At 45.3% G+C, this 361,020-nt stretch carries 337 protein-coding genes, 6 tRNA genes, 6 pseudogenes, 1 CRISPR repeat array and 1 riboswitch; of the genes and pseudogenes, 127 read left to right on the top strand and 222 right to left on the bottom strand.

The annotated features are described in order from the left end of the window. Positions 1–190 precede the first annotated feature (190 nt). The 11 genes from FTT64_RS01750 to FTT64_RS01700 form a co-directional block, all read right to left on the bottom strand. Positions 191–958 carry an OmpA family protein gene (locus tag FTT64_RS01750; RefSeq protein ID WP_168384105.1) on the bottom strand — a complete coding sequence of 256 codons (768 nt, stop codon included), beginning with the start codon at positions 956–958 and terminating at the stop codon, positions 191–193. 1 nt (position 959) lies between these two features. After that, positions 960–1,919, bottom strand: a complete 960-nt coding sequence (gene tagF, locus FTT64_RS01745; RefSeq protein ID WP_075167762.1) for a type VI secretion system-associated protein TagF — start codon at positions 1,917–1,919, stop codon at positions 960–962. Between the two features lie 31 nt (positions 1,920–1,950). Next, positions 1,951–5,766, bottom strand: coding sequence for a type VI secretion system membrane subunit TssM (gene tssM / locus FTT64_RS01740; protein ID WP_180181985.1), 3,816 nt, complete (start codon positions 5,764–5,766; stop codon positions 1,951–1,953). A 40-nt stretch (positions 5,767–5,806) separates the two neighbouring features. Then, on the bottom strand, positions 5,807–7,225 hold the full coding sequence (locus FTT64_RS01735; protein ID WP_180103385.1) for a hypothetical protein: 1,419 nt from the start codon (positions 7,223–7,225) through the stop codon (positions 5,807–5,809). Then, entirely contained in the window at positions 7,222–8,217 is a 996-nt protein-coding gene (gene tssG / locus FTT64_RS01730) for a type VI secretion system baseplate subunit TssG (RefSeq protein ID WP_180061537.1), read from the bottom strand. Before tssG ends, FTT64_RS01735 begins: the two co-directional genes overlap by 4 nt. Further along, positions 8,181–9,986, bottom strand: a complete 1,806-nt coding sequence (tssF, locus tag FTT64_RS01725; protein ID WP_180061538.1) for a type VI secretion system baseplate subunit TssF — start codon at positions 9,984–9,986, stop codon at positions 8,181–8,183. The genes tssG and tssF overlap by 37 nt, the downstream gene beginning before the upstream one ends. An 11-nt stretch (positions 9,987–9,997) precedes the next feature. After that, the gene (tssE, locus tag FTT64_RS01720; protein ID WP_045795669.1) at positions 9,998–10,474 is read right to left on the bottom strand and encodes a type VI secretion system baseplate subunit TssE; all 477 of its coding nucleotides are present in this window, start codon (positions 10,472–10,474) and stop codon (positions 9,998–10,000) included. Between the two features lie 67 nt (positions 10,475–10,541). Then, complete coding sequence (locus FTT64_RS01715) at positions 10,542–11,045, bottom strand: type VI secretion system tube protein Hcp (protein ID WP_005177807.1); 504 nt, start codon at positions 11,043–11,045, stop codon at positions 10,542–10,544. 44 nt (positions 11,046–11,089) lie between these two features. Further along, positions 11,090–12,571, bottom strand: a complete 1,482-nt coding sequence (tssC, locus tag FTT64_RS01710; RefSeq protein WP_005177804.1) for a type VI secretion system contractile sheath large subunit — start codon at positions 12,569–12,571, stop codon at positions 11,090–11,092. Next, positions 12,564–13,067 (bottom strand): type VI secretion system contractile sheath small subunit, encoded by a 504-nt coding sequence (gene tssB, locus FTT64_RS01705; RefSeq protein ID WP_045795670.1) that lies wholly within the window; start codon positions 13,065–13,067, stop codon positions 12,564–12,566. The genes tssC and tssB overlap by 8 nt, the downstream gene beginning before the upstream one ends. A 20-nt stretch (positions 13,068–13,087) precedes the next feature. Further along, the gene (locus tag FTT64_RS01700) at positions 13,088–13,726 is read right to left on the bottom strand and encodes a hypothetical protein (RefSeq protein ID WP_104483770.1); all 639 of its coding nucleotides are present in this window, start codon (positions 13,724–13,726) and stop codon (positions 13,088–13,090) included. A gap of 390 nt (positions 13,727–14,116) precedes the next feature. Between FTT64_RS01700 and tssH the strand changes: the two genes are divergently transcribed. Genes tssH through FTT64_RS01670 form a run of 6 tightly spaced genes read left to right on the top strand, consistent with a single transcriptional unit; the run spans position 14,117 to position 21,737 of the window. Continuing rightward, positions 14,117–16,795: a type VI secretion system ATPase TssH gene (gene tssH / locus FTT64_RS01695; protein ID WP_180061539.1), complete on the top strand. Its 2,679-nt coding sequence runs from the start codon at positions 14,117–14,119 to the stop codon at positions 16,793–16,795. A gap of 19 nt (positions 16,796–16,814) precedes the next feature. Continuing rightward, complete coding sequence (tssA, locus tag FTT64_RS01690) at positions 16,815–17,930, top strand: type VI secretion system protein TssA (protein ID WP_180087982.1); 1,116 nt, start codon at positions 16,815–16,817, stop codon at positions 17,928–17,930. 5 nt (positions 17,931–17,935) lie between these two features. Continuing rightward, positions 17,936–19,300 carry a type VI secretion system baseplate subunit TssK gene (gene tssK, locus FTT64_RS01685; protein WP_005177795.1) on the top strand — a complete coding sequence of 455 codons (1,365 nt, stop codon included), beginning with the start codon at positions 17,936–17,938 and terminating at the stop codon, positions 19,298–19,300. A gap of 12 nt (positions 19,301–19,312) precedes the next feature. Continuing rightward, complete coding sequence (icmH, locus tag FTT64_RS01680; protein ID WP_104471483.1) at positions 19,313–20,119, top strand: type IVB secretion system protein IcmH/DotU; 807 nt, start codon at positions 19,313–19,315, stop codon at positions 20,117–20,119. Between the two features lie 14 nt (positions 20,120–20,133). Then, entirely contained in the window at positions 20,134–20,778 is a 645-nt protein-coding gene (locus FTT64_RS01675) for a hypothetical protein (RefSeq protein WP_127799551.1), read from the top strand. Beyond that, on the top strand, positions 20,775–21,737 hold the full coding sequence (locus FTT64_RS01670; protein WP_127799549.1) for a M15 family metallopeptidase: 963 nt from the start codon (positions 20,775–20,777) through the stop codon (positions 21,735–21,737). The genes FTT64_RS01675 and FTT64_RS01670 overlap by 4 nt, the downstream gene beginning before the upstream one ends. A 13-nt stretch (positions 21,738–21,750) precedes the next feature. Here FTT64_RS01670 and FTT64_RS01665 read toward each other — a convergent pair whose 3' ends face one another. The 6 genes from FTT64_RS01665 to FTT64_RS01640 all read right to left on the bottom strand — a co-directional run bounded on the left by FTT64_RS01665 (position 21,751) and on the right by FTT64_RS01640 (position 25,872). Continuing rightward, positions 21,751–22,515 carry an alpha/beta fold hydrolase gene (locus tag FTT64_RS01665; RefSeq protein ID WP_180087981.1) on the bottom strand — a complete coding sequence of 255 codons (765 nt, stop codon included), beginning with the start codon at positions 22,513–22,515 and terminating at the stop codon, positions 21,751–21,753. Between the two features lie 141 nt (positions 22,516–22,656). Then, the gene (locus tag FTT64_RS01660; protein WP_180181984.1) at positions 22,657–23,532 is read right to left on the bottom strand and encodes an MBL fold metallo-hydrolase; all 876 of its coding nucleotides are present in this window, start codon (positions 23,530–23,532) and stop codon (positions 22,657–22,659) included. Then, positions 23,529–23,951 carry a DUF6691 family protein gene (locus FTT64_RS01655; protein ID WP_005177782.1) on the bottom strand — a complete coding sequence of 141 codons (423 nt, stop codon included), beginning with the start codon at positions 23,949–23,951 and terminating at the stop codon, positions 23,529–23,531. Before FTT64_RS01655 ends, FTT64_RS01660 begins: the two co-directional genes overlap by 4 nt. A 1-nt stretch (position 23,952) precedes the next feature. Continuing rightward, a complete protein-coding gene (locus FTT64_RS01650) occupies positions 23,953–24,369 on the bottom strand; it encodes a YeeE/YedE family protein (protein ID WP_016658158.1) in 417 nt (138 codons plus the stop codon). Between the two features lie 495 nt (positions 24,370–24,864). Beyond that, positions 24,865–25,611: a hypothetical protein gene (locus FTT64_RS01645; protein WP_016658159.1), complete on the bottom strand. Its 747-nt coding sequence runs from the start codon at positions 25,609–25,611 to the stop codon at positions 24,865–24,867. Between the two features lie 3 nt (positions 25,612–25,614). Continuing rightward, the gene (locus tag FTT64_RS01640) at positions 25,615–25,872 is read right to left on the bottom strand and encodes a hypothetical protein (RefSeq protein ID WP_005177774.1); all 258 of its coding nucleotides are present in this window, start codon (positions 25,870–25,872) and stop codon (positions 25,615–25,617) included. A gap of 1,063 nt (positions 25,873–26,935) precedes the next feature. Between FTT64_RS01640 and aroQ the strand changes: the two genes are divergently transcribed. From aroQ to accC, 3 genes are read left to right on the top strand one after another with little or no spacing between them, the layout of a single operon-like run. Then, a complete protein-coding gene (aroQ, locus tag FTT64_RS01635) occupies positions 26,936–27,391 on the top strand; it encodes a type II 3-dehydroquinate dehydratase (RefSeq protein WP_005177772.1) in 456 nt (151 codons plus the stop codon). Positions 27,392–27,407: 16 nt separating this feature from the next. After that, positions 27,408–27,830: an acetyl-CoA carboxylase biotin carboxyl carrier protein gene (accB, locus tag FTT64_RS01630; RefSeq protein ID WP_005177770.1), complete on the top strand. Its 423-nt coding sequence runs from the start codon at positions 27,408–27,410 to the stop codon at positions 27,828–27,830. 17 nt (positions 27,831–27,847) lie between these two features. After that, positions 27,848–29,212 (top strand): acetyl-CoA carboxylase biotin carboxylase subunit, encoded by a 1,365-nt coding sequence (gene accC, locus FTT64_RS01625; RefSeq protein WP_005177767.1) that lies wholly within the window; start codon positions 27,848–27,850, stop codon positions 29,210–29,212. A gap of 66 nt (positions 29,213–29,278) precedes the next feature. Here accC and FTT64_RS01620 read toward each other — a convergent pair whose 3' ends face one another. Continuing rightward, positions 29,279–29,770 carry a hypothetical protein gene (locus FTT64_RS01620; protein WP_218946399.1) on the bottom strand — a complete coding sequence of 164 codons (492 nt, stop codon included), beginning with the start codon at positions 29,768–29,770 and terminating at the stop codon, positions 29,279–29,281. A gap of 198 nt (positions 29,771–29,968) precedes the next feature. On the opposite strand from FTT64_RS01620, the gene FTT64_RS01615 reads away from it, so the two are divergent. Further along, positions 29,969–31,456 carry an amidase gene (locus FTT64_RS01615; protein ID WP_180181983.1) on the top strand — a complete coding sequence of 496 codons (1,488 nt, stop codon included), beginning with the start codon at positions 29,969–29,971 and terminating at the stop codon, positions 31,454–31,456. A 48-nt stretch (positions 31,457–31,504) separates the two neighbouring features. Here the strand turns inward: FTT64_RS01615 and FTT64_RS01610 are convergent, their stop codons facing one another. From FTT64_RS01610 to FTT64_RS01585, 6 genes and pseudogenes are all read right to left on the bottom strand, one after another. Further along, positions 31,505–32,665 carry an MFS transporter gene (locus tag FTT64_RS01610; RefSeq protein WP_180181982.1) on the bottom strand — a complete coding sequence of 387 codons (1,161 nt, stop codon included), beginning with the start codon at positions 32,663–32,665 and terminating at the stop codon, positions 31,505–31,507. A gap of 277 nt (positions 32,666–32,942) precedes the next feature. Further along, a pseudogene (locus FTT64_RS01605) lies at positions 32,943–34,266 on the bottom strand (phage tail protein); the annotation flags it as partial. A gap of 61 nt (positions 34,267–34,327) precedes the next feature. Further along, complete coding sequence (locus FTT64_RS01600) at positions 34,328–35,098, bottom strand: hypothetical protein (protein ID WP_104498829.1); 771 nt, start codon at positions 35,096–35,098, stop codon at positions 34,328–34,330. Positions 35,099–35,140: 42 nt separating this feature from the next. Continuing rightward, entirely contained in the window at positions 35,141–35,857 is a 717-nt protein-coding gene (locus FTT64_RS01595; RefSeq protein ID WP_077670459.1) for a hypothetical protein, read from the bottom strand. Between the two features lie 74 nt (positions 35,858–35,931). Continuing rightward, positions 35,932–36,168, bottom strand: a complete 237-nt coding sequence (locus FTT64_RS01590; protein WP_168397648.1) for a hypothetical protein — start codon at positions 36,166–36,168, stop codon at positions 35,932–35,934. Positions 36,169–36,194: 26 nt separating this feature from the next. Further along, the gene (locus FTT64_RS01585; protein WP_168397629.1) at positions 36,195–36,515 is read right to left on the bottom strand and encodes a hypothetical protein; all 321 of its coding nucleotides are present in this window, start codon (positions 36,513–36,515) and stop codon (positions 36,195–36,197) included. 418 nt (positions 36,516–36,933) lie between these two features. Here FTT64_RS01585 and FTT64_RS01580 point away from each other — a divergent pair, with 418 nt between their 5' ends. Together FTT64_RS01580 and FTT64_RS01575 are read left to right on the top strand one after the other, a co-directional pair. Beyond that, positions 36,934–37,173, top strand: a complete 240-nt coding sequence (locus FTT64_RS01580; RefSeq protein ID WP_005177756.1) for a DUF2171 domain-containing protein — start codon at positions 36,934–36,936, stop codon at positions 37,171–37,173. Between the two features lie 38 nt (positions 37,174–37,211). Next, positions 37,212–37,559: a four-helix bundle copper-binding protein gene (locus FTT64_RS01575; protein WP_016658164.1), complete on the top strand. Its 348-nt coding sequence runs from the start codon at positions 37,212–37,214 to the stop codon at positions 37,557–37,559. A gap of 375 nt (positions 37,560–37,934) precedes the next feature. On the opposite strand, the gene FTT64_RS01570 is transcribed toward FTT64_RS01575, so the two are convergent. The 4 genes from FTT64_RS01570 to FTT64_RS01555 all read right to left on the bottom strand — a co-directional run bounded on the left by FTT64_RS01570 (position 37,935) and on the right by FTT64_RS01555 (position 39,575). Next, positions 37,935–38,171, bottom strand: a complete 237-nt coding sequence (locus FTT64_RS01570) for a hypothetical protein (RefSeq protein ID WP_005177751.1) — start codon at positions 38,169–38,171, stop codon at positions 37,935–37,937. Between the two features lie 401 nt (positions 38,172–38,572). Then, positions 38,573–38,905: a hypothetical protein gene (locus FTT64_RS01565; RefSeq protein WP_127799543.1), complete on the bottom strand. Its 333-nt coding sequence runs from the start codon at positions 38,903–38,905 to the stop codon at positions 38,573–38,575. A gap of 116 nt (positions 38,906–39,021) precedes the next feature. Next, complete coding sequence (locus FTT64_RS01560) at positions 39,022–39,165, bottom strand: hypothetical protein (protein ID WP_005177747.1); 144 nt, start codon at positions 39,163–39,165, stop codon at positions 39,022–39,024. Between the two features lie 176 nt (positions 39,166–39,341). After that, positions 39,342–39,575 (bottom strand): hypothetical protein, encoded by a 234-nt coding sequence (locus tag FTT64_RS01555; protein WP_127799541.1) that lies wholly within the window; start codon positions 39,573–39,575, stop codon positions 39,342–39,344. A gap of 209 nt (positions 39,576–39,784) precedes the next feature. On the opposite strand from FTT64_RS01555, the gene FTT64_RS01550 reads away from it, so the two are divergent. Further along, entirely contained in the window at positions 39,785–40,267 is a 483-nt protein-coding gene (locus FTT64_RS01550; protein ID WP_127799539.1) for a CinA family protein, read from the top strand. 74 nt (positions 40,268–40,341) lie between these two features. Further along, positions 40,342–40,962, top strand: a complete 621-nt coding sequence (locus tag FTT64_RS01545; RefSeq protein ID WP_180181981.1) for an aminotransferase — start codon at positions 40,342–40,344, stop codon at positions 40,960–40,962. A 77-nt stretch (positions 40,963–41,039) separates the two neighbouring features. Here the strand turns inward: FTT64_RS01545 and prpC are convergent, their stop codons facing one another. Then, positions 41,040–42,179: a 2-methylcitrate synthase gene (gene prpC, locus FTT64_RS01540; protein ID WP_180181980.1), complete on the bottom strand. Its 1,140-nt coding sequence runs from the start codon at positions 42,177–42,179 to the stop codon at positions 41,040–41,042. A 4-nt stretch (positions 42,180–42,183) separates the two neighbouring features. Then, positions 42,184–43,068: a methylisocitrate lyase gene (prpB, locus tag FTT64_RS01535; RefSeq protein ID WP_005177735.1), complete on the bottom strand. Its 885-nt coding sequence runs from the start codon at positions 43,066–43,068 to the stop codon at positions 42,184–42,186. Positions 43,069–43,294: 226 nt separating this feature from the next. Here prpB and FTT64_RS01530 point away from each other — a divergent pair, with 226 nt between their 5' ends. Together FTT64_RS01530 and argF are read left to right on the top strand one after the other, a co-directional pair. Continuing rightward, positions 43,295–43,945 carry a TetR/AcrR family transcriptional regulator gene (locus FTT64_RS01530; protein WP_075167741.1) on the top strand — a complete coding sequence of 217 codons (651 nt, stop codon included), beginning with the start codon at positions 43,295–43,297 and terminating at the stop codon, positions 43,943–43,945. Positions 43,946–44,059: 114 nt separating this feature from the next. Further along, on the top strand, positions 44,060–44,974 hold the full coding sequence (gene argF / locus FTT64_RS01525) for an ornithine carbamoyltransferase (protein WP_005177730.1): 915 nt from the start codon (positions 44,060–44,062) through the stop codon (positions 44,972–44,974). A gap of 78 nt (positions 44,975–45,052) precedes the next feature. Here argF and FTT64_RS01520 read toward each other — a convergent pair. After that, positions 45,053–46,306: pseudogene (locus FTT64_RS01520) on the bottom strand (MFS transporter). A 358-nt stretch (positions 46,307–46,664) separates the two neighbouring features. On the opposite strand from FTT64_RS01520, the gene FTT64_RS01515 reads away from it, so the two are divergent. Further along, on the top strand, positions 46,665–47,138 hold the full coding sequence (locus tag FTT64_RS01515) for a hypothetical protein (protein WP_180087977.1): 474 nt from the start codon (positions 46,665–46,667) through the stop codon (positions 47,136–47,138). 83 nt (positions 47,139–47,221) lie between these two features. Here FTT64_RS01515 and FTT64_RS01510 read toward each other — a convergent pair whose 3' ends face one another. The 7 genes from FTT64_RS01510 to rpiA all read right to left on the bottom strand — a co-directional run bounded on the left by FTT64_RS01510 (position 47,222) and on the right by rpiA (position 53,935). Next, the gene (locus tag FTT64_RS01510; protein WP_005177718.1) at positions 47,222–47,575 is read right to left on the bottom strand and encodes a YnfA family protein; all 354 of its coding nucleotides are present in this window, start codon (positions 47,573–47,575) and stop codon (positions 47,222–47,224) included. Positions 47,576–47,686: 111 nt separating this feature from the next. Further along, positions 47,687–49,963, bottom strand: coding sequence for an ATP-dependent Clp protease ATP-binding subunit ClpA (gene clpA / locus FTT64_RS01505; RefSeq protein WP_180087976.1), 2,277 nt, complete (start codon positions 49,961–49,963; stop codon positions 47,687–47,689). Positions 49,964–49,972: 9 nt separating this feature from the next. Further along, on the bottom strand, positions 49,973–50,389 hold the full coding sequence (clpS, locus tag FTT64_RS01500; protein ID WP_035363010.1) for an ATP-dependent Clp protease adapter ClpS: 417 nt from the start codon (positions 50,387–50,389) through the stop codon (positions 49,973–49,975). 18 nt (positions 50,390–50,407) lie between these two features. After that, positions 50,408–51,154, bottom strand: coding sequence for a DUF6776 family protein (locus FTT64_RS01495; RefSeq protein WP_180181979.1), 747 nt, complete (start codon positions 51,152–51,154; stop codon positions 50,408–50,410). Between the two features lie 79 nt (positions 51,155–51,233). Then, the gene (argC, locus tag FTT64_RS01490) at positions 51,234–52,289 is read right to left on the bottom strand and encodes an N-acetyl-gamma-glutamyl-phosphate reductase (protein ID WP_171260938.1); all 1,056 of its coding nucleotides are present in this window, start codon (positions 52,287–52,289) and stop codon (positions 51,234–51,236) included. 183 nt (positions 52,290–52,472) lie between these two features. Then, positions 52,473–53,153 carry a M48 family metallopeptidase gene (locus tag FTT64_RS01485; protein WP_180087974.1) on the bottom strand — a complete coding sequence of 227 codons (681 nt, stop codon included), beginning with the start codon at positions 53,151–53,153 and terminating at the stop codon, positions 52,473–52,475. Positions 53,154–53,263: 110 nt separating this feature from the next. After that, positions 53,264–53,935, bottom strand: a complete 672-nt coding sequence (gene rpiA, locus FTT64_RS01480) for a ribose-5-phosphate isomerase RpiA (protein ID WP_005177689.1) — start codon at positions 53,933–53,935, stop codon at positions 53,264–53,266. 107 nt (positions 53,936–54,042) lie between these two features. On the opposite strand from rpiA, the gene ilvA reads away from it, so the two are divergent. The 3 genes from ilvA (at position 54,043) to FTT64_RS01465 (ending at position 57,752) form a co-directional block, all read left to right on the top strand. Next, positions 54,043–55,581, top strand: a complete 1,539-nt coding sequence (ilvA, locus tag FTT64_RS01475; protein WP_005177685.1) for a threonine ammonia-lyase, biosynthetic — start codon at positions 54,043–54,045, stop codon at positions 55,579–55,581. Positions 55,582–55,725: 144 nt separating this feature from the next. Then, on the top strand, positions 55,726–56,376 hold the full coding sequence (locus tag FTT64_RS01470; protein WP_005177682.1) for a TrkA family potassium uptake protein: 651 nt from the start codon (positions 55,726–55,728) through the stop codon (positions 56,374–56,376). Between the two features lie 11 nt (positions 56,377–56,387). Further along, the gene (locus FTT64_RS01465) at positions 56,388–57,752 is read left to right on the top strand and encodes a TrkH family potassium uptake protein (protein WP_160243229.1); all 1,365 of its coding nucleotides are present in this window, start codon (positions 56,388–56,390) and stop codon (positions 57,750–57,752) included. A gap of 71 nt (positions 57,753–57,823) precedes the next feature. Here the strand turns inward: FTT64_RS01465 and FTT64_RS01460 are convergent, their stop codons facing one another. From FTT64_RS01460 to FTT64_RS01450, 3 genes are all read right to left on the bottom strand, one after another. Continuing rightward, a complete protein-coding gene (locus FTT64_RS01460) occupies positions 57,824–58,969 on the bottom strand; it encodes a phospholipase A (protein WP_005177679.1) in 1,146 nt (381 codons plus the stop codon). A gap of 22 nt (positions 58,970–58,991) precedes the next feature. Continuing rightward, positions 58,992–61,931, bottom strand: coding sequence for an insulinase family protein (locus tag FTT64_RS01455; protein ID WP_075167736.1), 2,940 nt, complete (start codon positions 61,929–61,931; stop codon positions 58,992–58,994). Between the two features lie 145 nt (positions 61,932–62,076). Then, positions 62,077–62,526, bottom strand: a complete 450-nt coding sequence (locus FTT64_RS01450; protein ID WP_005177673.1) for a GNAT family N-acetyltransferase — start codon at positions 62,524–62,526, stop codon at positions 62,077–62,079. 136 nt (positions 62,527–62,662) lie between these two features. On the opposite strand from FTT64_RS01450, the gene FTT64_RS01445 reads away from it, so the two are divergent. The 8 genes from FTT64_RS01445 to FTT64_RS01410 all read left to right on the top strand — a co-directional run bounded on the left by FTT64_RS01445 (position 62,663) and on the right by FTT64_RS01410 (position 68,691). Next, positions 62,663–63,667 (top strand): adenosine kinase, encoded by a 1,005-nt coding sequence (locus FTT64_RS01445; protein WP_016658181.1) that lies wholly within the window; start codon positions 62,663–62,665, stop codon positions 63,665–63,667. Between the two features lie 14 nt (positions 63,668–63,681). Then, positions 63,682–63,990, top strand: a complete 309-nt coding sequence (locus tag FTT64_RS01440; RefSeq protein ID WP_171065079.1) for a Rieske (2Fe-2S) protein — start codon at positions 63,682–63,684, stop codon at positions 63,988–63,990. Between the two features lie 27 nt (positions 63,991–64,017). Next, the gene (locus FTT64_RS01435) at positions 64,018–64,635 is read left to right on the top strand and encodes an OB-fold-containig protein (RefSeq protein WP_016658183.1); all 618 of its coding nucleotides are present in this window, start codon (positions 64,018–64,020) and stop codon (positions 64,633–64,635) included. Positions 64,636–65,337: 702 nt separating this feature from the next. Next, positions 65,338–65,529 carry a cytochrome oxidase putative small subunit CydP gene (gene cydP, locus FTT64_RS01430; protein WP_005177663.1) on the top strand — a complete coding sequence of 64 codons (192 nt, stop codon included), beginning with the start codon at positions 65,338–65,340 and terminating at the stop codon, positions 65,527–65,529. Continuing rightward, positions 65,529–67,115, top strand: coding sequence for a cytochrome ubiquinol oxidase subunit I (locus FTT64_RS01425; RefSeq protein WP_005177660.1), 1,587 nt, complete (start codon positions 65,529–65,531; stop codon positions 67,113–67,115). The genes cydP and FTT64_RS01425 overlap by 1 nt, the downstream gene beginning before the upstream one ends. Further along, positions 67,112–68,257, top strand: a complete 1,146-nt coding sequence (cydB, locus tag FTT64_RS01420; RefSeq protein ID WP_180181978.1) for a cytochrome d ubiquinol oxidase subunit II — start codon at positions 67,112–67,114, stop codon at positions 68,255–68,257. Before FTT64_RS01425 ends, cydB begins: the two co-directional genes overlap by 4 nt. A gap of 26 nt (positions 68,258–68,283) precedes the next feature. Beyond that, positions 68,284–68,385 carry a cytochrome bd-I oxidase subunit CydX gene (cydX, locus tag FTT64_RS01415; RefSeq protein ID WP_002120988.1) on the top strand — a complete coding sequence of 34 codons (102 nt, stop codon included), beginning with the start codon at positions 68,284–68,286 and terminating at the stop codon, positions 68,383–68,385. Positions 68,386–68,388: 3 nt separating this feature from the next. Continuing rightward, positions 68,389–68,691: a cyd operon YbgE family protein gene (locus FTT64_RS01410; RefSeq protein WP_005177656.1), complete on the top strand. Its 303-nt coding sequence runs from the start codon at positions 68,389–68,391 to the stop codon at positions 68,689–68,691. A gap of 363 nt (positions 68,692–69,054) precedes the next feature. Here FTT64_RS01410 and aroC read toward each other — a convergent pair whose 3' ends face one another. The 3 genes from aroC to FTT64_RS01395 all read right to left on the bottom strand — a co-directional run bounded on the left by aroC (position 69,055) and on the right by FTT64_RS01395 (position 71,717). Continuing rightward, positions 69,055–70,146, bottom strand: coding sequence for a chorismate synthase (aroC, locus tag FTT64_RS01405; RefSeq protein ID WP_016658184.1), 1,092 nt, complete (start codon positions 70,144–70,146; stop codon positions 69,055–69,057). 14 nt (positions 70,147–70,160) lie between these two features. Then, complete coding sequence (prmB, locus tag FTT64_RS01400) at positions 70,161–71,171, bottom strand: 50S ribosomal protein L3 N(5)-glutamine methyltransferase (RefSeq protein WP_045795711.1); 1,011 nt, start codon at positions 71,169–71,171, stop codon at positions 70,161–70,163. 168 nt (positions 71,172–71,339) lie between these two features. Then, positions 71,340–71,717: a lysozyme inhibitor LprI family protein gene (locus FTT64_RS01395; RefSeq protein ID WP_227554581.1), complete on the bottom strand. Its 378-nt coding sequence runs from the start codon at positions 71,715–71,717 to the stop codon at positions 71,340–71,342. A 197-nt stretch (positions 71,718–71,914) separates the two neighbouring features. Here FTT64_RS01395 and FTT64_RS01390 point away from each other — a divergent pair, with 197 nt between their 5' ends. From FTT64_RS01390 to FTT64_RS01370, 5 genes are all read left to right on the top strand, one after another. Beyond that, a complete protein-coding gene (locus FTT64_RS01390; RefSeq protein ID WP_005177647.1) occupies positions 71,915–72,220 on the top strand; it encodes a hypothetical protein in 306 nt (101 codons plus the stop codon). Between the two features lie 165 nt (positions 72,221–72,385). After that, on the top strand, positions 72,386–73,759 hold the full coding sequence (locus FTT64_RS01385) for an AarF/ABC1/UbiB kinase family protein (protein ID WP_005177645.1): 1,374 nt from the start codon (positions 72,386–72,388) through the stop codon (positions 73,757–73,759). A 224-nt stretch (positions 73,760–73,983) separates the two neighbouring features. Continuing rightward, positions 73,984–75,279 carry an acyl-CoA dehydrogenase family protein gene (locus FTT64_RS01380; protein WP_180181977.1) on the top strand — a complete coding sequence of 432 codons (1,296 nt, stop codon included), beginning with the start codon at positions 73,984–73,986 and terminating at the stop codon, positions 75,277–75,279. Positions 75,280–75,305: 26 nt separating this feature from the next. After that, positions 75,306–76,505, top strand: coding sequence for an acyl-CoA dehydrogenase family protein (locus FTT64_RS01375; protein WP_180087968.1), 1,200 nt, complete (start codon positions 75,306–75,308; stop codon positions 76,503–76,505). Positions 76,506–76,620: 115 nt separating this feature from the next. Then, on the top strand, positions 76,621–77,109 hold the full coding sequence (locus tag FTT64_RS01370) for a GNAT family N-acetyltransferase (RefSeq protein ID WP_180087967.1): 489 nt from the start codon (positions 76,621–76,623) through the stop codon (positions 77,107–77,109). Positions 77,110–77,200: 91 nt separating this feature from the next. Here the strand turns inward: FTT64_RS01370 and FTT64_RS01365 are convergent, their stop codons facing one another. Next, positions 77,201–78,406, bottom strand: a complete 1,206-nt coding sequence (locus FTT64_RS01365) for an alkane 1-monooxygenase (RefSeq protein WP_160243245.1) — start codon at positions 78,404–78,406, stop codon at positions 77,201–77,203. A gap of 192 nt (positions 78,407–78,598) precedes the next feature. On the opposite strand from FTT64_RS01365, the gene FTT64_RS01360 reads away from it, so the two are divergent. Next, the gene (locus FTT64_RS01360; RefSeq protein ID WP_016658191.1) at positions 78,599–79,537 is read left to right on the top strand and encodes an AraC family transcriptional regulator; all 939 of its coding nucleotides are present in this window, start codon (positions 78,599–78,601) and stop codon (positions 79,535–79,537) included. On the opposite strand, the gene lpxB is transcribed toward FTT64_RS01360, so the two are convergent. Continuing rightward, positions 79,527–80,696 carry a lipid-A-disaccharide synthase gene (gene lpxB, locus FTT64_RS01355; protein ID WP_045795717.1) on the bottom strand — a complete coding sequence of 390 codons (1,170 nt, stop codon included), beginning with the start codon at positions 80,694–80,696 and terminating at the stop codon, positions 79,527–79,529. The two genes, FTT64_RS01360 and lpxB, sit on opposite strands and share 11 nt — an antisense overlap. 633 nt (positions 80,697–81,329) lie before the next feature. On the opposite strand from lpxB, the gene FTT64_RS01350 reads away from it, so the two are divergent. The 3 genes from FTT64_RS01350 (at position 81,330) to FTT64_RS01340 (ending at position 84,028) form a co-directional block, all read left to right on the top strand. Continuing rightward, entirely contained in the window at positions 81,330–82,220 is an 891-nt protein-coding gene (locus FTT64_RS01350; protein ID WP_180087966.1) for a sulfite exporter TauE/SafE family protein, read from the top strand. A gap of 127 nt (positions 82,221–82,347) precedes the next feature. Then, positions 82,348–83,439: a 3-deoxy-7-phosphoheptulonate synthase gene (locus FTT64_RS01345; protein ID WP_005177632.1), complete on the top strand. Its 1,092-nt coding sequence runs from the start codon at positions 82,348–82,350 to the stop codon at positions 83,437–83,439. A gap of 64 nt (positions 83,440–83,503) precedes the next feature. Beyond that, the gene (locus tag FTT64_RS01340; protein ID WP_016658194.1) at positions 83,504–84,028 is read left to right on the top strand and encodes a protein tyrosine phosphatase family protein; all 525 of its coding nucleotides are present in this window, start codon (positions 83,504–83,506) and stop codon (positions 84,026–84,028) included. Here the strand turns inward: FTT64_RS01340 and ispF are convergent. Next, positions 84,016–84,504, bottom strand: a complete 489-nt coding sequence (gene ispF / locus FTT64_RS01335; protein ID WP_005177629.1) for a 2-C-methyl-D-erythritol 2,4-cyclodiphosphate synthase — start codon at positions 84,502–84,504, stop codon at positions 84,016–84,018. The genes FTT64_RS01340 and ispF overlap by 13 nt on opposite strands. 97 nt (positions 84,505–84,601) lie before the next feature. Here ispF and FTT64_RS01330 point away from each other — a divergent pair, with 97 nt between their 5' ends. Then, positions 84,602–85,252 carry a hypothetical protein gene (locus FTT64_RS01330; RefSeq protein WP_005177627.1) on the top strand — a complete coding sequence of 217 codons (651 nt, stop codon included), beginning with the start codon at positions 84,602–84,604 and terminating at the stop codon, positions 85,250–85,252. A gap of 14 nt (positions 85,253–85,266) precedes the next feature. Here the strand turns inward: FTT64_RS01330 and FTT64_RS01325 are convergent, their stop codons facing one another. The 14 genes from FTT64_RS01325 to rimO all read right to left on the bottom strand — a co-directional run bounded on the left by FTT64_RS01325 (position 85,267) and on the right by rimO (position 100,324). Continuing rightward, on the bottom strand, positions 85,267–86,175 hold the full coding sequence (locus tag FTT64_RS01325; RefSeq protein ID WP_104488970.1) for an AEC family transporter: 909 nt from the start codon (positions 86,173–86,175) through the stop codon (positions 85,267–85,269). A 245-nt stretch (positions 86,176–86,420) separates the two neighbouring features. Continuing rightward, positions 86,421–87,671, bottom strand: a complete 1,251-nt coding sequence (locus tag FTT64_RS01320) for a D-amino acid dehydrogenase (RefSeq protein ID WP_180181976.1) — start codon at positions 87,669–87,671, stop codon at positions 86,421–86,423. A gap of 132 nt (positions 87,672–87,803) precedes the next feature. Continuing rightward, positions 87,804–87,890, bottom strand: a riboswitch (glycine riboswitch). 141 nt (positions 87,891–88,031) lie between these two features. After that, a complete protein-coding gene (gene lpxA, locus FTT64_RS01315; RefSeq protein ID WP_016658197.1) occupies positions 88,032–88,820 on the bottom strand; it encodes an acyl-ACP--UDP-N-acetylglucosamine O-acyltransferase in 789 nt (262 codons plus the stop codon). Next, a complete protein-coding gene (fabZ, locus tag FTT64_RS01310) occupies positions 88,817–89,302 on the bottom strand; it encodes a 3-hydroxyacyl-ACP dehydratase FabZ (RefSeq protein ID WP_087662207.1) in 486 nt (161 codons plus the stop codon). Before fabZ ends, lpxA begins: the two co-directional genes overlap by 4 nt. A 5-nt stretch (positions 89,303–89,307) precedes the next feature. Continuing rightward, positions 89,308–90,378, bottom strand: a complete 1,071-nt coding sequence (lpxD, locus tag FTT64_RS01305) for a UDP-3-O-(3-hydroxymyristoyl)glucosamine N-acyltransferase (protein WP_075174889.1) — start codon at positions 90,376–90,378, stop codon at positions 89,308–89,310. A 3-nt stretch (positions 90,379–90,381) separates the two neighbouring features. Next, a complete protein-coding gene (locus tag FTT64_RS01300; protein WP_180087964.1) occupies positions 90,382–90,879 on the bottom strand; it encodes an OmpH family outer membrane protein in 498 nt (165 codons plus the stop codon). Between the two features lie 42 nt (positions 90,880–90,921). After that, positions 90,922–93,384, bottom strand: a complete 2,463-nt coding sequence (bamA, locus tag FTT64_RS01295) for an outer membrane protein assembly factor BamA (protein ID WP_171431937.1) — start codon at positions 93,382–93,384, stop codon at positions 90,922–90,924. Positions 93,385–93,426: 42 nt separating this feature from the next. Next, a complete protein-coding gene (rseP, locus tag FTT64_RS01290; RefSeq protein WP_180087963.1) occupies positions 93,427–94,782 on the bottom strand; it encodes an RIP metalloprotease RseP in 1,356 nt (451 codons plus the stop codon). A 3-nt stretch (positions 94,783–94,785) separates the two neighbouring features. Then, entirely contained in the window at positions 94,786–95,982 is a 1,197-nt protein-coding gene (gene ispC / locus FTT64_RS01285; RefSeq protein WP_005177604.1) for a 1-deoxy-D-xylulose-5-phosphate reductoisomerase, read from the bottom strand. Next, the gene (locus FTT64_RS01280) at positions 95,983–96,807 is read right to left on the bottom strand and encodes a phosphatidate cytidylyltransferase (protein ID WP_016658203.1); all 825 of its coding nucleotides are present in this window, start codon (positions 96,805–96,807) and stop codon (positions 95,983–95,985) included. 3 nt (positions 96,808–96,810) lie between these two features. Further along, entirely contained in the window at positions 96,811–97,563 is a 753-nt protein-coding gene (gene uppS / locus FTT64_RS01275) for a polyprenyl diphosphate synthase (protein WP_075168195.1), read from the bottom strand. Between the two features lie 6 nt (positions 97,564–97,569). Beyond that, positions 97,570–98,124, bottom strand: a complete 555-nt coding sequence (gene frr / locus FTT64_RS01270) for a ribosome recycling factor (protein ID WP_005177597.1) — start codon at positions 98,122–98,124, stop codon at positions 97,570–97,572. Between the two features lie 79 nt (positions 98,125–98,203). Beyond that, positions 98,204–98,932: a UMP kinase gene (gene pyrH / locus FTT64_RS01265; RefSeq protein ID WP_005177594.1), complete on the bottom strand. Its 729-nt coding sequence runs from the start codon at positions 98,930–98,932 to the stop codon at positions 98,204–98,206. Between the two features lie 48 nt (positions 98,933–98,980). Next, positions 98,981–100,324 carry a 30S ribosomal protein S12 methylthiotransferase RimO gene (rimO, locus tag FTT64_RS01260; RefSeq protein WP_180087962.1) on the bottom strand — a complete coding sequence of 448 codons (1,344 nt, stop codon included), beginning with the start codon at positions 100,322–100,324 and terminating at the stop codon, positions 98,981–98,983. Positions 100,325–100,674: 350 nt separating this feature from the next. Between rimO and glnL the strand changes: the two genes are divergently transcribed. After that, a complete protein-coding gene (glnL, locus tag FTT64_RS01255) occupies positions 100,675–101,784 on the top strand; it encodes a nitrogen regulation protein NR(II) (RefSeq protein WP_180181975.1) in 1,110 nt (369 codons plus the stop codon). Next, positions 101,771–103,246: a nitrogen regulation protein NR(I) gene (gene glnG, locus FTT64_RS01250; RefSeq protein WP_180087961.1), complete on the top strand. Its 1,476-nt coding sequence runs from the start codon at positions 101,771–101,773 to the stop codon at positions 103,244–103,246. Before glnL ends, glnG begins: the two co-directional genes overlap by 14 nt. Before the next feature lie 55 nt (positions 103,247–103,301). Here glnG and FTT64_RS01245 read toward each other — a convergent pair whose 3' ends face one another. Then, positions 103,302–103,637: a hypothetical protein gene (locus FTT64_RS01245; protein WP_005177579.1), complete on the bottom strand. Its 336-nt coding sequence runs from the start codon at positions 103,635–103,637 to the stop codon at positions 103,302–103,304. Positions 103,638–103,813: 176 nt separating this feature from the next. On the opposite strand from FTT64_RS01245, the gene FTT64_RS01240 reads away from it, so the two are divergent. After that, positions 103,814–104,713: a LysR substrate-binding domain-containing protein gene (locus FTT64_RS01240; protein ID WP_180087960.1), complete on the top strand. Its 900-nt coding sequence runs from the start codon at positions 103,814–103,816 to the stop codon at positions 104,711–104,713. Between the two features lie 173 nt (positions 104,714–104,886). Here FTT64_RS01240 and map read toward each other — a convergent pair whose 3' ends face one another. After that, complete coding sequence (gene map / locus FTT64_RS01235; RefSeq protein ID WP_180087959.1) at positions 104,887–105,681, bottom strand: type I methionyl aminopeptidase; 795 nt, start codon at positions 105,679–105,681, stop codon at positions 104,887–104,889. Between the two features lie 343 nt (positions 105,682–106,024). On the opposite strand from map, the gene brnQ reads away from it, so the two are divergent. Next, a complete protein-coding gene (gene brnQ, locus FTT64_RS01230; protein ID WP_160243258.1) occupies positions 106,025–107,317 on the top strand; it encodes a branched-chain amino acid transport system II carrier protein in 1,293 nt (430 codons plus the stop codon). 489 nt (positions 107,318–107,806) lie between these two features. Continuing rightward, entirely contained in the window at positions 107,807–108,052 is a 246-nt protein-coding gene (locus FTT64_RS01225) for a hypothetical protein (protein WP_016658209.1), read from the top strand. 85 nt (positions 108,053–108,137) lie between these two features. On the opposite strand, the gene FTT64_RS01220 is transcribed toward FTT64_RS01225, so the two are convergent. Next, positions 108,138–108,599, bottom strand: a complete 462-nt coding sequence (locus tag FTT64_RS01220) for a hypothetical protein (RefSeq protein ID WP_180134085.1) — start codon at positions 108,597–108,599, stop codon at positions 108,138–108,140. A gap of 117 nt (positions 108,600–108,716) precedes the next feature. On the opposite strand from FTT64_RS01220, the gene FTT64_RS01215 reads away from it, so the two are divergent. Then, positions 108,717–109,574, top strand: a complete 858-nt coding sequence (locus FTT64_RS01215) for an alpha/beta fold hydrolase (protein ID WP_180181974.1) — start codon at positions 108,717–108,719, stop codon at positions 109,572–109,574. Between the two features lie 99 nt (positions 109,575–109,673). Here the strand turns inward: FTT64_RS01215 and FTT64_RS01210 are convergent, their stop codons facing one another. Next, a complete protein-coding gene (locus FTT64_RS01210; RefSeq protein WP_005177562.1) occupies positions 109,674–111,194 on the bottom strand; it encodes a transporter associated domain-containing protein in 1,521 nt (506 codons plus the stop codon). A 987-nt stretch (positions 111,195–112,181) separates the two neighbouring features. Here FTT64_RS01210 and FTT64_RS01205 point away from each other — a divergent pair. Beyond that, positions 112,182–112,646, top strand: coding sequence for a MarR family winged helix-turn-helix transcriptional regulator (locus FTT64_RS01205; RefSeq protein ID WP_005177561.1), 465 nt, complete (start codon positions 112,182–112,184; stop codon positions 112,644–112,646). A 23-nt stretch (positions 112,647–112,669) separates the two neighbouring features. On the opposite strand, the gene FTT64_RS01200 is transcribed toward FTT64_RS01205, so the two are convergent. The 5 genes from FTT64_RS01200 to FTT64_RS01180 all read right to left on the bottom strand — a co-directional run bounded on the left by FTT64_RS01200 (position 112,670) and on the right by FTT64_RS01180 (position 119,775). Further along, entirely contained in the window at positions 112,670–113,338 is a 669-nt protein-coding gene (locus tag FTT64_RS01200) for an SOS response-associated peptidase (protein WP_180103399.1), read from the bottom strand. Positions 113,339–113,406: 68 nt separating this feature from the next. Then, positions 113,407–114,849, bottom strand: a complete 1,443-nt coding sequence (locus FTT64_RS01195) for an aldehyde dehydrogenase family protein (protein ID WP_180181973.1) — start codon at positions 114,847–114,849, stop codon at positions 113,407–113,409. A gap of 135 nt (positions 114,850–114,984) precedes the next feature. Next, positions 114,985–117,150 (bottom strand): malate synthase G, encoded by a 2,166-nt coding sequence (locus FTT64_RS01190; protein ID WP_005177554.1) that lies wholly within the window; start codon positions 117,148–117,150, stop codon positions 114,985–114,987. 379 nt (positions 117,151–117,529) lie between these two features. Further along, positions 117,530–118,684, bottom strand: a complete 1,155-nt coding sequence (gene zapE / locus FTT64_RS01185) for a cell division protein ZapE (protein ID WP_005177549.1) — start codon at positions 118,682–118,684, stop codon at positions 117,530–117,532. Between the two features lie 83 nt (positions 118,685–118,767). Further along, positions 118,768–119,775 (bottom strand): AraC family transcriptional regulator, encoded by a 1,008-nt coding sequence (locus FTT64_RS01180; RefSeq protein WP_168389801.1) that lies wholly within the window; start codon positions 119,773–119,775, stop codon positions 118,768–118,770. Between the two features lie 157 nt (positions 119,776–119,932). On the opposite strand from FTT64_RS01180, the gene FTT64_RS01175 reads away from it, so the two are divergent. Continuing rightward, the gene (locus FTT64_RS01175) at positions 119,933–121,462 is read left to right on the top strand and encodes an NAD(P)/FAD-dependent oxidoreductase (protein WP_160241354.1); all 1,530 of its coding nucleotides are present in this window, start codon (positions 119,933–119,935) and stop codon (positions 121,460–121,462) included. A 41-nt stretch (positions 121,463–121,503) separates the two neighbouring features. Continuing rightward, on the top strand, positions 121,504–122,412 hold the full coding sequence (locus tag FTT64_RS01170; RefSeq protein ID WP_127799410.1) for a lysine exporter LysO family protein: 909 nt from the start codon (positions 121,504–121,506) through the stop codon (positions 122,410–122,412). 64 nt (positions 122,413–122,476) lie between these two features. Here the strand turns inward: FTT64_RS01170 and pyrF are convergent, their stop codons facing one another. The 28 genes from pyrF to FTT64_RS01030 form a co-directional block, all read right to left on the bottom strand. After that, positions 122,477–123,157, bottom strand: a complete 681-nt coding sequence (pyrF, locus tag FTT64_RS01165; protein ID WP_127799408.1) for an orotidine-5'-phosphate decarboxylase — start codon at positions 123,155–123,157, stop codon at positions 122,477–122,479. A gap of 245 nt (positions 123,158–123,402) precedes the next feature. After that, positions 123,403–123,768 carry a lipopolysaccharide assembly protein LapA domain-containing protein gene (locus FTT64_RS01160; RefSeq protein ID WP_005177535.1) on the bottom strand — a complete coding sequence of 122 codons (366 nt, stop codon included), beginning with the start codon at positions 123,766–123,768 and terminating at the stop codon, positions 123,403–123,405. 25 nt (positions 123,769–123,793) lie between these two features. Beyond that, on the bottom strand, positions 123,794–124,099 hold the full coding sequence (locus tag FTT64_RS01155; RefSeq protein ID WP_005177533.1) for an integration host factor subunit beta: 306 nt from the start codon (positions 124,097–124,099) through the stop codon (positions 123,794–123,796). Positions 124,100–124,259: 160 nt separating this feature from the next. Then, on the bottom strand, positions 124,260–125,936 hold the full coding sequence (gene rpsA / locus FTT64_RS01150; RefSeq protein ID WP_005177527.1) for a 30S ribosomal protein S1: 1,677 nt from the start codon (positions 125,934–125,936) through the stop codon (positions 124,260–124,262). A 106-nt stretch (positions 125,937–126,042) separates the two neighbouring features. Continuing rightward, complete coding sequence (gene cmk / locus FTT64_RS01145; protein WP_016658215.1) at positions 126,043–126,726, bottom strand: (d)CMP kinase; 684 nt, start codon at positions 126,724–126,726, stop codon at positions 126,043–126,045. 27 nt (positions 126,727–126,753) lie between these two features. Further along, entirely contained in the window at positions 126,754–127,185 is a 432-nt protein-coding gene (locus tag FTT64_RS01140) for an SRPBCC family protein (RefSeq protein ID WP_168384129.1), read from the bottom strand. A gap of 57 nt (positions 127,186–127,242) precedes the next feature. Continuing rightward, a complete protein-coding gene (tadA, locus tag FTT64_RS01135; RefSeq protein ID WP_104488986.1) occupies positions 127,243–127,764 on the bottom strand; it encodes a tRNA adenosine(34) deaminase TadA in 522 nt (173 codons plus the stop codon). 3 nt (positions 127,765–127,767) lie between these two features. Further along, positions 127,768–128,892: an enoyl-CoA hydratase/isomerase family protein gene (locus FTT64_RS01130; RefSeq protein ID WP_005177517.1), complete on the bottom strand. Its 1,125-nt coding sequence runs from the start codon at positions 128,890–128,892 to the stop codon at positions 127,768–127,770. Next, positions 128,889–129,602, bottom strand: a complete 714-nt coding sequence (gene ung, locus FTT64_RS01125) for a uracil-DNA glycosylase (RefSeq protein WP_005177514.1) — start codon at positions 129,600–129,602, stop codon at positions 128,889–128,891. The genes FTT64_RS01130 and ung overlap by 4 nt, the downstream gene beginning before the upstream one ends. 41 nt (positions 129,603–129,643) lie before the next feature. Then, complete coding sequence (locus FTT64_RS01120; protein WP_005177512.1) at positions 129,644–130,240, bottom strand: 6-carboxytetrahydropterin synthase; 597 nt, start codon at positions 130,238–130,240, stop codon at positions 129,644–129,646. 147 nt (positions 130,241–130,387) lie between these two features. Next, complete coding sequence (gspK, locus tag FTT64_RS01115; protein WP_180181972.1) at positions 130,388–131,335, bottom strand: type II secretion system minor pseudopilin GspK; 948 nt, start codon at positions 131,333–131,335, stop codon at positions 130,388–130,390. Between the two features lie 45 nt (positions 131,336–131,380). Beyond that, positions 131,381–132,016, bottom strand: a complete 636-nt coding sequence (gene gspJ, locus FTT64_RS01110; protein ID WP_152342358.1) for a type II secretion system minor pseudopilin GspJ — start codon at positions 132,014–132,016, stop codon at positions 131,381–131,383. Further along, positions 132,013–132,384, bottom strand: coding sequence for a type II secretion system minor pseudopilin GspI (gene gspI, locus FTT64_RS01105; protein ID WP_228288776.1), 372 nt, complete (start codon positions 132,382–132,384; stop codon positions 132,013–132,015). Before gspI ends, gspJ begins: the two co-directional genes overlap by 4 nt. Positions 132,385–132,499: 115 nt before the next feature. Further along, positions 132,500–133,072 (bottom strand): prepilin-type N-terminal cleavage/methylation domain-containing protein, encoded by a 573-nt coding sequence (locus FTT64_RS01100; RefSeq protein WP_180181971.1) that lies wholly within the window; start codon positions 133,070–133,072, stop codon positions 132,500–132,502. Between the two features lie 5 nt (positions 133,073–133,077). Next, positions 133,078–133,692, bottom strand: a complete 615-nt coding sequence (locus FTT64_RS01095) for a TetR/AcrR family transcriptional regulator (protein ID WP_016658223.1) — start codon at positions 133,690–133,692, stop codon at positions 133,078–133,080. Between the two features lie 60 nt (positions 133,693–133,752). After that, entirely contained in the window at positions 133,753–134,526 is a 774-nt protein-coding gene (locus FTT64_RS01090) for a TatD family hydrolase (protein WP_168381360.1), read from the bottom strand. Between the two features lie 29 nt (positions 134,527–134,555). Continuing rightward, positions 134,556–134,897 (bottom strand): PilZ domain-containing protein, encoded by a 342-nt coding sequence (locus FTT64_RS01085; protein ID WP_005177501.1) that lies wholly within the window; start codon positions 134,895–134,897, stop codon positions 134,556–134,558. Between the two features lie 11 nt (positions 134,898–134,908). Beyond that, a complete protein-coding gene (locus FTT64_RS01080; RefSeq protein WP_005177500.1) occupies positions 134,909–135,892 on the bottom strand; it encodes a DNA polymerase III, delta' subunit in 984 nt (327 codons plus the stop codon). 8 nt (positions 135,893–135,900) lie between these two features. Beyond that, positions 135,901–136,665 (bottom strand): 3-deoxy-manno-octulosonate cytidylyltransferase, encoded by a 765-nt coding sequence (kdsB, locus tag FTT64_RS01075; RefSeq protein ID WP_163142007.1) that lies wholly within the window; start codon positions 136,663–136,665, stop codon positions 135,901–135,903. Beyond that, a complete protein-coding gene (gene lpxK, locus FTT64_RS01070; protein ID WP_016658225.1) occupies positions 136,662–137,678 on the bottom strand; it encodes a tetraacyldisaccharide 4'-kinase in 1,017 nt (338 codons plus the stop codon). The genes kdsB and lpxK overlap by 4 nt, the downstream gene beginning before the upstream one ends. A 6-nt stretch (positions 137,679–137,684) precedes the next feature. Then, entirely contained in the window at positions 137,685–139,409 is a 1,725-nt protein-coding gene (gene msbA / locus FTT64_RS01065) for a lipid A export permease/ATP-binding protein MsbA (protein WP_104488988.1), read from the bottom strand. After that, positions 139,409–139,831: a biopolymer transporter ExbD gene (locus tag FTT64_RS01060; protein WP_005177483.1), complete on the bottom strand. Its 423-nt coding sequence runs from the start codon at positions 139,829–139,831 to the stop codon at positions 139,409–139,411. Before FTT64_RS01060 ends, msbA begins: the two co-directional genes overlap by 1 nt. Positions 139,832–139,839: 8 nt before the next feature. Then, positions 139,840–140,472 (bottom strand): MotA/TolQ/ExbB proton channel family protein, encoded by a 633-nt coding sequence (locus FTT64_RS01055; protein WP_005177480.1) that lies wholly within the window; start codon positions 140,470–140,472, stop codon positions 139,840–139,842. Between the two features lie 31 nt (positions 140,473–140,503). Then, entirely contained in the window at positions 140,504–141,391 is an 888-nt protein-coding gene (locus tag FTT64_RS01050) for a ParB/RepB/Spo0J family partition protein (RefSeq protein ID WP_180046262.1), read from the bottom strand. After that, positions 141,388–142,170, bottom strand: a complete 783-nt coding sequence (locus FTT64_RS01045) for a ParA family protein (protein ID WP_005177476.1) — start codon at positions 142,168–142,170, stop codon at positions 141,388–141,390. Before FTT64_RS01045 ends, FTT64_RS01050 begins: the two co-directional genes overlap by 4 nt. A gap of 24 nt (positions 142,171–142,194) precedes the next feature. After that, positions 142,195–142,827 carry a 16S rRNA (guanine(527)-N(7))-methyltransferase RsmG gene (gene rsmG, locus FTT64_RS01040; protein ID WP_016658229.1) on the bottom strand — a complete coding sequence of 211 codons (633 nt, stop codon included), beginning with the start codon at positions 142,825–142,827 and terminating at the stop codon, positions 142,195–142,197. Between the two features lie 86 nt (positions 142,828–142,913). Beyond that, positions 142,914–143,603, bottom strand: a complete 690-nt coding sequence (murU, locus tag FTT64_RS01035) for an N-acetylmuramate alpha-1-phosphate uridylyltransferase MurU (RefSeq protein ID WP_168381355.1) — start codon at positions 143,601–143,603, stop codon at positions 142,914–142,916. Continuing rightward, positions 143,603–144,616, bottom strand: a complete 1,014-nt coding sequence (locus tag FTT64_RS01030) for an aminoglycoside phosphotransferase family protein (RefSeq protein ID WP_005177470.1) — start codon at positions 144,614–144,616, stop codon at positions 143,603–143,605. Before FTT64_RS01030 ends, murU begins: the two co-directional genes overlap by 1 nt. A gap of 120 nt (positions 144,617–144,736) precedes the next feature. Between FTT64_RS01030 and FTT64_RS01025 the strand changes: the two genes are divergently transcribed. Both FTT64_RS01025 and FTT64_RS01020 read left to right on the top strand, forming a co-directional pair. Next, positions 144,737–147,217 (top strand): LPS-assembly protein LptD, encoded by a 2,481-nt coding sequence (locus FTT64_RS01025; protein ID WP_104473652.1) that lies wholly within the window; start codon positions 144,737–144,739, stop codon positions 147,215–147,217. After that, positions 147,217–148,515 (top strand): peptidylprolyl isomerase, encoded by a 1,299-nt coding sequence (locus FTT64_RS01020; RefSeq protein WP_016658233.1) that lies wholly within the window; start codon positions 147,217–147,219, stop codon positions 148,513–148,515. The genes FTT64_RS01025 and FTT64_RS01020 overlap by 1 nt, the downstream gene beginning before the upstream one ends. A gap of 133 nt (positions 148,516–148,648) precedes the next feature. Here the strand turns inward: FTT64_RS01020 and hfq are convergent, their stop codons facing one another. From hfq to tsaE, 4 genes are all read right to left on the bottom strand, one after another. Then, positions 148,649–149,164 carry an RNA chaperone Hfq gene (gene hfq, locus FTT64_RS01015; RefSeq protein ID WP_180181970.1) on the bottom strand — a complete coding sequence of 172 codons (516 nt, stop codon included), beginning with the start codon at positions 149,162–149,164 and terminating at the stop codon, positions 148,649–148,651. Between the two features lie 92 nt (positions 149,165–149,256). Then, on the bottom strand, positions 149,257–150,201 hold the full coding sequence (gene miaA, locus FTT64_RS01010) for a tRNA (adenosine(37)-N6)-dimethylallyltransferase MiaA (protein ID WP_104484295.1): 945 nt from the start codon (positions 150,199–150,201) through the stop codon (positions 149,257–149,259). 6 nt (positions 150,202–150,207) lie between these two features. After that, positions 150,208–152,190: a DNA mismatch repair endonuclease MutL gene (mutL, locus tag FTT64_RS01005; RefSeq protein ID WP_180181969.1), complete on the bottom strand. Its 1,983-nt coding sequence runs from the start codon at positions 152,188–152,190 to the stop codon at positions 150,208–150,210. Further along, entirely contained in the window at positions 152,180–152,659 is a 480-nt protein-coding gene (gene tsaE / locus FTT64_RS01000; protein WP_005177453.1) for a tRNA (adenosine(37)-N6)-threonylcarbamoyltransferase complex ATPase subunit type 1 TsaE, read from the bottom strand. Before tsaE ends, mutL begins: the two co-directional genes overlap by 11 nt. A gap of 128 nt (positions 152,660–152,787) precedes the next feature. Here tsaE and FTT64_RS00995 point away from each other — a divergent pair, with 128 nt between their 5' ends. The 3 genes from FTT64_RS00995 (at position 152,788) to FTT64_RS00985 (ending at position 154,674) form a co-directional block, all read left to right on the top strand. Continuing rightward, positions 152,788–153,690: an RluA family pseudouridine synthase gene (locus FTT64_RS00995; protein ID WP_180181968.1), complete on the top strand. Its 903-nt coding sequence runs from the start codon at positions 152,788–152,790 to the stop codon at positions 153,688–153,690. A 112-nt stretch (positions 153,691–153,802) separates the two neighbouring features. Then, a complete protein-coding gene (locus FTT64_RS00990; protein WP_127799418.1) occupies positions 153,803–154,138 on the top strand; it encodes a type II toxin-antitoxin system RelB/DinJ family antitoxin in 336 nt (111 codons plus the stop codon). Between the two features lie 92 nt (positions 154,139–154,230). After that, positions 154,231–154,674 carry a GNAT family N-acetyltransferase gene (locus tag FTT64_RS00985; RefSeq protein WP_104472246.1) on the top strand — a complete coding sequence of 148 codons (444 nt, stop codon included), beginning with the start codon at positions 154,231–154,233 and terminating at the stop codon, positions 154,672–154,674. A gap of 21 nt (positions 154,675–154,695) precedes the next feature. Here the strand turns inward: FTT64_RS00985 and FTT64_RS00980 are convergent, their stop codons facing one another. Further along, positions 154,696–155,406, bottom strand: a complete 711-nt coding sequence (locus tag FTT64_RS00980) for a pseudouridine synthase (protein WP_180181967.1) — start codon at positions 155,404–155,406, stop codon at positions 154,696–154,698. A 151-nt stretch (positions 155,407–155,557) separates the two neighbouring features. Here FTT64_RS00980 and FTT64_RS00975 point away from each other — a divergent pair, with 151 nt between their 5' ends. Beyond that, positions 155,558–156,010: a DUF441 domain-containing protein gene (locus FTT64_RS00975; RefSeq protein WP_034597660.1), complete on the top strand. Its 453-nt coding sequence runs from the start codon at positions 155,558–155,560 to the stop codon at positions 156,008–156,010. A gap of 43 nt (positions 156,011–156,053) precedes the next feature. Here FTT64_RS00975 and FTT64_RS00970 read toward each other — a convergent pair whose 3' ends face one another. From FTT64_RS00970 to FTT64_RS00955, 4 genes are all read right to left on the bottom strand, one after another. After that, positions 156,054–157,235 carry a CynX/NimT family MFS transporter gene (locus FTT64_RS00970; protein WP_227554582.1) on the bottom strand — a complete coding sequence of 394 codons (1,182 nt, stop codon included), beginning with the start codon at positions 157,233–157,235 and terminating at the stop codon, positions 156,054–156,056. A 173-nt stretch (positions 157,236–157,408) separates the two neighbouring features. Then, positions 157,409–158,329, bottom strand: a complete 921-nt coding sequence (locus FTT64_RS00965) for a LysR family transcriptional regulator (RefSeq protein WP_127799387.1) — start codon at positions 158,327–158,329, stop codon at positions 157,409–157,411. 253 nt (positions 158,330–158,582) lie between these two features. Continuing rightward, on the bottom strand, positions 158,583–160,298 hold the full coding sequence (locus FTT64_RS00960) for an AAA family ATPase (RefSeq protein WP_152342351.1): 1,716 nt from the start codon (positions 160,296–160,298) through the stop codon (positions 158,583–158,585). Between the two features lie 87 nt (positions 160,299–160,385). Beyond that, positions 160,386–162,404 carry a hypothetical protein gene (locus tag FTT64_RS00955; RefSeq protein WP_180181965.1) on the bottom strand — a complete coding sequence of 673 codons (2,019 nt, stop codon included), beginning with the start codon at positions 162,402–162,404 and terminating at the stop codon, positions 160,386–160,388. Positions 162,405–162,858: 454 nt separating this feature from the next. Between FTT64_RS00955 and FTT64_RS00950 the strand changes: the two genes are divergently transcribed. Then, entirely contained in the window at positions 162,859–164,031 is a 1,173-nt protein-coding gene (locus FTT64_RS00950; RefSeq protein WP_104491824.1) for an iron-containing alcohol dehydrogenase, read from the top strand. A 247-nt stretch (positions 164,032–164,278) separates the two neighbouring features. Next, positions 164,279–165,274 carry an alpha/beta hydrolase gene (locus tag FTT64_RS00945; protein WP_180181964.1) on the top strand — a complete coding sequence of 332 codons (996 nt, stop codon included), beginning with the start codon at positions 164,279–164,281 and terminating at the stop codon, positions 165,272–165,274. Between the two features lie 57 nt (positions 165,275–165,331). Here the strand turns inward: FTT64_RS00945 and FTT64_RS00940 are convergent, their stop codons facing one another. Continuing rightward, positions 165,332–166,513, bottom strand: coding sequence for a transcriptional regulator (locus tag FTT64_RS00940; protein ID WP_180181963.1), 1,182 nt, complete (start codon positions 166,511–166,513; stop codon positions 165,332–165,334). Positions 166,514–166,756: 243 nt separating this feature from the next. Between FTT64_RS00940 and FTT64_RS00935 the strand changes: the two genes are divergently transcribed. Next, positions 166,757–168,268, top strand: coding sequence for an aldehyde dehydrogenase family protein (locus FTT64_RS00935; protein ID WP_163142052.1), 1,512 nt, complete (start codon positions 166,757–166,759; stop codon positions 168,266–168,268). Between the two features lie 238 nt (positions 168,269–168,506). Further along, on the top strand, positions 168,507–169,217 hold the full coding sequence (locus FTT64_RS00930) for a glutamine amidotransferase (RefSeq protein ID WP_168381348.1): 711 nt from the start codon (positions 168,507–168,509) through the stop codon (positions 169,215–169,217). A gap of 85 nt (positions 169,218–169,302) precedes the next feature. On the opposite strand, the gene FTT64_RS00925 is transcribed toward FTT64_RS00930, so the two are convergent. From FTT64_RS00925 to tkt, 3 genes are all read right to left on the bottom strand, one after another. Next, positions 169,303–169,887, bottom strand: a complete 585-nt coding sequence (locus FTT64_RS00925; protein WP_005177424.1) for a YceI family protein — start codon at positions 169,885–169,887, stop codon at positions 169,303–169,305. A 112-nt stretch (positions 169,888–169,999) separates the two neighbouring features. Further along, complete coding sequence (locus FTT64_RS00920; protein ID WP_005177423.1) at positions 170,000–170,449, bottom strand: N-acetyltransferase; 450 nt, start codon at positions 170,447–170,449, stop codon at positions 170,000–170,002. Between the two features lie 87 nt (positions 170,450–170,536). Then, on the bottom strand, positions 170,537–172,525 hold the full coding sequence (gene tkt, locus FTT64_RS00915; RefSeq protein ID WP_005177422.1) for a transketolase: 1,989 nt from the start codon (positions 172,523–172,525) through the stop codon (positions 170,537–170,539). Between the two features lie 642 nt (positions 172,526–173,167). On the opposite strand from tkt, the gene metK reads away from it, so the two are divergent. Both metK and FTT64_RS00905 read left to right on the top strand, forming a co-directional pair. Then, complete coding sequence (gene metK / locus FTT64_RS00910; RefSeq protein ID WP_005177421.1) at positions 173,168–174,334, top strand: methionine adenosyltransferase; 1,167 nt, start codon at positions 173,168–173,170, stop codon at positions 174,332–174,334. A 139-nt stretch (positions 174,335–174,473) separates the two neighbouring features. After that, complete coding sequence (locus FTT64_RS00905) at positions 174,474–174,791, top strand: monooxygenase (protein WP_180181991.1); 318 nt, start codon at positions 174,474–174,476, stop codon at positions 174,789–174,791. Between the two features lie 40 nt (positions 174,792–174,831). Here the strand turns inward: FTT64_RS00905 and FTT64_RS00900 are convergent, their stop codons facing one another. Then, the gene (locus FTT64_RS00900) at positions 174,832–175,068 is read right to left on the bottom strand and encodes a hypothetical protein (RefSeq protein WP_370459256.1); all 237 of its coding nucleotides are present in this window, start codon (positions 175,066–175,068) and stop codon (positions 174,832–174,834) included. A 319-nt stretch (positions 175,069–175,387) separates the two neighbouring features. Between FTT64_RS00900 and FTT64_RS00895 the strand changes: the two genes are divergently transcribed. Further along, on the top strand, positions 175,388–175,618 hold the full coding sequence (locus FTT64_RS00895) for a hypothetical protein (RefSeq protein WP_075166756.1): 231 nt from the start codon (positions 175,388–175,390) through the stop codon (positions 175,616–175,618). Here FTT64_RS00895 and FTT64_RS00890 read toward each other — a convergent pair. The 3 genes from FTT64_RS00890 to FTT64_RS00880 all read right to left on the bottom strand — a co-directional run bounded on the left by FTT64_RS00890 (position 175,565) and on the right by FTT64_RS00880 (position 177,436). After that, positions 175,565–176,200, bottom strand: coding sequence for a LysE family transporter (locus FTT64_RS00890; RefSeq protein ID WP_163142061.1), 636 nt, complete (start codon positions 176,198–176,200; stop codon positions 175,565–175,567). The genes FTT64_RS00895 and FTT64_RS00890 overlap by 54 nt on opposite strands. 116 nt (positions 176,201–176,316) lie before the next feature. Further along, positions 176,317–176,892: an FxsA family protein gene (locus tag FTT64_RS00885; protein WP_016658253.1), complete on the bottom strand. Its 576-nt coding sequence runs from the start codon at positions 176,890–176,892 to the stop codon at positions 176,317–176,319. A 157-nt stretch (positions 176,893–177,049) separates the two neighbouring features. Continuing rightward, complete coding sequence (locus FTT64_RS00880) at positions 177,050–177,436, bottom strand: YkvA family protein (RefSeq protein ID WP_180181962.1); 387 nt, start codon at positions 177,434–177,436, stop codon at positions 177,050–177,052. Between the two features lie 240 nt (positions 177,437–177,676). Between FTT64_RS00880 and ruvC the strand changes: the two genes are divergently transcribed. Then, complete coding sequence (gene ruvC, locus FTT64_RS00875; RefSeq protein ID WP_045795787.1) at positions 177,677–178,222, top strand: crossover junction endodeoxyribonuclease RuvC; 546 nt, start codon at positions 177,677–177,679, stop codon at positions 178,220–178,222. Between the two features lie 53 nt (positions 178,223–178,275). On the opposite strand, the gene FTT64_RS00870 is transcribed toward ruvC, so the two are convergent. After that, the gene (locus tag FTT64_RS00870; protein ID WP_005177399.1) at positions 178,276–178,551 is read right to left on the bottom strand and encodes an acylphosphatase; all 276 of its coding nucleotides are present in this window, start codon (positions 178,549–178,551) and stop codon (positions 178,276–178,278) included. A 3-nt stretch (positions 178,552–178,554) separates the two neighbouring features. Beyond that, positions 178,555–180,012, bottom strand: a complete 1,458-nt coding sequence (locus FTT64_RS00865; RefSeq protein ID WP_005177396.1) for a bifunctional ADP-dependent NAD(P)H-hydrate dehydratase/NAD(P)H-hydrate epimerase — start codon at positions 180,010–180,012, stop codon at positions 178,555–178,557. Positions 180,013–180,053: 41 nt separating this feature from the next. On the opposite strand from FTT64_RS00865, the gene queG reads away from it, so the two are divergent. From queG to bioB, 3 genes are all read left to right on the top strand, one after another. Next, complete coding sequence (gene queG / locus FTT64_RS00860; RefSeq protein WP_180181990.1) at positions 180,054–181,130, top strand: tRNA epoxyqueuosine(34) reductase QueG; 1,077 nt, start codon at positions 180,054–180,056, stop codon at positions 181,128–181,130. Positions 181,131–181,250: 120 nt separating this feature from the next. Beyond that, positions 181,251–181,466, top strand: a complete 216-nt coding sequence (locus FTT64_RS00855) for a hypothetical protein (RefSeq protein ID WP_005177388.1) — start codon at positions 181,251–181,253, stop codon at positions 181,464–181,466. 143 nt (positions 181,467–181,609) lie between these two features. Next, positions 181,610–182,611, top strand: a complete 1,002-nt coding sequence (gene bioB / locus FTT64_RS00850) for a biotin synthase BioB (RefSeq protein ID WP_016658258.1) — start codon at positions 181,610–181,612, stop codon at positions 182,609–182,611. Between the two features lie 42 nt (positions 182,612–182,653). Here the strand turns inward: bioB and FTT64_RS00845 are convergent, their stop codons facing one another. After that, positions 182,654–182,863 carry a hypothetical protein gene (locus tag FTT64_RS00845; RefSeq protein WP_075166751.1) on the bottom strand — a complete coding sequence of 70 codons (210 nt, stop codon included), beginning with the start codon at positions 182,861–182,863 and terminating at the stop codon, positions 182,654–182,656. A 661-nt stretch (positions 182,864–183,524) separates the two neighbouring features. Here FTT64_RS00845 and FTT64_RS00840 point away from each other — a divergent pair. After that, the gene (locus tag FTT64_RS00840; protein WP_180181961.1) at positions 183,525–185,159 is read left to right on the top strand and encodes a long-chain-fatty-acid--CoA ligase; all 1,635 of its coding nucleotides are present in this window, start codon (positions 183,525–183,527) and stop codon (positions 185,157–185,159) included. 107 nt (positions 185,160–185,266) lie between these two features. Here FTT64_RS00840 and FTT64_RS00835 read toward each other — a convergent pair whose 3' ends face one another. From FTT64_RS00835 to paaA, 12 genes are all read right to left on the bottom strand, one after another. Beyond that, the gene (locus FTT64_RS00835) at positions 185,267–185,866 is read right to left on the bottom strand and encodes a gamma carbonic anhydrase family protein (protein WP_180181960.1); all 600 of its coding nucleotides are present in this window, start codon (positions 185,864–185,866) and stop codon (positions 185,267–185,269) included. Between the two features lie 70 nt (positions 185,867–185,936). Continuing rightward, a complete protein-coding gene (paaX, locus tag FTT64_RS00830; RefSeq protein WP_005177380.1) occupies positions 185,937–186,884 on the bottom strand; it encodes a phenylacetic acid degradation operon negative regulatory protein PaaX in 948 nt (315 codons plus the stop codon). A gap of 60 nt (positions 186,885–186,944) precedes the next feature. Continuing rightward, the gene (gene paaK, locus FTT64_RS00825) at positions 186,945–188,237 is read right to left on the bottom strand and encodes a phenylacetate--CoA ligase PaaK (protein ID WP_005177377.1); all 1,293 of its coding nucleotides are present in this window, start codon (positions 188,235–188,237) and stop codon (positions 186,945–186,947) included. 43 nt (positions 188,238–188,280) lie between these two features. Further along, positions 188,281–189,507 (bottom strand): 3-oxoadipyl-CoA thiolase, encoded by a 1,227-nt coding sequence (gene pcaF, locus FTT64_RS00820; RefSeq protein WP_180181959.1) that lies wholly within the window; start codon positions 189,505–189,507, stop codon positions 188,281–188,283. A gap of 14 nt (positions 189,508–189,521) precedes the next feature. Then, positions 189,522–191,075: a 3-hydroxyacyl-CoA dehydrogenase gene (locus tag FTT64_RS00815; RefSeq protein ID WP_180181958.1), complete on the bottom strand. Its 1,554-nt coding sequence runs from the start codon at positions 191,073–191,075 to the stop codon at positions 189,522–189,524. A gap of 2 nt (positions 191,076–191,077) precedes the next feature. Next, positions 191,078–191,869 (bottom strand): 2-(1,2-epoxy-1,2-dihydrophenyl)acetyl-CoA isomerase PaaG, encoded by a 792-nt coding sequence (paaG, locus tag FTT64_RS00810; protein WP_180181957.1) that lies wholly within the window; start codon positions 191,867–191,869, stop codon positions 191,078–191,080. Then, positions 191,869–192,639, bottom strand: a complete 771-nt coding sequence (locus tag FTT64_RS00805) for an enoyl-CoA hydratase-related protein (protein ID WP_168397596.1) — start codon at positions 192,637–192,639, stop codon at positions 191,869–191,871. The genes paaG and FTT64_RS00805 overlap by 1 nt, the downstream gene beginning before the upstream one ends. 24 nt (positions 192,640–192,663) lie before the next feature. Further along, positions 192,664–193,722, bottom strand: a complete 1,059-nt coding sequence (paaE, locus tag FTT64_RS00800) for a 1,2-phenylacetyl-CoA epoxidase subunit PaaE (RefSeq protein WP_160243304.1) — start codon at positions 193,720–193,722, stop codon at positions 192,664–192,666. 39 nt (positions 193,723–193,761) lie between these two features. After that, a complete protein-coding gene (paaD, locus tag FTT64_RS00795) occupies positions 193,762–194,262 on the bottom strand; it encodes a 1,2-phenylacetyl-CoA epoxidase subunit PaaD (RefSeq protein WP_016658268.1) in 501 nt (166 codons plus the stop codon). 28 nt (positions 194,263–194,290) lie between these two features. Then, entirely contained in the window at positions 194,291–195,046 is a 756-nt protein-coding gene (gene paaC / locus FTT64_RS00790) for a 1,2-phenylacetyl-CoA epoxidase subunit PaaC (RefSeq protein ID WP_005177355.1), read from the bottom strand. Between the two features lie 11 nt (positions 195,047–195,057). Next, positions 195,058–195,348 (bottom strand): 1,2-phenylacetyl-CoA epoxidase subunit PaaB, encoded by a 291-nt coding sequence (gene paaB, locus FTT64_RS00785; protein WP_005177351.1) that lies wholly within the window; start codon positions 195,346–195,348, stop codon positions 195,058–195,060. Positions 195,349–195,384: 36 nt separating this feature from the next. After that, positions 195,385–196,329 (bottom strand): 1,2-phenylacetyl-CoA epoxidase subunit PaaA, encoded by a 945-nt coding sequence (paaA, locus tag FTT64_RS00780; protein WP_180181956.1) that lies wholly within the window; start codon positions 196,327–196,329, stop codon positions 195,385–195,387. 261 nt (positions 196,330–196,590) lie between these two features. Between paaA and paaZ the strand changes: the two genes are divergently transcribed. The 3 genes from paaZ (at position 196,591) to FTT64_RS00765 (ending at position 201,095) form a co-directional block, all read left to right on the top strand. Then, the gene (gene paaZ, locus FTT64_RS00775; RefSeq protein ID WP_180181955.1) at positions 196,591–198,708 is read left to right on the top strand and encodes a phenylacetic acid degradation bifunctional protein PaaZ; all 2,118 of its coding nucleotides are present in this window, start codon (positions 196,591–196,593) and stop codon (positions 198,706–198,708) included. A 200-nt stretch (positions 198,709–198,908) separates the two neighbouring features. Then, positions 198,909–200,333, top strand: coding sequence for an MFS transporter (locus FTT64_RS00770; protein WP_168399612.1), 1,425 nt, complete (start codon positions 198,909–198,911; stop codon positions 200,331–200,333). A 267-nt stretch (positions 200,334–200,600) separates the two neighbouring features. After that, positions 200,601–201,095 carry a Dps family protein gene (locus FTT64_RS00765; RefSeq protein WP_005177343.1) on the top strand — a complete coding sequence of 165 codons (495 nt, stop codon included), beginning with the start codon at positions 200,601–200,603 and terminating at the stop codon, positions 201,093–201,095. A 51-nt stretch (positions 201,096–201,146) separates the two neighbouring features. Next, a CRISPR array of direct repeats spans positions 201,147–204,718; the repeat unit is 28 nt; unit sequence TTTCTAAGCTGCCTATGTGGCAGTGAAC. A gap of 131 nt (positions 204,719–204,849) precedes the next feature. Here FTT64_RS00765 and cas6f read toward each other — a convergent pair. The 12 genes from cas6f to FTT64_RS00705 form a co-directional block, all read right to left on the bottom strand. Beyond that, positions 204,850–205,464 (bottom strand): type I-F CRISPR-associated endoribonuclease Cas6/Csy4, encoded by a 615-nt coding sequence (cas6f, locus tag FTT64_RS00760; protein ID WP_180181954.1) that lies wholly within the window; start codon positions 205,462–205,464, stop codon positions 204,850–204,852. 2 nt (positions 205,465–205,466) lie between these two features. Further along, entirely contained in the window at positions 205,467–206,480 is a 1,014-nt protein-coding gene (gene csy3 / locus FTT64_RS00755; RefSeq protein WP_180181953.1) for a type I-F CRISPR-associated protein Csy3, read from the bottom strand. A gap of 26 nt (positions 206,481–206,506) precedes the next feature. Beyond that, positions 206,507–207,391: a type I-F CRISPR-associated protein Csy2 gene (gene csy2 / locus FTT64_RS00750; protein WP_180181952.1), complete on the bottom strand. Its 885-nt coding sequence runs from the start codon at positions 207,389–207,391 to the stop codon at positions 206,507–206,509. Then, positions 207,391–208,641, bottom strand: coding sequence for a type I-F CRISPR-associated protein Csy1 (gene csy1, locus FTT64_RS00745; protein ID WP_104492288.1), 1,251 nt, complete (start codon positions 208,639–208,641; stop codon positions 207,391–207,393). Before csy1 ends, csy2 begins: the two co-directional genes overlap by 1 nt. A gap of 11 nt (positions 208,642–208,652) precedes the next feature. Continuing rightward, entirely contained in the window at positions 208,653–212,030 is a 3,378-nt protein-coding gene (gene cas3f / locus FTT64_RS00740; protein WP_180181951.1) for a type I-F CRISPR-associated helicase Cas3f, read from the bottom strand. Next, positions 212,027–212,989, bottom strand: a complete 963-nt coding sequence (cas1f, locus tag FTT64_RS00735) for a type I-F CRISPR-associated endonuclease Cas1f (RefSeq protein WP_075174485.1) — start codon at positions 212,987–212,989, stop codon at positions 212,027–212,029. Before cas1f ends, cas3f begins: the two co-directional genes overlap by 4 nt. Before the next feature lie 142 nt (positions 212,990–213,131). Further along, positions 213,132–214,328 carry a Wadjet anti-phage system protein JetD domain-containing protein gene (locus FTT64_RS00730; RefSeq protein WP_168416384.1) on the bottom strand — a complete coding sequence of 399 codons (1,197 nt, stop codon included), beginning with the start codon at positions 214,326–214,328 and terminating at the stop codon, positions 213,132–213,134. After that, the gene (locus tag FTT64_RS00725) at positions 214,321–217,698 is read right to left on the bottom strand and encodes an ATP-binding protein (RefSeq protein ID WP_180181989.1); all 3,378 of its coding nucleotides are present in this window, start codon (positions 217,696–217,698) and stop codon (positions 214,321–214,323) included. The genes FTT64_RS00730 and FTT64_RS00725 overlap by 8 nt, the downstream gene beginning before the upstream one ends. Next, entirely contained in the window at positions 217,698–218,513 is an 816-nt protein-coding gene (locus FTT64_RS00720) for a DUF4194 domain-containing protein (protein ID WP_104988723.1), read from the bottom strand. Before FTT64_RS00720 ends, FTT64_RS00725 begins: the two co-directional genes overlap by 1 nt. Positions 218,514–218,526: 13 nt before the next feature. Beyond that, positions 218,527–219,987: a DUF3375 domain-containing protein gene (locus FTT64_RS00715; RefSeq protein ID WP_180181950.1), complete on the bottom strand. Its 1,461-nt coding sequence runs from the start codon at positions 219,985–219,987 to the stop codon at positions 218,527–218,529. Positions 219,988–220,309: 322 nt separating this feature from the next. After that, the gene (locus FTT64_RS00710; RefSeq protein WP_104484309.1) at positions 220,310–221,299 is read right to left on the bottom strand and encodes an AraC family transcriptional regulator; all 990 of its coding nucleotides are present in this window, start codon (positions 221,297–221,299) and stop codon (positions 220,310–220,312) included. After that, entirely contained in the window at positions 221,296–222,219 is a 924-nt protein-coding gene (locus FTT64_RS00705; RefSeq protein ID WP_104988725.1) for a GGDEF domain-containing protein, read from the bottom strand. The genes FTT64_RS00710 and FTT64_RS00705 overlap by 4 nt, the downstream gene beginning before the upstream one ends. A 405-nt stretch (positions 222,220–222,624) precedes the next feature. Between FTT64_RS00705 and FTT64_RS00700 the strand changes: the two genes are divergently transcribed. From FTT64_RS00700 to ribA, 11 genes are all read left to right on the top strand, one after another. Then, on the top strand, positions 222,625–224,997 hold the full coding sequence (locus FTT64_RS00700) for a TonB-dependent receptor (protein ID WP_257231835.1): 2,373 nt from the start codon (positions 222,625–222,627) through the stop codon (positions 224,995–224,997). Positions 224,998–225,055: 58 nt separating this feature from the next. Further along, positions 225,056–227,023, top strand: a complete 1,968-nt coding sequence (locus tag FTT64_RS00695) for a phytase (RefSeq protein WP_180103422.1) — start codon at positions 225,056–225,058, stop codon at positions 227,021–227,023. A 71-nt stretch (positions 227,024–227,094) separates the two neighbouring features. After that, positions 227,095–227,781, top strand: a complete 687-nt coding sequence (tolQ, locus tag FTT64_RS00690; protein ID WP_180103423.1) for a protein TolQ — start codon at positions 227,095–227,097, stop codon at positions 227,779–227,781. Between the two features lie 6 nt (positions 227,782–227,787). Then, positions 227,788–228,234 carry a protein TolR gene (tolR, locus tag FTT64_RS00685; RefSeq protein ID WP_005177325.1) on the top strand — a complete coding sequence of 149 codons (447 nt, stop codon included), beginning with the start codon at positions 227,788–227,790 and terminating at the stop codon, positions 228,232–228,234. Next, positions 228,231–229,025, top strand: a complete 795-nt coding sequence (locus tag FTT64_RS00680; protein WP_180103424.1) for an energy transducer TonB — start codon at positions 228,231–228,233, stop codon at positions 229,023–229,025. The genes tolR and FTT64_RS00680 overlap by 4 nt, the downstream gene beginning before the upstream one ends. A gap of 571 nt (positions 229,026–229,596) precedes the next feature. Further along, positions 229,597–231,750 carry a TonB-dependent siderophore receptor gene (locus FTT64_RS00675; protein WP_180181948.1) on the top strand — a complete coding sequence of 718 codons (2,154 nt, stop codon included), beginning with the start codon at positions 229,597–229,599 and terminating at the stop codon, positions 231,748–231,750. Positions 231,751–231,814: 64 nt separating this feature from the next. After that, positions 231,815–232,426 (top strand): DUF4198 domain-containing protein, encoded by a 612-nt coding sequence (locus tag FTT64_RS00670; RefSeq protein ID WP_163145893.1) that lies wholly within the window; start codon positions 231,815–231,817, stop codon positions 232,424–232,426. Between the two features lie 41 nt (positions 232,427–232,467). Continuing rightward, positions 232,468–232,752, top strand: coding sequence for a hypothetical protein (locus FTT64_RS00665; protein ID WP_168381324.1), 285 nt, complete (start codon positions 232,468–232,470; stop codon positions 232,750–232,752). Positions 232,753–232,755: 3 nt separating this feature from the next. After that, positions 232,756–234,315, top strand: coding sequence for a PepSY domain-containing protein (locus FTT64_RS00660; RefSeq protein ID WP_180181947.1), 1,560 nt, complete (start codon positions 232,756–232,758; stop codon positions 234,313–234,315). Then, positions 234,312–234,593: a hypothetical protein gene (locus tag FTT64_RS00655; RefSeq protein ID WP_180181946.1), complete on the top strand. Its 282-nt coding sequence runs from the start codon at positions 234,312–234,314 to the stop codon at positions 234,591–234,593. The genes FTT64_RS00660 and FTT64_RS00655 overlap by 4 nt, the downstream gene beginning before the upstream one ends. A 1,077-nt stretch (positions 234,594–235,670) precedes the next feature. Further along, positions 235,671–236,273: a GTP cyclohydrolase II gene (ribA, locus tag FTT64_RS00645; RefSeq protein ID WP_180181945.1), complete on the top strand. Its 603-nt coding sequence runs from the start codon at positions 235,671–235,673 to the stop codon at positions 236,271–236,273. A gap of 124 nt (positions 236,274–236,397) precedes the next feature. On the opposite strand, the gene trpA is transcribed toward ribA, so the two are convergent. Then, the gene (gene trpA / locus FTT64_RS00640) at positions 236,398–237,186 is read right to left on the bottom strand and encodes a tryptophan synthase subunit alpha (RefSeq protein ID WP_180181944.1); all 789 of its coding nucleotides are present in this window, start codon (positions 237,184–237,186) and stop codon (positions 236,398–236,400) included. After that, entirely contained in the window at positions 237,183–238,394 is a 1,212-nt protein-coding gene (trpB, locus tag FTT64_RS00635; RefSeq protein ID WP_180181943.1) for a tryptophan synthase subunit beta, read from the bottom strand. The genes trpA and trpB overlap by 4 nt, the downstream gene beginning before the upstream one ends. A gap of 102 nt (positions 238,395–238,496) precedes the next feature. Between trpB and FTT64_RS00630 the strand changes: the two genes are divergently transcribed. From FTT64_RS00630 to FTT64_RS00615, 4 genes are all read left to right on the top strand, one after another. Further along, complete coding sequence (locus tag FTT64_RS00630) at positions 238,497–239,378, top strand: LysR family transcriptional regulator (protein ID WP_180027284.1); 882 nt, start codon at positions 238,497–238,499, stop codon at positions 239,376–239,378. A gap of 118 nt (positions 239,379–239,496) precedes the next feature. Beyond that, positions 239,497–240,069: a nuclear transport factor 2 family protein gene (locus tag FTT64_RS00625; RefSeq protein WP_180022749.1), complete on the top strand. Its 573-nt coding sequence runs from the start codon at positions 239,497–239,499 to the stop codon at positions 240,067–240,069. Next, positions 240,045–240,545, top strand: a complete 501-nt coding sequence (locus FTT64_RS00620; protein WP_005177287.1) for a chalcone isomerase family protein — start codon at positions 240,045–240,047, stop codon at positions 240,543–240,545. Before FTT64_RS00625 ends, FTT64_RS00620 begins: the two co-directional genes overlap by 25 nt. Positions 240,546–240,556: 11 nt before the next feature. Beyond that, on the top strand, positions 240,557–241,249 hold the full coding sequence (locus tag FTT64_RS00615; RefSeq protein ID WP_004976968.1) for a response regulator transcription factor: 693 nt from the start codon (positions 240,557–240,559) through the stop codon (positions 241,247–241,249). On the opposite strand, the gene FTT64_RS00610 is transcribed toward FTT64_RS00615, so the two are convergent. The 9 genes from FTT64_RS00610 to nudC all read right to left on the bottom strand — a co-directional run bounded on the left by FTT64_RS00610 (position 241,246) and on the right by nudC (position 250,421). Next, the gene (locus FTT64_RS00610; protein ID WP_373685076.1) at positions 241,246–242,568 is read right to left on the bottom strand and encodes a sensor histidine kinase; all 1,323 of its coding nucleotides are present in this window, start codon (positions 242,566–242,568) and stop codon (positions 241,246–241,248) included. The genes FTT64_RS00615 and FTT64_RS00610 overlap by 4 nt on opposite strands. A 39-nt stretch (positions 242,569–242,607) precedes the next feature. Next, positions 242,608–243,657 carry a cyclopropane-fatty-acyl-phospholipid synthase family protein gene (locus FTT64_RS00605; RefSeq protein WP_180181942.1) on the bottom strand — a complete coding sequence of 350 codons (1,050 nt, stop codon included), beginning with the start codon at positions 243,655–243,657 and terminating at the stop codon, positions 242,608–242,610. Positions 243,658–243,665: 8 nt separating this feature from the next. Further along, positions 243,666–244,445 (bottom strand): DUF1295 domain-containing protein, encoded by a 780-nt coding sequence (locus FTT64_RS00600; protein ID WP_180181941.1) that lies wholly within the window; start codon positions 244,443–244,445, stop codon positions 243,666–243,668. Between the two features lie 25 nt (positions 244,446–244,470). Further along, positions 244,471–245,667, bottom strand: a complete 1,197-nt coding sequence (locus FTT64_RS00595; RefSeq protein WP_180181940.1) for a cyclopropane-fatty-acyl-phospholipid synthase family protein — start codon at positions 245,665–245,667, stop codon at positions 244,471–244,473. After that, positions 245,664–246,458: a DUF1365 domain-containing protein gene (locus FTT64_RS00590; RefSeq protein WP_180181988.1), complete on the bottom strand. Its 795-nt coding sequence runs from the start codon at positions 246,456–246,458 to the stop codon at positions 245,664–245,666. Before FTT64_RS00590 ends, FTT64_RS00595 begins: the two co-directional genes overlap by 4 nt. A 9-nt stretch (positions 246,459–246,467) precedes the next feature. Next, on the bottom strand, positions 246,468–247,751 hold the full coding sequence (locus FTT64_RS00585) for an NAD(P)/FAD-dependent oxidoreductase (RefSeq protein ID WP_180088388.1): 1,284 nt from the start codon (positions 247,749–247,751) through the stop codon (positions 246,468–246,470). Beyond that, positions 247,748–248,734: an acyl-CoA desaturase gene (locus FTT64_RS00580; protein ID WP_180103433.1), complete on the bottom strand. Its 987-nt coding sequence runs from the start codon at positions 248,732–248,734 to the stop codon at positions 247,748–247,750. Before FTT64_RS00580 ends, FTT64_RS00585 begins: the two co-directional genes overlap by 4 nt. Before the next feature lie 137 nt (positions 248,735–248,871). After that, positions 248,872–249,420, bottom strand: coding sequence for a lipocalin family protein (locus tag FTT64_RS00575; protein WP_136143614.1), 549 nt, complete (start codon positions 249,418–249,420; stop codon positions 248,872–248,874). 227 nt (positions 249,421–249,647) lie between these two features. Beyond that, positions 249,648–250,421, bottom strand: coding sequence for an NAD(+) diphosphatase (nudC, locus tag FTT64_RS00570; protein WP_171324809.1), 774 nt, complete (start codon positions 250,419–250,421; stop codon positions 249,648–249,650). A gap of 380 nt (positions 250,422–250,801) precedes the next feature. On the opposite strand from nudC, the gene FTT64_RS00565 reads away from it, so the two are divergent. After that, positions 250,802–252,325, top strand: a complete 1,524-nt coding sequence (locus FTT64_RS00565) for a cryptochrome/photolyase family protein (protein WP_180181939.1) — start codon at positions 250,802–250,804, stop codon at positions 252,323–252,325. 3 nt (positions 252,326–252,328) lie between these two features. Then, positions 252,329–252,481, top strand: a complete 153-nt coding sequence (locus tag FTT64_RS00560; protein ID WP_136143616.1) for a DUF2256 domain-containing protein — start codon at positions 252,329–252,331, stop codon at positions 252,479–252,481. Here FTT64_RS00560 and FTT64_RS00555 read toward each other — a convergent pair. After that, positions 252,478–252,732 carry a TIGR03643 family protein gene (locus FTT64_RS00555; RefSeq protein WP_004976999.1) on the bottom strand — a complete coding sequence of 85 codons (255 nt, stop codon included), beginning with the start codon at positions 252,730–252,732 and terminating at the stop codon, positions 252,478–252,480. The genes FTT64_RS00560 and FTT64_RS00555 overlap by 4 nt on opposite strands. A 299-nt stretch (positions 252,733–253,031) precedes the next feature. Here FTT64_RS00555 and FTT64_RS00550 point away from each other — a divergent pair. The 3 genes and pseudogenes from FTT64_RS00550 to FTT64_RS00540 all read left to right on the top strand — a co-directional run. Then, positions 253,032–253,127, top strand: a pseudogene (locus FTT64_RS00550) (IS1 family transposase); the annotation flags it as partial. A 226-nt stretch (positions 253,128–253,353) separates the two neighbouring features. Then, positions 253,354–253,449, top strand: a pseudogene (locus FTT64_RS14530) (catechol 1,2-dioxygenase); the annotation flags it as partial. Positions 253,450–253,725: 276 nt separating this feature from the next. Then, positions 253,726–254,850 carry a Fic family protein gene (locus FTT64_RS00540; protein WP_180181938.1) on the top strand — a complete coding sequence of 375 codons (1,125 nt, stop codon included), beginning with the start codon at positions 253,726–253,728 and terminating at the stop codon, positions 254,848–254,850. Between the two features lie 90 nt (positions 254,851–254,940). Here FTT64_RS00540 and FTT64_RS00535 read toward each other — a convergent pair. Beyond that, a tRNA-Ile gene (locus FTT64_RS00535) sits at positions 254,941–255,017 on the bottom strand. 753 nt (positions 255,018–255,770) lie between these two features. Here FTT64_RS00535 and FTT64_RS00530 point away from each other — a divergent pair. Together FTT64_RS00530 and FTT64_RS00525 are read left to right on the top strand one after the other, a co-directional pair. Then, positions 255,771–256,337 (top strand): 1-acyl-sn-glycerol-3-phosphate acyltransferase, encoded by a 567-nt coding sequence (locus FTT64_RS00530; protein ID WP_005177219.1) that lies wholly within the window; start codon positions 255,771–255,773, stop codon positions 256,335–256,337. Between the two features lie 109 nt (positions 256,338–256,446). After that, the gene (locus FTT64_RS00525) at positions 256,447–257,196 is read left to right on the top strand and encodes a YebC/PmpR family DNA-binding transcriptional regulator (RefSeq protein ID WP_180181937.1); all 750 of its coding nucleotides are present in this window, start codon (positions 256,447–256,449) and stop codon (positions 257,194–257,196) included. Between the two features lie 52 nt (positions 257,197–257,248). Here FTT64_RS00525 and FTT64_RS00520 read toward each other — a convergent pair whose 3' ends face one another. Continuing rightward, complete coding sequence (locus tag FTT64_RS00520) at positions 257,249–257,719, bottom strand: Lrp/AsnC family transcriptional regulator (protein WP_075175482.1); 471 nt, start codon at positions 257,717–257,719, stop codon at positions 257,249–257,251. 375 nt (positions 257,720–258,094) lie between these two features. Here FTT64_RS00520 and FTT64_RS00515 point away from each other — a divergent pair, with 375 nt between their 5' ends. Then, complete coding sequence (locus FTT64_RS00515; RefSeq protein ID WP_180181936.1) at positions 258,095–259,570, top strand: hypothetical protein; 1,476 nt, start codon at positions 258,095–258,097, stop codon at positions 259,568–259,570. A 59-nt stretch (positions 259,571–259,629) separates the two neighbouring features. Here the strand turns inward: FTT64_RS00515 and FTT64_RS00510 are convergent, their stop codons facing one another. Beyond that, positions 259,630–260,394, bottom strand: a complete 765-nt coding sequence (locus tag FTT64_RS00510; protein ID WP_005177208.1) for a glutathione S-transferase family protein — start codon at positions 260,392–260,394, stop codon at positions 259,630–259,632. A gap of 36 nt (positions 260,395–260,430) precedes the next feature. Here FTT64_RS00510 and FTT64_RS00505 point away from each other — a divergent pair, with 36 nt between their 5' ends. Together FTT64_RS00505 and ychF are read left to right on the top strand one after the other, a co-directional pair. Further along, positions 260,431–260,694, top strand: coding sequence for a hypothetical protein (locus tag FTT64_RS00505; protein WP_127799176.1), 264 nt, complete (start codon positions 260,431–260,433; stop codon positions 260,692–260,694). A 22-nt stretch (positions 260,695–260,716) separates the two neighbouring features. Further along, positions 260,717–261,808, top strand: coding sequence for a redox-regulated ATPase YchF (ychF, locus tag FTT64_RS00500; protein ID WP_005177206.1), 1,092 nt, complete (start codon positions 260,717–260,719; stop codon positions 261,806–261,808). Between the two features lie 354 nt (positions 261,809–262,162). Here ychF and FTT64_RS00495 read toward each other — a convergent pair whose 3' ends face one another. Further along, positions 262,163–262,657 carry a hypothetical protein gene (locus FTT64_RS00495; protein ID WP_005177204.1) on the bottom strand — a complete coding sequence of 165 codons (495 nt, stop codon included), beginning with the start codon at positions 262,655–262,657 and terminating at the stop codon, positions 262,163–262,165. A 102-nt stretch (positions 262,658–262,759) separates the two neighbouring features. On the opposite strand from FTT64_RS00495, the gene FTT64_RS00490 reads away from it, so the two are divergent. From FTT64_RS00490 to dapC, 5 genes are all read left to right on the top strand, one after another. Then, positions 262,760–263,518, top strand: a complete 759-nt coding sequence (locus FTT64_RS00490; protein WP_045795021.1) for an AzlC family ABC transporter permease — start codon at positions 262,760–262,762, stop codon at positions 263,516–263,518. Then, positions 263,508–263,855: an L-valine transporter subunit YgaH gene (gene ygaH / locus FTT64_RS00485; RefSeq protein WP_104472645.1), complete on the top strand. Its 348-nt coding sequence runs from the start codon at positions 263,508–263,510 to the stop codon at positions 263,853–263,855. Before FTT64_RS00490 ends, ygaH begins: the two co-directional genes overlap by 11 nt. 190 nt (positions 263,856–264,045) lie before the next feature. Then, a complete protein-coding gene (purT, locus tag FTT64_RS00480; RefSeq protein WP_373685920.1) occupies positions 264,046–265,251 on the top strand; it encodes a formate-dependent phosphoribosylglycinamide formyltransferase in 1,206 nt (401 codons plus the stop codon). Between the two features lie 23 nt (positions 265,252–265,274). Next, on the top strand, positions 265,275–267,938 hold the full coding sequence (gene glnD, locus FTT64_RS00475; RefSeq protein ID WP_005177196.1) for a [protein-PII] uridylyltransferase: 2,664 nt from the start codon (positions 265,275–265,277) through the stop codon (positions 267,936–267,938). Between the two features lie 24 nt (positions 267,939–267,962). Next, positions 267,963–269,132, top strand: a complete 1,170-nt coding sequence (gene dapC, locus FTT64_RS00470; protein ID WP_005177188.1) for a succinyldiaminopimelate transaminase — start codon at positions 267,963–267,965, stop codon at positions 269,130–269,132. A gap of 148 nt (positions 269,133–269,280) precedes the next feature. On the opposite strand, the gene FTT64_RS00465 is transcribed toward dapC, so the two are convergent. Both FTT64_RS00465 and msrB read right to left on the bottom strand, forming a co-directional pair. Next, on the bottom strand, positions 269,281–269,763 hold the full coding sequence (locus tag FTT64_RS00465) for a glutathione peroxidase (protein ID WP_005177178.1): 483 nt from the start codon (positions 269,761–269,763) through the stop codon (positions 269,281–269,283). Next, positions 269,760–270,179 carry a peptide-methionine (R)-S-oxide reductase MsrB gene (gene msrB / locus FTT64_RS00460; RefSeq protein ID WP_005177175.1) on the bottom strand — a complete coding sequence of 140 codons (420 nt, stop codon included), beginning with the start codon at positions 270,177–270,179 and terminating at the stop codon, positions 269,760–269,762. The genes FTT64_RS00465 and msrB overlap by 4 nt, the downstream gene beginning before the upstream one ends. A gap of 155 nt (positions 270,180–270,334) precedes the next feature. Here msrB and FTT64_RS00455 point away from each other — a divergent pair, with 155 nt between their 5' ends. Next, positions 270,335–271,567: a pyridoxal phosphate-dependent aminotransferase gene (locus FTT64_RS00455; RefSeq protein ID WP_180087857.1), complete on the top strand. Its 1,233-nt coding sequence runs from the start codon at positions 270,335–270,337 to the stop codon at positions 271,565–271,567. Between the two features lie 60 nt (positions 271,568–271,627). Here the strand turns inward: FTT64_RS00455 and FTT64_RS00450 are convergent, their stop codons facing one another. Then, positions 271,628–273,604, bottom strand: coding sequence for an acyltransferase family protein (locus FTT64_RS00450; protein ID WP_163145922.1), 1,977 nt, complete (start codon positions 273,602–273,604; stop codon positions 271,628–271,630). Positions 273,605–273,733: 129 nt separating this feature from the next. On the opposite strand from FTT64_RS00450, the gene gloB reads away from it, so the two are divergent. Continuing rightward, the gene (gene gloB, locus FTT64_RS00445) at positions 273,734–274,468 is read left to right on the top strand and encodes a hydroxyacylglutathione hydrolase (RefSeq protein WP_005177169.1); all 735 of its coding nucleotides are present in this window, start codon (positions 273,734–273,736) and stop codon (positions 274,466–274,468) included. A 15-nt stretch (positions 274,469–274,483) separates the two neighbouring features. On the opposite strand, the gene FTT64_RS00440 is transcribed toward gloB, so the two are convergent. Further along, on the bottom strand, positions 274,484–274,756 hold the full coding sequence (locus FTT64_RS00440; protein WP_005177167.1) for a hypothetical protein: 273 nt from the start codon (positions 274,754–274,756) through the stop codon (positions 274,484–274,486). A 452-nt stretch (positions 274,757–275,208) separates the two neighbouring features. Here FTT64_RS00440 and FTT64_RS00435 point away from each other — a divergent pair, with 452 nt between their 5' ends. After that, complete coding sequence (locus FTT64_RS00435; protein WP_005177162.1) at positions 275,209–275,412, top strand: hypothetical protein; 204 nt, start codon at positions 275,209–275,211, stop codon at positions 275,410–275,412. A gap of 158 nt (positions 275,413–275,570) precedes the next feature. Here the strand turns inward: FTT64_RS00435 and FTT64_RS00430 are convergent. The 6 genes from FTT64_RS00430 to FTT64_RS00405 all read right to left on the bottom strand — a co-directional run bounded on the left by FTT64_RS00430 (position 275,571) and on the right by FTT64_RS00405 (position 278,481). Beyond that, positions 275,571–275,655 (bottom strand) — tRNA-Leu (locus tag FTT64_RS00430). Between the two features lie 86 nt (positions 275,656–275,741). Continuing rightward, positions 275,742–275,826 (bottom strand) — tRNA-Leu (locus FTT64_RS00425). A gap of 39 nt (positions 275,827–275,865) precedes the next feature. Next, positions 275,866–275,939, bottom strand: a tRNA-Trp gene (locus tag FTT64_RS00420). A 33-nt stretch (positions 275,940–275,972) separates the two neighbouring features. Next, positions 275,973–276,057: transfer RNA gene (locus FTT64_RS00415), tRNA-Leu, on the bottom strand. Between the two features lie 107 nt (positions 276,058–276,164). Then, positions 276,165–277,001, bottom strand: a complete 837-nt coding sequence (locus FTT64_RS00410; RefSeq protein ID WP_180181934.1) for a protein kinase — start codon at positions 276,999–277,001, stop codon at positions 276,165–276,167. Further along, on the bottom strand, positions 276,967–278,481 hold the full coding sequence (locus FTT64_RS00405) for a DUF3336 domain-containing protein (protein WP_168383937.1): 1,515 nt from the start codon (positions 278,479–278,481) through the stop codon (positions 276,967–276,969). Before FTT64_RS00405 ends, FTT64_RS00410 begins: the two co-directional genes overlap by 35 nt. 180 nt (positions 278,482–278,661) lie before the next feature. Between FTT64_RS00405 and FTT64_RS00400 the strand changes: the two genes are divergently transcribed. Continuing rightward, on the top strand, positions 278,662–279,534 hold the full coding sequence (locus FTT64_RS00400; RefSeq protein ID WP_005177155.1) for an ATP-binding protein: 873 nt from the start codon (positions 278,662–278,664) through the stop codon (positions 279,532–279,534). Positions 279,535–279,647: 113 nt separating this feature from the next. Here the strand turns inward: FTT64_RS00400 and FTT64_RS00395 are convergent, their stop codons facing one another. Together FTT64_RS00395 and tsaD are read right to left on the bottom strand one after the other, a co-directional pair. Further along, a complete protein-coding gene (locus tag FTT64_RS00395; protein WP_180103451.1) occupies positions 279,648–280,358 on the bottom strand; it encodes a hypothetical protein in 711 nt (236 codons plus the stop codon). A gap of 67 nt (positions 280,359–280,425) precedes the next feature. Beyond that, a complete protein-coding gene (gene tsaD, locus FTT64_RS00390) occupies positions 280,426–281,442 on the bottom strand; it encodes a tRNA (adenosine(37)-N6)-threonylcarbamoyltransferase complex transferase subunit TsaD (protein ID WP_005177148.1) in 1,017 nt (338 codons plus the stop codon). A 147-nt stretch (positions 281,443–281,589) separates the two neighbouring features. Between tsaD and rpsU the strand changes: the two genes are divergently transcribed. After that, positions 281,590–281,805, top strand: coding sequence for a 30S ribosomal protein S21 (rpsU, locus tag FTT64_RS00385; RefSeq protein WP_001136722.1), 216 nt, complete (start codon positions 281,590–281,592; stop codon positions 281,803–281,805). A 33-nt stretch (positions 281,806–281,838) separates the two neighbouring features. Next, positions 281,839–282,285: a GatB/YqeY domain-containing protein gene (locus FTT64_RS00380; protein WP_005177146.1), complete on the top strand. Its 447-nt coding sequence runs from the start codon at positions 281,839–281,841 to the stop codon at positions 282,283–282,285. 119 nt (positions 282,286–282,404) lie between these two features. Here the strand turns inward: FTT64_RS00380 and FTT64_RS00375 are convergent, their stop codons facing one another. The 14 genes from FTT64_RS00375 to FTT64_RS00310 all read right to left on the bottom strand — a co-directional run bounded on the left by FTT64_RS00375 (position 282,405) and on the right by FTT64_RS00310 (position 295,625). Further along, on the bottom strand, positions 282,405–282,761 hold the full coding sequence (locus FTT64_RS00375; RefSeq protein WP_180103457.1) for a hypothetical protein: 357 nt from the start codon (positions 282,759–282,761) through the stop codon (positions 282,405–282,407). A gap of 48 nt (positions 282,762–282,809) precedes the next feature. Further along, positions 282,810–283,205, bottom strand: a complete 396-nt coding sequence (locus tag FTT64_RS00370) for a GFA family protein (protein ID WP_168414603.1) — start codon at positions 283,203–283,205, stop codon at positions 282,810–282,812. A 38-nt stretch (positions 283,206–283,243) separates the two neighbouring features. Continuing rightward, positions 283,244–284,683, bottom strand: coding sequence for a M48 family metalloprotease (locus FTT64_RS00365; protein ID WP_005177138.1), 1,440 nt, complete (start codon positions 284,681–284,683; stop codon positions 283,244–283,246). 82 nt (positions 284,684–284,765) lie between these two features. Then, positions 284,766–285,734: a D-glycerate dehydrogenase gene (locus FTT64_RS00360; RefSeq protein ID WP_168396466.1), complete on the bottom strand. Its 969-nt coding sequence runs from the start codon at positions 285,732–285,734 to the stop codon at positions 284,766–284,768. After that, positions 285,731–286,402 carry a hypothetical protein gene (locus FTT64_RS00355; protein ID WP_168382991.1) on the bottom strand — a complete coding sequence of 224 codons (672 nt, stop codon included), beginning with the start codon at positions 286,400–286,402 and terminating at the stop codon, positions 285,731–285,733. The genes FTT64_RS00360 and FTT64_RS00355 overlap by 4 nt, the downstream gene beginning before the upstream one ends. Before the next feature lie 136 nt (positions 286,403–286,538). Next, complete coding sequence (locus FTT64_RS00350; RefSeq protein WP_163145927.1) at positions 286,539–288,428, bottom strand: M48 family metallopeptidase; 1,890 nt, start codon at positions 288,426–288,428, stop codon at positions 286,539–286,541. A 90-nt stretch (positions 288,429–288,518) separates the two neighbouring features. Beyond that, positions 288,519–290,057 carry an amidophosphoribosyltransferase gene (purF, locus tag FTT64_RS00345; protein WP_005177128.1) on the bottom strand — a complete coding sequence of 513 codons (1,539 nt, stop codon included), beginning with the start codon at positions 290,055–290,057 and terminating at the stop codon, positions 288,519–288,521. Positions 290,058–290,081: 24 nt separating this feature from the next. Next, a complete protein-coding gene (locus tag FTT64_RS00340; RefSeq protein ID WP_016658356.1) occupies positions 290,082–290,657 on the bottom strand; it encodes a CvpA family protein in 576 nt (191 codons plus the stop codon). A 4-nt stretch (positions 290,658–290,661) separates the two neighbouring features. Beyond that, positions 290,662–291,663, bottom strand: coding sequence for a quinone-dependent dihydroorotate dehydrogenase (locus tag FTT64_RS00335; RefSeq protein WP_180181933.1), 1,002 nt, complete (start codon positions 291,661–291,663; stop codon positions 290,662–290,664). A 90-nt stretch (positions 291,664–291,753) separates the two neighbouring features. After that, on the bottom strand, positions 291,754–292,233 hold the full coding sequence (gene gspM, locus FTT64_RS00330) for a type II secretion system protein GspM (protein WP_168389884.1): 480 nt from the start codon (positions 292,231–292,233) through the stop codon (positions 291,754–291,756). After that, the gene (gene gspL / locus FTT64_RS00325) at positions 292,233–293,372 is read right to left on the bottom strand and encodes a type II secretion system protein GspL (protein WP_075175183.1); all 1,140 of its coding nucleotides are present in this window, start codon (positions 293,370–293,372) and stop codon (positions 292,233–292,235) included. The genes gspM and gspL overlap by 1 nt, the downstream gene beginning before the upstream one ends. A 33-nt stretch (positions 293,373–293,405) precedes the next feature. Further along, entirely contained in the window at positions 293,406–293,861 is a 456-nt protein-coding gene (locus FTT64_RS00320; RefSeq protein ID WP_180181932.1) for a histidine phosphatase family protein, read from the bottom strand. Positions 293,862–293,945: 84 nt separating this feature from the next. Beyond that, complete coding sequence (locus FTT64_RS00315; protein WP_016658361.1) at positions 293,946–295,019, bottom strand: NAD(P)H-dependent glycerol-3-phosphate dehydrogenase; 1,074 nt, start codon at positions 295,017–295,019, stop codon at positions 293,946–293,948. Positions 295,020–295,049: 30 nt separating this feature from the next. Beyond that, positions 295,050–295,625: a nitroreductase gene (locus FTT64_RS00310; RefSeq protein ID WP_168407148.1), complete on the bottom strand. Its 576-nt coding sequence runs from the start codon at positions 295,623–295,625 to the stop codon at positions 295,050–295,052. 224 nt (positions 295,626–295,849) lie between these two features. On the opposite strand from FTT64_RS00310, the gene FTT64_RS00305 reads away from it, so the two are divergent. After that, the gene (locus tag FTT64_RS00305) at positions 295,850–296,230 is read left to right on the top strand and encodes a hypothetical protein (RefSeq protein ID WP_005177108.1); all 381 of its coding nucleotides are present in this window, start codon (positions 295,850–295,852) and stop codon (positions 296,228–296,230) included. A gap of 110 nt (positions 296,231–296,340) precedes the next feature. Here the strand turns inward: FTT64_RS00305 and rhlB are convergent, their stop codons facing one another. Both rhlB and FTT64_RS00295 read right to left on the bottom strand, forming a co-directional pair. Then, on the bottom strand, positions 296,341–297,492 hold the full coding sequence (gene rhlB / locus FTT64_RS00300) for an ATP-dependent RNA helicase RhlB (RefSeq protein WP_005177106.1): 1,152 nt from the start codon (positions 297,490–297,492) through the stop codon (positions 296,341–296,343). Between the two features lie 95 nt (positions 297,493–297,587). Beyond that, positions 297,588–297,800 carry a cold-shock protein gene (locus FTT64_RS00295; protein ID WP_005177104.1) on the bottom strand — a complete coding sequence of 71 codons (213 nt, stop codon included), beginning with the start codon at positions 297,798–297,800 and terminating at the stop codon, positions 297,588–297,590. 385 nt (positions 297,801–298,185) lie between these two features. Here FTT64_RS00295 and FTT64_RS00290 point away from each other — a divergent pair, with 385 nt between their 5' ends. From FTT64_RS00290 to FTT64_RS00260, 7 genes and pseudogenes are all read left to right on the top strand, one after another. Next, complete coding sequence (locus FTT64_RS00290) at positions 298,186–298,422, top strand: sulfurtransferase TusA family protein (protein WP_005177103.1); 237 nt, start codon at positions 298,186–298,188, stop codon at positions 298,420–298,422. 136 nt (positions 298,423–298,558) lie between these two features. Further along, the gene (gene rpoH, locus FTT64_RS00285; protein ID WP_005177101.1) at positions 298,559–299,428 is read left to right on the top strand and encodes an RNA polymerase sigma factor RpoH; all 870 of its coding nucleotides are present in this window, start codon (positions 298,559–298,561) and stop codon (positions 299,426–299,428) included. A gap of 232 nt (positions 299,429–299,660) precedes the next feature. Then, positions 299,661–300,563, top strand: a pseudogene (locus tag FTT64_RS00280) (IS4-like element ISAbe18 family transposase); the annotation flags it as partial. 217 nt (positions 300,564–300,780) lie between these two features. Further along, a pseudogene (locus FTT64_RS14565) lies at positions 300,781–301,032 on the top strand (IS4 family transposase); the annotation flags it as partial. Between the two features lie 116 nt (positions 301,033–301,148). After that, positions 301,149–301,514: a DUF423 domain-containing protein gene (locus FTT64_RS00270; protein WP_005177099.1), complete on the top strand. Its 366-nt coding sequence runs from the start codon at positions 301,149–301,151 to the stop codon at positions 301,512–301,514. Between the two features lie 32 nt (positions 301,515–301,546). Then, positions 301,547–301,744, top strand: coding sequence for a sulfur carrier protein ThiS (gene thiS, locus FTT64_RS00265; protein WP_005177095.1), 198 nt, complete (start codon positions 301,547–301,549; stop codon positions 301,742–301,744). A gap of 12 nt (positions 301,745–301,756) precedes the next feature. Further along, positions 301,757–302,542: a thiazole synthase gene (locus FTT64_RS00260; protein ID WP_005177093.1), complete on the top strand. Its 786-nt coding sequence runs from the start codon at positions 301,757–301,759 to the stop codon at positions 302,540–302,542. 119 nt (positions 302,543–302,661) lie between these two features. Here the strand turns inward: FTT64_RS00260 and FTT64_RS00255 are convergent, their stop codons facing one another. After that, on the bottom strand, positions 302,662–303,273 hold the full coding sequence (locus tag FTT64_RS00255) for a glutathione binding-like protein (protein ID WP_005177091.1): 612 nt from the start codon (positions 303,271–303,273) through the stop codon (positions 302,662–302,664). A 218-nt stretch (positions 303,274–303,491) separates the two neighbouring features. Here FTT64_RS00255 and FTT64_RS00250 point away from each other — a divergent pair, with 218 nt between their 5' ends. After that, the gene (locus FTT64_RS00250; protein ID WP_005177090.1) at positions 303,492–304,937 is read left to right on the top strand and encodes a SulP family inorganic anion transporter; all 1,446 of its coding nucleotides are present in this window, start codon (positions 303,492–303,494) and stop codon (positions 304,935–304,937) included. 68 nt (positions 304,938–305,005) lie between these two features. Here the strand turns inward: FTT64_RS00250 and FTT64_RS00245 are convergent, their stop codons facing one another. Further along, positions 305,006–307,414 (bottom strand): ExeM/NucH family extracellular endonuclease, encoded by a 2,409-nt coding sequence (locus tag FTT64_RS00245; RefSeq protein ID WP_180181987.1) that lies wholly within the window; start codon positions 307,412–307,414, stop codon positions 305,006–305,008. Between the two features lie 220 nt (positions 307,415–307,634). Between FTT64_RS00245 and trmB the strand changes: the two genes are divergently transcribed. Beyond that, positions 307,635–308,351, top strand: a complete 717-nt coding sequence (gene trmB, locus FTT64_RS00240; protein ID WP_005177088.1) for a tRNA (guanosine(46)-N7)-methyltransferase TrmB — start codon at positions 307,635–307,637, stop codon at positions 308,349–308,351. Positions 308,352–308,501: 150 nt separating this feature from the next. On the opposite strand, the gene FTT64_RS00235 is transcribed toward trmB, so the two are convergent. From FTT64_RS00235 to FTT64_RS00215, 5 genes are all read right to left on the bottom strand, one after another. Continuing rightward, positions 308,502–309,278, bottom strand: coding sequence for a Rossmann-like and DUF2520 domain-containing protein (locus tag FTT64_RS00235; RefSeq protein ID WP_180181986.1), 777 nt, complete (start codon positions 309,276–309,278; stop codon positions 308,502–308,504). A gap of 84 nt (positions 309,279–309,362) precedes the next feature. Beyond that, entirely contained in the window at positions 309,363–310,160 is a 798-nt protein-coding gene (locus tag FTT64_RS00230) for a thioesterase family protein (RefSeq protein ID WP_005177084.1), read from the bottom strand. Between the two features lie 63 nt (positions 310,161–310,223). Next, positions 310,224–310,895, bottom strand: a complete 672-nt coding sequence (locus FTT64_RS00225; RefSeq protein ID WP_104488772.1) for a class I SAM-dependent methyltransferase — start codon at positions 310,893–310,895, stop codon at positions 310,224–310,226. Positions 310,896–311,073: 178 nt separating this feature from the next. Further along, the gene (locus FTT64_RS00220) at positions 311,074–312,762 is read right to left on the bottom strand and encodes an AMP-binding protein (protein ID WP_180181930.1); all 1,689 of its coding nucleotides are present in this window, start codon (positions 312,760–312,762) and stop codon (positions 311,074–311,076) included. A 102-nt stretch (positions 312,763–312,864) separates the two neighbouring features. Further along, positions 312,865–313,494 carry a TetR/AcrR family transcriptional regulator gene (locus FTT64_RS00215; RefSeq protein WP_005177074.1) on the bottom strand — a complete coding sequence of 210 codons (630 nt, stop codon included), beginning with the start codon at positions 313,492–313,494 and terminating at the stop codon, positions 312,865–312,867. A gap of 147 nt (positions 313,495–313,641) precedes the next feature. On the opposite strand from FTT64_RS00215, the gene FTT64_RS00210 reads away from it, so the two are divergent. The 7 genes from FTT64_RS00210 (at position 313,642) to FTT64_RS00180 (ending at position 321,613) form a co-directional block, all read left to right on the top strand. Then, positions 313,642–314,814 carry an isovaleryl-CoA dehydrogenase gene (locus FTT64_RS00210; RefSeq protein WP_005177068.1) on the top strand — a complete coding sequence of 391 codons (1,173 nt, stop codon included), beginning with the start codon at positions 313,642–313,644 and terminating at the stop codon, positions 314,812–314,814. 34 nt (positions 314,815–314,848) lie between these two features. Continuing rightward, positions 314,849–316,450, top strand: a complete 1,602-nt coding sequence (locus tag FTT64_RS00205; protein ID WP_005177066.1) for a carboxyl transferase domain-containing protein — start codon at positions 314,849–314,851, stop codon at positions 316,448–316,450. 12 nt (positions 316,451–316,462) lie between these two features. Further along, positions 316,463–317,257, top strand: coding sequence for an enoyl-CoA hydratase/isomerase family protein (locus FTT64_RS00200; protein ID WP_152342323.1), 795 nt, complete (start codon positions 316,463–316,465; stop codon positions 317,255–317,257). Between the two features lie 19 nt (positions 317,258–317,276). Beyond that, on the top strand, positions 317,277–319,271 hold the full coding sequence (locus tag FTT64_RS00195; protein WP_180181929.1) for an acetyl/propionyl/methylcrotonyl-CoA carboxylase subunit alpha: 1,995 nt from the start codon (positions 317,277–317,279) through the stop codon (positions 319,269–319,271). Beyond that, positions 319,268–320,170, top strand: a complete 903-nt coding sequence (locus FTT64_RS00190) for a hydroxymethylglutaryl-CoA lyase (RefSeq protein ID WP_168406020.1) — start codon at positions 319,268–319,270, stop codon at positions 320,168–320,170. Before FTT64_RS00195 ends, FTT64_RS00190 begins: the two co-directional genes overlap by 4 nt. A 96-nt stretch (positions 320,171–320,266) precedes the next feature. Beyond that, positions 320,267–320,971, top strand: a complete 705-nt coding sequence (locus tag FTT64_RS00185; protein WP_005177058.1) for a CoA transferase subunit A — start codon at positions 320,267–320,269, stop codon at positions 320,969–320,971. Positions 320,972–320,974: 3 nt separating this feature from the next. Further along, the gene (locus FTT64_RS00180; RefSeq protein ID WP_005177056.1) at positions 320,975–321,613 is read left to right on the top strand and encodes a CoA transferase subunit B; all 639 of its coding nucleotides are present in this window, start codon (positions 320,975–320,977) and stop codon (positions 321,611–321,613) included. A 122-nt stretch (positions 321,614–321,735) separates the two neighbouring features. On the opposite strand, the gene FTT64_RS00175 is transcribed toward FTT64_RS00180, so the two are convergent. From FTT64_RS00175 to FTT64_RS00160, 4 genes are all read right to left on the bottom strand, one after another. After that, on the bottom strand, positions 321,736–323,190 hold the full coding sequence (locus FTT64_RS00175; RefSeq protein ID WP_180181928.1) for an OmpA family protein: 1,455 nt from the start codon (positions 323,188–323,190) through the stop codon (positions 321,736–321,738). A gap of 149 nt (positions 323,191–323,339) precedes the next feature. Then, the gene (locus FTT64_RS00170) at positions 323,340–324,575 is read right to left on the bottom strand and encodes a dihydroorotase (protein WP_005177048.1); all 1,236 of its coding nucleotides are present in this window, start codon (positions 324,573–324,575) and stop codon (positions 323,340–323,342) included. A gap of 10 nt (positions 324,576–324,585) precedes the next feature. Then, entirely contained in the window at positions 324,586–325,602 is a 1,017-nt protein-coding gene (locus tag FTT64_RS00165) for an aspartate carbamoyltransferase catalytic subunit (protein WP_152342319.1), read from the bottom strand. Between the two features lie 237 nt (positions 325,603–325,839). After that, positions 325,840–326,181 carry a hypothetical protein gene (locus FTT64_RS00160; RefSeq protein WP_016658379.1) on the bottom strand — a complete coding sequence of 114 codons (342 nt, stop codon included), beginning with the start codon at positions 326,179–326,181 and terminating at the stop codon, positions 325,840–325,842. Between the two features lie 216 nt (positions 326,182–326,397). On the opposite strand from FTT64_RS00160, the gene rlmKL reads away from it, so the two are divergent. Beyond that, positions 326,398–328,602 (top strand): bifunctional 23S rRNA (guanine(2069)-N(7))-methyltransferase RlmK/23S rRNA (guanine(2445)-N(2))-methyltransferase RlmL, encoded by a 2,205-nt coding sequence (gene rlmKL / locus FTT64_RS00155; RefSeq protein WP_075174773.1) that lies wholly within the window; start codon positions 326,398–326,400, stop codon positions 328,600–328,602. 266 nt (positions 328,603–328,868) lie between these two features. Here the strand turns inward: rlmKL and clpB are convergent, their stop codons facing one another. Further along, entirely contained in the window at positions 328,869–331,448 is a 2,580-nt protein-coding gene (gene clpB, locus FTT64_RS00150) for an ATP-dependent chaperone ClpB (protein ID WP_005177034.1), read from the bottom strand. 324 nt (positions 331,449–331,772) lie between these two features. Beyond that, positions 331,773–332,195, bottom strand: coding sequence for an OsmC family protein (locus tag FTT64_RS00145; RefSeq protein ID WP_005177032.1), 423 nt, complete (start codon positions 332,193–332,195; stop codon positions 331,773–331,775). 147 nt (positions 332,196–332,342) lie between these two features. Here FTT64_RS00145 and crp point away from each other — a divergent pair, with 147 nt between their 5' ends. Beyond that, entirely contained in the window at positions 332,343–333,047 is a 705-nt protein-coding gene (gene crp / locus FTT64_RS00140) for a cAMP-activated global transcriptional regulator CRP (protein WP_005177031.1), read from the top strand. Between the two features lie 170 nt (positions 333,048–333,217). Continuing rightward, on the top strand, positions 333,218–334,267 hold the full coding sequence (locus FTT64_RS00135; RefSeq protein ID WP_180181927.1) for an NADP(H)-dependent aldo-keto reductase: 1,050 nt from the start codon (positions 333,218–333,220) through the stop codon (positions 334,265–334,267). Positions 334,268–334,355: 88 nt separating this feature from the next. On the opposite strand, the gene FTT64_RS00130 is transcribed toward FTT64_RS00135, so the two are convergent. From FTT64_RS00130 to FTT64_RS00100, 7 genes are all read right to left on the bottom strand, one after another. After that, entirely contained in the window at positions 334,356–335,138 is a 783-nt protein-coding gene (locus tag FTT64_RS00130; RefSeq protein WP_005177027.1) for a M48 family metallopeptidase, read from the bottom strand. A 162-nt stretch (positions 335,139–335,300) separates the two neighbouring features. Next, complete coding sequence (locus FTT64_RS00125) at positions 335,301–335,609, bottom strand: hypothetical protein (protein WP_180181926.1); 309 nt, start codon at positions 335,607–335,609, stop codon at positions 335,301–335,303. An 88-nt stretch (positions 335,610–335,697) separates the two neighbouring features. Then, complete coding sequence (locus tag FTT64_RS00120; protein ID WP_075166666.1) at positions 335,698–336,483, bottom strand: M48 family metallopeptidase; 786 nt, start codon at positions 336,481–336,483, stop codon at positions 335,698–335,700. A gap of 136 nt (positions 336,484–336,619) precedes the next feature. After that, complete coding sequence (locus FTT64_RS00115) at positions 336,620–337,939, bottom strand: adenylosuccinate synthase (protein ID WP_005177019.1); 1,320 nt, start codon at positions 337,937–337,939, stop codon at positions 336,620–336,622. Between the two features lie 71 nt (positions 337,940–338,010). After that, complete coding sequence (locus FTT64_RS00110) at positions 338,011–339,177, bottom strand: ATP phosphoribosyltransferase regulatory subunit (RefSeq protein ID WP_104498237.1); 1,167 nt, start codon at positions 339,175–339,177, stop codon at positions 338,011–338,013. A 297-nt stretch (positions 339,178–339,474) separates the two neighbouring features. Further along, entirely contained in the window at positions 339,475–339,789 is a 315-nt protein-coding gene (locus FTT64_RS00105; protein WP_005177014.1) for a hypothetical protein, read from the bottom strand. A 163-nt stretch (positions 339,790–339,952) separates the two neighbouring features. Next, on the bottom strand, positions 339,953–340,987 hold the full coding sequence (locus FTT64_RS00100; RefSeq protein WP_180181925.1) for a type I glyceraldehyde-3-phosphate dehydrogenase: 1,035 nt from the start codon (positions 340,985–340,987) through the stop codon (positions 339,953–339,955). Positions 340,988–341,392: 405 nt separating this feature from the next. Between FTT64_RS00100 and alaS the strand changes: the two genes are divergently transcribed. From alaS to csrA, 3 genes are all read left to right on the top strand, one after another. Continuing rightward, positions 341,393–344,086 (top strand): alanine--tRNA ligase, encoded by a 2,694-nt coding sequence (gene alaS, locus FTT64_RS00095; protein WP_180103760.1) that lies wholly within the window; start codon positions 341,393–341,395, stop codon positions 344,084–344,086. A gap of 60 nt (positions 344,087–344,146) precedes the next feature. Then, positions 344,147–345,427: an aspartate kinase gene (locus FTT64_RS00090; protein ID WP_104471872.1), complete on the top strand. Its 1,281-nt coding sequence runs from the start codon at positions 344,147–344,149 to the stop codon at positions 345,425–345,427. Positions 345,428–345,671: 244 nt separating this feature from the next. After that, positions 345,672–345,926 carry a carbon storage regulator CsrA gene (gene csrA / locus FTT64_RS00085; protein ID WP_016658388.1) on the top strand — a complete coding sequence of 85 codons (255 nt, stop codon included), beginning with the start codon at positions 345,672–345,674 and terminating at the stop codon, positions 345,924–345,926. Between the two features lie 65 nt (positions 345,927–345,991). On the opposite strand, the gene rnhB is transcribed toward csrA, so the two are convergent. The 16 genes from rnhB to FTT64_RS00005 all read right to left on the bottom strand — a co-directional run. Then, positions 345,992–346,570 carry a ribonuclease HII gene (rnhB, locus tag FTT64_RS00080; protein ID WP_127799279.1) on the bottom strand — a complete coding sequence of 193 codons (579 nt, stop codon included), beginning with the start codon at positions 346,568–346,570 and terminating at the stop codon, positions 345,992–345,994. A gap of 61 nt (positions 346,571–346,631) precedes the next feature. After that, entirely contained in the window at positions 346,632–347,009 is a 378-nt protein-coding gene (locus tag FTT64_RS00075) for a hypothetical protein (RefSeq protein ID WP_005177001.1), read from the bottom strand. A gap of 102 nt (positions 347,010–347,111) precedes the next feature. Then, positions 347,112–348,323 carry a glycosyl transferase gene (locus tag FTT64_RS00070; protein ID WP_180062631.1) on the bottom strand — a complete coding sequence of 404 codons (1,212 nt, stop codon included), beginning with the start codon at positions 348,321–348,323 and terminating at the stop codon, positions 347,112–347,114. A 13-nt stretch (positions 348,324–348,336) separates the two neighbouring features. Next, positions 348,337–349,095 carry a mannosyl-3-phosphoglycerate phosphatase gene (locus tag FTT64_RS00065; protein ID WP_180103761.1) on the bottom strand — a complete coding sequence of 253 codons (759 nt, stop codon included), beginning with the start codon at positions 349,093–349,095 and terminating at the stop codon, positions 348,337–348,339. A 145-nt stretch (positions 349,096–349,240) separates the two neighbouring features. Then, positions 349,241–350,239, bottom strand: coding sequence for an adenosine deaminase (locus FTT64_RS00060; RefSeq protein WP_180181924.1), 999 nt, complete (start codon positions 350,237–350,239; stop codon positions 349,241–349,243). Between the two features lie 67 nt (positions 350,240–350,306). Continuing rightward, positions 350,307–351,629: an NCS2 family permease gene (locus FTT64_RS00055; RefSeq protein WP_005176982.1), complete on the bottom strand. Its 1,323-nt coding sequence runs from the start codon at positions 351,627–351,629 to the stop codon at positions 350,307–350,309. A gap of 344 nt (positions 351,630–351,973) precedes the next feature. Continuing rightward, positions 351,974–352,210, bottom strand: a complete 237-nt coding sequence (locus FTT64_RS00050) for a hypothetical protein (RefSeq protein WP_168382973.1) — start codon at positions 352,208–352,210, stop codon at positions 351,974–351,976. Between the two features lie 209 nt (positions 352,211–352,419). Beyond that, a complete protein-coding gene (locus FTT64_RS00045; protein ID WP_180103764.1) occupies positions 352,420–352,848 on the bottom strand; it encodes an I78 family peptidase inhibitor in 429 nt (142 codons plus the stop codon). Positions 352,849–353,056: 208 nt separating this feature from the next. Beyond that, a tRNA-Val gene (locus tag FTT64_RS00040) sits at positions 353,057–353,133 on the bottom strand. A gap of 31 nt (positions 353,134–353,164) precedes the next feature. Continuing rightward, complete coding sequence (locus FTT64_RS00035) at positions 353,165–355,174, bottom strand: DUF3488 and transglutaminase-like domain-containing protein (RefSeq protein WP_180103773.1); 2,010 nt, start codon at positions 355,172–355,174, stop codon at positions 353,165–353,167. Positions 355,175–355,176: 2 nt separating this feature from the next. Next, complete coding sequence (locus tag FTT64_RS00030) at positions 355,177–356,088, bottom strand: DUF58 domain-containing protein (protein WP_005176842.1); 912 nt, start codon at positions 356,086–356,088, stop codon at positions 355,177–355,179. Between the two features lie 2 nt (positions 356,089–356,090). Further along, the gene (locus FTT64_RS00025; RefSeq protein WP_373685093.1) at positions 356,091–357,053 is read right to left on the bottom strand and encodes an AAA family ATPase; all 963 of its coding nucleotides are present in this window, start codon (positions 357,051–357,053) and stop codon (positions 356,091–356,093) included. A gap of 85 nt (positions 357,054–357,138) precedes the next feature. Then, positions 357,139–357,438, bottom strand: a complete 300-nt coding sequence (locus tag FTT64_RS00020; RefSeq protein WP_005176838.1) for a YbdD/YjiX family protein — start codon at positions 357,436–357,438, stop codon at positions 357,139–357,141. An 11-nt stretch (positions 357,439–357,449) separates the two neighbouring features. Further along, positions 357,450–359,549: a carbon starvation CstA family protein gene (locus tag FTT64_RS00015; protein WP_168381850.1), complete on the bottom strand. Its 2,100-nt coding sequence runs from the start codon at positions 359,547–359,549 to the stop codon at positions 357,450–357,452. Between the two features lie 172 nt (positions 359,550–359,721). Continuing rightward, a complete protein-coding gene (gene efp, locus FTT64_RS00010; RefSeq protein ID WP_005176835.1) occupies positions 359,722–360,291 on the bottom strand; it encodes an elongation factor P in 570 nt (189 codons plus the stop codon). 346 nt (positions 360,292–360,637) lie between these two features. Continuing rightward, the coding region (locus FTT64_RS00005; RefSeq protein ID WP_180181923.1) for a transposase at positions 360,638–361,020 on the bottom strand (383 nt) is incomplete at its 5' end.

The following is a 361,020-nucleotide window of genomic DNA, read 5'->3' as shown; positions in this document are numbered from 1 at the left end:
AAAGATGCCAAGCAGACGTGCACAGAAAACAGCAATTCAAGAACGAAATCTAAATCCTGTGCTTGACTTGGAAATGTCCATATAGGACATTTCTATTTGGTTATTAGGTAGGACATTTCTACTTTGGAATAACAATAGCATATTAAATAAAAGCCATCCTGTAGATGGCTCTTATTCCTTTAATGACCACTTAAATCACTTCAAACTCAATACGACGGTTCTTTTTACGACCCTCAGCTGTTGAGTTGTCTGCCACAGGTTTGTTGGCGCCTAAACCTTCCACACTCAAACTATCTGCAGGAATATTTTTGCCAATCAAATAATCTTTTACCGCCTGTGCACGCTCTTTACTTAAGATCAGGTTTTTATTGGCATCACCAGAGCTATCAGTATGGCCAATAATTTTCACCTGCTTGCCACCAACCTTATTTAAGGCAATCGCCATCTCATCAAGAATTTTTGTCCCAGATGCGGCTAAAACCGCACTGCCAGATTCAAATTCAATAATCCGGTTTTTCAAGGCATCATCAATAATTTTCTGTTCGGCCTGATTTACAGATAACTGTGCATTAAAACGATATGGCGCCTGTACCAAGCCCTGAAAAGCATTTGTGGTTGGCTGGATATCATTTTGATTGGACATTTTTCCATTTAAATCAATTTGCGTACCGCGTACCGACAATTGACCCTGCTTCACTTTTTTTAGGTCTGGCGTGATCATTCGTGTGACCGATTCGCTCCAGCCATTGGGTGCAGCAACCGATTTAACCTGAATTTTATCAATTACTTGGTCCACACCATACACACTGTGCATTTTAGTCAGGATGGCCTGTTTGCTGGCTTCATTCGGGACCACGCCTTCAACTACAATCGGCTGTGCACATACCCAGCTACTAACACTGAACAAGAGTACAGACAGCCATTGTTTTTTATATGTATTTAATTGATTTTTAATCATTTTATCCATCTATAAAAGTCTGTCTAAAGAGTTTGATTCCCTGGCTTAAGCTAAGCTGGCGTTCACATAAAGCCTGTTCCAACGCCGCCAAACCTGCATTTTGCTCCAGATACGGATCAATCCAGCTGGCATTGACCAATGAGACCCAATGTGAACTGTCCAGGTTTTGGGTGAAAATTTCGCTTAAAGCCTGAATATCTGCGCCATGAAAGCCAAAAATCAGCAAGGGTTTGTCATAATGCAGTAAACCGACCAGCAATTCTGTGTTCTGATTGGCGACAAAACGGCTAATCAGACTGACCCAAAATGCTGCAATTTCATAGCAATAGGCATGATTATTAATCGGCAAAATCAGCACTTTATTTAATTTACTGGTGCCTTGATGGATCACCGGTTGCAGCAATAATCCCAGTCCAATCATGCTTTGTGCCAGCTCATAGGTGCTGATTTTCATCAACTGGGCAAAAGAATGTGTCGTATGATGTTCATAAAATGCTGCACTTTCATGCACATCAAACACCTGAATCTGGTTATTCAGTTTGGCCAGCTTGTCCAGCAAAATCTCAGGATCACGAATCGACTTGAGCACCCGGTTTTTCTGAAACAGATCAATCAGGGTCTGTTTATAGCGATACGGTGCGTACAGCAAATGCTCCAGGGGGACATCTACATCTAACAGATGGCTCAGTACCATCGGAAACTGTCGTCCCGAACTGTCTTCGCTGGCAATTAAGTTGGCCACCAGAAATTTATATTCCTGCGGATTGGCAATGAAAAAATCCAGTGATGGCAACTGCGTATAGCGGCTTTGAAACTCTGGAGATTGCATCGCTTTTTCCAGCGCCTCAGTAATCCACTGATCCAGTACCTGAATCAGTGAAGATTGGCCTTTGGTTTTCAAAAAATCGCCTCGGGCCGGACATTTACCATAATAAAATGGCAGGGTTTTCAGCTCATTCATCCCTGCTCTCCCACTCGCCTGTTCTGGCTGATCATGGCTGTACTCCTTCAATTCCTTTTAAAGGCGATGTGCTATTGGTGCGTGCAGTGGCAGGTGTCGGTGCTGTTTGCGCAGCCACGACACGTACCGATTTATTGGTAACCACCTGATCAACCAGCTGTAAACCCGCATAGCCACGGCTTGAGCCAATAGTACCCGAGTTGCCGCTAATCAGTCGGAAGTTCAGTTTCACCGCAATATTCGGGTCCTGCTTGCTTTTCCAGACCATTTCAAAGCTGCCGCCTTGCTGGGTACGCTGAGCCGTGTCAATCAGACGGTTAATGCCGTACTCACCCGGTTCATCAAAGACGGTATGGGTTTTACCTTCTAAATCCACCGCTGTAATACGCGCACCCGGAATCGCACCCGGATTTGGCCAGACGAAATTCACCCATTGCTGAATGCCATTTTCATAAACCATACGCTGCCCATCAATATCAATGGTATAGGCCAGTAATTGCGGATTCTGTAATGGATAGAACTGGAAGTTGGACTGATTCACCGGTGCTTGCGCCGCGGTTTGAGACAATTCACCTGTCGCCATGCCATTGCTAGGCGCGACATAGCTCTGGAAATTCATCACAAATTGCGGGTTCAGGCTGATACCTAAATCTTTCCAGGTTTTTGAGGTTAAGGTATAGCCACGACGGATCACCAGCGGATCTAAATGCTCTTTCACAAAACGGGCGATACTGCCATTTTCACCAAAAATCTGGCTAATTTCATTGCTGGTCGCTTGTAAGGTCGCAGAGGAATTAAATGGATATTTTTTGCTTAAATTGGCGTTAAATGGCTGATAAGCCTGCATGGTCCAGAGTTTATTGATCTCATCCTGCGCCGGAATTAACAGGCTTTCAAATGAATGCGTTAATGGACTGATCAACAGTTTTTGTAATAGCTGCTGGTCACGTTCATTTAAGCCCACCGTCATCTTCTCATCGACCAGTTTCTGGGTACTGTTAAACACCGAACTTTGATCATTGATGGTCTGTTTCACCAAGGTCATGGCCGATGGACCAATATCGCCCGCACTTTTCAGGTCATTGAACTTGCTGCGCACCTGAGCAATCGCTTGCATATACTCATCCAGTAAAGACTTGTTCTGCTGGTCATCACGCTTACGTACCAGCTGATAGAACATCTGGAATTCTTTGGAAATTGGTCCTTGTGCTCTGGCTACGGCCTGTTCCGCCATTTTCGCTTCATCGCGGTTCAACACTTTACGTTTAAACCAGGCAATAAAACCTTTTTGCGGTGCGGCTAGTTCTGCCTGAACCACCGGATTATCCCACGAGGTTTCCTGTGCAATCCGGGTAATCATCTGACGGATTGGTGAATTTTCCGGTTCACCCAGTTTTTCAATATTCTGCGCAGACTGTTTAAATTCCTTGCCTTTGGCATAGTGCACACCAGCCAGGAATTTACGCCATTCTGCAATATATTCCTGCTTGTACAGATCGGTCAGCTGTTTACGGATCTGATCCGGGCTGCCGCTAAAGGTCAGGTCATCGGACTGGGTACTGTTTAACACCCAGTCTTTAGAATCTGTTGGCCGGTTGGAGACTTCATCAATGGCGGTTTCGACATATTCTGCCCAGGCTTTCTGGGTAAATACACCCGGTAAGGCATAACTGCCCAGCACCACCGCCTGATTATTCTCACCGACCATCTGTTTGACGGTTAAGGCCGGGAAACGTACCGCTGCACGCATTTTAATTTCGTTATAGACCCGATCACGTGCCGGCATACCACGTACCACAGACAATAACACCTGACGTGACTGATCAACCACCAAGGTATCCGCTTCCAGATTCGGGAATTTGGCATCATTGGCCAGGGTCATGGCATAAGATAAAATCTGCTCGGCATCTTTCAGCATTTGGCCGCGCGCCAAATTCCCCCGGTTGGCATCTAACCACGGACGCCAGAAACGCGTGACCTGATCACTTAAATGACCAGCTTCACGATATTCCGGATTGCTCATCATCAAGTAGGCTTTCAGTGCATTGTACGCATCTTGCGGATTACTGTCCGATGGCTCCAGATATTTCTGCTGATTGGCCACCTGCTTGATTTCCACATTGGCATGATTGGCCTTCAGGGTTTCTTCATTGGCTTTTACCCGTTGCAGATACTGTGCCATGTTTTGCTGTGCCGGCTGCAGCACAATCTGCTGCACGCCTTGCAAATATTCAGTCTTCAGCTTTTCACGCAGCTCATTGCCCTGGTATAAACCAAAGCCAAATTTTAATGGACGATCTTCAGCAAAACTGTCCAGCTGTGACATACGGTTTTGCAGAATCAGCAAGGCTTCAAGCTGTCCGGCCAGTTCGGTGCCAGAGCGCTGCTCAATCTGCACCACTTTATTCAGGTCTTGCTGCACCTCGGCAATTAACTGCTGGTTATTGCGATACGACCAGACCCACAGTCCCAGAATAATCGACACACCAAACAATGCGGCAATAAAGCCAACATAACGCTGGCGTTTACGCAGTGGATTAATATGCTGTTTGACCAGATTCTTGTCTTTCAGAATCACATCGGAAAACAGCCCTTTCAGGAAGTAACCATGGTTTTGTGAAACCGAACGGGTCGGCACACCATGTTCACTGTTGGGAATCTTGGTCAGTAAAAAGTCCTGTGCAATCTGCTCGGTCATCGGGCTTTCAATGGTGCCTTCCTGTAAGGCACTGGTGAAATAGAAGCCACGGAATACCGGTTTAAACTGGTACGGATTATCTTCAAACAAGGTACCAATAAAGGTTTTCAGCGCTGGCTTTAAGCTCTTGAACTCCAGCGGGAAAGTCATGACACTTGGAGAAATATTCTGTGAATGGCGGCGGCTTAAATGGGTAGTACTTACGCCTTTTAAACCGTCATATAAAATGCCGTAATGCTTTTCAAACAGCTCGACCGCATTTTGAGAAGATTCCGCATCATAGGGCAAGGTTGCACCCCAGACCTGATCAAACTCATTCACTTCATAACATTCAAAGAATTCGGTAAAGCCGGCAATCAGGTCCATTTTAGAAAACACCAGATACACCGGAGGATAAATTTCCAGACGCTCGGTTAAATCCTGAATCCGGGCACGTAAATTCTTGGCCAGTTTAATTGATTTTTCCGGACTCTGGCTGACCAGCTCGGCAATGCTGACAATTACAATCAGGCCATTAATTGGCGCTTGAGAACGGTTTTTCTTCAGCAAACCTAAAAAACCGAGCCATTCAGAATGATCTTCGGAATAGACCGAATAACGCCCGGCTGTATCCAGCAATACCCCTTCGGTGGAAAAGAACCAGTCACAGTTACGGGTACCGCTTAAACCGGCAGACACCATTTTCTGATGACTTTCTTCAAAGGGAAATTTCAGACCGGAGTTATAAATCGCCGAACTTTTTCCGGCGGCCGGGTTACCAATCACCATATACCACGGCAATTCATATAAGGCCGCATTGCCCTTTTTATCGCCCAGTTTAGACTTGCGGATCAGCTGAATCGATTCTTTCATTTGTTGTTGAATCAGCTGTAATTCTTCTTTGTCTTTCTGCTTGCCGTATTCAGCTTCGGTGTCTTTACTGATGGCTTCGGCCAGCTCTTCGCCCTGCTTTTCATGACGATAACGCTGGATCAAGGCATAAATCCCGTATCCGACCACACCCAGAATATACACTGCCATCAGCGCCCAGAATAGATTGCGCGGAATGGTGTTATAAGATGCTATGAGTGCCACAAAAATAGACAGTGCAATAATCGCTTTCGGATTAGTCACATACTGCCAGACATAGCCTAAAATGGTATAAAACATACTGTTCTCGTTGTTCTAAAATTCGCGCGATACTGCAACATCAGCCCTGTGGGGTTTCATGGGAAACCGGCATAAAAAGTACGTGGGTGGCCGGATGTTCGGTACTGTAAATCATGGAAATAATTCCCTCTGGAAGATGCATGCCCAACATGAAAGAAAACACTTTCGATAAGTGTTGGGTATGACCAATACTTTGTTTTGTATATAAAAAATGATGAGTTTCGATTTGAGACTCAGCAAAACTCTGTTCAATCTGCTTCACGACTTTAATCTGGGTCGGATCATCTGGCATCAGCACAAAAGGCTGTTCCTGATCGAATTGCGCCAGTTCTGTCATCTGATGCTGCTGCAGGTAATGGGCAATATTTTTTTCATTCAACACCAGCTGCAGCATTTTGAATGGTTCTAACTGGTTAATCTGCACCGCGGTGGAGGCCACAATACAGCTAGAGACAAATTCAGCCGGTAAATAATGGTCGGTCAGCCAGGTTTTTTCATCAATCACGTCCTGATCAATTTCAGAATCGACCAGCACAATTAGTGATACGTCTTCGGTTTGTGCTGCGGTCTGTTCCAGCAGTTCAAACCAGTCCTGATAGGCATTTTTACTGCCCCAGTAATGATGCTCGATATGAATCTGCTCCGGAATCACCTGAAAATCCTGGATAAACTCCATGATCATCTGCTGGCTGTCCATTTCATTCCACAAATGCAGCAAATCTTCTGCCAGCACCACATGAATATTAATCCGGTTTAAACGCATAACAGGTTGCACCGGCTCAGGTTCAAGGCTGTCATCTTCCTGATGGTTGGGATCACTCCAGCCCGGATGCATACGGTACTGATAGGCCAGCTCGCTGTCATAGAACAGTGCCGACTGTTTTAAATGTTCGGCAATTTGCATCAGTACATCGCTGTGCTGAACCAGCTGCTGCTGGACCAGCCGGCGCATACGTAAACTGCGCTGGCTGTCAACGCTATATTCATCTGCATCGTCGTCCAGCTCAATTTCATCATCCAGGTCTTTAATCCGATAGGACAGAATTGGCAAGCCGTAGGCATTTAACAGCTGATGATCCAGCTCCGGACTAGTGAAATTTTTTAATTCTTCGACAATCTGTTCATTTTCACCAAAAGCATGCTGGCTATAACCACTGTACAGGTTCAGCGCCACCGTTCTGAGCGGCTCCGCTTTTTCTTCAGGAGTCTGCTGCTGGGCAAGTGCTGCCTGCTCCTGCTGCTGTTTTTGTTCTTCCTGTCGTTTTTTATAATGCTGGACTGCGCTATAAATGATGAAAGGTGACGTCAGCAGCAGCGTAATCGCCAAAGGTAAAAATACAAAAAATGCCAGCATATCTGCCGTATCGGGATCATGCTGAATATCGCGCCAGTAAAAGATAATGGCGGTGCTGACCAGAATAAAAATACTGACAAAAGTGCCAATGATCCACTTGATCATCTTTGATCCCCCAACAGCGGATAACAGCTATCACGATTATCTGCCCGTGCCTGTGGCATTAAAAAAGCCCCTTGCCCTAGCCCCGCATGATGACTGGAGTTCAGACACAAAGGCTGAATGTCTTCTTTGCTCAGCACCAAACGCAAGTCAACCATTAGAGTCGGACTGCACCAGGTCTGTAAGAGTTTTTTCAGTTTAGTGCTGGCTCGCTGTCCCGGTAAAAATTCCTGATATTGCTGCCGGTTTAAAGGTCCGACTTCAATTTCAATCTTGCCATCAATCTGGCGGATGGTTTCCCCACAAAAGGTATTTACTCCAAGCAAGGCCGGATTGCTGCCGCCTAAACAGGTTTTATGCGCATCATCCAGTTTGAATTTTTCTTCAATAAATTCATGTACAGTAAAATCGGTTTTGAAAATACAGTTCAGCACGGTTTTTAAGGCATGTGCGGTGTTGTTCTGGCCCTGCATCAGGCCTGAAAATTCTGCAAAATAATGATCCATCTCATCCTGTTCATGTTGTGAACGGATGTAACCATTGAGCGCATGCAGAATATCCAGATAATGATTGTCGTGTTCGACCTCATAACGTACCGGCAAGTTATAAGCCAAGCTGGCTTCAATATGTTGGCCGGTCAGTTTGTTATTAAACAAACTGAGGAACTGCACGGTTTCTTCACGCTGGATACGTGGACTCTGGCGGATGCGCTGGGTATAGGTATACGGTAAGGCCCCCTGAATGCCGGTGAGTCCCACCATTAAATTGGTCAGCTGAATCTGATCATCTTCAACCGCCAACGTTTCAATTTCTGCCGCCGGAAAATTCAGATTGAGCGAGGTCTGAAACTGAAAGCCCTTTTTCCAGTCGGTCTGTACGGCCTGTTCAGGTGCATGACGCAGCAGCCGCGTGGCCTGAATAAACTCATACGCCGTCGGCTGTTCAACCAGATCTGCAATTACAGAAGTTTCTTGCCACCAACGTTCTGCACGCATTGGTATAACTCCTGTAAGCTGTTGGCATCGCGCACCACCACATCCACAAAGCTGTTCATCTGAACTTTTAAGTTAAAGATATGACTGAGCAAGGTACTGAAAATATAAAGGCTATGGCCACGAAATACCTGTGGATCAATATCCAGATGCACTTTCAGACCACGGACAAATAAAGGAAAGGGTTTAGCTTCGACCATTTTCTGGGTTAACGAAAACTCGACCGCTTTAATTGAGTCAATAATTAAATGATTTTCTTTAGATTTTGGTAGGTTATAAAGTTCAAGCAGCTCTTTGATATGACTGATCGCATCACCTTTCATCAAAGACAAGGTGTTTAAGGATAAATGCGAGATCACCCGCCATTGTTCCATTTTATTCTGCTCAAAATAATACGGCTTATTCGGACGCTTCAGTACCAGAGCGCGCCGTGCCAGACTGCTGTCATTCAGATTTAAAATATTATTGGCTTGGCTTAAAGCCTCATGTGGCAAGTCACGGTTTGAGCAAAGCAGTTTGGCGCTGATAAAATCCGACTTGGTGTGCTGCGGTTGTAATTGCTTTGACAATACACTGTAGCCCGTTTCCACAAAACGGTTATGCAGCTGCTTGGCATTTAGGGCGTAATAAAACTGAATATCTTCATGCCGATAATGACTCATGGCAAAAAATGGATAAACCGGAAAAACCACCTGATCCTGATTGGTTTTTTCCCGGATCATGTTCATTTCCTGAATGCTATACATCTGATAAAACTCAGGATGATGCGCATCGGTCACCAGTGGATATTCCAGCTGCTTGTGATCAATTTTTTGCGGTTCGGCCTGCTTCTCAAACAGGTTCACCACCGGTGTGGCAAATAATTTAAAGTTAGCCACGTTCAGTTCGGAATAATTGCGAATCACCATCTGATCATTCAGGTTCAGTTTCAGATGAATCAGCAATTCAAACTGGCTCTGATCTTCGAAATAATGCAGAAAATCCAGATTCAGACTCAGGAAATTAAACTTTTCCGGAAAGCAGAAATATTCCAGCAATAACCGGTAGGCATGATGGGTATGCTCATCTAGCGGCAGTACACTCTCCTGCTCATGCATGCCCATCAGCTGAAACGGATTAGCAATCTGAATTTGGCGCTGGCCAATTTTTAATGAAAATCCGGTACTGGGACTGAAAATACCATCGAGTACCTGAAGCGGAAAATTGGAAATCGCATCAAGATAAATTGGCAACTGCTGTTGTTGCAGCAATGTGTGTGCCTGATTAAAAATTTCAAAACCCAGACTTAAGGTTGCATTCTGGTTCAAGTGCATATGCGCACTCGGATTGCTCTTGAATTCCAGCTTGTTGAGCTGAATTGGCAATAAATTCACAGTGTGTGTGCTGGAAAACTCGCACTGAACGCCTTTGAAACTTCTGGATTTTAACGCCGTGCCTTTGGGAATTATATGTGCTTCGGTCAGCTGTTTAATTTTATTGAGATCTTCAAAGCTGACCACAGAACAGGCCGGAAATGGCTTTAGGTACTGTGGAAACATGACCTCAAACAAGGCGCGGGTAAAAATGTCGTAGCTGTCTGCCAGTTTTTTATCAATACGCGCGGCTATTAGTGAAAATGCCTGAATTAAACGCTCGATATGCGGGTCATCAATCTGTTCCTGATTTAAAGACAGACGCTGCGCGATTTTAGGATATTTCTGGGAAAATTCACGAGATTGCTGGCCGAATTCTTGCAGCTGTTTTTCGTAATAAGGTAACAAGTCTTCAATCACAGGAATCCCACTTATGCACGTGCCGAAATAACATATTGTTGTGTTGTTGGTTTTAATAAAGCATCAAAAATCACAGGTTCATATAAGGGATGAATATTGATATAGGCCTGAATACTCAAGCACAAAGCCCCCATATCCTGTTCATCTAATAACATTTCAACTTTAATCTGTCTTAAACGCGGTTCATGTGCCGCGATGGATTGTGCAATAGACTGGCAGATTTTATCGCGGTCACTTGGATTAGCGGTCGATAAGCCGACAAAATCAATAATCCCAAACTGCATAATGGACTTTTTAACCAGTGGAAAATCATCAATCTGTTCATGCAAAGATGCCATGCGGCTATTGAGCAGGTCTTCCAGATCTGCAGCAACAGATTCGCGAAGTTCCTGTAATGACAACCCCTTTAAATGATAATCTTCTGTAGTTAAAAGCCGGTCAAATAATGTAGTTCTAAAACCGTACGGATAAAGCTGGTCTAAATTCATGTATTACTAATTAAGTATAAAATCAGGTAGAGGCTGGCATAGCGCCAGCCTCCCGTGGTCATACAAATTAAGCAGCGTAAGATGCTGTGTTATTTGAAAGTGACCATTTTTTAGTAACTGCACCTTTTTGGGTACCGTTAATATCTTGCTGGTTATAAGTCCACTCGACTGCGGCATATTTCAAACCGAATGATTCAGTTGGAACACCTTCTTCATTCACAGTTGGCGTTACGCTTGAAACCAGTACATGTTTCAGTTTGATTTGCAGGTACTTGATACGCTTGTCACCGTTAGCACGATAGAAATCGATCTGTACTTCATCGAAGGTATAACCCGCAGAACATGCTTCCCAAAGTTTTGGACTGGTTGCATCCAAATCTTTAACAAAAACCATGTCTGAGTGTTCCACACGCTCAGCAGTATGACCACCTACACTTGAAGAAGTTGCTGATTTAGGCTGACGGATATTGTGCGCCCAAGAATTTACTTCTAGCCAATCTTTGTGCTCTGCGTCACGCGATTCGCCATCAACTTTATACTTCCCTCGAAACTGTACGTAGATATCTTTCATTTTATAAATTTTCCTGTTTTAGTTAAAAGTTATTATAAGTTGCCTCAATTTGAGGACTGAGGTAACTCAGTAACAAGTCGCAAAGAAACCGACAACTCGTCCAACTGGAAATGCGGTCTTAAGAAAACCACAGACTTGTAGTGTCCCGGCTGAGCAGGATTTTCTACAACCTTTACCGATGCTTCACGAAGCGGATATTGTGCTTTCGCTTCCTGAGAGGCACCGTCGTCAAGCAAGACGTATTGCGATAACCAGTCATTTAAAAAGGCTTCAACATTGCCAGCAGAGGCAAAGCTGCCGACCTTGTCGCGCATCATGGCTTTTAAATAATGGGCAATACGCGAAACCGCCATAATATATTGAATCTGGCTAGATAAGGCCGAGTTGGCATTGGCGCTATCGCTGTCGTATTTCTTCGGTTTTTGTGCAGATTGCGCACCAAAGAACGCCGCGTAGTCAGTATTTTTACAATGTACCAGTGGAATGAAGCCTAAATCGCTTAATTCTTTTTCACGACGGTCAGTAATGGCAATTTCAGTTGGACACTTGAAGACCACTTCGCCATCGCTGGTTTTAAAGGTATGGACCGGCAGGCCTTCGACCAGACCGCCACCTTCAACGCCACGAATTGCCGCACACCAGCCATGCATATCAAAGGCATTGGTTAAACGGGTACCAAAGGCATACGCCGCATTCATCCATAAATATTCATCATGGTTTTGGCCCGACACTTCTTCAATAAAGTTAAAGCCTTCAGTGGCTGCACCATCTTTCGGATGGAACGGTAGACGACCCAATACACGCGGCATGGTCAATGCGACATAACGTGAATCTTCGCTGTCACGAAATGAACGCCACTGTACATATTCTGCAGTTTCGAAAATCTTGGATACATCACGTGGACGGTCAATATCGGTAAACGATTCCAGCCCCAGAATGCTCGGACTTGCCGCAGAAATAAATGGTGCATGCGATGCCGCAGCCACGTGCGAAATCTGCTCCAGCAGATACATATCTGAAGGCGTACGGTCAAACTCGAAGTCACCAATTAAAGTCGCATACGGTGCACCACCAAATGAACCATACTCTTCTTCATAGATTTTCTTGAACAAGGTACTCTGATCAAAATCAGTCGCGCCCTGGAAATCTTTGACCAGTTCTTTTTTGGTCGTATTCAGCATGCGGATTTTAATCAGCGGATTCGACGGTGTTTCCTGACAGAAATAATATAAACCGCGCCAGGTCGATTCAATTTTCTGGAACTGCTCATGATGCATGATTTTGCTGAGCTGGGCAGAAATCAGCGCATCAATTTCAGCAATACGCTTGTCAATCGACAAGGTCATGTTTTCAGAAACAGTGATTGTGCCGGCCATGACTTCTTTGGCCAGTTCGCCAATCAGGCTTTTGGCACGGTCATGTTCTTCTTCATTGCGGGCAATCCGGCTTTGCTCGACAATCGAGTCCAGCAAAGTCAGTTCTTCTGCAGTCTGGGTTTGTGCCTGAACGGCCTGAGCATTAGTCATGATCTGCCTCCGCGCTTAATTTACGAATCTGGTCAGTATTTTTTAATACTTCATCCAGCAGATCTTCCAGACGTTCGCTATTGGAAATCTTGTTACGCAAATCGGTTAAACGCTCACGTGCTTCGACCAGTTTACGCAGCGGATCAACCTGTTGCACCACGCTTTCCGGACGGAAATCTTCCATGGAAGTGAAGGTCAGATCCACCGACATGCGACCGCCCTCTTCGGTTAAGGTGTTTTCCACATCAAATGCTGCGCGTGGCGCCAAAGATTCCATCACTTCATCAATGTTATCCAGGTCAACATTAATGAATTTTTTATCTTTTAATTTGGTCTTTTCCAGTTCAGAAGCAGCAGAGAAATCCCCCAATACCCCCACCACAAAAGGCAATTCTTTCACTTCTTTGCCATCACCCACTTCAACATCATAAGTCAGTTGAACACGTGGAGGACGAATGCGCTGAAGTTTCTTTTGTACACTTTCACGTTTAGCCATAATACAGTGATCCTGTTTTATTATTTTCGTAGCGATTCAAATGGATTATTTGAAGCCGCTGGTTTTGCTGCCGGAGCAGTTGTTCTTGTTGCAGTTGCTGCCTTGGTCGATGCGGTACGTGTGGTTTTAGCACGACTTGCATTACTGCTTGCTTTACGTGCTGCAGCACGTTGGGCTGCAGCTTTTTTGGCAAGCGATGCATTGGTAATGGCCTTGGCAGAACTGGTATCCGGAGCAGGCACTGAAGCGCGGATAGTATCCGATAATTCCTTGGCCGCTGGATAGGTCACTTCGTCAGATAAAAAGCGCATTTGCTCGGTACGCATATAGTTTAAGGCATTTTTGGCAATCGAAACGCCTGCTAAAAAGTGCGCATCAGTCAGGTCTGGATGGCGTACGCCCTGGTTTTCCAGCTGTTCTACCAGCTGCAGGGTCTTCATATTTTTACCAAGTTCCTGAAAACGTTTTGCGGCTTGAACTTGCAGTTCTTGTTTCACCTCTTGATTTTTTTTATTTTCTTTGGCACACACTTGCTGATAAATCCCCAACAATGCCTGATCAGTTTCTCCCTTAACCAGCGGATAATCCTTGATACAGCCTCGTTTTAGCTCAATCTGCTCATCTGCATAAGCAATTGGGGTGGCACAAAGTGTCGCCATTAGGGGAAAAAGAAGAATACTTTTTTTCAAAACGAGCCTCTAATTTCTAAATTCATTTATAGTGAATGGGTGTATTTGAAAACTGAACACGAACAATTTTTATCAAAAAAAAACATAGCGCAAATTTAACAAAAAATAAACTTCTGGCGTCAAGACAAATTCTGCCAACTATCGACAATAATTGTCATATTTTTGTTTCAGGTAAAATTATTTTTGTCTTATTTGTTTTCATTTTTGAAAAAATTTTAGGTAGAATACTACAACCCTAATATTTATATCAATACAAGTTATTGATATGTAAGTAAAATTTATTTTATTTACTGAAAACGATGTTCAGCCCATGGTCGCTACTTTAACCCATTTGGACTGGAATTATAACTAGAGCGTGTTATGAATAATTTAAAAATTTTGATTAATAAACTATCAAGTCATGCCAGAACAGCCTTAGAAAAGTCTGCCAATGCCTGTATTAATCAGCAGAACTACGAAATTGAAATAGAACACTTTTTCCTAGAATTATTAACCCAAGACCATAAAAATGACCTGAGTCTCCTTCTCGATAAATATAAAATTTTAAAAGATGATCTCATTCATGATTTAAAAGAAAGTGTCAGTCACCTGCCAAAGGGTAATTCTCGTACACCTATCTTTGCAAAATCTATCATTCGTCTGTTAGAGCAAGCCTGGTTATTAGCCTCGGCCGAGCAAAATCCGCAAATTCGTAGCGGTCACTTACTGGTTGCTTTGCTAACCGCACCTGATCTTTATCAGATTGCAGTGCGTGCTTCGAGCCTGTTTGACCTGTTCCCAATTGACACCATGAAGCACAAATTCTTAGATGTATGTGTCAAAAGTGTCGAAAATGAAAACGCTACTGTCCCGGAAACGGCTGAAACTGAAAGCGTCACAGCTATCGAGCCTGCACCAAATAGCAAAAAAACACCTGCGCTGGATCAATACACCATTAACCTGACTGAAAAAGCCAGAACGGGCGCAATTGATCCGGTGATTGGCCGTGAATTTGAAATCCGTCTGATGCTGGACATTTTAATGCGTCGCCGTCAGAACAATCCGATTTTAACGGGTGAACCGGGTGTCGGAAAAACTGCGGTGGTAGAAGGTTTGGCACTTAAAATTGCCAATAACCAGGTACCCGATGCGCTGAAGAACGTGCATCTGCATGTGCTGGATATGGGCCTGTTACAGGCTGGTGCCAGTGTTAAAGGTGAATTTGAAAACCGCTTAAAACAGGTGATTCAGGAAGTTCAGGCTTCGACTCATCCGATTATCCTGTTTATTGATGAAGCGCATACCTTAATTGGTGCTGGTGGTCAGGCCGGTCAAAATGATGCCGCCAACCTACTGAAACCAGCACTGGCTCGTGGTGAGTTACGTACTATCGCGGCCACCACTTGGGCCGAATATAAACAGTATTTTGAAAAAGATGCCGCGCTCAGCCGCCGTTTCCAGGTGGTCAAAGTTGAAGAGCCAACTGAAGAAGTCGCAATTGATATGCTGCGCGCCATGATTCCGGTGATGGCCAATCACTTTAAGCTGAATATTGATGATGAAGCAATTGTCACGGCTGTGCATGCCTCACATCGTTATATCAGTGGTCGCCAGCTCCCGGATAAAGCGATTAGTGTATTAGATACCGCCGCTGCACGTGTGGCGCTGACTCAAAATGCCCAGCCGGTGAAACTCGATCAGTTACAGGCGCAGCTGCACAATTTAACACTTGAACGCGAAATTGTTGAAAAAGAACATGCACACTTCCCGATTCATCATGAACGTTTAGACGGTTTAAATCAGAAAATTACTGCTCTTGAGCAGGAAATTGCCGATACACAACAGCAATGGCAACAAGAACTGGAACTGGTTCAGCAGATTCAGACGCTAGAACAGCAGACCGAAGCCGATGAAAACAGCCAGACCCAGATGCAGCAGTTACGCAGCCAGTTGCAGCAACTGCAAGGTCAACATCCGCTGGTATTTGAACGCGTCAATGCCCAGATTATTAATGAAATTATCTCGGACTGGACCGGTATTCCTGTCGGAAAAATGATTAATGATGAAATCAAGCAGGTTCTGACCTTAGAAGATAAACTTTCTGAGCGTGTTATGGGGCAAGACTATGCCCTGCATCAACTGGTGCAAGGTATTAAAACCTCAAAAGCCAAGTTGGAAGATCCAAACAAACCGCAAGGCGTGTTCCTGCTGGTCGGCCCAAGTGGGGTTGGTAAAACTGAAACTGCCCTGGCCTTGGCCAATGAGTTATACGGTGGTGAATCGCATCTGATTACCATCAACATGTCGGAATATCAGGAAGCGCATACGGTTTCATCTTTAAAAGGTGCGCCGCCGGGTTATGTGGGTTATGGTCAAGGCGGTGTGCTGACGGAAGCCGTACGTCGTAATCCGTATAGCGTGGTCCTGCTCGATGAAATTGAAAAAGCGCATAGTGATGTGCAGGAACTGTTCTATCAGGTGTTTGATAAAGGCATGCTCGAAGATGGTGAAGGTCGCCTGATTGACTTTAAAAATACCACCATCCTGCTGACCTCTAACGCCGGTTCCGGCGCCATCATGCAAAGTTGCCTGCCGCTGCCGGTAGATGAATGGCCAAGCGCAGAACAGCTGATTGAAAAGCTGAAACCAAGTTTGTACAAGCAGTTCAAACCGGCCTTTTTAGGACGTATGCGGATTGTGCCGTATTACCCATTGCATGATGATTTACTGGTGCAAATTATCCAGCACAAACTCGGTAAAATTACCGCGCGTCTGGAACAGCAGTACCAGACCAAAGTCAGCTATTCCGACGATTTAATTGAATTACTGCTGAGTCGCTGTACCGAAGTCGATAGTGGTGCACGTAATGTCGACAATATTCTGAATTCTTCGGTGCTTCCGGCCTTGGCGACAGAAATCCTGATGGCACTGGCCGAGCAAAAAATTCCGCAACTGATTCATATTGATGTCAAAGACGATGAAATCATCTATCAGCTCGATCCGGAACAAAAAACGGCCAAAAAACGAAGCAGTAAAAAAGCAAAGATGACTGAAGCGTGATCAAGGATTCAGAACAGCAATGAACCTCAACCTCGATGTATTGTTACACCCCATTTCGGCTGAACAGCCTTGCGGAGAAGATTATTCTTTTTCCAATGAGTTTCATGCCATTAAAAAGGCCAAAACTCAGGATGATCCGCTTCTCGATCAGGGCGATTGGGTCTCCGAACCCAAACAGGCCGACTGGGGTTTTGTACATAGCAAATCGACTGAATTACTGGAAAGTAAAACCAAGGATATCCGTTTATATGGCTGGCTGCTGGAAGCATGGAGCAATTTGTATGGCTTTGAGGGCATTGCTCAGGCTATTCAACTCAGCCATCGAAGCTTGAATGAATACTGGTTGCAGCTGCATCCGGAAATTGAAGATGATGATCTGGACCAGCGTATTGGTTTATTGCAAGGTTTGATTAACCAGATTCCGGTGCTGATTAAAACCGTGCCGATTGTGACTGCACCTCACTTGAGCCTGCGTGATTATGACAATTTTCTGTATCAGGACAATTTGCGTCGCAAGCAAAGTGAAGATTCATCTGATCAAGCAGCCACGCCACAGCTGGAGCAGTTTGATCAGGCGCTGTTGAATACCTCGAAGTCGCTGCAATACCAGAATTACCAGCACTTTCTGGACATTTTGCAGCAGTGGTCAAGTTTAAAAGAAGTACTGGATCAATTGATGGGCCTGGATGCACCAAGTTTTGCCGCCATTGACTCACAGCTCGATTCGATTCATTCCACGCTTAAAAAATTATATAAAACAGATGCCTTTGCCGCGCAGACTCTGGTTGAAGCATCTGAACAGAATAACATTGTGACTGCTGATGCCATTAATACTACAGCAGCCCCTGCCATAGCGATGCCCATCATGAATTCACCGACCGGTTTTCAACCGCAACCTCAAAACCATCTGGCCAACCGTGAACAGGCCATGCAGGTTTTACAGGAAATTGCCGATTACTTTCAGGCCAATGAACCCCATAGCCCGGTCAGCTACATGCTGCAAAAAACCATTAAATGGAGTCAGATGCCGCTGCATGAATGGCTGACTCAGGTAATTAAAAATGACAACCCGCTTGAAAATATTCAGGAATTACTGGGTGTGCAAAGCTCTAATGAAACAAATAGTGATTGGTAAGTGCCATGTTTAAAGCAGATAAAATTCTTTGGGGCGAAGGCTTATTTTTACGCCCGCAACATTTTCAGTTGCAAGACAGCTATCATGAACAGCGCCTGAACCATACTGTTCGTTCCACCATTCCATTTGCTTATGGCGTGCAATCTATAAAGTTTGATGAAGCACAGCTAAATACCCATGTGCTGGCTTTAGAAAGTATTGAAATGCTGTGGCAAGATGGAGAAATCTATCAGGCGCCAGCACGTGATTTACTACCTGAACCAGTACAGCTGGATGACCTGAATCTGCGTGGTGAAATGCTGGTTTATCTAGCGCTACCGATTGTACAGCCAAATAAAAATAATGTGGTGTTTGAATCTGGCGCTCAACCGGGCCGTTACCATTCACATCTCACTCAAACCCATGATTTATTCACCGACGCTACCCCGGCAGATATTACCCTGCTGAAACGCCGTGCCGAATTTAAACTGCTGGATGCCCAGTTTGAACCAAATCATGAAATGGATGGCTTTATCTATTTGCCGGTGGCCAAAATCAAACGCCACAGTTCCGGCCATTTCGAGTTTGAGCGCAAATTTATTCCACCAATTTTACATATTGAATCGAGCGACAGCCTGCTGCAAGGCCTGCGCCGTACCTTGAATGTGATTAAAGCCAAAATCAAAACCATTCAAACCAATAACCGGGAAAATGAACAGAAACTGATTGAGTTCCGTTCTGGCGATATTGTTTCGTTCTGGCTGGTGAATGCCTTAAATACTGCACATGCGACTTTAAGTCATGTTCTGCAATATCCCCAGATTCATCCGGAACGTCTATTTTTTGAATTATTACGTTTAACCGGTTCTTTGCTGACCTTCTCGACGGCCTATGAAGTCGATCAGTTGCCGCGTTATAAGCATCATCAGCTACAGGACAGTTTTGAACAGCTGGATGTCATCCTCAGAGAATTGCTGGATACCATTATTTCCAGCCGTTATATCAGCATCGCCCTGAAAGAAATCCGTCCGTCTTATTGGGTCGGCAGTCTGGAATCCGACAAAATTACCCGCGATACCCGTCTGTATATTGCCGTGTCCAGCTCGATGATGCAGGCGCATGAACTGATCCAGATTGTGCCGCTGCGTTTTAAAGTCGGTAATACGGTTGATGTTGAACAGCGTGTGATGGCCGCCTTACCGGCTATTCCAATTCATCACCTGATGCAGGTGCCGACTGCCATTCCAGTACGTTCCGGAGTGAGTTATTTTGAAATTGAGCCGAATAATGACCTGTATCAACGTATGCTCGACTCGGAATCGATCTGTATTTATGTACCGGCTGGCTTCCAGGATCTTTCTATTGAACTTATTGCTGTCATGAACGGTTAAGGACATTTTTTCATGAATACTCCACATCATGCACCTTCCTTATTTGATGATGGTCAGATTGGTACCGGTCTGACCCCGCCACAGGTCAACCCGAAAATCAGCAATAGTTCTAATCTGGTCGATTTACTTCATGACGGTTTCTATATTGTGTTCCTGATCAAGAACCAGTATGTGCCAGGCAATGTTGAAGCATTCCGCGAAAAAATCATGGATATGCTGAACCGTTTTGAAACCCAGGCGAAAAAACTGCAGTTTTCAGCCGATGATATTCACGATGCTAAATATGCGTATTGTGCCTTGCTGGATGAAACCATTGTGACCCAGCAGGACCCGCAATTTTTTGATTTGCAGAATCACTGGCTGATTAATCCCCTACAACTCAATCTGTTCGGTTCGCAGCTGGCCGGCTATCGCTTTTTTGAAATGCTGGAACAGCTCAGAAGTCGTGGCAAAGAACGTCTGGCGGCTTTAGAGGTTTATCATTACTGCATGCTGCTGGGCTTTCAGGGCAAATATCGTATTGAGTCGATGGAAGCACTAAACCATATTGTGGCGCGTGTTGGCGATGAAATTGATTATCTGAAAGGCAAGAAAACCGCGTTTTCGCCTTTTGCCGCCTTACCGGATCAGATCAAACATATTATTCACCGTGAATTACCTTTTTTCTGGATTTTGCTGTTCTTAGCCCTTTTTGCCTTATTGTCCTTTGCCGGCCTGCGTTACATGCTGTCCAACCAGAATAATAGCGCAATGAGCCAATATCAAAACGTGATTACTGCACCAACGGAACAGGCGCATATCACCATTCATTTACCATAAAATTTAGATAAAACATGGCAAACGAAAAACAAACTTCATTACGGATTTTACAAAGTAACAAGCCAAAATCGCCGTCGCCACTTTTATATAGTCTGGGCGGTTTTGTGGCGGGGGTCATGGTCACCGGTTTAGCCGGTTATGCCTATTTTTATGCAGGCCAGCCATCGACAACACTAGCAGAGTCCACTCAGGCAATGGCCGCGCCAGCGGTTACTCCATCGGAACTGCCGGCAGAACTGGAAGAATTAAAAAACCAGATGACCGATCACTCTAGTAGTTTTGAAGAACTCGAAGATGTGCAGACTGAACATCCGGTTGAATTTCAGCAACCCAATGATGGTGAACTAAGTAAAATCTTTTCCCATCAACCAGCAAAAGTTGCTGCCCAGCCTGCGCCAAATCAAGCGCGTGTAGCTCCGAACTTTCCGCAAGACATGGCCAGTACTCCTGTGGTGACAGCAAAACAGCCATCTGTACAAAAACCAGCTCCAGCACCAGCCAAAGCTGGTCCTGCTAAACCGGCCGCACCGGTTGTGGTGCCAATGGCCGCCGTAGAACCAGAAGAAACACCACAGGCCAGTGTCCAAATTTCGGTCACCCGTAAACCGGTGGAAAAAGTTGAAACTGTAAGCGTACAGGACACTGCTGTTCATCCATGATTGCGGTTATTTTTATTGCCTTTGTGCTTGTGGCCTGTAGCTTAGCGCTATTGTTGTCTTATGAATTACGCGCCAAGGTGTTATCCGGTTTTCAGGCACTTATTCCTAACAGTAAAAAACAGTTGAGCTCGGTGAAAAGTCTGGCTCAACAGTTTAATCATGCGGCTGCAGCAGAACAGATTCAAACCCATTGGCATATTCAGCAATGGTGGATTTTGATTGCCGGATTTTTTCTGTTTTCCAGCATCATTCTGTTTGCCTTTACCCGCCCGATTAGCGCCACCAAAATTGAAGCCGACTATTTAAGAGAAGTCGATCCTCAAGTTTATGCCCTGCTTGAAGGTGAAATGCTATCACCACCACCTGAAGTAGAAGAAGCACTGGTCGAAGCCGCCGTGGTTGAGGCCATGCAACTGGAAAATCAGTGGGCGGCTGTGCCGGCAGATCAGCATAGTTATGATCCGGCAGTAGAAGATTTACATGCTCACTCTCATGTCAATCCATCAATTGTCAGCGCTGATCGGAAATGGCACAAGATGAATCCACGTTATAAACAGCGCCTGCTGATGGTGTTTAAAATCATGAAAGAACGCCATGGCTATGAGCTGGTGCTATTGGAGGGTTATCGTAGTCCGGAGCGACAAAACTCGCTGTCCAAAAATAAAAACACCACCCGTGCCCGTGGTTATCAAAGCTATCATCAATTTGGTTTAGCCGCCGATGTGGCCTTTAAACGTAATGGCAAAGTGGTGATTTCCGAGCGTGACCCATGGGCAATGCGCGGTTATGAACTGTATGGTGAAGTGGCGGAGTCGGTCGGCCTGACTTGGGGTGGCCGCTGGAAATCCATTAAAGATTACGGCCATACCGAATACCGGATGCCAGGCTTAAAGAAAACCCGGGAAATGGCAGAAAAGCTGACCTCGGAAGGTCAGCTGATGGCCAATGCACTTGATTAAAACAATACCGGGCTTATGCAGATAAAAACTGCTGGATTTTATCAACCACTTCAGCAGTTTTCTCTGCATGCAGCCAATGCCCCGCATTTTCAACAGTTTCAATATTGGCCTGACTAAACTGCTGTTCAATGGCAGCATAGTGTTCCGGTTTAGATAAATACGGAGAGGCGCCGCCACGAATAAATAAACTTGGTGCATCCACCTTGACTGACTGCCAAGATAAAATTTTCGGATAAGATGCATAAAGTGCATCAACATTAAATAACCACTGCCCTTTACTAAACGATTTCATCAGAAACTGAATCACTGCATCTTCACGCAAATGCTGCTGCATAATCTGGGTGGCATCCTGGCGTGATTCCACTTGTGCTTTTTTGACGGCAAATAACGCCTCAAACACTTGGTCATGATGATTTTCCTGATAGGCAAATGGCGTCATGTCCAGCACCACCAGTTTTTCTACCCGCTCTGGTGCAAGGTCAGCCAGTTGCATGGCAATTTTTCCACCCATGGAATGGCCAATCACGATAAATTTTTGTACCTGAATCGCATCCAGGGTTTCCAGTACATCTTGCGCCATCTCGGTATAGCTCATGCTCTGGCGATGTTCTGATTTTCCGTGGTTACGCACATCAATCTGGATGACCGGATAACGTTCCTGTAACGCACGTGCCAACATACCCAAATTACTCAGGCTGCCAAATAAACCATGAATAAGAACAACCGGAATGTCGGTGCTTGATAGATGTTGTTGTGAAGTCTGGAAATTGAGCAGCATTTTTGATTCCTTGAATGCATCGGTTTTGGCTTTCTCGATATTATAGGATAAGTGTTTTATTAAAATTGTATTTTTGCTTAGGCTATTTTGTATCAGGCCAAAAATATCGGCCAGTTGCACGAAAGCATTGGCCGATCCAGTTTATTTGTTGAAATAATTGAGTGGCAGTTTCAGATAGCGCGTGCCATTGGCTTCCGGTTCAGGGAAATGTCCGGCCACCATATTGATCTGAATGGCAGGCAGAATCAGTTTTGGCATCGATAAACCGGCATCACGGCGATTACGCATTTCTACAAACTCAGCTTTTTGCGTGCCATCGTGAATATGGATATTCTCGGCTTTTTGCTGCTGGATACTGGTTTCGTGTATAAAGACCTCACGCCCTTCAGGTAGATAGTCATGGCATAAAAATACCCGTGTCTGCGCTGGCAGCTCATACAGTTTTTGCACGGAATCAAACAGTTGCTCTGCACTACCCTTCGGGAAATCGCAGCGCGCAGTGCCATAATCCGGCATAAACAAGGTATCGCCGACAAAGACTGCATCACCAATCACATAGCTTAAACAGGCTGGTGTATGCCCTGGTGTTGGAATATTGTAGGCCGTTAATTCACCAATACTGAATTGCTCATGATCATCAAACAGATAATCAAAGGCTTGATGCGCATTCAAATATTTCAAAACCAGATTATAAATACGGCCAAACGTATCCTGCACCACAATAATCTTGTTACTGATGGCAATTTTTCCACCCAGCTTTTCTTTTAAATACTGGGCTGCGGTCAGATGATCTGCATGCACATGGGTTTCTAAAATCCATTCAACGCTTAGGCTATTTTGCTGAATATAGCTAATAATTGCGTCTGCACCTTCAGTCGAGGTAGATGCCGAAGCCGCATCATAATTCAAGACGCTATCAATAATTGCACATTGCTGCGTGGCCGGATCGGTCACTACATAGCTGAATGTATTGGTCTCTTTGTCAAAAAAATGTTGTACAACTGGCGTAGCGGTCATGATTTTTTCCCTAAAAGTCGATGATGGAGATACATGCCATACATCATCGCAGCAATAAAGTACAGCGCCTGATAATAGCCCAAACCAATTAACGTAAAGCTAGGTGCAGGACAAATGCCGGCAATTCCCCAGCCAATCCCAAACAAAGCGCTGCCGATAATCAGTTTAGAATCTAGCTGATTTTGCCGCGGTAACTCAATGGCCTCATGATACACCGTCTTAGGTTCGGCCTGACGTACTGCCTTTTGAAACGGAATAAAAGCCACGGCGATGGCACCCATCATCACAAAAGCCAGACTGGCATCCCAATCCCCAAAAATATCCAGAAAACCTAGTACTTTTTCCGGATTGGACATACCCGAAATCATCAGGCCCAATGAAAATAATCCGCCAAATAGAAACGCCCAGATATTTTTCATTTTAGAATGCTCCTGTGATATGGCGGATGACATACACTGTCAATACGCCCGTCAGCATAAAGGTCAAGGTCGCTACCATCGAACGTTTGGATAAACGGCTGATTCCACAAATACCATGACCACTGGTACAACCCGAACCTAAACGGGTCCCAAAACCAACCAAAATACCGGCCACCACCATCATGAGTGGTCTGGCGTCAAGTTCAATCTGTGGCTGCTGCCAGATTCCATAAATAAACGGCGTAACAAACAGTCCCAATAAAAACCACAGCGCCGGTGTTTTAAAGATGGTGCTTGGCTGCATCACCTGAGCCAGCAAACCACTAATCCCTGCGATTCGTCCGTTCACATATAAATAGCCGACCACGGCGGCCCCTAATAAAAGACCACCTAAAAACGCAATCAGGAAATCATGCATCGCCATACACTCAAAACATTATATGTTTTTATAATATATAAAATATCAATAAATAGCTATCCTTTCTTACAAAGAGCTAACCATCTTCCCCCCTTCCTTTATTCTGGCTTTTGCGTTGTCATTTGCTGATTAAGGAGAGTATTGCTTAGGCTATTTTAGGGATAAAGGAATGAGAATGAAGCGTTTAAAAAATAAGGAAAATAAAAAAGCTTCCACTGACTAGAGGCTTAGCGCGGCCAGCACATCTCTAAAATAGGACTTGGATAAAGACTATTTTAGTTTAATAAACCGCCTTACAGGTCGTAAATGGAAAACAGTTTGCTAGAAAAATCATGTGAATTAATTAGCTGATCTTGATAGTTGGGCAAATCCCCCGAATATATCCTCGGGGAATTTTGTACTTCGGCAGAATATTATGTAGTTTGGCTTTAATTTCTTGGCGTTTTAAAGCTGCTGATCAGAAATAGAGATGAGTACCCATCCAAGTGAACTGACTTACTCAAAAGCATTTAAAACTTTCTCTACAAACCACTCTGGCAACACCTGCGCCTCGGGATTTATTTTTAACAGCTCGGCATTTTCAATCTCGGCCAGAAAAGATGCGGCTTGACCATCCGTCGAGTTATCAAAAAAGTAGGTTCGATCTGTGGCATCCACCGCCTGCATTAATAAATCCATACTGCGGTAGTAACGCTGTTTAATCTTTTGTTCAGGCACGCCATGCCCGCCCTTCTCTACGCGATACTGCACCCGCGCAATATTAATCAGCGGATCAACCGTGGAAACATAGTACAGATAGGTTTTAAATCCGTGGCGTTTTGCCTCATGTAAAAATTCCACTTTGGAAATATGCGACATCACTGTTTCAAAGGTAAAACTCACCTTTAAACGTAAAAATTCCAGGCGAATATAATCAATAATACGCGCGCATAAATAGGAATCGATTTCTGCAGGATCAAACTGTACGCAGCTTGCACTGATTAACACCGGTGGCTGACGTAATAAAGGCACCCATGTATTTGCCTGCGGTCGTTGTTTTTGTTCTAGAAAGGAAATTAAAGCGGCTGCATTCAATGCCCGATGATAATGGTCCAAATGCAAAACTGCAGAGTGTTTAAGCTGATATTCGAGTTCATCTGCATTTAAATATGCCCCAATATGATGGGGCAACAAATATTCCTTAATGGTACTTTTTCCTGAACCATTCGGACCTGCAAACATCCTGATGCGGGGTTGTGGCATAAATTAGTGAACGGTCTGTAATTTCTTTTTGCGTGTCAAGGTTTTTGGAAGATGCTGCGCACTACGATAAGCCGCCGATACATCTTTCATTACGCTTTCCTGACCATTCGGCTGGCGCTGTACCAGTTGCTGATCTTTCACATACACCACAGTTGAAGACGCACATGCCTGCTTAAAGGCATCACGAAATGCGTGAATCGCCAGTTTTGGAATCATATCATCCTCCACCTTGCCTGCTTTCATAATCGTATAAGCTGTCATTGGACAACTCCTGTTCACACTGTGTGTAATATGTCTTTATCTTAGCATATCAGGGCTATTTGTCTATTTATACAGCACTTCGCCGATACAGAGTTGTCACAGGCTGAATTAGATAGATCTGTCTTACTTAGGCTAAATTAAGATATTTGTCGCTTTTAAGAAGATTTCCCCTTAATTAAAGCAATACTGTTATTTTTTAATTCTAAAATCAAGGCCCTACTCGCCAAACCAGTTTAGGCAATACGTGAACTATCAAATTTTGCCAACCTTGCCTGAACGGCTTTCGTACAGAAAGACACAAAACTGTCTTTTTCAATGAAAGAATTGGTCAATGACTTCCTGAAAATAAATCTAACGCTTTTGACTTCAACCTGCTCTCGTGTTCGTCACAATGACTATCCATGATCAGGATTGCTCTTTTCCTATTGGTGCTTTAAATACTCGAATACACCCTCTATCTGAAAGATCAGCCCAACTATAAAGCACATGCTAAACTGATCTAAACAGCACGCTAATGACTGATCTAAGTACTATATCCCAAGCACAGAATAAAGATAAATATTTGTAATTCAATAATAAATTAAGATAGCAACACGGTAGTTTAAAGCCAGATAAAACAGAATCTATAGCGGCAACCTCTCAGCAGATATATTGAATGGTATAAATTTTAAAACGCGGCCAATTCAATATAGAAATCAGGAGGAGGATAAAAACTCCCCAAATTCAGGGATAGCATTCCGGGGGAAATCCAGAGATAAAACCGGATGCACATGCAGGCCATCTACTTGGGCTTAAACTCATCAAACTATTTTGCGGCAAACCTGTGAATGGTTTTGGTCAATTCTCATTACAATGTAAAAAACCGTAATTTCGTGCAAATTTGGAATCTTTTAACATTGCGAATTGTATGCAAAGTTTGCATGATATAGCCATATTTTGCGACATGCTTTTCACGTAAATTTAAAGAAATTATAAAAAAAATGTGGAATTTCATGCCATAATAAGCAAACTTTGCAGACATCTTGCAAAGACTATTTGCAACTTATTAATTGGAGCAGGCTGGATGAGTTCAACCATTTTGGTTATTCATGGACCGAATTTAAATTTGCTAGGAAAGCGAGAACCTGAGGTTTATGGACACCTTACCCTTGAGGATATAAATCAGCAGCTCATGACACAAGCGCAAAATGCATCATTTTCGCTAGAAACTTTCCAGAGTAACTGGGAAGGTGCCATTGTCGACCGAATTCATCAGGCAGGTCAAGAAGGCGTTCAATTCATCATTATTAATCCTGCAGCCCTGACCCATACCTCAGTCGCAGTACGTGATGCACTTCTTGGCGTTGCCATCCCGTTTATTGAAGTCCATCTGTCTAACGTGCATGCACGTGAAGCATTTAGACATCATTCATATTTGTCCGATAAAGCTGTAGGCGTGATCTGCGGATTGGGTGCAAAAGGCTATGCTGCTGCACTTGACTACGTTATCGAAAAAATTCAACTCACTTCGCAATCTTAATTAGGAATACTGTCTCATGGATATCCGTAAAATCAAGAAACTCATCGACCTGATGATTGAATCTGACTTACAAGCGATTGAAGTTAAAGAAGGCGATCAGGCGATTGCGCTTACTCGTCGCAGTCCAGTAGTAGCGGCAGCGGTTCCAGCAATGCCTGCACCAGCAGCAGATCTGCCATCAGCACCGAAATCTTCTCCACGTGGCGCAGTTGAAACTTCTCCAATGGTTGGTGTGTTCTATGCAGCACCAAGCCCAGGTGAAGCACCTTTTGTGAAAATCGGTCAAACCGTTTCTGCAGGTGAAACCTTAGGTATTATCGAAGCCATGAAAATCATGAACCCGATTGAAGCGACTCAAAGCGGTGTGATTGAAGAAATTCTAGTTAAAAATGGTGAAGTGATTCAGTTTGGTCAACCACTCTTCCGCTACCGCGCTTAAGACCACGGGGACTCACAATGTTGCAAAAAGTTTTAATTGCAAACCGTGGTGAGATTGCGCTTCGCATCACCCGGGCCTGCAAAACTTTAGGAATCAAAACTGTCGGTATCTATTCCGATGCCGATAAAGACCTGATGCATTTACGTTTCTGTGATGAAGCCGTGTGTATCGGTCCGGGCGCGAGCAGCGACAGTTATCTGAATATTCCTGCGATTATTACCGCAGCAGAAATTACCGGTGCTGATGCCATTCACCCGGGTTATGGTTTCCTGTCTGAAAATGCGGAATTTGCCGAAATTGTAGAAAGCTCAGGCTTTATCTTTATTGGTCCGCGTCCAGAACACATCCGCTTAATGGGGAACAAGGTTTCTGCCATTACCGCCATGCGTAAAGCCGGCGTACCGACGGTACCAGGTTCTGCCCATGCAGTAACACCACAAAATGCCCTGGCTGAAGCCAAAGAAATCGGCTTTCCACTGATTGTTAAAGCAGCTGCCGGTGGTGGTGGTCGTGGTATGCGTATTGTTGAACGTGTCGATACCCTGCTGGAATCGGTACAAGCGGCGCAGCGTGATGCGGAAATGTGGTTTGGTGATGATACGGTCTATATGGAACGTTTCCTGCAAAAGCCTCGTCACGTTGAAGTGCAAGTACTGGGCGATGGTAACGGCCATGCCATCCATCTGTATGACCGTGACTGCTCTTTACAGCGTCGCCATCAAAAAGTTCTGGAAGAAGCACCAGCACCAAACCTGCCAGAGCAAGCACGTGCAGATATTTTAGAAGCCTGTGTCAACGCCTGTAAGATGATGCAGTATCGCGGTGCCGGTACTTTCGAGTTCCTGTTTGAAGATGGCGAGTTCTTCTTTATCGAGATGAACACCCGTGTTCAGGTAGAACACCCGGTAACTGAAATGGTCACAGGTATTGATATTATTGAACAACAACTGCGCGTTGCCGGTGGTTTAGGCCTCGACATTCAGCAGGAAGATGTTCAGGTGAAAGGTCATGCCATTGAATGCCGTATCAATGCGGAAGATCCATCAACCTTCCTGCCATCACCAGGCAAGATTGAAAACTTCTACGCGTCTGGTGGTGCCGGTATCCGCTTAGATTCACATATCTATCCGGGCTATAGCATTCCGCCTTATTACGACTCGATGATCGCTAAACTGATTGCGCATGGTAAAGACCGTAGCACCAGTATTGCGCGCATGCGTCAGGCGCTGGATGAAATGATTTTGACCGGTGTGAAAACCAATATTCCATTACATAAAGATCTGATCTTGCAAGATGAAAACTTCTGCAAACAGGCAATGGATATTCACTACCTGGAAAAGCATTTGTTAAAGCAGCTTGAAGGTGCCAACAAGGAAGCCTAAGCGTTTCCTTGTGAAAATAAAAAAAACCGCTGATTTCAGCGGTTTTTTTATGGCTGAATTTCAGCTTTAAGGCAAAACACGGCGCAAAGTGGCAAAGCACTGTTCGGCTTTTTCATTACTACAGAAATGAATAGTATGCGGGTTTTTCCATTGCACAAAATATTGTGAAATTTCCCCGGTCTGATCTTCCTGATAACCGGAACAATCGACCTCATTATTGTCATATTTAATTTGCATGATTAAGGCAGGTAAACTGCTGGCCGGATCTTCTGCCGGCTGATAGTCATAGATGCCAGACGACCATTCCTGACCGCTTTTGATAATGACATCGTTATCACCCCGAAAATTATAATATTCAATACATTTGCGGTCATTTGGAATTTCCATGCCCCACAATCCCACAATTTCAGGACGGGTAATGACACGAACGGTATTGGCATTGACAGGCGCTTTTGCAGCGGTTGCCGCAGCACTATTTGTTGTTGTCGTTTTTGTTTCATTGGCCATCACGGCAGTGCAACATACTAACATTAAACTGGTGAGATAAAGTTTTTTCATACATTGATTCAATGATATAAAGTACCCGCTAACGTTAGCATATTTTTTGCAATAAACTTAGTGCATAAACATAACTCAACAATTTTTTTAAGCCCCAAAATCGCTATTTTTTTACTGTTTAAATTTTAATCTCGCCTTGCAACTTTGCGTAAAATCTCTTACAACAGTTTCTGACAATTTATATTTTCAGGATTGAAAATGAAGTTACAAGAATATTTAAAATATGATGGTCTGGGGCTGGCCGAATTAGTGGCAAAAAAAGAAATTCAGGCATCGGAACTGCTGGAACTGGCCGTACAACGCGCCGAACAAAGCAAAAGCCTGAATGCAATTATTATTCCGATGCATGAACATGCCCAGCAACGCGTACAAGGACCATTGTCTGGTCCATTTGCTGGGGTACCCTTTCTGGTCAAAGACCTGTTTCAGGAATATGCGGGCTACCCAACTTCTTATGGCTGTCAAGGCTTAAAAAGAATGGGCTATATTCCCGAAACAAACGCTGAAATTGTCAATCGTTGGGAACAGGCCGGAATTGTGACTTTTGGCCGTACCAACACTCCTGAATTCGGAATCAAAGGCATTACCGAACCGGATGCTTGGGGCAGCTGTAAAAACCCGTGGCATTTAAAACATAATAGTGGAGGCTCATCGGGTGGTTCTGCGGCTGCTGTGGCCGCCGGTATTGTGCCACTGGCCGGTGCCGGCGATGGCGGTGGCTCGATTCGTATTCCTGCCTCTTATTGCGGCTTGTTCGGTTTAAAGCCGAGTCGTGGCCGTACCCCATGGGGACCGTCCATGAGTGAAGCCATGCACGGCGCTGCCATTCAGCATGTGTTGACGCGCAGTGTCCGGGATAGCGCTGCCATGCTTGATGCAACCCACGGCGAAGAACACAGCTCTTTATTTAAGATTCAGCGCCCGGAAGGTCAATATCTGCAGCTGATGCAGCAAGCACCAAAAAAACTGAAAATTGCGTTTAGCACCCGCTCTCCAATTGGCACCGCTGTATCTAAAGATGCTATTCAGGTGATTGAGCACACTGTAAAACTCTTAACCAGCCTTGGGCATGAAGTAATTGAAGATCAGCCGGCTATTGATGGCATGCAACTAGCCAAAGATTTTATTACCACCTGGTTTAGTCAGTTCTCTTATATGCTGAGTCAGATTCGCGCGCAGTATCCTTCACGCAATGATGATTTCGAGCTGGATTCACTGGCGCTGGCCGCATTTGGCGCCAAAACCTCTGCGCTGGATTATATTCATAACCTGAATAACTGGGGCGTTTATACCACGCAAATGAACCAGTTCTTTGACCGTTATGATTTATATCTGACCCCAGCCACAGCCTCTGTGGCACCCCAGAATGGCGAAGTTAAAACCCCAGCCTGGCAAAAACCGGTGTTAAAAGCCTTGCTGAAAGTCGGACAGGCGCATCTGTTAACCCAAGGCAAACTGGTCGATCAGATTGTACGGGAAAACCTGAAATGGGTACCTTTTACCCAGCTGGCCAATATTACCGGCTTACCGGCGATGTCTGTGCCGCTGTACTGGAATAAACAGCACTTGCCTTTAGGTTCTCAGTTTATTGCACCTTTTGCCCGTGAAGATGTATTACTACAACTGGCTGCACAACTGGAACAGGCTCAACCGTGGTTCCCGCAATATCAACACATCAAAATTTAAAGACTTGAATATCCTGATTCAACAGCCGGTCGATATGACCGGCTTTTTCTACGCCTGTTTTTGCAGCTGTTTCGGCAAACCAAAGACCAGTAACAAGCCCAGCAATGTAGATAAGCCAGCCCAGATAAAGACCGTTTGCCCTGAAAAAATATCCCAATAATAACCGGCCAGAATACTTCCCAACGCCACACCCATACCCCACATAGTGCTATAGATAGCTTGCCCTCGTCCTTGCTGACCCAAGCTGAAATTCTGAAAAATCACCCGCATCGCAATCACATGGAATAAGCCAAAACTAAAGGCATGAATGGTCTGGGCAAAAAACTGGGCGATAAAACTGTCAGGTACCAAACCAACAACAATCCAGCGTAAACCGGTCAGCAGCAAACAGGCCATCACCAGTGTTCGCCATGACCAGCGCGACAAGAAAAAGGTTGCATAAGCAAACATGATAATTTCTGCAATCACGCCTACTGACCACAACAAACCAATTATTGAAGTACTAAAACCAGCCTGACTCAGATAATTGCTATAAAAACTGTAAAACGGCGCATGCGAAAATAGCAGAATAAACTCAATGAGGAAAAAACAGGCCACCACAGGTCGTTTTAACACCGGCCACAAAGGTTCCAGCTGTTTTTGGGAACTTGGTGCAGCGCTGGGTTCTTTAATACTAAAAGACCAGATAAATGCCAGAAACGCGATACATAGCAACAATACCGGCAGCATGGAGATTGGAATAATTTCCAGCAAGGCACCGATACCAAATACCGCAACAATAAAACCGACCGATCCCCATTTACGCACCTTGCCATACAGCTGTTCACGTTGATCGCCCAGCCAGAATAAAGTCACCCCTTCAAACTGGGCCAAAATGGCATTCTGGAAAAAGCTAAAAATTAGCATCAGCAACGCGACTGACTGAAAACTATTCGGAATGATAAACAGCATGAACCAGATACAGGCTTCCATCCAGGTGGCAATACGCACCAGCAACATGCGTTTACCGGATTTATCGGCAATCCATCCCCAAATAAAAGGGGCAAAAAAACGGGTGATAATTGCAATGGAAGACAGAATCCCGATTTCCTGATAATTGAAGCCCTGATCTTCCAGATACAGGCTCCAAAATGGCATAAATGTGCCAACAATGGCGTAGTAGAAAAAGTAGAATCCACTTAGTTTGTGTCGAATTGGAATAGGTTGCATTAGCTTGCATATCCTTGCATTTTCAATAACTTAAAATATTCAAAGGTTGCATAGCATTGCATAAGTTTATCCTTGATTGCAGTTCAACTGTCTACAAATCAGTCTACAAACTTTAAAAAAATATTTTTCCTAATTTTTTGTAGACCGCAGCATAAGACACAGATATTCTTAATTTTATGATTAAATTTGATGAAAAGCACGTTGCATTAAGTGAGGTGATGGATTGATGGGGTTCTTAGGTGGTTTATGTCGCACTTCAAGTGTTACTCTGCCTACTTTCCCATGACGCTTTGGCAGCTGAGAAGTTAAATCAAAACATTGCTGACAACATTGCCAAAGGTCTGAAACTTGATGGACAAGACATCAAGACCGTATTGAATCGTATCTCGGAATCCTCCAAATACATTCATTACAGTGTTCATTGAAATATTAATTGCTTGGCACACTGTAGCAACGACCGCGCGAATAGCAGCAAAAGCAATTTCAATACTAACTTTCAGACCAACTGCCACAGCTGCGAATCCATTCATCGCACCAGCGACTAGATCCATAAACCCTACTTGTTGAATCGCTCCATCACCAATATCAGCTGTTAAATCACTCCAAATCCCACTGATCGTACTAAATAGACTTTGAACAATATCGAGAAGGCTTTCGAATGTTGTGATTATCGCCGTGACTGCACTATCAATACCCTCTCTGGATCTTGATGCAAAACCAAGGAAATCATTTGCTAGATTTGTTAGTGCTGGTGCTGCTTGAGCAGCCAGTCTTGTGAATACGCCGTCTATAGTTTGCTGAATTGTACTTAACGCAGTATTGAATTCCTTAGTCTTCGCAATTGCATCCCGATCCATAATCAAGCCAAGCTCATGCGCTTGATTTGAATATTGTTTCAACTTCTCAGCGTTATTCTCAAGCAATGGTGCCAATAGTGTTGCATCATTAGCGATTGACTCCATGTAAAAAGTCATCTCAGCTTGGGATACGTTCGCTTTCTCTAACGTTTGATAATACTTTTCAAGAATTTGTGGACCAGTGAGACCTTGGAACTCTTTGGCAGTCACCCCCACTTTTGGTGCAATTTTTTCGAAGAAATCAGCCATTTCTCCACCACCAGTTTGCATGAAGTCACCAAACTTATCATTCACATCTTTCATGATGTCAGATAGTTTGTCCTCTTCAACCATGACTGATTTAGAGGCAAATGCCCACTCTTGGAATTCTTTTGTGGTTGTTTTAGCCAAGCGTGCTTGAATTTCCAATTCTTTAGATGCTCGACCAACTTCAGACGTTAATGACGCCAATCCAATAACTGCTGTCCCAACAGAAGCCGCTATACCAACACCGATCGCGGCAAAACTTTTAGTCAGATTTCCTGAAATTGATTTGCCAATATCCTCAAACCTATTGTTGATATTCTTGGATATGTCATCCAAACCAGTTTTAATGCTTGAGAAATCCAGCTTAAATTTTACTTTATTCCCTGTATCCTCAATCCGTTTGGCACCGTCGCTAACGATCTTTTCAGCATCATTCATGCCTTTCTTAAGTTCGGAAGTCTTCGCACCAACGTGCACTTCCACTCGATTGTTGCTCATAATTCCTATCTCACAGGCATAAAAAAACCGCCGTGAGGCGGTTTGAAATTGATGGATATGCTTAGCGTTTAACACCCAAATATAAAACAGCATTCTGTCGACTGCTTGTTTCAGCTACTGCATACAATGTCTTGTTTGCTAAATCATAATAAGCTACACCTTTAACTTCTTGTCTAACTAAATAGCAAGGTGAACCACCAAAAACTAAATTGATTGAATAATAAGGCGCATCAGGTACAGCAACAGCACTACCAGAATAATTACAACCACTTTGACCAGTTCCCGAAACAGCTCCAGTATTTGAGATTGTTAAACCTGCACCTTCAATGCCTTGCACAATAGCCGATGTACCGCTATAGGTTCCCGCAATAGTAGAAAGATCCGCATTCGTATTATTTGCCTGGGCATCATAAACCGTATTAAAAGAAACTTGGTTAGATGACGAATAAGATATCGTCCCATTTAAACTTTTCTTAGCATCCACTGTTCCATTTAGGGTTGTGTCATATATAGTAGAGCCACCAAAATAGAAATCTTTACCATTAGTTGCTTTCACAGTATTTCCTGAAACCGTAAAATTACCAGTAATAAATCCGGTTACACCACTTCTATAGGGTGGTGTATATAAAAACCAAAACTTTTTATTTTTATCAACCAATCCAACTACATCCTGACCTTGGTTTGTAGTACCTGTATACACCCCTAAAGTTTCAGCATTAACTACTGGATCCTTTCCCCCATCGTCTACACCATGGTATGAATCACCATCACTACCGCCACCACAAGCTGTTAATGCACAGGCAATGAAACTTATCCCTAATACTTTTTTCATGGTTATTCCAGATAATAAAATTTGTAAATTAAAAAATAGAAATTAATCTTGCTCTGAATGCTTTAATTCAATTTTAGTTCCATCTGTGAACATTATAACTGATGGTTTAAACTCAAATTTAATTTTATCTAAATCCGTATTCAATAGCTTGGTATCTTCTGCCATGAATTCGTTATAGTCCGTACTTCCTTCATACTTGGCAATTGATTTCGCTTTAACACCATCATCGTATGAAAGAGTTAAATTTTTAATAGGGTCACCAAACATATCTTTAAAAGATATTATCCCTTTAAATCCTGCAATATCTTTATCACTATGATTTTCAAAAGCTAGTTGGAATTCGATATCAGTAATTTTATCAATATATTCATAACGAGCATGCCCAGACTTGGAAACAATTGCTGCTGTAAGAATTCCATCCATTTGTTTTTTGACAGCTGCATTTTCAGCTTCAATCTTTGCTTTTAATTCAGCCTGAGCTTTTTCCTTAGCATCTTTGTCTTCAAGCCATTTTTGTTGTTCTTTAATAGCATCACCAACTGTGGTTCCAGGTTCGATACCATCTCCACCAAAAGCTGCACCCATTCCCTTACGCATCAAGAACTGAGTAAGCAATTTTTTATCTTCTTCATTTAGTTTTTCAATTTGTGGTTTTAGCTCTTCCCATTTTTCAGGATCTGTAGGAATTTGAGCTGATTTTGGATTGCTACATCCAACTAAAAAAAGACTAATTACCCCTGCCATTAAAATATTTTTCATAAAAACTCAGTTGATTGTTATATAAGTCACACAAACTTTAACCAACTCAAGTATATAAATCAATCAGGACAACCTTAGTCACCCTGAGGAAAGTTCTGCAGATCTGCAAACAAATCATCTTCATCATCGCTTTGCAAATCATCTGAACCGGTACTGTCTTCAATCCCCATAAATGCTTCTAGGATCCGACACAGACGCTGAATGCCAACATGGCTGGGAGGACACTGCTTGTGATACGCATTCAACGCTTTGACTCTTGGGAAATCCAATTCATTACGAACGTAGTCGTAATCCTTGCCTAAAGTCAGCACCAAATGCGTGTACAGCTCCTCCCAGTCTATTCCCCCGAATCAGTTGCCTGCTCGTCTTCACCTGTATAAACCAGACCAGAAGCCCCCATGACCGTCTCAAATACGGCGTTCACGTGGCCAATATCAAGCAGTTCATCAGCAATGTATTCACGGGTAATTTCAGGATAGTTACGCTTCAATGAGCTATGTGCAACATCTGCCACTAAAGCAAAGTCACTTGGATCAAAGGTTTTAAGCTTTGGCATCAATTGTTCAGCAGCACCCAAGGACAACGGCGCAAAAATCCAAACTTGGCCATTAATTTTAATGGGGTTACCACGTGGGTGATCGACCTGGTTAAATTGCATGTGATGTTACTCCGAAGTGGCTTTGTTGCACAATGATTTCATAACTATATGATTTTAAAGGTTTTGATTATTTTTTGATCCAAAATTAAATTTATTTAAATCAGATGCTTACATATTTATGCAACAAAGCCCCTGAAAAGTATGATTTCGAGCGATAAATAAATATCGGTTTTAAATCAAAATAAATCAGGCAGTTTATCCACTTAAACTGTCTGATATAAATAGGACAATCCTGTCATAAATAAAATACTTTTGTATATAAATAAAACCCACGCCTCTCTTTATTCTATTTAAAAGCATGTAACCGTTTAATACGACGTGAATATCTGCCGCTGATTTGTATCGCTTTTATTGCTTTTCATCTTTTGCGCGATAGCTTGCAGTAGAGTGAAAAAAATCCTGTTCTTGAGGCAGCAGTATGGCCAAGTTTCGTCATCATGAACTGCAACAACATGCGGAGGTCTTTACCGCTAACGGCGTTCATCTGGGCCAAATTGAACAGTTTCTGGATTTAGATCGAATCCAACTAAGTCAGGATGCCGAAGGCAAAGCACATCTGATCCCGCTATCTTGGGTGGGTGATATTTGTGAGCAGCGTATAATCCTGATTAAAAACCTGCAAGAAGTACAAGAAACCTGGATTGAAATACCGCAATAAATTTTGATATCAACCGGACTTTATTCGAGGATCTGCTTATGAATCAGCTGCCGCATCTTTCATCCGTTCAACAATCTTCGCTTTCAATACAGGCCTGTCTGGAATGCATTGTTGCTTGTCAACGCTGCGCAGATGCCTGTTTACACGAAGAACATGTGCAGATGATGCGAACCTGCATCCAGCGCTGTTTGGACTGTGTTGAAACCTGCAAACTCTGTGTTGCCTTTGAAGTTCGCAACTCGGAGCTACATCATTTAGCCATGGACCTGTGTGCCAAAGCCTGTGAACTGTGTGCCGAAGAATGTGGCCAGCATGAAGATGAACATTGTCAAAACTGTGCCCGCGCCTGTCGTGCCTGCGCAGAAGCCTGTCAGATTGAAGGTTAATATGGTTTAACGAATCTCAACTGGAAAATAAAAACCACCCGAAGGTGGTTTTTATTTTTAAAAGAGCACGACTCTGGTTTGCCCTAATAAGTAAATCAGACAGGTGATAATACATGAAGCACTCACCAGAACCGTAATATCTAAAGACCGTCGTGTATTCACTTTCATATCCATACTCCTTTCTTATTATTGTTCTGTTCTTATACCAAGAAATAGTGATATGACCAATTGCATTATATTACAAAAGCTCACCTATTTATAATATACATCCCCTACATGTATATAAATCCAGAATACTTGGTAATTTATATTAAATTTATATCACCAAAATTAGCAAAAAATAACATTTACTTTTTATCTATTTAAAAATACGGATTATTCTTTTTCCACAAAACTTAATTCATACTCATCTTGGGTCACTTTTAGCTTGATTCCACGATAACGGCGCTTGTCCGGATCGAGTGCAGAATCTCGGACTTCCTTGGAAAAACGCATATCATGCATAAAATGCGCATACAATTTATAGCCCAAACGTAGTTTTTTCGGTTTCTTGCCTTCTTTTAGGCACTTATCAATGGCCTGATTTAAAAACTCCAAGCTGACATCGTTCATCTGCTTTAACCTCACTTTAACCTTTATTCATTAGTTTTAAATATAAGTAGCAAAAGTTTCATTTTTAAGAATATAGAAAAAATAATATATATATGTATAATATAAAAAATATCAGTTATTTAGCTTTGCTCGATTTTTACCATTGTTTAAAATATTTTAATAAATTACATTTCCATTAAAAACTGAAAAAAAAAGAGTCCATACGAGGGATGTATGGACCCAAACTCATAAAGAGGAAAGTCAAGAGAAAATAAGAACTTACAGCGCATATTTCCTGATTAAAATTGTCCTATTTTCCTGGATTTCCAGCATTGGCAAAAGCTTCCATTTTTTATTTTTTTTAAACGATAAGTCATATTTTTCAAAGTAATTTCAAAACGTTACTTGTCACATTTTATTGACTAAGGTGCTGGCGTTAGCTGATAACCCAAGCCTTGCGCCGCACCCAGTTGTGTTGCCGAAATGGTAAAGATGGCAGTCTGGCCGGTACTGGCACCACATACGGTAATATGTACCAGACCATCATGCCCGAGTGCTTCATTATAAACTTCTATCCCGGCCTGCTGCAGTTGCTCTTTCAGCTGCTGTAAACGCACTTTGGGATCATCCCCCTCACACTGCTTTAAACCTAAGGACTTGGTTACATCTACCTGTTGTGCTGGTATAGAAGGTACGCTTTGACATGCCATCAGCGTACAACTGGCAAACATGCCAAATAATAAACCGATCTTCATCTTGCATCTCCTTGATCAAACTGCTGCGAGCTCTGCGCTATACTGATGCTTCCTGCCCTGCAACACGTTTGATTTAACTATGAGAAAAGGAGCTGATGGATAAACATCCCCCAGACTTAGCGCTGTACGGCGGTATCCTGTTTATCTCTTGGATGTTGTGGATGCGGATTCTTTTTATTTGGAATCACTTGTGAATCGGTCTTGGGTTGAGGTTGCTGTTGCTGGGTCTTTTCATTCGAGGTTTTTTCTGGTTTAGCCATCATCGACTCCTGTCTTTATTGTTGTGTTGAACTGTTTTTATTGTTCATGATTTAAGACAGCCGCGCTGTATGGCTTTGGTCAATATTTCAGCTTTATTGTTAATTCAGGCTTTGTTATTGCAACAGTTTTTAAAAATAAGGCGTATAAAAAAGCCGCCCGCAGGCGACTTTCCGTATTATGCCACAGTCACGACTTTGACAATAATACGTTGCAGGTTTTCTGGCTCTGCTGCGTTCTGGACGCGTTTCAGTTCTTTACTAATCACTTTAAACTGATGGTTCTGATAAGAAATTACTGCAGGAATCTGGTCAAAATATAAAGCATCGGCCTGTAATTCCTCCTGGAAAAGTAAGGTTCCTAACTGATAGTCGAGGTCTTTTAAGACCATATATTTCACAATCGTTTTCATTGTATTAACCTACTTTCACTAAGCACTTTATTTTTAGTTTTACCATTCTTTTGCAGCAGAATAAACCGATAATTTCGAGTTTCGCCTAACTGCTATACAATTGAAACCGGAACGCGCGATCTTTAGCGCTAAATGCCTGAATCCGCAACAAGATTGAGGCCGATCTCGCTTAAAATCGCTTGGAAAAGAAGAAGAAATGGAGATTCATCATGCTGAAACGCTGCTGTGATGCGCTGGAACAACAGCAACTGACCATTGCCTTTATTGAAAGTGCCAGTTCAGGCTATTTATGCAGCCAGTTTTCAATTTATAAGAATAGCGGCGCAGATATTTTACTCGGGGCGCTGGTCAGCTATGACCCGAGCATTAAAGCCAACCTGTTACAGATTGATCCGGCACTGATTGCGCATTACACGGCGGAATCTGCGGAAATTACCACGCAGATGGCCTTGCATGGCCAGGCTCTGTTTAAACAGGCCAATATTGTGGTGGCCTGTACCGGTTTGCTAAAACCCGGTGGCAGCGCCTGCGCAGAGAAACCTGAAGGCACTTTTTATATTGCCATTCACTATCAGCAGCAATTGCATAATTTTCATTATCTGCTGGATGGCAGCCCGATTGAACGGCTGGATCAGCTGACCCAATTGGTAGCACAGGAAGTATTGGCGCTTATTTTATCTTCACCCGCCTAGATACACTGTTTCTCATCTTTTCTCCATGATTTTGGCTTAAAGTAAAACCATATCCTGTAATGTGGAGTCGAAGTATGAAACTGGTTCAACCATTATTATTTTCTGCTTTAGCCTGTCTGCCCATCATCAGTTTTGCCACCGTCGGCGGCCAGCAAAGGATTGAAGTGCTGGGCTATGACCAGAAAGATCAAAAAGTCTATCTGCTGCGCCATTATGAAGATGGTCGTGGCCGTTTACCGCAGCTGTATTATTACAACTTTAAATCGAAACAGCCGAATCAGCTGGTTCAGGTCAATTCGCTGTATATTAATCCCAAGACCAAAAAGATTGACTATGACCAGCCGCCTACCCGTTTTAATGCCGAGTTGGCCAAAATTAAAAACCGCCTAAAACCCTTGACCAAGGTTAGAACGCAACAGGCGCAAATTAAGGTTTTGCACAGTAGCAAACGTAGTGCCGACTGGATTAATGGTACGGAACCGGTACCACAGTGGCAATATTGCTATCGCGTTGATGCAGGGAACTTCCGCAGTACCGTCCAGCAATCCACCAGTTACAAGCAAGGCTTGAACATTCACCAGGCCTATAACATCCCGCAGCGGTCCAAAATGCTGGTGACTGTGAAATATTTAGGCATTCCGTTTGAAATGGGCTATCCGATTGAAGATCCGGTTCTGCTCAGCAATTCTCAATAACAGCAAAAATATAGCGGAAAAAATATAGCAACAAAAAATAAAGCCTCAAATGAGGCTTTATTCAATGACACGGCAGATTAAGCCGCCGAGGTACGCTCTGCAATTGGCACCACTTTACGCAGTTCTGGACCGGTATAATCCGCACTTGGACGGATAATACGGTTATCTGCACGCTGTTCCATCACATGCGCCGCCCAGCCGGTCACACGCGACATCACAAAGATTGGCGTGAACAGCTTGGTCGGAATACCCATAAAGTGATAAGCCGAAGCATGGAAGAAGTCTGCGTTACAGAACAGTTTTTTCTCGCGCCACATCACTTCTTCACAGCGGACCGATACTGGATAAAGTACGGTATCACCTACATCTTTGGCCAGACGCTCTGACCAGACTTTAATAATGCCATTACGCGGGTCATTGTCCTTATAAATAGCATGACCAAAGCCCATGATTTTCTCTTTACGCTCCAGCATGCCCAGCATTTCACGCTCAGCTTCTTCTGGAGAGGTCCAGTTTTCAATCATTTCCATAGCCGCTTCATTGGCACCGCCGTGCAGTGGACCACGCAGTGAACCAATCGCGCCGGTAATACATGAATGCATATCAGACAAGGTTGATGCACACACGCGCGCCGTAAAGGTGGATGCGTTAAACTCATGCTCTGCATACAGAATTAACGACACGTTCATCACCTGTTCATGCAGTTCATTTGGTTTTTCACCATGTAACAGATGCAGGAATTGCGCGCCAATTGAATCATCATCGGTATTTTCATCAATACGTACGCCGTCATGGCTAAAACGGTACCAGTAACAGATAATGCCCGGTAAAGCGGCCAAAATACGGTCGGCAACATCTTGCTGTACATCAAACGACTGTTCGGTTTCCAGATTGCCAAGCATCGACACGCCAGTACGCATCACATCCATGGGATGTGAATCGGCCGGAATACGCTCCAGCACTTCTTTTAGTGCATCTGGTAACTGACGTAAAGATTTCAGCTTGGCTTTATAGCTGGTTAGTTGTTCGCTGGTAGGTAATTCACCAAAGAAGATCAGATAAGCGACTTCTTCAAACTGGCAGTTTTCCGCCAGATCCTGCACGTCATAACCACGATAGGTCAGACCCGCACCGCTTTTTCCAACCGTCGATAATGCGGTTTTCCCTGCGACTTGTCCGCGCAATCCAGCGCCAGTCAGTACTTTTCCTTCAGCCATTGTTTTAATTCTCCTGCTTGAACAGTTTATCTAATGTGTTTTCAAAGGTGTGGTAATCTAAAAATTCATATAATTCTTTGCGTTGCTGCATTTTATCCAGCACATGGGTTTGTGTGCCATGCTCACGAATCGACTGCATCACTTCCAGTGCTGCTTTTTGCATTGCACGTGTTGCCGACAATGGATATAACACCATACGCACGCCCTGCTCAGCCAGTTCATCAGTGGTGTAATACGGTGTATCACCAAATTCGGTAATATTCGCCAGTACCGGTACACCGACTGCATCACAAACAGTTTTGTACATGGTAATGTCAGTCATGGCTTCTGCAAAAATTGCATCTGCACCCGCCTCAACACAGGCACAGGCCCGGTCAATCACCGCCTGTAAACCTTCTTTTTGCAAGGCATCGGTACGCGCCATCACCACAAAGTTGGAATCGGTCTTGGCATCGACCGCCGCTTTAATACGATCGACCATTTCCTGCTGGGTCACAATTTCCTTGTTCGGGCGATGGCCACAGCGTTTTTGCGCGACCTGATCTTCAATATGCACCGCAGCAGCACCTGCTGCAATCATTTGCTTGATGGTACGGCCAATATTAAATGCACCGCCCCAGCCGGTATCAATATCCACCAGCACAGGTGTATCGACACGTTCTGTAATACGGCGTACATCTTCCAGGACATTATCGAGGCTGGTCATGCCCAAATCCGGCAAACCGTAGGAATAATTGGCGACACCTGCACCCGATACATAAATGGCTTTATAGCCGACCTGTTTTGCCATCATGGCTGCATAGGCATTGACTGTACCGATAATTTGTAAGGGCTTTTCCGTGTCCAGCGCCTGTCTGAATCTTAAGCCTGCAGATGTTTGTTCTGTCATCGTCCTTTCCACAGTAGTTTCTAATTATTGAGGCTTGAGTATACTCAGAATCTTTGCCTAAACCATGACCAATTAGAATAAAGTCCCTAAAACTTTAGTCAAATATTCAAGTAAATCTGTAAGAAAAAAGTCAATACATTTCCGTCTACGCTATTCCATGCCAAGCGGTCATATATTTGCTACAATTATATTTATTCCTTACCAATTGGCGGCCTGCTCCCTGATTATGCATGATTTGGCTCAGTTAGAACCCTTTAGCAAAGATGTCCCTCCGACCAAGCGTGGGCATGAACGCTGTCTGGCTTTATTATTGAGCGCCAATGACCTGTTTCTGGAACATGGCTACGATGCTGTCTCGCTGGATGATATCGTGCATCATGCCGGTGGTTCCAAGGCCTTTATCTATAAATATTTTGGCAATAAAGAAGGCCTGTTTACCGCCATTTGTGATTATCGTGCGGAAAAGTTCTTTAAAGACATTTGCTTACCCTTTGAATCTTTTGAGGGTGATTTACGGGCTTATTTAATTCATACACTAGATAATTTTAAAAGCCATTTAAGTGTGCCGGCCAATTCTGCCTTTTTAAGGTTAATTTTGGAGCGCACCCAGCACAATGTGGAACTGGCGCGTTATATCTATGAACAAGGCCCCAAGCATTTGCAAACTTCCATTGCACATGCGCTGGATCATGCCGCCGCCCAGGGTCTGATTCGCTGTGAGAATTCACTTTATTCAGCGCAGCTGTTCTTTGGCATTCTGCGTAATCTGGAATGGCGGATTTTAATGGGCTTGCCTGTTCAGGATGACCCGCAAACCACAGATGACTATATTCATTACTGTGTCGATCACTTTCTGCAAGGTCACCAAATCGTCTAGTTTTTTGCAATTTCGATTCAATATAGTATATTAGCCGATTCCCTGTTTTATTTAACCAACCAACAACTAATTGTTGTTTTGATTTCAATTTCAGCAATTATTGTGGAGTAACGAATGGCTCTACGTCACTTTCTCACTTTACGCGACCTGTCGACTTTAGAACTTAACCAGATTTTGCAACGCGCAATTGAACTTAAACGCAAGCAGCATCAGCATGAAGTTTTCCAACCTTTTATTGGTAAAGTTTTGGGCATGATTTTTGAGAAGTCGAGTACCCGTACCCGTGTATCGTTTGAAGCTGGTATGAATCAGTTTGGTGGTAGCGCAATTTTCTTATCTCCACGCGACACCCAGTTAGGTCGTGGTGAGCCTATTGAAGATTCAGCACGCGTGATTTCAAGCATGCTGGATATTGTCATGATTCGCACCTTTGGACATGACATTGTGGAGCGTTTTGCTTCTTATTCCAAAGTGCCGGTGATTAATGCCTTAACTGACGATCATCATCCATGTCAATTACTGGCCGATATGCAAACCTTCCTTGAGCATCGCGGTCCAATCGAAGGCAAAACCGTGGCCTGGATTGGTGATGGCAACAACATGTGTAACTCGTATATTGAAGCGGCACACATGTGGGGCTTCAAGCTGAAAGTAGCCGCACCTAAAGGTTATGAGCCACAAGAAAAATTCCTGTCTGAATTTGCTCACTGTGTTGAACTGGTCGATTCTGCTGAAGATGCCGCAGTCAATGCCGATTTAATCGTGACCGACGTGTGGGCCAGCATGGGTCAAGAAGAAGAACAGAAAATCCGTGAACAGGCATTTGCCAACTATCAGGTTAATGAACGCCTCATGGATCTAGCGCATCCAGATTGTCTGTTCATGCACTGCCTGCCTGCACACCGCGGTGAAGAAATTTCAGAAAATATGCTGGATCATAAAAATTCTGTGGTTTGGGATGAAGCGGAAAACCGTCTACACGCACAAAAAGCCCTAATGGAATTCCTGATCAACGAGCATTTAAAATAATTGCTAACCGCATCAAGATAAAAAAGCACCGTTCATTCCCGGTGCTTTTTTCGTTTTGATCAAGTCATGAAATCCGGATTAATGATCATCTTTTAAATAGCGCGCTTCACGAGGAATTTGCAGACTATAGAAGAAACAGATCACCAGCATCACAATCACATAGATAAAGAAACTGTTTTCAATACCGGCTGATTTAAACTGTAAAGCCACTGAAGGGGCTGAGCCGCCAAATACTCCATTACCAACCGCATAAGAGAAACCAACACCGAGTGCACGCACATGCGGCGGGAACATTTCCGCTTTTACAATTCCACTGATCGAGGTATACAGACTTAACAGCATCATCAGGAAAATCAACAGCAAGGCCACCATCATGGGTGAATCACTAAAGGCACGCATCCCGATTGCCATAACAGGATAAATGGCAATCGCCATCAGACCACTAAACAGCAGCATCGAATTTCTGCGACCAATCCTGTCTGATAAAATCCCGAAGAATGGCTGCGCCACCATCAGAATAAAAATACAGCCCGTCATGATTAGCCCGACCGTCTGCGAATCAATGCCGATATTGGTCAGATAGGTTTTGGAATAAACCGTAATCACATAGAAACTAAGTGAACCCGCCGAGGTATAGCCCACCACCAGCAAGAAAGTTTTCCAGTGATTTTTAAACAGCTCTTTTAAGCTGCCCGACTCTTCTTTATCGCTGTCTTCATGTGACAACGTTTCTTCCAGACGGCTTCGTGCCAGCAGTGAGGCAATGGCAGCCAGACCACCAATCACAAACGGAATACGCCAGCCGCCATCCTGTAACTGCTGCTCGGTCATAAAACTCAGGAAAATTACACCCAGCAAGCTGGCCAGTAACTGTCCGCCGGTTAAAGTCACATATTAGAACGAGGCAAAAAAGCCGCGCTGACCTTTTAAACCCAGCTCACTCATATAGGTGGCAACCGCACCATATTCCCCGCCAACCGACAAGCCTTGTAACAAACGCACCAGCAACAGCAGGAACGGTGCCGCCATCCCGACTTGCTCATAAGTCGGCAATGCAGCAAACAGAAAGGAACTGAAGGCCATCAGGCAGATGGAAATCACCATGGACTTTTTACGGCCATGTTTATCGGCAATACGTCCAAACAGCCAGCTGCCAATCGGACGCATAAAGAAGCTTGCCGCAAATACCCCCCAGACATAAATGGCCTAGGTAGAACTATCCATGTTCGGTGCAGTCAGCGCTTGGGTAAAGTAAACCGCAAATACAGCATAGATATAGAAATCGAACCATTCGACGAGGTTGCCCGAGGCCGCCCCGATAATTCCCTTAATTCGACTGGCTTTTTCCTGTTTGGTTTAAGCTTGGCTCAAGGTTTATCTTCCTCATTTTTAATTTATTGAAATTTCTCATGTAGAGGCGATAAGCTCTTGCCACATAAGGAGATATTTTTGCTTAGATACAGCATAAGCACGTTGCCAATATAACTTTTAATGGAAACTTCACACAAAAAATAAAATGTAATTTTTGATCAATTTTTTAGTTAAAAAGTCTTTAAACACAATAATTTATAGATAAATAGATTATATATTTCTTAAATTTATAGAGATAAAGCCAGATCGGATGGTTGCTTATCCGCCCTATTCATGTTGATATAAATGTCTAGAATACAGCTCATAATGTGTGACTCGAATGAACAATAAAATCTATTTGTCGACAGTTTTAGCCCTCGGACTCAGTGCCCTTTCATTCACCAGCCATGCCAGTGAACTGGACCAGTATCTGCAACAAAAACAGATCATTGATGCCGAGTACAAAATCAAGAATACGACCGGACTTAATGAAATTCTGAATATTATTAGTGTGGAAGATTCACGCACCCTGCCGTATCAGGTCGATCAGGATACGATTATTGAACAGATGCAGCTATTTGCAGACCGAGTTGAAGTGAAAGGTTTGATTAGCAGCCCGGATTTCGAGCAGTTTGCTCAGGATGTTGGCCATAGCGAAGTGAAAAAAATCATGAAAAAGAATTTACTGCAGAATTGCGAGATGATTTTTGAGCATCAGTTCCAACGCGTCAATCCCTACCGGATTGAGCTGCAGTTAAGCTCGGCGCAGCAGCAGTATCAGTTACAGCTAAAAAATTCGGAATGTCAATTCTAAACCAACCCGATTAATCACTAACTGCGGTAGTAAATCCTGCCGCAGTAAATTCCCATTTTCAGCCCACAATAACAATAGAAAAATTAACGCACCAGTCCTTGTGGCTGCAAAATAATAATCAGCGCGCCGCACATCACCACCAGACCACCCAGCAGATCCCAACGACTTAAACTGACTTGATCGACAAATTTCAGCCACATCAGCGCGGTAAAAATGTAAATTCCACCATAAGCGGCGTAAATTCGCCCTGATGCTGCCGGATGCAAGGTTAACAGCCAGACAAATACCGCTAGAGCCAATACCGTAGGCAACCAGAGCCAATGTGATTTCCCCTGATTCAAAATTAAATAAGGAAAGTAACAGCCCAAAATTTCCGCCACCGCCGTCACCAAGAACAGACAAACAGTGGTCAGAATTTTAGTGATAGAAAAATCCATAAAAACTCACAATACAAGTGACGCGCAGCTTTCCAATAGAAAGGCAAAAAAGGTAAGCCTTAAGCAAACAAAAGCCCGTGCGTACACGGGCTTTTATATTCAAGTACAGGATTAAGCCGGTTCAGCGGTTTGATCTTCAAATACTTCAAGTTTCAAACCGGTGGCTTTACCGTTTTCTTTCTTGACCGATACAGCTACATTGCCGCCATGTTCCGCCAGCTCACCAAACAGGATCATCTCTGCCAGTGGTTTCTTCAGGTGTTCCTGAATTAAGCGCTGCATTGGACGTGCACCCATTAAACGGTCATAGCCATGTTCAGCCATCCATTCACGTGCATCCTGATCTACTTCAAGAATGACTTTTTTCTCATCCAGCTGGGCTTGCAGTTCAGTCAGGAACTTGTCGACCACGCTTTCAATCACGCTGGTCGGCAAGGCTTTAAACTGAATCACGCTGTCCAGACGGTTACGGAATTCAGGCGAGAAGGCCTTTTTCATTGCTTCCTGGTTGTCATTGCTATTGTCCTGTTCCATAAAGCCAATGCTGACACGAGAAATACTTTCTGCACCAATATTGGTGGTCAGTACCAGCACCACATTACGGAAGTCTGACTTACGTCCGTTATTATCGGTCAATGAGCCATGATCCATAATTTGCAGCAACAGGTTAAACACATCCGGATGGGCTTTTTCAATTTCGTCGAGTAGCAGCACACAATGCGGATTTTTATGAATCGCATCGGTAAGCAAACCACCCTGATCAAAACCGACATAGCCCGGCGGCGCACCAATTAAACGGGACACCGCGTGGCGTTCCATGTACTCCGACATATCGAAGCGGACCAGGTCGACACCCAGCAATTTGGCCAGCTGCTTGGTGACTTCAGTTTTACCCACCCCGGTCGGGCCGGCAAATACAAAGCTACCAACAGGCTTATCTGGCGATTTCAAACCGGCGCGTGATAGTTTGATGGCAGATGCTAACGCTTCAATCGCTTCATCCTGACCGAACACCACACGTTTCAGATCACGTTCCAGATGCTCAAGCACGGTCTTGTCATCTTTAGACACCGTTTTCGGTGGAATACGGGCAATTTTCGCCACAATATCCTCGATATTTTCCACGGTAATCAGGCGATCTTCCTGTTCATCTTTCAGACGGCGCTGTGCACCGGCTTCATCAATCACGTCAATGGCCTTATCTGGCAAGAAACGGTCATTGATGTATTTAGATGACAACTCAACCGCAGAAACCAGTGCTTTATCGTCATATTGCACATGGTGGAAATCTTCAAATTTCGATTTCAAGCCACGTAAAATATCAATGGTTTCAGGAATTGATGGCTCATTGACATCAATTTTCTGGAAACGACGCGACAAGGCATGATCTTTCTCAAAGACCTGACGATATTCCTGGAACGTGGTCGAACCGATACAACGCAAAGTGCCATTGGCTAGCGCCGGTTTAATCAGGTTCGAGGCATCCATGGTGCTGCCCATGCTGGAACCGGCACCAATAATCATGTGGATTTCATCAATAAATAAAATCGCTTCCGGCTTTTTCTTTAACGCATTTAACAGCTGTTTCAGGCGTTTTTCAAAATCACCGCGGTATTTGGTTCCGGCCACCAAGGCACCAATATCCAGACTGTAAATTTCTGAATTGAGCAGTGGTTTTGGCGCTTTACCATTCACGATTAACCAGGCCAGACCTTCGGCAATTGAGGTTTTACCAACCCCCGGATCACCGACCAGCAACGGGTTGTTTTTACGACGGCGACATAAGATTTGCGCAGCGCGTTCAATTTCTTTTTCACGGCCAATCAGTGGGTCAGTTTTGCCCTTCACCGCTTCATTGTTAAGGTTGGTGGTATACAGCTCCAGCGGACCGCTATTGGCCGAAGTAGAGCTTTCCCCATCGAGATCTTCAATTTCTTCTTCGGCTTGCGATTCTTCTTTGCGCGTACCGTGAGAAAGATACTGGGTTAAGGTTAAACGGTTAATTTGATGGCGTTTTAATAGATATACGGCAAAAGAATCCCGTTCCGAATACATCGCAACCAGAATATCTGCGCCTTCGACTGTGCGATCACCACCACTGGATTGCACATGGAAAATTGCTCGTTGCAAAATACGGTCAAAGCTTTCCGTTGGATGCGGCGCCTGATCGCTGTTTTCACCGAGTTTAGGGGTATGCTGTTCTACATATTCTTCAAGTTCTTTGCGCAGCACAATAATATCTGCCCCGCATGCTTTTAGCGCATTTACTGCAGAATCATTGTCGAGCAAAGCCAATAATAAATGTTCTACCGTCAGAAACTCATGTCTCTTTTGACGAGCCATGCTAACAGCCAAACGTAATGATACTTCTAATTGACGACTGAGCATGTAACCCCCTTAGTTTTTAGGCTCAATCTGACAAAGTAATGGATGACCTTGAGATCGAGCGTAATTATTGACTTGGTTTGCTTTGGTCTCTGCGATGTCTCGCGGATAAACCCCTGCAATACCTTTTCCTTCGTAATGTACAGTTAGCATTACTTGAGTCGCTTGGTCAAGATTCATTGCAAAGTATTGTTGTAAAATTTCAATTACAAAGTCCATTGGGGTATAGTCATCGTTCAATAAAACGACAGCGTATAACGGTGGACGCTTTAATTCAGGCGGCGCCGTCTGTACAGCAATGTCTCCGTCCTCATGCTCATTCGGCTCATCCGTACTTAAACGCGGATTAAAATGCCAGTCCACCATGCCGGACTGCTGAAAAGACTGTTTGATTTCGTTTAAACAAATTGGTCGTTTGTTACTTCGCATAAGAGATTTATTTCACAGTTATTGCGCAGTGGCTTCTGCTTGCGGTATTTCAGAGATAAAGGCAGAAGGCGCTTCCGTGGCTTTTCCACGTGCCCAGCTGAATCGTTTGGTCACAGGGGTACTACCAGTTAAACGCACTTCAATAAATTGCGGACTAAAGCCTTTTGGCATGGTCCAGCGGCCGGTCAGGCGCTCATAATTATCAAAATTGAAATTATTGTCTTCCATGGGCACCACCAGCACCTCGGTGCCCTGAATCAGACGCAGTTCAACATTGCCTGAAGCACGGCGCTTATTCGGGCTGATCTGCACCAGATCGAGCTGATATTCATAGGCATTATCGGGTAAAGGTTTAATCCCAATATTCTGGATGGTCAGACTTAAACCACCCCGATTACGCAGCACTTCACGGTATAAATTGCCCATGCCATCGGCCTGGATTTTATCATTACGTGCCTGATTCAGGGCCGCATACAGGTCATTGGCATTGCTGACCGCTACATCACGCTCCTGAACCGCTGCATTCAAGGTTTTATTCAGGCTTTCCAGACGAACTTTCTGCTCCTGTACGACTTCAACCAGCTGCTCTGCATCGGCATCATAACCGACCACAGTCAAACCCTGACGATGCCCCACCGAATAGCCCAAAAAGCCGCTGCCTAACATTAATACAGCTGCACCGAGTACGAGAGGTAAACTGCTTTGCATAAAAGGTTTTTTCGGTGGCGTCGGTTGTGACGTGGTATTGGTATCCGTATTCTGCATCGTCATCTCTTGTTTTGATTGCATTCAAACCCCACATTTAAATCGAAATCTAAATGTGTGTGAAGTCGAAAAGCGTTTCTTATGGTAATAGACCAATCACCTCGAGGCCAGCCTGCTCTGCAAAGCCAAACATCAGGTTCATGTTTTGTACCGCCTGACCGGCTGCCCCTTTCACCAGATTGTCCTGTGCCACCAGCACCACCAGTTTCTTCGGTTGCGGCTTGTACAGCGCAATACGTAACTGGTTCGCGCCGCGTACTGAACGCGTTTCAGGTGAGCTGCCTGCTGGCATTACATCTACAAACTGCTCTTGCGCATAAAACTGTTCATATAGCGCCTGTACATCTGTCGCATCCCCTGCATCGGTCAGGTCAATATACATGGTGCTGAGCATGCCACGAATCATCGGCACTAAATGCGGTACAAACACAATGTGGTTAAACACATCTTTTTGACCAGAAATATTTTCCAATGCTTCCACAATTTCCGGATGATGACGGTGACCTGCCACGCCATAAGCCTTGAAGTTATCGGCATTTTCAGAGTAAATCATGCCCAGGCTGGCTTTACGGCCGGCACCAGATACGCCTGATTTGGCATCAATAATAATGCTTTTAGGTTTAATCAAGGTTTCAGCAGATTTTAATAATGGCGCCAAACCTAATTGCACGGTAGTTGGATAACAGCCCGGGTTGCCAATCACCTGTGCTGTTTTAATCTGCTCACGGTTCAGTTCAGATAAACCATAGACTGAATCTTTAAGAATGTCCGGACACGCATGTTCCATGCCGTACCATTTTTCGAATTGGGCCAAATCCTGTAAACGGAAATCTGCCGCCAGATCAATGACTTTGGTATTGGCCGCAACCAGATCGGCCGCGTGTTTCATGGCAACACCGTGCGGCGTAGCAAAGAACACCACATCACACTGTTTTAAATCTTCAATATTTAAATCTGAATAGCATAAATCGGTATGACCACGCAGACTTGGGAACATATCATCGACACGGCGACCAGCTTCAGTACGTGAGGTTAATACAGTGACCTGTACCTCTGGATGTCGTAGTAAAAGACGTAAAAGTTCAACGCCTGTATAACCTGTACCGCCGACAATACCTACTGAAATCACGTTCATACCTCAATCAAGTGTGCTATGTTCAATAAAGCAGTAGTATGACAGGAAGTTTGTGCTTTCTAAACCTTTTTACTCGGTATTGATGGTTTTTTGTCTTATGTATCTATTGGATCGATCAGAGTACTGATTTTTCAAGAAAATGAACGAGGAATGGGTGAGTTCAACAAGGATGATCCGGCACCCTCACCCCAACCACCAATACGGCAACTGAAAGCGTTTTAAAAATTGTCGATGCGCCTGAAACTCAGGATCATGCCGCGCCACCTCTGCCCAGAAGCGTGGGCTATGATCAAAATGGCGGGTATGCGCCAACTCATGCACACAGACATAACGACAAATCGCTTCTGGCATTAATACCAGCGCACTATTCAGCATAATATCGTGGCGGGCCGAGCAACTACCCCAACGGGTTTTCGGCTGGCGGATATTACAGCCGTTAAAGTTCAGCCCGGTATCCAGACTTAACTGTTCTAAATACAGCGGCAAATGCTGCTTGGCATAGGCAATAATAAAAGTTTTTAAATAAGCTTCAGAATGACGATCACTAATCCACAGCTGTAAAGCAGATTCATCCCAGATAAAATTCTGTTTCTGGCTCTGATAACTAATCTGAATAGGCGTATTGAGATTAAACAGTTGTAATTCAGCAGGCAGGCTCTGATCAACCCGCTGCAACTGGGCCTGTTGCGCTTGCCAGGTTTTTAACAGCCAGCTTTCGGCATCGGCAATAAATTTCTGGATTTGACGATTGCTACAAAAAACAGGCGCCGTGACTTTAATCTGCTGACCATCGACACGTAAACGCAGTCGCGTCGCACGAACATTACGGGTGATTTGAATTTCAGGAAGGTCGGATAATGTCATTATTGTTCTTTTTAGAGAGTCCTCCCCGACCCTCCTTTAATAAAGGAGGGAGAAAAGCCCCTCTTTTTTAAAGAGGGGTTTGGGGAGATTAACTCTTAAAGGTGTTAAGTTTAAATTGCTGTACGCTCTTCAATACCGTTATTGGTTGCAACAATGGCAATATCAGCTTTGTTTAAAGCAAAAATACCGTTACACACCACACCCGGAATGTCATTGATGGTTTTTTCCAGTTCCAGTGCGTTCAGGATGTTCAGGTTATAAACATCTAAAATCACATTGCCGTTATCGGTTACCACACCTTCACGGTACGCCGGATCACCCCCAAGTGCGACCAGCTTGCGTGCCACGGCAGAACGTGCCATTGGAATTACTTCAACCGGTAGCGGGAATTCACGGCCCAACTGTTCAACCCATTTTGAATCATCGACGATACAAACAAATTTTTTCGCAATCGACGCGACAATTTTTTCACGGGTTAACGCCGCACCGCCACCTTTAATCATGTGCATATGACGGTCAATTTCATCTGCACCATCGACATAGGCATCTAAACCGCCCACGCTGTTCATATCCACGACCTCAATGCCCAGCTTTTTCAGGCGCTCTGCCGTTGCTTCAGAACTGGCTACAGCCGCTTCCAATTGCAATTCAGGCAATAAATCGATGAGGAAATTGACGGTACTGCCTGTGCCTACACCCAGAATCCCGCCTTTAGGCAAATGTTTTAAGGCTGCTTTTGCCGCAGCTTGTTTCTTCTCATCTTGGGTTGCATACAGACTCATGACTTCGCTCAACTATTTTTTGACATTTGATGCTGATTTTACAGCCCAAATGTACAGGGGTTTGTTACAATAAACCCCTATTTTAAACTGTTAGATGGAAGATTAACATGCTGTCTCGTTTGGTTCGACAAATTTTACAAGCAACAGTCTACGATGTTGCAATCGAAACCCCACTCGAAGCAGCGCCACGAATTAGTGAACGACTGAATAACAACATCCGCTTCAAGCGGGAAGATTTACAACCGGTCTTTTCTTTCAAACTACGCGGTGCCTATAACCGTATTAGCCAACTACCTAAAGCGCAGTTAGAACGTGGCGTGATCACAGCTTCAGCCGGCAACCATGCTCAAGGCGTGGCTCTTTCAGGAAAAAAACTGGGGATTCGTGCCATTATCGTGATGCCTAAAACCACGCCAGATATTAAAGTACAGGCGGTAAAACGTTTAGGTGGCGAAGTAGTACTACACGGCGATTCGTTTGATGTGGCCAACAAATATGCCATTCAGCGTGCCCAGGATGATGGCATGACCTTCATTCCACCTTATGATGATGAACTGGTCATGGCCGGCCAAGGCACCATCGCCAATGAAATTTTACGTCAATGGCGCGATGTCGATTATGTCTTTGTTGCCGTAGGTGGCGGTGGCCTGATTGCCGGTGTAGCAGCGTACTTGGGTGATGTCGCTCCGCATGTCAAAGTCATTCCAGTGGAATATGATGAATCAGCCTGTCTGAAAGCAGCCTTAGAAGCTGGTGAACGTATTGTTCTGCCTTCGGTCGGTCTGTTTGCCGATGGGACCGCCGTGGCACAGATTGGTGAAAAACCCTTTGATGTAATTCGTCTGCAAAAATCAGATAACTCTGGCCCGATTGTTGAACCGGATGTGGTGCTGGTAAATACCGATGAAATCTGCGCTGCAATTAAAGATACTTTTGATGAAAACCGCAGCATTGTAGAACCATCAGGTGCTATGGCGCTGGCTGGCATCAAAAAATATGTCGAGCAGCATGAGCTGATTGGTAAAAATATCGTGTCGATTGTTTGCGGCGCGAACATGAACTTTGACCGCCTGCGTTACATCGCCGAGCGTACTGAACTGGGCGAACGTAAAGAAGCGATTTTTGCGGTGACTATTCCAGAGCAGAAAGGTTCATTCCTGAACTTCTGCCGCGCCCTGCAAGGCCGTAATATTACCGAGTTTAACTATCGTGCCAGTGATGCATCGGCCGCACAGGTCTTTGTCGGCATTAGCTTAAAAGGTGGTGAAAAAGAACGTCATGACATCTTTGAAGCCCTAAAAGTGCAATATGATGTTGATGATCTGTCCGATGATGAAGTGGCCAAACTGCATATCCGCTATTTAATTGGCGGTCATGCCGATATTGAAAATGAACGTCTGTTCCGGGTGGAATTTCCGGAGCGTCCAGGCGCCCTGCTGACTTTCCTGGAGCGTTTAGGTCCAACCCATAACATCACCCTGTTCCATTACCGTAACCACGGCGCCGCCGAAGGGCGTGTGCTGGTTGGTCTGGAGGCCAGCGATGCCAAACAGAACCCTGACGGGCTGATTGAAACCCTGGAAAGTATCAGCTATCCATATGCGGAAATTAGTAATAACCTGGGTTATCAGCGCTTCCTGAAATAAAATCCAGTTTAAAAAACCGCCATTTTCTGGCGGTTTTTTATTGGTTTACACAAACACCCCAAGAAAAATGATGTAAATATCCACCTGATCTTTAAAATAAATTTATATTCACGCTAACCATAAAAATGTAATTAGGAACACACTATGGCGCAATTTGCAGTCATTGGCTTAGGCAGTTTTGGTGCCACCGTTGCCACGCAACTGGTCAGCCTGAAACATGATGTGATTGGCATCGATATTAATAAAAAGTATGTGGAAAATATTGCCGAGGAAATTACCCACGCCGTGATTGCCGATGCCACCGACGAACACGTGCTACAGGAGCTGAATATCCAGAACTGTGATGCGGTGGTGGTGGCCATTGGTGAAGATATTGAAGCCAGTATTTTATGTGTGCTGCATCTGAAAAATATGGGGCTGGAAAAAATTTATGTCAAAGCCAAGTCCAAAGCCCACCACATGATTCTGACCCATCTGCAGGTCAGCAAAATTATTCATCCGGAAGAAGATATGGGTGTCCGCATTGCCCAGTCACTGAGTTATCCGATGGTCAGCCGCTATATGGCGCTGGAAGATGACCACTTTATTGTCAAAGTGGAAGTCACTGAAGCCTTAAACGGTACGCGCTATCATGAGTTTATCGGTCATGCGCCAGAAGTGAAAACCCTGCTGCATAAACGCGGCAGCGAGATTCAGTTCAGCCTCGATCCGCAGTTAATTATGCAGCAAGGCGATATTCTGGTGCTTGAAGGCCAGGTTGAACAGCTGAAACGCTTATCCAAGCATTTTAAATAGCCATGAACCACATGACGAAGAATAAGACTGCCTATAAAAATACGGCGAAGCCCAGCACAGCAACCACGGTCAATTTAAGCCCGCCGAGTCTGCTCGCACTGGGATTTTTAAGCTTTATTGTGATTGGGACCTTGCTACTTAAACTGCCCTTTGCCCATGAGGGGGACCTGAGCTGGTTACAGGCTTTATTTACCGCCACCTCTGCGGTGACCATTACCGGTTTGTCGGTGGTCAATGTCGGCGAGGCCTATACCGTATTTGGCCAGATTGTGATTATGCTGTTGCTGCAATGTGGCGGGCTGGGCTTTATGACTTTCGCGATTCTGGCTGCCATGAGCCTGTCACCAAAAATTGGCTTAAAACAGCAGATGATGGCCCAGGAAACCATCGGTCAGACCAGTCTGGCGACGGTAGGCTTTACCATCAAAGGCGTATTACTCTATTCGCTGTTTTTTGAAGGCATCGGCACCTTTATTCTGACCCTGGCCTGGTTGCAAGATTACGATTTTCTGGAAGCCTTTTTCTATGCCGCCTTTTATAGTGTCTCGGCTTTTAATAATGGCGGATTTTCATTATTTCCCAACAGTTTAATGAGCTTTGCCGACCAGTACCTGATTACCTTTACCATCAGCATGCTTTACATTATTGGCGGTGTGGGCTTTGTGGTGCTAATGGATATTAAAAAAACCCGGCGCTGGCATAAACTCAGCGCCAACAGCAAGCTGATCCTCTCCACCATTCTGGGTTTAAACCTGTTTGCCTTTATCACCATCTGGTTACTCGAAGCCAGTAACCCTGCGACGCTGGCCGCCATGAGCCTGACCGATCAGGCCTGGAATGCCTGGTTCCATGCTACCGTACCCCGTTCTTCCGGCTTTAACAGTCTGGATATTGCCAGCATGAGTGATGCTTCCAATTTACTGACCATGTTCCTAATGTTTATTGGCGGAGGCTCTTTAAGTACCGCCGGTGGCATTAAAGTCGGCACCTTTATTATTGTGGTATTAAGCGTGATCAGCTTTTTACGACGCGCCGATGAAGTGCGGGTGTTTAATTATTCAGTGCCAGAAAAAACCACCTTTAAAGCTTTAGCTGTGGTGTCAATTACTGCATTTTTAGTCTTTGCCGGGGTTTTCAGCCTGTTGCTGCTGGAACCTGAACATGAGTTTATGGATCTGCTGTTTGAGGCGGTTTCTGCGGCCTGTACCGTGGGTTTGTCTCGCGGGATTACCGGAGAATTACAACCCTTAAGTCTGGTGGCCTTAATGCTGCTGATGTTTGCCGGCCGTTTAGGCCCACTGACCTTAGCCTATTTAATTGCCACGCCTAAACGCAGCCGCCTGCAACATCCCACCACCGATATTCAGATTGGTTGATGCGCGAGTTCCGTTATCAACTGAAATTAAAAAAGCCACTGTCTACAGTGGCTTTTTGCGGGTGCATGAATTTAGAACCAGTTCATTAACGATACACCTAGGCCGACATAGGTCGCGCGGTGGTTATAATCAATCAGGCTTTCTCCATAGCCATCAAACAGCTGGAAATGCCCTCTTAATTTGCCGCTAATCGGGAATACCCAGTCAAACTGGGCAGCGCCATGCGCATCATCTCCACCTTTTAGGCTATGCCGTAACATCAGCGAGAAATCATGATCTTTCCAGCGGTAGAATGCCAGCATATCGCCACGGCCAATATAGTTTTTAATATCCGGGTTGTTGTCATCACTGCGGTCTTCTTCAATGCGATACCATGGACGCAACATCAGCGCAAAATTGTTCTTTTCAAAGCCCAGATTCAAAATGACCCGGTTCCAGCTCCGTGACAGCGGATCGGAACGGCCATTGGACTGATGGTTCAAGGTCAGGCCTAACAAGCGCCCATTCAAGCCCAGAATCTCATAATTGGTTCTGAACATTAAACTGGCTTCAGGTTCATAATTGGTTTCACGAAATGGGCGTGATTCTTCACCATTATAAACCTGCCAGCGTGAGGACTGGGTATAACCGAGCCAGAGATCGCCATTATCGCCCAGCAGGTTTTCAACCGCTTTGGTTTTTAGTGACAACTGGAATTTGGCCTCGGTTGATGTCAGGTTCTGCTGCTGCGCTTCAGTAACGGTATTGTTTTCATTCGGACTGGATGGACGTTCGTTTTTATCGGAGGTCCAGAAGCCCGGCATCAGATACACCGGTTGATAAGCCCGGATATTCCAGGTGCCCAGCTTGCTTTCGGGTGCCAGTTCCCAGCGTTTATCCAGCAATGACACGTTCGGATCAATATGTGAACCTTCCAGTGAAAACAGGTTGTTCACCCCGGCCACAATTTTTTCTTTAACGGTTTCTGGTGGAGGGGCCAATTGCTGCGCTGCCTGACGCTCGGAAACCAGATCTGCCTTTTCCGCTTCCGGCAGCTTGAATAAAGCATCATAACAGGCTAAACGCTCGGCATTGGACTCCAGCGCCACACAGGCTTCCGGTGTCGGCGGAATGGTGACCACCGTTGCTTCCAGCGCCTGTACATGTGTCACAAACAAAGCGCTGAGTGCAGTAACACTCAGCGACCAGCTTGTGCGCTCAACAGGATTGAACGCCATAGAACTTCCTCTATTGTTTTTTTTAATTGACTTGTTTGATCTGGAAACCTAGCTCCTGCAGCGCTTCACGTTTCGCCACCGGTGCCACCACCGATTTCACCGGGGTTTGCTGACGCAAATAGACATCGGCCACACGTTTCAGATCATCTAAAGTAACCGCCAGTAAACGCTCACGCAGTTTGGTTCTAAAGGCCGGGGTGCGCGCATGCAGTAAGGCATAACATGCGGTAATTGCTTCACCGGCTGGAGAGCCTGGTTTATCCATGCTGGCAATCAAACCTAGAATGGCTTCTTCCAGCTGATGCGGTAACTGCTCGGTATTCAGCAACCAGTCCACACTGGCGTCAAAATCCTTAAAGGTTTCAGCCAGACGCGGGTCACGGTAGCTATAGAAACGGAACGAGCAGGCATTGCCATCATAGCTGGCACCGCCACCATAGGCACCGCCTTTTTCACGGATGGCACTGTGCAGGAAGCCATTGCGCAAATACGCCGCCAAGACCATCAATGGTGCTGCATCTGGATGCGATACTTCCACCGCAGGATACGCTGCCGCACAGAACTGTACATTGGCCTGAATCAGCCAGGCTTCATCTGCATTGTTATTTTCAACAGGCACTTGAGTTAAAGCTGCCTCGTGCGGTTCAATTGCCAGCTTGTCCCACACGGTCTGGATTTCTTCAATCAAACGGTCTGATTGTGGCTCTTCACAGACCAGCAGGAACTGTTTTGGCGCTTGCAGCAACATACTGTGAATCAGCTTAAGCTCATCCATCAGCGCATCAAAAGCAGCATCATCCTGTTCAATTTTGCTGACCAGCTCGCTTAACCAGTTCAATGCACCCAGACCAGTATTGTGATAGTCACGCAGCGCTAAAGCACTGTGGTTACGTGAAGCGGCCTGCATGGCATAGCTATGTCCTGCACCCGATACCCGGGACTGCCAGCGCGTTTTACGTTGCTGTAATAGCTCGATAATCCGGTCTTTTTCATCAAAACGCAGTTGCTCAAAGGCAATTTTTAGCAGGCGGATGGCATCAAAATTATTCACCAGTGATTTGGTGGTTAAGGTCAGCCAGGCACTAATCCGGTTTTTGTCATCGACCTTAGAGCGTAAGGATGCCCCCATACCCAGACCGCCACTCACTGCAGTTTGCAGCTGTTGCAGTTCCAGATAATCATATTCACCGGCACCGACTTCACCCATTAAAATCGACAGCAGATTAAAATAAGGCGATTTCACGATCTCATCGGGAATACGCACCAAGACCTGCTGGTAATAAATACCGTTGGTACCGGCATGATACAGGTTTAATGGTGTATCAATGCGGTTGCAGATAATCTCACGTAGCTGCCCCTGTACAATTTGCAATTCTGCCGGCACATCTTCGAGGCCGACTTTTGGCAGCAGGTTTAAATCATCCGGGGTATCCTGACGCACTTTTAGCGCTTCGGTCTGGGCGATAATTTCTGCTTTTTGTGCTTCGGTCAGCTGCGCACCAATTTCAGCCAGACGGGCTTTTTCAGCTTCGGCATCTTTGGCTGATTTGCTGGCATCTGGGACCAAGGTCATTTGGACGCGATGCGGATTATCAATCAAGTGCTGCTGAATCAACTGAGACAGCCACATTGGATCTTTCAGTTCTTCTTTAACCTGTTCAATGGCACTGTCAACATCCCAGACATGCACCGGATCACTATGGTGAATCGCGCTGCTCAAGCCGTTTAGAATCAGGCTTAAACCGTATGGCATACCATCGCCGTTAATTTCACGCTGATGCAGCTCGATCTGGTGTAAAATGGCATTGACAGTATCGCTGTCGACCGGTTTAGACGCCACTTCTTGCAGTACCTTGAAGACGCCCTCTTTAAAGGTTGCTGCATGCTCAGGATTAGAACCTTGAATGGCACAGAAGAAAGTCATTTCAAAGTTGGAATCATCCACGCCCATAAATGGCCCGGTTGATTGCGCATAACCACAGGTTTCTAAATAATGACGCAGTGGTGAAGCCGAGTTTTCCAGTAACACACCTTCGACCAGACGCATGCCCAAACGCAGTTTAATATCACTGGCTTCTGGCAATAACCAGCTTAGAACATGGTAAGTTTTGTCTTTTAAATCTTCAGCATCGACCGCATAGCTTTCAGTTACGGTCACTGGCGCAGCCAAACGGCGCTCAGGTTTTGAATACAGGGTTTCGCCCTGTTCAAACTTGGCTAAAGCCAAGCTCTGGAACTGTTCTTGCAAGTCATACGCTGACTGATTACCAAAAGTCATAAATACCGCATTACTTGGGTGATAATGGGATTTATAGAAATCCACTAACTCTTGGTAAGTTAAGTCTGGAATATCTTTCGGGTCACCACCGGAATTGTAATGGTAGGTGGTTTCCGGGAACAAATGATGTGCCAACTGGTGATACAGCTGATCTGAAGGCGAACTCATCGCGCCTTTCATTTCATTAAAGACCACGCCTTTATATACAGGCTCACCATTTTCCAGCTCGATACGAATCCCTTCCTGGGCAAAATCCAGTGGATTCAGGTTGGCTGCAAAGGCTGCATCCAGATACACCTCCAGCAGGTTCTGGAAATCTTTCTGGTTTTGGGTGGCAAATGGATACGCTGTCCAGTCAGCTGCAGTAAAGGCGTTCATAAAGGTGTTTAATGAACGGCGAATCATCAGGAAAAACGGGTCACGTACCGGGAATTTTTCAGAGCCACACAGTGCAGTATGTTCCAGAATATGCGCTTCGCCCTTGGAATCCATAGGCTGGGTACGAAATGCCACCAGAAATACATTTTCATCATGATTGGTGGCCAAATGATAATGTACCGCACCGGTAACCCGATGCTTATATTCAGACACTAAAATGTCTAAGGCTTCAACATGGTGTTGACGTACCAACTGAAACGCAGGATGAACGGTTTGAGAAATGGTTTCAGTGACATCTACAGTCATGCGATCTCCTAATCATCAAAATAAAAAAACTAAAGCCATTATAGCTTTAGTTCTTGATATAATTCACGCTTAAATCCCGACTAAAATTATAGAAATTTGCAACCCAGGCAATTTTCAAACCCCAGTCCGAAGCTCATGCTGCCGTTTAAACCAAATATTTAAAATAATTATAATTGGGATGGTTTTCGACATAGACATAATTCTGCTTCTGGTAAAAATGCGCCGCAGATTTGGTTTCGGTATCCAAACATAGGGCCGAAAAATGAGGACGTGCCTTTTTCTCTAAGTATTGCAATAACAGCTTGCCCACGCCATGTTTACGATATTCAGGCAATACATAGAAACGGCGCACCCGGCCAATTCCCTGTTCCACTTCCTGATCATTCCACTGCTGGTTCAGGCCGCCACAGGCAATCAGCTTGTCCTGATCATAAGCAAAAAGTAAAAATTCCCCAGGCTGATCGAAACGATTCTTGGCACTCTGATACTCATCAATTAAACGCTGTACAAAAGCAAAACCCTCTTTCGATGCCTGTTTTTCAAGCTCGACAATTTGCTCTGGTAATCCTTGCGCTTCTTTTATCTCGATATTCATTTCACTATCCTGATCTGCTTTACTAACTTTCCTCAATGAATAAAACCGTCTAAAAAATGAATTTTATTCACAAATCTACAGCAATCCTGAGCATTGGTGTAAACTTAGCATTTATTTTTTGATGTGATTGAACGACATGGCAACTGTTGACCTCTTTGCAATTGGTAATGCACTCATTGACCAGGAATTTCAAGTCTCTGATGACTTCCTTACTCAACAAAATTTGCAAAAAGGCACCATGCAGCTGACCGATGGCGAAACCCAAGCAAATTTATACAACAACTTACAGCAAACGCAAAGCTATAAAGGTCAAGCTTCAGGCGGTTCGGCTGCAAATACAACAGTTGCCTTTAGCGCATTGGGCGGTTCTGCCTTTTATGCCTGCCGCGTAGGTAATGATGACTTGGGTGAAATTTACCTGAATGGCCTGAATGATGCGGGCATTCGCACCACAGCAAAATCGGTCAGTGAAGGCGTAACCGGAACCTGTATGGTATTAGTCAGCCCGGATTCTGAGCGCACCATGCATACCTATTTGGGTATTACTGCAGAACTCACCGATGCACAAATTGATTTTGAACCCTTAAAAACCGCGAAATGGCTGTATATCGAAGGTTATTTATCGACTTCGGACAGCGCACGTCAGGCGGTAAAACAAGCGCGCGAAATTGCCAAAGCTCACCAGACCCAAATTGCCTTAACCTTATCTGACCCGGCAATGGTGCAATATGCGCGTCAAGGTTTAGATGAATTACTCGATGATGGCGTGGACCTACTGTTCTGTAACCAGCAGGAGGCCATGATGTATACCGGCACCGAAACGGCAGAAGCCGCTTTGGAACAGCTGAAGCAAAAAAGCAAATACGTTGTCATTACAATGAGCGCACAAGGCGCAATGATTTTTGATGGTCAACATACCTTTAGCGTTGCAGGCCGTCAGGTGCATGCCATTGATGCCAATGGTGCGGGTGATGCCTTTGCCGGTGCATTCCTGTATGCCTTGAATGCCAACCTTGGCTTTAAAGCCGCTGCCGAGCTGGCCATTTTAATTTCCAGTGAAGTGGTATCACAATTTGGCCCACGTCTAGAGGTTGAACAGTACGCAACCCTTCTTCAGAGCTATAACAAGGAATGTGCCTAATGCATAAAATCTGCATGACCGAAGATATCCCTGAACGCGAAGCACGCTCGTTCGAGCTTCCAGATGGCGATACCATTTTTATTACCCAGCGCGATGGCATGTTCTATGCCTATCAGAACCTGTGCCCGCATTTGCAGGTTGAGCTTGAATTTCTGGAAAACCAGTTTTTAGACCGGGATCAGGAATTTATTGAATGTTCGACCCACGGTGCGCTGTTTGTGGTTGAAACCGGGGAATGTATTTCTGGCCCATGCCAAGGTCAAGCACTTGAAAAAGTAGAGATTACCGTGCATTCTGATGGCGGAATTTACTTAACAGAATAATTTTAAGCCCCATCTGCAGGTTACGCCATGCTTGAGTTTGTATTAGACATCGACTTAATTCCTTTTCATTTAAGTCTGATTGCGCTTGTCTTGCTCAGCCTGGCGGAAATTGTGGGGCATTATTTTAATCTCAAGCCCAGCGCGATATTCAAGCAGCTGTTTCCGCAGCGGCTGCTAGACTCGCCCTTACTCAATGTTAAATTCTCCAAACTGCTAATTTTCGTGTTTCTGCTCCTGAATTTTAGTGTTGCAGGCTATTTCCTGCAGTTTGCGCTCTATTCACAGCAGCAAAGTTTTGTTCCATCGTATTATCTGATTTTACCAGCGCTTATCATTGCCCTGTTTTTTACCGTGTTTATGATTCACTGTCTGGATCAGGTGATTAAACCACAAAAAACCATTCAGCATGTCAATTTGCTGGGCCGACTGGCCACCATTTCCAGTGGCAATGCCCGTCCCGGTTTTTCGGCTCAGGCCCGGGTTCGTGATGAATACGGCCAGCTGCATTACGTGCAGGTCGAGCCGGAATTTGGTGAACTGGAATTTCAGGCACAAGTGATTTTAATCCGGCAAAAAAAATCCTATTACATTGCCAAGAAAATTTCCGCCTCGAACAATCTGTTCTATGGTGAAACTAGCAGCTGATTTAAGCTCGCTCATCTTTCAGCCACGAGTCAGATACACATCCTTACTTTGTCCAAGATAAAGCTACAACGCCATGTATCTCGCAGCTTTCCCTTCTTCCTTGCCGTGTACGTTCGTTCTTTCCGTTTAAGCTGCTCGATTCACTTTCTCTTGGCCTCAAGATCAGCTGTTCTGCACATTATGACCATCGCTGTGGTTGTTCGTTGTGATTGTTCACTCTGCCCTCCACGTTGAAGACTAAAAAAGAAATTTTCCGTGTCGCTGCTTATTGCACTTTTATCGCACTTCATTGTGCATATTTGCTACAAATTGCTTCATTTTGGTGCTTGACTGTTTTCTGTGCAAATGCTTACACCTCAAGCCTTACAGCCATTTTTTAACACCCAACTATTGAATAAAAGTTAAAAATTAAAAGCTGGAATTTTTAATAAAACCGTCAAAATTTTCAAATATAACTATTTTAGTCAGAATTAAATTTTAATTCGCACCATTTTAGTCAGAATAATAATTACTATAAATACAAGCGTTTTAGTCAGGTTTTTAACTGGAATTTTTTTGATTAAAAATTAAAAAAACTTTTTATAAGTTATTGTATTTTAATACATAAACAATATATTTTTATTTTAACTGTGCAGGCTATTTATTTTTTGTATTATTTTGTTTAATAATATAAGACACAGTTTAAAAAACAGGCTTGTTTCTATGAGCTTAGTCCCGAAAGATTTGAACCGTCGTGTAACCCGAGAAATAGCAGCCATTTTAATAATTAAGGTTGTTATTTTAATGGCGATTAAAAATATCTGGTTCGATGCCCCTACCATTCCTGAAAATTTTGACTCTCAAGTTGCTGAGCGTATTGCCAGCAATCCTTCCCAAATCAAGGAGACACGTTGATGATTTCTGAAAGCGTGGTCGATCTCTCGCGGTTCCAGTTCGCAATGACCGCGATGTATCATTTTATTTTTGTTCCACTGACACTTGGTCTTGCTTTTATTCTGGCCATTATGGAAACCACCTATGTGATTTCCGGCAAAGAAATTTATAAGGACATGACCAAATTCTGGGGAAAACTGTTCGGTATTAACTTTGCTTTAGGGGTAACTACCGGCCTGACCATGGAGTTCCAGTTCGGTACAAACTGGGCGTATTACTCGCACTACGTGGGTGATATTTTTGGTGCTCCGCTGGCCATTGAAGGCTTGATGGCTTTCTTCCTTGAATCGACCTTTATTGGTCTGTTCTTCTTCGGCTGGGATCGTCTGTCCAAGGTACAGCACTTGTGTGTAACCTGGCTGGTGGCCTTGGGCTCTAACATGTCGGCGCTGTGGATTCTGGTGGCTAACGGCTGGATGCAAAACCCGGTCGGTTCTGCGTTTAACTATGAAACCATGCGTATGGAAATGATTGATTTCGGTGCGCTGATTTTCAACCCGGTGGCACAGGTTAAATTCGTCCATACTGTTTCTGCCGGTTATGTTACAGGTGCGATTTTCGTTCTGGCGATTTCGAGCTACTACCTGCTGAAAAAACGTGACCTGCCATTTGCGCGTCGTTCTTTCGCGATTGCGGCTATCTTCGGTCTGGCATCTACCCTGTCTGTAATCTTACTGGGTGATGAATCTGGTTATGAACTGGGCGATGTCCAAAAAACCAAACTGGCTGCAATTGAAGCGGAATGGGAAACTCACCCGGCACCGGCTGCATTTACTCTGTTTGGTATTCCAAATCAGGAAACCCAGACCACCGATTATGCGATTAAAATTCCGTATGTGATGGGTCTGATTGCAACACGTTCAACCACTGAAGAAGTGACCGGGATCAAAGACCTGATTGCCCAGCATGAAGTGCGTATCCGTAACGGTATGGTGGCTTATCAGCAACTTGAACAACTGCGTGCAGGTGACACCTCACCAGAACTCAAAGCGGCATTTGATGAATCTCAAAAAGACCTGGGTTATGGCCTGTTACTGAAAAAATATACACCTAACGTGGTAGATGCGACTGATGAGCAAATCAAACTTGCTGCAGCAGACACTATTCCACACGTTCCAAGCTTGTTCTGGGCCTTCCGTGCCATGGTGGCTTCTGGCTTCTTAATGCTACTCCTGTTCGTTCTGGCAACACTGGCTGTAGCAAAACGTAATGCAGAAAACAAACCTTGGTTATTAAAATTCGCCCTGATTGCCCTACCACTACCATGGATTGCTGCGCAAACTGGCTGGTATGTGGCTGAAGTAGGTCGTCAACCTTGGACTATTGGTGAAGTTCTACCAACATATCTCTCTGCATCTAGCTTAAGTACTGGCGATGTATGGGGTTCAATCATTGCATTAGCATCGTTCTATACCGTACTGCTGATCATTGAAATGTACCTGATGATTAAATTCTCTCGTCTTGGTCCAAGCTCGTTACATACCGGCAAATACCATTTCGAAAAATTGGAAGCTGCCAAAAAAGCATCTGAGGAGACTCAAGCATGATCGAATATGAATTACTCAAAATCATCTGGTGGGTACTGGTGGGCGTACTGCTCATCGGTTTCGCCCTCACCGATGGTTTCGATATGGGCTCTATGGCGATCATGCCATTCGTTGGAAAAAATGATGAAGAACGTCGTGCGGCAATCAATACGATTGCCCCACACTGGGACGGTAACCAGGTCTGGTTCATTACTGCTGGTGGTGCACTATTTGCTGCATGGCCAATGGTGTATGCAACTGCCTTCTCGGGCATGTACTGGGCGCTGCTTTTAGTCCTGTTTGCGCTATTCCTGCGTCCGGTCGGCTTTGACTACCGCTCCAAGCTGGAAAACACTAAATGGCGTACTGCCTGGGACTGGGGTCTATGTATCGGTGGTGCAGTACCTGCGCTGGTATTTGGCGTAGCGTTCGGTAACATGTTCTTGGGTGTACCTTTTGAACTGGATGAGACTGTACGATCCAACTACACCGGCAGCTTCTTTGCCCTGCTTAACCCGTTTGCTTTGGTCTGCGGTATCGTGAGTCTGGCCATGCTGTGTGCGCATGGTGGTGCATGGTTAATGTTACGTACCGATGGTGCTTTACGCGAGCGTTCTGCCAAAGCCACCAAAATCAGCGGTATCGTGTTCCTGGTCTGCTTCCTGCTGGCAGGTGCATGGTTATACTTCGGTGGCATCCAAGGTTATACCCTGGTTACACCATATGACACCAGTAGCGCTGCAAACCCGTTAGCCAAAGAAGTGATGACCAATGCCAACCCGGGCTGGATGAACAACTACTCGGCTTACCCGATCACCATGATTGCGCCAATTATGGGTATTCTAGGCGGTATCATTGTGATTCTGGCAGCCTCTAAAGGTAAAGCAGGTTTAAGCTTCACTGGTTCTGCACTGGCAGTAACAGGTGCGATTCTGACTGCAGGTTTTGCCCTGTTCCCATTCCTGATGCCATCGAGCATAGATCCTGTATCTAGCTTAACCATGTGGGATGCGGTATCTAGTCAAAATACCTTAACGGTAATGACCGTTGCAGCCTGTATCTTTGTGCCAATCATTTTGCTGTACACCACTTGGTGTTACTACAAGATGTGGGGCGTGATTACCAACAAACACATCAAAGAGAATTCGCATAGCCTGTACTAAGGCTATGCGCTAAAGGAGTAAAGATTATGTGGTATTTTGCTTGGATTCTCGGTATTTTGATGGCCTGTTTTGCAGGTGTACTGAGTGCGCTCTATATCGAGCATCATCAAGACCTGGATGAGGAATAAGTCATGACAGAGGTTGTAATGGAAACTCCAGTAATCGAAAAAAAACCGAATAAACTTGCGATGGTCATTTCTTGCTTATTGGCCTTTCCATTGGCAGCCGTGTTATTACTTCATCCAGCTGCCATGTTGGATGCCGATGGCAATTACAGCCACAGTGCCATGATGTATATAATGATTGGCATTTCCGGCGGATTTATCCATGGTGTTGGTTTTGTCCCACGTTTCTGGCTGTGGAAATGGCTGTTTAGTCCATTTGTGGCCTGGCCATTAATGATCTGGGGCTATTACACCTGGTTCTTTTCTTGATGAAACAAGCTCCCTTCGGGGAGCTTTTTAATTTCTGGGAGATCCATTCTGATACAAAATGGGATCAGCACAATTTCATCACAAGATGATTTCCCACATCCTTTAAAAAAGATCAGCCCGATCTCTTTTAAAAATTAAAATCTATTTTTATCCAACCCCGCTTTTTATTTATATCTGAATTGATGTCTATATGGATGCTTAATTTAAGGTGGTGATAAAGCAACTAATATTTAGATTCAAGCTCAATCAACTTCTGTATTTATCTCATTGATCGTGGTATTTTCTTAGGAAATTTCAAACGGATACAACCTATCGCCATAAAAAAAGCCGGACATTCAGTCCGGCTTCTTTAATCTGGGATAATTAAGGCTCAATCGGTGCAAATGGCGCCACCACATCGGCATTTTGTGCACGGTGACGTAAGAAATGATCCATCAGCACAATCGCCAGCATCGCTTCCGCAATTGGTGCAGCACGCACACCCACACATGGATCGTGACGGCCTTTGGTCAGTACATCGGTATCTTCACGATCAATAGTAATAGTTTTACCCGGTGTGGTAATAGACGCCGTTGGTTTAAGCGCAATCGCCACACGAATGGTTTGACCACTGGAAATACCACCCAAAATACCGCCAGCATGATTGGCCAGGAAACCTTGGGTAGTCAGTTCATCACGGGTTTCATGACCGAACTGTTCCGCCACGGCAAAACCATCGCCAATTTCTACGCCTTTAACCGCGTTAATCGACATCATGGCATGGGCAATATCGGCATCTAAACGGTCAAATACCGGCTCGCCCCAGCCCACAGGCACTTTTTCGGCCAGAATTTCCAGTTTGGCGCCACAGCTGGTGCCTTGTTCACGTAATGAAGTCACCAACGCTTCAAAACGTGGCACAGCATCGGCATCGCCACAGAAAAACGGGTTATTCGGCACTTCATTCCAGTCCAGCTTTTCCGCTTTTTCTGTACCAATTTGGGTCACATGACCACGAATCAGAATCCCGAATTTTTCTGCCAGATATTTTTTGGCAATCGCACCGGCAGCTACACGCATCGCAGTTTCACGGGCACTGGAACGACCACCACCACGATAATCACGGAAACCGTACTTTTGGGTATAGGTGTAGTCGGCATGACCCGGACGGAAAGTCTGGGCAATGTTGCCATAATCCTTGGATTTCTGGTCGGTATTGCGAATCAGCAAGCCAATTGGCGTACCGGTGGTTTTACCCTCAAATACCCCAGAAATAATTTCAACCTGATCTGGCTCTTTACGCTGGGTTGCAAATTTGGAAGTCCCCGGCTTACGGCGGTCCAAATCGTGCTGTAAATCGGCTTCTGTCAGTTCCAGGCCCGGCGGTACACCATCAACAATGGCCATCAGGCCTACACCATGCGATTCACCACAAGTCGTGACACGGAAGAGTTGTCCAATACTATTACCTGCCATGTGCAACGACTCCTTTATGAATTAACAGATTGAATGAATAAATCGCGGTATTGACGGCACTGTGCTGCGGTTAGGGCAAAAATGCCTGAACCACCTTTCTGGAATTGTAGCCAGTGGAAATCGACGGTATTAAAGTTCTGTTTCATGGCCCATTCAGAGTTACCGACTTCAATCACAATCAGGCCATCTTCGGTTAAATAGTCTGCGGCTTGGGCCAGCATTTTACGCACCAAGTCCAGACCATCCTGACCGGCAGCCAACGCCAGCTCTGGCTCATGACGGAATTCATCTGGCAGGTCGGCCATGTCTTCGGCATCGACATATGGTGGATTCGATACAATCAGATCATACTGATTTTCTGCTGGAATTTTAGAGAACAAATCCGACTCAAGCAGCGCCACCTGATACTGCATGTTGTGATGTTCGGTGTTAATGGCCGCAACTTCTAAAGCATCTTTAGAAATATCGGTCGCATCCACTTCTGCATCCGGGAAAGCATAAGCCAATGCAATTGCGATACAGCCTGAACCGGTACACATATCCAGAATACGACGTGGCATTTGCGGATTTGGGTTGGCTGGCAAGTTATTATTGGCTTCACCCATCTGGCCATTTTCATCCAGACAATATGGCGCAAAACGGTTTTCGATAAGTTCAGCAATTGGCGAACGTGGAATCAGTACACGCTCATCGACATAAAACGGCTTGCCATAGAAATAGGCCAGATTGAGCAGATAAGAGGTTGGCGTGCGTTCATTAATACGACGCTCCAGCAGACTTAAAAATTCCTGCTTTTCGCTCGGCAGTAATTTGGCATCCAGAATTTCTGCATCGGCATTCCAGTCCAGCGACAGGGTTTGTAATACCAACGCGGAACTTTCAGCAAAATAATCTTCTGTACCTTGACCTAGATGTGCATCATATTGACGTAATGCTGTTACACCAAAACGGATAAAATCACGAATGGTGACTAATGTTTCAGCGGCTTCCTGCAAATGTTCAGGGCTAATAGTCGGTCGATCCACCTAAGGTCTCTCCAGAGTCAATTTTTTAAAACGCCTTATGATACCTTGTTTTGTGCGCTTTTATAATGTCTCTGTGCGTAAAAGCCGGATTTCAATCTGATAAATTGATCTCAACTTTCACGGCCTTAGCCAGATTTGGAATAAAGCCCTGAAATGGTAAGTACAGGATTAACGGGCAATAAATTTGCTCTGATAATAATTGGCCTGATCAATCACCTGTGCCAGCGTACAACGCGATTGCTGCAATTTGGCAACATCACCGTTCATGCCCCGATAGCATTGCTGCTTTAAACGCTGCTCCCACAGCGCATGTTGCTGGGCAATATTGGCCTGATATGCCCCACTGGCCCGATAGTAAGACTTATAGCTTTTCTTTAAGCGTTTTTGCTGCTGTTTCAGTTCTTTATTGACACATTTTTGCAAGACCGATGTTTGCCCATAAGCATGATTGCTACATTGAATATACTGTTTTGAATAACTTTCCTGCGCATAGGCCGAACCCGCCAGCAGCGCCCAGGCCATTCCCCCGATGAATGCTAAACGCATCATATTCCCCTTGCTGCCAAACACAGCGATCATCTTTGTTTTAATTTATGTAAAGCATATTACTGAACTTCAAGCAAAAAACCTATAGCGATGAACAGGATAGAATTTCCAGATCTTCACAATTTCCTGCCATTTTGCGATTGAATCTGCAAAAATAGACCTTATATTGACTATGAGACTCCCGTGAACCTGTTGATATGAGTTACAAACACAATAACCTGCTGGCCATGCGTCAAAACTACTGGAATGACAACGATTCACCGCGTGTCTTGCAGGAAAAACAGTTTTTACAGCAAATGCTGGTGGAACGCGGCATTTTTCAGGATGCGACTTTGGATGATGCCAAATATCTATTTTTTAACCTGCCCAGTATTATTATTGTCAAAGGCTATGCGCATGGCTTTCTGCATGAATCGGTACAAAGCCTGATTTTAAAATACATTGATGAAAACAAGCAGATGCTACAGCAAAAAAGTACCCTCAAGATTAAATTCCGGATGTGAGTGAGCAAAATTGCATCTTTAGTGATTTTGCTTAGGCTATTTTATAGAGAATGCAAAACTTAACTCGACATTCAGCAACTTGAACTTTTTTAATACGTTAAGACCCGTTAATATTCGTTAAACTATGACCTTTCTGCGAATTGCTGATTGAAGGATTAAATTTACATGTCAGATCAGAACGATAAGCTTAAACAATTGAAAACTTCCTCTATGGATCGACGCTTATCGATCGCGAAGGCATCGTTGCTGGCCGGGACACGTTGGGCCGCCTCCAGCGCCGGTTCAATCTTTTCCAGTGAAGAAGAAAAAGAAAAGAAACGCAAAAAAGCCATGAAAGAACAGGCCGATTATCTGGTCGCAGAAATTGGCAAACTGAAAGGTTCTATCGTTAAAATTGGCCAGATGATGGCGCTTTACGGCGAACATTTTTTGCCTGAAGAAATCACCCAAGCCCTGAACACCCTGAATAACCAGACCGTTGCCCTGGCCTGGCCTGCGATAAAAACCCAGTTACAGGACCAGTTAGGTTCAAAACTTAATGATCTCACCATTGACCATGAGCCTTTAGGTACTGCCTCTTTGGCTCAGGTACACCGCGCCACCCGTAAATCTGATGGTATGGAACTGGTATTAAAAATCCAGTATCCGGGTGTGGCCGATGCCATTGATTCGGATATGAGTCTGTTTAAAAACATGCTGAAACTGACCCGCATGGTGCCGCAAACCCGCGAATTTGATCAGTGGTTTGATGAAGTCCGCGAAATGATGCACCGCGAGGTCAATTATCGGATTGAGGCAGCCACCACACGCCGTTTTGCCGAGCGTTTAAAGCAGGACCCGCGCTATATCGTTCCAACCATTATTGAAGATTACTGTACCGATCAGGTGCTGTGCATGACCTTTGAACGTGGCGTACCAATCAACAGTCCGGTGATGCTGTCTTTACCACAAGAACGTCGTAACCTGCTTGGTGAAGCCTCTTTAGAAGTGGCAGTGCGGGAAATTTTTGAATGGGGCGAAATGCAGACCGACCCAAACTTCGGTAACTATCTAGTACGTCTGGGCAATGGCGCAGATGTACAGGATAAAATTGTGCTGCTGGATTTCGGTGCCATTCGCCAGTTTGATGACAACCTGCTCTCGGTCGCACGTAACCTGATTCAGGCCGGCTATCAGCATGACGCGGAGATGATGGTGAAAGCCATGACCGGTTATGAGTTTTTTGACTCCATTCCGCAAAGTATTAAGCCGGATATGGCCAAAGTCTTTTTACTGGCCACCGAAGCCTTTAGCAGTCCTGAAAACAACCCGGATTTACCAGCCGGTGTGATGGATGATCAGCATCGTTATGACTGGAAAAAAAGCCAGCTGCATAGCCGGGTGATGCAACAGGCCTCTAAATCCATGGCTTCACGTTATTTCAGTGTTCCGCCGAAAGAGTTTATGTTTATTAGCCGTAAATTTATTGGGGCTTATACCTTTATGACCGTGATTGATGCCAAAACCAATGTGCGCGACATGATCAAAAAATTCCAGTAAAGCCACACCCGACCCGAATGCAGCTAATGTCATTCGGGTCAATCCTCTCCCTTCCCCGCTCTTTCCAAAAATTAAAAATATAAACAGAAGCAACTATTTAGATTCCTGTTTCATCTTGCAACAACCGTTTATCTTTGACAATTGAGTATGTCAGTTCTGACATGGTTTTTTAAACAGCCGCGTGTCAGCATAAAAATAATCACCCGCATGATGGAACAACAACAATGACCAATATGGTAAACAAGGCCCAAGGATTTGGACTGTCGCTGCTCACTCGGCTTGCCAGCAGCGAGGTTTTAGACCAGCTCAAACTGCGTAAATTTGTAGAAAAATCTTTATATCAGGGTGCCAAAGCCGGCTTTAAAACCTTAAGCGTGACCCAGAAAGCTTTTCAAAAGCACGATGATGTACCCAGACAGCGTTTACCCCATCAGCAAAAATCCCTGTTTGATTTAAGCCTGAGCGAAGAACAGCAAATGACGGTAGATACCATGCAGCAGTTTGCCACAGAGGTGCTTTATCCACTGGCGCATCAGGCGGATCATCTGGAACAGTTTCCCGAAGTGTTATGGCGACACAGTCAGGATTTGGGCCTGAATGATTATGCACTGCCGGAGGCTTTGGGTGGCGTGGCCAGCGAGCAGAATATTGTCACTAATATTCTGATGGCCGAGCATTTGGCCCGGGGTGATTTCAGCCTGACCGCAGGTTTATTGTCGACCTTTGGGGTAATCAATGCCCTGACCCGCTGGGGTTCTGAAAGCATCCAGTCACGTTATCTGACCAGTTTTGCAGAAGATTCGGAACTGCGCGCCAGCTTTGCCGTGCAGGAAGCTACACCGGCTTTTGATCCGCTGCGTTTAAATACACAAGCCACTTTTAGCCAGGGCCAGTACTGGATTCAGGGTGAAAAAACTCTGGTAATGCTGGGTGAAACGGCAAACTTGTATCTGGTAAGTGCTGAATTCAATGGCCAGCCAGAAGTATTTGTGGTGAAACGCGACAGCAGCATTCGTGCACAAAAAAGCCCGGCAATGGGGCTGAAGGCCACAGAAACAGTCACCCTCAGTTTTCAGCATACCCCAGCCGAACGTCTGGGCGATGATGATTTTGACTATAGTGCTTTTATTGATTTGGGTAATTTAGTCTGGTGTGCCATGGCGGTTGGGTGCTGCGAAGCCGTGAAAGCCTATTGTATTGACTATGCCAACCAGCGCACGGCCTTTGGCGAGCCCATCTCACATCGTCAAAGTGTGGCTTTTATGATTGCCGATATGGCGATTGAAATTGATGCGATGCGCATGCTAGTGCTGAATGCTGCCAGTCTGGCCGAAGCTGGACAGGACTTTCATCGGGAAGCCTATCTGGCACGCTTGTTATGTGCAGAAAAATCCATGCAAATTGGCACAAATGGCGTGCAGATTCTGGGCGGTCACGGCTTTACCAAAGAACATCCGGTCGAGCGCTGGTATCGTGATCTGCGCGCGACCGCGATTGTCCAGTCTGGCCTGCATGCCTAAATAACCATAAAAATAAGGAACAGCCCATGAATTTACAGAACCCGAAAAAATTTAAACTGCTGATTGATCAGGCACATGAAGTCGCCCTAAATGTCCTGCGTCCAATTTCACGTAAATACGACAAGGCAGAACATGCCTACCCGAAAGAACTGGATATGCTAGCCTCAGTGGTCGATGGCATGAATGCCGGTGGTGATGGCATGAACGCCGGCGCTGCAGTGAATAAACGCGGTGATACCGCCAGTGGCAATAAAAACGGCGTCAATATGTCCACCGCTTTAAGTATTGTCGAAATGTGTTATGGCGATACCGGCCTGCTGCTGAGTATGCCGCGTCAGGGTCTGGGGAACTCCGCCATTGCTGCGGTGGCCAATGACGAGCAGTTACAGCGTTTTCACGGCACCTGGGCCGCCATGGCCATTACCGAACCCGGCTGTGGCTCCGATTCAGCGGCAATTCGTACCACGGCGGTCGCAGATGGCGATGATTATATCCTGAATGGCGAGAAAATCTTTGTGACCTCGGGTGAACGCGCCGATGCCGTGGTGGTCTGGGCCACACTGGATAAAAAGCTCGGCCGTGCGGCCATCAAGTCTTTTGTGGTACCGAAAGGTACACCCGGCATGACCGTAGAACGACTGGAGCATAAACTCGGGATTAAAGCCTCGGATACTGCAGCCATCAGCTTTGTCGATTGCCGGGTGCCAGCCAGCAACTTGCTCGGCAATGCCGAGATTGATGTCTCCAAAGGCTTTGCCGGGGTGATGGAAACCTTTGACAACACCCGTCCTTTGGTCGCGGCCATGGCCATTGGCTGTGCCAAAGCATCCCTGGAACGGATCAAGCAGATTTTTAAACATGAGCTGGATGAGCATTATCAGACCGCCTATTTACACAGCTCCCAGATAGCCGCGCAGATTTATCGAATGGAAGCCGAATGGGAAGCAGCGCGTTTATTAATGCTTAAAGCTTCCTGGATGGCCGATAACAAGCAGCCTAATTCCAAAGAAGCCTCAATTGCCAAAGCCAAAGCTGGCCGTGTCGGGAATGAAATTACCCTGAAGTGTGTAGAACTGGCCGCCGCTGTGGGCTATAACGAAGATGAACTGCTGGAAAAATGGGCGCGCGATTCCAAAATCCTGGATATTTTTGAAGGCACCCAGCAAATTCAGCAACTGATTATTGCCCGACGTGAACTGGGCAAAAGTTCCAGTGAACTTAAATAAGATACCGAGTACAGCATCAAGCGACATTTAAAGTCCAATAGATGTGCCTCAAATCTGCTCAAGAGATGAATATTTAGTGATAAAATTCATCTCTTTATCTTTTAGCACTGCGCTTATGTATTTTTTACGCCCGATTCAAGCCCAAGATAATCCTGCACTGGCCCGTATTATTCGTGAGGTTTCCAAAGAATTTGGACTGGCGCCGGAATCCGGTTTTGCCGTGGCCGATGCTGCGGTCGATGATTTATATGCGGTGTATTCACAGCCACACGCACAGTATTGGGTCGTTACCAATAATCAAGGCGACATTTTTGGTGGTGGCGGTGCTGCGCCTTTGCAGGGTGATCCAAGCCGCCTGGAAATCCAGAAAATGTATTTTCTGCCAGCAGTACGTGGCTACGGATTTGCCAAACAGATTCTGGAATACGCTTTTGACTTTGCCCAGCAGGCCGGTTTTCAGTCCTGCTATCTGGAAACCACAGCATCACTGTGGCAGGCAGTGAAACTCTATGAAAAGCTCGGTTTTGTACATTTGTCTGCCCCACAAGGCCAGACCGGTCATAGTCATGCCTGTGAAATCTGGATGGAAAAGAGCGTTAAATGAACATGAATCTGGGTAACATCAACCGCCTGCGTACAAAAAAGCCCTACTCACCATAGGGCTGACTAAAACAGTCGAATGGATTTTTCTATACTTAATCTGCCTTCAGGCCGAACTTTTTAAACAGGCTTAAACGGCGTTTCGGCTGGATATTGGCTTTGTTTAAATCACCTTTATAATGCTTGAACACGCGTTTATCCATCATTTTAAACCATAGCGGTGGAAGCAGCGCTGGCAGCAACATACTGGCATAACCGCTTGGCAATTCAGGCGCTTCATCAAAATGTCGCAAGGCCTGAAATGGACGGGTCGGATAGGCATGATGATCGGAATGACGCTGTAACTGATATAAAAACAGATTGGTGACAATATTATTGTTGTTCCAGCTATGTTCCGGCTGGGTACGCTCATATTTGCCCTGCGCATCTTTTTGTCGAAGCAAGCCATAATGCTCAATATAATTGACCAGTTCAAACAGGCTGATGGCATAAAAGGCCTGCGTGCTTAAATACGGCACAATGCCTTTCCCAAAGCTGGCCAGCATTCCGGCATGAAACAGCGCACTCATGCCCCAACCTTGTAGCAATTCATTGTCTTTGGACCAGAAATTCTTGCCTTTACGTTTTAAACGCTGGGTTTCAATTTCAATCGCCGATTTAAACGAGCCTTTCACCGTACGTGGCCAGAACTCATAAAAGGTTTCTCCCATACGGGAAGACGCCGGATCTTCTGGGGTTGCAGCACGTTTATGATGCCCATAGGGATGTTCAATCCGGAAATGGTTATAACCCGATGGTACCAGCGCCAGATGCGACAGATAATGCTCCAGTTTGGAGGATTTATGGCTCAGTTCATGTGCAGTATTAATCGCCACCCCATTAACCAGTCCCATCGACGCGCCCAGAAAAATTTTATCCAGCAGTGAAGTCTCTTTACGTGAGACCAAATAGGCCGCATAAATATTGGCGATATACTGCAAGGGAATAAAACTTTTTACCAAACGGGAATAATACGGGTCCTGCTCCAAGAGCTTGACTTCTTCCGGGCTTGGATTGTGCTCGTCTTTACCGACCAGGGTATCAATGCTGGGAATAATCACATGAATTAACAGTGGTCCACCTAGAGCAAATACAGTTTTAAATGGTTTCGGTGCAAACTGGTAACCGGCCAGAATCCCAATGCCTAAAACCGGTAAAAATGGGCTAATCAGCCATAAATAACGTTTTTTATCTAAAGCCAGACCGGATTTTTCAAGTAAAAATTGCTGTTGTTGTTCTGTGAGTTGTAGCGGAGCATTCATTGCCTGCACTTCCATCCTGCTTAACTTATCTATATATTTCAGCAAACAAGCCACAGAAAACAGTTGCAAACGTCCAAAAAAGCTATGTAAACGTCTTTGGCCCACATTGCCTGAAATTGGCCTTTCATCACACGATAAATTCAGGCTTAATGACCAAATAGCTAGGCTCAAATAAGAAGATATCAACCCGATATGGATGCTTTAAGTAAAATTTTTGATGATATTCATCTCAACAAATCTGAATTTATCTATTTGAATCCACAGGGAAACTGGGCATTTCAATATCAGGATCACAGCGCCATTATTGCCTATGTGGTACTAAGTGGTGAATTATATCTGGAATTATCGACCCAGCGTCAGGTCTATGCGCAGGCCGGTGATATTGTGCTGATTCCTTCCGGCGGTAGCCATGTTGGCAAAAGTAGCACGCAACTGGAGTGGCTAGATGCCCTGGATATTAGTGACCTGTTTCAGCAGAAACGCCAGCAGACCATCGAGTTTGGTGAAGCATCCGGTGAAAAATCATTTATTTTAGCCATGCACGGCACAATGGACAGCATTATGGCCAAGCCGCTGTTAAATGCCTTGCCGGACTATATGCATATTCATCATATTATGAGCAGCACTGCGCCGGAATGGTTGCAAATTGGCTTACAGTTTCTGGCAGTAGAAAGCCATCAGATTCGCCCCGGCCGCGATAAAATTCTTGATCATCTGATCAGTATTTTATTTATTGAATGTGTGCGTGATTATATTGCCCAGCTGAATGATTCTAATAACTGGCTCAGTGCCCTGACCCATCCGGAACTGTCCAATGCTTTAACCGCCATTCATGGACAACCGGAAAAAAGCTGGACCGTCGAAACCCTGGCCGAACAATGCTGCATGTCGCGCTCAAAATTTGCCAATCTGTTTGCCCAGATTGTTGGTGAATCGCCACTGGCCTATTTACAGCAACATCGCTTAAGACTGGCGGCTCAATATTTACGTCATGGCCAGCTCTCAATCCAGCAAATTGCCTATAAAGTTGGCTATTCTTCTGAAACCGCCTTTAGCCAGACTTTTAAAAAACAGTTTGCCCTGACCCCAAGCCAGTACCGGCAGCAGTTTCAGCAGGCTCTTATAAAATAGCCAGAATCGCCGCTACCGGGTCTTCACAATTGCCGGATAGCAGCTGTTTATGCATGGTACGATGCTGCATCACCTGAATTTGTGCAGCTTCAATATGCATCAGCTTTTCAATTTCATGCGCCAGACGCTCTGGTGTAGCCTCTTCTTGAATCAGCTCTTCAATGACTTTTTTGCCGGCAATAATATTCGGTAGCGAGTAATACGGAATTTTAACTAGCAGTTTGGCAATCCAGTAGGTAATCCGGTTGAGCTTATAAAAAGTCACCATTGGACGATGCAATAACATTGCTTCCAACGTTGCAGTACCCGAAGCCAGCGCCACAATATCCGCCGCATTCATGACCTGACGGCCAATTTTTGATTCTGTATCGGTATTTTCCAGCAGACTGACCCGTGATCTCAGATCAGCAGCACAATGCTGTAATAAACTTTCAATCTGCTGTTTACGCGCATCGTTAATGGCGGGAATTAAGAAGTGATAGTTTGGATATTTCGCAGCCAGAATTTCAGCGGCCGCCAGAACCAATGGCCCTAAACGCTCAATTTCACCACGGCGACTGCCCGGCAATAAGGCAATATGCTTTTGTGAGGCTTCCAGCCCCAGCTCCAGTTTGGCATCGGCCAGATTATTATCGACAGGCAACTGACTCGCTAATGGATGCCCGACAAAGGCAGCCGGAACCTGCCATTTTTGATAAAAGGCTTTTTCAAATGGAAATAAACACAGCACCAGATCAATATTGGCTTTAATGCCGTGGACACGGCCCTGACGCCATGCCCAGACCGAAGGACTGACATACTGCACGGTTTTAATGCTTGGACTTTTCTGCTTCAGGCTTTTCGATAAACGCAGGTTAAAATCCGGCGCATCAATCCCAATAAAAACATCGACCGGCTCCTTGCTCCACTGTTCAACCAGTCCATCACGCACGGCAAACAGCTTTTTAATGTCTTTTAAGACTTCAACAATGCCCATGACCGACAAAATATCCATCGGATAATAGCTTTTAAAGCCTTCAGCAATCATTTGCGGGCCGCCAATGCCCTCAAATTCAGCCTCAATACCTTGCTCACGAAAACGGCGGATCAGTCTGGCACCCAAGGTATCCCCAGAAACTTCTCCCACTACAATGCCTATTTTCAGTTTTCGTTTTTGCAAGACCTTGCTCCTTCAATTGCTGCGTGGAATTTTAACATATTCTGCTTGAAGTGACTGTAACGACTGTTTGTTCTGAGCTGAGAAAAAATTCAGGTTTTTCTATATTTTAACTGCTTTGTTTTTATCCAGTATGGCTATCAGGTTTGATTGATGATGCTGTGCTGGGCTCATTCATTTATTACGCTTTCACCGCTTTATTTCACTCTATTCCACCTGACTTGCAGTTTCATGACCATTAACTACTTTTTATCATGCTGAAAGATTGATCAAATAAAATCCAAAACCCCAACACATGTCATCCCTATGTAATGACACTGAATACACAAATAATAATTTTAAAGTGAAATTTCCTGCTATTTTTAATCTTTTTATCTTTCCATTTTGCTGCGCTGTCATCACAAAATCCGTCTATTCGGCCCTGCACATCCTGATCTTTTTACTAAAAAATCCCCTTTTTTTTCAGCTTTAAATCCAGCAGATTTCAGATAGATCTACTCCACGCTGTTTCACTATAAATGTTGATCTTTTTCTCATCTTTAGCATTTTTTAGTATAAGCAAATCATTAATCATGCCAACGACTTATATCCGAAAGTCATAAGATAAGCACGTTTTTTGATGTATGGCATATCCCCATGTTTGGTGCAGTTGAGTTTATTTTGGCAGGTGTTTTGGTTGGCTTCTGTGTAGGTGTGACCGGTGTAGGCGGTGGTTCGTTAATGACCCCGATTTTAATCAGCCTGTTTAAGATTGAACCGCACATTGCCATTGGTACCGATCTGCTCTATGCCGCAATTTCCAAATTCTGTGGTTCACTAGTCCATGCCAAAAAAATGAATATCGTCTGGCCAATTGTGATCTGGCTGTCTGTCGGCAGTATCCCGGCGTCTTTTGCAACGCATTGGGTACTCGACAACTATTTAAGCCAGTCCACGCATTATAAAGCTGTGCTGACCATGGTCTTGGGCTTTATGCTGACCCTAACCGGCATATCTATTATTTTCCGCAGCCAGATTGAAAAATTTTTCAACAAATATCGCAAACACGAATTGCCAGATATGACTCAAGACCTGGAAAAGGTCGACCTGAAGGCCACCAACAAGCGCGCGATGATTGTGGTGATGGGAATTGTCCTGGGTGTGTTCGTCACCCTATCTTCGGTGGGTGCAGGTGCCTTCGGCATTATGGCGCTGGTGCTAATGTTCCCGAACTTGCCAATGATCCGCATTATCGGCTCCGATGTGGTCCACGCAGTCTTATTGACCTTTGTCGCCGGTATGGGTCACATGACCTCGGGCAATGTCGATTTTGAACTGCTGATGTGGTTACTGGTCGGTTCTATTCCGGCAATTGTGGTCGGTACTTTAGTCAGCTCACGCCTGCCTGAAAAAATTATCCGTAAAGTGCTGGGCATTACCCTGTTCGCGCTTGGGGTGAACTTTATGCTGAACCCGGTCAAATCCAAACCGGCACAACCGGTTGAAGCGGCGATGGTGGTGAGCACTGAAAAAACATCGCCAGTTTAATTTATCTCTGCGATTCATCACTTTTTTTTCAGTAATCTATTGATCTTTTTTATAACAATAGGCTGCTATATTCGTGTTATATTCAGGCTATTAAACAATCTTGTATACGATTAAACCAGTGACGGCAATGAACACTTTACAGTCTAACCCTATTACACCTTCAGATATCGATGATGTGAATATTAAAAGCATCCAGCCACTTGTGACCCCTGCTGAACTCAAAGCAGAACTTCCACTGACTGACTCTGCTTATCACACCGTACTGAAAGGTCGTGAAACCATCCGCAATATTCTTGATGGTAAAGACAAACGTCTGTTTGTGGTCATTGGGCCTTGCTCGATTCATGATCCTGTGGCAGCACATGATTATGCAGACCGCCTGAAAGTGCTGAGCGAAAAAGTAAAAGATACCTTATACATCGTAATGCGGGTGTATTTTGAAAAACCGCGTACGACCGTAGGCTGGAAAGGTCTGATTAACGACCCGGACATGAATGACTCTTTCAATATTGAAAAAGGTCTGCGTATTGGCCGTAAACTGCTGCTGGAACTAAATGAAAAAGGTCTGCCTTGTGCCACTGAAGCACTGGACCCGAACTCTCCACAGTATTATCAGGATCTGATTTCCTGGTCAGCGATTGGTGCGCGTACCACAGAAAGTCAGACTCACCGTGAAATGTCTTCTGGCCTGTCTTCACCGGTTGGCTTTAAAAATGGTACCGATGGCGGCTTAACTGTTGCGACCAACGCAATGCAGTCTGTAAAACATGGTCACAGCTTCCTGGGGCTGAACGAACATGGTCAGGTGTCGGTAATTCGTACCAGCGGTAACAACTATGCGCACGTGGTATTGCGTGGTGGTAATGGCAAGCCAAACTATGATGCCGGTTCAGTCGCCGATGCAGAAGCAGCGCTAATTAAAGCCAAAGTCAGCACCAAAATCATGATTGACACCAGTCATGCCAACTCCAACAAAGACCCGTACCTGCAACCACTGGTCTTAAAAAACATCACCGAACAGATTTTAGATGGCAATAAATCAATTGTCGGGATTATGGTCGAAAGTCATTTGAAAGGCGGTCGTCAAGATATTCCTGCAAATCTTTGCGATTTGGAGTATGGTAAGTCTGTTACCGATGGATGCATCGACTGGGAAACCACTGAAAAATCCCTGCTTGAGATGCATGAAGCATTGAAAGAGGTTTTAGCCAGCCGCTAAAACTGACTCAAAAACGCCATCGTCAAGATGGCGTTTCCATTTCAGTTGCAGGAAATTTTATCTGATGAATGAAATTGAAACCGCTTTAAGCCAAATTGATCACTTTCAGTTTGTGCATGAACACCTGTACACATCCGGCCAGCCGAATGCGGAACAGTTACGTCAGATTAAAGAATATGGCATTACCACTGTGGTCAATGTCGCACTGAGTGATGCCGAGCAGCATCTAGCCAATGAAGATAAAATCTGTCTGGAACTGGGCCTGAACTATGTACAACTGCCCATCTCCTGGGAAACACCATCTGACGCCCAATGTTTGCTGGTTTTAGACCTGATTGATCATCTGGTACAGGATCAAATGGTCTGGCTACACTGCGGCACCAATCAGCATGTCAGCAGCCTGATGTATTTATATCGTCAGTATTATATGAATATGGACATGCCAACCGCGCAGGAAATGTTGCACCAGATCTGGGAACCGAATGAAACCTGGACCGGTCTGATTCATGCTGTTGCCTTACAACTTCAGGGCCGTAAAGCAACCCAGGAACTGCAAATTTCCTTAATGAAAACCGATCACTTTGCGTGACAAATTAACACCGTAGCTGTAGCCAGAATTCCTTCCTGACGGCCGGTAAAGCCTAATTTTTCCGTGGTGGTGGCTTTAATGCTGATTTGAGTCACATCCACATCCAGCACATCGGCAATACTCTGGCGCATTTCCAGATTGTGCTTAGCCAGTTTCGGGCGTTCACAGGCCACGGTAATGTCGGCATTATTCAATAGATAACCGCGGTCTAAAATCAGCTGATAAACATGCTTCAGCAACACCCGGCTGTCAGCGCCCTTAAATTCAGGATCGGTGTCGGGAAAATGCTGTCCAATATCGCCCAGTGCCAATGCACCCAATAAGGCATCGCATAGCGCATGTAAAATCACATCCCCATCTGAGTGGGCTTTCAGAGCATGGGTATGTGGAATTTTAACCCCAGCCAATGTCACAAAATCGCCTTCTTCAAAGGCATGTACGTCTATTCCCTGCCCAATTCGTATTTGTGCAACCATATTCAACTCCTTCAGAAATAAACGATTGAAATCTTGTATTCACAGTTTCTCTTTCGCTATAGTTAGCTTACGCAAGCTAATGAAAGTATAAGCGATCATGCTGTTGAAAACCGAGATGAATCTTATAAAAATCATTGGAACCCTGTTGTTTTTGGGCGCCGCGGGCACCCCGCTGTCGCATGCACAGAAAATCAATTGCGAGCAGGCCAACACGCCTGCTTTCAATAAAATCTGCCATGCCGATTTACAGGAGATTCGTGAGCAGCTCAATGATCAGTTTCTGACAGCTTTTCTGGTGACCGATGCCCCGCTGCGTATTCTGCAAGATACCCATCAGCTCTGGTTTAAACGTGCGCAGCAGTGTAAAACCACCGAGTGTTTTAAACAACAGTTTGAAGCGCGTCTGGATCAGTTAAATTTCTTTAGCTCGATGAACCAGAGCATGACCCAGCATTATCTGAAATTTGAACAGGGACAACTGGCCAAGCAACCGGTACATTTGCAGATTCATCAACTGAATAAAGACAGTATTAAAATTGAAGGTGTGGCCTATCGCAGTCCAAACAACAAGCTAGATACCCAAACCATTTCCTTACTGGCTTATACCTCACCGCAGCAAAAGCAGCATATTATTGACAATGAACATGACTGCAATTACCAGCTCGACTTTCAGAAGGCTTATCTGGCGGTGCGTACTGAACAAAAAGGCTGCGAGCGTTTTAGTGGTATTTATCGTCTGTATGATTAAAACCTGACAGCGCTTTACATCACCCACCACAAAATCAATGGCAAACTGAACGCCGCACACACAGTCTGCAGGCTAATCACACTGGCCATCAGCTGGCTATCTCCCCCCAAAACTTTGGTCAGAATATAAGCCGATGAGGCCGTCGGCAAGGCAAAAAACATCACCAGAATCTGGGTATGCAGGGCCGGCAGATTCAATGCCAGACAGGTCGCCAACGCAATCATCGGCATCAACAGCAAGCGTCCAAAAGTGTTTAATAACAAGGTCCGCAGATCTTTACGCAACCCCTGAAACTGTAATGCTGCACCAATACACATCAAGCCCAATGGCAAACTGGAAATGGCAATCTGTTTTAAATAATTTTCAAAGCCAATCCATAAGCGTAAATTCAGCAGATTAAACACCCCGCCTGCAATACAGCCTAAAATTAAGGGATTTTTCAATAATGATAACAGGATGGATTGCAAGCGCATCCCTTCTGAATTGGTCAGGGCCAAAACCGAAAGCACATTGACCAGAGGAATGCAAAACACCAGCAGAATAGCAAACAGCGCCATACCTTGCTGATAAAACAAAGACGCCGACAGCGCCAGACCGATATAGGTATTAAAACGCACCATGCCCTGCATATACACGCCAAAACGTGCCGCTGCAGTGCCATACAGCGCCTTGAGGATATATAACAGACAAACCGCAATCAGCAGGGTCAGACCCGCTCCCAGCATCATGTGGCGAATTTCGCTGGCCTGAATTTCGGCATGCGCCAGGCCCAAAAACAGCATCACCGGGAATAGTAGATAGTAGTTGAGCTTTTCTGCACCGTGCCAGAATTTATCTTCCAGAAACCTAAAGCGCTTGAGTACATAGCCCAACGCAATCAGAAAGATTAAAGGAAATAGCGCAACCAGAATTATATTTGCCATCGTTTATCCATACATATCGCGGTCTGCCCAGGACGGCAGCATCTCAATCCATTTTTTTAATGGCAGTTCAAAATCTTAAAGCAAAAAGATATTTTATTTAAAGCCTGAGTATAAGCCAAATAGTCCGTTGAATTGACAGCGATTTGCTTCATTTTGATGGATTTATTTTGCCAGAACCCGGCAGATGATCAGCATCTCTCCTAAAGCCCTGTTACTTTAAAACAGAGCTTAACTGAATGTTCTCATTACCCGGTCACCGGATAATGCTGCGCAATTTCCTGACTAATCATCAATGCTGTCGCCGCAGATAAGGTCCAGCCCAGATGCCCATGGCCAGTATTATAAAATACCCGTGGATGCTGGCCCTGCCGAATCACCGGCATCATATTTGGCATCATCGGACGTAAACCTGCCCACGGCACCACGCTTTCAGTTGAAATATCAAAATTCCGCTGCACCCAGCGCACCAGTGGCTGAATCCGGTCATGGCGAATATCGCGGTTATAGCCATTAAATTCGGCCGTTCCGGCAATCCGCAGCCGATCTGTGCCTAAACGAGAGGTCACAATTTTGGCACTTTCATCTAGCAGACTGACCCAAGGCGCCTGCTTCTGGCTCTGCTCATCCTGTAAATTGACGGTAATGGAATAGCCTTTGACCGGATAAACATTGACCCGATCACCTACCTGTCGCGCCAATTGATAGCTCCCCACACCGCCGCAAATCAGCACGGTATCGGCATGTAAGGTTTCTACCATCGGCTGATCTGCCAGAGGATCTTCAATGGCTGGCCGATAACTCAGCTGTACCTGCTGGGCGTTTAGCTCAATATCCTGAACATCCCGGCCAAAAATATAACGTACACCCTGCTGCATGGTGACTTGAGCCAGCCCCACCGTGAATTTATGAATATCGCCGGTGGCATCTCCCGGGCAATAAAAACCCGCATAATACTGTCCGGTTAAACTTGGTTCAATCTGGCGGATTTCATCCAGACTGACCTGATAACGCTCCAGCCCGCCCTGACAGAGCAAATCATTGACCCGAATTGCAAAGTCAAAATCCGCTTTATTATGATAAAAATGCAAAATTCCACGTTTTTCCAGATTGAAATCAATCTGTTCTTGTTCTGCAATTTCAAATAAACGTTTGCGTGCCAGAAGTGCCAGGCGCACTGTTTCCTGGGTATTGTGTTCATAATGGCGAATATTGCTTAAGAACTCGATCAGCCAGCCATACTTATGCAGATCAAATGCAGGATTTAATAAGAGCGGCGCCGACTTTTGCGACATCCATTTTAGGCCTTTCAGTACAGTGGCTTTCTGATTCCAGACTTCTGCATTACTGGCCGATAACTGGCCACCATTGGCATACGATGTTTCCATCGCCGGGTATAAATGCCGGTCAATCACCGTGACTTGATAGCCCAAACGCATCAGCTCGTAGGCTGAAGTGACCCCGGTAATTCCTGCACCAATGACAACAACATGCGGCATAAAACGCTCCTTGGAACAGCTGTTCCAGACGTGATGCCCCATCTGTCAGGGTACCTGAGAGCTTCGATTGAACTGATGTTCAGCCCAACCATCCCCTTCGGTGAGCACTGCGCGTGCTTCTCTCCAGATTTTTGAATTATTACGGTCCTTTTGCCTGAGAGTTTCCGGGGTCGTTGCTCCTTCGGCGAGCACCAAGTGCCGCTCTCCCGCAATAATTTTTATTGTATAGCTTGAATATCAGCAAAATCCGGGCCAAGCACGAGTAGAAATTTGTATCTGATGTTCAAGAAACCTCAAAATCTGGATATAAAAAAACTGCCCCAATTGGAGCAGTTTTTTGAATCAGCTTCAAACAGCGTGTTAGCGTACAATCCCGCGTTTAGACTGTTCTAGTGAATCAATTAAACGCTGTGCTTCCGGCACTTCTGGCAGAATCTCTGCACGGATTTTCTGAATGGCTTCTTCAGTGGTTAATCCTGATTTGTAAATCAGTTTAAAGGCGTCCCGTAATCCTTGAATCACATTTTTCGACCAGCCTTTACGACGCATACCTTCAATATTCATAGCAAAAGCATGCGCAGGATTACCCGAAACCATCACATAGGCCGGTACATCTTTCAGAATTAAAGATGCGCCACCAATCATACTGTAAGAGTCAATTTTACAGAACTGATGAATACCCGAGTTTCCACCCACCACCACATAATCACCGACATGCACGTGCCCTGCGACACCGACATTATTGGCAAAAATATTGTGATCACCCACGATACAGTCGTGAGCAATATGCGTATTGACCATCAACAGGTTGTGGCTACCAATTTTAGTGATGCCTTTGTCCTGAACCGTCCCGCGATGTAAGCTGGAATGTTCACGAATCAGGTTATAGTCACCAATTTCCAGCCAAGTTTCTTCACCCTGATATTTCAGGTCCTGACAGACTTCGCCAACACTTGCGAACTGGAAAATCTCATTATGCTCACCAATACGGGTATAGCCACCCACCACCACGTGTGAATGCAGCTTTGTACCCGCACCAATGCTGACATTCGGACCAATAATACTATAAGGTCCAATTTGCACATCAGGCGCAATGACTGCAGAGGAGTCAATTATAGCGGTGGGGTGAATGAGGGGGTTATTGCTCATGCTTGCTCTGTTTTCTGATGCGAAATCATAATTTCCGCGGTTGCTGCAACAATGCCATCGACCGTGGCGATACAATTATATTTGTAAATACCACGTTTCTGCATTACTAATTCAGATTTTAATACAAGTTGGTCGCCTGCAACCACTTGTTTTTTAAATCTAACTTTTTCGGCACCGGCAAATAGGAATAATGCACCCGCAGTCGGTTTCTGATTATTCATAATAAAGCCAAGCACGCCTGAAACCTGTGCCAGCGCTTCTACAATCAACACCCCTGGCATAATTGGATATTCAGGGAAATGTCCTTGTAAAAACTCTTCATTAATCGAAACGTTCTTATAACCCACAATCCCATTGTCAGTTACATCAACGATTCGATCTACCAATAAGAATGGATAACGATGTGGCAAATATTCACGGATGGTTTGAATATGCATTGGCAATTCAGGTTTCGTAAATGTTGGGGTATTCGACTCAGTCATCATAATTATTTACGCAATTTTAAAGTTGATTCAAGGGACTCAATTTGAGTCTGCATATGATCGAGTCTTTTCTGCAATTGGGTCAATGGCACATCTGCTAATTGTCTAAAGCGAATCACCGCGCGTTTCCATTGCGCATTTGGTAATGCACCGGTGCCCGAAGAATAGGTTCCTGGTTCAGAAATACTCTTTGTGACCATTGACATTCCGGTTAAAGTCACGTTGTCAGCAATAGAAAGATGACCAGAGACTCCACATGCGCCTGCCAGAATACAGTTTTTGCCAATGATAGTACTGCCGGCAATACCGCATTTTGCAGCGATCGCAGTATTGGCCCCTACTTTCACGTTATGGGCGATTTGCACAAGGTTATCAATTATGACACCATGTTCCAAAATGGTGTCATCCAGCGCCCCACGGTCAATACTACAATTCGAACCAATCCGCACATCATTACCAATCTGTACTGAACCTAGCTGTGCAATACGGTGCCATTTGCCCTGATACGGAGCAAAACCAAAGCCTTCACTTCCAATTACGGTATTGGCATGAATGCGGACCCGGTCAGCAATTTTGGCTTCACCAGTAATAGTGACATGCGAATCAATAAAACATTCTTTACCAATTTCAACAAAATCATCAATTTTACTGTGCGACTGGATAATGGTTTTATCACCCACCACACAATTTTCACCCACCACCACATAATGGCCAATATAAGCACTTTCAGAAATGATCGCTGAGGGATGAATTTGTGCGGTACTTTCAATACCGGTTTGAGTGTGCTTACGCTCAAAGACATGGGTTAAAATTGCAAACGCCAAATAGGGATTTGCCACCACAATAAAGTTCTGATGCGTATCAAGCTGCTGCTGTAACTCGGGCGTGACAATTAAAGCACCCGCCTTAGATACTTTTGCCTGCTCCACATACTTGTCAGCATTCACAAAAGCAATGTGCTGCGGTTTAGCAAGCTCCAGGCTCGCTAAACCCTGGAGGCCTAAATCGGCCTGACCGACCAGCTCGCCCTGGACCAGACGAGCAAGTTCTTCTAAGCGATAATGTTGATAACTCATTGATTACTTGATTGCATTAACCTTTTGAATCATTTTATCAGTTAAATCATACTTAGGGTCATAGGCAAGTGCTGAGTTTTTGTTCAAAACCACATCTAAATTATTTTCTTTACGCAATTGTTCTGCTGCCTGCTTGATACGCTGCTCAAAACTGTCATTCATTTTTTGCAGATCAGCCTGCACTTTGGTCTGCAAACTTTGCTGTAAAGTATTAAATTCTTTGAGCTTGGCCTGATACTGCGCCGACAATTTCTGCTTATCGGCTTCAGATAAGTTCGCTGACTGCTGGGCACGTTGCTGTAACGTTTCTAGCTCTTTACCCAGCTGTTCAAGTTTAGTGGTTTGAGGTTTAAGCAATTGTTGCAATGCACTATTTTGCTGTTTTAAATAGCTGCTGCTTTCAACCACACGCTCTAAGCTGACCACACCATAACCTGCCGCCTGTGCCGCTGCGGCACAGGACAGTGTGAAACCTAAAACCGCCAGTTGTATCTTCTTCATCTTGATCTATCCCTATTTCAAGCATCCATGAACAGACCGTACTTAGAACGTACGGCCGATTTCAAACTGGATATTCTTGGTTTCATCACCTGGTTTTTCATTCAGCGGATATGCATAACTTAAGGACAATGGGCCAATCATGGTAATCCAGGTAAAGCCGACACCGACGCTATAACGCATTTCACCGAAGTCAAAGCCATAATTATCTTTACAATATTGACGGCCTGCATCAGTGGCTTGAACATCACACTGAGTATCAAAGACTTGTGCACCTTCAGCAAAAATCACCGGACGAACCTGACGTGCCCAGTCCCCTTTAAATGGTACCGGTAAAGCCAGTTCAGTACCGAACTGTACTAAAGCATTACCACCCACTTCTTCTGGGGATGGATCTTTTTGTCCTCTATCGCTGAAATATACACCATCGTATTTTGGACCAAGTGTACTGTTGTCATAACCACGTACCGAGCCATAACCACCAGCATAATAGTTTTTATAGAATGGTAAATCATTACCATAGCCCAATTTACCATAGCCGCGTAATACAAAATCTTTACCCAGCGGATAATAGGCTTGCGCATCGTAAGTGACTTTTTGATATTCCACATCACTGCCCGGCAAGGCAATTTCTGCATTCACCCGATGCGACATTCCCGTTGTTGGGAAAATTGGACGGTTAAGGGTATTATATGACCAGCCCAAACTTAAATTATAAGTTAAGAAATCTCCCTTAAATTCAGTCCCTTTAGGATCAGACCAATTTTGACACTCTTCTCCAACCTCAATATTAGCATCTAAGCAATATGGTTCACTTTGGGTTGTTCTTCCACCATTTGCAAGTAGATAATCACGAACATAAGTCGACACATAAGGACCGGTTGTCACTTCTGTCTGATCAATATTTAAGCCCGCACTAATACTCTGGTTTTCATCAATTGGATAACCAAAGTTAATCCCGCCACCGAAACTGTCGGTCACATAGTTGTTAACGTTATAGTCATCATCCAGTTTGGTTTTACGGTAGTACATATTATAACCGCGACGTACACCATCAATGGTAAAGTACGGATCGGTTACGCTTAGGTTATAGTAGTCTTGTGTTTCAGAACGCGACAGGTCAATCGACACGGCATTACCGGTGCCCAAGAAGTTGGTCTGGCTTAAACCGGCCTGGAAAGTTACACCGCCACTTTGCGAGAAACCCACCGCCAAGGTACTGGTACCAGAATGCTGTTCTTCCACCGCAACGTTAAGATCAACCTGATCCGGTACATTCGGAACACGCACCGGTTTAATATCCACGGTTTTAAAGAAACCAGTACGTTCTAAACGGACTTTAGACAGATCAATTTTTTCGTTACTGGCCAATGCACCTTCCATCTGGCGCATTTCACGACGTAGCACTTCATCGGCAGTTTTGGTGTTACCACTGAAGTTAATGCGGCGTACTGTGACTTGCTGACCCGGGTTGATGTAATAGTTCAGATCAACCTGTTTGGTTTCTTCATTAATTTGTGGCACCACATTCACTTCTGCATAGTAATAACCGGCATTACCATACTTGCGAAGCAGCAGCTGCTTAACCGCATTGACCTTTTCTTGCGAATAGGTTTCACCATCTTTATAGATTTGCAGCGCTTTTAATTCTTCTGGTGCATATAAAGCATCACCCAAGAATTTGGTTTGACCAAATTTGAACTGTTCGCCTTCATCAATCGACACCTCAATGAAGATGTGCTGTTTGTCTTCACTTAAGTTCAGGCTAGAGTTATTGATATTAAAGTTGATATAACCACGGTTTAAATACAGCGCACGTAAAGCTTCCAAGCTTGCTGCCATTTTTTCACGTGCATAACGGTCATTACGTGAAATCACAGACGCCCAGCCACTTTCCTTAACTGCAAAGGCCTGTTTAATTTCGCTGTCTTTAAAAACGGTATTGCCAATGATATTAATATCAAAAACTTTGGCCGCTTTACCTTCAATAAACTCAATGGTCAGGTCAACGCGGTTATTCGGACGCGCTGTGGTAATAACTTTGACATCGGCATCATAACGGCCTTGCTGCATGTATTGCTGTTCAAGTTCCGATTCTAGCGTTTGCAAGGCAGACTTTTTCAGCACTTCACCTTCAGCCACACCCATTTTCTTCAAGCCTTCTTCAAGGGCTTCTTTCGGAATTAATTTATTGCCTTTAAATTCGACTTTCGAAATGATCGGACGTTCCACCACCTGAAATACCAAGGTATCGCCTTGCTGGGCAGCTTTAATATCATCGAATAAACCTGTGGCATACAGGCTGCGAATTGCATTTGCAATGGTGGCATCGTTGACACGATCACCACTATTTACAGGAATCATTCCATAAACATTGGCTGGCGTTAAACGAACAAGTCCGTCAATTTGTATATCTCTTACGATAAATTCATCTGCTGCATATACTTGTTGTACTGCTGCCATAGCACTAACCAGTGCCAGAGGCATAAATAAATGTGTGTGCTGCATGCCAGTCTTTTCCAATGTTAAATTTATTGCCTATCCACGTTGTTATAAACGCATAAAATCATTAAATAATGCCAGAAGCATCATGCTACCGAGCAATACCATACCAATTTTTAAACCAACTAATTGTATTTGTTCAGAAACAGGTTTACCACGAATTAGTTCTATAAAATAATAAACCAAATGTCCACCATCCAGCATTGGAATTGGCAGTAAATTTAGAATACCCAAGCTTACACTCATTAGGGCCATAAACGAAATAAAAGTTTGCCAGCCCATTTCAGCGCTTTGTCCTGCCACCTTGGCAATGGTAATCGGGCCAGACAAGTTATCTAAACCAATCAGACCACGCACCATTTTGACGATAGAGTTCAAAATCATCGAAGAGATTTGACCGGTTTTATCGACCGCCATCATTAAGGCTTCTGTAGGACTATATTGAATGGTTTGTTTATATTCTTCAGGAATTGTTACTTTTCCAGGGTTACTTTGTACACCTAACATACCGGTGGTGTTGCCCATATTGTCGCGTTTGGCCTGCGGCATAATTTCCAGCTGTACCCGCTGATCTTGACGCAACACGTCAATCTTCAACAGTTTCTCTGGCGATGCCTGTACCACCTGCACCACATCATACCAGTCTTTCATGACAACACCGTCAATCGCTAAAATCTGGTCACCTTCTTTCATCCCTTGACGAATGGCAGCACCATCTTCACTCAGTTTGCTGACCACTGCAGGAATATTTGGACGATATGGCGTAAAGCCCAGTACCTCAAGTGGTGACTGAGATTGATCTTTCAAGAAATCTTGAATCGGTAATTGAAAGTTTTGGAGCTGACCATCGCGGTTGGCCTGAATATGAATAGTACCTGTTTCACCAGCACGATCCACCAGCGCAAAATTCAGTTTTTCCCAAGTGCTGACCTGGGTACCATCGACTGCGGTAATCCGGTCACCCGGCTGCATATTCACTTCAGCTGCAGGCGTTTGTGGCAAGACTTTCCCAACACGGGTATTCAGCTGTTCCTGCGACGGTAAAAACAGAATCCAGAACAGTACAATCGCAAAAACCAGATTAATTAAAGGACCTGCCGCGACAATCGCGATCCGTTTCCACGGATGCTGACGGTTAAAAGCAAAAGGCAGATCTTCTTCTGCCACATTGCCCTCACGTTCATCCAGCATTTTGACATAGCCGCCCAAAGGCAAAGCCGAGAGCTGATATTGAATACCGGATTTCTTCGAGGTCCATTTCAGCACTGTCGGGCCAAAACCAATAGAATAAACCAGGACTTTGACCCCCAGTTTGCGTGCAACAAAGTAGTGCCCAAATTCATGAATTGCAATTAACGGCCCCAACAAAAGAATGGCCGCAACAATAATAAATAAGGCACTCATGTCTTAGCTTCCTGTCTGAATCACACACTGCTGTGCAAAAGCACGGGCATTCTGGTCTGCCTGAAGAATGGTTTCAATTGAATCTGCGGCGCGATTGGCCAGATGATTCAGGGTCTGTTCAACAATTTCTGGAATCTGGGTAAACCCAAGCTGGTTTTGCAAGAAAGATGCCACTGCAATTTCATTGGCCGCATTTAGCAAGGTCGGTGCAATACCACCTGCCTGCATGGCCTGACGTGCCAGCTTTAAGGCCGGGAAACGCGTGGTGTCCGGTGCCTGAAAATTCAGCTGTGAATGGATAAATAAATCCAGCGGCGGAACATGCGTCTGCAGACGTTCCGGCCAGGCCAACGCATGCGCAATTGGCGTACACATATCCGGATTACCCATTTGCGCCAAAGTTGTTCCATCGACATATTGAACCATGGAGTGAATAATACTCTGTGGATGCACCACCACTGTAACAAATTGTTCTTTTACTGCGAACAAATGGCAGGCTTCAATCAGCTCCAGACCCTTGTTCATCAGGGTGGCGGAATCGACGGAAATTTTTTGACCCATAGACCAATTGGGATGTTTACAGGCTTGCGCCGGGGTCACACTGTGTAACTGTTCCAGACTATGATTTAAAAATGGCCCACCCGATGCGGTCAGCAGAATCTGCTGCACACCCAGTTTTGGTTGACCATTACGCTCGACCTCAAAATAGTTTTGCGGCAGGCACTGGAAAATTGCATTGTGTTCGGAATCGACCGGCAATAATAAAGCGCCATGATCACGCGCTGCCTGCATCATCAGGTCACCGGACATCACCAGGGCTTCTTTATTGGCCAGTAGCACGCGCTTACCGGCCTGCACTGCGGCCAACGTTGGCATTAAACCTGCGGCACCAACAATTGCCGCCATCACCACATCCACTTCAGGATGTGAAGCCACAGCTATTAAACCAGCTTCATCACAGAGGATTTCAATATCGGCAAGATTGGCCTGCTGTAACAGCTGTCTTAAGGAATCGACCTGTGCAGCAGGTACCACGGCCACTTTGGGATGAAACTGTTTGCATATTTCAACCAGCTCAGCAATACGACTGTGAGCCGTTACGGCATATACCGAATATTTTTCAGGATGTTGTTGCAGTATTTTTAAGGTGCTTTGACCAATTGAACCTGTAACACCCAATATACAAACAGCTTGTAACATCTATAAATCTACGCCAATAAGTTTCAGTACATACATGCTTGCAGCAAAGATTGGAGCCGCTGCGAGCAAGGAGTCAATGCGGTCCAGCACTCCACCATGTCCTGGCAGAATACGACCAGAGTCTTTAATTCCGGCACGGCGTTTGATCATGGATTCAAACAGATCGCCCAGTACCGAACTAAACACGGTTATCATGGACAGAATCAGGAATAAAATATGTTGGGTCAGGCTTAAGTCCAGATAGACAATTTCTACAAACAGCACAATCAGGATGGCGGTAAACACGCCACCATATAAACCTTCCACCGATTTGTTTGGACTGACATGTGGTGCCAGTTTCTTTTTACCAAACTTGCGTCCGACAAAATAAGCGCCAGAATCTGCACCCCAAACCAGTAGGAACAGATACATCAGCCACCACGGTGAATGGGTCCAGACCACATAAATCGCAGTCACGGCGGCAGAAATCAGCACAAAGCCAATAAAGTTCAGGCTTGGATTGTACCAGCCATCATATTCAGGATAGGATTTCACCCAATACAGGCTGAGCAGCCAAGTTAAAATCGAGGCTGACCACAGCAATAACGCAATATCACTAAAATATAAAGCAAGCGCGGAAAGAGCGGCGGTCACCAGACCATAACCCCAAGCCATGGGCTTGATGACATATTTTGTTGTTCTTGGCATGAGTTTGAACCACTCATAACCCGCAACCCCTGCTGCAAAAATCATCAGCACAAACATTGGATAATGGGACTGAGTTGCAAACATACAGCTCAGCACCACAGCGACCAATACCAATGCGGTAATTATCCGCTCTAACATGTATTAATTCTCAAGTTTCTCTTGTTGGATTTGCTCTGAAGTTTTTCCAAAGCGACGTTCGCGTCCTGCAAACACATGAAACGCATCATCCAGCTCTTCTACACTAAACTCAGGCCACAAGGTCGGAGTAAAGTACAGTTCGGCATACGCGGCCTGCCAAAGCAAGAAATTGGACAGCCGATAATCTCCACCCGTACGAATCAACAGGTCCACAGGCGGTAAATCGCCCAAGCACACATATTGACCGAACAGCATGCTATCAATCTGTTCCAGCGCGACTTTATTGGCCAGCACATCAGCCGCAATCTGTTTGGCTGCTTCTGCCATATCCCACATGCCACCATAACTGATGGCAATGGTTAAAGTCATGCTACTGAACTTAGCAGTCCTTTGTTCAGCATGCAACATCAAGTCACGAAGATGTGGGGATAAACGGCTGCGATCGCCAATAAAACGCAAGGCAATCTGGTATTTTTCCATGCGCGGCATTTGCTCATGAATCGTGTCTTCCAGCAATTGCATGAGTAAATCAACTTCATATTGCGGACGATTCCAGTTTTCACTTGAAAATGCAAAAACGGTGAGTGCCTGAATGTGTTTGCTGCGACAATAGTCAACAATCGGATCTAGAATATTTTTACCTTCACGGTGACCGTCGCCTTTTTGCAATTGATTTTTCTTGGCAAAACGGTTGTTGCCATCCATGATGATGGCAACATGTTTTGGAAGCGTCTGACAGTCTTCAGATGTGGTCATCGACAATTAGACCTTCATCAACTCAGCTTCTTTAGCAGCCAAACGCTTGTCGACTTCAGCAACATATTTGTCGGTGATTTTCTGGATATCATCACCTGCACGACGTTCATCATCTTCAGAAATTTCTTTTTCTTTCAACAATGCTTTGATATCGCCCAAGACGTCACGACGGATGTTACGAATCGCCACTTTGGCATTTTCCGCTTCAGAACGCGCAACTTTCTGCATGTCTTTACGGGTTTCTTCGGTTAAAGCTGGTAGCGGCACACGAATCGAATCAGCGGTAATCGGGTTCAGACCGAGGTCAGACTCACGAATCGCCTTGTCAATTGCAGACACCATGGTACGTTCAAATGGCTGTACGATTAGAGTACGTGAATCTTCAACACCCACGTTCGCCACCTGGTTTAACGGCACATCTGAGCCATAGTAAGGAACCATCACACCGTTTAAGATTGATGGATGGGCACGGCCGGTACGAACTTTGGCAAAACCTTGCTCCAAAGACTCCAGAGTCTTTTGCATACGCTGTTCGCTGTCTTTTTTAAGATCGTTAATCATATGATCTTCCTTACTTAATTCTTAAAGATGTAATTACTAAAATAGCGTGTAGTATAAAGAGCTTTCAGGCCCACGTACATTAGTTCGTAACGTGAGTTCCTTCTTTTTCACCCATAACCACTGAAAGTAAAGCGCCGGCTTTATTCATATCGAATACCTGTAACGGTACATTGTGGTCACGGCATAAGCAGATTGCGGTTAAATCCATCACGCCGAGCTTTTCATCTAACACCTGATCGAACGTCAGGGTGTCATATTTCACCGCATCTTCGTATTTGCTTGGATCTTTGTTATAAACGCCATCTACCTTGGTGGCTTTCAGAATCAGATTGGCTTCAATTTCAATACCACGCAAGCAGGCTGCCGTATCTGTGGTAAAGAACGGGTTACCTGTACCGGCAACGAATACGCACACTTCACCTTGAGTTAGGTGGCGAATTGCATCACGGCTTGAATAAGATTCTACAACGGTACCAATTGGTAGTGCTGAAAGCAGACGTGTTTTAATGTTACGGCGTACTAAAGCATCACGCATGGCCAGACCGTTCATCACAGTCGCCAGCATACCCATCTGGTCACCAGTCACACGACCGACCAGACCGTCTTTTTGTAACTGGCTGCCACGGTACAGGTTACCGCCACCAACCACGATACCCACTTGCACACCCAGACCGACTAGGTGCGCAATTGCCAAAGACATCTGATCAAGGATTTGGGCATCAATCCCCATATCCTTGTTACCCGCCAGTGCCTCGCCTGAAAGCTTCAGCAAAATACGTTCATAACGTGGCTTTTTAGAATCCAACATCATCAAACTCCAAAGTATTTAATTTAAATTTTTTCTGTATATCAGTACTTAAGCAGATTTGATCGCAATCAGCTTGGCAAATAAATCGTATTCATCTGCATCGGTAATTTCGACTTCAAGCAAATCGCCTGCTTTAATTTTTGACTTATCGATATCTTCAACAAACACGTTACCATCAATTTCAGGTGCATCTGCATAAGAACGCGCAACGGCAACCGGGAATTCTTCTTCCAGATCATCCACCAGCACAGTCATGGTCTGACCAATGCGTTTTTGCAGTTTTGCAGCTGAAATTTCCTGCTGCACCTGCATGAAACGTTCATAACGTTCCTGCTTGATTTCTTCCGGCACATGATCTGGTAGATCATTCGCAGTTGCACCTTCTACTGGTGAATAGGTGAAGCAACCGACACGATCCAGCTGCGCTTCTTTCAACCAGTCCAGTAACATCTGGAAGTCTTCTTCGGTTTCACCCGGGAAGCCAACCACGAAGGTGGAACGAATCACCAGATCCGGACATTTTTCACGCCATACATTTAAGCGCTCTAGTGTATTTTCACTGTGCGCCGGACGTTTCATCAGTTTCAGGATTTTCGGACTGGCATGCTGGAATGGAATATCCAGATACGGCAAGATTTTACCTTGCGCCATCAGGTCAATCACAGCATCGACATGCGGATAAGGATAGACATAGTGCAAACGGACCCAGATACCCAACTGGCCCAGGGCTTCACACATGTCATAGAATTTGGTTTTAACCGGCTGGCCGTTCCAGAAATCTAGCTTGTATTTGGTATCCACACCATAAGCTGAAGTATCTTGAGAAATGACCAGAACTTCTTTTACACCAGCACGTTTCAGCGCTCCGGCTTCTTCCAGAACAGAACCGACCGGACGGGAAACTAAATCACCACGCATGCTCGGGATGATACAAAAAGTACAACGGTGGTTACAGCCTTCTGAGATTTTCAGGTAGGCATAATGTTTCGGGGTTAAACGGATCCCCTGTTCTGGCACCAGATCAATAAACGGATTGTGCTTTGGTGGCTCCGGCACATACTGATGCACGGCATCCATAACTTCTTCATAGGCTGCTGCACCAGTCACTTTTAAGACATTCGGATGCATTTGACGAATCTTGTCTTCGTCTTTACCTAAACAGCCAGTCACAATGACGCGACCATTGGCATTCATGGCTTCGCCAATGGCGTCTAAAGACTCTTGTACTGCAGATTCAATAAAACCACAGGTGTTAACCACGACTAAATCAGCACCGTCATAATCCGATGCGACATCATAACCTTCAGTCTTTAACTGAGTTAAAATTCGTTCAGAATCTACCAATGCCTTAGGACAACCTAAAGAAACAAAACCGACTTTGGGGGACTTCATGAATCTGCGCTCCACTAGAATGCGCGTATTGTATGACTTTTCTGGCCATAAAAATAGAGAAATAGCCCACTCTTTGCATAATGCACCAAAATACAACCACTAAAGCCGGCTTATACACAATATTGCACCATTTTAATTCACTTTTGGTTTACAGCACTGGCGTTATCCGCTATACCTGAATCAACCCGTCCATTTCAGCGCATTTTTCTCATAAATTGGCTTGATTTACAGGAATTTGAACAAAGTTGGCGTGCATTTTGCTTAATTTGCATCATTAACGTTCTTAATTCAGAAACCTATTGCTTTATGAAGATGCCATTGCGCTATTTTAATACAGGATGCCACCGCTAATGGATCAAAGCCCGGCTATCGACTATCGCCTTTTAGTGGACAATTTGACCACTGCCATTTTACTGGTTGACAGCAACCTGAATATTTTTTACCTCAATTCCTCTTGTGAGGCGCTGTTTGATATCAGTTTATTGCGTGCTGCCGGACAGCCGGTAATGAATTTACTGCATCTCCCGACCGATGAATTTAATACCTACGAAGCGCTACAAAATACCTTAAGCACCGGACAGCCTTATACCCGCCGTGAAGCTACCATTAATGTCAACTTTAAAGACATTCATGTCGATTACACCGCTTCGCAGCTGAATGCCGGCAAAAGCTATCATCCTTTATTGCTGATTGAACTGAATCCGATTGACCGGATGCTGAAAATTTCCAAAGAAGAAAATCTGATTCAACAGCATCAGGTGGCGCGGCAACTGGTGCGCGGCGTGGCGCATGAAATTAAAAACCCGCTGGCCGGGATTCGCGGTGCAACCCAGCTACTGGCGCGCAGTCTGAATGACTCTCAATATGCAGAGTTTACCGACATTATTATTAATGAAGTCGATCGGCTCAGAAATCTGGCCGATACCATGCTCGGTTCACGTCAGTTACCAAGCTATGAACTGGTCAATATTCATGAACCATTGGAACGCGTGCGCTCGCTAATTGCCAACCAGACCAAGAAAAAAGTCAAAATCATTCGAGATTATGACCTGTCGTTGCCGGAAGTCATGGCGGATCGTGACCAGCTGATTCAGGTCATGCTGAATATTAGCGTCAATGCGGTACAGGCCATGATGGAAAACAAGGAATTCTTTGCAGAACATCAGCCCGAACTGATTTTAAGAACCCGTATTCAGCGCCTGGTCACCATTAATGGCGTGATTCATCGCTCGGTGGTACGGATTGATATTAAAGACAACGGCCCCGGTGTGCCGGAAGAAATTATTGAATCGGTGTTCTATCCGCTGGTTACGGCACGCGCCAAAGGCACCGGACTGGGCCTGAGCATCGCACAGAATATTATGCATCAACACAACGGAATGATTGAGTGCCAATCTGTTCCAGGAAAAACAATATTTAGCTTATATATACCTTGGGAGTCTAACCATGTCGCGAAATAAAATTTGGGTAATTGATGATGATCGTGCCATGCGCTGGGTACTGGAAAAAACCTTCAAGGAAGAAGGCTTTGACGTTACCAGTTTTGAAGAAGCCCAATCTGCCCTGGAGCAACTGGGTGTCGATGCACCGGATGTAATCCTGACCGATATCCGTATGCCGGGTATTGATGGCCTGACCTTCCTCGGTAAAGTCAAAGCCAGCTATCCGGATTTACCGGTGATTATCATGACCGCACATTCAGATCTGGAATCTGCAGTGTCGAGCTATCAGACCGGTGCCTTTGAATATCTGCCAAAACCGTTTGATATTGATGAAGCGCTAGCGCTGGTGAATCGTGCCATTTTGCATATCACCAAATTACAGCAACAGGAATCGGCCAAAACTGCACAGCCCATTCAATCGACTGAAATTATTGGTGAATCACCGGCAATGCAGGAAGTGTTCCGTGCCATTGGCCGTTTATCGCAATCGCATATTACCGTACTGATTAATGGTGAATCAGGGACCGGTAAAGAACTGGTGGCGCATGCCCTGCATCGCCATTCACCGCGTAGCAGCAAGCCGTTTATTGCGCTCAACATGGCCGCCATTCCGAAAGACCTGATTGAAACCGAATTATTTGGTCATGAAAAAGGGGCCTTTACCGGCGCCAACACCCAGCGTCAGGGCCGTTTTGAACAGGCCAATGGCGGCACCTTGTTCCTGGATGAAATTGGCGATATGCCATTTGAAACCCAGACCCGTTTATTACGTGTTTTAGCCGATGGTGAATTCTACCGTGTTGGTGGCCATATTCCGGTGAAGGTAGATGTGCGTATTGTTGCAGCAACGCACCAAGACCTGGAAAAGCTGGTACACGAAGGCCGTTTCCGTGAAGACTTGTATCACCGTCTGAACGTGATCCGGATTCATATTCCAAAACTGGCGCATCGTAGTGAAGATATTCCAATGTTGGCGCAGCACTTCCTGGCGCGTGCCGGTAAAGAGCTAGGCGTGAGTCCGAAAATCTTGCGTCCGGAAACCCAGGAATATATGCAGCAATTGCCTTGGCAAGGCAATGTGCGCCAGCTGGAAAATACCTGCCGCTGGTTAACCGTGATGATTACCGGCCGTGAAGTCTATCCGGAAGATTTACCTTCGGAACTGAAACAGATTCCAATTGAAAAATCAGGCGATGCGTCGGCCAATCTGCATTTAGACCGCGTTTCAATCCATCACTGGGATGAGCTGCTGGGTCAATGGGCCGTACAGAAACTGAAAAACGGCGAAATGAAAATTCTGGACATCGCCACACCGATGTTTGAACGTACCCTGATTAATGCCGCGCTGCAACAAACCCGTGGCCGCAAACGCCATGCCGCTGAACTGCTGGGCTGGGGACGTAATACCCTAACCCGTAAGCTGAAAGAGCTGGGCATGGACAGTGCTGATGATGATGTCGAGGAAGAAATTGAAGGCTAAACCAGCCTCATCTTCGTAATCACAAAAAAATAAGCTCCTTCGGGAGCTTATTTTTTTAATTGGATTCCGGCACAGCAATGCCGATATAACGTGATAAATCCTGCACGCCCAAATCGGTGCGAATGATCAGATAATGCGGAAAGCTGGCTGTGGTCAGTTCCTGAAACATATTGAGCTGATCATCATGTGCGTGAATTTCATCGACACTACGCGCCATGGTTGCTTCAAATACATCGGCAATATATTCAAAACCCAAATCCAGCGCCACAAACAGCGTATGCTCACAGGGCTGAATATACTGCTCTTGTGACCAGTCAATAATCGCCTGCTGGCAGCAAGGACAAATCACGTTGGCATCGGCATCGGGCTGTTGAATCAGTTGATAAGACATGTATTGATCATCTCATGGACTTTATCCTTAGTGTAAAGGATTTGTAGCCATAACTTAAGCTCGCCACGCATCACAAAGGCGAAAAGAGACGCTGCAAAAACCGCACAAATCAAATTGACAGCCCAGAACAATCATAATTTAATCTGCTTATCGTTGCATAAATGGAATAACTACACATGCTTTCGGACCTCGATGATTTTTACTGCTTTGCCCAGGTGGTTGAGCATGGCGGTTTTAGCGCCGCAGAACGTGCAACCGATATCCCTAAATCCAAACTGAGCCGCCGTGTGCACAATCTGGAAGAACGTTTGGGCGTGCGCCTGATTCAGCGTAATTCCCGCCATTTTGCCGTAACCGATATTGGCATGAACGTGTATCGGCATGCACAGGTGATGGCCAATGCCGCACAGGCAGCGCATGATCTGGTTGATCATCTGAGTATTCAGCCACGCGGCCTGATTAAAGTCAGCCTGCCGGTCTCCATTGCCCAGAATGAAATGTCCAGAATTCTGCCGGAATTTTTAAAGACCTATCCGGAAATTAAAGTCCAGCTTCTGGTCAGTAACCGCCGGGTCGATCTGATTAATGAAGGGATTGATCTGGCCTTGCGTGTGCGTAGTAACCTGGATGATGACCCAAATCTGGTGATTCGTACCTTTGAAACCATTGAACAGCATCTCTTTGCCAGTCAGGCCTATTTAAACCAGCACGGCGACCTGAAACAGCCGGAAGATCTGGCCAAGCACCATATTCTCAGTATGGCCGATGGCCATGTCGATCAGCATATTGTGGTTTATGATGAACATCAGCAGCAGAAGAAAATTAAAGTCAACCCGACCGTAATGGGCTCGGATTTGATGCTACAGGCACAACTGGCCCGTCAGGACTGTGGAATTGCCCTGCTCCCGGACAATATTGTGGAACCCTATATTCAGTCAGGCGAACTGGTACGCGTGCTACCGAACTGGCGTGCGCCGCACGGGGTTTTTCATGCCGTGTATCCATCCCGCCGTGGTCTGTTACCGGCGGTACGGGTGTTTATTGATTTTCTAGTGGAAAAACTGTCACAGCGTTAAAGCCAACCATCAAATTTCAGGCAAAAAAAAGCTTATCCAGGGATGGATAAGCTATAAAAACTAGAAACTACAGCAAGAATCTATAAATACATAATATGTACAAAAGACAGCATTAACAAATAGCTAATTTATATCAATTAATACTTTTAAAGTATGAATAAGTCGTTTTATAGCTAGATTTCCGGGTATTCTCCAGTACCTTCCGGCCACGGCGACAGCACTTCAAAGCCGTTTTCAGTCACGGCAATCATATGTTCCCACTGTGCAGAAAGTGATTTATCGGTGGTCACGACGGTCCAGCCATCATTGAGCTCTTTGACTTTGGAGCCGCCGGCATTAACCATCGGTTCAATCGTGAACACCATACCTGGCTTGAGTTGTAGCCCCTGACCCGGCTGGCCATAGTGCAGTACACTTGGCTGTTCATGATAAATTTTACCAATACCATGCCCGCAATATTCACGCACCACTTTATAGCCGGCCTGCTGCGCGACCGTTTGAATTGCATGACCAACATCGCCTAAAGTCGCACCCGGTTTCACCGCATGAATCCCTGCGACCATTGCCGCATAGGTGGTTTCGACCAGTCTTTTCGCTTCCGGCTTGATCGTGCCGACGTAATACATGCGACTGGTATCGCCGTAGTAGCCGTCTTTAATTACCGCCACATCAATATTGATAATATCGCCATCTTTAAGCACAACCGACGCAGATGGAATACCGTGACAAACCACTTCATTCGGTGAAATACAGGTGGTTTTGGTATAGCCGCAATAGCCGACATTGGCCGGAATCACCTGCAAGGTATTTACGATATAGTCGTGACACAGGTCATCTAGATATTCGGTGGTCACGCCCGGCTTGATATGCTCCCCGATCATCGCCAAAACCTGAGCAGCCAAACGACCTGAAATACGCAATTTTTCTAAATCCTGCTCGGTTTTAATCGATACGGCAGACGCTCTCATGCTTAAAATCCCCTATGAAACATTTGCTTAGTATAGTCCTTTTCAGTGACTTTTGTTTGATCACAAGCGGTTCCATCTGCCACAAACCCACTACTGCTTAAATATTCAACAATTAAAAACCTTTATATTTATTGACTGTTTTTTCAAATTTATCTTTTGATATTTAACAGTTTTCATCTTTTAAAAATTAAATCAACAATATAGTTTCACTAATTTTTGACAACCCGATCAATTTCCCAAGCCAAGATATAAAAATAATTCATAAGATTTATAAAATAAATTAGCCAAAGCAGTTGCCATGTTCTAGAATCGCTTTCTTTTGTTTAACCGATCTATCTCCCTTATGACGAGTTTACGTACACGGGATATTATTGCCTTAGGTTTAATGACCTTTGCACTATTTATCGGTGCCGGCAATATTATCTTTCCGCCTATTGTTGCACAGCAGGCAGGTGAACACGTTTGGTTAGCAGCTTTCGGCTTTTTAATTACAGCCGTGGGCTTGCCGGTGTTGACCATTATTGCCCTGTCTCGTGTAGAAGGTTCGATCCAGCTTTTAAGTTCGCCACTGGGCAAAGCAGCCAGCCTGATTTTGACCGTGGTGTGTTATTTAGCGGTAGGCCCTTTATTTGCCATTCCCCGTACCGCAACCGTTTCTTATGAAATTGGTTTCTCCTCTTATTTTGGTGCAGCCCCGAGCAGCTTGCTGATTTACAGTCTGATCTACTTTATTGTGGTGACCATTGTTGCGCTGTATCCCAACAAGATTCTGGATACGGTGGGTTATTTCCTGTCGCCCCTGAAAATTTTATCGTTAATTATTCTGGGTGTTGCAGCAACGTTCATTCCCGCGGGTCATATTCCGCCAGCCATTAATAACTATATCAACAGTCCAGTCTCGGAAGGTTTCGTCAATGGTTATTTAACCATGGATACCCTGGGTGCCTTGGTATTTGGTATTGTGATTATTAATGCCATGCGTTCGCGTGGGGTCAGCGATAAAAAGCTGATGACCAAATACGCCATGATTGCCGGACTGATCTCTGGTATCGGTTTAACCCTGGTGTATTTAAGCCTGTTCAAACTGGGCTTGGGCAGTCATGAAGTAGCACCGAATGCAGCCAATGGCGCAGTGATCCTACATGCCTATGTGCAACATGCTTTTGGTGACTTAGGTTCACTATTCTTAAGTGCCATGATTTTCATTGCCTGTATGGTAACCGCGATTGGCCTGACCTGTGCCTGTGCAGAATACTTCTCGCAAATTACCCGCATTAGGTATCGTACTTGGGTATTTGTATTAGTCGGTTTCTCGCTGGTGATTTCCAACCTCGGTCTGACCAAACTGATTGCACTCTCAGTGCCGGTATTAAGTGCGATTTATCCGCCTGCGATTGTAGTGATCTTACTGGGCTTTTTCTGGAAAAACTTCCATTCTCCAGCGCGTGTAATTCGTCCGGTCACCGCAGTAGCCTTATTCTTTGGCGTGATTGATGGCTTAAAAGTGGCAGGGCTAGATGGCTTTTTACCAGAAGCTTTACTGAACTTACCGTTAAGCGCGCAAAACCTGGCCTGGCTGATTCCATCTACCATTGTCCTGCTGATTTGTATTGTGATCGACAAGGTTAAACACTAAGCCTTAACCCGAGTCGTTAAAGTCTGGTTTTACCCAAACCCGATTTTAAATTGCTCAATAATGGTCAAGTTTTACCCAAACTGACTCTTATTGTGTCACTTTCTTTCAGTCTGGTTTAGCTCAATCTTGCTCAACTTCCAGGTCAATTGAAGTAAGCTCATCCACTTTCGCTTCTCCTCATTCTCTGAAACCCTTTAATTCAGCGCAATGCTGCTCTTTACCCTCTTTTTGCATACCTTCTACCAAAGCCTAATAGCTGCCCTATTGTTAAGCTGGCATAAATAATGCTACATCTTTACTCACTTCTTTACAGTGATGCCCTAATATTCCGTAAATAAATGAACTGAATTTGAGCATTTATTTATACACACTATGTTCTTTCAAAATATTGCGATAGGCGCTTGAAATACACTGCAATTCGCAGTACAACTAAACAAACTAATCCGATCAAAATAGTCTGTTTTTGATCAAAATACAGGAGGGATGGAGATGTTATCATTACATTTCAATAAGCAAGTCTTCATTAACGCTCTGAAGGCAAATAACAATTTAGTAACTTTCCTCAGCACCACCTTTGCACTGCTGCTGACGCTGGTCTTTCAAGGATTGATTCAGGGTAACCTGAAACCGGCATACTTTATCTACGCACTAATCGTCTGTATCGCCTTCTATATTTGGGCTGTGGTCGATGAAAAATATCGACAGCCGGCTCCCATTGATCAGCACAACTCTTAATTTTTAACCGACCCAGATGGATGAGCCTTCATCCATCTGCTCAGAATCAGAAAAATAGCTTTTTATACTGCTTGGCAACACACCCTTAAGCCCATAAATATAATCCCGCACCCACCACCAGTAGCAAGGTGGCCAGTACCTCACCCAGTACCAGCAGCAACATCGCCAGACTCATTAAACTTTTTGGCAGATGCCATTTGCCCAACTGATGCGGAGTTTTAAACTGATTGGTGGTGTCCTTTAAATAACCATGCAGTGCATAACTCAAGATTGAAAAAGCAAAGAAAAACAGGTTAATTGCCACCAGTAGCAAATTCAGTTCGGTGGACCATACCGAAAAATAAGCCATGGCTGCCAGAATCAGACTGGCCGGCGCATAGAGCAAACTGCTACGATGCGCAATATCGACATAATAATGAGCACGCGCCTGTGGTGAATGCCGAATCTGCCAGTATTTCCATACCCCGGTCAGCATGCCCACCCATAAAAATATACCGCTGGCCAGAATCGCCCCTTTCACCGTAACATCAAGATCCATTGCATTCATTTCGTTTTGTCCTTATTTGAATTGCCTTACTGCATGACCCCGAAGTCAGAGATTGCAACTGCATTCACAGCAAACTCCTTTACATTAGAGTCATTCACTTTTTTTAATGTTCATCCTATGACTTCGTTTGACCCCGTCCATATTACCTGCGCAGATGGCTATCAGCTGAGTGGGCGCTTCTACACCCATCAGGCTAAAAAGCAGCCTTACCCTGTCCTAATTTGTCCCGCGACTGGCATCACGCAAGGGTTTTATCATCCTTTTGCCGAGTGGTTAAGCCAGCAAGGTTATGACGTGCTCAGTTTTGATTTTCGCGGTATTGGCGGCTCTTTACAAGGGAAATTAAAGCACTCACAAGCCAGTATTGTCGATTGGGGCCAACTGGACATTGCAGCCGGTATCGAGCATCTATTGCAACTGAGCCAGGCCGAACAGGTGATTTTATTGGGACATAGTGCTGGCGGCCAGCTGCTGGGTATTTGCCCCAACCATGCCAAGGTGGCCAAAGTTGTAGCGGTATCGGGTTCGACCGGCCATGTCAAAGGCCTTAAAGGACGCACCAAACTACTGGCGCCACTAATGTTTCAGGTCATTTTCCCGATCGCCCGCATTACCCATGGATATGGCCCAACCCAGGCCATTGGTATGGGCGAAAATTTACCGAAAAATGTGGCCCGGCAATGGGCAGAGTTTTGTGGCAAACCTGGTTATGTAATCAATGCCATTGGCAAAAGTGTATTTGAAGATTTTCATGCTGACATCCATAGCCCGATGAGCGTACTCTGGAGTTCCGATGACGAAATTGCCACCGAAGCCAACGTCAAAGATTTACTGCGCCTTTATCCCAATGCTCCTACCCGGATGATTGAACTAAAACCACAGCAGTATGGTCATAAAACAATTGGTCATATGCTGATGTTTAAACGCTCTCACCAGAACCTGTGGCCGGTGATTGCGGCCGAGTTACGTATCTAAAACTGCAACTCTCTTGAAAAAAGATGAGCTTTAAATAAACACCAGAACAGAAAAAGCCCCACATCAGTGAGGCTTTTTTGATTTACCAACTTTTGGCAATTAAGCGTAGGTAATCATCACGGTTTTAATGCGGTTACCTTCCAGCTCGGTGACTTCAAAGTGTACGCCCTGATAGTCCAGATGCGTACCGACTTGTACATCGCCCTGGGTTTTATCCAAGATTAAGCCGGCAACACTAATATAGCCTGCATCTTCTTCCACCAGATCCAGCATACCCAGTTCCAGCTCAAGCTGATAAACGTCCAGCATACCGGTCGCTTTCCAGGTGGTCTCGTTAACACGGATTAAATCTGGCTGTTCATCGGCATCCGGGAACTCACCGGCAATCGCTTCAAACACATCCAGCGGCGAAATCAGACCTTGCACATTACCAAACTCGTCACTCACCAATACCAATGAACCTTTTGAAGTACGCAAAGTATTGATCGCATCAATGACTTTCATTTTTTCAAAAATGTAAATTGGACGGTGACGTTTCACCAGCGCCTTAAAGGCTTCTTCATCATCTAGCACATCCAGTAGCTCTTTGGCACGAACAATACTGATGACTTTGTCAAGGCTACCACGACACACTGGGAATAAACTGTGCGGTACCGACAATACCTGCTCACGAATCTGTTCTGGTGTATCTTCAATGTTCACCCAGGAAATCTGGTTACGCGGCGTCATAATCGACGCAACCGAACGTTCTGCCAGCGTTAATACGCCGCCAATCATATAACGCTCTTCATGCGCAAAGGTTTCTTGTGCTTCACTTGAATGCATGTCCGTAGTTTCAATACGGCCACCCATTAACTTCAGAATCGAATCTGCAGTACGGTGACGCAGCGGAATTTTCGCTTCATGTTTTGCCGCATTACGCTGCCCAAACTGGTTAAAGGCTTCAATGGCAATGGCTACACCAATACCTGAATAGATATAACCTTTCGGAATGTGGAAACCAAAACCTTCTGCAATCAGGCTGATACCAATCAACAGCAGGAAGCTTAAACACAAGATTACCACGGTTGGATGACGGTTAACAAAGGCTGTTAGCGGTTTAGACGCCAGTAACATGACCGCCATTGCTACAATCATGGCGGCCATCATCACATAGATGTTGTCGACCATACCAATTGCGGTAATAACAGAGTCTAAAGAGAATACAGCATCCAGGATTACGATCTGGGCAACCACTGCGGTGAAGCTGGCATAAACCACATTGGTGGTCACTTTAACTTCCGGCTTGCCTTCCATCTTCTCGTGCAATTCGGTCACGGCCTTATAGACCAAGAACAAACCACCGAACAGGAGAATCAGATCCCGCCCTGAGAATGTTAAATCAAATATCGAAATAAGCGGTTGAGTCAAGGTGACTAACCAAGAGATTGCGAATAATAACCCCAAACGCATGAGCAAGGCCAAAGACAAGCCAATCACACGGGCTTTATCACGCTGCTCAGGAGGTAATTTTTCTGCCAGAATGGCAATAAAGACTAGGTTATCAATACCTAGAACAATTTCTAAAATAATAAGTGTTATTAAACCAACCCAAATTCCCGGATCTAATAAAAACTCCATTAGTTCATCTCTCCGATAGGGTTAGCGTGTAATTCGAAATGTAGACCTGGGCCCGGCGACGGATCCATAAATTTAACCTTTTCAACTGTAGATAAAAATATTATGCATAATCTTCTATTTTTGTAATCATTTTTTCGGAATTTTTTTGGTAAATTCCTGTATTAGTTAAATTAAGCCAAGTTTTCTGCTTAAAAAAAGTACAAGTTTGTAATTAAATTTCAGGTTTTATTAAAACTTCCAAAGAGAGATAAATGACTGCAATCAGAGCAAAAATCGGGGCTAGATTTCACAACTTAAATATAAATATTTGATTTTTATTATTTTATTAAAAAATAAATTCCAAGATATTATTTTTCTATCTAAAAGACTCAAATTTCTAGTATTGAGATAAATGTAGCCCAGTTTTCAATTTGTTACTTTTACTTAAACGGTTTGAAAGTAAATCCTGAAGGAAGACATGCAAGTCCTCAACTCAAATGCTTTACTCTTAACAGCATCATGATCATTTTCATGCAAAAATAACGGATAAAAATATATGACAATGCAACAAATATACGTTTATCAAAGTGCTTCGCGAGAAAGGTGTGACGCCCTATCAGTCGCTATTTCAAGCAGAAAAAAACAGCCAATTAAGATCAAGTGAAAATGGTTGTTTTTTAGGAGACAAGACTTTGGGGTGTTTTAGGCTGAATGATTGCTGGATAAAACCTTCATCCTCATTACTCATCTAAACCACTTTAAAAATACCATGTTTAAGATGAAATACTGAAGTTTACACAGAAGATTGTGACCATTTATCAGGACTAAAATAGGGATGATCTCTCCCTAACTATCCCAGTCTAAGCCAGCTGATCTCCCGATAAAAACGCTTTGACTGAGCCTTTTATTGACGAATACGATTAAAACGACTTGCTAAGCATATGACATTTCAAATAAAATGTGATGGGATTTCACACAAATACAATTAAAAATGCAAGGAATAACTAAATGACCAAGAAATATTCCAAATTTCTGCCTTCTACTGAAGACTTCAATATTGAGCAGTTTCCTTATTACTGGGTAACCCAAGTCCATGCTCAATATGTGTTAAATGTCGATCATGCACTCAAGAAATATGGGCTGGATAACTCACGCCGCCGCATTCTGATTGCGCTAAAAGCCAAACCGAATGCCAGCGTTTCCGACCTGTCAGACATGGTGGTATCAAAGATGTCGACCACCACCAAAATTGTCTATCGCCTGAAAGAAGAAGGCCTGGTGGAGACCTACTCCTGTGAAGATGATGCGCGCATCACCCGGGTTATTCTGACCGATCAGGGCCATGCCATGACCGAAAAAATCAATGATCTGACCGGTGTAGTACTGGAACAGTCCTTTGAAGGTTTAACCCCGCTACAGATTGAAAAAATGATGGACAGTTTGCGTCATATTTTTAATAACTTATCGCGTTAATCATCCAGCATTCTACACACTGCTTATGACAAAGAATCGAAAAAGTTCAGTTGGGGACTAACTTTTTCGATTTTTATTTTTGGCACATGCGAGCATTCAAACTCTTCAACTGGAAAGCCTTCGACAAAACGCTGAATATCCGGCTGAGTTTGGCCAAGCCATTCCTGCAAACGTGCATGTGGAATCACAATCACCGAACGTTTTACATTGCCCGGTTCATGAAAGTCTTTCATCATTGGGTGGTCGATCGCGTCCATGGTAATCATGGTGCAGGAACGAATAATCTCATCCTGAATTTTGCAAATTTCATATAAAGCCGCAATATAAAACGCCTGCCCATCTTTACGGCGCACGCCCCAGCGCTGCGGTTTATTGTCAATATATTTGGATTCATAAAACTCCGTTACCGGAATAACCCCAAACTTGCGTTTCAGCACCGCTTCCTGAAAGCTGGGTTTCTGTAACAGGGTTTCATTACGGGCATTATAGGTTTTATGGGCAATGCTCTTATCTTCCGCCCACTTCGGCACCAAACCAAACATCACCTTACGCCATTCCAGCCCCTGTTCAGATTTGAACAGCAACGGTAAGTGATAACCCGGATAGACCTCATCTTCATATTCAAAAGGAATATCCGGGAGATTTAAATCCTGTCGCTGTTGTAGTGTAAGCGGTTTAAAGTTGGCACACATGACAATATGGCTGCTCAGTTTAGACAGCTCTATTATACGCCTTCAGGCGGTTAAGTTGCGTCTGTGCTTTAACTGGGTAGCGTTAACCAGTGGGTGCGACAAAACTCCTCCAACACCCATTGACCATTAAAACGTCCCAGACCTGAATTTTTCTCACCGCCAAAAGGTGCATTCGGATAATCGGCTACGGTAATGGCATTGATATGCGTCATCCCGACGTCAATCTTTAAAGCAAAAGCTTCGGCACGTTCAATATTGGCGCTACAGACCGCGCTCGATAAGCCAAAACGTGTGGCATTGGCCAGCATCAGTGCTTCGGCCTCATTTTGTGCTTTAATCACGGGCAGTACCGGCCCAAAACTTTCTTCTTGCGCCAGACTCGACGCCGGGTCAACATCAATAAAAATATGCGGTGGAATCACATGACCGCGCGTGGCACCTTGCAGTACCAGTGTCGCACCGGCCTCTTGCCCTTGCTGGATAATACGCTGAATCTTCTGCACCTGATCGCGGTTAATAATTGGGCCAATCACCGTAGCCTCATCATTTGGATCACCAAAAGGAATGCTTTTACTGCGTTCAACCAATTTACCAACAAAACTGTCATGCACTTTTGCATCGACAATAATGCGATTGGTACTCATACAAATCTGGCCCTGATGCAAAAAGCGCCCCATCACCGCCAGTTCTACTGCCAAGTCCAGATCGGCATCATCCAGCACCACCAAAGGTGCGTTTCCGCCCAGCTCCAGCGCCAGCCGTTTTAAATTCGGGCTACCCACTGCCAATTGCCCTACGCGCTTGCCCACTTCGGTAGAACCAGTAAAGGAAATCAGTTTCGGCACTTCATGTTCAACAAAATAATCACCAATTTCACTACCTGCACCTGCCAGCACACTAAGGCTGCCCATCGGAGCACCGGCTTCTTCAAACAGTTTAGCCAGCAGCAAGCCACCGGTAATTGGCGTATCACTGGCCGGTTTCAGCACCACGGTATTGCCTAGCACCAGTGCTGCAGCCACCGAACGCATACTTAAATGAAAAGGAAAATTCCACGGGCTAATTACCGCCACCACGCCCAGCGGTTTACGTACCGCATAGCTTTGACGGGTTGGATCGGGAGATGGCAACTGTTGGCTTAACATACGCTCCGGGAAAGTCGAGCTTTCTTTTAAAATGCCTATTGCAGCATCGACTTCAATATTGGCTTTTAAACGGGTACTGCCCGACTCCTGAATCAGCCAGTCGATAATTTCCTCCCGACGCGCCTGAATAATCTCAATTACGCGCAGCAGCAGATTTTTTCGTGCTTCGGCTGAACTGTCTGCCCACTTTGCGGCATACTCCAAAGCCGCCGCATAGGCACTGTCGACATCGACAATACTGGCACCTTGTAATTTTAAAATGCTTTCTTGGGTATAAGGATTCAGATTGTCCAGGATTCGGGTTGAAGTGCCCTTGATCCATTCACCGGCAATAAACTGTTGATCAAGAAATTGATACGCGCCCATAACATCTTCCAGATTTTGATGATTTCCTTCACTCTAAAAGGTCTGCACAGAAAGTTCTAGTGCTGTTCGGTGTGTAATTATTGCCATAAAAAAAAGCCTTCCGAAGAAGGCTTTTTAGATCAGGCAAATTCAGGATTAGTCACCTGTATAGCCTTTTAATTTTAAACGTGCTGCGTGCAATAGCGGCTCGGTATAACCTGCTGGCTGCTCGCCACCTTTAAAGATCAGGTCAGACGCTGCCTGGAATGCAACGTTGTTGGCAAAGTCTGCTGCCATTGGCGTGTACAGTGGATCGTTGGCATTTTGCTCATCCACAATTTTCGCCATACGTTGCATCACTTCTTCAACCTGTGCACGCGTGACGATACCGTGACGTAACCAGTTAGCAACGTGCTGAGAAGAAATACGCAAAGTTGCGCGGTCTTCCATAAGGCCAACATCGTTGATGTCTGGAACTTTCGAACAGCCCACACCCAGGTCAACCCAACGAACGACATAACCCAGGATACCTTGACAGTTATTTTCCAGTTCTTTCAGTTTCTCTTCATCAGACCAGTTGGTGTCTGTTGCCAATGGTGGCGTTAACAGATCATCTAATGGCAGCGCTTCAGTCGCAAGCAATTCCTGCTGACGGTTCGCGACATTAATTTGATGGTAGTGAATCGCGTGAACCACTGCACCAGTTGGTGATGGAACCCACGCACAGCTTGCGCCCGCTTCTGGATGTTCAGTCTTGGTTTTGTACATGTCTAACAGCATGTCTGGTTTTGGCCACATGCCTTTACCAATCTGTGCTTTACCACGTAAACCGGTTTGCAGACCGACCATCACGTTACGGTTTTCGTACGCCGGGAACCATTTTTGGCCTTTGATTTCGCCTTTACGAACGAATGGACCCGCTTCCATGAAGGTATGGATTTCGTCACCAGTACGGTCCATGAAACCTGTGTTAATGAAGATGGTACGGTCTTTCGCCTGTGCAATACAGTTCTTCAGGTTCACAGAAGTACGACGTTCTTCATCCATGATACCAATTTTTAAAGTCTTCGCAGGTAAGCCCAGCGCCTGTTCAGCACGCTCGAATAGTTCAACTGCAAATGCCACTTCTTCTGGACCATGCATTTTTGGCTTCACGATGTACATTGAACCTTTACGCGAGTTCTTGATCGTGTTTTCACCACGGATGTCAGCCACAGTAAGCAGAGGTGTTACCAATGCATCCATGATGCCTTCATAAATTTCTTCACCATCGACCAGAATCGCCGGGTTGGTCATCAAGTGACCTACGTTACGAAGCAGCATCAATGAACGGCCATGAACCTTGGTTTCACCGCCTTCAACATTTTTGAAGGTACGGTCAGCATTGAGTTTACGGGTAATGGTTTTACCATTTTTCTCAATCGACTCTTCCAGTGTACCTTTCATCAGGCCTAACCAGTTACGGTAGCCTTCTACTTTTTCTTCAGCATCAACCGCTGCAACAGAGTCTTCCAAGTCTTGGATTGTTGTTACTGCAGCTTCAAGAACTACGTCTTTAACACCAGCAGCATCAGTTTGGCCAATTGGGCTGTTGGCATCAATCTGGATGATGACGTGCAGGCCGTTATTTTTCAGCACAACTTCAGTTGGTGCAGCCGCTTCGCCGTTATAACCGACAAATTTAGCAGCATCTGCAACAGTCGTAGTTGAGCCATCTTTCAGGCTAACAACCAGTGCATTGCCTTCAACCGCATATTTTGTTGCATCTGCGTGTGAACCTTGCGCCAACGGGAAAGTTTCATCCAGGAAGTTTTTCGCGAATGCGATAACTTTCTCACCACGTTTCGGGTTATAGCCTTTGCCTTTTTCTGCGCCATCTTCTTCAGAGATTACGTCAAAGCCGTATAGTGCGTCGTATAGAGAACCCCAGCGTGCATTGGCTGCGTTCAGGCAGTAACGCGCATTACGTACAGGGACAACTAACTGTGGGCCTGCCAGTAATGCAATTTCTTCATCTACATTTTCAGTCGTAATTTGAAAATCTTCTACTTCTGGTAATAAGTAGCCAATTTCAGACAAGAAGGCTTTGTAAGCTTCTAGTTCAAATGTGTTATTGCGATGCCATTCGTCAATCTTCGCTTGCAGATCATCACGTTTGGCAAGCAATGCCTTGTTCTTAGGCGTAAGGTCGACAACGACTTGCTCAAAGTTTTTCCAGTAGGTGTCACTGTCTAAACCAGAACCTGGTAATGCTTCATTTTCGATGAAATCGTAAAGTTCTTTAGCAATCGCTAACTTGCCTTTTTGAATACGTGCAGTCATTGTCTTTCCTGATATTGCTACTTTTTATACAAGAGATTCTAGTATACCGATTTATATTTGGCTGAATAGTATTATCACATTGCTAAATAGTGATCATTTTTTATTAAATAAATATTGCTATTTAAAAATAAAATAATCTTAGGATGTAACATTATCATTAAGCGAAATATATAACCTACAGTGTATAAAGTTTTTGAAATGTCGGAATTAGACTTAAGTTCAGAATTGTAAAGAAAATTCGGTACTTCAGCCCTTCCGGGTTTTATTATTAGCCAAGATTAAGCCATGAATTGAACAAAATGTCGATAAAAGCAGCAAAGATTTTTTGCTACAAAAAAAGCGCCCGGTTGGACGCTTTTTAAATATGTCGAATTCAGTATTAAGATGCTTCAGTCGATGCACCCGCAGCTGAAATCTGACGATGCGCTGCATGTAAATAATCATCTGACTGCATTTCCAGCAAACGTGAACGCGTCCGTTCAATTTCAAAGGCCAGTTTTTCACCTTGGTAAAGTTCAATAATCGAATCTTCTGAGGTTAATAGCAGCTTTACGCCACGATCATAAAACTCATCGACCAGATAAATAAAACGGCGTGTACCATCGGCCAGATAATCGGTTAAATGCGGCACATTACTGACCAGCACGGTATTGTACAGGTTGGCAATTTCAATATAGTCAGCTGGGCTACGCGGTTTCAGGCACATTTCCGAGAATTCACACCACAACACATCTTCAGTATGCGCCACCGTTTCAATTAAACGGTTGTTGATGGTAATCGGTTCATCCGAATGGGTTTGGGTATGGGTCAGCGCATCAAAACGCTGCGCCATCCAGACATTATGGTCATGCGTCAGTGGCGATTTAAACAGTTGCGCCTGCTTTAACACGCGTAAACGGTAATCCACCCCGGCATCGACATTTAAAATGGCACAGTTCTTTTTCACCATTTCAATGGTCGGAATAAAGCGGTCACGGTGAATACCATTTTTATACAAGCCATCTGGCGCGATGTTTGAGGTGGCCACCAAAGTAATGCCGCGATTAAACAGCTTCTGGAACAGGTCGCTGAGAATCATGGCATCGGTCACGTTAGATACAAAGAATTCATCAAAACAGATGATCACCGCATCTTTATAAATCTGATCAGCCACTGTATCGAGCGGGTTACGCTGCCCTGACAGTTTGTTCAGTTCACGATGCACATGCTGCATAAAGTGATGGAAGTGCATACGGATTTTGCGGCGAAACGGAATTGATTCATAGAACTGGTCCATCAGCCAGGTTTTACCGCGTCCAACCCCGCCCCACATATACACACCGCGCGGGGATGTCTGACGACGAAAACGGCGAAAGGCCTTTTTCGAGGCTTTATAACGCTGAATTAACTCTTGCCACACCCGGTCCAGCTCGTGTACCGCTTCGGCCTGTGCTTCATCTGGCATGAACTGCCCCGACGCCAACGCCTGTGCATAGCGTTCTGCCGGAGACAATGGAGTATATGCTGTGTTGTGGGATGAGTTGAAGTCAGACATATTATTCAGTACTTTTGGGGTTAATAAATGATAACGAAGATAACCGCCGCACAATATACCACTTTGGGTTTAAAATGCTTAGGCTATTTCCCATACTGGCGCGGACTTTGTCCAAACCAGCGTTTAAAGGCATGATTAAAGGCCGCAGGTTCTGAATAACCCAGTAACTCTGCAATCATTTCAATTGAATAAGCTTGATATTCAATTAATCTCAATGCCTTGTCTTTAATTAAATCTTCACGAATCTGTTTATAACTGGTGTTCAGCTGCTGTAACTGATGACGCAAGGTGCGCTCTGGAATCTGTAAGGCCTGCGCGGTTTCGGCCATGGTCGGCATCACGCCCTGCTGCAATTCCAGATAATCTTTGACCCGCTGCACCAAGGTCGGTGCCTGATCTTCCAGTTTTAAGCGCTGCAGCTCTTCAATACACTTTTCTTCAAAGGTCTTAAAGGTAATTGAATCGGCGGATGGAATTTTCACTTCCAGCACCGACTGCTCGAACCAGAACGCTGCATGGTCATGGCCAAAACACAAGTCATGACCATAATAGTCATGATAAGCCACCAGGGCCTGTGCCTGATCTGGACGTGCAAATGGCAGTTCAATACGGATTTGCGGCACATTCAGGCTCATCATCTTGTAAAGATCCTGAATAAACTTGAAAGTCCCGGAAATTTCACATTGCGCCCGCAGCATACCCAAATCGCTATCCAGATCATTCGGCAGATATTGCAGCGCCACCCGATCTGCTTCATGTTTCAGCTTTAGCTGCCCGGTCAGATGCGTCAGCCCCTGATACTGAATGCCTTTTTCAATCGCGGTCGCAATAGTGTCAGAGGTCACCAGTAACATCAGCAAGGGACCATAACCGGCCAGTGCATAATGCTGGCCAATAAAAATACCCTGCTCAGGTCGCACCCCGGCGCCAATAATCTTCAGAATATCCAGTTCCAGTCGCGGATGAATCACCGAACTGGCATCCAGTGCATCTGCATGCAGCCCGATACTTTGCAAACGCTCATCCACATCAATTCCGGCATTTCGCATACCTTGAATTAAGTACATGAGACCGAGAATGGATCGTTTCATAGGGGCGCTTGAGTCACGTCTGTATATCTGTTTTACTATATCATTCACTATTTTTAAATTGCCGAAAATATCAATTTTTCTGTCAGTGCTATCATGGCATCTGCACTGACCCGCTTATATGCTAATCATAGAAATAAAAAGAAAAGGATATACAACTATGCATGATGCATTGTCAAATCATGATTTTTCTACAAATCATGCCGTTCAAAAAACTAAAATTGCCATTATTGGTGCCGGTTTTGGTGGCTTGGCGATGGCCATTCGCCTACTGCAGCAACAGATCACCGATTTTATTATTCTGGAAAAAGCCAATGAGGTTGGTGGTACCTGGCGGGAAAACCAGTATCCGGGTGCGGCCTGTGATGTGCAATCGCATATGTATTCCCTGTCATTTGCGCCCAAAACCGACTGGTCAAAACGCTATGCCGAAGCGCCAGAGATTTTTGCCTATATTCAGGGCCTGACCGATCAGTTCCAGCTCAGAGATTATTGCCAGTTTCAGACTGAAGTCCTGTCTGCGCATTATCAGGAACAGGACTGCGAATGGCATTTACAGCTCAATCAGCAGCGCAAGCTAATTGCCCAATACGTGGTATTTGCCTCCGGACCCTTGCATGTGCCGCAAATTCCACATATTCCGGGGATCGAAAAATTTAAAGGCAAGGTCTTTCATTCATCGCAGTGGGATCATCAATACGACTTAAACGGTAAAAATGTCGCCTCAATTGGTACTGGCGGCAGTGCCATTCAATATATTCCGGAAATTGCCCCACAAACCAGACAGCTGTATGTGTTTCAGCGTACCGCCGCCTGGGTGATTCCACGCGATGAACGACTCTATAGCCAGCTTGAAAAAAAGCTGTTTAAAAAGTTTGACTGGTTTAGAAAACTGCACCGCGCCCGCCTGTACTGGTCCAATGAATCCCGCGTGGTGCCGATTGTAAAACCAGGGGTAATGAAATATACCCAGAAACTGGCCGAAGCCTTTTTAAAATATCAGGTCAAGGACAAACGCATCGCCGCCAAGCTGATTCCTGACTATATTATGGGTTGTAAACGTATTCTGGTCTCCAATAAATATTATCCGACCTTTAATCGCACCAATGTCGAACTGGTGACTGATGCCATTCAGGAGCTGACTGAACACAGCATCATCACCAAAGATGGCAAAGAACGCCCAATTGATTGTCTGATTTATGGCACCGGTTTTATTACCGATCCGCGCATTTATCTGAAATCGTTTGATTGTGTCGGTGAACATGGCGTGGAGCTGAAACAGGCCTGGAAAGATGGCGCCGAAAGTTATTACGGCATTTGCACCAAAGGCTTTCCCAACCTGTTCCAGCTGCTAGGCCCCAATACCGTGCTGGCGCATAATTCCGTAGTGTTTATGATTGAGGCACAGGTCGACTATATTTTGCAGATGATCAAGCTGGTCGAACGTACCCAGACCGATGCCATAGTCATTAAAGATCAGGTTCATGATGACTATAACCGTTATGTTCAGGAGATGCTGGCCGGGACCATCTGGCAATCCGGTTGTGTCAGCTGGTATCAGCAAGATGGCGGTAAAAACTTTGCCCTCTGGCCGACCTATACCTGGAAATACTGGTTAAAAACCCAGAAAGTGAATCCGGCTGATTATCGCTTACTGAATAAACGTGCAAAACAACAGCTGGCCAGCTAATTCAGGCATAATAAGCAGGAATTGATTTTAGGCGAGTATAGATGCAATCCTTTTGGCTTATTTTCCAGCTACTATTTTGTCTCTATCTCGGCTATGCCTTTGCAGCCCGGTTTCCCCGCTGGCTGCAACAGCTTATGCTGAAACTGTTACCTTATTTCAGCTATATTCTCCTCATCGCCATTTCACTTGAATTTGCCCAGACTTTAAACCAAATCCCTCAACCGGAACGTATTTTAACCAGCGCAATGCTGATTTCATTTAGCACCAGTCTCGGCGCTTTCGCCTGCTGTTATGGCCTGTTTAAATGGGCCGGTTTTCAGCCCAGCCAAGGACGCGTATCCTTCAGTCTGGTACTACAATCCTTACTCAATATCAGTTATGCCTTCATTGCTTTAGCCGCAGGTTATCTGCTTTATCTGGGCAGTGAATATTGGCAGCTCAATTTACATATTAGTACCTGGCATTTATTACTGGTCTTTATGCTAATGATTGGTTTTGATCTCGCACGTGCGCCACTTGACCACTCCTGGTTAAACTGGAACATCCTGCTGGTGCCAGTGGGCTGTATTGTTGGCTCGATTTTAGGGGCGCTGTTCTGCTTATTCTGGCTATCACACATTTCCCTAAAAGATCTGATCATGCTGTCGCAAGGCTATGGCTTTTATTCCATGAGCGGGATTGTAATTAGTGAACTGCGTACAGCTGAACTGGGCAGTATTGCCCTGATGAATGATTTATTCCGGGAAATCTTTGCGATTGTGCTGATGTATCTGATGGGTTGGCGCTATCCGCGTGCGGCCATTTCTTCTGCTGGCGCTACAGCAATGGATGTGACCTTACCAATGGTGAAACAGGCCTGTGGCAATGACTTTATTCCGCATGCCATGGTCAGTGGTTTTGTGTTGTCAGTATTGGCACCTATCGTGGTCAGTATTCTGGCAGTGATTTAATAATCCCTCCCAACCTCCCTTTACAAAATGAGGAGTCCCCCTTTGAAAAGGGGGATTTAGGGGATTACAACGTCGCTAGAATATCTTTAAGCATTTGACGAGGACGTTCCGCCTTGGTAATTGGGCGACCAATCACCAGATGCGTTGAACCATCCAGCATCGCCTGTTTAGGTGTGACGATACGCTTCTGGTCATCTGCAGCAGAACCTTCAGGGCGAATCCCCGGCGTTACCAGAGCAAATTCCTGACCCAAGCTTTCACGCAGCATCTTGGCTTCTTGCGCTGAACAAACTACGCCATCCAAACCGCTGTCTTTGGTTAAGGCGGCTAAACGCTTCACCTGTTCAAATGGCTCAATATCTAAACCGATATCACGTAAATCTTCACGGCCCATTGAGGTCAGAACAGTCACTGCAATCAGCTGGGTGTTGTAATTCCCTGCTTTTAAGCGCTCTACACAGGTTTCCATCATTTTCCGGCCGCCAGAGGCATGCACATTCACCATCCACACCCCTAAGTCTGCTGCCGCACATACAGCCTGAGCCGTGGTATTAGGAATATCGTGGAATTTCAAATCCAGAAAAACTTCAAAGCCTTTATCTTGCAGTGCTTTGACCACTGCTGGCCCTTCATGGGTAAACAGCTCTTTACCGACCTTAACCCGACATAAGGCTGGGTCTAGCTGCTCGGCAATTGTCATTGCGTCGTAATGACTTTTTGCATCTAAAGCAACGATAATACTCATGAGAAGACCCTTAAAACTGACAAAATTAAAGCATTATACGAATTTCAAATCTGGCAACCAAGTGAATTTTATTGAATATAAGCAAAGCAGTTAAATTAAACTGCTTATTTATAAAACCTTATAGAACAAACTAAGCATTTCAAAACATGGCTGCATAAAAAACGCTTAAGAGATCAGCTCTTAAGCGTTAAATATTTCAAGTTACAGACCCTGAATAAAGCCATTCAACTTTATTCAAGCGCCCACTATAAAGGTGTAGATGAACGATCATTCGGATGAATATCTACTACCGTTTTTTCATGGCGTGTATTTGCAGCTGCCTCAGCCGCTGCCAACTGTGCCGTATGAATTTGCTCTTTGCGCAGATGGTCAATATCTTTACGCAGTCGCTTGATTTCCCAGCTGGTCTGGAATACGCGGAAAATCTGCACACCCAGTAAAAGTCCAACAACAACACCCAATGCCAGGGTCAGTAATAACAATAACCCCAAACGCATGGCTGGAACTTGAGTGAACAAAAGGTCAACCGACAGCTCGGTCCCGTTTTGTAAAACCAGAGCCAATGAATAGCCAAACAGTACAATCAATAATGCGACTAAGACGTAACGCATAAACACACCTCAGGATATAAATTAATTATTTCTCTGCAGATGCGTTCACTGCATCGCGCAATGCTTTACCTGGTTTGAAATGAGGTACCGCTTTTGCCGCCACTTTAACTGACTTGCCCGTTTTCGGGTTACGACCTACACGTGGCTCACGATGATGTAATGCAAAGCTACCAAATCCACGAATTTCAATTCGGTTATCTGCAGACAGTGATTCAATCATTTGATCAATCATAATCTTAACAGCTTCTTCAACTAAAGGTTCCGCTAAATGTGGATTTTTTAGGGAAATTCGCTCTATTAAGTCAGACTTATTAAGTGCTTCAGTAGTCATCTGCGACCTCTTTAATTATCAAGCTACTTTAACTCAAAACCGATAATAACCTGTTTAAATACAAAACGGTAGCGCAATAAGTTAATACTACGCTACCGTTTACAGTATTTGTGTAAAAAGTAAGAGTTAAATTACATTAATCATACTTTTCCACGGCTACTTAGTGGTTCATCTGAGCTTTGATCAGATCACCAATAGTCTTAGGACCATTGTCTTGAGAAGCTGTTGCTTGACGTAAGTTAGCTACTGCTTCTTTCTCTTCAGCTTCGTCTTTCGCTTTGATAGACAAGTTGATAGAGCGAGACTTACGGTCAACGTTGATGATTTTCGCTTCAACTTCTTGACCAACTTCTAAGAACTTAGTTGCATCTTCAACGCGATCACGGTTGATTTCAGATGCTTTCAGAGTTGCTTCAACTTCGTCAGCTAACTTAACAGTCGCGCCTTTCGCGTCAACTGCAGTTACAGTACCTTTAACCAGCGCACCGCGTTCGTTAGCAGCTAAGAAATCGTTGAATGGATCGCTGTTCAATTGCTTGATACCAAGGCTGATACGGTTGCCTTCAGCGTCTACAGACAGGATAACCGCTTCAACAGTGTCACCTTTCTTGTAACGACGAATCGCTTCTTCGCCTTGTTCGTTCCAAGAGATGTCAGACAAGTGAACCAGACCATCGATACCGCCTGGTAAACCGATGAAGATACCGAAGTCAGTGATTGACTTGATTGTACCTGAAACTTTTTCACCTTTGTCGTGGTTCTTAGCAAACTCTTCCCATGGGTTAGCACGAGTTTGTTTGATACCAAGAGAAATACGACGACGCTCTTCATCAACTTCAAGAACCATAACGTCAACTTCGTCACCGATCTGAACAACTTTAGATGGGTGGATGTTTTTGTTTGTGTGGTCCATTTCTGAAACGTGTACTAAGCCTTCAACGCCTTCAGCGATTTCAGCGAAGCAACCGTAGTCAGTTAAGTTAGTTACGCGAGCTTTAACGATAGAACCTTTAGGATAACGGCTCATGATCGCTAACCATGGATCTTCGCCTAATTGTTTCAGGCCTAAAGATACGCGGTTACGTTCTTTGTCAAACTTAAGTACTTTAACAGTAACTTCTTGACCAACTTCAACAACTTCTGATGGGTGCTTGATACGTTTCCAAGCCATGTCAGTGATGTGAAGAAGACCATCGATACCACCAAGGTCAACGAACGCGCCGTAATCAGTAAGGTTCTTGATCGTACCTGTAACTGTTTGACCTTCTTCAAGCTGAGCAAGAAGCGCTTCACGGTCAGCTGAAGATTCAGCTTCCATAACAGCACGACGAGAAACAACAACGTTGTTACGTTTAGCGTCAAGCTTGATAACTTTGAATTCTAACTCTTTACCTTCAAGGTGAGTGGTGTCACGGATAGGACGAGTGTCTACCAAAGAACCTGGTAAGAACGCACGAACTGGACCGATGTCAACAGTGAAACCGCCTTTAACTTTACCAGAGATAACACCAGTAACGATTTCGCCGTCTTCAAAGATTTTTTCAAGTTTAGTCCAAGTTTCAGCACGTTTCGCTTTTTCACGTGATAAAACTGTTTGACCCATACCGTTGTCGAGAGCTTCAACAACAACATCAACAGTATCACCAACTTGAACTTCAAGTTCACGTTGTTCATTTAAGAATTCAGCACGGTCAACAATACCTTCAGATTTAAGGCCAGTGTCAACTGTTACCCAATCAGAGTCGATGCTTACTACAACGCCTTGGATGACAGCACCCTTTTCAACGTTGAGGTTTAATTCGCTTTCTTCAAAGAGGGCTGCAAAAGATTCGGTCATGATATTTCCGATAAAGTCAGCGGTCTTGGATCAGACAAGGCCGGTTTAGTTAAGCGTTTACATAGTCCGTATAAAACTGATCAAGCTATGCATTCGCTGAATAAATTTAGTTTGCTAATTGCTGATCGACATAACGTGTCATCAGTTGAAAGACTTCATCGATGTTCAAATCTGAACTGTCAATGATGTAAGCATCAACCGCTGGCTTGAGTGGAGCAACTTCGCGCTCCATATCCCGTTTGTCGCGAGCTTCGATATTAGCTAAAATGTCGTTTATTTTAGCATCCAGCCCCATACCCTGCAACTGTTTTACACGTCTTTGCGCGCGCGACTCTGCCGATGCGGTCAGATAAATTTTGGCTTGTGCTTCAGGAAAAATGGAGGTGGCCATGTCACGACCATCGGCTACCAGCCCCGGCGCCTGGGCAAAAGCACGCTGACGGGCCAACAATGCCGTTCTAAGTTCCGGAATTGCTGCTACTTTTGAAGCATATTCTCCGACACGTTCGGTACGGATGGTCTGGCTGACATCTTCGCCATCCAGCATGACCTGAGTGCCGGTTGCTGTGCTCTGAAATTTGATGTCTAAATTTGTTGCAATTTCGATGCATTTGCTTAGTTCGTTACTCAGACTTTCCAGCAAATCTGCCTTATGCAATGACAGCCCAAGCAGACGATACAGCGCGCCTGAATCCAGCAAGTGAAATTGATAATGTGCAGCCAGTTTGGCGGCAAGCGTACCTTTACCTGAGCCACTTGGCCCATCAATGGTAATAATTTGAACTGTCATTGCGTTTCCAGACATATTTACAGATTTTTATACAGATTTAGCCAGTTTACTTAAACCGATTTTAATTGCAGTTTTCAACTGGGCAAGAATGAGTTTACTGACAAAAGGCGCGCGTGCCTGCAGCTCAATCCGGTAGGTCACCAGGGTTTTATCTTCTGCCACAGGCTCAAATTCAATCACGCCCAAATGATGTTTCACCAACGGATTTTTAATAATTTTATATTCAATCCGCTGATTTGGCTCGAGCATCGTAATCTGCTCCTGCAAAGGCTTAACCGGGCCAAAACCCATCCGGCGCACCGAACCCACACCATCCGGGCGTTCAGGATCAGCGGAATCCTTGACACGCTTAACCTGCAAAGGTGCAAAAGCGGTGTTATAGGTGGCATGTTTCGACATTAATTCAAATACCTGTGCTACAGGCGCATTAAATTCTTTTTTAATTTGAATAGCGTTCATTTTATTGTTCCTAAAGGGATTCAATCACGTACACGGCTTAGTGTAGAGGAAAATGCTTTAAAGATTCTGATCATTTAAGGACTTTTGTTGTAATTTTTGCTGTCTTTTCTGCTCACGACGCAGCTTGAAAAAATCTCTCAACTGGGCTGCACACTGGGTTTGTAAACAGCCCGATTCAAACTCAAACAGATGGTTATAATAGCCACTGTCCAGCAATTGGCGTGCACTAACCAGAGAACCGGCTTTCGGCTCGGTGGTACCAAATACTACCCGTTTTACCCGGGCATGAATCAGCGCACCCACACACATGGTACACGGCTCTAGCGTGACATAGAGCGTGGTATCTTCCGGCAAACGGTAATTTGCAATGTGGCTACAGGCCTGACGAATCGCCAGAATTTCAGCATGCGCAGTAGGATCATTCAGGGAAATGGGCGCATTATAGCCTGACCCAATAATCTGGTTCCGACTGACTAAAATTGCCCCGACAGGAATTTCTCCCTGCGAGGCCGCTAATGCAGCCTGCTCAAAAGCATGCTGCATCCAGTATTCATCAGAATAAGCTTCTACATCAGACATAAATCAGCTGATAACACCATGACGTTTCAGTAGATCATTCCAGCTTTGAATTGAAGTCACTGGTGGATCATCAGCCAGAATACCTTTCAGACTGCGATCAGCTCCCTGCTTCCACTCTGGAGATAAATCCTTATCGACCAGACGGGCACGCACACCCTCAACAAAGTCAGGATGATTGATTTTCCAGGCCGAAATCTGGGTTTCCAGTTCAAACACTTCATTCCATGAATGCACCTGCTTGCCCCATTGCCATAATAACCAGCTTAGGGCTGCAGTTGTCAGTGAACCTTTTTGCAGGTTTTCACTGGCCTGACGCAGCCAGTCGCTACGCGCATCACTTAAACCGACAATTGCTTCATAGTCATGTTCAAAGTTGACACCACGACACACGCTATGAATTACATCCAATGAATTCTGTAATGGTCCTGGTCCAACCGGACGATGCATACTGTTCAAAGTGTCATCAATAGCACGGAAATCACCGGCCGGATAATGATCCCAGTCAATATTAATCATCCGGTCCAACACCACATCACGTGCGACATCGCAGATATGTGTGGCCCAGCCAATTCCGTAAGCGCCGGCGGCAGTCATAATCGAACCGGTTAAACCAGTGAACAGACCAATAGCACCCCGATCTGCCAGAAAGCGCGATGCACCTACATCTGGATAAAGACCGATATTAATTTCCGGCATTGCCAGACGTGAATGCGGGGTTACCAGACGGAACGGCGCTGCCATAAACAGACCCAAACCACCGCCCATCACATAACCTTCACCCCAGACCAGAACCGGTTTGGCATAGTTATGCAGCAACAAATCCAGCGCATATTCCTGTTCAAAGAATTTATTGGCTGCCTCAACTTCGTCATTAATCACCAGTTGACGCAGTTTGCGCACATCGCCACCGGCACAGAAGGCTTTTGGTGTAGTGGAATCGAGCCAAATGGCTTTCACCTGCTCATCCGTATGAAAGTCCTGAAAGACTTCCAGTAAAGCAGTCACGATAGATTCATCCAGTGCATGCAACGACTTTGGACGGTTCAAACGAACAATACGCCAGCCATTTTGTGCTTCTTCAACAATTAAATCGGGATGATACTGTTTCAATACGGGAGTTTGTGTCATGCGTCCAGCTGCCAGTCTATAGGCTCAATGCCATGTTGTTTCAGGTAATTATTTGTTTTTGAAAACACTTTACATCCAAAAAAACCACCACGGTTTGCCGCCAGCGGCGACGGATGTGCGGCTTTCAAGATTAAGTGTTTATTCGGATCAATGCGTTGTCCCTTACGCTGTGCATAGGCACCCCATAAAATGAACACAATATGCTCACGCTGTTCATTTAGGACATCAATCACATGATCTGTAAATTCTTCCCAGCCCCGCTTCTGATGCGATGTTGGCTGTGCAGCCTCAACAGTCAGGACACTGTTTAACAGCAGCACACCCTGTTCCGCCCAACGGGTTAAATCGCCATGCTTGGGAATATCTAGCCCCAAGTCGGTATGTAACTCATGGAAAATATTACGTAAAGATGGCGGTAATGCAACCCCTCTCTGCACAGAAAAGCTCAGGCCATGTGCCTGATTCGGACCATGATAAGGATCTTGGCCCAGAATAACGACTTTGACCTGCTCTAGCGGCGTGGTATTTAGTGCATTAAAAATTAAGCCACTTGGTGGATAAATCACTTTATTGGCTTGTTTTTCTTCGAGTAGGAATGCTTTTAAGGCATCCATTTTCTCACCCAGCAAAAAATCGCTCAGGGCATATTTCCAGCTCGCATCTAACTGAACCTTCTCCAGTTTCGCGTGTTGCTGTTCAGTTAAAGACATACCTGTATTAAATCCTTTATATCCATGTCAGGATGTGTGTATTAGAGTTTAACCTGTAAATCTACGCTTGGGTTTTGGAATTTAATACCCTGTTTCAATTTTTCATACATCTCGGGATCTGACCATTCCGCGCGCACCTGCGCTGAAAACTCGATCTGATCCAGGGCAAGCCGTCCCATTTGTTCGTTTTCAATATCTTCTAAAAAGCTTTGCGCATAACCGGTATCGGTTTCATGCACAATTACCGAATAGACTTCAACATCACCTTCACCATTCTGGGTGATGGTTGAGGCCAGCACCTGCTGCGCCAGAAAGAAGAAAATACGGGAAAACTGCTCGGCAGATGGCGATACTGGTAAAGAGACCCAGCGTGCACTGAAGTTTTGGCAGGCCTGAATATAATCCGGATTGTCCTGTTGCCAGAAACAGATCGCATGATCGAAAGAATCAAAAATTTCTTTAATCACACCTTTTAGCAAGCCAAAATCATAGACCATTTGACCATGATCTAATTTCGTTGCCTTAAGTAACAGCTCAACTTTATAGCTATGGCCGTGTATTGAACGTTTACAGCGGTCTGAAGTGCAGTTACGCACAATATGAGCATTTTCAAACTTAAATAACTTACGAATTAACATGTGTCCCGATCAGGCCAGATTATTTGTGAATCGACTATTAATTATAAAGCAAAATTAAAGGAATAAGCATTAAATTTGCTGTTTAACTTGATAGCTAAAACCTATCTTGCTTTATGCACAGTGAAAATTGCGCTGAAAGGCTGTGTTTTAAAATGGTGCCATGCTGCGATAGGCCACATAAACCGTTTTTTTATCGCGCACCAGATCACTACTAAACTGGCGTTTGCGTTCACTCAGCATCACTTCAATTTTTGCCTTAAAGTAATTGGACTGTACCCCCAGTAAAGCACCGACCTGAGCTTTCAGGGCGGCATCCACCTGTTTAAAGGCACCCAGCTCCCACAGTTCCTGCGTATTGGCAAAATGCTCCAGATTGGCCTGACGCTGTTCCAGCACCTGCTGAATCTGATTCACATCCAGCTTGTCATCAATACTGGCCAGCACCAAAGCCGGCGCTGTGTTAATGTTGATGCTGGTACTGCGGTTCGGCAAAGCACTAACATAAGGCAGCAACAGCTGATATCGACCTTCTTCAAAGCCGCGCACCTGCTTCAGCTCTTCGACACTATAAAACAGGGAATTTGAAGGCAAATAACCATTAGGTAGGCCCTGATAATAGCTACTCTCGGCACCCATCGGCCCGATGGGTAAATCATCGGCATCTTGCCAGTCAATTACCGCTTCACTGATTTGGGCAGGCAAGCCAACACGCACCAGCAGCCGCTCAAAATACAGTTTGGCATTTTCATTAACATTGCCATTGTCATTCAGCAAGGCATTTAAATTGAACTTCCCCGATTCATCACTCAACACACCCGCCACAAAACCATCTTCGACAGGAAAAGCTGGCATTGGCTGGGCCCAGTTTTCTTGCAGATGATCGACCTCGGCAGCATTTTCACCATCATCTTTGAGTAATTCGGCAAAGAAGGCTTCGGCACTTTTGGCATAGAGCAAGGACTGGTTCTGCCGCATTAAATAAGCGGTACTTTCTGCGGTATAGGCCTGACGTTTGGCAATGGTCGCCGCCAAAATGGTGGCCAATACCACCATCATTAAAATGGTGATTAGCGCAATACCCTGTTGCTGCTTCATGTTCTGTCCCATTGCCCCATTCACTGCCTATCTTTAGTGCCTGTTTTATGATGTGGTTTTATTGTCTGATTTCAGGAAGTCAGTATTTAACAGGCTAAAAATCCATTCATATTGTACATCTTGTACGGTTAAATTTATTTTAATGCCTTTTGGCAGTTTGCGTTTTTGTTGATTATCATTTAAGTCAATACTGCTGTCTGGCCAGTTACTCAGTTCCTGCGGATTCAGCACACTAACCTGAAACTGGCTAACATTGTCCAATAATACGCTGGAAACCGGCTGATCCTGCCCGGATTGATGCAAATTGGCATATTTCAGACGATACAGTTTTTGTTCGTCGGCCCGGTACTGATATTCAATCCGTTCAGTGGGGGCAATGCCCTGCTGCAAAGGATCGGTCACACCGGTCTTGCTAAAATTAAAACGGCCGTTTTGTAATACCAAAGCTGGCTGAATATCATTATTGATGTTGGCCGTCAGCGGTACAATCTGAATGCTGTCACGCAAGATTTGCTGATAGGCACCCTGCAATCCTTCTAACTGCTGTTCATGCCACTGGTTACGGTCTTTGACCTTGACCAGATAATCAAATACTTTCCAGCCTAAGGCAGACAGCACCGCAAAGATGGCAATGGCCACCAGCAGCTCGACCAGAGTAAATCCGCGTTTAGCCTTAATCATTGCGCCACCCGGTGATTAAAAAACACCAAATGGGTGATGCCGGCTTCAACCTGACCGGTATCGGGGTTAAATAAGCTGACCTGCACTTCTACCCGCTGCACATTCGGGCTAATGGTCGGCTGTGCGCTTTTATCAATTTGCCAGCTTTCACCTTGCAGGGTGACCTGTTTTGATTGCGTACCCGTCAGCCAGTCCTGCTGGATTTCCATTAGAGCCTGTTCATTTAAGGCCACAAACTGCGCTTTGGTTCTTAAAATGGCATGAGAGGTCGACTGGGTATATTGCATGGCCACTTGAGTCAGCGCCATAGCAGCTGTAGCAAAAATCGCCAGTGCCACCATTACTTCCAGCAAGGTAAAACCGGCAATACGCTTGAATCGGGTCTGATGCGGATGTGCTCGTAATCGGTACGCGGATGTTGAACAGTTGGAGAAAAGCCGGCCTAGTTTTTGCAGATCAGGCGACAAGAACGCTGAAAATAATCTATTCTTCATTCACGATCTTACCCAGATGATCAATTTCGATTTCAGCCCCAACCGGACGCTGCTCGAAATAAAACTGAATCCGCACTGGTTTAACTTCGCCATTACCGAGCCAGATCAGTTTCGGGGCATCGCCTTGCAGCAAGGCGGCATTCTGCGCATTCTCAAATCCGTGTTGTAAAGGCTGGATCTGAAAGCTCACTCCATCGGGCAAACTTTGCATCTCAAATTCGGCATATTTTTGCCAGCGGGTCGCGGTTTGACTGAGCATGACGCTTGAACTGTCGGTAGCGGTGGTTGCTGGCAAATATTCCAGAACTTCATAACGAAATGGTGACACATCGGTGGCATTTTGAACATTTAGAGCCAGCACACGCGACTGATCGTCTGCTTCGCGTTGCAGCTTCTTCACATCCATCAAAAACACTTCACGTGCCTGTATGGCACTGCGCTGGTCCACCCCGCCGATATTCATCAGCACCAGTGAAGCAGCAATGGCCATGACCACAATCACCACCATCAATTCAATGAGTGTAAAACCACGAACAGATGAGAAGTGATGCGATCTAGTCATGAGATTTAGACGATCTGTTCGAGATGTTGAACTTGTTTCGGCAAGGCCAGTGCCTGATCGATATAGGCCACGCGCAAGGTGTCACGTGAACCCAGATAACGCTGGTAAAAACTGGAATTTAGAATGGCCGCCGCACCGTGCGTCAATGACCAGATCGAGGCCAGATAATCACGCACTGACATTTTGCTCTGAATTGATTCCAGATAATGCTCGGTCATGCGAATAATCAGACGCAGGCGCTGTTTACGCACCTGATACAGTTCGTTAAACAGATGGTTGATGCCCATACCGGTAGTCGACAGGCGCTCTTCAATCTGATGGAACAGTACCGTACGCTCTGGATGATGCAAGTGATGCAGCATAAAGAAGGCCAAATGTTCAGGAAACTTTTTCTCAGCATCCTTGATCATTTCAAGCAGCATGTTCTCATTACGAATAATCAGCAACATGTACAGCTCGTCTTTACTCTGGAAATGTTTATAAAGCGTGCCTTTGGCCAGGTCCAATTCTGCGGCCAAGGCATCAAGCGTCATCCCTGCTTCACCATTTTCTAATAGCAATTGCTCTGCCACTTGAAAAATTAAGGTTTCTCTTGCTCGAAATTGAGCCTGACGATCCATCTTCACCCTATAAACTCTCTCTTATGCACTTATCGGTCAGTTTTAAAAATTTCTAGATTTTTACTTTTGGTTCAAGAGGTTTTCAAAATTCTGCATGGTTATGAAAGCCATCTCTTCCAGTGACTTATCATATACATCACTCAGGGCTTTGGCTACATATGGGACATATTTTGGTTCATTTGATTTACCACGATATGGCATTGGTGCCAGATACGGTGAATCGGTTTCAATCAGAACGCGATCTAGTGGCACCTGCTTGGCCACATCCCGTAAATCCTGGGCATTTTTAAAAGACACAATACCCGAGAAAGAGACATAGTAACCGCAGTCCAGTACCGCTTTGGCGGTTTCCCAATCTTCGGTAAAACAGTGCAAAATCCCATGGGTTGATTTTTCCGCGCGGATAATATCAACCGTATCCTGCTTGGCTGAACGGGTATGCACCACCACCGGTTTTTTTACAATTTGCGAGGCATGGATATGTCTGGCAAAACAGTCTTTCTGCTCGGCAATAAAATCGGTACTGTGATAATAATCCAGCCCGGTTTCCCCCAGCGCCCAGACTTTTTCCGGTTGTGCCAGCTCGACCAGATAGTCAGTGGTGGCACGCGCCATGGTGGCCGCATCTTCACAAGGATGCACACCCACGGTATAACCGACATCTGCATGACGTGCGGCAATTTTTGCCAGTTCGATATGGTCGTCCAGATCGACCGAAATACTCATAAATTTAGATACGCCGGCTTCTCGCGCCTGCGCCAATGCCAGATCCAGATTTCCATCATACGGAGTTAAATCGAGCATGGTTAAATGACAATGCGTATCTACAAACACAGGCGTTTCCTACAACAGCTTAGAATAGACTACATAGTGTAACTGTTTCGATTTGAAGACTTAAGTCCTGCCAGTAGTCTTTCTGCTTCTGCTTTGTAATACAGACCCTTTTCACCACTAAGCTGAATACCAAAGCCCTGTAATTTCACCCCATTCTGTTTTTGTGAAATCCAGATTACTTTACCGGTCAGTGGAATTTTTTGTGATTGTTCCGGCAAAGTGGCCAGTACAAAGATTTCTTCGCCCATCTGCACCGGTTGCTTGGAAGGAATAAACAGTCCGCCATCGACCACATAGGGCATATAACTTAAATAGAGCGTTTCTAGATCTGGAATATTGGCCTGGATAATTCCGCCCATACGTGGCTGCATACTGTTTCCCCTTAAAGATTCATCAATTTTATACACAGCTGATCAAGAATCAGATTGCTTTGAACATTCTGCTCTGTCATCTGTTTTGATTGTTGTATATCACTATAAATATCAAATAATGCTTCCAGCGAATACTGTTCGGCCAGCGCACTCAGTGTCAGGTCGATGTTTTTCACCGGTTGATTTAGCTTGACACAAATCAAATCTGACAACAAGTATTCAAACATCTGACCAAATTCACTAAAACTCAGCTCTTTATTCCACTTGGTCGCAATTGCCATCGGCATATTTTTTTGACTGACCAATTTTTGCCAGTCTTGCACAAAGTCAGCGCGCTTAAAGAACCAGTCCTGCTCGGCCACCTGAATGGCTTGCAGCGGCATCTGATTGGACAGGTTCATCAGCAGCTGTTTTTGCTGCTCGCTGCTTTCCGGCAAGTGCTGGCTTAAAAAATCATGGGCCAGTTCCGGAGCAATCCGGTCAAGGGCAAAATGCTGTAAACGACTGCGAATAGTCGCGGGCAGCTTTAGGTAATGATCGGCCAGCAGGATAATCACCACCCGCTCGCCCGGCTCTTCCAGTGTTTTTAGCAAGGCATTGGCAGAAGCAATATTCAAGGCTTCTGCCGGCTCAATCACAATGACCCGCCAGCCATCTACGGTTTGTTGCACAAATGGTAATAAATCACGGATCTTCTCGATCTTAATTTTCGCGTTTTGTTTTTTATTCTCTTCATCGATCGTGACATAAACATAATTCGGATGCGTATCTGATTTTAACCATTGACAACTGCCGCACTCGCCACAGGGCAGATTGCGCTCATGACGATGCTGGCACAAAATCCAGGCCAGAAACTGCTGCGCAAAAGCTTCTTTGCCACAGCCTTTTTTACCATAAAACAGCAGTCCATGGCCCAACTGGGGAAATCTGCCCGTTAGTGTATCCCAAACTGTTTGCTGCCAGGGATAAATCTGCGCAGTCACTTCATTCTGCATGGCCAGCTCTACGATTCAAAATGTGCAAGATCAAGCGCATTCAAACGATCCAGATCTTCCTGGGTATCGACACCCGGCGGTAAATTGGCTTCAGCCACGGCAATCGCAATCCGATGTCCATTTTCCAGCACCCGCAGCTGCTCCAGACTTTCCAGACGCTCCAGCAGACCCATCTCCCAAGTCACATATTCCTGTAACAGTTTTACCCGATAGGCATACAGGCCCAAATGACGATAAGCCTGATCATGCAATTGCGGCACGGCATTTTTCGCCCCGTCACGATCATAAGGAATGGTCGCACGGCTAAAATACAAAGCCTGATTTTGCTTGGACATCACCACTTTGACAATGCTGTCACGCTGGAACTCATCCAGCGCATGAATCGGTTCACACAGTGTCGACATCGAACAGCCGGGCTGATCAACCAAGAGCTGCGCCACCTGTTTCACCAGCTGCGCAGGCAATAAAGGTTCATCACCTTGTACATTGACAATAATGTCATCACTGGCCCAGCCTTTAATCCGCGCCACTTCACTTAAACGGTCAGTCCCGGAAGGATGATCCGCTGAAGTCAAAACCACATCCACCCCTTCAGCGCGGCAGACATCGGCAATACGCACATCATCTGTCGCCACACATAAGTCATCAAAACCTTCAACTTTTTTGGCCTGATCCACCACCCGTAAAATCATGGGACGGCCATGAATTTCAAGTAAGGGCTTACCCGGTAAGCGTGAACTGGCAAAACGTGCAGGAATAACGATGTGTTTCATAACTGTCCTTCATTCAGGGTCAAACCCAGCTGCGCTAACTGTTGATGCAAAACCTGATAACAAGCAGGTGACAATACCGCTTCAACCGGCACCACCCAGATTTCCCGGTTAAAATCAGGATACTGTTTCAGCAAGGGCAAAATCTTCACCGCATCTTTTTCGGTGGTAATAATCGGTTGATGATCTTCAAACTGCAAGTCATCAATTTCATAATCATGATGATCTGGAAATTCGTGGCACTGGAATTGCTGGATGCCCATCGACTCTAAAGTGCGGTAAAAGCGCTGCGGAAAACCAATCCCGACCACAGCATAAAAAGCCTCTTGCGGATTAAACACCTTGCCCTCTATGGCATTAAGTAAATAAGGCTCAGCCACTTCCAGATGCATATTCAGCGCTGAACTTGGCTGTGCCGCATGTTCAATCACGGTTGCCGTATTCAGGCGGCTTTTCGGCTCTCGCAAATAACCTTCAGGCAGAATTTTTTCATTGCCCAGACCGCGGTTATTGTCCAGCACAATCCATTCCAATTGGCGATTGAGCGCCAGATGTTGCAAACCATCATCACTGATAATCAGGTCCAGTTCATGTCTGGAGAGCAGTAATTCAATACTCTGCTGACGATTGGCACCGACCGCCATTGGCGCACCGGTAGATTGTACAATCAGACAGGGTTCATCGCCGACCATATCCGGCGTCGACTCAAAATCAACATAGGCCGGGAATGGGCCTTTGCCGCCATAACCGCGGCTAATTACCCCAACACGCACATTCAGGCTATGCAGATAATTAACCAGATGAATCAGCAGCGGTGTTTTACCGCTACCGCCCACGGTAATATTACCAATTACCATCACCGGCACAGGTGCGGTATAGGCCGCTTTCATCCCCGAAGCATACAGCTTCTGATTCAGCACACTGCCACCACGATATAACAGCGCCAACGGCCGTAGCACAACCAACCATTTGGCTTGCTTGTTCCAAGCGTCCTGAATGAATTGTGCAAATGACATGGCTGATTATTCCTCGAAATTGCGCTGATGCAACTGATAATAAGCACCCTGCTGGTTTAACAGTTCCTGATGGGTACCCTGCTCAATAATACGCCCTTGATCCATCACCACAATACGGTCGGCATTTTCGATGGTAGATAAACGGTGTGCAATAACAATGGTCGTACGATTCTGCATCGCTGCATCAAAGGCACGTTGAATAAAGTATTCAGATTCATTGTCTAATGCACTGGTCGCTTCATCCAGAATCAGGATCGGTGCATTTTTCAAAATAGCACGGGCAATCGCGATACGCTGACGCTGACCACCGGACAGGTTTAAACCCTGCGCACCGAGTGGTGTGTCATAGCCTTGTGGTAAGGCCATAATAAAATCATGCGCATACGCCGCTTTAGCCGCCGCGATAATCTCTTCATCCGAGGCACCTTCCAGCTGACCATACGCAATATTTTCACGCACGGTACGATTAAATAGCACCACCTGCTGATTGACCATGGCAATTTGGGTACGCAGGCTATTCAGTTCAATCTGATGAATATCCAGCCCATCCAGTTTGATCCCGCCTGAAGATAATTCCTGAAAACGCACCAGCAAATTGACCAGTGAGCTTTTGCCCGCCCCTGAACGTCCGACCAGTGCCACGGTTTCACCGGCTTTAACATTCAGGCTAAAGTCATGAATGGCATGATGGCCATCGGCATAGACCAGATTGGCCTGATCAAATTCAATATTGCCTTTTAAGGCTGGAGTTAAGGTACCAGTATTTTTTTCTTCCGGCATATCCAGCAGTTCAAATACAGAATGCGCCGCCGCCATACCGCGTTGCAGTTTTTCGTTGATATCGGTTAGCGCTTTAATTGGTTTGCTCAGCATCCCGGCAGCAGTAATATAAGCCACAAATTCACCAGCTGAGGTATCGCGTAAAATTTCCGGGCGCAGTGCAATCCAGATCACAATGGAAAGTGCAATCGACATGATCAGCTGTACCACCGGACTGTTGAGCTGCTGCACAGCTACCATTTTCAGGCCGCGGCGCAAGTTTTCCAGTGAGTTCTGTTTAAAGCGTTCCTGCTCGTATTGATGACCGGCAAAACCTTTCACCACCAGATTGCCGTTTACAGTTTCCTGCACCACGTGGTTCACATCACCCATGGTATCCTGCACCTGAATTGACAGCTTACGCATACGCTTGGCGGCTTTCCGGATTAACAGGCCAATCAGCGGGGCAAAAATCAGGATACAGATGGTCAAACGCCAGTTGCTATAAAACAGGTAACCAAGCAAGGCGATGGTAATTAAACCCTGTTGCAGCAAGGTACGTAAAGATTCGGTGGAGGCTGCTGTCAGCTGCTCCACGTTATACATGATTTTGGCAGTAATGTGGCCACTGGTATTGTCCAGATAATACTGCGACGGTAAGCGCAGCAATTTGGCAAATACTTCCTGGCGCACATTAAACACCAGATTACGTGAAATGACCGCGGTATAGTAGCCACCCAGAAACAGGCCGACACCGCGAAAAAACATCAACAGCACCACCAGAAAAGGAAACAGGTGGGTGAAGGTGTAGTCTTTTTCCTGAATTGCCGTAATAATTTTTTCCAGCAACTTGGCCACTGATACCTCAGTCGCCGCATTGATGGCAAAACCCACCACAACCAGAATTGCGATTCCCCAGAAAGGTTTTAAATAACCGAGTAGACGCAGGTAGACTTTATAATCCGGATTCACTAATAGCCTCGAGTTGGTACTTTCGTACTGATGTTAATGTTGACGAAACCCAGTTGTCCCGCAACATCCATGACACGAATCACATCCTGATGAGAAGCTTTCGCGTCTGCCGCAATGATAAACATTAAATCACGTCGATCATTGGAAATTTGTTTAATTGCTGTATTTAAATCAGCAACTTCCTTGCTGGAAAGCGCCTGCCCGTTGACCGAATAATGCCCGGAGGCATCGACCACCACCTCGACTTTCTGGTCATAGGCTTTCGGTGGCACCCCTTGCGCTTCCGGCAAGGTCAGGTTCATCCGGCTAAACTGGTTAAAACTGGTAGACAGCAACAGGAACACCAGAATAAATAGCAAACAGTCAATCATTGGCGTCAGGTTAATATGAATATCTTCCACTTGCGAGCGTTTGAATTTCATAGGTCACCTTAGCCTGCTTTTTTAATGTCTTCATCAACAATCTGGGTTTGATGAAACAGCGCAGCATGAAACAATGTCGCCTGCTGTTCCAGCTCGGCCACATATTCCTGTACCAGACGCTGGAAATAACGGTAAGCAAATAAGGCCGGCACCGCAATCAGCATACCCGCTGCGGTGGTAATCAGCGCCTTGGAAATCCCCGGAATCATTAAAGTCGGGTTGCTTGAACTGATATCAATCATCAGGAAAGATTCAATAATCCCCAGAACGGTCCCCAATAAGCCGAGCAGCGGTGCTACAGCACTTAAAGTCCCGAGGAAATTAATATTTTTTTCCAGATAGCCAATTTCCTGAGAGGCTGTCGCTTCCATCTGCGCACGCGCAAACTGTTCAGACTGGTGTTTATTTTGCGCACCAGCCATAAAGATTCGGCCCAAAGTACTGTGCTGTAAATTTTCCGATTGCTGCAACTGCTGTAACACGCCTTGCACCGGCTGTCCGGTTTGTAATTGCAAGGCTTTCGGCACCACACCGGCACGCTTAAGACGTAAAAAACGCTCAATACTGATGGCCAGCGTAAACACAGAGCACAACAGTAACGGCAGCATCAGCCAGCCGCCTGCTTTTACCAATTCCCACATTCGATTTTCCCCAATAAATCTACAATAAAAATTAATCAGCCAAGCAGATATTTAAAATACCATCTAGTTCTTCTAAGGAGTGATAGCTGATCACCAGCTTCCCCTTACCCTGCTTGTTATGATCAATTTTGACATTGGCACTGAAACGCTCTGACAGACGTTGTGTCAGTTGCTGAATATCCGGTGCCGGTTCTGCTTTTGGTTTTTCTGTTTTTGGTGCGCTCCAGTCACGCACCAGCTGTTCGGTCTGACGGACCGACAAACTCTTTTCAATCACCAGTTCAGCCACTTTCAGCTGATCTTTGGCTTTTAAGGTCAAAATGGCGCGCGCATGGCCCATATCCAGCAGCCCTTGCTGCATCAGGTCTTTAACTTCTTCAGTTAAAGTCAACAAACGCAACAGGTTACTGACCGTAGTTCGTGCCTTACCGACGGTGTCGGCAATTTCCTGATGGCTCAGACCAAACTCATCATGGAAGCGCTGCAAGGCCATGGCCTGATCAATCGGATTCAGATCCTGACGCTGAATATTTTCAATTAAAGCCAGTGCAATCGCCACCTGATCGGTCAGGTCACGGACAATTGCCGGAACTTCGGTGAGTCCCGCCAGCTGTGCGGCACGCCAGCGACGTTCACCAGCAATAATTTCATACGGATGCTGTTCGTCATCAATCGGACGAATCACAATCGGTTGCATGACCCCGTGTTTTTCAATCGAGGCGGCAAGCTCCTGTAAGTCCTGTTCATGGATAAAACGGCGTGGCTGATATTCACCCCGTTTTAATAAATGCACATCAATCTGTTTTAGCTGACCATGATCCAAAGACTGGGCTTCAAGTTGTAATTTTTCTTTCTGGATCGACCCAAGTAAGGCATCCAAACCACGACCTTTGGCGAGTCCGCGTTTTTTTGTGGTCATGCTTTACTTCCTTTTTTCACTTTGCTTTTCTTTAACATTTCAGCTGCCAGATTCAGGTAAGCAACTGCACCCTTTGAACTTTTCTCAAAATAAATTACAGGCAAACCATGCGCCGGTGCTTCGGCCAGACGCACATTACGTGGAATCACGGTGTCATACAGCTTTTTGCCAAAATACTGTTGCAGCTCTTCAGACACATCACGGGTTAATGCATTACGCGCATCGTACATGGTTCGCAGCACACCAATAATTTCCAGCTCTGGATTTAAAGCCTGCTGAATCCGGTCGATGGTCTGGGTTAAATCGGCCAGACCTTCCAGCGCATAGTATTCACATTGCATTGGAATCATCACGCCCTGTACCGCAGCCAGCGCATTCACGGTAATTAAGCTTAAGCTTGGCGCACAATCGACAATAATGTAGTCAAAACTTTTTTCAATTTCGCCCAGTGCATCACGCAGAATAAACTCGCGCCCTTCCTGCTCGGCAATAGCCAGTTCCACACCGGACAAATCACGGTTTGCACCTAAAACCTTATAACCCACTTCCGATTTGGTAATGGCCGTTTCAATTGGCACTTCGCCCAGCAACACATCGGTAATGGAATATAGAAGGTCGTTTTTTTGGATACCAGAACCCATCGTGGCATTTCCCTGTGAATCCATATCCACAAGTAAAACGCGCTTTTTCAAAACAGCTAACGATGCTGCCAAATTTACTGCGGTTGTAGTTTTACCGACACCACCTTTCTGGTTCGCAATCGCAATAATTTGTGCCATGGTAACCCCAATCCTTAGAATGAATTAAATATGTTTTAATAAAAGTAGATGACGCTGTTCGTCCAGACGTGGAACTTTTAGCTCGATAATTTCACAGCTGAACTCATCTTTCAATGCTTCAACCTCATCGGCCGGAATCAGACCTTTCATGGAAGCAATAATACTCTGTCCATGCATAAACGGTTTTGATGCCGCCACAAAATCGGTCAGAGATGCAAAGGCACGGCTGGTGATGACATCAAACTGGCCTAACTCACGGATACTGTCTTCATTTTCGACTCGGGTTTGGACCGCCACCACGTTTTGCAGTTTCAGATCGGCAATAAACTGCTTCAAGAAACGGATTTTTTTGCCATTCGAGTCCAGCAACACGCACTGACGTTCCGGCTGACATAAGGCAATGATCATGCCCGGCATACCGCCACCGGTACCAATGTCCAGCAAACGGCCGGCAGGTAAATCGTTGAGAATACTCAGGCTGTCGAGCAAATGCTTGACCAGCATTTCTTTCGGATCACGAATTGCGGTCAAGTTATACGCTTTGTTCCATAGCACCAAAGCATCTTGATATTGGAGTAATAAATTTAAAGTCTCATCGCTGAGCTCTAAACCCAAGGCCTGACTACCCTGCTTGAGTTCCTGAAAAAACGTATGCATAAACAATGAACGTCTCGAAAAAGTTAGCTGAAAGTATACCGATTTATCTGCCAAGTCACAGCAGCGAGTGCTTAGTGAATATGCACTTAAGCGTACACACCTTGCTGAATTTGTTGATCCAGTGCATTTAATCGCTCAGGAGTGCCAACATCTACCCAGACACCCTGCAATTTGCTGGCGGCAATTTTTTCATCCTGCATGGCCTGTTTCAATAACGGTGCCAGTGGACGCTTGCCACCTTCCAGGCCTTGGAACATCTGCGGATCAATCACGGCAATACCGCTATAGGTCAGATTTTCACCCGATTTACCCTGATCAAAGGTATAGGCTTTTTGTTCCGACAAGGTGAAATCGCCTTGCGGATGCTGTGCCGGATTCTCTACCAGCACCAGATGCGCCAGCTGACTCTCTAGCTGTACCGACAATAATGGCGCAAAATCCATGGTGGTCCAGACATCGCCATTGACCAGAATAAAGGGCTCATTGCCGAGCAGCGGCAGCGCGTTAATAATCCCGCCTGCGGTTTCCAGACCTTCGCCTTCATGCGACCAGAGAATATTAACGTCAAACTGGCTGCCATCCCCCAAAGCCTGAGCCAGTTTTTCACCCAGCCAGGCGGTATTGATCACAATTTCGGTTACGCCAATGCGCTGCAGCTTTTCGATATGCCAAACAATCAGCGGCTTACCGCCCACTTCCAGCAAGGGTTTAGGCGTATGCAAGGTTAAAGGACGCATCCGGTTACCTAAACCGGCAGCAAGAATCATGGCTTTCATCAGGCAGCTACCTCATAACGGCCATATTTGGCTTCAAATGCCGGCATAACTTTTTCACGAATAAACTGCATAAAAGGCTGCAATTCGGCATAAGGCTGCGATTCTTCCAGTAGATACCACATCACGCGCGGCAAATCTTTTAAGTAACCCGATTTGCCATCACGCTCGAACAGGCGCACAAAAATACCCAGAATCTTGATATGACGCTGAATCGCCATCAGGTCGGCGTCTTTCTTGAACTGCTCAAAATCACGCTCCTGCTTGGCGCTTTCCGGCAGCAAATCATAAAAGGTTTTAAACCAGCGATAGACACGATCTGCATTCCACTGCACGTAGGCATCACGGGTAATTGAAATCAGATCATAGGTATCGGCGCCAATTACCGCATCCTGAAAATCAATCACCCCAAGTTCGGTTTCACCTGCAATTTTCATCAGGTTCCGGCTGTGAAAATCACGATGTACAATCACTTGTGGCTGGGCCAAAGCCGCATTGGCCAGAATAGCAAAGGTACGCTTGATTAACGCGCTCTCTTCTGCGGTTGGCTGAATCTGTAATGAGGGCAACATCCAGTCGGTGAGCAGCTCCATTTCACTGATCAGTTTTTCATAGGAATAGTCCGGGAAATGGCCTTCGCCAGCAATGGACTGCAATTGGATCAGCTGCTTAAAGCTTTGTGCATAGTAGTCATCGACAGTCTGTTCATTTAACAGGGTCGAGAGCAATACATCACCAAAATCTTCCAGTAGCAAAAAGCCCTGCTGCAGATCTTTGGCGATGATATGCGGCACGCGTACACCATGCGCATCAAAAAATTCATCAATCGTCACAAAAGGACCACAATCTTCTTTTTCTGGTGGTGCATCCATCAGCATAAATGTTTTATTATTCAATTTGATTCGTGCATAACGACGGAAGCTTGCATCGCCTGCTAAAAAATGAGTTTCAAATTGATCTGAACCGAGTACAGATGTAATCCATGTTTGTATCAATTGTTCACGTTGTGTATTCATTTGCAATAAATTCTAATACAGGCTGAGTTTTTAAAGTGCTAAGTGTAGCTACTTCTGCGCTTTTTCTCTATGATGCGACAATAATTAATTGCGATTAAGCACTCTTGGTTAATGAGACAAATGAAGCATCAGTTTAAATTTAATCCTTTAGCGACTGCGATCTTGACCCTGTTATGTGGACACGCGATGAGCAGTCATGCAGAGACCACAGAGCCCGCTTCATCCATCACCAATCAACAACTCAAACAGAGCATTCAGGATGCTTATCCGGGCCAGTCGTTTTTTGAACAGTATTATGTCGATAAAACCGCGCCGGAAGCCCAGCAGCGTTTTGGCCAAGAGCTGAGTTCAGCCTATTGCCAGGGCGCCTGGGTCACGCCAATTAGCCCGGACACCGTGGCCGTTGCTGCTGAAGAAGCCACCTCGACCGTTACCGCTGATTATGGTCACTATAATCCTAATGGGGATTCGGTTTTAGAAGGCAATGTGGTAATTGACCAGCAAGGCCGCCAGATTCGTGCCGATAAAATTACCATTGACCAGACCCAGACCTATGCCAGTGCCGAAGGCCGGGTACAAATGGCGCAAGCCGGTTTACTGGCGCAAAGCGACCAGATCAATTACAACCTGAAAACCCAGCAAGGCGATTTACACAACAGCTTCTATATTGCAGAAGAACAGCACGCACATGGCATGGCGGAAAAGATTGCCCGCACTTCAACCAATACCTTGGTATTGAACAATGCCACCTATAGCACCTGCCCGCCTGAACAGGCACCGACTTGGAAAATTCAGGCCGATGAAATCAAGCTAAATCAGGAAACCGGTCGCGGTGAAACCCGTGGCACCAAACTGTATGTAAAAGATGTGCCGGTGCTGGCAGTGCCATATTTTAACTTCCCGATTGATGACCGTCGTACTACCGGTATTTTGACCCCGAGTTTTGGCTTTACCAATGATGGTGGAGTTGAACTGGCGGTACCGGTCTACCTGAACCTGGCTCCAAACTATGATGCCACCGTGACACCACGCTATATTGGTGACCGTGGCCCGATGCTGGAAGGTGAATTTCGCTATCTGACCGAGAATTTTGGTCAGGGTCAGATCTGGGGCGGCTACCTGGCCTCTGACAATAAATACAATGATGAAGATCGTAAGGATTTTCACTTTCTGCATAACTGGCAGATTAACGAGCAGTTCAATACCAATCTGGAATATAACTACGCTTCAGATAAAGACTATTTTGCTGACTTAAACAACAACCCGAACTCCAGAACCGACCTGAACTTACGCCGCGCCTGGGAACTGAATTATCGCAATGGTATTCCGGGTTTAAGAGCGCAGCTAAAAGTTGAAGATTTCCACACGCTGGACCCGACTATTCCAGATGAAGACCGTCCGTATGCGCGTTTACCTCAGTTCTTATTAAATTATAAAACTGGTAATCCACAAGGCTTCCAGCTTGAATTCAATCACGATACTGCTTATTTCAAAAAAGATATCAACCATCTTGAAGGTCATACCAATGATCTAAATACGTATGAGCCAAGCGGTACCCGTATCTATAACGATTTTAAAGTACGTTATAATTACCGCAACCCGTGGTCTTTTGTAATTCCAGAAGTATCACTTCGCAACGTCAATACTTTCTTTGATAAAGACACCATCGCGTTTTATGACAATAACAGCGGTACTCTGACCAATAGCTCAAGTGAAAATAAATCGGTAACAGTACCGCAGTTTACCCTGGACGCCGGCCTGACCTTTGAAAAAGAAGGCCGCTTCCTGCAAACCATTACCCCGCGTGCCTTCTATGCCTATGCACCGTATCAGAATCAGGATGGCCATCCAAACTTTGATTCAGCCACCGCTTCCATTAACTATGACCAGCTGTTTAGTCCGTACCGTTTCTATGGTCATGACCGCCTGGAAGACAACAACTTCCTGTCACTCGGTTTAAGCTATAGCCTATTTGATGAAGTAGGCCTGGAACGGATTCGTGCCAGCCTGGGTCAAAGCTTCTTCTTTGAAGATCGTCGTGTCATTTTGGAAAACCCATCTGATGACTTTGATACTCAAAGTCGTACTGGTCCAATCATCAGTCTGGCCAGCCAGTTAACCGAAAACCTGAATATTGGTGCCAATGCAGCCTGGATGTCAAACGGTGACAATGCCCAGCGCGATCTGCACCTGTTCTATACCGGTGAACAAGGCAATTTATACAATGTCGGCTATATTAACCGTCGTCATATTCCAAACCGTCAGGATCATTATGATCAGGTGGTGGCCTCGTTCATTCAACCGGTCTACAACAACTGGCGTATTCTGGGTCATGCCCAATACGATTTGGACAATAGCGTCGCCCGTGAATATTTACTCGGTGTGAACTATGAATCCTGTTGCTGGGGCATCTCGGTCTACGGCCGCTCTTATTATAATGATCTGGATGATGTCTCCGATCACAACGTCAAGCCGAAACGCGCCATCATGGCTGAATTGAACCTGAAAGGCCTCGGCAGTTTCAACAATAAACTTGCATCTTTACTTGAAAACCGTATTTTAGGGTTTAATAGAACTAATCAAACTTGGACACAACGTTAATGAAGACACCACAGTTAAAACAATTTTTTAAAGCCACTGCCTTAGCTTTATGTATTTCTTCAGCTGCACCTGCTTTTGCACAAACTGTAGATCAGGTCGTGGCCGTGGTGGATAACAGTGTCATCCTACAAAGTGATTTAGCGCAAACCGCTGCTGAAATGCAGCAACAATTACAGGCACAGAACAAAACCGTGCCACCGGCTCAATATCTACAACAACAGGCCTTAGAACAACTGATCGTGCGTCAGGCACAGCTGGAACAGGTCAAACGCTATAACATCAAGCCTGATGAAAAAGCCTTAAATGAAGCGGTGATGCGTGTGGCCCAACAAAATGGCAGCAAAAGTCTGGAAGATTTCCAGCAGAAAGTCGACCGTATTGCACCGGGGACCTATGCCTCTTTACGCAACCGTATTGCTGAAGATTTGGCAATTAACCGTCTGCGTCAGCAAGTCGTGATGTCGCGAATTAAAATTAGCGATCAGGATGTCGATAACTTCCTGAAAACCCCGCAAGGTCAGGCCGCTTTAGGCAGTCAGGCGCATGTGTTGCATGTGCGCGTATCCGGTGAAAATGCACAGGCCACCGCGGAACAGGTTAAAACTGCACTGAATAACAGCAATGACCTCAATGCCATTAACAAGCAGTTCAGCACAGCTGCCACCAAAGTTGAATCGGCTGATATGGGTTTCCGCAGCCTTTCTGAAATTCCGGCTGAACTGGCTGCACGTGTAAGTGCACTTGACGTCGGTCAGACCACTGAGCTGATTGCAGTCAATGATGGTATTCATGTGCTGAAACTGGTCGATCGTAAAGCCGGTGAACAGCGCGCGCTGGTCCCACAATATCAAACCCGTCATATTCTGATTCAGCCAACAGAAGTGGTGAGCCCAGAAAATGCCAAGCACATGATTGACAGTTTGTATAACCGCCTCAAAGCCGGTGAAGATTTTGCAGTGTTGGCCGGTACTTTCTCAACCGATACCGGTTCTGCCCGTGATGGCGGTAGCCTGGGCTGGGTTAGCCCTGGAGTGATGGTGCCTGAATTTGAACAGCAAATGAAAAGCACCCCGGTAGGTGAAATCAGCCAGCCATTTCAAACCCAGTTTGGCTGGCATATTCTACAGGTGACAGATACCCGCCAGCAGGACATGACCCGCGAATACCAGGAACGTATGGCACGCCAGATTCTAGGTGAACGTCAGTTTGATACCGAACTGGACAGCTGGTTACGTGAAATTCGCAGCAATGCCTTTGTCGATATTAAAGATCCAAACCTGGACCGTAAAAATAACTAGGTCTTAAAAAATGAAAAACCAGTGCCTGCACTGGTTTTTTTAATTCTGGCTTTTCACCTCGCCATCAATAGCAATAAAAAAACCGCTGAATTCAGCGGTTTTTTTATAAGAGGACTTAAGCCATTAATATTGATTAACGGTTGTTGTCATCTTCTTGAGAATCTTCAAATTTAGAGTCGTTGTCAAAACCAGAAGCTTGACCACCGAAGCCAGCGCCTTGACCACCGAAGCCACCTTGACCACCGAAGCCGCCGCCTTGACCACCGAAGCCGCCTTGACCACCGAAGCCGCCTTGACCACCGAAGCCACCTTGACCACCGAAGCCGCCTTGACCACCGAAGCCGCCTTGACCACCAAAGCCACCACCTTGTCCGCCGCCGAAGCCACCACCTTGACCACCGAAGCCACCAGCACCTTGAGCACCAGCAGGTGCACCGGCAGGACGTGGATTACGTGCAGGTACAACTGTAGAAATCGCGTGTTTGTAAACCATTTGGCTTACTGTATTTTTTAATAGCACCACATACTGGTCAAAAGATTCGATATGACCCTGTAATTTAATACCGTTTACAAGGAAAATAGAAACTGGAATACGTTCTTTACGGAGAGAATTCAAGAACGGATCTTGTAAAGTTTGACCTTTAGACATGTTATAACTCCAAAAATAATTAAAAATCAGCGCAAAAACTATCTTTATTTTTCAATTAAAATTTATAAAAAAGACAGTTCATAAATTTTGCTTTATCCGTAACAGTTTCGCAAGTCTTCTTGAGCCTGCTTTATCGTAAAATATGTTTGAATTTTATGCGATTCCTGCAACGATCTGAGCCAAGTATATTGACGTTTTGCAAGTTGTCGTGTTGCAAATAGGGCCTTATCCTCCATTTCCTGCTTTTTATTGAGACTTTTATCACTTTTCTTTAGAAATTCTAAAGCTTGTCGGTATCCAACAGAGCGCATAGAGGGTAAATTCTCATCTAAATCGTATTTTTCAATAAGCCTTTCTACTTCATTCAAAAAACCCATTGACCACATTATTTCTAATCGTTTTTCTATACGTTGATGTAATTCTACCCGATCTGGCAGCAAGGCGTGATTATGAAAAGTGTAACGATATGGTACATTTTTGGGCTGTTCTGCTTGTAGTTTGGTAATAGGTTGACCGGTTAACTTGAACACTTCCAAGGCCCGGATAATCCGTTGCTTATCGCTGACTTTAAATTTCTGTCCGGCTAAAGCATCTACCGCGCACAATTCGGCATACACCGCTTCCCAGCCTTCACGTGCAGCCTTATCTTCAATTTCAGCGCGCACCGCATAATCTGCACTTGGCAAATTACTGGACAACCCTTCCAGCAAGGCCTTGAAATACAGCATAGTTCCGCCCACCAGAATCGGGGTTTTGCCACGCGCATGCATATCATCAATTAAAGCACAGGCATCTTCTACAAACTGCGCAGCAGAATACACCTCTAAAGGGGTAATAATATCAATCAGATGATGCGGATAACGCGCCTGCTCGGCTTTGCTTGGTTTGGCGGTGCCAATGTCCATATCCTGATACACCAAAGCGGAATCGACTGAAATCAGCTCAAAATGCCCCAGTTCATAGAGTTCACACGCCAAAGCAGTTTTACCGCTTGCAGTAGGTCCCATTAAATTGATGACCGGCAATTGATTTGACATGTACCACTACTCTCCTCGAGCAAAAAGTTTATCTAATTGAGCCAATGGAAAGGCACGCCAGGTCGGGCGGCCATGATTACATTGGCTGGCAAATTCGGTTTGTTCCATCTGGCGCAGCAAGGCGTTCATTTCAGACAGGCTGAGCATACGATGCGCACGCACGGCACCATGACAGGCCATGCCGGCCAGAATCTGGTCACGTTTTTGTAGCAGTGCTTGCGCTTCATCAGCCGGGTCCAGATCATTCAACAATTCAGGAATCAGCGCATCAAAATTGGCCTTATGCAAAATCGCCGGCACCCCACGCACAATCACCTGCTCATCACCATATTGATCCAGATTCAGCCCTAAACGTGCCAGCTGCGGTTTTAGCTCTTCAATCCGCATCGCCTGCATCCGGCTAATGCTAATCACTTTAGGAATTAGCAGCTGCTGTGAGGTCCAGAATTCCGGCTTATCCCAAGCCGATTTCATTTGCTGTAATAAAATCCGCTCATGTGCCGCGTGCATATCGACAATAATCAAGCCTTCGGTATTTTGCGCCAGAATGTAAATTCCATGTAACTGGGCGATGGCAATCCCAAGCGGATGTTCATCTACCGGAGCTGGCTGCGTCTCACCTGCGGCCGACTGTGGGCTGGACAATGCAGATTCATCCAGCTCACGTAACGGTGCCAGATAGCTTTTTAGCGCATTGTTCAGCTGCTGTGAGCCGGTATAGACATTGCTATAACCGGTATTCTGACCACTGGCCATTTTCTGGCCTTGTGGCAATGCATAATCCACACTTTGCGGGCGGGCATCGCTAAAATCTGTCAGTAATTCTGGTGCCGCCTGATTAGATACTGGCACGATGGCTTCGGCTGCTTTATGCAGCTGGAACTGTTCCTGATAACGTGGCTGCGCCGCAAACACCGGCTCCGAGGTTTCAGTTTTCATGGCCGTGGCCAAGTCGGCACTGGCGGTTTGGAACTGTGCCAGGGTTTCTTTGCCATAATGACGCACAAACTCATGCACTTCACGCTGGTTTAAAAAGCGGATTTCATGCTTGGTTGGATGCACATTGACATCAATATTTTCAGGTTCAACTTCCAGAAACAGCAAATACGCCGCATGCTGATGACCATGCAAAATACCATCATAGGCCATGCGCAGCGCATGTGAGATGGTCTTGTCTTTAACAATCCGGCCATTTACATAGACATATTGTAAATCGGCCTGTGCCCGCGCATCGGAAGGATGGCCCAACCAGCCCGACAGACGCATGCTGATACTATCGGCATCAATCCAGTAAGCATTTTCGGTAAACTGTCGTCCCAGCAATTGCTGTACACGCTGAAAACGCAGCTCGCCGCTGTCAGCAACCGGCAGGTTCAGCTTGATGCTGTTATTATGTTCCAGCACAAAACGGATATCAAAATGCGTCAGTGCCAGACGGCGCACAATTTCTTCAATATGGCCAAATTCGGTACCCGGCTTTTTTAAAAATTTACGGCGTGCCGGCACATTAAAAAACAGATCCTGCACCCGAATATGGGTTCCTTTCGACGCAGCCACCGGCACAATCTCCTGATGATCAAAAGCCGTGCCATTCACTTCAACCTGATAGCCCACCCCTTCATCTGTCTGGCTGCTGATCAGGCTTAAACGCGATACTGCGGCAATGGATGCCAGTGCTTCACCACGAAAACCGAGGCTGACAATGGCATGCAAATCATCGGCAGTTTGAATTTTACTGGTGGCATGACGCATGACTGCCAAGGGTAGATCTTCAGGGTGAATGCCGCGCCCATTGTCAATAATTTCAATCAGGGTACTGCCGCCCTGTTCCACCCGGATAATCAGTTCGGTCGCACCGGCGTCAATCGCATTTTCTAATAATTCTTTGACCACAGAAGCCGGACGCTCAATAACTTCTCCGGCGGCAATCTGGTTGGCCAGTGCCGGATCAAGCGCGCGGATACGACGTGTACTTAAATCAGCCGACATGGGTAAAATTCTGCTCCAGAGCGTGTTGTAAAGCGGCAGAAGACGAGCTGAGGGTTGCGGTGCGGCTCAATTCATCTTCAGACTTTAGAATATTAATAATCAGGTCCGGTGCTGGAATTTCATCCCCACCTTTTGATGGCCATTCAAATAAAAATAAGGCGTTTGCTGTATCCAGATAATCACGGATGCCCATCAGCTCCAGTTCATACGGGTCATTCAGGCGATACAGGTCAAAGTGGAAAATATCCTGGCCATTGACCTGATACGGCTCCACCAGGGTATAGGTCGGACTTTTTACCGATCCCTGATGACCTAAGCTTTGTAACAGATAACGGGTTAGCGTGGTTTTCCCTGCGCCCAAATCCCCAATCAGATAAATCACCCCGCGCGGGAAATGCGCCGCCAAAACCTGAGCCAGATTTTGGGTCTCTTGTTCATTGTTCAGGTTCAGACAAAATGAATACTGCATAATACTCGCGACATGATTCAAAACAGCAATTATGATAGCATCGCAGCCGTTTAAAAGCCTATTCGACTGCGTCAGAATCTGTATTTTTTCACAGCATTTGTTGCCTAATTTGAGATGTGCACCCGTTCATGAGCTCCACTGCCGATTTTATTCCCCCGATGATTAATGGTGTTAGCGCCAGCAAAGTTTACTTGCAGCCATCATCGGCAAGTACAGTGTATGCCTACCTGTGCCAGCAGTTTCCGCATATTTCTGCAGCTGAATGGCTGTCGCGCTTTCAGGATGGTCTGGTCTATGATGCACATGGTCAGCGTCTAAACACAGACAGTCCTTTTCAGGCGCATACGCACTGTTTTTACTATCGTTTTTTGGCCCATGAAGTAACGGTGCCGTTTCAGCATCAGATTTTATTTGAAAATGAAGATTTGCTGGTGGTAGATAAACCGCATTTTCTGACCATGAGCCCAACCGGACAATATGTGCAGCAAACCTTACTGGTGCGTTTGAAACAGCAAACTGGCAATGAACAGCTGACCCCGATTCACCGTTTAGACCGGGAAACTGCCGGCGTGGTGCTATTTTCCAAACAGCCGGCCAGTCGTGGTCTTTATCAGCAAATGTTTGCCGAACGTCAGGTCCGCAAGACCTATCATGCGATTGCACCTTTTCGTGCCGATTTAAGTTTTCCTTGCACCATCCGTTACCGCATGGAAAAAGGTCAGCCGTTTTATACCATGCAGGTGGTGGATGGAGTACCCAACAGCGAAACCGATATTGAGCTGTTAGCGCATAACGGTCATTTGGCAAAGTATTTGCTTAAACCTGTCACCGGTAAGCAGCATCAATTGCGGGTGCATTTAAATCAGCTTGGAATTGCTATTTTAAACGATCCATTTTATCCGCAGGTGCAGCATAAAACGGAAGATGATTTTTCTGCGCCTTTACAGCTTCTGGCCAAAGATATTTGCTTTCAGGACCCAATCAGCAAAGCAGCAATGGCGTTTAGCTCCCAATTTGACCTGACACTGTAATCTAATTGTCATTACATTTATTTCAATTTTTCCTGTGTATGAATATTGAAATTACAAATGGTTAGATTAAAATGTGTCTACACAGTTAAGTGCACTTAAATTAATTAAAATCATGAGAAAAACTGAAGTTTATCAAATTCGCCTGGATTCTCAGGAAAAGAAACAGGCTTTTGCCGTGTTTAAACAGTTGGGGATTACACCGGCACAAGCGGTTCGTCTGTTCTTTAAACAGGTCGTTCTGACCAAATCTATTCCTTTTTCTATCGAAAACCAGAATATTAATCTGGAGCAGCTGATCAAGTTAAGAAAGCTCAAGCAAGAACAGCAAAATACTCAGGCCACACCAACACCTGCGCCCGTCAGCCCCGACACTTCCCCACTGGACGATGAAGATCTGGACCTATTTGCCGAATTAAATGCCCTCTTGGGTGAAACTGACAAAAGTTAACAGTGTTGTATTTATAAACAATATTTTAATTTAATCTGCTAAAAACTTGGTTATGCTGCATAGACAACAATAAGATATGCAGGGAGTCATGGATGATTGTCAAACGCGCAACCGTAGCAGATCTCGAGCAGCTGGCCGTATTATTTGATGAATATCGTCAATTTTATGGTGCATCTTCTAACCTGAAGCTTTCACACCAGTTTTTACAACAGCGTTTTGAAAATCATGAAAGCGTGATTTTTATTCATGTGAAAGATGAGGTGATTACCGGTTTTATCCTGCTGTATTTAGGCTTTTCTTCGGTGGCCTGTACCACCTATTATATTCTGGATGATGTCTATGTGACGCCGGTCTATCGTCGTCAAGGCTCGGCCAAACAGCTGATTGATACCGCAATTCATTTTGCCCGTCATAACAATGCACTACGGATTAGTCTGCAAACCCAGAACAACAACTATCAATCGCATCAACTGTATGAACAGATGGGCTTTATTAAAGACAATGAGTTTCAGACCTACCACTGTTTCTTAAAATAGCCCAATCTATTAAAAGCCGGTTTAATCCTGCATCCGGGTACGCGCCTGCTGTACCTGGGCGTCATCTAAATAGATCCACTGCCCCAACTCGAGTTCTGGCAGGTTTAAAGCGCCAATTTGCTGACGATGCAGCTTGTCCACCTTATTGCCAACTGCTGCCAGCATCCGCTTTACCTGATGATAGACACCCTGATGAATGGTCATTTCCAGCTCGTGCTCGGCCAGACGGCAAATATCGGTGGCAGCAAAAATGCCGCTTTCATTGCGCAGTTCGACTCCATCTGCCAGTTGCTGGATTTGCGCATCTGTGACCGGATCTGCGGTGTACATGCGATAGACTTTGGCCACATGCTTTTTCGGATGGGTCAGCGCCTGTAAAAACTGGCCATCATCAGTTAGCAATAACAAACCGGTGGTGTCCTGATCTAAACGTCCCACACATTGCAGGCCACGGTTCAGCAAAATATCGTCAAACAGATCAAACACACTAAAATGATGGGTGGCCTGATGTGAACACTCATAACCTTGCGGTTTGTTTAACGCGATATAGACCTTCTCCCGATAGGTATAGTCCTGCCCATAGACCGAAAATTTTAAACCCTGCAACTGCAGTTTCTGTTTGGGTTGGGTGATGACTTCACCCTCAATGGCAATCGCACCATTTTGAATCAGCTGCTGGCAGTGTTTGCGTGAACCAAAGCCTTGCGATTGCAACATTTTTTCTAAAGTCATCGAATTACCTGTGGAGTGAAAGCTGTATCAATATGGAAGATGGCGTATTTTATACTGAAACCGCGCTGGAGTTGGAATCTATCAGCAGGCCCCGCTGAAAAAGGCTACAATAATGGCCTCTTTTTCTCCCATGCCACCGTGTTCAGCCTGTATGTCACACCTCGATTTAAACCTGATTGTTCTGCTTATTTTATTGGCCTGCGGTATTTTTAGTCACAATACTGCCGTCACCATTGCCGCCGCGGTGTTAATCGTGTTTCGCATCACACCACTGGAAGTATATTTTCCGCTCTTGCAACAGCATGGTTTAAATATTGGCATTATCATTTTGACCATTGGCGTACTAACGCCCATTGCCAGCGGTAAAATCCCCGGTGATGAAATCCTGAAATCATTTATGCACTGGAAATCCATACTCGCGATTGGCATAGGCCTGTTTGTGGCCTGGCTCGGTGCACGTGGGGTACAGCTGATGAGCCATCAACCGAATATTGTCGCTGGCCTGCTGATTGGTACGGTTGCCGGTGTGGCCTTGCTGCGCGGTGTGCCGGTCGGACCATTAATTGCCGCCGGCATTTTATCGTTATTGATTGGTTCTAAATAGCCGCTTCATACAGACACGGCTTTAAAGAGATACGGATACACGATTAGGCACGTACATCGGCCTGAAACAGCTTTTGGCATAATAGCCAGCCCATTGCCGAGAACGCAGCCATCACAATACCGACCCAGAACCAGTCTCCGGTGGCAGAAACAATCGCAGCAATTGCTGGAGGCAACAGAAACTGCGATGTCGCTGAGCACTGTAAAATCATGCCAATGGTCGCACTAATGGCCACCGGACTAGGCGCAAAACGCAAGGCTTGAGCAAAGACCACCGCGGCGACCAGACCACCAAATAACGAAAAGCTAAACACGCAGGCAAACTGCAGTAAAAATGGTAACTGGGCCTGAAAGATATAGAAACTTAAGGCACACAGCATCAAGATGATAAAACCGGTTTGGACTAAAGTTTTAGGCAACAAACCGCGCTGCAACATGATGCCGCAGACAAAGGTCCCGACTGCATTGGCAATCGCCACCGACGCAGTTAATGCACCTGCCAGCGTCAAGGAAATCTCGTTTTGCTGATAGATGGTTGGCAAGAAACCGACCAGACTAAACCATTGTCCGGCATAGGTGCCGAACATCAATGCCAGCATCCACGCTGGTGGATGTTTGAGCGTGGTTTTGATCAGCTGAAACACTTCAATTTTCTGGGTTGATTGTTGCGGTTTCGGCACTCGGGTGGCGACCAGCGCAAACAGGCTTAAGGTCAGTAGTGTTAGCGTCAGCCATACCCCTTGCCAGCCCATCATGGTGATTAGCCACGGCGTCAGTAATAAGGAAATCCCCATGCCGCCGCCCATATAGGCACTCCACAAGCCCATTTTGGCGGAAATTTCTTCTGCCGGCACCAGCTGGCGAATATAGGCCGGACCACTTAAGGTCACCAGTAAAAAGCCAAATCCTTCCACTACCCGCAGCAGCAGCAAACTGCTGACGCTTTGGCTAAACCCACCGAGCAAACTGGCTGCGCTTAGTAAGCCCAGTCCAAGCAAGACACAGCGTTTCAGTCCAATTTTTTCGACATAACTGCCCAAGGTCAGTGCAAACAGCATACCAGCCCCTTGCACCAGCGACAGCAACAAACCAGCTTTTACCAGCCCGATCCCCAGTTCCTGCTGTAATACCGGCACCGCTGGCGGTAATTTACCGACATGCATCGCCGCGACAAAACCTGCACAAATAATCCAAATATCCCTGCTGAACCATTGTACTTTGGACATACCCTTACTCACTTCAATCTTGTGACTTGAGCTTATCAAGTTCAGTAACTGCCATTTATTGAAAAAACATCTCAGCTTATGTTTTTCCTGAATAAATGGCGTAGCTGGCAGATGATTCAACGACCTGAATCCTCACCATTATTTACTCAAAAATTACGCTATTTGTGCGGATGTTATTGTGCATAGTAATGACTACGCTTTTGCGAAAATTTTTCCAGCTGTTTCAGGAAGCCTTCAAAATAGCTTTTTTCTTTTTCTTCACTGCGATAACCAGCATACAGCGTGCGGCGTAGTCCTTCTGCCGAAACACAATGCAGACGGCGTGAAGTGACCCAACCTTTTTGTTCATATTCATTTACCACCCAGTCCGGTAAGGCCGCCACACCCCGACCGCTGGCCACCAGCTGGATTAACATCTGGGTTAAATCTGTGGTGCGAATGGCTTTCGGGTAGATATTGGCCGGAATAAACAGCTTGGCCATAATATCCAGGCGGTGTTTATCCACCGGATAGGTAATTAAGGTTTCTTCGGCCAGGTCCTGCACCGAAATGTCTGCAACACGTACCAGTGGATGGGTATTGGACAGCACCAGACGCGACTCATATTCAAAAACCGGGAAATACTCGATGCCTTTTAAGGCAATTGGGTCGGCGGTAATCAGCAGATCAAATTCGGCATGTTGTAACAGTTCATGCGGATTGGCTTCAAAACCGGAAGCAAAGTCCAAATCAACATCGGGATATTGCTGGCGGTACTGATTTAACAGCGGCATCAGCCAGTCAAAACAGCTATGACATTCCGAAGAAAAAATAATCCGCCCGGTTTGCCCATGCACAATCCGGGTAATATCGGTTTGGGCAATCTGGATCTGCGGCAAAATATCATCTGCCAGTTTCAGCAAACGCTGCCCCACATTGGAAAACGTCACCGGACGCGAGCGACGATTGACCACTTCCACCCCATACCAGTGATCCAGCTCTTTCAACTGATGGGAAATGGCAGATGGGGTCAGGCATAAATCATTGGCCGCGGCCACCAGTGAACCATGTTCGCGTAAGGCCAATAAGGTTTTTAAATGACGAATTTCAAGCATGGGAAATGAAGTATCTCAAAATCAGGAGATGCACTGCGCTGAATGCAATGTCGCCTTAAAAATAAAAATATGAATTAAATTCATCTTAGCATAAATTCCATGAGTTGGTTTCATTATTCTAAATAAGGCAGCTTTTAAGAGATGGCGCTGTTTTTAAGCAAGATGAAGTTGAATTTGAAATACGCCTAAATACCGAATAAGCATAAAAAAGAGCATCTTTAAGATGCTCTTTGATGATGGGAGGATGCAAAGTTTATTCTACATATAACAAGGCCAGACGCACCTGATCATAGCCCATCCGCGGGCTGGTCAGCTCGACAATCGGACGCAGCTTGATCGTGCCATCATCATTAAAATGATCACTTTGCTGACGTTTTTGCAGGCGTTTATAAATTTTGCGGATTTGCTCCACCACTTCCTCACCCGGATGCGCCACCGAAATATCTAGTCCCTGTTCCTTATGCAAACGCGCCAGATGGTTAATAATCGTCGCTGGAGTCAGGCCACGTTCATGGGCAATATCTTCAATCTCATAACCTTCTTCAAACAAGGCCCGGGTTTCATCTAGCGTTGCCGAGGCATAATTCTGCTTACCGCCACTGCGTGCGATTTTCCGTTCATTGCGTTCAATTTCAACCTCATTCAAGGTGCCGCCACAATGCCGGATGAAGGCTTTATGCTGTGCGGTCAGGTCAATTTCGGCAAAATTCTGTTCTGCTTCCTCTGACAGTTCCTGAAAACGGCGATCGGCTTTAATTGCCAGACTGTCCAGCTCCAGCGCCTGCTCGTTAAAGCCCAATAAACGCAGGCCATCTAAGGTTTTTAATCGTGACAGTGCCACATAGCCCTGACCTTTTTCAAAGGTATGGCTCAGGTTAATTTCTGCCGCTTCTAAAGTCATACCTTGCGATTTATGAATGGTAATTGCCCAGGCCAGACGCAACGGAATTTGCTGGAAACTGGCAATGGTTTTTCCGGCTTCATTATCAATCGACCAGGTTTCTGGTTCGACCAGCAGCACCGTGCCATCAGTCAGTTTGACTTTCGGCAGGCAGCCATATTCATCATCTTCTTCAAAGCCAATCACCTCGCCCAGACTGCCGTTGATATAACCCATATCAAAGTTGTTTTTAACAAACATCACTTTGGCATGTTTTTTCAGGGTCAAGGTTTCAGGCGCACGCACCGAAGATTTTAAGGTTTCAATCAGTTTATCATTCCCATCACAGCTGGCATCGAACTGGCGACTTTCAGCATCAATTTCATTTAAATGCTTAAAGTTGATGGTATCGACATCCATATTGTGAGTATATAAACGGGTAAAGGTGTCGCCAATATCCTGCTGACGGGTATTTTGCAGCGCCTGCAGATGCTGCGGGCCAATATCCTGACGACGAATCGCATTGAGAATATCGTTTAAAAAGTCATTGCCCTGACGATGCTGCTCGGTCAAATAGCAGACCCGGAATTTGGCCTCGACCCAGGCCTCCGACATAAAGCAGAATTTATCGCGATTACGTTCATCATTTCTGCCCACCGGCGGCAACTGGAAGAAATCACCAGCGACAATCACCTGAATGCCACCAAAGGCTTCATCACTTTCCTTAAAATATTTCAGTACCTGATTGACCAGATTCAGCTGCTTGGCATGCAGCATCGAAATTTCGTCAATAATCAAGACCTGCGCATTTTCCAGATGTTCTTTCAGATATTTGCGCTCTTTCATATTTTTCAGGTCGGCATCAGACAAGACATCTTTAATACCAATGCCGGCCCAGGTGTGAATGGTCATACCATTCATATGTGTGGCGGCAATTCCGGTCGAGGCCGTAATCGCCACCGGCACTTTACGTGCTTTTAAATAGTTGATGTACTGATTGAGCGTATAGGTTTTCCCTGCACCGGCCGAGCCTGTTAAAAATACATTTTCGCCCGCTTTTAAGAGTTTGAGTGCAGTTTCCTGTTTCATAAGACCTATACCGTAGATGAACGGCTATAGCCTACCCATTTTTCAGCAAAAAGTTAAGGCAAAAACCACATCTGGCGACATCACTTGTCATAAAGTTCCAGCAGATGGGTCCGGTTTTAAGCGGCTGTTCAGCCATTGAATAAACTGTTCCGCAATATTGACCAGCAACTGCTCCGCTTTATGATTGTTCGGATATTCCAGCTGATCAAAGCGCAGCTGTCCATCGAGCAGATGACAACCCAGCGTTAAGGACTGGCGATAACACGGCGATGACATATGAAAAGCCACATATTCGCCTTCAATAATTTTCTGGCTATAACTCACCGCCAGACAATGATGAAAACTGCGCGACTCCTGAATAATCCGGTCCAGACTGTTCAGCTCTTCAAAGCACCAGCCCAGATACTGGGTTCTGCCTTGTAGCGATACGGGCGGCCAGTGGCTGACGTTTAACTGTTTTTTCAGCTTGGCCAGAATTTCGGCTTTATGTACTTCATGATGCCAGCGCACCGCGCGCTGAAAAATACTGCTCCAGCTGACATTTTTCGGGGTGTAATTTTTTTCATTAAAATAATCGACCAGATAATCGCGCACATAAGCATCAAACACCGATTCACGCACCGGCCCGGCCTTTAAATAAAACAGCTGCCGGAATTGTTCCAGCGTCAGCTGATGACGGCGTAAACAGTGCATAAAGTCACGCGATTGCTGACTCTCTGGATGAATAAACTGCATTAATTCAGCCGGCAGTTCTGCCGTGACCTTATGCAGATGCAGCATATAGGCCTGCATCACCCGGCTTAAACGTGCATAAACCTGTTTCACCTGCAGTTCATCCTGTGCCGCAACAATCGCCAGCAAATTCATCCATTCATCTAAATACAAAATAGACGGGCTGATGCTAATTCGCGGGTCTTCCAGTGACTGGCGCTGGCCTTTTTGCACCACCCGGGAATTATGCTGATGTTCAAACCATTGATGTTGCAGCGCAAAATGATCACAGCTCTGAATAAACAACCGCGCCGAGGCATACTGGAAATACTGCAAGGTGGCCAGAATAATGCGTGGATGAATCTGGCTGCAATCAACAAAACTTAGCGCCACCACCGCCACACGGACACTGGAATGATGAATATTGTCACTGAGCCAGTCCAGCACCAGTTTCGATTGCCGAAACAGCCAGTTGACTGCGCGTGGATAATCAAACAGTGGCAAACGCGCAACTTTGGTCTGCCAGATGCGGGTATTTTTTTCCAGAAAATGCCGCTTGGCCAGAATATTATCTTCGGCCCAGACCGCACGGTTCATAATCCGCACAAAGCCCAATAAATGGCTCTGCTCTACCGCGTGTCGATACAACAGCCGAATATCGTCCTGATGATCGATTAAATCCTGTAAATTAAATCGCTCTGGAAATGAGATACTTAAAATACGATACATGGCTTTAGGTAGAAATTCTGCTGCACTAAAACAAAAATCATCATAACTTAGCATCAGTGCTTGCACTGGCAAAAAGGTTTCACCCTCTACAAATTCCAAAGCGCATAGTGTCGACAAAGCAGTTAAAACATCTTCAGGAATCGGCTGCCCTTGCTGCACAAATTTGGTCAATACTGGTTGATACTGATCGTCTACCTGCATTAATGCCTGATCTAAAATTTGCGCCTGCATAGCATCTAAATGCAACAACAATTGCTTAACCCGTGCTGCACCATCTACCCAAAGATAAACTTGCTGCAGAATCAATTGCCGCAATTGCTGCGCCTGCTTACGCAAAAATAAGGAATGCTGCGGTTTTAAATCCCCTGTCAAAAAATGCAGATCATGTAAGAAAAAATCTTCAAACGCTTCTTGCTGTTGCCGCGCAAATTCAAAGTGGGTTTCTATTAAATTTGTATGCGATTTTGGCGAATAAAATTCAAGGCTAAACAGACCATTCAACAATTCGACCCGATGCTGCAAAGGATCAATTCGAAACATATTTTGTGCTGTAAAATGCCCAACCAGATCCATTTGATCTTGATAGATTTCTGCGGCCACACTGGAAATACGAACCAATTGCTGTGCAACGGCATGCAACTGGCTATGCTGGCGACTTGGCTGCATATACGCTCCTCATGCTTAAGTGCGGTCTATCTAAGTGTCATCTTATTTTTATTTGATTACACTGAATAGACCCATCACGTGATACATCCCTATTTTTTGTTTTTTATTTCCCATCCGCAAAAAGTGGACAATTCTTCAATCTAGCTTAAGCCACTTATTAATTGAATTACACTTTAAATATGTGTGTGCTGTATTCACACCTTAAAATTAGAGATACAAAAAATACTATAAACAAGATTTGTGCTCTTGCCTATAGACTGCGCACTACTTCAGATAATAAAACAAATTAAAAATCCATAATTTTCAAGTGATTATTTTACACTCTTTGATCAGCAACTAGGGTTGGTATTTGGTAGGTAGGATTTCACAACAAAGCAATGGATACTCAAATTACGGTTCAACACCGCGATAACAACACATTATTCCAATATCCAATGCAAGAAGGAATCTGAGCATGGCTTTTAAAAATATTGCAGATCAAACCAACGGTTTTTATATTCCTTGTGTGTCACTCTTCGGCCCTGGTTGTGCCAAAGAAATTGGCGTAAGAGCACAAAATTTAGGCGCTAAAAAAGCCCTAATTGTGACTGATGAAGGACTGTTTAAATTTGGCGTTGCCGATACCATTGCAGGCTACCTCACCGAAGCAGGCGTTGCCAGCCATATATTTGCTGGTGCAGAGCCAAATCCGACCGATATTAACGTGCATAACGGTGTCGATGCCTACAATGCCAATCACTGCGACTTCATTGTGTCCTTAGGTGGTGGTTCTTCCCACGACTGTGCCAAAGGCATTGGCTTAGTGACCGCAGGTGGTGGGCATATTCGTGATTATGAAGGCATTGATAAAAGTACCGTGCCAATGACCCCACTGATTGCCATTAACACCACTGCAGGTACAGCTTCGGAAATGACCCGTTTCTGTATTATTACCAATACAGACACGCACGTTAAAATGGCAATTGTCGATTGGCGCTGTACACCACTCATCGCCATTGATGATCCAAAACTCATGATTGCCAAACCTGCAGGTTTAACCGCAGCAACAGGCATGGATGCCTTAACCCATGCTGTAGAAGCCTACGTTTCAACCGCAGCCAATCCTATTACCGATGCCTGTGCTGAAAAAGCTATCCGTATGATTAGTCAGTGGCTCAGCCCTGCCGTGGCAAATGGTGAAAATATTGAAGCGCGTGATGCCATGAGCTATGCGCAATATTTGGCAGGTATGGCATTTAACAATGCCTCATTGGGCTATGTGCATGCCATGGCGCATCAACTCGGTGGTTTCTACAACTTGCCGCACGGCGTCTGTAATGCAATTTTATTGCCGCATGTTTGCGAATTTAACCTGATTGCCTGCCCTGAGCGTTATGCAGATATTGCAGAATTGATGGGAGTCAATACTGACGGATTAACCACCACAGAAGCCGCCTATGCCGCGATTGATGCAATTCGTGAACTATCTAGCTCGATTGGTATTCCAACAGGTTTAGCAGAGTTAGGCGTGAAAGAAAATGACTTGGCTATTATGGCTGAAAATGCACAAAAAGATGCCTGCATGCTCACCAACCCACGTAAAGCCAATCATGCACAAGTGGTCGAAATTTTTAAAGCCGCGATGTAATTTGAATCTCCTGCTGAGTGAATCACGATTTGCTCAGCATCTCCCATTTTTTTTCAATTTTCCTCTTTTGCTGTTTTATTTTTATCCTTCCCTTTGGCAGAACCATCTCAGATGCGTTCTGCTTTTTTTTTGCTGTTTAGAACAAAATGAACTCGCAGCATAAAACTAAAGCGATGTAGATGCAGAGGGTTTGCATAATTCAATTTGACAAATGCGCACAGCTCATCAAGGATATAGTCAAAATAAAATGGATGACGAACACCTTATGCTGTTAAGCAAAAAACAAAAAACAACACCAAGCTATCAACCCGATATTTTGGGTGCCGATTACCAACAAATGACGCTGGATTTTCCTTCGGATTATGAAGGCAAAGTCATTTCTACCTTGGTACGCAAAAAAGCCGAACAGGAAACACGTAAAGCCGTACTTTATATTCATGGTTTTATTGACTATTTTTTTCAAACAGAAATGGCAGACCAGTTTAATCAGCACGGTTATGACTTTTATGCCCTAGATTTACGTAAATATGGGCGTTCGCATTTGTCACATCAACATTGGTACAATGTGCGCAGCTTGTCTGAATATGATGCAGAAATTTCCGCTGCACTTGAGCAAATTGCCACAGAAGAACATGACTCGGTAATTTTGGCGGGACATTCAACTGGTGGATTAATCACCACGTTATATGTGGCACATCATCCCAATCATCCACTGATTCGTGGTTTATGGTGCAACAGCCCTTTTTATGATTTCAATATGAGCGAAATTGAGAAAAAAGTCGGCATTCCTCGTTTAAGCCAATTGGGCAAATTGCTGCCAGAAATGAAATTTCCAAGCCGCCTTAATCCATTTTATGTACCAAGTCTACACAAACAATATCATGGTGAATGGTTATTTAATTTGGAATGGAAGAAACCGCGTTATCCAAAAGTACGATTAAGTTTTGTACGTGCAATTCATGAAGCGCAAAAAGAAATTCATGCCAGTGTGCATTTAGGTGTACCCACCTTAATTATGCATGCGAGTCAAAGTAGTTATCCACGCCAATGGAATGAGATTGCGCAACGCACTGACGTAATTTTAAATGTTGCAGATATGCAAAAATATGGACATCACATGCATGGCGATATTCAGCTTTGCCAAATTGAAAATGGCGTGCATGATTTGGTACTTTCTGCGCCCGAAGTCCGTGCGGAAGTGTATCAGTCCTTGTTTGATTGGTTAAACCGCAAGGGGCTATAAAACTAAAAACTAGAACTAAAGGAAGTGAATTAACGGCTAAATGACTTGATGCATCCCTTAAGCTGTGTATTTTAATAAAATTTGATGTGCAGGATGCCCCTTGGGCATCAATTCAATTAAACGCTCCACTGCGTCAATCGCTTCAGGGCTGCGTGCCAAATGTTTTAGCAAGACATCGGTATCTTGTGCATTAAAAATGGCATTACTCAGGCGAGATTCTAAGCAATCTCGCCATGCACATAAAAATGGACTTTCAGTTTTCGCCAAAAATACTCCTGCACACGTTTGTAAGGCAGACTGCACATAACCAGCATCTAAAGCCTGCTCGGCTTGTAAAAAATCGGCTTCTATATGCGCCAAAATTCGGTAAGGACGCGAACCAAGCATCCCGCCTAGAATATCACGTAATTGAGACATCTCAGCTTTAAGCGTGCCCATACTGACTTTACGCTCACCATATAGAGCTTGGTGTAAAGTATCTAAACTCATGCCTTGTGGACAAAGTGCTAAAATCACCAATATTTCAATTTGACGCGGTGTCATCACCACCACTTTGCCATTAAATAACACTTGTGGCACGCGAAACGCGCGAATATAAAGCTGCTGTTTTTGCTGATCAAGCAGTGCATTTTGAATCAAAGAAGCACAGCGTTCTGCTGCCAACATCCCCAAACTGTTATGGTTTTTCCAAGTAGTCGATAAATCAATTACGCCCAATACTTGTTTGGAATAAGGGTCTAAAATAGGCGCTGCATAACAAACCCAGTCATGTAATGATGACATATAGTGTTCACTGGAAAACACACAACTTGCTTGCTGAGTTTTAAGTGACAAAGCCAAAGCATTGGTGCCTACCAACTCCTCACGCCACTGCCCGCCCTCTACAAAATGCACCTGTTCCGCCACATTACGCATTTGCGCGCTCGCTGCCGTCCAAATAATTGTACTGCCCACATCGCCCACGGCTGCAACCATGTCGGACTGCTGTGCGATATGTCTTAAATCCTCTGCACAGTTTTGCACAGCACGTTGTAAGGCCGAACTACCATGTGTATGCGTTAGACTATAATTTAACGGGGCTGCCAACCTATTAACAGGAATTTCAGCAATTTGAGAGCGTTGCCAAGATTTTAAAATACTCTGCTGAATTTGCTGCGCATGCAGCGGCGATAAACTGCTACTTTGTCTAAACTGTTCAATATGTTGCCTTTTTTCCAATAGGTCTTGTTTTTTCATCATTATTGACTCTCACAATCCTGTGGGCATTACATCCATTGTACTGCTTACTTTTGTAAGGATTTGTTCGCTGCTTGTAAACCTGCAGCTTTCCAACCTTTTTCCAACCTTATATTGGTATGCTAAACAAATAACGTACTAAAGTACCTTATACCTTAGCCGTAAATTTAACCTGATTTAAACACAGGATTATTGTAAACGGTAAATAGACCGCAGATTATAAAAAACCATCAAAGGAAGAGAATTATGCGTTATGTAGATCCCAATCAACCCGGTTCAAAAGTTCAATTTAAAGCACAATACGAAAACTTTATTGGTGGCGAGTGGGTCGCCCCTGTAAAAGGCGAATACTTTGAAAATATCTCTCCTGTAGATGGCAAAGTATTTACCAAAGTCCCACGCTCATCGGCAGAGGACATTGAACTGGCTTTAGATGCAGCTCATAAAGCCAAAGCACAATGGAACAGCTCATCTCCTACAACACGTTCTAACATTTTATTAAAAATTGCAGATCGTTTAGAACAAAATCTAGAGTTATTGGCAGTTGCCGAAACTTGGGATAATGGTAAGCCTGTTCGTGAAACATTGGCTGCCGACATTCCTTTGGCGATTGACCATTTCCGTTATTTTGCGGGCTGTATTCGTGCCCAAGAAGGCGGAATTTCTGAAATTGATGAAGATACCATTGCCTATCATTTCCATGAGCCATTGGGCGTTGTAGGGCAAATTATTCCATGGAACTTCCCAATTTTAATGGCAACATGGAAACTTGCACCTGCTTTGGCTGCGGGTAACTGTATCGTACTTAAACCTGCAGAACAAACCCCTGCCAGCATTTTAGTTTTGGTTGAACTGATTCAAGATTTATTGCCAGCAGGCGTATTAAACGTAGTCAATGGTTACGGTGTAGAAGTGGGTCGCCCATTGGCAACCAATCCACGTATTGCCAAAATTGCATTCACAGGTTCGACCCAGGTCGGTCAATTGATCATGCAATACGCCACTGAAAACATCATTCCAGTGACTTTGGAGCTTGGTGGTAAATCTCCAAATATTTTCTTTGAAGATATTATGGCGCAAGATGACGACTACTTAGACAAAGCACTCGAAGGCTTTGCTATGTTTGCGCTGAATCAGGGTGAAATTTGTACTTGTCCATCACGTGCGCTCGTACAGGAAAGTATTGCTGACCGTTTCCTTGAAAAAGCCATCGAACGTGTTAAACGTATTAAAACAGGTCACCCGCTTGATACTGAAACTATGATTGGTGCGCAGGCTTCCCAGGAACAGCAGGATAAAATTCTGGGCTGCATTGCCACCGGCCGTGCCGAAGGTGCCGAAGTCCTCACAGGTGGTGAAGCACGTCATGAAGTTGGTCAAGGTTTTTATATCGAGCCGACCATCTTTAAAGGCCGCAATGACATGAAGATTTTCCAGGAAGAAATTTTCGGGCCGGTGCTGTCTGTCACCACCTTTAAAGACTTTGATGACGCAATTCGCATCGCCAATGACACCATTTATGGTTTAGGCGCAGGCGTCTGGTCGCGTTCTGCACACACCTCTTACCGTGCCGGTCGTGCCATTCAGGCGGGTCGGGTCTGGACCAACTGTTATCACATTTACCCGGCACATGCCGCTTTCGGTGGCTATAAAAAATCCGGGATTGGCCGTGAAAACCACAAGATGATGCTGGATCATTATCAGCAAACCAAAAACCTGCTGGTCAGCTATTCAACCAAACCAGCCGGTTTCTTCTAAAGACTTCGTCTTTAGGATTCCAACAGCGTTGAAGTTACTGTTTCAACCTGCGCCCGATGTATTTGCATCGGGCGTTTTTATTGCAACATGGAATGCTCTGACTTTCGCAGCACGCTCTTTCAGCGTTGTATAAACCGGGAGATCAAGTTAAAAATCTATCCTTTATTCATACGCTACGCTTTAGTTCGAGTGTATTTCACGTTACATTAAATCTCCCTTTCAGCCTGAAGTATCTGCCATGTTCGATTTACCCGACACTGTCTATACCATTCAACATCTTGCGTTTGAAGACCTCGGCGCGTGGGAAGATGTCCTGTATGAACAAGGTTTACGGGTACGGTATTTTGAAGCTGGTGTGGAAAATCTAGAAAAGGCGTTTGCGCATGAAGGATTAGTGATTATTTTGGGTGGCCCAATTGGCGTTTATGAAACCACAGACTACCCTTTCTTACAACAAGAAATAGACTTACTAAAAGTACGTTTAGAGAGGAATTTACCCACTATTGGTATTTGTTTGGGTGCACAGCTCATTGCTCATGCCTTGGGTGCCAAAGTCTATGCTGGCCATGCCAAAGAAATTGGCTGGAGCCGCCTCAGTCTGGCAGATGCAGCGCATAACCCACTGGCGGCATTAGCCAACACACCGGTCTTGCATTGGCACGGCGATACTTTTGATTTACCAGCACAGGCTGAATTACTGGCCAGCTCCGACTTGTATCCGAATCAGGCATTCCGGGTCGGACCACATATTCTGGCACTACAGTTTCATGCTGAAGTTGCAGCAGACAGTTTAGAAAAATGGCTGATTGGCCATACCTGTGAATTACGTCAGGCCCAGATTGATATTCCCACCTTACGCGCCGCTCATCAGCAATACGCGCCGCAACTGCAACAGGTTAGCGCGACGGTTCTTGGTCAGTTTCTAGCCGGCTTAAAATCTCAAAGCTGACCGGAAAGCTTTAAATTGTCCTTACATTTATCATCGTCATAAAAAAAGCACCCTGAAGCGGGTGCTTTTTGTGCTGTTCTTGCGATTATTTTTTCGCAGCAACAGAAGCTTCAGTGGTGATGTTTACAGTAATTTTATCACCTACATTTGGTACAAAACCGGCGATACCAAATGCTGAACGGTCAAATGACGTGGTGGCATTAAAACCAACAGTTGCCGCTTTGGTCATTGGATGTGGACCTTGTTTGTTCAGTACCGCATCCAGAACTACAGGTTTCGTTACACCTTTCACAGTTAAATCACCTGTGATTTTAAAGTTCTTTTTGTCCTGAGTTTCAACTTTGGTACTTTTGAAAGTAATAGTTGGATATTTTGCTGCATCAAACCAGTCTGCTGCCATTAAGTGCTCATCCAGCGCTTTGACGTTGGTGTTCAGGCTGTTTAATGGAATAGTCACGTTGACAGATGATTTTTCTGGCTGTTTCTCATCAACATTAATGGTACCTTGAATGTTAGAGAAGTTACCTGATGGCGTAGAGAAACCGAAGTGATCCCAGCTAAATACAGTTGCCGTATGGGTCGGGTCAATTTGATACGCCACTGGTTTTGCCAACGCAGCTGTTGCTACTGAAGTGACCGCCAAACCAAGTACAAGTGCTTTAAAGTTCATGCTTTTATCTCGCTTTTTGAATGCTTATTAGTGTATAGATTTCTTGTTAGAGTTCATTGCTACAGATAAAACGTTCTGTTGCAGCAATGAAACGATTAACGCATGGATGCCGTTACAGACTTTGTTTATATTGAATAAATCCGGTCTTGTGTGCCACTTTATCATACAATATTTGTGCAGTTTGATTGGCTTCTTGTGTCAGCCAGTAAACCCGGTCGCACTGGCGTTTTTTGGCTTCCATATAGACCTGTTCAATCAGTAATCTGGCCACACCCTGCCCGCGATAATCGGGGTGGGTAAATAAATCCTGCAAATAGGCATAAGGCTTGAATGTCCAGCAGCTGTCATGTTCAATCACATGTACAAAGCCGACCATCTGCTGTTCAAGCAGGGCTGCAAAACCATACATATGCGCAGACTCGGCTGATGTCAGACGCTGCCAGGTATGGGCACTCAGTTCATCTGATAACTTGGTTTGATAAAAGGCCTGATAACCGACCCAAAGTGCTTGCCATTGCGGCTGACTGGTCTGTGCCAAAGGCACAATACTGATTGCTGTCATGTGGGTCTTCTTTTATATCATTCAGCCTTTTAAACTAGCATAAAAAAACGCCCCATTCGGAGCGTCTTTTTTGAAATTTCTGAGCGATTAAGCCGTCAGTTCTTTCACCGCAGCAACTACTGCTTCCGTGGTAATACCAAAGTGCTGGAACAAATCTTTGGCTGGTGCAGATTCGCCGTAAGTGGTCATACCAATCACGCGGCCGTCCAGACCCACAAATTTCCACCAGTAATCCACATGCGCTGCTTCAACTGCAACACGGGCACGGATATTCGATGGCAGAACTGCTTCACGATACGCCGCATCTTGCTGCATGAATTCTTCAGCACATGGCATAGATACCACACGTACACCTTCAAGCTGTGCATGTGCTTCCATCGCCAAGGCCACTTCAGAACCGGTCGCAATGATGATTGCTTTCAATTCCCCTTTTTCTTCAGCCAGCACATAACCACCTTTGGCTGCGTTTTCAATTTGCGCCTGAGTACGCGCCTGGAATGGCAGGTTTTGACGAGAGAAGATTAACGCAGATGGACCTTCCGCACGGCTTAAAGCAGATTTCCAGGAAATCGCAGCTTCAACCGTGTCACATGGACGCCATGTGTTCAGGTTTGGCGTACCACGTAACGATGCAATCTGCTCAATTGGCTGGTGCGTAGGACCATCTTCACCCAGACCGATCGAATCATGGGTATAAACATGAATTACGCGTTGCTTCATTAACGCAGACATACGCACGGCATTACGCGCATATTCCATGAACATTAAGAATGTTGCTACATAAGGAATGAAACCGCCGTGCAGCGCCACACCGTTGGCAATCGCGGTCATACCAAATTCACGTACGCCGTAGTGTACATAGTTACCTGCGGCATTGTCTTGTACGCCCTGGCAACCTTTCCAAAGCGTCAGGTTTGAACCAGCCAGGTCCGCAGAACCACCCAATAATTCAGGTAATAATGGACCAAAAGCCTGTAGCGTATTCTGGCTGGCTTTACGGGTCGCAATGGTTTCTGCTTTCGCGTTCACTTCAGCAATATAGGCATCGGCCTGTGCCAAGAATTCTGCTGGTAATTCACCGCTTAAACGGCGTTTTAATTCAGCCGCTTCTGCAGGATATTTTGCTGCATAGGCAGCAAAAGTAGCATTCCAGGCAGCTTCAGTTTCAGCACCTTTGGTTTTCGCATCCCAAGCAGCATACACATCTTCAGGAATTACAAACGCTTCATCGGTCCAGCCCAGCGCTTCGCGGGTTAACACGATTTCATCATTACCCAGCGGTGCACCGTGGCAATCTTCTTTACCCTGTTTGTTTGGTGAACCTAAACCGATAATGGTTTTACAGATAATAATGGTTGGTTTAGCGGTTTCAGCTTTGGCAGCCACAGTTGCTTCACGAATAGCATCTGCATCATGACCATCAACTTTCAGTACTTGCCAGCCATAAGACAGGAAGCGCTGTTCAGTGTCATCAGAGAACCAGCCTTCAACTTCACCATCAATTGAAATACCGTTGTCATCATAGTAAACCACCAGTTTACCCAGACCTAAAGTACCGGCCAGTGAACATACTTCGTGAGAAATACCTTCCATCAGGCAGCCATCACCCAGGAAACAGTAGGTGTAATGGTCAACCACTTGCATATCATCTTTATTGAACTGCGCTGCCAGTGTCTTTTCAGCCAGAGCAAAACCAACCGCATTGGCAATACCCTGACCAAGTGGACCAGTGGTGGTTTCAACCCCTGGTGCATAGCCGTATTCCGGATGACCTGGTGTTTTAGAGTGTAGTTGACGGAATGCTTTTAAATCTTCAATTGAAAGATCATAACCGGTTAAATGTAACAGCGCATAATGCAGCATAGAGCCATGACCATTGGATAAAACAAAACGGTCGCGGTTAGCCCATTGCGGGTTCGTCGGGTTATGATTTAAAAATTCACGCCACACCACGTCAGCGATGTCTGCCATCCCCATCGGCGCACCTGGATGTCCGGAATTTGCTTTTTGCACGGCATCCATAGCCAATACACGAATTGCGTTTGCAATACGACGTTCATTAAGCGGGGTCGTCATAGGTCAGAGTCCAAATAAATCGTTTAATAAAGGAAGATGAATAGGAATTCAAAACACGTCTATTGTCTTAAAAAAAGCGTATGGGGTAAAGCCTCAGCGGTAATTTTTCGGTATTTATTCGTTTGCCTGCGCATTTTCGTACAATTCCTGACTAGAGGCATGAGAAAATTGAATTTCTGGCGAATAACCGGGTAGCTCATCCGGATTTTCCCGTTACATAACTGACCTGTTTGGATGGTTTTTTATACAAAAAAGCGCTCATTGTGAAATTCATTCAATTTAATTCAAAACTGCACAATCCTGCTCAACAGTAACAGACTTCATTTTAGAGCATGATGACGACCAAAAGATGACAGACAGCAATTTCCCAAAACTCTAAAAACAAGATAATTTGTTGATTCCTAATATAAATTATAAGAATACAGCCGCTTTTAAAATAGTGATTTATTGAATTAAAACTCAAGTTTATCCGGATGATGAATCTATACCGTTTTGGATTTTATATCAGTTTTTTAAATGCCTATATCAGATAAAAAGTCATTGAATTGAAATAAATTCAGCCAATTTGGTCGTATTGAGCTAGTCCTAAAGTCTAACTCGATGTAACATATTGCGTCTTTTGAAATAACTGTGATAGGACTTATGCGCGAGTACGCTGTATTTACCTCGGAATCTGTAAGCGAAGGCCATCCAGATAAAATGGCTGACCAAATCAGTGATGCCATTTTGGATGCAATCTTAAAAGAAGACCCATATGCGCGGGTTGCTTGTGAAACGCTTGTAAAAACCGGTGCGGTCGTACTTGCGGGTGAAATCACAACCACAGCCAATGTGGACTTTGAAGCGATTGTACGTCAAACCGTAAATGGTATTGGCTATCATCATTCTGACCTCGGCTTCGATGGTTCAACCTGTGCCGTGATTAACATGATTGGTAAACAGTCACCAGAAATTGCTCAAGGTGTAGACCGTCAAAAACCTGAAGATCAGGGTGCTGGCGACCAGGGCTTGATGTTTGGTTATGCCAGCCGTGAAACGGATGTGCTGATGCCTGCGCCAATTTCTTATGCGCATCGCTTAATGGAAAAACAGGCTGAACTGCGTCGTAGCGGTGCCCTGCCTTGGTTACGTCCAGATGCGAAAAGCCAGGTGACTTTTGCCTATGAAAATGGCAAACCGGTACGTTTAGATGCGGTGGTACTGTCAACCCAGCATGATCCTGAAATCAGTCAAGCACAGCTGAAAGAAGCCGTGATTGAAGAAATCGTGAAAAAGATCATCCCAGCCGACATGTTCCATGCCGACACTAAATTCCACATCAACCCGACCGGGATGTTTGTGATTGGTGGCCCAGTGGGTGACTGTGGTCTGACTGGCCGTAAAATTATTGTAGATACCTACGGTGGTATGGCGCGTCATGGTGGTGGTGCCTTCTCTGGTAAAGACCCATCGAAAGTAGACCGCTCTGCTGCTTATGCGGGTCGTTATGTAGCGAAAAACATCGTGGCTGCTGGCCTTGCTGACAAATGTGAAATTCAGGTGTCTTATGCAATTGGTGTGGCTGAGCCAACCTCAATTTCAATTAACACCTTTAACACCGGTAAAGTGGCTGATGAACTGATTGTTCAGCTGGTTCGTGAACACTTTGACCTGCGTCCATACGGCATTACCCGTATGCTGGACCTGTTACAACCAATGTACAAGCAGACTGCTGCCTACGGTCACTTTGGCCGCGAAGGTTCAGACACTGCCTTTACCTGGGAAAAAACCGACAAAGTCGATATCTTAAAAGCGGCTGCTGGCCTTTAAGCTTTAAAGATATTAAATGACCCATCCACGTGATGGGTTTTTTATTGTCTGCTTTATCGCGATTCTGGGCAGAAATATCATTTTATAAAAACATAAACTGTTTACAATAAGATGGAACATTTAAAACAGGATGAACATGATGGCGGTAATTCTTCAGGTTGATTTCCCTTCAAATGGCCCTTTTGGCGCAGAAATGGCCACGGCCTATCGCGAGCTGGCAGCCAGTATTAATCAGGAGCCGGGTCTCATCTGGAAAATTTGGACCGAAAATAGTGACACCCAGCAGGCTGGCGGAATTTACCTGTTTGATACAAAGCATCATGCAGAACAATATTTACAGATGCACACGGCGCGTCTGCAAAGTTTTGGCATCGACAAGATTCACGGGAAAATTTTTGACATTAATACTGAACTGTCGGTGCTGAATCAGGCCGCTTTTCTGGCGTCATCAAGCTAAACGAAAGTTGAGTTAAGCTCATAAGATTCAAGGAATCCAGTTAGCTGGATTCCTGTTTTAAGACTTCCAATAAAGTCGGCTGTGTCGGGGTTTCCTGATGGTCCTGCAAATAGACATGCACGACTTTAAAAATAACCGCAAAGGCCAGACAACTTAAAATACAGAACATCCAGAAACCATAAGGACTACGAATATTGTGTGAACCGCAATTTGGACATTCTTTTTCTGTTGACGCCACCACTTGATTGCAACATGAGCAATGGTATTGATGGTACAGCATAGGCAGTTCTCCTAATTTACTGTAATTCTTGTTTTTATTTTTACATCATGCGAAAAACGCTTTTTGTAATATTGTTTTATCTTATGTGAGCCTGTGTAGCATAGCAAGCTCTATTACTGGTGAGTCTATGTAAGCTTAAGTAAACCCTGCCTGCTTTTGTTGACTTTATTTATCTTTTTATGCACGCTTTCAGACACTTAAGCTGCTGCTTTAACACCGTATTCTCTGCCAATAATTTTATCGGACTACTCTTAAGTCAGATGCATCCGGCTGCCCTTTTGTTTAAACTAGCGGACTGAAATGCAGGAGGATGAAGATGGTACAACTGATCAAAAAAGGCGGATTACGCGAACGCGCCAACCGCAGCCGCCGTTTTCATGGCTCTGAAAATACCGAAACCACTCTGGCACCAAACCGTTATTCATCTGCCCATAAAAAAGCAGAAACGGCTGTTTCTGCTTTGGTTAGTGAACAGGATCAACCAGGTTCTGAATCAGAACATACCGATGGCGTCATAGCCCAGCCACAGGGCAAAAATCAGGAATAAGGCGCCCGATAAAATATCAATATAACTGCCTGAACGCTGGTACACCGCCTTAATTTTCGGCTGTGATAATAACAGCATCAGCAACACAAAGGTCAGGAAGGTTTGCAGCGGAATAATCACCGCCAGCTGTGCTTTTAAATAATCACTGGCCGATGAACTGAGCGCCAATGAAAATACGCTACTGAAATAAATCAGGGTTTTAGGATTAGATAAATTGGTGAACAGGCCCAGTAAAAAATAGTTTTTCTGTGCAGAGCTCTGTGCCTGTACATCCTCCAGTGCAGTCGACTGTTTTAAACTGCGTAGTCCGCTACTGAGCATGGCCCAGCCCATTTTCGCCAGAAACAAACCGCCTATCAGCATCAATACCTGCTGAATCCATGGAAACTGCTCGACCAGAACGGTAAAGCCCAGCAGGGTTAAAACCACCCACAGCACAATGCCCAATGAAATTCCGGCAATAATATGAATGGTATTGCGACGTGTGGTCGATGCCGAGCTTTTGGCAATCAGAATAATATCGGGGCCGGGACTAAGCTGTGCCACAAAATGTAAGGCACAAATGGTCAACAGTAAGGACATAACACAGGGAGAAGCTTAAAAAGTCATTTATTATATCGCCCGTTCAAAAATATACGAGCACTGCAAGCATAAAAAAACCGAATCCTTGCAGATCCGGTTTTTCAAATAAAGATGGCTTAGTGTTTATTCACATCTTTCATTTCAATTTTTTTTGCTTCTGGCGTCACTTCGCGCGCTTCACCATCAATAATAGTCGAGTCGCGGCCCGCCTGCTGGTTTTGCATGTCCTGCATCTGACGCATCAGATCGGCGAACGGATTCTGGCCTTGTGCACCACCACCCATGCCATTCATATCGCCCATCATGCCCCCCATCATCTGGTTCATCATGGCTTGCTGACGTTTCATCATCGCTTTCATCATGGCCGCTTTAAAGGCATTTTGTACGCCCGGAATCATAATCAGCACAGCCAGCACATCGGTGATCAGGCCTGGAATCAACAGCAGGAAACCTGCAAAGATTTTAGGCAAGTTATTGCTTAATGCCGGATCTGCACTCATTTGTCCCATCTGCATCTGCTGCATTTGTGGCATGATGCCCGCAGAATACTTACGGATCAGATTCATACCAATAAAGAAGGCGGCAATAAACCAGAAGAACACGTACCACATGCTACCGACCAGGTCACCCACGCCGATCCAGACGAATACTTCCAGAATTAAACCAGCCAGAATAATAAGAAATAATTTCATGAAAATTAATCTAATCTCAACAAAATAAATAGAGTGCAGGCATCAACTGCTTAATCAGCATCAAGCTTTTTTTGACACGCTTATGTAACAATATGGGCATTATTCTATTTTTAAAGTGCAGGCCTGTCATTAATATTTTCAATTACAGACCTGAGCTTTATGCTGTAGCACGATAAAAATAAACATAAGCCGCATACACGAGCAGCAGCCACAGCCCGATAAACACTGCCGCGGCCACTGTACTGCACGGCTTTTGACTGGCCGCTTCAGCTTTGTCACGGCAACGCTGCATAATTTCGGCAGGCACCAGACGCATCACCAGCAAAATACCCAAAGGCACCAGAATCAGATCATCCAGATAACCCAGTACCGGAATAAAATCCGGAATCAGGTTAATGGGAGACACTGCATAGGCAGCCACCAGCAACGCCACCAGCTTGGCCAGTAATGGCGTATCAGGATCACGTGCGGCAAACCATACGGCATATACATCGCGTTTAATCTGCTTGGCCCAGTGTTTCAAGCGGTCTATCCAGCCTGACATGATCAATCTCGGTTTGACTGTAGATGTACAATAAACCCCGAAGCTTAAGCCAAAATGAAGATGCCGCCTTTTTTACAAGGATGATCTGTATACCGTCCCTGCTATTTTTCATTTCAGTTCCGGCAAGCTAGAGGCATTGTTGGTGGTCTTGAGTATCCGCACCGGTTGCTGCAAATTCCCTCACACAATACCGCTGTAAAATCATATAATTCATTTTGATGTAATTTTTTAAGGCTTGGCATGTCACTGATTATTGGTATCGATCCCGGTTCCCGGCTTACCGGTTACGGCATTATTGAGCGTGATGGCTCAAAATTGCGTTTTGTAGATGCCGGCACCATTCGGACCGAAACCACGGAAATGCCTGAACGCCTGAAACGTATTTTTGGTGGTATTGACCGGATTGTAAAATTTCATGGCCCGACTGAGGCCGCAGTTGAACAGGTTTTTATGGCGCAAAACCCGGACTCGGCACTGAAACTGGGTCAAGCGCGTGGTGCTGCCATTGCCGCACTGACCAATCTGGATTTACAGGTGGCGGAATATACCGCCCGCCAAATCAAGCAGTCTGTGGTCGGCTATGGGGCAGCCGATAAAGAACAGGTGCAGATGATGGTGATGAAGCTGTTAAATTTAAGCATTAAACCGCAAGCTGATGCAGCTGATGCGCTGGCCGCTGCCATCTGCCATGCCCACGCCTCCGGCAGTATGAGCAAAATGGCGGTACTGAATGCCCTGGGTGGTATGGCGCGCGGCCGTAGCCGTTCTAGCAGCAGACGGCGCTAACTGGAAGCCATCTTGATCCCTGGTGAGGGGATGTCCAAATCGGGAGTTTCTACTTAACGGATCATCTGGAAATGGGTGTATTCACGTTCTGCCGGATCAAACGGGATGCGCTCAATTTTAGTGACCTGTGCCCGCAATGGTCCAACCAGACTGCGTTTCAGAATTTCCTGAATCTGCATTTCCTCGCCAATAATTTCTGCTTCGACATCACCATTGTCCAGATTTTTGACATAGCCGGTTAGCTGCAGTTCTTGCGCCTGCTGTTCAAACCAGCGGCGATACCCCACGCCCTGCACATTTCCCTGAATAATAATTTTAAGTGCTTGCATCTCTCACCTGTTCACGACCTGATAAATGGCCTGATTCATCTGCTGTGCCTGAAGTCCGCGCATACCGGATTCCGCCAGTACATCTCCAGCTTGCGCATGTAAAGTGACAATCTCATGTAAACTGAGTTCAGTATGATATTGCGCTTTTAAACTGGCGATCATGCCGGACAGGACATCGCCCATGCCACCTGTGCCCATTCCGGCATTGCCGGCAGTACATAGCCAGAGCTGATCTTCCAGAATCAGGCTGCCCGCGCCTTTAAGCACCCACTGGCCGCCATAACGAGCCTGTAATTCCTGAATAGCCTGTAAGCGGTTCTGCTCAACTTCCATTGTCGTTAGGCCTAAAAGTTTCGCCGCCTCACCCGGATGTGGCGTTAAATAACTACCTTCAGGTAACTGCTGCGGATGTGCGGCCAGAAACCATAAGGCATCGGCATCGAGTACCCGTTCCAGTTCAGCCTGTAACAGTTTCGGCAACCACATCGCATATTGACAAGCCGCCCAGTCATCGCGTCCAAGGCCCATACCAAAACAGATGGCATCGACCTGCTGTAGCAGCTGTTCAATGGCATCATCCTGCAAGCTGTTAATATCACGCAGCATGATATTCGGAGCGCGACTTAAAATGGCGGTATGATGTTTGGCATCACAGACCACGGTTACTTTGCCACAGCCAGCCGCAAACGCCGCTTCCGCCGCCATTATTACCGCGCCGCCCATATCGGCATGACCGCCGACCACCAGCACATGCCCATAACTGCCTTTATGACCAAAAGCCTGACGTGGCGGCAACTGAATCTGGGTGGGTGCCAGCTGGGCGATGGCGTGTAATTCGGCATCGGGAGGAATGGCGGCAATCAGCTCCACCTGTCCAGCGTAGGCTTTGCCCTTACCGGTAAAGAGTCCGGCTTTTAAACCCAATACGCTATAGGTCAAATCAGCCTGAATTGCGCAAGGTAAAGGCTGACCACAATTGGCATCCAAGCCACTTGGAATATCAATTGCGACTTTCAAGCCGCGCTGCTGATTCATCTGATGAATAATCTGTTGCCACTCAACGCTCAGTTCACGATTCAGGCCAATCCCAAACAGCGCATCAACATAGACCTCATAAGCCTGTTGAAACCGAAAACCGGATTGAATATCTAGGCCAGCCGCTTGGGCCTCGCGTTCAGCCTGCTGCAAATCAGGCGAGGGTCCGAGTTCAGCCGCATAAATATGCACCTGAAAACCGGCCTGCTGTAAATATTTGGCCAGTAGATAGCCATCCCCGGCATTATTGCCCTGCCCGCAACAAACGGCGACAGATTGATAGTCGTGCTGCTGTAAAACGGGAACGACGCGCTGGGCAATCGACCAGGCCACCTGCTGCATCAGACCATAAGACGAGTTTTGCCGAGCAAACCAGCGCTGCTCCCATGCTTGAATATCACGGCTATGATAAACTTGTGGATGCATTGTTTTTCCCTTGTTTTGTCATTATGAACTCATCGCCTGCCATGCAGAATATTCCGGTCAGTCAACTTGATCCCGTCCAGTTAAAAGCATGGATTAAAGCGCAGGCTTTAGCACTGGGCTTTGCTGATTGTGTCATTGCCCGGCCCGATGCTCAAGCAGAATTACCCCGTTTGGAAGCCTATTTAGCACAAGGTTATCAGGCAGATATGCATTTTCTGGGCGAAAATCTGGAGAAACGTGCCAACCCGGCCTTACTGGTGCCGGGCACCAAAAGCATTATTTGTGTGCGCATGAATTATCTGGTCGATCGGCCTACACCACGACGCGTGCCAGATGCACCCAATAGCGCCATTATTGCGCGTTATGCCCGCGGCCGCGATTATCATAAAGTCATGCGCGGTCGTCTTAAAACTCTGGCCAGCCTGATTCGGGACAAAGTTGGTGATTTTGAATCGCGCCCTTTTGCCGATTCAGCCCCCATCTTTGAAAAATCGCTGGCCGAAAGTGCCGGCATGGGCTGGACCGGTAAACACACCCTGCTCATTCATAAAAAATCCGGTTCGTTCTTTGTATTAGGAGAACTGTTTAGTTCGCTTGAGTTACCGTTTGATGAACCGGCCACGGCGCACTGCGGTTCCTGTAGTGCCTGTATCGACATCTGCCCAACCAAAGCCATTGTCGAGCCCTATGTGCTGGATGCTGGCAAATGTATTGCCTATTTAACCATTGAATACAAAGGAATTATTCCTGAAGATTTGCGCCGGCCGATTGGCAACCGGGTTTTTGGCTGTGATGACTGCCAGTTAATTTGCCCCTGGAACAGTTTTGCCCAGCTGACCCCGCTGGATGATTTTGCCCCGCGTCATGGGCTGGACCGGATGAGCCTGCTGGAGCTCTGGCAATGGGATGAAGCCACCTTCCTGGCCTGCACCGAAGGCAGTCCACTCAGACGGACCGGTTATCAGAGTTTTAAACGCAATATTGCGATTGGTCTGGGCAATGCGCCTTATTCCGCAGATATTATTGCCCAGCTGCAACAGGCCAAAACGCTGCATGATGAGGTGGTGAATGTGCATATCGACTGGGCCATTCAGGAGCAGTTGACCAAATCTGCATAATTTTTCATTTCTTTACCTGAGCTCACAGATCCCCACACAAGCCCTACAGCGCGTGGTACTGAATTGTGGCTCAATAGAGGAATCCAACAGAAAAGATGTTGTCATCAGGAGGAATTTATTATGCAAACGCATCATAAAAACCAACAGCAGCAGAAACAACAGCAAAAGCAGGAACTTGAACAGCAGACTGAACATTTAAAACAGCAACAGCAGCAACCCCAAGGGCCTATTGATAGTCCTAAAAACAACCAGCATGAACAGGATGACCGGATGCTGAATAAACAGCACCGTGCCGATCTGCAAAACCAGAACATGCACGGCAATCATCGTGAATAATGCTGAAGTTCATGTTCCCTCACTCAACAAAGTCCACTTCAGGTGGACTTTGTTTTTGGATTACGTCATATTTTGCTAATGAAGCGCCTGCCGCTTTTGCTTAATATGTAGTATGCAAAATATGGATAATTAGGGACAGACTTATGAGCAGTATGCGTCCGGTACGTAATGATTGGTCTCGTGAAGAAATTGAGGCACTTTATCAGCAACCGTTTTTAGATTTGGTTTTTGAGGCGCAGCGTGTACATCGTGAGCATTTTGCTGCCAATACCATTCAGGTGAGTACCTTACTCTCGATTAAAACCGGTAAATGCCCGGAAGACTGCAAATACTGCTCTCAATCGGCTCATTATGATTCACAGCTGGAAGCTGAAAAACGTATTGCCGTTGAAAAAGTGATTCAGGAAGCCAAGGAAGCGCTGGAATCAGGTTCTTCACGTTTTTGTATGGGCGCAGCGTGGCGCAATCCGCATGAACGCGATATGCCTTATGTGCTGGAAATGGTGCGTGAAGTAAAAGCGCTGGGTCTGGAAACCTGTATGACGCTGGGTATGCTGAACCAGTCTCAGGCAGAACGCCTGAAAGATGCCGGCCTGGATTATTACAACCATAACCTCGATACTTCGCGCGAATACTATGCCAATATTATTAGTACCCGCAGCTTCGATGACCGTTTAAATACCCTAGAGCATGTGCGTAATGCCGGCATGAAAGTCTGTAGCGGCGGTATTGTCGGTTTAGGTGAAGATACTCAGGACCGGATTGGCCTGTTACATGAACTGGCCACCTTGCCGATTCATCCGGAATCTGTACCGATTAACATGCTGGTGCCAATTGAAGGTACACCACTGGCCGATGTAGAAAAACTCGATGTCACCGAATGGATTCGTACTATTGCCGTGGCACGCATTATCATGCCAACCAGTTATATCCGCCTGTCTGCCGGTCGTGAATCTTTATCTGATTCAGATCAGGCTCTGGCCTTTATGGCCGGTGCCAACTCGCTGTTCTCGGGTGAAAAGCTGCTGACCACCCCGAATGCCGGTGAAGGTAAAGACCGTCAACTGTTCCAGAAACTGGGACTGGTGGCGGAAAAAGCCAAACCGACCGTTCAGGAACTGTCGGTAGATGCGATGGCGGTTTAATCCTCATCACACGAAAAAGCCCATCTTCTGGATGGGCTTTTTTTATGAGGTAATCAACAAGCCATAATTGGCATTCAGATACATGCCCGGTTTAATCAGATCGGCACCATTAGCATGATAAACCGTGAGTTCCTGCTTGATGACATCAAAATGAAAGGCATCAAAACAGTCTTGATGCTGACACAGCCAGGCCAAGGTATCGCTGAGCTGATCATCTACAATATAGGTCGGGGCATTAAAATCTTTGGCCATGTGCACATTCAGTTATAGAGAGATGACAGGATTTTAGCCTGAAATGGCAGTAAATAAAGCAGCTTGCAATGAGATTTAGATATTTAAAGGCTGAGATGAGCCTGCGTGAATGTTGATGCAGTGTATAAACAAAAAGAAGTGAGTCTAGCCCACTTCTTTGTTGAATCCGGTTTGATCCCCTCTATGATTTATTGGCCCCACACTTACGACACTCAATATGCGCACCAATTTCCTCCATTTGCTCATATTCATAAATATGTAAGCAGAAAAAGTTTTTTAATAATTGAAGCATCCTAACACTCCTATTTTTGATTATTTTTTCATTCAGCTTCTTACCGCTTATTTCATCCTGAAACAAGCATAACCAAAATTGGTTATACTCATTTTTTAACACATTTTTTAAAAAGATCAAATGTTATTTCAATGACTTCTTTTGAACTTCATTCATCATACTTATTGAAGCTTTTACTCTATATTCAAATAGCTAGCGCATTTTTTGGTTTAAAAGTGGTACAAAACAGATTTTTTGTAATCCCCTCTTGATTTCATCACGCAAGTGTTTAGGATGAAAAAACAGCCTTTTTCAGCAATGATGCCTCGGAAAAGTAATCAAGAAACAAGACATTATTTAAACAACAAAAAATGGAATAAGGATATCAACATGCTTGGACGTATGATGTATCAACCGTTATTGATTAGCTCGCTGATTGAACATGCAGCACGCTATCATGGCGATACACCCATCATTTCAAAAAATACCGATGGCAGCATGAGCAGCACCGACTGGGCCGCTGTGGCAGAGAATGCCAAACGCTTTGCCAATGCACTGCAGGCCTTGGGCCTAGAGCAGAGTGACCGTGTGGCGACCATTGCCTGGAACAATCATCGTCACCTGGAAAGCTGGTATGCAATTTCCGGGAGTGGTTTGGTCTGCCATACCATTAACCCGCGTCTGTTTCCTGAACAGCTGATTTTTATTATTAATGATGCCCAGGACCGGGTGGTAATTTTTGATAAAACCTTCCTGCCGCTAATTGTCGGGGTAAAACAGCATTTGCTGCAGGTGGAGCATTTTATCTGTCTGGATGCACCGGATGATGCGGTCCGGGAAAAATTGCCTGAAGTTCAGTTTTATGATGATTTGATTGCCGCCCAGTCCAAGACATTTGACTGGCCAGAACTGGATGAAAATATGGCCAGTTCCCTGTGCTACACCTCAGGCACCACCGGTAATCCAAAAGGCGTGCTCTACAGCCACCGTTCCACCTTGCTGCACAGTTATGGCATCAGCCTGCCCGACTCCCTGAATTTATCGGCCAAAGATGTAATGCTGCCGGTGGTTCCAATGTTCCATGTCAATGCCTGGGGCACGCCATATGCTGCGGCGATGGTTGGCTCAACCCTGGTGTTGCCGGGACCAGGGCTGGATGGTGCCAGTCTGGTACAGCTCATTGATAATTATAAAGTGACGGTGGCCTTGGGTGTGCCAACCATCTGGCAAGGTTTACTGGCCGCAGCCAAACAGTCTGGCAGCACGCTGGAAAGCATGAACCGCAATGTGGTCGGTGGCTCGGCCTGCCCACCAGCGATGCTGAAAACCTTTAAAGAGCAGTATAACTGCGACACCATTCATGCCTGGGGCATGACTGAAACCAGTCCGCTGGGTTCTGCCAACCAGCTCAAAGCCAAGCATGAACTGCTCAGTCCGGAGGAGAAAACCCAGTTACGACTGTCTCAAGGTCGTCCACCATTTGGGGTAGATTTACGTCTGGCTTCGGCAGAAAAAGGCACCGACTTGCTGCCACGTGATGGCCAGACCACCGGCAATTTACAGATTAAAGGCCACTGGATTATTGAGCGTTACTTTGGCAAAGAGGAATCTGCCCTGACCAGTGATGGCTGGTTCGATACCGGCGATATTGCCAGTCTGAACAGTGATGGTTTCCTGCACATTAGTGACCGTTCTAAAGACCTGATTAAATCGGGTGGTGAATGGATTTCATCGGTAGAACTGGAAAATCTGGCCATGTGCCATCCGGAAATTGCCATGGCTGCAGTGATTGCCGCCAGCCATCCAAAATGGGATGAACGTCCGGTGGTCATTGCCATGAAAGTGCCGGACAGCCAGCTTACCGAAAACGAACTGCTGGACTACTATGCCGATAAGGTGGCCAAATGGCAGATTCCGGACAAGGTGATTTTTGTTGACAGTATTCCGCTCAGCGGGACCGGCAAAATGCTGAAAAAAGATTTACGCGAACAATATGGTCAGGTGCTGATGGAAGCGCCCGTGTAAATATTGGTCTATGTAGAGATAAGATAGAAAAAGCGCTGATAGATTCAGCGCTTTTTTATGGGATCAACAATGCGATATACCTAAAGATCACAGGTTTTTATATTCACTTAAGCCCGTTTTTTAATCACATGCTCGGCGGAAAAATCGCGATAGGTACGGCGTGAGGCAGTTTGTTCAGGCAATGGCTCAACCTCGTGCATGCTCTGCAGACAGCGTGCAGTCAGTTCAATATATTGCTGGGTGCCATGACGTTTCCAGGCAATTTCCTTGTCTTCCAGTGGCCGCACCACCTTAGCCGGACTGCCGAGTGCCAGGACATTGGCCGGAATCTGGGCTTTGGCTTTCACGGTACTGTTGGCGCCAATAATGGTATTTTCACCAATTTCCGCTTCATCCAAAATCACGCTATTCATGCCAACCAGTACGTTTTTACGAATGATGCAGCCATGCAAAATTGCCCCATGTCCGATATGGCCATATTCTTCTACCAGCGTCACGCTGTCTGGAAAACCATGCACGGTACAGGAATCCTGCACATTGGCATTCTGCTGAATATGGATTCGGCCAAAGTCGGCACGTAAGGCAGCAAATGGGCCAATATAAGCCCCGGCTTCAATAATCACATCACCAATAAGTACAGCAGTTGGATGCACATAAGCCTGCGGATGCACCACAGGAATCACACCATCAATGGAGTAACACGGCATATTTTATTCCTTTAAAATAAGCGGAGTAGATGCTTCCCCACCACGAGGCAAGGAAGCTCTATGAATAAGCTCAAGCCAATGAGCTGGGTTCTTCTATTTTAATACCGCCAAAACGCTTGAAGAATTGCGGATGCGCCGGTGGCATTGAACCTTCCGACGTGCGCGCCAGTTCCATAAAGAATTCTTCTCCGGCACTGACCACACGCTGATACAGGTTGCTACTTAAGTTGCGTGCATTCAGCGATAACCAGTCCGATGGCAGCAGCTCAAACGGCAGGTTCGGATCTTTCAGCAAAATCCGGCGATACTGATGAATCAGCAAAATCCGGATCTGGAAGGCCTGTACCGGGTCCAGTTCATCTTCGGCATCAACCAGATTCAGAAATTCACGGAAATCACCCATGAATTTTTCATAACGCTGATGCAGTTCAGGCACCGGCCAGTTGGTTGCCACCATGCGTTTAATGGTTGGATACGACTCCTGCCATAACTGCAAGGTTTCAGCTTTAAAGATCACCACCTGATCGGTCATTTGCAGATTCAGTAGCAGATTTTGCAGTTTCAGATGATCACAACCCGGATAAGCCATCACGTTGGTGGCAATATTGGCAAAACCGAGCCATTCCAGTTCTTTCTTTAAAATGGCTTTATTTTCCAGCTCGACCGAACTGAGCAGTACCAGATCCCATTTCTGATCCCATTCCTTGTGCTGGAAGCTGTAAATTTTCTGGTCCGCCATAATAAAACGCTGACGGCTGTTTTCGGTAATACGGTAATAACTGGTGCGGCCAATTTTTTCCGATACCAACCAGCCGTTTTGTACCAGACGAAATACGGCGGTACGTACCGAACGTTCATTCAGGCCAAACACATCCATCAGCTGGATCAGGCTGGCCAGACTGATAATCCCACCGCGATGAAAAATACAGTCACCAAATACGGTCATAATCAGCGATGTGCCACTTAAGGCTTCATGCTGAATAAAATCATCAATACTTTGTTTTAGTTTTGGATTCATTGCGATGTATTCACACCCTGTTTGTGAGGGCAATTGACCGCAGTCAATCGCCCACTGAACCTATGCAGACTTTCGGATATCAAATACCCGCTGCGCCTTACCTTCTGAGCGTGGCAGACTACCTTCCGGCAACACATCCACCGTCACGCTAATGCCCACCATGGTTTTAATCTGGGCTTTTAACTGCCCGGCCAACTGGTGCGCCATAACATCATTGGTATCTTTACGCATTTCTGCCTGAATATGCAATGTGTCGAGGTGTCCCTGTTTACAAATATGAATCTGATAATTCGGAATCAGCTGCGGAATATGTAAAATCTGCTCTTCAATTTGTGACGGGAACACGTTCACACCGCGGATAATCATCATATCATCGCTGCGTCCAACGATTTTGTCCATACGACGCATGGTGCGTGCCGTGCCAGGTAACAGACGGGTCAGGTCACGGGTACGGTAACGGATCACCGGCATACCTTCTTTGGTGATGGTGGTAAAGACCAGCTCGCCCAGTTCACCATCTGGCAGGACTTCACCAGTTTCCGGATTAATAATTTCCGGATAGAAATGATCTTCCCAGATGGTTGGGCCGTCTTTGCTTTCCAGACATTCCATTGCTACACCCGGCCCCATTACTTCAGACAGGCCGTAAATATCCAGCGCATCAATGCCCAAGCGCTCTTCAATTTCCTTGCGCATTTCATTGGTCCACGGCTCGGCACCAAAAATACCGGTACGGATAGAACAGTCTTTGGCTGTGCCAAATTTCTTTTCCAGCGCTTCAATAATATTCAGGCAGTAAGATGGCGTAACCATTAAAGCGGTAGGCTTAAAGTCATGAATCAGCTGCGCCTGACGCTCGGTTTGGCCGCCCGACATTGGAATAACCGTGGCACCTAAGCGCTCTACGCCATAATGCGCACCCAAACCGCCAGTAAACAAACCATAACCATAGGACACCTGAATGGTATCTTTGGCGCTTAAACCGGCTGCACGTAAGGAACGCGCCACCACATCTGACCAGGTCTGAATATCCTGCTGGGTATACCCGACCACGGTCGGCTGGCCGGTGGTGCCTGATGAGGCATGCACACGCACAATCTGTTCCTGTGGCACGGCAAACATGCCAAACGGATAGTTGTCACGTAAATCTTGTTTGGTGGTAAACGGGAATTTGGCCAGATCTTCCAAAGTGTTGAAATCATCAGGATGGACCCCTGCTTCATCAAACTTCTTTTGATACACCGGGCTGTTCTGGTAGGCATGCTGCAGCGTTTTTTTCATGCGTTGCAGCTGGATGCTACGTAACTCATCGATTGAAACAGTTTCGATTTTTTCCATTGCATTGTTATTCATCTTATTACTCCTTTTCAATCATCCTGATTGAGTGCTGTATTTTTTACTTGGATGTGTCCTCATCCACATTTTCGATAATCATGGCCACGCCCTGGCCCACACCGACACACATGGTGCACAGTGCATATTTCCCTTGACGACGTTTTAATTCTTTCATGGCGGTAATCACCAGACGCGTTCCACTCATCCCGAGTGGATGTCCCAAGGCAATCGCGCCGCCATTTGGATTGACCCGGGCATCATCATCCTGCAGGCCCAGTTCACGGGTCACCGCCAGTGCCTGTGCGGCAAAGGCCTCGTTCAACTCAATGATATCCATCTGATCTAGGGTTAGCCCGGTCAGCGCCAGCACTTTACGTACCGCCGGCACCGGCCCGATGCCCATATATTTAGCTTCAACACCGGCACTGGCCGAGGCCACGACTTTGGCTAAAGGTTTTAGCTGATGTTGATTCACAAAAGCCTGATTGGCCAGCATGACACAGGCAGCGCCATCATTCACCCCGGAAGCATTACCGGCGGTGACTGAACCGCCTTCTTTACGAAACGGGGTTTTCAGGCTGCCTAAAGCCTCCAGCGTGGTGTCAGCACGTGGATGCTCATCGGTCTGGAAGATGATGCTGTTTTTCTTACGGTCTTTAATTTCAACCGGCATAATTTCTTCGGCCAGAATCCCGTTTTTCTGGGCCACTGCGGTTTTCTGCTGGCTACGATAGGCAAACAGGTCCTGATCGGCACGATGAATCTGGTATTTTTCTGCAACGTTCTCGGCGGTTTCCGGCATGCTGTCGACACCAAACTGCGCTTTAAATTTCGGGTTAATAAAGCGCCAGCCGATGGTGGTGTCAAAAATTTCCGGGGTACGGCTAAAAGCGGTTTCCGGTTTGGACTGGACAAAAGGCGCACGGCTCATGGACTCGACCCCACCGGCCAGTACAAACCGCGCTTCACCAGCCTTGATCATACGCGCGCCTGTGGCAACCGCATCTAAACCTGAAGCACAAAGACGGTTTAGGGTAATGCCCGCGACATTGTCCGGCATGCCGGCCAGCAAGGCAGCCATACGCGCCACATTACGGTTATCTTCACCAGCCTGATTGGCACAGCCTAAAATCACCTCATCCAGTTCCTGCCAAGGCAGTTCAGGATGCTGGGCTTTTAAATACTGTATTGGCAAGGCAGCCAGGTCATCTGCACGGATGCTGCTGAGTGCACCGGCATAACGGCCAATTGGGGTGCGAATTCCATCGCAAATAAATACCTGTTCCATGTCCTGTGGTTTCCTTAGCCTGCTTGGCGAAATTCTAATTCTTGCTCTGACTGCGTACGTTCCTGTGCAGCCTTCTTGCTTAAATATATACTACAACGGTAGCGTTCTTCACCATAAATACGATACATATTTTTCAAAATTTGTAAAATAGTGTTATATCCAATTATTTCTGCCCACTGGAATGGACCTTGCGGATAATTCACACCATATTTCATTGCTGAATCAATATCTTGTTCGGTTGCTATAGCATGCAGCACTGCTTCACTGGCTTCATTCACCAGCATGGAAATGGTACGCAGCACATACAGACCTGCATGATCTTTAGTCCAGATTGGTATCAGATCAATCGCGGCAAAAAACTGCTCGACTTTGGCGATATCGGCTGCGTTACAGGCCGGTGATGCCACGATTGGTAACGCCTGTGCCACATTCCAGTCAGCATGCCAGTCCATCAGCACTACTTTGTCCTTGCTATAGTCCAGCTCGACCGATTCACCGCGGCTTAAACGCAGGCGTACATCACCCAGTACAATTTCTTCATCTGCCTGTGGCTGACGCTGCACTTTCAGCTGTGAGGCTGCCTGAATCCGCGAGATCAAGCCGCTAGAATGTGACCAGCTTCCATTGACTGCAAGCTCAAGCTCACCCGGTGCAACGCTCGGCATAGCCGGTAAACGATAGGCCGGTGAACGTTCAGCCTGACGATAATCATAAAAACCCTGCCCACTTTTACGGCCGAAACAGCCGGCATCCACCAGTTCTTTCTGGATTAAAGACGGACGATAGCGCGGCTCATAAAAGAATTCCTGATACACGCTTTGGGTCACGGAAAAATTGACATCCTGCCCGATTAAGTCGGTCAGTTCACATGGCCCCATGGCAAAGCGGCCACATTCACGCATGATAAAATCCAATTGTTCAGGCGTGGTGACATTTTCCTGTAAGGCACGAAAAGCTTCGGCATAATAAGGACGCGCTACCCGGTTGACAATGAAACCCGGAGTTGATTTGGCCGTCACTGGCACTTTATTCCAACTTTGCATCAGGCTGAACAATGCCTGTGCAATCTGGGCTGAGGTTTTCAGGCCACGAATAATTTCTACCAGTTTCATTACCGGTGCCGGATTAAAAAAGTGCAGTCCGACCACACGCTCAGGCTGTGGAATTGCCGCGGCAATGGCGGTAATGGAAATGGATGAGGTGTTAGAGGCAAAAATGGTTTCTACCGGACACAGTGCTGCCAGTTGCTGAAACAGCGCTTGTTTGACCTCTTTCTTTTCCACAATGGCTTCAACCACCAGTTGCGCATTCGCCAGTGCCTGAAGATCGCTGGCAATCGTTAAATTGGCCAGCGTTTGCTGTAACAGCTGCGCTGTCATTTTCCCGGCCGCGACACGTTTTTCCAGCTGTGTTTTTAATTGCGCCAAAGCGGCCTCAGATTTTTGCATATCCACATCAAACAGCTGGGTTGGATGGCCATACATCGCTGCCAATTGGGCAATACCAATGCCCATGGTGCCGGCGCCAATCACCGCGACACGGGCCTGCTGTAAACAAAGTTGTTCCATGATTAGCATCCTGTATATTGCGGTGTGCGTTTTTGCATAAAGGCTTGGACGCCTTCTTTATAATCATTTGAACGGCCGGCCAGACGCTGTAGGTCACGTTCCAGAATGAGCTGCTCATCCAGATTATTGTCGGCTGCGGCATGAATGGCTTTTTTGATTAAGGACAGACCATAGGTGGGCTGTTTGGCTAAATGCTCGGCCATTTTCTCGGCTTCGGCTTTCAGCTGATCATCTTCTACCACCTGCCAGATCATGCCCAGTTGCAGCGCCTGTTCTGCGCTGACTTTATCACCCAGCATGGCCAGCCCCATGGCTTGGGCACGGCCAACCAGACGCGGCAGGAACCAGGTGCCGCCAGAATCCGGAACCAGACCTAAACGGCAGAAAGCCTGAATAAAAGACGCCGATTTTGCCGCCAGTACAATGTCACAGGCCAAGGCAATATTGGCACCAGCACCGGCCGCAACCCCATTGACTGCGCACAGCACCGGTTTGGGCATATCTGTAATCAGCTTGATTAAAGGGTTGTAATATTTTTCAATTGACAGGCCTAAATCTGGTGCATCGGCATTCGGATCGACCACGCGGTCATTCAAATCCTGTCCGGCACAGAAACCACGACCTTCGGCAGAAATGACCACCGCGCGAATGTTGCTGTCTTTGGCCCAGGCCTTCATAACCTTGGACACTTCCTGATGCATGGTTTCATTAAAACTGTTGAGCTGCTTCGGACGGTTAAAGGTCAAATAGCCCACTGCATTTTTTTCTTCGACAATAATTGTTTGGTAATCCATTACACACCTCTAAATTCCGGTTTTCTTTTTTCTAAAAATGCCTGAATGCCTTCCTGACGGTCTTGGGTCGCGGCCAGCCAGACAAAATGTTGACGTTCTAATTTGAGGCCCTGGCTCAAGGTCACTTCATGAATCGACTTTAAGGACTGTTTGATGGCACGGATAGCCAGTGGCGCCTGCGCTGCAATTTTTGTTGCCAGTTCCAGTGCATATTGCACCGTAAGGCCGCTTGGACAGACCTGACTGCTAATGCCGTGTTGCAAGGCGGTCGTGGCGGAGACCATCTCTCCGGTCATGGCCCAGCGCATCGCCAGTTGCTGCCCAACCAGACGCGCCAAACGCTGGGTCCCACCGGCGCCTGGTAACATGCCCAAACCAATTTCAGGGAGTGCAAACTGGGCATTTTCACCGGTGATGATCATGTCGCCATGCAAGGCCAGTTCAAAACCTGCCCCCAGCGCATAACCATTGACCGCCATAATCAGTGGCTTGGAAAATTCATCAATACCTTTCCACAGCAATGGACGCTGATCCTGCTGGATGCTCACCACATCCAGTTGTGCCAGTTCATTTAAATCTGCCCCGGCAGCAAAACACTGCGGATTGCCGGTAATCACCACGGCTTTTACACTGGAATCTGCATCCAGCTGCTGCAGATGACCAGCCAGTTCTTTTAAGGTGGCATTATTCAGGGCATTACGCTTTTCCGGGCGATTCAGTTCAATTAACACCACCCCCGGCGCGGCCAGACTGCTTTTTAAATAATCCATGGCTTGTGACTCCCTGTCCGCTACTTATTCGTCAAAACTTAAGCGTACATTGGCACTGGTCGGACGTGCCTGACAGCTCAGCACATAGCCTTTGGCCACTTCATCTTCTTCCAGGCTGTAGTTGATGGCCATTTCGACCTCACCTTCCAGCACCTTGCATTTACAGGTCGCACAGACCCCACCTTTACAGGCATAAGGCAAGTCAGCACCGGCACGTAAGGCGGCATCGAGAATGCTGTCATCCTGTTTGGAAACGTCGACAATCAGCTCACGGCCATCGAGAATAATATTAACCTTCTCTTCGCTACGGCTTTCAATTTGTGCCGCGCTGGCTTTCGGTGCAGTGCCGGTATTAAAACGCTCGGTGTGAATTTTGCTGCGCTCGATGCCCAGTTCTGGTAACACTGTTTCCACTGCATTCATCATCTCTTCCGGGCCACAGGCAAAGCAGTGATCGAACTGGGAATGAATTAAACCGGCCTGAAACAACTGTTGCAGTTTTTCCGCATCAATCCGACCATTGAGTAACTGGCTGTCATTCAGTTCACGCGAGAAAACATTGACCAGTTGTAGACGCTCTTTATAACGGTCTTTTAAATCCATGATCTGTTCCGAGAACATGGTCTGTTTCCAGGAACGGTTACCATAAACCAAGGTAAAGTACGCACCCGGCTGATGGTTCAGCACCGATTTCACAATCGACAAAATTGGGGTAATGCCGCTACCAGCAGCAAAGCCAAGATAATTCTGGCCGCCAGTTTTGGCTGCTTTTTGAAAAAATACGCCTTGTGGTGGCATCACTTCCAATACATCACCGGCTTTAAGATGTTCATTGGCCCAGGTCGAAAACTGGCCCTGATCAATTTTCTTGATGGCAATGCTCATGTCTTCAGCACGATCACTGCAAATTGAATAACAACGACGGATTTCACCCTGCTCGGTCAAATGACGGATGGTAAGATGCTGGCCTGGCTGATACTGGAATAAATCGGCCTGTTCAGGTGCCAGATCAAAGGCAATACAGATGGCCTGTTCGGTTTGTGGCTGAATTGATTTAATGGTTAAAGGTATAAATTGGCTCATGTGAAAATCCCTCTTGCATGCCGACGATGCTTGTCATGCTTATATACATTTGAAATAGTCAAACGGTTCAAGACAGTCCTGACACTTGTATAAGGCTTTGCAGGCTGTGGAACTGAATTCGCTTAATAATTTGGTCTGCTGGCTATGACAGTGTGGACAGCGAATGCCATCACTGAGCGCCACATGCGTACCACATTGATGTGACTGGCCTTGTGGCGGTGCAATGCCGTACTGCTGCAGCTTCTGCTTGCCGCTTTCGCTCATCCAGTCGGTGGTCCAGGCTTCCGATAAATCCACCACCACCTGAACCGGGGTTAGACCTTTACTTTGAAACGCCGCGGTAATTTCATCTTTAAGCAGATCGGTGGCCGGACAGCCGCTATAGGTCGGGGTCAGTCGCACCACAATTTCATCTTGCGCGTTGAGTTCAACGCCGCGAATCATGCCCAGATCCAGCACCGACAGCACTGGAATTTCCGGATCAGACACCTGCGCCAGCGCATCCCAGCATTCATCTAGACAATGTCTAATTAAATTCATGCGACTCACTCCCTGTGATCAAGCTGAATTACCAGGCCATATTTGGATAGGAACGCTGCATATATTGCAGTTCGGCCAGAATAAAGCCCAGGTGTTCGGTATGCAGGCCCTGTTTGGCACCGCTACGATACGCACCCGTGTCTGGCAGGCTCAGGCCAAAACGTTGCAGTTCGGTCTGTACCTGTGCCGTCCAGGCGGCTTTTAAAGGTGCAAAGTCTGGTAAAATGCCCTGTGCGACCAGCTGCTGCTCATCTGCGGTCTGTTCAAACAGCTCTGCAGTAAAACGCCATAACTGGTTCAAACCCTGCTGGGTTTTCTCATGCGCTTCGGCAGTGCCCAGACTTAAGCGCTCCATCCAGGTGGTAGAAAAACGCAGATGATATTTGACTTCTTTTAAAGATTTCACCGCAAAAGCAGCGACATCGGCCTGCTGGCTCTGGCTTAAGGCTGTAAACAGTTCCAGGTGGTACAGATCCATCAACCATTGGCGTACCATGGTCTGGGCAAAGTCACCATTCGGCTGTTCACATAACAACAGGTTGCGGTATTCACGTTCGGTGCGGAAATAAGCCAGTTTGTCTTCATCACGGCCCAAACCTTCGATCTCACCAGCCAGACTTAAAGCGGTACGTGCTTGACCGAGCAGGTCCAGACCGATATTGGCCAGTGCAATGTCCAGCTCCAGTTCCGGCGCATGGCCACACCACTCGGCCAGACGGTGCGATAAAATCAGCTGGCTGTCGCCCACATGCAGGAGAAATTGCGCTAATACAGTTTGATTCATTGTACTGCTCCTTACATGTGCTCAATGCCATCTGGAATATTGTAAAACGTCGGGTGACGATAGACTTTGTCCAGTGAAGGATCAAAAAATTCCGGTTTCTCATCTGGTTGAGATGAAGTAATCAGTTCCGATTTCACCACCCAGATGCTCACCCCTTCATTGCGGCGGGTATAAACGTCACGTGCATTTTGCAGCGCCACTTCATCATCAGATGCACGCAGACTGCCAACATGACGATGGCTTAAACCCTGTTTGCTGCGTACAAACACTTCATATAACGACCAGTGATTTTTATTGTCCATGAGCGTATTCCTTCTTCATTTCCGTATGTGAGCTGCTTAAGCAACTTTCTGTTGTTGTTGCTGGGTCTGTTGTTTCTGGGCATAAACGGCTGCGGTATCACGCACCCATTTGCCGCCTTCCCAGGCTTTACGACGCGCTTCAATGCGTTCGTGGTTACATGCGCCTTTGCCGGCAATCACATCAAAGAATTCGGTCCAGTTAATTTCGCCAAACTCGTAGTGACCAGTGTCTTGATTAAAACGTAAATCCGGATCTGGCACGCTCAGGCCAAGCTGCAACACTTGCGGTACGGTGTTATCGACAAACTTCTGACGCAGTTCATCATTACTGAAACGTTTGATTTTCCAGGCCATGCTTTGCGCGCTGTTCGGCGAGTTGTCATCGCTTGGACCAAACATCATCAGCGCCGGCCACCAGAAACGGTTAACCGCATCTTGCGCCATCTGTTTTTGCTCTGGCGTACCGTTGGCCAGTTGCATCATGGCTTCAAAGCCCTGACGCTGATGAAAACTTTCTTCTTTACAGATGCGCACCATGGCACGGGCATACGGACCATAAGAGGTACGGCAAAGCGCGACCTGATTCACAATCGCTGCGCCATCGACCAGCCAGCCAATCGCGGCTACATCGGCCCAGCTCAGGGTTGGATAGTTAAAGATGGATGAATATTTCATGCGACCGGCAATCAGCTTGTCCATCATGTCGTCACGATCGGCGCCCAGAGTTTCTGCCGCGCTGTACAGATACAGCGCATGACCGGCTTCATCCTGCACTTTGGCCAGCAGTACGGCCTTACGTTTTAAGCTAGGTGCACGGGTAATCCAGTTGCCTTCTGGCAACATGCCGACCACTTCAGAGTGCGCATGCTGACCAATCTGGCGAATCAGGGTTTTACGGTAAGCCTCTGGCATCCAGTTTTTAGGTTCAATTGAAATGTCCTTTTCAATTGCCTGCTCAAAGCTGTGAAGTTGATTTGTCATTTTATCCTCACTTATCCCAAGTGTTCTGGCATTAAAATTAAAACGATACATTTTAAAAATCAATATTAATTTTTAAGTATCAAATAAAATAATTCACAAAATTAAATCAATTTATTGTTTTTTAATATTTTTATTTTTTAAAAAAATTTTTATTGCAAAATTTAAGCAGAAATATGATTGACAAAAGCACGTTAAAGTCAGAAATTATGAAACATCAAAACTAAAATATTACTCAAAACGTATCATAAAAGGAGTTATATCATGCTTGAGTTAGACACCCAGACAGCGCAGACGGAATCACAAGCGACTGATTATTCAAGCGTTCGCCCGGCACTGAAGACCTTAAGCTCACTGGTATGCGGTCAGGAATTTGTCGCCAGTCAGGATTTCCGTCCGGTACAGCATGCCATTACCGGTGAAACCATTTATCAGGTCAGTAGCTTTGGCCTCGACACCCGTGCGGTGGTCGACTATGCCAAACAGCATGGCGCGGCCATTGCTTCCTGGACTTTTCATCAGCGTGCCAATGCGCTAAAACAGGTGGCGCAATATCTGCTGGAACGTAAAGAAGACTTTTATGAACTGGCCAAAGCCACCGGCTGTACCCGTAAAGATGCCTGGATTGATGTCGAAGGCGGTATTGGCACCCTATTTGCCTACTCCAGTCTGGTGCGCCGTGAACTGAGCGATGAAACCGCCTGGGTGGAAGACAGCTGGATTCCGCTGTCCAAGCATGGCTCTTTTGGTGCCAAACACGTCTTAAGCCCGAAAGCAGGCGTGGCGGTGCATATTAATGCCTTTAACTTCCCGATCTGGGGCATGCTGGAAAAAATCGCGCCCACCTTGTTGGCCGGTGTACCGTGTATTGTTAAACCGGCGACCGAAGGTGCCGAGCTGACCCATGCGGTGGTCAAAGCCATTCATGCCAGTGGGTATTTACCAGAAGGTGCATTGCAGCTGATTTGCGGCCAGACTTATGACCTGTTTGAACAGCTGAATCCACAAGACACCGTGACTTTTACTGGCTCTGCGGCAACCGGCCAGAAATTACGTGCGCATCCGCACCTGAATCAGTACTCGATTCCATTTAGCATGGAAGCCGATTCCGTCAACAGTGCCATTCTGACGGAACAGGCTAGCGACACGGCAATTGACCTGTTTGTGCGTGAAGTCTTCCGTGAAATGACCAGCAAAGCCGGACAGAAATGTACTGCAATTCGTCGCGCTTTTGTGCCACGTGAACTTTTAGCGACCGTGCAGGAACGTTTGATTGCCAAGCTGCAAAAAGTGGTAGTCGGTAATCCGGAGCTGGATCAGGTCACCATGGGTGCACTGGCCAGCCTCAAACAGAAACAGGACGTGGCGGCCAAGGTGGAACAGTTAAGCCAGGAAGCCCAAATTGTCTTTGGTAGCCATTTACGTCAGGACTTTAGTATTCAGGCTGATCAACCTGAACTCGGCGCATTCTATCCACCAACTGTACTGGTCTGTGAACAGCCTGAACAGGCCAGCAGCCTGCATCAGATTGAAGCCTTTGGTCCGGTGGTAACGCTGATGGCATATGATCATCTGGCACAACTGGCCGGTCTGGTGGCACGCGGTGAAGGTAGTCTGGTGGCCTCGGTGGTACGTGATTGCGAGCAGAATATTGAACAGCTGATTGCCAAGATTGCCCCGTGGCATGGCCGTGTGCATGTGCTGGATGAAGAAAGCGCCAAAGAAAGTACCGGTCATGGTTCGCCATTGCCGCATCTGGTGCATGGTGGTCCGGGTCGTGCTGGTGGAGGTGAGGAACTGGGCGGCTTGCGCGTGGTAAAACATTATATGCAACGCACCGCAATTCAAGGTTCACCGAATGCCATGACCCAGATTGGGCATAGCTGGACCGCCGGTGCTCAGGTGTTTGAAGATCGGGTTCATCCATTTAAAAAGTCGTTTGATGAGTTACGAGTTGGTGAACGTCTGCTTACCGCACGCCGTACCGTAACCGAGGCCGATCTGGTGAATTTCGCCTGCTTAAGCGGTGATTATTTCTATGCACATATGGACAAGATTGCCGCAGCAGAATCGCTTTTTGAAGAGCGTGTCGCACATGGCTACTTTGTAGTGTCTGCCGCAGCCGGCCTGTTTGTCGATGCTGCGCCTGGCCCGGTGATTGCCAACTACGGCATGGACAACCTGCGCTTTGTCGAGCCGGTGAAAATTGGCGATACCATTCAGGTCGAGCTGACCTGCAAACAGAAAACCCCGAAACAGCAACGCGACCCAAGCCAGAAGCCACACGGCGTGGTGGTGTGGGATATTAAAGTGAAAAACCAGCGTAATGAACTGGTCGCCACCTACGATATTCTGACACTGGTAGAACGTGGCGAAGCTTAAGCCGAACTATATTGAACCAAGAAAAGGAATCTTTATGATTCCTTTTTTTATTTATACTTAAAAATATGTATCTTTTTATTCAGAACAGATTGACCCGCTGTGCAGAAAGGAATAAATTGAAGATAGACGATACAAAACAAAAATAGCAAGGTTTAAAACGTATCATATTATCTTATACGTTCAGCACAGGAAGTTGCACAATGAATGATAAAACTCTAGAGATAGATGCGGTTGAAAGGAATATTCAACCCGAAAGTAAACAGTTTGAAGCGGCTCATCCCATTGACCTGCCGGCCACGCCTAGTTCGCAGGAAAGCAGCAGTACCTATCAGTGGTATGTGGTGATTATCTGTATGGTGGCCTATATCCTGTCTTTTGTAGACCGCCAGATTCTGTCCTTAATGATTGAGCCAATTAAGGCCGATTTAATGCTCAGTGATACCCAGTTCAGCTTATTGCAAGGCCTGGCCTTCTCGCTGTTCTATGCCTTTATGGGCGTACCCATTGCCGCACTGGCCGATAAAAAATCCCGGATTAAAATTATTTCCATCGGCATTGCCTTCTGGAGTCTGGCCACAGCGGCTTGTGGTTTAAGTAAAAACTTCATCCAGATGTTTTTAGCACGTTTAAGTGTCGGTGCCGGTGAAGCGGCCCTGTCACCTGCCTTCTACTCGATTGTGGCTGACCTGTTCCCGAAAGAAAAACTTGGCCGTGCTTTAGGTGTTTATGCGATTGGTGCCTTTATTGGTTCTGGTCTGGCCTTCCTGATTGGCGGCTACGTGATTGGCTTATTAAAAGAAGTCGATTTTGTGGTATTGCCAATAATTGGTGAATTAAAAACCTGGCAACTGACTTTCTTTATTGTCGGTTTACCAGGTGTTTTATTGGCCCTGGTGATGATTCTGACCGTACGTGAACCCAGCCGTAAAGGTGTGAAAGTCGGTCAGGATGGTGAAGTCGTTAAAGCCTCATTTAAGAACTCGGTGGCTTTTATTAAATTGCACAAGAAAACCTTCTTCTGTCATTTTATTGGCTTCTCTTTCTACACCATGATGCTGTATTCGTTATTAGGCTGGGCACCGGCCTATTACATGCGTCATTTTGGTCTCGATGCCAGTCAGACCGGTTATGTCCTGGGCTGTATTATTCTGGTGGCGAATACGGCGGGGGCGCTGTTCTGCGGCTGGCTCATCGACTTTTTCTCCAAACGTGGCTATAGCGATGCTGCCATTCGTGCCGGTGCTTTGGGCTGTGCAGCGCTGATTATTCCAAGTGTGCTGTTTACCCAGGTAGATAATCTGTACTTATCGTTTGCACTGATTTTTGTGGCGATGTTCTTCTCGACCTTCCCGATTCCAGCCTCGGCTGCCGCGACACAAATGCTGACCCCCAACCAGCTCCGTGCTCAGGTTTCTGCCAAATTCCTGCTGATCTCCAACCTGATTGCCTTGGGTGTTGGCACTACGGCTGTGGCTTTAATTACCGATAACTATTTTGAAAACACGCTGATGGTCGGCCACTCGATTTCTATTGTCAATGCAGTAGCCGGTGTGATTGGCGTATTCCTGCTATATAAAGGTTGTCGCTATTATCGTGACAGTATCCAGCATGAAAAATTGAACTAAGTGCTCCATCCCTGATGAAGAATGAGCCGGCCTCATTCTTCATTTATTTCTGGCAGATCATCCATCCTATCTCATCTTCCCTGTTCAAATTGACTTTTCTATCTCCTGATCTGCGCGTTTTCAGCATCTTCAAAATTCATCTGATTTCTGGTGATGATGCTTATACAGTATTACTACCATCTGCAATCTTTTTGCAGCCGCAACTGTGCTACATTCATGTATGTTGATCATCTGATTCCTTATAACGACAAGCTTTGGGAGCGACTCATGGCGAAAATGAAAAAAGCATCGATGCATATTGATATTGGTATTTCTGAAGATAACCGGGCCAAAATTGTCGAAGGGCTTTCCCGACTTCTGGCCGACAGTTATACCCTATATTTAATGACCCATAATTTCCACTGGAACGTGACCGGGCCACAGTTTAACAGCCTGCACACCATGTTTATGACCCAATATACCGAGCAATGGAATGCACTGGATGTTATTGCCGAGCGGATTCGTGCGCTGGGTTTTCCGGCGCCGGGAACCTATAAAGAATTTGTAAAACTGGCGTCGATTGAAGAAGTCGAAGGTGTACCAAAAGCCAATGAAATGGTGGAGTTATTGGTTCGTGCCCATGAAACAGTTGCCCGTACCGCACGCAGTATTTTTGATGTGGTGGAAGAAGCCAATGACCAGCCAACTGCGGATGTACTGACCCAACGATTGGAAGTCCATGAAAAAACTGCCTGGATGTTAAGAAGCCTGTTAGAAGAATAAATAGATGAAGAATAAAACCGGGGAGATGCTCCGGTTTTATTTGGGGTGATTTTTAGAAACTACCTACATGGCAGTGAACAATTCATAATATTCTTTTTAATACGCTTAATATTTCTAAGCTGCCTATATGGCAGTGAACGTGTGAATCTTAACGAAGCGTTGCTTCTGACATTTCTAAGCTGCCTATATGGCAGTGAACGGAAATGTTGTCCAGATCGGAAGAATTAAGGATTTCTAAGCTGCCTATGTGGCAGTGAACCCTAAACCACCGCTTAGATTTAACTCTTGGACTTTCTAAGCTGCCTATGTGGCAGTGAACGTACTTGCGAGTCGTTTCCCAACTCTGATAATTTTCTAAGCTGCCTATGTGGCAGTGAACATGCGCGCTAATGGTGAATACTTCATGATGCTTTTCTAAGCTGCCTATGTGGCAGTGAACTTTTTTCGTATTCCATAAAAAAAAGGCCTAATTTTCTAAGCTGCCTATGTGGCAGTGAACGCATACAGCACAAGAGGCTTTCGGGAGTCTATTTTCTAAGCTGCCTATGTGGCAGTGAACAAAGTAGACCAGAAGACCTGAAAAAAGCAGTATTTCTAAGCTGCCTATGTGGCAGTGAACTGTGATTCTAACTTTGACTGCTGAACGACTAATTTCTAAGCTGCCTATGTGGCAGTGAACGACATTCGACACTAAGACTCAGGCTCGCGCTTTTTCTAAGCTGCCTATGTGGCAGTGAACAATGGTGCACGTCGCCTTCGTGCCTGCATCTTTTTCTAAGCTGCCTATGTGGCAGTGAACCAGCCAAATGCTTCACGCTTGACTCTTAAGCATTTCTAAGCTGCCTATGTGGCAGTGAACTGATAAACAGTGTGCATCCATTGATAGAAACTTTTCTAAGCTGCCTATGTGGCAGTGAACTGCTAAAGCTTGAGAATTGGCAATGGTTTTTTCTTTCTAAGCTGCCTATGTGGCAGTGAACTGCTAAAGCTTGAGAATTGGCAATGGTTTTTTCTTTCTAAGCTGCCTATGTGGCAGTGAACCTTCCGAAACGCGCCTGTCTCGATGCGCTGGCTTTCTAAGCTGCCTATGTGGCAGTGAACGATGTTGGCTCATTCAATGCGATTTTAAATGCTTTCTAAGCTGCCTATGTGGCAGTGAACTCCGGGCCAGCACATCAAAAGCAAGCGTGATGTTTCTAAGCTGCCTATGTGGCAGTGAACTGATGGGTTTACTTGAACATAAGCGCCTGCTGTTTTCTAAGCTGCCTATGTGGCAGTGAACCGCAAACGGAAGGTTTCGCGGTAATTGCGCCTTTTCTAAGCTGCCTATGTGGCAGTGAACCATAATACAGTTTGGTGAAGAATCCGCTATTTTTTCTAAGCTGCCTATGTGGCAGTGAACATACTTGGCCAGGTCTTCCGCAGCTTTTTTCGTTTCTAAGCTGCCTATGTGGCAGTGAACAATGCGCGACTGCCAGTGCCATCGGTACCACTTTTCTAAGCTGCCTATGTGGCAGTGAACTCAGTGACATGTCGCGGCATTCAGGAATTTCATTTCTAAGCTGCCTATGTGGCAGTGAACGATTGCTTGCCGATTTCAACAAGCAGTTTGGATTTCTAAGCTGCCTATGTGGCAGTGAACTGATTCATGCTTCACAAGAAGAAATTGCCGCATTTCTAAGCTGCCTATGTGGCAGTGAACGCTCATTCGATCTCGACAAAAGTTCACGTTACTTTCTAAGCTGCCTATGTGGCAGTGAACGAAATGACAGCGATGGCGAATATGGGCAGTTTTTTCTAAGCTGCCTATGTGGCAGTGAACTACCTTGCCTTTATTACAAACTATAACCGCTTTTTCTAAGCTGCCTATGTGGCAGTGAACAAGTTATTGCAAATTCAAGGGTTTGCAGTGTTTTTCTAAGCTGCCTATGTGGCAGTGAACATGTACGCGAGAAAGTCGGCGGTGGTGGTGCATTTCTAAGCTGCCTATGTGGCAGTGAACCTAAATCAACGCTTGAAGTTGCTGAATCTGGTTTTCTAAGCTGCCTATGTGGCAGTGAACTGATGCTTTAGTATCACCAGTAGCGTCAATTTTTTCTAAGCTGCCTATGTGGCAGTGAACGCTCATTCGATCTCGACAAAAGTTCACGTTACTTTCTAAGCTGCCTATGTGGCAGTGAACCGGCTCATGCGTGCATCGCAAAATCCCGTCCATTTCTAAGCTGCCTATGTGGCAGTGAACTTTAAAGCCTGTACTCGTCCACCTATGTTAATTTTCTAAGCTGCCTATGTGGCAGTGAACTTGTGCAAACAAAACGTATTGACTAGGGCTATTTTCTAAGCTGCCTATGTGGCAGTGAACACAGAAAGACTGCGTGTAGCCATCGCAGATGTTTTCTAAGCTGCCTATGTGGCAGTGAACATACATCAATCCTGATCACCTGATTCTGCACCATTTCTAAGCTGCCTATGTGGCAGTGAACACCACGACATCCAGATTCTGATTTTGTATTCTTTTCTAAGCTGCCTATGTGGCAGTGAACCCGATGCAGATGTTGGATCAGTTTATGAACAATTTCTAAGCTGCCTATGTGGCAGTGAACTTATTCAGCGTGCAGGTTGTGAAGTAAATGACTTTCTAAGCTGCCTATGTGGCAGTGAACTTGCTGTAGCTATGCCTGAATTGGCAATGGCATTTCTAAGCTGCCTATGTGGCAGTGAACCAATCAAACGTGTTCTGAAAGACTTGGCGAAATTTCTAAGCTGCCTATGTGGCAGTGAACCTGTAAATACTGCTATTGAAGTCACAAACGATTTTCTAAGCTGCCTATGTGGCAGTGAACTGTTTTGTGCAAGCGTGGTTTTACCCATTGATTTTCTAAGCTGCCTATGTGGCAGTGAACAACAAGCATCTGTTTGATCAGTTAGAGCGCTTTTTCTAAGCTGCCTATGTGGCAGTGAACTTAAAGATGGAAAGATTTACGCTTTTGATCATTTTCTAAGCTGCCTATGTGGCAGTGAACCTGGCAACAACATGCTGGAGCAGCAACTTCTTTTTCTAAGCTGCCTATGTGGCAGTGAACAAGAAGGCAGCCTGACCATTGTTGAGCGTATTTTTCTAAGCTGCCTATGTGGCAGTGAACACCAATCCAAACTTGGGCGCATCGGTTGATCTTTTCTAAGCTGCCTATGTGGCAGTGAACACTTTCAGCCATGTGTACGGCGTAATTGGTCTTTTCTAAGCTGCCTATGTGGCAGTGAACTAAAAGAAATATAACCATCTACAACAGATGGCTTTCTAAGCTGCCTATGTGGCAGTGAACAATTAAACGAAATAGATGTTGTATTCTTTTTCTTTCTAAGCTGCCTATGTGGCAGTGAACGATGAAAGCCTGGGGCTTAAAGACTCCAATCTTTTCTAAGCTGCCTATGTGGCAGTGAACCCGAATTTGAAGCAAACATTTTGATTAAAACATTTCTAAGCTGCCTATGTGGCAGTGAACCAACAGGTTTACGCTTTACTCGGACAACAACATTTCTAAGCTGCCTATGTGGCAGTGAACGAATTATACGCAAAATGCCATATTGATGACGTTTTCTAAGCTGCCTATGTGGCAGTGAACAAGAAATTTAACAGAAAAAATAAAGCTATAATAGTAGCTTAGCCCTTAAATCCATAAATAGACCCAACTTTTAAGCCACTATTATAAGCTATTGATTTTATTAAGATGTTAAAGAGTATAAAAATATTGGGTTAAAATTCGGGTACAGATGAGACCAAACTTAATCCATAAGTGCTAAAAACCTGAGTTTCAGATTGTTCAGCAGATTGCTTTTCGATGAATAATTTAAAACGTTTTTCACTTTGCTGATCAGACGTACTTAAGCTTTTCATTTCAATATAAGGCAAGTTCGTAGTGGTCACTACATTGCTATATCGTGCTAATGCTTCATCAAAGCCAATATCTCCACGCTTTACACGATGACGTGCCAAACGTTGAGCATTGGTTTTGACTTGTTTACGCTTATAAATTGCATAACCTTTGATTTCACTAGGTACTTCACGAATTGAAGTAAGATGTACATAATCCTCTAAACGTTCACACCATTTGCGGATATCCAAACTTTTTAAATCAGCTTCAGATTCAGCAAATAAACGAAGTTTTCTTCCTAAATTGATTTTTGCTTTTCGGTCTTCTGTCTTCTCTTCAAAAATATATTGAGGAAAAGAAACACCAATGTTCACCTTATCTGAATCATCTTTTAATTCAACTAATGCGATATGCAATTGTGTATAGAGCTTAGACCAAATGAAATAAGGGGAAATTTCAGCTTGATCAATCAAGGTAATTTCCTGATAAAAATTCATAATTAATCCTTAGAACTTTGGCCAAAAACGCCGCCACGTACAAGCACCGCCATGACATAATGCTCTTGCTCAACATTCTCTAATGTTTCACCTAATGCATATTTATCAAACAAGCTAAAGAAATCCTGTTTGGCTTTAGGTGTACGATATGCTTTCCCTAAATTGGTCACAGCACCATAAGGTTCAATTGCAATAGCTGATTTTTGCGATTCAAATTCTGGATACCATGTATCAATGGTACGTAATGCATTACCAATTTTTTGTGAATGCATCGCAGCTACATTATTCACTTGATAAAGAATTTTGCTCTTATCACCCTTACCTTTATCCAAAACAAGTTCTTCACTTGGATAAACTTCCTGAGCTTTGCCAACCAAAGCATAGGCTTCAACTTTAATTAATAAGTACGGTAATTCACCTTTTAAAGCTTGTGCAATTTGATCTGCTAAGTTCTGCACCTTAGCATCTACACAGTCAAAATCATGTAATTTATAATCAAAGGCATTAAACGTTACAGCCTCACTTTCATTAACTTTCACTACAACTTCAATCTTTTCTGCACCTACACGGTTACGCCACAAAAAGCGTGCATTAGCAATATTTAAGGCATAGCGTTTCGCTAATTCAGAAAAACCATGTGTTTGAATATAGTTTTTGGCGACTTCTTTATATGAGTTTAAGAATGTTTCATTATTACATGCTGATGGTTGCTCAATGCCACCTAAAACTTTTAAAGTGAATACTACTTTTAACGTATCCTGATGTTCTGCTAACGCACAGCCATCTACTTTTTGCAGATTGGCTTTTTCAACTTCAGCATTTAGTTTTAATGGGTCACTTGCAACCGCTGGTTTTAAGCGATTTGAAATTGTGCCACGTACTGATTTTTCAATCAGCTTTAAAGCCGATTGTTCTGTACGCTTTTCCCATGTTGTTCCATAAAAATAACCATCTGATGGAACGAGTTTTTTTTCAAATGCAAGAACGCTTGCAACTGCTTTTTCATTTTTAGCCATGAGTATTTTTCCTTTTATAGTCTAAATTAATGTGTATTTTGGTTTTGACACAGATATAAGTTATTTTCTAAATCAACATGGTATTGCCATAAAAGCTGATCAATACTTTCAATCCGATATGGCATCACAAACTCACCTAATGTAAGCACACTTTCTGCAAAGCGATGTGGTGTATTGACATCACGTTGGTTTTTCGCCTGCCCAAGTTCAGAAATTCCCTGAAAACCTACTGCAATAGGAACAAGCCAGCCTTGTGCTTTACGTTTTGATGTCCAAGTTATTTTTCCATCTTCATCTTGGGTTGAACTATGTGTGACTTTGAGATAATCCAATACGCTATCTAAAGCATCTTTGCCATCTTGCATGCTTTGTATAACTAAATCACGACGCTCAATCAGCACATGCCCAAGCATCAATTTATTTAAAATTGGACGTAGCTGCTGTGACTGATCTTCATCATCATCAAAATTTAAGATTGTGCATGACTTTGCTGAAAGGACATCACCACTCGTAAATTTCATACTTGCCACGATGCCATTAACAAGATCTAAAAGTTGATCTCTCTGTCTTTTAGATGAACTTTCAATTTCAATCAATAAAGATACTTCTAAATGACAACGAGCTTCTTCAATAAAAGCGGGGCGATTTCCATCTTTATCTAAAGGATTTGCTGTACCAACAATGGAATGTACAAAATCACCACGCCCCTTGTAAGTTTGCAAATTAAAATCATGGCAACTCACTGCTACTTTATTTAAATTAAGATCACAACCTTGTTGCTTGAGTTTACGTTGTAGTGCATGCACCGCTCCCAGCCATGCTGTCATCGCAGGAAAACCAATCGTATATGGGCTGCTCATTGCATTGGCATTATGAATTTTCAAATGTGGAATAAGTAAAAAATGGCGCATTAGAAAAACTCCTTGGCTTGTCGCAATGATTCTTCAACGCGCTGTTTTACGTCATTGATTTCAGCGGTTCCTAACATTTCGGATTCACTAATGACTTTTTCATAACTACGTAAAATCCAACGCGCAATGTCCTCGCTCAGCTCATTACGCCATTCACTATCATTTTCACGTTGTTCTGCATACATCTCATCAAGCCAAATACGCTGTAATTTAGGCAAATTTGCATAATATTCTTGTTGTGACCAACCTTCAGAATAATATTCCCGAATTTTTAACCCCTGTAATATGACTTGATCAATTACAAATTGAAGAATATTTCGAATCGCAGTTCGTATATCAATATTGTTTAAATCTAGCTGCATAAATTTATGCAATTGTACAAAACTGTCTTGATAGTTTTTTCGATACAAACACTGCACAAAAAAATCAGTTCTTGGCAATCGTACTGTACGTTTTTCTAAAATAGGCGGACAGCTTGAAAGTAGATAAGCCCGACCAGCATTCTGACTATTTAATACACTGACGTTTTGCGGTTGTGTACCACCATAAGCAGTGACCGTTAAATCAAAAATATCTGCATAACCTATCGCATCATGCTCGTTTTTTTTACGTTTTTCCTTCGCTTCTTTGGTTGCCTCTGAAAATCGTAATTGATCAATCGCTAGCTTTAATCGTGCGATTAAACCTGAAGGTGTCAAAATGGAAAGTAAGTGATATTCAGTATCTGCTATTGGAAAATATACTTGTTTCACCAAGTGATCTGTTTTACTTGAAGTATCATCATTTTTAATCACTAAAAATGCTTGTTTTAAACTTGTAAAATTCAATGAAGATTTTTCAATCAGACTTTTTAAATCCTCATGATCATGTTCAAAACCCGTTAAAACTGTGTAATCTTCTGCTAAATTCAACGATAAAAACTTATAAACATCCATTGCAGCAGCATTACCAAATACATCTAATGGATAATGCACATTACCACTGCGTAAATAACCATCTTGTGCAGATTTAACCTGAGCAATTACACTAGAAGTTTTGGCACTTGGATGACTAAATTTACTCGGATGACTAACCATCGAGAGCTGAGATACACGTTTAGCTGCGTCAGGAAGCCATTCTTTTAAACTAAATCGATCATCAGCTTGTTGCTGTAATTCTGCTATTTCTACGTCATTTACAGCTTTTTTTACACGATCTTTTAACCAAAGTTCTTTTCTTTCATTTAAGAATGTATGAATACTTTCTGTCATTTTACCCTCATTTATTTTGAATGTTGGACCACTAAGCCAAATTGGTCTGAATACATCAGTGTTTTATTCTCATCATATGCTGGCAACATGATTTCCCCATAACGTTTCGATAATTTTTCTATTTCATCTTCAATATGCTGATTTTCAGAAACTTTCTCAATAGCAATACGACTTAATATGTCGCCATAGTTTCGATTAAGCCATAAACGTTGCTGTTCTAAGTCAGTCAGTTCAGGATATTTAATTTTGTAAAAACCATTACGATCAATATATTGCCCAAAATTATCTTTTTCAGAAAACACAAGCTTATGATCTTTCAATACTGCAAAAAGCTGAATATTCGGTGAGCTTTCTCTAAAAGGTGTAAACCGCTGTGGTAATGCTGTTAAAAACCAATACTGCGTCAACCAAGCATTTAATGGCTTTGCTCCAACCTGCTTATAATTGGTGAGACTATGTGCTAAAACAGCATGTTCTAAATCAGCCAGTTTTTCAGTGGCTTTTAAAGGTGTATTAGCTTGAATACGCGGAATAGCATTAATTCCAGCATCTTCATGTAAGTCAATTAAGTCAGATAAATTTTTAGTCTTTAATTTAAACTTATCATTATTGATTTCAAAACCTGGTTTTTCAAAAGCCACTTTCGCACCACTAAGCCCTTTTAAATTATATTGCAACAACCCAATATTCGGTTGTGCTATATCCTTTTCTAAGTGACGATGGCGTAAAACCCGTCCTGCCAATTGAATAATTGAACGATAAGAAGAAGGTTCGACAATTGCCCAATCAAAATCGTGATCACGCCCCACTTCTTCCACAGGTGTCGCCACAAGAATAAAAATCACATGTTCACGATCAGTACTATCCAAATGTCTACGAATGTCTTCATTTGAAAATGCAATAGGTTGTTCCCCTTGTTTCTCTTTACGCTTGAGCACAGCATCCAAATGGCGTTCTTGCTCACTACGTAGTAATAAAACCTGCCGACTGTGATATGCCATTGCACGAGGAGCAATTTTTTCAGACCATTCAGCATTGAGTAAAAATTGTGTGAGTGCAACACAAGGTGGAATATTGGCAACACGTACCACCCCAAAGGACACTTTTTTCCCTGTTTTCTCATCGATGGTATGATGGTGATGATGCAATTTTTCTATATGCTGACGAATACGATCAAAATATTGTTGTTGCAGACTTTCCTCAAGTTGCTTCTGTTCTTTTTGTGCCACTAAATCATGACATTCAATGATATAAGCTTTGTGTTTAATCACTTGTTCTGCTAAAGCTTTTGACCGAATTGTAACAAATGCATCATGCCCGTGCTTATACTGCTGAATCGTGTTATCTGATGTTAAATCAATGCATTGTGTTTTAGACTTAAACTCATCTACCCACATGCCGACTACTTGTACTTGTTTTAACTTTTTAAAAGCACAATATAATTGCCATCCTTGCTGATATACATTAAAAAAACCTTCTGCTAACGCCGGTGGAATAGTTGCAGATGAAATCATCACTTTACGACCTAACATCGCAGTAAGATGAATTAAACGAGAAATCGCAATTAAATCCTGTCCATTGAAGTCATCCACTTCATCAATGACTAAATCTGAAGAAGACAGACGTAAACTTGGTAAAATATATTTACCACCACGTTTGGTTTCAGTTGCCGACATAATGTGGTCAATCGTACAAGCTAAAACAGGCTTATATAAAAAGGCTTTATTGCGTTCTGCCTGAGCTTGTGGAAATAGAACGTCCATAAAGTCAGCTTGAGGCATTTCTGCATAATCAAGTTCATTGTCTAAAAGCTGTTCTAAAGATTCCGAACCAATTTCATCCAATGTATTCTCATCTTGATCATTCGGGTTGTGATGCTGTTGCTGATGTAATTCTTGTACGGCTTTCGAACCAATCAAGACGGCAAGTTCATCATTACTTAGACCAATATCTTTACGGTATGAATCTCCAGTTTGTAAAGTTAAAGTCCTTAGTCCCAATGCCAACACATAACGTAAAGATTGCCCATCTTTAGATAACGCTTGCATAATTTTGGCATTGGCAATGGTTTTACCTTTGCCTGTACTTGCCATATTGACAATAAACCAACCTTGTTCAATCGCATCGTCCTGTTTTTGTCTCAATTGTTTGATCTCTTTAACGGCATGATCTTGCCATTCAAAGCCTTGTGGGCTTTTCTTTTTCAGCTTTTGAATATCATACGCAGGCTCCATTTCATCAGCTAAACGACTTAAAGATTGTGCAACACGCATGGCATTTTTACTGACATGTACTAAATGCTCATCTAAATATTGCTTTAGCTCCTTAGTTTTATGATCTGTATTCGCTCTAAGGCTAAGTGAGGTTTTCCACGTCGGGTCAGCATCACAAGATGAATAATAATGATCACCCAACATCAAACATAAACGTGCATGGTGTAAAACTACACGCCAGCTTCCATCTGCTAATACTTGCGCAATATTGTCCTGTTCTTGTAGTAATCGTGCAGACCATTTTTGAATTTCTTTTGTCCATGTTTGACATTGGCTCAATAAACCTTGTGGAAATTCAAAACACTGTTTTAGGCGTTGCTGATATTCTTTTTCATCAAATTTATTTTGATAACCCCAATCTGCCTGAATAAAATAGAATAAATCCTCAAATGTTTCAGCTGGTTCAGCTGTAAAGGATTTTAACTCCGCTTCATCTCTTAAATTTGGTAAACGATGATGGGACACTATCAACCATGCCACTAACTGCGCTAAAGGTGGTAAATCATCTAAAGCTTTGCTTTGATCTAAATTTTTTGCAACGGTCGTTTTAAGCTTTTCTTCATCCCATGCTTTGTTGATGATCAAATTCAGCCATGCCTCATCATTTTTTGGATTGTTTGACGAATGAACCAAGGCATTAAGTAGTAAGCAGGATATCCACTCATGCCGTAACGGATCTCCCTTTATACTCTGTTTATTTTTTGGTTGCAGTTTCTCCTGAAATAAAGCTGTGGCTTTACCCCAATCATGTAAAAGTGCTGAAATTGCCACTAAAGCCTTAATTAAAGGTAAATAATGCCAATCATTTTCCCATTTATTTTGATCTAATTTTTTTTGTGTTGTATTAACAGGTACCACACCCTCACCATTAAACTTATTCCGATTGCCCACTATCCACAACAATTCACTTCTACGTCTGCCACGAATCCAGTGACAACTCACCGCGGTATTTTTGGTGACGGTTTTACGCAACAGTTTCTTTACTGCCATCAAACCATCTTCAGTAATCACAGTTTGCCAGGTGTTATCTCCAATCCGATCCGCAAAAGCATCCAAGACTCGCCGTGTTCTTGGAATAGCCTTTTTCTCACATTGGCTAATAAAGGTGACTATCATGCATCATCTCCATCTTTCGATGACAAAGCCGCCAGCTTGACCTGATCAAACATCCAGTCCAGACACTTATGCTCTATAAATTTCTGCAGAACCTGCTGTCTAAACTCCTGCTCAGTTGCCCGCTCCTTCGCACAAATAAATGCATAAGGCAGCACCACAGCATCTTTCACCAAATCTGCCACATCAAAGACCAAGGCCCCACGGCGGGTTTTACCGTGCATGACCGCAAAACCATGTGGAATACCCAGTACCCACAGTGTGGTCGCAGCTAATCCATAGGCCAGATAATTGCCATGATTAAGGAAGTCATTGGCCAAATCGCCCTGCTCCGGATTACGGCTAAAGCTTTTTAATCCGGTACGGCTTGCCGCGATTTTATAAAGCAGCTTGGTCATTGCCGCTTCTGCCAGTAACACATCTCCGACTTGAGTCAAATGCGGTATTTTCTGTTCAAAACCCAATAAGGCCTGCTGGATATCCAGATCATCGACATAAAAACCTTCTGCTTTTAAATCCCGGTCTTTATCCCAAACTTTTCGGATAAACTCGATACGCGCACGTTGAAACTGTTTCGCCACCTTTAGACGTTTTTCGTCATCAAACCAGAACGATAACCAGCCTTGTACATATTCAGTGGGACGATACTCACTCTGTGGGGTCATCCATTCAATTTCAGTACCCGTAAATAAGGGAGTTCCCCCACCGCCACAAAACCCCACCAGAACCCCGGCACTGGCCAGCATCCGCATTGCCGCCTGGGTAATGGATGTGCCTGTTCCGAGTAAAATCACCGTCGTATTGGCAATTGGGATATTCCAATACTGGTTTTCATTTTTTGCTTCAGTTAAATAGAGGACCCGACCATCTTTTTGCATCACCCGACAATGTTCTAAATAATATAAATTCGCCCGTTTAGAATGTAATATTGCTTTTAAATCCGATGGATTCAGTTGTTCCATAACTACAACTCTTTGTTTTTCTTTGAAACTATCAAAATATGATGACATCATCTAGCGCAAGTCGCTGTTTTGCGACACAAAATGTCGTAACAATTCATTTTTGAGGCGATGTAATAGGAAATAAAAAAGTCGATATAAAAAATCAGAGTTTTTCTATATATTTCAAAATCCAATCTACCGATATTCGCTCTTGCTCGAGTCTTCTTTGGTTAAATGCTCCGGCCCTTAAAGCGTGAAATAAGACCTGCTCATGTTCTGTTAAATAATTCGGCTGATCAGAAATAGAATCTGGTTCATCTACCATCCTTTCCTGAAAATGCAATACCGTTGCTTCATCCATCATTAATGGAATGACAGCCGGATGTTTTTCACGCACCATACTTAAAATATTCAATCCTTCCGAATCCAGATCTCCCCAATAAAACACCTTCTTCTTTTTTAACCAAGCTGCATCCATCCAAGTAATATTTTTCCCTCCACCACAAACCACAACCCCATTTGCAAAATGCGGAAAAGAGAGTCCAGATTGAATATTTTCAATTACAAAAATATAGGCTGCTGGCAGTTCGTAATTTTTGAGTACATCGCTAGACAGTTTTAAAACAGGAATACCTCCTATTCTTTTTTGAACCTCCGTACATAGTGGTCTGATCGTCAACCAGCCTTTCGGACTATCCAGACAATTTAGCCATGCCAACAAGCCGCCTGAGGCACTGACTTCAGAATCATGCAGGACATTACAAATAGCTTCTATCAGCGTAATATTGAGTTCTAAAAATTTGGTATCCACCACCTCCAAGGGCAAGGCTCTTAAATACAGTCCTTCCCCCATGTTTGGCTTTAATTGTTCAACCAATTGAATCAGCTGCCACCATTGAAGATCATTCAACTTTTCTATTTGCTCTAAATGTTCTATTAAACAGTTCAATAGAGAATATTTAATATCTTCTGGTACAAAGCGTTGCTGTACCAAGTTAGACAGTTTCGTCGTCCACATTTCCAGCTCTTGCTGGGTACCCAAAAGCTCACAGAGCTTGATCAGCGACGGCACTACCAATTTGACTGGAACACGCTGCGATGAAAGCTTGCGATACGATTTCTGCTCCCATTGAACAAGTTGAGGATCAATAAAGCTCTCCCAGGCTTTATAAAAATGATGAAAATGGTCCAGATTGGAAAGGGCCTGCCGACCATTGGGAGCTTTAAGAGAAATTTCGATAGGAAACGGACGCTCATTTCTCAAAAGCTGTTTTAAACGTTTACGGTTATCCCATGCCTTTTTACGCAAATGAGTTAAAACAGTATCGGGTAAAAGCCCCCAAGATGGATCATCAAACATTGATCTGAATTCCTAATTGTTCAGCCTCAGCGTGCAACTGCTGCCGGTTTCTTTTCAGCTTCTCGTCAATATCTTTCCATGTCACCTCACATAAGTGGCTTTCATGAGATGATATATCACGCTCAGCAATTAATAAGGATCGTGCAGATTCACGGGCTAAATTTAAATTCTTATAAGGTGTAATTAAATTAACGTGTATTTTTAACGCTTTAAATACTCTCAGGACTCTACGACTTACCGCTTCTGCCGTATTAGAGAATGCCTCATCCAGAAAGACCGTACTATAGATTGGATAATCATAGCCATCCGGCGTCAGAACATAGGCCAAACTAGCTGCAACAATTGTCCCTGCGAAGGCTTCCTTCTCTCCACCAGACTTTCCGCTAGATGACTCCAATACATCCCGTATATCACCCGATTGTGCATCTACTTCTTCTGCATAAAAAGACATCTGATAACGGGGATCTAATAATCGTAAGCTTTCTAGGTTATTGGCTGTTGATGAGCTACTGGCCCGCTCCAAAATACTGATAACATCAGCCAGCTTCTGAAAACGGAATTCATATTCACTGTGATTAATATGGGAAAGAGCTAATTTAAGCTTTCTTTCGAACTCCAGAACATGAGGATATTTTTCTCTCTTGCAACCTAATCTCAAGTAACTGCCTGCTCTAAATTCAGTGCGCTGTAATACCTGATTAATGGCCCCGATCCGATCAATAATCTCATCTCTAGCAGCATTCCACCTGTGCTCAATTACACTTAAAGACTGAGTAGTATGCTTTTGCAAACGTCGTTCAAACTGTTCGACCAATGCGGGTAAACCATCTTTTTCTAACTCTTCCAAATAGGCAATATAATCATCCAGCGCGGCCAGTCCTGGTGCCCATTCCCGCTGTAAAGGAAGATGTGCCCATTTTTCTTTTGAGCGAAATGACACCATGATCCCAAGAGCTGTATTTGTAGTGCTGTTCTTGAGACTATTAGTTTGTGTAATTAAATGATCGAGCTCTTGTCCAATCTGTATGGATAAATGATCCACCAACTTGGGCGTAGTGCCGATACGCTGGATCAATAACTGCCGTGCAACCTCGTCTACGCCCTGATCTGCATCCTGCTGCGCTTGTTGTTGCTTTTGTAAAGCATCTTTTAGCTTTTGATCCAGTTGCCCTTGATTCTGTTGTAACGTCCCTTTTTGATCCTGAAGTTGTTTTACACTTTGCTTTGCCTGTTCCCAACGCTGTCTGGCTATTTCAGTATCGGTTCCCGCTTTTTGTAACTGCTCTAAATCATCTACTAGCTGTTGCCGGCATTGCACCCAATAAGATAAGTTAATGCTCTCCCATTGATAGTCCAATAATGCTTTCCATAATATTTTATGGTGAGTTACCTCATCAACTCGTGTTCGAGCTTCTAGCAGTAACTTCTCATGCTGCTCTAATTCAATATTTAATTGTTTTTCTTCATTTTCTAATAGCTTTAAACGGGCTTGATTCGAAAATCCCAGACACCAGAATTTTTGATCATCAATACGTTGACGGTCTTTCTTTTCAAAACGCCCAAACTCTAAATGCATTAAACCTTGCTGCGTCATTGAAAAAGGCGTTATGTCTAATGCTGCTGTATCTGACACACACTGTAGGTCGAACCGCAATAAATGCTGTTTTAACCAATCCCGATAACGATGTTCTCGCCATATCAATTTACGCAGAAAACCTTGCTCGGTAAATTGAGTTGCTTTGTTATGGTTCAGATCGACAACCTGCAAACGTACATGTGTTTTGTTATCTCGTGTGTTTACCCATTTGGTCACCATCGAATAGCGGTCTTTCGGCACCAATAGGGTTGTTCTTAAACCACCCAAAGCCCGTTCAATTGCCCCTTGCCATGCTTTTTCCTCCTCTTTAACATCAATTAATTCCCCAATAAACATGAGTTCATGTTCAGTAAAATTTAACTCCTGGCTAAGTCCATCTCTTAACCTCAATAAATGTAGATCATAAATATTACTTTCCGGACGGGATTTGATGTGCTGAAGATCACTTCGAATATTCTTTAGCTGCTGCTGACTATTTGCAAATGTCGCACTCGCAACACCAAGCTCCTCTTGGCGTTGTTGTGTCACTTGATCAATATTGGACAACATGATCCGTGCCTGTTTCTGATTTTGATTAAGGCTCTGTTCAGTCAGCTCATCTGAAAGCCCCACTTGACGCACATGCGCCTGATAACGGGATGCTTCTTTATGAATTAAACTTAACTGTTGCTTAATATGTTGCAGTTCCTGCTGCAATTTTTCTATCTGTCCACCGCCAAGCTGAATATAATCTTCGTGGCAGCGCTCGACGGTCCTTTCAGCATCCTTCTCTTGTTGCTCAATTTGTTGAATAGCACGCTTTAAATGCTCAATCTCTTGTTCCAGTTCAGATATTTTTTCACACCAGTACTGTACAAAAAGCTCACCTAAGTATGCAGGTAATGCCTGTTTCTCTAAATGCAGGTTGGTCAGTTTTTCAGTTAAGGTGCTAATTTCCGCTGCCAAACCTGGCAACCGTCTTAAATGCTCAACTTGCTCACGGGTATCAGTGATATGGCGATAATTTGCCTCCAGATCTTCAAACTCATTTACAGCCATTTTCGCAAGCTCACGAATCTGACTTGGCTCCAATACCAGTTCACGTATCAATTTAGTCAAATCATCAATTTTTTTTAAACCAAGCGCACGCGATAGCAAAGCAGGTGCATTTTGATTATCCATGAATAAATACTTGCGATACATCTCCTGATAGTCTTCAAACTTGCTATCAAAATAATGAATTCTTGCGTCAAGCTTTGGATTAAAATGTTGCTTCAGCTGACGGGTATTACCCTCTGCAAAAATATCTAAAACTTCAGTTAACAGTACATTTCGACTGGCAATCATATATAGTCTGTTCACATCACCCAGTGAATTTCCTCCTTGCGTAATCCAAAACAAACCAATGAGCGTAATTGTAGATCCATCCTCGGCAGTATAGAGGGCCCGTAAGGCGGTCGTGACGGCTTTATCTCGTTTACTTTTGATGCGTGTACCTGATCCATCATGCTCAGAACCATAACTCCCTCGCATATAAGATAAAAGCGAGCGATCTGAGCGGTTATTTTGTGCTGCGGCCACATTAAAACTGACTTTATGCGCAGGTTGTAACAAGGCCATTAAGCCATCAATAAAAGTGGATTTTCCAGCTCCGTTATCCCCCGTAATTAGGGTACCTTCAGGGTCTATACGGGCGGTATGTAAATTATGGAATGATCCCCAGTTAAATAATGAAATCTCGGAAAGGCGAATCTGCCCTTGTGCAAATAAAGTGCCTAGTGTCATTTCCTGCATCATACGTCCCCCTGCACTTGTTGAGATGGCTGCGTAGCTGCGACCTCTGCTAACTGCTGATATTCGGTCAATAAATTTTGTAGAAACTCTGCATTCACAACGTATCGAATGATCGGCGTAATTTCATAACGCCCGTCCTCTCCACGAACTACAGACAAGACTTTCTTTTCACAAAATTTATCTAAGGATGAATTCAATTTTTTACGATCTTTACTGTCATGATTCGTTAATGGAATAAAAGGAATCAGCCCGGATTGAATCCGTTCAATATCAATAATAATTTTCTGCTCACCTAAGCTTTCTCGCTCCTGATAATATTTGCGTAAAATCAGCAGAATCAGGGTGTCGTAGAGGGTTAAGGTTCTCTTGCGAATCAGCACAGGAAAGTTTTCAGTACATTCTTCCTCTTCTTCCTGAACATCCTGTTCCGCATTAATAATATATGCCACTCCCTGTTTTTCATCTAAAATCAACTGGATATAAACCTCTTTCAAATGCCTACGAATCTGTGTTTCATATCGGCACAGTTCAGCAAACATATTGAGATTTTCTGCGGCTAACAGTGTCCCATATCGCATTAAATGGACCAGTATACGCCGTGCTTCATGAGGCATGACCTGAGGCTCTTCTCCCGAATCTTCTTGTATAACATCCATGATTTCTTCATATAAGAGATGTTCTTCTTCATTTTTCATCTGCGTTTTAAGATCATCAGCCTGATCCTCTGTGGTGACTTTTTCCGGCTCTAATGAGGAAACACCAATCATGTCAAAAAAGCTTTTATTGTCTTGTGGATTATTCTTGTTAGATTGCATACTCATCTCCCGTTTAGAGCACCAATTCATCTATAGTGTCTGGAAATAACGCTGCACTGAGATAATAGGTGGGAATGTTAGCTTGAACATAAGCTCCAGATTTATCCTGAAAATAGACTTGCTCTGTTTTCGGAAGTTGAGTTGCCTTAATTGCTTTGGCAATTCGTAAATAAGCAACAAGTTCTTCTAGCCCCGACTGTAGTGGATATTCACGCGTTAAATGTGCAATACTCATGACACCCTTTTCCTGCAATGTCTTATATACCTGTTCTGCAAGCTCGCGCACCTGAACACTTTCTAGATAATGGAGCATTTGATCACTGGGTTCTTTACGATTTTGCTGAAGCTGTACGCCACGAGTATCCATATGTTCATGCGGACTTTTGAGTAGCAACATCTCGGGTGAATTCACCACAGCAGACCCGGTATTTAAGACTGCTGTTAACTCAGTTTTTAGTTCAATATTTTGTTCTAATAACACAACAGCCTGTTTTTCTAACTGAGTAAGCAGCTGGTCAATCGTACGATTTTCTGATCCAGCCCCACTTTCTATATAAGCACGTAACCCTTCTTCTATACGGCGCCGCACATGAAAAACTCGCTCACTCTCTTTTCCAAGCTCACGCATGAGTTGGCCTAAATATTTTCTTTGTGAATCACTCAGGTGAGATGCTACCGGATATTTCAAAATAGCGCGCAACTGCTCTCGAAACTCAGTCGAGCGGTCTTGATCTTGGAGTAATTGACAAAAGCCATCAAATGCACTGCCCGCATCACTTTGGGCCAATAAGTGTTCTTTTTCTATTAAAGATAAAATCATGGCCCCACGGGACTGACTGCCTTCAATCATATCTAAGCGTAATGCTTTATCTAACTGACGGATTTCATCCTCAACCCACCTGAAATCACCTGTCAGTATGGAAGCTAATTGATATATTTCCCGGATTCTTTCTCTTTGCTCAGCCTCGCCTAATTGCGTAATAACGCCTGTCCGTAAATCGGCTATTTCTTTTTCAATCTCTAATTTTTTCTGCTCAAGGAGCTGAATACGCTCTTCCGGGTTTTCGCTGACTTTAGCAACGAAATCCCGAACAGCCTCCTGTACGATCCGAAGATGAGAAGCGGTAGTATGTGTTAAACGTTCATCTAATCCCTTGCAAAACCGTAATACTGTTTCGCTGACATCTGTTCTGCTGAGTTTTCCATCCATTTCTCTGAGCCACCCTGCAGTGATCCAGTGATGAAGATATTGAGAAGCGTTGGTATCTGTCTGCCAAATCCCCATTTCACGGCTATATTTGATAAATTCCTCCAATATATTCTTAGCATTTCCATAACTGACCTCTGCATTTTCTTCGAATAACTCTGTTATAAATGCCAAAATATAGGGCGCATTCTCCGCCCTTAGCAGCTTCCATACGGGGTTCTCATTATATAAACGCCGGTATTTGGCCTGTAGGCCTTGAATATTCATACCGTTGAATTCCTAAATATTATTTTTATTTATTGTACATTTTTTAATCTAAAAATCTTATCTGTTTAAAAGTATAACGACGTAATATGACGCTCAGAATCTTTTTTAGATACTTGATACTCAAAAAGTGTAACTAGGATACAGTCCAGTAGTTCTTGAGCTTTTTGAAAGTAAGATTTCTGAGCTATACAAGAAAATTTAATCTGTATAGCAGACTTAAATAATGGAAATTAAATTGCAACTCACTTGGAAATCCGAGACATCAATCAAGGCCTCAACTCAAAGCCGAAACCTGTCCCAGCTCTCTATAAAATCCTCTAAATCAGGATACAACCACATTACTCCAGCGCTTAAATGCCCTTCTAAAATTATGAATATCATTAATATTTAAATAGTCGGCGACCTGCTCATCGTTATAGGCAAATAAGGTCTTTAATTGTATAGACGTAAACAAACGGGCCTGATCCAGCATTTGCTGATAACTGGTATTATGTTTATTCAATCTTCGCTTAAAACTCGCAATACTGATTTGAAAATATTCTGCACATTCTTCCAGATTCGGTGCCTGATGAATGTTACGAATCAAAAAATGATGTACCTCTTGCAGAAAGCTCTGCTCCAGACCGGACTGTTGTTGCAGCACTTTCGCCTGATGATAGTAGGCTTGGCGCATCGCACTGGTTTGATAATTCTGTTTTTGTGTGCACTCCTGAATATCAATCTGTATGGCATTCACCAGACTGTTAAATTGAATATTCTCTCCCAGATGTTCCCAGAACTGCTCAATAAATTCCGGCTCTGCACCGACAAAGTGATAGTTCATCTTCAGCTCTTCTTGGGTACTATTGAGCAAAATTGTCCGGACAGCCGTCATGGCACTAATAACCAGAGAGGTGGCATGACGCTCCTGGCTATTTAGCCAGAACAGAATAATTTTATGATCAGAATAGTAAGCCACCGGCGTCAGCCAAGGGCTTAAATATATATGAAACTCGACATAGCGCTGTATCGCTTCTTTAATATTCTGGCTATACGCAATGGCATTTAAGGCCGGATGCGTTAAAGTTTCAATATAACGCTGACCAAATAAAAATTGCACTTCAGGATGCACAATACTCTCATGCAAATTCCTGATCATGTGTATCAGCTGTTCGACACTAACACACTGATTCACCGAGATCAGCCCCTCAATAAACACCGGTGTTCCTTTTAAAATACGGTTAGGATTTACACCGTACATCTCAGCTAAATCAATCAATAATGCAGGTGCCAGATAAGTCGGCAGAATCAACTGATCATTCTGATAGCTCATACCGACATCCTTGTTCTTAACTTGATAATCTGCTGATGTTTCATCTGTTTATATAATTTCTGGATTTCCGTAGCTGGGCTGTCTTGTTGAACTTCACTGATGGTATAGCGGCAGTCGATGTTAAATTTCTGAAAATCCTGATGTGTATAAAAAATTTGTGACTGAATACATTTCTGCAGTTCTCTGGCCATGATCTCAACCTGTGCATCAGCCAGATCCAGCAGCATCAAAATAAATTTGTCACCGGCCAAACGGCAGACCAGATCACACGGTCGGATATTCAGACTGATGGTTTGTGCAATGACCGACAAGACCTGATTGCCCGTATCAAAACCAAACTCTCTATTGATGGCGCTTAAATCTTTAATATTGATCATCATCAGATGGATATTTTTTGCCGAATGATGGCGCTGGTTAATTTCATGCTGTAATTGCTGTTTAAAGTATTGGGCATCTGCCAGCGGTGTAATCGCATCAAATAAACGGTGATCCCGAAATACATGCTCTTTGGTTTGCAATTTTCTGGACAAGACCAGCTGCTCTTTATGCCAGTTCACCATAGCAATGGTCAGCACAATAAAACCGATAGGGGTAGTAAAGGATTCCAGTAAATCATCCCAAACCAATGTTTTGGGGATGGCAATAAATTCATCCAGCACATCCATCCATAAAGCCAGAAAGACAAAGGTCAGTCCCCAATAAAAATATCGGGTCACATAGCCTCTTGGACGGCTTTTCAGAATGAGATAAATCCATAACAAAGTCAGTAAACATGCCAGCCCCTCCCCAATCACGTCAATCACCTGAATTTCACTGTGTGCTTTAAAATTTCCGGACAGCATAAAAAAAGCCAGACAGGCGATGGCCATGATCATCACCAGTAAAAAGTGCCGTGGATAGTAGAAGAATGGTTTTAGCATAGCCCGAACATAATTATTGTTTTCATAAGCTAATCAGTATTTGATGACAATTTCATTGCACTGAAATTTTCTTCAACCTTTCAAATTAGCTCACTATAAATTTAAAAAAGCCACTTAATTTCCTTTTAATTCTATAGTTCACATGCATTTAAGTCATTCGACATGAGGCTTGAAATTAATATCCCCCATCAAATTAGCTCAAATTGAGCTAGAAAACTTATTTTGCGAGATTTGGATTATCTCCTTGTCATCATTTAGTCATTGTGCATATTTAAGGTGCTCAACAAACAGCCATCGCGCTATTTGGGGAAATAACAAATGAGCACTCACTGCAGTAAGAAAAAATCACCTTTCACTTTTAAAGTCACTACCTTAGTTTTATGTATAACAGCTATTGGTCAAAGTATGGCTGCAGAAACAAAAACTGAATATGTTCGTGTTGTAGGTCAAGCAGCAAGTATTAATGAAGCCTTGAAAGAACAACGAAAATCAAACTCTATAGCTAGTGTAGTACATGCCGATGCTATTGCGAAGCTGCCAGATGACAACGCTGCTGAAGCACTACAACGTATTCCTGGTGTTTCTACAGAACGTGACCAAGGTGAAGGTCGTTTTGTGACTGTGCGAGGTTTAGGAGCTGATCTGAATACCGTCACTATTAACGGCACCTTAGTCCCAGCACCAGAAGCAGGACGTCGCGGTGTTGCGTTAGATGTCTTGCCAGCAGAACTTGTACAGTCATTAGCTGTGGTCAAAACGTTGACCCCAGATATGGATGCAAATTCACTTGGTGGAACAATTGAGGTAGAGAGTTTATCTGCTTTTGATCATGACGGTCTGTTCTATACTGCTGCGGTTGAAGGTGGTTATGATGATAAACGTGAAGAGTATAGTCCTAAAGTTTCAGGCGCAGTCAGTCAAAAGTTTAGTCTAGGTTCGGGTACTGACAATTTTGGTGTTGCGGCAGCACTTAGTTGGCAAGAGCGTACCTTTGGTTCAGATAACGTTGAAACCGGAGGGAAATGGGAGGATGGCCTGCTCGAAGAAACAGAAATGCGTCAATATGATATTGAACGTGAACGTCTGGGCGCGGGCCTGAATTTCGATTTTCGACCAAATAAGAACAGTGAATACTATTTACGTACCTTATATAGCCGCTTCCAGGACAATGAAACCCGTCAGGCTGCAGGTGTTGAATTTTCCGATCCGCTCGCCATAAATACACCAGGCAGTGCAGAAGTAGTTCGTGAACTGAAAGAACGTGAAGAAACCCAGGAAATTAAATCCTTTGTGCTAGGCGGTAAAAACCGTTTTGATCAGTGGACGCTGGAAGCTCAGCTCGGCTATAGCGAAGCCTCGGAAAAGAATCCGGGCGGTATTGCCGGTGCCGGATTTGTCGGTGAATTTGATGATCTGCAATATTCAAGCACGCGTATTCCTGTCGTGAAAGGCGCGGCCAGCTTCTATGACCCAAGCCAATATGAACTCGATGAAGTAGAATGGGAAAAAAGCACAGCCAAAGATAAAGAGAAAAATGCCAAATTCGATCTGAGCCGCGATTATCTGCTCAACGATTATGCATCTATCTTCAAATTTGGGGCAAAAGTCAGCCAGCGCACCAAAACCAATGATACTGAAATCTGGAAAGTTGAAGATTTAGACACATCCCCTGCCCATTTTGGTTCAAACGGTCATTATGAACTGGCACAGTTCGGCCCGACCTTGTCTAGTGGCCCGATCCATAACCAACTGGCCCAGCTCAACCTGAATGACTGGCGAGATGCTGAAGAATCGGTCATCAACGATTATAAAACTTCGGAAGATATTCATGCCGCTTACGTCATGAATACCATTGATTTTGATCGGTTACGGGTCATTGCGGGTTTACGCTATGAAGATACCGATTTTGAAACACAAGGCTATCGGATTCTGGACGGTGAAAGCAGCTCTGTTTCCACCCAAAATGATTATGATCACTGGTTACCGAGCCTGCATCTTAAATATCAATTAAGTAGTGATGCTATTTTAAGAGCCGCATGGACCAATACTGTGGTACGTCCAAACTTTGAACAATCCCGACCGGGAATTTATATTGATGGTGATGAAGCCGAGTTTGGTAATCCAAATCTTAAAGCGCTGGAAGCCTCCAACTTTGATTTAGGCGTAGAGAAATACTTTGGTGATGCCAGCGTAATTTCCATGAATGCGTTCTATAAAGATATTGATCACTTTATTTATAACGCTAACGTTGCAGGCACTGGTGACTGGATCGATTTTGATGAAGCCATGACTTTCAAAAACGGTTCATCCGCCAAAATTTACGGTGTAGAACTCGGCTATAGCCAAAAATGGCATAACTTCATCTTTGGTCTCAACAGCACCTTCAGTCGTGCCAAAGCCGATATTGATGGTATGGTCGATGGTGAATTGATGACCCGAACCATTAATTTCCCAAGCCAATCTAAAGTGGTCGGTAATGCCATGATCGGCTGGGAAAACGACCGTGTGGGTCTGCGTCTTGCCGCCAACTATAAATCCCGTTATCTGAATGAAATTTCTGGCATTGATGAGCCAGAAAAAGATTTATATACCGATGATCAGGTGTTTGTTGATTTGAGCGGTCATGTGAATTTTAACAAAAATATCCAGCTATTCTTTAATGCACAAAACCTGACCGATGAAGTGTATTACAACTATAACGGCAATCGTCATTATAACGCGCAATACGAAGAATACGGCCCGAGCTATAAAGTTGGTCTGAAATTCACACATTTCTAAGCCTTTAGCTCACCCAAAGCCACTTTGGCTTTGGGTACTTTTTATTTAGAGAAAAATCATGACAATGCTTTTTAAATTAAGCACCTTCTGTGCAGCGCTTGTGGCTTTATCTGGCTGCACCTCCTCTGCTCATACCCAAAAGAACACCATCAGCAGCCCGCTTCATCTGGAACAGACTCTTTCAGCATTGGATCAGCCTGCGCTGCCGGTGGAGCAAATTTTCAAGTTACCCATCACCGTCGAAGATGCACATTGGATTGAGATTGATGGTTTAAATGCTCAAGTGCTCACCAGCAGCAAAACCCAAGGCCTAAGCCTGTGGAATTCAAATGCCCAACGTGTACAGCATATTCCCGGCTCGTTCAGTAAAATTGACTATCGCAGCATTGGCCAACAGCTGATTATCCAGACCACTGATTTACTTCAGCAGCGACCGGTCATTTTCCGTTTTGATTTAAACACCGGAACCTGGGCAAAGCCTGTCTATCTGGCGGCCCGTAGCTTTAAAACCGAAGATAACTGCCTGTATCTCACGCCTGATCAATCTTTATATAGCTTTCTGGTGGGAGAAGAAGGTATCGGGGAGCAATGGATGATTCAGTCTGGAGGCTCAAACCAGATTAGCCCTCGTTTTATTCGTAACATGAGCCTGCCACCCAACAGTGGTTTTTGTGTGGTAGATGACCATCAAGACAAACTGTATATCAATGAAGAAGATGTGGGCATTTGGGCCTATGAGGCAGATCCTGAAGCAGATCTGATCCGCTATCCAGTAGATTTGAATCATCCGTATGGATCAATTCTAGGCAATGTTAGCGGACTAAGCTTGATCGACAATGCACTGGCAGCAATGGATGAATCCAAAGCTGTGCTGTACCGCTATCGCATTGAGGGTACTTCATGGCACAAATTACCTCCACTCTCTCTACAGAATGTAGATGAGCCTGAACGTATCAGCCTGAAAGGTACCCAAGACCAGAAACAGCTGTTACTGGTTGATGATCAGATCAAGCTATTGAACATTGACTGGACCACGCAAGCCCTGCCTCCTAAAAAAGCAGGCTTAGCCATTCCGGCAGATGTCGAAACCGATTTGGTTCCAAGCCGTGGTGATGCGGCTGATGATCCCGCAATCTGGGTCAATCAGGCTAACCCACGTCTGTCACGTGTGCTGGGTACAGATAAACAAGGTGGCCTTGCGGTCTACGACCTGAACGGGAAACAGCTGCAATACTTAAAAGTCGGCCGTCTGAATAATGTTGATATTCGACCGAATTTCAAACTGGGGCAACAGACAGTCGATTTAGCCATCGCCACCAACCGCGATCAGAACAGCCTTCACCTGTTCAGCATCCATCAAAAAACTGGACAGGTCAAAGATTTAGGAGAACTGCCAACAGATCTCAATAACATCTATGGATTCTGTATGTACCAGAACCGGCAAGGTGAAACCTTTGCCATTCCAAACGATAAAAATGGCACTTTTGTGCAATATAAGATTCAAAGCAAGGCAAGCGGCCTGAGCGCAGAGGAAGTCCTTAGGTTTAAAGTATCTAGCCAGCCTGAAGGCTGTGTGGTGGATGATGAACATGACCGGATCTATGTCGGTGAAGAAGCAAAAGCGGTGTGGACCACCAGGCTGGATGACCCTAAACAGATTCAGCTACAACCGGTGATTACTGTTGGGGAACAGGTCAAGGCAGACATTGAAGGACTGGCCATTTATAAAGGTCAAGTACGTGATTATCTGGTCATTTCCAGCCAGGGAGATGACAGTTATGTTGTGGTCGATGCTGCCGCCCCTTATCAGCTGCGCGGGAAATTTAAAATCTCGGCCAATCTGAATCACGAGATTGATGCGGTCTCTGAAACGGACGGGCTTGAGGTGACCTCAGCCAATCTGAGAGGTATCTGGAAAAAAGGTATGCTGGTGGTTCAGGACGGACGTAAGCGTATGCCAGAAGGCAATCAGAACTACAAATATGTGGCCTGGGAAAAAATTGCACAAGCCTTGGGTCTGGAATAAGCCCTTGCCTCAGGTACAGCCTACGGCGCTGTACCTGTGTTTCATCTAAGAATAATTTTATTGAGGTTTTTATGTCGAATCCATCTGCAGCACAGCTTTCAGTATGGGAAGTGATTAGCCATGCCAGTCTGCTGGTTCAAGCAGTAATGCTGATTTTATTACTGGCATCCATTATTAGCTGGTATGTCATTATCAAACAGAGTATTCGTCTGCGTCAGGAAACAGCTGCGAATAAAGTCTTTTTAAGCCAGTTCCGCCAACAGCCTTTTCCGCTTGCCACAACCGAACCATCCGAGCCGAAATCAGGGGGGCTTGGGCAGATCTATCAGGCCGGCCTGGATGAATTTCATACACTTCAACATACCAGCACTCGCCTCTCCTCGGCAGCGGTAACCGATCAAGTTGAACGACGTTTGCTCACCAGTGTCAGTGAACAGGAAGAAAAGCTGGAAAAGCACCTGAGTTTTCTGGCGACTGTGGGTTCAGTCAGCCCCTATATCGGTTTGTTTGGCACCGTCTGGGGCATCATGAATTCTTTTATTGGCCTGTCTCAGCTTGAACAAGCCACCCTTTCCGCTGTCGCACCGGGTATTGCGGAAGCATTAATTGCCACCGCCATTGGTTTATTTGCAGCCATTCCTGCGGTGATTGCCTATAACCGCCTGAGTGCCCGTGCAGAAAAAATTTCTAATAGTTATTACAGTTTCGGCAATGAATTACAAACCCGAATGCTGCGTTTTTTACAGGCAGGGAATTAATACCACATGCAGAAACGTCAGAAAAAGCACGCACTCAACGCAGAAATGAACGTTGTTCCCTATATCGACGTGATGCTCGTGCTGCTGGTGATTTTTATGGTCACTGCCCCCATGCTCACCCAAGGCATAAAAGTGAACTTGCCGAATCTGGAGGCTGAAACTCTGGTCACCCCCAAGGAACAAAAAGTCATTACTATTTCGATTCAAGAAGATGGCCGCTATTACTGGAATGTGGGAGAAAGTGTCGATACTACACAAGTCACCGATCGGGCAACGAGTCTCACAGAAATGAAAGAAAAATTATCTCCACTGCTACAAATCCATCAGGATATTCAGGTGTTTATTCGTGCGGATCGTAGCGCCAATTATGAGCTTGTTGCACAAACCATTGGATTGCTACAACAAAGTGGCGTTGAGCAATTGGGCCTAGTCACCGAGGAGCAGGATCAGTGAAAAGCATATCACGGATCAATCCAGCCACTGCTGTCGCTTTCTCTGTGACGGCTGTATTGCATGCCACCCTGGTCTACAGCGTGTTAAACCAGAATTTTGACAGTCCCATCCAAGAAGTCACACCCAAGTCGGTACAGGTTAAATTTATACAGCTTCCAAAAGCTGACATATCACCTCAGCTCCAACCTGAACATGCGCCAACTCAAGAACCAGCTCAATCTCAAGTAATGCCCCCAGTCGCTGCACCAGTCCAGTCCGCGCCAACTCAACCCGTTCAGCCGGTTAAAGCGAAGCCAGTTTCAAACCAATCTGCCAAAGCCAGACCAGAGCCAAATCCTCAACCCAAAATCGCCAGCTCACAAGCAATGACAGATCATACATCCACCACCATGCAAACTACTGCAGTAGTGACGCATGAGGCTCCTCCTGCACCGGCCCAGCCTGCTGCGACCACACAGCCGGCGCCATCTGTCAGCAAACCGATAGTGGCGGAAAATACACAACCTCCGCCTGTATTTGATGAAAAAAACTATAAACCGATTTCAAAAGTGAAACCGGATTACCCAATGCGAGCTTTGGAGAATGAATTGGAAGGCAACTGCACGGTCGAATATAGCGTGAATACTCAAGGCCAAGTGATAAATCCTAAAGCATTAACAGACTGTGATCCGATATTTGTGCGTCCTTCACTCAATGCAGCCCGGCAATTCAAATACCAACCACGGATCGTCAATGGTCAGGCTGTTGAAGTTGCTAAAATTAAAAATACCTTTGAATACCGGATTGAATAAAGATGCTTAAATAGGCTCAGTTCTTTGTATGGTCTATCTTTATGAAACCATCTAGGTCACTGGATTATCTGTCATTCATAAGGGCTGATATGAGTAGCTCAAAAATGAAGTCATCTCGATGCGAACAGGAACTCAGGTGGTTGAACTGAAAAATGGCTGACAGCAATATGACACCAATCCTGTTCACCAGAGCAAAACTTTGATAAAGAAGCTTTGCATTATCCCCGATCATTGAATTGAGGTCATCTCTTATAGACTAAGATGCAAAATACCTCTTCTATCCCCCAATTCTTATTCAAAAGCCAATCACTTAACACCAGAACATCCAACCAGAATATTTAAAAGAATATATAGCGATATCTGCAACATGATCTGGCCAGAAATAATTAATGCAGTAACTCCTTATTATTCATCACAATAATTAACTTCTATCGCACACTTAAGCGCACGACCTCCTAATTTCTCTATGATTTATTCATCTTTCATTCATATTTCCTATGGATTCAGGATTGCTTTGCAATAAATTAACAAATAATATTTATGATAATTATTATCATTTTCATTAACAAAAATGTCCTACATCGTGCACCCATCCTTCAAGCTATCTTTGCTAAGTCTTGCAATTTTAGTGAGTCAACAAGGCTTTGCAGAAGATACGCAGCAGCTCGCCACCATTACCATGACCGCTGAACCCGCTAAGGCAGATCAAAGTTCTGAACACACTCAACGTTATATAATTCAAAACTCTGCAACAGCCTCCAAGCTCAATATTCCGCTCAAAGAAACCCCACAAACGGTCAACGTGGTCACGCGCCAGCAACTAGATGACTTTAGTCTGAACAATACTCGCGATGTCCTGCGCAACACCCCCGGTATTATGGTGAGCAATCAGGAAACGGAACGAACCTCTTACCTCTCACGCGGCTTTGAAATTTCCAATGTGCTGGTCGACGGCGTTGGGCTGCCGCTTGAAGGCTATAATTATAATAATGACAATCCGGACAGTTTTTTATTTGATCGGATTGAAGTCGTTAAAGGTGCCAATGCCTTGAATAATGGGATTGGCGATCCGGGTGCAACCATTAACCTGATTCGAAAACGCCCGACTCAGGACTTTCAGGCAGCACTCAATGCCAGTTACGGTTCATGGAATACCCAGCGCTATGAAGCCGATGTATCCTCCGCCCTGACGGAAGATGGCAGAATCCGAGGGCGGCTGTTTGGTTATCAGCAGACGGGTGACAGTTATCTGGACCGTTATAGCTTGGAGAAAAACGGTGTCGGGGCTGTTCTAGAAGCAGATTTGACTGACTCCACCCTGTTCACCGCCGGTTATACTGAAACCCAGCATCAACCGAATAACGTGAACTGGGGTTCCAATCCGCTCATCAACACCGAAGGCAAACAGCTTCATTATTCACAACATTATAATTACAGTCCGGACTGGGCCTATTGGGATAGCAATATTAAAAACTATTTTGCCGAGATTGAGCAAAAACTCGGGGGTGACTGGACGGCCAAACTCAGCTATGACGAAAAGCGAACAAAACGGGATGCAAAACTTTTATATCTTTCAGGCCGGCCAGCGGCTGATGGCACATCAGGCGTGTTTCTCTATCCGGGCATGTATCTGGATGACAATAAACAGCAGCAAGCCAGTCTGAGTTTCAGTGGTACTTATCCACTCTGGGGACAACGTCATGAAGCATCTGTCGGGTATATCTGGGTAGAAAACCAGCTGGATGAACTGGGTTACGGAGGTAGTTTTGCTCAGCCTTTCACCACAGATTTAGCCAGTTTTACCCCCGAAGAACCGAGCTGGGATCTATCGAAAACCAGTGGGGAAATGCATATCCGGCAGAAAAATCAGAGCCTGTATGCCGCCACTCGTCTACATCTGAATGATGATCTCAAAGTACTGCTTGGTGCCAATTATGTACAAGCCAAAAGTACAGGTAGCAGTTATGGGACCGACACCATTTATGATGAAAATAAAGTCCTCCCCTATGCCGGCCTGACGTATAACTTCAGTCCTGAATATACCGGCTATTTAAGCTATACCTCCATTTTCCGTCCGCAAACCAGCAAAGCGGCAGATGGCAATCTCAATAAACCGATTGAAGGTGAAAGTTACGAAGCCGGCATTAAAAGTTCCTGGTTAGATGACAGACTGACTGCCACCATGGCCATCTTCAGGACAGAGCAAAACAATTATCCGCTACGTGACTCTGATGGTATTCCGACGTTACGCAAAACCCAGGTCAGCGATTTACGTTCTCAAGGGTATGAATTCAGCCTTGCCGGACAGTTAAGCGATCATCTCAATCTCAGTTTTGGTTATACCCAGTTTAGCCTCAAAGATCTGATCAACGGCGGAGATGCCCGTACCTTCAATCCGAACCAGTCTTTTAATCTGTTAACAACCTATCAGGTACCGCAAATTCCAAAACTCAAACTGGGCCTTGGGCTGCAATGGCAGGATAAAACTTATCTGGAAGTACCTGAAACAACCACAAATGGCGTGACCCAGCAAGCGGGCGTGATTGAACAGGATGCGTATGCACTGGTCAATCTGATGGCCAGTTATGAGCTGAATGAACATATCATCCTGCAGGCCAACGGAAATAATCTGACCAATGAAAAATACCTGTTCAATTTCCCGAACCAGCAAGGCTTTTATGGTGCTCCCGCAAATTATAGCGTTGCGGTGAAATTCAAATATTGATTACTCCCTTGGCCTTAAAACTTTTTCAGGACCAATCCTTTTATTTAAAAACAGGTAAAAACACATGAAAAAAATGATAGCGTTGACAATGGGATTGTCGATGAGCTTGTCTGCTCAAGCGCATATGCTGTGGCTTGAACGTGGCCCAAATGCTCAAACCTATGCCTTCTTTGGTGAATACAGTGAACAGCTGAAAGAAACTCAGGAAGGTGCCTTAAAGTCATTCAATCAAGCTAAAGTGGTTCAGGCCAAAAAAATCTTCAGTCCTCAGCTTCAGCAGGATCATCTGGTCTACGCCACGCAAGATCAGGCTGATGTAAAACTCAGCCATGAACTGATCTATGGTGAATCTTTACTGAGCTACCATGCTAAAGCCGGACGACAGAATCTGAAAGCCGAATCCGAGCTGGATATTATCCCCGCCCAACGCAACAGCAATACCTTTACCGTGCTGTATCAAGGCAAGCCCGCGGCTGATCTGGAGGTTACCGTCTTTTCTCCTCAGTATTGGCTGAAAAAATACACCACCAATAGCCAGGGACAAATTACGGTTGCTACGCCATGGAAAGGTCAGTACATGCTTGAAGTGGCAAAAGAATTAGATCAAGCAGGCACCTTTAACCAGCAAGCCTATAAAAAACAATATTTTGTCACCACGCTCAGCTTTGTGCATTAAGCCACTCATTTTTCTTGTCGAGATGCAACTAAAGGTCCTCTATGATTTCGATTTCTGTGATTCAGCCCCTCGCTGTCCTGTATCGCCTGGGGATATGCTTTGGGATGGGCTATCTAGGCAGTTACCTGATAGCACGTGATCTGGCTTATTTTTTACAAGCCTATTTCCCCAAAGCCGAATCGGTCTATCTGGCGGCCTTTACTGCACTGATTTTTTATATCTGCTTCGTGATTGGAACCTTCTGCATTCAAAGTTTAAAAAAGCTTTCTGTATATGGCTTGGTCCCCATCATCCTCTTGTTTATTCTCTCGCACTTCACAGGTTAAACCATGCATAAATCTGTCCGTCAATCTATGGCATGGCTGCATTCATGGCTGGGGTTAAGCTTTGGCTGGCTGCTTTTCGCGATCTTTTTAACCGGTGCAGTGACCTATTATCGTCATGAAATTACCATGTGGACGCAGCCACAATTTGCCTCAATGCAGGTAAATCAGGACACCGCGGTCAAAACGGCCTATCAATATTTACAGCAACATGCAGCAGATGCGCAGCACTGGTACATTGGCGTCGCTCATCCCGCCGCGCCGGTCAATAAAATCTATTGGCAAACACCCGATGGCCACTATGAAATGAAAACTCTAGATGCCTCGACGGGCCGTGAATTAACCCTTTCAGCGACACAAGGCGGAGATTTTTTCTATAATTTTCATTTTCAACTGTATGGTATGCCCTACACCATCGGGCGTCTGATGGTGACCATTGCAGCATTCATCATGCTGATCACCCTGATTTCAGGAATTATTACCCACAAAAAAATCCTGACCGACTTTTTTACCTTAAGGGCCTTTAAAGGACAACGATCCTATCTGGATTTTCATAATGTCAGTTCGGTAATTGCACTTCCCTTTTTCCTGACTATTACCTTTACCGGATTGGCGATTTTCTTTTATATTATCCTGCCGTCTGGTATGAAAAAGTTATATCCGGAACATCCTTTTCAATATTTTGAAGATATCCAGACTGTAAATGGATCAGCTATTTCTACTGCGCCTGTCAAAAGCAACATGCTGCCTGTTCAGCATTTTACTACGACGGTACAGCAGCATTGGGGGAAGACGGAATTTGAGAGCATTACCGTTAAACAGCCCAATACCCAACTAGCACAAATCATCTTCACGGAACTGAAAGATCATTCTATTACCCGAAATCAGGCTCAACTCGTATTTAATGCCACCACAGGTAAACTGCTAAAAAACACACGTAATGACAGTGCAATTGCCACTTTAAATGCCGGCGTGTATGGCTTGCATATGGCACGTTTTGCTGCCCCCCTGTTACGGTTGGCTCTGTTTTTTTCCGGCCTCTTAGGTTGCGCCATGATTGCATCCGGTTTACTGCTCTGGAGCCTGAAACGTCAGATGCAGAAAAAATCCGCACGTTTTCATCTGGGATACTATCTGGTTAACCGTTTAAATATCAGCATGATCCTTGGCCTTCCGCTGGCCATGCTCGGCTATCTCTATGCCAATCGTTTTGTCAGCATCCCTGCAGGTGCACCGAATTATGAAATTTATAGTTTTTTCAGTATCTGGATTGGCAGTTTCATGCTGGCCTGTTTAACACCACAGCAGTATTTATGGAAAACCCAGCTCAAAATCCTGATTGGGGCTGCGTTTATGCTTCCGCTGATTGATATGTATTATCTGGTTTCGCAACACGATATTGATTCGTTTAAAAGCTACTGGCCATTTTTACGTATTGATTTGATGCTCTGGCTATTGGCACTGCTTTCTTACTTTTTACACCAGAATATTTACCCTATTCAGCAAAAGGCGGTCCGTAAAATCCAGACCAAACTCAAAACTGTGCAGCAAGGATCTTCATCATGATATGGATTGCAGTAATCGGACTTCTCTGGCTGGCCTGTTTTGGTTTTTATACCGTCAGTGAAAAACAGATCATAAAAACCAGAACCTCCAGATATGCCCTACTTTCGGCATTTCCAGTCTTGGTTAAACTCACGTCAGGCACTATTTTATGTATGGTGATGTTGCTCTTAAGTACACAGTTTAGTGAGAGTATTAGCTTCATTGCGCTCTGGGTGCTGCTGAGTCCGGTACTTTTTGTTTTTATTTTAAAAATTAATCATTTAGGGAAAAAGTTATAATTTTGGGGTTTAATTATAAATGGCTTGGTTACATAAAGATTTTAAAATTAAAGTTCCCTAATTAATAAGCTTGAAGTGTTTATATATTTATTACTCTGTTTTGCTTTTATACATAGACTATTTAATATCTGAAGTTTTTCAGATGATTTATCTTAAAGATAACAAAATTAAAAAAAATATTGTTCATAAGAAAAAATAATACCCCGAAGGAGAGCCAGATTTACGGGCATTTTTTCATGTCCGAGATGTTCGGTAAGTTCGGCATTAAGAGCCGTTTCAACAGTGAGTTTGGTCAACAATCGGGTGAATTGGTTGAGATCGTCTTCTGTTTTGATTCCTTTAGCAAATTCAGGCAATTACACAATTTAATTTACAGGCTCGAGTGAGGGGGAGGCTTTTTGGAGAGTGCAATCTAAATTTTCAGATAAAGTCATAAAAAATGAGCGTATTGGCATACACTCATTTTTACTACATTTTGCTAATGTTTGCTTAACTGACTGACATTATCGACACGGACACATTATATCCTTCATATAATTAGACTCAGATTTGTTCTGCGCCGAGTGTAGTTGTATTGACCCAACCTAGAATTTTCGCCTGATCGTCCGAGGTTAATGTATTGCACCGACTTAAGCGATGCCCATCTTAGATCGATTCAAATTCATATAGCTCCCAACGTCGACGTAGTAGCCTTATCTTTTATCAAATACATTCTTGTAAAACAGCAACTTCTACAACACTTTTACTTTCAGAAAGCAAAAGAATCATTTAGGTACGTTGCCTTTCACGCGAATGTTTTGCATGCTTAGTCAAAAAAATGAGTTGTTCTTGCTGTTCTAGGCTGAGTAGGATAGAAACAATGCGAGGCATGTGTGAACATTGGCTAACTAAAAAACTTTTCCACCTGGTTAGTTGTTTTTGTCAACTTAACATTTCACAAAAAATTCACTATTAAATACATACTCTTTAATCAGAAGTAAAACGCTGAAATTTATAATTGTAAAAAATTTAGCCGATGCTTTTAAGATAGATTAAGTAAATCGTATCAAATATAAATTTATATAGGTGTATTCTTCAATGGCTATAGAATTTGTTTCAAAATCAAAACTACCTACTGCATTTGGCAATTTTGAAATTATAGCATTTCAAGACCAAAGTACTGGTGAAGAACATATTGCTCTTGCCAAAGGCATGAATACTATTTCTAATCAACCAGTACTTGTTAGAATTCATTCAGAATGCTTAACAGGTGATGCTTTTGCTTCACTGAAATGTGATTGTGGCCCCCAATTACATTCAACCATGAAAATGATTAATGATGCAGGTCAAGGTGTGATCTTATACTTACGCCAAGAAGGTCGCGGCATAGGACTAACCAATAAAATTCGAGCTTACGCCCTTCAAGACCAAGGACATGATACTCTTGACGCCAATTTATTATTAAATTTACCAGCAGATGCTCGTAAATATGATATGTGTACCATTATGTTAGATTATTTAAAAATAAAGAATGTAAAACTCATTACAAATAATCCCCTTAAAATTAAATCTTTAACTGATTTAGGAATTAATGTTGTTGAACGTATTCCATTAAAAGTTGGTTTGAATATCTTTAACAAAGCTTATCTAGAAACAAAGCAAAAACGTATGTCACATCTGTATGATAATAGTGATTTCTAAAAAGCGATCACTTTCGGTAAAAAATCACAGACAAAGTTCCATCTCCCTTTCGGGAGAAGGCCAAGAAAAAATATTGTTTTATATTCAATTATGGTTTTAAAGTAGATTTATGAAAGGTGCCTGACTATTCTTTATTTTGTCTCAGTATCTGTGCAAAAACCGTCACTTTTTCTAAAGTCGCATTCATTCCCTTATTAAAAAAAGTATCGACAAGCGCTGAGCCAATGATAATAAGATCTACTTTATTGGCTAGTGCTTTAACATGGCTTTCATTTTTGATCCCAAAACCCATTGCAACAGGAATATTAAAAATCGGCTTGATTTCAGCAATCTTTTTCTCAAGATTAGCCAAATTTAAGTCTCCTCCTGTTAAGCCATTTTCTGCAATATGATATAAAAATCCTGTCGCGCGTGCTGAAATTTGCTCTAACCTTTCAACTGGTGTCGTCGGCGCGGTCATTGCAATTAAATGCATATTTTTTTCATTTAAGTGCACCTCAAATTTTTCTCGATATCCATATGGAGCATCTAAAATCAATATTCCATCTATAAGATTTTCTGTTTCGGTGATAAGTTTCTCAAAACCATATTGTATCATCGGATTTAAATAAGTCATGAAAATTATTGGTGTCTGGTCATCATGCAGTCTTATTGCTTTTACCAACTCAATGGTCTGTTTTACCGTTTGACCTGCATCTAAAGCCCGAAGATGCGCTGCCTGAATGATCTCTCCATCTGCTACTGGATCAGAAAATGGAATACCCACTTCAATAATGTCAGCCCCTGCTTGACCCAATTGGCTTAACAAACGACAACTTTCTGTAAAATTAGGATCTCCAGCAGTAAAATAACAGACCAGACCGCTTCGATTTTCCAGTTTCAATTGCTCTAATTTTTGATCTAGACGGTTCATGCTGTAGCTCCTGCAAGATATTTTTTGACCGTGTTTAAGTCTTTGTCACCTCTGCCACTTAAATTGACAATAATGATCTGTTCTGGCTGCATTTCTTGTGCAAGTTGAATCGCATACGCAATTGCATGAGAACTCTCAAGCGCAGGAATAATGCCCTCCTGTTGGCTTAAAAGCTGAAATGCATTTACCGCTTCTTGATCGGTGATCGCCGTATATGTAACACGTCCTGTTTCAAACAGAATGCCATGCTCAGGGCCAATACCAGGATAATCTAAGCCGGCCGATATAGAGTGTCCTTCTAAAATCTGCCCATCTAAATCTTGTAATAAATAGGTTAAATTGCCATGCAGCACACCGACTTGACCTTTGCAAATAGAAGCGGCATGTTCATCGCTATTTATTCCTTTTCCACCTGCCTCAACGCCAAACATTTTGACATTCAGGTCTTCTAGAAAAGGATGCATCAACCCTAATGCATTTGATCCCCCACCCACGCAAGCAACTAGAGCATCAGGCAGTTTATTTTCTTTCAGGAGTATTTGATTTTTGGCTTCTAAACCAATAATTTTCTGAAATTCTCTCACCATGGTGGGATATGGGTGAGGGCCTGCACCCGTACCCAATAGGTAATAGGTTGTATCCACATGACGAATCCAGTCACGTAATGCTTCGTTCATGGCATCTTTTAAAGTCCCACGACCCTTTTGAACACTTCTGACTTCAGCACCGAGTAATTTCATGCGCTCAACATTCATTTGTTGGCGCTGAATATCTGTTTCTCCCATAAAAATGGTACATTTCATCTTAAACAGCGCGCAAACCGTTGCTGTTGCAACACCATGTTGCCCAGCACCAGTTTCTGCAATGATTCTGGTTTTCCCCATAAATTTGGCTAATAAGATTTGGCCTACACAATTATTGATCTTATGCGCACCCGTATGGTTCAAATCTTCTCGCTTGAAATATATTCGAGCGCCGCCTGCATAAGCTGTTAGGTTTTTTGCATAAAAAAGAGGACTAGGACGACCAACAAAGTCCGTTAAAATCTGCTGATATTCAGCCCAAAATTCAGGTTTGTGCCGAACATTATTAAAGGCTTGCTCTAATTCTTGAAGTGCTGGCATTAAGCTCTCTGGCATGTAACATCCGCCAAATTTACCAAAAAATCCTAAGTCATCAGGACCATTACCTGTATAAGGGGTTGTCATCTCATATCTCTTTTACTATCAAAACTTGTTCGATCTTAAAATATTTTCATTTTGATGATAATTGATATATTTTGAGCTTATGGTGTTAGAAAATTTTACAACATGAAACGCAGAACATTACCTCCTCTTAATGCTTTAAAAGCTTTCGAAGCTGTCGCCAGAAATAAAAGTTTCAGCTTAGCTGCCGAAGAATTATGTGTCACCCATAGTGCGATTAGCCATCAAATAAAGCAGTTAGAAGAATGGTTGGATAAAAAATTGTTTATTCGACATTCCTCGACCATCTCTCTGACGGCGGATGCCGAAGAATTATCGCTCGTTTGTATGGAGTTTTTTAATCGTTTAGAACAATGCGTCTTTGAGTTAACAAATAAAACTTCAGAAGTAGAAGTTGTCATAGGCGCTTCTCATAGTTTTATGGCAAATTGGCTGATTCCTCGATTAGAAAAGCTCGAAGTCATTTATCCCAATATCCATATCAAATTAATGACATGTAATGACTTAAGATTGTTAGAAAAAGAGAAAGTTGACATATTTATCAATAGCGTCAGTGAGCATCATCTACTTCCCAACTTTTTGAATAAATATCTGTTATTTCCCGATAACATGGGTCCTATTTGTAATCGTGAAATAAATCTTCTTCATTCCGTAAATGATCTTTTAAACTATCCATTACTTCATACCCACTCAAATAAAAGTGCATGGCATACATGGTTTGATCAGTTTCAAATAAGCTTTTCCCCAAAATCCAATGACCGTTATTTTGATAGTCTGAATTTAATGATAGAAGCTGCCGTGTCTGGGTTAGGAATTGCCATAGCACCTCAAATTCTAGTAGAAAAAGAAATGTTAAATGGAAAGATCATTGCCCCTTTTGGTTTTATCTATTGTGACTATAATTTTTATGCAATGGTCAGAAAAAATAACGAAAATCGTGATGTTATGAATATCATTGATTGGTTAATGGCCGAAGAAAAAAGTTAAACATTTAATCTTTGATTTGAAAAATTCTATTCAATTGCTCATTTATAACGTCTATTTCACATTCTGTTCACGCTGTGCTGCCTAAGGTATAAACATACACTTCATACGGACACTGATGATGAGACTTGTAAAAACACTAATTGCTACAGCCTTATCCTTGCCGCTTCTGTTGTTAGCCGGATGTAAAAGTATTCCCAGTTATTCAGCCGATTACGCCCAATCCAGAAACAGTATTCAGGGGATAGCGCTGGATCAGGCTAAAGCTCAGGATATCGGCCTCCGCTTTACCTCAGCCTTTAATACCTTGGGCACACCTGAATTCGTTGAAAATGCTGGAGCACTGTATGCCGACCAGCTGTTTATTAACGATACGCTATCGCAATTTTCATCCCGTCAAAATCTACTCGAGCACTTTCAAGGCATGAACAAACGGGTCAGCAAGGTCAGCGTCAAGCTGTTAAACGCTTCTTATCATCAGGACTCTGCCTATGTGCACTGGCATATGGCCTATGATTTTAAATTGTTCGGCACGACCCGCAGTATGGACTCTTACGGTATCAGTGAAATCAAGATCAACGAAAACAAGAAGATTATTTTCCAGCAGGATTTCTGGGACCCTGCGAATGGCCTGTACCGTTCCCTGCCTTATGTTGGAGGGGTCTACTCATGGCTACTGCCTTTCAAAAAATAGCGATTAGTACAGCGTTAGTGATGGGATGTAGCTTCTGTCCATGGGCACAGGCACAAAGCCTGAATCAATGCGGCAATGGTCCGCTGATGGTGGGTCAAAAACAGGTCGGTATGGCCAGTTATTTTGCCCAAAACTGTAGCCAGTCCTGGGAAAAACAAAATATACAGATGGACTTTTCCTATACACAGAATATTCCGGAATGGGCATTTAAGCGTGCAGCCACACATTTACTGAAACGTAATGTTAAAGACGCAAAAATACATGCTCTATTCAACCCAATCACCGATTTGTATCGTCCGGTCAGATCAGGCGACCTCTACCGTTTAAAATACAACCATGCTACACAGACCCTGAGCTTATCTTTGAACCAGCAAAGTTTAGGGCAGCTTAAACATCCTCTGGCACAACAATATTTTAATATATGGCTGGGTCCCCAGCCATTTAGTGCTAAATTAAAACAGCAATTATTAAATTAGTGTCTGCCGCTATGTCGAAACATTTTATCCTGATGGTTGAAGACCATTATGAACTGGCCTCTACCCTATGTGAGTTTCTGGAAGAACATGGCTTTGTGGTCGATCATGCTCGCAATCTGAGTGCTGCTAGACAATTACTGAAACAGCAACGCTACCATATCTTACTACTAGACATTAATTTGCCTGATGGTTCTGGTTATGAACTGTGCGAGTGGTTACGCAATGAAGAGGGGTTAGACTTACCTGTCTTGATGCTTACCGCTCGGGATACCTTGGATGATAAACTCAAAGGCTTCAATTCCGGCACGGATGATTATCTGGTCAAGCCTTTCGATTTTAACGAGCTGGTGGTTCGGGTGAAGGCCCTGATCAAACGCTCCCTGGGTGAAGTATCCAACAGTCGTCTGCAAATTCATGACCTAATTTTGGACCCCGCAACACAGCAGCTAACTCGAGCTGGGCAGAACATTGAATTGCCTCCAATTCAGTTTAAACTTTTGAAACTATTGATGCGTCATTCTCCTAAAGTACTGACCAAACAGGAAATTATGATGCAGCTTTGGGGTGACGAAGAGCCAGAAAGTGATGCTCTGCGCAGTCATATCTATAATTTACGCAAAATGGTCGATAAACCCTTTGAACAAAAGCTGATTCACACCATATCTGGGATTGGTTTAAAAATTGCTTTCGAAGATGAAGCCTAATTTAGGTACACAACGACAATCAGTCCAGTGGTCATTGCCAGGTCAACATTCTGATGAGTGCCAAGATAATATTGCCTGTCAAACAGCTCCACACGCCAACCTAGCTGTTTGCATAGCTTTTGCACCAATTGCAATCCAATGCCATGCCCTTTGATTTCCAGTTGTAGCTGCTGGCCAGACAGTTCCTGAACCTTAGAATTGTTAGGTAAAGGCATGCCGACCCCATTGTCAGCAATCAGCACTTTATTTTTTTCCAGAATCACATCAATTTCTGTGCCCTGTGAATAGTTCAGCGCATTGCGCAGAATATTACCAAACACCATTTTGGTCATGGATGGATAAAGTTTACGCGGCTGTTCATCGAGGTCTTTTTGCAGGTCAATCTGCATGCCTTTGTTATGACTGACACTCTCTAGATCCTGCACCAGATTGTCCAGACATTCTGAAAGCATGGTCGGTTCAGCAGTTAAAGTGTTGGTGGTATTGCGGGCAATGGCCAGCAAGGTATCGACCAGCAGCTGCATGTCTTCAATGGTGTTATGCAGGCGGGTAAAGGACTTGTTGTCGCCATAGCGTGCCTGACACAGCTGCACATTGCCTTTTAAAATGGTCAGTGGCGTGCGCAGCTCATGGCTAACATCTCCGGTAAATTCACGCTCACGCTGAATAAATTCGCTTAATACCTGATGATATTTTTCCAGCGCCTGCTTGAGGTATTCAGCTTCCAGATTGGAGTCGGTGCGGATGTCCTGAAAAGGCGAAGCCTGATTTTTCTGATGTTCCCAGTCGATATGTTCCAGCGCATTGGCCAACCGGGTAATCGGGGAAAAATAACGTCGGGCCCGACGGTTCCACCACCACAATACGCTATATAGCACAAACAGGCTGACCATCAGCGGTGCCAGACCAAACAGCCAGACCAGCTTGTTGACGTTGCTTTCGCCAAACACCAGCAGCACATGCTGTCCGTCTTTTTCACCATACACGGTCATGCGCTCCTTGCCATCGACAAAATGCCGGTTCACCCCTTGCTCAAGCTGTATGTGGCGAAATTGGACTGGCGGTACATCGCTCCAGCGATAACCATACAAGTTTTTAGTGTCGGGCAGTTCAGCAGCCGGATTACGTTCCAGCCGCTGCCAGTAGTGTGACATTTCCTGTTCTAGCGCAGTTCTGAGCAGGGAACCTTTGATTACCCAAGCACTACAGCCAATCCCGATTACCACAGACAGGGCAATGAATCCGATTTGCAGCCAGTAATAGCGGTTAAACACCTCACCCAGAGGATGATCGTGTTTGTCCCTGAACAGCTTTAACATTGGTGCATTCCCCGCTGGCCCATCCGATTCGCCGTTCAATTATACGGTTTTCTTTTTAAACAGAAAGTGACCGATTACCCATTCACGTCCATGCTCATAACCGAACAGCTCGGCACAGGCCATAAAGAAAATCCGCCAGCGTTGCCACCAGATTGCGGCATCCGCGCCATAAGTTTTTTCAAACAAGGGCTTTAGCTCGGCCTGTTTAGCATCCATATTTTCTAGCCAAGCATTTGCGGTACGTTCATACTGCGTACCCGCCCATTGCCAGTGCTGCTCTAATTGCAAATGCTGCTGGAAATGTAGAAAGGTCGACGCTGCTGGCATCAGTCCGCCACTAAAGAAATATCTCGACATCCAGTCGAATTCATTTTTTACTTCAAACGGATAATGTAGGAAACGGTGACAGAAAATATGGCACCAGAGCAGACCATCCGCTTTCAGCCAGCTGCTGATATTTTCAAACAGTTTCTGGTAGTTGCGCACATGTTCAAACATTTCCACCGAAACCACGCGGTCAAAGGACGCGGGTTCCAGTTGCAGCACATTGACGTCGCAGGTGATCACCATAAGGTTCTGCAGCTTTTTCAGACGCGCCTGTTCCTGAATATACTGGCGCTGGGTCGAGGAATTCGACACCACCGTGATACGGGCTTTGGGATAATGCTCGGCCATATACAGACTCAACGATCCCCAGCCACAGCCAATTTCCAGAATATCCTGTCCATCTTTTAACTGTGCACGCTGGCAATAGCTGGCAAGTGCCGCTTCTTCCGCCTGATCCAGCGTGGTATGAGTGTGTTCAAACAGGCTAGCGCTGTATTTCAGACGCTTGCCCAGCACCGCCTGGAAAAATGCGGTGGGCAGTTCATAGTGCTGTTCATTGGCCTTGTCGGTCTCGATGGCAATCTCGCTATTTTTCAGCATATGCAGCACATCCATATAGCGCCGAGCTGCCAGTGCTGGGTCAAAGCGTCCTTCTTGTGCCAGACGTTTTTTGCTTAGGCTGCGAATGCCCGCGCGAATCACCGAATCGGGCAGCTTGCCGCTTTCGACCAGTTTTAAAGATTGTTGAATCATAAAGTCCATGTATTTACCTACTGTTTGGGTGGCCACGGAATAAATATTGAAGTTCGTCGTTGATAGTCTTTATAGTTGTCGCCGCGATGTGCCAGCGCCTGTTGTTCACTAAAGGGAATCCCAGTGATGTAGTACAGAAACAGCCACATCAGCAGCGGATAAATCCATAATCCATAGGCACCTGCTGCCAGACCAAGGACCGGATAGGCAAACCAGTGCAGCCATTCAAAGAAATAATTCGGATGGCGCGAATATTTCCACAAACCCTGATCCATGGTTTTACCTTGATTCTGTAGATCTAGCTTAAAACGGTAAAGTTGCTGGTCAGCGGTACTCTCACCGATCAGCGCCAGCAACATGATCATGCCCGCCACAATCACAGTGACCAAAGTCCAGTCATTCCATTGCTCGGTCGAGATACTTAACAACTTCAGCATTGGGTAAGAAAACAGTAGAGCCAAACCTGCCTGAAATATAAAAAACATTAGAAAACCAAGATGCTGATAATCCCCCATCGCTCGGCGCATGTTGGCATAACGCGTGTCTTCTTGGGTTTCACTGGCATAGCGCCGTAACAGATGCCAAGTCAGCCGTGAAAACCAGATCCCACTCGCCAGTCCCAGAAATAAGCGAACCAACATCGGTGCACTGTCAATCGCCCAAGCGGCAATAATCACATTGAGGGTAATACTGAAACTCCAAGCGACATCGACCAGCCCTGCTCTGTGGTTATAGGTCACCAACACCCAGCTACAGAGCATGATAAAGACATTCAGCATCAGTAAATTCAGCAGCATTTCGGCACTCCTGTTTTATCTTGGCTTAGTAGGCACTGGCTTCGAACAGCAGATGTACATCACTGATCACGCCTTCGCGGAAGCCACCTTCGCAATAACACAGATAAAAATCCCACATGCGGATAAAACGCTCATCAAAACCAAGCCCAAGTACCTGATCATGCTGCTGCAAGAAACGCTGACGCCAACAGTACAAGGTCTGAGCATAGCTCTGGCCGATATCTTCCAAATGTTTGAGTCGCAGTTTTTGTTCGGAAGCGGTCTGGGTCATGACACTGATACAGGGAATAAAACTGCCCGGGAAAATATAACGCTTAATATAATCCACCGTATTTAAAGCTTTAACATAGCGTGCATCTTCAATGGTAATCGCCTGTATCAAGGCTAGACCATTCGGCTTAAGGAGCTCGCGGCATTTTTGGAAATAAGTTGGTAAATATTGCTCACCCACTGCTTCAATCATTTCAATCGACACAAGCTTGTCGTATTTGCCTTCTAGTAAACGGTAGTCCTGAAGCTGTACAGACACCCGATGAGACAGCCCTGCTTCAGCAACTCGGGCTACAGCCTCATCATATTGTGCCTGGGAAATGGTAATGGTGGTCACCTTACAGCCATAATGCTGAGCCGCATAAATGGCAAAGCCTCCCCAGCCGCTGCCAATTTCAACCAAATGGTCCATCGGTTGCAATTGAAGTTTTTGGCAGATCAGTTCTTTTTTATAATCTGAAGCTTGTTCCAAGCTCATACAAGGGTCTTTAAACACCGCACTGGAATACATCATGCTGGAATCTAAGAACAATTTAAAAAAATCATTGCTCAAGTCATAATGCTCAGCAATATTCTGACGACTGCCATCAATCGAATTCTTGCGGGATTTATACCAAGCCTTGAGTACCAGCTGGCTAGCTTTTGCCACCACATTTTGATTCATCCGATCAAGCACATCACGATTACGCGCTAGAATACGAATTACATCGACCAGATCTTCACTGCTCCAGTAGCCACGGATAAAACCTTCGGCAGCACCCAGTACACCATTACGGAACAGCAGATCCATCAGACGAACATCATGCACCTGTATCACCGCCTGTAAATCGCTATTTTCCCCGACAGCCCCGTTCCAGACGCCTTTAAAAATCAGCTGACCATGGCGTAATTTCAGCAGGTGGCGCAGTACCACCGGCAGTGTGCTTTGCTCTCCCATGAATAGTGTCTTCATCGCAATGTGTTTCCTTTTTCTTTTTTAGGATGTCGGTAAAATGGAACTTTCTTTTTCCATAAACGAAAGGCGTGCAGATAAATTCCGCTGACCATCCTGAAGGGTTCAAGAACTTTCAGTACAGCATAGCGATGCTGCTGTGAAGGAACCGTGATGGCCTGCAAGGAAAATTTCAGGGTGGCATCGAATTGCAAGATTCCCTGCTCAAACAGCTGCATATAAATCACGTTCTGCCGATCCGAAAAGCTGAAGCGCCAGCGATAATCCAGCCCCATCGGCATGAACGGCGACACATGAAAGGCCTTTTTAAAGTCAAACTGGTGACTCTGGTACGGCGCATATTCGTCTGCATTGTTCTGGCAGTCGTGAATGTAGACCTGTCGTTCATTCCACGGTGTGTTGGTGATTTCACTCAGCACAAAGAGCAATTGGTCGGTGGCACCAAAGACCAGATAAAATACTACGGAATTGAAACGGAAACCTAGTGTGCGCGGTAAAGCCAGCACCCGGATGGAAGCGGCATGCGGTAACAGATAGTTTTCCCGCTTGATCAGCAGGCGTGCAATCTTCTGCCGAATCGAGCCACATTCCATAGTCAGAAAATCGCGCTCATCTAGGGTCAGGAAATTCCAGCGTTTAGATGACCACAGCCAGGATTTTCGGGTAAACGTCGTGAGTTGATCTGGATCAAACCATAGATAGCTCAGCTGGGTTTTAAAAGCATGTGCTTGGGGCAAATAACGTCGATGCCGGATTTCAGCAGTGGCGATCGCCAGTGGATACATCTGCATCATGCGCTCCTAGGCTGCCTGTTCGGCCTGTTTTAATAGCTGATCGATTACCCATGATGCGCTACGCGCCCCATCCTCATGAAAGCCCCAGCCCCAGTAAGCGCCGCAATATGAAGTGCGGTTTTGGCCGTTGACCTCGGCCCAGCGTTGCTGTGCTTCAATCGCTGGGGCATCAAACACGGGATGACGGTAATGTCGTTCTACCCAGACTTTTTTAGGATTCAGGGCAAAATTAGGATTCAGGGTGGCAAAGACCTGGGTTTTGCAGTTCAGGTTCTGCAACTGGTTCATCCAGTAGCTAAAGCCATAATGTGTGCCACTGTGTTGGAATGGCGTCTGTTCAGTGACCTGAGTCGGCGTGACGTGTACATGCCAGCTGGCCCACTGGCGACGGGATTTGGGCATGATAGAGGTATCGGAATGTACAACCATGCGGTTATCCTGATAGCGGAACTTGCCGAGCACATCCAGTTCCTGTGCAGACGGGTCTTTCAGCAGTTTCAGGCTGTCATCGGCGTGGCTGGCGAAAATCACCCAGTCAAAACGCTCACTGCCCTGTTGAGTTTCAATCAGCACATCATTGGCACTGCGAGACACCTGATGCACAGCAGTTTTACGGAACGTGATATTGCACTGGGCCTGAATGGCACGGACGTAGCGAGCTGATCCACCCTTGACCGTCAGCCATAAAGGACGGTCTTTGAGCTGCAACATGCGATGATGCTGGAAAAAGCTCACCACAAACTTATACGGAATCTGTCCGGCCTGTTCCACCGGGCAGGACCACAGCGCCCCGCACATCGGATAGAGATGTTCCTGACGGAAGGCTTCGGAATAGCCATGCCGATCCAGATACTCATCAATACTGAGCTGTGCATCGACCTGTTCCACATCCAGATCTTTATTGGCCGCATAGAAACGGAACAGATCCGACAACATCGCGCGAAAATTTGCATTAAAAAAGTTTTGAGGTCTAAACAACAGGGATAATTTTTTTGACGGATTGTATTGCAAGCCGCTGACCTGATTATTCACAGAAAAGCCCATGTCACTGCTTTGCGATTGAATCCCAAGTTCTTTGAGCATGGCGCAGAACAGCGGATAGTTATGCTCATTAAATACAATAAAGCCACTGTCTACAGCAACCTGTTCACCATCGATATTCAGCTGATGGGTATCGGTATGACCACCAAAGTAGTTATTCTTTTCAAAGACTGTGACTTCATGCGCTTTGCTGAGTTTCCAGGCAGCGTACAGACCGGAAATACCTGAACCAATAATTGCAATTTTCATGGTGATTCCTTTGAATGAATAGTCGGAGTGCCGGTCTTGACAGCTTTTATCTGTTTTCGAGCCCGGGCAATTTTACTGACATCATAGACACGTGCCGGAATGGGCTTGAGTCCCCAGACCAGCCCGAGCCAGGACATGAGTTTCAGCAGGTAATAGGTCACATCAATCTGCCACCAGTAAAAACCCTGCCGGGTACTGCCGGCATAATAATGGTGATTGTTGTGCCAGCCTTCGCCTAAGGTAATGATGGACAAGAATAAGTTGTTACGGCTGTGATCTTCAGTGTCAAAATCTCGGCTGCCATAATGATGCGCCAGTGAATTGATACACAAGGTGGCATGGATCAGTAACACGGTAGACACGACAAAGCCCCACACTAGCAATTGCAGGCCTGATGTACCAAGTTGCGGCCAGGTGATGGCCACCCACTCCCCGAGTGCATAAATTCCTCCCGCGGTCAGCAGCACCACAATTAAACTGAAGCGGTCCAGCCAGATCAGTTCCGGATATTTCAGCCAGTCCTTGATCACTTCTTTACGCGTGGCAAAATTATATTCATTTAAAAACCAGCCGACATGGCTGTACCAAAAACCATGTGTTGAGGAGTGTGGATCTTGTAATGTATCGGTATAGCGGTGGTGATAACGGTGATGGGCCGCCCACCATAGCGGACCACGCTGTGCACTCATAGTTCCAATTAACACAAACAGGAATTGCACCAGACGCGAAGTCTGAAAAGTTTTATGTGACAGATAGCGATGAAAAAAGGCCGTAATGGAAAACATGCGGATTAGGTAGAATGCGAGCATGAAACCCAGTGCAAACCACGATACCCCCACCCAGAATACTGCCAGACAGGCCAGATGCAGTAGAATAAAGGGTAAAATTCTGAACCACTGAATTTTACTATTTTCAGCGGTCAGCGTTTCAGGCGATGTGTGTATGGACCAGCTGTCTATCCATCGCATCAGGCTTTTCAACATGGACTCATCCTACTTTTAAGCGGTTGTCTTTATTCTATTTGATGAGTCTAATCAGTCAGATATGAATTTTATGTGAAGTGAAATAAAAAAAAGCCGAACTGTAGAGAGACTAATGAGTTCGGCAAAAGGGTAACAGATTAATGCGGCAATTTGATCAGTTTTGTAACGTCGTAGCCATAATATTTTGCTGTATCCAGATAGGACTCATAGGTGGCTTCATCCAGTTGCGGTTCGCGCGATAAAATCCACAGGTATTTGGTACTCGGTCCACCGACCAGCGCCACTTTATATTCCGGATCCACGCGTAATACCCAGTAATGCCCTTTGGTAAACGGAATCCATCTTAAACCTGGCGGCAAAAAGCTGACCTTCAGTTTGCTGTTGCCCTGATTTTGCGGATAGGCTACCCCTTCAGAGCTGATCATTTCACCATTTTCAATCCGGCAGCTATTTAAGACGCCCATGGTCTGATCGGCATTGACAGTGTATTGTGCCGAGATATCCGAGACACATTTACGCTGAAAATACATCGGTAAATGCGCAATTTCATACCATTTACCCGCATACTGCCGGATATCCACCTGATCGACTGCCTGAGGGGCAACCGTTTCAGCTCGGGCAGTAAAGCTTAAGCTGATGATGGCCAGCGCTGTAACTGCGAAAACCGACTTGAATAGCATCTTCATTTTTAAGCCTTATTTGATTTTAGTAATAGCATAACCCAGATGGATGTGAACAAATCGTGAAGATTAGATGCTGCGATTCAGTTTTTGTTGAGATGCCATTCGTTTATCCGCTAAAAAATAATTAAGTCTTCAACATTAGAAAATTCAGGTTCTCGGGAATTACACCGATCGAAAATAAACCTCCTGATTCTTTTCTTAATTTAAGCAGTCAAACCAGACTAGTTAATTCAAAGCCATTCTTTGCTGTCATCGGCAACAGGTGTGCCATGCATCACATGCTGAATCATGGCATAGGCGATACTGCCCTTGAACGGAATCTCGGGTAACTGATCAAACTTAAAAAACTGCGCATCGCTGAGTTCATTTTCCTGAATCTGAATCTCGCCTGCATGATATTCTGCCCTGAAGGCCATCATCAAATTGCTGGGAAACGGCCACGGCTGACTGGCTAGATATTGAATATTTTTGATTTGTAGTCCCACTTCTTCCATCGTCTCACGGCGTACCGCCTCCTCCAGGGTTTCGCCCACTTCGACAAATCCGGCAATCAGGCTGTACATCTGGGTTTTGTTACGAGCATTTTTTGCCAGCAGAATTTCATCTGTACCTCGGGTAATGATAGTGATCACACAAGGATTCACACGCGGATACTGGTTATAACCACAGGATGGGCAGACCATAGCATAGTGACTGACGTGCTGCTGGGTCGGGTGGCCACATTTACTGCAAAAGCGGTGATTACGGCGCCACTCTAGCAACTGCACAGCGCGACTGGCTTGTTCAAACTGTGGCCTGCTCCAGACCTGCACCAATTGCCGGATCGGGACTAGTTGATAGCCTTCAGGTACTAATTCATTTTCTTTTAGATCCCGTGCAATAACCTGGCCATTTTCCGACAGATCCAAGTCGTGCTGCAGTCTTGCTACCAGCGGCAACTGAAAATGCTCATCCACCATTAATTGCTGCTGTCTAAAAATATACGCTTTTGAATGCATGCTCATGACATCCACTGATTAAAAAAAATCCCATACATTGGGGTGTATGGGACAAAACTAAGGAAGCTTACATAGAGTAACTTCTCTTTAGATACTAAGCGCACGCTGCCTGAATTACAACCATAATAATTTGTATCTTTTTGATTAAAATCACATAATTTTCACAACATTTATGTCTTCAGGAATAATGCGAAGCGAGTTTCATTAACTGGCTGTAGCATTATAGAGATGGACACTCTGTTATTGTAGCAATCATGATTCCTGTGCAATGTCAGCAAATCAGGTCGGGCTGAATTGACTGAACATGCGGACTGATCTGTATTTTCACAAAAAATTGAACTGTCTGGCTTTACACTAGACTATCTTTGATCGGGTCTGGAAAGGCTATGCGTTTCGGTTTAATTTTAGGTGACCAGCTTCATCATCAGCTCGCTACGCTTAAAGCGCTAGACAGTACCCAGGATGTGATCCTGATGGCCGAAGTGGTTGAGGAAGCGACTTATGTCGCCCATCATCCGCAGAAAATTGCCCTGATTTTTAGCGCGATGCGGCATTTTGCCAAAGAGCTCAAAGCGGAAGGCTGGCGTGTACGTTACCATGCTTTTCAGTCCGGCAGTCCGATTCGTAGCCTGCTGGATTTCGTACAGGCACAGCAACTGCTGTTCCCCGTCAAAGAACTGGTAATGACCCGATGCGGGGAATACCGCCTGCAGCAGCAGATTGAACAGCACTGGAGCCAGCAGTTGCAACTGCCAGTACACTGTCTGGATGATGATCGTTTTTTCTGTAGCCCGGAGCAGTTCCGGCACTGGGCCAGCCGCTACCAGACGTTGCGCATGGAATATTTTTACCGGGAAATGCGTAAACAGACCGGTTATTTGATGCAGGGACAGCAGCCGCTTGGACAACAGTGGAACTATGACAGCGCCAATCGCAAGGCATGGTCAGGCACTCCACCATTGCCTCCAACACTTCATTTTGAACGCGATCAGATTGATCTGGATGTAATGCAACTGGCTGAGCGCGAGTTTCCACTTCACGCTGGCAGCCTTGACAACTTCCGCTGGGCCACTACACGTAGCAATGCTCTGCTTGCACTGGAGCATTTCATTACCCACAGTTTGCCGCATTTTGGAGATTATCAGGATGCCATGGCTCAGGGTGCAGACATGCTGTTTCACAGCCTGCTCTCGCCTTATCTAAATTGTGGTCTGTTACTGCCCAAAGAAGTTTGTGATGCGGCAGAAGCTGCCTACCATGAAGGTCATGCACCACTGAATGCAGTGGAAGGTTTTATCAGGCAGATCCTCGGCTGGCGCGAATATGTCCGCGGAGTTTACTGGCTGTACATGCCGGAGTATGCCAGCCGCAATGCGCTGCAGTACTCAACCCCTTTGCCACAATTTTACTGGACTGGCCGCACTCAGATGAAGTGCATGGCTGAGTGCTTCCGTAATACTTTTCAGCATGCGTATGCACATCATATTCAGCGTTTGATGGTGACTGGAAATTTTGCCTTATTAACTGGTATAGATCCGAAGCAGATCAGTGAGTGGTATCTGGCAGTATATGCCGACGCCTATGAATGGGTAGAACTACCGAACACCTTGGGCATGGTGATGCATGCCGATGGCGGCTTGATGGCCAGCAAACCCTATGGGGCTTCGGGCAATTATATCCATAAGATGTCGGATTACTGCAAGCACTGTAGCTACAATGTCAAAACCCGTACCGAACCGGACAGCTGTCCTTTCAACAGCCTGTACTGGTATTTCATGATCCGGCATGAAGCGACATTCCGTACTCATCCACGTATGGGCATGATCTATCGACAGCTGGACAAGCTTAAAGATCGGCCGCAGATCATCAGCCATGCCCAGCAACTTCTTAGCCAGATTGATGAGTTATAAACCATGAAAAAACAGCATCTTCCTGAAAAAATCTGTATGTACTGTTTGCGTCCTTTTACTTGGCGCAAAAAATGGCAACGCTGCTGGGAGGAAGTCAGATACTGTTCTGAACGATGTAAACGTGAGTCCAGACAGCGGTCAAAATCAAACGCTTAGAAACGCTTGTATTGCCGTGAACAATAGGCCCGTATCACGTCGGGTGAACGCAGTTGCAGATGTTTAGTTTTTCGGCCGGTGACGCGTTCACGCCACATTTTAAAACTCGATGCTTTCATATTTTGCCGCATCAAGCGGATCACCGCCGCTTCATTTAAACCATACTCACATAAAATAGCTTCAAAAGGAGTTCGATCTTCCCAAGCCATTTCTATAATTCTGGATAAGTCCTCTTCAGAAAATTGATTCATACTATTCTCGTTTTTAATCATCATGAAGCGTCAATAAGCTTTATCGACTTTAATATGACTAAAACAATAACAGTACAATCATGAATTTTTTGTGATTTTTTTGAGAGCGTTCAAAACTCTGTATCAGCCGAATTGGCTAGAGCTTAATTATATCATCGAGCGTGCCTTGCAAGGGCTTTGTTGCATAAAGCTGAACCGTACCGGGTTTATGGGAGAGTCAATATTCTGAGAGACTATCCCGATGACAAAATTAAAATATACCCCTGAAATTAGAGAAAGATCGGTTCAATTATTGATTGGGGCTTAGGAGAAGTTGCAACTTTTTTAAAAAGCTCGAAAATCATTTTAAAGCCTTTGATTTGACTTTCTTTTACCTTAATAACGGATTTGTTTAACGCCAGCATACTTTTTGAAACACCACCTAATTATTTAAAACCACATTCCTTAAATATACCTTTTAAGTATTTAAAGATACCAAAAAAAGACTAGATAGGGCTATAACATTTAATTAAGGTATATATAAACGGATATATAATTTAAGAATCAATGCAGTCTTAACTCATACAACGATTGAGTAATTATGAAGTAGACCAGCATTATGGCAACATGAAGGAGATAGCCATGACAGCCGCAAATGTTAAAATTTTTAACACGGAAGAAGTACAAAATTTTATAAATCTACTCAGTGGTCTTGAGCAAGAGGGTGGTAATCCGCGTAAGCTTTGTTGCATAAATATGTAAGCATCTGATTTAAATAAATTTAATTTTGGATCAAAAAATAATCAAAACCTTTAAAATCATATAGTTATGAAATCTTTGTGCAACAAAGCCAATTGAAACTGAAAGATTATACTGTCACTGATAATTACTGAATCAATTTTATGTATCCATCATAAATCAAAATGAGCTGTTTATTATAATTATTTGACTCACAATTTGAGCCGAATATACACTATATTCTCATCACATTATTCAAGTAGAAGAGTAATCATTATGTATGATGATTGGATATGGAAACAAATTAACTGGACAGCCTTCACATGGGATGACTATAAGATCCTCCCTCTAACGAGACACATCCATCAAAAGGTCGGTATTTTACTCGGACAAAGTCAACATAATCCTGAAAAAGAACACTTAACATTGGATAACTTAATTGCCAATCTTGTTTCCTCTTCTGCTATTGAAAATGAGACTCTCAATGTCTACTCATTACGATCATCTTTAGCAAAACGCTTAGGTGTATCTCTAGAACAGCCTTATCCAAGCTCTGAACGTTCTGATGGATTGGCAGATATTATGTTCGATGCACTGAATAACTTTAACCAAGATTTGACGATTGAAAGATTATTCCAGTGGCACCAATGGCTCTTTAATGAAACTGATTGGACAATGCAACGGATTCGTGTTGGTCAGCTACGTGGACATGAGCCAATGCAAGTGGTTTCTGGTCGTATTGAGTATCCAACTGTACATTTTGAAGCCCCACCACGAATTGGGCTAGAGCAGCGACTTAATGAATTTATTGAATGGTTTAATGCAAGTAAATCCAATCATTTGCTTGATCCAATTATTCGAGCAGGTATTACTCATCTGTGGTTCGTAACTCTCCATCCTTTTGACGATGGTAACGGACGTATAACACGAACACTAACCGACCTTGCCTTAGCGCAAATGGATCAACAAAGTATCCGATTATACGCAATGTCACCTGTTATTTTGAATAAGCGAAAAAGCTATTACGAGGTACTTGAAGCCACGCAAAAAGGTGATTCTAATATCACTGAATGGCTAGTTTGGTTTTTAGAAGCTCTTAATGAAAGTCTAGAGCAAACTTTAAAACGTATTAACAGAACACTCTTTAAAAGTAATTTTTGGAAAAAATACTCTGAAACTGACTTCCATGAAGGACAACGTAAAGTCTTAAACAGACTGCTAGATGGTGGTGAAAATGGCTTTGAACATGGTATCAGTGCAGCACAATATCAAAAAGTTGCGAAAGTCAGTAAAGCTACAGCCACTCGCCATCTTACTGATTTATTAGAAAAAGGCTGTATTGTGAAATTAGAAGGTGGTGGGCGCAATACCAGATATCAAATTCATGCTTCATTGAATTAAATATTGATTTAAGCTGCCTACCATTTGCTTACCAGCTTGCAAAAACAAAAAAACCACTTACGATTAGTACACGTAAGTGGTTGTTTTATATGGTGGGCCCAGACAGACTTGAACTGTCGACCAACGGATTATGAGTCCGCTGCTCTAACCAACTGAGCTATAGGCCCTTTTCACTGAAATTGTTATATATCAACAAGTTCAGGCGCCATGAATACTATCGAAGATTTTTTTAAAATACAAGCCCTTTCAAAATCGCTTGTACAGTAAGACAACAGTTAACCAGAAGCTCAAAAATTAGCAGGAAATTGCACAACATCATCTCATCAAGCATTGCACTGAAACTGCGCTCACATCATGAGAGGTAAATTCGAAATTTATTTTTTTTAAGATAAAAAAGCAATAAATCAATAAAAAATTATACTTTTTTGAAATAACTTTATATCGTGAGTACAAAAACTTATAAAGTATTCGTATTGCTGAAATTTTAAACTCTTTTTGAGTTCAGTGACTTTTCTTTGCGCGATTCGAACACAAGTTCAGCAATAGACCAAAGCACAATCACCATTAAAATGAGCGAAGCAACAATTAGTGCGGTCAAATATGTCATTTTGCTATTCCTGTTGAGGTTAAGCCTAAAGTTGGACATTGGCCTGAACTACGACCTATCTACGACAAAAGTCTAATGCTTAAATTATCTACTGAATAGCTTTTTTTTCACTTTTTTAATAGTAATTTTCTATATACTCATTTATTTTAAGTCTTAATAACTTTTAATTTATATCTAAAAACAATAAGTTGTTAGATTATATTCTGCGGCTAAACAGGTCTTTATTTTTTCTGCACAGTTGCACAAATTAACCCTTGACTCTAAAGCCGAACAAGCACAAATTATGCGCTTTCGTTTGTTTTACTCTGTACCCATGTTAAAAAAATTTATTGGCGAAGCTGCATTTAAAGTTGCCGGATGGAGCTATAACGTCGAACCTGATATTCTGGAAGATAAACAGGTCATTATTGGTTTTGAGCATACCTCGATGCTTGATGCAGTGCTATCACTGGCCATCTTCCAAATTTTCGACATGAAAATTCATACCTTAATCAAGAAAGAATTATTCAAAGGTCCACTTAAACCGGTACTTGAAGCCGTGGGCGGTATTGCGGTTGATCGTAAAGCCAATCAGGACATCGTGGGACAAATGGTGGAGCTGTTCCAGCGCAATGAAAAATTCAATCTGGTGATTGCTCCTGAAGCGACCCGTGCCAAAAATGGTGAAGCACGTAAGCCAATTCGTACCGGTTTCTGGCATATTGCCAAAGCCGCCAATGTGCCGATTGTGCTGATGTATGCCAACTCTAAAACCAAGCAAGGCGGGATTTTTGGTAAAATTTATCCAACCGACCTGGCGCATGATCTCGCGCTGATCAAACAGCTCTATAAAGAAAACACCGGATTGGATATTATTATTCCAGACGTGAAAACAGCGTAAATTTTTCAGTTAAAACTTAAAACCCTGCCCTTTTTTCAGAAAAAGGGCTTATGGTAGAATCTGTGCAATTCGATCGGCATACAGCCAATCTACAAGGAGCATATTTCGCATGGCGGGTCATTCCAAGTGGGCCAATATCAAGCATCGTAAAGCCAAACAAGATGCTAGTCGTGGTAAGTTGTTTACCAAATACATTCGTGAACTGACAACTGCTGCTAAACTCGGCGGTCCGGATGCAGGGAGCAACCCTCGCTTACGTGCTGTAGTCGAAAAAGCATTATCAGTCAACATGACACGTGATGTGATTAACCGTGCGATTCAACGTGGTGCTGGCGGTGAAGATAACGATGACTTAAAAGAAGTCACCTATGAAGGTTATGGTGTCGGCGGTGTGGCCGTGATTGTAGAAACCATGACCGACAACTTAAACCGTACCGTACCAGACGTCCGTCACTGCTTCTCTAAAACCGATGGTAACTTAGGCACCAACGGTTCAGTGTCCTTCTTATTCACCAAACGTGGTGAAATTACGTTTGAAGATGTGTCTTTAGAAGATCAGATCATGGACGTGGCATTAGAAGCCGGGGCAGAAGATATTGAAGTGTCTGAAGATGAAATTCTGGTGATTACCACTCCAGAAACATTTGGTACCGTTCAGGATGCTTTAGCCGCAGCAGGTTTAAAATCTGACAACGCTGAAGTGGTGATGAGCCCATCAACCAAAGCTGAAATCACCGACATCGACCAGGCTAAAAAAATCATGAAGATGATTGATATGCTTGAAGATCTAGATGATGTTCAGAACGTTTATACCAACGTTGAATTCTCTGATGACGTTTTAGCTGCCTTAGATGCTTAAAACTTACAGATAAAAAACGCGCTCATCTGGCGCGTTTTTTATTTCTTAGAAATTAAACTTTATTGAGCAAATTCGAGCAGTTTAAAACATTATATTCTTTAATCACGAAGCTCGAATGCAGCGCCACCACATGGTCGATTTTACCAATGCGTTTGAGTAAAATGTCACTGTAGTTTTCCATATCCCGCGCAATCACTTCTACAATAAAGTCAGCGGTTTGCCCGGTCACCAAAAAGGCATTAATCACTTCGGGAATATTTTCCAGTTCTTCCAGAAACTTGGCAAAGGTATCGGTATCATGTTTACTCAGCGACACCTGCAACAGGACATGCAGACTAAAGCCGAGTTTCTGGTAATTAATTTCCCGTTTTAAACCTGAAATAATATTATGATCAATCAGGCTTTTAATCCGGCGATGCACCGAACTCACCGACAAATTCACCCGCTCCGACAATTCATTTAAATTGACATCTTCATGACTTAAAATTTCAAGAATATGCTTATCAAAGCGATCCAGTTCCATTTTTATACTCTTTTTAACAGGCAATGACACTTTATAATTTTAGCCGAATCAGCCCCACAACAATATTTATTTCTCATTATTTTTTCATCTATTGAAATTTTTTTTCAAGATATGATGGGCTGACACAACTGAAGCATAACGGATCAGGCATCTGCCATTTATCTTGATCTTTTAAAAACAGATAAACGGTTAGCTTCAATAAACCGCTGTTTTCTCAAATATTTCCTTCTCTCTGCTGCGTTAAAATTGCCTTCTCTGCCCAAATACAGCTAATTCCAGAACGTTCATCTTTTACAAGTGTATACAAATAGATTAAAAAAAGATGCGTTTCAACACCAGCAAAACAAAAACATAAGAACACAAGGAATCGTCTTCATGGCTTTTAAATCTTTCAGTTTGCTGAAAAGCAAGCTCAGCCCGGTTTTAACTGTCGAAACCCAAACCAGCAGCTTTTTCAGTGGCATCAGCTCGACCTTGTCGAACTGGTTTGGACAACTCACCAGCCCCTCTACCCCAACCCTCGACAGCTTATTGCAAAGTCTGTTGTCTGGAAACAGCCTGGACAGTAGCAGTCTTAGCAATTTAATCAGCCAGTTTACAGGAAGTAATAGCGGCAGTTTGGATATTTCTAGCCTGATTAATCAACTGACCCAAGCCAATGGGGGCAGTTTTGATCTGGGCTCAATTAGCAATTTAATCGGTGGTCTGATTGGCGGTGATACTGCTGATCTGGATTTTGAAGCCATCAGCCAGCTGATTGGTGGCTTGATTGGCGGTAATACGGGCGACCTGGATATTGGTACCATTGCTGACCTGGTCGGTGGTCTCATCGGCGGTGGTGCCGGCGACTTTGATATTGGCGCAATCGTAGAACTGGTGAGCGGCCTGATGGGTGGTGGTTCGGATGATCTCGACATCGCAGCGATTACTGAATTGGTTGGTGGTTTAATTGGCGGCGATGCCGGCGACTTTGATATCGACGCGATTGCCGGATTAGTCAGTGGATTAATCGGTGGTGGTTCGGGTGATCTCGACATTTCAGCCATTGCTGACCTGGTCGGTGGTTTAATTGGCGGCGGTGCTGGTGATATTGATATCGGTGCAATTGCCGGATTAGTCAGCGGATTAATCGGTGGTAGTTCAGGCGATATCGACATCGCAGCGATTGCTGAGCTTGTCGGTGGTCTCATCGGTGGTGGCACTAGCGATATTGATATCGGTGCAATTGCCGGATTAGTCAGCGGATTAATTGGTGGTGGTTCAGGTGATCTCGACATTGCAGCCATTGCTGACCTGGTCGGTGGTCTCATCGGCGGTGGCGCCGGCGACTTTGATATTGGTGCAATTTCAGAACTGGTCGGTGGCTTAATCGGTGGTAATACGGGTGAAATTAACCTTGAAACGATTTCTGAACTGTTTGAAGGACTCATCGGCAATAACACCGGTGATCTGAACCTTGAAACACTGACCCAGTTATTTGAAGGCTTAACAGGTGGCAGCAGTGAGTTTGACTTAAGTGCCTTACTTGGCGGTCTCCCAGACATCGGCAGTGGTTTTGATTTAGGTGGCTTACTGGAAGGTCTGACTGACGGTGGCACAGACTTTGACCTAGGCAATCTTACTGACAGCTTGGGCGATGCATTTGGTTCAACTGACTTTAATCTGGAAGATCTGTTACAAGGCGCCAGTACAGGAGCAGACAGCAGTCTGAGTCTGGACAACCTGTTACCTGAACTTCAAGAAGCTCTGCAATCGACCAGTACAGAAAGCAGTAGCAGCAACTTTGACCTGCTCAGCCTTGCGCCGCAACTGCCTGCAATTGATCTGGATTCATCTACCCCATTCATTTAATGGATTTGATAAAGTCATAAAAATACACGCTACAGGCGCGTATTTTTTATGGTTGCCGTTTAGATACCGCGCCAGTCCACACGGGCATGACGCTCGGTCTGATAAATTCTCAGTACATATTGCCCTAAAGGTAAATCACTGAGTTCCTGTTTAAATTGCAGGAATTGTTCGGACAAGGTTTCGCCCTGCTCTTTTTCCCACGGTGTATCCTGAATTTCCAGAATCGGAGCCAGCATGGAACAGACCGCAATATCCGCCAGGCCTAAACGCTCACCGACAAAATATGCGCCGCCATTGGCTATCAGACGCTGGTTTAATTCGGCTATTAAACGGCGCATTTCCCGTTCCGATTCATCAACCTTGTCCTGATCCAGCTGATAGCCTTTGGAAATCAGCATCTTCATAATCGGTTTGGAGTATTTTTCAAATTGACGTAAATAACCTTTTTCACCAATCAGCAAATCTAAAGGCTGCTCACTTTCAGATAAAGTATGTGCCAAGCCCCAGCGACGAACGTGGTAACCCAGAGTCGAGGCCAACTGGTCAATCTCCAGTGCTTCATTGCGCTGCGTCGGGTCTGGGCGTAATAAGGTATGCTCCGGATACACCTCATCTAAATACAGGGCAATTTGGGTACTGTCCGCAATCCATTGATCCTGATCGCGTAAAATCGGCAGCTTGTTTTGTCCGGTTTTTAGCTTGGCAAAAGCCCGGTGCACGCCCGGAATTAAATTCTGCGCGTTATAATCCAGTTCCTTATGATCCAGCAGCCAGCGCGCTTTTTCACAAAAATGAGATAAAGGAAACTGGTACAAAATACGCATATCTTCTCCGTCAATTTTTATTTTTTGTTCAATAATTTGAACAGCCAACATCCATTGGCTACTTTAGTCATACTGCTGCTGAAAAACAATGCGCTTTTTATTCAAAAATCGCCGGTATTCGGCCAAACGCTTCATCAAGCGTATTTAGGTCAGGCTATCCTGTTTAAAAATCAACAAAGATACGGCACGCATTACCCACCATCCGCAGCACATATTTCAGAAATATGCTTTTTCAACAAACATCCCCGCCATGACCTGACTTTATGCTGGCTTTCATGTAAAATCAGCGACAATTTTTGAATAACACTTTGTGAGTCATTTCATGGGTTTTAATTGTGGTATTGTAGGTCTGCCTAACGTTGGTAAATCGACTCTTTTCAACGCCTTAACCAAAGCTGCAATTGCTGCTGAAAACTTCCCGTTCTGTACCATTGAGCCAAACACCGGTATTGTGCCGGTGCCGGATGCGCGTTTAGACAAACTGGCGGCCATTGTAAACCCACAACGTGTCCTGCCGACCACCATGGAATTTGTGGATATCGCCGGTCTGGTTGCAGGTGCTTCAAAAGGTGAAGGTCTGGGTAACCAGTTCCTGGCCAACATCCGTGAAACTGACGCGATTGCTCACGTGGTGCGTTGTTTTGAAGATGAAAACGTCATTCACGTCAATGGTAAAATTGACCCGCTGGACGATATTGCCACCATCAACACTGAACTTGCGCTGGCCGACTTAGAAACGGTATCGAAAGCCGTGACCCGTTTAACCAAAACAGCCAAAGGCGGCGACAAAGAAGCAGTTGCGACCAAAGCCGTGCTGGAAAAAATCCTGCCATTACTGGATGAAGGCAAACCGGCACGTGCAGCCAATCTGGACGATGACGAACGTAAACTGATTCGTGGTTTTGGTTTATTAACCTTAAAACCCACCATGTATATTGCCAACGTGGCGGAAGATGGCTTTGAAAACAACCCGCATTTAGATGCAGTACGTGAACTGGCAGCAGCTGAAAATGCGATTGTAGTACCACTCTGCAACCAGATTGAAGCCGAAATTTCATTATTAGAAGATGATGAACGTGCTGAATTCTTAGAAGCGATGGGTATGGAAGAACCTGGCCTGAACGTGGTCATCCGTGCAGGTTATGGCTTACTCGGCCTACAAACTTACTTCACTGCCGGTGTGCAGGAAGTACGTGCCTGGACGGTGAAAGTCGGTGCAACCGCTCCACAAGCAGCAGGTGTGATTCACACTGACTTCGAAAAAGGCTTTATCCGTGCTGAATGTGTGGCCTATGATGACTTCGTACAATACAATGGCGAAGCTGGTGCCAAAGAAGCAGGTAAATGGCGTTTAGAAGGTAAAACTTACATCGTACAAGACGGTGATGTTTTACACTTCCGTTTTAACGTGTAATCGCCTGATATCAGTGAAAAACCCTCAAATATTTGAGGGTTTTTTTATACTCTTTTTTTTGAAGAGCAATCTTTGGCTCACCACAGTTTAAGCAAGAAAATTAATCAATCAGCGAACCGATCTTGATGTCTTCTTTGATTTACTGAGATGTTATTGAATTCCCTAAGCTTTCCAGTTCTCGAAAGCGCTTGATTTCAGTGCACTCAAGCGCACCATAACCGTTCAGCACCGTGAAAGATGCGCCAATATCTTGCAGACTAATTGTGTAATGTAATCGCTATTCTGATTGCAAAGATCAATTTAATACGGCGGCGCCATTAAAAAAGCGGAGCCAGAACTCCGCTTATTGATGCTTCAGGATGCTGTCGCAATCGCATTGCCTTTTTGTTTGGGATCGGTATTGCCCAGTTCCGGATGGGCAATCGCATCGGCACATTGCTGTTTATCGCGTTCATAATCGGCCTGTTTCTGGCTTACCGTTGCGCTACTTTCCAAAGTGGCACGCGCCCAGATTTCCAGACTGGTGAGTGCTTTACGGCATAAGGCATATTTTCCTTCGGTGACTGAATCGGTCATTTTGACGTTAATGCGCCATTCGGTGCTTAACTGGCGCGCCGGTTTGCGTACATTATCTTCAATTAAATTGCGCTGTTTGCGATAAACATAAGGTTCCACCTCATTCATCAGCTTCCAGGCCGCTTCTGCATACGCCGTTGCATCATTGGTCAGTTTCGGTGCAGGTTTAATTTCCGGCTTTTCACCGGACTGATCGCCCCCACAGGCCTGTAATAACAGGCTACTGCCCAGTACAGTTGCAACCACAAATTGACGTGTTTTGAACATCCACATATCTGGCTCGCTTCAACAAACATTTCGGCACTATGCTAGTGAATTCGGGTACAATACACAATCATCATTTGACTCCTTGTTCAACTCTCCTTCAGGTGTGTCGTGTCTGAACACAAAACGCTTTCCACACAGCCAGCCGGTTTTTGGCAAGGCGCTAAAGATAGCCAAGCCATTATTTTTACTTATCTCCCCGTTTCTTTTGCATTTGGCGTTTCGGCGACCCAATTCGGTTTTAGCGCCTGGGAAGCCCTGTTTTTATCCTGCACCATGTATGCCGGTGCCAGCCAGTTTCTGGTGGTGGCCCTGTTAGGCAGCGGCACCTCCATCTGGATGACCGCCCTGACTGTCATTGCACTGGATATTCGCCATCTGCTCTATGGCCCGGCCCTAACCAACCTGATTCAGGACCGGCTCAATTTAAAGAAAACCGCGATCTGGGCCTGGGGCCTGACCGATGAAGTCTTTGCTTCCGGCATGATCAAGCTGTCGCAGCGCCGGCAACAATGGTCGGAATCCTGGATGCTGGGTTTAAGTCTGTTTAGCTGGATGTCATGGGCGCTCGGTTCTTTACTGGGCGGTCTGTTTGCCGATCAGGTCAGTAAGCTGCCGCAGTTTTTACAAGCCGCACTGGATTTCCTGTTACCGGCCCTGTTCCTGAGTTTCCTGCTGGCCGCCTTTGAGAAAAAACATACCTTTGTGGTCAGTGTGACTTTGGTGGTATCAGCTATCGCCTGCTATTTCATTGACCTGTCCGCTGCCATCTTTATTGGTATTTTATCGGGCATTTTTGCAGGTCTGTTCAAACACTATGTCTTAAAACAACCGGATGATGCATACGCAGGAGGCTCACATGAATCTTGAAATTATTCTGGTCGGGATTGTGGTCGGCATCGCCAATTTTGCTTCACGCTTTGGACCGTTTTTTGTGATTCAGAAGTTTCAGCAGGACTCACAAAAACGGGGTGCCCTCTGGCTAAAGATTGCTTTGGGTTCAATTGGTATTGCCGCAATCAGTTCAATGCTGGTGGTCGCGACCTTGCCACCGTTACTGGAAACGCCCAATAAAAGTTTTGCCATGCTGGTCGGATTTATAGTGCTGGCCGGGCTGTATTTTAAATACAAGAAAATTGTACCGGCCACCTTGACTGCGGCCGTGACCTATGGCCTGATTTATACCTATATTCCATTTTCCTTCTAGGTTTTGACTTCAACACCAGACCCATTGACGCAGTGCTGCAGTTGTGCTGCGTTTTCAACACTGTATTTCCTCTTGCCCACTGCGTCTAAAAATTGTTGGACAAAATCACGATTTTCTCCGAATCGGCACTAACATCGCGGTGCAGTTCTGCTATGCTAAAAGCCCATAAAATCAAGCATGGATGAATTACATGAGCGTGACGATTGGTACTCCTCTTCAAGCTTCGGCATTTAAAGTATTGCTATTGGGTTCAGGAGAATTGGGGAAAGAGGTGGTGATTTCTTTACAGCGTTTAGGTGTAGAAGTGCATGCCGCCGACCGATATGATCATGCCCCTGCCATGCAAGTGGCGCATCATGCCCATACCATTAATATGGCCGATCCTAACGCACTGAAACAGCTGATTGCTCAGGTGCAACCGCATCTGATTGTGCCGGAAATTGAAGCCATTGCCACAGAAGTGCTGCTGGATATTGAAGCGCAAAACGTTGCTACCGTGATTCCATCAGCCAAAGCAGTCAATCTGACCATGAACCGCGAAGGCATCCGCCGTTTAGCTGCAGAAGAACTGGGACTGCCAACCTCTGCCTACCGTTTTGCCGACTCGCTGGAAAGCTTCCGTGCAGCCTGTGATGATATTGGCTATCCAAACTTTGTGAAGCCGGTGATGTCCTCCTCAGGCAAAGGCCAATCCCGGGTAAAAAGCTTTGATGAAGTCGATGCCGCCTGGGACTATGCGCAAACCGGTGGCCGTGTGAATCAGGGCACCGTGATTGTTGAATCGCAGATTGATTTTGATTTTGAAATTACCCTACTCACGGTACGCTCTAAACATCCAGAAACTGGTGAAATTGAAACCTCATTCTGCGACCCGATTGGCCATTGTCAGGATGCCGGTGATTATGTCGAAAGCTGGCAGCCACAACCAATGAGCAGCCAGGCCTTAGCAGAAGCCAAACGTATTGCCCACAAGGTTACCAGCGCACTTGGCGGCTGCGGTATTTTTGGGGTAGAACTGTTTGTCAAAGGCGATCAAGTGTGGTTTAGTGAAGTGTCACCTCGTCCACACGATACCGGTTTAGTCACGTTGGCTTCACAATACCAGAGTGAATTCGAATTACATGCCCGTGCGATTCTCGGCTTGCCAGTGAACACGGCGCGTCATAGTGTGGCTGCCAGTGCAGTGATTTATGCCGGTGTGGATGACCAGAACCTGTCATTTTCTGGCTTGAATCTTGCTTTAGCTCACCCGGATACTGATTTACGTCTGTTTGGCAAACCGGAAGGCTTCAAGCGTCGCCGCATGGGTGTGGCCACCGCCCGCGCAGAAACCACTGAGCAGGCACGTGAGCTGGCTTACGCTACTGCACAAAACGTCAGTGTCAATCAAAACTAGTCGCACAACACGGAACGCTGTTCATGATCAACACCTTACCCTTGCTGAATTACGTAAAAAGTAACCATGACATTCAGGCCATTAATCAGTGGCGAAGTGATGTTGAACATCAGCTGGGGGAATGTTTTGAAAATGGACATTCGATCCGTGACATTATTCTGGCGCGCTCCAATTTTATTGATGAGGCGCTAAAATTCCTGTGGCAACATGCCGGACTGGACCAGACCGATTTAGGCCTGTTTGCGGTGGGCGGTTATGGCCGCCGCGAAATGTTGCCCTATTCCGATGTCGACATCATGATCCTGTCAGAAGATGAAATCTCGCCGGAACAGGAAAAGCTGATTTCAACCTTTATTTCATCGCTGTGGGATGTCGGTAATTTCAAACCCGGCATTAGCGTGCGTACCATTCAGGATTGCGTGATTCAGGCCACCAATGACCTGACTGTGGCCACCGCTTTAATTGAAGCACGACTGATTATTGGCAATGAACATCTGGCCAAATGGCCACGCCGGATTGTATCGCAAACCTGGACCGATAAAACCTTTTTTGATGCCAAGATGGAAGAGCAAGCCAAACGCTATGCTCAGCACAACCATACCGAAAGCAATTTAGAGCCGGATATTAAAACTGCACCGGGTGGCATCCGCGATATTAACCAGATTGGCTGGATTGCCAAACGGCATTTCCGTGTCAACCGTATTTATGATCTGGTGCATCTGGGTTTTATTTCCGAGTTTGAGCTGGGCGTGCTGGAAGAGGCTGAAAGTTTCCTCTGGGAAATTCGCCATTATTTGCACCTGCTGACCAAACGCGATGAAAACCGCCTGCTGTTTGATTATCAGCGTGATATTGCAGCCAAGTTCGGCTATGTCCGTGAAGAAGGCAAATCACCCAATTATCCGATTGAACAGTTCATGAAGCGTTATTACCGCACCGCGCAGCAGGTGTCGACGCTAAATGAAATGTTACTGGCCTATTTTAATGAATCGGTGATTACCCCGCGCCTGCCGCAATATGAACGCCAGATTGAAGAAATTAATGAAAACTTCAAACTGGTCGATGGCAAACTGGCGGTGCAGCATCACAAGATTTTTTCTGAAAAGCCCAGTGCGATTCTGGAAATTTTCTATCTGCTGGCCAATCGTCCTGAAATTACCGGGATTCGTGCCCGCACCTTACGCCTGCTGACCCTGGCTGCCAAACGGATTGACCGCGATTTTCGTGATAATCCAGTCCATCAGGCGCTGTTTATGGCGATTTTACGCTCGCCGTACCGTTTATATGACACCATGGTGGCAATGAAACGCTATGGTGTATTGGGCAACTATATTCCGGCTTTCGGGCAAATTACCGGCCTGATGCAATATGACCTGTTCCATATTTATACCGTCGATGCGCACACCCTGCTGCTGATTCGCAACCTGAACCGCTTTAAAGAACCGGAATTTGCCAAAGATTTTCCGGTGGTCAGCTCGGTGTTCCAGCGTCTGGCGCGTCGTGACATTGTCTATCTGGCCGCAATTTTCCATGACATTGCCAAAGGTCGTGGTGGCGATCATAGTGAACTTGGCGCCGCCGATGCGATTGCCTTCTGCCGCACGCATGGCTTTACCGAACGTGAATGCAATCTGGTGGCCTGGCTGGTGCAAAACCACCTGCTGATGTCGGTCACTGCACAGAAAAAAGATATTTCCGATCCGGATGTGGTCAAAGCTTTCGCCGAACTGATGGGCGATATGGAACATCTGGATTATCTGTATACCCTAACTGTGGCCGATATTAACGCCACCAATCCAACCTTATGGAACACCTGGCGCGCCTCGCTGATGCGCCAGCTATACACCCATGCCCGTGATGTGATCCGTTCCGGCCTGGGTCGTCCGGTGGATTATCAGATGCTGATTGAAGACACCAAATTTGCGGCCAGCGAATTACTGGTCGAGGATTTCTCGCTGGAAGAAGTGGAAAAAGTCTGGCAGGAACTGGGCGATGAATACTTCCTGAAAGAAACCGCCGATGAAATTGCCTGGCATACCCGTGCCATCTTGCAGCACAGTGATAATCCGGCACCGTTGGTACTGATGCGCGCGCATCGTAAATATGCGCAAGATGCGGTGCAAATCTTTATTTACACCCAAGATCAGCCGAACCTGTTTGCCACCACGGTGGCGATTTTAGACCGCATGAATCTGGATGTGCAGGACGCGCGGATTATTACCGCCACCAAAGCCTTTAGTTTAGATACTTATGTGGTGCTGGACCGTTTTGGCACCCTGTTAACCGATGCCGAGCGTCAGGACACCGTGATTCAATCACTGGTCACCGCATTAAGCCAGTCGGATAAATATCCGGGACTGATGCAGCGCCTGATTCCGCGCCAGCTGCGCCATTTTGATATTGAAAATACTGTAGACATTAGCCTGAATGCCGCACTCAACCAGAACATGGTGGAAATTGCGACACTTGACCAGCCGGGCTTACTTGCCAAAGTCGGCGGCTTGTTTATGATGCAGGGGCTGGATATTCATTCTGCTAAAATTGCCACCCTAGGCGAACGTGCCGAAGATATTTTCTTTGTCACCAAAAAAGATGGCGCGCCCATGAATGCAGAAGAAGCCAAAAGCTTTGCGGCCAAATTAAAGGCAGCACTTGATGAAGCCTCAAATCAGGTGTGCCAACATTAACATCAACCTATCGGTAACGATTACATGAACTCAAGTTTGTCTTTATTGCACCCTTATCCATTTGAAAAGTTAAACCGACTTTTTCAGGATATACAACCGGCCGATTTACCGCTGATTCCCCTCTCAATTGGAGAACCGAAGCACCCGGCACCGGAATTTGTAAAACAGGCCATTATTGACAACTTCCAGCATTTATCGACTTACCCGAACAGCAAGGGTCTGCCTGAATTACGCCACAGCATTGCCCAGTGGCTAAGTCGCCGTTTCAAGCTGAACAGCATCAGTGCAGATCACCATGTTTTACCGGTTTCAGGTACCCGTGAAGCGATCTTCTCTTTTGTACAGGCACTGGTGAAACGTGAAGATGCACCGTATGTGGTGATGCCAAACCCGTTTTACCAGATTTATGAAGGCGCAACCTTACTGGCCGGGGCCAAGCCGTATTTCATTAACTGTACCGAAGACAACCAGTATTTAGGTGACTTTGATGCCGTACCAGCCGAAGTCTGGGAAAAAACCGCGTTGCTATTTGTCTGTACGCCGGGCAACCCGACCGGTGCGGTACTGTCCAAAGACCAGTTTAAAAAGCTGATTGCACTGTCTGATCAATACGGTTTTGTGATTGCCTCAGATGAATGCTATTCAGAGCTGTGGTTTGATGAAGCCCCGACCGGTCTGCTCGAAGTCTGTGCCGAAATGGGCCGCGACGACTATAAAAACTGCGTGGTTTTCCATTCGCTGTCCAAGCGTTCCAATCTGCCGGGGATGCGTTCAGGCTTTGTTGCCGGCGATGCCGATTTACTGAAACCGTATTTGCAATACCGTACCTATCACGGTGCAGCCATGCCGGTACAGCATCAACTGGCCTCTATTGCGGCTTGGGATGATGAGCAGCACGTTGAAGACAACCGCGTGCAATACCGCGCCAAATTTGACTTGTTCCAAAGCGAGCTGGGGCAACTACTCCCTTTACAAAAACCGGATGCCGGTTTCTATTACTGGCTCAAAGTCGACAATGATGAAGCCTTTGCCAAAATGCTGATGGAAAAAGCGCACATTAAAGTATTGCCGGGCCGGTATTTATCGCGTGAAACTGAGCAAGGGAATCCGGGTGAAAACCATGTCCGTTTAGCCTTGGTGGCCGATATCGCCCAGTGCGAACAGGTGATTCAGCGCCTCAAAGCGATTTTGTAAGTGCTGATATTAAAAAATCCACTCTATTGAGTGGATTTTTTATGGCTGCTTTCAGCGCATTTTTTATTTTAGGCAGGATTAAGCACTGTTTGCGTGGATAAGCATCGCCCCCAAAATTAAAGCTGATGCTGAAATCATCTGCCCTATCTTAACCCTGTAAGGCCTGTTCAATATCCTGTTCCAATGCATCCGGCTTGGTGGTTGGTGCATAGCGATTCAGCACTTTGCCATCTTTGCCAATTAAAAACTTGGTAAAGTTCCACTTGATGCCATTGCCCAGAATGCCTTTGCTGTTATTGGTTAAATAACGGAAAATCGCGTGTGCTTCCGGGCCTTTGACATCAACCTTGGCAAACATGGGAAAGCTGACCCCATAATTTTTCTGGCAAAAGGCCCCGATCTGCTCATTGGAACCGGGGTCTTGGCCACCAAACTGGTTACAGGGAAAGCCGAGCACCTCAAAGCCTTGGGTCTTGTATTTTTCATACAGCTTTTCCAGTCCGGCAAACTGCGGGGTAAAACCGCATTTGCTGGCGGTATTCACCACCAATAAAACCTTGCCTTCATAATCGGCAAATGATTTATTTTTCCCATCTAACAACTCAGCCTCAAACTGATAAATGTTGGTCATGGATAGGTTTCCTCATCACTTTTTTCTTGTGTTTTTAGTTCTAATGACGCCGAGTTGACGCAATAGCGCAAGCCGGTCGGTTGCGGTCCATCATCAAAAACATGGCCCAAATGTGCATCACAATGATGACAGACAATTTCGGTACGCACCATGCCATGCGACTGATCGTTATGTTCTTCCACGACCCCCGGGGCAATCGGACGGTAGAAACTTGGCCAGCCACTGCCGCTGTCGTATTTGGTGTCGGAAGAAAATAAGGCTTCTCCACAGCAACGGCACACATACACCCCATCCTGTTTGCTGTTCCAGTATTTCCCTGTAAAGGCCGGTTCGGTTCCTTTTTGTCGTGTAATCCGAAACTCTTCTGGTGATAACTCTCTTTGCCATTCTCGGTCTGTTTTATTGAGTTTTCCCATCACTAACTCCTTTAAATCTTTGACATTCAATGTCATGCTTCAGTACTTCCATATTTACGCTAGAGCTTGCAAAATATCTAGCTAAATTTCAGTATAGATTGTGATAATTGCGTAATCTATTTTTTGCTAACAGAAACATATAATTGGATGGAATTATGTCCACAGGTAACACGACTCCTCGCGAAATTAAAAAATCCTCAAAACTCGAGCATGTATGCTACGACATTCGCGGACCTGTGTTACGAGCGGCCAATGAAATGGAAGAGGCCGGCCATAAAATTATTAAACTGAATATTGGTAACCCCGCCCCCTTCGGCTTTGAAGCCCCGCAGGAAATTATTAACGATGTGGCGCTGAACCTGCCAAATGCAATCGGTTATACCGACTCCAAAGGGATTTTCCCGGCACGTAAAGCTATTTGCCAGTATTATCAACAAAAAGGCATTTTTGACCTGCACGTTAATGATGTCTATATCGGCAATGGCGTGTCTGAGCTAATCGTAATGGCCATGCAAGGCCTGCTGGATGATGGCGATGAAATGCTGATTCCAATGCCGGACTATCCACTGTGGACGGCGGCGGTTAATCTGTCGGGTGGTACAGCCATTCACTATAAATGTGATGAAGAAAACCACTGGTATCCAGATCTGGCCGATATGGAAAGCAAAATCACACCCAATACCCGCGGTATTGTGATTATTAACCCGAACAACCCGACCGGTGCAGTTTATCCACGTCATGTGCTGGAACAGATTGTCGCGCTGGCAAAAAAATATGATCTGATTTTATTTGCCGACGAAATTTACGACAAAATCGTGTATGACGGCATTGAGCATGTGTCGGTTGCAGCCCTGGCTGGTGATCAGCTGTGTATTTCATTCAACGGTTTATCTAAAGCCTACCGTATTGCCGGCTACCGTTCTGGCTGGATGGCCATTACTGGCGACCGTTCACGCGCAGCCGACTATATTGAAGGTCTGGACATGCTGGCCTCTATGCGTCTGTGTGCCAACCATCAGGCGCAATATGCGATTCAGACCGCGCTTGGTGGCTATCAGTCAATTAATGACCTAATCCGTCCGGGTGGCCGTCTGTATGAACAGCGCAATATTGCCTGGGAAATGCTGAACGAAATTCCGGGTGTGTCTTGCGTCAAGCCAGAAGGTGCGATGTACTGCTTCCCGAAACTGGACCCAAATGTCTACGCCATTGAAGATGATGAAAAACTGATGCTGGATTTCCTGAAAGCCGAAAAAGTGCTGCTGGTTCAAGGCACCGGCTTTAACTGGCCAACCCCAGATCATTTCCGTGTGGTGTTCCTGCCAGCTGAAAATGAATTACGTGAAGCGCTTAGCCGTTTAGGCCGTTTCCTGGCGAAAATCCGCTAAGCTGAAATACAATAAAAAAGCCGTGATCAATTCACGGCTTTTTTGTGCAAACGAGAAAGATTAAAGCGATTTCAGCGGATTGCCGTATTGCTGTAAATAGGCCTGCCCCAGCGCTTCCGAACCTTTAAAACTGAGATGATCATCATCCTGATTTCGGTACAGCGGCGTTCCCTCGACACTTAAATCACATTGCTGCGCATCACACAGCACCTTGGTCGGCTCGACCACAATCAGTTGTGGGTACTGCTGCTGCAATTCGCTCATCCACTGATAAATTGGTGCATTGCTCTGCTGGAACTCCTCTGCCGACACCGCGCATTCACGCTCAATCCCCAGCCATTCACGGCGTAATGAACAATTGGCCTGATCCGGATCAATCACCGGAACATCCATCAGCATCACTACATACTCGCTGCTGGCCAGTGCACTATCCACCGCAGCCTGTAAACCGGCAAAATAACTGTCTAAATGATTCGCGACCTGACTGTCCTCTTCTGCGCTCGGATGCAGATCATGCCCGGCATCCAGATACTGGCTAAAGGCAGCTGACATCACCACAAACTGATAATGATGCTGTTTTAAATGCGCCTCAATTGCGTCATTGCGGGCTTGAAAGGCAGCCACTTCATGCTCACCACGGCCACGCTGGACACCCGGTAAATAAATAGTGGTGTCCTGAGTGCTGTCATAACCGCGCAGTCCAGCATCTTTGGCCCAGACATCCAGCAGTCCGGTATAGCTGTTGGCATGTGAATCACCAATCAGCATAAAATCAATCTGCGGTTTTTCCACACCCAGCACACAGTCTTGCGGATTGGCCAGCGTTCCAGGATTGGGAAAGCTGTGACATTTCTGCCGGATGCCATGCGCAAACGAATTTAAGGCTGCCATCTGGTTTTGCACTTGCGGACTTAGCCGCTCCGGAAAACCCTGATGCTGACTGACCAGCTGCGCCACGCCAATAAAACAGAGCGCCGGCGCCACAAAACCGCTCAGAATGACCTTGTAATTGGCAGCCATCACAAAACCTTTGCTCGGCTGTTCAATATAACGATAAGTCAGATAGGCCAGCGCGATACTAAGCAGCACCATAGCCAGCTGATAACCGGCATTAACCGGCAGCATATAGATACTGAACAGTACAATTACCGGCCAGTGCCATAAATATAAAGGATAGGAAATTTTGCCCATCCAGAGGCTAAAACGGTTGGTCAGTACCACATTCTGCGACTGCACGCTCTGGCCGATATAAATAATCAAGGCCGTTGCCAGACATGGAATCAGCGCCATTGCGCCCGGAAATGGTGTGGCATGATCCAACCACATTGCCGTGCCTAACAACAGCGCCAGACAACTCCAGACCAGCGTTTGCGCCAGCCATTTTGACCATTTTATTTGTGGCAAAAAGCAGATCAGCGCACCCAAGAGCAGTTCAAAGGCGCGGACCGGCATACTGTAATAGGCTTTCTCGGCATTCACGCTCAACTGCTGCTGCGCATACAGCAACGACATGAGAATAAAAGATCCGACCATCAGCAGACCCCATTGCCGGTTACTTCTTTTCATAAAGCACAGCAGAATCAGCGGCCAGAAAATATAGAACTGCTCTTCAACGCCCAACGACCATAAATGCAGCAGCGGCACTTCATTGACACTCTGACTGAAGTAATCACCGACTTCACGCTGCATATAAATATTGGCCATCAGAAACGTGGCATAAAAGACACTGTCGAAATAACGACTCAGCTCATCGGGCAGCATCACCTGCCAGGCCACCAGACTCACCACACTCAGTACAGTAAAATAGGCCGGTGCCAAACGCACCACCCGCTTTTTATAAAAGCGACCGATTGAGAAAGTCTGGTTCTGGATTTCTTTGCTTAAAATTAAGGTAATTAAATAGCCCGAAATCACAAAGAAAATATCGACGCCAATATAACCACCGGGGAAAATAGACAGGCCAATATGATTAAAAATCACCAACAGGACGGCAATCGCTCTTAAACCGTCAATATCGGCGCGATAGGCAAAACTCATGAACGTGCAGGGGAAAATTGAAACGTGGCTTATTGTAGACCTTTTCAGTCAAAGATCAATTTTGGATACACAGCGACGACAACATCGCTTTCAGGCTATACTGGGCATTATATTATGTGGGGGTAAGGGATGAGCAACTATAAAGTGCATCTGCTGGATATTCAGAACCAGTTACAGAATTATATTTGGCTGCTGGAACATACCACATCCAGAGATGTGATTGTGGTCGACCCCACCGAAGCCGAACCGGTGGAACAGTATTGCCGTGAGCATGGTTTAAATTTAAGCCAGATCTGGCTGACTCACTGGCATAAAGACCATATTGGGGGTGTGCCGGAGCTGCTGCAATCACGCAATATTCCGGTCTATGGCCCGCGCGAAGAGCTGAGTAAAATTCCGTTTATCACCCACCCTTTGCAGCATGAAGCCCATTTTAAATTTCATGATCTGCAGGTGGATGTACTGGCGGTTCCCGGCCATACCCTGGGGCATATTGTGTATTTTATGGATGCCATCGATACCCTGTTTTGCGGTGATACCCTGTTTGCGATGGGCTGCGGCCGGGTTTTTGAAGGCACCTTTGAGCAGATGTATCACTCTTTAAACCGTCTGGCGGCATTACCAGCGCGCACCCAAGTGTACTGCACCCACGAATATACCCTGTCCAATGCCAAATTTGCCCTGCATGTTGAACCGGATAATCTGGCGCTACAACAGCGTTATCAGCAGGTGGAAGATTTACGCCTGCTAAATCAGCCGACCTTGCCAAGTACAATTGAACTGGAACTGCAGACCAATCCTTTTTTACGGGTGGACAGCGTCGAAGAATTCCAAAAATTACGTGAAATGAAAGATAATTTTTAAAGCGGTTTAACCGGTTTATAACAGCTGGTGACTGGCCGCATACGCATCCAGCTCGGTCTGTGTCACCACACGTACCGCATTCATTTCATCAATGCGTACCAGCAGTAAGCCGCCCAACGCTGGTTGATAACGACGCGCACTGCCAAATGGAGTGTAGGCCACCTGCGATTGTTCGGTAAAGACCAGCCAGTCTTCATGGCCTAGCATTACCGCCACCGGGGTTTGGCCCTGTTGCTGCATCTGTTGAATGGTCTGCTGTACGTCAGCTTCAATGGTATTTGGCGTCATCTTACTCACTCCTGTGGCTGTACTTTATGATACCCGATCTCCAGGCCTGCTATGGCTTAAAATAAAGCCATCAATCACTCAGCGTATGCAAATTATAGCCGGCAGATCGCTACAACTTTTTATCTCGCGCCGGGCCGAAGTTGTAAGAAATACTTAAAGATGTGTTGTCATCAATATTTAACAAATTATTTCAAGCCGGCTTAAATAGCCCATAGATAATGTTGAAAATTTAGAATAAAAATACATCAAATATATCAATCAATTAATTTAAAATTTGCTTAAAATTCTGCCGCTTTATTCATCAATACATGTTTTTCAGGCGCTCAAATTCTGTCTTTTTTGCTGCAAAAATCATCAGTCTCAATATTTTTTGACACATTCTTGAATTTTGCCCTTTAAAAAATCTTGATATAACCATATCTATACTTTATTGAAGATAAGGGAGTACACTCGTGAAAAAAGTGGTAAAAGCTAAAAATTTAATTGCCTTTCGTATTTGGTTAGAAAAACTGGGATATTCAGTCAAAAATTTAGCCGATGGCCGTGGTTTTACCTTTAGTTTTAAAAAAGAATATGGTCTGGTCACTGGTGAACTGGCCGGCAATGCACTAGCCGTACAACTCGGTGAAGAATTTGAGGACCACTTAAAAGCCTGAATTCGTTTACGCACTCTTTGATCGAGAAAAATAAAGTGTTCTCATAACTTGAGCCCGTTGAACCGTCTGTTCTGCGGGCTTTTCTTTGGGCGAGATAAAGGCCTGACAAAATAACAGGCAATAAAAAAGCAGGACATCTGCCCTGCTTTTTCAGAATTTGGTGGGGATGAAGAGACTCGAACTCTTACACCTTGCGGCGCTGCGACCTGAACACAGTGCGTCTACCAATTCCGCCACATCCCCATATAAAGATGCCAATTTTTTGAAGAAATACTCAAGCTGGCCGGTTCAACAAAAGAAGCGAGGAGTTTAACCTTGCTGATTTTGAGTGGTGGGGGCGGAGAGACTCGAACTCTCACGCCTCGCAGCGCTGGAACCTAAATCCAGTGCGTCTACCAATTTCGCCACGCCCCCATACCGGGTACCAACTTAATGCTGGATTTCTCAAAATTCTGGCAGAGGATCAAGGATTCGAACCTTGACGAACGGTTTTGGAGACCGTCATGCTACCATTACACCAATCCTCTGTTACCTAAAATCAAGCTCACTTGATATTTAAGTGGTGGGGGCGGAGAGACTCGAACTCTCACGCCTCGCAGCGCTGGAACCTAAATCCAGTGCGTCTACCAATTTCGCCACGCCCCCGATGGCTGTGTATATTATAGAGATCACTTCCCGATGACAAGCCCTTTTTATGAAAAAGCCACTTGTTTGTTTAAATAAAAAACAAAAGCCTCTATTTTGGTTTTTTCTTAAGCATTTTCAGTGCTTAACAGTGTTTTTAAGGCCAAAAAACTGACTTCTCTCTGGCTTTTTTGCTTGTTGAGCATCGCCTCAAGCAGGTCCTGAAAGCCCAAATACGCTGCGGGTAACTCAATTTTAAGCTGCTGACAATGCAAATAGGCCCAATCCTGATAGCTTTTGGCCTGTAAACGGCGCTGAGTCAGCCATTCATAGACAATAATCCCCAATGCATAGAGATCACTGGCCAATGTTTTGGCTTCACCATGAAATAATTCAGGTGCCATATAGTGTGGTGTGGCTGTCATATTGGACATTAGCGGATCATCTATGGCCTGCAACTGTTCAAAATCAATCAGTTTGACCTGCCCTGCCCATTCACGCCAATGTTCGGCTTTTAAATCTGCATGTAGATAGCCCAACCGTGTTAGCTGTTCCAGGCTATCCAGTACCTGCAGCAAGCGTGTTTGAATCTGGCTTGGGCTAAATTGTGAGGGTGCTAAAGTAAAAAACGCCGGCGCATCTGGCACAATCAGATAATCCTGAAAAGTCTCCTGCTGAATGCACAGCATTTCGGTATTTTGCGCACAATAGAAAGGTAGCAGAAAATCCGGTGCATCTGCCTGCTGAAACTGGCGATAGAAATCCAGCTCTCGGCAAAAACCTGCGTTCAGTTGCGGATGCGCATCCCTCTGCTGGGCTTTCAACCAGTATACAGATTGCCCTTGTTGAAACTGAAACAGACGCCGCCCCATCTTGAAGCTTTGCGGCTTGGTTTTTAACTCAAAACAATAGTGTTCAAGTTCAGCCGGACTAAACGGCAATAAATTCGGATTTGGCGTGTTCAACGGGGTTCTGCTGATATTCTAAAAGTTCCAGACAATGCTGAATGGTTTTACCCACGCGGGCATGGGTTTCAATCATGGAGATTTTTGGCCAGGTGGCGCGTTCACCTTCGCGTTGCAGCAATCGGAACAGGTGTGGACGCGGATTTTGCAACATATAGCTATAATGACGCCAGCCATATTTGCCAACAATATTCACATCACCATAATAACGCTGATCGACAATGCCATGGCCATGATCGAGCAGACGGCGTACTGCCGGCACACCACCGACACGTTCACGGGTAAAGTCCATAATCCCCTTACTAATCACTTTGCCCTGACGGCGCACAATACGCTCCGGCCAGCTCAGCATATCTTTACGGAAACGCTCGGCATCGGTTTGCATAAATGGCACCACATGCGGATTGACCTGACTGGCAATGGTGTAATTCACATTATATAAACGCGCCATTTTTTCCTGCGGGAAATCACTACGCACACTGCCATCGACCCAACGGGTTCTGCCCATATAGGGCGTATGTTCCCCATCCTGCCGTTTACTGGTCAAACGCACCGGTGGAAACAGCACCGGTACCGCACAGGAGGCCAAAGCTGCACTCCAGACCAGCAAATCTGGCGAGGTATAACTGTTCATGATGCGTGCTTCCTGTGATGCATCATACGGCGCAACTGCAATATTGATATGCAGCCCGGACATCTTAAAGGCTTCTTCAAAGGTGACATCGCCGAGGTTGGTGAGCAGGAATTTTTTTAGATAGCGCACATCGGCAATACCACCATTGCCCTTTAAAATGTCTTCCCAGCGGCGAAAATGAAAAGCTTCGGTAAAGAACGATTCACCATTTAAAATGTGCATCATCTCCGACGGTTTGGAAATACCAAGCATAGCGGTCATAATCGCCCCGGCGCTGGAGCCAGACAGCACTTGCGGCATCAGGTCACGCTCTAGCAGCGCCTTGCACACGCCGGTGTGGAACAGGCCCAAGGTTGCCCCGCCTGAAAACATAATCGCCGGCTGGCCATAGGCCACCTGACAGTTTTTAAAAAATTCGATCTTTTCCTGAGTACTGAGTAAATGGCATTCTTTGGATGCAATAAAGGCCAGACTGTTGCTGACTTCTTCAATATAATCTTCAATAATTTTTTTAGTGCCGACATAGGTCGCGGTAAACAGCATCGGATGGGCAATATTGGCCACATCATAGGTCAGGCCTTCACGCAGAATATACATCAGATCGCTGGTTCGCTCTGCCAGGCGGTAACGGCGTAATAAATTCAGACGATGGGCAATAATTTCAGCATCAAAATACGGCGAGGTGTTGTCATACTTCCATTCCTGCGCCCCCGATTCTTCATCTATTTTTAGTGCCAGATTTTTCCATTCTTCGTAACTCTCGGCATGTTCTATTTTTCGTTTTAATTTTTTGATCCGATAGGCCTGATGAGGATTAATGTCCTGGCTAAACTCTTTAAACAACATAGCTTCCCTCTGCGCTTCGCTGAATAGGCGCTGATCTGTCGATGTCTCCTAACTATGCAGAAATTTCAGACATTCTTCAATTGCATAATTCATGTTTTCATTGCTAAATCATTTCGCCTTGGTATACAGTCGTTTGTGCACCCGATAATCTTTTGACCTAGACCGAAAAGCTGAATAATCATGGCGCATATTGATTTACCCGATAATATTCTCACCTCGCTTGCAACCATTTTACAGCAGCTCCAGCAACATTTGCCTGAACTCAAGCAAGCCACCGATTTTTCTGCATCGGCCTTTAAATGGCAGGATCAACAGTTAAAAGCCATTTACCAGCCACGAAAAATCTATCTGGAAGATTTAAAAGGCATTGAAAAACAAAAAGAAAAAGTAATTCAAAATACCTTGCAGTTTTTAAAAGGCTTACCGGCCAATGATGTACTGCTTACCGGTTCACGTGGTACCGGAAAATCTTCCATTGTGCGTGCCCTGCTAACCGAGTATGAAGCACAAGGGTTACGGTTAATTGAAATTGAACGTGATGATTTATCGGATTTGCCTGAAATTCAGAAGCTGATTGCAGATCGGCCGGAAAAATTTATTGTCTATTGTGATGATCTGGCCTTTAACGCCGAAGATGAAAATTATCGTTCTTTAAAAAGCGTGCTAGATGGTTCATTACAGTCCGGTTCAAGTAATTTTGTGATTTATGCCACCAGTAACCGCCGGCATTTATTACCTGAGTTTATGCATGAGAATACACCGGTAACACGAGTAGATGTGCCGCAATATACCGAGCTGCATCCACAGGAAGCGATTGAGGAAAAAATTTCGCTGTCCGATCGTTTCGGGATGTGGCTGTCGTTTTATCCAATGGATCAGAATCTGTATTTAGAAATTGTCGAGCATTATCTGCAAAAGGCGGAGATGGAGCTCACCGCTGAAGCGCGTGCCGAAGCTTTACGCTGGTGTCAGGCGCGTGGGCAGCGTTCTGGTCGTGCCGCTTATCAATTCTCGAAGCACTGGATTGGGTCTGCGCAGTTAAAGCAACTTTAAGTTGCCTATATTGCTCTGCCAGACAGAAATAGCGATTATGGATTGAAAATCCTCATCTACAATCTGTTCGCTCATGTTGAAAAGCCCAACCTTGTGAGATTGGGCTTTCTATCTTAAGGATTAATCGCTTTTTCTTTTTTAAATTGTGAAATGATCGTATTCATTTCAGGTTCAAATAATTCAATATACCGATCAGATAACCCGCGGCTTGAAGATGGATGTGGTAAACCTATAATCTGACAGTTTTCAAACTCACAAAAATATATTTTAAATTTTCTTCCTGAAAACTCTTTCTTTTGCTTCACTACAAAACTATCTGGAATTTCTGTACCCACAATTTCTTCAAAACGGGCTTTAACTATAGGATTTCTTAAAAGATGTATCAGCTGACTTCCCATAAACAGGATAATCTTAGGTTTTAAGGTACTGATATGATTTATAAAATTATTGACCTGTTCTTCGCTCAACAGATGCGAGTAATTCGCTAATTGATGATTGCAGGTATTGGCCCAATTGGTCTGTATAATGGACTTATCAAAATCCTGACCATATTCATTACTATCTAGCGGATGCCCCCATAAAGCAAACCACCGTTTAATTCTATTATCATAGGGCCATGATAAAGCACCCTGCCCATATCTCGGAACTTTGTTACTAAAGGTACAAGCGATATTAAAATCAACTGGCTTTGCGTCCTGTGCCTGCTCCTGATCTTTCTTAGAGTTACCCCATTCATAACCGCATATCATCAAACCCTGCTGATCATTCCAACCTTCAAATATCCCATTACCCAAATTTAAATCTTTATATCTGACTGATTTCATTTTAACTCAATAAAAAATTATTAAATTCATTGCATTATAAGCATTAAAAAAGAGGCTTTCGCCTCTTTTATACTTGCTCTGGATTGGTCAATTCCGTCATCGGCCAGCGCGGAGTCGTGGTCACAGACAAACCATCCTGCTGCCCTGCTTTTAAACGCTGATAACCGGCAAAGGCAATCATGGCACCATTATCGGTACACAGCGCAGGCTCTGCATAATAAACCGTGGCTTTAATCTTGGCTAAATCAGCTTCCAGACGTTCACGCAAACGCTTGTTGGCACTCACGCCACCCGCAATCACCAGACGTTTTAAACCGGTCTGCTTTAATGCTTTCACCGATTTTTTTACCAAGGTATCTACAATCGCTTCCTGGAAACTGGCGGCAATATCGGCATCACGGTTTTCATCACCGAGTTTTTTCATCTGTACCGAAACGGCAGTTTTTAAACCACTAAAGGAAAAGGTTAAATCCTGATGCAACATCGGACGCGGGAAAGCAAAGGCATTTGGATCACCCTGCTCAGCCAGTTTGGCAATATTCGGGCCACCCGGATACGGCAAGCCCATCATCTTGGCCACTTTATCAAAGGCTTCACCGGCGGCATCGTCAATTGACTCACCCAGCAGTTCATACTGACCAATGCCATACGCGGCCATCAGCTGTGAATGTCCACCCGAAACCAGAAGTGCAACAAATGGAAATTCAGGCGGCGTTGCAGACAATAACGGTGCCAGCATATGCCCTTCCATATGATGCACGCCAATCGCAGGTTTATTTAAGGCAAATGCCAAGGTGCGACCAAACAGCGCCCCGGTCATCAAGGCACCCATCAGGCCCGGACCGCGGGTATAGGCGACTGCATCAATATCCGATTTTTTCACACCGCTTTGCTCAAGCAGCTCGTTCATTAATGGAATCAGTTTACGCACATGATCCCGTGAGGCCAGTTCCGGCACCACGCCGCCATATTCGGCATGCAGTTTGATCTGGCTATACAGCACCTGTCCGCGTAAACCTAACTCACTGTCGTACAGCGCGAGTCCTGTTTCATCACACGATGTTTCTAAGCCTAAAACGATCATTAAACTGCCTATAACCTGTATCAAATTTATTGCGGGAACTATTATAGACTTGTGATATGAGATGTAAATGAGTAAAATACTGACCTTCACTTGTGATCGAGGGCAATTCGGCCCCAGATCTTATCCATAACTTAATGAGGATTCTTCATGCCACAAGTTAAATTGAAAGAAGGCGAACCAGTAGACGTAGCTATCCGTCGTTTCAAACGTTCTTGCGAAAAAGCAGGTGTTTTAGCTGACGTACGTAAGCGTGAATTCTACGAAAAACCAACTCAAGAACGTAAGCGCAAAAAAGCTGCTGCTGTTAAACGCTACCAAAAGAAATTGGCGCGTGAATCAGTACGTACTACTCGCCTTTACTAAGATTAATTTGTGATTGACTGCCTGGATTAAAACATGACTACTTTAAAAAGCCAGATTACTGACGTTTTGAAAGCGACAATGCGCGCTAAAGAAATGGACAAGTTAACGGTCATTCGTAGTCTACAGGCGGCAATTAAGCAAATCGAAGTCGATGAGCGCAAAGAGCTTGACGATGCTCAGGTTCTTGCGGTCATTGAAAAGCAAATTAAACAACGTAAAGAATCGGTTAAAGCCTTTGAAGGTGCTGGCCGAGAAGATTTAGCTAGTAAGGAACAAGCCGAAATTGAGGTGTTATCTCAGTTTCTACCAGAAGCTATGACTGAGGAAGAACTTGATTCCATCATTGCGCAAACGATTGCAGCGCAAGAAGCTACTAGCATGAAAGATATGGGTAAGGTGATGAATTCTCTGCGTCCGCTCATAGCCGGGCGCGCCGATCCTGCACAAGTATCTGCCAAAATTAAAGCCAAATTAAGCTAATTCAAGTCAGGCATACGCCTCACTTCCTCCCCGAACAGTATCAACAGCTGTATCAGTTTTATTTTCCCGAAAATAAAAAAACTGCCTAAAAGTTTTAAGCAGTTCTTGAGTCACTTCTATCAGTTTGCACAATTGACCTGATATTTTTTCAGCATCTGCATTTCTTTAGATGAATACACCTGCTGGGCCACATCCAGCTTGGTCATGTTGCGATATTGCGGATCCAGATAGGCACGGTTTTCATCTGCAGCGCTATACAGCTGATCAATATAATTCTGCACAATGCCACAAAACTGCTGTTGCTGCGCCGGACTAAAACCCGATTGCTGCGGATTCAGGCCCTTTAAAAACTGCCGGGTCTGTTGCTTATAACTCTGGTTAATCTGCTCAACCGCCAGTACATACTGCTCTACACTTGCTGCCTGGACCACAGACAGCCCCCCCCAGAGCAATATGCCCATCCATAATTTTTTCATCGCGTTATTTAAAATCATTATTTAGCCAGAAGCCAGAATTCTAGCATTTTAAACCCCATGCCTTATAGAGGTTTCCAGCAGACTGACTTGCAAAAACTGTGGTTTTCGATGCGCAAAAGCCTGTTCGGTCGGCGCCGGCACATAGCCTTCAGTCACCGTTCCCAAACGTAAACGCAGAACCCCCGGTAAATCTAAACGGTAAGAATAAATCGGGCTGCCACATTCCTGACAAAACACCCGCGCCTTATTCGGACTGTGAAAATATTCTTTTAAATATTGCTGGCCGCGTACAATTTTAAATTTGGCTTGATCAATCGGGCTATTCCAGCCCAGCATGGTCCCCTGCGCACGCTGGCAATGCTGGCAAAAACATAAAATGGTCTTTTCCAGCTCGGCCTGATAATGGTAATACACCAGCCCGCATAAACATTGTCCCTGTAACATCATTGTTCTCCTTATTGTTATTATGATTTTTCATGCTGTTAAATTTTGAGCTGTCGTTCCCGCTGCATTTCTGTGGTACGTGTTTTCAGTTTAGCAGTCATGGCCTGATTATCCTTGGCCAGACGCTGGGCATGCAGCAAGGATTTAATCGCTTCTTCCTCCCATCCAGACCAGTATTGCAGTTCTGCACGATAACGCAATACATTCACCGTGCGTAATGGCGAACTACGATCAATATTGGCGGCCTGCTGCATCAAACGCCAGGCACTTAAATCACGCTCATTCCGGTTCAGGAACTTTTGCACCAGTGCCTGTGCTTCAGCCGGCTGATTCTGCCGGATCAGCACTTCAGCCAGCTTGTAATTCAAGGCCCGATTCTCCGGCATAATCCGCGCAGGCGAACTGATGACTTTATAAGCCTCACTCAGCTTATTCTGCCCTAAATAGATGTCAGTTTGAATTAAGCTAATAAGATGATGTAAACGGCGATGATTTTTGGCCTGGTCCAGCGTTTGCTGTGCCAAGGCATAATCTCCCTGCCGGGTATAAAAGGCCGCTAAAGCCAGTTGTGCAGCAAAGTTGTTACGGCTGGCCAGCACCTGCAATTGCTGCTCTGTCGCCTGATTAGATACCACCAAGGTGTACTGTTTTAAAATATCAAATTCTTCATCACGTAATGATGATTTCACTCGTGGCAACTGATTGGCACGCAAACGTGCTTCACTCATCCGTTCTGTGGTCAGCGGATGGGTAAACCAGAAATCCGGCAGGAAACTGACCCGGCTGGTGGCACGATGCATTACCTCAAAAAAATCAGCCATGCTTTGCGGGTTATAACCGGCAGTATACATATATTGCATGCCAATCCGGTCGGCTTCACGTTCCTGATTACGGCTATAGGTCAGCTGCTTATCCATTAATGCGGCCTGCGAGCCCATCATCACGGCAGCACCGGCATCACCATCGGCCTGGGATGCCACCAGTGCCCCCACCAGCACACCGGCCAGCGCCAGCAACCCCTGACCCTTAAATGCTTCCTGTGAACGGCTATAATGACGCTGGGTCACGTGGGCAATCTCATGCGCCATCACCCCGGCCACTTCATCCATATTACGCGCAGAAGTCACCAGACCGGTATTTAAGGCAAACAGACCGCCTGGCACGGCAAAGGCATTAATTTGCGGATCGTTAATAATGAGCAGGCCAATAGGCTGGCCCATTTGGGTCTGGCTGAGCAGATGCGAGAAGACCGAGAACAGCTGATCTTCCAGCCACGGATTTTGCGCCACCGGCATTTGACGTTGCACTTCACGATAGACTTTTTCACCAATCATGCGTTCTTTTTGCTGATCGATCAGCCCCACCCCTGCACCAATTTCTGGCACATTAAATTGTGGTGAAGTGGTGAAGTTTGCCCCATGTGTCGAAGTGAATGCTGTAAGCAGGCCTAAACTACCTGCTAAAAACAACCGTTTCAAATTGCCGTTCTCAAATTATCTGCTCGTGTCTTGAATATAGCATTCAATATCGAAGAAATATGCAACGAAGTGTTAGGAAGTTTTACGCAAATCCGCCATTGACCGCGTAGCCCGGCTGCCGGCCTTCCAGCACATCCACCAGATTTTTATAGGCCAGCCAGGCCATTTTTTTACGGGTTTCTGCGGTCGCTGAGCCAATATGCGGCAAGGTCAGCACATTGTCCAGACCAAAGAGCTCCGAACTTTGCAGCGGTTCTTTTTCATAGACATCCAGACCGGCCGCAAAAATTTTCTGTTGTTTCAGCGCGTCAATTAAAGCCTGTTCATTGACCACGGAACCACGGGCAATATTCACAAATACCGCATGTTTTTGCATCAGCTCAAATTCACGCGCACCAATTAAAGCGGTCGAGTCGGCGTTTAAATCCACCGCGACCACCACAAAGTCCGACTGTTGTAGCAGCTCATCCAGACTGTGATATTGCGCATTTAAGGGCTGCGCCTGCGCCAGATTTTCACGGCGGTTATGGTACAGAATATTCATGTTAAAGCCATAACGCCCACGACGGGCAATGGCGGCACCAATATTACCCAAACCAATAATCCCTAAAGTTTTACCATGAATATCCTGACCGAACTGTGCCGGGCCAACGGTACGTTTCCATTCACCCTGTTTGGTCCAGCGATCCAGATAGGCCAGCTGACGCGAAGCTCCCATTAACAGACTAAAAGCCAAATCGGCAGTGGTTTCGGTTAATACATGCGGTGTATGACACAGATAAATCTTTTGCTCAGTCAGATAGCCCACATCATAATTGTCATAACCGACACTGATACTGGAAACCACTTTAAGACGGCGCGCACCCGTCAGGTTAGAGGCATTGAGCAAACGCCCCGCACCAATCATGCCATCAGCATCTTGGACATGAGTACGAATCTGCTCATTAACATCACCCAGTTTCGGGCTAATTTCTACCACGTCATACTGCTGTTTCAGCTGGCTTAAAACGTCCTGATCAACCTGACTAAATGCGATAACTTTTTGTTTCATTCCTGATCCGTCATGTGTTTTTTATCTTGCATAGCCTGCCATAGCTGTTTTTTCAATAGCGGCTGTTCTAGCATCTCGGCCAAAGCGGGCAATGCTGTAGCTTGCGTTAACTGTACATGAGGCAATTGACCCAACACAATGATCTTTTTCTCCAGTGCAATCGCATCCAGAAAACCTTGTACATATACCGAAACCGCTCGACCATCTTGCAGCTCAGGCAAAGCAAAAGGCCAATTCAGCTCAAAAAATTCTGCCTGTGCCGCACGCTGGATATTGCGCCATAACTGTTGCTGCGACTCATTGATGTGGGTGGCATCCAGCACAATCGTATATTGTTCTTTAACAATGGCTTGTAGATGAAATGCATCAATCTGTAAGGCGGGCTGCACTTCCACCAGAGCCGCAGGCGTGACAGGTTCTGCCGGGCTTTCGACTGGATTCTCTTGCGGAGAGACTTGTGGTTCCGCAACAGGCTGTCTAAGCTGTAAGGCAATATCTTGAGGCGCCGTCGCCGCGACAGCTGCCGGCATGACAATTTCAGTCAGCAGTTCTGCCGGGGCCTGATCGCGCCATAAGGAAGATGCTGGCAAATTTTGAGATGCAACGTCCCGGGGAATCCATATATCAATTCCCAAACTTGCCAAAATCTCACGTTGATGCCCAATCATCTGCTATCGTCACTTATGTCCATAGGGCTATTCTAGCCGGATTAGTCCGGTTTTGCTGTGCTTTCTGCATCCAGTCATATTAAAGCTGCTCAATGAGGATGACTCGATCCGCCTACCGCACTCAGAAATAGAGTCCTTAGATAATCATTAAACTGTTTTTCTTCTGCATACGCTCAACCATTTCTTCGGTGGCAAAGCCTAAACGCCAGTACAGTAGCTCCAGTACATCCAGCTCATCCTGAGTGATAATCCGGTCATTCCACAAACAGGCTTCAGCAATACCCAGAATACTTAAACGGTCACGCAACAACAGCCCGGCCATATCATTCAGAATTTCTGCCAGATCAATTGGCTCATCGGAAATTTCTTCATACAGCGACATTTCATACGGTGTCAGTACGCGCTGTAAAATTTTTTCCCGCACTTCCAGCTGGTTGCCGCTATTGATTTGCTGCACATGCAGCAAGGCATCAATTAAACGTACAATTTGCGGTTTAACTTCATCCAGCGCCGTCGGGGTATGTAGCGGCAGCAGGTTCAACTCGGATTTGACCCGCTCCAGCAGCAAGGCATCCAGCAGTCCAATTTCCCCATCTTCCTGAATAATTTTGGCCAGCTTGGTCAAAAACTGCCGCGCGATACTGGCCGGCATACCGCCAATATTCTGGCAGGCTTCCAGAAAAATGGAGATATGCACCCGACCATCCAGATTCAACAAGGCATCGACAATGGCACGGCTGACTTCTACTTCAGGCGGAATAAATTCGCGGTATTGGCGAATCATTAAAATTGCCATCATCACCTCACGCGAACCAGTGGCCGTCTGCAAGGCACGCTGGATCAGTTCCGGACGCGGCATATTACGGCGGATTTCCGGTTTCAGCGGCTTGATTGCATCTTTAATGGCAAAACTAATCGGGGATAATCGCAATAAAGGCAAAGGTTGCGGCGAACTCCACGGTGCATAATATTCACCATTGACCTCTTCCAGTGAACGAAACAGACCAAACCAGGGCTGACTGCGCAGCTTTTTTAAATTTTCCAGTTGTAGATCCTGCACCAGTGCCGGATTTAACTCATAAATCCGCGCATCAATACTCGGATGGATATTCAACCAGCTTTGCGGACTCAGCGAGTTGGCAAAACACATATGCGCAATTGATTCCGAATATTCACTGTGAATTTGCGAACCGGCATGGTGCACATAAATCCTGAGCAGGGTTTGAATATTGGCATTGTTCTGGATTAAACGTTTGGTTTTCAGGTCGTTTTTAAAGGTACGCCCGCTCAGGTTTAAATATTTAATAAAACGGGTAATCAGCATGCCTAAGCTGCCAATCAGCCAGATCATGCCGCCCAGTGCAACAAAAGGCGTGGCAGGTGCATAAGCGGTGTTGTAATACTGCTTGCCAAAGCCGAGTTTGGCCACTTTACTGCCCCACTGGCTAAACGTGGTCAGGCTGCTGTAGAGAATTTTCAGCTTGGTATTTTCCGCAGTTTCACCACTTAAAATTTGATGAAACTCATGACTGAGCAAGCCATACAGTTCCTGCTCATCCAGGTTTTGCAAGGCGCCCCAGGTCAGAATAATCGCAATATCGCGTGGATAAAAACCGGCGGTCAGTGCATTTACCCCGACTTCATCCGGCAGGACATACAGCGCCGGCGTATCAATCGCGAAGGTATCGGCCAGCTGTTCGGTAATTTTTAAGGCAACACTTTCTTCCGGCGTGCTTTCAATCAGGCTTAAACGACGTGCACACAGCTGCTTGGCCAGTGAGTGGCCGCCAGAACGGAAAATATATAATTCAATGGCAATGGAAATGCCCATTAAAGACAGCAGTACCGCGACCAGATAAGGACTTAAGCTATGCCAGTAAATGGACTGCGAAGCATCAATATAATGCACCAGCAAACCCAGTACAGTATTTAAAATAAAAATGGTCAGGATGACCGCAAGCAAACACAGGCTTGCAGACCACATCATATTCTTGTTTTTAATAAAGTAGTAACCTACACCTTTCAATGTAAATTTCCTTAAATTACATTGTCTTTAGGCGACATCATAAATGAAAAAAGCGGGAATTTCCCGCTTTTCCTGCCAGTTTTACAAGAATTATTCTTCTTTCAAACCGGTCAAATCTACCGATGCAGCATCAATATTCACATCGATATAATTGTCTTTTTTCTTTTTGGCTGTATCGCTGCGTTTTTGCTGAAGATTATCCAGATAGGCTTCATCAATACCGCCAGCAACATAGACTCCATCAAACACCGAGCAATCGAAATCATTCACTTCTGGCACTTTATGGGTGCGTACTGCAGCTTTTAAATCTTCCAGATCCTGGAAAATCAGACGGTCAGCACCAATAATTTCACGAATTTCTTCGACGCTACGGCTAGAGGCAATTAGCTCAGATTTAGCCGGCATATCAATACCATACACGTTTGGATATTTCACCATTGGCGCCGCTGAAGCGAAAAATACGCGTTTGGCACCAGCATCACGTGCCATCTGGATAATTTCATTACAGGTGGTACCACGCACAATCGAGTCATCTACCAGTAACACGTTCTTGCCTTTAAATTCCAGCTCAACCGGGTTCAGCTTTTGACGTACCGATTTTTTACGCTGCTGCTGACCTGGCATAATGAAGGTACGACCGATATAACGGTTTTTCATAAAGCCTTCACGGAATTTAACACCTAAGGTGTTGGCCAGTTCCAAGGCCGAAGTACGCGAAGTATCTGGAATTGGAATCACGACATCAATATCGTGTTCCTCACCCCATTCACGCAGGATTTTTTGCGCCAGCTTCTCACCCATTTTTAAACGGGCTTTGTATACCGAAATACCATCAATGGTCGCATCTGGACGCGCGAAATACACATATTCAAAAATACATGGATGATATTCAGATTGCGCCGCACACTGCTGGGTAAACATCTGGCCGTTAGAGTCAATGAAGATGGCTTCACCCGGTGCCAGGTCACGCTCGACTTTAAAGCCCAGTGCCGTAATTGCCACCGATTCAGAGGCAATGATGTATTCCATGCCTTCATCGGTTTCACGCGAACCGTAAATTAACGGACGAATCCCATGCGGGTCACGGAAGCCCACAATCCCTTGACCGGTCACCATGGCCACCACGCCATAAGCCCCTTTACAACGCTCATGCACACGCGTTACCGCATGGAAGATATCTTCTGCTGCCGGCTCCAGCTTGCCGCGTTTTTGTAATTCATGGGCAAAAACGTTTAACAGTACTTCTGAATCTGAATCGGTATTCATGTGACGTAAATCAGTCTTGAACAGGTCTTCATGAATTTCTTCGGCATTGGTCAGATTACCGTTATGCGCCAGCGTAATACCGTACGGCGAGTTCACATAAAACGGCTGCGCTTCTGCACTGCTAGATGAACCTGCCGTCGGATAACGCACATGACCAATCCCGTAGTTGCCCAGCAAGGCACGCATGTGACGGGTATGGAATACATCACGCACCATGCCGTTGTCTTTACGCAAGAACAAGCGACCTTCATGGCAAGTGACAATCCCAGCTGCATCTTGTCCCCGATGTTGTAACATCGTTAATGCATCAAACAACATTTGGTTAACAGGTGATTTACCAGCTATACCAACTACTCCACACATAGCAACCTCGCAGACCAGCTAGGATTAATAAAAAGGATTATTCGTTGACTCATCTGCGCCCTTTCGTTCAGGTTCAGATGAAGAACCAGAAGATTTCGGAGCATCTTCTGATTTGATGTGCTGTAAAGCCTCATTGGCGGCATCTTTGGACATTTGTGTGGCCCAAGGCGCATAAGGTAAAAGGGTTTGAATAAATTTGGACTGTTTCCAGTGCGGCGAACTTTCGACCCACGGCCCAATGCCCTGAATGGCAATTAGCACAATCAGCAGACCTTTGAGGGTACCAAACGCACCACCGGCTAAACGATTTAATGGGCCCAGTTTCAGCGATTTCAAGATGCGGTTTAATAATGCGCTCACCATCCAGGTCAGCACCACAATCACCAACACAATAAAAGCAAAGGCCGCAATTTTCTGAACCACCGGATCAGCACTGAGAGCGGTCATTGAAGGCGCTAGAACGGAAGCATATTTTGCCGCCACAATCAGGGCAAAAATCCAACCGACCAAGTTCGCAAAGGCTTTAATAAATCCTTGACGCAAACCGTTAAGCCCTCCAATGAGCAGAATAATCAGTATAAAGATATCGATGGCGTTCATGACTTTAAAGTGCGTCTACACAATCTTTCACAAGTTCCGGGCCAGTATAGACCAAACCGCTATACACTTGTACCAAAGTTGCACCGGCATTGCGTTTCGCAACTGCCTGCTCACCTGAAAGAATACCACCAACACCAATTAAAGGAATTTTGCCCTCTAAGGTTTTGGCAAAGGCTGCCAGACACGCGGTACTCTTTTCAAATACTGGCGCACCCGATAAACCACCGGCTTCATCGCCATGTGGCAAATTCTCTACCCCTTCACGAGACAAGGTGGTATTGGTCACAATTAAACCATCAATTTTAAATTGCAGTAATTGCTGGGCAATAAATTCAATATCGGACGGTTCTAGATCTGGAGCAACTTTTAATACCAACGGTACATAATGCTGATGCTCTTCGGCCAACGCCAACTGACGCTGTTTCAAGGTTTGCAACAGCTCGGTCAGGGCATCGCCGCTTTGCAGACTACGCAAATTCTTGGTGTTGGGTGATGAGATATTGACCGTAATATAAGAGGCGTAATTATAAACTTTTTCTAAACAGATCAGATAATCATCAACCGCTTTTTCTACCGGAGTATCGGCATTTTTACCAATATTAATCCCCAGTACGCCTTTAAATTTGGCGGCCTTGACGTTTTCAATCAGCTTATCGACGCCATCATTATTAAAACCCATGCGGTTAATAATGGCTTTGGCCTGCGGTAAACGGAACAGACGCGGATGTGGATTACCGGCTTGTGGACGCGGGGTGATGGTACCAATTTCAATAAAACCAAAACCTAAAGCGGCCAGCGCATCAATATAGGCACCATTTTTGTCCAGGCCTGCAGCCAGACCCACCGGATTCGGGAATTCAACACCCATACAGGTGACTGGTTTTGCTGCCACCTGCTGACGCATCAGGCCCATTTTATGACCTGATTTTAATAAAGATAATGTGAGCTCATGTGCACGCTCCGGTGCCAAAGAAAACAACAAAGGGCGGGCAAGAGAATACAACATATCGGCAAAAGTCTACGGCTTTTTAAGTCGGCCTATTATAGGCCCAGATTGTTGAAAACACCATGCTTGACCATTGTTTATTTTTACCGGTTATTGCACTGTCGCCGTTAATTTAATCTGCCCGGCATCGGAAATTAATTCCATTTTTTCAATGCTTAATCCCATTTGTGCCAGCTGGGTCAGGAAATTGGCCAGCACTGAATATTGTGCATGACTGCTTACAATTTGAATTTTTTCACCCGACTGCTGCGATGCCACCGATAAACCCTGCTGCTGTGCCACGCGCTGTACTTTTTCCAGACTGCTGAGCTGTACATCCCCGGCCGGCTTCATGGTCACGGCGTTGCTTTGCATCCACACCACCAGATCTTTTAAGGTATTGAGCCGTTTTTGCTGCTGATCTGCCGCGCCGTGCATATACCACAGCGCCGATCCGATGGCGGCTACCAGTACAAAAATACCGGTAAAAATCACCATGATCCGTTCACGCAAGCTCAGCGTATCTAAATAGTCATTTAATTTTTCCAGCGACTGATCCCAACGCTGCTGAATTTTTTCTACTGCTTTCATTATTGTACTTTCACCAGTCCGATTGCGCCGTTGGCGGCCGGTTGAATATTACCCAGCTCGACTTTAAAGCCCAGCTGGTTTAATTGCTGGGTCAATGCCTGCAAGCTGGCTGCAGAGCTGGCCTGTAATTCCATATTCAGACTGGACAGATCATAATTGACCCGTCTGGCCACAATCTGATTCTGCATCAATACCGGCCCGATCCGACTGAGCAGCTGTAAGGCCTGGGTATCGGCAGTCTGGCTTTGTTTTAACTGATATTCAAACTGGCTTTTAATATTTTGCTCGGTGACCGGATAGTTTTGCCCAAACCAGTATTTAAACTGATCAATCGCCTGCACCGCGGTCTGATTCGCAACTTTTTTATACTGATACCAGCGCGTGGCATCATAACTGAACTGCACCACCAGAATCCCCAAAAATACCGCAGCACAGGCTTTCCAGTAACCCGAAATGCCCGATTCACTTTTGGCTTTGGGTAAAATATTAAAAGGATGCTGTTTGACTTTTTTCAGCACCGGCACTTCATAATGGAAAGAGCTTAACTGCTCATGCGTGCTGATAGCCTCAATACTGTGCATCTGTTCGGCGGTAAAATTACTGATCTGATAACGCTGTTCAGGCGCCTGATAATCCAGAAATAAAGCCAGATCATCGACCGAGCTGCCCAGATATTCATTTTCACGTACCAGCAACCGGCCACAGACATTGGCCAGCACAATATGATCAGGCTCAGGCACTGGCAGCAATAAAAAGTCTGGCAATAAGGCCGTGACTTTGACCGGCAATAGCGCCAAAGCATGTTGCAAGGTTTCGACATGGCTTTGCGCCACACCAAGTAAAGTCAGGCGGTCCGGCTGCTGAAAATGATGCAGCACTTTCATGGCATCAATTGGCAATACCACAAATTCTTCTAGCAGGAATTTAATTCCGTCTGGCCCCAGCTGCTTGTATTGGGCCTTGCTCATCTGCTGTTGCAGCATCTGTATATCCCGGCTCGGAAAATACACCACTGCTTCTTCACCCTGATGAAGCTGTATCGCCTGAATCAGGTCTTCCAGGGTATTGGCCTGAACCCAGTACTCCCCGCTTGACCATTGCCAAACCCCATTGGCTTCCGGCATCCATATTTGCAACATTGTTATTGTACTGCCATGAAATAAAGTGTGTTGTTATGCGTCTGGAATAAAACTTTTTATTTGTGTCGATAAACCTGCAGCAATAACCGCCTGCTCATAAATACGCGCTTCTGCCAGCGCATAAGGATGGAAAGATTCCCCGGTTAACTGCTCTGCAATATGTGCCACCACATTCATATGACACACCACCGCAATTGATTCATAAGGCAAATGCGATAACCACTCAATAGCCTGAGTCGCATCATCATCCGGTTTAATGGTATTGCAGATCACCACAGGCACATCTTTAAAATAGGTCTGGATATGCGCCAGCGTTTCCTGGGCACGTAACAGCGGACTAACCACAAACACATCCGGACGGATCAGATCTTTTAAATACTCTGCCGTTTGCTGTGCCTGGATATGCCCACGTTCGGTCAGGGGACGTTTAATATCATTACCATGCACGGGTGGTGAAGCTTCACCATGACGCACCAGGGTCAATTGCATATACATTTCCTTATTTCATTTTGTCCGCATTATAAGCAGTAAATATGACAGTTCGGTTCATCAAACTGTCATATTTTAACCAATTTATACTTCATGATGCGGCAATACAAACTCTACATCACTACGATGGCCATTTTTCATGAGTGCCAGTGCAATCGTCAGCGGCGGCTGTCCTTCATAAATCACATCATACAAGGCGCTGGTAATTGGCATATACACATCCAGCTCTTCAGAACGTGCTTTGACCTGCACAATGGTATTAATCCCTTCTGCAGTCTGGCCCAGTTCCTGTGTGGCCTGTTCCAGGGTTTTACCTTTGCCCAGTGCATACCCCACCTGATAATTACGACTCAATGGACTGCTACAGGTGGCAAATAAATCACCGACACCTGACAAACCAAGGAACGTCAGCGGGTTGGCGCCCAGCTTGACCGCAAAACGGCTCATTTCAGCTAAGGCTCGGGTTAGAATCATACTTTTGGTATTTTCACCGACGTTATACGCGGCAGCCATGCCCATCGCCACGGCATAAATATTTTTTAACGCCCCGCCAAGTTCAACCCCGTGTACATCATCACTACCGAATACACGGAATAAAGCACTGTGCAGTGCCTGCTGCACCGCATAACGCACCAGTTCTGACTGGCTGGCAATCACGGTTCCGGCGGGCTGCCCGGCTACAATTTCTTTGGCCAGGTTCGGGCCAGACAGCACCCCATACGGCACTTCCGGCAATTCGGCGCGAATAATATCGCTCATAAAGCAGAAGGTTTTGGCCTCAATACCCTTGGTCAGGGACACCACCGCTTGCGAGGTGATAAACGGCTTAATCTGCTTCAGCACATCACGAAAAGAATGACTTGGAATGGCGACCAAAATAATATCTCGGTCGCGCACCGCCAGTTCCAGATCCGATACTGCTTTTAAGCCCGGCTCTAAAGGAAAATCCGGCAAATAGCGTTTATTGATATGAGTGCGGTTAATTTCTTCAGCGGTGGCTTCATCCCGAATCCAGATCATGGTATCGCAGCCGTTACGCACCGCGGTATTGGCCATTGCGGTACCAAAACTGCCCCCACCCAAGACGGTAATTCTTAATGCGGTTTTCTGATCAATATTGACCGGTTCTACCAGACTGGCAAAATTCAATTCTGACATTATTTTTATATCCTCAGCCGTATGCGATGCTTATTCCGTCCAGTAACTGACATAGGCGTCAGTCTGAATGTCCGCACGCGGCGCAATCGCTTTTGCGGCAGTTCCAATATAGATGATGCCTGAAATTAAATCATCTTCATTTAATTTCAAAGCTTTTTTCAATAATTTTGATTCAACCACGGCACCACTGCGCCACATACTGGCAAAGCCCTGGGCCTGCAAAGACAGCAGGAAATTCTGTACCGCCGCCCCGGTACTTAAGGTTTGCTCAAAATCCGGAACTTTAGGATGCGGCTGGAATTTGGTCAGTGCCAGCACCAGTAATGGCGCCCGAAAAGGATGATGTTTCACACGTTCCAGCTGCACCGCATCGGCCTGGCCCAAATCGGCCAGGGCCTGTACCAGCAATTCGCCAAAGGCTTCACGGCGCTCTGCCGGAATTACCACAAAACGGGTCGGTTTTAAACGATGATGATCAGGCGCGGTCAAGGCTGCCTGAAAGGCACGCTCCAGCTGCGCTGCATTCGGTGCCGGCTCGACCAGATGCCCAATCGACTGACGTTGATGAATATTCTGATGAACCGTAGCTTCCATTGTATCCGTCATTGGCTTATATCTATCTATAAAATCTGCCTCAAGATTAGCATAAACCACAGAATTTACTCTATTTGCGTTGGGTTATTTGTATAAATCCTGAGTTTTAATGGCCGGCTTGTCTGTCACAGAGCCACTATATAAAACTGCATTTCTTTACAGCTTCTACAAACTCTAAAAGTGCAGATATGTTTAGATAGATGACTGATTCAACAAATAAAATATGGGGACCACACATGAACAAGCTGATTGGTTTAAGTGCTGCAGCCACCGCTGCGCTATTTTTGACCGCCTGTGCTTCAAACCCGACCTCTTCGCTGGCAATTCAGAAAGAAAATAATCAGTACGAAGTCACCGGTTTAGGTAAAAGCAATATCATCTCCAAAAACAATGCGATTAGTGCGGCCAACAAAACCTGTGGTAGCCGCGCTACACCGGTGGTGGTCGATGAACAGACCACTTATAACGGCGCTTTAAAAGGCGTGGTCGATGAACAGACCGGACAGATGATTCAGGCTGCCGCGACTGTGCTCGGCACCATCTCGGGTCGTAATGCCCAGCTGGCACAGGATGATGATTATCAGACCGTACTCACCTTCCGCTGTCAGGCCAACTAATCTGAACGTAATCAAAAGATGAAATAAAAAATGGATCAGTTCCTTTTGGGCTGATCCATTTTTTATTTCATGTGGGTAGCTGCCTCAGCACCCACCCAGCAAATCAAAACCTAGCAATAACCATCTAAACGGGTTAATGGCAGTTTTTGCCCGATGGCTTTTTCAATTTCTGGCAAATAGAAGGCATCATCTTCGGCCAGGAAACTAATACTGACCCCACGCGTACCAGCACGACCGGTACGACCAATACGGTGTACATAGTCATCTGACTGTTCTGGCAAGGTAAAGTTCACCACATGCGATACACCATCGACGTGAATGCCGCGTCCGGCAACATCGGTGGCAATCATGATGTTGTGCTTGCCATTTTTAAACTGGTCCAGCATTTTCAGGCGTTTATCCTGGGCAATTTCACCAGATAGCATCACCACTTTATAGCCATCACGTTTCAGATGGTCATACAGACGGCGCACCTGATCGCGGCGGTTGGCAAAGATCATGACTTTTTCAATCGGCTCGTCGCGCAAAATATCTTGCAGCAGTTTATATTTGTCTGAATTCGACACCATATATACGCGCTGCTCGACATCGGCATTGGTTTTCTTTTCCGGTTCAATTTCGACAGTCACCGGTTCAAATAACCATTGCTGGGCCAGATTCAGCACATCATAGCTAAAAGTGGCTGAGAACATTAAAGTCTGGCGCTGCTCTTTACGCGGTGAAAAACGCACAATCCGTTTTACCGATGGAATAAAGCCCATATCCAGTAAACGGTCGGCTTCATCAATCACCAGAAATTCCAGCTGATCCAGCCAGACTTCTTTTTGCTCGACAAAGTCAATCAGACGACCCGGGGTCGCGACCATAATGTCGACAAAGTTTTTATCCAGCTGCGCTTTTTGCTTGTCAAAATCGACACCGCCCAACAAGGTCACTACATGTAGGTCGGTAAACTTCACCAGCTCTTTGGCATCGCTTTCAATCTGTAAGGCCAGTTCACGCGTCGGTGCCAGAATCAGGGCACGCGGCTCACCACGGAAACGCTGCTCTTTCACAGGATTATTCAATAAGTCATTGATTACGCTAATGAGGAAGGCAGCGGTTTTGCCGGTACCGGTCTGGGCGCGACCAATGGCATCATGTCCAGCCAAAGTAAATTTTAAAACCTTTTGCTGAATGGGCGTCATTTCCTTAAAACCTAAGGCCGCAATAGCTTGTCTCAGTTTCGGATGTAAATTTAAGGTTTCAAAACCAGATGACATAAAAATGTGCTCTAACTTATTAATCACAAAAACGTATCATATTATAAACAAAAAACGCCCCAATAGATGGAGCGTTTTTCAGATTAATCCAACGATTAGTCTAAAGGTTGTACTTCTTCCGCTTGGAAGCCTTTTTGACCTTTAACTACGCTGAACTCAACACGTTGACCGTCACGAAGTGAACGGTGGCCTTCGCCTTGAATCGCACGGAAGTGAACGAATACATCGTCGCCGCCGTTACGTTGAATAAAGCCAAAACCTTTAGTGTCGTTGAACCATTTAACTACGCCTTGTTCACGAGCTGTCATAAGTTAATCCTCATTGATTAAAAAGAAGGACCACCCGGTGTTGCAAACAGCAGAGTAAACAAAGTTTAAAAATATTTTTATTTCTAAGCTTGTAATCATTCTGTATAACTATTAACAAAATCCCGGTTACATCCAATTTGTAATAGGGCGACAAACAACAACTGCCTATCTCAAATCCTAAATACGCATCGAGCTTAACACGGGTTTATGACAAATAATAGATTTTTTTTGATTTATCTTATTCAGAATTCATGCTTTTTTTGACAAAGTTAATTCAAGATTTTTCAATGTTATATTTTGATAAAAACCGCAAATAAACTTTAGATTTGGCATCAAATTTGCTAATATTTTGAGTCCTTTTTTAAAGACCCGATTAAAGCAGATTATGGACAACTCTGTCGATGAAATGATCACCATTGATGCGATGGGACAACCCTGCCCCATGCCCTTACTGATGCTAAAACGCGCTTTAAAAAAAACCGGCGCCGGACACTTTCTGCTCAAGTCCTCTGACCCGCATAGTCAGCAAGATGTCAGCCGCTATTGTCAGATTCACCAGTACGGCTGTGAATTGACACAAATTTCTGCCAACGAGTTTCATTACTTTATTGAAATTAAATAATTTTCAATTAAAGTAAACAGCATGCATTGGCATAAAACTTTACATTTCTCTACCTTTTTTCCTTAATTTGCAAGGATATTGGTATTAAGATGAAATTTACAGGTAATACGACCCACCGATCCTATAAGGAGAACTCATGAGTGACAGCCGCAATCAGTTGATGCCCCTGTCATTATCTGCGCCAGGCGTAAATCTCGGTGCTTATATTAGTACCGTCAATCAAATTCCTATTTTAACGGCTGAACAAGAAAAAGAGTTAGCTGAACGTTATTATTACGATCAAGATTTAGATGCAGCAAAAATGCTGGTCATGTCGCATTTGCGATTTGTAGTCCATATTGCGCGTAGTTATGCAGGTTATGGTTTGCCACAAGGCGACCTGATTCAGGAAGGCAACCTCGGTCTAATGAAGGCCGTGAAACGCTTCGACCCGAATATGGGCGTGCGTCTGGTGTCATTTGCCGTGCACTGGATTAAAGCCGAGATTCACGAATACGTGATCCGTAACTGGCGTATTGTTAAAATTGCCACCACCAAGGCACAGCGTAAACTGTTCTTTAATTTACGCAGCCTGAAAAAATCCAGCAAAAAACTGACGCTGGAAGAAGCCAAGTCGATTGCCAACGACCTGAATGTCACTCCGGAACAGGTCCTGGAAATGGAAGGCCGTCTGACCGCTTATGACGCGGCTTTCGAAGCGCAAAATGATGATGAAAGTGAAAACACTACCCATGTTGCGCCGGCGCTTTATTTAGAAGATAACCGTTACGATCCGGCCCGTCTGGTCGAAGATGAAGATTATGAGGCACAAAGTACCTCTGCCCTGCATGAAGCCATGGAGCAGCTGGATGACCGTTCGCGTAATATCTTGCAGCGTCGCTGGTTAGATGATGATAAATCGACCCTGCATGAACTGGCAGCTGAATATAATGTTTCTGCGGAGCGTATTCGCCAGCTTGAAAAAAATGCCATGGAAAAAATTAAAGTGGCAATGTCATCTAACTAAGTGATGATTCCAGAGTGCTAAAGTTAAAAAAGGGCGATCTGCCCTTTTTTGCTGTCTGTGCTTGCTGAAACCGGGCGATGATCTTAAAGAAATCCATTTTCTTCCCCCCTAAAATCAAAAAGCTGGATTCAATACCACTGCTGTCCCATAGTTTGCTTTAAATAAAAAAACCTGAGTCCTAACAGTTAAAATATGAGTGCAAACAAACACTTTAACGACCAGGATTCAGGTTTTGTCACATCAGAATACCGTATTTCATGAGCTAATTAAACCTGTTGTGCGACAGGATTTTGAACAACTTGCTAAAGTACACCATGTTGGACAGAAATTTAGAGCGGCTTCCCGGTGGGATCAGTTTATTGCCATATTGATGTCTCAATTCTCTTGTAGGCAAAGTCTGAGAGATATTCAATCCAATTTGGAGTGCCAACAGGAAAAGCTAAGTCATCTCGGAGCAAAGTCTATTCCCCGAAGCACGCTGGCACGAATCAATGAGCAGCAGCCTGCTACCTTGTATCAACAGCTATTTTACAAGTTGCTTAAATACTATGAACACTCAAAAGTAGCTCATAAATTTCGCTTTAAGAATCCCTTGTATTCCTTGGATGCCAGTCATATTGACCTGTCGCTTTCCTTATGTGAATGGGCCAAAGTTCACGACTCAAAAGCCAGCATGAAACTCAGTATAGGATTGAATCACAGCAATGATATTCCTGAGTTTGTTGCAGTTGAAAATGGCAAAGAAAATGACATGGTACAAGGCCGTAAATTCCAGTTTCCTGCTGGCAGCATTGTAGTTTTTGATAAAGGCTATGTCGATTACCAATGGTATGCAAATCTGACTGCTCAAAACATTGGATTTGTCACACGTTTTAGGCCTAAATCTGTGTATCAGGTGATCCAGCAACATCCAGTGCTTGAATCCAAAGGTATTCTAAAAGATGAAACCATTCAGCTGAATAGCGCACATGCCCTAAAAAGAAAAGCCCCAGTGATAAGAAGAATTGAATATAGAGATCAGCAAAGTGGCAAGCACTTTAGCTTTCTCAGCAATAACTTTCATTTAGCCGCCTCCACCATTGCGGCGATTTATAAAGATCGTTGGAAAGTTGAGCTGTTCTTTAAGGCGATTAAGCAGAATCTCAAAAGGTATTCTAAAAGATGAAACCATTCAGCTGAATAGCGCACATGCCCTAAAAAGAAAAGCCCCAGTGATAAGAAGAATTGAATATAGAGATCAGCAAAGTGGCAAGCACTTTAGCTTTCTCAGCAATAACTTTCATTTAGCCGCCTCCACCATTGCGGCGATTTATAAAGATCGTTGGAAAGTTGAGCTGTTCTTTAAGGCGATTAAGCAGAATCTCAAATTAAAAGCGTTTCTAGGCCGCAGCAGGAACGCAATTCAGACACAAATCTGGATTGCGATGATCGCCTATTTATTGGTGAGTTTCGCTCGACATTTAGGAAAAACAGGTTGGACAGTTCAACGTTTACTCAGAATAATTCAAGTGAATTTGTTTGAAAGAAGAACTTTAAAAGCTTTATTTTCACCCGATAAAATACCCATAAAACAAGAGGAAGCTCAAATGAGCTTCCTCTTGTGAAAAATTGTGGGACAGCAATGGATTCAATACCACATTTCAGGGTGAAAGTTTTTCACTTTCTCGTTGCCCGGAAAAATGTTAAGGTTGAGCGCAAATTTACTCAGGTCATTCTTGCTATGTGGATTGCAATTTCTGCCCTTAATTTAGCACTTGCGGTGATGTTAGGTGCATTTGGGGCACATGGCTTAAAAGCACGCGCAACAGAAGCTCAACTGGCGTGGTGGCAAACAGCGACTGATTATTTTTTCTATCATGCCCTCGGATTATTGGCACTGGCGATTCTGGCCAAAGTCATGACTCAATTTCCCATTAAAGCCAGCTTCCTGCTGATTCAGGTCGGGATTGTGTTTTTCTGTGGCTCATTGTATGTGATGGCGCTAGGTTTGCCGCGCGGTCTGGGGGCCATTACCCCAATTGGCGGTGCGCTAATGATTGCCGGCTGGCTGGTACTGGCCTGGAATGCCATGAAATATGCCCGATAATTCGGGAACGGAACAGCTAGGAAACTGCAGGTATGCACATTTATTTAAACGGCGAATTACAACAGACACAGTGCCATAATTTACTAGAACTGGTGCAACAACTGGCGTTGGAAGGCAAACGTTTTGCGGTAGAACAAAACGAGATGATTGTGCCGAAAAGCCGACTGGAAAGCACCCCTATTCATGATCAAGACCGCATTGAAATTATTCATGCCGTTGGCGGCGGCTAAGACGGAGCACGTATGGAAGACACCCTACTTAAAATCGGTTCACGCACTTTTAACTCGCGCTTGCTGGTGGGCACGGGAAAATATAAAGATCTGCAGGAAACAGATCTGGCCATTCAGGCCAGCGGTGCGGAAATTGTAACTGTTGCTATTCGTCGCGTGAATATTGGTCAGCATCCCGATCAGCCAAATTTGCTGTCTGTGATTCCACCAGAAAAATATACCATTTTGCCAAATACAGCCGGCTGTTTTGATGCCAACAGTGCAGTGCGTACCTGTATGCTGGCACGTGAACTGCTCGATGGTCATAATCTGGTAAAACTGGAAGTACTGGGCGATGAAAAAACCCTGTATCCAAACATCACCGAAACCTTAAAGGCAGCGCGTACGCTTATTGATGATGGTTTCGAGATTATGGTCTACACCTCGGATGATCCGATTGTGGCACAAGAACTGGAAAGCATGGGCTGTGTGGCAATTATGCCTTTAGGCAGCTTAATTGGTTCAGGACTGGGGATTTTAAACCCGCATACCATTTCTATTATTAAAGAAAATGCCAAAGTACCGGTACTGGTCGATGCGGGTGTCGGCACTGCCAGCGATGCAGCAATTGCCATGGAACTGGGCTGTGATGGCGTATTAATGAATACTGCAATTGCAGCAGCGCAAAATCCGGTCCTGATGGCTTCGGCAATGCGCAAAGCAGTGGAAGCAGGTCGTGAAGCTTATCTGGCAGGTCGGATGCCGCGTAAAAGAATGGCCAATGCCAGCTCGCCAGAAACCGGTTATTTCTTTAAATAAACCCTATTGCAGCTTCGCCGAGAGATAAATTAATCTTCTAGGTTTCACTTGATTTAAAAGCGAAACATGAAAAAAGGACTCTGCTTGAGTCCTTTTTTATTGCGTTTTTTAGACCTGAATCAAGGAATCAAGCCTTCATCACGCATGGCAATCTGCACCGATTGACGCTCGGCCACTTTATTGCGCAGCGCAATAATATGGGTATATGGGGTTAAATCATGATGGATATGGTTCGACCAGTTGGTCAGTACGAATAAATAGGCATCGGCTGGGCCAAAGTTATCATCGACCAGATATTCATTGTCTGATTCACCAATGGTTTTATCAATATAACTTAACAGACGGTCAATTTCAGCATAGGCTTTATTTTTTTCATCATCGGTTAACTGGCCACCAAAGAATACCGCGTAGGCATCATGCAGTTCCGAGTTGAGATAACCTAACCATTCCAGCACTTTGGCACGGCCCATGCCTGATGGCGGAATTAAATCTTGTTTTGGATCGTGCTGGGCCAGAAACGGTAAAATTGCCACGTTTTCGGTCAGAATCAGACCTGGATTAATCTCAAGCGCCGGAACATAGCCTTTTGGATTAATTTCGTAATAATCATGACCTTTTTCGGTTTTATGGGTTTTCAGGTCGACACGTTCTAAATCAAAATCTACATTAATTTCATTTAAAATAATATGGGCCGCTAAAGAACATGCACCCGGTGAATAATAAAGCTTCATATCTGATCCTTGTTATATAACTACTAACTGTTTTAAATGGCTTCTAACAAACTTTCAAGTGATCGAACCTGTAAATTGCAAAAAAGCGTAAATGCGTAAAAAACATTTACCTTTTCAATATTGAGCAAGCGCGGCGCTTTTTCAAGTGGATTGCGGCTGCTTTTTTCACTTCATTTGTTTTACCATAGTCGCCTTTAAAGTTTCATGAAAAGCCGATTGTGATTAGTCTGAAAAAAGAAGAGTGGTTTTCCAATATCCGGACCGATGTGCTGGCCGGTCTGGTGGTGGGGCTGGCCCTGATTCCTGAATCCATTGCCTTTTCTGCAATTGCCGGTGTCGATCCACAAGTTGGCCTATATGCCTCCTTCTGTATTGCCGTGACCATTGCCTTTTTTGGTGGCCGCACGGCAATGATTTCGGCCGCGACAGGTGCCATGGCGCTACTGATGATTACCCTGGTCAAAGAGCACGGGCTGCAATATTTGCTGGCGGCAACGGTACTGACCGGAATCATTCAAGTGGTGGCCGGCTATTTTAAAGTGGCCAAGCTGATGCGTTTTGTGTCGCAATCGGTGGTCTATGGTTTTGTGAATGCGCTGGCGATTTTAATTTTTGTCGCGCAACTTCCAGAGCTGATGCAAATGGATCTGTGGGGCTATGTCTTTGTCGGCCTGGGGCTGGCGGTAGTTTATCTGTTTCCCTATCTGCCTAAAATTGGCAAGGCGGTGCCCTCACCCTTAATCTGCATTATTGTGCTGAGTCTGCTGGCGCTGTTTTTGGGTGCCGATATGCGTACGGTGAGTGATCTGGGACAATTTCCAGACACCTTACCGGTATTTTTAATTCCTGAAATTCCGCTGAATTTTGAAACACTGGCGATTATTTTCCCCTATTCCATCACCCTTGCGACAGTGGGTTTACTGGAAACCATGATGACCACCACCATTGTGAATGAAGTGACGGAAACTGAAGGTGACCGTCATCAGGAATGTCGTGGTCAGGGCTATGCCAATATTGTCAGCGGTTTTATGGGCGGGATGGCCGGCTGTGCCATGATTGGCCAGTCGATTATTAACGTCAGCTCTGGTGCGCGTACCCGTCTTTCTACTTTGGTCGCCGGCGTTTTCCTGCTGTGTCTGGTGGTGTTCTTTAAAGACTGGCTGGCTTATATTCCAATGGCGGCGCTGGTGGCGATTATGATTATGGTGGCCTTTACCACCTTTAACTGGGATTCGGTGCGTAACTTTAGCAAGCATCCAAAGCAAAGTAATATTGTGATGCTGACCGTGGTGGCGATTGTACTGGCCACACACAACCTGGCCTTGGGTGTTTTCGTTGGGGTATTGCTGTCGGCCTTATTCCTGGTGAATAAGCTGGAAAGTGAAGTCAAAGTTCAGTCTGAACGCGTACAGGATACACGCCGTTATCAGATTACCGGACAGATTTTCTTTAGCAGCTCGGACAAGTTTTTCCAGTTCTTTGACTTTAAGGAAAATCTGCAACAGGTAAAGATTGATCTGACTCACGCGCATATTTGGGATTTAACCTCAGTGAATATGCTGAATACCGTGGTGCAAAAATTTGAAGCTCGGGGGATTCAGGTCGAGCTGATTGGCTTGAATGAAGCCAGTGACACCCTGATTGATAAATTAAGTCCGAATTAAGCTTGAGTAAAACCACATAAAAAACGCCTGATAATCAGGCGTTTTTTTATGGCAGATCAATACCCGCCTTATTTACGGCGACGTAACCAAGCCGCAGCACTCAGACCGAATAATCCCAATAATGACCATAGACCGGTACTCCCCCCATGGGTATCCGCTTTGGAGTCTTCCGATGGCTTTGGCTCTACCGGTGCATCTGCCAAATCCAGATCAATAATAATCGGGTCGTGGTCAGATGAACGGAAAGCATCCGGGCTATAAAAGGCCTGAATCTGCTCGGCAGTTTTATAGTCTTCGTTATAGGCCAGCGCCGTCGGTTCATCGGCATTAATGGCCCATGCAAAAGCACGTTTAACCCGTGGATACAATTGCGCATCGGCAATGGCATGGTCTAAATTACCGGCGCCGCCATAGCCCTGGGTATTACTGGCTACACCAAACACATAACTATAAGCCTGTTTGCCCTGTCCGATTTTTTCATCATTAAACAGATTTTTATAGTTGGCCTTTTCCAGCGCCAAAATCGGATCTTCCTCGGCATAACTGTTTAAGTCGCCCAGAATCAGGACATTGGGCTGCGTTACTTTGGTTGGATTGGTCGCCAGCCATTGCATTAATTTCTGTACTGCGGTCACACGGGTGCTATTCCAGCAGCCTTGACCATCACCCTGATCTGCATCTACACCCGTGTCAGGACAGCTACCTTTGGATTTCAGATGCTGTGGCACCACGGTAAAGCTTTCGCCACCCGCCACAGGTTTAAAACTTTGCGCCATGGTGACACGGTTCAATTGCGTACCATCATCAAACACGGCAGCGGCATTCACCGGCGTCAGGCGTTTGCTGTTATAAATCATGGCTACGGCAATGGTATCGGTGCCCAAGCGATCCGCATTTGGCGGTGTCACATACCTCCAGTCTGGCCCCAGACTTTGGGTTAAATAGGCAATGGCGCTGTCTGGGCCATAACCATTGTTGGCAATTTCATTCAGGCCATAGACATCGGCATCAATGGCTTTTAAGGCACTGACAATTTTCTGATGCTGCTTGTCGAACTCTGCTTTGGTTTTTGCACCGCGCTCGGTCGGGAAGCCTTGTGCAGCGCCATTGTCATAGTTCAGGACATTAAAGGCCGCAGCACGAATCTGGGCAGTATTTTTGGCACTGACGCTGCTGCGCTCATTTTTGTCTGCCACGATATTCGGCAAGGTTCTGCCCTGAACAGGCTGAATACGCCACTGGTTAAAACGATATTCCAAAATCCCTTCTACATTTTGCAGCTCATAGCCGGCTCTTAAGGTATTTTGCGCATTAAAGTTCAGCGGCAACCACGGCGTCCGGTTCTGGTTGTTATAGCCATCATCCAGAATAATTTTCGACAGCAGGTTTTGTTTGGCCAGGCTGAGTGCTTCGTCGGATTTGGCCGGATACAGATTGGTCGGCATATATAAACGCCCAAGGCTTAGGGCCAGCTCGCCATAACGGCCATAATTATAGTTTTCACTGACGGTCAGAGTTTGCGGCAGTTTAACCAGCGCACCCTGATAACGCTGCGGTGCATGCTGCTGCATATCCGTCAGGCTTTCAAACGGTAAATTTACCGTTTTTGGTGCTACCCAGCTTGCCGCTTGCGGATTACAGGTTTGAATCTCCTGAGTCAGCTGGTCCAGCTGCAGCTGGTTTTGATAGCTAGTGAGGCGGCCACGTAAAATCACCTCTTCTCCAACCTGCCCGCCTTTAATCTGGCTGCTGGCCGGAATATAAACAAAAATCGCATTATTCAGGTTTGGCTTGGCTTTGCTATCTGGCGTTTGCAGATAAAAACCGGAAAAACCATTGCTATAACGATAATCTGCGGTCATCACCCCACGCACGGTATAGATCTGGTTCTTGCTGGCACTGTGCAAATCGGCAATGGCGGTATCACTACTGCTACAGCTAATCGTTTCCGTCACAGGCGGTGGCTGCTCTCCTTCTGGCAGCAAATACTGACTAAAAGCATTCCGGTCAGACCAGGCCGTCCATTCACTGTTCACATCAAAAGGTGCTGTTGGGTCAACTGAGCTAACACTATGCGTGGTTTTATTGCGGCTTAAACTGGTGCCCTCTGCCCAACTCGTAGTCTGTCCAAGCACACCAAAACGATCGACCGGTGTATTATGCTTATACAGCACAACCGCATCATTACCATTAAAATTCAGACTTGCGATTTTTTTGACCAGATCGCCCAGCACCAGCTCCAATTCACTTCGCCCGACCAGATATTCAGCTTTGGCCGGCAACACTCCCTCTAAAGATACCGTCAGTCCGGCTGTGGTTGAGCCATTGGAAAAAATCTTGATTTGATACTGAGATAAATCGGCCGCTGTCGCATCGGGGTTATAAATCTCCAGTCCCTTACGGTTCGATGTACCATCGACATATTGACTGAACATCAGCTCTGCATGTGCAGAAAAGCCACAACCCATGAGTGCCATGGCCCAGCATAAAGTATGTAATTTCATTGTTTTTTATCAGTTGTTAAAGCTTATTCAGGCTATTTTTTAGACATGACAGATGTATGAACATTTGATGAAACTATTTCTGCATTTTCATGACAGCTGCCGTGAAAAAAATAGCGCAATGCATGAAAAAATTTGACTTCAACTGCTCAGGACTTAAAATACCGCATTTGAATTTTTTACGATTGCCAAAGTTATGTCGAATGATCAATTAGACCAGCAAGTCGTCGAGCTGGACAACTTAAACGAGCACCGTGAAATTGTGACGTTTATGCGTCGTTCCTCACCACTCAACACCTCTCAACGTACTGCGCTTGAACAATATGGTCACCTAATTTTGGAATATCCGGTTGGCGATTTACGTCAGCATTTTGAACATCCAGAACGTCCTTTAACGGTAGAAATCGGTTTTGGAATGGGCCGTTCACTGGTCTTAATGGCGCAGGCCAATCCGGAGCGTAACTTTGTGGGTATTGAAGTGCATGTGCCGGGTATTGCCCAGTGCGTATATGAAGCAGGCACAGCCGGTTTAAGCAACCTGCGCGTACTGGATGCCGATGCAATTCAGGTGCTGCGTGAAATGCCAGACAACAGCATTAACACCGTGCAACTGTACTTCCCGGACCCATGGCAAAAGAAACGCCACTTCAAACGCCGCTTTGTGGTGGATGAGCGTATGGAACTGATTGAACAAAAACTGGAAATGGGCGGTACTTTCCATGCAGCAACTGACTGGGAACCGTATGCAGAATGGATGCTGGACGTGCTGGACAACCGTTCACGTTTAGAAAATCTGGCAGGCAAAGGCAACAGCTATCCACGTCCGGAATGGCGCCCGCAAACCAAATTTGAACGCCGTGGTATTGAAGCCGGTCACAAGATTAACGACTTTATCTTTAAGAAAATTTCTTAATCGCAAAGTTGAAAAAGCGCTGAAATCTCAGCGCTTTTTTTATACGTCCCTATTTTAAGATCAAAGATTTTAAAATAGATGATCTATCAGTCAAAAGATCGGATCGCCCACTCGATCAATCAGCATCAACCCGAAAATAACAACAATGGGTTATGACTGATGACGTTCTAAAATCTGCTGGCTGAATAGTTGATAAACCGCCTGTAAATCGGGTCGCTGTGCATCGGCCAATAACTGCTGATGCATCTGTAAAATATTCTGATCACCACGCATGGCCGGGCCGGTCTGCATGATTTTAGGGTCGGCCTGGGTGGCCTTCTGCGCCGTTTCCAGCATTAACGGATACAGCAGACTAAAATCGACCTGCTGGACATCAACAATTTGCCGGGCCATGTCATAACAATAATTACTGAAATTACAGGCAAACACCGCGGCCAGATGCAGGCTCAGACGCTGCTCGGAGCTATAGGCATAAACCCACTGACTGAGTTCATTGGCCAGCTGCAACAATACAGCCTGATCGTCTTCATCTGCCGCTTCAATAAATACAGGGGTCTGACTCCAGTCAATCTCACGTTCCAGACTAAAGGTTTGCAGCGGATAAAATACTCCGGCACGTGCATGTACCTGCTGCAACAGCTGCATTGCAGTACTGCCGGAGGTATGGACCATCAGCACTTCAGGCAAATGAGGATGCACCTGCTCAATTATCGCGGCAATGGATTGATCACTCACCGCAATGATCACCAAGTCTAATGTTGCATCAAACTGTTCAGGGCTATGAATTGCACTAGCCTGTACCTGCTGTGCCAGCTGCGCTGCCTTATCCAAACTGCGGCTATAAATTTGTACTATCTGGTGCCGTGCACTCAATGCCCGTGCCAGATGATGTGCTACCCGTCCCGCGCCAATAATCCCGATTCGCATCTGTTTCATCTATATTTTGAACTGCCCACAGCATGCCAATAAAAAAAGGACGAATCAATTCGTCCTGATAGACTTGAGCCAGTTTTAGAACTTTCTTAAGGTCAGAATCTGTTCACTGCGTCCAAATGGCCCATGAACATCATGCAGAATGCCGCTGGTCAGACCAATACCGTCTTCACCATATTGTTGTACCACTTCCAGTCCTAGCCACTGGCCTTGCGGTAAGCGGTGCAGATGAATTTGCAAATCCAGGTTTGGAAAGCCCCAACCGGCATTCGGGTCCTGACGTGGCACCACACCATTGGCGGTATCTACCATACCCATCAGGCGAGTGAAATCCGATGTCGGCTGGCCGTCAATCATTTCAAGCTGATTACTGAGCCAGACAATGCCTTTGCCCGGACGATGGTCCAGATGGGCACGGGTCTGAATACTTTGAATATAGCCGCCTGGCCAGCAGCGCATGCCATCCCACTCGGGTAAATAGTCCGGACTTTCTGCCGGTAAATCTTCCAGACCGGCAATGGCCCGAGTGTCGGAGGTTAGCATTTTCCAGGCACGTGCCACAATACAGGTTTTGCCATTGGCACACATTTCCGCTTCAATCAACTCAATGGTTTTGCCTGGGCGAATCATGCGGGTGGTAATCGAAAATTCACCAAAGGCAATCAAACCAAAAATATCCAGCCCGACCCGGCCAATGCGCATTTCTGCACGTGGCTGGAACTGTTCCAGCTCTGCACAGAGAATACCGGTGGCAGGTGCCATATGCTGCTCATGCGGATTCCACGCGCCCTGAGCATGAATATTCGATTCATAATAAGCTGTGCTGCTGCCATCTGCATGCTGTTCACGTCTGATAAAACTGTAATATGCCGACATTATTTTCCCTACTTCCTTGCTCTTTGGTCTGTGTGCTACCTGCCTGTGTAGCCCCTGTCTCGTTTATTTTCGTGCAAAAAAACCATAATAATTCATGATTTGACAATAAACCCTGCAACTTTTAAATCCGACTTTTGTTAATACGTCTTTGGTCTGTTCAGCCGAAACCAGTTCAAAATCATCATCCAGACGTGCAATCATCTTTTCACTCTGGCTCACTGTTAAGCCCTGTTGCACCGCTACATGCTGCAGCACTTGCTGTTCAGCCAATGTTTCAGGCTGCATCAGGTCATAACTGAGGAAAACACCACCCGGTTTTAAGCGCTGGCAGATGTCCTGAAAAAAATCGGCTTTGGCCGGCATGGGAATAAAATGCGCCACCAGAATGGCCAGTGCCGCATCAAAAGGCTGAGGGGACTCTAAACTCTGGGTATCGGCCTGAATAAACTGCACCCGCTCGGCACCTGCAATTGAGCGGATCGTATTTTGTGCCTGTTCCAGCATGGCACGGGAGGGATCAATGGCGGTAATCTGCCACTGTGGATGATGCGCCAATAAATAGGTCAGCTCATAGCCTGTCCCGCACCCGACCACCAGAATATGCGCAGTTTCCGGTAATTCTGCCGTTAGAATGGCATCAATCTGTTGATGTACCAGTTCATAGCCGGGAATCAGTTTACGGATGTGATCATCATAGCCGGCGACAATGACTTCACTGTGAAAGTTTTTGGCCATCTTTAACTCACTCTACCTCTGACTCTTGAATAGACTTGCGAAGATCATTCTTGTTGGAAAGTCATGACAGCTCGCGGAAAGCAAAGCAATTTTGCTCTGATTTGATTTTTCCCGAGATTCAATCACATGACCGGCGATATCCCTGTCGCCCTGTCATGTGATTAGATGCCTGCATGAATCAAGCAATTTCTTTTAGGTTTAACTCTTCACGCATAAATTCACGCAGCTTAAACTTCTGCGCCTTACCCGATGCCGTCATTGGAAACTCGCTAAAGAAACGCACATAACGTGGCACTTTATTGTGTGAAATATGCTCGGCGCAGTACTGGCGAATGGTTTCTTCTGTGCAAGGGTCGTTTTCATGCAAGATAATGCAGGCGCAGAGTTCTTCGCCATATTTATGGTCAGGTACGCCAATCACCTGTACATCGCAAACCGCCGGATGGGTATAGAGGAAATCTTCAATTTCTTTCGGGAACAGGTTTTCACCGCCACGAATCACCACATCTTTAATCCGGCCTTTAATTTTGACAAAGCCTTCATCGTCCATTTCAGCGATATCACCGGTATGCATCCAGCGTGCAGCATCAATCACTTCTGCGGTTTTTTCCTGATCTTCCCAATAGCCGAGCATTACCGAATAACCGCGAACACAGAGTTCACCGAGCTGTCCACGTGGTACCACCTTGCCCTCTTCATCGACAATTTTGACTTCCAGATGTGGATGGACTCGGCCTACGGTACTGACGCGACGTTCCACCGAATCTTCCGTTGAACTTTGCGCACTTACCGGTGCTGTTTCAGTCATGCCATAGCAGATGGTAATTTCCGACATATGCATGCGGTCAATGACGCGCTGCATGATTTCCTGCGGACATGGACTGCCAGCCATAATACCGGTGCGCAAGCTCGACAGGTCAAACTCATCAAACTGTTCATGCTCTAAAATGGCAATGAACATGGTCGGTACGCCATAAGCAGCGGTACATTTTTCCTGCTGAATGGCTTTTAAGGTATCCAGCGGGTTAAATACGGCTGATGGATAGACCATGGTAGAACCATGAGTGATACAGGCCAAGTTCCCCATCACCATCCCGAAACAGTGGAATAATGGCACTGAAATACAGACCCGATCTGCCGGGCTGAGATGAATTGCTTCACCGACAAAATAGCCATTATTTAAAATGTTGTTATGGGTCAGCATGGTGCCTTTCGGATTCCCGGTGGTGCCCGATGTAAACTGAATATTAATAGTTTCATCAAACTGCAATTCACTAGAAATCTGCTGCAGTTTTTGCAGCATTTTTTTGCTTGGCGGGGTCATTAAATCCTGAAAGCGGTGTAATCCGGCATGTTCCTGATCATCAATTTTAATAATATGTTTCAGATGCGGCAGGCGCTCGGCTTTCAGCACTTTGCTTGCTGCCTGGTTCAGCTCCGGGGCAATTTTGGTCAGAATCTCCTGATAATTGGTGGTCTTGAACTGCGAGGCAATCACCAGTCCCTTACACGACACTTTATTCAGTACATATTCCAGCTCATTGCTTTTATAGGCCGGGTTCAGGTTCACCAGAATAATGCCGGCTTTAAAGGCCGCAAACTGGGTAATGGTCCATTCCACGCAGTTCGGCGACCAGATTGCAAGACGGTCACCTTTTTGAAAGCCCAGTTTCAGCAAACTGCAGGCAAAGGCATTCACCTGCTCTTGCAACTGCCGGTAGCTCAAACGCACATTCTGATGCAAGCTGACCACCGCATCCTGTTCGGCGTATTGCGCGCAAGCCTGATCAAATTTTTCACCAATCGTTGTGCCCAGTAAAGGCTGGCTGCTCGTTCCGTAGGCGTAGCTTAACCGTACTTGTGTCATTGAATCGTTCTCCTTGATTCTTTGTAATTCTGATTTTCAACTCTACTAATTGTTTTTGAACCACAACTACCTGTCTGTCTTCCCTGCCGTTTTTATCGTTTTTTACTCACTTCCCTCCTGTCGTCGTACTGCGTTCACACAAAAATCGGCAATCTGTTTGACAAAGTAATCCTTATAGTTTTGATCAAACATCACATTGCGAGATGGGTTCAAAGGTTCAATCACCACAAAGGTCATGGAGCCAACCACGCCCAGTGCGGCGGTGTTCAAATCTTCAAACTCAAACTCACCATTGACTTTTCCTTCAGCCAAAATTTCCTTAATGCTCTGCTTGATCAGCTGTTTACTGCGAAAACGTTCATGTTCCATTTCCGGATCGACCGGTTCAAACATGAGCGCATACGCCAGTTGGGGACTGTTCATGGCACGCTTCACAAAAGTTGTAACAGATTTTTGCAATTTCTGTTTTGGCGATAAATCCGAGCCGGCAATGTGGTTCAAAATTTCAACCTCATGCTGAATCGCATTCGACAACACTTCAATTAAAATCTGGCTTTTGTTTTCGAAATATCGATAGACCAGACCGGTAGATACACCGGCACGTTCCGCAATGGCCTGAATCGACGCCTCTTTAAAGCCCCCTTGAGCAATTAGTTCACGAGCGGACTGCAAAATCGACAGGCGATTCTGTTCCATTCGTTCCTGCATCAATGATGATCTTTTATAACTCATATCTTATTCTCAACCAGATAAAATGAATTGTAAATCATTTTGTGAATTTTAGTTCACTTTTTTAAATTTTCGATGTATGTTAAAAACCAAGCACAACAAAAATGCTTTTTTGGAAACAACAAATATAACCGCAGGATGGATGAAGAAATGAATTTACAAAGCTTGGATTTCGGTTTGGATGAAACACTGATCGCCCTTCGTGATTCAGTTGCTGCATTTTGTGCAAAAGAGATCGCACCAATTGCTCAACAGGTCGACCGTGACAACGAATTCCCTGCTCATCTTTGGAAAAAGTTTGGGGACATGGGTTTACTCGGTCTGACTGTAAGTGAGGAATATGGTGGCACCAACCTCGGTTATCTGGCACATATTATTGCCATGCAGGAAATTTCACGTGCCTCAGCATCCATTGGCCTTTCCTACGGGGCACATTCTAACCTATGTGTGAACCAAATTAAGCGTAATGGTAACGAAGAACAGAAACAGCGCTATTTACCGAAACTGATTTCAGGTGAATATGTCGGCGCATTGGCCATGTCAGAACCGAATGCCGGCTCCGATGTGGTGAGCATGAAACTCAAAGCTGAAGATCAGGGCGATCATTATCTGCTAAACGGTTCAAAAATGTGGATCACCAACGGTGGCGATGCAGATGTGCTGGTGGTCTATGCCAAAACTGATACCCAAGCCGGCGCCAAAGGCATGACCGCTTTCCTGATTGAAAAAACCATGCCGGGCTTTAGCCACGGTACGCACCTGGACAAACTGGGCATGCGCGGCTCGAATACCTATCCACTGTTCTTTGACAACGTGCGCGTACCGAAAGAAAACGTCCTCGGTGGTGTCGGCAATGGTGTAAAAGTGCTGATGAGTGGTCTGGACTATGAACGTGCTGTATTAAGCGCAGGCCCACTGGGCATTATGGATGCCTGCCTAGACACCGTGATTCCGTATATCCACGAGCGTAAACAGTTTGGTCAGGCACTGGGCGAATTCCAGCTGATGCAAGGCAAAATTGCTGATATGTATTCGACCTGGCTGGCCTGTAAAGCACTGGTCTATGCCGTAGGTGCAGAATGTGACAAAGCCGAGCATAGCCGCAGCCTGCGTAAAGATGCTGCCAGCGCAATTTTATATGCAGCCGAAAAAGCCACCTGGATGGCCGGTGAAACCATTCAGACGCTAGGTGGGAACGGTTATATCAATGAATTTTCTGCTGGACGTTTATGGCGTGATGCCAAACTCTATGAAATTGGTGCAGGCACCTCGGAAATTCGCCGTATGCTGATTGGCCGCGAACTGTTTAACGAAACTGCCTAAAAAATAAATCACAAGAATAGACAAGGATGTTGGCATGAATCAATTACAGAGCAAAATCAATATTCGCAGCGAAGAGTTCAAAAACAACCACGCAGCGATGCAAACCCTGGTCGATGACCTGAAACAGAAAGTCCAGAAAATTGCCCTAGGCGGCGGTGAAACTGCACGTCAGAAACATCTGGATCGCGGTAAATTATTACCACGTGAACGGATTGACCATCTGATTGATCCGGGTACGGCTTTTATTGAAATTGGTCAGCTGGCTGCCTATCAGGTGTATCAGGATGATGTGCCTGCTGCCGGTGTCGTGGCCGGTGTCGGTCAGGTCAATGGCGTGACCTGTATGATCATTGCCAATGATGCGACAGTAAAAGGCGGAACGTACTACCCGCTGACCGTGAAAAAGCATTTACGCGCTCAGGAAATTGCCGAGCAGAACCATCTGACCTGTATCTATCTGGTCGATTCTGGCGGTGCCTATTTACCGCTGCAAGATGAAGTGTTCCCAGACCGTGACCACTTCGGCCGTATTTTCTACAATCAGGCGCGTATGTCGAGCATGGGCATTGCCCAGATCGCCGTGGTGATGGGCAGCTGTACAGCCGGCGGTGCTTATGTCCCTGCCATGTCCGATGAAACCATTATTGTGCGGAATCAGGGTACCATCTTCCTGGGTGGTCCGCCTTTGGTGAAAGCTGCCACTGGTGAAGTGGTCAGCAGTGAAGACCTGGGCGGTGGTGATGTACACACGCGTTTATCAGGGGTGGCCGATCATCTGGCAGAAAATGACGAACATGCTTTGGCCATTGCCCGCAACATCGTCGCCAATTTAAATAAAAAACCAAATCCGCAGCCGGAAAATGTCGAAGCACCATTATTCGATGCGTCCGAGCTGTACGGCATTGTCCCGACTGATGCACGTAAACCGTTTGATGTGCGTGAAGTAATTGCCCGTATTGTCGATGGTTCACGTTTTGACGAGTTCAAGGCACGTTTTGGGACCACGCTGGTCACCGGCTTTGCCAAACTGTACGGTATGCCAGTCGGCATTATTGCCAATAACGGAATTCTGTTTTCCGAGTCGGCACAAAAAGGCGCACACTTTATTGAACTGTGTACCCAGCGCAATATTCCCCTGCTCTTCATTCAGAACATCACCGGCTTTATGGTTGGCCGTCAGTATGAAAATGAAGGTATTGCCAAAAATGGTGCCAAACTGGTGATGGCGGTGGCGACAGCCAATGTACCGAAACTGACCCTGGTGATTGGCGGTTCTTTTGGTGCCGGCAACTACGGTATGTGTGGCCGTGCCTATTCACCACGCTTTATGTGGACCTGGCCAAACTCGCGTATTTCGGTGATGGGCGGTGAGCAGGCTTCGAGTGTACTCTCGACCTTAAAACGCGACCAGATTGAAAGCAAAGGCGGCAGCTGGTCAGCGGAAGAAGAAGATCAGTTTAAACAGCCTATTCGTGACCAGTATGAGCGTCAGGGTCATCCATATTATGCTTCTGCGCGTTTATGGGATGATGGTGTTATTGATCCAGCACAATCACGTGAAGTATTGGCGCTCAGTCTGGCGGCGGCATTAAATGCCCCAATCCAGCCAACCAAATTCGGCGTGTTCCGCATGTAAGAGGTGACAAAAATGGATTATCAATTTTTACAACTCGAACAGCAAGATCAGGTGGCCACGGTGTGGATTAACCGTGCCGAACTGCACAATGCCTTTAATACGCAGGTCATTGAAGAATTACACGCCTGCTTTCAGCAACTGAATACCCGCGCTGATGTACGTGTGGTGATTCTGGCCGGTCGTGGCAAGAGCTTCTCTGCCGGTGCCGACCTGAACTGGATGAAACAGGCCGGTCAGGCCTCACAAGCCGACAATGAAGCCGATGCCCTGAAACTGGCCAAAATGCTGCAAAGTCTGGCCACCTTGAAACAGCCGACTATCGCTCGCGTACATGGCATTGCCTTTGGTGGTGGTATGGGTCTGGCCTCGGCCTGTGATATTTGTGTGGCCAGCACCGATGCCAAATTTGCCACCTCTGAGGTACGTTTAGGCCTGGCGCCATCCACCATCAGCCCTTATGTCATTCGTGCCATTGGCGCACGTCAGGCATCACGTTACTTTTTAACTGCTGAACGGATTTCTGCAGCACAGGCACACGCTATTGGTCTGGCACATGAAGTGACCGCACCGGAACAGCTGGACAGCAAAATTGATGAAATTGTGCAGGCCTTATTACTCGGTGGCCCTGAAGCACAGCACGCATCGAAACAGCTCATTCAGATGGTGAACCAGCAAGTCCTGACCGAGGACCTCTTGCTGCAAACCGCACAGCATATTGCCCACGTTCGCCAGGGAGATGAGGCGAAAAACGGCTTAAATGCTTTCCTTAACAAACAAAGCCCGGCCTGGATCAAGACCACGGCATAACAACAAGAAGGATCGTAGGATGTTTGAAAAGATTTTAATTGCCAACCGTGGTGAAATTGCCTGTCGTGTCATTCGTACTGCCCAAAAACTGGGGATTGCAACTGTTGCAGTCTATTCAGATGCAGATGCTCAGGCCCAGCATGTCAAACTGGCCGATGAAGCCGTCTATATTGGTGAATCACCAGCAGCACAAAGCTATTTACAGATTGAACGTATTATTCAGGCAGCAAAAACTACAGGTGCTCAGGCTATTCATCCAGGTTATGGCTTCCTGTCTGAAAATGACCAGTTTGCACTGGCCTGTCAGGACAACAACATTGTCTTTATAGGTCCGCCAGTGGATGCGATCTTAGCAATGGGTCTTAAAGCGACCTCTAAAGCCTTAATGGAACAAGCCGGTGTACCGTTAACCCCAGGCTATCATGGTACCAATCAGGATGCCGATTTCCTGAAACAACAAGCCGATAGTATCGGCTATCCGGTACTGATCAAAGCCAGTGCCGGCGGTGGTGGTAAAGGCATGCGTCTGGTCGAGCGCAGCGAAGACTTTCTGAGTTCACTCGCTTCCTGTAAAAGCGAAGCACGTTCTAGTTTCGGCAATGAAGATGTATTGATTGAACGCTATGTCGTGCAGCCACGCCATATTGAAGTTCAGGTTTTCGGTGATACACATGGCAATTATGTGCATCTGTTTGAACGCGATTGCTCTGTGCAACGTCGTCACCAGAAAGTTCTGGAAGAAGCACCTGCACCTAAAATGCCGGAAGATAAACTGGAAGCCATGCGTCAAGCCGCAATTGATGCCGCGCGTGCCGTGAATTATGTTGGTGCCGGTACGGTCGAGTTTATTGTCGAGCAAGATGGTACTGCCTACTTCATGGAAATGAACACCCGTCTGCAGGTTGAACACCCGGTGACTGAAATGATTACCGGTCAGGATCTGGTCGAGTGGCAATTACGCGTCGCCTTTGGTGAGCCTTTACCAAAACAGCAGCACGAATTGCAGATTCACGGCCATGCTTTAGAAGCACGTGTTTATGCCGAAGAACCTGAAAAAGGCTTTATTCCGGCGATTGGTCAAATCAGCTATCTGCATTATCCAGCACAAAATGAAGCGGTACGTGTCGACAGCGGTATTGTTGAAGGCGATGAAATTAGCACCTACTACGACCCGATGATTGCCAAACTGATTGTCTGGGGCAAAAACCGTGAAGCAGCATTAACGCAAATGCACCATGCTTTAGGTCAGTTCCATGTCGATGGTCTGGGCAACAACATTGCCTTCCTGGATCGTCTGGTACTGTGCGATTCTTTCAAGAATGCCAATTTGGATACTGGCCTGATTCAGCGCGAAGAAGAATTCCTGCTAAAACCGGCCACAGAGCTGAACAGTACGCTAGTGGTCAGCGCGGCCTTCATCGAATTGCTGTCACGTTTGGCCCAGAACCCGAGCGCCAGCAATCCGGTCTGGCAGACCAATGCTTTCTGGCGTTTAAACCTGCAATCGAGGCAGACAATCAAATTACAATGTAATGACAAAACGTTAAATATCCAGTTTGCAGCACAAGAACATGGCTTTGTCGCACAGTATGAGGGTCAGACTTTTGAGCTTGAGGGTCAGTTACTGGATGCGCATACCCTGCAATTCAAGCTGGCCGGCAAACAGCAAAAACTGGCCTTTAGCCAGACTGAACATGGCATTACCCTGTTCCAGAATGGCCAGAGCTATAAATTTACCTATCTGAAACCGGTATTTAACCAGGATGATGAACAAGGTGCTGAAAACAACCTGACTGCGCCAATGCCGGGTGTCATCACTCAGGTACTGGTCGCGGCCAATGACAAAGTCAAAAAAGACGATGTCCTGATGACCCTCGAAGCCATGAAAATCGAATACTCGATTCGTGCACCGCATGATGGCATCGTGGCCAGCTCTTACTTCCAGGCCGGTGATCAGGTCAAAGCTGGCGATGAGCTGGTGGAATTCCAGCCGCTGGCGGAGGAAGTCGCATGAGCGAATTTGTCAAAATTGTTGAAGTTGGGCCACGCGATGGCCTGCAAAATGAAAAAACACCCTTAACCCTGGATGACCGCAGACAGCTGATTCTGGATTTAATGCAAACCGGTTTACAGGCCATTGAAGTTGGTTCCTGTGTATCGGCCAAATGGGTACCGCAAATGGCAGACAGCGATGTGCTGTTTGCCGGCTTGCCCAAAGATCCAAATATTCAGTTCAGCCTGCTCACGCCAAACCTGAAAGGTTTTGAATCTGCGCTGGCGGTGGGCTGTCAGGAAGTTGCGGTCTTTACCGCAGCCTCTGAAAGTTTTACCCGTAAAAATATCAATTGTTCGATTGATGAAAGTTTTGAAAAATTCAGCGATGTAATGCGTGAAGCCAAAGCGCACAACATTCGTGTGCGTGGTTATGTGTCCTGTATGGTCGATTGTCCGTATGAAGGCGCAATTGATCCGCAGCAGGTGGCAAAAGTTTCGCAGCGCCTGCTGGATATGGGCTGCTATGAAGTGTCTTTGGGTGAAACCATTGGCACCGCCACACCCGACCGGGTGAAAAAAGTCTGGGACGCATGTCTAGCTGAACTGGATACGACGGTGCTGGCCGGTCATTTCCATAATACCTATGGCATGGCCATCGCCAATATTTACCAGTCACTGCTGCAAGGTATTCGCGTTTTTGACTCGTCAATTGCCGGTTTAGGCGGCTGTCCTTATGCCAAAGGCGCATCCGGCAATGTCTCAACCGAAGATCTGTATTACCTGCTGTCCAACATGGGCTATGAAACCGGCATTCAGCTGGATGCCTTGATGCAGGCCAGCCGTAACATCAGCAATGTTTTACAGCGCAATAATCCATCCAATTATGCCAATGCCTACTGGCAAAAAGCCTGCGCTTAATAACCGAATAAAACCCGGCTTGAGCAATGCCCTCAAGCCACTCAAGGATGTAACAGCAGCAACCTGCTGAAAAAGGATAAAAAATAGAGGTGACACATGGCAAATAAAGTCTATGACAGCGCACAAGCCGCCTTAAATGGCGTGGTTCAGGATGGCCAGACCCTGGCCGTAGGTGGTTTTGGCCTGTGCGGGATTCCTGAAGCATTAATTGCCGCGCTAAAAGACACCGGTGCCAAACAGCTGACCTGTATTTCCAACAATGCCGGTGTCGATGGTTTTGGTCTGGGGCTGCTGCTTGAAACCAAACAGATTAAAAAAATGATTTCATCCTATGTCGGTGAAAACAAGGAATTTGAACGCCAGTTCCTGAGTGGTGAACTGGAAGTTGAACTGACCCCGCAAGGTACGCTGGCAGAAAAATTACGTGCCGGCGGTGCAGGTATTCCAGCCTTCTTTACCGCCACCGGTGTCGGTACCGTCATCGCGGAAGGCAAAGAAGTGCGCCAGTTTAAAGGTCAGGATTATATCTTAGAAGAATCTTTAACTGCCGATGTTGCCCTGGTCAAAGCCTATAAAGCCGACAAGGCCGGCAACCTGATTTTCCGTAAAACTGCACAAAACTTTAATCCGGTCTGTGCCATGGCGGGCAAAATCACCATTGCCGAAGTCGAAGAAATTGTAGAGATTGGCGCGCTCGATCCAGATGAAATTCATCTGCCGGGGATTTATGTCAACCGCATTGTGTTAAATGCACATCCTGAAAAACGTATTGAACAAATGACTTTAAAGGCGGAGGCTTAAACCATGGCTTGGACGCGTAATCAAATGGCGCAGCGCGCCGCACAAGAACTGGAAGATGGTTTCTATGTCAATTTAGGGATTGGTTTACCAACTTTAGTCGCTAACTATATTCCAGAAAATATCAACGTCTGGCTACAGTCAGAAAACGGCCTGCTCGGGATTGGGGAATTCCCAACTGAAGCCACGGTCGATGCTGACCTGATTAATGCCGGCAAACAGACGGTCACAGCTCGTCAAGGTGCTTCGTTTTTCTCTAGCGCAGACTCTTTTGCCATGATCCGTGGCGGCCATGTCAATATTGCCATTCTGGGGGCCATGGAAGTCTCTGAACAGGGCGATCTGGCCAACTGGATGATTCCGGGCAAAAAAGTCAAAGGTATGGGCGGTGCCATGGACCTGGTCGCAGGTGTGCAAAAAGTGGTGGTGTTGATGGAACACTGCGCCAAAGATGGGACACCTAAAATCGTTTCACAGTGTAGCCTGCCGCTGACCGGTAAAGCCGTGGTTCATCGCGTAATTACCGATTTGGGCGTTCTGGATATTACCCCAACCGGCGTGCAGCTGGTGGAACTGGCACCGGAGGTCAGTTTTGATGAAATCCAGAAAGTCACCGGGGTGCCTTTAATACGTAATGCAGCTTAATGGCTGGTTTTAAAAGCGGGCATCGGATGGTCGTGAATACATCCCCACCGCTACCGCCGCTTTTCAACTAAACCAAAAAGGACGACTTGACGTCGTCCTTTTCTATTTCCTTAACTCAATCCTTACTCTGCTTTTTTCTCGACAATACCTTGGTCATCGACCGCACGTACCACCCCGGTTTCTGTATTTAATACTTCAAACTCAATACGACGGTTCTGGAACTGCCCTTCTGGGGTTGCATTTGGTTCCATCGGCTGTTGCTGGCCATACCCCACGGCCTGTAACTGGGAAGGATCAACCCCGCGTTGTACCAGATAATCACGTACCGCTTCAGCACGGCGTAAGGACAACAGATTATTGGCTTCATTGCTGCCTACTGCATCGGTATGGCCTTTAATGGTCAAATGTACATGCGGCGCACGCTGGATTAAGGCCGCAGCCTGATCCAGAATTGGCTGATTGGCTTCCGGTACAGTCGAAGATGCCGACTCAAAATGAATCGCCTCCAGATTTAAGGCTGTGGCGACATCCAGCGCCTGAATATTATCCGGGTTAATCACGGCCAAGGCTTGTGCTGCGGTCGTGGTCGCTGGTGTGGCGGTCTGTACATCGAGATCCTGCTGCACCGTAATGGTCATATTCTTGGCCAAAGGACGCAGCTGATTGGCCACACGCTGCGCATCTGCCGGATTGGTGGACTGAATCGCAATCTGCTCACCCATCCAGGTCATATTGGTATTCGGCACATCTTTCAGGATTTTCAGTGCCGTTGGAATCACATCCTGATCAATAAATTCACTATGATAATTACTGGCGCTATTCACCCCACAACCTGTCGGATGGTTAAAAATCCGTTTAACTTCTGTTTGCAGAATGTCGGTATAAGCCGGATTGTTCAGATACAACTGACAGGTGACCAGATCGCCATTGGAACCGGTATTGACCTGCAAATAGGCCGGTTCCGTCGCTGCTGCCTGGGTAACAGGCACCTCTTCTTCATTACGGTCAGAACAGGCTTTAAATAAAAAGGCCAGTAACAATGCCAGAATAATAAAAATCAGAATCGGTACCCACGGCGAGCGCTTCTGCTCTGGCACCTCTTCATATAACTCAGGCGCCTGATGAATAGTCTGCCCGGCAGTGGTATTGACACCTAAACCGGCCAGCAGCGCAGCGGCCCATTCCGGCAAAGCAGCCTGAATGTCCGGCATATGCTGATCAAGCAAATGCACAATCGCCTCAGGATCGGTCGAGCCGGCCTCACTTTCTAAAAAACCTAAGGTTGGTACGATGGCCCGGTTTAGGGTGGATTCAATTTCATCTGCCGGCGCCTGACCGCGGCTAAATTCCAGAAACTGCTGTTTCAGGTTCAGGTTGGTACCAAAAATTTCAGCCAGCCGCGGATTAAGCTGATTTCTCAGGCTGTCAATGAGGGATGGCCGGTGTCTTAACACCGATAAAAATACCGGATAAAAATCATTTAAGGCACGGTTTTTCTCAATGAGGTAATCCGTTTCCCCGTCTAGCACAATGGATGACACGCTATTTTTCAATAATTCTATCAATCTGGTTTGCATGATATGGCCTCATTTTTGTCATTGTTCTACTCGCATTTTTTAGTGTATCTGGTCATTTTTTAGACGTTGTAAATAATTGTATTTTTCTTTATGTACTTAAATTAAAACATAAAAAAAGCCAGCAAATGCTGGCTCTTGAACAGGCGAATTTAGGCCAGGAAAGTCTGAATTACCTTGCCTTTCACGGTTTGCTGAATCAGTGGCGTGTTCTTGCCTTGGGACAGAATGCTGTCTTTGTCCAGCGTCCACTCCAGTTCAGGATCAATCAGAATCCAGCCGGCTTCCTGCATCCAGCGATCTGCCATTTGCGCAACCGTCGCCGGTGCCAGTGTCACGGTATGCACCCATTCCAATGGACTGAACAGACCTTCCTCAACCAGTTGCACACCCAAGGGCACAAAGGTATCAAAAGCGGTAAAGCCCGGTAAGGTTTCAGCAAACGGTGCCATTTTGGCCGAACTGCTTAAGGGTTCATGATGGGTACAGATCGCATCAATTACGCCATCTTTTAAGCCCTGACGCAGCAATTCTTTGTCTTTTTCAGCACGTAGCGGTGGACGCACATGCGCCAGCGAGTTAAAGCCATCAATCACCTGATCGGTTAAATGCAGCTGATGCATCGCCACATCACAGGTTACTGGCAGGCCTTTTTCTTTGGCAATTTTAATCAGCTCGACCGAAGCGCCACAGGACAGTAAACCGAAATGCGCACGGACTTTGGTCGCTTCAATCATCAACAGGTATTTGGCAATGGCTACGGTTTCGGCCAGCGCCGGAATCATAGGCAAGCCCTGACGTGAAGCAATAAAGCCTTCATGCACACAGCCATCTTTGGCAATTTGCGGTTCTTCAGCATAGAACACCACGGTCAGGTCCAGACCGGCTGCATATTCCAGCGTGCGAATCACGACATCATCATCAGCAAAGGATGCATTGGCATTGGAAACTGCAGTACAGCCGCCCTTTTTCAGACCGGCCATATTGGCAGGCTGTTTGCCTTGCAAGCCTTGGGTTTGTGCGCCAATCACCTGTAAATAAATACCACCATCCAGCATGGCTTTTTCGACCAGACCGTGAATCAAAGCACCATTGTCCTGCACAATCGGCTTGGAATCTGGTGGGGTAAACACGTGCAGAATACCGTTTTCACGTGCCGCCTTGCCTTCTGATTTTAAAGTACCATGCTGCTGCTGACCCGGTTCACGCATCCGCGCGCACAGATCAACCATGGTTGGCATCAGCCATTTGCCTTGTCCATCAATGGTTTCAGTCACATCTGCTGTTTCTGCAACCAGCTTGCCATTTTCCAGATATACCGTTTGCACGCGATCAGTCTTTTGCATTGGATCAAGAACGCGGACATTTTCAATTTTTACAATACGCATGACTGATTCCTTATACCGCAATCGCTTCAATTAAACCTTGTTCCTGCAGTTGACCCTGCATCGCCAGTGCCAGCACAGCCATACGCACCGCAATACCATTGGTCACCTGATTTAAAATCACCGATTGCGGACCATCGGCAATGCTGGAATCAATTTCCACACCCCGGTTCATCGGTCCCGGGTGCATCACGATACAATCCGGTTTGGCCAGCGCCAGACGCTCTTTGTTCAGGCCATACATTTTGTAGAATTCTGCCGGTGAGGACAGCGCCGGTGAATCAATCCGTTCATTCTGGATACGCAAGGTAATAATCACATCACAGTCACGGATGCCATCTTCCATTTTATTAAACAGGCGTACATCGGCTCCGTATTCTCCAAAACCAAATGGCAGCAAGGTATTGGGTGCAATCACGCGAATATCTTTACAACCTAAAGTTTGTAACGCCGCCACATCAGAACGTGCCACGCGCGAATGTTTAATATCGCCAATAATGGCAATGCTCATGTCAGCAAAGTCTTTTTTGGTTTCACGGCGAATGGTCAGCATATCCAGCATCGCTTGAGTCGGATGGGCATGACGGCCATCTCCGGCATTAATAATTGCGATATTTGGACAGACATCCTTGGCAATAAAATGCGCTGCACCTGAAGAGGAATGACGCACCACAAAAATATCGGCGGCCATGGCTTCTAAATTCCACAGCGTATCGCGCAGGGTTTCGCCTTTAGAGGTACTGGAACGGGCAATGTCAATGTTAAGCACGTTGGCCGAAAGACGTTTGGCTGCAGCTTCAAAGGTGGTGCGGGTACGGGTTGAATTCTCAAAAAACAGGTTCATAACTGTACGACCTTCCAGCAGGTTGTTGGTGATGAGCTGATTTTGGTCATTAAAAAAGGACTGCGCGGTGTCCAAAATTTTGGTGAGGGTTTGTTTGGAAAGCCCTTCGATGGTGATGAAATGTTTTAGATTTCCATCTTTATTGAGTTGAATCTGGCTCGGAGTATGCAATGCCGCCAAGTGCATGAGAGATTCCTTATACGTTAAGTCAACGTATTATACAGAGATTCCCCTAAGATGGCGCTGAAGATTTCAACATTTAAAGCCCTTTTCCTGCCAGTGAATCAAGTTTTCTTCAATCATTACCATAAATTCAACAGGATAATTCAACCGGTTTTGATCAATATTGCTTAGGCTATTTTTGCAGATAGATAAAAAAAAGCCCTCAGAATCGAGAGCTTGTTGATGCGGATGATGGCGGTTTTAACGCAAGGCGCCAATATAATGATGCGACACCTGTGCCCGGTAAATTTCCTCCTCGGTAATTTCTGGTTCAACCTGCTCGTCGATGACCTCATCTAACGGGTTCAGCAACGGTGCATTTAAATCCAGTAGCCTGGTCAGCCGTTCGGCATAACGGCTTAATTCAGCATCTCCCGTGGCTAAGGCCAGCTCAATCACATCTTTGGCATAGCCCGGATGATCGACCAGATACAAGGCATCAATTACCCTGCCGCTGACCCGGCGTAAACGTGTATACAATAAGGTGGCCACTGAAAAGGCTTCATTGTGGGCAATTAACTGATCACTGCTTTCGACTCGCATATTTTCCCCGTTCTCCAATTTTAAAATTAAGGTCATTTTTCGTTATCATTATTTATTGTGCAAAATATATACCAACCGTTGGGAGGCATAGAAAATGGATCAAATTTAAGTGGGTTTTAGTACAAATAAATCTTGTATATCTTCAGCACAACATCCGCCCAAAGCCGTGAAAATACGTTAAAATATTAGATTGCTTTGTTGCTTTTGGAAATTTACATGCATTCGAAACCGCGTCTTTCTACATACTGGGTCACCTGTGCAGATGGACTTGAAACCTTGCTTCAAGAGGAATTAGAAGGTTTAGGGGTTCAAAATATTGAACGTTTACCGGGTCGTTTAATTTTCAAAGGCAGCTTGGAACAGGCGTATCGCATTTGTATGTGGTCACGTTTGGCTTCCCGTGTCTTAATGCCAATTCACACTTATGAGCTGGAACGCCATCACGACGCACGTGATGTAGCTGAAGAGCTTTATGAAGGTGCAATCAGCTTCGACTGGTCACTGATTTTTGCACCACAAAGCACCTTTGCCATTCGCCTGCATGTGGAACGCGAAATCAAGGTCAATACCCAGTTTGCCACCTTACGCGCCAAAGATGGTGTGGTCGATTCCTTTATGGAAGCGGTAGGCCGCCGTCCAAGTATCGACACCAAGCAACCGGAAATTACCCTCTATATTCTGGCCGGCAAAACCGAGCATACCTATTGCCTCGACTTGTCCGGTGATTCGCTGCATAAACGTGGCTACCGCCGCTTTATGACCGATGCGCCAATTAAAGAAAACCTGGCCGCGGCAATTTTGCAAAAAGCCAAACTCAAAGAAAAAAATCCGGACATTATTCTGGACCCGATGTGTGGTTCAGGCACCTTTATTATTGAATCCCTGCTGATTTTAACCGACCGTGCGCCAGGTCTGGTACGCCGTTTTGGCTTTAATGGCTGGAATGGCCATGACCATGAACTGTGGATGTCATTAAAGGCAGAAGCGGCTGAGCGTCATCAACAGGCGCTGGAACAGCCACTGCCAAAATTCTATGCTTTTGATGCCGACTGGGAAGCAGTCAAAGCCACCAAGCAGAATATTATTGCTGCCGGTTTTGAACGTCTGCTCGATCATATCCAGATTGAAGAACGCACCTTGTCAGACTGGCCAGATTTTCAGGCCGAAGGCAAAACTGCCTTTGTGGTGACCAACCCGCCGTATGGTGAGCGTCTGGGTGATAAAGCCTCGAACCGTGCCTTATATTTAGGTCTGTCAGCCCTGCTACAAAAACATTTCCCGAACCAGTCTGCTGCTGTCATTGCAGCTCAGGTGGAACAGGCCGATGTGCTGGCATTTAATGAGCCGCAAACCTTGCGTTTAATGAATGGTAAGCTGCCAATTTACATTCGCTTTGGTACGGTCAAACCATCAGCCGTGGTAAAACCGTTCCTGGCCGACTGGCAGCCACAGCAGTTTGAACCAATTGAAGGTGCCGAAGACTTTACTAACCGTCTGCAAAAGAACATGCAGGCTTTAAAGAAATGGGCGGTTAAAGAAAACGTTTACTGCCTGCGCTTGTATGATGCCGATTTACCAGACTTTAATGTCGCGGTAGATTTATATGGTGATCGTCTGCATGTGCAGGAATATGCACCACCGAAAAAAATTGATCCGGAAAAAGCCAAAAAACGTTTTAACCTGGCGCTACAAGCGATTCGTGCCGTGACCGGTTTAGGCCGTGATGCTGTGTTTATTAAAACCCGTGCCCGTCAGGAAGGTAAAAACCAGTACACCAAACAAAGTACCGCATCGAAACGCTTTATTGTGCAGGAAGGTCAAGCCAAAATTCTGGTTAACCTGACTGACTATCTGGATACCGGTTTATTCCTGGACCATCGCCAGATTCGTTTACGTATTGCCAAAGAAGCCAAAGGCAAGCATTTCCTCAATCTGTACAGCTATACATCGACGGCGAGTTTGCATGCTGCTTTAGGCGGTGCGGCCAGTACCACCAGTGTGGACTTGTCCAACACCTATTTAAACTGGTCCAAAGAAAACTTTGTCTTAAACGGCTTAACCGTCGACCATGCCGATGAACAACACCAGTTCTTTGCCAGCGACTGTTTTGAGTGGCTAAAAGAAGGACATGAACAATATGACCTGATCTTTATTGATCCACCAACCTTCTCCAACTCGAAGAAATTCTACGGCACTTTTGATGTACAACGTGACCATGTCTCGCTAATTAAACGCGCCATGAACCGTTTAACCACCGAAGGTACCCTGTACTTCTCGAATAACTATCGCGGTTTTGAAATGGATGAAACCTTACCAGCACTGTTTGATATCCAGGAAATCAGCCATGAAACCATTGGCCCGGATTTCAAGCGCAACCAGAAGATTCACCGCGCCTGGAAAATCCAGCATCCACAAATCTAAAATATGATTGGCAAGGACGGCGAATGGTAAAGGATGATTTAATCCTTTTCTATTCGCAATTTATTCGATCAGCGATAAAAAAGCCTGCTACCCCATAGCAGGCTTTTTTACATCGGAAACTTTACGCTGTTATTCATCATCCAGCGTGGACTTACTTTGTAGAGTGAATCACGACATCTGCCCGGCTTTTTGCTGCAAATACCTTCATAAAAAACCCGGCCGAAGCCAGGTCTTTGATTAAACAGTTTAGATGAACCGTGTGCGGATTAGTTCAGTTTCAGCTTCTGGAAATCCAGTTGGCCTGCATCTGCCGTAATCACAATGGTATCTCCCGGCTGGAAGTCACCGGCCAGAATTTTCTGCGCCAGATTATTTTCTACCTGTTGCTGGATGGCACGTTTTAATGGACGCGCACCGTAAACTGGGTCAAAACCGGCTTCAATCAGCTGGTCAAAGGCAGAATCATCTACCGTTAACTTGATATCGCGGTCGGCCAGACGGGCACGTAAACGGTCCAGCTGGATATCGGCAATACCACGAATCTGCGCTTTTTCCAGGGCATGGAATACTACCAGCTCATCAATACGGTTGATAAACTCCGGACGGAAATGCTCAGACACGGCCGCCATCACCACATTGCGTACATCATCACGGCTTGGATTATCGCCCAGTTCACGCACATCGCTTGAACCCAGGTTCGAGGTCATTACAATCACGGTGTTTTTAAAGTCCACCACACGGCCCTGCGAGTCGGTCAAGCGACCATCATCCAGCACCTGCAGCAAGATGTTAAATACATCCGGATGGGCTTTCTCCACCTCATCAAACAGCACCACGCTATATGGTTTACGGCGTACGGCTTCGGTTAATACCCCGCCTTCTTCATAGCCGACATAGCCCGGAGGCGCACCGACCAGACGACTGACTGAATGTTTTTCCATAAATTCGGACATATCAATCCGGATCATGGCGTCATCGCTGTCAAACAGGAAATTGGCCAAGGCTTTGGTTAACTCGGTCTTACCGACACCGGTTGGACCCAGGAACAGGAAAGAACCACTTGGACGGTTCGGATCCGACAACCCGGCACGTGAACGGCGCACCGCATTGGATACCGCAATCACCGCTTCATCCTGCCCTACCACACGCTGATGCAGGAAGCTTTCCATTTGCAGCAGTTTTTCACGCTCGCCTTGCAGCATTTTCGCAACCGGAATACCGGTGGCTGCGCTGACCACTTCCGCAATTTCGTTATCGGTGACTTTATTGCGCAATAACTTCGGTTCTTCTTTCTCTTCCACCAGCTCATCTTGGGCCAGCTGTTTTTCCAGTTCCGGAATCACGCCATATTGCAGACGCGACATCTCGCCCAGATCATTTTCACGCTGTGCTTTTTGCAAGGCAATACGCGCCTGATCCAGCTGCGCCTGAATCTGCTTAGTGCCTTCGACCAGAGTTTTTTCAGACTTCCACACTTCTTCCAGATCGTTATAGTCTTTTTGGACGTCTTCGATCTGTTTTTCCAGATGACTGACTTCTGCACGGCTGCCGGCATCTTCATCTTTTTTCACAGCTTCAAGTTGCAGCTTTAACTGAATCAGACGGCGTTCCAGCTTATCCAGCGCTTCCGGTTTAGAGTCCAGCTCCATCTTGATGCGCGATGCTGCTTCATCAATCAGGTCAATGGCTTTATCGGGCAACTGACGGTCAGTGATATAACGATGTGACATTTTCGCTGCAGCAATAATCGCCGAGTCGAGAATTTTCACCCCGTGGTGGACTTCATAACGCTCTTTCAGACCACGTAAAATGGCAATGGTGTCTTCGACACTTGGCTCATCGACCAGCACTTTCTGGAAACGGCGCTCAAGGGCGGCATCTTTTTCAATGTACTGACGATATTCATCGAGCGTGGTTGCCCCCACGCAGCGTAATTCACCGCGTGCCAGCGCCGGTTTCAGCATGTTGCCGGCATCCATCGCGCCATCACCTTTACCTGCGCCAACCAGGGTATGCAACTCATCAATAAACAGGATGATTTCGCCTTCATGCTTGGCCAGATCTTTCAGGACCGCTTTTAAACGCTCCTCAAACTCGCCGCGATATTTGGCACCGGCCAGCAATGAACCCAGGTCCAGCGATAACACGCGTTTGCCTTTTAAGCTTTCTGGCACTTCACCATTCACAATACGCTGTGCCAGACCTTCTACAATTGCGGTTTTACCGACCCCAGGCTCACCAATCAGTACCGGGTTATTTTTGGTCCGACGTGACAAGACCTGTACGGTACGGCGGATTTCATCATCACGACCAATCACCGGATCGAGCTTGCCAGCCAGCGCACGTTCGGTTAAATCTACAGTGTATTTATTGAGTGAATCACGTTGATCTTCATGATTATTACTCATCACTTTTTCATCACCTCGAATTTTTAAAATCACCTGACGCAGACTGTCTGCGCTGACACCGATACTGTTCAATAAGCTTTTAGTGGCCCCAACTTCGCTCAGGCCCAGTAATACCCAGTCGGTAGACAGGAATTCATCGCCCGCTTTCTGGGCATAGCTATCGGCCAAGTTTAAGGCTTTAACCGCTTCCGGACTTAAATTAATGTCGCCAGTCGGATTGGCTAGCGTTGGCGCATCATTCAGTGCCTGCTGCAACTTGCTCTGCAAATCACGCAACTGGGCACCGGCCTGCTGTAACAAGCTGACATTGGATGCTTCTTCTAACAGAGTGGCCAAGACATGAATGCCGTCAATGGCGGTATGGTCTTTGCCCATCGCCAGCGATTGCGCATCGGAGAGAGCTTGCTGTAAGCGATTTGTAAATTTTTCAAAACGCATTCTTGTTATTCCTCACAACAATTTTTTTACTTGAAACATATATGGGAGTACTTTTGGCAATTTCAAATGATTTTTCATATATTTTTCAAATTGTTATTTTAATGCAACAGATATAACTCAATTATAATATTGGTCTGTGACCGGCCAATTTCAAGTCAGCATCAGGATTATTTTTATACAGTAATGCAGCTGCGACCTATGTAACAGGAAACACATATTTTGAGAGCTCTGCCCATTGCGGCCAATTTTTTGCGAGATCTAAAACCATGGAAAAATAAAAAAGCCGGTAATTAACCGACTTTTTACATGACTTTATAGTCATGATTATTCTGCTTCGATAATCTCGAAATCGTGGCTAATTTCAACACCACCATCTGACAGCATTTTGCTGGCTGAACAGTATTTTTCTGCGGATAATTCAACTGCCTTGGCGACCTGCTTTTCCTTGACTGCCTTGCCTGTCACCACAAAATGCAGATGAATTTTGGTGAACACCGCCGGAATCGAATCGGCACGTTCTGCTTTCAGCTGACAAACCACACCAGTCACATCCTGACGTGATTTCTTTAAAATGGTCACAATATCAAACGATGCACAACCACCAAGTCCCATTAAAATGAGCTCCATGGGACGTGGTCCACGGTTTTCTCCACCATACTCGGCAGAACCATCCATCACCACGCTATGGCCACTTTCCGATTTTGCTTCAAAAGCAACATTCTCTAGCCAATGAACACTCGTTTGCATTGCAAGTCCTTCAAAAAAACTATAAATTTACAAGGTGCCTGTACACTAACATAATTTGAGTTGATAAGGAATTTCATCTCTACTGTGTGACAAGTTCATACTAGGTCTTGTGCGATCTATTATTTATCCATTTTCGGAACCTTTAGCATGACTTCAAACTTTTCACAATTAAGCACCGATGCCCTGTCTCCTGGTCAATTACCAGATTCAGTCAAGGCATTATTAAAACGTGCATATATCAACCGTTATCCGAAACGGACCACAATTGTTGATGCGGGGTCTGAATCAAAATCACTTTATTTGATTCTGAAAGGATCTGTTTCCATCATTCTGCGTGAAGATGATGATCGCGAAATTGTTGTGGCGTATTTGAATCCGGGTGACTTCTTTGGGGAAATGGGTCTATTCGAAGCAAATCCACAACGTACTGCAGAAGTACGCACACGTGACGTTTGTGAAATTGCCGAAGTGACTTATGAAAACTTCCACGAGCTCAGCAAGCAATATCCAGATTTAAGCTATGCGGTATTTGCCCAACTGGTGCGCCGTTTAAAAAATACCACGCGTAAAGTGACCGATCTGGCCTTCATTGATGTTTCAGGCCGTATTGCGCGTTGTCTGATTGACCTGTCTGCGCAGCCTGAAGCCATGATTTTGCCAAATGGCCGTCAAATCCGCATTACCCGTCAGGAAATTGGCCGCATTGTTGGCTGTTCACGTGAAATGGTCGGCCGTGTTCTGAAAACCCTGGAAGAACAAGGCATGATCGAAACTGATGGTAAAGCCATTCTGATTTTTGATGCCTCTTTAGAGCAAAATGATGCAGCAGATGAACAGTTTGATGATGAATAAGTCTTAAACTGCAGCATGCTTAAGGCAAATCTTCGGATTTGCCTTTTTTATGCCTGTTCGCTATGTGAAAAATATTTACAAACTAACCTAAAATATTGATTTAACAGTCTGCCTGCGATGGTTTAGCCTAGTCCCTATTCGCTTGATGATATTTTGAATAAGGACATCTTATGCAGTTCAATCCCCTTGCTGATACCGGTATTTTATTGCCTGAAATCTGTCTGGGCACCATGACCTTTGGTGAACAAAACACCCAGGATGAAGCCTTTGCCCAGCTGGATTATGCGCTGGAACGTGGCCTGTATTTCTGGGATACCGCCGAAATGTATCCGGTGCCACCGAAACCAGAAACTCAAGGTGCCACCGAAGTCATGATTGGCAACTGGCTCAAGACGCGCGGTGGACGGGACAAGCTGTTTTTGGCCTCAAAAATTGCCGGACCGGCTCAAGGCGGCAGCCATATTCGTGATGGTCAAACCCGTTACAACGCTACCGATATTCGCACTGCCCTGGATGGCAACCTGAAACGCCTGCAAACCGACTATATTGACTTATACCAACTGCACTGGCCACAGCGCCCGACCAACTTCTTTGGCAAACTGGGTTATGGCAATACCGAAGCCCATGCACAGCAGCATGTCACCGACCTTGAAGAAACCCTGACCGCATTGCAGCAGGAAATCCAGAACGGCCGGATTCGCTATATTGGCCTCTCCAATGAAACCCCATGGGGCACCATGAAGTTTTTGCATCTGGCGGAAAAACTCGGTTTAAGCAAATTTGTCAGCGTACAAAACCCGTATAACCTGCTGAATCGCACCTATGAAATTGGCATGTCGGAAATTGCCAAATATGAAGGCGTCGGCTTACTGGCTTATTCTCCTCTGGCCTTTGGTTACTTAACCGGGAAATTCCGGCATGGCGCCCGTCCGGCCAATGCGCGTGTCACCCTGTATTCACGCTTTAACCGCTACAGCAATCCAGAAAGTGAATGGGCCACAGAGCAATATGCGCAACTGGCCGAGCAACATGGCCTCAGTTTAACCCAACTGGCTTTGGCTTTTATTAAGCAGCAGTTCTTTGTCACCAGTACCATTATTGGCGCGACTTCACTGGAGCAGCTAAAAGAAAATATTGATGCCTTTGAAGTCAATCTGTCCGATGACATTTTACAAGGTATTGAAGCGATTCACCGTCAGCAGCCTAACCCAGCGCCTTGATGGCTTTCAATCAAATTCCATCAACCTCATGCATAAAAAAATGCCTCATCATATGAGGCATTTTTAAATCTATTTTAAACCCAGAAGCTTAACGACGGTTCTGGTTATAAATGGCCTGAGCAGCTGGCAAGTTCTCACGCATCGCTGCTATACGCTGGCTGTTCGATGGGTGAGTCGACAGGAACGATGCCCCACCACCACCTTCTAAGCGGTTCATTTTCTCCCATAAGGTAATTGCCGCTTGCGGGTTATAGCCACCACGCGCCATCAGCATTAAACCACCTTCATCGGCACGGCTTTCCAGATTACGTGAATATGGCAAGCCCACACCCACCTGTGCACCCAATTGTGCCGCTGCAGCGCCTAACTGGCCAACGTTACTGCCTGCAGCGCTTAAACCGATATTTAAAGCCAGATTGGTCAGTGCCTGCGCGCCAATTTTACTCTTGGCATGTTCTTCTAGAGCGTGCACCATTTCATGGCCCATAATCGCAGCAATTTCGGCATCGGTCAGGTTCAGTTTATTGACGATACCAGTATAGAACACCACTTTACCGCCGGGCGCGACAAAGGCATTAATCTGGTCAGATTTTAATACTGCCAGCTGCCAGCTAAATGGCTGACCAGTCTGGTTCATCTGGTTGGCAACCGGTGTTAAACGCTGGAACACCGTGTTAATACGTTTATAGGTACTCGAACTGGTGTCCAGCTGCCCCTTGTTACGCGCATCTTGCACCATCTGGCTATAACTTTGCGCCGCGGTTGCATTTAGGGTTGCGGTATCTGCACCGGCCATATCGGCCACGGTGGTACAGCCTGAAAAAGTGATTGCACTTGCGGCACAAAAACTCAATACCAATTTTTTGTTCATTATAATAATCTCCGCCATTCGGCTATACACATACTCATGAATTATATGAAATCATTTCAATGCTTTAAATCTGAAATGGCTTCATAATCATATCATTTATGTAAACAATGGCAGTGCTGTGTAAACTGTAGCTACATCAGCAGCAACGAGCGAAATACGGCCTTAATAGGCAAACTGATAGAAAATCCAGAATACCAGACAGAAAATATTCAGGCCCAGATACATCTGCGAAACCACTTCCATTTTCTCTTCCAGTGCCGGATTTTTACGTTTATAGAATAAATAGGCGTTTTGGATCAGTACCAGTGGCACCAAAATACAGGCAAAAATCACACTCAGACCAATAAAGGCCTGATACATAATATTCGGATCATGCTTTTGTAACAGAATCAGCAACATCGCAATGGTCGGTGCACCGCCCATGGCAAATAATAACGAATAGAAAACGGTGCTTGAAATATTTTTATGCATCCTGCCTGACCCAATGTTTTTGCTGTGTTTTATTCTAGCAAGCACCATCTGAATAGACAGTGCTGATCTGTGCAACTTTAGTCTTGAATTACTTCGCAGCGCGGTAATACTGCATTGCTTCCGGCATCATCTGCTGTAATGCGGCAATACGGTCATTATTGCTGGGATGGGTCGACATAAACTTGGCAATGGCGCTATTTCCACGGGCATCGTTGGCATTCATTTTCTGCCAGAGCGTAATGGCTGCATTCGGATCATAACCGGCTTTGGCCATTAACAGTAAACCGCCTTTGTCGGCGCGGCTTTCCAGATTACGCGAATAAGGCAACCCCACCCCAAACTGACTGCCCAAATCCAGCAGTAAACCACCATAACCACCCACCGACTGGCCCACATATTGCGAGCCAATACTAACCGCCAGATTGGTCAGGGTCTGGGCGCCAATTTTACTTTTGGCATGTTCTTCCAGTGCGTGTACCATTTCATGGCCCATGATCGCCGCGACTTCATTGTCAGTCAGTTTCAGATTTTCAACAATGCCGGTATAGAACACTACTTTGCCACCCGGGGCCACATAGGCATTAATTTCAGGCGATTTAATGACGGCCACCTGCCACTCAAAGGTCTGCCCGGTCTGGTTCATCTGGTCAGCATAGGGCTTCATCTTTAAAAACACACGATTGACTTTCTTATAGGTGGCAGAACGGGTATCTAGCACCTTTTTCTGCTCAGCTTCCTGCAACATTTGCTGATAGCTCTGGCTGGCGTTTAAGTTTAAGGTCGCTGAATCTGCCCCGGCCAATTCTGCCACAGTGGCGCAGCCCGTCAAATGCGCTGCCAGTACAATTCCAATGGCTAAGTTCTTATATTTCATAACATTCTCTAATTGTTCGAAAGTGCTTAGCACTATAAACAAAATCAGGGAATTCTCAAGATGGCGCAGTATTTTTCTCGGCCAAAAATAAAAAACCCTGTGCAGGCACAGGGTTTTCTCATTTCAGCTTAAACGATTAAGCTTCAAACGGATGGCGCAGAATAATGGTTTCTGCACGGTCTGGACCGGTTGAAATGATGTCGATTGGACATTCAATTAACTGCTCAAGACGCTTGATGTAGTTGATTGCATTTTCAGGCAATTGTTCAACACTGGTCGCCCCCACAGTTGACTCAGACCAGCCTGGCATGGTTTCGTAAATTGGCTTCAAGTTTTCATAAGCCAGCGCGTCAGAAGAACCGACACAACCTGAATCGGTGTTTTCATAGCCAACACAGATTTTAATTTCTTCTAAACCATCCAATACGTCTAACTTGGTCAGGCAGATTCCAGACAGTGAGTTTACATCGACTGAACGGCGCAGGATTTCTGCATCGAACCAGCCACAACGACGTTGACGGCCAGTAGATGCACCAAACTCGTGACCCACTGTACCCAGGTGTTTACCAATTGCATCACCCACATCATTTGCCGCGTCGTAGACCAGCTCAGTTGGGAACGGACCAGCACCCACACGTGTGGTGTAGGCTTTGGTAATACCCAGCACATAGTCAAGATGTAATGGACCCAAACCTGAACCTGAGCTTACGCCGCCCGCAGTGGTGTTTGAAGAAGTCACATACGGATAAGTACCGTGGTCAACATCCAGCAATGAACCTTGCGCACCTTCAAACATAATGTTGTCACCGTTTTTACGGTAATTATGAATTTCAGTGGTTACATCCACCACTAATGGTGCAATCACTTCGCGCCATTGGTCACACAGCGCAATCACGTCATCCAGTTTAACTTCTTCAACACCGTAGTATTGAGTTAACTGGAAGTTGTGGTAATCCAGCAATTCAGCCAGCTGCGCACGTAATGCGTCACCGCCACGTACCAGGTCAGCCACACGTACTGCACGGCGCGCCACTTTATCTTCGTAGGCAGGGCCAATACCACGACCGGTAGTACCAATTTTGGCATTGCCACGTTTTTTCTCACGTGCCTGATCCAGCGCAATGTGGTTCGGAAGAATTAATGGACAGTTTGGAGAAATACGTAAACGTTCTTTAACTGGCACGCCTTCCTGTTCAAGAATGGTCATTTCCTTGATCAGCGCTTCAGGTGAAAGCACCACACCGTTACCAATTAAGCACAGTACGTTTTCACGTAAAATACCAGATGGAATGAGGTGTAATACAGTTTTCTTACCACCAACCACGAGAGTATGACCTGCGTTGTGTCCGCCTTGATAACGTACTACCGCAGCCGCTTGATCTGTGAGCAGGTCGACGATTTTACCTTTACCTTCGTCGCCCCATTGGGTACCAAGTACCACAACATTCTTGCCCATAATAGCCTCATTACATCATGCTGTTAAAATTGAAAACCAGGCGCATGTGACATGAACACATGCGCTGGCGATTAAATTTTTTCGACCGTCCACTCACCGTTACGATTCACCAGCTGGTGAGTTGCATACGGTACAGAGCTTAAATCATCCTGACCCAATAACTGAATTACACTTAAGCCCTGGGTACGGGTGGCCTGAATTGCAGCCAATAAATCTGCCTGATTGCCCTTTGGTGCAACCACCACCGATTTGGCTTCGAAACGACCGGCGCTGAGCGCATATAAGTCGCAAGAGAAACCGGTTGCCGGACGGGCACGACCAAAATGCTGGCCAATACCATCATAACGGCCGCCTTGAGCCAGTGGTGCTGCACGGTTTGGTGCATAAACGGCATACATTAAACCGGTATGGTAGTGATACGAACGCAGTTCTACCACATCAATCCCGATATGCAGATTTGGCCAGCGTGCCTGAATTTCTGCCTGGGTGGTTTTTACCGCATCAAAGGCATGTTTGAATTCCACATTGGCCAGCACATCGGTGCTTAAATGAGCTTCCAGTGCATCCAGATCACTGGCAAAACGGCCGAGCGCATAGAAATCTGAACCAAAGGCTAAATCCTGGGTAAAGTCCGCCAGTTCTGGCAAGGCTTTACGCTGATATAAGTCGGACAGTTGACGCTCAGTGGCTTTGTTCAGACCAGCTTTTTGTACCAGACTGCGGAACAGACCCACATGACCTAAATCCAGATGGATACCATCGGCCAGACCGGCTTCCTGAATCAGGCTGATCATCAGGTCAACCATTTCCACATCGGCATCAATGCTGTCGGAACCGAATAGTTCGGCACCCAGTTGCAAAGGTGCACGGGTGGTATTAAAGCCCTGTGGCTTGGTATGCAAAACCGTACCAGCGTAGCAATAACGCGCCACACCATCTACCGGATGCACATGCGCATCAATACGTGCCACCTGTGGCGTCATATCGGCACGCACGCCAAGCAGACGGCCCGACAGCTGGTCAATCACCTTGAACGTGGCCAGGTCTAAATCTTGATTCGATTCTGAAAGAGAAGAGAGAGATTCGATATATTCAATAAATGGCGTGTACACCAACTGATAACCTCGAGATGCGAGGAAATCCAGTGAATTACGGCGCAATGTTTCGATGACTTGCGCTTGTTCTGGTAATACATCAGCTACACCATCAGGTAATAACCATGTCTCTGAAATGGGCATGTTGTAAACCTAAATTCTTGTCTGCGCGGAACAAATCCGCATAAAAAAATCGGGAGCACACCCGATTTCTCCTAGTTTAGCACGATCAAATGGGCTGTGCATCGCAAATTTGATAATTTTCTCTGTCTGATCAATTCCATTGCAATCCTGCCCGGCTGGAGCTGTCATTTCGAGAGTAAAAGCTGTTTTTGCTGAAGAAGATAAAGGAGCTGGACACATCCCAAACTTATCATCTTTTTTTCAGCGCAGATGGAAATCATCTTCCCTCTGCCCTGCGTTGATATGCTTAAAAAAGACTTATTTGACTTTATTCGGATCCAGCACTTGGGTAATTAAATTGACCAGCTCAACATTCTGGGTTTCCAGCTGATGAATGCGCTGCGCCGATTTATCCAGCGCTTCCTGCTGCACGTGCATTTTCTTGGCCAGATCCTGCATGATCTCTAAAGTCTTTTTCAGATTTTCTTCCAGACTGATGACTTTGTTTTCAAGCTGATGATTATCGCTTTGGCGATTCAAATGATCATGCTGGTTTTTAAACTGCAGCCAGATCAGAAAAATCACCGCTACGGCCAACAGTAAAATAAATCCCCAAAGTAGAATAAACATCATGTGTAGTGCTCGACTTATTTGTTTTGTTTTATCTTAACGAAAAATATAGCAAAAAGGCGAAAAATCGCCTCCAACCTGTCAATACTCGGCTGTTATCGCATTTCGCCCGGTTAGACTACCATCGTACAGTCCAAGCTTAGGCAAAGATTTAGACAGATAGAAATTAATGCGCCTGATGGGCAAAAGATTCACATAAATCCAGTAAACGGTTGGCATAGCCCCATTCATTGTCATACCAGGCAAAGACTTTGGCCTGATGCCCGACCACCATGGTCTGGGTAAGATCGACAATTAAAGAATACGGCGAATGGTTAAAGTCACTCGATACCAGTGGCTCATCGGTGACCTGCATAATTTCGGCATAATCCTGCTGCGCGGCTTTCACCAGCACTTCATTCAATTTATGCACGGTAATGGGTGACTGGGAAATAAAGCTGACATCAATGGCGGCGACATTAATGGTGGGCACCCGAATCGAATAGCCATCAATACGGTTTTCCATTTTGGGCATCACCTGTTTTAAGGCGCCTAAAGCACTTGAGGTGGTTGGAATAATATTCTGACCGGATGCACGTGCACGGCGTAAATCACGGTGCGCATGATCCAGCACCGACTGATCAGCCGTGACAGCATGAATTTCAGTCATCAGCGCGGTTTCAATACCAAAAGCATCATCCACAATTTTAACCAACGGCACCAAGGCCTGAGTGGTACAGGAAACACTGGAAATAATCTGGTCTGAGGCTTTGACCTCATGATGATTGACCCCGTAAACAATGGCGGCATCAACCGTGTCAAACGGTGCTGCGCCAATAATCACCCGTTTGGCACCGGCATGAATATGCTGGGTTGCGGCTTCACGCGAACGGAACAGGCCGGTACATTCCAGCACCACATCAATATTTAACTGCTGCCATGGCAACTGTGCCGGCTGTGGCTGGCTCAGCACATGAACTTTCAACTTGGCCTCACCCGATTGTATGCACAGATAAATCTGTTCCTGTTCCAGCTGGATTTCTACCTGCCCCGGAAAACGGCCATGGGTTGAATCGTATTTAAACAGATGTAGTAGCGTGGCAACATCGGCAACGTCATTAATCGCGACAATATCAAAATGAAATTCTTTAGGATTTTCAAACCAGGCACGCAGTACATTTCGCCCAATTCGCCCAAAGCCATTAATCGCCACTCGTTGCATCCGTATTCCTTCAAACTGCACATCAATCTTGTCTGTGCTTATTTTAAAGGATTTCCGCCAGACACGGCGAATAATTCCTGCCAAACTCAGCAATTAATTTAAACCTGTCCAATATTTAAGCAGTTAGCAGCACTATTTTCTGCTTGATAAAAAGAAGCAGGATGCACGGTAACTGGCTAAACCGCAGCAATGACAACAGCTTGTGATTTCACAGCAGATTAGATGACTTTGAGGTTTGGGTTTTCGCCGCAGATTTGTCATCAAAACACTTTAAAATCATTGGTGAGTGTGGCTTTTTCCGTTATAATTTGGCGTTTTTAAATTTTAAGCCCGTATAACAGCAGAGAAAATCTTGTCAGACTGTTATGCTTTTAGCCAAATCGAGAATTATGGAGTGACTTGGTTGTGAGTACTCGTTTTATGACATCAGCTGAAATTCGTGAAGCATTTTTGCGTTACTTTGAATCGCAAGGGCATACACGTGTCGCGTCGAGTTCTCTGGTTCCCGCCAACGACCCAACGTTGCTGTTCACCAATGCTGGTATGAACCAGTTTAAAGATTGTTTCTTAGGTCTGGAAAAGCGCGATTATGTCCGTGCCGTATCTTCACAAAAATGTGTACGTGCCGGTGGTAAACACAACGACCTAGACAACGTCGGCTATACCGCGCGTCACCACACCTTCTTTGAAATGTTAGGTAACTTCTCTTTTGGTGATTACTTCAAGCGTGATGCGATCAAGTTTGCTTGGGAATTCCTGACCGGTGATGAATGGTTAGCCCTGCCAAAAGACAAACTGTATGCCACGGTTTACCACACCGATGACGAAGCATTCGACATCTGGAACAAGGAAATCGGTTTAGCGCCAGAACGTATTATCCGTATTGGCGACAACAAAGGCGAGAAATACGCATCTGATAACTTCTGGGCTATGGGTGATACCGGTCCATGTGGCCCATGTTCTGAAATTTTCTTTGACCATGGCGATCATATCTGGGGTGGCCTACCAGGCACACCTGAAGAAGATGGCGACCGTTTCATTGAAATCTGGAACAACGTTTTCATGCAGTTCAACCGCACAGCGGATGGCGTACTGCACCCACTTCCAGCACCTTCGGTCGATACCGGTATGGGCTTGGAGCGTATTTCTGCCGTATTACAGCACGTCAACTCCAACTACGAAATTGACCTGTTCCAGCATCTTTTAAAAGCGGCAGCTGAAATTATTGGTCTAGATACCTCTGCACTAGAAGCTGAAGCCAAAGAAAAAGGCACACCGGTACAATATCCAGCTTCACTTAAAGTGGTGGCTGACCATGCCCGTTCTTGCTGCTTCCTGATTGCAGATGGTGTCAATCCGTCTAACGAAGGACGTGGTTATGTACTGCGCCGTATTATCCGCCGTGCTGTACGTCACGGTAACAAACTCGGTGCAACCGGTTCATTCTTCCACAAAATGCTGCAACCGCTGATTGAAGTAATGGGTGCGGCGTATCCCGAACTGGAAGCTCAAAAAGCACGTATTGAAGCGCAATTACTGAAAGAAGAAGAACAGTTTGCCAAAACACTTGAGCAAGGTCTAAAACTGCTTGAAGGTGAACTGGCGAACTTAAAAGGTTCTGTGATTCCAGGCGAAGTGGTATTTAAACTGTATGACACTTACGGTTTCCCGACCGACCTAACCGCAGATATTGCCCGTGAACGCGACCTAACCATTGATGAAGCTGGCTTTGAAGTTGAAATGGCAGCACAGCGTCAACGTGCACGTGATGCCGGTAAATTTGCCATCGACTATAACAGCGTAGTCAAAGTGGATGGTGAAACCCAGTTTGATGGTTACGATGCCACTGCAGGTCAAGGTCAAATCATTGCCATCTATAAAGATGGCGAACAGGTTGACGAAGTCGCTGAAGGTGATGAAGCACTGATCGTCCTGAACCAGACGCCATTCTATGCAGAAAGCGGTGGTCAGATCGGTGATACCGGTATTTTCAAAAACGACACCGGTATTTTTGAAGTGCAAGACACCAAAAAATCGGGCGGCGCTTTTGTACACCAGGGTATTGTAACCATGGGTAGCCTGAAAGCAGCACAAAACGTGGAAGCAATTGTCAAAGCGGACATTCGTGCTGCGACTGCGCGTAACCACTCTGCCACTCACCTGCTGCACGCTGCGCTGCGTCAAATTCTGGGCTCACACGTACAGCAAAAAGGTTCACTGGTTGCATCAGACGTATTACGTTTCGACTTTGCCAACGATCAGCCGGTTTCATTTGAACAGCTGCAAGAAATTGAACGTCTGGTGAATGCTGAAGTGATTGCCAACACACCAGTAACAACTGAGTTACTCGATATCGAATCGGCCAAAGCCAAAGGCGCGATGATGCTGTTCGGTGAAAAATACGGTGATGAAGTTCGCGTACTGTCTATGGGTTCAGTAATTGAAGAGAAAAACTTCTCGATTGAACTGTGTGGCGGTATTCACGTGAAACGCACCGGTGACATCGGTCTGTTCAAAATAACCTCTGAAGGTGGTGTGGCTGCAGGCGTGCGTCGTATTGAAGCGGTGACAGGCACCAAAGCGATTGAAGCTGCGCAAAAAGCTGATCGTGACATCAACACCATTAATGCGCTGTTAAAAGCACAGAAAGAGCAAACCATTGAGAAAGTTGAAGCAATTGTTGAAACAGCATCTAGCCTGCAAAAACAGATTGAACAGCTGAATCAGAAACTGGCCAGTCTGCAAGCGAGTGAACTTTTAAGCCAAGTTCAGACCATTGCTGGCCGTGCAACACTTATTACCACTGTTCAGGGTATGGATGCCAAAGCACTGCGCAACCTGCATGACGGTGTGAAATCAAAATTAGACAACGCAGTGATTGTACTTGCCGGTGTAGAGGGTGACAAAGTGAGCCTGATTGCATCCGTTGCAAAAGACTTCACTGCGTCTATTAAAGCAGGTGACATCATCAAACACTTGGCCTCTGAGCTTGGTGGTAAAGGTGGTGGTAAACCTGACTTAGCACAAGGTGGCGCGCCACTAAACGAGAAGTTTGCAACCGTGATGGCAGAGTTAACTGCCTGGCTGGAAGCAAAATAACTTCACTTTTGTGTAACTGACCCTGGCGGCAATCAGGGTCATGGCTTATATGGAACAACTATGGCATTAATCGTTCAAAAATATGGCGGTACTTCTATGGGTACGCCCGAGCGCATTTTAAATGTTGCTCGTCGCGTAAAGCGCTGGCATGACCATGGCCACAAGGTGGTCGTTGTTGTATCAGCAATGAGTGGCGAAACCAATCGCCTGCTCGCTCTCGCGAAAGCCATTACCGACACCCCTGACCCACGTGAACTTGACCAGATGGTATCTACGGGTGAGCAGGTAACGATTTCCATGTTAGCTATGGCGCTCAATTCTATTGGCGTAGAAGCTAAATCTCTAACCGGTCGCCAAGTCGGAATTAAAACTGACAGCGCGTTCACCAAAGCCCGTATTGAAGCGATTGACACCGATGTCATGACCGGTCATTTAAATGCCGGTCGTGTGATTGTGGTTGCAGGCTTCCAGGGTGTAGACGAGCAAGGCAATACCACAACTTTAGGCCGCGGTGGTTCAGATACAACCGGTGTTGCGTTAGCCGCAGCATTAAAAGCAGATGAATGCCAGATCTACACCGATGTTGATGGTGTATACACCACTGACCCGCGTGTTGCGCCAAAAGCAAAAAAAGTGGATCGTATTTCCTTTGAAGAAATGCTGGAAATGGCATCTTTAGGCTCAAAAGTCCTGCAAATCCGTTCTGTAGAATTTGCTGGTAAATATCAGGTGCCTTTACGCGTACTATCTAGCTTCGATAACGACAACGATGGTGCATTTGACGAAGAGTTTAAAAACAACGTCGGAACTCTTATTACTACTGAATTGGAAGACAACATGGAACAGCCAATTATCTCAGGTATCGCGTTTAACCGTGACGAAGCTAAACTGACTATTCTCGGTGTGCCAGATGAGCCAGGTATTGCCTCTAAAATCTTGGCCCCAATTGGCGCTGCCAACATTGAAGTGGATATGATTATCCAGAACGTTGAAGAAGATGGCACCACTGATTTCACCTTTACCGTAAACCGTGGTGAACTGGCCAAAGCCAAAGCAATTCTTGAAGCGACTGCACAGGAAATTGGTGCGCGCGAAGTTGCAACCCGTGACGACATCGTGAAAGTGTCAATTGTTGGCGTGGGTATGCGTTCACATGCTGGCGTAGCGAGCAAAATGTTCACCGCGCTTGCAGACGAAGGCATCAACATTCTGATGATCTCGACCTCTGAAATCAAAATTTCAGTGATTATTGAAGAAAACTATTTAGAGCTTGCAGTTCGTTCACTGCACACGGCGTTCGGTTTAGACCGCGAGTCAGGTGAATCAAGCGCGCGTGCTTAATCTGTAGTCAGCAATTATTGGAATTGTCAGACAATATAGCGAAAAACTACAAAAAATCAGAGCCACTATAGTATTTTTTATAGTGGCTCTGTTATATTGAAATAATGAGAATTAGAAATCTTAACAGAATTGTATCCGACAAGGTTTTGTCAGGGAGAGTTCTGATAAAATTTCGCTTGAAATATTTTGTGCTTTTCAAAACTTTCAAATCAATGCAGGTTTAGCATTTTGCAAGGAGATAAACATGCTGATTCTGACCCGACGTGTCGGAGAAACATTAATGATTGGGGATCAAGTCAGTGTTACTGTACTTGGTGTCAAAGGCAACCAGGTGCGTATTGGTGTGAATGCGCCAAAAGAAGTGTCTGTTCATCGTGAAGAAATTTATCAACGTATTCAACATGAACGTGCCATGCATGAGCATTTGCAACATCTCGATCAGGATTATCAGCCTTCTTATGAAGATGATAATTACCCACAAAATAACTTTAACCGTTAAGACTTAAAGTTATCTTGTTATAAAGCGGCTCTACGGCCGCTTTAAGTTTTTTTAGCGCTTCAAAATTATTGCTGTTCCAGCAAAGCCAGCGCTTTACGTACTGGTCCGAAACTACGGCGATGCTCTGTAGTCACGCCATGCAAAGCTATTGCTTCAAAATGCGCTTTGGTCGGATAGCCCTTATGTTTGGCAAAACCAAACTGTGGAAACTTCTGGTCCAGTTCCAGCATCTGCCGGTCACGGGTGACTTTGGCCAGAATACTGGCTGCGGAAATTTCGGCGTGCAAGGCATCCCCACCCACCACCGCTTCACATGGCATGATTAGTCCTTGTGGAATTTTATTGCCATCGACCAGGACCTGATCGGGCTGGACCTGCAAGGCTTCAACCGCACGGCGCATAGCCAGCAATGAGGCCTGTAAAATATTCAGCTCGTCAATTTCAGCCGGACTGGCTTCAGCAATGGCCCAAGCAAGGGCTTTTTCCTGAATCTCAATGAATAACTTTTCACGTTTCTTTTCACTCAGTTTCTTGGAATCATTCAAGCCCGCAATCGGATTATTCGGATCCAGAATGACCGCCGCAGCCACCACAGTTCCCACCAGAGGCCCGCGCCCTGCTTCATCTACACCAGCAATTTTCATCGACATTATTACCTTCAATAAAATAGGCTGAACCTGTCAGCCTATTTCTTTCATCTTGCGCTTATTGTACTGCTTCTTGCACACAAGCATGAATGGTTTTTGATACAACATTGCTCACAATGGTGGCACGCGCTGCCGGGTCAATCGCTGCTGTCGCCAAGTCTACCGCAGTCACATTTTGTGGTGCTTTTTCGCTGACACAACCACAGATTTCAGTCTGGATATTTTGCTTTTGGGTGCTGGTCATGACTTTGGTGGCCGTTTGCCATGCCGGAATGTTGTTTAGCTCGGTGACACATTTGGCATTAATCGCAATTTTCAGTGCTGCGCCGCCCAATTGCTGGGTCGTTGTTGCCGCTGTAGGCTGAGTGGTGCCTGTAGATGCACATGCGCTTAACAGTAATGCCAGCGGTGCTAAAACATAAGCCAACTTTTTCATGTATTTTCCTTCAGTTTTGCGTCATTTTACCGGCCTATTTTAAGGGCTTTAGCGCGGATTCGGTTTATCTTTTTGACCGCAATGCACAAATAAATGGCAAATTTAAGCATTATCCAGGGCAACTGCCTGCTTCATATCCGCAAATACCGTTGGACAGGCCGATTGCACCCGGTTCCAGCTTGGAATAAAAGACTGCTGGTTCGGATAATTCATAAACTGCTCCCCTGCCTCGACAATACTCTGAGCAAATAATTCCACCACATTTTCTTCGCTGTGCCGGTCATAGTTCAGGCCATTGGTGGTGGCATCATAATAATAGTGATCAATCAGATCCAGCGCATTACGATAATAGGCCGCGCGGATAATCCGAATATTGTCCAGACTGACCTGCACCCCCAGCGCCGCCAGCTTACGGAAAAATGCCAGTGCGATATCCCGGCTCATCCGTTTTAGGCCACCATCCCCATTGGCGGTGGTGACTTCCTGATGTTTATGTTCATAATCATCAGCAATATCGACCTGACAGATGCGCTTGGTGGAATAGTTGCGGTAAATTTCCGAGAGCACGCCAATTTCCAGGCCCCAATCGCCCGACACCTTCAGGTCACGCAGTGCTTCGACATGAATTGCCATCTCTCCAGACAAGGGATAACGAAAGGCTGAAAGATAAAGCAGATAATCCAGCGGTCCGAAGACTTTTTTCAGGGCCTGCAATAAAGGTGACACCAGCAGACGTGACACCCGACCATTCATTTTCCGGTTGGCCACCCGCGCATAATAACCTTTGGAAAACTGGAAGCTGAATTGTGGATGTACCATCGGATAAATCAGCCGGGCCAGCATGTCGCGTTTATAGGTACGAATATCGCAATCATGCATCGCCACCACCTGGCTCTTGCCTTCAGCCATAGCATAACCGGCACAATACCAGACATTACGGCCCTTACCGCGCTGCAAAGGCGCGACATTTAACTGATTTAACTGCTGATGCAGCTGCTGCAAACGCGGTCCATCATTCCATAAAATTACATGGTTTTGCGGCAACACCGAGAAAAATTCCCGCGCATGGGCAAACTGCTCCGCATTGGCCTGATCCAGACCGATAATAATCTGCTGGATATAATCGGCGCCTTTCAACTCTTCGACAATCTGGGTTAAGGCCGGATGTTCAAGCTCGGAATATAAGGAAGGTAAAATTAAGGTGACCGGTTTGGACTTGGTAAATTCGCGAAGTTCCTGTTCATATTCATGTAGATGGCGCTGTTTTAAATCATGTATTGTTGTAATCATGCCTTCTTGTGCAAAATCGACCATCATCCTCTCCAGTTTATTGTTGTAAAAAGTACTGTAATCCTTCTGCCCAACCCGCTGGTGCCTGCTGCCGGGTGAAGTACACAGAATCGTGTTCTAATGCCAATGCTGCTTTATACGGCCGTTTGACCACCACAGCATGCTGACAGGCTTTCAGCATATCGAGATCATTTTCACTATCCCCCAGCCCAATACACACCATTTGCGTCGGATAAAACTGTTTCAGCCAGTTCACCGCCAGCGATTTATCACAGTCACGGCTTAAAATATGGCTAAAGCGTCCACCATGAACCATATGCAAATTACTGGCCAGATGTTGCGACAATATCGCTTCGTCTTCGGTTCGGCTGTCCGGATTCCAGATAATGACTTCGCTATACGGACGCTCTAAAGCTCGGGCTGCATCGTCCAGCACCAAACCGGTCAGCGCTGCAATCTGCGCAGCATCACAGTCACTAAAGCATTGAAAATTTAAGCCATAGTCTGCTTTTAACTGCTGTAGTTGCACCGCAATGTCGGTACTGGATAAGGGACTTTGATAGTCATGCTGCGCATTAAAATAGATATATGCCCCATTTTCAGCCACAAAAGGCATGCCGCTTAAACCGAGCTGTTGCTGCAAATGGCGGATTTCCGCTGCGGTTTTACTGCTACATAAAATAACCGGAGAATCCGGAATTAAACGCTGGATCAGCTCTATGTTCTTCCCATAGCTGTAATTATCATGATTTAATAAAGTCCCATCTAAATCTGTAAAAATTATAAATTTTGGCATCTGTACTTATATTGGCTTTATCTGTGTAGAATCCTATAAGATTCTCAGCTTAATATTGCTTTAACTTACTTTTTTATAACAAGAAAGTAACAGGCCTACATGAAGTAGGCCTATTTTTTTCATCATTTTATGAAGCTAGATGCGCTTATAGAGCCTGGATTTTTTCAATCCAAGCCTGTTTCTGCGCTGCTGGCAGGAACGAGGCTTCAAAGGAGTTAATCGCCAGTTGCTTTAACTCATCTGCATTTAAATCTAACGCTTCGGTAATGGCAATAAAGTTGTCATTCATATAGCCGCCGAAATAAGACGGATCATCCGAGTTAACCGTCACCTTCACGCCCTGCTGTAACAAACGGCGGATATTGTGCTGCCGCATATCCTGCACCACGCACAGTTTTAAATTACTGAGCGGGCACACCGTAAGCGGCATTTCATCCTGAATCAGACGCTGCATCAGTGCCGGATCTTCTTCAGAACGCACGCCGTGGTCAATACGATTCACTTTCAGCAAGTCCAGTGCTTCCCAGATATATTCTGGTGGACCTTCTTCACCGGCATGCGCCACCACCAAGAAACCGTATTCACGGGCTTTGGCAAAAACGCGGGCAAATTTAGCAGGCGGATGCCCCACTTCGCTGGAATCCAGACCGACTGCAATAATCTGTTCTTTATACGGCAGTGCCTGTTCCAGCGTTACAAATGCTGCTTCTTCGCTAAGATGACGCAAGAAACACATGATTAAACGGGAACTGATGCCCAGTTTGCTTTGTGCATCATCACAGGCACGTTGCAAACCGTTAATTACTGTCGTAAAGGCAATCCCGCGGTCAGTATGAGTTTGCGGATCGAAGAACATTTCGGTATGTACCACCTGATCTTCTGCACACTTTTCAAAATAGGCCCAGGCCAGATCATAAAAGTCCTGCTCATGTACCAGTACATTGGCACCGGCATAATAGATGTCTAAAAACGACTGCAGGTTATGAAAGTTATAGGCCTCTTTGACTTCCTCGACTGACTGATATGGAATGGCAATGTTGTTACGCTGCGCGATGGCAAACATCAGTTCCGGCTCAAACGTCCCTTCAATATGGACATGCAACTCTGCCTTGGGTAAGGCGCGAATCAGCTCAAGTTGATTCATCTCTCATCCTCATGAAAATAAAAAAGGGTGCAAACCGAGTTTACACCCTCAAAATGGTTGCTGGGGATTAACCGCCAAATAACGCGAATTTTAATGCCCACAATACTGCAATAATCCACACCATATACGGCACAGATGAAGCTTTACCGGTCAACAACTTGATCAGCGCATAGCTGATAAAGCCCATGGCAATACCGTCCGCAATTGAGTAGGTAAATGGCATAAATACGATGGTCAGGAAGGCTGGAACCGCTTCGGTAATATCTTCCCAATCAATATGTACAATGCCCTGAATCATCAGCACACCCACAAATAACAAGGCAGGTGCAGTAGCAAAGCCCGGTACCGATTGGGCCAGTGGCGCGAGGAATAAACACAGTACAAACAGCACCGCCACCACTACCGCAGTCAGACCGGTACGCCCGCCCGCAGCAACACCGGCAGACGATTCAATATACGGTGTGGTTGAAGAGGTACCCAGTGCTGCACCCGCTACAATGGCAGATGAGTCGGCAAATAAGGCTTTTTTCAAACGTGGTAATTTACCATCTTTGAGCAGGCCCGCACGATGTGAAACACCGACCAGGGTACCGGTGGAGTCAAACAGATCGACCAGGAAGAAGACGAAAATCACCCCGATCAGGCTGGCAGTAAACAGACCTTCAAAGTCCATTTGCATGAACGTTGGCGCGATAGACGGGATTTCACCGACCACACCTTTAAATTCGCTTAAGCCCAAAGCCGTAGAAATAGCCGTTAATACCAGAATACTGATGATAATTGCACCACGCACCTTGAATTGGTGCATCACCACAATCATCAGGAAGCCAAATAAGGCCAACAGCACTGAAGGCTGTTTCAAGTCACCCAGACCCACCAAAGTCGCCGGGTTATCGACAATAATGCCTGCGTTTTTTAGTGCAATTAAGGCCAGGAATAAACCAATCCCGCCGCCAATGGCCAGTTTCAGGGACATTGGAATGGCATTGACAATGGCTTCACGAATTTTGAACATGCTGATGGCAATAAACACCAGACCGGATACAAACACCGCAGCCAGCGCAGTTTGCCAAGGCACACCCATGCCCAGACAAACCGAATAGGTGAAATAGGCATTCAGGCCCATACCCGGTGCCAGCGCAATCGGATAGTTGGCAATCAGTCCCATCACCAGACAGCCAATTGCGGCTGCCAGACAGGTTGCAACAAAGACAGCCCCGTGATCCATCCCGGTTTCGGATAAAATCATTGGATTGACAATAATGATGTAACACATAGTTAAGAATGTGGTTACACCGGCAAGAACCTCAGTACGAAAACTGGTCTTGTTTTCGCTTAACTTAAATAAGCGCTCAAGCACATTTTCTGAAGATGGATTAGGAGTCGTCATGACCTCGCCCTTGTAAATAAACTTAAATACCCAACAGTGATGCGAAAGTACGGAGAAAATTCATCCCTACCCCTAGCATTGCCAAGCAACGGATATGCCAAAAGTTACACGCACAGGATAAGTCTATTTAGCCATTATGCTTTGAGCCCTTAACAGCTCAAATCAGATAAATTCTAAACAAAAAAGCCGCATAACTTTATGCAGCTTTACTTACCATAATTAAATCAACTATTTAAAAAATAAACACGCTAATTTAATTGTCTAATGGGTAAATTATATCACACTGATTTTTCATTGTTTCTAAAATTTATCTTTAATTTTCATTCAGAGCATTTCATGCTGAATTAGAATTTTTGGCCTAAACTTCCAGCCCGCTCAATAGAGGGTTCGATCTGTCGCATGTGATCATCCAGCGATAAACGATGTGAAGCCCGATCTTGTTCAATCAGATGCAGAGAGTCGCGTGCCTCCTGCACAATATTCTGCATTTCTTGTTGTCTGCGGTGTTGTTCCTGCTGAAACACCCAGACCATTAACAGGACAACCATGACAATAAAGGTCACGATCAGGATTTGCCTCATGTTCTTTACTATTATTAAACAAATTTAATTTATACTAACAGAAAAATAAACAATATGTGAACCATGTCACAACTTTCAGTTTGTGTATTAATCAAATTTTAACAATTCAAGCATTCAATTGGCCTTTAACTCACTCCTACCCTTACCTATTGAAATTTCAATTTCCTGACACCCATAAAAAAAGTCCGCACTGGGCGGACTGTTTAGCCTTAACCGCAGGATGCTTGCACAATTTTATTACTGTTCGGATCAATGGTTACTGTGACTCGGTCAGCGCGATAATCCATGGTGACCGGCTGGCCAGGATGGACGCTGCGAACAATTTTGGCCTGAGTCCGCTGCTTGATTTCGCTCTGTGGCAAACTGCCTGATTGACCGATCAGCTTTTTGGCTTCTTCTGCCACACACTGGCCTGGCTGCTGACGGAACAGCGCCCATTCTTCAACGATGCTGCCATCCGGTAAATGGCAATAGCCCACCTGACCACTGTGTTCGTCTTTAATTTCCAGCCGGCCACCCTGTTCAATACAATACTGACTGGCCGGATTGGCAAGTCCTACCTGTGCTGGGGGGTGCTGTACGGTGCTACAGGCCATAAGCGAGGCTGCAAGCGCAGCAAAAAGAACAATATTTTTCATGGGCAGTATTCTTGTATAAAAAATATTAGCCTAGCAAATTTTACTGGACCTGCTGTGTCTTTTTGCAAAAGAGGGAGAAAGCTTCTTGTAAGTCTTGATGAGGGGCAGCTTTGACTCATATAGAGCTGTTACTGATAAATTGGTGGATGGAGAAATTACAGAGATAAAAAAAGGCTTATCAGTATTTCACTGATAAGCCTTTAAAATTTGGTAGGCATATCCAGACTCGAACTGGAGACCTCTACGATGTCAACGTAGCGCTCTAACCAACTGAGCTATACGCCTATATGTGACGCATCATATTCACTTTTAAATTTTATGACAAGCCTTTTCTATGATTTTTCAATGCAGATGCACAAGAATTCAGCAATGCTTTGAATTTTTTCAAATCTGCCTCAGAAACCTGCTCAGATGCATACTGCATCTGCTCATATAACTGCACGGTCTGCTTAAACACATGATGCTGCTGTGACTCAGCCTGAGCCGCCAAACGAGACATCCACATGTTAAACGTTTCAGCAGGCTTTTTCTGTAATTCAGGCGGTAACGGCTTCGAAAACGTCTGCAACAGCTGGGCAAGTTTTGGCTGCCGGCGAAGATGCTGATAATACAACCAGGCCATATATAGCCCCAGCAGACCTAAAATGGTCAGTATCAGCATCAGGATATTGGCATAGCTGGAATGCAGTCCCAGTTTGGCTAGCCAGCCCCGCTGCGACTCGGCATTATAGCCCACCACCTTGCTTTGCCATTGATAGCTGGCATAGTCGCTCCAGATACGCAGTTTATTCATTAAATGATAATGCCGATAAGTCCAGCCACTGCCGCGCTCGCCCAATACCGCCTGATCTTCCGCAATCAGATTTTGCATGCCCTGCTCAACCCGCTGCGGGCTAATCATTGCTGTCGGGTCAAAACGCTGCCATTTGCCGTTTAACAGCACTTCGGTCCAGGCATGCGCATCTAACTGGCGTACTTCCCAGCTTTTACCATCCGGGGCCAGCTCTCCGCCCTGATAACCGGTGACCACCCGCGCCGGAATTCCGACATAACGCATCAGCATCACAAAACTGGAAGCATAGTGTTCACAAAAACCCTGACGTGACTGAAACAGGAACTCATCAACACGATGTTGCCCTAATCGCCCCGGGGTTAAGGTATATACAAAGCCATTTTCCCGATACCAGCGCAGCACCTGCTGCACATAACGCTCGGGATCTTGTCCGCTGTGCAAAAATAAACGCTGGGCCAGTTGCTGTGCCTGCAAGTCCTGCTGTACCGGAAATTGAGTATTGATGCGTAAATTCAAGTGAGCATTACTCACGGTCTGGGTCTGGATATCGCCAATCCAGCGCAACGGAATCGGCTCGATCCGCTGGGTTAAACGCCGCGGTACAATGCCCCAATCCTGCTGGCTATAATAACGGCGCTCCAACGGAACCGATTTCTCTAGCCCCATCACCCAGCGCACACCTGGGTCAGCCGCCAGATATTGATAATCAAAACTACGCACATGCGCCGGCTGCAATACATCGCTACGCATTAACGGCTGCTGGTTGACAAAGCTGCTACGCCAGCGCTGGCCATCATATTCATCCAGCACCATCGCCCGCCAATACAGCTCATGCCGTGGTGGCAGTTGCTGCACATCGCCAATAATCCGAAAGGCCAGCGCGCTAGATTGTGACAGCTCGGCAATATCGCCCGGCGACATGCTGTCACTAATTCCGGTAATACCTTTATTTTCCGGAATCGGAATATGCCACAGTGGCGGTAGCCGCGGGAAAAACATAAACAGCAAGACAAAAAATGGCAGTGCATACAGCACAAAACGCCCCACATGGCGGGCATCGCGTTTTAAGGCCTGTACAGCCGAAGCCTGATATTCAAATTCGCTGGTTTGCAGGCGATACAGCCCGATCAGACAACTGAGCAGGCTTAAAATGACCATAAAGGCCATCCAGATTGAATGGCTAAACAGGAAGGAACTGGCACTGACAAATAGCGCGAAATTGAACAGGATAATCACATCGCGCCGGGTTCGGGTTTCGAGGGCCTTGGCAAATAAAAAGGTTGATAACACCGCCACGCCGGCCTCTACCCCAATAAAGGCGCGGTACTGTAAATAAATACTCAGCAGCGCCAGCGCAATCAGGCTAAAGGTCCAGTATTTGGCAATCGGCTGACGCCCGGGCTGCAGACTGAAATACAGACTAATCAGGATGATGATAAAAATTATACTGAGCAGCACAGGCAGATAGATCAGCTGTGCCAGTAACAGCAGGCCCAGGCTTGAGAGAATCGAAATACGGATACTGGAATTCATCTTTATGCCTGCGCCAACAGTTGTTTGGCGAGCAGCAATTGCTGCTCGCCACAGGCGGCCGGTAATTCTACCTGCGGCAAATACAGGGCATAGGCACATTGCTGCTGTTCACACTGCTCGACTAGGCCCATCATTAGGCTGAGTTTTTCTTCATGCGATGTGCTGGGCATCTGCGCATAGTCAATTTCAAGCTGCTGCTGATTCTGATATTGCTCAAAGACCTTGACGTATAAGCCCTGGCCACGCGCCACCTGTTTCCAGGACACTGCCTGCAAGGAATCTCCGAGCTGATAACTGCGCAGCTCCCGGAATTCATCTAAATCAGGTTCTTCATTGTGCCGGTTGTGTTTATTTTCAGTGGTGTGCTGCGCCGCTTTCGGTGCAATCCAGGCAAAGTCATTGAAATACAGATAGGTCCAGGCACGTACCAGACCAAAGGGATAAACCGAATATAACTGGATGGCCGGATAATGAAACTTGCCGCGCTGGGCAGTATAAAAAGCTAAGCTATACTGCTGTTTGGCTTCACTCAGCGCCAGTTTATGTAATTGCTGATCAACCTGAATCCACAGATAACGCAGCTGTGGCGTATCCTGCTGAAAAAACAGGTGCAGCTGGACATTTTCCCCGGCCTGCCCGACCTGCTGTGCCACCACCTCAAGCTGCAAGCCATGCAGCTGCTTAAAGGTCAAATAAAAACTGATACATAAAATCGCGCTAATTAAAAAGCAGAAGCCCAGAATCAGGTTATTGGCATAGTTAATACCGGCCACAAAGGTAATCAGGATAAGCACCAGATATAAATAACCCTGCTGATAAATAAATACCAGCACATCTTTTTGCGTGAGGCGTTTTTTCTGCTGAAATTGAAAACGCTTTTCCAGCCAGTGCTGCCAAAAATTCTGCCCGAGCATACTTAGCTGACCTGCACCTGTTGCAGCAGCTGCTGGGTTTCACCCTCACTTAAACCAATACGATGTGCCACCACCGCCACAAAAACCGCTTGTACATCATCCGGAGTGACAAAACTGCGCTGTTCAATTAACGCATGTGCCTGGGCGGCTTTTTTCAGGGCCAGTACTCCGCGCGTCGATAGTCCATGCCGGTTTTTACGGCTGGCTTCGGCCAGATCCAGAATATAATCCTGTACGGCGTCACTGACATAGAGCCGATGCACCTGCTGCTGCAATTCCAGAATTTCATCTTCGTTAAATACATGTTGCAAACTGGCAATCAGGCTCTGCCGGGAAGATTGCTGTAGCAACAGTTTTTCCGCATAACGCGATGGATAGCCCAGTGATAAACGCATTAAAAAGCGATCCAGCTGCGATTCCGGCAATGCATAGGTTCCGCTCTGAAATAGCGGATTCTGGGTAGCAATGACCCAAAATGGTTGCGGCAATTCATAACGTACGCCATCGACCGTGACGTTGCCCTCTTCCATCGCCTCTAACAAGGCACTCTGGGTTTTCGGGCTACAGCGGTTAATTTCATCGGCCAATAAAATCTGGGTAAAAATCGGGCCCTGCTTAAACTCAAACTGATGTTCTTTCTGATTAAACATGTTCACCCCAATTACATCACTGGCCAACATGTCATTGGTAAACTGAATCCGCTGAAATTTTAGTCCGGCCAAATGCGCCAGACTGCTGGATAAGGTGGTTTTGCCCAGGCCGGGTAAATCTTCAAACAGCACATGGCCGCCAGCCAGTAAACAGACCAGTGCCAGTTTGGTTTGCTGCTGTTTATCGAGAACAATCTGGTTGACCTGTTCAAGGAACTGCTGGATTCTGGGTGCATAGCGCTGCAGCTCGCTCTGGAGCTTCGCCTGATCGTGTACTGGTTCCGATTTCTTATCCTGTTTCATGCCCCAAATCACCTTCATTCCCCAAATAAAAACGGTGTATGTCCTAACATACACCGTTTTGTTTTTTTTCTAAAGAAATCAGACGATTTCTAGACTTTTAACACGGACACTTCTTCAGGTTTCCAGAAGATGGATAACGTGAATCGACACAGTGCCGGTAAAAGGTTTTGGCATCCATCGCTTCCAGATCCGGATGATGCTGCCGCATGTGCTCCAGATAGGTCTGATAATCAGGCACCCCCACCATCAGCCGGAAACTTTGCTGCAAACGCTGCCACAATGTGGCAATCCGCGACCAGTTTTTAGGATTCAGGATTAAATCCTTCTGCGACATCACGGTCATTTTGATGATTTTATAAATCACCGTTTTACCCGCTCGAGCAAATTTCAGATTCATCTTCTCGCTCCTTAATGGCCTTTGGCCGGCTGAATATCTTCAGGATCGCGGTAAATTGCTTCTGCTTCATGCACGGTTGGTTCCGGATTGGCCAAAGCACGGCGAATCACCCCAATCGCAGCAAACAGCATCACAAACGCCACAATCATAAAGAAGCCACACAATGCCGCATTAATCTGGTTCGACATTGCCACAGTCTGCATTTCCGCAATACTTTTGGCTGGTGCCAGAATTTCATTATTGGCAATGGCGGTATTGAAACGCTCTGCCTGTGCCAGGAAGCCGATCTTCGGATTTTCGTGGAAAATCTTCTGCCAGCCAGCAGTCATCGAGGTGATAAACAGGAACACGGTCGGGATGATGGTCACCCAGACATATTTCTGTTTCTTCATCTTGAACAGGATGACAGTACCAAGGATGAGCGCCATCGCAGCCAGAATCTGGTTACCAATACCAAACAGTGGCCATAAGCTGTTAATCCCGCCGAGTGGATCGACCACGCCCTGATAGACGAAGAAGCCCCAACCCGCCACCGCAACCGCAGTCCCCAGCAAGTTACCAAAGAAGTTGTGAGATTTTTTCACCGCAGGAATCACAATACCTACGGTATCCTGAACCATAAAACGGCAGGCACGGGTACCGGCATCCACTGCTGTCAGAATGAATAGCGCTTCAAACAGAATGGCGAAGTGATACCAGAACGCCATCATTTCACGGCTATTGAAAACCTCGGTGATGATATGGGCCATACCAATTGCGAAGGTTGGCGCACCACCAGTACGGGACAGAATCGAGTTTTCACCGACTTCCTGGGCCAGCAAGGTCAAGGCTTCAGGCGTGACCACAAAACCAAGGTTACGCACAGCTTCTGCTGCCGTATCTACCGACGTACCCAGTAAAGCCGCTGGCGAGTTAATCGCGAAATACACACCCGGATCAAGCACCGCGGCACAGATCAGCGCCATAATCGCCACGAAAGATTCCATCAACATACCGCCATAACCAATCATACGGATATCGCGTTCGTTGTTGACCAGTTTTGGCGTGGTTCCTGAAGACACCAGGGCGTGGAAACCGGAAATCGCACCACAGGCAATGGTAATAAACAGGAATGGGAACAGCGAACCGGCAAATACCGGACCAGTCCCATCAACAAACTTGGTGACCGCTGGCAGTTTCATTTCCGGCATGGCAAATAAAATACCAATCGCCAGACCTGCAATGACACCAATTTTCAAGAAAGTTGACAGATAATCACGCGGTGCCAATAACAGCCACACCGGTAAAACCGACGCAATAAAACCGTAAATGATCAATGCCCAGGTCAGCTCAGTCCCTGACAAGGTAAAGAACGGTCCCCAGTACGGATGCTGCGCAATGTTTTCACCGTAGATGATGCCAAGCATCATCAGCACAAAACCGATAATCGACACTTCTGCAATTTTACCCGGACGGATAAAACGCATGTAAATGCCCATAAAAATGGCAATCGGAATGGTGGCGGCAATACTGAATACACCCCACGGACTGTTGGTCAGGGCTTTCACCACCACCAGCGCCAGTACCGCCAGGATGATAATCATCACCCCAAGTGCACCCAGCATCACGATAATACCGGCAAAGCTGCCGAGTTCCTGCTTGGCCATTTCACCCAGTGAGCGGCCGTCACGACGGGTCGAAATAAACAGTACAAGGAAATCCTGTACCGCACCGGCCAGCACTACCCCAACCAATAGCCAGATAGTGCCCGGTAAATAACCCATTTGCGCTGCCAGAATCGGACCAACCAGCGGTCCGGCACCGGCAATTGCAGCAAAGTGATGGCCGAACAGGACACTTTTATTGGTCGGGACATAATCTAAACCGTCGGCCAGGCGATGCGCGGGAGTTAAACGCCTGGCATTGAGTTCAAAGACTTTATTGGCAATAAATAAACTGTAGAAGCGGTAAGCAATGCTATAGACACAGGCGGCGGCGAGGACCAGCCAGACTGCGTTTACATGCTCACCACGGCTGAGCGCCAGAATCCCGAAAGACACTGCACCCACAATAGCGACGAGCAGCCAGATAATTTTCGAAGTTAGGCTCGACTTCGTTGGTAATGTTTCCATTCAATCCCTCATATTTTCGATGCATTTAAATCAGCTTGATTGTTGTTGTTCGAGGTACTGCTGTTTTCCTTTGCGACTTTACGCCTGTTATTTTTCTATGCCTCTAAGACTTTGGCATAAAAAAAGGGATGATTGATCATCATCCCTTCGATAATAGTATATTTTTACACCATTATGCACGTTCTAAATATTCACCAGTACGGGTATCTACACGAACGCTTTCTTCTTGCTGAACGAATAATGGAACACGTACCACAGCACCTGTTTCAAGTTTCGCTGGCTTACCGCCACCGCCAGAAGTATCACCACGAACACCTGGATCAGTTTCAACAATTTTTAATACCACGAAGTTCGGAGCGCTGACGTTTAAAGGCACGCCGTTGAACAACATAATGGTACATTTTTCATTAGAATCGTCTTTTAACCATTTTGCAGCATCGCCCATAGCTGTTTTATCAGCTGCGATCTGTTCAAATGTTACAGGATCCATGAAGTTCCACAGTTCGCCGTCATTGTACAAGTAGTCCATTTCTACTTCTACAATGTCAGCAGCTTCTAGTGAATCACCAGATTTGAAAGTTTTTTCTAATACTTTACCTGTTTTAAGGTTACGTAATTTCACACGGTTGAAGGCCTGACCTTTACCTGGTTTTACGTATTCGTTTTCCATGATTGAACATGGGTTACCATCAAGCATAACCTTAAGGCCTGACTTGAATTCATTCGTAGAATAATTGGCCATGACTGGCACACTCCAAACTTACTAACTTTAAGCTATCGATGCTACGGGCTGTTGCGATGTCATTTAGCAAGTCTGACACGAACATTAGTTGCCACATGCACATTCATTTTATGTGACGTATTCTAAATGACCAATATACCTTGCCGCAATGAAAAATTCTTGTTTAACCGGCCGCTGCTGCCTAAGTTACAAGCAGATATCCATCTACCGGCTTTATTCCCAACTGGCAGATGCTTAAAATCAGCGCAGCTCGTTCTAGACTCCGCTTGGCCCGGATGTCCTGATTTTTCGCGCACAAAGCACATTCCCAGCGCCTGCAAACTGTTAAACTAGGGTCTGTTGAGAATTACCGAGAGTTAATTACACTCGCGCACAATTGAATCATGGCTTCAAAACTCGTATCTGTTTTACAACTACGCATCGCTATACGTTTAAATTCTTTTAACTTACAGAAATAGTTTTCAATGAGATGACGCCATTTATACATAGTCGTATCAAATGCTCTCATTACTTTTCGATTAGATTTGGGTGGGATCACCACTTTCACTTTTCGTTCATTGAGTTCTTGGATGAGCCAATCTGCATCAAATGCTTTATCCGCTAGTAATGCTTGAAAATCAACATCTTCGATTAAAGGTTTGGTTTCTACTAAATCGTGATATTGACCAGGCATTAATCGAAACTTAATGAGGTTACCTAGACTATCCACTAAGGCAAGAATTTTACAGG

Origin of the sequence: Acinetobacter sp. Q186-3 (assembly GCF_013420655.1) — a bacterium.
Taxonomy (GTDB): domain Bacteria; phylum Pseudomonadota; class Gammaproteobacteria; order Pseudomonadales; family Moraxellaceae; genus Acinetobacter; species Acinetobacter indicus.
The sequence above is the reverse complement of the archived record's forward strand: the minus strand, read 5'-3'. Positions and strand labels throughout refer to the sequence as shown.

Excerpts from the sequence above, each read along its gene's own strand:
- FTT64_RS01325 (WP_104488970.1), bottom strand. The coding sequence starts at position 86,175 with ATGGCAAATATAATTCTGGTTGCGCTATTTCCTTTAATCTTTCTGATT.
- gloB (WP_005177169.1), top strand. The coding sequence starts at position 273,734 with ATGAGCAACTATAAAGTGCATCTGCTGGATATTCAGAACCAGTTACAG.
- FTT64_RS00670 (WP_163145893.1), top strand. The coding sequence starts at position 231,815 with ATGAAAAAAATGATAGCGTTGACAATGGGATTGTCGATGAGCTTGTCT.
- FTT64_RS00075 (WP_005177001.1), bottom strand. The coding sequence starts at position 347,009 with ATGAAAAAGTTGGCTTATGTTTTAGCACCGCTGGCATTACTGTTAAGC.
- mutL (WP_180181969.1), bottom strand. The coding sequence starts at position 152,190 with ATGTCGGCTGATTTAAGTACACGTCGTATCCGCGCGCTTGATCCGGCA.
- FTT64_RS00595 (WP_180181940.1), bottom strand. The coding sequence starts at position 245,667 with ATGAAGACACTATTCATGGGAGAGCAAAGCACACTGCCGGTGGTACTG.
- FTT64_RS01455 (WP_075167736.1), bottom strand. The coding sequence starts at position 61,931 with ATGACTGTAGATGTCACTGAAACCATTTCTCAAACCGTTCATCCTGCG.
- FTT64_RS00160 (WP_016658379.1), bottom strand. The coding sequence starts at position 326,181 with ATGCGAGTCGAAAGCAGTGATCAGTTAATTGCCCACAATGAAGCCTTT.
- FTT64_RS00770 (WP_168399612.1), top strand. The coding sequence starts at position 198,909 with ATGAATGATAAAACTCTAGAGATAGATGCGGTTGAAAGGAATATTCAA.
- FTT64_RS01210 (WP_005177562.1), bottom strand. The coding sequence starts at position 111,194 with ATGGAGTTTTTATTAGATCCGGGAATTTGGGTTGGTTTAATAACACTT.
- FTT64_RS00560 (WP_136143616.1), top strand. The coding sequence starts at position 252,329 with ATGAAAAAACAGCATCTTCCTGAAAAAATCTGTATGTACTGTTTGCGT.
- FTT64_RS00510 (WP_005177208.1), bottom strand. The coding sequence starts at position 260,394 with ATGCGTATTTTGTACCAGTTTCCTTTATCTCATTTTTGTGAAAAAGCG.
- FTT64_RS01615 (WP_180181983.1), top strand. The coding sequence starts at position 29,969 with ATGAAGTTACAAGAATATTTAAAATATGATGGTCTGGGGCTGGCCGAA.
- FTT64_RS00110 (WP_104498237.1), bottom strand. The coding sequence starts at position 339,177 with ATGCCCATTTCAGAGACATGGTTATTACCTGATGGTGTAGCTGATGTA.
- FTT64_RS01510 (WP_005177718.1), bottom strand. The coding sequence starts at position 47,575 with ATGGATTTTTCTATCACTAAAATTCTGACCACTGTTTGTCTGTTCTTG.
- glnD (WP_005177196.1), top strand. The coding sequence starts at position 265,275 with ATGATCAACACCTTACCCTTGCTGAATTACGTAAAAAGTAACCATGAC.
- msrB (WP_005177175.1), bottom strand. The coding sequence starts at position 270,179 with ATGGGAAAACTCAATAAAACAGACCGAGAATGGCAAAGAGAGTTATCA.
- lpxK (WP_016658225.1), bottom strand. The coding sequence starts at position 137,678 with ATGTCATTTGCACAATTCATTCAGGACGCTTGGAACAAGCAAGCCAAA.
- tkt (WP_005177422.1), bottom strand. The coding sequence starts at position 172,525 with ATGACGACCCCGCTTAATGAACGTCGTATTGCAAACGCAATTCGTGTA.
- accC (WP_005177767.1), top strand. The coding sequence starts at position 27,848 with ATGTTGCAAAAAGTTTTAATTGCAAACCGTGGTGAGATTGCGCTTCGC.
- pcaF (WP_180181959.1), bottom strand. The coding sequence starts at position 189,507 with ATGGAACAGGTATTTATTTGCGATGGAATTCGCACCCCAATTGGCCGT.
- cydB (WP_180181978.1), top strand. The coding sequence starts at position 67,112 with ATGATCGAATATGAATTACTCAAAATCATCTGGTGGGTACTGGTGGGC.
- FTT64_RS01100 (WP_180181971.1), bottom strand. The coding sequence starts at position 133,072 with ATGACTAGATCGCATCACTTCTCATCTGTTCGTGGTTTTACACTCATT.
- FTT64_RS00805 (WP_168397596.1), bottom strand. The coding sequence starts at position 192,639 with ATGGATTATTTAAAAAGCAGTCTGGCCGCGCCGGGGGTGGTGTTAATT.
- FTT64_RS00360 (WP_168396466.1), bottom strand. The coding sequence starts at position 285,734 with ATGAAACAAAAAGTTATCGCATTTAGTCAGGTTGATCAGGACGTTTTA.
- rpiA (WP_005177689.1), bottom strand. The coding sequence starts at position 53,935 with ATGAGTCTGTATGCAACCCAAGATGAGAAGAAACAAGCTGCGGCAAAA.
- FTT64_RS00765 (WP_005177343.1), top strand. The coding sequence starts at position 200,601 with ATGGCGAAAATGAAAAAAGCATCGATGCATATTGATATTGGTATTTCT.
- brnQ (WP_160243258.1), top strand. The coding sequence starts at position 106,025 with ATGACGAGTTTACGTACACGGGATATTATTGCCTTAGGTTTAATGACC.
- FTT64_RS00405 (WP_168383937.1), bottom strand. The coding sequence starts at position 278,481 with ATGTTGTTTAAAGAGTTTAGCCAGGACATTAATCCTCATCAGGCCTAT.
- FTT64_RS00975 (WP_034597660.1), top strand. The coding sequence starts at position 155,558 with ATGTCACACCTCGATTTAAACCTGATTGTTCTGCTTATTTTATTGGCC.
- FTT64_RS00730 (WP_168416384.1), bottom strand. The coding sequence starts at position 214,328 with ATGTTTGATGATCCATCTTGGGGGCTTTTACCCGATACTGTTTTAACT.
- paaB (WP_005177351.1), bottom strand. The coding sequence starts at position 195,348 with ATGGACAATAAAAATCACTGGTCGTTATATGAAGTGTTTGTACGCAGC.
- FTT64_RS01410 (WP_005177656.1), top strand. The coding sequence starts at position 68,389 with ATGACAGAGGTTGTAATGGAAACTCCAGTAATCGAAAAAAAACCGAAT.
- FTT64_RS00710 (WP_104484309.1), bottom strand. The coding sequence starts at position 221,299 with ATGAGCTATCAGAATGATCAGTTGATTCTGCCGACTTATCTGGCACCT.
- FTT64_RS00960 (WP_152342351.1), bottom strand. The coding sequence starts at position 160,298 with ATGAAACAGGAAACTGCACTCAAACTCTTAAAAGCGGGCGAAAATGTA.
- aroC (WP_016658184.1), bottom strand. The coding sequence starts at position 70,146 with ATGGCAGGTAATAGTATTGGACAACTCTTCCGTGTCACGACTTGTGGT.
- FTT64_RS00705 (WP_104988725.1), bottom strand. The coding sequence starts at position 222,219 with ATGCTAAAACCATTCTTCTACTATCCACGGCACTTTTTACTGGTGATG.
- FTT64_RS01205 (WP_005177561.1), top strand. The coding sequence starts at position 112,182 with ATGACCAAGAAATATTCCAAATTTCTGCCTTCTACTGAAGACTTCAAT.
- FTT64_RS01485 (WP_180087974.1), bottom strand. The coding sequence starts at position 53,153 with ATGACATTATCCGACCTTCCTGAAATTCAAATCACCCGTAATGTTCGT.
- FTT64_RS01560 (WP_005177747.1), bottom strand. The coding sequence starts at position 39,165 with ATGGCTAAACCAGAAAAAACCTCGAATGAAAAGACCCAGCAACAGCAA.
- rhlB (WP_005177106.1), bottom strand. The coding sequence starts at position 297,492 with ATGTCATCTGGTTTTGAAACCTTAAATTTACATCCGAAACTGAGACAA.
- FTT64_RS00295 (WP_005177104.1), bottom strand. The coding sequence starts at position 297,800 with ATGACAGCTCGTGAACAAGGCGTAGTTAAATGGTTCAACGACACTAAA.
- FTT64_RS01225 (WP_016658209.1), top strand. The coding sequence starts at position 107,807 with ATGTTATCATTACATTTCAATAAGCAAGTCTTCATTAACGCTCTGAAG.
- crp (WP_005177031.1), top strand. The coding sequence starts at position 332,343 with ATGACTTCAAACTTTTCACAATTAAGCACCGATGCCCTGTCTCCTGGT.
- FTT64_RS00590 (WP_180181988.1), bottom strand. The coding sequence starts at position 246,458 with ATGCAGATGTATCCACTGGCGATCGCCACTGCTGAAATCCGGCATCGA.
- tolR (WP_005177325.1), top strand. The coding sequence starts at position 227,788 with ATGCAGAAACGTCAGAAAAAGCACGCACTCAACGCAGAAATGAACGTT.
- tssK (WP_005177795.1), top strand. The coding sequence starts at position 17,936 with ATGTTTAAAGCAGATAAAATTCTTTGGGGCGAAGGCTTATTTTTACGC.
- tssG (WP_180061537.1), bottom strand. The coding sequence starts at position 8,217 with ATGCGTGCAGAACGTTGGTGGCAAGAAACTTCTGTAATTGCAGATCTG.
- ygaH (WP_104472645.1), top strand. The coding sequence starts at position 263,508 with ATGAATCTTGAAATTATTCTGGTCGGGATTGTGGTCGGCATCGCCAAT.
- FTT64_RS01530 (WP_075167741.1), top strand. The coding sequence starts at position 43,295 with ATGCATGATTTGGCTCAGTTAGAACCCTTTAGCAAAGATGTCCCTCCG.
- FTT64_RS00720 (WP_104988723.1), bottom strand. The coding sequence starts at position 218,513 with ATGCAATCTAACAAGAATAATCCACAAGACAATAAAAGCTTTTTTGAC.
- FTT64_RS00190 (WP_168406020.1), top strand. The coding sequence starts at position 319,268 with ATGAGCGAATTTGTCAAAATTGTTGAAGTTGGGCCACGCGATGGCCTG.
- csy1 (WP_104492288.1), bottom strand. The coding sequence starts at position 208,641 with ATGACAGAAAGTATTCATACATTCTTAAATGAAAGAAAAGAACTTTGG.
- FTT64_RS00320 (WP_180181932.1), bottom strand. The coding sequence starts at position 293,861 with ATGCAATTGACCCTGGTGCGTCATGGTGAAGCTTCACCACCCGTGCAT.
- FTT64_RS00885 (WP_016658253.1), bottom strand. The coding sequence starts at position 176,892 with ATGAAATTATTTCTTATTATTCTGGCTGGTTTAATTCTGGAAGTATTC.
- FTT64_RS00980 (WP_180181967.1), bottom strand. The coding sequence starts at position 155,406 with ATGACTTTAGAAAAAATGTTGCAATCGCAAGGCTTTGGTTCACGCAAA.
- cmk (WP_016658215.1), bottom strand. The coding sequence starts at position 126,726 with ATGACAGTTCAAATTATTACCATTGATGGGCCAAGTGGCTCAGGTAAA.
- FTT64_RS00870 (WP_005177399.1), bottom strand. The coding sequence starts at position 178,551 with ATGCAAGCACTTAAAATTATTATTCAGGGAAATGTGCAGGGCGTGGGG.
- FTT64_RS00610 (WP_373685076.1), bottom strand. The coding sequence starts at position 242,568 with ATGTTAAAGCTGTTCAGGGACAAACACGATCATCCTCTGGGTGAGGTG.
- FTT64_RS01060 (WP_005177483.1), bottom strand. The coding sequence starts at position 139,831 with ATGAAATTCAAACGCTCGCAAGTGGAAGATATTCATATTAACCTGACG.
- FTT64_RS01375 (WP_180087968.1), top strand. The coding sequence starts at position 75,306 with ATGAATTTACAGAACCCGAAAAAATTTAAACTGCTGATTGATCAGGCA.
- FTT64_RS00185 (WP_005177058.1), top strand. The coding sequence starts at position 320,267 with ATGGCAAATAAAGTCTATGACAGCGCACAAGCCGCCTTAAATGGCGTG.
- ung (WP_005177514.1), bottom strand. The coding sequence starts at position 129,602 with ATGTCTTTAACTGAACAGCAACACGCGAAACTGGAGAAGGTTCAGTTA.
- FTT64_RS01180 (WP_168389801.1), bottom strand. The coding sequence starts at position 119,775 with ATGAAACGATCCATTCTCGGTCTCATGTACTTAATTCAAGGTATGCGA.
- FTT64_RS00880 (WP_180181962.1), bottom strand. The coding sequence starts at position 177,436 with ATGTCAGGCTGGATAGACCGCTTGAAACACTGGGCCAAGCAGATTAAA.
- FTT64_RS01340 (WP_016658194.1), top strand. The coding sequence starts at position 83,504 with ATGAATGAAATTGAAACCGCTTTAAGCCAAATTGATCACTTTCAGTTT.
- FTT64_RS01670 (WP_127799549.1), top strand. The coding sequence starts at position 20,775 with ATGATTGCGGTTATTTTTATTGCCTTTGTGCTTGTGGCCTGTAGCTTA.
- FTT64_RS00225 (WP_104488772.1), bottom strand. The coding sequence starts at position 310,895 with ATGGCCAAAAACTTTCACAGTGAAGTCATTGTCGCCGGCTATGATGAT.
- hfq (WP_180181970.1), bottom strand. The coding sequence starts at position 149,164 with ATGTCTAAAGGTCAAACTTTACAAGATCCGTTCTTGAATTCTCTCCGT.
- FTT64_RS00195 (WP_180181929.1), top strand. The coding sequence starts at position 317,277 with ATGTTTGAAAAGATTTTAATTGCCAACCGTGGTGAAATTGCCTGTCGT.
- FTT64_RS00520 (WP_075175482.1), bottom strand. The coding sequence starts at position 257,719 with ATGGAACTGGATCGCTTTGATAAGCATATTCTTGAAATTTTAAGTCAT.
- cydP (WP_005177663.1), top strand. The coding sequence starts at position 65,338 with ATGAGCTTAGTCCCGAAAGATTTGAACCGTCGTGTAACCCGAGAAATA.
- FTT64_RS00255 (WP_005177091.1), bottom strand. The coding sequence starts at position 303,273 with ATGAAGCTTTATTATTCACCGGGTGCATGTTCTTTAGCGGCCCATATT.
- FTT64_RS01380 (WP_180181977.1), top strand. The coding sequence starts at position 73,984 with ATGACCAATATGGTAAACAAGGCCCAAGGATTTGGACTGTCGCTGCTC.
- tssC (WP_005177804.1), bottom strand. The coding sequence starts at position 12,571 with ATGACTAATGCTCAGGCCGTTCAGGCACAAACCCAGACTGCAGAAGAA.
- FTT64_RS00675 (WP_180181948.1), top strand. The coding sequence starts at position 229,597 with ATGTCCTACATCGTGCACCCATCCTTCAAGCTATCTTTGCTAAGTCTT.
- paaA (WP_180181956.1), bottom strand. The coding sequence starts at position 196,329 with ATGACAAATCAACTTCACAGCTTTGAGCAGGCAATTGAAAAGGACATT.
- FTT64_RS00290 (WP_005177103.1), top strand. The coding sequence starts at position 298,186 with ATGGACAACTCTGTCGATGAAATGATCACCATTGATGCGATGGGACAA.
- FTT64_RS00615 (WP_004976968.1), top strand. The coding sequence starts at position 240,557 with ATGTCGAAACATTTTATCCTGATGGTTGAAGACCATTATGAACTGGCC.
- cas3f (WP_180181951.1), bottom strand. The coding sequence starts at position 212,030 with ATGATAGTCACCTTTATTAGCCAATGTGAGAAAAAGGCTATTCCAAGA.
- FTT64_RS01445 (WP_016658181.1), top strand. The coding sequence starts at position 62,663 with ATGGCAACTGTTGACCTCTTTGCAATTGGTAATGCACTCATTGACCAG.
- FTT64_RS00235 (WP_180181986.1), bottom strand. The coding sequence starts at position 309,278 with ATGCGAATCGGGATTATTGGCGCGGGACGGGTAGCACATCATCTGGCA.
- FTT64_RS01585 (WP_168397629.1), bottom strand. The coding sequence starts at position 36,515 with ATGCAATTTAACCAGGTCGATCACCCACGTGGTAACCCCATTAAAATT.
- paaK (WP_005177377.1), bottom strand. The coding sequence starts at position 188,237 with ATGAATAACAATGCAATGGAAAAAATCGAAACTGTTTCAATCGATGAG.
- bamA (WP_171431937.1), bottom strand. The coding sequence starts at position 93,384 with ATGCAGCACACACATTTATTTATGCCTCTGGCACTGGTTAGTGCTATG.
- FTT64_RS00370 (WP_168414603.1), bottom strand. The coding sequence starts at position 283,205 with ATGTTACAGGGACAATGTTTATGCGGGCTGGTGTATTACCATTATCAG.
- FTT64_RS01425 (WP_005177660.1), top strand. The coding sequence starts at position 65,529 with ATGATTTCTGAAAGCGTGGTCGATCTCTCGCGGTTCCAGTTCGCAATG.
- FTT64_RS00130 (WP_005177027.1), bottom strand. The coding sequence starts at position 335,138 with ATGAACAAAAAATTGGTATTGAGTTTTTGTGCCGCAAGTGCAATCACT.
- FTT64_RS00585 (WP_180088388.1), bottom strand. The coding sequence starts at position 247,751 with ATGAAAATTGCAATTATTGGTTCAGGTATTTCCGGTCTGTACGCTGCC.
- FTT64_RS00170 (WP_005177048.1), bottom strand. The coding sequence starts at position 324,575 with ATGCGTATTGTAAAAATTGAAAATGTCCGCGTTCTTGATCCAATGCAA.
- FTT64_RS01645 (WP_016658159.1), bottom strand. The coding sequence starts at position 25,611 with ATGCCACAACCCCGCATCAGGATGTTTGCAGGTCCGAATGGTTCAGGA.
- rsmG (WP_016658229.1), bottom strand. The coding sequence starts at position 142,827 with ATGCATACGTTTTTTCAGGAACTCAAGCAGGGTAGTCAGGCCTTGGGT.
- rpsU (WP_001136722.1), top strand. The coding sequence starts at position 281,590 with ATGCCACAAGTTAAATTGAAAGAAGGCGAACCAGTAGACGTAGCTATC.
- FTT64_RS00220 (WP_180181930.1), bottom strand. The coding sequence starts at position 312,762 with ATGACACAAGTACGGTTAAGCTACGCCTACGGAACGAGCAGCCAGCCT.
- FTT64_RS00245 (WP_180181987.1), bottom strand. The coding sequence starts at position 307,414 with ATGGCACTCATGGGTTGTGGCTTTTCTGCACATGCAGAGCTGATGTTC.
- paaG (WP_180181957.1), bottom strand. The coding sequence starts at position 191,869 with ATGGATTACCAAACAATTATTGTCGAAGAAAAAAATGCAGTGGGCTAT.
- FTT64_RS00605 (WP_180181942.1), bottom strand. The coding sequence starts at position 243,657 with ATGGACTTTATGATTCAACAATCTTTAAAACTGGTCGAAAGCGGCAAG.
- FTT64_RS01055 (WP_005177480.1), bottom strand. The coding sequence starts at position 140,472 with ATGTGGGAATTGGTAAAAGCAGGCGGCTGGCTGATGCTGCCGTTACTG.
- paaC (WP_005177355.1), bottom strand. The coding sequence starts at position 195,046 with ATGAATCAAACTGTATTAGCGCAATTTCTCCTGCATGTGGGCGACAGC.
- FTT64_RS00540 (WP_180181938.1), top strand. The coding sequence starts at position 253,726 with ATGTATGATGATTGGATATGGAAACAAATTAACTGGACAGCCTTCACA.
- FTT64_RS00355 (WP_168382991.1), bottom strand. The coding sequence starts at position 286,402 with ATGATTGGGCATCAACGTGAGATTTTGGCAAGTTTGGGAATTGATATA.
- FTT64_RS00230 (WP_005177084.1), bottom strand. The coding sequence starts at position 310,160 with ATGTCGGCATATTACAGTTTTATCAGACGTGAACAGCATGCAGATGGC.
- FTT64_RS00070 (WP_180062631.1), bottom strand. The coding sequence starts at position 348,323 with ATGGTCGATTTTGCACAAGAAGGCATGATTACAACAATACATGATTTA.
- FTT64_RS01660 (WP_180181984.1), bottom strand. The coding sequence starts at position 23,532 with ATGACCGCTACGCCAGTTGTACAACATTTTTTTGACAAAGAGACCAAT.
- FTT64_RS00890 (WP_163142061.1), bottom strand. The coding sequence starts at position 176,200 with ATGTCCTTACTGTTGACCATTTGTGCCTTACATTTTGTGGCACAGCTT.
- paaX (WP_005177380.1), bottom strand. The coding sequence starts at position 186,884 with ATGAATCCAAAACTAAAACAAAGTATTGATGATTTTATTCAGCATGAA.
- FTT64_RS01595 (WP_077670459.1), bottom strand. The coding sequence starts at position 35,857 with ATGAAAAATATTTTAATGGCAGGGGTAATTAGTCTTTTTTTAGTTGGA.
- map (WP_180087959.1), bottom strand. The coding sequence starts at position 105,681 with ATGAGAGCGTCTGCCGTATCGATTAAAACCGAGCAGGATTTAGAAAAA.
- FTT64_RS01580 (WP_005177756.1), top strand. The coding sequence starts at position 36,934 with ATGGCCAAGTTTCGTCATCATGAACTGCAACAACATGCGGAGGTCTTT.
- queG (WP_180181990.1), top strand. The coding sequence starts at position 180,054 with ATGCAGAATATTCCGGTCAGTCAACTTGATCCCGTCCAGTTAAAAGCA.
- csy2 (WP_180181952.1), bottom strand. The coding sequence starts at position 207,391 with ATGCGCCATTTTTTACTTATTCCACATTTGAAAATTCATAATGCCAAT.
- FTT64_RS00815 (WP_180181958.1), bottom strand. The coding sequence starts at position 191,075 with ATGGAACAACTTTGTTTACAGCAGGCCCGTGTCGCGGTGATTGGCGCC.
- FTT64_RS00920 (WP_005177423.1), bottom strand. The coding sequence starts at position 170,449 with ATGACAGCAATCAGTATTGTGCCTTTGGCACAGACCAGTCAGCCGCAA.
- FTT64_RS00855 (WP_005177388.1), top strand. The coding sequence starts at position 181,251 with ATGCAAACGCATCATAAAAACCAACAGCAGCAGAAACAACAGCAAAAG.
- FTT64_RS01390 (WP_005177647.1), top strand. The coding sequence starts at position 71,915 with ATGAGTTACAAACACAATAACCTGCTGGCCATGCGTCAAAACTACTGG.
- FTT64_RS01715 (WP_005177807.1), bottom strand. The coding sequence starts at position 11,045 with ATGAAAGATATCTACGTACAGTTTCGAGGGAAGTATAAAGTTGATGGC.
- lpxA (WP_016658197.1), bottom strand. The coding sequence starts at position 88,820 with ATGAGCAATAACCCCCTCATTCACCCCACCGCTATAATTGACTCCTCT.
- nudC (WP_171324809.1), bottom strand. The coding sequence starts at position 250,421 with ATGAGCATGCATTCAAAAGCGTATATTTTTAGACAGCAGCAATTAATG.
- FTT64_RS01435 (WP_016658183.1), top strand. The coding sequence starts at position 64,018 with ATGCTTGAGTTTGTATTAGACATCGACTTAATTCCTTTTCATTTAAGT.
- FTT64_RS00965 (WP_127799387.1), bottom strand. The coding sequence starts at position 158,329 with ATGCTTGAAATTCGTCATTTAAAAACCTTATTGGCCTTACGCGAACAT.
- paaE (WP_160243304.1), bottom strand. The coding sequence starts at position 193,722 with ATGAGCCAATTTATACCTTTAACCATTAAATCAATTCAGCCACAAACC.
- FTT64_RS01030 (WP_005177470.1), bottom strand. The coding sequence starts at position 144,616 with ATGAATACACAACGTGAACAATTGATACAAACATGGATTACATCTGTA.
- FTT64_RS00895 (WP_075166756.1), top strand. The coding sequence starts at position 175,388 with ATGGTACAACTGATCAAAAAAGGCGGATTACGCGAACGCGCCAACCGC.
- FTT64_RS00955 (WP_180181965.1), bottom strand. The coding sequence starts at position 162,404 with ATGCAGCCAAGTCGCCAGCATAGCCAGTTGCATGCCGTTGCACAGCAA.
- FTT64_RS00995 (WP_180181968.1), top strand. The coding sequence starts at position 152,788 with ATGAGCTCCACTGCCGATTTTATTCCCCCGATGATTAATGGTGTTAGC.
- FTT64_RS01200 (WP_180103399.1), bottom strand. The coding sequence starts at position 113,338 with ATGTGTGCCAACTTTAAACCGCTTACACTACAACAGCGACAGGATTTA.
- murU (WP_168381355.1), bottom strand. The coding sequence starts at position 143,603 with ATGAAAGCCATGATTCTTGCTGCCGGTTTAGGTAACCGGATGCGTCCT.
- FTT64_RS01170 (WP_127799410.1), top strand. The coding sequence starts at position 121,504 with ATGCAATCCTTTTGGCTTATTTTCCAGCTACTATTTTGTCTCTATCTC.
- FTT64_RS01140 (WP_168384129.1), bottom strand. The coding sequence starts at position 127,185 with ATGAACGCTATTCAAATTAAAAAAGAATTTAATGCGCCTGTAGCACAG.
- FTT64_RS00630 (WP_180027284.1), top strand. The coding sequence starts at position 238,497 with ATGAAACGCAGAACATTACCTCCTCTTAATGCTTTAAAAGCTTTCGAA.
- FTT64_RS00105 (WP_005177014.1), bottom strand. The coding sequence starts at position 339,789 with ATGATGTTTATTCTACTTTGGGGATTTATTTTACTGTTGGCCGTAGCG.
- FTT64_RS01220 (WP_180134085.1), bottom strand. The coding sequence starts at position 108,599 with ATGAATGCAATGGATCTTGATGTTACGGTGAAAGGGGCGATTCTGGCC.
- FTT64_RS01050 (WP_180046262.1), bottom strand. The coding sequence starts at position 141,391 with ATGACCACAAAAAAACGCGGACTCGCCAAAGGTCGTGGTTTGGATGCC.
- prpB (WP_005177735.1), bottom strand. The coding sequence starts at position 43,068 with ATGACAGAACAAACATCTGCAGGCTTAAGATTCAGACAGGCGCTGGAC.
- FTT64_RS00175 (WP_180181928.1), bottom strand. The coding sequence starts at position 323,190 with ATGCAAACCAGATTGATAGAATTATTGAAAAATAGCGTGTCATCCATT.
- FTT64_RS00215 (WP_005177074.1), bottom strand. The coding sequence starts at position 313,494 with ATGAGTTATAAAAGATCATCATTGATGCAGGAACGAATGGAACAGAAT.
- kdsB (WP_163142007.1), bottom strand. The coding sequence starts at position 136,665 with ATGAAACACATCGTTATTCCTGCACGTTTTGCCAGTTCACGCTTACCG.
- FTT64_RS01565 (WP_127799543.1), bottom strand. The coding sequence starts at position 38,905 with ATGAAGATCGGTTTATTATTTGGCATGTTTGCCAGTTGTACGCTGATG.
- FTT64_RS00310 (WP_168407148.1), bottom strand. The coding sequence starts at position 295,625 with ATGACGGATACAATGGAAGCTACGGTTCATCAGAATATTCATCAACGT.
- paaD (WP_016658268.1), bottom strand. The coding sequence starts at position 194,262 with ATGAATTTAATTAGACATTGTCTAGATGAATGCTGGGATGCGCTGGCG.
- FTT64_RS01750 (WP_168384105.1), bottom strand. The coding sequence starts at position 958 with ATGATTAAAAATCAATTAAATACATATAAAAAACAATGGCTGTCTGTA.
- gspJ (WP_152342358.1), bottom strand. The coding sequence starts at position 132,016 with ATGATTAAGGCTAAACGCGGATTTACTCTGGTCGAGCTGCTGGTGGCC.
- cydX (WP_002120988.1), top strand. The coding sequence starts at position 68,284 with ATGTGGTATTTTGCTTGGATTCTCGGTATTTTGATGGCCTGTTTTGCA.
- FTT64_RS00050 (WP_168382973.1), bottom strand. The coding sequence starts at position 352,210 with ATGAGGCAAATCCTGATCGTGACCTTTATTGTCATGGTTGTCCTGTTA.
- FTT64_RS01395 (WP_227554581.1), bottom strand. The coding sequence starts at position 71,717 with ATGCGTTTAGCATTCATCGGGGGAATGGCCTGGGCGCTGCTGGCGGGT.
- FTT64_RS00400 (WP_005177155.1), top strand. The coding sequence starts at position 278,662 with ATGGCGCATATTGATTTACCCGATAATATTCTCACCTCGCTTGCAACC.
- rseP (WP_180087963.1), bottom strand. The coding sequence starts at position 94,782 with ATGAGTGCCTTATTTATTATTGTTGCGGCCATTCTTTTGTTGGGGCCG.
- FTT64_RS01450 (WP_005177673.1), bottom strand. The coding sequence starts at position 62,526 with ATGAATATCGAGATAAAAGAAGCGCAAGGATTACCAGAGCAAATTGTC.
- FTT64_RS01350 (WP_180087966.1), top strand. The coding sequence starts at position 81,330 with ATGTTTGGTGCAGTTGAGTTTATTTTGGCAGGTGTTTTGGTTGGCTTC.
- pyrF (WP_127799408.1), bottom strand. The coding sequence starts at position 123,157 with ATGAGTATTATCGTTGCTTTAGATGCAAAAAGTCATTACGACGCAATG.
- FTT64_RS01130 (WP_005177517.1), bottom strand. The coding sequence starts at position 128,892 with ATGACACAAACTCCCGTATTGAAACAGTATCATCCCGATTTAATTGTT.
- FTT64_RS01620 (WP_218946399.1), bottom strand. The coding sequence starts at position 29,770 with ATGAAAAAACTTTATCTCACCAGTTTAATGTTAGTATGTTGCACTGCC.
- FTT64_RS01600 (WP_104498829.1), bottom strand. The coding sequence starts at position 35,098 with ATGAAAAAAGTATTAGGGATAAGTTTCATTGCCTGTGCATTAACAGCT.
- FTT64_RS01190 (WP_005177554.1), bottom strand. The coding sequence starts at position 117,150 with ATGACTGCACGTATTCAAAAAGGCAAGTTAGCGATTGCTAAAGAACTT.
- FTT64_RS00835 (WP_180181960.1), bottom strand. The coding sequence starts at position 185,866 with ATGCCGTGTTACTCCATTGATGGTGTGATTCCTGTGGTGCATCCGCAG.
- purT (WP_373685920.1), top strand. The coding sequence starts at position 264,046 with ATGAGCGTGACGATTGGTACTCCTCTTCAAGCTTCGGCATTTAAAGTA.
- FTT64_RS00600 (WP_180181941.1), bottom strand. The coding sequence starts at position 244,445 with ATGCTGCTGAATTTACTGATGCTGAATGTCTTTATCATGCTCTGTAGC.
- ruvC (WP_045795787.1), top strand. The coding sequence starts at position 177,677 with ATGTCACTGATTATTGGTATCGATCCCGGTTCCCGGCTTACCGGTTAC.
- FTT64_RS01120 (WP_005177512.1), bottom strand. The coding sequence starts at position 130,240 with ATGTTAATTCGTAAGTTATTTAAGTTTGAAAATGCTCATATTGTGCGT.
- FTT64_RS00525 (WP_180181937.1), top strand. The coding sequence starts at position 256,447 with ATGGCGGGTCATTCCAAGTGGGCCAATATCAAGCATCGTAAAGCCAAA.
- FTT64_RS00945 (WP_180181964.1), top strand. The coding sequence starts at position 164,279 with ATGGATGACGAACACCTTATGCTGTTAAGCAAAAAACAAAAAACAACA.
- FTT64_RS01460 (WP_005177679.1), bottom strand. The coding sequence starts at position 58,969 with ATGGCGTTCAATCCTGTTGAGCGCACAAGCTGGTCGCTGAGTGTTACT.
- glnG (WP_180087961.1), top strand. The coding sequence starts at position 101,771 with ATGTCGCGAAATAAAATTTGGGTAATTGATGATGATCGTGCCATGCGC.
- FTT64_RS00090 (WP_104471872.1), top strand. The coding sequence starts at position 344,147 with ATGGCATTAATCGTTCAAAAATATGGCGGTACTTCTATGGGTACGCCC.
- FTT64_RS00055 (WP_005176982.1), bottom strand. The coding sequence starts at position 351,629 with ATGACGACTCCTAATCCATCTTCAGAAAATGTGCTTGAGCGCTTATTT.
- FTT64_RS00465 (WP_005177178.1), bottom strand. The coding sequence starts at position 269,763 with ATGACCAACATTTATCAGTTTGAGGCTGAGTTGTTAGATGGGAAAAAT.
- FTT64_RS00020 (WP_005176838.1), bottom strand. The coding sequence starts at position 357,438 with ATGAATCTGAAATTTGCTCGAGCGGGTAAAACGGTGATTTATAAAATC.
- ispF (WP_005177629.1), bottom strand. The coding sequence starts at position 84,504 with ATGGTTGCACAAATACGAATTGGGCAGGGAATAGACGTACATGCCTTT.
- rpsA (WP_005177527.1), bottom strand. The coding sequence starts at position 125,936 with ATGACCGAATCTTTTGCAGCCCTCTTTGAAGAAAGCGAATTAAACCTC.
- pyrH (WP_005177594.1), bottom strand. The coding sequence starts at position 98,932 with ATGTTGGATTCTAAAAAGCCACGTTATGAACGTATTTTGCTGAAGCTT.
- ribA (WP_180181945.1), top strand. The coding sequence starts at position 235,671 with ATGGCTATAGAATTTGTTTCAAAATCAAAACTACCTACTGCATTTGGC.
- FTT64_RS01610 (WP_180181982.1), bottom strand. The coding sequence starts at position 32,665 with ATGCAACCTATTCCAATTCGACACAAACTAAGTGGATTCTACTTTTTC.
- FTT64_RS00060 (WP_180181924.1), bottom strand. The coding sequence starts at position 350,239 with ATGAATCAACTTGAGCTGATTCGCGCCTTACCCAAGGCAGAGTTGCAT.
- FTT64_RS01245 (WP_005177579.1), bottom strand. The coding sequence starts at position 103,637 with ATGTCTTATCAACTGATTCAACAGCCCGATGCCGATGCCAACGTGATT.
- FTT64_RS01385 (WP_005177645.1), top strand. The coding sequence starts at position 72,386 with ATGTCAGATCAGAACGATAAGCTTAAACAATTGAAAACTTCCTCTATG.
- FTT64_RS01025 (WP_104473652.1), top strand. The coding sequence starts at position 144,737 with ATGAAGCATCAGTTTAAATTTAATCCTTTAGCGACTGCGATCTTGACC.
- FTT64_RS01555 (WP_127799541.1), bottom strand. The coding sequence starts at position 39,575 with ATGAAAACGATTGTGAAATATATGGTCTTAAAAGACCTCGACTATCAG.
- trpB (WP_180181943.1), bottom strand. The coding sequence starts at position 238,394 with ATGACAACCCCTTATACAGGTAATGGTCCTGATGACTTAGGATTTTTT.
- FTT64_RS00940 (WP_180181963.1), bottom strand. The coding sequence starts at position 166,513 with ATGATGAAAAAACAAGACCTATTGGAAAAAAGGCAACATATTGAACAG.
- FTT64_RS00455 (WP_180087857.1), top strand. The coding sequence starts at position 270,335 with ATGTCCACAGGTAACACGACTCCTCGCGAAATTAAAAAATCCTCAAAA.
- tssB (WP_045795670.1), bottom strand. The coding sequence starts at position 13,067 with ATGGCTAAACGTGAAAGTGTACAAAAGAAACTTCAGCGCATTCGTCCT.
- FTT64_RS00065 (WP_180103761.1), bottom strand. The coding sequence starts at position 349,095 with ATGCCAAAATTTATAATTTTTACAGATTTAGATGGGACTTTATTAAAT.
- FTT64_RS00315 (WP_016658361.1), bottom strand. The coding sequence starts at position 295,019 with ATGTCAGAATTGAATTTTGCCAGTCTGGTAGAACCGGTCAATATTGAT.
- FTT64_RS00030 (WP_005176842.1), bottom strand. The coding sequence starts at position 356,088 with ATGCTCGGGCAGAATTTTTGGCAGCACTGGCTGGAAAAGCGTTTTCAA.
- argC (WP_171260938.1), bottom strand. The coding sequence starts at position 52,289 with ATGAACGTGATTTCAGTAGGTATTGTCGGCGGTACAGGTTATACAGGC.
- FTT64_RS00015 (WP_168381850.1), bottom strand. The coding sequence starts at position 359,549 with ATGGAAACATTACCAACGAAGTCGAGCCTAACTTCGAAAATTATCTGG.
- FTT64_RS01370 (WP_180087967.1), top strand. The coding sequence starts at position 76,621 with ATGTATTTTTTACGCCCGATTCAAGCCCAAGATAATCCTGCACTGGCC.
- rpoH (WP_005177101.1), top strand. The coding sequence starts at position 298,559 with ATGAGTGACAGCCGCAATCAGTTGATGCCCCTGTCATTATCTGCGCCA.
- FTT64_RS01085 (WP_005177501.1), bottom strand. The coding sequence starts at position 134,897 with ATGCAGCCACGTATGGGCGGAATTATCCAGGCCAATATTCCAGATCTA.
- FTT64_RS01575 (WP_016658164.1), top strand. The coding sequence starts at position 37,212 with ATGAATCAGCTGCCGCATCTTTCATCCGTTCAACAATCTTCGCTTTCA.
- uppS (WP_075168195.1), bottom strand. The coding sequence starts at position 97,563 with ATGACCACATCTGAAGACTGTCAGACGCTTCCAAAACATGTTGCCATC.
- csrA (WP_016658388.1), top strand. The coding sequence starts at position 345,672 with ATGCTGATTCTGACCCGACGTGTCGGAGAAACATTAATGATTGGGGAT.
- gspK (WP_180181972.1), bottom strand. The coding sequence starts at position 131,335 with ATGAAGCAGCAACAGGGTATTGCGCTAATCACCATTTTAATGATGGTG.
- FTT64_RS00205 (WP_005177066.1), top strand. The coding sequence starts at position 314,849 with ATGAATCAATTACAGAGCAAAATCAATATTCGCAGCGAAGAGTTCAAA.
- FTT64_RS00515 (WP_180181936.1), top strand. The coding sequence starts at position 258,095 with ATGGCTTTTAAATCTTTCAGTTTGCTGAAAAGCAAGCTCAGCCCGGTT.
- FTT64_RS00970 (WP_227554582.1), bottom strand. The coding sequence starts at position 157,235 with ATGTCCAAAGTACAATGGTTCAGCAGGGATATTTGGATTATTTGTGCA.
- FTT64_RS00335 (WP_180181933.1), bottom strand. The coding sequence starts at position 291,663 with ATGTTGTATTCTCTTGCCCGCCCTTTGTTGTTTTCTTTGGCACCGGAG.
- FTT64_RS00845 (WP_075166751.1), bottom strand. The coding sequence starts at position 182,863 with ATGGCCAAAGATTTTAATGCCCCGACCTATATTGTAGATGATCAGCTC.
- prpC (WP_180181980.1), bottom strand. The coding sequence starts at position 42,179 with ATGGCTGAAGGAAAAGTACTGACTGGCGCTGGATTGCGCGGACAAGTC.
- FTT64_RS00700 (WP_257231835.1), top strand. The coding sequence starts at position 222,625 with ATGGCTGCAGAAACAAAAACTGAATATGTTCGTGTTGTAGGTCAAGCA.
- FTT64_RS00865 (WP_005177396.1), bottom strand. The coding sequence starts at position 180,012 with ATGCATCCACAAGTTTATCATAGCCGTGATATTCAAGCATGGGAGCAG.
- FTT64_RS00450 (WP_163145922.1), bottom strand. The coding sequence starts at position 273,604 with ATGAGTTTTGCCTATCGCGCCGATATTGACGGTTTAAGAGCGATTGCC.
- purF (WP_005177128.1), bottom strand. The coding sequence starts at position 290,057 with ATGTGTGGAGTAGTTGGTATAGCTGGTAAATCACCTGTTAACCAAATG.
- FTT64_RS01175 (WP_160241354.1), top strand. The coding sequence starts at position 119,933 with ATGCATGATGCATTGTCAAATCATGATTTTTCTACAAATCATGCCGTT.
- FTT64_RS01570 (WP_005177751.1), bottom strand. The coding sequence starts at position 38,171 with ATGAACGATGTCAGCTTGGAGTTTTTAAATCAGGCCATTGATAAGTGC.
- FTT64_RS00270 (WP_005177099.1), top strand. The coding sequence starts at position 301,149 with ATGTGGATTGCAATTTCTGCCCTTAATTTAGCACTTGCGGTGATGTTA.
- FTT64_RS00925 (WP_005177424.1), bottom strand. The coding sequence starts at position 169,887 with ATGAACTTTAAAGCACTTGTACTTGGTTTGGCGGTCACTTCAGTAGCA.
- tagF (WP_075167762.1), bottom strand. The coding sequence starts at position 1,919 with ATGAATGAGCTGAAAACCCTGCCATTTTATTATGGTAAATGTCCGGCC.
- FTT64_RS01440 (WP_171065079.1), top strand. The coding sequence starts at position 63,682 with ATGACCGAAGATATCCCTGAACGCGAAGCACGCTCGTTCGAGCTTCCA.
- cas6f (WP_180181954.1), bottom strand. The coding sequence starts at position 205,464 with ATGAATTTTTATCAGGAAATTACCTTGATTGATCAAGCTGAAATTTCC.
- FTT64_RS01095 (WP_016658223.1), bottom strand. The coding sequence starts at position 133,692 with ATGGATCGTCAGGCTCAATTTCGAGCAAGAGAAACCTTAATTTTTCAA.
- clpS (WP_035363010.1), bottom strand. The coding sequence starts at position 50,389 with ATGCGAAGTAACAAACGACCAATTTGTTTAAACGAAATCAAACAGTCT.
- tssE (WP_045795669.1), bottom strand. The coding sequence starts at position 10,474 with ATGAATTTAGACCAGCTTTATCCGTACGGTTTTAGAACTACATTATTT.
- FTT64_RS01240 (WP_180087960.1), top strand. The coding sequence starts at position 103,814 with ATGCTTTCGGACCTCGATGATTTTTACTGCTTTGCCCAGGTGGTTGAG.
- FTT64_RS00990 (WP_127799418.1), top strand. The coding sequence starts at position 153,803 with ATGAGAAAAACTGAAGTTTATCAAATTCGCCTGGATTCTCAGGAAAAG.
- FTT64_RS00180 (WP_005177056.1), top strand. The coding sequence starts at position 320,975 with ATGGCTTGGACGCGTAATCAAATGGCGCAGCGCGCCGCACAAGAACTG.
- FTT64_RS01640 (WP_005177774.1), bottom strand. The coding sequence starts at position 25,872 with ATGACAGCTTATACGATTATGAAAGCAGGCAAGGTGGAGGATGATATG.
- FTT64_RS01160 (WP_005177535.1), bottom strand. The coding sequence starts at position 123,768 with ATGCGTTACGTCTTAGTCGCATTATTGATTGTACTGTTTGGCTATTCA.
- clpB (WP_005177034.1), bottom strand. The coding sequence starts at position 331,448 with ATGCGTTTTGAAAAATTTACAAATCGCTTACAGCAAGCTCTCTCCGAT.
- icmH (WP_104471483.1), top strand. The coding sequence starts at position 19,313 with ATGAATACTCCACATCATGCACCTTCCTTATTTGATGATGGTCAGATT.
- FTT64_RS00935 (WP_163142052.1), top strand. The coding sequence starts at position 166,757 with ATGCGTTATGTAGATCCCAATCAACCCGGTTCAAAAGTTCAATTTAAA.
- FTT64_RS00045 (WP_180103764.1), bottom strand. The coding sequence starts at position 352,848 with ATGAAAAATATTGTTCTTTTTGCTGCGCTTGCAGCCTCGCTTATGGCC.
- FTT64_RS00555 (WP_004976999.1), bottom strand. The coding sequence starts at position 252,732 with ATGAATCAATTTTCTGAAGAGGACTTATCCAGAATTATAGAAATGGCT.
- FTT64_RS00145 (WP_005177032.1), bottom strand. The coding sequence starts at position 332,195 with ATGCAAACGAGTGTTCATTGGCTAGAGAATGTTGCTTTTGAAGCAAAA.
- FTT64_RS00495 (WP_005177204.1), bottom strand. The coding sequence starts at position 262,657 with ATGTGGATGTTCAAAACACGTCAATTTGTGGTTGCAACTGTACTGGGC.
- FTT64_RS01215 (WP_180181974.1), top strand. The coding sequence starts at position 108,717 with ATGACTTCGTTTGACCCCGTCCATATTACCTGCGCAGATGGCTATCAG.
- rlmKL (WP_075174773.1), top strand. The coding sequence starts at position 326,398 with ATGCATTCGAAACCGCGTCTTTCTACATACTGGGTCACCTGTGCAGAT.
- cas1f (WP_075174485.1), bottom strand. The coding sequence starts at position 212,989 with ATGGAACAACTGAATCCATCGGATTTAAAAGCAATATTACATTCTAAA.
- thiS (WP_005177095.1), top strand. The coding sequence starts at position 301,547 with ATGCACATTTATTTAAACGGCGAATTACAACAGACACAGTGCCATAAT.
- FTT64_RS00200 (WP_152342323.1), top strand. The coding sequence starts at position 316,463 with ATGGATTATCAATTTTTACAACTCGAACAGCAAGATCAGGTGGCCACG.
- FTT64_RS00530 (WP_005177219.1), top strand. The coding sequence starts at position 255,771 with ATGTTAAAAAAATTTATTGGCGAAGCTGCATTTAAAGTTGCCGGATGG.
- FTT64_RS00725 (WP_180181989.1), bottom strand. The coding sequence starts at position 217,698 with ATGCAGGAAATGACACTAGGCACTTTATTTGCACAAGGGCAGATTCGC.
- glnL (WP_180181975.1), top strand. The coding sequence starts at position 100,675 with ATGGATCAAAGCCCGGCTATCGACTATCGCCTTTTAGTGGACAATTTG.
- tssM (WP_180181985.1), bottom strand. The coding sequence starts at position 5,766 with ATGTTTTATACCATTTTAGGCTATGTCTGGCAGTATGTGACTAATCCG.
- FTT64_RS01470 (WP_005177682.1), top strand. The coding sequence starts at position 55,726 with ATGGCGCAATTTGCAGTCATTGGCTTAGGCAGTTTTGGTGCCACCGTT.
- FTT64_RS01550 (WP_127799539.1), top strand. The coding sequence starts at position 39,785 with ATGCTGAAACGCTGCTGTGATGCGCTGGAACAACAGCAACTGACCATT.
- FTT64_RS00660 (WP_180181947.1), top strand. The coding sequence starts at position 232,756 with ATGCATAAATCTGTCCGTCAATCTATGGCATGGCTGCATTCATGGCTG.
- fabZ (WP_087662207.1), bottom strand. The coding sequence starts at position 89,302 with ATGACTGAGTCGAATACCCCAACATTTACGAAACCTGAATTGCCAATG.
- trmB (WP_005177088.1), top strand. The coding sequence starts at position 307,635 with ATGTCGAATGATCAATTAGACCAGCAAGTCGTCGAGCTGGACAACTTA.
- ispC (WP_005177604.1), bottom strand. The coding sequence starts at position 95,982 with ATGTTACAAGCTGTTTGTATATTGGGTGTTACAGGTTCAATTGGTCAA.
- ilvA (WP_005177685.1), top strand. The coding sequence starts at position 54,043 with ATGCTGTCTCGTTTGGTTCGACAAATTTTACAAGCAACAGTCTACGAT.
- FTT64_RS01045 (WP_005177476.1), bottom strand. The coding sequence starts at position 142,170 with ATGGCACAAATTATTGCGATTGCGAACCAGAAAGGTGGTGTCGGTAAA.
- FTT64_RS01345 (WP_005177632.1), top strand. The coding sequence starts at position 82,348 with ATGAACACTTTACAGTCTAACCCTATTACACCTTCAGATATCGATGAT.
- FTT64_RS00840 (WP_180181961.1), top strand. The coding sequence starts at position 183,525 with ATGCTTGGACGTATGATGTATCAACCGTTATTGATTAGCTCGCTGATT.
- FTT64_RS01280 (WP_016658203.1), bottom strand. The coding sequence starts at position 96,807 with ATGTTAGAGCGGATAATTACCGCATTGGTATTGGTCGCTGTGGTGCTG.
- frr (WP_005177597.1), bottom strand. The coding sequence starts at position 98,124 with ATGATTAACGATCTTAAAAAAGACAGCGAACAGCGTATGCAAAAGACT.
- tadA (WP_104488986.1), bottom strand. The coding sequence starts at position 127,764 with ATGTCTGATGTAGAAGCTTATTCTGATGAATACTGGATGCAGCATGCT.
- bioB (WP_016658258.1), top strand. The coding sequence starts at position 181,610 with ATGAGCAGTATGCGTCCGGTACGTAATGATTGGTCTCGTGAAGAAATT.
- FTT64_RS00380 (WP_005177146.1), top strand. The coding sequence starts at position 281,839 with ATGACTACTTTAAAAAGCCAGATTACTGACGTTTTGAAAGCGACAATG.
- tssA (WP_180087982.1), top strand. The coding sequence starts at position 16,815 with ATGAACCTCAACCTCGATGTATTGTTACACCCCATTTCGGCTGAACAG.
- ychF (WP_005177206.1), top strand. The coding sequence starts at position 260,717 with ATGGGTTTTAATTGTGGTATTGTAGGTCTGCCTAACGTTGGTAAATCG.
- FTT64_RS01020 (WP_016658233.1), top strand. The coding sequence starts at position 147,217 with ATGAAGACACCACAGTTAAAACAATTTTTTAAAGCCACTGCCTTAGCT.
- FTT64_RS00440 (WP_005177167.1), bottom strand. The coding sequence starts at position 274,756 with ATGACGCCAAATACCATTGAAGCTGACGTACAGCAGACCATTCAACAG.
- tssH (WP_180061539.1), top strand. The coding sequence starts at position 14,117 with ATGAATAATTTAAAAATTTTGATTAATAAACTATCAAGTCATGCCAGA.
- FTT64_RS01080 (WP_005177500.1), bottom strand. The coding sequence starts at position 135,892 with ATGCAGAATGAAGTGACTGCGCAGATTTATCCCTGGCAGCAAACAGTT.
- argF (WP_005177730.1), top strand. The coding sequence starts at position 44,060 with ATGGCTCTACGTCACTTTCTCACTTTACGCGACCTGTCGACTTTAGAA.
- FTT64_RS00620 (WP_005177287.1), top strand. The coding sequence starts at position 240,045 with ATGGCTACTGCCTTTCAAAAAATAGCGATTAGTACAGCGTTAGTGATG.
- FTT64_RS01360 (WP_016658191.1), top strand. The coding sequence starts at position 78,599 with ATGGATGCTTTAAGTAAAATTTTTGATGATATTCATCTCAACAAATCT.
- FTT64_RS01515 (WP_180087977.1), top strand. The coding sequence starts at position 46,665 with ATGAACAATAAAATCTATTTGTCGACAGTTTTAGCCCTCGGACTCAGT.
- FTT64_RS01655 (WP_005177782.1), bottom strand. The coding sequence starts at position 23,951 with ATGAAAAATATCTGGGCGTTTCTATTTGGCGGATTATTTTCATTGGGC.
- clpA (WP_180087976.1), bottom strand. The coding sequence starts at position 49,963 with ATGCTCAGTCGTCAATTAGAAGTATCATTACGTTTGGCTGTTAGCATG.
- FTT64_RS00100 (WP_180181925.1), bottom strand. The coding sequence starts at position 340,987 with ATGCAACGAGTGGCGATTAATGGCTTTGGGCGAATTGGGCGAAATGTA.
- gspL (WP_075175183.1), bottom strand. The coding sequence starts at position 293,372 with ATGTTGCAAATATGGATGCCGGAAGCCAATGGGGTTTGGCAATGGTCA.
- FTT64_RS00115 (WP_005177019.1), bottom strand. The coding sequence starts at position 337,939 with ATGGGCAAGAATGTTGTGGTACTTGGTACCCAATGGGGCGACGAAGGT.
- FTT64_RS00950 (WP_104491824.1), top strand. The coding sequence starts at position 162,859 with ATGGCTTTTAAAAATATTGCAGATCAAACCAACGGTTTTTATATTCCT.
- aroQ (WP_005177772.1), top strand. The coding sequence starts at position 26,936 with ATGAGTTCAACCATTTTGGTTATTCATGGACCGAATTTAAATTTGCTA.
- trpA (WP_180181944.1), bottom strand. The coding sequence starts at position 237,186 with ATGAACCGTCTAGATCAAAAATTAGAGCAATTGAAACTGGAAAATCGA.
- FTT64_RS00260 (WP_005177093.1), top strand. The coding sequence starts at position 301,757 with ATGGAAGACACCCTACTTAAAATCGGTTCACGCACTTTTAACTCGCGC.
- FTT64_RS00715 (WP_180181950.1), bottom strand. The coding sequence starts at position 219,987 with ATGAATATTCAAGGCCTACAGGCCAAATACCGGCGTTTATATAATGAG.
- FTT64_RS01465 (WP_160243229.1), top strand. The coding sequence starts at position 56,388 with ATGACGAAGAATAAGACTGCCTATAAAAATACGGCGAAGCCCAGCACA.
- FTT64_RS00120 (WP_075166666.1), bottom strand. The coding sequence starts at position 336,483 with ATGAAATATAAGAACTTAGCCATTGGAATTGTACTGGCAGCGCATTTG.
- miaA (WP_104484295.1), bottom strand. The coding sequence starts at position 150,201 with ATGTCAAATCAATTGCCGGTCATCAATTTAATGGGACCTACTGCAAGC.
- FTT64_RS01330 (WP_005177627.1), top strand. The coding sequence starts at position 84,602 with ATGCTGTTGAAAACCGAGATGAATCTTATAAAAATCATTGGAACCCTG.
- zapE (WP_005177549.1), bottom strand. The coding sequence starts at position 118,684 with ATGTCTGACTTCAACTCATCCCACAACACAGCATATACTCCATTGTCT.
- dapC (WP_005177188.1), top strand. The coding sequence starts at position 267,963 with ATGAACTCAAGTTTGTCTTTATTGCACCCTTATCCATTTGAAAAGTTA.
- FTT64_RS01700 (WP_104483770.1), bottom strand. The coding sequence starts at position 13,726 with ATGGCGACACTTTGTGCCACCCCAATTGCTTATGCAGATGAGCAGATT.
- FTT64_RS01300 (WP_180087964.1), bottom strand. The coding sequence starts at position 90,879 with ATGAAGAAGATACAACTGGCGGTTTTAGGTTTCACACTGTCCTGTGCC.
- FTT64_RS00565 (WP_180181939.1), top strand. The coding sequence starts at position 250,802 with ATGCGTTTCGGTTTAATTTTAGGTGACCAGCTTCATCATCAGCTCGCT.
- FTT64_RS01320 (WP_180181976.1), bottom strand. The coding sequence starts at position 87,671 with ATGCCGCATGTTGTTGTCATTGGTGCAGGAATTACCGGGGTCACTTCA.
- FTT64_RS01675 (WP_127799551.1), top strand. The coding sequence starts at position 20,134 with ATGGCAAACGAAAAACAAACTTCATTACGGATTTTACAAAGTAACAAG.
- FTT64_RS00655 (WP_180181946.1), top strand. The coding sequence starts at position 234,312 with ATGATATGGATTGCAGTAATCGGACTTCTCTGGCTGGCCTGTTTTGGT.
- FTT64_RS01155 (WP_005177533.1), bottom strand. The coding sequence starts at position 124,099 with ATGACTACTGAAGCACTTAATAAGTCTGACTTAATAGAGCGAATTTCC.
- rnhB (WP_127799279.1), bottom strand. The coding sequence starts at position 346,570 with ATGAAAATTGCTGGTGTAGATGAAGCAGGGCGCGGGCCTCTGGTGGGA.
- accB (WP_005177770.1), top strand. The coding sequence starts at position 27,408 with ATGGATATCCGTAAAATCAAGAAACTCATCGACCTGATGATTGAATCT.
- rimO (WP_180087962.1), bottom strand. The coding sequence starts at position 100,324 with ATGAAGTCCCCCAAAGTCGGTTTTGTTTCTTTAGGTTGTCCTAAGGCA.
- FTT64_RS01650 (WP_016658158.1), bottom strand. The coding sequence starts at position 24,369 with ATGCATGATTTCCTGATTGCGTTTTTAGGTGGTCTTTTATTAGGGGCC.
- FTT64_RS00210 (WP_005177068.1), top strand. The coding sequence starts at position 313,642 with ATGAATTTACAAAGCTTGGATTTCGGTTTGGATGAAACACTGATCGCC.
- FTT64_RS01665 (WP_180087981.1), bottom strand. The coding sequence starts at position 22,515 with ATGCTGCTCAATTTCCAGACTTCACAACAACATCTATCAAGCACCGAC.
- metK (WP_005177421.1), top strand. The coding sequence starts at position 173,168 with ATGCGCGAGTACGCTGTATTTACCTCGGAATCTGTAAGCGAAGGCCAT.
- FTT64_RS00035 (WP_180103773.1), bottom strand. The coding sequence starts at position 355,174 with ATGAATTCCAGTATCCGTATTTCGATTCTCTCAAGCCTGGGCCTGCTG.
- FTT64_RS01545 (WP_180181981.1), top strand. The coding sequence starts at position 40,342 with ATGAAACTGGTTCAACCATTATTATTTTCTGCTTTAGCCTGTCTGCCC.
- FTT64_RS01195 (WP_180181973.1), bottom strand. The coding sequence starts at position 114,849 with ATGGGCGCGTATCAATTTCTTGATCAACAGTTTATTGCCGGTGAATGG.
- FTT64_RS00580 (WP_180103433.1), bottom strand. The coding sequence starts at position 248,734 with ATGTTGAAAAGCCTGATGCGATGGATAGACAGCTGGTCCATACACACA.
- FTT64_RS00305 (WP_005177108.1), top strand. The coding sequence starts at position 295,850 with ATGAACAAGCTGATTGGTTTAAGTGCTGCAGCCACCGCTGCGCTATTT.
- FTT64_RS00375 (WP_180103457.1), bottom strand. The coding sequence starts at position 282,761 with ATGAAAAAATTATGGATGGGCATATTGCTCTGGGGGGGGCTGTCTGTG.
- tsaD (WP_005177148.1), bottom strand. The coding sequence starts at position 281,442 with ATGATCGTTTTAGGCTTAGAAACATCGTGTGATGAAACAGGACTCGCG.
- FTT64_RS00340 (WP_016658356.1), bottom strand. The coding sequence starts at position 290,657 with ATGAACGCCATCGATATCTTTATACTGATTATTCTGCTCATTGGAGGG.
- FTT64_RS00695 (WP_180103422.1), top strand. The coding sequence starts at position 225,056 with ATGACAATGCTTTTTAAATTAAGCACCTTCTGTGCAGCGCTTGTGGCT.
- FTT64_RS00135 (WP_180181927.1), top strand. The coding sequence starts at position 333,218 with ATGCAGTTCAATCCCCTTGCTGATACCGGTATTTTATTGCCTGAAATC.
- tsaE (WP_005177453.1), bottom strand. The coding sequence starts at position 152,659 with ATGCAGTATTCATTTTGTCTGAACCTGAACAATGAACAAGAGACCCAA.
- FTT64_RS00125 (WP_180181926.1), bottom strand. The coding sequence starts at position 335,609 with ATGCATAAAAATATTTCAAGCACCGTTTTCTATTCGTTATTATTTGCC.
- FTT64_RS00665 (WP_168381324.1), top strand. The coding sequence starts at position 232,468 with ATGATTTCGATTTCTGTGATTCAGCCCCTCGCTGTCCTGTATCGCCTG.
- FTT64_RS00905 (WP_180181991.1), top strand. The coding sequence starts at position 174,474 with ATGGCGGTAATTCTTCAGGTTGATTTCCCTTCAAATGGCCCTTTTGGC.
- FTT64_RS01735 (WP_180103385.1), bottom strand. The coding sequence starts at position 7,225 with ATGATCAAGTGGATCATTGGCACTTTTGTCAGTATTTTTATTCTGGTC.
- FTT64_RS00930 (WP_168381348.1), top strand. The coding sequence starts at position 168,507 with ATGTTCGATTTACCCGACACTGTCTATACCATTCAACATCTTGCGTTT.
- FTT64_RS01495 (WP_180181979.1), bottom strand. The coding sequence starts at position 51,154 with ATGCAGAATACGGATACCAATACCACGTCACAACCGACGCCACCGAAA.
- FTT64_RS00165 (WP_152342319.1), bottom strand. The coding sequence starts at position 325,602 with ATGCACTTGGCGGCATTGCATACTCCGAGCCAGATTCAACTCAATAAA.
- FTT64_RS00395 (WP_180103451.1), bottom strand. The coding sequence starts at position 280,358 with ATGAAATCAGTCAGATATAAAGATTTAAATTTGGGTAATGGGATATTT.
- FTT64_RS00625 (WP_180022749.1), top strand. The coding sequence starts at position 239,497 with ATGAGACTTGTAAAAACACTAATTGCTACAGCCTTATCCTTGCCGCTT.
- lpxD (WP_075174889.1), bottom strand. The coding sequence starts at position 90,378 with ATGAGTTATCAACATTATCGCTTAGAAGAACTTGCTCGTCTGGTCCAG.
- FTT64_RS00985 (WP_104472246.1), top strand. The coding sequence starts at position 154,231 with ATGATTGTCAAACGCGCAACCGTAGCAGATCTCGAGCAGCTGGCCGTA.
- FTT64_RS00575 (WP_136143614.1), bottom strand. The coding sequence starts at position 249,420 with ATGAAGATGCTATTCAAGTCGGTTTTCGCAGTTACAGCGCTGGCCATC.
- paaZ (WP_180181955.1), top strand. The coding sequence starts at position 196,591 with ATGCTTGAGTTAGACACCCAGACAGCGCAGACGGAATCACAAGCGACT.
- csy3 (WP_180181953.1), bottom strand. The coding sequence starts at position 206,480 with ATGGCTAAAAATGAAAAAGCAGTTGCAAGCGTTCTTGCATTTGAAAAA.
- gspM (WP_168389884.1), bottom strand. The coding sequence starts at position 292,233 with ATGAAAGCAGTAGAAAAAATTCAGCAGCGTTGGGATCAGTCGCTGGAA.
- tolQ (WP_180103423.1), top strand. The coding sequence starts at position 227,095 with ATGTCGAATCCATCTGCAGCACAGCTTTCAGTATGGGAAGTGATTAGC.
- FTT64_RS01365 (WP_160243245.1), bottom strand. The coding sequence starts at position 78,406 with ATGAATGCTCCGCTACAACTCACAGAACAACAACAGCAATTTTTACTT.
- efp (WP_005176835.1), bottom strand. The coding sequence starts at position 360,291 with ATGGCCAATTATTCTACGAATGAATTCAAGTCAGGCCTTAAGGTTATG.